Annotated in this window: 436 protein-coding genes, 7 tRNA genes, 8 pseudogenes and 1 riboswitch (1 of these 452 cut by a window edge); of the genes and pseudogenes, 184 read left to right on the top strand and 267 right to left on the bottom strand. The window is 67.2% G+C overall.

The features are described from left to right. Positions 1–107: pseudogene (gene tnpC / locus L0984_RS14540) on the bottom strand (IS66 family transposase); its annotated part reaches 520 nt to the left of the window's first position; the annotation flags it as partial. A gap of 220 nt (positions 108–327) precedes the next feature. Here tnpC and L0984_RS14535 point away from each other — a divergent pair. After that, on the top strand, positions 328–1,422 hold the full coding sequence (locus tag L0984_RS14535) for a hypothetical protein (protein WP_234194325.1): 1,095 nt from the start codon (positions 328–330) through the stop codon (positions 1,420–1,422). A gap of 9 nt (positions 1,423–1,431) precedes the next feature. On the opposite strand, the gene L0984_RS14530 is transcribed toward L0984_RS14535, so the two are convergent. The 4 genes from L0984_RS14530 to L0984_RS14515 are packed head-to-tail and all read right to left on the bottom strand — an operon-like array spanning position 1,432 to position 6,153. After that, complete coding sequence (locus L0984_RS14530; protein ID WP_234194324.1) at positions 1,432–2,415, bottom strand: Bug family tripartite tricarboxylate transporter substrate binding protein; 984 nt, start codon at positions 2,413–2,415, stop codon at positions 1,432–1,434. 26 nt (positions 2,416–2,441) lie between these two features. Then, on the bottom strand, positions 2,442–3,515 hold the full coding sequence (locus L0984_RS14525) for a zinc-dependent alcohol dehydrogenase (RefSeq protein WP_234194323.1): 1,074 nt from the start codon (positions 3,513–3,515) through the stop codon (positions 2,442–2,444). A 17-nt stretch (positions 3,516–3,532) separates the two neighbouring features. Next, positions 3,533–5,284 carry a thiamine pyrophosphate-binding protein gene (locus tag L0984_RS14520; RefSeq protein ID WP_234194322.1) on the bottom strand — a complete coding sequence of 584 codons (1,752 nt, stop codon included), beginning with the start codon at positions 5,282–5,284 and terminating at the stop codon, positions 3,533–3,535. A 53-nt stretch (positions 5,285–5,337) separates the two neighbouring features. Next, a complete protein-coding gene (locus tag L0984_RS14515) occupies positions 5,338–6,153 on the bottom strand; it encodes a hypothetical protein (protein ID WP_234194321.1) in 816 nt (271 codons plus the stop codon). A 96-nt stretch (positions 6,154–6,249) separates the two neighbouring features. Here L0984_RS14515 and L0984_RS14510 point away from each other — a divergent pair, with 96 nt between their 5' ends. Then, positions 6,250–7,110: an IclR family transcriptional regulator gene (locus tag L0984_RS14510; RefSeq protein WP_234194320.1), complete on the top strand. Its 861-nt coding sequence runs from the start codon at positions 6,250–6,252 to the stop codon at positions 7,108–7,110. Positions 7,111–7,162: 52 nt separating this feature from the next. Here L0984_RS14510 and L0984_RS14505 read toward each other — a convergent pair whose 3' ends face one another. Next, the gene (locus L0984_RS14505; RefSeq protein ID WP_234194319.1) at positions 7,163–7,957 is read right to left on the bottom strand and encodes an SDR family NAD(P)-dependent oxidoreductase; all 795 of its coding nucleotides are present in this window, start codon (positions 7,955–7,957) and stop codon (positions 7,163–7,165) included. A 258-nt stretch (positions 7,958–8,215) separates the two neighbouring features. On the opposite strand from L0984_RS14505, the gene L0984_RS14500 reads away from it, so the two are divergent. From L0984_RS14500 to L0984_RS14480, 5 genes are all read left to right on the top strand, one after another. Then, positions 8,216–8,452, top strand: a complete 237-nt coding sequence (locus L0984_RS14500) for a LysR family transcriptional regulator (protein ID WP_234194318.1) — start codon at positions 8,216–8,218, stop codon at positions 8,450–8,452. A gap of 67 nt (positions 8,453–8,519) precedes the next feature. Further along, positions 8,520–8,882: a nuclear transport factor 2 family protein gene (locus L0984_RS14495; RefSeq protein WP_234194317.1), complete on the top strand. Its 363-nt coding sequence runs from the start codon at positions 8,520–8,522 to the stop codon at positions 8,880–8,882. Continuing rightward, the gene (locus L0984_RS14490; protein ID WP_234194316.1) at positions 8,879–9,673 is read left to right on the top strand and encodes an alpha/beta fold hydrolase; all 795 of its coding nucleotides are present in this window, start codon (positions 8,879–8,881) and stop codon (positions 9,671–9,673) included. The genes L0984_RS14495 and L0984_RS14490 overlap by 4 nt, the downstream gene beginning before the upstream one ends. Further along, positions 9,670–10,083, top strand: coding sequence for a PaaI family thioesterase (locus L0984_RS14485; protein ID WP_234194315.1), 414 nt, complete (start codon positions 9,670–9,672; stop codon positions 10,081–10,083). Before L0984_RS14490 ends, L0984_RS14485 begins: the two co-directional genes overlap by 4 nt. A 25-nt stretch (positions 10,084–10,108) precedes the next feature. Next, entirely contained in the window at positions 10,109–10,411 is a 303-nt protein-coding gene (locus tag L0984_RS14480) for a putative quinol monooxygenase (RefSeq protein WP_234194314.1), read from the top strand. 82 nt (positions 10,412–10,493) lie between these two features. On the opposite strand, the gene ligD is transcribed toward L0984_RS14480, so the two are convergent. From ligD to L0984_RS14455, 5 genes and pseudogenes are all read right to left on the bottom strand, one after another. Continuing rightward, positions 10,494–13,031: a DNA ligase D gene (gene ligD, locus L0984_RS14475; protein ID WP_234194313.1), complete on the bottom strand. Its 2,538-nt coding sequence runs from the start codon at positions 13,029–13,031 to the stop codon at positions 10,494–10,496. 8 nt (positions 13,032–13,039) lie between these two features. Next, the gene (locus tag L0984_RS14470) at positions 13,040–13,225 is read right to left on the bottom strand and encodes a DUF3606 domain-containing protein (RefSeq protein WP_234194312.1); all 186 of its coding nucleotides are present in this window, start codon (positions 13,223–13,225) and stop codon (positions 13,040–13,042) included. Positions 13,226–13,373: 148 nt separating this feature from the next. Beyond that, positions 13,374–14,142, bottom strand: a pseudogene (gene map, locus L0984_RS14465) (type I methionyl aminopeptidase). After that, positions 14,139–14,351, bottom strand: a complete 213-nt coding sequence (locus L0984_RS14460) for a ParD-like family protein (RefSeq protein WP_234194311.1) — start codon at positions 14,349–14,351, stop codon at positions 14,139–14,141. The pseudogene map and the gene L0984_RS14460 overlap by 4 nt, the downstream one beginning before the upstream one ends. Positions 14,352–14,647: 296 nt before the next feature. Beyond that, the gene (locus L0984_RS14455) at positions 14,648–14,812 is read right to left on the bottom strand and encodes a hypothetical protein (RefSeq protein ID WP_234194310.1); all 165 of its coding nucleotides are present in this window, start codon (positions 14,810–14,812) and stop codon (positions 14,648–14,650) included. 113 nt (positions 14,813–14,925) lie between these two features. On the opposite strand from L0984_RS14455, the gene L0984_RS14450 reads away from it, so the two are divergent. From L0984_RS14450 to L0984_RS14435, 4 genes are read left to right on the top strand one after another with little or no spacing between them, the layout of a single operon-like run. After that, entirely contained in the window at positions 14,926–15,234 is a 309-nt protein-coding gene (locus tag L0984_RS14450; protein ID WP_234194309.1) for a hypothetical protein, read from the top strand. A 31-nt stretch (positions 15,235–15,265) separates the two neighbouring features. Next, positions 15,266–16,927 (top strand): recombinase family protein, encoded by a 1,662-nt coding sequence (locus L0984_RS14445; RefSeq protein WP_370645980.1) that lies wholly within the window; start codon positions 15,266–15,268, stop codon positions 16,925–16,927. After that, entirely contained in the window at positions 16,924–17,814 is an 891-nt protein-coding gene (locus L0984_RS14440; protein WP_234194308.1) for a plasmid partitioning protein RepB C-terminal domain-containing protein, read from the top strand. The genes L0984_RS14445 and L0984_RS14440 overlap by 4 nt, the downstream gene beginning before the upstream one ends. Beyond that, on the top strand, positions 17,814–18,716 hold the full coding sequence (locus tag L0984_RS14435) for a ParB/RepB/Spo0J family partition protein (RefSeq protein WP_234194307.1): 903 nt from the start codon (positions 17,814–17,816) through the stop codon (positions 18,714–18,716). The genes L0984_RS14440 and L0984_RS14435 overlap by 1 nt, the downstream gene beginning before the upstream one ends. A 340-nt stretch (positions 18,717–19,056) precedes the next feature. Here L0984_RS14435 and L0984_RS14430 read toward each other — a convergent pair whose 3' ends face one another. The 5 genes from L0984_RS14430 to L0984_RS14410 all read right to left on the bottom strand — a co-directional run bounded on the left by L0984_RS14430 (position 19,057) and on the right by L0984_RS14410 (position 22,707). Further along, complete coding sequence (locus L0984_RS14430) at positions 19,057–19,632, bottom strand: PIN domain-containing protein (protein ID WP_234194306.1); 576 nt, start codon at positions 19,630–19,632, stop codon at positions 19,057–19,059. After that, positions 19,629–20,096: a helix-turn-helix domain-containing protein gene (locus L0984_RS14425; protein ID WP_234194305.1), complete on the bottom strand. Its 468-nt coding sequence runs from the start codon at positions 20,094–20,096 to the stop codon at positions 19,629–19,631. The genes L0984_RS14430 and L0984_RS14425 overlap by 4 nt, the downstream gene beginning before the upstream one ends. Positions 20,097–20,500: 404 nt before the next feature. Further along, on the bottom strand, positions 20,501–21,037 hold the full coding sequence (locus L0984_RS14420; protein WP_370646000.1) for a helix-turn-helix domain-containing protein: 537 nt from the start codon (positions 21,035–21,037) through the stop codon (positions 20,501–20,503). A gap of 204 nt (positions 21,038–21,241) precedes the next feature. After that, positions 21,242–21,583 (bottom strand): chorismate mutase family protein, encoded by a 342-nt coding sequence (locus L0984_RS14415; protein ID WP_234194304.1) that lies wholly within the window; start codon positions 21,581–21,583, stop codon positions 21,242–21,244. Positions 21,584–21,600: 17 nt separating this feature from the next. Next, complete coding sequence (locus L0984_RS14410) at positions 21,601–22,707, bottom strand: Bug family tripartite tricarboxylate transporter substrate binding protein (protein ID WP_234194303.1); 1,107 nt, start codon at positions 22,705–22,707, stop codon at positions 21,601–21,603. A gap of 251 nt (positions 22,708–22,958) precedes the next feature. Here L0984_RS14410 and L0984_RS14405 point away from each other — a divergent pair, with 251 nt between their 5' ends. The 4 genes from L0984_RS14405 (at position 22,959) to L0984_RS14390 (ending at position 27,275) form a co-directional block, all read left to right on the top strand. Beyond that, positions 22,959–23,234, top strand: a complete 276-nt coding sequence (locus tag L0984_RS14405) for a helix-turn-helix domain-containing protein (protein ID WP_234194302.1) — start codon at positions 22,959–22,961, stop codon at positions 23,232–23,234. Between the two features lie 466 nt (positions 23,235–23,700). Beyond that, positions 23,701–23,976, top strand: a complete 276-nt coding sequence (locus tag L0984_RS14400; RefSeq protein ID WP_076511092.1) for a helix-turn-helix domain-containing protein — start codon at positions 23,701–23,703, stop codon at positions 23,974–23,976. 274 nt (positions 23,977–24,250) lie between these two features. After that, positions 24,251–26,410 (top strand): aminodeoxychorismate synthase component I, encoded by a 2,160-nt coding sequence (gene pabB / locus L0984_RS14395; RefSeq protein WP_234194301.1) that lies wholly within the window; start codon positions 24,251–24,253, stop codon positions 26,408–26,410. After that, positions 26,337–27,275, top strand: a complete 939-nt coding sequence (locus tag L0984_RS14390; protein ID WP_441338950.1) for an EamA family transporter — start codon at positions 26,337–26,339, stop codon at positions 27,273–27,275. Before pabB ends, L0984_RS14390 begins: the two co-directional genes overlap by 74 nt. 20 nt (positions 27,276–27,295) lie before the next feature. On the opposite strand, the gene L0984_RS14385 is transcribed toward L0984_RS14390, so the two are convergent. Continuing rightward, on the bottom strand, positions 27,296–28,009 hold the full coding sequence (locus L0984_RS14385) for an autoinducer binding domain-containing protein (RefSeq protein ID WP_234194299.1): 714 nt from the start codon (positions 28,007–28,009) through the stop codon (positions 27,296–27,298). 255 nt (positions 28,010–28,264) lie between these two features. Between L0984_RS14385 and L0984_RS14380 the strand changes: the two genes are divergently transcribed. After that, a complete protein-coding gene (locus L0984_RS14380; protein WP_234194298.1) occupies positions 28,265–28,882 on the top strand; it encodes an acyl-homoserine-lactone synthase in 618 nt (205 codons plus the stop codon). Positions 28,883–29,031: 149 nt separating this feature from the next. Here L0984_RS14380 and L0984_RS14375 read toward each other — a convergent pair whose 3' ends face one another. The 9 genes and pseudogenes from L0984_RS14375 to L0984_RS14335 all read right to left on the bottom strand — a co-directional run bounded on the left by L0984_RS14375 (position 29,032) and on the right by L0984_RS14335 (position 35,859). Continuing rightward, on the bottom strand, positions 29,032–30,999 hold the full coding sequence (locus L0984_RS14375; protein ID WP_234194297.1) for a DUF3363 domain-containing protein: 1,968 nt from the start codon (positions 30,997–30,999) through the stop codon (positions 29,032–29,034). A gap of 337 nt (positions 31,000–31,336) precedes the next feature. Then, entirely contained in the window at positions 31,337–31,861 is a 525-nt protein-coding gene (locus L0984_RS14370) for a S26 family signal peptidase (protein ID WP_234194296.1), read from the bottom strand. A 346-nt stretch (positions 31,862–32,207) separates the two neighbouring features. Continuing rightward, a complete protein-coding gene (locus L0984_RS14365) occupies positions 32,208–32,471 on the bottom strand; it encodes a chromosome partitioning protein ParB (protein WP_234194295.1) in 264 nt (87 codons plus the stop codon). Then, the gene (gene parA, locus L0984_RS14360; protein ID WP_370645999.1) at positions 32,468–33,160 is read right to left on the bottom strand and encodes a ParA family partition ATPase; all 693 of its coding nucleotides are present in this window, start codon (positions 33,158–33,160) and stop codon (positions 32,468–32,470) included. The genes L0984_RS14365 and parA overlap by 4 nt, the downstream gene beginning before the upstream one ends. Before the next feature lie 237 nt (positions 33,161–33,397). Beyond that, positions 33,398–34,204 (bottom strand): annotated as a pseudogene (locus tag L0984_RS14355) (replication initiator protein A); the annotation flags it as partial. A gap of 20 nt (positions 34,205–34,224) precedes the next feature. Next, positions 34,225–34,518, bottom strand: a complete 294-nt coding sequence (locus L0984_RS14350) for a helix-turn-helix domain-containing protein (protein WP_234194294.1) — start codon at positions 34,516–34,518, stop codon at positions 34,225–34,227. 92 nt (positions 34,519–34,610) lie between these two features. Continuing rightward, positions 34,611–35,204, bottom strand: a complete 594-nt coding sequence (locus tag L0984_RS14345) for a DUF2285 domain-containing protein (RefSeq protein ID WP_234194293.1) — start codon at positions 35,202–35,204, stop codon at positions 34,611–34,613. 22 nt (positions 35,205–35,226) lie between these two features. Beyond that, on the bottom strand, positions 35,227–35,430 hold the full coding sequence (locus tag L0984_RS14340) for a transcriptional regulator domain-containing protein (RefSeq protein ID WP_234194292.1): 204 nt from the start codon (positions 35,428–35,430) through the stop codon (positions 35,227–35,229). Positions 35,431–35,511: 81 nt separating this feature from the next. Next, positions 35,512–35,859, bottom strand: a complete 348-nt coding sequence (locus L0984_RS14335) for a DUF2958 domain-containing protein (RefSeq protein ID WP_234194291.1) — start codon at positions 35,857–35,859, stop codon at positions 35,512–35,514. A gap of 379 nt (positions 35,860–36,238) precedes the next feature. Here L0984_RS14335 and L0984_RS14330 point away from each other — a divergent pair, with 379 nt between their 5' ends. Then, complete coding sequence (locus L0984_RS14330; protein ID WP_370645978.1) at positions 36,239–36,643, top strand: IS66 family transposase; 405 nt, start codon at positions 36,239–36,241, stop codon at positions 36,641–36,643. 106 nt (positions 36,644–36,749) lie between these two features. Here the strand turns inward: L0984_RS14330 and L0984_RS14325 are convergent, their stop codons facing one another. Genes L0984_RS14325 through L0984_RS14315 form a run of 3 tightly spaced genes read right to left on the bottom strand, consistent with a single transcriptional unit; the run spans position 36,750 to position 38,352 of the window. Then, positions 36,750–37,295, bottom strand: a complete 546-nt coding sequence (locus L0984_RS14325) for a DUF6036 family nucleotidyltransferase (protein WP_234194290.1) — start codon at positions 37,293–37,295, stop codon at positions 36,750–36,752. Continuing rightward, entirely contained in the window at positions 37,292–37,969 is a 678-nt protein-coding gene (locus tag L0984_RS14320) for a helix-turn-helix transcriptional regulator (protein WP_234194289.1), read from the bottom strand. Before L0984_RS14320 ends, L0984_RS14325 begins: the two co-directional genes overlap by 4 nt. A 53-nt stretch (positions 37,970–38,022) precedes the next feature. Further along, positions 38,023–38,352, bottom strand: a complete 330-nt coding sequence (locus L0984_RS14315; RefSeq protein ID WP_234194288.1) for a helix-turn-helix domain-containing protein — start codon at positions 38,350–38,352, stop codon at positions 38,023–38,025. 231 nt (positions 38,353–38,583) lie between these two features. Here L0984_RS14315 and L0984_RS14310 point away from each other — a divergent pair, with 231 nt between their 5' ends. Then, a complete protein-coding gene (locus tag L0984_RS14310) occupies positions 38,584–38,862 on the top strand; it encodes a helix-turn-helix domain-containing protein (RefSeq protein WP_234194287.1) in 279 nt (92 codons plus the stop codon). Positions 38,863–39,336: 474 nt separating this feature from the next. On the opposite strand, the pseudogene L0984_RS29995 reads toward L0984_RS14310, so the two are convergent. The 5 genes and pseudogenes from L0984_RS29995 to L0984_RS14285 form a co-directional block, all read right to left on the bottom strand. Then, positions 39,337–39,608: pseudogene (locus L0984_RS29995) on the bottom strand (DUF2958 domain-containing protein); the annotation flags it as partial. A 289-nt stretch (positions 39,609–39,897) separates the two neighbouring features. Continuing rightward, a complete protein-coding gene (locus L0984_RS14300) occupies positions 39,898–40,206 on the bottom strand; it encodes a DUF736 domain-containing protein (RefSeq protein ID WP_234194286.1) in 309 nt (102 codons plus the stop codon). Between the two features lie 727 nt (positions 40,207–40,933). Then, positions 40,934–41,326, bottom strand: coding sequence for an ATPase (locus L0984_RS14295; RefSeq protein ID WP_234194285.1), 393 nt, complete (start codon positions 41,324–41,326; stop codon positions 40,934–40,936). Positions 41,327–41,581: 255 nt separating this feature from the next. Next, positions 41,582–42,112, bottom strand: coding sequence for a RadC family protein (gene radC, locus L0984_RS14290; RefSeq protein ID WP_234194284.1), 531 nt, complete (start codon positions 42,110–42,112; stop codon positions 41,582–41,584). Between the two features lie 627 nt (positions 42,113–42,739). Next, positions 42,740–43,636, bottom strand: coding sequence for a LysR family transcriptional regulator (locus tag L0984_RS14285; protein ID WP_234194283.1), 897 nt, complete (start codon positions 43,634–43,636; stop codon positions 42,740–42,742). A gap of 97 nt (positions 43,637–43,733) precedes the next feature. On the opposite strand from L0984_RS14285, the gene L0984_RS14280 reads away from it, so the two are divergent. From L0984_RS14280 to L0984_RS14245, 8 genes are read left to right on the top strand one after another with little or no spacing between them, the layout of a single operon-like run. Continuing rightward, positions 43,734–44,957, top strand: a complete 1,224-nt coding sequence (locus L0984_RS14280) for a CaiB/BaiF CoA transferase family protein (protein ID WP_234194282.1) — start codon at positions 43,734–43,736, stop codon at positions 44,955–44,957. After that, the gene (locus L0984_RS14275) at positions 44,954–45,451 is read left to right on the top strand and encodes a MaoC family dehydratase (RefSeq protein WP_234194281.1); all 498 of its coding nucleotides are present in this window, start codon (positions 44,954–44,956) and stop codon (positions 45,449–45,451) included. The genes L0984_RS14280 and L0984_RS14275 overlap by 4 nt, the downstream gene beginning before the upstream one ends. 50 nt (positions 45,452–45,501) lie before the next feature. Then, positions 45,502–46,524, top strand: coding sequence for a tripartite tricarboxylate transporter substrate binding protein (locus L0984_RS14270; protein ID WP_234194280.1), 1,023 nt, complete (start codon positions 45,502–45,504; stop codon positions 46,522–46,524). A gap of 29 nt (positions 46,525–46,553) precedes the next feature. Continuing rightward, positions 46,554–47,534: a Bug family tripartite tricarboxylate transporter substrate binding protein gene (locus L0984_RS14265; RefSeq protein ID WP_234194279.1), complete on the top strand. Its 981-nt coding sequence runs from the start codon at positions 46,554–46,556 to the stop codon at positions 47,532–47,534. Next, the gene (locus L0984_RS14260) at positions 47,531–48,775 is read left to right on the top strand and encodes a CaiB/BaiF CoA transferase family protein (protein WP_234194278.1); all 1,245 of its coding nucleotides are present in this window, start codon (positions 47,531–47,533) and stop codon (positions 48,773–48,775) included. Before L0984_RS14265 ends, L0984_RS14260 begins: the two co-directional genes overlap by 4 nt. Continuing rightward, positions 48,772–49,932, top strand: coding sequence for an acyl-CoA dehydrogenase family protein (locus L0984_RS14255; RefSeq protein ID WP_234194277.1), 1,161 nt, complete (start codon positions 48,772–48,774; stop codon positions 49,930–49,932). Before L0984_RS14260 ends, L0984_RS14255 begins: the two co-directional genes overlap by 4 nt. 11 nt (positions 49,933–49,943) lie before the next feature. Next, entirely contained in the window at positions 49,944–50,972 is a 1,029-nt protein-coding gene (locus L0984_RS14250; protein WP_234194276.1) for an acyl-CoA dehydrogenase family protein, read from the top strand. Between the two features lie 15 nt (positions 50,973–50,987). Further along, on the top strand, positions 50,988–51,776 hold the full coding sequence (locus L0984_RS14245; protein WP_234194275.1) for a crotonase/enoyl-CoA hydratase family protein: 789 nt from the start codon (positions 50,988–50,990) through the stop codon (positions 51,774–51,776). Positions 51,777–51,874: 98 nt separating this feature from the next. Here the strand turns inward: L0984_RS14245 and L0984_RS14240 are convergent, their stop codons facing one another. Continuing rightward, positions 51,875–52,786 (bottom strand): LysR family transcriptional regulator, encoded by a 912-nt coding sequence (locus L0984_RS14240; RefSeq protein ID WP_234194274.1) that lies wholly within the window; start codon positions 52,784–52,786, stop codon positions 51,875–51,877. 152 nt (positions 52,787–52,938) lie between these two features. Here L0984_RS14240 and L0984_RS14235 point away from each other — a divergent pair, with 152 nt between their 5' ends. Genes L0984_RS14235 through L0984_RS14225 form a run of 3 tightly spaced genes read left to right on the top strand, consistent with a single transcriptional unit; the run spans position 52,939 to position 55,990 of the window. Beyond that, on the top strand, positions 52,939–53,913 hold the full coding sequence (locus L0984_RS14235; RefSeq protein ID WP_234194273.1) for a Bug family tripartite tricarboxylate transporter substrate binding protein: 975 nt from the start codon (positions 52,939–52,941) through the stop codon (positions 53,911–53,913). A gap of 9 nt (positions 53,914–53,922) precedes the next feature. Next, positions 53,923–54,786, top strand: a complete 864-nt coding sequence (locus L0984_RS14230; protein WP_234194272.1) for a fumarylacetoacetate hydrolase family protein — start codon at positions 53,923–53,925, stop codon at positions 54,784–54,786. Between the two features lie 7 nt (positions 54,787–54,793). Continuing rightward, positions 54,794–55,990: an alpha-hydroxy acid oxidase gene (locus L0984_RS14225; RefSeq protein ID WP_234194271.1), complete on the top strand. Its 1,197-nt coding sequence runs from the start codon at positions 54,794–54,796 to the stop codon at positions 55,988–55,990. Between the two features lie 39 nt (positions 55,991–56,029). Here L0984_RS14225 and L0984_RS14220 read toward each other — a convergent pair whose 3' ends face one another. Further along, positions 56,030–56,974: a LysR family transcriptional regulator gene (locus L0984_RS14220; RefSeq protein ID WP_234194270.1), complete on the bottom strand. Its 945-nt coding sequence runs from the start codon at positions 56,972–56,974 to the stop codon at positions 56,030–56,032. A 101-nt stretch (positions 56,975–57,075) separates the two neighbouring features. Between L0984_RS14220 and L0984_RS14215 the strand changes: the two genes are divergently transcribed. The 5 genes from L0984_RS14215 to xseB all read left to right on the top strand — a co-directional run bounded on the left by L0984_RS14215 (position 57,076) and on the right by xseB (position 62,385). Further along, positions 57,076–57,861: an SDR family NAD(P)-dependent oxidoreductase gene (locus L0984_RS14215; RefSeq protein WP_234194269.1), complete on the top strand. Its 786-nt coding sequence runs from the start codon at positions 57,076–57,078 to the stop codon at positions 57,859–57,861. Between the two features lie 71 nt (positions 57,862–57,932). After that, positions 57,933–58,898 carry a Bug family tripartite tricarboxylate transporter substrate binding protein gene (locus L0984_RS14210; RefSeq protein ID WP_234194268.1) on the top strand — a complete coding sequence of 322 codons (966 nt, stop codon included), beginning with the start codon at positions 57,933–57,935 and terminating at the stop codon, positions 58,896–58,898. A gap of 45 nt (positions 58,899–58,943) precedes the next feature. Continuing rightward, positions 58,944–59,471, top strand: a complete 528-nt coding sequence (locus L0984_RS14205) for a carboxymuconolactone decarboxylase family protein (RefSeq protein WP_234194267.1) — start codon at positions 58,944–58,946, stop codon at positions 59,469–59,471. 857 nt (positions 59,472–60,328) lie between these two features. After that, entirely contained in the window at positions 60,329–62,041 is a 1,713-nt protein-coding gene (xseA, locus tag L0984_RS14200) for an exodeoxyribonuclease VII large subunit (RefSeq protein WP_234194266.1), read from the top strand. 17 nt (positions 62,042–62,058) lie between these two features. Further along, a complete protein-coding gene (gene xseB, locus L0984_RS14195) occupies positions 62,059–62,385 on the top strand; it encodes an exodeoxyribonuclease VII small subunit (RefSeq protein WP_234194265.1) in 327 nt (108 codons plus the stop codon). Between the two features lie 63 nt (positions 62,386–62,448). Here xseB and hxsA read toward each other — a convergent pair whose 3' ends face one another. Genes hxsA through L0984_RS14175 form a run of 4 tightly spaced genes read right to left on the bottom strand, consistent with a single transcriptional unit; the run spans position 62,449 to position 66,594 of the window. After that, positions 62,449–63,114, bottom strand: coding sequence for a His-Xaa-Ser repeat protein HxsA (gene hxsA, locus L0984_RS14190; protein WP_234194264.1), 666 nt, complete (start codon positions 63,112–63,114; stop codon positions 62,449–62,451). After that, positions 63,111–64,244, bottom strand: a complete 1,134-nt coding sequence (hxsC, locus tag L0984_RS14185) for a His-Xaa-Ser system radical SAM maturase HxsC (protein ID WP_234194263.1) — start codon at positions 64,242–64,244, stop codon at positions 63,111–63,113. Before hxsC ends, hxsA begins: the two co-directional genes overlap by 4 nt. After that, entirely contained in the window at positions 64,244–65,683 is a 1,440-nt protein-coding gene (hxsB, locus tag L0984_RS14180; RefSeq protein ID WP_234194262.1) for a His-Xaa-Ser system radical SAM maturase HxsB, read from the bottom strand. The genes hxsC and hxsB overlap by 1 nt, the downstream gene beginning before the upstream one ends. Before the next feature lie 50 nt (positions 65,684–65,733). After that, positions 65,734–66,594 carry a restriction endonuclease gene (locus L0984_RS14175; RefSeq protein ID WP_234194411.1) on the bottom strand — a complete coding sequence of 287 codons (861 nt, stop codon included), beginning with the start codon at positions 66,592–66,594 and terminating at the stop codon, positions 65,734–65,736. 382 nt (positions 66,595–66,976) lie between these two features. Between L0984_RS14175 and L0984_RS14170 the strand changes: the two genes are divergently transcribed. The 14 genes from L0984_RS14170 (at position 66,977) to L0984_RS14105 (ending at position 80,964) form a co-directional block, all read left to right on the top strand. After that, on the top strand, positions 66,977–67,291 hold the full coding sequence (locus L0984_RS14170) for a SecDF P1 head subdomain-containing protein (protein ID WP_234194261.1): 315 nt from the start codon (positions 66,977–66,979) through the stop codon (positions 67,289–67,291). Between the two features lie 404 nt (positions 67,292–67,695). Further along, a complete protein-coding gene (locus L0984_RS14165; RefSeq protein ID WP_234194260.1) occupies positions 67,696–68,418 on the top strand; it encodes a DUF2569 family protein in 723 nt (240 codons plus the stop codon). Then, a complete protein-coding gene (locus tag L0984_RS14160) occupies positions 68,333–69,835 on the top strand; it encodes a retroviral-like aspartic protease family protein (protein WP_370645976.1) in 1,503 nt (500 codons plus the stop codon). Before L0984_RS14165 ends, L0984_RS14160 begins: the two co-directional genes overlap by 86 nt. Positions 69,836–70,089: 254 nt before the next feature. After that, positions 70,090–70,533, top strand: coding sequence for a tetratricopeptide repeat protein (locus L0984_RS14155; RefSeq protein ID WP_234194258.1), 444 nt, complete (start codon positions 70,090–70,092; stop codon positions 70,531–70,533). Positions 70,534–70,630: 97 nt separating this feature from the next. Next, entirely contained in the window at positions 70,631–71,908 is a 1,278-nt protein-coding gene (locus L0984_RS14150) for a dsDNA nuclease domain-containing protein (protein ID WP_234194257.1), read from the top strand. Next, complete coding sequence (locus L0984_RS14145) at positions 71,905–73,701, top strand: hypothetical protein (RefSeq protein ID WP_234194256.1); 1,797 nt, start codon at positions 71,905–71,907, stop codon at positions 73,699–73,701. Before L0984_RS14150 ends, L0984_RS14145 begins: the two co-directional genes overlap by 4 nt. A 162-nt stretch (positions 73,702–73,863) precedes the next feature. Further along, entirely contained in the window at positions 73,864–74,163 is a 300-nt protein-coding gene (locus tag L0984_RS14140; protein WP_234194255.1) for a hypothetical protein, read from the top strand. Positions 74,164–74,988: 825 nt separating this feature from the next. Beyond that, a complete protein-coding gene (locus tag L0984_RS14135; RefSeq protein ID WP_234194254.1) occupies positions 74,989–75,354 on the top strand; it encodes a hypothetical protein in 366 nt (121 codons plus the stop codon). 220 nt (positions 75,355–75,574) lie between these two features. After that, positions 75,575–75,979 (top strand): hypothetical protein, encoded by a 405-nt coding sequence (locus L0984_RS14130; RefSeq protein ID WP_234194253.1) that lies wholly within the window; start codon positions 75,575–75,577, stop codon positions 75,977–75,979. Between the two features lie 428 nt (positions 75,980–76,407). After that, entirely contained in the window at positions 76,408–77,085 is a 678-nt protein-coding gene (locus tag L0984_RS14125) for a phosphatase PAP2 family protein (protein WP_234194252.1), read from the top strand. A 21-nt stretch (positions 77,086–77,106) separates the two neighbouring features. Then, entirely contained in the window at positions 77,107–77,790 is a 684-nt protein-coding gene (locus L0984_RS14120; protein ID WP_234194251.1) for a response regulator, read from the top strand. A gap of 26 nt (positions 77,791–77,816) precedes the next feature. Further along, positions 77,817–79,142, top strand: a complete 1,326-nt coding sequence (locus tag L0984_RS29990; protein WP_234194250.1) for a sensor histidine kinase — start codon at positions 77,817–77,819, stop codon at positions 79,140–79,142. A 149-nt stretch (positions 79,143–79,291) separates the two neighbouring features. Beyond that, positions 79,292–79,576, top strand: a complete 285-nt coding sequence (locus L0984_RS14110) for a glycine zipper domain-containing protein (RefSeq protein ID WP_234194249.1) — start codon at positions 79,292–79,294, stop codon at positions 79,574–79,576. A 392-nt stretch (positions 79,577–79,968) separates the two neighbouring features. Beyond that, the gene (locus L0984_RS14105; RefSeq protein WP_234194248.1) at positions 79,969–80,964 is read left to right on the top strand and encodes an alpha/beta hydrolase family protein; all 996 of its coding nucleotides are present in this window, start codon (positions 79,969–79,971) and stop codon (positions 80,962–80,964) included. 1,046 nt (positions 80,965–82,010) lie between these two features. Here L0984_RS14105 and L0984_RS30085 read toward each other — a convergent pair. From L0984_RS30085 to L0984_RS14080, 5 genes are all read right to left on the bottom strand, one after another. Next, a complete protein-coding gene (locus L0984_RS30085) occupies positions 82,011–82,241 on the bottom strand; it encodes a DUF7661 family protein (protein ID WP_234194247.1) in 231 nt (76 codons plus the stop codon). A gap of 171 nt (positions 82,242–82,412) precedes the next feature. Beyond that, a complete protein-coding gene (locus L0984_RS14095) occupies positions 82,413–83,036 on the bottom strand; it encodes a tyrosine-type recombinase/integrase (protein WP_234194246.1) in 624 nt (207 codons plus the stop codon). A 414-nt stretch (positions 83,037–83,450) separates the two neighbouring features. Next, on the bottom strand, positions 83,451–83,876 hold the full coding sequence (locus L0984_RS14090; protein ID WP_234194245.1) for a hypothetical protein: 426 nt from the start codon (positions 83,874–83,876) through the stop codon (positions 83,451–83,453). A gap of 12 nt (positions 83,877–83,888) precedes the next feature. Further along, entirely contained in the window at positions 83,889–85,682 is a 1,794-nt protein-coding gene (locus L0984_RS14085) for an ATP-binding protein (RefSeq protein WP_234194244.1), read from the bottom strand. Beyond that, a complete protein-coding gene (locus L0984_RS14080; protein WP_234194243.1) occupies positions 85,679–86,848 on the bottom strand; it encodes a hypothetical protein in 1,170 nt (389 codons plus the stop codon). The genes L0984_RS14085 and L0984_RS14080 overlap by 4 nt, the downstream gene beginning before the upstream one ends. Before the next feature lie 303 nt (positions 86,849–87,151). Here L0984_RS14080 and L0984_RS14075 point away from each other — a divergent pair, with 303 nt between their 5' ends. Next, complete coding sequence (locus tag L0984_RS14075) at positions 87,152–87,505, top strand: helix-turn-helix transcriptional regulator (protein WP_234194410.1); 354 nt, start codon at positions 87,152–87,154, stop codon at positions 87,503–87,505. 293 nt (positions 87,506–87,798) lie between these two features. On the opposite strand, the pseudogene L0984_RS30080 reads toward L0984_RS14075, so the two are convergent. From L0984_RS30080 to guaB, 6 genes and pseudogenes are all read right to left on the bottom strand, one after another. Then, a pseudogene (locus L0984_RS30080) lies at positions 87,799–87,915 on the bottom strand (type IV toxin-antitoxin system AbiEi family antitoxin domain-containing protein); the annotation flags it as partial. Positions 87,916–88,071: 156 nt separating this feature from the next. After that, positions 88,072–89,328 (bottom strand): tyrosine-type recombinase/integrase, encoded by a 1,257-nt coding sequence (locus tag L0984_RS14065; RefSeq protein ID WP_234194241.1) that lies wholly within the window; start codon positions 89,326–89,328, stop codon positions 88,072–88,074. 298 nt (positions 89,329–89,626) lie between these two features. Next, a complete protein-coding gene (guaA, locus tag L0984_RS14060) occupies positions 89,627–91,246 on the bottom strand; it encodes a glutamine-hydrolyzing GMP synthase (RefSeq protein ID WP_234194240.1) in 1,620 nt (539 codons plus the stop codon). 44 nt (positions 91,247–91,290) lie between these two features. After that, positions 91,291–91,707 carry a type II toxin-antitoxin system VapC family toxin gene (locus L0984_RS14055; protein ID WP_234194239.1) on the bottom strand — a complete coding sequence of 139 codons (417 nt, stop codon included), beginning with the start codon at positions 91,705–91,707 and terminating at the stop codon, positions 91,291–91,293. After that, positions 91,694–92,038: a type II toxin-antitoxin system Phd/YefM family antitoxin gene (locus L0984_RS14050; RefSeq protein WP_234194238.1), complete on the bottom strand. Its 345-nt coding sequence runs from the start codon at positions 92,036–92,038 to the stop codon at positions 91,694–91,696. The genes L0984_RS14055 and L0984_RS14050 overlap by 14 nt, the downstream gene beginning before the upstream one ends. A gap of 97 nt (positions 92,039–92,135) precedes the next feature. After that, positions 92,136–93,602, bottom strand: a complete 1,467-nt coding sequence (gene guaB, locus L0984_RS14045; RefSeq protein ID WP_234194237.1) for an IMP dehydrogenase — start codon at positions 93,600–93,602, stop codon at positions 92,136–92,138. A 59-nt stretch (positions 93,603–93,661) separates the two neighbouring features. Between guaB and L0984_RS14040 the strand changes: the two genes are divergently transcribed. Beyond that, positions 93,662–94,156, top strand: coding sequence for a DUF4124 domain-containing protein (locus L0984_RS14040; RefSeq protein ID WP_234194236.1), 495 nt, complete (start codon positions 93,662–93,664; stop codon positions 94,154–94,156). Positions 94,157–94,223: 67 nt separating this feature from the next. On the opposite strand, the gene L0984_RS14035 is transcribed toward L0984_RS14040, so the two are convergent. Together L0984_RS14035 and L0984_RS14030 are read right to left on the bottom strand one after the other, a co-directional pair. Next, positions 94,224–94,553 carry an RnfH family protein gene (locus L0984_RS14035; protein WP_234194235.1) on the bottom strand — a complete coding sequence of 110 codons (330 nt, stop codon included), beginning with the start codon at positions 94,551–94,553 and terminating at the stop codon, positions 94,224–94,226. Next, entirely contained in the window at positions 94,550–95,008 is a 459-nt protein-coding gene (locus tag L0984_RS14030; RefSeq protein WP_234194234.1) for a type II toxin-antitoxin system RatA family toxin, read from the bottom strand. Before L0984_RS14030 ends, L0984_RS14035 begins: the two co-directional genes overlap by 4 nt. A gap of 62 nt (positions 95,009–95,070) precedes the next feature. Here L0984_RS14030 and smpB point away from each other — a divergent pair, with 62 nt between their 5' ends. The 4 genes from smpB to L0984_RS14010 all read left to right on the top strand — a co-directional run bounded on the left by smpB (position 95,071) and on the right by L0984_RS14010 (position 97,433). Next, positions 95,071–95,550, top strand: a complete 480-nt coding sequence (gene smpB, locus L0984_RS14025) for an SsrA-binding protein SmpB (protein ID WP_017756946.1) — start codon at positions 95,071–95,073, stop codon at positions 95,548–95,550. A 115-nt stretch (positions 95,551–95,665) separates the two neighbouring features. Then, positions 95,666–96,190 carry a sigma-70 family RNA polymerase sigma factor gene (locus L0984_RS14020; RefSeq protein WP_234194233.1) on the top strand — a complete coding sequence of 175 codons (525 nt, stop codon included), beginning with the start codon at positions 95,666–95,668 and terminating at the stop codon, positions 96,188–96,190. 16 nt (positions 96,191–96,206) lie between these two features. Further along, positions 96,207–96,938 (top strand): anti-sigma factor family protein, encoded by a 732-nt coding sequence (locus tag L0984_RS14015; RefSeq protein WP_234194232.1) that lies wholly within the window; start codon positions 96,207–96,209, stop codon positions 96,936–96,938. A gap of 93 nt (positions 96,939–97,031) precedes the next feature. Then, positions 97,032–97,433 carry a COG4315 family predicted lipoprotein gene (locus L0984_RS14010; RefSeq protein WP_017756943.1) on the top strand — a complete coding sequence of 134 codons (402 nt, stop codon included), beginning with the start codon at positions 97,032–97,034 and terminating at the stop codon, positions 97,431–97,433. A 116-nt stretch (positions 97,434–97,549) separates the two neighbouring features. On the opposite strand, the gene L0984_RS14005 is transcribed toward L0984_RS14010, so the two are convergent. The 12 genes from L0984_RS14005 to L0984_RS13950 form a co-directional block, all read right to left on the bottom strand. Beyond that, positions 97,550–98,485: a DMT family transporter gene (locus L0984_RS14005; protein WP_370645975.1), complete on the bottom strand. Its 936-nt coding sequence runs from the start codon at positions 98,483–98,485 to the stop codon at positions 97,550–97,552. Then, complete coding sequence (typA, locus tag L0984_RS14000; protein WP_234194231.1) at positions 98,454–100,280, bottom strand: translational GTPase TypA; 1,827 nt, start codon at positions 100,278–100,280, stop codon at positions 98,454–98,456. The genes L0984_RS14005 and typA overlap by 32 nt, the downstream gene beginning before the upstream one ends. Next, entirely contained in the window at positions 100,277–101,269 is a 993-nt protein-coding gene (truB, locus tag L0984_RS13995; RefSeq protein WP_234194230.1) for a tRNA pseudouridine(55) synthase TruB, read from the bottom strand. Before truB ends, typA begins: the two co-directional genes overlap by 4 nt. Positions 101,270–101,273: 4 nt before the next feature. Then, positions 101,274–101,645: a 30S ribosome-binding factor RbfA gene (gene rbfA, locus L0984_RS13990; protein ID WP_114804132.1), complete on the bottom strand. Its 372-nt coding sequence runs from the start codon at positions 101,643–101,645 to the stop codon at positions 101,274–101,276. Positions 101,646–101,669: 24 nt separating this feature from the next. After that, the gene (infB, locus tag L0984_RS13985; RefSeq protein WP_234194229.1) at positions 101,670–104,660 is read right to left on the bottom strand and encodes a translation initiation factor IF-2; all 2,991 of its coding nucleotides are present in this window, start codon (positions 104,658–104,660) and stop codon (positions 101,670–101,672) included. A gap of 23 nt (positions 104,661–104,683) precedes the next feature. Next, positions 104,684–106,171 (bottom strand): transcription termination factor NusA, encoded by a 1,488-nt coding sequence (nusA, locus tag L0984_RS13980; RefSeq protein WP_234194228.1) that lies wholly within the window; start codon positions 106,169–106,171, stop codon positions 104,684–104,686. A 25-nt stretch (positions 106,172–106,196) separates the two neighbouring features. Continuing rightward, entirely contained in the window at positions 106,197–106,811 is a 615-nt protein-coding gene (gene rimP, locus L0984_RS13975; RefSeq protein ID WP_114804129.1) for a ribosome maturation factor RimP, read from the bottom strand. Between the two features lie 317 nt (positions 106,812–107,128). Then, complete coding sequence (locus L0984_RS13970) at positions 107,129–108,262, bottom strand: YbfB/YjiJ family MFS transporter (RefSeq protein WP_234194408.1); 1,134 nt, start codon at positions 108,260–108,262, stop codon at positions 107,129–107,131. A 65-nt stretch (positions 108,263–108,327) separates the two neighbouring features. Next, the gene (locus tag L0984_RS13965) at positions 108,328–109,944 is read right to left on the bottom strand and encodes an ABC transporter ATP-binding protein (RefSeq protein WP_234194227.1); all 1,617 of its coding nucleotides are present in this window, start codon (positions 109,942–109,944) and stop codon (positions 108,328–108,330) included. 3 nt (positions 109,945–109,947) lie between these two features. Further along, on the bottom strand, positions 109,948–110,991 hold the full coding sequence (locus tag L0984_RS13960) for an ABC transporter permease (RefSeq protein ID WP_234194226.1): 1,044 nt from the start codon (positions 110,989–110,991) through the stop codon (positions 109,948–109,950). A gap of 2 nt (positions 110,992–110,993) precedes the next feature. Then, positions 110,994–112,028 (bottom strand): microcin C ABC transporter permease YejB, encoded by a 1,035-nt coding sequence (locus tag L0984_RS13955; RefSeq protein WP_234194225.1) that lies wholly within the window; start codon positions 112,026–112,028, stop codon positions 110,994–110,996. 10 nt (positions 112,029–112,038) lie between these two features. Further along, entirely contained in the window at positions 112,039–113,835 is a 1,797-nt protein-coding gene (locus L0984_RS13950; RefSeq protein ID WP_234194224.1) for an extracellular solute-binding protein, read from the bottom strand. Positions 113,836–113,872: 37 nt separating this feature from the next. On the opposite strand from L0984_RS13950, the gene fabI reads away from it, so the two are divergent. The 3 genes from fabI to L0984_RS13935 are packed head-to-tail and all read left to right on the top strand — an operon-like array spanning position 113,873 to position 115,957. Then, positions 113,873–114,667, top strand: coding sequence for an enoyl-ACP reductase FabI (gene fabI / locus L0984_RS13945; protein WP_017762261.1), 795 nt, complete (start codon positions 113,873–113,875; stop codon positions 114,665–114,667). 28 nt (positions 114,668–114,695) lie between these two features. Next, positions 114,696–115,532 (top strand): DNA ligase, encoded by an 837-nt coding sequence (locus L0984_RS13940; RefSeq protein ID WP_234194407.1) that lies wholly within the window; start codon positions 114,696–114,698, stop codon positions 115,530–115,532. A 5-nt stretch (positions 115,533–115,537) separates the two neighbouring features. Further along, on the top strand, positions 115,538–115,957 hold the full coding sequence (locus L0984_RS13935) for a YbaN family protein (protein WP_234194223.1): 420 nt from the start codon (positions 115,538–115,540) through the stop codon (positions 115,955–115,957). A gap of 88 nt (positions 115,958–116,045) precedes the next feature. On the opposite strand, the gene phnX is transcribed toward L0984_RS13935, so the two are convergent. The 5 genes from phnX to L0984_RS13910 all read right to left on the bottom strand — a co-directional run bounded on the left by phnX (position 116,046) and on the right by L0984_RS13910 (position 121,944). Further along, positions 116,046–116,864 (bottom strand): phosphonoacetaldehyde hydrolase, encoded by an 819-nt coding sequence (phnX, locus tag L0984_RS13930; protein WP_234194222.1) that lies wholly within the window; start codon positions 116,862–116,864, stop codon positions 116,046–116,048. 20 nt (positions 116,865–116,884) lie between these two features. After that, positions 116,885–118,018, bottom strand: a complete 1,134-nt coding sequence (locus L0984_RS13925; RefSeq protein WP_234194221.1) for a TIGR03364 family FAD-dependent oxidoreductase — start codon at positions 118,016–118,018, stop codon at positions 116,885–116,887. A gap of 19 nt (positions 118,019–118,037) precedes the next feature. Continuing rightward, positions 118,038–119,744: a putative 2-aminoethylphosphonate ABC transporter permease subunit gene (locus L0984_RS13920; RefSeq protein ID WP_234194406.1), complete on the bottom strand. Its 1,707-nt coding sequence runs from the start codon at positions 119,742–119,744 to the stop codon at positions 118,038–118,040. Then, a complete protein-coding gene (locus L0984_RS13915) occupies positions 119,741–120,829 on the bottom strand; it encodes a putative 2-aminoethylphosphonate ABC transporter ATP-binding protein (RefSeq protein ID WP_234194405.1) in 1,089 nt (362 codons plus the stop codon). Before L0984_RS13915 ends, L0984_RS13920 begins: the two co-directional genes overlap by 4 nt. Before the next feature lie 77 nt (positions 120,830–120,906). Continuing rightward, complete coding sequence (locus L0984_RS13910; protein WP_234194220.1) at positions 120,907–121,944, bottom strand: putative 2-aminoethylphosphonate ABC transporter substrate-binding protein; 1,038 nt, start codon at positions 121,942–121,944, stop codon at positions 120,907–120,909. A 158-nt stretch (positions 121,945–122,102) separates the two neighbouring features. Between L0984_RS13910 and L0984_RS13905 the strand changes: the two genes are divergently transcribed. The 3 genes from L0984_RS13905 to L0984_RS13895 are packed head-to-tail and all read left to right on the top strand — an operon-like array spanning position 122,103 to position 124,265. Continuing rightward, on the top strand, positions 122,103–122,840 hold the full coding sequence (locus L0984_RS13905) for a phosphonate utilization associated transcriptional regulator (RefSeq protein WP_234194219.1): 738 nt from the start codon (positions 122,103–122,105) through the stop codon (positions 122,838–122,840). Positions 122,841–122,847: 7 nt separating this feature from the next. Further along, positions 122,848–123,402 carry a phosphonate degradation HD-domain oxygenase gene (locus tag L0984_RS13900; protein ID WP_234194218.1) on the top strand — a complete coding sequence of 185 codons (555 nt, stop codon included), beginning with the start codon at positions 122,848–122,850 and terminating at the stop codon, positions 123,400–123,402. After that, entirely contained in the window at positions 123,399–124,265 is an 867-nt protein-coding gene (locus L0984_RS13895) for an EamA family transporter (protein WP_234194217.1), read from the top strand. The genes L0984_RS13900 and L0984_RS13895 overlap by 4 nt, the downstream gene beginning before the upstream one ends. Positions 124,266–124,310: 45 nt before the next feature. On the opposite strand, the gene L0984_RS13890 is transcribed toward L0984_RS13895, so the two are convergent. Beyond that, positions 124,311–126,605, bottom strand: coding sequence for an arginine/lysine/ornithine decarboxylase (locus L0984_RS13890; protein ID WP_234194216.1), 2,295 nt, complete (start codon positions 126,603–126,605; stop codon positions 124,311–124,313). Between the two features lie 135 nt (positions 126,606–126,740). On the opposite strand from L0984_RS13890, the gene L0984_RS13885 reads away from it, so the two are divergent. The 5 genes from L0984_RS13885 to xth all read left to right on the top strand — a co-directional run bounded on the left by L0984_RS13885 (position 126,741) and on the right by xth (position 130,189). Then, positions 126,741–127,166, top strand: coding sequence for an NfeD family protein (locus L0984_RS13885; RefSeq protein ID WP_234194215.1), 426 nt, complete (start codon positions 126,741–126,743; stop codon positions 127,164–127,166). Positions 127,167–127,222: 56 nt separating this feature from the next. Beyond that, positions 127,223–128,149 (top strand): SPFH domain-containing protein, encoded by a 927-nt coding sequence (locus L0984_RS13880; RefSeq protein WP_234194214.1) that lies wholly within the window; start codon positions 127,223–127,225, stop codon positions 128,147–128,149. 15 nt (positions 128,150–128,164) lie between these two features. Next, positions 128,165–128,255, top strand: a tRNA-Ser gene (locus L0984_RS13875). A gap of 683 nt (positions 128,256–128,938) precedes the next feature. Continuing rightward, on the top strand, positions 128,939–129,262 hold the full coding sequence (locus L0984_RS13870) for a hypothetical protein (RefSeq protein ID WP_234194213.1): 324 nt from the start codon (positions 128,939–128,941) through the stop codon (positions 129,260–129,262). A 147-nt stretch (positions 129,263–129,409) separates the two neighbouring features. Further along, a complete protein-coding gene (gene xth, locus L0984_RS13865) occupies positions 129,410–130,189 on the top strand; it encodes an exodeoxyribonuclease III (protein ID WP_234194212.1) in 780 nt (259 codons plus the stop codon). Positions 130,190–130,222: 33 nt separating this feature from the next. Here the strand turns inward: xth and ntrC are convergent, their stop codons facing one another. The 10 genes from ntrC to L0984_RS13815 form a co-directional block, all read right to left on the bottom strand. Beyond that, on the bottom strand, positions 130,223–131,806 hold the full coding sequence (ntrC, locus tag L0984_RS13860) for a nitrogen regulation protein NR(I) (protein WP_234194211.1): 1,584 nt from the start codon (positions 131,804–131,806) through the stop codon (positions 130,223–130,225). Between the two features lie 24 nt (positions 131,807–131,830). After that, a complete protein-coding gene (gene glnL, locus L0984_RS13855; protein WP_114804115.1) occupies positions 131,831–132,907 on the bottom strand; it encodes a nitrogen regulation protein NR(II) in 1,077 nt (358 codons plus the stop codon). After that, positions 132,907–133,404, bottom strand: a complete 498-nt coding sequence (locus L0984_RS13850; protein ID WP_234194404.1) for a hypothetical protein — start codon at positions 133,402–133,404, stop codon at positions 132,907–132,909. Before L0984_RS13850 ends, glnL begins: the two co-directional genes overlap by 1 nt. A 167-nt stretch (positions 133,405–133,571) precedes the next feature. Continuing rightward, complete coding sequence (gene glnA, locus L0984_RS13845; RefSeq protein ID WP_234194210.1) at positions 133,572–134,987, bottom strand: type I glutamate--ammonia ligase; 1,416 nt, start codon at positions 134,985–134,987, stop codon at positions 133,572–133,574. A gap of 153 nt (positions 134,988–135,140) precedes the next feature. Beyond that, the gene (locus L0984_RS13840) at positions 135,141–135,953 is read right to left on the bottom strand and encodes a competence/damage-inducible protein A (protein WP_234194209.1); all 813 of its coding nucleotides are present in this window, start codon (positions 135,951–135,953) and stop codon (positions 135,141–135,143) included. After that, on the bottom strand, positions 135,950–136,840 hold the full coding sequence (locus L0984_RS13835) for an EI24 domain-containing protein (protein ID WP_234194208.1): 891 nt from the start codon (positions 136,838–136,840) through the stop codon (positions 135,950–135,952). The genes L0984_RS13840 and L0984_RS13835 overlap by 4 nt, the downstream gene beginning before the upstream one ends. Before the next feature lie 50 nt (positions 136,841–136,890). After that, complete coding sequence (locus L0984_RS13830; protein WP_234194207.1) at positions 136,891–137,874, bottom strand: sterol desaturase family protein; 984 nt, start codon at positions 137,872–137,874, stop codon at positions 136,891–136,893. Between the two features lie 27 nt (positions 137,875–137,901). Beyond that, positions 137,902–138,723 (bottom strand): polysaccharide deacetylase family protein, encoded by an 822-nt coding sequence (locus tag L0984_RS13825; protein ID WP_234194206.1) that lies wholly within the window; start codon positions 138,721–138,723, stop codon positions 137,902–137,904. After that, positions 138,713–139,708 (bottom strand): YncE family protein, encoded by a 996-nt coding sequence (locus L0984_RS13820; protein WP_370645995.1) that lies wholly within the window; start codon positions 139,706–139,708, stop codon positions 138,713–138,715. Before L0984_RS13820 ends, L0984_RS13825 begins: the two co-directional genes overlap by 11 nt. Before the next feature lie 35 nt (positions 139,709–139,743). Further along, positions 139,744–140,508, bottom strand: coding sequence for a pseudouridine synthase (locus tag L0984_RS13815; RefSeq protein ID WP_234194204.1), 765 nt, complete (start codon positions 140,506–140,508; stop codon positions 139,744–139,746). 109 nt (positions 140,509–140,617) lie between these two features. On the opposite strand from L0984_RS13815, the gene L0984_RS13810 reads away from it, so the two are divergent. Further along, positions 140,618–141,076, top strand: a complete 459-nt coding sequence (locus tag L0984_RS13810) for a DUF192 domain-containing protein (RefSeq protein WP_234194203.1) — start codon at positions 140,618–140,620, stop codon at positions 141,074–141,076. Positions 141,077–141,255: 179 nt separating this feature from the next. Next, a complete protein-coding gene (locus L0984_RS13805) occupies positions 141,256–141,504 on the top strand; it encodes a CsbD family protein (RefSeq protein ID WP_234194202.1) in 249 nt (82 codons plus the stop codon). Between the two features lie 6 nt (positions 141,505–141,510). On the opposite strand, the gene L0984_RS13800 is transcribed toward L0984_RS13805, so the two are convergent. The 11 genes from L0984_RS13800 to uvrB all read right to left on the bottom strand — a co-directional run bounded on the left by L0984_RS13800 (position 141,511) and on the right by uvrB (position 151,684). Beyond that, on the bottom strand, positions 141,511–142,881 hold the full coding sequence (locus tag L0984_RS13800) for a sensor domain-containing protein (protein ID WP_234194201.1): 1,371 nt from the start codon (positions 142,879–142,881) through the stop codon (positions 141,511–141,513). Positions 142,882–143,040: 159 nt separating this feature from the next. Beyond that, positions 143,041–143,115 (bottom strand) — tRNA-Val (locus L0984_RS13795). Between the two features lie 60 nt (positions 143,116–143,175). Continuing rightward, complete coding sequence (gene dnaQ / locus L0984_RS13790; RefSeq protein ID WP_234194200.1) at positions 143,176–143,898, bottom strand: DNA polymerase III subunit epsilon; 723 nt, start codon at positions 143,896–143,898, stop codon at positions 143,176–143,178. Between the two features lie 46 nt (positions 143,899–143,944). Further along, on the bottom strand, positions 143,945–144,283 hold the full coding sequence (fdx, locus tag L0984_RS13785; RefSeq protein WP_234194199.1) for an ISC system 2Fe-2S type ferredoxin: 339 nt from the start codon (positions 144,281–144,283) through the stop codon (positions 143,945–143,947). Positions 144,284–144,288: 5 nt separating this feature from the next. Next, positions 144,289–146,145, bottom strand: coding sequence for a Fe-S protein assembly chaperone HscA (gene hscA, locus L0984_RS13780; protein ID WP_234194198.1), 1,857 nt, complete (start codon positions 146,143–146,145; stop codon positions 144,289–144,291). A gap of 7 nt (positions 146,146–146,152) precedes the next feature. Continuing rightward, the gene (gene hscB / locus L0984_RS13775; protein ID WP_234194197.1) at positions 146,153–146,671 is read right to left on the bottom strand and encodes a Fe-S protein assembly co-chaperone HscB; all 519 of its coding nucleotides are present in this window, start codon (positions 146,669–146,671) and stop codon (positions 146,153–146,155) included. A gap of 75 nt (positions 146,672–146,746) precedes the next feature. After that, a complete protein-coding gene (gene iscA / locus L0984_RS13770) occupies positions 146,747–147,070 on the bottom strand; it encodes an iron-sulfur cluster assembly protein IscA (protein ID WP_017756982.1) in 324 nt (107 codons plus the stop codon). Between the two features lie 17 nt (positions 147,071–147,087). Next, a complete protein-coding gene (gene iscU / locus L0984_RS13765) occupies positions 147,088–147,501 on the bottom strand; it encodes a Fe-S cluster assembly scaffold IscU (protein WP_234194196.1) in 414 nt (137 codons plus the stop codon). 25 nt (positions 147,502–147,526) lie between these two features. Then, positions 147,527–148,747, bottom strand: coding sequence for an IscS subfamily cysteine desulfurase (locus L0984_RS13760; protein ID WP_234194195.1), 1,221 nt, complete (start codon positions 148,745–148,747; stop codon positions 147,527–147,529). A gap of 86 nt (positions 148,748–148,833) precedes the next feature. After that, positions 148,834–149,370 carry a Fe-S cluster assembly transcriptional regulator IscR gene (iscR, locus tag L0984_RS13755; protein ID WP_017756985.1) on the bottom strand — a complete coding sequence of 179 codons (537 nt, stop codon included), beginning with the start codon at positions 149,368–149,370 and terminating at the stop codon, positions 148,834–148,836. A 202-nt stretch (positions 149,371–149,572) separates the two neighbouring features. Next, positions 149,573–151,684 (bottom strand): excinuclease ABC subunit UvrB, encoded by a 2,112-nt coding sequence (uvrB, locus tag L0984_RS13750; RefSeq protein WP_076503606.1) that lies wholly within the window; start codon positions 151,682–151,684, stop codon positions 149,573–149,575. Positions 151,685–151,833: 149 nt separating this feature from the next. Here uvrB and L0984_RS13745 point away from each other — a divergent pair, with 149 nt between their 5' ends. After that, positions 151,834–153,030, top strand: coding sequence for an amino acid aminotransferase (locus L0984_RS13745; protein ID WP_234194194.1), 1,197 nt, complete (start codon positions 151,834–151,836; stop codon positions 153,028–153,030). Positions 153,031–153,158: 128 nt separating this feature from the next. On the opposite strand, the gene L0984_RS13740 is transcribed toward L0984_RS13745, so the two are convergent. Beyond that, entirely contained in the window at positions 153,159–153,740 is a 582-nt protein-coding gene (locus tag L0984_RS13740; protein ID WP_114804109.1) for a superoxide dismutase, read from the bottom strand. Positions 153,741–153,782: 42 nt separating this feature from the next. Then, positions 153,783–155,096, bottom strand: coding sequence for an exodeoxyribonuclease VII large subunit (xseA, locus tag L0984_RS13735; protein ID WP_234194193.1), 1,314 nt, complete (start codon positions 155,094–155,096; stop codon positions 153,783–153,785). 304 nt (positions 155,097–155,400) lie between these two features. On the opposite strand from xseA (L0984_RS13735), the gene L0984_RS13730 reads away from it, so the two are divergent. The 6 genes from L0984_RS13730 to adk all read left to right on the top strand — a co-directional run bounded on the left by L0984_RS13730 (position 155,401) and on the right by adk (position 159,193). After that, positions 155,401–156,039 (top strand): MotA/TolQ/ExbB proton channel family protein, encoded by a 639-nt coding sequence (locus L0984_RS13730; RefSeq protein ID WP_234194192.1) that lies wholly within the window; start codon positions 155,401–155,403, stop codon positions 156,037–156,039. A 62-nt stretch (positions 156,040–156,101) separates the two neighbouring features. Then, complete coding sequence (locus L0984_RS13725) at positions 156,102–156,536, top strand: ExbD/TolR family protein (protein ID WP_370645994.1); 435 nt, start codon at positions 156,102–156,104, stop codon at positions 156,534–156,536. 43 nt (positions 156,537–156,579) lie between these two features. After that, entirely contained in the window at positions 156,580–157,512 is a 933-nt protein-coding gene (lpxK, locus tag L0984_RS13720; RefSeq protein ID WP_234194403.1) for a tetraacyldisaccharide 4'-kinase, read from the top strand. Beyond that, a complete protein-coding gene (locus L0984_RS13715) occupies positions 157,493–157,675 on the top strand; it encodes a Trm112 family protein (protein ID WP_017756993.1) in 183 nt (60 codons plus the stop codon). The genes lpxK and L0984_RS13715 overlap by 20 nt, the downstream gene beginning before the upstream one ends. Further along, positions 157,672–158,418: a 3-deoxy-manno-octulosonate cytidylyltransferase gene (gene kdsB, locus L0984_RS13710; RefSeq protein WP_234194190.1), complete on the top strand. Its 747-nt coding sequence runs from the start codon at positions 157,672–157,674 to the stop codon at positions 158,416–158,418. Before L0984_RS13715 ends, kdsB begins: the two co-directional genes overlap by 4 nt. A 118-nt stretch (positions 158,419–158,536) precedes the next feature. Then, on the top strand, positions 158,537–159,193 hold the full coding sequence (gene adk / locus L0984_RS13705; protein WP_234194189.1) for an adenylate kinase: 657 nt from the start codon (positions 158,537–158,539) through the stop codon (positions 159,191–159,193). Between the two features lie 74 nt (positions 159,194–159,267). On the opposite strand, the gene L0984_RS13700 is transcribed toward adk, so the two are convergent. Further along, entirely contained in the window at positions 159,268–160,203 is a 936-nt protein-coding gene (locus tag L0984_RS13700) for an asparaginase (RefSeq protein ID WP_234194188.1), read from the bottom strand. 119 nt (positions 160,204–160,322) lie between these two features. On the opposite strand from L0984_RS13700, the gene lexA reads away from it, so the two are divergent. The 4 genes from lexA to L0984_RS13680 all read left to right on the top strand — a co-directional run bounded on the left by lexA (position 160,323) and on the right by L0984_RS13680 (position 163,742). Next, positions 160,323–161,015 carry a transcriptional repressor LexA gene (gene lexA / locus L0984_RS13695; RefSeq protein WP_043116164.1) on the top strand — a complete coding sequence of 231 codons (693 nt, stop codon included), beginning with the start codon at positions 160,323–160,325 and terminating at the stop codon, positions 161,013–161,015. Positions 161,016–161,144: 129 nt separating this feature from the next. Next, positions 161,145–161,495, top strand: a complete 351-nt coding sequence (locus tag L0984_RS13690) for a hypothetical protein (RefSeq protein ID WP_234194187.1) — start codon at positions 161,145–161,147, stop codon at positions 161,493–161,495. Between the two features lie 73 nt (positions 161,496–161,568). Continuing rightward, entirely contained in the window at positions 161,569–162,576 is a 1,008-nt protein-coding gene (locus L0984_RS13685; protein ID WP_234194186.1) for a D-2-hydroxyacid dehydrogenase family protein, read from the top strand. Positions 162,577–162,611: 35 nt separating this feature from the next. Further along, on the top strand, positions 162,612–163,742 hold the full coding sequence (locus tag L0984_RS13680) for an MFS transporter (protein WP_234194185.1): 1,131 nt from the start codon (positions 162,612–162,614) through the stop codon (positions 163,740–163,742). Between the two features lie 54 nt (positions 163,743–163,796). Here L0984_RS13680 and L0984_RS13675 read toward each other — a convergent pair whose 3' ends face one another. After that, on the bottom strand, positions 163,797–166,061 hold the full coding sequence (locus L0984_RS13675; RefSeq protein WP_234194184.1) for a hypothetical protein: 2,265 nt from the start codon (positions 166,059–166,061) through the stop codon (positions 163,797–163,799). A 42-nt stretch (positions 166,062–166,103) separates the two neighbouring features. Here L0984_RS13675 and L0984_RS13670 point away from each other — a divergent pair, with 42 nt between their 5' ends. The 4 genes from L0984_RS13670 (at position 166,104) to L0984_RS13655 (ending at position 170,151) form a co-directional block, all read left to right on the top strand. Further along, complete coding sequence (locus tag L0984_RS13670; RefSeq protein ID WP_017760001.1) at positions 166,104–166,883, top strand: oxepin-CoA hydrolase, alternative type; 780 nt, start codon at positions 166,104–166,106, stop codon at positions 166,881–166,883. A 57-nt stretch (positions 166,884–166,940) separates the two neighbouring features. Next, positions 166,941–167,660, top strand: coding sequence for a Crp/Fnr family transcriptional regulator (locus L0984_RS13665; protein WP_017760000.1), 720 nt, complete (start codon positions 166,941–166,943; stop codon positions 167,658–167,660). Positions 167,661–167,727: 67 nt separating this feature from the next. Then, the gene (locus L0984_RS13660) at positions 167,728–168,834 is read left to right on the top strand and encodes a phosphotransferase (protein ID WP_234194183.1); all 1,107 of its coding nucleotides are present in this window, start codon (positions 167,728–167,730) and stop codon (positions 168,832–168,834) included. A gap of 45 nt (positions 168,835–168,879) precedes the next feature. Next, a complete protein-coding gene (locus L0984_RS13655; RefSeq protein ID WP_234194182.1) occupies positions 168,880–170,151 on the top strand; it encodes an acyl-CoA dehydrogenase family protein in 1,272 nt (423 codons plus the stop codon). A 119-nt stretch (positions 170,152–170,270) separates the two neighbouring features. On the opposite strand, the gene L0984_RS13650 is transcribed toward L0984_RS13655, so the two are convergent. From L0984_RS13650 to L0984_RS13625, 6 genes are all read right to left on the bottom strand, one after another. After that, complete coding sequence (locus tag L0984_RS13650) at positions 170,271–170,750, bottom strand: GNAT family N-acetyltransferase (RefSeq protein ID WP_234194181.1); 480 nt, start codon at positions 170,748–170,750, stop codon at positions 170,271–170,273. Beyond that, complete coding sequence (locus L0984_RS13645; RefSeq protein WP_234194174.1) at positions 170,750–171,292, bottom strand: MOSC domain-containing protein; 543 nt, start codon at positions 171,290–171,292, stop codon at positions 170,750–170,752. Before L0984_RS13645 ends, L0984_RS13650 begins: the two co-directional genes overlap by 1 nt. Positions 171,293–171,302: 10 nt before the next feature. Continuing rightward, positions 171,303–172,637, bottom strand: coding sequence for a phosphoglucosamine mutase (gene glmM, locus L0984_RS13640; RefSeq protein ID WP_234194172.1), 1,335 nt, complete (start codon positions 172,635–172,637; stop codon positions 171,303–171,305). Then, on the bottom strand, positions 172,634–173,452 hold the full coding sequence (gene folP, locus L0984_RS13635; protein ID WP_441338949.1) for a dihydropteroate synthase: 819 nt from the start codon (positions 173,450–173,452) through the stop codon (positions 172,634–172,636). The genes glmM and folP overlap by 4 nt, the downstream gene beginning before the upstream one ends. Positions 173,453–173,550: 98 nt before the next feature. After that, on the bottom strand, positions 173,551–175,470 hold the full coding sequence (ftsH, locus tag L0984_RS13630) for an ATP-dependent zinc metalloprotease FtsH (RefSeq protein WP_255697359.1): 1,920 nt from the start codon (positions 175,468–175,470) through the stop codon (positions 173,551–173,553). 171 nt (positions 175,471–175,641) lie between these two features. Beyond that, positions 175,642–176,298 (bottom strand): RlmE family RNA methyltransferase, encoded by a 657-nt coding sequence (locus L0984_RS13625; RefSeq protein WP_234194170.1) that lies wholly within the window; start codon positions 176,296–176,298, stop codon positions 175,642–175,644. 20 nt (positions 176,299–176,318) lie between these two features. On the opposite strand from L0984_RS13625, the gene L0984_RS13620 reads away from it, so the two are divergent. Next, complete coding sequence (locus L0984_RS13620; RefSeq protein ID WP_234194169.1) at positions 176,319–176,789, top strand: YhbY family RNA-binding protein; 471 nt, start codon at positions 176,319–176,321, stop codon at positions 176,787–176,789. 72 nt (positions 176,790–176,861) lie between these two features. After that, positions 176,862–177,584 (top strand): glycosyltransferase, encoded by a 723-nt coding sequence (locus L0984_RS13615; RefSeq protein ID WP_234194401.1) that lies wholly within the window; start codon positions 176,862–176,864, stop codon positions 177,582–177,584. 21 nt (positions 177,585–177,605) lie between these two features. On the opposite strand, the gene L0984_RS13610 is transcribed toward L0984_RS13615, so the two are convergent. The 24 genes and pseudogenes from L0984_RS13610 to rpsB form a co-directional block, all read right to left on the bottom strand. Then, entirely contained in the window at positions 177,606–178,493 is an 888-nt protein-coding gene (locus L0984_RS13610) for a Kdo hydroxylase family protein (RefSeq protein WP_234194168.1), read from the bottom strand. A gap of 61 nt (positions 178,494–178,554) precedes the next feature. Further along, on the bottom strand, positions 178,555–178,959 hold the full coding sequence (locus L0984_RS13605; protein WP_234194167.1) for a DUF4149 domain-containing protein: 405 nt from the start codon (positions 178,957–178,959) through the stop codon (positions 178,555–178,557). A 4-nt stretch (positions 178,960–178,963) separates the two neighbouring features. Beyond that, positions 178,964–179,440: a transcription elongation factor GreA gene (gene greA / locus L0984_RS13600; RefSeq protein ID WP_017757706.1), complete on the bottom strand. Its 477-nt coding sequence runs from the start codon at positions 179,438–179,440 to the stop codon at positions 178,964–178,966. A 212-nt stretch (positions 179,441–179,652) separates the two neighbouring features. Next, positions 179,653–180,379, bottom strand: a pseudogene (locus L0984_RS13595) (alpha/beta fold hydrolase). Positions 180,380–180,599: 220 nt separating this feature from the next. Further along, complete coding sequence (locus L0984_RS13590; RefSeq protein WP_234194166.1) at positions 180,600–181,562, bottom strand: helix-turn-helix domain-containing protein; 963 nt, start codon at positions 181,560–181,562, stop codon at positions 180,600–180,602. Between the two features lie 69 nt (positions 181,563–181,631). Beyond that, positions 181,632–184,859: a carbamoyl-phosphate synthase large subunit gene (gene carB, locus L0984_RS13585; RefSeq protein ID WP_234194164.1), complete on the bottom strand. Its 3,228-nt coding sequence runs from the start codon at positions 184,857–184,859 to the stop codon at positions 181,632–181,634. Beyond that, entirely contained in the window at positions 184,852–186,036 is a 1,185-nt protein-coding gene (gene carA, locus L0984_RS13580; protein ID WP_234194162.1) for a glutamine-hydrolyzing carbamoyl-phosphate synthase small subunit, read from the bottom strand. Before carA ends, carB begins: the two co-directional genes overlap by 8 nt. Positions 186,037–186,151: 115 nt before the next feature. Next, positions 186,152–187,954 carry a GGDEF domain-containing protein gene (locus L0984_RS13575; protein WP_234194160.1) on the bottom strand — a complete coding sequence of 601 codons (1,803 nt, stop codon included), beginning with the start codon at positions 187,952–187,954 and terminating at the stop codon, positions 186,152–186,154. 170 nt (positions 187,955–188,124) lie between these two features. Beyond that, on the bottom strand, positions 188,125–188,964 hold the full coding sequence (locus L0984_RS13570) for a TrmH family RNA methyltransferase (RefSeq protein WP_234194159.1): 840 nt from the start codon (positions 188,962–188,964) through the stop codon (positions 188,125–188,127). Next, positions 188,961–189,662 (bottom strand): ribonuclease HII, encoded by a 702-nt coding sequence (gene rnhB / locus L0984_RS13565; RefSeq protein WP_234194157.1) that lies wholly within the window; start codon positions 189,660–189,662, stop codon positions 188,961–188,963. The genes L0984_RS13570 and rnhB overlap by 4 nt, the downstream gene beginning before the upstream one ends. Continuing rightward, entirely contained in the window at positions 189,634–190,788 is a 1,155-nt protein-coding gene (lpxB, locus tag L0984_RS13560; RefSeq protein WP_370645966.1) for a lipid-A-disaccharide synthase, read from the bottom strand. Before lpxB ends, rnhB begins: the two co-directional genes overlap by 29 nt. Before the next feature lies 1 nt (position 190,789). Next, positions 190,790–191,578, bottom strand: coding sequence for an acyl-ACP--UDP-N-acetylglucosamine O-acyltransferase (lpxA, locus tag L0984_RS13555; protein ID WP_234194155.1), 789 nt, complete (start codon positions 191,576–191,578; stop codon positions 190,790–190,792). 3 nt (positions 191,579–191,581) lie between these two features. Next, positions 191,582–192,034 carry a 3-hydroxyacyl-ACP dehydratase FabZ gene (gene fabZ / locus L0984_RS13550; protein WP_017761652.1) on the bottom strand — a complete coding sequence of 151 codons (453 nt, stop codon included), beginning with the start codon at positions 192,032–192,034 and terminating at the stop codon, positions 191,582–191,584. Beyond that, positions 192,031–193,017 carry a UDP-3-O-(3-hydroxymyristoyl)glucosamine N-acyltransferase gene (gene lpxD, locus L0984_RS13545; protein WP_234194151.1) on the bottom strand — a complete coding sequence of 329 codons (987 nt, stop codon included), beginning with the start codon at positions 193,015–193,017 and terminating at the stop codon, positions 192,031–192,033. Before lpxD ends, fabZ begins: the two co-directional genes overlap by 4 nt. A 10-nt stretch (positions 193,018–193,027) precedes the next feature. Beyond that, positions 193,028–193,564 carry an OmpH family outer membrane protein gene (locus L0984_RS13540; RefSeq protein ID WP_017761654.1) on the bottom strand — a complete coding sequence of 179 codons (537 nt, stop codon included), beginning with the start codon at positions 193,562–193,564 and terminating at the stop codon, positions 193,028–193,030. Between the two features lie 8 nt (positions 193,565–193,572). Beyond that, entirely contained in the window at positions 193,573–196,053 is a 2,481-nt protein-coding gene (gene bamA / locus L0984_RS13535; protein ID WP_017761655.1) for an outer membrane protein assembly factor BamA, read from the bottom strand. 42 nt (positions 196,054–196,095) lie between these two features. Beyond that, positions 196,096–197,472, bottom strand: a complete 1,377-nt coding sequence (rseP, locus tag L0984_RS13530; protein ID WP_234194149.1) for an RIP metalloprotease RseP — start codon at positions 197,470–197,472, stop codon at positions 196,096–196,098. A gap of 20 nt (positions 197,473–197,492) precedes the next feature. After that, positions 197,493–198,671, bottom strand: coding sequence for a 1-deoxy-D-xylulose-5-phosphate reductoisomerase (gene ispC, locus L0984_RS13525; RefSeq protein WP_234194147.1), 1,179 nt, complete (start codon positions 198,669–198,671; stop codon positions 197,493–197,495). Between the two features lie 19 nt (positions 198,672–198,690). Next, positions 198,691–199,539 carry a phosphatidate cytidylyltransferase gene (locus tag L0984_RS13520; RefSeq protein WP_234194146.1) on the bottom strand — a complete coding sequence of 283 codons (849 nt, stop codon included), beginning with the start codon at positions 199,537–199,539 and terminating at the stop codon, positions 198,691–198,693. Between the two features lie 12 nt (positions 199,540–199,551). Further along, on the bottom strand, positions 199,552–200,292 hold the full coding sequence (gene uppS / locus L0984_RS13515; protein ID WP_043112674.1) for a polyprenyl diphosphate synthase: 741 nt from the start codon (positions 200,290–200,292) through the stop codon (positions 199,552–199,554). Positions 200,293–200,362: 70 nt separating this feature from the next. After that, positions 200,363–200,923, bottom strand: a complete 561-nt coding sequence (gene frr, locus L0984_RS13510) for a ribosome recycling factor (protein WP_234194144.1) — start codon at positions 200,921–200,923, stop codon at positions 200,363–200,365. A 15-nt stretch (positions 200,924–200,938) separates the two neighbouring features. Further along, on the bottom strand, positions 200,939–201,661 hold the full coding sequence (pyrH, locus tag L0984_RS13505) for a UMP kinase (RefSeq protein WP_234194142.1): 723 nt from the start codon (positions 201,659–201,661) through the stop codon (positions 200,939–200,941). 107 nt (positions 201,662–201,768) lie between these two features. After that, positions 201,769–202,692: a translation elongation factor Ts gene (tsf, locus tag L0984_RS13500; protein WP_234194140.1), complete on the bottom strand. Its 924-nt coding sequence runs from the start codon at positions 202,690–202,692 to the stop codon at positions 201,769–201,771. Between the two features lie 82 nt (positions 202,693–202,774). Next, positions 202,775–203,536: a 30S ribosomal protein S2 gene (gene rpsB, locus L0984_RS13495; protein ID WP_234194139.1), complete on the bottom strand. Its 762-nt coding sequence runs from the start codon at positions 203,534–203,536 to the stop codon at positions 202,775–202,777. 399 nt (positions 203,537–203,935) lie between these two features. Here rpsB and L0984_RS13490 point away from each other — a divergent pair, with 399 nt between their 5' ends. After that, positions 203,936–205,192, top strand: a complete 1,257-nt coding sequence (locus L0984_RS13490) for a D-amino acid dehydrogenase (protein ID WP_234194137.1) — start codon at positions 203,936–203,938, stop codon at positions 205,190–205,192. A gap of 28 nt (positions 205,193–205,220) precedes the next feature. Then, positions 205,221–206,690, top strand: a complete 1,470-nt coding sequence (locus tag L0984_RS13485) for an NAD(P)H-hydrate dehydratase (protein ID WP_234194136.1) — start codon at positions 205,221–205,223, stop codon at positions 206,688–206,690. 12 nt (positions 206,691–206,702) lie between these two features. On the opposite strand, the gene L0984_RS13480 is transcribed toward L0984_RS13485, so the two are convergent. After that, on the bottom strand, positions 206,703–207,482 hold the full coding sequence (locus L0984_RS13480; RefSeq protein WP_234194134.1) for an SDR family oxidoreductase: 780 nt from the start codon (positions 207,480–207,482) through the stop codon (positions 206,703–206,705). 88 nt (positions 207,483–207,570) lie between these two features. Next, positions 207,571–209,886: a ribonuclease R gene (rnr, locus tag L0984_RS13475; protein WP_234194132.1), complete on the bottom strand. Its 2,316-nt coding sequence runs from the start codon at positions 209,884–209,886 to the stop codon at positions 207,571–207,573. A 43-nt stretch (positions 209,887–209,929) separates the two neighbouring features. Here rnr and L0984_RS13470 point away from each other — a divergent pair. Together L0984_RS13470 and L0984_RS13465 are read left to right on the top strand one after the other, a co-directional pair. Beyond that, positions 209,930–210,014, top strand: a tRNA-Leu gene (locus L0984_RS13470). A gap of 205 nt (positions 210,015–210,219) precedes the next feature. Next, positions 210,220–210,304 (top strand) — tRNA-Leu (locus L0984_RS13465). Positions 210,305–210,398: 94 nt separating this feature from the next. Here L0984_RS13465 and rimO read toward each other — a convergent pair. After that, positions 210,399–211,787, bottom strand: coding sequence for a 30S ribosomal protein S12 methylthiotransferase RimO (gene rimO, locus L0984_RS13460; protein WP_234194130.1), 1,389 nt, complete (start codon positions 211,785–211,787; stop codon positions 210,399–210,401). Between the two features lie 427 nt (positions 211,788–212,214). Between rimO and L0984_RS29985 the strand changes: the two genes are divergently transcribed. Then, the gene (locus L0984_RS29985) at positions 212,215–213,684 is read left to right on the top strand and encodes an ABC transporter permease (RefSeq protein ID WP_370645964.1); all 1,470 of its coding nucleotides are present in this window, start codon (positions 212,215–212,217) and stop codon (positions 213,682–213,684) included. A gap of 57 nt (positions 213,685–213,741) precedes the next feature. Here the strand turns inward: L0984_RS29985 and L0984_RS13445 are convergent, their stop codons facing one another. The 11 genes and pseudogenes from L0984_RS13445 to L0984_RS13395 form a co-directional block, all read right to left on the bottom strand. Beyond that, positions 213,742–215,070, bottom strand: a complete 1,329-nt coding sequence (locus L0984_RS13445; RefSeq protein ID WP_234194128.1) for an ATP-binding protein — start codon at positions 215,068–215,070, stop codon at positions 213,742–213,744. Beyond that, positions 215,067–215,726, bottom strand: coding sequence for a response regulator (locus L0984_RS13440; protein WP_234194126.1), 660 nt, complete (start codon positions 215,724–215,726; stop codon positions 215,067–215,069). Before L0984_RS13440 ends, L0984_RS13445 begins: the two co-directional genes overlap by 4 nt. Before the next feature lie 9 nt (positions 215,727–215,735). Further along, positions 215,736–216,233, bottom strand: coding sequence for a CHRD domain-containing protein (locus tag L0984_RS13435; protein ID WP_234194125.1), 498 nt, complete (start codon positions 216,231–216,233; stop codon positions 215,736–215,738). Positions 216,234–216,295: 62 nt separating this feature from the next. Next, entirely contained in the window at positions 216,296–217,468 is a 1,173-nt protein-coding gene (locus tag L0984_RS13430; protein WP_234194123.1) for a patatin-like phospholipase family protein, read from the bottom strand. Positions 217,469–217,653: 185 nt separating this feature from the next. Beyond that, the gene (locus L0984_RS13425; protein ID WP_234194121.1) at positions 217,654–218,661 is read right to left on the bottom strand and encodes a Bug family tripartite tricarboxylate transporter substrate binding protein; all 1,008 of its coding nucleotides are present in this window, start codon (positions 218,659–218,661) and stop codon (positions 217,654–217,656) included. A 47-nt stretch (positions 218,662–218,708) separates the two neighbouring features. Then, a pseudogene (locus L0984_RS13420) lies at positions 218,709–220,636 on the bottom strand (acyl-CoA synthetase). After that, on the bottom strand, positions 220,636–221,628 hold the full coding sequence (locus tag L0984_RS13415; RefSeq protein WP_234194119.1) for a Bug family tripartite tricarboxylate transporter substrate binding protein: 993 nt from the start codon (positions 221,626–221,628) through the stop codon (positions 220,636–220,638). Before L0984_RS13415 ends, L0984_RS13420 begins: the two are co-directional and overlap by 1 nt. A 235-nt stretch (positions 221,629–221,863) precedes the next feature. Continuing rightward, the gene (locus L0984_RS13410) at positions 221,864–223,069 is read right to left on the bottom strand and encodes a CaiB/BaiF CoA transferase family protein (protein ID WP_234194117.1); all 1,206 of its coding nucleotides are present in this window, start codon (positions 223,067–223,069) and stop codon (positions 221,864–221,866) included. Continuing rightward, positions 223,066–224,208 (bottom strand): acyl-CoA dehydrogenase family protein, encoded by a 1,143-nt coding sequence (locus L0984_RS13405; RefSeq protein ID WP_234194115.1) that lies wholly within the window; start codon positions 224,206–224,208, stop codon positions 223,066–223,068. The genes L0984_RS13410 and L0984_RS13405 overlap by 4 nt, the downstream gene beginning before the upstream one ends. Then, complete coding sequence (locus L0984_RS13400) at positions 224,205–225,401, bottom strand: acyl-CoA dehydrogenase family protein (RefSeq protein ID WP_234194113.1); 1,197 nt, start codon at positions 225,399–225,401, stop codon at positions 224,205–224,207. Before L0984_RS13400 ends, L0984_RS13405 begins: the two co-directional genes overlap by 4 nt. A gap of 83 nt (positions 225,402–225,484) precedes the next feature. After that, positions 225,485–227,611, bottom strand: coding sequence for a 3-hydroxyacyl-CoA dehydrogenase NAD-binding domain-containing protein (locus L0984_RS13395; protein ID WP_234194111.1), 2,127 nt, complete (start codon positions 227,609–227,611; stop codon positions 225,485–225,487). A gap of 122 nt (positions 227,612–227,733) precedes the next feature. Between L0984_RS13395 and L0984_RS13390 the strand changes: the two genes are divergently transcribed. Further along, positions 227,734–228,636: a LysR family transcriptional regulator gene (locus tag L0984_RS13390; protein ID WP_234194105.1), complete on the top strand. Its 903-nt coding sequence runs from the start codon at positions 227,734–227,736 to the stop codon at positions 228,634–228,636. Between the two features lie 22 nt (positions 228,637–228,658). On the opposite strand, the gene L0984_RS13385 is transcribed toward L0984_RS13390, so the two are convergent. The 3 genes from L0984_RS13385 to L0984_RS13375 form a co-directional block, all read right to left on the bottom strand. Next, a complete protein-coding gene (locus L0984_RS13385; protein WP_043114793.1) occupies positions 228,659–229,000 on the bottom strand; it encodes a hypothetical protein in 342 nt (113 codons plus the stop codon). 20 nt (positions 229,001–229,020) lie between these two features. Further along, positions 229,021–229,782 carry a 23S rRNA (guanosine(2251)-2'-O)-methyltransferase RlmB gene (gene rlmB / locus L0984_RS13380; protein ID WP_234194099.1) on the bottom strand — a complete coding sequence of 254 codons (762 nt, stop codon included), beginning with the start codon at positions 229,780–229,782 and terminating at the stop codon, positions 229,021–229,023. Positions 229,783–229,933: 151 nt separating this feature from the next. Beyond that, positions 229,934–231,577: an FAD-dependent monooxygenase gene (locus L0984_RS13375; RefSeq protein ID WP_234194097.1), complete on the bottom strand. Its 1,644-nt coding sequence runs from the start codon at positions 231,575–231,577 to the stop codon at positions 229,934–229,936. 99 nt (positions 231,578–231,676) lie between these two features. Here L0984_RS13375 and L0984_RS13370 point away from each other — a divergent pair, with 99 nt between their 5' ends. Together L0984_RS13370 and L0984_RS13365 are read left to right on the top strand one after the other, a co-directional pair. Beyond that, positions 231,677–232,576, top strand: a complete 900-nt coding sequence (locus L0984_RS13370; RefSeq protein ID WP_234194094.1) for a LysR family transcriptional regulator — start codon at positions 231,677–231,679, stop codon at positions 232,574–232,576. 168 nt (positions 232,577–232,744) lie between these two features. Next, positions 232,745–233,716 carry a tripartite tricarboxylate transporter substrate binding protein gene (locus L0984_RS13365; RefSeq protein WP_234194092.1) on the top strand — a complete coding sequence of 324 codons (972 nt, stop codon included), beginning with the start codon at positions 232,745–232,747 and terminating at the stop codon, positions 233,714–233,716. Between the two features lie 32 nt (positions 233,717–233,748). Here L0984_RS13365 and fghA read toward each other — a convergent pair whose 3' ends face one another. The 4 genes from fghA to L0984_RS13345 form a co-directional block, all read right to left on the bottom strand. Next, positions 233,749–234,585, bottom strand: a complete 837-nt coding sequence (gene fghA, locus L0984_RS13360) for an S-formylglutathione hydrolase (protein ID WP_234194091.1) — start codon at positions 234,583–234,585, stop codon at positions 233,749–233,751. A 13-nt stretch (positions 234,586–234,598) separates the two neighbouring features. Next, positions 234,599–235,711 (bottom strand): S-(hydroxymethyl)glutathione dehydrogenase/class III alcohol dehydrogenase, encoded by a 1,113-nt coding sequence (locus tag L0984_RS13355; RefSeq protein ID WP_234194089.1) that lies wholly within the window; start codon positions 235,709–235,711, stop codon positions 234,599–234,601. 46 nt (positions 235,712–235,757) lie between these two features. Further along, positions 235,758–236,033 (bottom strand): metal/formaldehyde-sensitive transcriptional repressor, encoded by a 276-nt coding sequence (locus L0984_RS13350; RefSeq protein WP_234194088.1) that lies wholly within the window; start codon positions 236,031–236,033, stop codon positions 235,758–235,760. A gap of 89 nt (positions 236,034–236,122) precedes the next feature. Beyond that, positions 236,123–236,833, bottom strand: coding sequence for an ABC transporter ATP-binding protein (locus L0984_RS13345; RefSeq protein WP_234194086.1), 711 nt, complete (start codon positions 236,831–236,833; stop codon positions 236,123–236,125). 21 nt (positions 236,834–236,854) lie between these two features. Here L0984_RS13345 and L0984_RS13340 point away from each other — a divergent pair, with 21 nt between their 5' ends. Continuing rightward, the gene (locus tag L0984_RS13340) at positions 236,855–237,508 is read left to right on the top strand and encodes an arylesterase (protein ID WP_370645993.1); all 654 of its coding nucleotides are present in this window, start codon (positions 236,855–236,857) and stop codon (positions 237,506–237,508) included. Positions 237,509–237,535: 27 nt separating this feature from the next. On the opposite strand, the gene L0984_RS13335 is transcribed toward L0984_RS13340, so the two are convergent. The 22 genes from L0984_RS13335 to L0984_RS13230 form a co-directional block, all read right to left on the bottom strand. Continuing rightward, positions 237,536–237,739, bottom strand: coding sequence for a hypothetical protein (locus tag L0984_RS13335; protein WP_234194084.1), 204 nt, complete (start codon positions 237,737–237,739; stop codon positions 237,536–237,538). A 131-nt stretch (positions 237,740–237,870) separates the two neighbouring features. Further along, on the bottom strand, positions 237,871–239,064 hold the full coding sequence (locus tag L0984_RS13330; RefSeq protein WP_234194083.1) for a PLP-dependent transferase: 1,194 nt from the start codon (positions 239,062–239,064) through the stop codon (positions 237,871–237,873). 21 nt (positions 239,065–239,085) lie between these two features. Then, complete coding sequence (locus tag L0984_RS13325; protein WP_017760720.1) at positions 239,086–239,610, bottom strand: phosphoribosyltransferase; 525 nt, start codon at positions 239,608–239,610, stop codon at positions 239,086–239,088. Between the two features lie 22 nt (positions 239,611–239,632). Then, complete coding sequence (locus tag L0984_RS13320; RefSeq protein WP_043114796.1) at positions 239,633–240,964, bottom strand: adenylosuccinate synthase; 1,332 nt, start codon at positions 240,962–240,964, stop codon at positions 239,633–239,635. 15 nt (positions 240,965–240,979) lie between these two features. Beyond that, positions 240,980–242,140, bottom strand: a complete 1,161-nt coding sequence (locus L0984_RS13315; protein ID WP_234194081.1) for an ATP phosphoribosyltransferase regulatory subunit — start codon at positions 242,138–242,140, stop codon at positions 240,980–240,982. Between the two features lie 119 nt (positions 242,141–242,259). Beyond that, positions 242,260–242,448 carry a DUF2065 domain-containing protein gene (locus L0984_RS13310; RefSeq protein WP_234194080.1) on the bottom strand — a complete coding sequence of 63 codons (189 nt, stop codon included), beginning with the start codon at positions 242,446–242,448 and terminating at the stop codon, positions 242,260–242,262. Next, on the bottom strand, positions 242,448–243,347 hold the full coding sequence (gene hflC, locus L0984_RS13305) for a protease modulator HflC (protein WP_234194079.1): 900 nt from the start codon (positions 243,345–243,347) through the stop codon (positions 242,448–242,450). The genes L0984_RS13310 and hflC overlap by 1 nt, the downstream gene beginning before the upstream one ends. 19 nt (positions 243,348–243,366) lie before the next feature. Continuing rightward, positions 243,367–244,698, bottom strand: coding sequence for an FtsH protease activity modulator HflK (gene hflK, locus L0984_RS13300; protein WP_234194077.1), 1,332 nt, complete (start codon positions 244,696–244,698; stop codon positions 243,367–243,369). Between the two features lie 76 nt (positions 244,699–244,774). Beyond that, the gene (gene hflX / locus L0984_RS13295; protein WP_234194076.1) at positions 244,775–245,938 is read right to left on the bottom strand and encodes a GTPase HflX; all 1,164 of its coding nucleotides are present in this window, start codon (positions 245,936–245,938) and stop codon (positions 244,775–244,777) included. Positions 245,939–245,999: 61 nt separating this feature from the next. Continuing rightward, a complete protein-coding gene (gene hfq / locus L0984_RS13290; RefSeq protein WP_017760713.1) occupies positions 246,000–246,242 on the bottom strand; it encodes an RNA chaperone Hfq in 243 nt (80 codons plus the stop codon). Between the two features lie 134 nt (positions 246,243–246,376). Next, a complete protein-coding gene (gene der / locus L0984_RS13285; RefSeq protein ID WP_234194075.1) occupies positions 246,377–247,726 on the bottom strand; it encodes a ribosome biogenesis GTPase Der in 1,350 nt (449 codons plus the stop codon). 62 nt (positions 247,727–247,788) lie between these two features. Further along, entirely contained in the window at positions 247,789–248,937 is a 1,149-nt protein-coding gene (bamB, locus tag L0984_RS13280; protein ID WP_234194073.1) for an outer membrane protein assembly factor BamB, read from the bottom strand. A gap of 14 nt (positions 248,938–248,951) precedes the next feature. After that, the gene (locus tag L0984_RS13275) at positions 248,952–249,620 is read right to left on the bottom strand and encodes a YfgM family protein (RefSeq protein ID WP_234194071.1); all 669 of its coding nucleotides are present in this window, start codon (positions 249,618–249,620) and stop codon (positions 248,952–248,954) included. Between the two features lie 8 nt (positions 249,621–249,628). Beyond that, a complete protein-coding gene (hisS, locus tag L0984_RS13270; protein WP_234194070.1) occupies positions 249,629–250,927 on the bottom strand; it encodes a histidine--tRNA ligase in 1,299 nt (432 codons plus the stop codon). Positions 250,928–250,943: 16 nt separating this feature from the next. Then, positions 250,944–252,239 (bottom strand): flavodoxin-dependent (E)-4-hydroxy-3-methylbut-2-enyl-diphosphate synthase, encoded by a 1,296-nt coding sequence (gene ispG, locus L0984_RS13265; protein WP_234194068.1) that lies wholly within the window; start codon positions 252,237–252,239, stop codon positions 250,944–250,946. 61 nt (positions 252,240–252,300) lie between these two features. Continuing rightward, positions 252,301–253,251 carry a helix-turn-helix domain-containing protein gene (locus L0984_RS13260; protein ID WP_234194067.1) on the bottom strand — a complete coding sequence of 317 codons (951 nt, stop codon included), beginning with the start codon at positions 253,249–253,251 and terminating at the stop codon, positions 252,301–252,303. Next, positions 253,226–254,077 (bottom strand): type IV pilus biogenesis/stability protein PilW, encoded by an 852-nt coding sequence (gene pilW, locus L0984_RS13255; protein ID WP_234194065.1) that lies wholly within the window; start codon positions 254,075–254,077, stop codon positions 253,226–253,228. Before pilW ends, L0984_RS13260 begins: the two co-directional genes overlap by 26 nt. Next, entirely contained in the window at positions 254,074–255,312 is a 1,239-nt protein-coding gene (rlmN, locus tag L0984_RS13250) for a 23S rRNA (adenine(2503)-C(2))-methyltransferase RlmN (RefSeq protein ID WP_234194058.1), read from the bottom strand. Before rlmN ends, pilW begins: the two co-directional genes overlap by 4 nt. Before the next feature lie 25 nt (positions 255,313–255,337). After that, positions 255,338–255,763: a nucleoside-diphosphate kinase gene (gene ndk / locus L0984_RS13245; RefSeq protein ID WP_017759345.1), complete on the bottom strand. Its 426-nt coding sequence runs from the start codon at positions 255,761–255,763 to the stop codon at positions 255,338–255,340. Positions 255,764–256,004: 241 nt separating this feature from the next. Continuing rightward, positions 256,005–257,552 carry a pseudouridine synthase gene (locus L0984_RS13240; RefSeq protein WP_234194056.1) on the bottom strand — a complete coding sequence of 516 codons (1,548 nt, stop codon included), beginning with the start codon at positions 257,550–257,552 and terminating at the stop codon, positions 256,005–256,007. Beyond that, positions 257,545–258,291: an SMC-Scp complex subunit ScpB gene (gene scpB, locus L0984_RS13235; RefSeq protein ID WP_234194054.1), complete on the bottom strand. Its 747-nt coding sequence runs from the start codon at positions 258,289–258,291 to the stop codon at positions 257,545–257,547. Before scpB ends, L0984_RS13240 begins: the two co-directional genes overlap by 8 nt. A gap of 165 nt (positions 258,292–258,456) precedes the next feature. Next, a complete protein-coding gene (locus L0984_RS13230) occupies positions 258,457–259,446 on the bottom strand; it encodes an RluA family pseudouridine synthase (RefSeq protein WP_234194052.1) in 990 nt (329 codons plus the stop codon). 48 nt (positions 259,447–259,494) lie between these two features. On the opposite strand from L0984_RS13230, the gene L0984_RS13225 reads away from it, so the two are divergent. Next, a complete protein-coding gene (locus L0984_RS13225) occupies positions 259,495–260,307 on the top strand; it encodes an outer membrane protein assembly factor BamD (RefSeq protein WP_017760851.1) in 813 nt (270 codons plus the stop codon). A 146-nt stretch (positions 260,308–260,453) separates the two neighbouring features. Here the strand turns inward: L0984_RS13225 and L0984_RS13220 are convergent, their stop codons facing one another. The 4 genes from L0984_RS13220 to L0984_RS13205 all read right to left on the bottom strand — a co-directional run bounded on the left by L0984_RS13220 (position 260,454) and on the right by L0984_RS13205 (position 265,492). Next, entirely contained in the window at positions 260,454–261,353 is a 900-nt protein-coding gene (locus L0984_RS13220) for a DUF3014 domain-containing protein (RefSeq protein WP_234194051.1), read from the bottom strand. A gap of 147 nt (positions 261,354–261,500) precedes the next feature. Next, the gene (locus tag L0984_RS13215) at positions 261,501–262,553 is read right to left on the bottom strand and encodes an NAD(P)H-dependent flavin oxidoreductase (protein ID WP_234194050.1); all 1,053 of its coding nucleotides are present in this window, start codon (positions 262,551–262,553) and stop codon (positions 261,501–261,503) included. Between the two features lie 48 nt (positions 262,554–262,601). Continuing rightward, a complete protein-coding gene (locus L0984_RS13210; RefSeq protein WP_234194049.1) occupies positions 262,602–263,837 on the bottom strand; it encodes a DUF1501 domain-containing protein in 1,236 nt (411 codons plus the stop codon). Between the two features lie 104 nt (positions 263,838–263,941). Beyond that, positions 263,942–265,492: a DUF1800 domain-containing protein gene (locus L0984_RS13205; protein WP_234194046.1), complete on the bottom strand. Its 1,551-nt coding sequence runs from the start codon at positions 265,490–265,492 to the stop codon at positions 263,942–263,944. A gap of 257 nt (positions 265,493–265,749) precedes the next feature. Between L0984_RS13205 and opgC the strand changes: the two genes are divergently transcribed. After that, complete coding sequence (gene opgC, locus L0984_RS13200; RefSeq protein WP_234194044.1) at positions 265,750–266,898, top strand: OpgC domain-containing protein; 1,149 nt, start codon at positions 265,750–265,752, stop codon at positions 266,896–266,898. Here the strand turns inward: opgC and L0984_RS13195 are convergent. From L0984_RS13195 to aroC, 4 genes are all read right to left on the bottom strand, one after another. Continuing rightward, positions 266,852–267,523: a DsbA family oxidoreductase gene (locus L0984_RS13195; RefSeq protein ID WP_017757611.1), complete on the bottom strand. Its 672-nt coding sequence runs from the start codon at positions 267,521–267,523 to the stop codon at positions 266,852–266,854. The genes opgC and L0984_RS13195 overlap by 47 nt on opposite strands. Before the next feature lie 85 nt (positions 267,524–267,608). Further along, the gene (locus tag L0984_RS13190; RefSeq protein ID WP_234194043.1) at positions 267,609–268,835 is read right to left on the bottom strand and encodes an MFS transporter; all 1,227 of its coding nucleotides are present in this window, start codon (positions 268,833–268,835) and stop codon (positions 267,609–267,611) included. Continuing rightward, on the bottom strand, positions 268,832–270,019 hold the full coding sequence (locus L0984_RS13185; protein WP_234194041.1) for an MFS transporter: 1,188 nt from the start codon (positions 270,017–270,019) through the stop codon (positions 268,832–268,834). The genes L0984_RS13190 and L0984_RS13185 overlap by 4 nt, the downstream gene beginning before the upstream one ends. Continuing rightward, a complete protein-coding gene (aroC, locus tag L0984_RS13180; RefSeq protein ID WP_234194039.1) occupies positions 270,019–271,155 on the bottom strand; it encodes a chorismate synthase in 1,137 nt (378 codons plus the stop codon). Before aroC ends, L0984_RS13185 begins: the two co-directional genes overlap by 1 nt. A 101-nt stretch (positions 271,156–271,256) precedes the next feature. Between aroC and L0984_RS13175 the strand changes: the two genes are divergently transcribed. Further along, positions 271,257–271,679, top strand: a complete 423-nt coding sequence (locus tag L0984_RS13175; RefSeq protein WP_234194038.1) for a cupin domain-containing protein — start codon at positions 271,257–271,259, stop codon at positions 271,677–271,679. A 55-nt stretch (positions 271,680–271,734) separates the two neighbouring features. Here the strand turns inward: L0984_RS13175 and L0984_RS13170 are convergent, their stop codons facing one another. From L0984_RS13170 to L0984_RS13110, 13 genes are all read right to left on the bottom strand, one after another. Beyond that, positions 271,735–272,526: an ABC transporter ATP-binding protein gene (locus L0984_RS13170; protein WP_234194036.1), complete on the bottom strand. Its 792-nt coding sequence runs from the start codon at positions 272,524–272,526 to the stop codon at positions 271,735–271,737. Beyond that, a complete protein-coding gene (locus L0984_RS13165) occupies positions 272,523–274,385 on the bottom strand; it encodes a branched-chain amino acid ABC transporter ATP-binding protein/permease (RefSeq protein ID WP_234194035.1) in 1,863 nt (620 codons plus the stop codon). Before L0984_RS13165 ends, L0984_RS13170 begins: the two co-directional genes overlap by 4 nt. Further along, the gene (locus L0984_RS13160) at positions 274,382–275,410 is read right to left on the bottom strand and encodes a branched-chain amino acid ABC transporter permease (protein ID WP_234194034.1); all 1,029 of its coding nucleotides are present in this window, start codon (positions 275,408–275,410) and stop codon (positions 274,382–274,384) included. The genes L0984_RS13165 and L0984_RS13160 overlap by 4 nt, the downstream gene beginning before the upstream one ends. 5 nt (positions 275,411–275,415) lie before the next feature. Continuing rightward, positions 275,416–276,564 (bottom strand): ABC transporter substrate-binding protein, encoded by a 1,149-nt coding sequence (locus L0984_RS13155; RefSeq protein WP_234194032.1) that lies wholly within the window; start codon positions 276,562–276,564, stop codon positions 275,416–275,418. An 82-nt stretch (positions 276,565–276,646) separates the two neighbouring features. Continuing rightward, positions 276,647–277,318 carry a TetR/AcrR family transcriptional regulator gene (locus tag L0984_RS13150; protein ID WP_234194031.1) on the bottom strand — a complete coding sequence of 224 codons (672 nt, stop codon included), beginning with the start codon at positions 277,316–277,318 and terminating at the stop codon, positions 276,647–276,649. A gap of 15 nt (positions 277,319–277,333) precedes the next feature. After that, positions 277,334–278,425 (bottom strand): 1,2-phenylacetyl-CoA epoxidase subunit PaaE, encoded by a 1,092-nt coding sequence (gene paaE, locus L0984_RS13145; RefSeq protein WP_234194030.1) that lies wholly within the window; start codon positions 278,423–278,425, stop codon positions 277,334–277,336. After that, positions 278,422–278,964, bottom strand: a complete 543-nt coding sequence (paaD, locus tag L0984_RS13140) for a 1,2-phenylacetyl-CoA epoxidase subunit PaaD (protein WP_234194398.1) — start codon at positions 278,962–278,964, stop codon at positions 278,422–278,424. The genes paaE and paaD overlap by 4 nt, the downstream gene beginning before the upstream one ends. A 5-nt stretch (positions 278,965–278,969) precedes the next feature. Beyond that, positions 278,970–279,758 (bottom strand): 1,2-phenylacetyl-CoA epoxidase subunit PaaC, encoded by a 789-nt coding sequence (gene paaC / locus L0984_RS13135; protein ID WP_234194028.1) that lies wholly within the window; start codon positions 279,756–279,758, stop codon positions 278,970–278,972. A gap of 20 nt (positions 279,759–279,778) precedes the next feature. After that, positions 279,779–280,153, bottom strand: coding sequence for a 1,2-phenylacetyl-CoA epoxidase subunit PaaB (paaB, locus tag L0984_RS13130; RefSeq protein ID WP_370645961.1), 375 nt, complete (start codon positions 280,151–280,153; stop codon positions 279,779–279,781). Continuing rightward, positions 280,150–281,160, bottom strand: coding sequence for a 1,2-phenylacetyl-CoA epoxidase subunit PaaA (paaA, locus tag L0984_RS13125; RefSeq protein ID WP_234194027.1), 1,011 nt, complete (start codon positions 281,158–281,160; stop codon positions 280,150–280,152). The genes paaB and paaA overlap by 4 nt, the downstream gene beginning before the upstream one ends. Positions 281,161–281,206: 46 nt before the next feature. After that, on the bottom strand, positions 281,207–282,523 hold the full coding sequence (paaK, locus tag L0984_RS13120) for a phenylacetate--CoA ligase PaaK (protein ID WP_234194025.1): 1,317 nt from the start codon (positions 282,521–282,523) through the stop codon (positions 281,207–281,209). Between the two features lie 26 nt (positions 282,524–282,549). Continuing rightward, positions 282,550–282,990: a hydroxyphenylacetyl-CoA thioesterase PaaI gene (gene paaI / locus L0984_RS13115; protein WP_234194023.1), complete on the bottom strand. Its 441-nt coding sequence runs from the start codon at positions 282,988–282,990 to the stop codon at positions 282,550–282,552. Between the two features lie 7 nt (positions 282,991–282,997). Further along, on the bottom strand, positions 282,998–283,795 hold the full coding sequence (locus tag L0984_RS13110; RefSeq protein ID WP_234194021.1) for an enoyl-CoA hydratase-related protein: 798 nt from the start codon (positions 283,793–283,795) through the stop codon (positions 282,998–283,000). 166 nt (positions 283,796–283,961) lie between these two features. Between L0984_RS13110 and paaY the strand changes: the two genes are divergently transcribed. From paaY to L0984_RS13095, 3 genes are all read left to right on the top strand, one after another. After that, entirely contained in the window at positions 283,962–284,564 is a 603-nt protein-coding gene (paaY, locus tag L0984_RS13105; protein WP_234194019.1) for a phenylacetic acid degradation protein PaaY, read from the top strand. Between the two features lie 47 nt (positions 284,565–284,611). Continuing rightward, on the top strand, positions 284,612–284,920 hold the full coding sequence (locus L0984_RS13100; RefSeq protein ID WP_234194018.1) for an EthD family reductase: 309 nt from the start codon (positions 284,612–284,614) through the stop codon (positions 284,918–284,920). A gap of 77 nt (positions 284,921–284,997) precedes the next feature. Beyond that, positions 284,998–285,600 (top strand): GbsR/MarR family transcriptional regulator, encoded by a 603-nt coding sequence (locus L0984_RS13095; protein WP_234194017.1) that lies wholly within the window; start codon positions 284,998–285,000, stop codon positions 285,598–285,600. 104 nt (positions 285,601–285,704) lie between these two features. On the opposite strand, the gene L0984_RS13090 is transcribed toward L0984_RS13095, so the two are convergent. The 10 genes from L0984_RS13090 to L0984_RS13045 all read right to left on the bottom strand — a co-directional run bounded on the left by L0984_RS13090 (position 285,705) and on the right by L0984_RS13045 (position 295,250). Continuing rightward, positions 285,705–285,965 (bottom strand): hypothetical protein, encoded by a 261-nt coding sequence (locus tag L0984_RS13090; RefSeq protein ID WP_234194013.1) that lies wholly within the window; start codon positions 285,963–285,965, stop codon positions 285,705–285,707. A gap of 142 nt (positions 285,966–286,107) precedes the next feature. Next, entirely contained in the window at positions 286,108–287,130 is a 1,023-nt protein-coding gene (locus tag L0984_RS13085; RefSeq protein WP_234194011.1) for an aminotransferase class I/II-fold pyridoxal phosphate-dependent enzyme, read from the bottom strand. After that, positions 287,127–288,074: an adenosylcobinamide-phosphate synthase CbiB gene (cbiB, locus tag L0984_RS13080; protein ID WP_234194010.1), complete on the bottom strand. Its 948-nt coding sequence runs from the start codon at positions 288,072–288,074 to the stop codon at positions 287,127–287,129. Before cbiB ends, L0984_RS13085 begins: the two co-directional genes overlap by 4 nt. Positions 288,075–288,080: 6 nt before the next feature. Then, positions 288,081–288,650, bottom strand: a complete 570-nt coding sequence (gene cobO / locus L0984_RS13075) for a cob(I)yrinic acid a,c-diamide adenosyltransferase (protein WP_234194008.1) — start codon at positions 288,648–288,650, stop codon at positions 288,081–288,083. A 20-nt stretch (positions 288,651–288,670) separates the two neighbouring features. Continuing rightward, positions 288,671–289,483: an ABC transporter ATP-binding protein gene (locus L0984_RS13070; protein ID WP_234194006.1), complete on the bottom strand. Its 813-nt coding sequence runs from the start codon at positions 289,481–289,483 to the stop codon at positions 288,671–288,673. Then, complete coding sequence (locus L0984_RS13065) at positions 289,480–290,493, bottom strand: FecCD family ABC transporter permease (RefSeq protein WP_234194004.1); 1,014 nt, start codon at positions 290,491–290,493, stop codon at positions 289,480–289,482. Before L0984_RS13065 ends, L0984_RS13070 begins: the two co-directional genes overlap by 4 nt. Further along, positions 290,493–291,395, bottom strand: coding sequence for an ABC transporter substrate-binding protein (locus L0984_RS13060; protein ID WP_234194002.1), 903 nt, complete (start codon positions 291,393–291,395; stop codon positions 290,493–290,495). Before L0984_RS13060 ends, L0984_RS13065 begins: the two co-directional genes overlap by 1 nt. Then, entirely contained in the window at positions 291,392–291,967 is a 576-nt protein-coding gene (locus L0984_RS13055) for a bifunctional adenosylcobinamide kinase/adenosylcobinamide-phosphate guanylyltransferase (protein WP_234194001.1), read from the bottom strand. The genes L0984_RS13060 and L0984_RS13055 overlap by 4 nt, the downstream gene beginning before the upstream one ends. After that, positions 291,967–293,337: a cobyrinate a,c-diamide synthase gene (locus L0984_RS13050; RefSeq protein WP_234194000.1), complete on the bottom strand. Its 1,371-nt coding sequence runs from the start codon at positions 293,335–293,337 to the stop codon at positions 291,967–291,969. The genes L0984_RS13055 and L0984_RS13050 overlap by 1 nt, the downstream gene beginning before the upstream one ends. Then, complete coding sequence (locus L0984_RS13045; RefSeq protein WP_234193999.1) at positions 293,322–295,250, bottom strand: TonB-dependent receptor domain-containing protein; 1,929 nt, start codon at positions 295,248–295,250, stop codon at positions 293,322–293,324. Before L0984_RS13045 ends, L0984_RS13050 begins: the two co-directional genes overlap by 16 nt. A 94-nt stretch (positions 295,251–295,344) precedes the next feature. After that, positions 295,345–295,664, bottom strand: a riboswitch (cobalamin riboswitch). Positions 295,665–295,703: 39 nt separating this feature from the next. Between L0984_RS13045 and L0984_RS13040 the strand changes: the two genes are divergently transcribed. From L0984_RS13040 to L0984_RS13030, 3 genes are all read left to right on the top strand, one after another. Then, positions 295,704–295,949, top strand: coding sequence for a DUF904 domain-containing protein (locus tag L0984_RS13040; protein WP_234193998.1), 246 nt, complete (start codon positions 295,704–295,706; stop codon positions 295,947–295,949). Continuing rightward, a complete protein-coding gene (locus L0984_RS13035; RefSeq protein WP_234193997.1) occupies positions 295,946–296,263 on the top strand; it encodes a cell division protein ZapA in 318 nt (105 codons plus the stop codon). Before L0984_RS13040 ends, L0984_RS13035 begins: the two co-directional genes overlap by 4 nt. 387 nt (positions 296,264–296,650) lie before the next feature. Continuing rightward, positions 296,651–297,466: a sulfite exporter TauE/SafE family protein gene (locus L0984_RS13030; RefSeq protein ID WP_234193996.1), complete on the top strand. Its 816-nt coding sequence runs from the start codon at positions 296,651–296,653 to the stop codon at positions 297,464–297,466. Positions 297,467–297,484: 18 nt separating this feature from the next. Here the strand turns inward: L0984_RS13030 and L0984_RS13025 are convergent, their stop codons facing one another. Both L0984_RS13025 and hemN read right to left on the bottom strand, forming a co-directional pair. Next, a complete protein-coding gene (locus tag L0984_RS13025) occupies positions 297,485–298,225 on the bottom strand; it encodes a sulfite exporter TauE/SafE family protein (protein WP_234193994.1) in 741 nt (246 codons plus the stop codon). Positions 298,226–298,235: 10 nt separating this feature from the next. Then, the gene (gene hemN, locus L0984_RS13020) at positions 298,236–299,657 is read right to left on the bottom strand and encodes an oxygen-independent coproporphyrinogen III oxidase (protein WP_234193992.1); all 1,422 of its coding nucleotides are present in this window, start codon (positions 299,655–299,657) and stop codon (positions 298,236–298,238) included. A gap of 193 nt (positions 299,658–299,850) precedes the next feature. Between hemN and fnr the strand changes: the two genes are divergently transcribed. Then, positions 299,851–300,570, top strand: coding sequence for a fumarate/nitrate reduction transcriptional regulator Fnr (fnr, locus tag L0984_RS13015; protein ID WP_234193990.1), 720 nt, complete (start codon positions 299,851–299,853; stop codon positions 300,568–300,570). Between the two features lie 92 nt (positions 300,571–300,662). Here the strand turns inward: fnr and L0984_RS13010 are convergent, their stop codons facing one another. The 9 genes from L0984_RS13010 to L0984_RS12970 all read right to left on the bottom strand — a co-directional run bounded on the left by L0984_RS13010 (position 300,663) and on the right by L0984_RS12970 (position 308,677). Continuing rightward, on the bottom strand, positions 300,663–300,929 hold the full coding sequence (locus L0984_RS13010) for a hypothetical protein (RefSeq protein WP_234193989.1): 267 nt from the start codon (positions 300,927–300,929) through the stop codon (positions 300,663–300,665). 100 nt (positions 300,930–301,029) lie between these two features. Then, positions 301,030–301,326, bottom strand: coding sequence for a FixH family protein (locus tag L0984_RS13005; RefSeq protein ID WP_234193987.1), 297 nt, complete (start codon positions 301,324–301,326; stop codon positions 301,030–301,032). Positions 301,327–301,369: 43 nt separating this feature from the next. After that, positions 301,370–302,818 carry a cytochrome c oxidase accessory protein CcoG gene (gene ccoG, locus L0984_RS13000; protein ID WP_234193986.1) on the bottom strand — a complete coding sequence of 483 codons (1,449 nt, stop codon included), beginning with the start codon at positions 302,816–302,818 and terminating at the stop codon, positions 301,370–301,372. Positions 302,819–302,882: 64 nt separating this feature from the next. Then, positions 302,883–303,806: a cytochrome-c oxidase, cbb3-type subunit III gene (ccoP, locus tag L0984_RS12995; protein WP_234193984.1), complete on the bottom strand. Its 924-nt coding sequence runs from the start codon at positions 303,804–303,806 to the stop codon at positions 302,883–302,885. Between the two features lie 37 nt (positions 303,807–303,843). Then, positions 303,844–303,984, bottom strand: coding sequence for a cbb3-type cytochrome oxidase subunit 3 (locus tag L0984_RS12990; protein WP_081682489.1), 141 nt, complete (start codon positions 303,982–303,984; stop codon positions 303,844–303,846). Between the two features lie 19 nt (positions 303,985–304,003). Continuing rightward, entirely contained in the window at positions 304,004–304,636 is a 633-nt protein-coding gene (gene ccoO / locus L0984_RS12985; RefSeq protein WP_076503425.1) for a cytochrome-c oxidase, cbb3-type subunit II, read from the bottom strand. A gap of 19 nt (positions 304,637–304,655) precedes the next feature. Continuing rightward, positions 304,656–306,095 (bottom strand): cytochrome-c oxidase, cbb3-type subunit I, encoded by a 1,440-nt coding sequence (ccoN, locus tag L0984_RS12980; RefSeq protein ID WP_234193983.1) that lies wholly within the window; start codon positions 306,093–306,095, stop codon positions 304,656–304,658. A gap of 68 nt (positions 306,096–306,163) precedes the next feature. Further along, positions 306,164–306,301 (bottom strand): cbb3-type cytochrome oxidase assembly protein CcoS, encoded by a 138-nt coding sequence (gene ccoS, locus L0984_RS12975; RefSeq protein ID WP_017761492.1) that lies wholly within the window; start codon positions 306,299–306,301, stop codon positions 306,164–306,166. A 12-nt stretch (positions 306,302–306,313) separates the two neighbouring features. Beyond that, positions 306,314–308,677, bottom strand: coding sequence for a heavy metal translocating P-type ATPase (locus L0984_RS12970; RefSeq protein ID WP_234193982.1), 2,364 nt, complete (start codon positions 308,675–308,677; stop codon positions 306,314–306,316). A 105-nt stretch (positions 308,678–308,782) separates the two neighbouring features. Between L0984_RS12970 and L0984_RS12965 the strand changes: the two genes are divergently transcribed. Both L0984_RS12965 and L0984_RS12960 read left to right on the top strand, forming a co-directional pair. Continuing rightward, on the top strand, positions 308,783–309,226 hold the full coding sequence (locus tag L0984_RS12965; RefSeq protein WP_234193981.1) for a universal stress protein: 444 nt from the start codon (positions 308,783–308,785) through the stop codon (positions 309,224–309,226). Between the two features lie 74 nt (positions 309,227–309,300). Beyond that, complete coding sequence (locus L0984_RS12960; RefSeq protein WP_234193980.1) at positions 309,301–309,726, top strand: universal stress protein; 426 nt, start codon at positions 309,301–309,303, stop codon at positions 309,724–309,726. A 180-nt stretch (positions 309,727–309,906) separates the two neighbouring features. Here L0984_RS12960 and L0984_RS12955 read toward each other — a convergent pair whose 3' ends face one another. The 4 genes from L0984_RS12955 to L0984_RS12940 all read right to left on the bottom strand — a co-directional run bounded on the left by L0984_RS12955 (position 309,907) and on the right by L0984_RS12940 (position 314,852). Continuing rightward, positions 309,907–311,454 (bottom strand): malonate--CoA ligase, encoded by a 1,548-nt coding sequence (locus L0984_RS12955; protein ID WP_234193979.1) that lies wholly within the window; start codon positions 311,452–311,454, stop codon positions 309,907–309,909. Positions 311,455–311,523: 69 nt separating this feature from the next. Then, entirely contained in the window at positions 311,524–312,300 is a 777-nt protein-coding gene (locus L0984_RS12950; protein ID WP_234193978.1) for an enoyl-CoA hydratase/isomerase family protein, read from the bottom strand. 11 nt (positions 312,301–312,311) lie between these two features. Further along, a complete protein-coding gene (locus L0984_RS12945) occupies positions 312,312–313,301 on the bottom strand; it encodes a Bug family tripartite tricarboxylate transporter substrate binding protein (protein ID WP_234193977.1) in 990 nt (329 codons plus the stop codon). Positions 313,302–313,385: 84 nt separating this feature from the next. After that, positions 313,386–314,852 carry a malonyl-CoA decarboxylase gene (locus L0984_RS12940; protein ID WP_234193976.1) on the bottom strand — a complete coding sequence of 489 codons (1,467 nt, stop codon included), beginning with the start codon at positions 314,850–314,852 and terminating at the stop codon, positions 313,386–313,388. A gap of 101 nt (positions 314,853–314,953) precedes the next feature. Here L0984_RS12940 and mprF point away from each other — a divergent pair, with 101 nt between their 5' ends. The 5 genes from mprF (at position 314,954) to L0984_RS12915 (ending at position 322,848) form a co-directional block, all read left to right on the top strand. After that, a complete protein-coding gene (gene mprF, locus L0984_RS12935; RefSeq protein WP_234193975.1) occupies positions 314,954–317,569 on the top strand; it encodes a bifunctional lysylphosphatidylglycerol flippase/synthetase MprF in 2,616 nt (871 codons plus the stop codon). Between the two features lie 31 nt (positions 317,570–317,600). Next, on the top strand, positions 317,601–319,094 hold the full coding sequence (locus L0984_RS12930) for a virulence factor family protein (protein ID WP_234193974.1): 1,494 nt from the start codon (positions 317,601–317,603) through the stop codon (positions 319,092–319,094). Between the two features lie 162 nt (positions 319,095–319,256). Continuing rightward, entirely contained in the window at positions 319,257–320,219 is a 963-nt protein-coding gene (locus tag L0984_RS12925) for a pseudouridine synthase (RefSeq protein WP_234193973.1), read from the top strand. 276 nt (positions 320,220–320,495) lie between these two features. Then, positions 320,496–321,533 carry a GlxA family transcriptional regulator gene (locus L0984_RS12920; protein WP_234193972.1) on the top strand — a complete coding sequence of 346 codons (1,038 nt, stop codon included), beginning with the start codon at positions 320,496–320,498 and terminating at the stop codon, positions 321,531–321,533. A gap of 130 nt (positions 321,534–321,663) precedes the next feature. After that, positions 321,664–322,848: an MFS transporter gene (locus L0984_RS12915; protein WP_234193971.1), complete on the top strand. Its 1,185-nt coding sequence runs from the start codon at positions 321,664–321,666 to the stop codon at positions 322,846–322,848. A gap of 6 nt (positions 322,849–322,854) precedes the next feature. Here L0984_RS12915 and lgt read toward each other — a convergent pair whose 3' ends face one another. Beyond that, on the bottom strand, positions 322,855–323,676 hold the full coding sequence (gene lgt / locus L0984_RS12910) for a prolipoprotein diacylglyceryl transferase (RefSeq protein ID WP_234193970.1): 822 nt from the start codon (positions 323,674–323,676) through the stop codon (positions 322,855–322,857). A gap of 177 nt (positions 323,677–323,853) precedes the next feature. Here lgt and bfr point away from each other — a divergent pair, with 177 nt between their 5' ends. Beyond that, positions 323,854–324,348, top strand: a complete 495-nt coding sequence (gene bfr / locus L0984_RS12905) for a bacterioferritin (RefSeq protein ID WP_234193969.1) — start codon at positions 323,854–323,856, stop codon at positions 324,346–324,348. On the opposite strand, the gene L0984_RS12900 is transcribed toward bfr, so the two are convergent. Next, positions 324,349–325,296, bottom strand: a complete 948-nt coding sequence (locus tag L0984_RS12900; protein WP_234193968.1) for a LysR family transcriptional regulator — start codon at positions 325,294–325,296, stop codon at positions 324,349–324,351. 97 nt (positions 325,297–325,393) lie between these two features. Here L0984_RS12900 and ilvD point away from each other — a divergent pair, with 97 nt between their 5' ends. Next, positions 325,394–327,085, top strand: coding sequence for a dihydroxy-acid dehydratase (gene ilvD, locus L0984_RS12895; protein WP_234193967.1), 1,692 nt, complete (start codon positions 325,394–325,396; stop codon positions 327,083–327,085). 146 nt (positions 327,086–327,231) lie between these two features. Here the strand turns inward: ilvD and L0984_RS12890 are convergent, their stop codons facing one another. Next, complete coding sequence (locus L0984_RS12890; RefSeq protein ID WP_234193966.1) at positions 327,232–327,492, bottom strand: TIGR04438 family Trp-rich protein; 261 nt, start codon at positions 327,490–327,492, stop codon at positions 327,232–327,234. A 79-nt stretch (positions 327,493–327,571) separates the two neighbouring features. On the opposite strand from L0984_RS12890, the gene L0984_RS12885 reads away from it, so the two are divergent. Further along, positions 327,572–327,898 carry a c-type cytochrome gene (locus tag L0984_RS12885; RefSeq protein ID WP_234193965.1) on the top strand — a complete coding sequence of 109 codons (327 nt, stop codon included), beginning with the start codon at positions 327,572–327,574 and terminating at the stop codon, positions 327,896–327,898. Positions 327,899–328,148: 250 nt separating this feature from the next. On the opposite strand, the gene L0984_RS12880 is transcribed toward L0984_RS12885, so the two are convergent. The 3 genes from L0984_RS12880 to ylqF all read right to left on the bottom strand — a co-directional run bounded on the left by L0984_RS12880 (position 328,149) and on the right by ylqF (position 331,679). Then, positions 328,149–329,090, bottom strand: a complete 942-nt coding sequence (locus tag L0984_RS12880; protein ID WP_234193964.1) for a succinylglutamate desuccinylase/aspartoacylase domain-containing protein — start codon at positions 329,088–329,090, stop codon at positions 328,149–328,151. A gap of 58 nt (positions 329,091–329,148) precedes the next feature. After that, positions 329,149–330,603 carry a SulP family inorganic anion transporter gene (locus tag L0984_RS12875; RefSeq protein ID WP_234193963.1) on the bottom strand — a complete coding sequence of 485 codons (1,455 nt, stop codon included), beginning with the start codon at positions 330,601–330,603 and terminating at the stop codon, positions 329,149–329,151. A gap of 71 nt (positions 330,604–330,674) precedes the next feature. Continuing rightward, positions 330,675–331,679, bottom strand: coding sequence for a ribosome biogenesis GTPase YlqF (gene ylqF / locus L0984_RS12870; RefSeq protein ID WP_234193962.1), 1,005 nt, complete (start codon positions 331,677–331,679; stop codon positions 330,675–330,677). 272 nt (positions 331,680–331,951) lie between these two features. Here ylqF and L0984_RS12865 point away from each other — a divergent pair, with 272 nt between their 5' ends. Together L0984_RS12865 and L0984_RS12860 are read left to right on the top strand one after the other, a co-directional pair. After that, a complete protein-coding gene (locus L0984_RS12865; RefSeq protein ID WP_234193961.1) occupies positions 331,952–332,317 on the top strand; it encodes an HPF/RaiA family ribosome-associated protein in 366 nt (121 codons plus the stop codon). A gap of 17 nt (positions 332,318–332,334) precedes the next feature. Further along, on the top strand, positions 332,335–334,551 hold the full coding sequence (locus L0984_RS12860; RefSeq protein ID WP_234193960.1) for a hypothetical protein: 2,217 nt from the start codon (positions 332,335–332,337) through the stop codon (positions 334,549–334,551). A gap of 384 nt (positions 334,552–334,935) precedes the next feature. On the opposite strand, the gene L0984_RS12855 is transcribed toward L0984_RS12860, so the two are convergent. The 5 genes from L0984_RS12855 to acs all read right to left on the bottom strand — a co-directional run bounded on the left by L0984_RS12855 (position 334,936) and on the right by acs (position 341,312). Then, the gene (locus tag L0984_RS12855) at positions 334,936–335,853 is read right to left on the bottom strand and encodes an SDR family oxidoreductase (RefSeq protein ID WP_234193959.1); all 918 of its coding nucleotides are present in this window, start codon (positions 335,851–335,853) and stop codon (positions 334,936–334,938) included. 117 nt (positions 335,854–335,970) lie between these two features. Next, positions 335,971–336,525, bottom strand: a complete 555-nt coding sequence (locus L0984_RS12850) for a LapA family protein (protein WP_234193958.1) — start codon at positions 336,523–336,525, stop codon at positions 335,971–335,973. Between the two features lie 136 nt (positions 336,526–336,661). Beyond that, positions 336,662–338,086 (bottom strand): mannose-1-phosphate guanylyltransferase/mannose-6-phosphate isomerase, encoded by a 1,425-nt coding sequence (locus tag L0984_RS12845; RefSeq protein WP_234193957.1) that lies wholly within the window; start codon positions 338,084–338,086, stop codon positions 336,662–336,664. A 33-nt stretch (positions 338,087–338,119) separates the two neighbouring features. Further along, positions 338,120–339,124, bottom strand: coding sequence for a UDP-glucose 4-epimerase GalE (gene galE / locus L0984_RS12840; RefSeq protein ID WP_234193956.1), 1,005 nt, complete (start codon positions 339,122–339,124; stop codon positions 338,120–338,122). Between the two features lie 187 nt (positions 339,125–339,311). After that, a complete protein-coding gene (gene acs / locus L0984_RS12835) occupies positions 339,312–341,312 on the bottom strand; it encodes an acetate--CoA ligase (RefSeq protein ID WP_234193955.1) in 2,001 nt (666 codons plus the stop codon). Positions 341,313–341,540: 228 nt separating this feature from the next. Here acs and L0984_RS12830 point away from each other — a divergent pair, with 228 nt between their 5' ends. The 3 genes from L0984_RS12830 (at position 341,541) to L0984_RS12820 (ending at position 342,901) form a co-directional block, all read left to right on the top strand. Next, the gene (locus tag L0984_RS12830; RefSeq protein WP_043118201.1) at positions 341,541–341,786 is read left to right on the top strand and encodes an AbrB/MazE/SpoVT family DNA-binding domain-containing protein; all 246 of its coding nucleotides are present in this window, start codon (positions 341,541–341,543) and stop codon (positions 341,784–341,786) included. Continuing rightward, positions 341,783–342,199 carry a type II toxin-antitoxin system VapC family toxin gene (locus L0984_RS12825; protein WP_234193954.1) on the top strand — a complete coding sequence of 139 codons (417 nt, stop codon included), beginning with the start codon at positions 341,783–341,785 and terminating at the stop codon, positions 342,197–342,199. The genes L0984_RS12830 and L0984_RS12825 overlap by 4 nt, the downstream gene beginning before the upstream one ends. Before the next feature lie 63 nt (positions 342,200–342,262). Then, positions 342,263–342,901, top strand: a complete 639-nt coding sequence (locus tag L0984_RS12820; RefSeq protein WP_234193953.1) for a YqhA family protein — start codon at positions 342,263–342,265, stop codon at positions 342,899–342,901. Between the two features lie 181 nt (positions 342,902–343,082). Here the strand turns inward: L0984_RS12820 and L0984_RS12815 are convergent, their stop codons facing one another. Then, positions 343,083–345,386: a LamG-like jellyroll fold domain-containing protein gene (locus L0984_RS12815; RefSeq protein WP_234193952.1), complete on the bottom strand. Its 2,304-nt coding sequence runs from the start codon at positions 345,384–345,386 to the stop codon at positions 343,083–343,085. A gap of 275 nt (positions 345,387–345,661) precedes the next feature. Between L0984_RS12815 and L0984_RS12810 the strand changes: the two genes are divergently transcribed. From L0984_RS12810 to L0984_RS12790, 5 genes are all read left to right on the top strand, one after another. Continuing rightward, positions 345,662–348,043: a phosphoesterase gene (locus tag L0984_RS12810; RefSeq protein ID WP_234193951.1), complete on the top strand. Its 2,382-nt coding sequence runs from the start codon at positions 345,662–345,664 to the stop codon at positions 348,041–348,043. Further along, the gene (locus L0984_RS12805) at positions 348,040–349,476 is read left to right on the top strand and encodes a cytochrome-c peroxidase (RefSeq protein WP_234193950.1); all 1,437 of its coding nucleotides are present in this window, start codon (positions 348,040–348,042) and stop codon (positions 349,474–349,476) included. The genes L0984_RS12810 and L0984_RS12805 overlap by 4 nt, the downstream gene beginning before the upstream one ends. An 8-nt stretch (positions 349,477–349,484) precedes the next feature. Then, positions 349,485–350,165: a hypothetical protein gene (locus L0984_RS12800; RefSeq protein WP_234193949.1), complete on the top strand. Its 681-nt coding sequence runs from the start codon at positions 349,485–349,487 to the stop codon at positions 350,163–350,165. A gap of 377 nt (positions 350,166–350,542) precedes the next feature. After that, positions 350,543–351,313: a Crp/Fnr family transcriptional regulator gene (locus L0984_RS12795; RefSeq protein WP_234193948.1), complete on the top strand. Its 771-nt coding sequence runs from the start codon at positions 350,543–350,545 to the stop codon at positions 351,311–351,313. A 36-nt stretch (positions 351,314–351,349) separates the two neighbouring features. Beyond that, the gene (locus tag L0984_RS12790; RefSeq protein WP_234193947.1) at positions 351,350–351,634 is read left to right on the top strand and encodes a hypothetical protein; all 285 of its coding nucleotides are present in this window, start codon (positions 351,350–351,352) and stop codon (positions 351,632–351,634) included. 36 nt (positions 351,635–351,670) lie between these two features. Here the strand turns inward: L0984_RS12790 and L0984_RS12785 are convergent, their stop codons facing one another. Further along, positions 351,671–351,916: a hypothetical protein gene (locus L0984_RS12785; protein ID WP_234193946.1), complete on the bottom strand. Its 246-nt coding sequence runs from the start codon at positions 351,914–351,916 to the stop codon at positions 351,671–351,673. Between the two features lie 295 nt (positions 351,917–352,211). On the opposite strand from L0984_RS12785, the gene L0984_RS12780 reads away from it, so the two are divergent. From L0984_RS12780 to L0984_RS12760, 5 genes are all read left to right on the top strand, one after another. Next, on the top strand, positions 352,212–354,788 hold the full coding sequence (locus tag L0984_RS12780; RefSeq protein ID WP_234193945.1) for a type VI secretion system Vgr family protein: 2,577 nt from the start codon (positions 352,212–352,214) through the stop codon (positions 354,786–354,788). Between the two features lie 104 nt (positions 354,789–354,892). Continuing rightward, positions 354,893–357,151 (top strand): M23 family metallopeptidase, encoded by a 2,259-nt coding sequence (locus L0984_RS12775; protein ID WP_234193944.1) that lies wholly within the window; start codon positions 354,893–354,895, stop codon positions 357,149–357,151. Next, entirely contained in the window at positions 357,126–357,620 is a 495-nt protein-coding gene (locus L0984_RS12770; RefSeq protein ID WP_234193943.1) for a hypothetical protein, read from the top strand. Before L0984_RS12775 ends, L0984_RS12770 begins: the two co-directional genes overlap by 26 nt. A gap of 93 nt (positions 357,621–357,713) precedes the next feature. Then, the gene (locus L0984_RS12765) at positions 357,714–358,034 is read left to right on the top strand and encodes a hypothetical protein (RefSeq protein ID WP_234193942.1); all 321 of its coding nucleotides are present in this window, start codon (positions 357,714–357,716) and stop codon (positions 358,032–358,034) included. A gap of 239 nt (positions 358,035–358,273) precedes the next feature. After that, positions 358,274–358,678: a hypothetical protein gene (locus L0984_RS12760; RefSeq protein WP_234193941.1), complete on the top strand. Its 405-nt coding sequence runs from the start codon at positions 358,274–358,276 to the stop codon at positions 358,676–358,678. 101 nt (positions 358,679–358,779) lie between these two features. Here the strand turns inward: L0984_RS12760 and L0984_RS12755 are convergent, their stop codons facing one another. Continuing rightward, positions 358,780–359,067 carry a hypothetical protein gene (locus L0984_RS12755; protein WP_234193940.1) on the bottom strand — a complete coding sequence of 96 codons (288 nt, stop codon included), beginning with the start codon at positions 359,065–359,067 and terminating at the stop codon, positions 358,780–358,782. An 835-nt stretch (positions 359,068–359,902) separates the two neighbouring features. Between L0984_RS12755 and L0984_RS12750 the strand changes: the two genes are divergently transcribed. The 8 genes and pseudogenes from L0984_RS12750 to L0984_RS12715 all read left to right on the top strand — a co-directional run bounded on the left by L0984_RS12750 (position 359,903) and on the right by L0984_RS12715 (position 366,436). Continuing rightward, entirely contained in the window at positions 359,903–360,397 is a 495-nt protein-coding gene (locus L0984_RS12750; protein WP_234193939.1) for a hypothetical protein, read from the top strand. 103 nt (positions 360,398–360,500) lie between these two features. Beyond that, a complete protein-coding gene (locus L0984_RS12745; protein WP_234193938.1) occupies positions 360,501–360,977 on the top strand; it encodes a hypothetical protein in 477 nt (158 codons plus the stop codon). A gap of 314 nt (positions 360,978–361,291) precedes the next feature. After that, positions 361,292–362,368, top strand: a complete 1,077-nt coding sequence (gene rfbB, locus L0984_RS12740) for a dTDP-glucose 4,6-dehydratase (RefSeq protein WP_234193937.1) — start codon at positions 361,292–361,294, stop codon at positions 362,366–362,368. Next, complete coding sequence (gene rfbD, locus L0984_RS12735) at positions 362,365–363,255, top strand: dTDP-4-dehydrorhamnose reductase (protein WP_234193936.1); 891 nt, start codon at positions 362,365–362,367, stop codon at positions 363,253–363,255. Before rfbB ends, rfbD begins: the two co-directional genes overlap by 4 nt. 11 nt (positions 363,256–363,266) lie before the next feature. Beyond that, positions 363,267–364,157, top strand: coding sequence for a glucose-1-phosphate thymidylyltransferase RfbA (gene rfbA / locus L0984_RS12730; RefSeq protein WP_234193935.1), 891 nt, complete (start codon positions 363,267–363,269; stop codon positions 364,155–364,157). Then, a complete protein-coding gene (gene rfbC / locus L0984_RS12725) occupies positions 364,154–364,702 on the top strand; it encodes a dTDP-4-dehydrorhamnose 3,5-epimerase (protein WP_234193934.1) in 549 nt (182 codons plus the stop codon). The genes rfbA and rfbC overlap by 4 nt, the downstream gene beginning before the upstream one ends. 71 nt (positions 364,703–364,773) lie before the next feature. Beyond that, on the top strand, positions 364,774–364,980 hold the full coding sequence (locus L0984_RS12720; protein ID WP_234193933.1) for a hypothetical protein: 207 nt from the start codon (positions 364,774–364,776) through the stop codon (positions 364,978–364,980). A 102-nt stretch (positions 364,981–365,082) separates the two neighbouring features. Further along, positions 365,083–366,436 (top strand): annotated as a pseudogene (locus L0984_RS12715) (IS5 family transposase). Positions 366,437–366,540: 104 nt separating this feature from the next. Here L0984_RS12715 and L0984_RS12710 read toward each other — a convergent pair. From L0984_RS12710 to L0984_RS12670, 9 genes are all read right to left on the bottom strand, one after another. After that, positions 366,541–368,082, bottom strand: coding sequence for a hypothetical protein (locus L0984_RS12710; RefSeq protein ID WP_234193932.1), 1,542 nt, complete (start codon positions 368,080–368,082; stop codon positions 366,541–366,543). A 57-nt stretch (positions 368,083–368,139) separates the two neighbouring features. Then, positions 368,140–369,054 carry a glycosyltransferase gene (locus L0984_RS12705; protein WP_234193931.1) on the bottom strand — a complete coding sequence of 305 codons (915 nt, stop codon included), beginning with the start codon at positions 369,052–369,054 and terminating at the stop codon, positions 368,140–368,142. 17 nt (positions 369,055–369,071) lie between these two features. Then, positions 369,072–369,887 (bottom strand): glycosyltransferase, encoded by an 816-nt coding sequence (locus L0984_RS12700; RefSeq protein ID WP_234193930.1) that lies wholly within the window; start codon positions 369,885–369,887, stop codon positions 369,072–369,074. 1 nt (position 369,888) lies between these two features. After that, on the bottom strand, positions 369,889–370,851 hold the full coding sequence (locus tag L0984_RS12695; RefSeq protein WP_234193929.1) for a glycosyltransferase family 2 protein: 963 nt from the start codon (positions 370,849–370,851) through the stop codon (positions 369,889–369,891). After that, positions 370,848–372,020 carry an O-antigen polymerase gene (locus tag L0984_RS12690; protein WP_234193928.1) on the bottom strand — a complete coding sequence of 391 codons (1,173 nt, stop codon included), beginning with the start codon at positions 372,018–372,020 and terminating at the stop codon, positions 370,848–370,850. The genes L0984_RS12695 and L0984_RS12690 overlap by 4 nt, the downstream gene beginning before the upstream one ends. A 105-nt stretch (positions 372,021–372,125) precedes the next feature. Continuing rightward, positions 372,126–373,226 carry a UDP-galactopyranose mutase gene (gene glf, locus L0984_RS12685; protein WP_234193927.1) on the bottom strand — a complete coding sequence of 367 codons (1,101 nt, stop codon included), beginning with the start codon at positions 373,224–373,226 and terminating at the stop codon, positions 372,126–372,128. A gap of 8 nt (positions 373,227–373,234) precedes the next feature. Further along, a complete protein-coding gene (locus tag L0984_RS12680; RefSeq protein WP_234193926.1) occupies positions 373,235–374,509 on the bottom strand; it encodes a polysaccharide pyruvyl transferase family protein in 1,275 nt (424 codons plus the stop codon). 33 nt (positions 374,510–374,542) lie between these two features. After that, positions 374,543–375,796 (bottom strand): flippase, encoded by a 1,254-nt coding sequence (locus L0984_RS12675; RefSeq protein WP_234193925.1) that lies wholly within the window; start codon positions 375,794–375,796, stop codon positions 374,543–374,545. A 21-nt stretch (positions 375,797–375,817) separates the two neighbouring features. After that, positions 375,818–376,432: a sugar transferase gene (locus L0984_RS12670; protein WP_234194396.1), complete on the bottom strand. Its 615-nt coding sequence runs from the start codon at positions 376,430–376,432 to the stop codon at positions 375,818–375,820. Between the two features lie 185 nt (positions 376,433–376,617). Between L0984_RS12670 and L0984_RS12665 the strand changes: the two genes are divergently transcribed. The 3 genes from L0984_RS12665 (at position 376,618) to L0984_RS12655 (ending at position 379,801) form a co-directional block, all read left to right on the top strand. Further along, complete coding sequence (locus tag L0984_RS12665; RefSeq protein WP_234193924.1) at positions 376,618–378,162, top strand: fumarate hydratase; 1,545 nt, start codon at positions 376,618–376,620, stop codon at positions 378,160–378,162. 3 nt (positions 378,163–378,165) lie between these two features. Next, a complete protein-coding gene (murI, locus tag L0984_RS12660) occupies positions 378,166–378,966 on the top strand; it encodes a glutamate racemase (RefSeq protein WP_234193923.1) in 801 nt (266 codons plus the stop codon). A 145-nt stretch (positions 378,967–379,111) separates the two neighbouring features. Beyond that, positions 379,112–379,801 carry a hypothetical protein gene (locus L0984_RS12655; protein WP_234193922.1) on the top strand — a complete coding sequence of 230 codons (690 nt, stop codon included), beginning with the start codon at positions 379,112–379,114 and terminating at the stop codon, positions 379,799–379,801. A gap of 305 nt (positions 379,802–380,106) precedes the next feature. Here L0984_RS12655 and L0984_RS12650 read toward each other — a convergent pair whose 3' ends face one another. The 4 genes from L0984_RS12650 to L0984_RS12635 form a co-directional block, all read right to left on the bottom strand. Beyond that, a complete protein-coding gene (locus tag L0984_RS12650; protein WP_234193921.1) occupies positions 380,107–380,748 on the bottom strand; it encodes a DUF6806 family protein in 642 nt (213 codons plus the stop codon). A 26-nt stretch (positions 380,749–380,774) separates the two neighbouring features. Then, positions 380,775–380,865, bottom strand: a tRNA-Leu gene (locus tag L0984_RS12645). A gap of 43 nt (positions 380,866–380,908) precedes the next feature. Next, a tRNA-Cys gene (locus L0984_RS12640) sits at positions 380,909–380,982 on the bottom strand. A 104-nt stretch (positions 380,983–381,086) separates the two neighbouring features. After that, positions 381,087–381,980, bottom strand: coding sequence for an NAD(P)-dependent oxidoreductase (locus L0984_RS12635; protein WP_234193920.1), 894 nt, complete (start codon positions 381,978–381,980; stop codon positions 381,087–381,089). 204 nt (positions 381,981–382,184) lie between these two features. Between L0984_RS12635 and L0984_RS12630 the strand changes: the two genes are divergently transcribed. The 4 genes from L0984_RS12630 to L0984_RS12615 are packed head-to-tail and all read left to right on the top strand — an operon-like array spanning position 382,185 to position 385,446. Beyond that, a complete protein-coding gene (locus L0984_RS12630; RefSeq protein WP_234193919.1) occupies positions 382,185–383,240 on the top strand; it encodes an acyl-CoA dehydrogenase in 1,056 nt (351 codons plus the stop codon). Further along, complete coding sequence (locus L0984_RS12625; RefSeq protein WP_234193918.1) at positions 383,237–384,022, top strand: PIG-L deacetylase family protein; 786 nt, start codon at positions 383,237–383,239, stop codon at positions 384,020–384,022. The genes L0984_RS12630 and L0984_RS12625 overlap by 4 nt, the downstream gene beginning before the upstream one ends. 21 nt (positions 384,023–384,043) lie before the next feature. Beyond that, on the top strand, positions 384,044–384,679 hold the full coding sequence (locus L0984_RS12620; RefSeq protein ID WP_234193917.1) for a class I SAM-dependent DNA methyltransferase: 636 nt from the start codon (positions 384,044–384,046) through the stop codon (positions 384,677–384,679). Next, a complete protein-coding gene (locus tag L0984_RS12615) occupies positions 384,676–385,446 on the top strand; it encodes a glycosyltransferase (RefSeq protein ID WP_234193916.1) in 771 nt (256 codons plus the stop codon). The genes L0984_RS12620 and L0984_RS12615 overlap by 4 nt, the downstream gene beginning before the upstream one ends. A gap of 81 nt (positions 385,447–385,527) precedes the next feature. Here the strand turns inward: L0984_RS12615 and parC are convergent, their stop codons facing one another. The 4 genes from parC to L0984_RS12595 form a co-directional block, all read right to left on the bottom strand. Beyond that, complete coding sequence (parC, locus tag L0984_RS12610; protein WP_234193915.1) at positions 385,528–387,897, bottom strand: DNA topoisomerase IV subunit A; 2,370 nt, start codon at positions 387,895–387,897, stop codon at positions 385,528–385,530. Positions 387,898–388,100: 203 nt separating this feature from the next. Further along, entirely contained in the window at positions 388,101–389,084 is a 984-nt protein-coding gene (locus tag L0984_RS12605; protein ID WP_234193914.1) for a lytic transglycosylase domain-containing protein, read from the bottom strand. A 194-nt stretch (positions 389,085–389,278) separates the two neighbouring features. Continuing rightward, positions 389,279–391,255, bottom strand: coding sequence for a DNA topoisomerase IV subunit B (locus L0984_RS12600; protein WP_234193913.1), 1,977 nt, complete (start codon positions 391,253–391,255; stop codon positions 389,279–389,281). A 68-nt stretch (positions 391,256–391,323) separates the two neighbouring features. After that, on the bottom strand, positions 391,324–391,908 hold the full coding sequence (locus L0984_RS12595) for a Uma2 family endonuclease (RefSeq protein WP_234193912.1): 585 nt from the start codon (positions 391,906–391,908) through the stop codon (positions 391,324–391,326). Positions 391,909–392,037: 129 nt separating this feature from the next. Here L0984_RS12595 and L0984_RS12590 point away from each other — a divergent pair, with 129 nt between their 5' ends. The 6 genes from L0984_RS12590 (at position 392,038) to L0984_RS12565 (ending at position 396,906) form a co-directional block, all read left to right on the top strand. Continuing rightward, positions 392,038–393,252, top strand: coding sequence for an MFS transporter (locus L0984_RS12590; protein ID WP_234193911.1), 1,215 nt, complete (start codon positions 392,038–392,040; stop codon positions 393,250–393,252). After that, complete coding sequence (locus L0984_RS12585) at positions 393,249–393,398, top strand: hypothetical protein (protein ID WP_234193910.1); 150 nt, start codon at positions 393,249–393,251, stop codon at positions 393,396–393,398. The genes L0984_RS12590 and L0984_RS12585 overlap by 4 nt, the downstream gene beginning before the upstream one ends. Beyond that, complete coding sequence (locus tag L0984_RS12580; protein ID WP_234193909.1) at positions 393,395–393,988, top strand: class I SAM-dependent methyltransferase; 594 nt, start codon at positions 393,395–393,397, stop codon at positions 393,986–393,988. The genes L0984_RS12585 and L0984_RS12580 overlap by 4 nt, the downstream gene beginning before the upstream one ends. A gap of 1 nt (position 393,989) precedes the next feature. Next, on the top strand, positions 393,990–394,916 hold the full coding sequence (gene dapA, locus L0984_RS12575; protein WP_370645991.1) for a 4-hydroxy-tetrahydrodipicolinate synthase: 927 nt from the start codon (positions 393,990–393,992) through the stop codon (positions 394,914–394,916). 118 nt (positions 394,917–395,034) lie between these two features. Then, complete coding sequence (gene bamC / locus L0984_RS12570; RefSeq protein WP_234193908.1) at positions 395,035–396,123, top strand: outer membrane protein assembly factor BamC; 1,089 nt, start codon at positions 395,035–395,037, stop codon at positions 396,121–396,123. Positions 396,124–396,126: 3 nt separating this feature from the next. Next, positions 396,127–396,906: an MBL fold metallo-hydrolase gene (locus L0984_RS12565; RefSeq protein WP_234193907.1), complete on the top strand. Its 780-nt coding sequence runs from the start codon at positions 396,127–396,129 to the stop codon at positions 396,904–396,906. A gap of 45 nt (positions 396,907–396,951) precedes the next feature. On the opposite strand, the gene L0984_RS12560 is transcribed toward L0984_RS12565, so the two are convergent. From L0984_RS12560 to L0984_RS12550, 3 genes are all read right to left on the bottom strand, one after another. Further along, positions 396,952–398,436, bottom strand: coding sequence for a putative bifunctional diguanylate cyclase/phosphodiesterase (locus L0984_RS12560; RefSeq protein WP_234193906.1), 1,485 nt, complete (start codon positions 398,434–398,436; stop codon positions 396,952–396,954). A gap of 213 nt (positions 398,437–398,649) precedes the next feature. Beyond that, the gene (locus tag L0984_RS12555) at positions 398,650–399,144 is read right to left on the bottom strand and encodes a hypothetical protein (RefSeq protein ID WP_234193905.1); all 495 of its coding nucleotides are present in this window, start codon (positions 399,142–399,144) and stop codon (positions 398,650–398,652) included. Continuing rightward, positions 399,134–400,261 carry a JmjC domain-containing protein gene (locus tag L0984_RS12550; protein WP_234193904.1) on the bottom strand — a complete coding sequence of 376 codons (1,128 nt, stop codon included), beginning with the start codon at positions 400,259–400,261 and terminating at the stop codon, positions 399,134–399,136. The genes L0984_RS12555 and L0984_RS12550 overlap by 11 nt, the downstream gene beginning before the upstream one ends. A gap of 17 nt (positions 400,262–400,278) precedes the next feature. On the opposite strand from L0984_RS12550, the gene L0984_RS12545 reads away from it, so the two are divergent. Beyond that, a complete protein-coding gene (locus tag L0984_RS12545) occupies positions 400,279–400,803 on the top strand; it encodes an FKBP-type peptidyl-prolyl cis-trans isomerase (RefSeq protein WP_043117948.1) in 525 nt (174 codons plus the stop codon). A gap of 88 nt (positions 400,804–400,891) precedes the next feature. Here the strand turns inward: L0984_RS12545 and L0984_RS12540 are convergent, their stop codons facing one another. From L0984_RS12540 to coaBC, 4 genes are all read right to left on the bottom strand, one after another. Further along, positions 400,892–401,407: a glycine zipper 2TM domain-containing protein gene (locus L0984_RS12540; protein ID WP_234194394.1), complete on the bottom strand. Its 516-nt coding sequence runs from the start codon at positions 401,405–401,407 to the stop codon at positions 400,892–400,894. Positions 401,408–401,573: 166 nt separating this feature from the next. After that, on the bottom strand, positions 401,574–402,023 hold the full coding sequence (dut, locus tag L0984_RS12535; protein ID WP_234193903.1) for a dUTP diphosphatase: 450 nt from the start codon (positions 402,021–402,023) through the stop codon (positions 401,574–401,576). Further along, a complete protein-coding gene (locus L0984_RS12530) occupies positions 402,020–402,484 on the bottom strand; it encodes a hypothetical protein (protein ID WP_234193902.1) in 465 nt (154 codons plus the stop codon). Before L0984_RS12530 ends, dut begins: the two co-directional genes overlap by 4 nt. A gap of 20 nt (positions 402,485–402,504) precedes the next feature. Continuing rightward, a complete protein-coding gene (gene coaBC, locus L0984_RS12525) occupies positions 402,505–403,731 on the bottom strand; it encodes a bifunctional phosphopantothenoylcysteine decarboxylase/phosphopantothenate--cysteine ligase CoaBC (protein WP_234193901.1) in 1,227 nt (408 codons plus the stop codon). Between the two features lie 133 nt (positions 403,732–403,864). On the opposite strand from coaBC, the gene L0984_RS12520 reads away from it, so the two are divergent. From L0984_RS12520 to L0984_RS12480, 9 genes are all read left to right on the top strand, one after another. After that, positions 403,865–405,535 carry a CTP synthase gene (locus L0984_RS12520; protein WP_017761641.1) on the top strand — a complete coding sequence of 557 codons (1,671 nt, stop codon included), beginning with the start codon at positions 403,865–403,867 and terminating at the stop codon, positions 405,533–405,535. Between the two features lie 23 nt (positions 405,536–405,558). Continuing rightward, positions 405,559–406,416, top strand: a complete 858-nt coding sequence (kdsA, locus tag L0984_RS12515) for a 3-deoxy-8-phosphooctulonate synthase (protein WP_234193900.1) — start codon at positions 405,559–405,561, stop codon at positions 406,414–406,416. Beyond that, complete coding sequence (gene mntA / locus L0984_RS12510; protein ID WP_234193899.1) at positions 406,413–406,832, top strand: type VII toxin-antitoxin system MntA family adenylyltransferase antitoxin; 420 nt, start codon at positions 406,413–406,415, stop codon at positions 406,830–406,832. Before kdsA ends, mntA begins: the two co-directional genes overlap by 4 nt. After that, entirely contained in the window at positions 406,829–407,113 is a 285-nt protein-coding gene (gene hepT, locus L0984_RS12505; protein ID WP_234193898.1) for a type VII toxin-antitoxin system HepT family RNase toxin, read from the top strand. The genes mntA and hepT overlap by 4 nt, the downstream gene beginning before the upstream one ends. 14 nt (positions 407,114–407,127) lie before the next feature. Further along, positions 407,128–407,418: a DUF1330 domain-containing protein gene (locus tag L0984_RS12500; RefSeq protein ID WP_234193897.1), complete on the top strand. Its 291-nt coding sequence runs from the start codon at positions 407,128–407,130 to the stop codon at positions 407,416–407,418. A 48-nt stretch (positions 407,419–407,466) separates the two neighbouring features. Next, positions 407,467–408,753, top strand: coding sequence for a phosphopyruvate hydratase (eno, locus tag L0984_RS12495; RefSeq protein WP_234193896.1), 1,287 nt, complete (start codon positions 407,467–407,469; stop codon positions 408,751–408,753). A gap of 65 nt (positions 408,754–408,818) precedes the next feature. Beyond that, a complete protein-coding gene (locus tag L0984_RS12490) occupies positions 408,819–409,097 on the top strand; it encodes a septum formation initiator family protein (protein WP_017761637.1) in 279 nt (92 codons plus the stop codon). A gap of 35 nt (positions 409,098–409,132) precedes the next feature. Next, a complete protein-coding gene (locus tag L0984_RS12485) occupies positions 409,133–409,777 on the top strand; it encodes a hypothetical protein (RefSeq protein ID WP_234193895.1) in 645 nt (214 codons plus the stop codon). 88 nt (positions 409,778–409,865) lie between these two features. Next, the gene (locus L0984_RS12480; RefSeq protein ID WP_234193894.1) at positions 409,866–410,777 is read left to right on the top strand and encodes a hypothetical protein; all 912 of its coding nucleotides are present in this window, start codon (positions 409,866–409,868) and stop codon (positions 410,775–410,777) included. A 21-nt stretch (positions 410,778–410,798) separates the two neighbouring features. On the opposite strand, the gene L0984_RS12475 is transcribed toward L0984_RS12480, so the two are convergent. The 4 genes from L0984_RS12475 to L0984_RS12460 all read right to left on the bottom strand — a co-directional run bounded on the left by L0984_RS12475 (position 410,799) and on the right by L0984_RS12460 (position 414,555). Continuing rightward, positions 410,799–412,175, bottom strand: coding sequence for a phospholipase D family protein (locus L0984_RS12475; RefSeq protein ID WP_234193893.1), 1,377 nt, complete (start codon positions 412,173–412,175; stop codon positions 410,799–410,801). Between the two features lie 275 nt (positions 412,176–412,450). Then, a complete protein-coding gene (locus tag L0984_RS12470) occupies positions 412,451–412,810 on the bottom strand; it encodes a hypothetical protein (RefSeq protein ID WP_234193892.1) in 360 nt (119 codons plus the stop codon). Between the two features lie 188 nt (positions 412,811–412,998). Next, positions 412,999–413,985 (bottom strand): Hsp33 family molecular chaperone HslO, encoded by a 987-nt coding sequence (hslO, locus tag L0984_RS12465; protein ID WP_234193891.1) that lies wholly within the window; start codon positions 413,983–413,985, stop codon positions 412,999–413,001. Positions 413,986–414,030: 45 nt separating this feature from the next. After that, positions 414,031–414,555, bottom strand: a complete 525-nt coding sequence (locus L0984_RS12460; protein WP_234193890.1) for a gamma carbonic anhydrase family protein — start codon at positions 414,553–414,555, stop codon at positions 414,031–414,033. A 68-nt stretch (positions 414,556–414,623) separates the two neighbouring features. Between L0984_RS12460 and L0984_RS12455 the strand changes: the two genes are divergently transcribed. Further along, on the top strand, positions 414,624–415,445 hold the full coding sequence (locus L0984_RS12455; RefSeq protein WP_234193889.1) for a ferritin-like domain-containing protein: 822 nt from the start codon (positions 414,624–414,626) through the stop codon (positions 415,443–415,445). Between the two features lie 74 nt (positions 415,446–415,519). Here L0984_RS12455 and L0984_RS12450 read toward each other — a convergent pair whose 3' ends face one another. From L0984_RS12450 to L0984_RS12440, 3 genes are all read right to left on the bottom strand, one after another. Then, on the bottom strand, positions 415,520–416,524 hold the full coding sequence (locus L0984_RS12450) for a Bug family tripartite tricarboxylate transporter substrate binding protein (RefSeq protein WP_234193888.1): 1,005 nt from the start codon (positions 416,522–416,524) through the stop codon (positions 415,520–415,522). Positions 416,525–416,583: 59 nt separating this feature from the next. Further along, entirely contained in the window at positions 416,584–417,507 is a 924-nt protein-coding gene (gene xerD / locus L0984_RS12445; RefSeq protein WP_234193887.1) for a site-specific tyrosine recombinase XerD, read from the bottom strand. Positions 417,508–417,586: 79 nt separating this feature from the next. Then, positions 417,587–418,564, bottom strand: coding sequence for a tripartite tricarboxylate transporter substrate binding protein BugE (locus tag L0984_RS12440; protein WP_234193886.1), 978 nt, complete (start codon positions 418,562–418,564; stop codon positions 417,587–417,589). Positions 418,565–418,690: 126 nt separating this feature from the next. Here L0984_RS12440 and L0984_RS12435 point away from each other — a divergent pair, with 126 nt between their 5' ends. Beyond that, positions 418,691–419,596: an AEC family transporter gene (locus L0984_RS12435; protein WP_234193885.1), complete on the top strand. Its 906-nt coding sequence runs from the start codon at positions 418,691–418,693 to the stop codon at positions 419,594–419,596. Positions 419,597–419,605: 9 nt separating this feature from the next. Here the strand turns inward: L0984_RS12435 and queG are convergent, their stop codons facing one another. Then, positions 419,606–420,658 (bottom strand): tRNA epoxyqueuosine(34) reductase QueG, encoded by a 1,053-nt coding sequence (gene queG, locus L0984_RS12430; RefSeq protein ID WP_234194393.1) that lies wholly within the window; start codon positions 420,656–420,658, stop codon positions 419,606–419,608. 12 nt (positions 420,659–420,670) lie between these two features. Between queG and tsaE the strand changes: the two genes are divergently transcribed. The 3 genes from tsaE (at position 420,671) to L0984_RS12415 (ending at position 423,160) form a co-directional block, all read left to right on the top strand. Continuing rightward, on the top strand, positions 420,671–421,198 hold the full coding sequence (gene tsaE / locus L0984_RS12425; RefSeq protein WP_255697351.1) for a tRNA (adenosine(37)-N6)-threonylcarbamoyltransferase complex ATPase subunit type 1 TsaE: 528 nt from the start codon (positions 420,671–420,673) through the stop codon (positions 421,196–421,198). A 56-nt stretch (positions 421,199–421,254) separates the two neighbouring features. Beyond that, positions 421,255–422,748, top strand: a complete 1,494-nt coding sequence (locus L0984_RS12420; RefSeq protein WP_234193884.1) for an N-acetylmuramoyl-L-alanine amidase — start codon at positions 421,255–421,257, stop codon at positions 422,746–422,748. Positions 422,749–422,890: 142 nt separating this feature from the next. Beyond that, positions 422,891–423,160: a glycine zipper domain-containing protein gene (locus tag L0984_RS12415; protein ID WP_234193883.1), complete on the top strand. Its 270-nt coding sequence runs from the start codon at positions 422,891–422,893 to the stop codon at positions 423,158–423,160. Positions 423,161–423,227: 67 nt separating this feature from the next. On the opposite strand, the gene L0984_RS12410 is transcribed toward L0984_RS12415, so the two are convergent. Next, a complete protein-coding gene (locus L0984_RS12410) occupies positions 423,228–423,890 on the bottom strand; it encodes a DedA family protein (protein ID WP_234193882.1) in 663 nt (220 codons plus the stop codon). 49 nt (positions 423,891–423,939) lie between these two features. Here L0984_RS12410 and mutL point away from each other — a divergent pair, with 49 nt between their 5' ends. The 4 genes from mutL (at position 423,940) to L0984_RS12390 (ending at position 428,933) form a co-directional block, all read left to right on the top strand. Continuing rightward, a complete protein-coding gene (mutL, locus tag L0984_RS12405) occupies positions 423,940–425,874 on the top strand; it encodes a DNA mismatch repair endonuclease MutL (protein WP_234193881.1) in 1,935 nt (644 codons plus the stop codon). 222 nt (positions 425,875–426,096) lie between these two features. Next, on the top strand, positions 426,097–427,056 hold the full coding sequence (locus tag L0984_RS12400; RefSeq protein ID WP_234193880.1) for an alpha/beta hydrolase: 960 nt from the start codon (positions 426,097–426,099) through the stop codon (positions 427,054–427,056). A 162-nt stretch (positions 427,057–427,218) separates the two neighbouring features. Beyond that, on the top strand, positions 427,219–428,208 hold the full coding sequence (gene miaA, locus L0984_RS12395; RefSeq protein WP_234193879.1) for a tRNA (adenosine(37)-N6)-dimethylallyltransferase MiaA: 990 nt from the start codon (positions 427,219–427,221) through the stop codon (positions 428,206–428,208). Positions 428,209–428,270: 62 nt separating this feature from the next. After that, on the top strand, positions 428,271–428,933 hold the full coding sequence (locus L0984_RS12390; protein ID WP_234194391.1) for an ABC transporter ATP-binding protein: 663 nt from the start codon (positions 428,271–428,273) through the stop codon (positions 428,931–428,933). 27 nt (positions 428,934–428,960) lie between these two features. Here L0984_RS12390 and L0984_RS12385 read toward each other — a convergent pair whose 3' ends face one another. Then, positions 428,961–429,740 carry a GNAT family N-acetyltransferase gene (locus L0984_RS12385; protein WP_234193878.1) on the bottom strand — a complete coding sequence of 260 codons (780 nt, stop codon included), beginning with the start codon at positions 429,738–429,740 and terminating at the stop codon, positions 428,961–428,963. Positions 429,741–429,811: 71 nt separating this feature from the next. Here L0984_RS12385 and L0984_RS12380 point away from each other — a divergent pair, with 71 nt between their 5' ends. Continuing rightward, complete coding sequence (locus L0984_RS12380) at positions 429,812–432,364, top strand: FtsX-like permease family protein (RefSeq protein WP_234193877.1); 2,553 nt, start codon at positions 429,812–429,814, stop codon at positions 432,362–432,364. A gap of 190 nt (positions 432,365–432,554) precedes the next feature. Here the strand turns inward: L0984_RS12380 and L0984_RS12375 are convergent. Continuing rightward, positions 432,555–432,630, bottom strand: a tRNA-Gly gene (locus L0984_RS12375). A gap of 450 nt (positions 432,631–433,080) precedes the next feature. Further along, positions 433,081–433,581: a DUF305 domain-containing protein gene (locus tag L0984_RS12370; protein WP_003098996.1), complete on the bottom strand. Its 501-nt coding sequence runs from the start codon at positions 433,579–433,581 to the stop codon at positions 433,081–433,083. A gap of 450 nt (positions 433,582–434,031) precedes the next feature. On the opposite strand from L0984_RS12370, the gene L0984_RS12365 reads away from it, so the two are divergent. The 11 genes from L0984_RS12365 (at position 434,032) to L0984_RS12315 (ending at position 444,342) form a co-directional block, all read left to right on the top strand. After that, entirely contained in the window at positions 434,032–434,778 is a 747-nt protein-coding gene (locus L0984_RS12365; RefSeq protein ID WP_003098991.1) for a hypothetical protein, read from the top strand. A 118-nt stretch (positions 434,779–434,896) separates the two neighbouring features. Next, positions 434,897–435,109 (top strand): AlpA family transcriptional regulator, encoded by a 213-nt coding sequence (locus L0984_RS12360; protein WP_003090093.1) that lies wholly within the window; start codon positions 434,897–434,899, stop codon positions 435,107–435,109. Between the two features lie 42 nt (positions 435,110–435,151). Beyond that, complete coding sequence (locus L0984_RS12355; RefSeq protein ID WP_003098988.1) at positions 435,152–436,027, top strand: ParA family protein; 876 nt, start codon at positions 435,152–435,154, stop codon at positions 436,025–436,027. Further along, a complete protein-coding gene (locus L0984_RS12350; RefSeq protein ID WP_003050422.1) occupies positions 436,011–436,280 on the top strand; it encodes a hypothetical protein in 270 nt (89 codons plus the stop codon). The genes L0984_RS12355 and L0984_RS12350 overlap by 17 nt, the downstream gene beginning before the upstream one ends. After that, the gene (locus L0984_RS12345; RefSeq protein WP_004350508.1) at positions 436,273–437,952 is read left to right on the top strand and encodes a ParB family protein; all 1,680 of its coding nucleotides are present in this window, start codon (positions 436,273–436,275) and stop codon (positions 437,950–437,952) included. Before L0984_RS12350 ends, L0984_RS12345 begins: the two co-directional genes overlap by 8 nt. A gap of 14 nt (positions 437,953–437,966) precedes the next feature. Continuing rightward, positions 437,967–438,527: a DUF2857 domain-containing protein gene (locus L0984_RS12340; protein WP_003090097.1), complete on the top strand. Its 561-nt coding sequence runs from the start codon at positions 437,967–437,969 to the stop codon at positions 438,525–438,527. Between the two features lie 3 nt (positions 438,528–438,530). Further along, the gene (locus L0984_RS12335) at positions 438,531–439,769 is read left to right on the top strand and encodes an STY4528 family pathogenicity island replication protein (protein WP_003116837.1); all 1,239 of its coding nucleotides are present in this window, start codon (positions 438,531–438,533) and stop codon (positions 439,767–439,769) included. A 429-nt stretch (positions 439,770–440,198) separates the two neighbouring features. Continuing rightward, on the top strand, positions 440,199–440,990 hold the full coding sequence (locus L0984_RS12330) for a PFL_4669 family integrating conjugative element protein (protein ID WP_003116836.1): 792 nt from the start codon (positions 440,199–440,201) through the stop codon (positions 440,988–440,990). Then, entirely contained in the window at positions 440,987–441,514 is a 528-nt protein-coding gene (locus tag L0984_RS12325; protein ID WP_003098978.1) for a DUF3158 family protein, read from the top strand. Before L0984_RS12330 ends, L0984_RS12325 begins: the two co-directional genes overlap by 4 nt. 73 nt (positions 441,515–441,587) lie before the next feature. Further along, on the top strand, positions 441,588–442,028 hold the full coding sequence (locus L0984_RS12320) for a single-stranded DNA-binding protein (RefSeq protein WP_003098976.1): 441 nt from the start codon (positions 441,588–441,590) through the stop codon (positions 442,026–442,028). 283 nt (positions 442,029–442,311) lie between these two features. Then, a complete protein-coding gene (locus L0984_RS12315) occupies positions 442,312–444,342 on the top strand; it encodes a DNA topoisomerase III (RefSeq protein ID WP_003116834.1) in 2,031 nt (676 codons plus the stop codon). A 723-nt stretch (positions 444,343–445,065) separates the two neighbouring features. Here the strand turns inward: L0984_RS12315 and L0984_RS12310 are convergent. After that, positions 445,066–445,701 (bottom strand): cation transporter, encoded by a 636-nt coding sequence (locus L0984_RS12310; protein WP_003098972.1) that lies wholly within the window; start codon positions 445,699–445,701, stop codon positions 445,066–445,068. A gap of 384 nt (positions 445,702–446,085) precedes the next feature. Here L0984_RS12310 and L0984_RS12305 point away from each other — a divergent pair, with 384 nt between their 5' ends. Further along, positions 446,086–446,322 carry a hypothetical protein gene (locus L0984_RS12305; protein WP_003098970.1) on the top strand — a complete coding sequence of 79 codons (237 nt, stop codon included), beginning with the start codon at positions 446,086–446,088 and terminating at the stop codon, positions 446,320–446,322. Positions 446,323–446,334: 12 nt separating this feature from the next. After that, a complete protein-coding gene (locus L0984_RS12300; RefSeq protein ID WP_011516992.1) occupies positions 446,335–446,709 on the top strand; it encodes a DUF3703 domain-containing protein in 375 nt (124 codons plus the stop codon). Positions 446,710–446,776: 67 nt separating this feature from the next. Here L0984_RS12300 and cadR read toward each other — a convergent pair whose 3' ends face one another. Beyond that, the gene (gene cadR / locus L0984_RS12295; RefSeq protein WP_003098965.1) at positions 446,777–447,175 is read right to left on the bottom strand and encodes a Cd(II)/Pb(II)-responsive transcriptional regulator; all 399 of its coding nucleotides are present in this window, start codon (positions 447,173–447,175) and stop codon (positions 446,777–446,779) included. Between the two features lie 91 nt (positions 447,176–447,266). Here cadR and L0984_RS12290 point away from each other — a divergent pair, with 91 nt between their 5' ends. Both L0984_RS12290 and lspA read left to right on the top strand, forming a co-directional pair. Next, a complete protein-coding gene (locus tag L0984_RS12290; RefSeq protein WP_003098961.1) occupies positions 447,267–450,179 on the top strand; it encodes a heavy metal translocating P-type ATPase in 2,913 nt (970 codons plus the stop codon). 3 nt (positions 450,180–450,182) lie between these two features. Further along, on the top strand, positions 450,183–450,683 hold the full coding sequence (lspA, locus tag L0984_RS12285) for a signal peptidase II (protein WP_003098955.1): 501 nt from the start codon (positions 450,183–450,185) through the stop codon (positions 450,681–450,683). The last annotated feature ends 79 nt before the right edge of the window (positions 450,684–450,762 follow it).

Genomic DNA, 450,762 nt, shown 5'->3' with positions numbered 1-450,762 from the left:
TCAACGAACTTGCGCCGGGCGTGGGCCATGCAGCCGACCTCTGTGATGCCCAATGCGAACAAGGCCTTGTAGCCGCTGAAGTCGTCGCACACCAGATGCCTCGACCACGGCTGCTGATCGCGTTCGCGCCGCTGCGGGTCACTGCTTCGTCGAACAGCGCACGCTGCTCGGCATTCATCTGCTCGCTGGTGCGCTCGAACTTCAGCCGCTTTAGCTGGGCCAGCTCGAACGTGAGCTTGTCGATCTTGGCGTCGCGCCAAGCCAGCTCGCGTCCGCGGTGCTCCAGTACCCGCAAGAGAGATCGAGGACTTGGTTTGTTCGAGCACTGTGGCAAAGCAGTGGATCTACTTTCCCCTTGCCCACGAAGACGCAAAGCGCCGCCTGTCGGCAAAGGCCATTGCGATTGCTCAGCAGTTGAAAGTGCAACAGCGCGAACAGGAAAGGCAAGCTAAGAGGCTCGCCCAAGAACAAAGGCAGCGGCAGCAGAAGGCAGAGGAGGTCAAAAGGTGGGTTGCAAACAGCACTGACACTGACCTCATTCGCGCCTACGTCAAAATCATGCTCGCCCTTTGGTCAGGCGACACAACCTTCTCCATCGAACCAAGCGCGTCACACCACCGATCAGTGGTGGCAGCCATGCGAGAGCGCCAGATATGGACCGAACCAGTCTCGGCGCTGGAATCCCGCTTCGGCAGCTTCTACGACCTTGTAATGGCACGCATGGGAGGATGGTCGGAGCACGGAGACAAAGTGCTGACAAGCCTGGCAAGCGCTGCCAGCCCCTCAGACAACAGCCGGTATGCAATTGAACTGATGGCGGCACTGGCCTCCCGAAGGCCGGAGATGACGAATGACCAGCAGCACGCGTACGACCAGTGCTGCGCTTCGATCAAGAAAGAGGTTGCAGCGGAAAACCCAAAGTTCCAGCGTGATCCCCAGCGGCAGCGCCTGCACACACTGCTCATTCCCGCGTTAGCGGCGCCAGTTCTGGCCTCCTACGGCACAGAAGCCCATTACGCGAAGATGCGCAACATCAGGACGGAGAAGGAGCGCTTGGCCAAGGTTCGCAGCGGACGCATCAAGCTCGTGCAGGCAGGGCGAGCGCGGCAAGCAAAAGCCGTGAAGGATCAGGCCATCACCGCAGCGATTGAGCAGGTTTCCCAGCGTATTGGTTGGCGTCACTTTCCATTCGAGCCACCCAACATTGCGCTTTTGATGGCTCGCTACGGCGACAAGCGCCCCCCGGACCTTCGCTTCACGAACGCGGGCGCTCAAGACGTATTGATTGTCGCCGAGCGGCATCGCGCGGAAGCCGCGTCGGTGTTAAAAGCGTTACGGGCTATGGGCTTCACCATAGAGACCGATGTAATCGTTGCTGAGCAGGTCCTGGTGCTATCAGGGCTGTGCGTCCGGACGCGATAGCTCAATCGATCAGTCCAGAGAGATGTTTGCGAACTTCGCCACTTCCTTCCACAGCGCGACGTCCTTGGCGATGGCCTGGCTGAAGCCCGGCGAGTTACTGGCCACCACGTTGGCGCCGAGTTCGCTCATGCGCGCTTTGAACTCGGGATTGCCCGCCGCCTCCACCGCGGCGCTCTGCAGGCGCTTGAATGTCTCAGGCGGAATCCTGGCCGGTCCCACGATACCGTTCCACAGGTCAGGCTCGTAGTCCTTGACGCCCAGCTCGGTGAAGGTGGGCACATCGGGCAACTGCGGACTGCGGCGGTCGCTCGCCACGCCGATGGCCACCATCTTGCCCGCCTTGATGAATGGCAGCGCCGAGGGCAGCGCATCCCAAAGGATCTGCACCTGCCCGGCGATCACGTCGTTGATGGCCGGACCCGAGCCGCGGTAGGGAATGTGCGTGATGAAGACGCCGGTCTTGGACTTGAACAACTCCATGCAAAGGTTGGTGGCGCCGCCTGCGCCGGATGAGGCGTAGCTGTAGCGGCCGGGTGCGGCCTTGAGCGTCTCCATGAACTCCTTGAAGTTCTTGGCCGGGAACGCGGGATTGACTGCGATCACCCCAGGAAAGGCAGACAGCTTGGTGATGGCCGTGAAGTCCTTCACCGGGTCATAGGGCAAGGACTTGTAGACGGCCGAGTTGGTGCCGTGGGTGCTGATGGTGACCAGGCCGATCGTGTAGCCGTCCGGCGCCGCCTGGGCGATGGCGCGTGCGCCCACCGATCCGCCGGCGCCAGCCCGGTTGTCGATGATCACCGGCTGTCCCAGCACCTTGCCATAGGCCTCTCCGAAGACCCGGCCCACGACGTCGGTAGTGCCACCCGGAGGAAAGGGCAGGATCATGCGGATCGGCTTGTTCGGGAATTCGTCCGCGTGCGCGCCGGCCCAGGGCAGCGCGGTGGCAGCGGCCAGAAGTTTCAGAGCGTCCCGGCGGGTGGGGTGAAGGCTCATGTCTGTCTCCTTGGTTGAAGCGGCAATCAGGAAAAAATCAGTTCGACCTTGCCGGCCTGTCCGTCCATCGCAACGCGGAACGCCTCGGCAAAGTCGTCCTGCGCAAACTCGTGGGTGATGAGCCGGTCCAGCGCCGACTGCATGCGCGGCGCGATCTCCTGCAGCCGTGCCCAGGTGCCCTGCAGGTGCCGTCCATAGACCCCGCGTATCGCGATCTCGCGCAGCACCACGTGGCGCGACAGGTCCAGGGCCAGGTTCTGGGCGGGCATGCCCGCCAGCATCAGCGTGCCGCCCGGTCGCAGCAGGTTCAGCGCGTTCTCGATGGCAGCGGGGCTGCCGCTGGCCTCGACCACCGCATCCACGCCCGTGCCGAGCAGCGCGCGATCGCTGCCGTCGCGCGGGTCGACCGCGGCCTCGGCGCCCAGCGCCAGCGCCAGTTCGCGGCGAGCGGGCGAAAGGTCGGCGGCCAGCACGCGGGCCACGCCCGTCTGCCGCGCCGCCGCCACGGCCAGCAGGCCGATGGGGCCACAGCCGCTGACGAACAGGACGCCGCCGGTGACCCGGCATTCCTCCACCGCCCGCAGCGCGATGCCCAGCGGCTCCAGCAGGCAGCCGTGGCGGTGCGACATGCCGGCCGGCAGGCGCCGCAGCATGGCCAGGGGCACCGTGGCGTATTCGGCGAAGGCGCCCTCGCCCAGCCGGGTGAAGACCTTCAGGTTCAGGCACGTGTGGCCGCGGTCGCGCAGGCATTGGTCGCAATAGCCGCAGGCCAGGTGCGTTTCGACCGTGACGCTGTCGCCCACCGCAAGGCCATGGTGCGCGGGCGCGTCGTCGGCGCCGATGGCTGCGATGACGCCGCTGAACTCATGGCCCAGCGGCAGGGGCAGGCGGTAATGCTGCTGCGCCCAGTCGTTCCATTTGAGGATGTGCAGGTCGGTGCCGCACACGGCGGCGCGGTGGATCTTCACCAGGGCGCTGCCCGGCCCGGGCGCGCCGAGCGGACGTCGGACCCGCGCCAAGTCGGACCAGGCGGGGCCGGTCTTCATGACCAGCGCGTAGCTGTCGCCAGCCGTGCTGGCTGCGTCGGAGGTCTTCTGCATGGCAGGTCTCGCTGCCTTCAGGCGATGCGGTCGCCTTTCTTGATGACCGCCGCGCGGCTGTCCACGCCGGGCAGCATCTTGGCAGGGTCGCGGGTGACGACCACGTCCAGCACGACCGGCCCCTTCGTCGCCATGGCCTGGAGCAGCGCGGCCTCGATCTGTTCCGGGTCCTCGACCCGGATGCCGGTGCAGCCGAAGGCTTCGGCCACGCGGGCGAAGTTGACCTCCTCCAGGTCGGCCGCGATGTGCTTGCCCGCGCCGTAAACCAGGTGTTGCAGCGCCTTGACGTAGCCCGAGGCAGCGTTGTTCACCACGATGAGGGTGATGTCGAGCTTGAGCCGCTTGGCCGTCTCCAGGTCGCCGATCACCATGCAGAAGCCGCTGTCGCCGGTCATGCTGAACACCGTCTTGCCGGGTGCCGCGAGGGCCGTCCCGATGGCGCCGGGCAGGCCGTAGCCGATGGAGGCGAAGCCCCGGTCGGGCACGAAGCGCCGGCCCGCCTCCTTGGTGTCGAACAGCAGCCCGGCCCAGTGCGCCGCGAAGCCGCCGTCGGCCACCAGATAGCCGTCGCCCGGCAGCACCTTGTTGATGGCGGTGATGAGCCGGGCCACGTTGATCGGCCGGTCCTGGGAGTTCAGGCGCTCGGCGACCTCGTCGCGCCACTTGGCCATGCGCCGGGGCACTTCGGCCGCCCAGTCCGACAGGCGCTGGCGGACGGCGGCGGCCTGGTCGCCAAGCGCGGCGTGCAGGTCCTGCAGCGCCAGGCGGGCATCGCCCCACAGCATGATCTCGGGCATGAGGGTGCGCCCGAACTCCTCGGCCACGATGTCGATGTGCACGATGCGCTTACCCGGTGCCGGCACGGTGTAGCGCTTGGTGGCGATCTCGCCGAGCTTGCAGCCCACTACCACGATGAGGTCGCTCTCGTCGATCAGCGCGTTGGCGATGCGGTCGTAGCGGCCGAACAGGCCGGCACTCAGCGGGTCGGTGCAGGGAATGGCCCCCTTGCCGGTAAGGGTGTGGGCCACGGGGATGTTCAAGGCCTGCGCGAAGGCATGCAGGATCGGCGCGGCGCCGGAGAGGTGCACGCCGCCGCCAGCAAGGATGATGGGCTTCTGCGCTGCGGCAATGAGGGCGGCGGCCTGCGCCACCGAGTCGCCATCCGGCCGACTGCGCAGGGCGGGCGCGGCCTCGTAGATCGGGTTGACCGCGAAGTCCGCCATGTCGAAGGCATACGTGTCGTGCATCAGGTCTTCCGGCACGTCGACCACTACCGGACCCGGGCGGCCTGTGGTCGCCACCATGAAGGCGCGACGCATGAGCTCGGGCACGCGCTTGATGGACTCGATGCGGATGATCTCCTTGCACATGGGCCGCAGCGCATCGACCTGGCGGGACTCCTGCGTCATGTTTTTCCAGGAGTGGTCTCGGTGCGTGTCGCCCACCACGCAGACCACGGGCGTGCCGGCGTTGAGCGACTCGGCCAGCGCGGTGAGCATGTTGGTGGCGCCGGGGCCAACCGTGGCGTCCGCCAGGCCCACGCGACCGGAAACCTTGGCATAGGCATCGGCTACGAAGACGGCATTGCGCTCATCGTGGATCAGATGGTGGTCCATCTCCAGCACACGGGCGGCCTCGTACAGCGGGAGTACCTGGAAGCCGCCCATGCCGAACATGGGTCCGCCGTTGAAGGCCTTGATGATGCGGGCGATGGCTTCGCCGCCGCTCATGACGAGGGTGCCGGCGGTGGATGCGTTCACGGTGGACATGGAGAGACTGCTTCTGGAGTGATGGAGGTGGAAGGAAAGGTCGGCGGGGCGGATCAGGTGCCCGCCGACGCGCGGCACATGAGGTCCGCAAAGGCATCGGCGCGCATGCCCACACGTGCGCCCAGCGCGCGGGCACGGTGGTTGATATGGCTGAGTACGCCACTCTCGTAGGTGGAGCGGCCATCGCCGATGCGGGCGCTGCCGGCAGCCACAGTGGCGCCCGCAATGCCGCGCGCGTCCAAGGCCGGCAGGCGCGAGATGCCGGCGTCGTCCACGCCCACGCCTGCATCGTTGTAGACCGCGGCAAAAGCATCCACTTTGATGGCGGTCGCGGCCCGGCCGCCGAGCAGGCCGCCATGGGAGCCGGTCAGCACCACCGCACCCGCGTCCCGCGGCGTTACCAGTGAGACCGAATCCATCAGCACCAGCGTCCGCAGCGCGCCGGGAAGCACCCTGGTCTCGCGCGCTTCCTGGGGCGGATCGCCGGGATCGGTGGCGACCAACTTGGTGGCCTGCAGCCGCACGACGGCGTCTGCTACCAGCATGCCGACATGCAAACCCAGGTGCGCCGCGGCGCTGTTGACATGCGAAAGCCGGCCACGCTGCAGTTGGTCGGCGCCGTCGCCGATGCGTGCGCTGCGGTGATCCACTGCCACGCAGGGCACGCCGTGACGCTCGCAGAGCGCGAGACCCCCGATGCCAGCCTGCGTCAGACCCACGCCCGCGTCGTTGAGCACGACAGCGACTACGCCTGCGGCCAGGGCTTCATGCGCGGCAAACAGGCCGGCGTGCGAGGCCGCCACCGCCACGGCGCCACGAGCGTCGGCCTGCAGCTTGGTGACCGAGTCGGCCACGACCAGCGGGTTCAAGGAAGTCTGCTTTGTCATCGTCTCTTTGTTTCTGCCGACCGGATCGGCCGCACGGTTTGCCAAGCGCGGCCATGCAGAAGCTGCGTTGCGAAACCCATGGCTACCATCGGCGCATCCGCAGAACAGGGCGCAACGCTCCTCCCCATGGCATCCGCAGAAAGACCGGCCGGCTCGCAAGACGAGGACAGCCGCGACCCCCCCGTCAAGGTGATCGATCGCGCCGCACGCATGCTGCGCGCGCTGGCCCAGCATCCGCACCAGGGGGCCAGCTTCACGGAGCTCATGGAAAGCACAGCCCTGGGCAAGTCGACCACGCATCGTCTTCTGGCAGCCCTGGTCGACACCGGGCTGGCATTCCAGGACATCGGCAGCCGCAGGTATCGGCTGGGGAGCGCAGTCGCCATGCTCGCGGCTGGGGCGTTGGCGCAGTGGCGCGTCGCGGCCTGCCAGCCCTCGCTGCAACGGCTGGCCGAAGCCACGCAAGACACGGTCTTCGCCCAAGTCGCCGAAGGCACGGCCGCCGTGTGCATCGGTCGCGCCACGGGCAGTTTTCCGATTCGTACCCTTACCTTGGATGTGGGCGACCGGCGCCCACTGGGCGTGGGTGCCGGCAGCCTTGCGCTGCTGTCGGCCATGCCCGATGGCGATGTGGCCAAGGTGCTGGAGCGCAACCTCCGGTGGCTGGAGGACTTTCCTTCCCACACGCCGACGGTGATCCGCGATCTGGTGACACAGACCCGGCGCGACGGCTTCTCCTTCAACACCGGCCGCATCGTGCCCGGCATGCTGGCGGTGGGAGTGCCAGTAGTCGATGCCAAGGGACAGGTGCTGGCCTCGTTGAGCGTGGCTGCCATCACCGACCGCATGGCCCGGCCTCGGGCGTTGGAGGTCGCCGGGCTGCTGCAGGCCGAAGCGCGATTGCTGGCCGCGCGCATGGTGGAGGACCAGCCGGCGTAGGTGGGCCGCGACGCTGCCCCGGCAGCACGCGCTTCACCAGCGGCCCAGGCGCCTACCGCGCCGCGCAACTCTTGCCCCCGTCCACTGGCAGTACGACGCCGGTGATGTACGCGGCTTCGTCGGAGGCCAGGAAGGCTGCTGCGTTCGCGACGTCCCAAGCCGTGCCCATGCGGCCCATGGGACTGGCGGCATGGCGCGCCTTGCGCATGGCTTCGACATCCTCGAAGTTGCCGGCGATCTGCTGGTAGATCAGCGGTGTGTCCATCACGCCCGGCAGCACGGCATTGGCGCGGATGCCCCGAGGCGCATAGCGCACCGCGAGGGCGCGGGTGAAATGGTTAAGGCCGGCCTTGACCGTCTGGTAGGCGAAGTACGGGTATTGGTTGATCTGCAGCGATGCCAGCGAGGAGATGTTGACGATGGCACCGCTCTCCTGCGCCAGCATGGCCGGCAGCACGTGCTTGCACGTGAGGAAGGCACTGGACAGGTTGATGTCCAGACTGCGCTGCCAGTCCTGCTCGCTCAGCTCCACGGGATCTCCCATGACGGTGATGCCCACGTTGTTGTGAAGCACGTCGATGCGGCCATGCAGCGCCAGCGTCTGCGCCACCACGTTGGCCACCTCGGCGCTAGCGCTGGCATCGGCCGCCAGGGCGGTCATGGCAAGCCCTTCCTGCCGCAAGACGGCCTGGGTTTCCTGGGCAGCGCCCAGACGCAGGTCAACGCCCACCACAAGGGCGCCCTCGCGGGCGTACACGGCAGCCGCCGCCTTGCCGTTGCCCCAGCCCGGACCGGACGAACCGACACCGAATATCAGGACCACCTTGCCCTTGAACTTGGCACGCATGCCTCGTCTCCATTTGTTCCGTCATTCGGAACTTTTTGATTTGATAAATGGAACTATAGAAATCGATCGCGAGGCTGTCAACGACCGGATTGCGCATGCTCAGGTGAATAGCGTCCGGCTAACACCGAGCTGCCAAGCGCGATCCAGCGCTCTTGCCAAGCACCCAGCACGTTGTCCTGTGCCTTCTAGCTGCGCGCAGTCGGACCGGCCACTTGGTCCCTGAGGTTGCATCTGCGTCAGAACAAAACGTTGGTCGCCTTGAGCGAGGCCGCCACCATTCGCGGCGCTGCCACGCGCCTGCACTTGAGCCAGCCCGCACTCAGCAAGATGCTGGGCGAGGTCGAGGCCGGCTTCGACGCCCGCCTCTTCGGCGCAGCCATCAGGGCATGCAGCCGAATGCGCTGGGCACGGGCGTGGTTCGCCGCGCAGTCGGTTGAACGAAATGCTTGCATCTCGGCGCGCCACGTCAGTGCCCGCCGCAGAGCACCGCCATGACCTGCGAGGTCATCGCATTTCACCGTCCGGCTCCTCACACTCGGCGCACCTCAACCAGGAGCTGAACATGATCGATCCGAACACCCTTGCCCACGACTACCTGGCCGTGTGGAACGACGCCGACGACGCCTCGCGCGGCCGCCGCCTGGCCGCCAACTGGCGGGCCGATGCCGTCTATGCCGACCCGATGATGCAAGGCGAAGGCCGCGACGGCATCGCCACGATGATCTCGGCGGCGCGCGCGCGGTTTCCCGGGCATGCCTTCACCCTTCGCGGCACGCCCGACACGCACGGGCACTTCGTGCGCTTCTCGTGGACGCTGGCGCCCCACGGAGGCTCCGCGGTGGCCGCCGGGACGGACGTCGTGCGGCTGGATCCCGACGGCCGCATCGCCGAAGTGATCGGCTTCCTCGACGGTTCCGCCGCATGAGCCGCGCCTCGATACCACGCGGCGACGGCCACGTACTCCATGTCCGCGATTGGGGCGAGGGGCCGCCCGTGGTCCTGCTGGCAGGCTGGGCCATGGACGGCCGCATCTGGGGTGAGACCATGCTTCACCTCAATGCCGCCGGCCTGCGCACCGTCGCCTACGACCGCAACGGCCATGGCCGGTCCACCGACCGGGCGGGCTACGACTACGACGCCCTGGCCGACGACCTGGCCGCGGTGCTGGAAGACCTGGACCTGCGCGGCGTCACGCTGGTGGCCCACTCGGGCGCGGGAGGCGAGGCTCTGCGTTATCTCAGGCGCCATGGCCGTGAACGAGTTACCCGGCTGATCCTCGTGGGCGCAACCGGTCCGCGCGTGATCGGCCAGGGCGGGATCACGGCCGAGGTGGTGGAGCTGCTGTGCGAGCAACTCGGCAGCGACCTGTCGGCCTGGATCGACGCCAACATCGGGCCCTTCGCGCCTGGCACCCCTGTGCGCATCAACGACTGGATGGCTGCCATGGTGCTGGATTGCTCTCGGCGTGCGGTCGTGGAGTTCCAACGGACCATCGCCCACAGCGACCTCTCGGCAGATGCAGCGGGCCTCGACCTGCCGGTCACCGTCATCCATGGGGATCGCGACGCCTCCGCACCGCTGGACCTCAGCGGCCGCGTGTACGCCCAGACGATCCCGGGCGCAGAACTCGTCGTCTACGAGGGCGTGGCGCACGGCGTCATGGTCACGCATGCGCGCCGACTGGCCGATGACATCGCACGGCGAGCAGCGCCATGATCGCGCCCGCCATCGCGCACGAACTCATCGCGGCGCGGCTGCTCGGTTCGCCCGTCGCACTGCGGCTCGGCCTGTGCCTCGCCCACGTAGAACCTGGCCGGGTGCAGGTGCGACTGCCGTTCTCGGCCGGCAACGTCACCGAAGGCGCGATGGTGCATGGAGGGGTGATTGCCGCCTTGGCGGATGTCGTGGCCGTCGCCACCGCGGTGTCCGCGGCCCACCGACCGCCAGCCGGGGGGGCGACCGCCAACCTGGCAATCAGCTACCTCGCGTCGGCAGACGGCTGCGGGCTGCTCGCGACCGGACTCGTGCTGCGCAGTGGGGCGCGCCAGCACGCCGTCCGGGTGGAAGTCGCCAGCGACACAGGCCTTGCGATCGCGCAAGCACTGGTGACCGTGGCGCTGACCTGATCCGCCGCAACAAAGGTATCCATCGATGAACGAGACCTACGTGATCACCTTCGAGGTCAAGCCGACGGAGGTGAAGCGCTTTCACGCGTTGCTGGACGGCGTTCTCGATGCCATGCGCGGCGAAACCACCTTCGTGCGAGCGGCACTGCACGTCGATCCGGACCGGCCGAACAGGTTTCAGCTGCACGAGACCTGGAGCGACCGTCAGGACGTGCTGACCGTGCAACTGCAGCGGGACTACCGGAGGGATTGGAATGCCGCCCTGGCGCAAGTTCTGGCCAAGCCTCGGAGCATCACCATCTGGACACAGCTGCGGGCCGATCCGTGAAAACTCTCCCAGGCTAAGACGAAGCCCTGTTTCTGGATGCCAGCTCGGCGATCTGCTTGGAGTGCCGGAGCACCGGCTTCCGCTATCTGCCTCGCCCTGCCGCAGCCAGCGTCTTGACCGCCGGCGCAATCACCTGCCGGCTCTTCCAGTACCCCGCCCACGGATCGCTCTTCTGGAACGACAGGTACTCCCGCGTCGTGAGCACGGTCCACTGCGCGCCACTCTTCACCTCGCCGAGCTGCTCCCAGGCGATGGGCACGGACACGCCCATGCCCGGCCTGGAGCGGGCCGAGAAGGCCGCGGCCGTGGTCTGCCCATGCCCGTTGCGCAGGTAGTCGATGAAGATCCGGCCCTTGCGGTTGGACGGCCCGCTCTTGGCCACGAAGCGCTGTGGGATCACCCGTGCCATGTGCGCCACGACGTCCCGCGAGAACTGCTTGACGGCGTCGAAGGCCAGCCGGGGCTGGATCGGCACGACCACATGCAGGCCCTTGCCGCCCGAGGTCTTCAGCCAAGCCTCGAGCCCCAGTTCGTGCAACAAGGTGCGGGTGAGCAGGGCCGCCTCCTGCAGCTCGGCCCAGCTCACGCCCTCCCCCGGGTCCAGGTCGAACACGACCCGGTCCGGCTGGTCGATCTTTCGGGCGGTCGAATTCCAGGTGTGGAACTCGACGGTGTTCATCTGCGCCGCCGCCACCAAGGCCTTGGCGCTGTCCACCACGAGCAGGGCCGCATGCCCGGGCCACAGGTCGGGGTCGAGCTGGCCGAGGCCGGGCACGCGCGTCTCCGGATGCTTCTGGAAGAACAGCTGCCCCGTCACCCCCTGCGGAGCCCGCACCAGCGATACCGGCCGGTGTGCGAGGTGAGGCAGCATCCATTCGGCGACGCTCTCGTAGTAGCGCACCAGGTCCACCTTGCGCAGACCTGTCGAGGGGTCGATAACCCGGTCCGGGTGCGTCACCACCACAGGCGCGGCCAACTTCGCCTTGCGCGGCTCGGCTCGTTTCTTCGCCACCTGTTCGATTCGGATGTCCTGCGGCGGCTTGTCGGCGCGCACGCCCTTGAAGATCGCATGGCGTACGTGCCGCTCGGGCGTCCATTCCGCGAACGCGACCTCGACCACCATCTCGGGGCGCACCCACCGCTCGCTGCCAGCCGTTCGCCGGGACCAGCGCCCCGGCTTCACCGTGCCAGGGTCGACTGCGGGCGTGTCGGTCGCCAACACCTGGAGCCTGTCGTACAGCGCCCGTGCCGTCGCCGAGTCGAAGCCGGTCCCGACATTGCCCACGTATCGCAGCGCATCGCCCTCGTACACCGCCAACAGCAGGCCGCCCACCGCATTGGTCGTTCCGCCTCGCACCGTGTAGCCCACCACGACGAACTCCTGCCGCTTCTGGCACTTGAGCTTGAGCCAGGTGTCGGAGCGCTCGGACACATACGGGGCCTGCGGATCCTTCAGGATCAGGCCTTCCAGGCCCAGCTGACAGGCCGCACCCAGCAACTGCGAGGGCTCGGCATCCAGGGCTTCGCTGAAGCGCACCCGGTCGGAGCCACGCTCCTTCATGAGTTCCTTCAGCACCACGCGGCGGCTTCGCAGCGGCACGGCGCGCAGGTCCGTGTCGCCCACATAGGGCAGGTCGAAGACGAAATAGGTGATGGCTTCGCTCTTCGCGCTGTCGATGGCGTTCTGCAGCGCGTTGAAACTGGGCACGCCCTGGCTGTCCGCGACCACAATTTCTCCATCGATCCAGGCATCGACCAGGTCCATCGCATCGACGGCATCGGCAAGGCTCTGGAGCTTTTCCGTCCAGTCGTGGCCATTGCGCGTGAAGAGCCTGCTGCGGCCTTGCTCGATCCGGGCCAGCACGCGGTAGCCGTCGAACTTGTTCTCGGCGATCCAGTCGCCCGCCGGCACCTGCTCGGTCAGCCTTGCGAGCTGCGGCGCAAAGGTCTTCGGGAGCTTCCTGATCGGCACCGCATTGGTCAGGTCCGGCGCTTCATCCTTACGGGGCGGCGGCGCTTTGGGCTCACGCTCTTCGACCAGCCCCAAGGGATGCGCGACCACGCTGTCCGGCAATGCGGTGACGACGTCGTAGTCGGTAGAAGAGCGTGCCCAGGCGTCGCCCTTCTTCTTGAAGAGCATCCACTGGTCCTGCTTCTTCTCCCCCGGCTTGGAGATGCGAACCAGCTCCCAGAGGCCGGCCAGCTTCTGACCATGCAGTCGGAACAGAATCTTGCCGACCTCCAGGCCCTCCCGAGGATCGCCCACCGGCTCCCAGGTGCCCTGGTCCCAGACGATCACCTCGCCAGCGCCGTACTGCTTGGCAGGAATGGTGCCTTCGAAGCTGTTGTAGCTGACCGGATGGTCTTCGACCTGGATGGCCATGGACTTCACCGCGGGGTCGTAGGAGGGCCCCTTGGGCACGGCCCAGCTCAGCATCACCCCATCAAGCTCCAGCCTGAAGTCGTAATGCAGCCGGCTCGCCCAATGCTTCTGGATGACGAAGCTCAACGCTGTGGAGTTGCCCTGCTGCTCCTGCCCGTGCGGCTCGGGCGTGAGGGCGAAGTTGCGCTTCGCGGTGTACGCCTGCAGCCCGCGCTTCTGGCGCGTAGAGGCGGGCATGCGCACCTCTACTTCTTCTCGGCGCTCAGGTACTGCTCGACGTTCGTGGCTTCGGGGCCGACGGCCTCCACCGCCGTGCGCAGCAGGTCCGGCGTCACGCCGAACCTCTTGGCCCAGTCATGGACTTCGTAGTCCTCATGAATGTTGATGCGGCTGCGGTCCTGGCCATGGGCTTGCGTGCGGTCGTCCGACATGATGATCTCCTTTAGCCTTGAAGAAGAGCATCGGACGCCTCACAGCGCAACTGCTTTCGGCAGATCTTAGTGCGCGCCGCTTCCTACAGCCTCAGGGCTGCACATTGCGCCCACGTGGTGGCCCGTTTCTAACAGTGCCGACGAAGAGTCAGTGCGGCACGTTTTCGCCTGGCCGCAAGGTCAGCACCTGTACGCCATGGCGTGTAACGGCCACCGTGTGCTCAAACTGGGCCGAAAGCCGCCCATCGCACGTGACGACAGTCCAGCCGTCATGGAGCGTTTCGACCGCGGCTCGGCCTTCGTTGACCATCGGCTCGATGGTGAACACCATGCCTTCCCGCAGGACGAGGCCGGTGCCGGGTCTGCCGAAGTGCAGCACCTGCGGCTCCTCGTGCATTTCGCGCCCGATCCCATGCCCGCAATACTCCCGCACCACCGAGTATCCGTTTCGGCGTGCATGGCGCTCAATGGCATGGCCCACGTCGCCGAGCCGGGCACCCGGCCTGACTGCACGGATGCCCTTCCACATCGCCTCATGTGTCACCTGAACCAACCGTGCGGCAATCGGGCGACACCGTGCCGACCAGGTAAGTCTTGCTGGCATCGGCGATGTAGCCGTTCTTTTCCAGCGTAATGTCGAAGTTGACAATATCCCCGCTTTTAAGCACCTCCGCGCTGGATGGCACGCCGTGGCAGACCACCTCGTTGCGCGAGGCATTGAGCGCAAAGGCAAAGCCGTACTGGCCCTTGCTGGCGGGACGCGCGTGCAGTTCTTCAACGATGAAGGCATCGACGCGGTCGTTGACCTCCAACGTGGACACGCCAGCCAAGGACATCCGGTCAAGTTGGCTGAACACCTCCGCGAGCAGGCGGCCAGAATCCGCCATCAAAGCGATCTCTTCGGGACGCTTGGTCATGGCGAGGCGATCTTGATGCGCTGCGCCTTCACGCCAGCGTCTCGCAGTTCCCGGGCAACGAGCTCGTTGAAGCAGAGCGTGGGATTGGTTTCGCAGAGCATGCCAACCTTCACCCAGAACGCCGCCTGGGCGTTGATTGAGCGGCACGTCACGGTGCTGGCCTTGCGGATCTGGTCGTGAAGTTCGTCGTCGATGTTTACGATGCCCATCGCATCCTCCATGTATGAAGTATATATGAATCATATATTTAGTCTCCTTATCCGATCAACCATTCATCTGGTCGACGTCCGCCTACGCCTGCAGGCAAAGCAAGAAAGCCCGCCTCGACGCGTCGGGGCTGTCGTCTGGTGCGATTGACGAAGACTGGTTGGAGCGGCTCGAAGCGTCAAATGACGAGGGGAACGTTGTGGGACTCGCGGCGCTGTCGAGTTGCAATGGTTTGTTCCGCAAGAGTAGGAGGCTGGGGGTTTGTGTGTTCGGGCGCAGTGAGGGCGCTCCAGTCGCATTAGCGCAGGGAAGCGGGCAACCAGGTACTGCGCTCGGCGCTATTGGCCCAGGTGCGGCCATAGACCACGGCGTTGCGCATTGCATTGGATGCAGCGGCGCCCTTCCAGCCCGACAATTGGCCCTCGCGCACATGACGCAACGCGATGCCCTCATGGGGCGCCATGCTCAGGGCGTGGACCAGTTCGCCACGCAGATTGCTCGCGCTGCACCCAAATTCGATTTCTCGCAGTCCGATTGGCACATATTTCAGGGGTTGCACACCGCTAAGGTTTGGAAATGACTTCAAAAGATGCTGCGCGTATTGAACTTCTCGAACTTGCAATGGATGAGATGGAAGAGGACCAGGCAGCCCAGGATGCGGAGATTGCCATGTTGCGAGAGTTGGTCCTTCGACTCATGCAACTGCTGCACCTCAACGGGACCGTCAGACTCCAAGACCTCGCAGCGGCAAGTGCCGTCGCCTCAGCCTTCTCGCAGGCAGACTCGGGTCCGTCCTTAAAGCCCGCATCCCCCTTGCCCAGGCTGCTGATGGATCTGGCCAAGAAGTTGGACGACCTACCCGGATCGAAAACGCCGAACGCTTGAGCCATGGCAGACGCGGCATCGCGTCATTGCAATGCAGCTGTCGGGCAGGCGCCGTTGGTCTGCGTCACGTCGCTGTCATACACCGCCTTTAGCTTCTCAACCCGCGGCGCACCGCCGCAATCGAGGGCGCAAGGTGAACGACGACACTGGTGCGAAACAGGTACAAGCTCACGAACTGCCCGTGGCTCAGTACGTTCGGATGTCGACCGAACATCAGCGCTACTCGACGGAAAACCAATCTGCCGCCATCGCCGACTATGCGAAGCGGCATGGGATGCGCATCGTCAAGACCTATGAGGATGCCGGCAAGAGTGGGTTGAACCTCAAGGGCCGCAATGGCCTCCAGGCGCTACTCCACGACGTACGCGCACCCTCACCCAGCTTCTCCGCTGTTCTTGTTTACGACGTGAGTCGCTGGGGGCGCTTCCCAGATCCGGACGAAGCTGCAGTCTACGAACATGCCTGCAAGAGTCGAGGCATCCGAGTCATCTACTGCGCGGAGCCGTTCAACAACGACGGCTCACTGCCCTCCACCGTGTTCATCGGCATCAAGCGGAGCATGGCGGCAGAGTACAGCCGCGAACTCTCGGTGAAGGTGTTCGCGGGAGCCTGCAACATTGTTCAGCACGGCTATCGGCAAGGCGGCGCACCAGGATTTGGCCTGCGGCGGCAACTTGTTGACGAGGCGGGCACCGTCAAAGGCCTTCTTTCCAGAGGCGAGAAAAAAAGTATCCAGACCGATCGAGTGATTCTGGTACCAGGGCCCTCCGAAGAGCTGGCCGTGGTAGCCCGGATCTACCGCATGTTCCTGGACGACGGAAGTCCGGAACGGGTGATCGCATCAGCCCTGAATCGTGAGGGCATTCTGTCCGATGCGGGCAAGCCGTGGACACGCGGCACGATTCACCAGATCCTCACCAACGAGAAATATGTCGGCAACAACGTCTACAACCGCACGTCCTTCAAGCTGAAGATCAAGCATGTGCGCAATCCGCCGGAAAGCTGGGTTCGGTGCAATGGCGCCTTTTCCGGGATTGTGCCAGTGGAGCAATTCCTGCGCGCGCGCGCCATCATCGATGCGCGCGCGGTCCACCTTGAGGACGAGCATCTGTTAGCCGTGCTGCGAGCAACGCTCGAGAAGCACGGCGCGCTGTCCGGGATCGTCATCGACGAGGAAGAAGGAACGCCATCAAGCTCGGTGTACCGTAGCCGATTCGGCAGTCTCCTGCGGGCGTACAGCTTGATTGGCTACCAGCCGCGCCGGGACTATGCATACCTCGAAATCAACCGTGCGCTGCGCAAGAAGCACCCGGTGCTGATTTCCGAGATGGCGACCTCCATCGCCGAGTGGGGCGGCTGGACGAAGACCGACGCGGCCACTGACCTGTTGACGGTCAACGATGAATTCACCACCTCCCTGGTGATTGCCCGATGCCAGCAGACGGCGCATGGGTCCAACCGCTGGCGAATCCGCTTCGACACGAGCCTTCATCCGGACATCACGGTCGTCGCCCGAATGGGGCCCGACAACTGCGTGCCGCAGGACTACTACGTGTTTCCTGCGCTCGATTTCGTGGCCGAGGTGCTGCCCACCTCTGAAGACAACGGCTTCAGCCTCGACGCCTACCGCTTGGATTCGCTCGAACTGCTCTACCAGTTTGCTGGACGCACCGCCGTGCCGGAGACGCCATGAAGACGCCAACCAACAAAGTCCAGATGATTGCCATCGCAGACATCACGGTGGCCAACCCGCGTGCTCGGAATCCGCGTATCCACAAGACGATCACGGACAGCATCGAGCAGGTCGGTCTGAAGCGGCCCATCACAGTGCGCCGTGTGCCGGATGGAAAGGGACCGACGCCGTTTGCGCTCATATGCGGCCAGGGGCGCCTTGAGTCCTGTGTGATCCTGGGCCAGACAGAGATTCCAGCGATCATTGTGGACGTCGACGAAGAGACGGCGCATCTGATGAGCATCGTCGAGAACGTCGCACGGCGATCCCCCCGCTCTGTCGAGACGCTTGAGCATGTACGCGCGCTGAAGCGGCGCGGCTATTCGGACAGCGAGGTCGCCACAAAACTGGGGTGTACCGCGTCCTGGGTCAATTGCGTTTCACATTTGCTGGAGCACGGCGAGAGGCGTCTGCTTGCCGCTACCGAAGCAGGCGACATGCCACTGCATCTGGCTGTCTCGATCTCACGCTCAAGCGATGCCGAAGTTCAGCAGTTGTTGATCGACGCCTATGAAAGCGGCGAGTTGAAAGGCCGCAAGGTCACCGTCGTTCGCAAGATCATCGCCCGGCGAGCGCGACATGGTAAGTGGATCAATGCAGGCGGCAGGGGGCCTGCCCGCGCGCCGATGACGCCGGACGAACTGGCCAAGCTGTACAGCAGGGACGTCGAGATTCATCGACGTATCCAAAAGAAGGCAGAGTTCACCCAGCGATCGTTGTTGCTGGCTCAACAGATCTTCAAGGAGTTGTTCTCGGACCTGCGCTTCTGTGCCGTGCTGAGAGATGAGGGTCTCGTCACCGTTCCGAAGCCCCTGGCGGACCTGACAACCTCCGTGGGGCTCGACTGATGGCAGGCAAAGCCACCCGAACCGTGCGCCTGGGCTTCGAGCGCGACTGTCAGAACATTGATCTGGACTTGTTGCATTGCGCAGTCGAACTCCCCGAGAACATCAAGAACACGGTCAAGTACCGGCAGATTCGGGCCTCGGTCGAGGCCATCGGCCTGGTCGAGCCCATCGTGATCGCCCACAGCCCTGCAACACCCGGCTCGTTTATGGTGCTGGACGGCAGGCTGCGGCTCGAGATCCTTCGGGAAATGCGCATTCCGAAAGCGATGTGCCTTGTCTCGACAGACGACGAAGGCTATACCTACAACAAGCGCGTCAATCGCCTCTCGGTGGTGCAGGAGCACCGAATGATCGTGCGGGCCGCCGGCCGCGGTGCATCGGTGGCCCAACTTGCCGAGGTGCTGAATGTCTCCGCCGACTCGATTCGTCAGCAGTTCAGGCTGCTCGACGGCGTCTGCAATGAAGCAGTGGCATTGCTCGCGGACAAGCCAACCACCTATGGGACGTTTCGGGTGCTGAAGCGCATGAAGCCGTTTCGTCAGATCGACGTCGCCCAGGCCATGGTCAACCTTGGCAAATATTCAACGAAGCTCGCGACCGCCATGCTCCAGGCAACGCCACCCGAGCAACTCACCGAACAGGCCGCCGCCCGCGCCACGAAAACGGCCCCCGTCGAAGCGCTTCAACGACTGGAGCGGGAACTCGCGGCCGTTCAGGCGGACACAAGACTTCTGGAAGAAGGCTACGGGCCGGCAAACCTGCAGTTGGAAATCATCAAGACGTACATCGGCAAGACGCTGCTGGAGAACGCCTCGGTCGTGCGATGGTTGGCCAAGAACCGCGCGGAATACCTCGAACAGTTGCAGATCATTGCGGACATCAAGACCCTGCCCGCGCACTAAAAGCCGTTGGACGCGCCGTGCCGTTTTCGCTGTCGGCCCAGGACAACAATCGCTCCGCCCCTCCCGAGCACCCACAAGGCCCCCGGCGTGCATGGGCTCGGCGCCGCACTGAACTTGGTCTGTCCAGCCATGGTCAAGCCGTGAATTTAGCCTCCAGCGGCTGTTCTCGCCACGCGTTCGACGTCACTTGGGCGGTGAATGCATTGTCCGCGCTCCACGCGCCCTCGGGCTCCTGTTTGGAGCCTGACCTGTCGCTTCCAGAGCGTCGTCGGAAGCCTAGACAAGGCCTGATGCTTGCGCTACCGGCGTACGGGAAAAAGTGTAGGAGGAACAACCCCGTTCACAGAACCGTCCGAAAGCTCACCAGGTCCCGAACCACACGCGTCAGCCCCTGCTTCAGCAGGATCTCCAGATAGCGGTCCGCATCGATGGGTGGATTCTTGAGCGTCCGGCGCTGCTTCTGCGCGGCGGCAACCACTGCCGCCTGATCCAAATCGAAAAGGTTGTCGATGAACTCGTCCGGATGCTGCACTTCGATGCCGAAGGGCGCGAGGCGATCCTCTGGAAAGTCACGCGCATTGAAGGTGACGATCACACTGGCCCCACATCGGATGGCGGCGGCAAGGACATGGCGATCGTCCGGGTCCGGCAGCGTGAGCCCGTCGATCAACGGTTCGTGGCCGGTGACCAGCGCATCCGGCACCGCCGCATTCATGCATTCGACGGTGCGCCGGAGACTGGCGGGGTAGAGCTCAGGTCGGTTCTTCAGCAGGTTCCTCACCCATTCGTCATGAATGAGATCGGTCCAGCGTGCGCGAAAGCGCCCCGACAACGCGAGCCACATCAGGCGATCCCGCAACGGCGCGGGATACAGCACGCAGGCGTCGAAGACCGCCGTGAACGGCGAGCTCTTCATTCATACCCCATCTGCAGCGCCTGGGCCTGCGCCGCCAGCTCCTCCATGGCGGCGGCACTGGTCCGCTCCTGAGCGGTCTTGTAAGCCATCAGATCGGCAAACCGAACCCGTCGGTGCTTGCCCGCCCTGTGGAAAGGAAGCGTCCCCGACTCCAGCAGCTTGACCAGGTGCGGCCGCGACACGTTGAGCATGTCCGCGGCTTCCTGGGTGGTCAGCTCCGCATGGATCGGCACGACCTTGACCGCATTGCCTTCGGCCAGTTCCGACAGGATGTCCACCAGCAGACGCAGTGCAGAGGTGGGCAGTTCGACGGCATGCGCCTCGTTCTTCTCGTCAAAGATCTGGATCCGTTGCGTCTCCAACTGCGTCGACAGGAACGCCGCCAGTGCACGCTGACCTTGGGTGGCCGCAGCGACCTCTCGCGCAACCGGCAGGGATGCTTCGAAGGTGGTGGACTGGGTCATGAGGAACGGCTCCGCTGGGCTGGTATCGAGGGCGCTATCCTATTCGAAACAAACGAAATTCGCAATAAACGAAACAATGGCCGCCACGAACATGACGGGGGCTGTCGGCGCGTCTGACATCGATCACTTTGAGACCTTCAGCGCAACGATGAGGCGCCGCCGTGCCGGCCCACATGGCGGCAGGCACCTGCCATCCGCCCAGTCCGGAGAAGTGAAACGAAGCCGCGCCTGTGCGAGCCGCCGGCGGGCAGCACGCGCCGCTCCGGCCTGGCGCCGCGTTATGCCGCAATGTCTGCAGGCGGTCAGCTGAAACGTTGCGCAAGTTCGAAGCGCCACCGCGGTCGACCGTCAGACCGACACACCGGCACTTCGCCCTCCCACGAGCCTCCGCACAAGGGCTCTGCTCAGGGCCTCAAAGTGAACACGATCGACAGATAAGCCACCGGGCGTGCCTCGATGGCCTCGACCCCATGCAAAGCACTGGCATCGAAGAGCAGGGAGTCGCCCTCCTCCAGGTCCATCACCCGCGGCCCGTACCGGTACTTCACCCGGCCACTCAGCAGGTGGATGAACTTCAGCCCCGGATGCTGGAAGTTGGCATAGGCGGGCGCGTCGGTGTCGAGCCGCACCAGATACGGCTCCACGAACATCTGCCCGGACAGCAGGTGGCCCAGCAACTCATAGTGGTAGCCCGCCACGGCACCGAGCCTGTCGACCGGCATCCCCTGGCCCCGCCGCACCAGGCTGAAATCCATGCGCTCCGCCTGGTCTGCGAAGAAGCGCGCCACCGGCACACCCAGCCCGCGCGCGATCCGCTCCAGCGTGTCCACCGATGGCGACACCAGGCCGCGCTCGATGCGCGACAGCATGGAACGCGACACCCCGCTGGCGTGGGCCAGACCCAGACCCGACATCGTCATCGCCGTGCGCAGCGCACGGATCTGCGCACCCACGCGCGAAACGGCTGAGTCCGGCTCGCCCGCCTGGGGCTGACGCGGCGTGGGCAGCGCCGACGCCGGAAGCGGGATCACCCGGCCGGTGGGCAGGGGCGAGGCCTTGCGCAGCCGACTCATGGCGCGCGCCCTCCCCACCGCCGGGTCGCGAGGGACCCGCGGGCACGCAGCCGGCCCGGCCGCCGCCGGGCCTCAGGCGCCAGGCGTGGGTCCAATGATGTCCTCCTCCAGGCGGCAGGTCTCCTGGATGATGAGTTCATACAGGCTGCGCAGGAACGCGGGCGAGATCCCATGCCGGGCGGCGAACGCGGCCGCGCGGCCCTGCACGACGCCGATGCGCTGCGGCTGCATCATGGGCACGCCGAAGGCCTTCTTGTGGTGGCCGATGCGCACGCAGACATCCAGCCGCCGCCGCAGGGTTTCCAGCAGCAGGCCGTCGGTCTCATCCAGTTCAGCGCGCAGGGCCGCGAGCTGGGCCTCGCCGGCATGGGCCTGCTCCCCCATCGGGGCCGTCGTGTTCGAAGAAGCGGTCATGATGTCGAGGTTCCCGCTCATTCCTGCACGATGTGCTGCGTGCGAATGATCTCGCCCAGCAGTGCCGTGTCCGCCTGCACCCGCTGCCCAAGCGCTCCGGCCGTGCTGCCCGCGGCCTGATAGCCCTGGCGGAACAGCTTCTGGCCGACGTCGGGCGTGCGCACAATCTCGGCGATCAAGCGCGACAGGCGTTGCGCGATGGGCGCGGGCAGGCTGCTCGGCGCCGCCGCCGCAGTCCAGATCTCCAGCGAGAGCGCGGGCAGCCCGGCCTCCGCCAGCGTGGGCATGTCGGGCACCAGTGGCGAGCGTTGACCGGCCGTGATGCCGATGGCCCGCAGCTTTCCCGAGTCCACCTGGGTCTGGGCCAGTCCCGGCGGCAGCAGGGCCAGGTCGATCTGCCCACCCACCATGCCGGTGATCACCTGCGGATTGCCCGGATAGGGCACATGCACCGGCGCCAGGCCGGTGCGGGCCTTGAACACCTCCATGCCCAGATGGCCCAAGGTGCCCACGCCCGGGCTGCCGTAGCTCCACCGGTTGCCTGCCGCCTTGGCTGCCGCAAGGAAGCTGGCGCCGCTGGTGGCCGCAGACGTCGCCGGCACCGCCAGCACCATGGGCGCCACACACACCAGGCTCAGGGGCTGCAGATCCTTCTGCGGCTCGTAGGCCGTGGCGGGATTGAGCATCTTGGCGATGGTCATGTTGCCGTTGATCAGCATGCCGATGGTGTGCTGGTCGGTAGCCTTGGCCACCAGCGCCGCCGCGATGTTGCCGCTGGCACCCGCATGGTTCTCCACCACCACGGGCTGGCCCAGCGACCGGGCCAGCGGCTCGGCCACGATGCGCGCCACCAGGTCCGGCGTGGAGCCGGGACCGAAGCCCACCAGGATGCGCAGCGGCCGGCTGGGCCACCCGGGGGTGCTGGCTGCATCGGCAACCGGCTCGGCGCCCGAGGCGACGGTCGAGATGCCCAGTCCCACGGAAGCGGCAGCGATCAGCGACAACGCCGCGCAGCGCGTCGCGCGGGACAGCCTGGCACCAAGCCAGCGTGCCGTCGACGCCAGACAGGTCGCAGCGGGGCGCAGGGCGGGCAAAGAGGAAGGATTGGACAGGGGACGGGACATGGGCACTCCGGGTCAGAAAAGCCGGCAGTTTTCGAACAACCCGTCTCCGCCTCAAGGCTTGCCTCAGAGGCAATCCGCAGCCCCCGCGCCATGCGTCACGCAGCCCCGCCTCCCAACCCTGCAGTCGGTTGCAGTCCCGCAGCACCTGCCGAGGAAGGCGGGACACTGTGGTGTTGCATGCCATGCCCATGGGTCATTTTTGTACCATACATGCGGGTGCATATAAACGCCACAAACGGGAGAGTCGCCATGTGCGCACCCATCAGGATCCCGACCTTCTGCGAGCCCTCGCGGCCGAGGTCCGGGCCCGCCGCGATGCGCAGGGCCACAGCCAGGAATCCCTGGCCTTCCAGTGCGGCCTGCACCGCACCTTCATCGCCAAACTCGAGCTGGGCCAGAGCAGCCCGTCGATCACCACCCTCTTCCGCCTCGCCGACGGGCTGTCAGCCCCGCCGGCCGAACTGGTCGAGGCTGTGAGCCGTCGCCTGCGCAAGGAACGCGCGGCTCGACACCATCCCGCGCGCTGAAGCGAAGCTGCCCGTTCCGGGCCACTGTGGACGTGCCGGGATCATGAGCCCGGCGTTGCCCTTCGTGGGTGCTCGCCGATGTCGGTGCACGCGTCGCGCCCGAAGCGCCGGCCCACCCGCCGGACCCGTGTCGAAGGGCGCGCACCTGTTGCGGTGCGAAATCCGCAACGCCCCCGACGGCGTCGTGACAAGGAAACCGCCTGAGACGCCGTGCACAGGACCGACGCGCGCCCACGCATGAACGGACCTCATCCATCACGGCATGGGCTGCGCCCCTGCGCAGGTGCGCCTGTGCCTGAGGCTCAACTCGCGCGTGGCCAGCCCGCCATCCCGTGCCTACGACGTTGCCTCGCACGAACGCCAGCCGCTCCCACCCGCCCTCGACGATTGCATCCGCTGCAACAACGCCGCGTTCTGCACCATACAAGCGGGTGCATAAGAAGCCCATCACCGGGAGAGTCGGCGCGTGCGCGCCCATCAGGATCCCGACCTTCTGCGAGCCTTCGCGGCCGAGGTGCGGGCGCGCCGGGACGCGGCGGGCCTGAGCCAGGAGGCCCTGGCCTTCCAGTGCGGACTGAACCGGACCTTCGTGGCCAAACTGGAGCTGGGCCAGACCAGTCCATCGCTCACCACGCTGTTCCGCCTGGCCGAAGGACTGGCCGCGCGTCCTGCCGAGCTGATCGACGCGGTGGCCACCCGCCTGCGCAAGGAGCGCGCGGCCAGCCGTCGGCGCGCCTCCTGAGTCCATGACCGACTGACGCCCGGCCAGGCCGCCACATGCGGCGACGGCGCGGAGAGCGGGTTGCATCGCGTGCACGCATTGCGGTGAGACCGATGGCGCCCCAGGATGCGCGCCATGCCTGGACGCCTGCTGCCTGACGGATACGCCCAGCGCATTGCGCAGGTCGCTCCGGCGCGATGCGCTGCGGCAAGCCACCCTCCCATTTCCAGCAGCTTGTTTTCCACGACCGCAGGGCCAGGATGTCCGCTCCCCTTTGCCAACCCGGAGCTTCACCGTGCGCACCCTGCTGATCGACAACCACGACTCCTTCACCTACAACCTGTTCCAGTACCTCGCGGCCAGCAACGGCGTTGCACCCACCGTGGTGCGCAACGACGAGATGGAATGGTCCGATGCCGCCCGCCTCGGCTTCGACAACATCGTGATCTCGCCCGGCCCCGGGCGTCCGCAGCAGCCCGCGGACCTGGGGCTGTCGGCCGATGCGCTCGCGCAGGCGGAGGTGCCCATCCTGGGCGTGTGCCTGGGGCATCAGGCGATGGGCCATGCCTGCGGTGCCACGGTCGACCTGGCCATGCGCCCCATGCACGGCCGCGTGGACCGCATCTCCCACTGCGGCCGCGGCCTCTTCCAGGGCATTCCCGACCGCTTCGAGGCGGTGCGCTACCACTCCCTCGCGGTGACGCAGCTGCCCGGCAGCCTGGAGGCCCTGGCCTGGGCGCCCGACGGCACGCTGATGGCGCTGCGTCATCTTCGCAAGCCCTGGTGGGGCGTGCAATTCCACCCCGAGTCCATCTGCACCGAGCATGGCGCCCGGCTGCTGCGCAACTTCCGGGAACTGACGCTGGAATGGCAGCAGTCCCGCGTCCGCCGCAACACCTGGGGCAGCTTCGTGACGCTGGATGAGGCGACCGATCCCCCACCGCCGGCGTGGGAGGTTCAGGCCCGCTGCCTGGACTACTTCATCGATCCGGCCCGGGTCTACCAGGCCCTCTTCGCAACCCGGCGTCCGGCCTTCTGGCTGGACAGCAGCCAGAACGGTCCGGGCATCGCCCGCTTCTCCTTCATGGGCGATGGCAGCGGACCGCAGAGCGAGTACCTGAGCTACGAGAGCGCGACGCATGCACTGCGCATCCAGCATGCAGATGGCGAGGAAGTCCTCCCCCAGAGCATCTTCGATTACCTGGGCACGCGGCTCGCCAACGAGCCCGCGCTGGTGCATGCGCCCCTGCCCTTCGACTTCGTCGGCGGCTTCGTGGGCTACCTCGGCTACGAGCTGAAGCAGGAACTCGAGGGCGAGGCGGCCCATGCGGCGCCAGGACCGGATGCCGCCTGGCTGTTCGTCGACCGCTTCCTGGCCTTTGACCATGCCGAGGGCCAGATGTGGATCGTCTGGCTGACTCCACACGGCGCTCCGGATGCCCAGCTCGACTGGGTGGAGGCGATAGCGGGCTATCTGCAGGCAGAGGCCGGTGCCGCAGAGCCCGCCGTGCCCGCAAGCCGCGACGCTGCCGCCAGCCTGCTGCAGCGCATGCGCTGGCACACACCCCTGGCGGACTACCGCCGCCTCATCGAGCGTTGCCAGCACGAGATTCGGATGGGCGAGAGCTACGAGATCTGCCTCACGAACCAGCTCGTCGGCGCGGGTCGCGTGGAAGCGCTGGAGCTCTACCACGCACTGCGCACCCGCAATGCCGCGCCCTACGCAGCCTATCTGGCGCTGCCCGAGCTGGCGGTGCTCAGCGCCTCGCCCGAGCTCTTCCTAGCCATCCTTCCCGACCGCACCGTCGAGTCCAAGCCCATCAAGGGCACAGCTCCGCGTGGCCGCACCCCGGAGGAGGACGAACAGATCGCCCAGGCGCTACATGCCGACGAGAAGACGCGCAGCGAGAACCTCATGATCGTCGACCTGCTGCGCAATGACCTCAACCGCAGCTGCGAGGTGGGCAGTGTCCATGTGCCCGTGCTCTTCGGCATCGAACGCTTCGCCACCGTCCATCAGATGGTGAGCACGGTGCGCGGCACGCTGCGCAGCGACCTCACCGCCATCGACGCCATCAAAGCCGCCTTTCCCGGTGGCTCCATGACCGGCGCGCCCAAGAAGCGCACGATGCGCATCATCGACGCGCTGGAGGGCGCACCGCGGGGCATCTACTCTGGCAGCCTCGGCTACCTCTCGCTCAATGGCGCCGCGCGCCTGAACATCGTGATCCGCACCCTGGTCGTGCAGGACGACATGCTGAGCATCGGGGCCGGCGGCGCGATCGTGGCGCTGTCGGACGCCGACGCCGAAGTGGCAGAGATCGTCCTCAAGGCACGTGCCCTGTGGGACACGCTGAAGGCCTGCGGCGCGCCACTCGACGATGCCGACCTCCAGGGTGCGCAGCGTCCAGATCCGAGCACGCCGGACGGCCATGAACCCGCCTGCGAGGCCTGAAGCGGTGGGGCGGAGCGGGCCCCTTGCCATGGCTGCCGCCATGGGCTGCTGGGCCGGCAACGACGCACTCGTGAAGCTCTGCGCCCAGGACTTGAGCCTTGCGCAGGTCCTGGCCGTGCGCGGCAGCTTTGCCGTGGCCTTCTCGCTGGCGCTGATCATGCTGGCGCGCGAGCGCCTGGTGGACGGTGTCCTGCTTCGCCCAGCCGTCGCGCTGCGCTGCGCCCTGGAGCTCGCCGCGGCCGCCAGCGCGACCTGGGCGCTGGGGCTCGCGCCACTCGGGGTCGTCGCCGCCCTGACCATGACCGCCCCCCTGCTGACGCTTCTGACCGCCCTTCTGCTCGGATGGACGCCGTGGCAGTGGTCGCGGCTCCTCACCGTGGGAGTCGGCCTGGCAGGCGCCTGGCTTGTCGTGCAGCCCTGGCGGACCGATGCTCCTGCGCCCCTCGGCGTGATGGCCGCACTCGCCTGCGCGATGTGCCTGGCGGCCCGGGACCTGAGCACGCGCCGACTCCCAACCACGGTGTCGCCGCGGCAGCTGACCCTCTTCGTCAATGCGACCGTGTGGGTCGCCGGATGGGTGCTCTGGGAATTCACGACACCCGGTAGGCCGGTGCAACTCCAGCACGCCGCGTGGCTGGCCGCAGCCGCACTGGGTGCCACCGCCGGCAATCTGCTGCTCGTCCAGGCCTTGCGCAGCCCCGACCTCGGCCAGGTCATGCCGCTGCGCTTCACGCTGCTGCTGTGGTCCTCGCTGCTCGGCATGCTTGTGTGGCACGAGCGGCCGTCGGCGGCCACCTGGGCAGGCCTCGCCCTGATCGCCGCCGCAGGTGCGGTGGCGCTACGCAGGCCTCCCGATCCCGCATGAAGGCGCCAGCTCGCCGATGCTCAGCGCAACAGCCCGGTCACGGCCGCCCGTGCGGTGGCCGCGGGACGGCTGCCTGCACCCATCTTCCGGGTGGCGTTCTTCATGTGGAACTCGACGGTGTGCGGTGACGAGGACAGCAGCCGAGCGGTGTCGCTCGACGTCTTGCCGTCGGCCGCCCACCGCAGCACTTCGCGCTCCCGCGGCGTGAGTCGTTCGAGCTGAAGTCCTGGGGGCAAGCGCAGAACCCAGGACGACAGCGCGCCGTGCGCGACGTTCACGAGGAAGCGCATGGGCATTTCCTTGGCCCGCAATTCGGACATCGTGAGCGGCTCGACGGCACGCGCAAGGGTGAGCAGACCAACGCCGCCTTCCGGGCCGAAACACGCCTGCGCCCATCCATGGCGCAGACCGAAGGAACGCGCCTCGTCCCAGAGCTGCGCAGCCGGTCGGAACGTGACCTCGTTCCACAGCACCGGCTCCAGGGATCGACGGGCGTGCAGCACCGTCGGGTCGATGCGCAGATAACCGGCCTCCTTGTACCGCTCCCGCCAGCAGGGGTCGTAGTTGCTGATCAGGTAGCAGCGTTTGCGCGTGAACGGCAACGGGAACTGGTAGCCATAGGCACACAGGTCGAAGCCCAGCTGCTGTGCCGCATCCGCCACTGCGTCGAAGGCCTGCTCGATGCATGCACTGTCGTGCAGCGCCTGCAGCAGCGCCCCGCCCCATCTCTCCATGACTTTCCCCTTGTCTGTTCTGAAACCACAACGCTCCGTGACAAAAGATTAATGAAAACTGAACTCTTTGTGCAACAGGTGTGCCACCGGTGAGCAGCCCTTTGTGTGCTGACGTGGCTTGTGCGGAGGCCGCATCGCGGCGCCCGCCGGGCCGCCTGCTGTAGATCCGGCGCATTGCCTAGCTACCAGATCCAGCGGGTAGCCCTGCGCCGCATGTCCCTCTGAAATGGCCCTGACATCATCAGGAGGGACTTCATGGTCTATGTGACGGGCACCGCCCTTGAACTCGGCAATGCGCTGCTGCGCGACTTGGGGCACTACCGATACCGGGTCTTCGTGGAGCGCCTCGGATGGAAACTGCCCGATGCCCGGGATGGCACCGAGTGGGACCGCTTCGACACGCCGCAGACGGTCCACGTGGTCGCCCTTGGCGACCAGGGTCGCATCCAGGGCTGCGCCCGGCTTCTGCCGGCGACGGGCCCCTATCTGCTCGCAGACGTGTTCCCGGTACTGATGGGAGGCCAGCCTTGCCCGCGCGCCAATCATGTCTGGGAGCTGTCGCGCTTTGCCGCCCTCGACCTGGCGTCCCCGCCAGCGTCGGGCCACACCTTGGGTTCTCCCGCGGCACTGGCGCTGCTGCGGCGCGCCATGCAGGACGCACGGCAGCATGGCGCCCGCGAACTCGTCAGCGTCTCGCCGGTCGCCATCGAGAGAATCCTCAGGCGCGGCGGCATCCCCTACGCCCGTCTCGGCGCGCCGATGGACATCGATGGCCAGCACCTGTTCGCCTGCAGCTTCGCGCTGAACGCGCGACGCAGTGAGGACCTGCCTGTGCGCAAAGATGCTGCAGCCGGCGCCCATATTCGGAGCTGAGCTTGTCGAAGAACCGTGCGCAGGGTCGCAAGGCTCGGCTCCGCAGCCATCCTTCTCGCCTGCAAGCAACCCGCCAGCGAAATGCCTGCAGCGAGGTCGGGCGTGGCTCCTTGGCAAACACCACCGCATGAACAAAGCGGTCCACGCACTCACCGACCGATGCCACGCGCGCGGCCCACCTCCCAATTGGCAGAAGTGCCCCGCAGGACCACGCTCAGTTCTTGACCGCGCCGCGCCTCGATCACCGGCTGCCAAGGCACCAGCCGAAGCGCCTTGCCATCATCGAGCAGGGCAAAGCGCCCGCTGGTCAACTGCACGGCATCGCGGTAGACGCCGCGCACCCGCTCGCCATCCTTGACGGGTCGCCAGAGCCGTCCCGCGCGCGCAGCGAGCTCCTCGCCGAACCGCTGGACCTCACGCGCGGTCAGCGTCTGCAACAGATCCCGGGCCAGCACCCATCGCTGCCCCTGGCGCACCACCAACCCGCGCGCCTCGAGCACCCGCAACCGCGCGTCCTGCGCCTGCCGCACCTGCGCCCCGAAGCCGGCCGGGGCCGGTGGCGTTTGCGGCGACGCGGTCCCCGCCAACTGCCGATCGAGCCAAGTCGCGCCTTCCGCGCCCACTTGCTGCTCGATGGTGAGCGCCGAACGAAGCTCGACCACCCGCGCTGCCGTTCTGGCCGCGTCATGCGCACGCGCGCGCTCGACCAGATCCTCCGGCACCTGCCACACGCCTTCACCGACGCGCGCAACCACCCCGCCTCGGCGCAGGGCCTCAAGCCGGCGTCGGCACGCCTGCACCACCTGATCGGGCTCGGCGTGCCCGCTGGCCGTCAACGATGCCCTGTGCATGGCTTCCTCGTAGAGGCCGTCCGTGCTGGCCGCCCGGATCAGGCGGTCCGCGTTGCGCCCGAGCTGGGGCGGCCCGCAGGCAACGATCCCACCGACGGGCAACGCGGACAGGTCGCTGCCCACCGGTAGCGTGACGTAGTGGGCCCGGCCGTCCAGCCCGTCGATCACGAGGTACGGGCGTTCCAGCAGCTCATCGTCCAGGCCCTTGGCCTGCAGCCTGCCCACGACCGGAGCGCCGGGGGCTGGGTCCGTGACGAGTTCCCGAGGCTCGCCTGCCATCGCGCGATGTAGGGTGCGCACGATGTCCCTCCGGCGCCCCATCGTGGCCAGGGCATCCTGCAGCCCGGCGTCGAGCTGCCAGCGCTGCGGGCCTGTGCGATGCGCCAGGCCGACTGCCTGGAGCCGCTGCAGGCGAGACCGCAGCAGGTTCTCGCGAAGCACCGACCGCGCCCCGCCAGAGGCCGCCTGCAGCGTCACGATGCCGGTTGTTCCGCCACGCTGCACAAGCTCCCGGTCCAGCCCGGTGAGCCGTTCCTGGTCGACCTCGCGCTGCCAGCCCTGCTGGATCTCGCGCTCCGTGCGGGGGCCCAGCCACTCGGTCGCGATCTCGCTCGCCCGCAGACGGATGCCATGCGCGATGTAGTCCGGTGCGATCACCAGGTCTCGCGCGTCGCGCCCACTGCCCACCCGTCCTCGCAGCACCACATGGGTATGCGGGTTGTCCGTGTCCCAGTGGTCCACCGCCACCCAGTCGAGGGGAGTCTCCAGGTCGATCGCCATCTGTTGCATCAGCCGGCGGGTGAAGCCCGGCAGATCCTCCAGCTCGGCCGCGTCCTCGGGCGACACGATGAAGCGGAACTGGTGGCGGTCACCGCGGCCACGCTCCTCGAAAGCCTCCAGATCGGCCGCGTCCGTGTCGGCGCCGTAGGCCTTGCCGGCCGAGCCGTCGAGTCGCACCCCGTCGCGTTCGATGTAGCGCAGATGCGCCCTCACGCCCGCCTTGCCGGCGCGCCGCAACATCACATAGCGCGACTTCACAACCACCCGCCGTGTGTTCGCGGGCAGCCTGCGGCCAGCCGCACCGGCGGCCACCCGGCCGCGCCCGAATCGCGAAGCGGGACGCCCACCCGCGGTGCGTCGGGGCTTCGCCCCGGAGGCCGAAGCGGCCTTCAGCACCTGCGCCACGAAGGCCTTCGGGCGCGCGCCGCCACGCGCCCTCGGCGGCCCGGGCCGCGCGCGGAAGTTCTCGTCGTCGGAGCGACTCATGACCCCCGCCCCCAGCTGCGCAGCCCGGGGCACCTGCCCGGCACGTACGATGCCGCCGGGGTGCCGCGCCAAACCCTTGTGCAGACGAGTGAAACGGCCACGAACGTGTCGACCCTTTTCTCTTGCCCTCGACCCCGAACCCGCTCCCTGCACCACTGACACCCATGCTTCCTCAGGTCGCCCCAGCCCACACGGCGCAGACATGGGCCCCACGAGGTCGCGTCAATCGCGGTCGTGGGACAGCGGCCAAACCGCGCGTCGAAGTGCTGCCGAAGCGCCGCTCTGGCGGCGGGACGGCTGCGCCCGAGAACCGCAGATGAACGCACATCCACGCCACTCACCATGTCCACAGCGGACGCGCGATGCCGAGCACTGCATCGACGCGAACCGGGCCGAAGTAACGGCTGTCGAACGACACCAACTGCGCGTCCCCCAGCAGGAAGAGTTCGCCATCGACCAGCCGCCCACAGTGCGCCCAGATTGACAGCGACTGGCCCGCGCCATCCTTCATCCGCACAACTGCCACCGCCCTTGCGTCGATCCACACCTGCTGCCGCGCGATGCACACCGTCTGAGGCGCAACCGCCGCAACCCGCTTGAGCACCGGCGTGCCAGCAGGCAAGTAGTGGCGTTGCTCAGCAAGGGCCGCCGCGGAGGTAGGCAAACGGGCCAGGACCAGGCTGCCCACGTGCAGCAAGCCAGGCGCTCGCACGGCATCCACGCGGTACCAGCCCCGCGCCACACTGGCGCTTGGGTTGAAGACGATCTGCGTGCGAAGCGGCAGCACGCACGGCGCCGCGACCCCTGCAACGGCAACCGCCGTGGCAGTTAGCAATGCGACCCGGGTTTCTCGGGCCATCATGCGCACCCCTCGCGCGCCAACGGTCGCGCCCCTGGCATCCAGTGCAACGACGACGCGGGTCGGGACGCACAAGGCCGACACACTGCTGCGCCGACGCCGTAGCCGGCCATCGGCCTCAAGCACCGCAGCGGGACGAGCCACCAAAGCGCCGCGAGGCGGGCAGACATTCGGCAAATCCTGATGCCGCAGTGGGTACCCTGGAGGCGCATCAAGGCATGCATGCCGACGCTGCGACTGCAGGCAGCCACATGGCGTCCAAGCGCCGACCCCGCGCCGGCCCCCGCGCCAAGAAGGCGGCGCGGGCAACGCATCACCGCAGGCACCGCGCTGAACGCGAGATCGGCGGTCACGCCGCTCCCTCCGGATAGGCGCCTTCGAGCAATTCGCGCAGCATGTCGGCCACGGTCAGGCCACGCCGAAAGGCAATGACCTTGATGCGCCCGCGCAGCGCCGGCGTCACATCGATGGTCAGCCGCGCAGTGAACACGGCGGCCTTCGCCTCGGCAACGTGATGATTCTCCCGATGCACCCAGGCCGTCGCTGGATCGGCGGCCGGTCGGCGACCAATGGCGGTCCGCCGCGAGGGCAGGCGTGCGTCGCCGCCCGTCATTGAAGTGCCTCCTCGACGGCATCCGCCAGCGCGGCGACCTCGCGCGCAGCGGCCCCCTTGGGCGCCACCTCCCACACCAGCTTGCCAGCCGCCACGCAGTCGGCGAAGGCGATGCGCTGCGCAATGTCCGCGCGCAGCGTGGCGAACGGTTGATCGGCGAGCGCGGCGCGCGCCTCGCGACCGATCACCGTGCCGACCACCCGCCGGTTGATCACAAACGCTGCACGCAGACACGGCCGGAACACCTGCGCTTCCTGGATCAGGGTCACCATCTCCTGCGTGGCCCAGACGTCGTAGGCGCTGGGCTGCACGGGGATCAACACCAAATCGGCAGCCAGCAGCGCGGAGCGCGCGAGGCTCGCCACCCGTGGCGGCCCGTCGATCACGACATGGTCGGCCTGAGAGGCGATCTGGGGCACCTCCCAGTGCAGCGTGTCCCGCGCCAAGCCGAACACCCCATAGAGCCGCGCCTGGCCGTTCTGGTGCCGCCGCTGGGCCCAGTCCAAGGCGGAGCCCTGCGGATCGGCATCGATCAAGGTGACGCGCCGGCCCTGCCTGGCGAAGGCGCCGGCCAAGTGCGTGGACAGCGTGGTCTTGCCAGCGCCGCCCTTCTGGTTCAGCAGTGCAATGACCTTGCCGCTGCGGATGGCGGGCTCGCCCAGCACCGCCACGCAAGCGGCACTGCCCATCTGTTGAGCAGCCAAGCTCGCGGTCTCTCTTCTATTCATACATTTAGTCCCTGTTATGAATTCAAGTTAAGGAAGGCCGAAACCCTTGCGGGGCGCGGCTTCCAGGCGGTTTGGCGCCGGTGATCTCCCGACTCGCGCGCCGTCGATCTCCCGTGCCTGGCGCCGTCGATCTCCCGAGTCCGTCCCCATACCATCCACAGCTTCTTCCACGGCATCTGTGGACAAGTCGTCCTCGCGCACTGGCCAGAAGGCGAGCCATTCGGACGCCCCGCGCTGCTCGACCGCCAGGCGATAGCTCGGCAGCGCCTGGCGCCGCGCGAGCGCGCGCAGGTGCAGCGCGAAGTCCCGGTAGCGCTGCAGGCAGCCGGACTTGGCGTGGAGGTAGCGCAGCTCGAAGCGCCAGCCCTTGCGCTGACGTCCGCCGTGCTTGCGCACCAGGCGGTACAACCAGCGCTCGATGCCACCTGTGAGCTGGAAGTAGGTGGGATCCAGCGTGAGCACGAGCGCGTCGTCGATCACCCCGGAATAGAACCAGTCGGGCAGGATCAGCTCGATGCCGTCGCTTCGGCCATCGGGCCGCACGTGCTCGCGCCACTCATTGATCCAGGAGAAGCGGTGCATGCGCCGGCCCGCCTGCCGGATGGAGGTCTGCACCGTGGTGGACTGCAGCCGATCCAGCGACGCGCGCAGCGCGAGGTACTCGGTGCGGCCGGTGCCGCGCTGAGCGAAGCGCAGGATCTCGTAGGGTGTGGCCGCCATCAGGCGGGAGGTCGGCCGCCCCTCGTCCCGGGCCTGCACGATCTGGCTGGCCGCCCAGATCAGTACATCGGCATCCCAGATGGTGGCGATGCCATGCTCGGGCACACCTTCGACCGTCAGGGACACGTCGCCGGCCTCGAATCGGATCGGCACCACCCGGCGCGACTTGGCCAGGCTGAAGAAGGGATAGGCCATGAGGTCCTGCGCGTCGCGCACGGCCATGTCATCGACGGGCAACGCCCGGAACAGCGTCAGCTGCTCGCGTTCGCCGGACCACCTCGACATCGCCGTGCCTTCGCAGCGCTTCAGCGCACGGAATCCCGGACCGCGTAGCCCGGATCGGAAGTCATGCCGAAGGTGTTGCGGTCGGCATAGGCGCGCAGGTCGGCCCGGGCGTACACCACCCGTGCGCCGAACTTCCGGAAGCGCGGCCCGCCGCCCAGCACCCGCTGCTTCTCCAGCGTGCGCGGCGACAGCCGAAGCAATGCTGCGGCTTCTTCGGTGGTGAGGAACTCCGGCTCGGCCGGAGATGCGGCGGACGCAGACTGAGGCGCAGCCCCTGCCGCGCCGTACGGTGGAATCGGATGTCCTGCTGCCATGGAGACCTCCTTCGGGGTGAATGGGCGGTGATCCATTCACAGCCCATGGGAGGCAGTCTCCGGATACCGCGGAGGCCCGCACAGGGAGAGCTTCAGGACGAGCGATCGTCTCCGTGGGCGCCAGCGTGGGCCGGGCGCAGCCCCGCCAAGCGCAGATAGCCTCCGCGCATGAAACCCTCGGCGCGCGCGATCAGGTGGCGCACCTGCGCACGCAACGCACCATCGGCGTGCCATTCCGCCCGCACGGCTCGCGCGCCGAAAAGCGCAACCGCAAGGTCCCGGTGCGAAGCCCCGGCCTGCATCGCATCGAGTGCCTGCAGCGCCCTCCAGTGCAGCCGCCCATCACGTCCGATGACGCGTGCGCGCGCAGCCGGCAGGGGCCGCCCCTCCAACAATCCGGCGGCGATTTCGAACGCTGGCAATTGCCCGCGCAGGTGTGTCGTCAAGGGCACCGTGACGACAAAGGGAGCGCCACTCGACAGCCCGGCATCGAGGAGAAAGCGCGCGTGTCGCGGACCGATGGAGACGCTCAGGACGGCGTCGGCGCCTGCCATCAACTGCTTGTCGCCGGGGACACGCCACAGGTCGAAGACGCCGTACGCTGAAGCAGCGACCACCCCGCCCTCGCAGCGGGCGCGACGCACACGCAACAGCACATCCTCCTCGCGCAGCCAGGACGGATGCACATCACGCGCATCCCGTGCAGGATCAGCGGCGACATCGCAGGCCCCAGCGGTGCAACTCCGCATCGGACCTGCACCATCGCCCCTGGTGCCAGCCACCTCGGTAGACGGGGTGCCGCCGAAGGTATTCCCAGGCCAGCGCCGGCCCGTCCAGTTCCAGCAGGTACAGATAGGCGCCTCCCGCGCACCAGGGCGCAGGGGGCGCGTCGGCAGAGTAATGAATCGTCATGGCGCGCACTCCGTTCGTCGAAGACGACAGGCTGCCGCGGGCCCGAGACCCGCATGTGGCTTTACGCACCATGGGGCTCGCTCAGGCCACGATCCGACCGGCCAGCCGTGCTTCGCGCGCGTCGGCCTCAATGCCCCTGTCCGGACGGAAGCCCAGGTCCCGCTCGATGGGCAGCCCCAGCGGACCGCCCAGGGCCGCCAGTTCCGCCAGGCTCACCCAACCCAGCTCAGGACACCCGTGCCCCAGATCGCACAGCCCGAAGGCAAGATCCGGATTCTCCGGATCGATCTCGGTCAGCAACCAGGTCGCTCCGGCATCGGGCGTGAACAGCTTGACCACGGGCCGCAGGTCAGCGCCGCGCTGATCGCGCGCCTGCCAACCGTTCTCCAGCAGTTGCGCACGTTGTTCGTCGGTCAGAAGTGTCGTCATGGCGAAGTCCTCGAAGATCTCCGGGCGGGATTGCCCGGTGCCGCCGAGCACACGGCGCAGCGCCGCCGTCACAGGTTCCGCAGGACGGCCGCCAGGCCGCCAGCGTGCGCAGCGCGCGCCGACCTTGACGGCCAGAACGCCGTGGCACGATGGGCATCACAGCAAGCCAGCCTCCCTCCGCATGGCTCCCAGGCAAGCGCAGCGCGCAGCGCCGACAAGCAAGGAGGCGTCAGCGATCGACGCCCGACAGGGTCGAGACGCACGGACACGCGTGGCCGGGTGGCTCGATGCGCCCGCACGAGAGCGCGGTGCGGCAACGCCGCAGACGCACAACCACCGCAGAAGCGCAGACACGCTTTGACGCAATCACGATGAACCCGTGAACTCACAGATGGGCTCTACGCCTTCAAGCCAGGAACTGGTCCCTGCCGGCTCGGCAACCTTCAAGGTGATCGACGAAGGGTTGAAGCGCTGCCAGGAGCTCACACACTTCGCCGACGATGGCGATGTGCCGATTTCGAACAACTGGCTCGAGAACAGATCCAGTCGCTTGCAGTCGCCAGATCCAACGGGTTGTCCGCCGGCAGTCTGCGGGCAGGCAAGCGCGCTGCATCTTCGAGAGCCTGTCAGGCCCGTACCTTGGGGAGACATGGGAGCGGCCGCTGCCAGTGGCGGCCCAAAAAGCCGCTGGCAGCGGCACCAAGGCTGCGGAAATGCTGAAAGCGAATCTCCGGCCCCTGAATGCACAAGTGAAGGGCAAAGCGCCAGCGTCCCGTTCCGATGAGCAAGTCCGATGCAGCCTGTGCCATCGTCACTTAGCTTGCGTCGGCCCGCCAAGTCGCCCAACGCCACGGAAACGCTCCGCATGAGCGGCGCCACAGCGCGGAAGGCTATCCTTCCGAGGATGTTCCCGCAGCCCACCGCGCCAGCGTCCGGCGCAGGCGCAGCTGCTCGTCGCGATCAAGCGTGCTCATACGAGGAACAAGCGCCAGCACGTCATGGAGGGCCACAAGCCTGTGGCTGAACATGGCCATGCAGAACACGCGGTCCTTCTCCCTGCCCGCAACGGCCTTGGACAGCATCAAATCCGCGAAATCAAGGCAGTAGGCCACCTTTCCTTCGGTGCCCGGCCCCTGAACGCGGTGCACCCGGCTCATCCAGTCGTCCGGGAGCACTGCCGTCTCCGGGCCTACGCCTTGTGCATAGTAGCCATAGGTCTCGTGAAACTGCGAGCCTTCGCCTATCGCGCCATCGATGGCGTCGGATAGATCGGGACGCTGCAGCGGATAGATGTCGGCCTCTCGCGACGCGCGGAAGACGTCTGGCGCGGCGGGTAGCGCGCCGAGGATGGACTGGCTGCCGACCACGACGAACTCATACTGATCGGTGATGTCGGCACTGGCGCGGACGATGTGTTCCAGTTCTTCCCGCGTCATGGCTCGGACACCGATACCGGGCAGGCGCCGACCTGCACCCCACCCTTGAGCGCGTGAACCTGGGCCAGGACGTCTGCCCGAACGGATGCCGGCAGAACGGCTGTGAGCGGCGACGCCTGACGCAACTCGGCGGCGCGCTGGCTGCGGCTCAGCACCTTATGCCACGACCGGGACGCCAAAATCGCCTCCCACTCATGCCAGAGGCTGGTAGAGCGTGTCGCACCGGCATCCATCCACCGCTGCAACGTGGCGCGCGCTTGAATCAACAGCGCCGGATCTTCTCGCGCCATGCGAACGGCGGCCTCGTGCAACGCCAGGCTCTGAAGGTCTTGCGCCTGATGGCGGCCTTCGTCGGTGCTCACCGTGACCTGAACGGTCGGCCGACGGCGTCTTGACCGTGCCCCGGCGGTACCTGCGGCCGCAGCCTGCAGGCCGTCCCCAGCCAGCAAGGCCAGGTCTCCCACGATGCCCAGCACCGACATCACGCGGGCGTAGTTGCCCATCGAAGGCCCGGGATCTCCGGCCTCGATGGCGGTCAGGGTGGTGCGCGACAACTGAGCTTCTCGCGCAACATCGGCCATGGAGAGCCCCTTGCTTTTGCGCAAGGCTTTCAGCCGATCACCCAACTGCAGAAGCAGTTGCCGCTCAAGAACAACAGGAAGGCTACCGTTCATTTGTTCATAATTGTAGTCTCTTGTTCAAGCGATGACCAATATTATGGACAAATTTACGCCAACCGCGTGCCCACCGAATCGTCTCCGCGTCGCACGCCCACGTCATCAGGACGCGCACGTTCCACAGATCGGCTTTGCAACGTCGCGCCGACCGGCCCTGCATCGGCCCTCTGCTTGGGCGAAACATCCTCCAGCAATTCGGCCATGCTTACCCGCAATGCGCTGGCAATCCGGGCCAGTGCCTGAATCGATGGGGAAACCAAACCTCGCTCGACGCGAGACAGCATTGACAAGGACAGGCCGCTGACACGCGCCAGTTCAGACATGGACAGGCCGAGTCGCTCACGGTGAATACGGACATGCGCGCCGATCTGCATGTCCATCGACCCTTCAACACCGCGCTTGGGCCTTCGCGCTGTCGCCAGCAACCGCTGTGGAATACAGAAGGGCGTGGGTTGCGGCAGTGGAGAAGCACGGTGCATGGCAAAGTTCTTTCGAGATCGGAGCGCAAAGCAATCTACGTATTTCGTAGAGAACTTTAACCCAAATACTTCGAATATCGTAGGGTGGCACATGCTGGTCAGTCCTCTTCTGCTGGAACCTTCGGACGTCGGATGCGTGAGGCACGGATACGCGCGCAGTTGCCGCAGGACCGCGTCGGCGTCCTCATGGGCTTGGACGAGTCCACGACTAGCGCCAGGATCTCTCGCTACGAGACGGGCGTTCATGAACCCTCCCTGTCCACGGCGCGTGCGATCGCGGCAGTTTTGAACGTGCCGCTGGCTTATCTGTACTGCGAAGATGACATCGCCGCGGAGATTCTGCTCGAGCTGCATCTGCGCAACGAAGATCAACTCCGGCGGTTTCTCGCATGGCTGCGAGAGGCGGAATGACGCCAGGAGCCCGACGAACCTGTGGCCAGGCAGCCCCGCATCTTGTTGGGGGATGCAAGTCTGCCCGTCGTTCGTAGCCGGCCACAAGCGACTGTTCTCGGCGACAGAGCGCCACTCTGAGAACTGCGTCGCAGTTCAGCAGTGTCATCGTTTCGCCGGCCGTCGCTGATGCGTACGGCCGTCGTGGCCTGCCGCACTTTCGCACTTGGCCCGCCCAGAGGACTCATGCCCGCAGCGCGAACGCCACAGCGTTGGAAAGCCCGCCGATAGGCACTGCTTCGACGCCATGCAGCACATTGGCGACGAACAGCAGGGAGTCGCCAGGATTTAGATCCATGATCTGCGGCCCGCATCAGAACTGAACTGACGGGCCAGCAGGCGCATGCAGTGCAGCCACGAGTCCTGGACGTTCGCATTGGGCGGTGCACTCCGGATCCAGCTGCACCCGATGGGGCGCCACGAGCGGCTGCATCGGCTGCGGAAGCCCAGGTCCCGCTCGATGAGCAGCCCGGCAGTTGCGCCGGGCTCACTCAACCCAGTTCAGGACACCCGTAGCCTAGGTCACACAGCCCGACGGCAAGATCCGGATTCTCCGGATCGACCTCCGTCAACAACCAGGTGGCGCCGGCATCAGGCGTGAACAGCGTGACCACGCGCAGCGCCGGCAGGCGCGGAGGCGTCAGCGATCGACGCCCGAGAGGGTCGAGACGCCCGGACACGCGTGGCCGGGTGGCTCGATGCGCCAGCACGAGAGCGAGGTGTGGCATCGCCGCAGACGCACAACCGCCGCAAAAGCACAAACACGCTTTCACGCGAACACGGCAATCCGATCACCCGACGAACGGCTTCTATCCTTCCAGCTTTCACGGGCTCACGCCTCCTGACGGATCCAGAAAGACGTAAGGCCCCCAAAGTGTCTTCGCGCAGAACCGGACATGCGCCAGCGACCGAGACATGCCCATTCAGCGAGCGCACCCTGGCTGCGGCAATCCAGCAGCATGACGCCCCGCTGAAGCGGGGCGCCCAGGACGACGATCAGTTGGCCTTGGAGCGTGTCCAGATCAGCTGGTGCGCCCCTTCTTCGCCTTCGACCAGGCGGGCATAGATGGTGGACGGGAACGATGGGTCATCGAGCGTCACCGAGAGGTAAGGCCGCTCCTCACGGCTGACCTTCTTCCAGGCCGCGCCGATCTCCAGCCCGTTGCCGGTCACGATGCGGAAGTCCGGCGCGTTGTCGCTGCCCTTGTCATTGGGCACGATGCGGACCTTGACGTTCAGCGTGAGAGTGCGCACGGTGCCGGTGTAGCTGTTGCCCGAGGCGGTGAATTGGCCGATGGTGCTCATGGTGTTTCCTTTCGAAGTGGTTGCCAGGTCCGCGCCCGTCGCGGCCTTGTGCGGTGATCCGACCGGCGCGGGTCGGGCGCGTCGCACCGGAGGCCGCAACGCAGTGGAGGACCGGCAGGCCCGGCAAATTTGCCTCGCGAGGAATGCGCGCAGCGCAGGGGAAATTTGTTGGGCAGGCCGGTTGCCGCGGTCAAGGCCGAGGCTGGCCGAAGCGCAGCAGAGCGGCGCGCAGGCCTGCCGTGCCCACGCCAGGATTCACGCTCAAAGACAAGGCCGTGGGAGCGGACCGCCCCTCGAACGGAACCTATGGCACAGGCCCTCGCCGCATGGCTTGCACCTTCGGCACGAAAGCACGGATCGCGCAACGCACGGTGGATGCCGTGACTTGTGACGCAGAAGCGCGCTGCACGTCATTCGTCGGCGGCAACGTCGCGCGACCGAGATGGCGCATGGGATCTCTGCGGACGACGACCGTCGGAATGGCTGGCCCTCGCCACCCTCTGCCGCCATCGGGGCCGCGCCAACGGAATAGCCCTGTTGTCCGCCACGAATGCGACGCGCAGGTTCCGCGGTTGCATGGAAGGATGCCGCCACTTCCAGCAGGCATCGAAGGTCACCGTCTTAGGCGCTCCGGTGCCCAAGGTCCGACACAGGAAGTCCGCCTCCAGGTCGATGCGCACGACGCGCCGCCCAGAACGGGCGGCGCGTCATCGGTCATCGCGACCGATCAGCGCGGCGCAGACACCATCGTCTCCAACTGTGCGATCACACCCGGCTCGACGAAGACACAAGCCTGTTCGTCTGCGATGGATGCATTGAACAGACGCATGAACACCTCCTTTCGAAGATGGGCGAGGCGCCCTGTGCGATAGGCCTGCTCAGGCCTGAGCGTCCCGACGCCAGCCGACACGCCACTGCGCTCGGGATCGCACTCGACCAGCGCGACGAAGCCGTCGTCGAAGAGCGCTTGATGCTCGGCGCACAGGCCCCAGCCGGTGGTCGTGTGATGCGCCATGCTCGAGCGCAGGCGCTTGTCCAGCAGCAGGTTGCCGGTATCGAAAGGCAGGCCACAAACAAGGCACAGCCTCCGCTCCAGCGACACGTAAGATTTTTCGTCCATGAGGACCTCCGGTTGTTCGGGCGGGATTGCCCGGGACCGTGATCCGCACGGCGCAGCGCAGGTGGTCAGGGGCCGAAGGCGGCCGCGCGGCCGCAAGCGCCAACGGCGCGCCGCCCTTGACGACCGAGCACGCCGTGACAGGATGAGGGGAGCAGCAAGCCGTCCGGTTCCAGCACGACATCAGCGCGCAAGGTGCCTCATGCCGAGGCGCCCTCGCGGAAACGTCGAACAGAAAAAGGGGCTGAGCCCCTCCTCTCACAGCAAGCCGCGCTCCGCGAACGAGAGCACCGTCGGCCCGGCAACGATCAGGTGATCGAGGACCCGCACATCCACCAGCGCCAGCGCCTCCTTGAGCGTCCGCGTCAACAGTTCGTCCGCACGCGAGGGCTCCGCCGCACCCGAAGGATGGTTGTGCACCAGCAGCAGCGCCGCCGCGTTGCGGGCCAGCGCCTCCTTGACGATCTCGCGGGGGAACACCGACGTCTGGTTCACCGTGCCCCGGAACATCTCGACGTAGTCCAGCACCCGATGCTGTGCATCCAGGTGGATCACGGCGAACACCTCATGCGGCAGCACACCCAGACGCAGCTTGAGGAACGCCCGCACGGCAGCCGGCGAGTCCATCACATCGGCACCACGCACCTGACCCGCCAACACCTGCTGGGCCGCCAGCAGCAGCTCTTCCGTAGTCGCCGGTCGGTATTCGCCAGAGCGATCCTGGATCATTAGCAAAGCAGCGGGAACAGAACCAAGAAGATCGAGGGAAGAGAAAAGATCGTGCGCCATGGCGGCCTCCAGTGACCGGGCGGAATTGCCCGGGACCGGAACCGGCACATCGCAGCGCAGCGGTCACAGGTTCGAAGACGGCCGCAAGGCCGCCAGCGTGCACAGCACGCGCAGACCTTGACCGCGAGAACGGTGTGCAAGGATGAAGGGAACCAGCAAGCCAGCCCCACCACCCCTGCCGTCGAAGCAAGCGCAGCGCGCAGGCTGCCGCGCAGCGACAGCCAAAGGCGTGAGGGATCGAAGCCGAATGGCCAGGACGACAGCGTCGACCTGGGGCGAAGCCCGTAGAGCCCGACGGCAGGAGATGCCGGCACGCACATCACCGCTCCACAGCAACTCTGCCACTCGCGCAGCCAGACCTAGCCGCGACCTGCCGCCTCGGGCCAGACGATATAAATCGTCATGCCGGTACGCTGTAGTTCGATCTGAATCTCTCCATCCACCGCGGATGCCGGTAGAGCCAGGGGAAAAAACGTGGGTTGCGGGGGCCGGTGCTGGCTCCTAGGCCGACGCCGAACTACGTGGCAAGCTGGCAAGTTGATGCTCGCCGTCGATGGCTTACTTCGTGAAGGAGCCTATGTGTAGTTGGGCCTCCTGGCGAGACACCGAAGGACCTCGGGCAAGTGATCAGCGCCTCAGATCGAGCGAAAGCAGGCACTCCCGAAACCGCCGCGCCGCTGCCGTCTCCTTCTCCGCGCGCCAGGCGAGCGCGATGCCGATCTCCACGTCCGCCCCTGGCCCATGCAAGCGCCGGAACGCCACGGCGCGATTGGCATGACGCGTGGCCACCGAAGGCACCAGCGCCACGCCCAGGCCGCTTTCGACCAGGCTCACCACGGTCTGCACCTGCACAGCCTCCTGCTGCACCCGCGGCATGAAGCCGGCCTGCTGGCAGGCCTGCAGCGCCATGGCATGCAGCCCCGGCACCGCGCTTGCCGAATACAGAACAAAGGCCTCGTCCTGCAGCGCCGAAAGCGTGAGACGTGTGCGCCGGGCCAGCGGATGCTGCACGGGCAGCGCGGCTACGAAGTGGTCGCGCTCCACCGGCTGGATGCGCGCCTTCGTCGCCCGTGCCACCGGAAAGCGCAGCAGGCCTGCATCCACATGGCCCTGCTCCACGTCGTCGAGCAACTGCCGCGTGGTGGATTCGGCCAACACCAGGTGCACGTCCGGATAGCGGCTGCGGAACACCGGCATCAGTTGCGGCATGAGCGCATAGGTGGCCGAGCCGACGAAGCCGATGCGCAGATCGCCGGCCTCGCCGCGGGCGGCGGCCGCAGCGACACGTCCGAACTGCTCGGCATGAAAGAGCGCGCGCTGCGCATCCTCCAGCGCCGCCTGGCCGGCGGCGGTGAGCGAGGTGCCCCGTCGGGTGCGCTCGAACAGCTGCACGCCCAGCTGCTCCTCCAGCCGCCGGATCGACGCCGACAGCGGCGGCTGCGACATGTGCAGCTGCTCGGCCGCGCGGCGGTAGTTGAGGGTGCTGGCCAGCGCCACGAACTGGCGCAGCTGTCGGGGGTCCATTGATACCTCGTTGCTATCACAGGGCTGGAATCAGATATTAGACAGCGCCAGCCCTGAGCCGAAGAATCCGCCTCACGACAACGACGGAGACATGGCGATGACGCCTTTGCAGGGCCTGCGCGTGCTGGACCTGTCCACCGTGATCTTCGGACCGTTGGCCAGCCAGGTGCTGGCCGACTATGGCGCCGAGGTGATCAAGGTGGAAGGCCCCGAGGGCGACTCGACCCGACACACCGGACCCGGTGTGGAGCCCGGCATGGCCGCCATGTTCCTGGGTGCCAACCGCAGCAAGAAGAGCGTGGTGCTCGATCTGAAGCGGCCCGAGGCCCGCGATGCGCTGCAGGCGCTGGTGGCCACGGCCGACGTGTTCATGCACAGCATGCGGCCGCAGAAGCTGGCGGGCCTGGGCATCGCACCGGATGAGTTGCGCGCCCGCCATCCCCGCCTGGTGTACGCGAGCCTGCTTGGCTTTCTACCAGGCCCCTATGCGGGCCGACCGGCCTATGACGATGTGATCCAGGGCATGTCGGGCCTGGCCGACCTGATGTCCCGGCAGGCCGGCGAGATGCGTTACCTGCCCACCATCGCTGCCGACAAGACCTGCGCGCACGTGGCCGCCCATGCCATCCTGGCTGCACTGATGCAGCGCGAACGCACGGGCCAAGGCGCCTTCGTGGAGATCCCCATGTTCGAGTCCATGGTGGGTTTCAACCTGGTGGAGCATCTGTACGGCCAGCACTTCGAGCCGGCGCGCGGACCGGCCGGCTACCCCCGGGTGCTGGCACCATGGCGCCGGCCTTGCCCGACGGCCGATGGCTTCGTGGCCATGATGCCCTACACCGACCTGCACTGGCAGCGCTTCTTCGCCGAGGTGGGGGTGCCGGAACTGGCCGGCGACCCGCGCTTCGCCGACATCGCGGCGCGCACCGCGAACATTGCCGACCTGCTGGAGCTGGCCTGCCAGTTCACCCGGCGACACGACACCGCGCACTGGCTCGAGGTGTGCGAGCGCCTGGAGATACCCGCCGCGCCGATCGGACGCCTCGACACGCTGCCGGACGATCCGCACCTGGCGCAGACGGGCTTCTTCGAGCAGCTGGAGGACGAGGCCATGGGCACGGTGCGCTTCCCCGGCGTGCCGGTGCGCTTCGACGGCCAGCGGCCCGGCATCGCCATGCCGCCGCGCCTGGGCGCCCATACCCGCACGCTGCTGGCAGAGGCGGGATGCAGCCCTGCGCAGATCGACGCCGTCATGGCATCGAAGCCGCCCACCCCGACCTCTGGCGCAGCCCCCCTTCAACCCGCCTCCACCACGCCATGACCGATCTCGCCGCCTCCCCCACCGTCACCGGCATCGACCGCAGCCTGCCCCGCCTGGGCCAGGGCTTCGTCTGGCAGGACCTGCACGTCGGCCAGCGCATGCGCACCTTCCGCCGCACCATCACCGAGACGGACCTGGTGCAGTTCATCGGCGTCACCGGCATGCTCGAAGCCATCTTCATCGAGGACGGCTACGAGGGCGCCGCGATGGCAGGACGGCCCGTGCCGGGTGCGCTCACCTACACCCTGATCGAGGGCTTCATCCTGCAGACCATGATCCAGGGCACGGGCCTGGCCATGCTGGAGCTGCACCAGAAGATCCTGGCGCCCGTGCAGGTGGGCGACACCATCGAGGCCGTGATCGAGGTCACGGCCATCCGCCCCACCTCCCGCCACGGCCGCGCCGTCGTCACCTCCCGCATCGACGTGCACAACCAGCACGGCGCAATGGTGATGACCTACACCGCCACGCGGCTGCTGGCCGGGCGCGACTGAGCCAGCGCGACGCGCTGCCTTCCCTTTCGAACAACGACGGAGACAAACCCATGCAAGCCCCCCAGAACCGCCGCCCGCCCGGCATCGACCGCCGACGGGTCGCGCTAACCTTGACCGCCGCCTTGACCGGCGTCCTCTCCGCCCTGCCTGCCCAGGCCCAGCCGGCTGCGCCCAATGCCTACCCCACCAAGGCCATCACGATGGTGGTGCCCTTCCCGCCCGGTGGCCCCACCGACCTGATCGCCCGCGTGCTGGCGCAGAAGCTGTCGGAGCAGATGGGCCAGCCGGTGATGGTGGACAACAAGCCCGGCGCCAACGGCAACATCGGCTCGGCCTATGTGGCCAAGGCCGCACCCGACGGCTACACGGTGCTCTACAACACCTCGTCCGTCGCGCTCAGCCCGGCGCTCTACAAGAGCATGCCCTACGACGTGCTGCGCGACCTGGCGCCGGTGGCCCTCACGGCGGTGGTGCCGCTGGCGCTGGTGGTGAATCCCGGCGTGCCGGCCAACAACGTGCGTGAATTCGTGGCCTACGCCAAGGCCAACCCCGGCAAGCTGTCCTACGGCTCGGCAGGCAACGGCAACGTGACGCACCTGGGGGCCTACCAGTTCGTGCGGGCACAGGGCATCGATGCCACGCATGTGCCCTACAAGGGGAGCGCGCCGGCCGACGTGGACCTGGCCGGCGGCCAGATCCAGTTCATGACCGACACGGTCAACTCGGTCATGGCCTTCGTGCGCGACAAGCGCATGAAGCTGCTGGCCGTGACCACCGCTAAGCGCATGTCGCTCTTCCCGGACGTGCCCACGCTGGACGAGACGGTCATGCCCGGCTTCGAGGCCGGCGCCTGGCAGGGCCTGATGGTGCCGGCCGCGACGCCGCCGGCCGTCGTGCAGCGGCTCAATGCCGAAGTCATGAAGGCCCTGCGCAGCGCCGACGTGCGCGAACGCCTGGCGCAGCAGGGCACGGAGCCGCTGGGCTCCACGCCCGAGGAATACGGCGTCTACATCCGCAAGGAGCTGGCGCGCTGGGCGGGCGTGGTCAAGGCCACCGGCGTCACGCTCGAGTGAGCGGGATACCCGTCGAGTAGACACGCACCATGACCCTGACCCGTAGAACCCTGCTGGCCGCTGGCGCCGCAGCCGCTGCGCTCGCGACCGCCAGCGCCAACGCGCAGGCGCAGCCCGTTTTTCCCTCGCGGCCCCTGCGGTTCGTCGTGCCCTTCGGACCCGGCAGCGGCACCGACACCTCGGCGCGCTACTTCGCGCGGCAGTTGCAGGCGCTCACCGGCCAGCCCGTCGTGGTCGAGAACAAGCCGGGCGCCAACGGCTTCCTGGCCGTGCGCCAGGTGCTGGCGGCGCCACCGGACGGCTACACCGTGTTCATCGGCAGCAATTCCACGCTGGCCGTCAACGCCGCGCTGTTCCGCCAGTTGCCCTACGACCCGGTGGCCGACTTCTCGCCGCTAACGATGATGATGCGCTCGCCCGCCATGCTCGCCGTCGGGCCCGCGGCGCCCTATGCGGACCTGCAGGGCCTGCTGGCCAAGGCCCGCGCCGAGCCGGGGCGCATCAACTTCGGCGCGGGCTCGGCGGGCTACCAGCTCATGGGCGAGCTGCTCAACGACGTGGCCAAGGTGCAGACCGTGCACGTGCCCTTCAAAAGCGCGGCCGAAGCGATCACGGCCGTGGCGGGCGGCCAGGTGGACTACACCTTCGCCGAAGTCACGGCCGTGCAGGAGCTGGCACGCGGTGGCCGCGTGAAAGTGCTGGCGGTGGCCGCCGACCGCCGCGTCGCCGTGGCGCCCGAGGTGCCCACCGCGGCCGAGGCCGGCCTGCCCGGCTTCGAGGCCTACACCTGGGTGGGCGCCATGGTGGCGGCACGCACGCCGGCGGCAGAGACGGCGCGCCTGGCCGAGCTCTTCACCACCGTGTCGCGCATGGACGAGACGCGCGCCTTCTATGAGCGCCTGGGCGCCACACCCATGACCGGCGGCCCGGCGCAGATGCGCGACTTCCAGCAGAAGGAGATCGCGCTGTGGAAGCGCATCGTCGAGCAGGCGAAGGTGCCGCTGCAATGACCCTGGGCGCCACGCCGGCCGGCGCGCTCGGCCACATCCGCGTGCTGGACCTGTCGCGCGTGCTGGCCGGCCCCTGGGCCAGCCAGACGCTGGGCGACCTGGGCGCGGACGTGATCAAGGTGGAGCGGCCCGGCTCAGGCGACGACACGCGCGCCTGGGGCCCGCCCTTCGTCACCGACGCCGCTGGCCAGCCCACCGGCGAGTCGGCCTACTACCAGTGCGCCAACCGCAACAAACGCTCGGTCGCGATCGACATCACCCAGCCCGCGGGGCAGGCGCTGGTGCGCGAACTGGCGCAGCGCAGCGACGTGCTGATCGAGAACTTCAAGACGGGCGGCCTGGCCGCCTATGGGCTGAACGCCGACAGCCTGCTGGCGATCAACCCGCGCCTCGTCTACTGCTCCATCACCGGCTTCGGCCACACCGGGCCGTATGCGCACCGGGCCGGCTACGACTTCCTGATCCAGGGCATGGGTGGCCTCATGAGCGTGACGGGCCAACCCGACGACGCACCCGGCGGCGGACCGGCCAAGGTCGGCGTGGCCCTGGCCGACATCTTGACCGGCCTGTACGCCAGCACGGCCATCCTGGCTGCGCTGCAGGCGCGCGAACACACCGGTCGCGGCCAGCACATCGACATGGCTCTGCTGGACGTGCAGGTCGCCTGCCTGGCCAACCAGGGCATGAACTACCTCTATGGCGGCGGCGTGCCGCGCCGCATGGGCAACGCGCATCCCAACACCGTGCCCTACCAGGACTTTCAGACGGCGGACGGCCACATGATCCTGGCCATCGGCAACGACGGGCAGTTCCGCCGCTTCTGCGACGCCGCAGGCCAGCCCGACTGGGCCGCGGACGCGCGCTTTGCCACCAACACGGCCCGGCTGGCAAACCGTGAAGTGCTGGTGGCGCAGTTGCGCACACTCACCCGCACGCGCAGCACCCGCGACTGGATCGCGCTGCTGGAGCAGCACGCCGTGCCCTGCGGTCCCATCAACACCGTGGCCGACGTGTTCGAGGACCCGCAGGTCATCGCCCGCGGCCTGCGCATGACCATGCCGCATCCGCAAGCCGGCCCGGTGCCGATGGTCGCCAGCCCGATCCGACTGTCGGACACCCCGGTCAGCTACCGGGCTGCCGCTCCGCAGCTGGGCCAGCACACCCGCGAAGTGCTGACCGACCACCTGGGCCTGTCGGCCGAAGCCATTCAACAACTGTTCGATCAAGGAGTCCTGGCATGAGCGTGCTCGATTCGCTCGCACTCACCGCCATCCCGGCCGAGGACGAAGCCCTGCGTGCCGAGGTGCGCGCCTTCCTGGCCGAGGCCGTCGCCGGCCTGCCGCCACATGTGCGGGCGCGCTCGTGGGGCGGCTACAGCACCGAGCTCAGCCGCGCGCTGGGCCAGCGCGGCTGGATCGGCATCACCCTTCCGCCCGAATACGGCGGCGGTGGACGCACGGCCTTCGCGCGCTATGTGCTGGTGGAGGAGTTTCTGGCCTGCGGCGCGCCCGTGGGCTCTCACTGGATCGCCGACCGCCAGAGCGGGCCGCTGATCCTCAAGTACGGCACCGAGGCACAGAAGCGCTACTACCTGCCGCGCATCTGCCGCGGCGAGGCCTTCTTCTGCATCGGCATGAGCGAGCCCGGCGCCGGCTCCGACCTGGCCAGCGTGCGCACCCGCGCCGTACCCAGGGAAGGCGGCGGCTTCGTGCTCAACGGCCAGAAGATCTGGACCACCAACGCCCACCACTGCCAGTACATGATCGCGCTGGTGCGCACCTCGGGCGAGGCCACCGACCGTCACCAGGGCCTGTCGCAGGTCATCGTGGACCTGAGCCTGCCCGGTGTGACCGTGCGGCCCATCACCGACCTGTCGGGCGACCGGCATTTCTGCGAAGTCTTCTTCGACAACGTCCAGCTGCCGGCCGACGCGCTCATCGGCCGCGAAGGGCAGGGCTGGGAACAGGTGACGGCCGAACTGGCTTTCGAGCGCAGCGGGCCCGAGCGCCTGTTCTCCAGCATCGTGCTCTTCGACGAATGGCTGGCCTGGGTGCGCACGCCGCAGGGCCGCAGCGAGGCCGCGCTGCGCCTGGCCGGACGCATTCTCACGGAGCTGGCGCCTCTGCGTGCCATGTCGGTGGCCGTTCAGGACCGGCTGGTGCGCGGCCAGAGCCCCATCGTCGAAGCCGCGCTCGTCAAGGAGCTGGGCACGACGCTGGAGCAGTTCATTCCCGCCGCCATCGCCGACGACATCTTCAGTCGCGACGCGGTGGACGTACCCGCCGAGCTGCTGCGCACCCTGCGCTACGTGACCGAGGTGGCGCCTTCGTATTCGCTGCGCGGCGGCACCCGCGACATCCTGCGCGGCATGATCGCCCGCGGCCTGGGCCTGCGCTGAGGACAAGACACATGCAAGACGATCTGTTGACCGACGCGGCCGAGGCACTGCTGCGCGACCGCTGCACCCCCGAGGCCGTGCGCGCCATCGAGGCGGGCGGCGACATCACCACCCTCTGGAAAGCGCTCGAAGACGCCGGCTTTGCCGATGCCCTGGTGCCCGAGGCGCAGGGCGGCGCCGGACTCTCGCTGCCCGAGGTCTTCGGCCTGTGGGCGTCGGCGGGGGCGCATGCGCTGCCGCTGCCCCTGGGCACCACCATGCTGGCGCGGGCGCTGCTCGCCAGGGCGGGCCATGCGTCGCCCGCCGGTCCCATCGCCCTGGCCGAGGCCTCGCCCGATGGCGAAGGCGGCCTGCGCTGTGCGAGCGTGGCGGCGGCCCGCGTGGCCGCCCAGGTGCTGGTGCAGGCCGCCGACGGCTGGCACCTGCTGCCCGTGCGCACCGCCACGCTGAGCGACGCGGCCTTCGTCCTCGACGCCGGCCTGCACTGGTCGGCCGGCGCGATGGCCGATGCACCGCGGCTGGCGCTCGAAGCGCCGACCGGGATCGACGCCCGCACGCTGCTCGCCATCCAGGCCGCGGCACATCTGGCCGGCGGCCTGATGATCGTGTTCACCCGCACGCTGGCGCATGCCAACGAGCGCCAGCAGTTCGGCCGGCCGATCGGCAAGTTCCAGGCAATCCAGCATCAGCTGGCCGTGATGAGCGAGCAGGTCTTCGCCGCGCGCATGGCCGCGCAACTGGGCTGCGCCGCGGCGGGACCCTGGCCCGACCGGCTGCGCGTGGCCGTCGCCAAGGCCCGCTGCAGCCAGGCCGCGCTGGCCGTGGCCGAGGCTGGCCATGCCATCCATGGCGCCATCGGCTTCACCGCCGAGTTCGACCTGCAACTGCACACCCGCCGGCTCCATGCCTGGCGCCAGTGCGGCGGTGCCGAGTCCTACTGGTGGGACGTGGCCGGTGCCGCGCTGATCAACGGGGGCGCGCACACCACGCTCGACTGGCTGCGCACGCTCACCGATCCCACCGTGTCCCAACCCGCCTGAAGGCCCGCTGTCCCAATGTCCTTCCTCACCCACACCCGCGAAGGCACCATCGTCATCCTGACCATGGACCAGCCCCAGACCCGCAACGCCCTGACCGGCAACACCGCGGTGGAAGAGTTCGTCCAGGCGTGCGACGCCATTCGCGCCGACGCCAGCGTCAAGGCCGTCATCCTGACCGGCGCCGGCCCCGTGTTCAGCTCGGGCGGCAACGTCAAGGACATGCAGCGCTTCTTCGACGACGCGCTCACGCCCGACCGCATCCGCGAGGAATACCGCCAGGGCATCCAGCGCATTCCGCGCGCGCTCTACCACCTGGACGTGCCGGTCATCTGCGCCATCAACGGCCCCGCCATCGGCGCCGGGCTGGACCTGGCCTGCATGTGCGACATCCGCATCGCCAGCGAGACCGCGACGTTCGCAGAGAGCTTCGTGCGCGTGGGCATCGTGCCCGGCGACGGCGGCGCCTGGCTGCTGCCCCGCGCCGTGGGCATGGCCAAGGCATCGGAGATGGCCTTCACGGGCGACGCCATCGACGCGCGCGAAGCGCTGGCCTGCGGCCTGGTCAGCCGCGTGGTTGCGCCCGAGGCCTTGCTGGACACCGCCCGCGCACTGGCCCAGCGCATTGCGGCCAACCCCGGTGCCGTGATGCGCATGACCAAGCGGCTGCTGCGCGAAGGACAGCAGGCCTCGCTGGAATCCTTGCTGGAAATGTCGGCCGGCTACCAGGCCATCGCGCACAAGACGGCGGACCACCGGGAGGCGGTGATGGCGTTCGTGGAGAAACGGGCGGCACGGTTCGCCTGAGAGGGGCCGCTCGAGAGCGGCTTGCCGCCGGAAGGCCCCACTGGCAGAGGAGCGCCCGCGGGTGCGATGGGTGGCGTTGCGGTCAGCCCATGGACGGCTCAAGCATCGGGCGGCGGCCCGGTGCGTGATCGCGCAGCGCTGGTGCGAATGAGCTCCATGGCTCGCGCAGCCAAGGCGGTGAGGCCCACCTCCTTGCGCGACACGATGCCCACGACCCGCTCCGGCGCACCCGAGAGCCGATGCCATGCCAGCCCCGGCATTCGAACAAGCTCTGCAGCGGTCAGCGGCAGCAGCGCGGTACCGCACCCCGCCAGGACGAAGCGCGCGATCGAGTTGAGCTCGCGCAGCTCCAGCTCTGGGCGGAAACGCACGCCTGCATCCATGAAGGCGGCATCCAGCGTCTGCCGCGTGCCGGTGCCCCTGGGCATGGAAATCATCGGGAGCGCTGCAAGTTCGCCATGAAGCCACGACGAGAAGGGCGGCACATGCTCGACCTTCGTCAAGAGCACGAAGGGCTCACGAAAAATCTCGGAGTGGGCAAGGTCGTTATGGACGATGTCAATGCTCGTGAGGGCGAGATCGACCCGCCGTGAACGCAGCATGTCGATCGCCTCGTCGGTGACGACGTCATGGATGCGGATCACCGACCGGGGCTCCTCCTGCCGGATGCGCGCCACGATGGGCGGAAGCAGCGTTGCGGCGAGCGTGGGCAATGCCGCAATGGCCAGGCCGTGAGACCGTGCTCGCAACACCTCCTCCAGTTCCGTCATGCCAGCGTCGAGGTCCGCCACCAGGCGCCGCGCCAAGGGCAGCAGGGCTTCGCCATCGACCGTCAGGCGCACGGTCCGGGTCGTTCGCTCGAACAGGCGCACGCCCATCGCCTCCTCGATTTCTCTGACGGTCTTGCTCAGCGTCGGCTGCGCCACATGGAATGCGTCGGCGGTGCGGCTGAAGCTCAGTGTCTGGGCCAGGAACACGAACACCTGCAACTGGCGGGGCGTCAGATTCATTCTTCCAGTCTATCAATGAAGTCGAAAAAGGAACTTCATCTCAGTGCCCATTGGCAACTAAGCTCGTATCGCAGCTATGAATCGGAGACTGACGGGCGAGCTGACGTGCACGGCAGTCCGTACCCCCACACGCGCAACGAAAAGGAGACACCATGAACAAACGATTTGCTCACACGCTGCTTTGCGCGAGCCTGCTGGCCTGCAGTTCCGGCAGCTTCGCACAGGCCTTCCCCACGGCCAAGCCCGTCACCATCGTCGTGCCATTCACGGCCGGGGGCGCAGCCGACGCGCTCGCACGGGAGGTTGCCGTCCGCATGGCCACGCAGTTGAAGCAATCGGTGATCGTCGACAACAAGCCCGGCGCCGGCACCACGATCGCTTCGGCAACCGTGGCGCGCGCGCAGCCCGATGGCTACACCGTGCTGTTCGCCGCATCGTCGCTCGGTGTCGCACCGTCGCTCTACAAGAACAACGTCGGCTACGACCCGCTCAAGAGCTTTTCACCGGTATCGCTGATGGCATCGATCACGCACGTGCTGTCGGTGAATCCGCAGGTCCCAGCCAGGAACGTGGGCGAGTTCATCGCCTGGGCCAAGGCCAACCCGGGCAAGGTCAACTACGCTTCCGTAGGGGCTGGCACGACGACCCATCTGGAGGCTGAACTCTTCAAGAGCATGGCTGGCATCGAGATGACCCACGTGCCGTACAAGGGCAGCTCGCCTGCACTGGTGGACCTCGTCGCGGGCAATGTGCACGCCATGTTCGACGGCTACTCTTCCTCGGCGCCCATGGCCGCCGACGGTCGCATCCGCATCCTGGGCGTGACGACGGAGAAACGCTCGAAGGCGGCGCCAGAGCTGCCCACGATCGCCGAGCAGGGCGTCAAGGGCTTCGACGTCATGACGTGGATGGGCCTGCTGGTGCCTGCGGGCACGCCCAAGCCGGTGGTCGAGACCTTGCACAAGGCCGTTTCCGACTCGCTGCAGGATCCAGCGACCCAGGCCAAGCTCAAGACCCTGGGCTTCGAGACGATCAACATGAATCCGAACGAGTTCGCGGCCTACCTGAAGAAGGATGTCGAGACCTGGCAAGCGTTCATCAAGTCCAAGAACATCACCCTGGATTGAGGTACTGACGTGCGACTGCTGTCTTTTCTGAACGCCGGGCGTGAATCGTGGGGTGCCGTTCTCGGCGACGGCCAGGTCGTCGACCTGCGCGATGCCGCGGGCTGCGACACGCTCGCAGACTTCCTGGCCAGCGAGCGCTATTCGCAGCGCGAAAACCTTGTCGCGCAGGGCCTTCCTGTAGGGCTCGTGGATGGCCTGACGCTCCTGCCGGTCATTCCGCGCCCCGAGAAGATCGTGTGCGTCGCCCGCAACTACCTGGATCACCACAAGGAGGTGCAGGCAATCGGCATCCAGGGCGACCTCCACGAGCAGCCGCCGATCTTTCTTCGCGTGTGGCGGTCGCAGTGCGCGCATGGCGCGCCCATGGTCACGCCCCGGGTGTCGCAGACGCTCGACTGGGAGGGCGAGCTCGCGGTGATCATCGGACGCGGCGGACGAGATATTCCGGAGGCGGATGCCTATGAGCACATTGCAGGCTACGCCTGCTACAACGACGGCAGCGTGCGGGAATGGCAGTTCCATGCCAAGGCCATCTGCGCCGGGAAGAACTTCGAATCGACGGGCGCCTTCGGCCCGTGGATGGTCACTGCCGACGAGATCGCGCCCGGCCGCCACCTGCGGCTGATCACCCGCCTGAACGGCAGGGAGGTCCAGAACGCCACGACGGAGTTGCTGATCTTCGGAATCCCCAAGCTGATTGCCTACGCGTCGACCATCTTCACGCTCTCGCCCGGTGACGTGATCGCCACCGGCACGCCGGCGGGCGTGGGCCTGAGCCACACGCCGCCGGTCTACATGAAGCCGGGCGACCTGTGCGAGGTCGAGATCGAGGCGATAGGAACGCTGCGTAACCCCATCGTCGCGCAAGCCTGACGAGAACATGCCCCACGCCCATCGCGCACTTGCCAAGGTTCTGGCACTGAAGGATTTCGAGGCCCTCGCGCGCAAGCGCCTGCCTGCGGCGCTCTACGGTTACGTCTCTGGCGCTTGCGAGGATGGCCACTCGCTGCGGGAGAACGAGCAGTCGTTCGCGGACTATGCGTTGACCACCCGCGTGCTGGTCGACATCTCGGCGCGAGAGCAGTCGGTCGAGATCTTCGGCCACCGCTACAGCGCGCCGTTCGGCATCGCACCGATGGGCGTCGCATCCATGACGGCTTATCGCGGCGACATCGTCCTGGCGGAGTCCGCCGCACGGGCCAACGTGCCCGCCATCATGAGCGGCTGGTCACTCATTCCCATGGAAGAGGTCGCACGCGCAGCACCGGGAACATGGTTCCAGGCCTATCTTTCGCGCCGGCAGGACCAGATGGATGCGCTGATCGACCGCGTGGCGCGCGCCGGCTTTGGCACCCTGGTCATCACCGTCGACACGCCCTCCCCGGCCAATCGGGAGAACAACGTACGCGTCGGTTTTTCGTCCCCGCTGCGTCCTACGGCGCGTCTGGCGTGGCAAGGCCTCACCCATCCCCGCTGGCTGCTGGGTGTGCTCGCCCGCACTTTCGTCCATCACGGGATGCCTCACTTCGAGAACTGGCATGGCGAGCGCGGTGCGCCCATCTTCTCCAAGACACTCGATGTGGACATCGCACAGCGCGGACATCTCACCTGGGGCCATATCGCCCAGATCCGCGACAGGTGGAAGGGCAGGCTCGTGCTCAAGGGCATCCTGAATCCTCTGGATGCCCGCAAGGCGGCCGATCATGGCGTCGACGGCATCATCGTGTCGAACCATGGCGGCCGGCAACTCGATGGCGCCGTCCCGCCGATGCGCGCATTGCCGGCTGTGCTCGAACAGTTCCGCGGCGGTCCAGTCATGCTCGACAGCGGCGCGCGGCGCGGAACCGATGTCGTCAAGGCCATCGCCCTGGGCGCCGCGGCAGTGTTCATCGGTCGTCCCTTCAACTACGCAGCCTCGGTGGCGGGCGCCGCTGGCGTTGCGCACGGAATCGCACTGCTGCGCGAGGAGATCTCGAAGAACATGGCCATGATGGGCATGACCACTCTCGCGCAGTTGGACTCCTCCTGCCTCGTTCCTCTGCGCCCAGGCCTGTCCGCGACCGCGCACCGGCCCTAGGCTGGCAATGCTTTTAGGGAAACGAGCGGGCACTGTCCTTCAATGCGGCAGGCTTCGGCTCGGCGCGAGCACGAGTCCAGCGTGCCGCTCGATCAGTTGCCCGGCGACCGTCCGCACCGCCCGCGTTGCGTGCTCGGCGATCTCGCTCAGCGGCCCGCGGCGGCGAGTCACGATGCCGACCGAACGAATGGGTCCATCGCTGATCTCCGAAACGCGCATGCCGCGCTGGTCCAGCAGCGGCATCATGCCCAGGTAAGGCAGCACCGCGACGCCCAGGCCCTGGCGCACGAATCCGGCGATCGTGCCGACCTGATCGAATTGCATGCAGGGACGGAACTCCATTCCCCGCTGCAGATAGGCTGCGGACATGTAGCGCATCGCAGTACTGGCATCGGTCATGCTGATCAGCGGCAGCGCCGTGAGTTCATCCAAGGTCCTGGATGCACCGACGCGCCGACGCAGCGCGCCGGCAGATAGCAGCACGAAGCGATCACGCAACACCTCCTCATAGTGGAGTTCCGGATGCGAGGGCGCGACCGAGCCGAGCGAGAAGTCGACCCGGTGGTTGGCAAGGTGATCGATGGACGCCGCATTGCTGCAGTCGCGGATCGTGATGTGCGGCGCGCCGAATCGTTCCTCCAGCGATGCGCAGACTGCCGGCAACAACACGCTCGCCAGCGATGGCAGTGCTGCAACGCTCAGTTGCCTGATCTCCCGCTGCGCGTGCGACTGCAGTCGCTGCAAGCCGGCGTCGAATTCCCCCACCACGTCCCGCGCAACCACGGCCAGGCGCTCTCCGGCCGCTGTCAGCCGTACGTTGCGCGTGCTGCGCTCGAACAGCTTGAGTCCGAGCTCCTCCTCCAAGTCGCGGATCGCCTTGCTCAGCGAGGGCTGGGTTACGAAGAACTTCTCGGCCGTCCGGCTGAAGTTCAGCGAGACGGACAGTGCAAGGAACATCCGAAGTTGGCGGGGAGACGCATTCATGCACTGATTCTATGAATGGATAGAAAGAAAGAACTTCACCCATGAATGGGCGATCCCTAGCATCGCGGCTCTCGAATCTTTGAGGAGACGATGTGCTGGACATGACGAACAAGGTGGCGCTGGTGATGGGATGCGGGGCAGTGGCCGACGGTTGGGGCAACGGCCGCACCATCGCCGTTCTCTTTGCACGGCAAGGAGCGCAGGTGTTCGGCACCGACCTGAAGCTGTCTGCCGCACAGGCCACTTTGGACCTGATTGCGTCCGAGGGGGGGCAAGCCGAGGTGCTTGCCTGCGACGTGACGCAGTCCGCGCAGGTGGCGCAGGCGGTGGCCGCATGTATCGCGCGCTTTGGCCGCATCGACGTGCTGGTCAACAACGTCGGCCTGTCGCAGCCGGGCGGCCCCGCTGACATGGACGAGGCGGTCTGGGACGCACAGATGGACGTGAACCTCAAAAGCGCCTTCCTCACCTGCAAGCACGTCATCCCTGGGATGCGGGCGCGGCGTTCGGGCGCCATCGTCAACATCGCCTCGGTGGCAGGCCTGCGCTACGTGGGCAAGCCGCAGGTGGCGTACGCCGCCGCCAAGGCCGGGCTTCTGCATTTCACGCGCACCAGCGCCGTGATCCACGCCGCTGACGGCATCCGCATGAACTGCGTGGTACCCGGCCTGATGCATACGCCCCTGATCGAAGGCCTGGCCGCGAAGTACGCCAACGGGAACACCCAGGCCTTCATCGAGCACCGCAACGGCCAGGTGCCGATGCAGCGAATGGGCGACGGCTGGGACACGGCCCATGCCGCGCTGTTCCTGGCTGCCGACGAGAGCCGCTACGTCACCGGCACCGAGATCATCGTCGACGGTGGCCTGGTCGCTGCAACACGATGAGCATACGGCCGCCAAGTGCGGCCCACCGACGTCGTCGGCGAGCAAGACATTCATCGACAGGAGACAAACCCATGCTTCGTAGAACCTTCACGAACATCCTTCTCGCGTGCGCGGCGTGCGCGATTCCCCCACTGGCCGGAGCCCAGGCTCCATCCAACGCCCCCTTGCGGCTGATCGTGCCCTTCGCGCCGGGCGGTGCCGTCGACCAGACGGCCCGCACGCTGGGCAATACGCTGGGCGAGCGGCTCGGCCAGGCGGTCGTGGTCGAGAACAAGCCCGGCGCCAGCGGCTCGATCGGCGCCGGGGAGTTACGGCGCAGCAAGCCCGACGGACATACGCTGATGCTGGCGCTGGACTCGCAGGCCGTGAATCACCTGATCGTCAAGAACCTGCCCTTCGACACATTCAAGGACTTCGATTACCTGAGCCTGCTGGTCACCACGCCGCAGGTGCTGGTGGTGCGCAACGAATTGCCGGTGCGCGACCTCGATCAGTTGGTGGCCTACTTGAAGGCGCATCCGGGCACAGCCTATGGTTCGGCCGGCACGGCATCGGCCGGGCACGTGAACAGCGCTCAGCTGTCGATCATCAAGGGCCTGCAGACCACCCACGCGCCCTACAAAGGGGCCGGCCCACTGCTCGCCGATCTGCTGGGCGGCCACATCGATTTTGCTTTCGCTGGCCTGTCCGTGATGCTGCCGCAGATTCAGGCGGGCAAAGTGCGCGCCCTTGCCGTCAGCAGCCCGGCGCGGTCGCGCCAGTTGCCCTCGGTGCCCGCCATGAACGAACTGATCCCCGGCTTCGAATTCCCGACCTGGATCGGGCTGGTCGCGCCCGCCGGCCTGCCCCCGGCGGTGCGCGCCAAAATCCTTCAGGCGCTGCAGGACACGATGCGGGATCCTCAGGTGAGCGCACGTTTCGCCGAGAACGCCTTTGATATTGTCAACAGCACGCCCGAAGCGTTCACCGCGCGTGTGCACAAGGACTCGGCGCTCATGGCCGACCTCGTCAAGCGCGGTGTCGTCGGCACTGATTGACGCTTCACGACCCCATCCCGTCCCCTCGCCACAAGGCTCCCCAGCATGGCCCGCATTCCCTACGCCCGACTCGACGACGACGCCGTCCGCCCGCTCGCTGAGCGCATCACCGCCGAGCGCGGCAGTGTGCTGCACCTCTACCAGATGCTGCTGCACAGCCCGCCGGTGGCGCAGGGCTGGCTCGGCTACCTCACGGCAATCCGCCATCAGTGCTCACTGGACGGTGCGCTGCGCGAACTGGTGATCATGCGCGTCGCGCTGATCAACGGCGCTCCATACGAAGCCGAGCAACACGCGCCCATCGCCCGCAAGGAGGGCGTGAGCCAGGCCAAGCTGGATGCACTCGGCCACTGGCAGGACTGCCAACTCTTCGGTGCGAAAGAACGTGCGGTGCTCGATTACACCGAAGTGATGACGCGCCATGTGCATGTGCCCGACGCCGTGTTCGCCGAAATGGCCACGCACTTCGAGCCATCTCAGATCATCGAGCTGACGGCGACCATCGCCGCCTACAACATGGTGTCTCGATTCCTGGAGGCGCTCCAGATCCACTCGGACGACGCCCGCGAATAGCCGCGAATCGGCCGCGTCGCGAATCCTCGAGCGCCTAGTACGCGCGCCTCGCAGTCTGCGGCGGGCTCAAGGGCGACGGCGTGGGATCACTTACCCATGCGGCGGCACTGGCGACCCAATCATGGACGGCGCGAGGACAGATTGCACTGTGTATCCCAAAGAGATCGAGGAGGGGAGCACATGCTGGGCATCCCACCCTTCATGGGCGACGTGGTGCTGATTCGGGGGTCGTCGTTGATGTCAACCCAGATGCGCTCGAGCTCCGGATGCATCGGGCCGCCTGCAGCATTGAGCGTGTCGGGCCGATTGAGCGTGACGACGCACACGCCGTCGTCGTCGATGTCGACCTTAAGATACTGGTGGCCCTGTTAGTCCATGCTGGTGCGAGTGAACCTGACTGGCTCATCGTAAGTGCCATAAAGACGCCTGGGTGAGTGCCCAATCGATTGATCACATGCGTGCTGGAATGATCATCGACAACGGCTCGGCATATCGCTCTCGGCTGTTCACCACGACCTATCAGTAAGCGTCCGCCCAACCCACCTTGACGACCACGGCCGATGGTGAGTGGAGTCAGGCTATGGGTGACCCCAGAACGGTGCGCAAGGATGAAGGGAACCAGCAAGCCAGCCCCACCACCAGTGTCGTGGAGGCGAGCTGAGCGCGCGGGCTGGCGCACAGAGACAGCCGGAAGGCGTGAGAGATCGAAGCCAAACGGCCAGGACGACCGCGTCGGCCTGGGGCGAAGCCCGTAGAGCCCGACGGCAGGAACTGCCGGCAAGCACGTCACCCGTCTTCAGCGTTCCTGAGAAGGCACGGTCTGCAACAATTCTCCGCACAGGAAACCATTGCAAATCATGCCCCGGCACTACCTCAACGTCCCCTTCGCCCAGAAGGACGCCGCCAAGTCGCTTGGCGCGCGCTTCGACGGTGCGGTCAAGCGCTGGTACGTCGAAGACGGACGTGACCTGACGGTATTCGCCCAGTGGTTGCCCGCATCGGTCAGCACGTCCGCTTCATCAGCAGAACTGGCGCTTCCGACAACCGCGGGCGCGCTCGCCCTCGCCGCCGGCAAAGGCATCTCCCTCTCGCACCTGTTGGGCGGGGTCGCCAACGCAGTCGCCCAGGCCTTCAACAAGGGCGTCTGGACCCTGGTCGAGGTGGTCGAAGCCCGCGCACGCGGCCACGTCTACCTTGAGCTGTCCGAACGCGACAGTAGCGGCCAGCCCATCGCCAAAGCCCGCGGCGTCATCTGGAGTTCAACCGCCTCACGCATCCTCCCAGAGTTCGAGGAGGCCACAGGCGCCGTCATCGGTGCCGGCATCAAGCTTCTGGTGCGTGCCCGGCCGGTCTTCAACGCCCAGTACGGCTTCAGCCTCGACATCGATGCCATCGATCCCGACTACACGCTGGGCGACCTGGAAGCGCGCAAGAAGGAGATCCGGGATCGGCTGCAAAAGGAAGGCGCCTTCGACCAGAACCGCCGCCTGGCGCCGCCCTGGGACTACCGAACAATCGTCGTGGTCGCCCCCGAAGACGGCGCGGGCCTCGGCGACTTCCGCAAAGAGGCCGAGCGGCTGGAACGCTTCGGCATCTGCCGCTTCATCTACGTCCACAGCCGCTTCCAGGGCGAAGGTGCCGCCCGCGAGATCGTTTCGGCCATGGCAATGGCGCTCGAACAAGCGAACAAGTCCACCCCACCCGACGCCATCGCGCTCATCCGAGGAGGCGGCGCTGTCAACGACCTGGCTTGGCTCAACGACTACGACCTGGTTCGCTTCATCTGTGATCTGGACATCCCGGTCCTCACCGGGATCGGTCATGAACGCGACAACACGCTGCCCGACGAGGTCGCCCACACCCGCTTCGACACCCCCAGCAAGGTGATCGCGGGCATCGAGCAGCACATCCTGCGACGCGCGCGCGAGGCCAGCCGCGCCGCACAGGAAATCTTCGCCGCGGCTTCCCGCATCGCCCAACGCGCGAAGAGCGAGACGGAGCGCTACGACGCGCAGGTCCGGGCGGATGCCAGGACCCATTTGAGCCGCGCCCGACAGTTCAGTGCCGAAACCCTGCACCAACTGCAGGCCGCCGCGCTGCACCAGATCCATGACGCCAGGGTGAGCAGCACGGCCCTCCTACACCAGACCAACACCGAAGCAGCACGGCATGTGTCCTCGGCGCGGCAGCAGGTGCCCGCGCTGATGAACGACATCCGCGTCCACTCACAGGACCAGGTCGGCGCTGCACGCAGCAGGACAGATCTGAGCTTCCAGGCAATCACGGCCGAAGGCGGCGCGACGGTACGAACCACGCGACAGTCTGTGACTGACCAAATGCAGCGCCTGGCAGAGCGCGCGCAGGGTTCGGTTCAACAGGCACGGGCTGGTGCCGAAGCCCTCATGCGCGAAGTAACGGGCCAGGGTCCGGAGAAGACGCTCAGCCGCGGCTTCGCCATCGTCCGCGCGCCCGACGGCCAACCCGTCACCGACACCGTCCAGGCCCAGGCACTCACCACCATCGACATCCAGTTCAGAGACGGCCGGATCAACGCACAGCCGGCCGGCTAGACACGAAAGACAAGCCCATGACGACCAGCTTTAGGGAAGCGTACGGCGTGCTGCAACGCCATGCCGAGACCCTGCGCACGCAGGACGAACCCAACATTGACGACCTGCTGACCATCGTCACTGAATCGGTGAGTGCTTATAAGGTCTGCAAGCAGCGCATCGATGCCGTGGAGGAGGCCTTGAAGGCTGCCCTCGATGGCGCCGGCGTCGAGGTCCCGCCCTCGCCTGCCGCGCCCTTTCCCCGGCCTGCAAGCCCTGCCCCTGCGAAAGCGCCCGGCCCCACCGGTCAGACAGCCGCTCCCGCGGCTTCGTTCGACGACATGGATGACGACATCCCGTTCTAGCGGCTCATCGGCAAGGACCATGAAGAGACATCCATCTCTCGCTCTCGGCCAAACATCCTGAAGCTAGTTGACTGCCGGAATGCCCATGGCGTTGAGCGTAGGCGTCGTCATCGTGCCGGTCTTCTGCAAGCCCTTGATGTCCTGGAAATAGCGCAGCGCCTGTCGCGTGTCTTCGTTCATCGCCCCATCCACCGGTCCGTCATACAGCCCCAGCCCCCTGAGCTTGATCTGCACGCGCATGATCTGGAGACGTAGCTTTTCCGAATGGGTCAGTTCCTCCCGCGCCGCCGCGGAGTTGCCGGGGACAGTCTGCCCAGGTCGCGCGGCGGACCCGGGAGCTGAGAATCGACTAGTCGCGTTCCCGGGAGTTGCTTCGTACTGCGATGAAGCCCGCGAAGGCGTGGGTGCTGTCGCTGGTGCAGGCTGCACATAAGACGGAGCGAGTGCAGGACTCGGAGCCACATAGGCCGGAGCACGATAGCTCGAACTGCCGCCGCCGGAACCCGAATAGTGCGAGCTGTGACTCGAGTGGGACCGATGACTGGAATGGGAGCGATGACCCGCAAACAGGTTGTCGGCTTCCAGGTTCAATGGCCGCAGCGGAACGGCCCCGGTCGCGTCCAGCGGCTCGATCTCCGCTTTGGGGCCGGGAACCACTGACAGACTCTTGGTGGTCATCAGAGGAATACTGGCAACGAACAGCGAGAGATTGCGGATGAACTTGCTCATGCGATGACTTCCCCTGCCTCGATGGCTTTCAGTGGCGCGGGCTTCCAGCCTTTCTCGTGCCACGCGAACAGCCCCGCGCATCTGGCCTTGACGGCGCACCGGTCGCACTCGCTGGCGTAGACGTTCTTCCAATCGGAGATGCTCCGACTGGCAACGGGCCACAGCGTCCGGGGTAGCGCGCAGAGCGGCGCATTCATGAATAAATGAGGAACGGCATGGCGCCGGAGCACGCGTGCCGCCTGCTCCAGCGTACTGCCCCACGCGCTCAGATCCACCTCGCACAAGGCGCGGTTGGCCAGCGCGAATCCAGTCGGCTCACACCCCATCAAGGCAACTTCGTGAACAAAAGGCAAGTTACGGCCAATGAATCCTGCCAGCTCCGGCAGGACCTGCAACACAGGTTCGATCAGCACGATGCGAAGCTGAATGGCCTGACAATTCGCCTGAAGCGCCAGCAGTCCAGCCAACGTCTCGTCATAGGCGCCATGCGCCTGGACCACGAAGTCATGCACGAAGTCGGCATGACCATAGAGCGGAACCAGCCATCGGACCGGCACCGACAGCCCGTCAAGAATCGTCGACACCACCTTCGGATCGGCAAACAGCCGCCCGTTGGTCAACACCTCCACCCGGGTCCGTGGATGGTGTTGGGCGACGGCATCGAGCACCCGCCGGAGTCCAGCCCCTAACAGCAGAGGCTCGCCACCGGTCAATCCGAGCACGTCCGGCGAATGGCGCAGATGGCGGATGGCGTCGACGGCCTCCTCCACCAGCCAACTGTCGTCTCCCGGCGTGGGCGGCTGCGAGCACATCAGACAGTAGCTGTTGCACCGGTTGGTCATGAACAACGCGTGGTGCGTGTCCGACTCCCGCATCAGCACGACGGCCTCGTCCCTATCGGGATGCGGCACAACGACGTCACCGTCCTGAAGCGCCGCACTTTGAACCCAGGCGACGTTGGCAAGCGCCGCATCTTTCAGCGCTTCGACGCCAGCCCGCTCCTCCTTGGACTCGACCTTCACCAGAAAGCGAAGGTGAGGCGTCCATTCGGCGCCGACCTCGGCATAGCCGACCACCCGATGCACGAGCACTTCGCATCCCGGCTGGAACGTGGCCCTAAGCTTGCGCATCAGACCTGGGTCTCCGCCGTCGGGCGTGCCCACGCGTGGAAAAGGTCCAGCAAGGTCTCATCCGCCGTACGCACCGCCATGAACATGGCATCGAACATGCCCAGGTGACGTTGGCAATGCTCGGTGTTATGTGGGGGGACAAAGGGCGTGCCGAACTGCGCCTGCGCATCCACGGGATTCGGGGCACAGAAGAGGCTGTAGGGGCAAGCCTGGCACGCAGCCATGCCGTCCACCTTGCTGGCCTTCACGAGCTCGGCCCGTGCGGGCGAAACCAGGAGCGCCTCGAGCGGCGTTCCGATCCGCCCCATGCGCAGCGAGGTGTCGCCAGTCTCGGCCATCATGCGCGCCTCGTCACTGGGATAGATGTAGCCGTCATAGTTGTAGACCAGCACGCTGGCGCCGGCGCTGGTCGGGCTCTGCAGGTCCACATAGCCGGCGTCGAAGGTGGACAGCATCTTGTTGAGCAGGATCGACGCATAGACCTCGCGGATCACCACGCCTTGCTGATTCCAATGCAGCACGCGCTGCAGACCTCGCTGGTAGAAGCGGAAAAAGTCCTGCACCGAGTAGCCCAGCAGAGCCTGGTTGCGTTTGGCGAAACCATAACTGCTCAGCGGCCGCAGAAAGATCTCGCCGAATCCCAGCCGAACGTACTCGTCGACGATGGCTTCCGGCTGATCGAGTGACGCCTTGGTCGTGGTCATCAACGCTGCCACTGCGTCCACCCCGATGTGCCTTCGCGCCAGATCGACACCGGTCAACGTCCGCTCGTATGCATCGCGCCCGGGAATCGGCCGGTTGCGGTTGTGCAGATCGCGCGGGCCGTCGATGCTGGTGGACAGGTAGACCCCATGGGTCTTGAAGAAATCGCACATCGCAGCATCGAGCTGATGCAGCGTCGAGGCGACGACAAAGCGGATGCGGCGTCCCTCGAACGCGTTGCGAGCCTGGATGCGCAGGATGGCGCGCTCGATCAGGTCGAAGCGCAGCAGCGGATCCCCGCCCTGAAACTCCACGGTCAACGTGGATGCCGGGCTTTCGAAGATCGTGTCGCAGGCGGCGTCCAGGTCAGCCGTCGAGAGGGTATGGCCCTGGTCATGCAGCGAACGACTGACCTGGCAATAGCGGCAGGAGTGGGCACATTGCAAGGTCGGCACGATGATGTGCAACGCAGGCCCCGCGGAGACCGTCTCTCGCTTCGCCGCGACCCGCGAGTTCATCAACCGGCGCATGCCCGCCGACGGCGCACTGTCACCAAGCAGGAACCGCGCACGCAGTTCGGCCTGCCGTCGCAACGGCAAGCTCGCCGGAGACTGCTGGAACTGATCGAACTCCTCAGCGGAGAATAATGCGTGGTCACCACTGCGCGCTGTGGCCACGACAAAGCCATCCGGCAGCACACGACTGCGAAAGGGCTGTACCTGGGTCACGTACGCCACGGCCTATGCCCTCGCAGCACCCTGCGGAAAACAGGCTGCCCGCAGCCGCCTCATATCGACCGCGTGCCTTTGCAGCCAGGATAGCCAGAGCATCCCCAGAACGCATTCCCGGCCGACGCTCCGCGCTTCGCGACACGGCGAAGCATTGCTTTCGAGCAGACCGGACACAAGGGCGCCCCACCGCGAGCGGAAGAAGCAGCGACAGCCTCACCATGTGCAGGCTCGGACACAGCTGGCGAAATGGACCGCCCTCGGCGAATCAAGTGAAGCAACGCGGGGCCGTCGATCAGGCGGATGTTGCGACCACTGGCAAAAGCCTTGGCCTCCTCGGTAAACCGCCCAGACGTCACGACGAAACCACCTGCCGCGCCGCGCGCCGCCATGACACCGTACAGCTCGCGAACCACGGTCACTCCGACCTTGAACGCTCTCCATTGCTTGCACTGGACCAGAAACTTCTCGCTGGCCTTGATGAGGACGAGGTCGATTCCGCCGTCAGGCCCGCCGCCACCAACTTCCGAAACCGCGTAGCCATGCTGCCGAAAGCCCTCACCCACGAGCAGTTCGAACTCCCTCCAACCCATTCCATCCAGCGCGTCCGCAGCATCACTACGAGCCACAGAGCCGATCAGCGTCCGGCGTTCACGGCGGCGAATCGCCGAGGCGAGTGCCCCCATGACGCAAATGAAGGGAACGATGTATTGGCCTGCGTAGGCCAAGCCGCGCCAGATGCCGCTGGTGGCAAGCTGGCCGATGTCCTGCGGCGTCTTAGCGAGGGGCAGCGGCGAACTCGCCACCGCATGCAGCAAGAAATAGCTCAGCACGGCCAGCCCGATCCCGGCCCACCAGGGCAGCATCGCGACCAAGTCCATCAGGTCTTCGGCCGTACTCGCTCTTCCTCGTCTCCGCATCATGGCGCTCTCCTCAGGAGGCAAGCTACCTCAATCGGAAACATTTCGCAATGATTCAGAGCTGGCACTTTCCCGAGCCTTAGGAATGACGGCTGTGCAGCGGAAGCAGACCTCCGGGCTATCCTCCCGACCGGCCGGTTCCGGCCAGAAGCGGACACTCGCGAACGTCATGATTTTTGCTACCAGAACAGCGAGAACAATTGGGCTGCTGTGCTTGAGCCTTCTCCTGACCTACGGGGCGAGCGCTGAGTCAACGTGCGGCATTGTGCGAGTTCCAGGGGGTTCGCCGCACAGAGCTGGCCCACCGCAGTCGACGGTTGAATTGGTACCAGCCAGTAGTTCCGGCCGCCCAGACTACCGGCGAGTTCACCCGAAGCAAGACGTGAGCGGCATGCAGGAGTTCTGGCTTGCCCAAGACAGCCTCGCAAGTACTGCGGATGTTGAGTCTGCCGAGGCCGTACTGGACTGCGACGAGCCGGCAGTGCTTCTCACCTTCGACAGGGATGCGACCACAAGGCTTGCAAATTGGTCAGCTGGGAATAGGGGAGGCCTCTTGGCGGTGCTCGTCGATGGCAATCCCAGCATAGTTGCAAGTGTCAAGGGCACGCTTGGTGGGAAGATAGCTCTGCGACTTTCAAGTGGCAAACTGGACGAGGCCGAGAAGATGGTGAGCCGGCTCATGGGTGCAAAGCGCTAAGTGCCCGCCCTCGCTGAATATTGATCATAGTCAGCCACCGCGCAACTGACTCCTCCAGATGGGTGGCGGCAAGTTTCGTGGGGTGCCCGATGATTGCGGCCTCCGGTGACTACGTCAGTCTCGTACGGTTCGATCAAGCTCAACAAGCTTGAGTCGGTGTCAATGAAACCGGCAGCAGCCCAGGGCCACGAGACTGATCTCGGAGAGAAGACTGTGTGCGGATAAGCTACAGGTGGCAACATCAACTTAGGACAGAAGTATCCGCTCGACCGTTGACCAGGGGCGGGGCCCGCCATTCGCCGGCCGCATCGAAAACCTGCTCGAGGTTGGCCCGCGTCTCCCGCGAGGGCGAGAGACCGAAGGTGGGCTGGTTGCAGAACTAATAAAACACTGAGGAGCGGAAATTGACCAAGGAGCAGATCGGCTCTCTGGCGCCACTTGCGATATTCATTGCGTTCGTGGCCGGGTGCGCGTGGGTCGTTGGGCGCCTGACCCGACAAAAGGTGACAGAGGTCCAGAGGCTGTACGGGACGGGAGGCTGGCTCGGCTTCTTCCTGGTCGTTTCTTTCGTCCTTTCGCCACTACTCAGCATTGGCTCTCTCGTCAGGAACTTCGAAACGGCTGAAACCCGCACGCCGGGCGTCCTGGGACTGCCAGGCTATGTTCCGTACAAGGCGTTCTGCTGGTGTCTGGTGCTGGGCGTCATCGGCTGGCAAGTCTGGATGGCCAACCGGCTGCGCACGAGGTTCGAGCCGGACAGCGTTGCGCATGCCAAGCGATACCTTGCCATCAGTCCTTTCGTCATGTACCTGGGCGACGTGGGCGCTGCCTGGACGTTCCTGAACGTGAACGGCGCAGGGGAGGACATAGCACAAACAGTGCGCGCCTTCTTTTCAAGCTTCCTCTGGTACCTCTACTTCACCAACTCAGAGCGAGTGAGGAATACCTACTTCGGTGCCAAGCAGACCGAGGACCAGGAGCCGCTCAAGTCCCTGCGCGCGCGCAGGGCGCCGGGAAACGCTCGAGGACCGGCAAGACCCGGTGTTCGCAGAGGCGCCTTTGCCCGGCCCGCCTGCCTCCTTGCCATCGCGGACGGCGCCTGCCCTGGCCGCCATCCCTGTTGCTGAGGAAGCCGAACAGGTCTGGTGGTACGCCGAAGGTGAGAACAGAGGCGGCCCAGTGTCCGCGGCGCAACTCGAAGAGCTCCTCCAGGCGAGAACCATCAGCTTGAACACGCAGGTCTGGCGCGAAGGACGATTGGCCTGGAAGGCGCTCCACCATGTCCCGGAACTGTCCAGGGGGCGGGCCGCGCCGCCCGTCGATGACGAGCCGGGGTTCGTCAAGCAGGATCGGTTGCGCGAACGCACGGCGGGCGCGCCGCTGTGGACCATCGCGATCGTGCTGGCCGTGTTGCTGGTCTGGTTTGGCCTCGCCTTTCACCTTCCCGAGAGGGCTTCGCTGCCCTACGCGTTCGGCGTCGGCCTTGGCGCCCTGTTGCTGCCGGTTGGAGGGGTCGCCATCTTCTCGCTCTGGAGCGACTACCCGAGCCAGCGCACAAGCCTCCAGGTCTTCGTCGGATGCTGCACTGTGCTGCTTGCGGTCTCTGGGGTAAGCACGCTCGTGACCCGCGGCTACGCGGAGCGTTGGTTCAATAGGGACAACTTGACTGCAGAGGATCTCCGCTCTCAGGCCAACAAGTGTGTTCAGTTGCGCGATCTGCGCTGCCAGGAGGCAAGCTGGCGCGAATACGTGCGGCTTCGACCTGATGATGCCGTCGGCGCCGCACGCCTGGGTATGGTTCTGAATCTGCGCGACAAGCACGAGGAGGCCCTCGTTCACCTGAAGAGGTCGCTGGACCTCGGAGCAGGCGCATACGACCTCTTCGCGTTCTACGCCGACAGCCACGATAAGCTTGGTCACACAGGAGATGCCATCGAATGGTCATACAAGGCGCTGTCCGTGGCGCCGAGCCTGGTGGACGTCAGAGGGCACTTGGCCAGCCTTCTGCTCAAGACAAATCGGCCTTACGAGGCGCTGTCTCTGCTGCAGGCCTACGACAACCAGTTGGAAGCCAAGGGCGGGCGGCCGTACTTCGTGGCGCAGCGGATTTCCATAGAGACAGCCATCGAGCAGGCCGAGCCTGAGAAGAACGTGGAGCGCACGGCGCTGCGTCTACCGGCTTTCAGTGGCCACTTCTTCGCGCCGGTAACTCTCGGCTCCAGCAAGCCGCGAGCCTTCATGGTCGACACCGGTGCCAGCCGGACGAGCCTCAGCGACACGGTGCTGCGTGAGACGAAGGCGGTCTATCGCGTGACTGAGCCGCAGGTGAACATGAGGACGGCCGACGGCAGGGTGGCGCTGGCGAGAGGCATCGTCATCGAATCAATGAGGGTCGGCCCATTCGAGCTCAAGAACGTGCCGGCCATCGCCTGCGCAGATTGCGCATCGCTGCTGGGCCAAGCCAGCCTGGCGCACTTCGACATGCAATCAGTGCGCGCGCAGGGTGTGGAATTTATGCTGCTAGCGCGTCGCGGGCCGCAGTGAGGGGCCATAGCAGAGGTGCTCCCATTCGGCGCCTACGTGAGGAAAGCCCGGGCGCTAGTCAGCCTCTAAGCATGCTTGGCCAACGAAGCGCAGAACCGATGGGACAGCGGCGCGAACTTCGCGGAAGTCAGATATCAGGCGATTTGGGCCCGGATGCTGTATGACAGCGTACGGCCAGAAGCAGCCGTTCGCATCACCGACACAATCAGGCCAGAAGCTCACCTTCCCGCCCTTCCTTCAGTTCACCAATCGCCATGAACGACTTGCCGAGTGCCATCCACGCCAATATCAAGCAGTTTTGCGCTGACGGGGACGCGCTTGCTGAGCAGCGGCGCTATAAAGAGGCAATCGCGACGTACAACAAGGCTTGGGCGTTGGTGCCAGCACCGCAGGCCGATTGGGAACCCAGTACCTGGATCCTCGCCGCCATAGGCGACGCATGCTTTCTCGGCGGTTTCTTCGTCTCAGGTTCAGAGGCAATGGAGTACGCGATGCGCTGTCCAAGTGGTTTCGGCAACCCCTTCCTTCATCTGCGCCTCGGCCAATGCGCACTTGAGCGAGGGCAAGAGAAAGTGGCAGCAGAACATCTGACAAGAGCGTACATGCTGGAAGGAAAGGAGATATTTGCTCTAGACGACCCCAAGTACTTCGCGTTCTTGAAAACGAAGCTTGCTCCGCCCGCTTCCGGCGTGTGGTGACGTACTACGCTGCGGGCACCCTGCGGCCGTCGTGCAGAATTCGGCCAGAAGCGGACACTGCTACCGAATGCGTTACCAACTGTTATAAGCTTCGCGCATGACGAACGCGAATTCAGGCGGCGAACCGAGCCTTCAGGACGTTCTCTCCTTGTTCAAAGACAGGAGCGGAGACGAGACTGGAGGACAGCATGCTGTCCGTGGGTTCAGCTTTCAGGTCTGGCAAGCTGTGCTTGAGACCCTAAAGGCACATGCGACCGGCGAGGACTATGCCGTCGTACTTGAATGGCAGCAGGACATAGCGGTGCTTGACTCGTCCAAGCAGCCCACGCGCGTCACGTTCATCCAGCTCAAGAAGAACGAATCGACGCACCACTGGACCTTGAATGGACTGCTGGCACCACCGCCGGCACCTGCGGCAAAACTAGTGCAGGCGAACATCGACGAGACAGGCGCAACGGCCGCACCGAAGCGACGGATTCTCCTTCGCTCGCGCAAGCCGGGACAGTCCCCGCTGGCCAAACTGTATTTCCACCGCCAGCGCTTTTCTGCGCTCACGCGGCCTCCGGAACTCATCTTCGCTTCGAACGCACCGTTCTACGTTGGAGTCGGGGACGATGACCAAAACGAAACGGTGACCGCAGTAGAGCTATGCGACTTGCCAGCCGCATCAGTCGCCAAAGTCCAAGAGGCTTTTCGCAAGCAACTTGAAGTGCCTGAAAACGAAGCGATTGCCCTTGATGGCTTCCGCTTGACTGTGACCAACTGTCCCACTGAGGAAGCCCACAAGTTTGCCATTGGCGAGTTGGTGGAGCTGTGTCAGCTCAAGAAAATTGAGCCGCAAGTCAATGCCCCGTTCATTGCCATCTGTCTCGTAGCGTCGTATGTGCAGCAGCGAGCCGGCAAGCGAGCCTACGCCAAGGACTTCGCGGGCCTGCTTGAGCGCGCTGTTACGAGGGCTGAGGTGACTCAATACTTCGCTGCAGCCAACGACACCCACGTTCGAACACAAGACTTGGTCGCGCAGGTCATCGCGCGGCTGAATGCCGAGGTGGCTGACTACGAGATGGTCCAGGAGATGGAGGCTGCGGTGAACACCGCTTGCGCGGAAGTCACCAATCGCGCCAGCGTGGTCTGGCTCACTGCCCAAGTGCTGGTCGACCTATACATCAAGAACAACCAATACAAAGCCAACGGAGACCTCAAGGCTCGACTGCCGGCGTGGCTGGCGGACCTGCGCATGATGAAGGTTCGGGACTCACACCTGTACTCCGATGGCTTCCTCTACTGCCTGATGGCGATGACTCTCAAAAATGCACAACCACTCCGACACCTTTCAACTGCTGCGGCTGGTTCGCAACCTGAGGCAGCATCATGAGCCCCATCGTGGTATTCAACGAGCTTTGGCTGCTGTCCGAAAGAGACGCGAGCGCGAGGCAGCTGAAATTTCATCCTCGACGCAACCTGCTGGCGGGCAATAACGGCACAGGCAAGTCGCGTGTCCTGAAGCACCTAGTTTGGGCGCTCGGCTGCGAACCGGCAAGACGTGCCGCGGGCGAGTTCGACGCGAACGTGGTCGCAGCTCTTGAGCTGTCTGTTGGCTCGTTGGGGAAGTTCATCTTCCTGCGGCAAGGTCGCAAGCGCGCCGCATTCGATGACCTGGGACTTCTTGTATTTGCGACCGAGTCCGGCTCGAAGTGGAGTGAGTTCTTCTCTGAGACCTTCGGCTTCAAGCTAATGCTTCAGCGCAAGGAGGAAGGTGAGTTTGGCTTGGCTGGGCCCGACTACGCCATGCTTCCGTTCTACATCGACCAAGACAGCGGATGGGGCCCGAAATGGGCGACCTTCCCGTACCTGGGCCAGTTCGTGAAGTGGCAAACGCCGCTCTTCTCGTCATTTACCGGGTTGAAGACCGCGGCCTACCTTGACGCCCAGGTGCATCGAGAGCGGTCGGCCGTTCAGCTCAAGACCGCTAAGGTGCACTTGAAGCTACAGGAGACTTCCTACAAGCGTGTGGTGGAAATGCTCCCAGCGGAAACGACCACTCTCGACGAAAGCCAATTCGCTCACGAGCTTCGCGAGGTGTCGGATTTGACGAAGAAGTTGCGCGACGAACAAGACGAGGTACGCGCGGACCTATTCAAGCTTGCTCAGAAGCGGCAGCAGCTCACGGCCGAGTTGAACATGGCTCTGGCCAGCGAACGTGAACTCGTCGAGGACCAAGCTTTCCTCGCCGACTATTCAGACGACGAGTCACTGGTCTGCCCCACTTGCTCGCACGTCCATACGGCGACTTTCCACGCACGACAAGCGCTTGCCACCGACGCGCACGACATCCACGAAGTGGTCATTCGGTTGCAAACGGCAAGAGACAAGCTGCAAGGTGATGAGGTGGCCCTCCAGACCAAGCTCAATGCTGTCGCACAGCGCCTACGCTCGCTGAACGAGTCTCTGACGGTTCAGCGCGACGGCCGACCGGTGGCTGACGTAGTGGTCGCAAAAAGCCTGTCCGTACTCAAGGATGCCTACGACGTCACACGCCGCGATCTCGCGGCGGAACTTGACATTGCCACTGAAGAGTTTCAGGAGTACGACAGCAGGCTCAAAGATTTGGCCGACAAGGAACGAGAGAAGCGGATTCGTGCATCGTTTAAGGAAGACCTGATTTCCTACGCAGATATGCTCGACATCGCCAAGGTCGAAATCGCTGCGAAGGTGACGATTGGCACGCGCTCGCCGAACGCAAGCGGGAGCTACGCGCCACGCGCAGTATTGGCAAACCACCTTGCGTTGCTGTCGGCTCACTCGAAGTACGGCGACGGCCCCATCTTTCCGTTCATCGTCGATACGCCGCAACAGTCGGGTCAGGATCCTGTGAGCCTCGGGCGGATGCTCGACACCATCCTGGAGCGAGTTCATTCGGGCCAAACCATGGTCGCGACCGAGTCGATTCCGGACAACTGGGTGCCGCCTGACGACTGCAGCATCCTGGAATTCGGCGTCAAACGTCACGTTCTGCTGGAGGAGTCTTTTCGTCCAGGCGTCGAGGCGCTCAGCGGCATGGTCAAGGCAATGCACGACGAACTACTGAAGCAAGCGCCAGTCGCCGACGAGCCTGTCCAGGACGGAGACATCCCTGTTGCCGACGCCGGAGAAGACGAGGACGAGTGACCGTCACGAGGGCTGCAATGCAGCGGAAGCGGTCCCTCGGGCTATCCTTGCGGCCCGCCGCTGTCGGCCAAGAGCCGACGCTCGGGTGGGCAGCTCAAAAGCTGTCTGCTACAGTCCAGTTACAAATCAATTGGAGCGAGGGCTCGTATGCGGAACACATCGTTGGTGCGCCTGCACCGAGGTATCGCAGCTTTCTATTTGGCCGTCTTTCTCTTCATCGTCTACGCGGTGGTGACTAGGTCAACGGCTAGCTTGGACGGGCTTTGGATATTGGGCTTTATTGCGGCCGTTCCCATTGGTCTTCATCTTTGGGCGGCACACGGCGCGAAGGCTGGGTCTGGTTGGGGGAAAGCGCTGTCGCGGGTATTGGGCACCCTGCTCCTCATCGGCTTCCCGATTGGAACTGTGTTGGGCGGTCTGATCTGGGTGAAAACCAGCCAGAAAGACTGGCAAGTCGGATGAATCACCTTTGGCCAAAAGCAGACGCCAAGCCATGCCATCCGACCCCGAGTTCATTCGCTTTCTACCGGCGCTGGAGTCAGCGTACACGTCCTATTCAGGCTCGATGCCGGTACGCGAGATTCTTCTTGGTGCTCTAGATTGGCCGACCGGTTACTGGCCAGCGCTTGCCCTAGGGTGGCTGGAACAGGGCGCACCGATTGACTCCGAAATCGCCGCGAGGCTCGAAGCCATTGGACGTGGACAACAGTACGAGCAAAGAACTCGGCATCGTAGCGTCGCCATTCACAAGCGGTGCTCAGAGGCTAAAGAGTAGTGGCGCCGTGGATCTGGCATGTCTGCTCGCGGGTGCTCTGGCGATCTGCTTCGGGCGCCTTTGCGTGGTCATGACAGCCGGCTACAGTCGGCCACAACCTGTCATTCGACCGTGCCGCCCAATACTGCAAATAAGCTTGCCCGATGAAAAGGTTTGACGACGTTTCTCCCCTCTCGCGGCAAGACGCTGAGGACGCACTTGCCTCCCGGTCGTCGGCGGTGGTGTGTCGCGCGCTCATTGCCATCGCGTTGCACGAGCCTGATTGGCTCTGGGCTCAGGACCGCTGCTTGGAAGAGCTCTCCAACGCGGACCCAGACATCCGAGGTCTGGCCGCAACATGCCTAGGACACGTTGCAAGGGTGCATCGAAATCTGGAGAAGGCGCGGGCGGTGGCAGCACTGACACCGCTCCTTGCAGACCCAGCGGTCGCGGGAAGGGTTGAAGACGCGCTGGATGACATCGCGGCTTTTGCTTAAGACAGCCCGCGGCCACCAGCAGACGTTGAGGAATCAATGACTTTGAGGTACCAGCGCGAGGGATTCGCTCAAACCCGCGATGCGTTAGCTTGGGCTGGAGCCTACGCTCCCGACTTCAAGTTCGGCTTGACGCTTGCGGATGTGTTCGCGGGCCTGGAGCACGGGTACGAATCGGTCCGTTCGCTACTCAGAGACCCAGAACGGATTGCCCAGTGGGAAGCATCTCGGAGCAAGCTCAGAGCGGCACACGAGCTGTTCAAAGCCGGCGACGTGCATCGGGGGAAGCTCACGCTTCAGGAAGCCGAAGAAGGGTTCACCAGCCTTCGACGAATCAAGGGCAAGACGCCCACCCGTCAAGAACTTGGCGACACCGAGCATGGCGGAAATGAGCTCGACGAGTGACCGCTTTGCGCGGAGAGCAAAGTCCGCCTAGCGCCCTTCTCGTACGCCTGGCAGAGGGCTACAGTCGGCCAAAAGCAGTCACACGCTCCCGCCCCTACCTATGCCAATTTACGCAACGCTAAAGCTTCTAGAGGCTGGTCAAGCGGTCGACCACTTGAAGACCTGCGACTCACTACGCCGGATTCTCGAGACTGCCAAGTCGTACGATGGTTTGCTTTACATGAGCATCACCGAATTGCTCTTAGTCGAGGACCTGTACGGCAAACAGTATCCTCAGACGCCCGGGGACCAGACTGTTTGGGCAACCGCGGGATCCCGACAGGTGCTTGGCGAGAACGACTTCGGTGATCCGGAATTTTGTGGTTATGTGGGCACATGGAATGTCCCCCTGCTTCGTTGGTTGACTCAAGTGGCAATGGACGTGGCCGAGGAAATCGAGGTGAGCTACGACCACGAGCGCGGTGACATGCCCTACGAGTCCGCATGGTGGGCGGCCGGACCGACGAATGCAGAGGGTGCAGTCGAGGTATTTGGTGTGCAGAGGCACGATGGCATGCCCGAGCCCGAGTGGCGGATTGAGGCGCTGCGCATGTCAGACGGAACAACCAAGATTCGAAAGAGCTGATTAGCCGGTCTCCTCTTGCAGCTTTGGTCGCATCGAGACCTTCAGTGACCGTGCGCTTTGGGGCAGGACGACCGTCAGCTTTGGGCCCGTTGCCGTCCTTGGCACCTGCGCCCCGGAATGACTGGTTTTCGGCATCAAGCCGTCCTAGCCCCAACGTCGGCTTTCGCGGCGAGGCGAGGTTGCAGCGCCCGTCTGGATCGACAAGAACCCCTCGCATCGGATGTGGTTCCCAGGAAAGCGAACCGCCTGGGCGATAGAGAAGTTTGCACTACTTGCCGACTACGGGCCTCTCGCGCAATGTTCACGTAATGCTTGTTCGTACGCTGGGCGTCTTCGGTGCAGTGCACCAAAGGCGACCTCCTATGAAAGACTCTCCGGACTCGAGCAGACAACGCCAGCACGCTTGGACCCATGCCGTGGCTGTTCGAATGCGAACGCTCTGGCTCACCAAGATGCTAGGCACATCGCTGTCGATTGCCGCGTTCTTTCCCATCTATTTCTGGATCATGCAGGCGACGGCGTACAGGGCGGCACCTGTCCCCGTCACCGGACTGGATGCGTGGCTCGGCGTGCAGCAATGGGCGATCGTGCCCTACGCATCCCTTTGGCTCTACGTCTCATTACCTGCCGCTTTCGCAGCCAACAGGCAGGCCTTGCTGACCTACGCAAGCGGCGCGCTGGTCATGGTGGTCACGGCGATGTTCGTCTATTGGATGTGGCCAACGTATGTGGATGCCACGGGGATCGACTGGTCACAATATCCGCTGATGCAGTTTCTCAAGTCTTCCGATGCAGGAGGCAACGCTTTTCCTTCGCTCCATGTCGCCTTCGCTCTTTTCGCTGCGCGTGTGCTTCACAGCCAGCTTGCCAGCATCCAGGCGCCCGGCTGGACTCGATGGTTCAACGGCGCCTGGTGTCTGGCCGTCGTCTACGCCACGCTGGCAACGCGCCAGCATGTGCTGTTGGACGTCGCTGGCGGGATGGTCACCGGCTGGGTGGCCGTGCACTGGGTAGCGGGCGCGCACAAGCTACTCCGCGCGGGGCTGGACGAAGATTCTGCTGCGCAGCCATCATCTTCGGCTGCGAATCGAACGCGGGCTCGTTGAGAGCCGTGCTTACCGGCGCCCATGAAACTTCTTGTTGTCGAAGATGACGCCGACCTGGCTGCCGCGCTGGCCAGTGCACTGCGCGCCCAGAAGATGATCGTCGACGTGGCCGCTTCACTGCGGCACGCCAGTGAGCTTGTCTTTGCGGCTTCGTACGATGTCCTGGTCGTCGACCGCGGCCTTCCCGATGGAGACGGCCTCTCTTTGGTGGCGCAGGTGCGGGCGGCGCAGATGTTCATGCCTGTTCTGGTGCTAACTGCAAAGATCGAGGTGGCCGAACGGGTGCGAAGCCTGGACGGCGGTGCGGACGACTACTTGGCCAAGCCCTTCGCGATCGACGAGCTTCTGGCGCGGATCCGAGCGCTGGCCCGCAGGCCTTCAGTCGTCGCTCGCGATGTCGCCAAGGTGGGCAATCTGACGTTCGACTACGAAACGCGTGATGTCAGGATCGGCGACGACTACCTCGCGCTGCCAAGAAGAGAGTTGCTGGTGCTGGAAACGCTCTTGCTCTCCACGGGCCGCACCGTGGCGCGTAACCGGTTGGTCGACCGCGTCTATGCCGACGCGGAAGATATTCAGTCCAACTCGCTCGATGCGCATGTATCGCGTCTTCGCGCGAAGCTGGAGCAGATGAAGGCTCTGGTGGAGATCCATCCTGTCAGAGGGGTTGGCTACCTCCTCCGTGAACGAGCGAGGCGCACTTGAAGGCAGGTTCCTTGCGTGGTCGCCTGGTGCGCGTGCTCATCACGCTGCAGGTCGTCGCTGGCGTTTCGGTGCTCGCTGCCCTGGTCGCATGGTCCTGGGGCTCCGGCCGGATGGTCGACGAAAGCGGTGCACGGATTGCGAAAGTCCTGGGTGAAGCCATCTTGCGAGCGGAAAGCGGCGAACTGGTGCTTGAGCCGAACGCCCGGACCCGCGAAGTCTTTGACAAGGCTCCCGACTACTGGTTCATTGCGCGCGACGAGGCGGGCCATGAACTGCAACGCGGCAATGTGCCACCGCGCTATGTGGAGCTCGCACGTTCAGCCAAGGGAATAGGGCGATCCGCGCTGGACTTGCTCGATGAAGAGCAGCGACCGCAGGCTCGCCTGGAACACATCGAATCGCCGAACGGAGCCTTCAATCTGGTGGTGCAAGCAGGCGGCCCCATGTCCGTGACCGAAACATTGAGGCTGTGGCTGTTTGCCTATCTGATTCTGATTGCACCGGTCACCATGGTGACGACGTTGGTGGTGGCTGTGGCCACGCCATTTGTCGTTAAGCGAACGCTTCGGCGAATTACCACTGCAGCGGCGCAGATCGAGCGCGTTGACATTGAATCCTTGTCGCAGCCGCTGCCTGGCGATCAGATCCCCTCCGAGCTTCGCCCCTTCATCAAGGCCGTCAACCGTGCGTTTCAGCGCCTTCGCGAAGCACACGAGCGTCAGGCGCGATTCCTGGCGGATGCCGCACACGAACTGCGCACGCCCATTTCCACCCTGCGCATTCAAATTGATTCGTTGCCGGATGCCCATTCGGAAAAGCTGATCCTGCAGCGCAACACGACCCGCCTGATGCTGCTTGCGGAGAACCTGCTGAACGTTCAGCGATTGAAGCGGCCTGTGGCGAACTTCCAACCGGTAGACCTGCAAGAACTGTGTGAGCAGGTCGTGGGTGACCTCGCGCCATTGGTCATCGCCAGCGGGTGCACCATCTCGCTGGAGCCCGGGCCAACGACGAAGGTCGATGCCGATTCACCATCGATCGAGCGTGCGCTCTCCAACCTGATTCTCAATGCCGTCGATCACGGCGGCAAAGGCTGTGAGATTCGTGTGTCGGTCGAGCGGCCAGCCACGCTGGTGGTCGACGATTCTGGGCCAGGCATCCCGGCGTCGCAGCGAGAGCGGGTGCTCGAGCCCTTCAAGCGATTCGGTTCATCGAGCCACGGTACAGGACTGGGGCTGTATCTGGTGACAGAGGTTGCCAAGCTCCATCACGGCGGGCTGAAGATCGGGGAATCGCCACTGGGTGGCGCGAGCGTGCGGCTCGCGATCGGCCAGGCTGCGGGCTCGCAGTAGCGCCTTCTCTCGCGCTTGCGCGCCTTGGCAGGCGCGTCGCTGGTTAGCGCAATGTTGAGGCAATGGGCTTGAGTGACGATGCACACGCGGACCTTGATCACTGGCCCATCGTCTGCATCGAACCCCGGCCGGATTGTTGGAGAGAAGTCTTGAAAGCCCTCACTGTTGCCATGCTCTGCTGCGCCCTTGCCACCGGCTGCGCGACCGATCGCCAGTCGCGCTCCGCGCTGCGCGGTGCGCTCATCGGGGCGGCGGGAGGCGCGGCCATCTCGGCCATGACTGGCGGTGATGCCATAGCCGGTGCCGCCGTCGGAGCGGTGGGCGGCGCAGCGGTCGGCGCCATCGTGCAAGACGGAAAGCAACGACAGGTCTACCAGGATGGACGTGGCCGCTACTGGCGCGACGACCACGGCCGGCCGCACTACATGCGTTGAAGCTCGCACGCCTTTGTTCAAGACGTTGACGAAGGCCGCCCGGCCGAACCTGGCGGCCTACGGCAACTTTTACGAGGTGGTCGCAAATCGGCTTTCTGCCATCTCGTGGATGCGCTGAAACGAAACGATGCACCGACGTTTCTTAACTCCGGTCACGGGGTTGAGAACGACGATGACAGGTTCTAGCTGTATCTGACAAAGATCGATGCCTACCTATCCAATCTTTCAGACCGCAACCAAGAAAGTTCGCGTCAAACCTATTTAGAAAATTACATGACTTGTCGAAAAAAGCGCGCCGCGATCATCTGTGTGCTGATTGCTACCGGTGTAACCGCAGGTTGGTTGAGCTTTAATTTTGCGCTCGATTATCTGCTCGGCGGGAGGATGTTCGGATGAAAAAGAGCGTTTGGCGTGTGCTCTATCTTCTGGTGTTCTTGTTGTCGTTTGGCCTTGGCATTGCGTTGACAGCCATATCGGGCGGTGAGTTTGGAGGGTTTCGCAAAGTCGACTGGAATGAGTCCGTGGGTTCCATCGAAACGGACATCGCCTACGGCAGCGGTCCATTGCATAAGTTCGATCTGTACCTTCCCGCCAATCGCGACCGCGCCACTAAGCTGGTCGTCTACGTCCATGCCGGTGGCTTCACCGGCGGAGACAAGGCCGACGATGCAAACATCGCAAAGTTCTTAGCCTCCAAGGGTTACGTGGCCGCGACCATCAACTACTCTTTGAGCGGCAACGGCAACGGCAACGGCAACGGCAACGGCAACGGCAACGGCAACAATGCCAACGTCAGAACGATGGCCGATGATGTCAAGCAGGGCGTGGCGTCGATTGTGCAGGCCGCCAAGAGCCGCGGCTATCCCGTGGATGCCATGGCCATCGGCGGTGGCTCGGCCGGCGGGGCGCTGGCGATGATCTATGCCTATCGGGAAGCCGAGCATGCGCCTGTGCCAGTCAATGCCGTGATCTCGCTGGTCGGCCCGGCGGCGTTCGATCCCATGGCGTGGTTCGGCATCGACGATGACTTCGCCTCCGACGAAACGGCCACATCGGGCGCCGCTTTCGTCTCGATCATGACTGGCGAGCCAGTGAGCGCGGAGATGATGCGCTCGGGCACGTACCGGAATGTTCTGAAGTCGATCACGCCCACAGCGCTGGTCACCCCAGCCGCGCCGCCGACACTGGTGGCCTTCGGTGCGTTGGACAAGGTGGCCCCCTTCGCTGCGAGCACCGGCCTGCTGCAGGCGCTCGAGCGCCAAGGCGTTCCTCACGATGCGCTCGTATTTCCCAATTCCGGGCATGGACTCAATCGAGATCCGAAAATGTCAAAGGTCCTGGGGACGAAGATCGACGAGTATCTTGATCGTTATCTTCCTCTTGACTGAGAAATCGCATCGGCAACTCACCCTCCCAGTCTGCCAAATTTGCTTCGGCAACGCGTTGTTGAGCGCCAGCGTGACGGCGCTGTTGCGGCCTACGCGAACTGCAAGAAGCAGCAAAGGAATAATTCCTGGCCTTTGTCGCCGATGCCGAGCTGGGGACTTGGTATGGCGTCTATCCCGCAGGAGCCAATCTGCACTGGCCGCACCCTACCATGCTAGTTTCAAGCGCGGCACCTCGAACAGTGTGCTGGTGCTGTTCAACGGTGGCGGCGTGAGCGTCAACCCGGGGACGGCGGCCAGTCCGAATACCCGCTATTTCAACACCGCGGATGGGCACCTAACGATTCTTGGCGCAGCGCTGCTCTAGGTCAACCCCCCTTGAACGCAGGAGCGGCAGACGTGGGCAGAGTTGAGAGCTGAACCATATGTGTTTGACGCCTGCATCCGCCAGCGGAGTGCCAATTCACTGGTGCGGGTTAGCCGCCTGGGGCCGCTTTTGGCCGACGCCCTTGTTCGACAAGCCCAGCCGGAGGTCTGCAACGAGCACGGAGCTGACGAAAGGGAAGCACGCCCAGTGACTGCTTCGCTACGGCTTGCAGACCAATAGTATCTCAACCCTGGACTTCCGCTCTTGGCCGACTGTAGCCTCTGGACGAAGTCGAGAGAAGGGCCCGAAGCTGAGTGCCGGGCCTTGCCCAAAGCAGACGTCGAACCTAAGCGTACAAGTGCCGGAAGAACGCGCGCAGGGCAGCTTTCGACCGCGCTCCATCCGCCTGGTCATCGGGTCGAGGCGGCAGTGCGCAGGCGGCGTGGTACAGGTCTGCGAGGTGTTCGCTGCATCGCCGAACCTTCAGAGCGTCGTCGCCCCTAACGTAGGTGGCGCGCAAGTCAAACCGAGCAAACTCTTCGGCTTCTCGGAAGACGTACCCCAACTGCTGTGTTCGGAACTCCGCCTCAATGGCGGCGAAGGTCGCTTCTCTATCCACTATTTTCATCTGGTGCGTCCGCTCTCGGCCGAGGCCCGTCGATAGAGCGCGAACCACGATGGGCTACCTATTCTGAGCGGAGGGAATCTCGAAGACATCGCCGTTTGTGGGTGTCGCAGCCTCATGGTAGATGTCGTATAGGTACTGGGACAGCTCGGCGGGGGCCAAATCGGACGGGATCGCGAGGCTTGCCGGCCTTCGCTTGCCCTCGTTTCCCACCAAGTACGCAGTCCAGGCTTCCCCCACCCGCTCGACGGCAATAATTCGACCGAACAAATTGAAGCGGCAGAGCATGGATTCGTTCCCTTCAAGCTGGCCAGCGGACACGGGCAACTTTTGGCCCGATCGTGATCCTCGAAGCAGCGGGTGGCACCTAAGAGAGATGCTGCGCTCCGCGCTGCAGCGCCGAAGCAACAGCAGGGATGCCCCTCCAGGGGGCACATACCGTCGTCGACCAAAGTGCTTTCAAAGCTCGGTTTGCTCCGATATATCGAGCGCGTCATCTACATCGATGCCGAGATACCGCACGGTTGATTCGAGCTTGGAATGGCCGAGTAGAAGTTGCACGGCGCGGAGATTCTTGGTCCTGCGGTAGATGAGCGTCGCCTTGGTGCGACGTATGGAGTGCGTTCCGTAGTCTGCTGGATCAAGGCCGAGCCGTTCGACCCAATGATGCAGTATTCGGGCGTACTGGCGGGTGCCAAGATGAGGGGATCGGTGCAGCCGACTGGGGAACAGGAAGTCTTCGGATCTCAGGCACCTCGCCTTGATCCAGGACTGAAGTGCCTCGCGCGTGGCGGCCGTCATCTCAAACTGCACAGGACGCCGCGTTTTCTGCTGCATGACAACGGCACGCGAAGCGACTTGGTCGCCGTGGCAGACGTCGCGGACTTTGAGTGCGACGAGGTCACATCCGCGCAGCTTGCTGTCGATCCCGAGGATGAGCAGCGCGAGTTCTCGTGTTCGATTCTCCATCTGAAGGCGTACGCGCAGCGCCCAAATATCTTTGGGCTTGAGCGGTGCCTTCTGACCGACGATCTTGCCATTGTTCCAGGGTTCGCGGTTAACAACGGGGGCAGCGGCTTCCATGATGGTCTCCCATCGAGTGGATGGGTCATGAAGATGCTCCTTCCTGATGCTGCTGTCCACGAGTGACCATGTGGGCTGCATATGGTCTTGCAAGTGGCCAGCGTCCGTTCTTGATCGAAGCCGTCCTTCGTGGCTGGGCAGGCGAGCGACAGCAATCAGTCTGAAGCTGCCCCTCGGCACCGCACCGGCAGCTATGCAGCGAAAGCCGCCCCTCGTGGGGAAAATCATGATGACTGCGACCTGATGCAATGAGGGCATTCGTGAAAGCCCTCTGGTGCGCCGACTTGCGCGATCATGCCATCACTCTGCAGACTGGGTCGTGATTGCCGCAGCCACTCTAGCAATCGGCCTAGTTGGCCGAAAGACGCGGGGCATTGGCGATCGTCCGGTCGAACAGTCCCGGCCGTACGAGCGTCAATGAACGCCGACCGGGGCTGCTGCAAGTCCTGTTGCCTGAACTGTCCTGACCGAAACTCTCTCCTCGGCAGTGAACCATCTCCATGTTGGTCGGGCAGCACGTTCCAGCAGGACCGGTATGCCTACTTCCAGAACGCTGTCATCGAACTCGAAGTACAGGCTGTCGACCGCGCGCGCCACGACAAAAGTCAGGATCGGCTCGTGTTCGCCGAACTCCAGTTCCTGTCGGCCACCTGCATCCGCATGTAGCGCGGCCACGAGTGGGTCGACAAGAAACTGCTTGAACAGCCGGAAGGTTCGTCTGACCAGCAAGTCCTTCCCCTTTTCGAACCGACGATAGACCCGGTCATCCCTGTCGCGGGTCTGGTAGTACATGTGCAGTTCATCGCCGACAACGCTGAACGTGATGGCGGGATCGGCCATGGTGACTGCTTCTCAGTGAGCGGCCTCAGGCGGCGTGCTCCAGAGCCTCTCGAGGTCGACGTCCTCGCTGGCTGGCTGCTTGTGGCTGGGCAGGCGATCCACCTGGATCACCATCGGCAACTCGAAGGCCGTGCCGGTTACGACGCAGCAGCCCTGGGAGAGGCCTGGAATGAGGCTGCGAGACAAAGCGTCCAGCGTCGAGATGGTGTTCTCGACAAGATAGAGATCCCGGTCATTTACCAGCCTGTGGATGAAGAAGTTATGTAGCTGCGAGACGATGGTGGGAGAGATGTCGGCTGGTCGCTGGCTCGCGATTGTGATGAACATGCCGAACTTGCGGCCCTCCTTGATGATTTCCTCGAATTGCTCCAGCCGGTAGTCCTTCCAGCTCTCTGCCTCGCGCGCCGACTGGTCAGACAGGATGTTGTGCGCCTCATCGACGATGAGGTGGATTGTGCGGTCTGGCGGGTTGGCAACCGTGGTCTTGTGGCTGTTGTAGAAGTGTTTGGCGAACAGCAGCGGGAGGACCTTCTTGATCTCGTTGTTGCAGCGTCGCATTGAGATGACCGTCAGCAGTCGCTCGACGGGAGGAACGTCCGAGATAGTCAGCACCTTGCGCAGGCTAGCAAGCGACGACTCTACGCGCTTGAGTAGCGGTTGGATGTGCTCGAACTGCACGTAGCCCGCGTTCAAATCGGAGATCAGCTGAAGATTGACCCGCAGCACGAGCTGATCGAAGTCATCGAGGCCCTGGGCATCCAGCGTATCCACGATGGGCGCGATATGTGCGTTGTACTGGGCGCCGTCCGGGTCGATGAACGCGCCGTGATAATTGAAACGGCCATTGCGATACCAGGTGACGTGGCCCAACATATTGAGTATGTCCTGGTTTCCCATCCGCTTGGCCACCGTGCGCATCAGGTCTAGCGTCGCCGGTTTAACCTCTCCGGCGCAGAATGACTGCCGAAACTTGGCTTTGGCATACGCTGCCAGTGACGCGAGGTTCACACCGAAGCGTTGCTTACCTGTGATGACCCTGTTGAGAAAGGGGCGCTGCGTGTTGGCGGTGGCCTGGAACATTAGTGCCATAGTCTCGAGCTCCCAGAATTCCTGCGGTGCCAGGGGAAATCTCGCCTTCGGATCGTTCGGGTCGGGGTTGGTCAGGGTAGAGAGTTGGTAGACCGTCTTGCTGGCCGCCGGTGCCAGTTGCTCGCCGCCGTACTCGCCGTTGAAATCCAGGATGACGAACCGGCTCTTCCCTTCGATCAGCGGCAGCTTCTTGTCGAAGAGCACCGTGTACAGCTTGGCCAGGGTGTTGGACTTGCCGCTGCCGGTGTTGCCGAAGATGCCAACGTGGCTGTTGAACAGGCGCCGCCACGGCAGCCCGACAGCAATCTCTTCCTTGAGCATCCGCCCGATCCTAAAGTCGCCATCAGTCTTGCGATCGAAGATCGACCTGATCTTCTCCTCAGGCATCAGGTAGGCCGCATCTTGGATCATGGGCAGGTACTTGATGCCCTGTGTAAAGCCGGCACGGTCGAAGTAGCCTATCGGCCTAGCCTCGACCTTGCGCACGAAGGTCTGCTTTCCGTCCTGCAGCTCCGTGCGGCCCTCGTCCAGAAACTCGCCTTCAACTATGCAAATGATGTCGCGGAAGCCCCGCTGAATTGACAGGTACTCGCGGATCGACACCCCCTTGTACTTGTCGCCCTCGAAGAACAGGGTCTCCTTGCTTGACTGCTCGTCGATCTTCAGAACCACCTTGGTGCCATGGACCGCTATGACCTCGCCGACCCGGATGCTCATGCCGGCACTCCAGCGCCGCCGGCTTCGGCGTGGGCAGCGGCGGGAGCCGTGGCCGCCAGGTCTGTCGCATCCGGCCACGCCAGGACCTTCTCGTTGAAGGCGGTGAAGTTCATCACTCCATCGTCGAGCTGCAGGCACTTGACGCTACGGTAGCCCTTGAACTTCTGCTCCATCGATGTACGTTCTAAGCTGTTGAAGCAGCAGATGAACACTTGCAGCCGCGGGTTCGACAGCGAACGTATGACGAGGTTGAGGATGTGCTCGTCAGCGAACGAGAAGCCGAAGGTGATCAGGACAGCGTTGGGCTTCTCCAGCTCATAGCTGAGCAGGCGTAGCATCTGATAGTAGTGCTCCTCATAGACCGTCTCGTGGAACTTCCACTTGGTCGGATTCACGATGGGTATTAGCTCGTACTTGGCCCAGAACGCATTCAGCGTGTCGTCGGTGAAACCTGTGTCGGGCAAATCGTCGAGCGTGGCCGCCGGGTTGTTCAGCGCATCCGAAAACGGCTGCAGCAGCGCCCGAGCGTCGGCATCCAGCAAGTCCTCCCTCTCCTTCAGGTCGTAGTCGACCTGGATCGCCGCCTCCAGCTTGCGCCAGTAGACCGAACCGTGCAGATGGATTAGGTTTAGCTGCGGGACACTACTCTGGTAGCGCCCGAAGACGCCGGCGTGGCAGAGGTAGGCCCCGAAGTTCCGGGCCTGCACGATGCGACGCATAAACCCTCTAGCGCCGTCGTTCAGTACGAAGTCAATGTTGCCGTCCTTGATGAGAGCGTCGGCCACGAGGGGAAAACAGCCGTCGTAGTTGGTTGTAAACACGTTGCAGCGCCTGTCCATCGCCTTTCGTCGCTTCACCATCTCCAGCGCCGTGAGCAGGAAGGTGCGGTAGTTTTTGATGACCGTTGCGCCAGGCTCGGCGGTCACAGCGTCCAGCCGTAGCATTTCCGCCGGTCGGATGCAGTTAGCGTAGTAGTACATGAACAGCGGGATTAACCGCCGGTCCTTCTCGCGCTCGAACTTGGTTGCCAGTTCTTCGACGCTGTAGCGACGATCTTCAACGCCCGTCTGCAGCTGCAATTGGAGAGTCGGAAGTAGGCCGAAGGAGGCCCCTGATCCGAACAGGAAATTGATGTCTTGGTTGTAGATGTCTTCTATTGAGATCACTCGCCTGTCCCTCGTGCTCTTGTTGGAGCCCGAAATACTGCCACATCCGCACTTGCAATGGCCGATGGACTCGGAAAGCTTGATGCTCTTGAGGCCCCAACAGAGTACAACGAAGCAATCTTGCCCGTATTGCTGAGCTTTCCACTGTCCGCGTTTCCTAGCAGCAGTCATTCATCGGCTAACGGGTGTCCGGCCGCTTTCAGTCTGAAACGGCCATCCCACTCTAGGCTTCGCTCCAGCAGGTTGTTCCGATCACCTTCGATAGCCACCATGAGCGGCAACGATCTCTTAACGGTTGCCACTATGCAAACGCCGTCGTCGCCGTCTTCCGAGCGAAGCCCCGCCCTGCCGCACCCTGGTGCCGCACGGTACAGTGACCTCCCGCAGTTCCCGTCCAACGCCCCGCTGCCTTTCCGCCGCACGATCCGCCGCCACGAACTGCACCAGATCGTTCCCCTGGCCGAGACCACCATCTACGAGATGGAGCAGCGCGGCGAATTCCCCCTACGCTTCCGCCTCACCCCCCGCTGCGTCGTCTGGGACTTAGAAGAAGTCGAGGCCTGGATCGAATCTCGCAAGCAGGACTCGCGATCAGCGAAGCTCCGCACTCCCATTGGCCCCGACGTGAGGCAGCGCCAGTACCGCCCGGTGAGATAAGACCGCCGCACACCGCAAGGGTACACAGCGTCCGCCCTAACGTGTACGCGCCGGCATAACCTGTATCACCTTGGCAGTGGCAAGACCCATCGCACCATCTGCACGCACGCACGGCCGCGTCTGGCCACCAGCCGGGTGACTGTCCTCGCCCCCTCCCCTGCTGACGTCTGCACCTGCAGTTGCAGAGGCCGGGCGCGCAGCGCGTTGGCCAGCCACGCGAGCGCGTCCGCGATCAGCCTTGCGTCCTCTGCATAGTCATGCACAGGCAGCCAGGCCAAATCGATACCCACCTAGCGCGCGACGAGGCTGATGGAGTAGCCGTGCGCGCTCAGCCAGCGGGTGGAGACCAGGCGCGTATCGCCCAGTTCAGCCGTCAGGCGGTTCAGCTTTCCGGGATTCTGATCACTCATGGCGAGCAAAATGCCGCTTTCGTGAACTCTCGCCGAGCTTCCGCGGTTTAAATAAGCCATGAAAAGATCACCTTGAGTGACTTTCAGCAACGAAAGCAAATCGACCGCCGTGCTCCGGCCGCCGGCTCGAAGAGATCGATCGTGTGACCCTCCCCCCTATAACGTCGCACTGAGGACCGGCACCACCACGTTGTCCGGCAGCAGCTTCGGCACATGGGTGCGCCCATCGATCCAGGCATCGACCATGTCCGCCCACTCCTGCAGCATGTGGCGCCGCTGCTCGGCGTACTCGGCCTTGTTGTAGACCGAGCGCGAGGAGCGCCCTTCCTCGTGCGCCAGGCACTTCTCGATCCAGTCCCCGTTGAAGCCTACCTCATTGAGCAGCGTGGAGCCCGTGCGGCGCAGGTCATGCACCGTGAACGGCTCCAGCGGCAGACCGGCCGCCTTGGCACGCTCGACAATGAGCTGGGTCACCCGGTTCAGGGTCGCGTGCGACATGGAGCGCGTGGGCTCGTAGCGCGAGGGCAGCACGAACTTCGATCCGGCCGCACATGTGTGCAGCGCCACGAAGATGTCCAGCGCCTGCCGCGACAGGTAGACCACGTGCGGGTTGCGGCCCTTCATGCGCTGCTTCGGGATCGTCCACGTGGCTTTCTCGAAATCCACTTCGCTCCAGGTCGCCTCGATCAGCTCGCTCTTGCGTACCAGCGTCAGCAGGACCATGCGCAGGGCCAGCCGAATCGTCGGGTAGGTCGCGATGGACTCCAACTGGTGGAAGGCCAGCCGGATCTCGGCCGGCGACAGCGCCCGGTCCTTCGGCACGAAGGTCGCGATCGACGCCGCGCCCACGTCGTTGGCCGGGTTGTCCACCTTCTCGCCGTGCAGGATGGCGAACGCGTAGACCTGCTTCACGATGTCGCGGACATGGACTGCGGTGGCGGGCGCGCCGCGCGCCTTCACCTTGCCGCACAGCGCGCGCAGGTCATCGGCGCTGATCTCGGTGAGCAGTCGATTCCTGAACGCCGGCAGGATGTCCCGATCGACGATGTGCTTGCGCATCGCTCGGGTGCTGTCGGCCATGCGCGCGTCGGCCATCCAGCGCAGCGTCATGTCGCCGAAGTTCTGACCAGCGGACAGGCGGCGCTTCTCGCGCTGCTTCTCCATTGCCGGGGACCGGCCCTCGGCGATGGCCCGCTTGGCGTCCAGCAGCTTCTCGCGGGCCATGGCCAGCGTGATGCCGGCCGGCCCATAGCGGCCGATGGTCAGGGTCTCCCGGCGGCCGTTGAGACGGTAATCGTAGCGGAACGCGATAGTGCCGGCCGGCGATACCGTCACATACATACCGTCACGGTCGGAAGCCTTGTAAGTCAAGGACTTAGGCTTGAGGTTGCGCAGCGCGGTGTCGGTGAGCATCGAGGTTTTCCTCCTGTTCAAGACGGTTTTTACCGTCAAGGGCTAGGAAACCTGTCGATGCCCGGAAACCCGCATGGATACTGAGTTCCGGAGGTGCTTTTTACCGTCAAGACGGAAAAAGCGCCGATCATCAATGAGTGGGTCTGAGACCGGATCGGAAATTGACCGTCAGCTTTACCGCCAACTTGTTCTGCTGGCCGGCGATAGGCTCCGATAGCTGCCGTGACATATTTGCTTCTGAATCAACACGTTACGACGACTTCTGGATAGCTGACGATAGTCTCCGAAGAACCCGATTTCACTCCCACTCGATCGTCGCCGGCGGCTTGCTCGACACGTCGTAGGTCACCCGGTTGATGCCGCGCACCTCGTTGATGATGCGGCTCGACACCTTCTTGAGCAGCGCGTAGGGCAGCTCGGCCCAGTCGGCGGTCATGAAGTCACTGGTCTGCACGGCGCGCAGGGCCACCACATAGTCGTAGGTGCGGCCGTCGCCCATCACGCCCACGCTCTTGACCGGCAGGAAGACGGTGAAGGCCTGGCTGGTAAGGTCGTACCAGCTCTTGCCCGTGGCCTCGTCGCGGAAGTTGCGCAGCTCCTCGATGAAGATCGCGTCGGCACGGCGCAGCAGGTCGGCGTACTCCTTCTTTACCTCGCCGAGGATGCGCACGCCCAGGCCGGGGCCGGGGAAGGGATGGCGGTACACCATCTCGGGCGGCAGGCCCAGCGCCACGCCCAGTTCGCGCACCTCGTCCTTGAACAGGTCGCGCAGGGGCTCCAGCAACTTCAGGCCGAGCTGTTCGGGCAGGCCGCCGACGTTGTGGTGGCTCTTGATGGTGACGGCCTTCTTGCTCTTGGCGCCGCCGGACTCGATCACGTCCGGATAGATGGTGCCCTGGGCCAGGAAGGTCGCGCCCTTGTGGCCGCCGGTGCCGGCCTTGAGCTTGGCGGCCTCGGCCTTGAAGACCTCCACGAACTCGCGGCCGATGATCTTGCGCTTCTGCTCCGGGTCGCTCACGCCCTGCAGATGGCCCAGGAACTGCTCGCTGGCATCGACGTGGATGACGCGCGCATGCAGCTTGCCGGAGAACATCTCCATCACCATCTTGCCCTCGTCCAGGCGCAGCAGGCCGTGGTCGACGAAGACGCAGGTGAGCTGGTCGCCGATGGCGCGGTGGATCAGCGCTGCAGCCACGGAGGAGTCGACGCCGCCCGACAGGCCCAGGATCACTTCCTCGTCGCCCACCTGCTGACGGATGGCCTCCACCGCCTCGGCGATGTGGTCCTTCATGACCCAGTCGGGCTGGGCCTGGCAGATGCCGAGCACGAAACGCTCCAGGATCGCCTTGCCCTGCTGCGTGTGCGTGACCTCGGGGTGGAACTGCACCGCATAGAACTTGCGGGCCTCGTCGGCCATGCCGGCTATCGGGCAACTGTCGGTGCTGGCCATCAGCTTGAAGCCGGGCGGCAGCTCGCTCACCTTGTCGCCATGGCTCATCCAGACGTTGAGCATCCCGTGGCCGTCATCGGTGGTGAAGTCGGCGATGTCGCGCAGCAGCTCGGTGTGGCCACGCGCGCGCACGGCCGCGAAACCGAACTCGCGCTTGTGGCCGCCCTCGACCTTGCCGCCCAGTTGGTGCGCCATGGTCTGCATGCCATAGCAGATGCCCAGCACCGGCACGCCCAGTTCGAAGACGGCCTGCGGTGCCTTGTCGGTGGTCTCTTCGTACACGCTGGCATGGCTGCCCGACAGGATCACGCCCTTGAGCGAACCATCGGCCGCGTATTGGCGCACCCATTCGTCGGTCACATCGCAGGGATGCACTTCGCTCAGCACATGGGCTTCGCGCACGCGGCGGGCGATCAGCTGCGTGACCTGCGAGCCGAAGTCGAGGATGAGGATCTTGTCGTGTTGCATGGTGGGCTCCGAAAGAAGGGAGATGCGGCCGCGTGGGCGCCGCGTCAGGTCAGGTCGGTGATGACGGGATGGTCCAGTTGAAGGCAGGCGCGGTGCAGCGCAGGCGCCATGGTGACCAGCGGCGCCTTGAGGTCGACGGCCAACTTGAGGTAGGCCGCATCGTGAGGGCCGAGCTGCATCGACTCCGCCCAGGTCCAGAACTCCAGCGGCGAGATGCGCATGGGCGCCAGGGCCACCGGCAGCCGGCTCAGCAGCCGCAGCACATGCTGGTGGACGGCCGTCGTGAACCGGCCGGTGGCCAGCGCGCAACCGGTGGCCTGGAGCACATCGAGCGGGAAGGTGGCGGCGCTGGTGGCGCTTTCTTCCTCGGTCATGACGCGGATCAGCGCCTGCGACACGCGGTCGCTGCCTTCGGCCGGGAAGGCCCAGCGGGTGAAGGCCGAGGCGTCAATGACCAGCATCGTCGTCCTTCGGGTGCTCGGCGGTGGGAAGGTCGCTCTTGACCCACGACCCCGTGCGCGCTGCCTGGGCGGCCTCGTGCTGCTGCCACAGCAGGTCGAAGCCAGCGCCCTGCTCCACTGCCGTCGCGGCCACCTTGGCGCGCAGGGCCTGCAGCTCTGCCACGATGGCCTGGCGCCGCGCCTCGATGCTGGGCTGCACCGACTCGGGCTCCTTGATCAGCCGGATCACCCGCTTGCCGTGGCGCGTCAGCACGACCTCCTCGCCGTTCTCGACGGCGCGGATCAGTTCGGAAAGCTGGCTCTTGGCTTGGTGGATGGGGACGGTGTGCATGTCGAATCTGGCCCGTCTATGGAGAATTCGGACCATATTCTAACCGGCGAAGAAAAAAGGGCCAGAACAATCTGGCCCTTTTTAGCACGCAGCTGGATCACTCGGCCCGGTAGTTGGGCGCTTCCTTGGTGATCTGCACATCGTGCACATGGCTTTCGCGGATGCCGGCCGCCGTGATTTCGACGAACTCGGCCTTCGACTTCATCTCGTCGATGGTGGCGCAACCGCAGTACCCCATCGAGGCGCGCAGGCCGCCGGCCATCTGGTAGACGATGGACAGCATCGACCCCTTGTAGGGAACGCGGCCTTCGATGCCTTCGGGCACCAGCTTGTCAGCATTGGGGTTGCCCGTGCTCGACTCCTGGAAGTAGCGGTCGGCGCTGCCCTGCTGCATCGCACCGATGGAACCCATCCCGCGATAGCTCTTGTAGCTGCGGCCCTGGAACAGGATGATCTCGCCCGGCGCCTCTTCGGTGCCGGCAAACATGCCGCCCATCATCACGGTGCTGGCGCCGGCCGCGATGGCCTTGGCGATGTCGCCCGAGTAGCGGATGCCGCCGTCGGCGATCAGCGGAATGCTGTCGCCCAGCGCTGTGGCCACGTTGTCGATGGCCATGATCTGCGGCACGCCCACGCCGGCCACGATGCGCGTGGTGCAGATGGAACCCGGGCCGATGCCGACCTTGACCGCATCGGCCCCCGCCTCGGCCAGCGCCTTGGCAGCCGCGCCGGTGGCGATGTTGCCGCCGATCACATCGACCTGCGGATAGTTCTGCTTGACCCAGCGCACCCGCTCGATCACGCCCTTGCTGTGGCCGTGGGCGGTGTCGACCACGATGGCGTCCACGCCGGCCTTGACCAGGGCCTCGACACGTTCCTCGGTGCCTTCGCCCACACCCACCGCCGCGCCCACGCGCAAGCGGCCCGATGCGTCGCGCGCGGCGTTCGGAAAACTGGTCTGCTTGGTGATGTCCTTGACGGTGATCAGGCCCTTGAGCTCGAAGTCATCGGCCACGACCAGCAGACGTTCGAGCTTGTGCTTGTTCAGCAGCGCCTTGGCCTCGGCGGGCGAGGTGCCTTCGCTCACCGTGATGAGCTTGGCCCGTGGCGTCATGATCTCGGTGACCGGCACGTCGTAGCGGGTCTCGAAGCGCAGATCACGGCCGGTGACGATGCCGACGACCTTGCCGCCGTCGATCACCGGGAATCCGGAAATGCCCAGCTCTTCCGACAACTGCAGCACCTGCAGCACCGTGTGCTGGGGCGTGATCACGACCGGGTCGCGTAGCACGCCGGATTCGTAACGCTTGACCTTCGCCACCTCGGCCGCCTGCTGCTGGGCCGTGAGGTTCTTGTGCACGATGCCGATGCCACCTTCCTGGGCGATGGCAATCGCCAGGCGGGCTTCGGTCACGGTGTCCATCGCCGCCGAAACCAGGGGCAGGTTCAGCTGGATGTTGCGGGAAAGGCGGGTCTTGAGGGAGGCGTCCTTGGGCAGGACCTGGGAGAACGCAGGCACCAGCAACACATCGTCGAAGGTGAGCGCTTTGCCGAGAAGGCGCATGGTGAAGCTCCAAAAGACGGATTGTAACGAGCCGCCATTGCTGCCACTACACTGGCCGGATGAGACCCGCAACCTGCGTCCTGTTGGCCCTGCTGGCAATGCCGCTGGCCGCCCAAGCCCAGTGGCAATGGATCGATGGCAACGGACGCAAGGTGTTCAGCGACCGCCCGCCGCCCGCGGATGTTCCGGCGCGCAACATCATCGGCCGGCCGGCAGGCGGCGGCGGCGCAAGCGTGCCGGCGATGGCTGCGCCCCAGGCCCCCGTCCCCGCTGCGCCCGCCTCCGCGCCACGCGTGGACCGGGCTCTGGAAGAAAAGGCCCGTCAGGCCGAAGAGGCCGAGAAGACCAAGCGGGCAGAGGCCGAGGCCAAGGCCGCCAAGGCCAGGCAGGACAACTGCGCCCGCGCCCGCCAGGGGCTGGCCACCCTCGACAGCGGCATCCGGATTGCCCGCGTCAATGGCCAGGGCGAACGCGAGATCATGGACGACGCCGCACGCGCGGGCGAACAGCGACGGCTGCAGGGCGTGGTCCAGAGCGATTGCGTGGCGCGCTGAAGTCCGCCGCAGGGATGCGCCACCGGCGCATCGGCGTCCGCGCGGGCGAAGCGCGAGCCCGTGGGCCTCAGTAGCCCGCCTTGGCGCCCTGCCGTCGCTTGGCAAACAGCCCGGCCGTCCGCGAACCTTGCCGTTGAAAGCGTTCGCGCCGCGCCACCTTCGGGTCCACCAGCAGAGGCCGGCACAGCTCGACACGGTCTCCAGGACGCAATGGCGTCTCCCAGGTCACCGCTCGCCCCCAGATGCCAGGGCTGGCTTCATGGGCCCAGGCGGGCCACTGCTCGCCCACGGCGCTTGCGGCGGCCGCCTCGCGCACCGTCGAGCCTTCGGCAACTTGCAACCGCTGCTCGCCCACCTGTCGCGGCGCGGCAGACCAGCACACGACGATGTCGATCATGCGGCCGGGCCGCCCTCGCCGTAGACCTGCTCGGCCCGTTTGACGAAAGCCTCGACCAGCGTCGATGCGATCTTGTCGAACACCGGCCCCACCAGCGCCTGCAGCGCGAAGTTGTCGAAGCCGTAGTTCAGGTCCAGCGTGACGCGGCAGGCCCGTTCACCCTCCTGGCCGACGGGGGCGAACTTCCAGATGCCTTCGAGTTGCGAGAACGGCCCCTTGACGAGCTTGAGTTGCACCTCGCGGCCGGGCACATGGGTGTTGCGCGTGGTGAAGCTTTGGCGGATGCCGCCGAAGGCGAGGCCGACTTCGGCCGTCATGCCTGCCTCGTCCTGCTCGATCACCTGGGCCCGATCGCACCAGGGAAGGAACTCGGGGTAGCGGGCCACATCGGTCACCAGGTCATACATCTCGGTGGCGCTGTACCAGATCAGGACGGACTTATGGACACTTTTCATAGAATCTGCACGTGTGTGCGGGCCGATTGTAGGAATGCCATGCGCCCCCAAATGGAATCCACATGGCCAACAAAAAGCAGGACAACACCAATCCCCGTATCGCCGACAACAAGAAGGCGGCGTACAACTACTTCTTCGAGGAGCGTCACGAGGCCGGCATGGTGCTCGAAGGCTGGGAGGTCAAGGCACTGCGCGAAGGCAAGGTGCAACTGACCGACGGCTACGTGATGATCCGCGACGGCGAGATGTTCATCGTCGGCTGCCAGATCAACCCCCTCAAGAGCGCATCGACCCACGTCAACCCCGACGCCATCCGCACCAAGAAGCTGCTGCTGCACAAGGAAGAGATCCGACGCCTGACCGGCAAGGTCGAGCAGAAGGGCTACACGCTGGTGCCGCTCAACCTGCACTGGAAGGCCGGCAAGGTCAAATGCGAGATCGCCCTGGCCAAGGGCAAGGCCGAGCACGACAAGCGCGACACCATCAAGGACCGCGAAGGCAAACGCGAGGTCGAGCGGGCGCTCAAGGTGCACAACCGCTGAGGCGGCCGGACGGGCGGATGCGCGCCAGCGCGAATCCAGCGGGTAGGCACCGCGCCTACACATTTTTTTCGACCCGCCTGGAATAAACCGCGATGCGCTGGCGTTCATGCAGTCAATGAGCGCCTCCCACGCCATCGTCGGCCAGATCCCCGCCCTGCGGCGCTACGCCCGCGCGTTGACGGGCGATGCCTGGGCCGCCGATGACCTGGTGCAGGACACGCTGGAACGCGCCTGCCACAAGTGGTCGCTGTGGACGCCGGGCACCGACCTGCGGGCCTGGCTGTTCACCCTGATGCACAACCTGCACGCCAGCCAGCTGCGGCGGGCGCCGGCACCTGCGGTGGATATCGACGCGCTGGAAGCGGAACCCGCGGCCATGTCCGCGGCAGCCGACGGATCGCTCGACCTCCAGCGCTGCCTGTTGCTGCTGCCCGACGAACAGCGTGCGGTCCTGCTGCTGGCTGCGCTGGAAGACCTCTCCTATGCCGAGATCGGCCGCGTGCTCGGCGTGCCCATCGGGACTGTGATGTCGCGGCTGTCCCGCGCCCGCGAGCGGCTGCGCCAGCTCATGGACGGCCATCCGCCCGAGCGTGCCGGCACAGGCCCCAGCGGCCGCCCTGCCCTGCGGCGCCTCAAATGAGCCCACGACCCGCGCCATGAACCGCCCCGCCCCGCCACCAACGCACCATTCTCCTGACGAGGAATGGGATCGCCTGCGCCAGCAGCTGCGGCAGCTTCACGCGCCGGTGCTGGAGGAAGCCCCGCCCCCCGGCCTCCTGGCCGCCGCCAAGGCATTCGAAGAAGCCGTGGCGCGCAAGCGTCGCCAAGCCCAGGCGCTGCGATGGAGCGGCATGGCCGCCGCCGTCGTGCTCGCCTTCGGCGCTGGCTGGTCGGCCAATGGACTGCAAGGTGCCACCGGCGGGCACACCATGGCCGCAACCCAGGCGCCGCCCCTGCACAGCTTCGTCCGCGAAGCCGCCGTGGCCTACAGCCTCTACGTGCCCGAGAAGCGCCATCCGGTCGAGGTCGGTGCCGCCGAGGAACAGCACCTGGTGCAGTGGCTGTCGCGCCGGCTGGATCGGCCCCTGAAACTGCCTGACCTGGCATCGCAAGGCTACGCGCTGGTCGGCGGCCGCCTGCTGCCGGGCACGGCGGGCGCGCGGGCGCAGTTCATGTACCAGAACGCCGAAGGTCAGCGCCTGACGCTCTACCTCGGGCAGCTCGATGCCGGCACACCCGAAGCCAGGGGCGCCGCCTTCCGCTTCGAAGCCGGCCCACAGCTGTCGACCTTCTATTGGGTGGACGACGGCTTCGGCTATGCGCTGAGCGCGCCCCTCGGCCGCGACCGCCTGCTTGCGCTGGCGCAAACAGTCCATGGGCAGCTGTGAGGCAGGCACCGAATTCGCCCTGCGCCTACGCGCCAGGCCCCGCCCCCCTTCCTACACTCGTCCCGCTGTCTTTCGTTCAACCAGGAGAACCGCATGATTGCCATGAAGAAGACCACCCTGATCGGCGTGCCCGCCCTCGCACTGGCCGCACTGCTCGCCGGCTGCGCCACCACCCCGGCGCCCGACATGCCCACCCGCACCGTGGACGGCGTGCTGATCGGCCCGAACGGCAAGACGCTCTACACCTTCGCCCGCGATGCGCAGAACAGCGGCAAGTCGATGTGCAATGCCCAGTGCGCCACCAACTGGCCGCCGCTGATGGCCCCGGCCGATCCCAAGCCCATGGGCGGCTACACCATCGTGATGCGCGATGACGGCAGCAAGCAGTGGGCCTACAACGGCTGGCCGCTCTACTACTGGTCGAAGGACGCCAAGCCGGGCGACCGCACCGGCGAAGGCATGCTCAACGGTGCGTGGAAGGTTGCCCGTCCTTGAGACGAGGCTGAGAAGCGCCGTGGTCGCACTTGAAGGGCGACCAGGGCGCCAAAAGCACGAAGGGGGCATTCCGCCCCCTTTTCTTTTGCTGCGCGCTCACACCGCGCCAGTGAGGATCAACGCGGCCCACGCGCTGCGCGCCAACCCAGCCATTCGTTGGCCACCAGCGCACCGATCACCAGCAAGCCGCCGCTGAACACCGTCGGCGCCGGCACCTCGCCCGCCCCGACCCAGGCGAGTGCGATGCCGAAGAGCACTTCCAGCAGGGCCAGCAGCGCCACCTCGGGCGCCTTGAGCACGCCCGCGGCCATCATCGACAACATGCAGGGAATGGCGAGCTGGAACACGCCCAGGAAGCCCAGCAGCGCCAGGTCGCGTCCGCTGGCCGTGAAGGGCCAGGCCAGCGGCAGCGTGCAGGCGGCCGAGATGGCAGCCCCGATGAGCACGGCTGGCAGGAGATCGACGTCAGCCCCGCTGGCATGAGCCTGCTGCACGTTGGTCCAGTGGCAAGCCCCGGCGATGGGCACGCACAGGGCCACCAGCGTGCCCGCCAGCGCGCCGTCGTCGCCGATCTGCGCGCCATACATCCAGGCGATGCCCGCACCGGCCACGGCAATGGCCGCCCAGGTGCGCGCCGGCAGGCGGTGGCCGATGAAGAGGCGCGCTGCCAGGGCCGCGAGCAGCGGCCCGGTGGCCAGCGTGACCAGCACGTTGGCCGTCGTGGTCAGCGTGAGCGCCACCATGAAGGCGGTGAACATCACGCTCCAGCAGGCGCCGGAGATCCAGAGGTGACGTCCGCCCTCGCGCAGGCTGCGCCAGAGACCACGCCCGCGCCACGCACCGAGGATCAGCACCATGGCCAGCAGCGTGAAGAAGCTGCGCCAGAAGGTGACCTCGAAGCTGGCCGCCCGCTCCAGCTGGCGGGTGACGACGCCGGCCGTCGCCCACATGAGCGTGACCAGCACCATCAGGGCCACGGCGCGGCCATGCGTCAGGCCGCGCCGCGCCGAGCGCGCAGGATCAGGCTTCGCGGCTGGCGCGCTTCCGCTCATGTTCCTTCAGGAAGCGCTTGCGCAGGCGGATGCTCTTGGGCGTGATCTCGACCAACTCGTCGTCCTCGATGAACTCGACCCCGTATTCGAGCGTCAGGTCGATGGGCGGCGTGATCTTGATCGCGTCTTCCTTGCCGCTGACGCGGAAGTTGGTCAGCTGCTTGGTGCGCGTGGCGTTGACCACCAGGTCGTTGTCGCGGCTGTGGATGCCGACGATCATGCCTTCGTACACCGGATCGTTCGCCTTCACGAACATGCGGCCACGGTCGTCCAGCTTGCCCAGGGCGTAGGTGAAGATTTCACCGTCGTCCATGGAGATCAGCACACCGTTCTTGCGGCCGCCGATGTCGCCCTTGTGCGGCTCGTAGCTGTCGAAGATGTTGCTGATGAGGCCCGAGCCGCGCGTCAGGTTCAGGAACTCGTTGGTGAAGCCGATCAGGCCGCGCGCCGGAATGCGGTACTCCAGGCGCACGCGGCCGCGACCGTCCGGCTCCATGTTGACCAGCTCGCCCTTGCGCTCGCCCAGGGCCTGCATCACGCCGCCCTGGTGGCCTTCCTCGATGTCGGCCGTCACCAGCTCGATGGGCTCATGCTTCTCGCCGTCGACGGTCTTGAAGACCACGCGCGGCTTGGACACGGCCATTTCATAGCCTTCGCGGCGCATGTTCTCCAGCAGGATGGTCAGGTGCAGTTCGCCGCGGCCCATGACCTCGAACACGCCCTCCTCGTCCGTCTCGTTCACGCGCAGCGCGACGTTGTGCTGCAGTTCCTTCTGCAGGCGGTCCCAGATCTGGCGGCTGGTCACGAACTTGCCTTCGCGGCCGGCCAGCGGGCTGGTGTTGACGCAGAAGTTCATGGTCAGGGTGGGCTCGTCCACCTTGAGCATCGGCAGCGGCATCGGGTTGGCCGGGTCGGTCACCGTCACGCCGATGCCGATGTCGGCGATGCCGTTGATCAGCACGATGTCGCCCGGGCCCGCTTCGGTGGCCTGCACGCGGTCCAGGCCCTGGAAGGTCAGCACCTGGTTGACGCGGCCCTTGTAGCTCTTGCCGTCCGGGCCTTCGCACACCAGCACGTCCTGCATGGGCTTGAGCGTGCCCTGGCTGATGCGGCCCACGCCGATGCGGCCCACGAAGGTGGAGAAGTCCAGCGCCGAGATCTGCAGCTGCAGCGGCGCCGACGGATCGCCCTTCTGCGAAGGCACATGCTTGAGCACGGTGTCGAACAGGGCCGACATGTCGGGGCCCCACTGCTCGCCCGGTGCGCCCTCTTCCAGGGAGGACCAGCCATTGATGCCCGAGGCGTACACCACGGGGAAGTCGAGCTGCTCGTCCGTCGCGCCCAGCTTGTCGAACAGGTCGAAGGCGGCGTTCACCACCTTGTCGGGGTTGGCGCCGGGCTTGTCCACCTTGTTGACCACGACGATGGGCTTGAGGCCCAGGGCCAGCGCCTTCTTGGTCACGAAGCGCGTCTGCGGCATCGGGCCTTCCTGCGCGTCGATCAGCAGCAGCACGCCGTCCACCATGGACAGCGCCCGCTCGACCTCGCCGCCGAAGTCCGCGTGGCCGGGGGTGTCGACGATGTTAATGTGGGTGCCCTTCCAGCTCACGGCGCAGTTCTTCGCCAGGATGGTGATGCCCCGTTCCTTTTCGATGGCGTTGTTGTCCATCACCGTGTCGACCACCTTCTCGTGGTCGGCAAAGGTGCCGGACTGGCGCAGCAGCTGGTCCACCATGGTGGTCTTGCCGTGGTCGACGTGGGCGATGATGGCGATGTTGCGGATCTGTCGGGTCATGGTGTCGTTACCTCCTGCGAGGGCTCAAGTGACTTTGAATGGGTTTGCAATAGGGTCTGCTGGATTTCGAGCGGGCTCAGCAGTCGCCCGGGAATCAATTCGCCGGCCTTTACATGGGCACTGCCCAGGAAGGCTTTGGGCTGTGCGCCAAAGACGGCCACAGCCTCGGCATCGGGCCAGTGGCCACGCCGGCGCATGCCGGACAGGAAGCGACCAGCATCCTCCGTGCCCAGCGTGACGGGCACATGGCCGCCGACGAGCGCTTCGGTGGGCAGCAGCACTTCCAGGCGCTGCACGTCGTCCATGGCCTCCAGCGCCTGCAGCGACACGCACTGCGGCGCCGAGAAGGGCCCGGTGCGCGTGCGGCGCAGGGCCGTCAGGTGGCCGCCGCAGCCCAGCGCCGCGCCGATGTCAGCGCCCAGCGTTCGGATGTAGGTGCCTTTGGAGCACTGCACCGCCAGGCGCAGGAAGGGCTCTGGCCCCTCCAGCTGAGCCTCGAGCAGCGTCAGCGCATGGATCACGACCGCGCGCGGCTCGCGCTCCAGCACGATGCCTTCCCGGGCGTATTCGTAGAGCGCCTTGCCGTCCTTCTTCAGGGCACTGTGCATCGGCGGCACCTGCGAGATAGGTCCGCGAAAGCGCACCAGCACGGCCTCCACCTGCTCGGCCGTGCAATGGACCGGCTGCTCGCTGGTCACCTCGCCCTCGGCATCGCAGGTGCTCGTCGTGCGGCCCAGGCGGACCGTCGTCTCGTAGCACTTGTCGGCGTCCAGATGCAGCTGGCTGAACTTGGTCGCGGCGCCGAAGCACAGCGGCAGCACGCCGGTCGCGAGCGGATCCAGCGTGCCGGTATGGCCGGCCTTTTCGGCGCGCAGCAGCCATTTGGCCTTCTGCAGCGCCTGGTTGCTGGACAGGCCCAGCGGCTTGTCGAGCAGCAACACCCCATGCACAGGGCGCCGCTGCACCCTGACACGGGATGGCGACGTCATCGGTCTACTCTTCTTTCGAGCGCGAAGACACCGCCTTGGCGATCAAGGCGTTCATGTCCGCCGCACGCTCGGTGGTGCGGTCGAACACAAAATGCAGCGTCGGCACGGTGTGGATGTGCAGCCGCTTGAACAGGCCGTTGCGCAGGAAGCCGGCGGCCTGGTTCAAGGCCTCCTGCGTCTCCTGCGGATCACCCACCAGCAGGCTGAAGAAGACCTTGGCGTGGGCATAGTCGGGCGTGACCTCGACGGCCTGCAGGGTGACCATACCCACGCGCGGATCCTTCAACTCGCGGGCGATCAGTTCCGACAGATCGCGCTGGATCTGGTCCGCGACCTTGAAGCCGCGGTTGGGGACGGATGACTTCTTCGCTGGCATGGCGTAGGGACCTCTGACCGGCGCTTACAGCGTCCGGGCGATTTCCTTGATCTCGAAGAGCTCCAGCTGATCACCCTCGCGGATGTCGTTGTAGTTCTTGAGCTTGATACCGCACTCGAAGCCTTCGCGCACTTCCTTGACGTCGTCCTTCATGCGCTTGAGCGAATCGAGCTCGCCGGTGTAGATCACCACGTTGTCGCGCAGCAGGCGGAAGTGGGCGTCGCGCTTGACCACGCCGTCCAGCACATACGAGCCCGCCACCGTACCGATCTTCGTGGCCACGAACACCGTGCGGATCTCGGCATGGCCGATGACCTCTTCGCGACGCTCGGGCGCCAGCATGCCGGCCATCGCCGTCTTCAGCTCGTCCACGGCGTCGTAGATGATGCTGTAGTACTTGATGTCCACGCCATTGCCTTCGGCCAGCTTGCGCGCGCCCGAATCGGCACGCACGTTGAAGCCGATGACGATGCCCTTGGAAGCGATCGCCAGGTTGACGTCCGACTCGCTGATGCCACCGACGCCGGCGTACACCACCTGCACGCGCACTTCTTCGTTGCTCAGCTTGAGCAGCGACTGCGACAGCGCTTCCTGCGAACCCTGCACGTCTGCCTTGATGATGATCGGCAGCGTCTTGACCTCGCCGGCCGTCATCTCGGAGAACATGTTCTCCAGCTTGGCGGCCTGCTGGCGCGCCAGCTTGGTGTTGCGGAACTTGCCCGCGCGGTAGGTCGCGATCTCGCGGGCACGGCGCTCGTCGGCCATGACCATGAAATCGTCGCCGGCCTGCGGCACCTCGGTCAGACCCTGGATCTCCACCGGGATGGAGGGACCGGCCGACTTGGTGTTCTTGCCGTCCTCGTCGGTCATCGCACGGACGCGGCCGAAGGTCGCACCGGCCAGCACCACGTCGCCCACCTTCAGCGTGCCGGACTGCACCAGCACCGTGGCCACCGGGCCGCGGCCCTTGTCCAGCTGGGCTTCGATCACCAGGCCCTTGGCCGCGGCATCCACCGGCGCCTTGAGTTCCAGCACTTCGGCCTGCAGCAGCACCTGCTCCAGAAGCTCGTCGATGCCCTTGCCCGTCTTGGCCGAGACCTCGACGAAGGGCGAGTCGCCGCCGAATTCTTCCGGCACCACCTCTTCGGCCACCAGTTCGCTGCGCACGCGCTCAGAGTTGGCGTCGGGCTTGTCGATCTTGTTGATCGCGACCACGATCGGCACCTTCGCCGCCTTGGCGTGCTTGATGGCTTCCTTGGTCTGCGGCATCACGCCGTCGTCCGCCGCCACCACCAGGATGACGATGTCGGTGGCCTGCGCACCACGGGCACGCATGGCCGTGAAGGCCTCGTGGCCCGGGGTGTCCAGGAAGGACACCATGCCGCGCGGCGTCTCGACGTGGTAGGCGCCGATGTGCTGCGTGATGCCGCCGGCCTCGCCCGCCGCCACCTTGGTGGTGCGGATGCGGTCCAGCAGCGAGGTCTTGCCGTGGTCGACGTGACCCATGACGGTGACCACCGGTGCCCGCGGCAGCGCGTCGGCCGCTGCGGCCTGCACTTCTTCCTCGGTGAAGGCTTCGGGATCGTCCAGCGCGGCCACGACGGCCTTGTGGCCCATTTCCTCGACGAGGATCATGGCCGTGTCCTGGTCCAGCGACTGGTTGATGGTCGCCATCTGGCCCAGCTTCATCAGCTGCTTGATCACCTCGGACGCCTTGATGGCCATCTTGTGCGCGAGTTCGGAGACGGTGATCGTCTCGGGCACGTGCACTTCGATGATGCGCTGCTCGACCGGTGCCGACTGCTGCGGCGCGTCGTCGCGATCACCGCCGCCACGGCGGCTGCGGGGCCCGCTGCGCCAGTTGTTGCGGCCCACGCCGCCGCTGGCATCGCCGCGGGTCTTGATTTCCTTCTTCTTGGCGTTGTCGTTCGCCCAGCTGGAGGACAGCTTGGCCGACTTGACTTCCTTGCCGGCGCCAGGAGCGGCAGCCGGGGCGGCCGTCGTGCCAGCAGGACGCGTGCCGGTGCCGGTGGCTGGCTTGTGCAGCGTGCCCTTGACGGCCGGCTTGGCCTCGAAGGGCTTCGGCTCTTCCTTCTTGGCCACGAGCACGCGCTTGGGCGCGTTCATCATCTGGCGGATGGCTTCGGCCTCGGCCAGGGCCTTGCGGCGGCGTTCGTCCAGGTCGCGGGCACGGGCGGCCTCGGCGTCGGCGGCGGCCTTGGATTCGGCGGCGGCCTTGGCGCGGGCTTCTTCCTTGGCATCCTCGCGGGCCTTCTCGGCCGCGGCGCGGTCGGCAGCGACCTTGTCGGCGCTGGCCTTGGCGGCGGCGGCGGCATCGGCTTCGGCCTGGGCGCGGGCGCTGGGTGACGACGCCACGCGGGCCTGGTGCGCAGCGGCGTTCAGCGCGGCAGCCTCGGCACGCGCACGCTCGACCTGCACCTCGCGATCGCGGCGGGTACGGTCCACGGCGTCCACGGCATCGGCCTTGGCACGGGCAGCCGCCTCTTCGGCGTCTTCTCTTGCCTGGCGCTCGCGCTCGGCAGCCTCGGCCGCCTCACGCTCGGCGCGCTGCCGGGCGAGTTCCTCTTCCTGCCGGCGCAAGGCCTCGGCGGCCTGACGGGCCTCCTCCTCGCGGCGGGCCAGCTCGGCCGCACGGCGGGCGAGTTCGGCCTCTTCCTCCTGCTGCGCGGCGGCGTTGTCGACCGGCGCATCGTCGCGCTGCATGAAGGTGCGCTTCTTGCGCACCTCCACCTGGATCGTGCGCGCACGGCCCAGAGCGTCGGCCTGCTTGATTTCGCTGGTCGATTTCTTGGTCAGCGTGATCTTCTTGCGCTCAGGCGGCGCGGCAGTGCCATGGCTCGCCTTGAGGTGGCTGAGCAGGCGCTGCTTGTCGCCCTCGGTGAGGGCATCCGAAGCGGCAGACTTGGCCACGCCGGCGCTGCGGAGTTGGTCAAGCAAGGTTTCGGGCGTCTTCTTGAGTTCTTGTGCGAACTCTGCAACGGTAGTGCTGGACATAGGATCTGGTGCCTCCCATCACATCACTCTTGCGCGCCGTCGAACCAATGTTCGCGTGCCTTGAGGATGAGGGACTTTGCTTCGTCGGCGGTCTGGCCGGTGATTTCGGTGAGTTCGTCGACGGCGAGGTCGGCCAGGTCGTCGCGGGTGTGGATGCCGGCTTCCGCCAGCTTGCCGATCAGTTCGGGCGTCAGGCCTTCCAGGTCGCGCAGGTTCTGCGACACGGCCTCCACCTTCTCCTCGCGGGCGATCTCCATCGTGAGCAGCACGTCCTTGGCACGGGCGCGCAGTTCGTTGACGGTATCTTCGTCGAACGCCTCGATCTCGAGCATCTCGGCGATGGGCACGTAGGCCACCTCTTCCAGGCTGGAGAAGCCTTCCTGGATCAGGATGTCGGCGATTTCTTCATCGACGTCCAGCTTCTCCATGAAGAGCTGGCGCGTGACGGCGGTTTCCTCGGCCTGTTTCTGGGCCGATTCGTTCGCGTCCATGATGTTGATCTTCCAGCCCGTGAGCTCGGAGGCGAGCCGCACGTTCTGGCCGCCGCGACCGATGGCGATGGCGAGGTTCTCCTCGTCGACCACCACGTCCATGGCGTGCTTCTCTTCATCGACCACGATGGACTGCACGTTGGCCGGGGCCAGCGCGCCGATGACGAACTGGGCCGGATCCTCCGACCACAGCACGATGTCCACGCGCTCGCCGGCGAGCTCGTTGGTCACGGCGTTGACGCGGGTGCCGCGCACGCCGACGCAGGTACCGATGGGGTCGACGCGCTTGTCGTGGCTGAGCACGGCGATCTTGGCGCGGCTGCCGGGGTCGCGGGCGCAGCTCTTGATCTCGAGCAGGCCCTGCTCGATCTCGGGCACTTCGTTGCGGAAGAGCTCGATCATGAACTCGGGCGCCGAGCGCGACAGGATGATCGGCGCGCCGCGCAGCGTCAGGTCGACCTCCATGATCATGGCCCGCACGCGGTCGCCATTGCGCAGGTTTTCCTTGGGGATCATCTCGCCGCGGCGCAGGCGGCCTTCGACCCGGCCGGACTCGACGATGATGTCGCCCTTGTCCATGCGCTTGACGGTGCCGGTGAAGATGCGCTCGCCGCGCGACATGAAGTCGTTGAGCAGCATCTCGCGTTCGGCGTCGCGGATCTTCTGCAGGATGACCTGCTTGGCGGCCATGGCGCCGATGCGGCCGATGGGCAGCGATTCGACGGGCTCCTCGATGTACTCGTCGACCTGGATGTCGGCCACTTCTTCCTTGGCTTCGAACAGCAGGATCTCCTGGTCGGGCAGCTGCAGGCCGGCCTCGTCGGGCACGACGTGCCAGCGGCGGAAGGTTTCATAGGCGCCGGTGTCGCGGTCGATGGCCACACGGATGTCCACATCGCCCGGATACAGCTTCTTGGTCGCCTGTGCCAGGGCGGATTCCACGGCGGCGAAGACGACGTCGCGCTCGACGTTCTTCTCGCGCGAGATCGCATCCACCAGCATCAACATTTCGCGATTCATTCGATGACCCTACTGTTCGTTCTTGTCACTGCGGCGTCGCCGCGCCGCTCTTGGGCTTGCGCCCCTTGAAATCCACGATGGGGGCGAGTCGCGCCTCGCGCAACTCGTCCAGGGTGAAACCCAGCGCCTGCAGCGTGGCGGGCGCGCGCTTCTTGCTGATCTTCTGGCCCGGCTTGGCGGGCGTGGGCTCGTCGCTCCAGACGATCTGCCAGCCATGGCTGCCGTCAGCGGCCTCCACGCGCTCGAGCGTGCCGCGGAACTTCTTGCGGTTGGCGCTGACCTGGCCGGCGGCTGCCTGGCCCATGGGCGCCTTGAGCACGATGTCGATGACCTCGCCCGCGAAACGCTCGAAATCGCGGTCGTGGCGAAGGGGACGATCGATGCCGGGCGAGGAGACCTCGAGCCGCTGGTAGTCGACGCCTTCGACCTCGAGGGTGTATTGCAACTGGCGAGTGACCTTCTCGCAGTCCTCGACGGTCACGAAGGCTTCTTCAACACCTTCGGCAACGGGGCCCGCCCAGGGCAGATCGATCGTGACACGCAGCAATCCACCGGCCGAGCGCTCGATCTCGACCAGGTCGTAACCCAGCCCAGTCACTGTCTGGGCTACCGTTTTTTCTACCGTCTGCTGCAATGCCACCGTTCGCGTGCGTCCTTCTGACTGAGAGCCCTGGCCGATCTTTGCTGCCGCACCAGAACCGAAGGCCTGCCGGACGGCAGTGCATCCGGCGGGCCTGAACATCAAGTACCCGAGGCGGCGAAGAAGGGGGGACAACCAAAAAAAAAGGGCGGTGAGTACCCGCCCGTTTGGTCGTGAGCCTCCGATTATAGGGAATTTGTGTCGCAATTGCACCTGCTGCTCAGCAGGAGCGGCCAAGACTCACGCAGAAAGGCAAATGGGAGCCCGAATGGCCACTCTTTCCTTTCGCATTCCTCGCCATACCGAGCGCGCCGGATTCAGCGCCCTCGCCCCTTGGATGCAGTGCGGTGCCAGACGATCACGAACAGCAAAGCTCCCAGCATCAGCGCTGCCGCGGCTACCCACAGCGCCGGCGCAAAGCTGCCCCAGCGCTGCGCCACCGGCGCGGCGAAGAGCGGCCCCACGATCTGTCCCAGGCCGTAGGCGGCCGTGGCATAGCCGATCAGTCCGGCCGCGGCATTGCCGCGCAACCGGCGCGCCTCCCGCACGGCGAACAGGGTGATCGCGGTGAAGGGCAGGCCCAGGAGCATGCTGCCGACCGCAAAGCCCGTGATCGTCGGCCACGTCACCGACAGCAGGACACCCAGCGCCTGCATGACATAGCCACTGGCGAGCAGCAACCGGTTGTCCCAATGCTGCGGTGCCCGGCCGCCGATCAGCACCCCCGGCACCACGGCCAAGCCGAACAGCGGCCAGAACAGGTCGGGCCAGGTCGAGCCCGGCAACGCCTGCCGGGCGATGACCGGCAGGAAGGTCGCCGTGATGATGTAGCCGAAGCCGGCCAACCCATACAGCCCGACCAGCCAACCCGCCTCGGCGCCGCCGCCCGAGGCGGGCGGCGTGGACGAAGCCGCTGCGGAAGCAGGCACTCCCTCGCGCCCATCGTCGAAAACGCGCCAGACCAGCGCAATCAAGGCCAGGGCCAGCACGCCATACACGCACCAGGCGATCGAAGCACCCCACCGCCCTGCCGGCCCACCCAGGAAGCCCGTGATCGCAATCCCCAGGCCCGGCCCCGCATAGATGACGCCCCCCAGTCCGGGCGCATGCGCCTCGGCCAGGCGGCGCGCACCCCATCCGCTGGCAAAGACGAAGACCCAGGCGCTCGCGAGCCCGGCCGCCGTGCGCAAGGTGGCCCAGGAGGCAAAGCCATGCAGCAACCCCATGCCGACCAGCAGCGCGGCCGTGGCCACCAACCCCCCGCGAACCAGCGTACGCGCAGGGGCGCGCAGCCAGGCGCTGGACAAGGCGCCGAGGAAATAGCCCAGGTAGTTGAGCGAGGCCAACACGCCGCCCGCTTGCAGGTCGATCTGTCCCTCGCCGAGCATGACCGGCAGCATGGGCGTGAAGGCGAAACGGCCCAGACCCATGGCGACCGCCAGCGCCACCATGCAACCCAGGGCGGCGCGCCAAGCCTGGGCGCTTTCGGAGCGCGGGCCGCCCTGACCGGCGCCGCTCACGTGGGACGCCCCACCAGCGCCGCGGAGACGAGCTGACGGGTATAGACATGGACCGGTGCGCCAAGCACGACATCGACCGGCCCCTGCTCGACGATGCGCCCATCCTTCATGACGACCACGCGATGCGCCATCGCCTGGACGACCTCGACATCGTGCGTGATGAGAAGGTAGGCCAGGCCCTGCTCGCGCTGCAGCCGCTGCAGCAGGGCCAGCACCTGCTTCTGGATGGTGACGTCCAGCGCGCTGGTGGGCTCGTCCAACACCAGCAGGCGCGGCTGCACGATCAGCGCACGCGCGATGGCGATGCGCTGGCGTTGGCCACCCGAGAACTCGTGCGGATAGCGGGACAACAGTTGCGGGAACTGCGCTTCCTCAAGCCCGACTTCCGCCAGCGCCTGCACGACACGCGCATGCCGTTCGGCGGCCGTCAACTCCGGCGCATGGACCGACAGACCCTCGCCCACGATCTGCGCCACCGTCATGCGCGGCGACAGCGACGAAAACGGATCCTGGAACACGGCCTGCACCTGCCGCCGCAGGGCGCGGTCCGCCTTGGCGCCGCGGCGCCAGGCCTGACCGGCGACGCGCATCTCGCCTTCGAAGGGCAGCAAGCCGAGCGCAGCCAACGCCAATGTCGACTTGCCGGAGCCCGACTCGCCGACGACGCCGAGCGTCTCGCCGGGCTGGATCTGGAGTTCGGCGTCCTGCACCGCCACGAACCGGTCGCGTCCGAACCAGCCGCGAAAGCCCGGACGCGGCACCGGATAGCTGACAGCAACCTCGCGGGCCGACAACACCGGCGTGTCGCGGCCTTCCGCCGGCCCATCGGCCACCCGCCGCTCGGGACGGCTGTCGATCAACTTGCAGGTGTAGGGATGGCGCGGCGCATCGAAGACCTGCCGCACGCTGCCCTGCTCCACCAGCCGCCCATGCTCCATGACCGCGACGCGGTCGGCAAAGCGGCGCACGAGGTTCAGGTCGTGCGTGATCATCAGCACGGCCATGCCATGGCGCTGCTGGAGCGTATCGAGCAGGTCGAGGATCTGCACGCGCAGCGTCACGTCCAGGGCCGTGGTCGGCTCGTCGGCCAGCAACAGGCGCGGCTTGCAGGCCAGCGCCATGGCGATCATGGCGCGCTGGCGCTGCCCGCCCGACAGTTGATGCGGAAAGGCCCGGGCGCGGCGCGCCGGCTCCGGCACGCCCGTGTCGGCGAGCAACTGCACTGCGGCCTCGTGCGCGCTGCGGGCGTCCGGCCCCTCGTGCAGCCGCAGCACCTCGGCGATCTGGTCGCCCACCGGGTAGAGCGGGTTCAGGGCCGTCATCGGCTCCTGGAAGATCATGGCGATCTCGCGGCCGCGGATGCCGCGCAGCGAGCGCTCGGGCAAGGCCAGCAGATTGCGCGGCGGATCGCCGTCCAGCCAGGCTTCACCACTCACCTGGGCATCAGGCACCAGCCGCAGCAGGCTGAGCGCCGTGACCGTCTTGCCCGAGCCGGATTCACCGACGAGCGCCAGCTTTTCGCCGGCGGCCAGATCGAAATCGACGCCATGCACCACCGGCTTGCCATCGAAGGCGATGCGCAGGTCCTTCACGCGCAGAAGAGGCTGTGTCATGGGTCAGGCCTTCCGCGGATCCATGGCATCGCGCAGCGCGTCGCCCATGAAGGTGAGCAGCATCAGCGTGACCACCAGCACGCCGAAAGTGGACAGCGAGATCCACCAGGCGTCGATGTTGGCCTTGCCCTGGTTGAGCAGTTCGCCCAGCGAGGGCGTGCCCGGTGGCACGCCCAGGCCCAGGAAGTCCAGCGAGGTGAGCGCCAGGATGGCCGCGCTCATGCGGAAAGGCAGGAAGGTCACCACCGGCACCAGGCTGTTGGGCAGGATGTGGCGCCCCATGATGGCCAGGTTGCCCACGCCCAGCGCGCGGGCCGCGCGCACATAGTCCATCTGCCGGTTGCGCAGGAACTCGGCCCGCACGTAGTCCGACAGCCCCATCCAGCCGAACAGCGAGAGCAGCACGAGCAACAGCGCCACGCTGGGCGCGAAGATGGCGCTGAAGATGATCAGCAGGTAAAGCTCGGGCATGGAGCCCCAGATCTCGATGAAGCGCTGGAAGGCCAGGTCGGTCTTGCCGCCAAAGAAGCCCTGAATGGCGCCGGTGATCACGCCCAGCACCACGCCGATGACCGTGAGCGCCAGCGCGAACAGCACGCTCACCCTGAAGCCGTAGATCAACTGGGCCAGCAGGTCGCGGCCGCGGTCGTCGGTGCCAAGCAGGTTCTCCGAGGAAGGCGCTGCGGGATTCGGCCGGCTGGCGAAGTAGTTCAGGGTGCGTGGCCCATACGGGTTCGGCGCGTACAACGCCCAGTTGCCACCCTGCGTGATGCGCTCACGGATGAATGGGTCGAGGTAGTCGGCCGGCGTCTCGAAGTCGCCGCCGAAGGTCTTCTCGGAATAGTCGGTCAGCACCGGAAAGTAGAGCTGGCCGTCGTAGCGCACCACCAGCGGCCGGTCGGACGACAGCACCTCGGCGAAGAGGCTCAGCACCACCAGCACGGTGAACAGCACCAGGCTGACGAAGCCCAGCCGGTTGCGGCGAAAGCGCCGCCAGGCACGGCGGCCCGGCGACAAGGGAACGGAAGGCGCGGAGGTGTCGCTCATGCTCAGTCGAACTTGACGCGCGGATCCACCCACACGTAGCAGAGGTCGCTGATCAGCTTGGTCACCAGGCCGATCAGCGTGAAGAGGTAGAGCGTGCCCAGCACCACGGGATAGTCGCGGCGGATCACGCTCTCATAGCTGAGAAGGCCCAGGCCGTCGAGCGAGAACAGCGTCTCGATCAGCAGCGAGCCGGTGAAGAAGGCACCAATGAACGCGGCCGGGAAGCCTGTGATGATCGGGATCAGCGCATTGCGCATGACGTGCTTCCACAGGATCTGCTTCTCGCGCAGGCCCTTGGCACGGGCCGTCAGCACGTACTGCTTGCGGATCTCTTCGAGGAAGGCGTTCTTCGTCAGCATGGACGTGACGGCGAAGCTGCCCAGCACCATGGCCGTGATGGGCAGCGCGATGTGCCACAGGTAGTCGACGATGCGCGCGCCCCACGAGAGCTGCTCCCAGTTGGCCGAGGTCAGCCCGCGCAGCGGAAACCACTGCAGTTGCCCGCCAAAGATCACCAGCAGCGCGACGCCCAGCACGAAGCCCGGAATCGCATAGCCCACCAGCACGAGCAGCGTGGTCACGAAATCGAAGCGCGTGCCGGCCCGCACCGCCTTGGCCACGCCCAGCGGCACGGCAATGAGGTAGCTGATGAAGAAGGTCCACAGGCCCAGGCTGATCGACACCGGCAGCTTTTCCTTGACCAGCTCCCACACCGCCTTGCGCTGGTAGAAGCTCTGGCCGAGGTCAAGGCGCGCGAAGGCCTTGAGCATCTGCCAGAAGCGCTCGGGCGCGGGCTTGTCGAAGCCGTACAGCGCCTTGATCTCGGCGACCTGCTGCGGGCTCAGCCCCTGCCGGCCGCGGTAGGCGGAGCCCCCGGCCGAAGGCCCCTCGCCCCCGGCCGAGCGGCCCTGCAGTTGCGAGACCATCTGCTCGACCGGACCGCCCGGCACGAACTGGATGACCGCGAAGCTCACCAGCAGCACGCCCAGCAGGGTCGGCACCATCAGCAGCAGACGTTTGAGGATGTAGATGGGCATGCCGCGCTGCCTACTTGTTGCTGGAGGACGCCCACCACGTCGCCGCGGCCCAGCTGTCGGGTTCGTAATAGGGAGGGATGCTCGGCGGCAGCACGAAGCCCGCCGGCCGGTAGCCCACCAGGAAGCCACTGCTGTACCACTGCGGGATGCCGTAGTAGCCGTTGGTGAGTACGCGGTCGAGCGCACGCATGGCGGCGCCCAGGTCGTCGCGGGTGGTGGCGGCCAGCACGCGGCGGATCAGCGCGTCCACGGCAGGATCCTTCAGGCCCCAGTAGTTGGCCGAACCATGGGTGCCGGCCGCCTCCGACCCGAAGTATTCGAGCAGTTCGCTGCCCGGCGTGGTGCGTGCCGGGATGCGGATGCTGCCCAGCTCGAAATCGAAGTCGTCCATGCGCTGCTGGTAGAGGGCGCCGTCGACATTGCGCATCGTCAGCTGGATGCCGAGCTTGGCCATGGCGGCCTGCATCGGCAGCACCAGTCGCACGCCCGAAGGCTGGGCGTTGAGGTATTCGAGCGTGAAGGCCTCGCCCTTGGCATTTCGCAAGGCGCCGTCGCGATAAGTCCAGCCCGCCTGGGCGAGCAGGTCGCGGGCCTTACGCAGGTTCTCGCGCAGGCTGGACGGCGGCGCGGTGCTGGGCGACAGCGGCACGGGGCCGAACACCTCGGGCCGAAGTTGCGCACGCAGGGGCTCCAGCAAGGCGAGTTCATCCGGGCCTGGCAGGCCCTTGGCCTGGAACGGGCTGTTGGGAAACCAGCCCTGCACGCGCGTGTAGATGCCGTAGAACATCTGGCGGTTGAGCCATTCGAAATCCATCGTCAGGGCCAGCGCCTGCCGCACGCGCACGTCCTGCAGCTTGGGGTTGCGCAGGTTGAAGATGTAGCCCTGGTAGTCGCCTGGTGCGCCGCTGGGAAAGACCTGCTTCTTGACCTCGCCGCGGTCGAAGGCGCGGCCCGTGTACTGGCGCGCCCAATTGCGGGAGATGAACTCGCGCTTGAGGTCGTATTCCCCCGCCTTCAGGCCTTCGAACCGGGCCGTGTCGTCCAGGTAGAGCTTGTAGGTGATGCGGTCGAAGTTGTACTGCCCGCGGCGCACCGGCAGGTCGCGGCCCCAGTAGTTCTTGTCGCGCACGTAGGTGATGTCGCGACCCAGCCGGGCACTGGACGGCCGGTACGGGCCGGAGCCGATGGGCAGTTCGGTGATGACCTGATCGAAGGGCTTGCCCTGCCCCCAGCGCTGACTGAACACCGGGATGCCGCCGGCCAGCAGGGGCAGTTCGCGGTTGTCCGAGTCGAAGTCGAAACGCACCACGCGTTCGCTCACGGCCTTGACGCTGCGGATGCCCGCCAGCAGCGTGCGGTACTGCGGCGCCGCCTGCTTGCTGATGAGCGTGCGCCATGAATGCACGACGTCTTCGGCCAGCACTGGCGTGCCATCGCTGAAGCGCGCCTCAGGCCGCAGGCGGAACACGGCGGAGCGATGGTCGGACGCCACCTCAACGTCCTCGGCCAGCAGGCCGTAGGCCGTCGAGGGCTCCTGCAGATTGCCCACGAGCAGCGACTCGAACACCAGGTCCGTGAGGCCTGCAGGCGCCGTTCCCTTGAGCGTGAAGGGATTGAACTTGTCGAACTGCGTGACCGCGATCGGCGGCACCAGCCGGATCTCGCCGCCCTTGGGCGCGTCCGGGTTCACGTAATCGAAGTGGGTGAAGCCCGATGGGTACTTGATGTCGCCGAACTGGGCATAGGCGTGCGCACCCCAGGCGGGCAGCGCCGCAACCAGAAGGGCCGGGAGCAGCCAGAGTCGCATGCGAGAATTCTGCCCAAGTTTTTCTCAAGGCAGACCCATGGGCTTTCTCAGCGGCAAGAAACTTCTGATCACCGGCGTCCTTTCCAATCGTTCCATCGCCTACGGCATCGCCAAGGCCTGCCATGCGCAAGGCGCAGAGCTCGCCTTCAGCTACGTGGGCGAGCGCTTCAAGGACCGCATCACCGAGTTCGCTGCCGACTTCGACTCCAAGCTGGTCTTCGACTGCGACGTGGGTGACGATGCCCAGATCGCCAAGCTGTTCGAGGACCTCTCGCAGACCTGGCCCAAGTTCGACGGCTTCGTCCACAGCATCGGCTTTGCGCCGCGCGAGGCCATCGCCGGCGACTTCCTCGAAGGCCTGTCGCGCGAGGCGTTCAAGATCGCGCACGACATCAGCGCCTACAGCTTCCCGGCCATGGCCAAGGCCGCCCTGCCCTACCTCAACGACCAGGCCGCGCTGCTCACGCTGACCTACCTGGGCGCCGTGCGCGTGGTGCCCAACTACAACACGATGGGCCTGGCCAAGGCCAGCCTGGAAGCCTCGGTGCGCTACCTGGCCGGCTCGCTGGGCCCCAAGGGCGTGCGCGTCAACGGCATCAGCGCCGGCCCCATCAAGACGCTGGCGGCCAGCGGCATCAAGGGCTTCGGCAAGCTGCTGCCCGCCGTGGCGGCCGTCTCGCCCATCCGCCGCAACGTGACCATCGACGACGTGGGCAATGTGGCCGCCTTCCTGCTGTCCGACCTGGCCGGTGGCGTGACGGCCGAGATCACCTACGTGGACGGCGGCTTCAGCAACGTGGTCGGCGGCATCGACGAGCCGTCCGAAGGCTGAGCCACTTTCCCTTTCTCTTGTGATGAACATGCGCCGTCGCGGTCTTCTGCTGGCGGCGCTTTCGTTTGCGCTGAGCGTGCCGGCCCGGGCCGCGCCGCCCGCGCTGATGCTGGCGGAGGTCTGGCGTCCGGGCATGCCGCTCGACGGCTACTGGGTCAGCGAGAAGTACGACGGTGTGCGCGGCTTCTGGGACGGGCAGGCCTTGTGGACGCGCGGCGGCGAGCGCATTGCCGCGCCGGCCTGGTTCACGGCCGGCTGGCCGCAGCAGCCGATGGATGGCGAGCTCTGGGCCGGCCGCGGGCGCTTCGAGCATGCCTCGAGCACGGTGCGCAGCCAGGCGCCGGACGATGCGGCGTGGCGCGCCATGCGCTTCATGGTCTTCGACCTGCCCGCAGAACCGGGCGACTTCGACCACCGGCTGCAGGTGCTGCAGCGGCTGCTTCCGATCAAGGCCATCCCCTGGCTCGAGCCCGTGCGGCAGGAACGCGCAACCACGGCCGAGGCGCTCCGGCGACAGCTCGACGCCATGGTGCGGGCTGGCGGCGAAGGACTGATGCTGCACCGGGGCAGTTCGCTCTATGGCGCCGGCCGCAGTGCGGACCTGCTCAAGGTCAAGCCCTATGACGATGCCGAGGCGGTGGTGCTCGCACACCTGCCGGGCCAGGGCCGACACGCTGGCCGGATGGGCGCGCTGCAGGTGCGCACACCCGAAGGCCTGGTCTTCAAGCTGGGCGGCGGCTTCACCGATGCACAGCGCGACGATCCGCCGCCGGTGGGCAGCACGGTCACCTACCGCTACAACGGGCTCACGGCACAGGGTGTTCCGCGCTTCGCGCGCTTCATGCGCGTGCGCACGGACCGCTGAAGCCCGTGGAGCCCAATCCGCCCCCCTCGCCGCCACGGCAGCACGAGGCACCGCGCCGCCTGCGCGGCCCGGCGCGCTGGCTGATGATGGCGCTGGCCGTGGTGGCGTTGGTGCTGGCCGTGGCCGGTGTTGTCCTGCCGGGCCTGCCGACCACGCCCTTCGTGCTGCTGGCCGCTTGGGCGGCCGCCCGCAGTTCGCCGCGGCTTGCGGGCTGGCTCGAAAGGCACCCGCTCTTTGGGCCGTTGATCTTGAACTGGCGTGCGGGTGGCCGCGTCAGCCGACGGGCCAAGCGCAGCGCCGCAGCGGCCATGGCCGTGTGCGCCGTCGTGCTGATCTGGCTGTCGCCCTCCCGCTGGGGTGCCACCGCAGGAATCGGCGCCATGGCCTGCGTGCTGATCTGGCTCTGGCGGCGGCCGGAGCCTTGAGACTCGGAACGCGTCAGCGGCCAGGGGGCCTCGACGCGGATGGCCGCAGCGGCACCACGCCAGGCTCGCGTCGCGCGCCGCCAGGGGTTCAGGCCGACGGCCGTTCGCCGCGCGCCATCCGCGCCTCGATGTCGTCCAGCACCGGAATCAGTTCCGCCACGCTGTCGATCACGTAGTGCGCCCCGGCGCTCTTCAGTTCCGCCGTGGCACGGGCGCGCACCTGCGCTTGGCCTGCGGCATCGAGCGCCTGCCACTCGGCCAGCGTGAGACCCGCCGCATTGCCGCTGATCGCCAGCCCCACGGCCCAGGTGCCGGCATTCAGGCCCTCCTGCACGCCCACGCCGGTATCGTCCACCTTGACCACCGAATGGGCGGGCCACACGCCGAGGTCGGCGAAGCAGCGGTACATCATCAAGGGCGAAGGCCGGCCGGCCGCCAGGTCGCCCGCGCACACGAGGTTGTCCGGCACATAGCCGCCCTTCGCGGCGATGGGCGTCACCACCTCCATGATCAGCCGGTTGTAGCCGGTGGTGGAGCCGATGCGCAGGCCGCGCGCACGCACGGCGGCCACGGTGTCGAGCGCGCCCGGGATGAAGTCGCAGAAGTCGGGCACCACGGCAGCGTTCATCGGCGTGAACACCTCGTAGAGCTCGTCGACGTCGGCCCGCGTGAAGCCTCGGCCGAAGCGCGCCTCCCATTGGGCCGCCACGCGTGGCAACTGGCTCAGCGCATGGATGTGGTCCCACTTGGCCACGCCCATGGGTCCGCGCGCCTCGGCGATGCTGAGGTCGATGCCGTAGCGCTCGAACAGACGCACGAAGGCGCCCATGGGCGCACAGGAGCCGAAGTCGATGATGGTGCCGGCCCAGTCGAAGACGACGGCCTGGAGTTTTTGCTGGTCAGTCATGGGATATGCGGTGGGTCGGCCTACCAGCCGGCGAAGACCTCTTCGGCAATGCCGAAGGCCGTGCTGGCGCCGGTGCCGCTGGTGACGATCACCAGGCGCGTGGCATCGTCCGGCGCGTCGATCAGGCAGTCGGTGTCGGGCGACGAGGGATAGGTGCCCACCCAGCGCTGGGTGACGGTGTAGTCGGGCAGGTGCAGCGCCTCCTGCATGTGACGCAGCATCAGCGCGTCGACCTGCGTGTCGGCGAAAGGCTCGAGCACCGGGCCGTAGTGGTGGGAGTCCCCCACCACCAGCGAGCCGTCGGCGCTCTGCACCACGATCAGGTGGATGCCATGAGCCAGCGACTCGCCCTCCTCTGCCTCCAGCTGGGCCCGCAGCGCCCGCGCCGCCGGCAGCTTGCTGTAGCCGTGGTAGCGCACCAGGCTCAGGTCGGCCATGACCGAGCCTGGCAGCTTGAAGCCCTCCGGCGGGCGCACCCGCAGCATGTGCAACTGGCACAGCTGCAGGCGATGCGGCGCCAGCCGCTCGGCAAACAGGCCGTTCAGTTCGATGTTGGTGCAGACGGCCACGCGTTCCGCATGCAGTGTGGCGCGGGCGGTGCGCACGCGCGGCGTGCCCACCTCCAGCACCTGTTCGCTGAAGCGGAAGACCACGCCGTGCGCCTCGGCCAGCCAGGCCGCCAGCAGGCCGATGGCGGTGCGCGACTCCACGCGCGCCTCGTGCGGGCTATAGAGGACCGCACGGGCCGGGCCTTCGGGCCCGTCCAGCCGCAACGTCGGTGCGCGCTGCACGGCCTCGGCCACGTCCAGCAGTTCGCAGCCTTCGGCCATCTCGGTGTCCATGAACTGCGCCAGCACCGCCAGCGCCTTGTCGCGGAAGGCCGTGAGGTAGAGGCCCTGGTGGACGACCTCGATGCCGGCCTGCGGCGCCACCTCGCCCCACACCTCGCGCGCGCGGCGGGCGCGGCGCCAGGTGTCGCCGGCGCCCTGCCCGGTCACGGTCACGAAGCCGAAGTTGCGGATGGACGCACCGATGCAGGCGGCGTCCTTCTCGATCACGCAGACCTTGAGGCCGCGCCGCGCGGCGGTGTACGCATGGGCCAGGCCGACGATGCCGGCCCCGACCACGATCAGGTCGAAATGGGTGTTGCTCATTCGTTGGAGGTCCTTCGGCTCATCGCAGCCGCCAGCGCTGGGTGCGGCGGTCCACCCAGCGGCCGAGCAGCAGGTACAGCACGTTCACGGTCGCCGAGGTCCCGGCGATCAGCACCGCCATGGCCGCGGCAGCGCCGATCTCGCCGGCCTCGTCGAGGTTGAGGATGGCGACGGAAGCCAGACGCGTCTCGGGCGAGTACAGGAAGACGACCGCCGAGATGGTGGTCATCGCGTTGATGAAGAAGTAGCGCGACACGTCCAGCAGCACCGGCAGGCAGATCGGCAGCGTGACGCGGCGCACGGTGGTGAACACCGGCACCTTGAGCGAGGCGGCGACGGCCTCGAACTCGCCGTCGATGGCCTTCAGCGCCGTGACCATCGTCAGGTGACCCGTCGTGTAGAAGTGCACCACCGTGCACAGCACCAGCAGCCCCATGGTCTGGTACAGGCCGTTGAGCGGGTTCCACGGCGCGTTGAAGAAGAAGATGTAGCCCAGGCCCAGCACCAGCCCCGGCACCGCCATGGGCAGCATGGCCATCAGCCGGATCACGGGACGCAGCACATCCAGGCCGCGCGTCTTCTCCAGCAGGTAGGCGCCGCAGAACACCACGGCCGTGCCGACCACGGACGTGCAGGCGGCGAGCAGCAGGCTGTTGAGCACCGCGCCGCCCAGCTCGGCGTCGACGATGCCGGCGACGTAATGGTCGAGGCTGGGCGTGAGGTTGTAGGGCCACAGCTTGGCAAAGGAAGCGAAGACCGCCATGCCGAACATCGCCACCATCAGTGCGCAGACGAGCAGGCAGTAGGCGGTCATGGCCGCATCGAAGCCCTTGGCCGGCCGGGGCGTCAGCGCCACTGCGCGCGCCGTGAGCATGGCCGTCTGCTTGCGCTGCACCAGGTGATCGACCGTGAAGGTGAGCAGCGCGGGTGCCAGCAGCAGCAGGGCCACGACGGCGCCACGCTGGAAGTCCTGCTGGCCGATCACCAGCTTGAACACGTCGGTGGCGAGCACGTTGAAGTTGCCGCCGACGACCTTCGGGATGCCGAAATCGGTGATGACCAGGGTGAACACGACCAGCGCGGCGGAGATCAGCCCGTACTTCGCGCCCGGGAGCGTGATGGTGAAGAAGCGCCGCAGGGTGCGGGTGCCCATCGCATCAGCGGCTTCATAGAGCCGTGCGTCGGCCAGCGACAGCGCCGTCACCAGGATCATCAGCGCATGCGGGAAGGTGGCGAAGCATTCCGCGAGCACGATGCCCGGCGCGCCATAGATGCTGTCGAAGCCCAGCGCCTGCCACAGCCCCTTGGCCGCGCCCTGGTTGCCGAACCAGTAGATCAGCGAGATGGCCGACAGCAGCGAAGGCGCAAGCAGGGGCAGCAGCGTGATGCTGCGCAGCAGGCCCTTGGCGGGCATGCAGCTGCGCATGAGCGCATAGGCGAAGCCGAAGGCCAGCGGGATCACGAGGGTCGTCACCAGTGCGGACACCCACAGGCTGTTCCAGAGGCTGCCCAGCAAGGCGGGCGATGCGAGGTAGGCGCGGAAGTGGCCCCAGCCCGAGCGCTCCTCGGTCTGCTGCAACGCCTGCGACAGGATGGCGCCCAAGGGCAACAGCAGGCCGATGACCAGCAACAGCGCCACGGCCACCAGCAGCAAGTGCGCCACACGGTCGCTCCAGTGCACATGCAGCCGGACGGCCGGCAGGCGGATCGCGGTCTGCACGTTCAGGCCTCCGTCGCGGGGAAGGCGCGCAGCCGGTCCAGCCGCAGCGCGAAGCGCAACCGACGGCCCTGCTGCACGCCGAACTCGTCCATCTGGTTGAGCGAGAACTGCAGCTGCAGCGGCTCGGGCAGCCCTTCCACCACCAGCTCGGCGAGGCAGTTGCCACCCAGGAACTCGATGTGCGCCACCGTGCCCGTGCACAGGCCCGGATGGTCGGCATCGAAGCCGGTCATCGCGCGGTCTTCCGGACGCAGGTAGAGCATCACCTCGCGGCCCGCGCGGTACTCCGCCCCATGGCCGGGCTCCACCTGCCAGCGCCGGTCGCCACACCGGAACCAGCGCCCGCCCTCGGCCACGGCGGGCAGCCGGTTGACCTTGCCAACGAACTCGGCCACGAAGGGCGTCGCGGGCTCGCGGTAGACCTGCAACGGCGTGCCCACCTGCTCGATCACGCCGTGGTTCATCACCACGATGCGGTCGGCAATGGACAGGGCCTCTTCCTGGTCGTGCGTCACCATGATGGTGGTCACGCCCAGCCGCCGCTGCAGCGCACGGATCTCGTTGCGCAGGTGCACCCGCACGATGGCGTCGAGCGCCGACAGCGGCTCGTCCAGCAGCAGCAGGCCCGGCGAGGCGGCCAGTGCGCGCGCCAGCGCCACCCGCTGCTGCTGGCCGCCGGACATCTGCGCCGGGTACTTGCCGCCGCTGCCGGGCAGGCCCACGAGCTGCAGCAGCTCATCGACACGCGCGGCGATGGCCTTGCGCGGGCGCCGCTGGTTGACCAGCCCGTACGCCACGTTGTCCGCGATGCTCAGGTTGGGAAAGAGCGCATAGGACTGGAAGACGATGCCGTAGTCGCGCTGGGCCGGCGGCAGGCGCGAGATGTCGGTGCCGCTCTGCCAAAGCTGGCCACCCGTCTGCACTTCCAGCCCCGCGATGATGCGCAGCAAGGTGGTCTTGCCGCAGCCCGAGGGGCCGAGAAAGCACACCAGCTCGCCTTGCGGAATGGTCAGGTCGATGGACTCCAGCGCCGTGAAGGTGCCGAAGCGCTTGTGCACGCCCTGCAGCCGCAGGTAGTCGGGCTGGGGCACGCTTTCGACCAGGGACAGCGGCGCCGGCGCAGCACCCACGCTGCGGTCGGCCGCATAGGCATGCGCCGGCGCGGTCATCACTTCTTCGCCTCGCTCTTGGCGTCGTAGCGGCGCGTCCACTCGGCCAGGGTGCGCTCGCGGTTGGTGGCCGACTTCTCGAAGTCCATCTTGATCAGGCGGGCCTCGTAGTCGTCGGGGATGCCCGCCAGCTTGGGAGCCACGCCCGGCTGGGCAGTCACGGCGAAATTCTTGCCGTAGAGCAGCATGGCGTCCTTCGACGTCGCCCAGTTCGCCAGCCTCTTGGCAGCGTCCAGCTTCTTCGTGCCTTTGTAGATGCCGACGGCCTCAAGGTCCCAGCCCAGGCCCTCCTTGGGGAACACCAGCTCGATGGGCGCACCCTTGGCCTTGTTGGTGTAGCCGCGGTATTCGAAGGAGATGCCCGCCACGTACTCGCCGGAGGCCGCCATGTTGCAGGGCTTGGAGCCGGAATGCGTGTACTGCGCGATGTTCTCGTGCAGCGCATCCATGTACTTCCAGCCGCCGCCCTTGCCGGCGTCGTCGCCCCACAGTTGCAGCCAGGCCGCGACGTCGAAGTAGCCGGTGCCCGACGAGGCCGGGTTGGGCATCACCACCTGGCCTTTGTACTCGGGCTTGGTGAGGTCCTTCCAGGTGGTGGGGATGGGAATGTTCTTCTTCTTGGCCTCGACCGTGTTGAAGCACACGACGGCACCGAACACATCCATGCCGACCCAGGCGGGCGGGTTCTTCTTGTCGCGGTACTGCGGCATCACCGCGTCGAGGTTCAACGGCGCATAGGGCTCGAGCATGCCCTGCTTGTCGAACAGCGCCATGCTGGAGGCGGCCACGCCCCACACCACATCGGCCTGCGGGTTGGCCTTCTCGGCCAGCAGCTTGGCAGTGATCACGCCGGTGGAGTCCCGCACCCACTTGATCTCGATGTCGGGCTCGACCTTGTTGAAGGCACTCTGGTAGGCCTTGAGCTGGTCGGTCTCCAGCGCGGTGTAGACCGTCAGCTGGGTCTTTTGCGCGAAGGCCGCGCCGGTGGCGGCCAGGCCGATGAGGGCGGTCGCGATGGTCTTGACGGAAAAGTGCATGGGCAGGCTCCTCGATGAAATGACCGGGCGAATGTGCCGCCGCGAAACGACATCTTCGTGACACGGTCGCCAAGCAAAATCGGGGCCTGCTCCACCTCTTTGTCTATTGTTATTTGTAGATCGTAGACAATCTACGCTCTCGAACCTACCATCGCGCCATGCCTGCCGCCCCTGCCAAGAAGGTCTCTTCCCATCCCGTCATCGCACAGCTTCAGTGCCATTCGCTGGCGAATGTGGTGCAGGCCGAGATCGAACGCATGATCCTGGACGGCGAACTCGGCCCCGGCGCCAAGCTCACCGAGGCCACGCTGGCCGACCAGCTGGGCGTCTCACGCGGACCGGTGCGCGAGGCCTTCCGCATGCTGGAGGAAGGCGGCCTGGTGCGCACCGAGAAGAACCGCGGCGTGTTCGTGCGCGACGTGCCCATCGAGGAAGCGCTGGAGATCTTCGAGGTGCGTGCCGTGATGGACCTCTATGTGGGCCGCAAGCTGGCCGAGACGGCGACCCCCGCCCAGGTGCGCGAACTGCGGCAGCTGGTCGATGCCATGGACCAGGCGGTGAAAGCGGGCGACGCCAAGGACTACCACCGCTTCAACCTCGCCTTCCATGACCGCCTGCTGGAGCTGGCCGGCAACGCCAAGCTGGTCGCCACCTACCGCAAGCTGGTGAACGAGCTGTCGCTGTTCCGCCGGCAGAACCTCACCGACGAATCGATGGCCGTCTACTCGCGCGAGCATCGCGCCATCCTCAAGGCCATCGCCTTCGGCGACCCGGAGGCAGCGGGCCAGGCCATGTACCAGCACGTGATGAACAGCCGCGAGCGCACGCGCCTCAACTGGGAGAAACAGCGCGGCTCGACCACGGGCAGCGGCGCTGCCTCGCTCGCCGCGTCATGAGGCCTCCATGCTGACCCTGCACGACATCGAGAACCTCTTCGCACGCCGCGGCGCCGAGCAGTACAGCGGCGAACCCGTGACCCAGTTGGAACATGCGCTGCAGAGCGCCTGGCTGGCCGAGCAGGAAGGTGCCGACGACGCGCTCGTCACAGCTGCCCTCTTGCACGACATCGGCCACCTGCTCAACGACCAGGGCGAGACGCCCACGCTGCGCGGCATCGACGACCGGCACCAGTTCCATGCCCTGCCCTTCCTGCGCGGACTCTTTCCGGACCGCGTCCTCGACGCCATTGCCTGGCACGTCGACGCCAAGCGCTACCTGTGCGCGACCCGTCAGGACTACTGGGCGGCCCTCTCGGACGACTCCAAGCGCAGCCTGGTTCTGCAGGGCGGCGTATTCAGCGACGAAGAAGCCTTGCGCTTCATGCAGCGCCCGCATGCGCAGGACGCGATCCGCCTCCGGCTGTGGGACGATGCGGCCAAGCAGGCCGACCTCGCCACCCCCGACCTGCCGCACTATCTGGCGCGCGCGCGTCGCTGCATGCTGGCCCGAGGCGCATGACGCTGACAGGCCCCGTCGCGCTGGCCGTGCTGTTCGGCGCCGTGCTCCATGCCAGCTGGAATGCACTCATCAAGTCGGCGTCGGACAAGTCGCTGGACACCGCACTGATCCACAGCCTCGGACTGTTCATCGCGCTGCCCATCCTGGCCTTCACCGGCCTGCCGGCCGCCGCTTCGTGGCCTTATCTGGCCGCCTCGGTGGTGATCCATGTGGGCTACTACGTGGCCCTGGCCGGCGCGTACAAGCACGGCGACCTGGGGCTGGCCTATCCGGTGATGCGCGGCAGTGCACCACTGCTGGTGGCCCTCAGCAGCCTTGCCGTGATGGGCGAGCGTCTTTCGGCATTTGCGTGGTTCGGTGTGGCGGGCATCTGTGTGGGCGTGCTCACGCTCGGCCTGTCACCCGGTCATCTGCACAGCTCGGGGCACCGCGGCAAGGCCCTGGGCTTCGCGCTGGCCAACGCCTGCATCATCGCGCTCTACACCGTGATCGACGGCCTCGGCGTGCGGGCCAGCGGCAACGCCGCCGCCTACGTCGCCCTGCTCTTCGTCTTCGACGGCCTGCCCTTCATGCTGCTGGTGCTGTGGCGGCGCGGTCCGCAGGGGCGGCGTGATGCTCTCGCCTACATGCGTGGCCGTCTGGGTGTGGCGTGGCTGGGCACGGCGGCCTCGCTGGCCAGCTACGGCATCGCGCTCTGGGCCATGACGCGGGCGCCCGTGGCGGTGGTGGCGGCACTGCGCGAGACCTCGGTGCTTTTCGCCGCGCTCATCGGCACGCTGTGGCTGCGGGAGCGCTTCGGCCTGCAGCGCGCCCTCGGCACCGCCGTGGTGGTCGGCGGCGTGATGGCACTGCGGTTCGGATGACGGGGGCGCGCAGCGCTCCAGAGCTGCGCGCCGTCTCGCCCAGGCTCAGCGCTTGACGCAATCCGCGTAGTAACGCTTCTTGCCCTTCTCGTCCACGCGGGCGACCAGGCCGTGGATGTCGGTTTCGAACCCCGGGCACTCCAGGTTGAACTGGCGCGCGAACTTCAGGTAGTCCACGATCTTCTTGTTGAAGACCTCACCCGGGATCAGCAGCGGAATGCCGGGCGGGTACGGCGTGATCAGGCTGGTGGTGATGCGGCCTTCGAGATGGTCGATCTCCACGCGCTCGGTCTTGCGGTGCGCGATATGGGCGAAGGCCTCGCTGGGCTTCATGGCCGGCTCCAGGTCCGACAGGTACATCTCGGTGGTCAGTCGGGCGATGCCGTACTTGGCGTAAAGCTCGTGCACGCGCTGGCACAGGTCGCGCAGGCCCATGCGCTCGTAGATGGGATGCTGCTGGCAGAACTCCGGCAGGATGCGCCACATCGGTTGGTTGCGGGCGTAGTCGTCCTTGAACTGCTGCAGCGCCGTCAGCAGCGTGTTCCAGCGGCCCTTGGTGATGCCGATGGTGAACATGATGAAGAAGCTGTAGAGGCCCGTCTTCTCCACGATCACGCCATGCTCGGCCAGGAACTTGGTGACGATGCTGGCGGGGATGCCGGTGGGTGCGAACTTGCCGTCGAGGTCCAGGCCGGGCGTCACGATGGTCGACTTGATCGGGTCGAGCATGTTGAAGCCATCCGCCAGCTTGCCGAAGCCGTGCCAGTTGCGCGCGCCGTTCTTCTTGCCGCCGTTGCCGGCGCGGGTCTCGCCCTTGATGATCCAGTCGTCGGCGCGGCCGATGCCTTCGTCGACCAGGTGTTCCGGGCCCCAGACCTTGAACCACCATTCGTCCTTGCCGAACTCCTCTTCCACCTTGCGCATGGCGCGGCGGAAGTCCAGGGCTTCGAGGATGCTCTCTTCCACCAGCGCGGTGCCGCCGGGCGGCTCCATCATGGCGGCCGCCACGTCGCAGCTGGCGATGATGGCGTACTGCGGGCTGGTGGACGAATGCATCAGGTAGGCCTCGTTGAAGAGGTCCCGGTCCAGCTGGCGGTTCTGCGAATCCTGCACCAGCACATGGCTGGCCTGGCTGATACCAGCCAGCAGCTTGTGCGTGGACTGCGTCGCAAAGACCAGCGATTCCTTCGGCCGCGCGCGACGCTTGCCCATCGCGTGGTACGGCCCGTAGAAGGGATGGAAAGCCGCGTGCGGCAACCAGGCCTCATCGAAGTGCAGCGTGTCGACGTAGCCGTCGAGCATCGTCTTGATGGTCTCGGTGTTGTAGATCACGCCGTCGTAGGTGGACTGCGTGAGCGTGAGCACGCGCGGCTTGACGGTGTCGGCGTCGACGTCCTTGAGCAGCGGGTTGGCGCGGATCTTGGCCTTGATGGCCTCGGGCTCGAACTCGCTCTTGGGGATCGGGCCGATGATGCCGTAGTGGTTGCGCGTGGGCTTCATGAACACCGGGATCGCGCCGGTCATGATGATCGCGTGCAGGATGGACTTGTGGCAGTTGCGGTCCACCACCACCACGTCGTCCGGCGCCACCGTGTGGTGCCACACCATCTTGTTGGACGTGGACGTGCCGTTGGTGACGAAGAAGCAGTGGTCGGCGTTGAAGATGCGGGCCGCGTTGCGCTCGCTGGCCGCCACGGGACCGGTGTGGTCCAGCAGTTGGCCGAGTTCTTCCACCGCATTGCAGACGTCGGCGCGCAGCATGTTCTCGCCGAAGAACTGGTGGAACATCTGGCCGATGGGGCTCTTGAGGAAGGCCACGCCGCCCGAGTGGCCGGGGCAGTGCCACGAGTAGGAGCCGTCTTCCGCATAGTCGATCAGCGCCTTGAAGAAGGGCGGCTGCACCGTCTCGAGGTAGCTCTTGGCCTCGCGGATGATGTGCTTGGCCACGAACTCCGGCGTGTCCTCGAACATGTGGATGAAGCCGTGCAGCTCGCGCAGGATGTCGTTGGGCAGGTGCCGGCTGGTCTTGGTCTCGCCGTAGATGTAGATCGGCACGTCGGTGTTCTTGCGTCGCACCTCGCCGATGAAGGTGCGCAGGTTCAGTACCGCCGGGTCGAGGTCCGGGCCGATGGTGAATTCCTCGTCGTCGATCGACAGGATGAAGGCGCTCGCCCGGCTCTGCTGCTGCGCGAACTGCGACAGGTCGCCATAGCTGGTCACGCCCAGCACCTCGAAGCCTTCGCTTTCGATGGCCTGGGCCAGGGCGCGGATGCCCAGTCCGGAGGTGTTCTCGGAGCGGAAGTCCTCGTCGATGATGACGATGGGAAAGCGGAATTTCATGGGCTGTCGGGCTCCGGCTTTTGGGGGGTGCGCAAAGAAGGCGCGAAGTGTAAGGAATTCAAATGACGGCCGCGTCACGCGGCGTGCCCCAGAATGTGGGGCTTCCCGCCACCTCTTTGCTGTAGGAACTCGTCCATGGCTCAATCGACGCTCTGGTGGCTGCTGGCCGGTGCAGCCGTCGCGCTGGAACTGGTCTCCGGCACCATCTACCTTCTGCTGACGGCCGTGGCCTTCGCGGCCGCGGCCGTCGCAGCGCATCTGGGTGCCGCACTGCCCGTCCAACTGGTCGTGGCCGCCGTGGTCGGCGTGGGCACGGTGGGCGCCTGGTATCTCAAGCAGCGCGCGCGCCCCGCTGGACCACCGCCGCAGGCCAGCCCTGACATGAATCTCGACATCGGCGAACGCGTCCAGGTCGACGCCTGGCTCGCGGATGGCACGGCGCTCGTGCGTCACCGGGGTGCGCAATGGACGGCCGTGCTGCGCGCGGGCGGCCACGGCCAGCCGGGAGCGCACCGCGTCGTCGAGTTGCAGGGCAACCGTCTCGTGCTGGAGCCGCTCTGATCATCGGGACTGCCCCGAGCTCGCGGAACCTTTCAATCTCACTTCATCGAACTGCCATGGAAATCGCCATCGTCATCCTGGTCATCGCCGTCATCTTCATCTGGCAGTCCATCAAGTTCGTGCCTCAGCAGAACGCGTGGGTCCGTGAACGGCTGGGCAAGTACCACAGCACGATGACGCCGGGGCCCAACTTCCTCATCCCCTTCATCGACCGCGTGGCCTACAAGCACAGCCTGAAGGAGATCCCGCTGGATGTGCCCAGCCAGATCTGCATCACGCGCGACAACACGCAGCTGCAGGTGGACGGCATCCTCTACTTCCAGGTGACCGATCCGATGCGGGCGAGCTATGGCTCCTCCAACTACATCGTGGCCGTCACCCAGTTGGCGCAGACCTCGCTGCGCAGCGTGATCGGCAAGCTGGAACTGGACAAGACCTTCGAGGAGCGCGACATCATCAACGCCCAGGTCGTGGCCGCCATCGACGAGGCCGCGCTCAACTGGGGCGTGAAGGTGCTGCGCTACGAGATCAAGGACCTGACGCCGCCGGCCGAGATCCTGCGCGCCATGCAGGCGCAGATCACGGCAGAGCGCGAGAAGCGGGCCCTGATCGCCGCCTCGGAGGGCCGTCGCCAGGAGCAGATCAACATCGCCACCGGCGAGCGCGAGGCCTACATCGCCCGCTCCGAAGGCGAGAAGCAGGCGGCCATCAACAACGCACAGGGCGAGGCCGCCTCCATCACCGCGGTGGCCGAGGCCACGGCGCTCGCGATCGAGCGCATCGCGGCCGCCATCCGGCAGCCAGGCGGTGATCAAGCCGTGCAGTTGAAGGTCGCCGAACGCGCCGTCGATGCCTACAGCAAGGTCGCGGCGGATGCCAAGACCACCCTGATCGTGCCCAGCAACATGACCGACACCGCCGGACTGATCGCCTCGGCGATGCAGATGGTGCGCGCAGGCCGCAGCGGCTCAAATCCGGGTTAGAATCGTGGGCTCCACGGAGCGGTGGATGAGTGGTTTAAGTCGCACGCCTGGAAAGCGTGTGTGGGTTAATAGCCCACCGCGGGTTCGAATCCCGCCTGCTCCGCCAAATACGAAACCCGTTGCATGCGCAACGGGTTTTTTTATGTCTGCAGCGCTGACATCGGCTCCCCACAGATGCTCGGCTTTGCGCAATTGTCGACTGCCTTAATTTTTGCGCACACTTTTGTTTACAGCGCAAAGAGGGCGAGTTCACAATCGCGAAACAGCACGTAAGGAGCGCAACAGCATGGACAGCAGGTCAAACAGCGGCGCGGGTGATGGGAGTTCGGATCCGCGCGGGGGATCCACGGAATCCGGAGGAGGCGATCTCCGGCACCTTTTCCAATCCAAGATGTCCGAGGGTGCCAAGCGCAGCTATCTGCTGAAGTTGCGGAACGCTGCGTTCGGACGTCTGCGCGAGCGTTCCGCCCGCAAACGCCAAGTCTGATCCACCTCGCGCCAGAGTGCGCAGGTTGCCCTGACAGTCGCCCCGCGAGGCCTCCCGCTGCCAGACACGACCCGGCATGCGCAGTCGTCCAGGATCGTTCGCGGTGAGGCCCCGGCACTCACGCGCGAATCCGCGCCTGCCTATTGATTCCTCGCGCCGCCGCAATCTCAAGGCTTGGCGCCACCACGCGCTGAGCCACCCCTGCAGACGCCCTGCCCCGCCCATTGAAACGCCCGGGGCGCGTGGGGCAAGAACTGCCCGAAAGAATGGCCGCCCCGTAACTCCGAGGCAATGGCCAAGGCATGACCAATGATGAACTCGCAGCCAAGCTCAACACGCTGCGCAACGAAGTACTGACGATGCGACTTGAACGGCGGGGTTTGCTCTTCGCCCTCATGGCCATCATTTCGACCCACCCCCGGCACGAAGACTGCCAGTTCCTGCTCGACCACTACCTGAACGGCCACCTGGAAAAGTCCGAGACAGGGCGATCGCTGCCGGATGGCGCCAGGGAACATCTGCGGGCCTACGTGCGCTCCCTCCAGGATGCCGCGTCGCCCCACACCCCGGAGGCCGTCCAGGCCCTGCGCTCCAAGCTCTTCCCGTGGGAAAGCGATCCGCCGTGACCTGAAGGCGGCCGCTGCCGCACGGTCGGCGCGCCTGCCTATAGGATGACGGGCCTGCAGCCAGACGGACGCTCCCACTCGGCTCGCCGCTGGCCCGTGCTCACCCGCCACCTCAACCCGTCGACCGACTGGGATCAACGTCGCCTCATGAAAATCGCCACCTGGAACGTCAACTCTCTCACGGCCCGCCTGCAGCATGTGCTGGACTGGCTGATCGCCAACCCCGTCGACCTCCTGTGCCTGCAGGAGCTCAAGATGACCGATGACAAGTTCCCGCTGGAGGTGCTCAAGTCCGCCGGCTACGAGGCCGCGAGCTTCGGCCAGAAGACCTACAACGGCGTCGCGCTGCTGAGTCTGTCGCCGCTGCGCGAGGTCCAGCGCAACATCGGCGGCTTCGAGGACGAGCATTCGCGCGTGATCAGCGCGACCGTCGACACGCCCACCGGCCCGCTGCGCGTGGTCAACGGCTACTTCGTCAACGGCCAGGCGCCGGGCTCCGACAAGTTCGCCTACAAGATGCGCTGGCTGGACGCACTGCGGGACTGGCTGCGCGCCGAGATGGCCGCACATCCGCGGCTGGTGCTGCTGGGCGACTTCAACATCACGCCGGAGGACCGTGACAGCTACGACCCGGTGGGCCTCAAGGAGACGATCCACCACACGACCGAAGAGCGCCAGCATTTCCAGGCGCTGCTGCAACTGGGCCTGGTCGACGGCTTCCGCCTGTTCGAGCAGCCCGAGAAAAGCTTCTCGTGGTGGGACTACCGCATGCTCGGCTACCAGAAGAACCGCGGCCTGCGCATCGACCACATCCTGGTCAGCGAGCCGCTGGTGCCCGAGGTGCGCTCATGCACCATCGACCGCGTGCCGCGCAAATGGGAAAAGCCCAGCGACCATGCCCCCGTGGTGATGGAGCTGGGCAGCTGAGCTTGTACCGAAGGCCGGCGGGGCCCGACGCGATCAGGCGTCGTCCTGATCCAGCCCAAGTTCCGCGATCTTTCGCGTGATGGTGTTGCGGCCGATGCCGAGCTTCTGCGCTGCCTCGATGCGGCGCCCACGCGTGAAGGACAGCGCGGTCAGGATGAGATGTGATTCGAAGCGCCGCGAGAGGGCATCCCAGACGTCCGGCTGACCGGACGCCAGCATGGCCTGCGCTTCGGCGTCGAGCCCCTGCTCCCAACTGGCCGCTGCAGCCGTGGCCACCGTCGCCATGGGCGTCGCCGCTGGAGCAGCTGCGACCATTGGCATGGACACCGGCATTGCCGCGGCAGCGCCAGCGGCTGGCTCGAAGGCGGCCGTCTCCACCGGCGTCGTGACGGACGGCACGCCCGCCTGGGGCGGCGCGCCTGCGCCGAGGCCCGCCTCCGACGCCGCGTTCGACAGCACCTCGGGCGGCAGGTCCTTCGGCTCGATCAGCTGGGCCGGCGCCATCACCGTGAGCCAGTGGCAGATGTTCTCCAGCTGCCGCACGTTGCCCGGGAAGTTGAAGGCCGACAGCTGCGACAGGGCCGCATCGGAGATGCGCTTGGGCTCCACGCCCAGCTGCTTGGCACTCTGCTGCAGGAAGTGGCGCGTGAGCGAGGGGACGTCCTCCTTGCGCTCGCGCAAGGCCGGCAGCCGCAGGCGGATGACGTTGAGGCGGTGGAACAAGTCCTCGCGGAACACGCCCTGCTTGACCCGTTGCTCCAGGTCCTGGTGCGTGGCCGCGATCACACGCACATTGGCCTTGACCGCGTTGTGCCCGCCGACCCGATAGAAGTGCCCGTCCGACAGCACGCGCAGCAGGCGCGTCTGCAGGTCGAAGGGCATGTCGCCGATTTCGTCGAGGAAGAGCGTGCCGCCGTCGGCCTGCTCGAAACGGCCGCGGCGCATGGTCTGTGCGCCCGTGAAGGCGCCGCGCTCATGGCCGAAGAGCTCGCTCTCCAGCAGGTCCTTGGGAATCGCCGCCGTATTGATGGCCACAAAGGGCCCGTTGGACCGCGGCGAATGCTTGTGCAGCGCACGCGCCACCAGTTCCTTGCCCGAGCCCGATTCGCCGGTGATCAGCACCGTCACATTGCTCTGCGACAGGCGGCCGATGGCGCGGAACACGTCCTGCATCGCAGGCGCCTGGCCGAGCATCTCGGGCGTGGCCTGCATGCGCTCCTCGGCCACCTCCTCGCGCTGGCTCTCGTCCACCGCGCGGCGGATGAGTTCGACGGCGCGCGGCAGGTCGAAGGGCTTGGGCAGGTATTCGAAGGCGCCGCCCTGGAAGGCCGACACGGCGCTGTCCAGGTCGGAGAAGGCCGTCATGATGATGACCGGCAGGCCGGGATGCTTCTGCTTGATCTTGTCCAGCAGGTCCAGGCCCGAACCACCCGGCATGCGGATGTCGCTCACCAGCACCTGCGGGCCCTGCATCTCGTCCTCGTTGGCGGCTTCGAGCGCCGCGAGGACTTCGCGGGTATTGGTGAAGCTGCGCGTCGGCAGGTCCTCTCGCAACAGCGCCTTTTCAAGCACGAAGCGTATCGATTGGTCGTCGTCCACTATCCAGATCGGCTTCATGCAGCTCCTTGTTGTCCTTTCCTGCTACGGCAGCGGTATCAATATCGTGAAGTCGGTACGACCGGGCACGCTGTCGCATTCGATGACCCCATGGTGCTGTTGCACGAAGGTCTGCGCCAGCGTCAGGCCCAATCCGGTTCCGCCTTCCCGGCCCGAGACGAGCGGATAGAAGATGCGGTCCTTGATCGAGTCCGGGACGCCCGGGCCGTTGTCGATGACATGCAATTCCAGTGCCAGTCGCCACCACTGCTTGTTGAGGATGACCTGGCGGGCGATGCGCGTGCGGAAGGTGATGCGTGCATCGCCGGCCGCACGGCGCTCGGCCAGCGCCTGCGCCGCGTTGTGCGCGATGTTGAGCGTGGCCTGGATCAACTGCTCGCGGTCCCCGCGGAACTCGGGGATGGAGGGATCGAAGTCGCGCTCCACCTCCAGGTCATGCGGAAACTCCGCCAGCAGCACCGAGCGCACGCGCTCGCAGACCTCGTGGATGTTGACGTCGCCCACCACATGCGGCCGGCGGTGCGGCGCCAGGAGGCGATCCACCAGCGATTGCAGGCGGTCGGCTTCATGGATGATGACCTGCGTGTACTCGATCAGGTCGCGCGACTCGATCTCCATCTGCAGCAACTGCGCCGCGCCGCGGATGCCGCCCAGCGGGTTCTTGATCTCGTGCGCGAGGTTGCGGATCAGCTCCTTGTTGGCCTGGGCTTGGTCGAGCAGCCGCACCTCGCGATCCTGCCGCACCTGCTGCTCCTGCGGCGACATCTCCAGCAGCAGTTCGGCCTTGCGGTCCGTCTGGGCCAGCGTGACCTGCACGGGCAGCGGCTCCTGGGTACCACGGCGCAACTGCGCTTCGTAGCGCAAGGTGGCGAAGTCGTTGGTGCGGGCGCCATCGATGGCCGTGCGCAAGGTCCCGGCATCGACGAAGAAGTTGCCCAGGGCTGCGCCTTCGAGCGTGCGGCGCGACGTGCCCAGCGCATCCTCCAGGGCCGAATTGGCGAAGACGATGGTGCCGTCGTGGCGGATCACCACCACCAGGGTGGCAAGCAGATCGAAGGCCTGGAAGCGCTTGCTGGCGCGCGCGACCGTACCGAAGGCCATCAGCGCGACGCCGGCAGGCGGTCCAGTTCGCGGCGCAGACTGGCCAGGTCGGCTTCGTTGCGCGCAATCTCGGCCTTCATTTCGGCCACGCGGTCCAGGTACTTCTGGTAGTTGCGCGCCTCGCTGCCCTGCTTCTCGGGCTCGCCGTTGTTGTAGTCCTTCATCAGTTCGGACTGGCGCGCCTCCAGCCGGCGCAGTTCGCCTTCCAGCACGCGACGGGCGTCGCTGTCGCGCGCCCGCTGCTCCGGCGAATCGACGCGAGGGCCGCTGCCGGCGGGCCGCGCCGTCGCCGTGGACGAAGGGGTGGATGCGCCGGCGGGCCGCGTCCCTTGCACGACGGTCACATTGCCGCCTTCGACGACCTTGCAGCCACGGCGTTGCGCATCGGCGGCGTTGTTGGTGTATTCGTTGCCGCAGCGCCAGATGCGCTCCTGCGCCTGCACGCCAAGAGAGCCGCCGAGGCCGAGCAACACAAGAAGAGGCAGGTAGGGTTTCATCATCGCGACCGGAGAGAAAGAGCTTGGCGCGCCATGGGCGATGCCGCGCAACATTGTCTTGCAATTGGAAGACAGGCCGGCAGGCCGGTTCCCGCACCAAAGAAAAAGGACGGCCCGGGGGCCGTCCTTGTGCGCGATACCGCCGGGCGCCGAAGCGCCCGTGGCCATCACAGCGAGTAGTACATGTCGAACTCGACCGGGTGGGGAGCCATGCGGAAGCGCGTGACTTCGCCCATCTTCAGGTCGATGTAGGCGTCGATCATGGAGTCGGTGAACACGCCACCCTTGGTCAGGAAGGCACGGTCCTTGTCGAGGTACTCGAGGGCCTGGTCCAGGCTGTGGCAGACGGTGGGCACCAGCGCGTCTTCTTCGGGCGGCAGGTGGTACAGATCCTTCGTGGCGGCTTCGCCCGGGTGGATCTTGTTCTCGATGCCGTCCAGGCCGGCCATCAGCAGGGCCGAGAAGCACAGGTAGGGGTTGGCAGAGGGATCGGGGAAGCGCGCTTCGATGCGGCGGCCCTTCGGGTTGGCGACGAAGGGGATGCGGATCGAGGCGGAGCGGTTCTTGGCCGAGTAGGCCAGCTTCACCGGCGCTTCGAAGCCAGGGACCAGGCGCTTGTAACTGTTGGTGCCGGGGTTGGTGATGGCGTTCAGTGCGCGGGCGTGCTTGATGATGCCGCCGATGTAGTACAGGGCCGTGTCGGACAGGCCGGCATAGCCGTCGCCGGCGAACAGGTTCTTGCCGTCCTTCCAGATGGACTGGTGCACGTGCATGCCGGAGCCGTTGTCACCGGCGTAGGGCTTGGGCATGAAGGTGGCGGTCTTGCCGTAGCTGTTCGCCACGTTCCACACCACGTACTTCAGGACCTGCGTCCAGTCGGCGCGCTCGACGAGGGTCGAGAACTTGGTGCCGATCTCGTTCTGGCCAGCGCCAGCCACTTCGTGGTGGAACACTTCGACCGGGATGCCCAGGCTTTCCAGCACCAGCACCATCTCGGCGCGCATGTCCTGGGTGCTGTCGACCGGCGGAACGGGGAAGTAGCCGCCCTTCGTGGTGGGACGGTGGCCGCGGTTGCCGCCTTCCATCTTCGCGCCGCTGTTCCAGGGGGCTTCGTATTCGTCGATCTCGCTGAACACGCGGCCGGCCTCGTTGCTCCAGCGCACGCTGTCGAAGATGAAGAATTCGGGCTCGGGACCGAAGTAGGCGGTGTCGCCCAGGCCGGTGGACTTCAGATAGGCCTCGGCCTTCTTGGCGACCGAGCGGGGATCGCGGTCATAGGGCTTGCCGTCGGCGGGCTCCAGGACGTCGCACTGCAGGAACAGCGTCGTCTCTTCGTAGAAGGGGTCGATGTTGGCCGTGCTCGGGTCGGGCATCAGCTGCATGTCGGAGGCTTCGATGCCCTTCCAGCCGGCGATCGAGGAACCATCGAAGGCATGACCCGCGGTGAACTTGTCTTCATCAAAGGCAGAAACCGGCACGGTGACGTGCTGCTCCTTGCCGCGGGTGTCGGTGAATCGGAAGTCGACGAACTTGACCTCGTTTTCCTTGACGAGTTTCATGACGTCGGCGACGGTCTTTGCCATCAGGTTCTCCTGGGGGATTGGAAGGGTTGACGAAATTTGCGAGTAAGACGAACGCAGGTTCTATGCCATTTTCATTCGTTGTCCTACGCGGCATGTACGGCAGTGTTTGACGCTGGTGGTAGTAGCGCATGCACCGATATGATGCACCACAACTCAACGCACCAATTCTGCGCCTATTGATGCACCAAAGTCGAACACACCTTGTTTCAGGCGTGCATACGCCGGTTCAAGTTGGCGCGTCTCGCCCTTGACGCCGAGTTCGATGTGGCGGCCGTACTTGGGGTGATCCACACTGGGCAGGCTGAATACCTTGATGCCCGAGAACTCGCGCTCGACCGCCTCCATGAGGGGCGTGAGGCTGGCCTCCATCGCACCGAAAACGATCAGCGAACGCTCGGCGATCGCCACCTCGCGGTGCAGGGGCGCGTAGCGTTGGTCCAGCACCCACTCGACCATGGGCCACGCCATGACGGGGAAGCCCGGCACGAAATGCACATCGTGGACGCTGAAGCCGGGGATCTTGTTGTACGGATTGGGGATGATCGAGGCCCCCTGCGGAAACACGCCCATGTTGAGGCGATGCACGTTGTCGGCGCGGTCGGGCTCGTAGGGCACCCCCTGCTCGCGCGCGGTGTCCTGCATACGCTCGCGAATCAGTTCGGCGGCCTCGGGGTGGAGCGCGAGGGGCACGCCGAGCGCCGCGGCTGCGCACTGGCGGGTGTGGTCGTCGGGTGTTGCCCCGATGCCGCCGGTAGAGAAGACGATGTCGGGCCCGGCGAACGCCCGTCGCAGGGCCGCCGTGATGCGCGCGGGATCGTCGCCAACGTATTCGGCCCACGACAGCGACAGCCCCCGCGCACCGAGCAATTCGATGACGCGGGCCATGTGTTTGTCGGTGCGCTTGCCCGATAGGATCTCGTCGCCGACGATGATCAGGCCGAAGGCCCGGCTTTCAGTGGAACTCATGGTGCAGGGGGATTGGAGGAAGGCAGGGCCGGCGGGGCGACGTCAGGCGGCGATCCGGCGGGCGGAAGCAGGGTGGATGGCCCGGCGCCCGCCGCCTCCCGCCGCAGCTGCGACAGCGCCTCCAGCGCGTAATGGGCGAACCACAGGGCGGAGAAGGCGAACACCAGCGTGTAGATCCACATCGCCACGGGAATCAGGATGAAGAACGCCGCCGCGAACACCAGGCCGGAGGCCCAGACGATGCTCGGCGCCGCCCCCAGATAGCCGCACAGGATGCCGATGGTGAGCAGGCGCAGTCGATGGCGGCGCACGATGATGCGCCGCTCGTCTGCACTGGCATGCTCGGCCAGGGCATCGAAACTCATCACGCGGCAGGTGAGCCAACCCCAGATCAGCGGTGGAAGGACGAGCACCAGGGGCGGCACCAGCCACAGGGGCATCGACACCAGCAGGGCCACCACAGCGGCCACTGTCAGCGCCACCGAGCGCACCACGCTCGCCACCATGCCCGCGCCGTGCTTCTTCTCGAGGGTGGGAAAGCGCCGTTCGGCCACGAGACGCGTCAGTGCGGGCGCCATGAAGGCCGCCACGACGACCAGCGACACCATCGCCAGCACCGGGGTTGCGGCAAGCAGCACGATCAGGGGCGCCAGCAGGTTGCGGACATCGCCGACGAAGAGGCGTTGGAGCCAGTTCCAGAAGCCGGCCAGCAGGGGCCAGGCATCCAGCGCGCCGCGCATCCAGCCGACCGCAGGCTCCCAGTAGAAGTAGGACAGGCCCACCGAGGCCGCCACCATCAGCGCCAGCGGCACGAGCGACAGCAGGATGACACGCGGATGCAGGCAGTAGGCGGCCGCGCGCCAGCAGGAATCAGCGAGAAGACGCATCGGCGCGCAGCATAACCGCAGCCCGTGCGCCCTCGATGGTGCCGCCTGCGTCAGGCACGGCCCACGAGCCGTCGCAAGCCCAGCCACTGCTGCGACCAGAAGCCGCGACCGTAGTCGCGCAGGCGGCCCTTGGCATCGGGCTCCACCTGGTCGCGCACGCCCGTGGGCAGATAACGCAAATCGAAGTTGGCGGTGCGCAGCAGCATGTCCCACCATGGCAGGAGCACGCCGAAATTGCAGCCACCCAGCACGCCGGGGCGGCCCACCTCCTCGTGGCCCACGCCGATCGCATGATGCAGCCGATGAAAGCGCGGGCTGACCCACAACCGCTCGCCCACTCGACCGAAGTGCAGCCGAAGATTGGCGTGTTGCAGGCTCTGGCTGAGCTGCGTCAGCGCCACCAGCACGACGAACTGTCCGGGCGGCACACCGATGAGCTGCGCGACCACGACGACGATGGTGCTGTGGATGATGTCGTCCAGGAGGTGATTGCGGGCATCGCTCCACATCGTCATCTGCCGCTGCGAATGATGCAGCGCATGCAGCCGCCACCACCAGTCGATGGTGTGCTGCCCGCGGTGGATCAGGTACTCGACGAAATCCAGCACGACCAGGTACAGCAGGAAGGTGACCCATGGCCGATCCGTCACACCGGGCCACAGCGCGTCGAGCTGCATCGTGCCCCAGCCAGCGGCACGCACATGGCCGAGCGCCATGTCGAACAGCGGCTGCAGCACGAAAAAGATCCCCACCCGGAACAGGCCCAGCCGGTGGATCAGCGTGTAGATCACATCCACACGCACGGCCCGGCGGTCCCGCAACGGCTCCACCGGGCGCCAGCGCTGGAGCGGCGCGAAGATCGCCAGCATCACGGCGATCTCGAGCAGGCCCACCAGCAGCCAGCCGGTGGCATCGAAGCCATCCTCCAGCAGGTTGCCCATGCCCGCCGCGAACATCACCGGCTGGACCAAGGTCTCGAACAGCCACTGTTGCATCAGGCCGAACGGGTCGGTCAGCCAAGCATGCCAGTCCATCGGAAGCTCTCCGTCCTTGTTCGTGACTCAGGGATGCGCCGCAATCCAGGCGCGGTAGTCGGGATGGTCGCGCAGTGTGCGGAAGCAGAAGCCGCGTTGCTGCAGGCCCGCAACCAGCGGCTCGAGCACGGCCGGCGCCCACGGATCCTGGCGCGACCAGATGCCCAGATGGGCCAGCAGGATGTCGCCGGGGCGGATGCGCTCCAGCGCCTGGGCCAGCAGTTTCTGGTTCGGATACTTGTCGCTGGGCAACTCGTCGCCCAGAAAGCCCGCAGGCGACCAACCCACATACATGTAGCCGCACGCGCGCGCCGCCTCCAGCAGCTTGGGCGAGGTCTTGCCGCCCGGCGCGCGATACAAGGGCAGCGGCTTCTTGCCGGTGATCTGCGCTAGACGCTCGCTGGACTTGCGGATGTTTTGGCAGTACTGCGCCTGCGTCCAGGTCAGGCGCTGGCCCGACTGCGGTCCAGCCGACGGCTGGATGATGAAGCGCTTCTGACCGTTCTCGTCGGGCAGGTCGGCGCGCCAATAGGCGTGGTCGTAGGTGTGCGAAGCGAACTCGTCGCCGTCGGCTGCCCTCGCCTTCCACCACGGTGCCCAATGGTCGTCCAGGCTGTCGCCCCCGTCCTTGGTGCGCTCGGCGGCGGCAAAGAAGGTCACATGCACATCGTGGCGTTTGAGCACATCGGCCACCAGCGGCGCCACGCCCATGTGGCCCGTGTCGAACGTCAGGTAGACCGGCTTGCTGCAATCGGCAGCGCCTGCAGCGACGACGGATGCGCCGCCCGCGGCAGCCACCACCGCGACAGCCAAGTGGCGGGCGGCGCGGCCCAGGCGTTCAGCGCGCATGGTCGAGGGTCCAGACACCGTGCGGCGACTTGCCGACGGGTACCTGCTTCATGAGCTGGCCGGTCTGCAGGTCCACCACGCTGAGCTTCTTGGCCCAACGCGAGGTCACGTACAGGCGCTTGCCGTCGGCGGAGACATCCATGCAGTCGGGGCCGCCGGGCACCGCGTAATTGGCCACCACCTTGAGGGTGGCGAAATCGATGCGGCTGATGGTGTTGGCCACCCGGTTGCTGACGAACACCGTCTTGCCATCGCCCGCCGCCCGGAAAGCATGCGCGCCCTTGCCCGTCGGCAGGATGCCCACGGCCTTCGGCTCGCGGCCTGCCACGTCGAAAACCTGCACGCCCTCGCCGCCGGTCAGGCCGACCAGCAGTGTCTTGTCGTCATGGACGCCGAAGATGTCGGCAGGCATCGGCCCTGTGGCGGTGCGCCAGCGGATGGTCTGGGTGGGGATGTCGACGGCGATCAGCTCGTCGCTGTCCTGCATCGAGACATAGGCCGTGGTGCTCTTGGAATCGATCCAGATGTGGCTGGGCGTCTTACCGGTGACGAGGCGCTTGGCCAGTTGCAGGTTGCTGCCATCCCAGCGGTAGATGTCGACATGGTTCAGCCGGTTCGCGGCGGTGACGAACCACTTCATGTCGGGGGAAAAGCGCAACTGGTAGGGGTCGATGATGCCGTTGACGGTGCGCTGGATCTCGCCCGTCTTCGGGTCGAAGAAGGTCAGCGAGTCGCCAGCCGAGTTGGCCACGATGACAGAGCGCTGATCCGGCGTCAGGTAGATGTGGTGAGGCTCCTTGCCCACCGAAACCCTGCGCATTTCGGTCCAGGAGGTGGGATCGATCAGGCTCACGGTCGCATCCAGCGAATTGAGCACGAAGATGGGCGGAGGAGACGCCGCCGCAAGGCCCGGCAGACAACTGCAGGCCAGGGACAGCAAAACGGCCGCGAGGCGGCCGGCACGAAGGGAATGAGCGCGCAAGATTCAACCTGTGGAGGCGGGACGAAAAATACTAACGGTCAGCCCCCAGCAGAGGATGACTTCGTGGTCGGCTTCTTGACCTGGAACAGCGATTCGACCTCTGCGGCGGTGAGCCAGCGCCACTCGCCCGGCGCAAGTTCCGGGGGCAATTGCAGTTGCCCGACACGCGCCCGGTGCAGCGCCTCGACGCGATTGCCTGCTGCCGCCACCATGCGCTTGACCTGGTGGTACTTGCCCTCGTCGAGCGTCAACTGCAGCAGCCGCTCCTCCAGCCGCTCGGCGGCCAGCGCCCGCACCGGCCGGGGATCGTCATCGAGCACCACGCCTTCGCGCAGCCGCGCTAGGTGCGCCTCATCCAGGGGGTGCTTCAACTCGGCCTCGTACACCTTGGGAACATGGTGACGCGGCGAAGCCATGCGATGCAGGAACTTGCCGTCGTCCGACAACAGCAGCAGGCCGGTCGTGTCCTGGTCGAGCCTTCCAACGGCCTGCACCCCGTCCACACCGCCCTTGACCGGCCGCTGGCGCAACGGATCCGGCAGCAGCGTATAGACCGAAGGCCAGGTCGAAGGCTTTTGCGAGCACTCCGTCCCCGCCGGCTTGTTCAGGACCACGTAGGCCTTGGCGTGGTATTCCCACGGCTTGCCCTGGACCGTGTAGCGAAGACCTTCCTGGGCGTCGACATCGAAGGCAGCGTCGGTGACGGCCTGTCCGTCGAGCGTGACGTGGCCATGCTGGATCAGGCCGGCGCACACGCGCCGCGTTCCGAACCCCTGGCTGAAAAGCAGTTCTTGCAGTTGCATGGTGGGCGCGGATGTTAGTCGACGCCCATCCGCGCGCTGGACCACAATCCGGCGCAGCACGCCCCGGGTCGGCCGGGAACGCGCCCTTCTTCACCGCATCGAAGCAGCCATGCTCCATCCCCTTCTCCGCTCCCTTGCCGCAGCCGCCACGCTCGCCGGGGCCGCCACCCTCACCTTCGCGCAGCCGCAACTCGATCTGCCCCGCGTGCCCATCACGGCCGGCATGTACCGGATCGATGCCCAGGTGGCCGCCACGCCGCAGCAGCGGCAGACGGGCCTGATGTTCCGCGAGAACCTGCCCCAGCAGGAAGGCATGCTCTTCGTGTTCGAGGAGCCCGCCGTGCAGTGCTTCTGGATGAAGAACACGCTCGTGCCGCTGACGGCCGCCTTCGTGGCCGACGACGGCCGCATCGTGAACCTGGCCGACATGCAGCCGCAGACCACCGACAGCCATTGCTCCGAGGCACCGGTGCGCTACGTGCTCGAGATGAATCAGGGCTGGTTCGCCAAGAAGGGTCTGCGCAAAGGTGCCAAACTGGCGGGAGCGCCGTTCGCAGCCGGTCGCTGATTGCCGCACAGGCGCCCAGGCTTGCGCGCCTGGGCACTGACAGCCTTCCGCGCCTTCCTACTACGCGAGGGCGTCGAGCACCACCTACATCGATGCCATCCAAGCCCAACGATCCTTCGGACCAGACCCCGGCGGCAATGTGGCCGCCGGGCCCCTGGCAACACTCAAAGGATCTTTCGATGTTCGAACAAGCACAAGGCGCTTTCCAACGCGTGGCAGGCAAGGCCCAGGATGCGCTGGGCGAAGTGACCAACGACTCGGGCATGCAGGCCGAAGGCAAGATGCGCGAGGCACAAGGCGTTGTTCAGCAGAGCTATGGCCAGGCGCTGGACGAGATCCGCGAAATGGCCGTGAAGCACCCTCTGGGACTCGTCGGCGGCGTCGCCGCTGCGGCGTTCCTGATGGGAATGATCTGCGCCCGCCGCTGACGCGTCTCAGTCCGCAGACCGATAGAACGGCCCTGCTGCAGCGCTCGCGGGAGTACGGTGGTCAGGCCTTCCCTCCTCCGGGGCGGCAGGTTCACGACTTGCCGCCCCTTGGCGTTTGACCGCATACATCGCCGCGTCCGCGTGGCCGAGCAGTCCTTCCGCATCCTTCCCATCGAGCGGAAAGCGCGCGGCCCCGATGCTCGGCCGTACCACCAAGTTCGCATCGCCCACCACGAAGGGCTGGATGAAGGCTTGCTCGATGCGGCTGCTCAACAGGTAGGCGCCGCGTCCGCCGACGTCCTGCTCCAGCAGCACCACGAATTCGTCGCCGCCAAGCCGCGCCAACACATCGGCGCTCCGGACCGTTGCACCCAGCCGGTCAGCCACGGACTGCAGCAGGCGGTCGCCCATCGCGTGGCCCATGCTGTCGTTGACCCGCTTGAATTCGTCCAGATCGAGGAAAAGCAACGACAGCTCCGAACCGCGCTCCTGCGCCGCGCGTACGGCGGCGGACAGGCGCTCGACAAAGGAGCGGCGGTTGAGCAATTGGGTCAACTGGTCGCGCTGGGCGAGGGTCTGCAGACCCACATGGAGTCGCTTGCGTTCGATCGCGGTCGCCACCTGGGACGCGATGAAATGCAGCAGTTCGGCATCGGCGGCCCCATAGCCCTTCTCGGGATCCTCGCTGCGCAGCACCAGTGCGCCGATCGGCCCGTCCTGCGTGGGCAGCGCGGCGGCCAGTAGCCCCGGAGGCGAGTCGCCCTCCTCCTCAGCCGGCGCTTGGCCAAGCAGACGCGCCAGCCAGGGCGCGTCCGCCGGGCTTATCGGCCCAGGCGCCCTGCCCATCACGTCGACCTGATAGGCGGGGTGCAACAGCTGCCTTGCGTCGTCGAAGAGCAGTACCGCGAAGTTCCGCGCGTCGAGCAAGGTACCGACGATGCCGTGCACGCTTTCGAACAAGGAGAACAGGTCCTGCGCCGTATGCGCAGCTTCGGAAATGGCGTAGAGCGCCGCCTGCAAGGCGCGACTCTGGTGCAGCTCGGTGATGTCGTGCGCGACGGCCACGCGCAGGCCGGCACTCTCCACCCACTGTGCCGTCCACCGGACGTGGACGATGCCCCCATCCTTGCGGATGTAGCGGTTCTCGAAGTGGAGTTGCAGATGCCCCTGCATCACCCGACGGGCGGCCTCCAGGGTGGGCGCCCGGTCATCGGGATGCACGAACTCCATCATGTTCCGACCCACGACCTCTTGCGTGCCGTAGCCGAAGATTCGCTCGAACGCCGCATTCACGAAAACGAAGTCACCCGACGGCGTGACGGCACAGACCGCATCGAGCAGCAGGTCCAGGAAGTTTTCGGAAACGAATCGGCGCATGGGCATGGGAAGCCGGGCTTGAAACCCAGAGGCCCATTGTCCCGCCATTCGCCTCCAAAGGAGGGCTTGAGCGTGTCGCGCCCCGCCGATGGAGACACGCCACCGCAGTGATGCGGACGAAAAAAAACGCCACCTAATGGTGGCGTTCTCTTGGAATGGTGGTGGGCGGTGAGGGCTTTGAACCCCCGACCCCAGCAGTGTGAATGCTGTGCTCTACCCCTGAGCTAACCGCCCGAGGAGAAGGACTTTTTGTCTTTCTCTTCAGTTTCGTGCAGTGCTGCGCGAAGCCTTAGATTATGCCATGCTTTTCTGATCTTGCAACCGAAAAATGGTTTTTCCGCCGCTGGCCTTGTCCAGGTCGAGCAAGGCCTGTTCATGCGAAGCCAGTTCGTCCACGGTCGCGCTCAGCACAGGCAGGCTGAACTGGCGCAGATCGACATCGACGACGATGCCCTGCTCCTCGCTTTCGCCCGTGTCGATGTCGATCAGCAGCGCGTCCTGGCCGCGTGTGAGATTGATGTAGACGTCAGCCAGCAACTGGGCGTCGAGCTTGGCGCCGTGGAAGGTCCGGTTCGACCGGTCCACGCCGAAACGGTCGCACAACGCATCGAGCGAGTTGCGCTTGCCCGGGAAGAGTTGCTTGGCCATGACCAGGGTGTCGGTCACCTCGGCCACGTAATCGCGCAACGGCTTCAGGCCCGCACGTTCCAACTCCTTGTTGAGGAAGCCGACGTCGAAGGCCGCGTTGTGGATGATCAACTCGGCGCCACGCAGGTACTCGATCACATCCTGCGCCATCGTGACGAACTTGGGCTTGTCGCGCAGGAACTCGGTGGTCAGGCCGTGGACCCGGAGGGCGTCCTCGTGGCTCTCGCGCTCCGGGTTGAAGTACAGATGCAGATCGTTGCCGGTCAGCTTGCGGTTGACGAGTTCTACACAGCCCAGCTCGATCACGCGGTCACCGTTCTCGGCCGACAGACCGGTGGTTTCGGTATCGAGGACGATCAGGCGCGACATGCTCTCTCCTTGCCGAGCACACAGCGGCGGGCGGGCACAGCCATGGTCAGTGGTTTTCCTTGGCGTGGTTGATCGTGTACTTGGGAATCTCCACGACCAGATCCTTCTGCGCCAGGATCGCCTGGCACGACAGGCGCGACTGCGGTGTCAGGCCCCAGGCGCGGTCGAGCAAGTCTTCCTCTTCTTCCTCGGCCTCGTTCAGGGAAGAGAGGCCTTCTCGCACGATCACATGGCACGTCGTGCAGGCGCAGCTCATCTCGCAGGCGTGCTCGATCTCGATGCCGTTTTCGAGCAGCGCTTCGCAGATGGAGGTGCCGGCCGGCGCTCGGATCTCGGTGCCCTGCGGACAGTACTCGGCGTGGGGAAGGATCTTGATGATGGGCATGGGTCTCAAACGGATTCGATGCTGCGGCCCGCCAGCGCCTGGGCGATGCCCTTGTTCATGCGCTGCGCGGCGAAGGCCTCAGTGCCATGGGCCAGCGCCTCGGTGGCCTCGGTGATGGCCGACTTGTCGTCGCTATCACGCACGGCAGCCAAGGCATCCAGCAACTGATCGATGGTCTGGCGCTCCGGGGCGCTCAAAAGCGCACCATCGGCCGCCAGTGCGGTGCGGGTCGCCTGCAACATGCGGTCGGCCTCGACGCGCGCCTCGATCAACGCGCGCTGCTGCATGTCGGCTTGCGCGGTTGCAAAGCCCTCTTGCAGCATGGTGGCAATCTGGTCGTCCGACAGCCCGTAAGAAGGCTTGACGGTAACGCTGGCCTCGACGCCGCTGCTCTGCTCCTTGGCGGAAACGGAAAGCAGGCCGTCGGCGTCCACGGTGAAGGTCACGCGGATGCGCGCCGCGCCGGCCGCCGTTGGCGGAATGCCGCGCAGCGTGAAGCGCGCCAGGCTGCGGCAGTCGGCGACCAGATCGCGCTCGCCCTGCACCACATGCAATGCCAGCGCAGTCTGGCCATCCTTGTAGGTGGTGAAGTCCTGCGCCATCGCGGTGGGGATGGTCGTGTTGCGCGGCACGATGCGCTCCACCAGTCCGCCCATGGTCTCCAGGCCGAGCGACAGCGGGATCACGTCCAGCAACAGCAGGTTGCCCGCGCCATCGTTGCCAGCCAGCTGATTGGCCTGGATCGCCGCGCCGAGCGCCACGACCTCGTCAGGATTGAGGTTGGTGAGCGGCGGACGCCCAAAGAAATCGCCCACCGCCTGCCGGATCTGCGGCATGCGCGTGGCGCCACCCACCAGCACGATGCCCTGCAATTCGTTCGGCGTCAGCCGTGCATCGCGCAGCGCCTTGCGCACGGCGGCGAGGGTGCGCTGCGTCAGGGGCTGCGTGGCGGCGTCGAAGTCGGTGCGCGTGATGGTCAGCTCATGCGTCGCACCTGCCATCTCGACCTTGAGCGGCGCCGCGTCGGCATCGGTCAAGGCCTCCTTGCAGTGACGCGCGGCAACCAGCATGCGTGCCCGCTCCTCGTCGTTGGCCGGAACCCGTCCCAGGCGCTGACTCACCAGGTCTGCCAGCGCATGGTCGTAGTCGTCGCCGCCCAGGGCCGAGTCACCGCCGGTGGCAATGACCTCGAACACGCCCTGCGTCAGCCGCAGCACCGAGATGTCGAAAGTGCCGCCACCCAGGTCGTAGACGGCGTACACACCCTCGCTGCCGTTGTCCAGGCCATAGGCGATGGCAGCGGCGGTGGGCTCGCTGATCAGGCGCAGCACGTTGAGCCCCGCCAGTTGCGCAGCATCCTTGGTGGCCTGACGCTGGCCTTCGTCGAAATAGGCCGGCACGGTGATGACCGCGCCGTACAGGTCGCCGTCGAAGGTGTCTTCTGCGCGGTAGCGCAGCGTGGCCAGGATTTCCGCGCTCACCTCCACGGGCGACTTGGGGCCGGCGACAGTCTGCACCTTCACCATGCCGCCCTCGTCGACCAGCGTGTAGGGCATGGCAGACCGGTTGGCGATGTCGCCCAGCCCGCGCCCCATGAGCCGCTTGGCCGACGTGACGGTATTGGCCGGATCCGAAGCGCGCGCATCCAGGGCCGCAAATCCGATCTGCCGCCGCTGCGCATCCAGGTAGCGGACGGCCGATGGAAGGATCACCCTGCCCTGCTCGTCGGGCAGGCATTCGGCGACGCCGTTGCGCACCGAGGCAACCAGCGAATGGGTGGTGCCCAGGTCGATGCCGACCGCGATGCGCCGCTGATGCGGGTCCGGCGCCTGGCCGGGTTCGGAGATCTGAAGAAGTGCCATGGAGAAACTATTGTCCCAGCCGGTCGAGTCGCTCATCGAGTTCGGTCGAAAAGCGTTCGATGAACATGAGGGCTCTCACCTGCTGCGCTGCGGCGGGATAGTCACCCTTCTCGTCGATCAGCCAGTCCAGGCTGGAGAGGGCGCGGGCGCGGGCGGACTGGACCTGCTGCTGCAAGGCATCGAGCGCCGACGCGTCGCCGGCTTCTTCCAACTCCTCGCGCCAGCTCATCTGCTGCATGAGGAAGTCGGCCGGCATGGCCGTGTTGTTCTCGGCCTGCACGGGCGCGCCGTTCATCTCGCACAGGTAGGCCGCACGGCTCAACGGATCCTTCAGTCGCTGATAGGCCTCATTGATGCGCACGGACCATTGCATGGCCAGTCGCTGCGCCGCCGGGCCCTGCGCGGCAAAGCGATCAGGATGCGCCTCGCGCTGCAATTCCTTCCAGCGCGCATCCAGCGCACCCCGGTCCTGCCCGAACGTGGGCGGCACCGCGAACAGCGTGAAGTCATCGTCGGTCAATTGCATGGGCCATTCCTAGTGCTGCCAAGAAAAAGCCGCCAAGCCCTTTCGGGTGGCGGCCCCGCTCCTTCCGAGTCGCAATCAGACGCGGAAGCTCTCACCGCAACCACAACGGTCGCGCTCGTTCGGGTTGTTGAAGCGAAAGCCTTCGTTCAGCCCCTCGCGCACGAAGTCCAACTCCGTGCCATCGATGTAGGCCAGGCTCTTGGGATCCACCAGCACCTTGACGCCATGCTCCTCGAAGATGACATCCTCCGGCGCCGACTCGTCCACGTACTCCAGCTTGTAGGCAAGACCGGAGCAGCCCGTAGTCTTCACACCCAGCCGCACGCCGATGCCCTTGCCACGCTTGCTCAGGTAGCGGGACACATGGCGCGCCGCAGCTTCGGTCAGCGTGATCGCCATCGCGGTCGAAGCTCCAGTCACGAGGTGAGGGCTTCGGCGCCGGTCTTCGCGCCCGCTTTAACGCGATAGTCGTTGACGGCGGCCTTGATGGCATCCTCGGCCAGGATCGAGCAGTGGATCTTGACCGGCGGCAGCGCCAGCTCTTCGGCGATCTGCGCGTTCTTGAGCGAGGCGGCCTCGTCGAGCGTCTTGCCCTTCACCCACTCCGTGACGAGCGACGACGATGCGATGGCAGAGCCGCAGCCATAGGTCTTGAAGCGCGCGTCCTCGATCACGCCGGTCTGCGGATTCACCTTGATCTGCAGCTTCATCACGTCGCCGCAGGCGGGCGCACCCACCATGCCGGTGCCGACGGTGTCGTCGCCCTTGTCGAAGGAGCCGACGTTGCGGGGGTTTTCGTAGTGGTCGATGACCTTGTCCGAATAAGCCATGGGGTCCTCTTCTTTCTTTGGTGACTCAGTGGGCCGACCACTGGATCGTGCTCAGGTCGACGCCATCCTTGTACATCTCCCACAGCGGGCTCAACTCGCGCAGCTTGGCGACGTTGTGGCGGATGGACGCGATGGCGACGTCGATTTCTTCCTCGGTCGTGAAGCGGCCGATGGTCATGCGCAGGCTGCTGTGGGCCAGCTCGTCGCTGCGGCCCAGGGCGCGCAGCACGTAGCTCGGCTCCAGGCTGGCCGACGTGCAGGCCGAGCCCGACGACACCGCCAGCCCCTTGATGCCCATGATCAGCGACTCGCCTTCGACGAAGTTGAAGCTGATGTTCAGGTTGTGCGGCACACGGCGCGCTAGGTCGCCGTTGATGAACACCTGCTCGATGTCGGACAGGCCGTCGATCAGCCGCTTCTGCAGCGCACGGGCCTTGGCCAGGTCTTGCGCCATCTCTTCCTTGGCGATGCGGAAGGCCTCGCCCATGCCCACGATCTGGTGGGTGGGCAACGTGCCCGAGCGCATGCCGCGCTCGTGGCCGCCGCCGTGCATCTGGGCCTCCAGCCGCACGCGCGGCTTGCGGCGCACGTACAGGGCGCCGATGCCCTTGGGGCCGTAGGTCTTGTGCGAAGCCAGGCTCATCAGGTCGATGGGCAGCTGGGTGACGTCGATCTCGACCTTGCCGGTGGCCTGCGCCGCATCGACATGGAAGATCACGCCCTTCTCGCGGCAGGCGTTGCCCAGCGCGACCATATCCTGCACCACGCCGATCTCGTTGTTGACGAACATGACGCTCGCCAGGATGGTGTCGGGTCGAATGGCAGCCTTGAACTTGTCCAGGTCGAGCAGGCCGTTTTCCTCGACGTCGAGGTAGGTCACCTCGAAGCCTTGGCGCTCCAGCTCGCGCATGGTGTCCAGCACGGCCTTGTGCTCGGTCTTGACGGTGATGAGGTGCTTGCCCTTTTCCTTGTAGAAGTGGGCAGCGCCCTTCAGCGCCAGGTTGTCGGACTCGGTGGCACCCGAGGTCCAGATGATCTCGCGCGGATCGGCATTGATCAGGGCGGCGACGTCGCCGCGGGCCTTTTCCACCGCCTCTTCCGCTTCCCAGCCCCACGCATGGCTGCGCGAAGCGGGATTGCCGAAATGCTCACGCAGCCAGGGAATCATGGCGTCGACCACACGCGGGTCGACCGGCGTGGTTGCGCCGTAATCAAGATAGATCGGGAAATGAGGAGTGACGTCCATGGCTCGCTCGTGCTGGCGTGGATACGGAAACAATCACGAACGGAGGAGCCGGCAGCGACAGGCCGCCGCGGCTCGCCCGCCGTGCATCAGGACTTGGCGAAGGCGTTACCGAGGGCGAACACCGAATTGGGCGCATTCACCCGGATCGGCTTGACCACCGGCTGGCTCGAGATCGCCCGCTTGACGGCCGGCTTGTTCTCGACCTGCACGCCCTTGGCGATCTGGTCGTCCACCAGCTTCTGCAGCGTGACGGAATCCAGGAACTCGACCATCTTTTGGTTGAGCGAGGCCCACAGCTCATGCGTCATGCAGCGGCCGGCTTCGCCCATGCAGTTTTCCTTGCCGGCGCAGTGGGTGGCATCGATCGGCTCGTCGACCGAAACGATGATGTCGGCGACCGTGATGTCCGCCGCCTTGCGGCCCAGCGAATAACCGCCGCCCGGGCCACGCGTGGATTCCACCAGCTCATGGCGACGGAGCTTGCCGAACAGCTGTTCCAGGTAGGACAGCGAAATCTGCTGCCGCTGGCTGATTGCGGCCAGCGTGACCGGACCGGAGTTCTGGCGCAGTGCCAGGTCGATCATGGCGGTGACCGCAAAACGGCCTTTGGTAGTGAGACGCATCGCAAGCTCCTTCAGTTGGCTTACCGTTAAACAACACCTGGGATCCACAGGATCCGGTGGCGCCCGTCTCCGCCCTGCCCGGCATCCCGCCCATCGAAAGGTAGGAGCCGGCCCTTCATCGCGAAGTTCTTTGTTCTTGAGTGTTTCGCTCAAGTATAACAGAAACCCCGAGCCGTGCTCGGGATAACGCGGGTTTTTCCTCTCACTTGCGCCCGCCGACCGGGAGCACCGCGATGTTGTCGCCGCCCGCCGCTCCGAAGGCCTGCTCGCGCAGCAGCGCCAGCTGGTCGCGCACGCGGGCCGCCTTCTCGAATTCGAGGTTGCGGGCGTGCTCCAGCATCTGCTTTTCCAGGCGCTTGATTTCCTTGGCCACGTCGCGCTCGCTCATGTCCTCGACGCGGGCGCGCTCGACCTCGCGCTTGCCGGCCTCCTTGGCGGACTTCTCGCCGTAGACGCCGTCGATCAGCTCGCGCACCTGCTTGACGATGCTGCGCGGCACGATGCCGTTGGCTTCGTTGAAGGCGATCTGCCGCTCGCGGCGGCGCTGCGTCTCGCCGATGGCCTTGTTCATCGACGCCGTGATGGTGTCGGCGTACAGGATGGCCTTGCCGTGCAGGTTGCGCGCCGCGCGGCCGATGGTCTGGATCAGGCTGCGCTCGGCGCGCAGGAAGCCTTCCTTGTCCGCATCCAGGATGGCGACCAGCGACACCTCGGGAATGTCCAGGCCCTCGCGCAGCAGGTTGATGCCCACCAGCACGTCGAAACTGCCCAGGCGCAGGTCGCGGATGATCTCCACCCGCTCCACCGTGTCCACGTCACTGTGCAGATAGCGCACCTTCACGCCGTTGTCGCTCAGGTACTCGGTGAGCTGCTCCGCCATGCGCTTGGTCAGCGTGGTGATCAGCACGCGCTCGTTCTTCTCGACGCGGATGCGGATCTCGCCCAGCACGTCGTCCACCTGGTGGGTGGCGGGCCGCACCTCGACCTCGGGGTCGATCAGCCCGGTCGGGCGCACCAGCTGCTCCACCACCTGGCCGGCATGCTCCTGCTCGTAGGCCGCCGGCGTGGCCGAGACGAAGATGCACTGCCGCATCCGGCGCTCGAATTCCTCGAACTTGAGCGGCCGGTTGTCCAGCGCCGATGGCAGCCGGAAGCCGTACTCCACCAGCGTGGTCTTGCGGGCCCGGTCGCCGTTGTACATCGCAGCGAGCTGGCCGATCATCTGGTGGCTCTCGTCCAGGAACATCAACGCGTCCTTGGGCAGGTAGTCCGTCAGCGTGGCCGGCGGGTCGCCGGGCGCGGCGCCAGACAGATGGCGCGTGTAGTTCTCGATGCCCTTGCAGTGACCGATCTCGGCCAGCATCTCCAGGTCGAAGCGAGTCCGCTGCTCCAGGCGCTGGGCCTCCACCAGCTTGCCGCCGCCGACGAGTTCCTTCACGCGGTCGGCCAGCTCCAGCTTGATGGTGTCGACGGCGCGCAATGTCTTGTCGCGCGGCGTGACGTAGTGGCTGGACGGATAGATGGTGAAGCGCGGAATCTTCTGCCGGACGCGGCCCGTGAGCGGGTCGAACAGCGACAGGCTCTCGATCTCGTCGTCGAACAGCTCGATGCGGATCGCCAGCTCGCTGTGCTCAGCCGGGAACACGTCGATGGTGTCGCCCCGCACCCTGAAGGCGCCGCGCGAGAAGTCCTGCTCGTTGCGCGTGTACTGCATGCGGATGAGCCGGCCGATCACGTCGCGTTGGCCGATCTTGTCGCCCACGCGCATGATGAAGCGCATCTCGGTGTAGTCCTCCGGGGCGCCGATGCCGTAGATGGCACTCACCGTCGCCACGATCACCACGTCCCGCCGCTCCAGCACGCTCTTGGTCGCCGACAGGCGCATCTGCTCGATGTGCTCGTTGATCGACGAGTCCTTCTCGATGAACAGGTCGCGCTGGGGCACATAGGCCTCGGGCTGGTAGTAGTCGTAGTAGCTGACGAAGTACTCCACCGCGTTCTTCGGGAAGAACTCGCGGAATTCGCTGTAAAGCTGCGCGGCCAGCGTCTTGTTGGGCGCGAACACGATGGCCGGCCGGCCCAGCCTGGCGATGACGTTGGCCATGGTGTAGGTCTTGCCCGAGCCCGTCACACCCAGAAGCGTCTGGAAAACCTCGCCGTCCTGCACGCCCTCGACCAGCTGCTCGATGGCCTTGGGCTGATCGCCAGCCGGCGGATAGGGCTGGAACAACTCGAAGGGCGAATCGGGGTAGCGGACGAACTCGCCTTTGGCGGGTGCGGCGGCATCGTCGGCGGTCTGAAGGTCTGCGGTCATGGTGGTGAGGCTCCGGGGCAGCAGTCCAACTGTGGGGCGGCCGGTAAAATTCCAAGCGAACCGGCAAGGCTAACCCAAAGGCGATGACCGGTTCTGCACCCAGCCTCGCCGGCCGCGAGGCTCGCCCCAGCATCCAAAGGACTTTCTCCATGTCTCTCTTCTCCGCCGTCGAGATGGCGCCGCGCGACCCCATCCTGGGTCTGAACGAACAATTCGCCGCCAACACCAACCCCAACAAGGTCAACCTGGGCGTGGGCGTGTACTACGACGACAACGGCAAGCTGCCGCTGCTGGAATGCGTCAAGAAGGCCGAGGCCGACATGATGAAGGCCCCCTCGGCCCGCGGCTACCTGCCCATCGACGGCATCGCTGCGTACGACAACGCCGTCAAGGCCCTGGTGTTCGGCGCTGACAGCGAGCCGGTCCAGTCCGGCCGCGTGGCCACCATCCAGGCCCTGGGCGGCACCGGCGGCCTGAAGGTCGGCGCCGACTTCCTCAAGAAGCTCTCGCCCTCGGCCAAGGTGCTGATCAGCGACCCGAGTTGGGAAAACCACCGCGCGCTGTTCACCCAGGCCGGCTTCGAGGTCGGCACCTATGCCTACTACGACGCCGCCAAGCGCGGTATCGACTTCGACGGCATGCTGGCCGCCCTGCAAGGCGCTGCCGCCGGCACCGTCGTCGTGCTGCACGCGTGCTGCCACAACCCGACCGGCTACGACCTCACGCCCGCGCAGTGGGACCAGGTGGTCGAGGTGGTCAAGGCCCGCAAGCTGACGCCCTTCCTGGACATGGCCTACCAGGGCTTCGGCTACGGCATCGCCGAGGACGGCGCCGTGATCGGCAAGTTCGTCGCCGCCGGCCTGACCTTCTTCGTCTCGACCTCCTTCTCCAAGAGCTTCAGCCTGTACGGCGAGCGCGTGGGCGCCCTGTCGGTACTGTGCGAGAACAAGGAAGAAGCGGCACGCGTGCTGTCGCAGCTGAAGATCATGATCCGCACCAACTACAGCAACCCGCCGACGCACGGCGGCGCCGTCGTGGCAGCTGTGCTGGGCAACCCTGAGCTGCGCGCCCTGTGGGAGAAGGAGCTGGGCGAGATGCGCGTGCGCATCAAGGCCATGCGTCAGAAGCTGGTGGACGGCCTGAAGGCAGCCGGCGTGAAGCAGGACATGAGCTTCATCACCAGTCAGATCGGCATGTTCAGCTACTCGGGCCTGACCAAGGACCAGATGGTGCGCCTGCGCAACGAGTTCGGCGTCTACGGCACCGACACCGGCCGCATGTGCGTGGCCGCACTCAACAGCAAGAACATCGACCACGTCTGCGCGAGCATCGCGAAGGTGGTCTGAGGCGTTGCGGCGGCGGCCTCCTCTCGGAGGTGGCCGCGCACCAAAGAAAAAGGCAGCACGGATGACCGTGCTGCCTTTTTCTTTGCAGCCCGCCGGCGTAGGACCGGCGGGCCGTCCTCACCCGACGATCAGGCGAAGTTCTTCTCGGCGAATTCCCAGTTGACCAGCTTGGCCAGGAAGGTCTCGACGAACTTGGGACGCAGGTTGCGGTAGTCGATGTAGTAGGCATGCTCCCAGACGTCGACGGTCAGCAGGGCCTTGTCTTCGGTCGTCAGGGGCGTGCCGGCGGCGCCGGTGTTGACGATGTCGACCGAGCCGTCGGCCTTCTTCACCAGCCAAGTCCAGCCCGAGCCGAAGTTGCCGACGGCGGACTTGACGAAGGCTTCCTTGAAGGCGTCGTAGCTGCCCCACTTAGCCTCGATGGCCTTGGCCAGCGCGCCAGAAGGAGCGCCGCCGCCTTGCGGCTTCATGCAGTTCCAGAAGAAGGTGTGGTTCCAGATCTGGGCCGCGTTGTTGTAGATGCCGCCGCTGGACTTCTTCACGATTTCTTCGAGCGTCATGCTCTCGAACTCGGTGCCCTTCTGCAGGTTGTTCAGGTTCACCACATAGGCGTTGTGGTGCTTGCCGTAGTGGTACTCCAGCGTTTCCTTGGAGTACTCGGGGGCCAGCGCGTCCATCGCGTACGGCAGGGGAGGCAGAACATGTTCCATGTGAAGCTCGTTCGTGGGTTGGTTGACAGAAACCGTGGGATTCTAGGAAGGATTGCCGCTGCCTGCGTCGGACGACGTCCCTTGCTGGAGGGTGATCACCTGCAGGTTGGCCGTGCCATCCGCCAGTGTGGCGTTCACGGGTTCGCCCGGACGCAGTTGAGCCACGCGGGTCACGGTGCGTCCCTTGGCATCTGCCAGCCAGGCATAGCCCCGCTGGAGCACCACCGCAGGGTCGAGCATCTGGAGACGCAACGCAGCACGCTCCAGCCGATCAGAACGGTTGCGCAAGCTGGTCCGACCCGCGGCGGGCCATCGCCCTTCAGCGGCATCGAGCCGACGCTGCGCCTGATGCAGCCACGCGGTGGTGGCGCGGTGCAGACGCTGGTCCCACTGCGCCAGCACCGCCTGCTGCCGCGCCGCGAGGCCGGAGGGTCGGCCAAGGCGGGAAGCCGCCTGGTCGAGCCGCTGCGACAGCCGGTCCAGCCGGCCTTGCAGAGCATCTCGTAGATCGTCTTCGAGCGCATCCAGCCCCTGGAGCCAGCCGTCGCGCGAGGGCGCGACCAGTTCCGCGGCGGCGGTCGGCGTGGGTGCACGCAGGTCGGCGCAGAAGTCGGCGATGGTGAAGTCCGTCTCATGCCCCACGCCGACGACCACAGGTACCCGGCTGGCCACGATGGCGCGCGCCAGTTGCTCGTCGTTGAATGCCCAGAGGTCTTCCAGCGAGCCGCCGCCCCGCACCAGCAGGATGGCATCGGGCCGCGGTTCGATCTCCTGCAAGGCCGACAGGGCAGCGACCAGCTCGCCCGGCGCCTGGCCGCCCTGCACGGACGCTGGCGCGACCACCACCTCCACATGCGGGGCGCGTCGGCGCAGCGCCGTCACCACATCGTGCAAGGCCGCCGCACCGAGGGAAGTGACCAACCCGATGCGGGCTGGAAACATCGGCAACGGTCGCTTGCGCGAGGGATCGAACAGCCCCTCGGCCTCCAGCTTCGCCTTGCGCTGCACGAACTGCTCGAACAACGTGCCCTGGCCCGCCCTGCGCAGGCTCTCCACCACCAGTTGCAGGTCGCCGCGGGCTTCGTACACCGTCAGCCGTCCGCGCAGCTCGACCAGATCGCCGTTGCGCACATCGAAGTCGACCAGTGATGCGGCACGGCGGAACATGGCGCAGCGCACCTGCCCCTGGCCATCCTTCAGCGAAAAATAGCAATGGCCGCTGGTGGCGCGAGAAAAGCCGCTCACCTCTCCCTGCACCGCCACCGGGTTGAAGCGCGCATCGAGCGCGTCCGCCGCGGCCCGGCACAGCGCCCCCACAGCCCACACACGCGGCTGGATGCCGAAGCCTTCAGCCATGGCCCGCCGCCTTGCGTCTTCCACAAGTACCGCGGGCACTGACGCGCGTGCAGCGCAGGCCACTGGAGAGCCACGGTTTGTGGTGCAAGTGCTTGATGGAGAAAGAAAAACGACTGCTCAAAATCTGATCGTCCTGACGCCGGGCCCGTCAATGCTGGGCGCGCCAACGTTGCCCGCAGGGTTAGCCACAAAGTTATCCACAGAAAATGTGGGCGGCTGCAGCGCAGACGCCCCGGGCCGCGAGAAACATTCGGTCATAATTTTCGGCTGTTGGGCAGCGCTTCGCGACCACGCAGGAGGAACCTTGTTTTCGATCTTAGTCGCCGCAGGCTGGCCCATCGTGCCGCTGCTCTTGTGCTCGATCATCGCCACTGCGCTCGTCATCGAGCGCTTCCTCAGCCTCAAGGCGGCCAAGGTGCTTCCACCGCAGTTGCTCAACGAGGCCATCGCCGTCTCCCAGGACGGCATTCCTTCCGCCGACGTAATCGCCAAGCTGGAGAGGAATTCGGCGCTGGGCGAAATGCTCGCCAGTGGCTTCCGTGCCGCCCAGGCCGGTGCGGGCCATCCGGCGGATGAAGTGCGCACGGCCATGGAGACCTCCGGCCGGGCGATCGCCCACCGGCTCGAACGCTATCTGCCCGCGCTCGCCACCATCGCCTCCGCAGCGCCACTGCTCGGCCTGCTGGGCACGGTCATCGGCATGATCGAGATCTTCGGCTCGCAGTCACCGGGAACCGGCGCGGCCGGCAATCCGGCGCAATTGGCGCACGGCATCTCCATCGCGCTCTACAACACGGCCTTCGGCCTGATCGTGGCGGTGCCCACGCTGATCTTCTGGCGCTACTTCCGCAGTCGCGTCGACGGCTATCTGCTGCACCTGGAACTGGCGGGCGAGCGCTTCGCCCAGCACCTGGCCGGTTTGCGGGCGGCCCCCCGCCCATGAGCGCGCCCCTGCCGGAGGGCGCCCGCCCCGCCTCCGCGTCGGGGAGTCGCCGCAGCGGACGGATTCAACTGCGGGCCGCGTCACGCGACGAGCCGGAGATCAACCTGATCCCCTTCATCGACGTGCTGCTGGTGATCCTGATCTTCCTGATGCTGTCGACCACCTACAACCGGTTCACCGAGATGGAAGTCCGACTGCCCACGGCCGACGCCGAGACGGCCACCACCCGCCCGCGCGAGATCGTGGTGGCGGTGGCGGCGGACGGTCGGTATGCCGTCGACCGGCAGGCACTGCCGGACCGCAGCGTGGAGGCCTTGGCCAGCGCCCTCGCGCCGCTCGCCAAGGTCGACGCCGGCGCTCCGGCGCCGATCCTCATCATCAGCGCCGATGCCGCCGCCGCCCATCAGTCCGTCATCACCGTGATGGAGGCGGCGCGGCGTGCGGGGCTGATGCAGATCACCTTTGCCACGCAGACCTCGGGCAAGGCGGCCCGCTGACGTGCTGGCCGACGTCTGGGAGCGCCGCGGCGCATGGGCCTGGATGCTCCGGCCGCTGGCGTGGCTCTTCGGCCTGCTTGCCGCCGTTCGGCGGCAGGCGTATGCCCGCGGCTGGCGTACGGTGCACCGGCTGCCCGTGCCCGTTGTCGTGGTCGGCAACGTGGTGGCAGGCGGCGCGGGCAAGACACCCGTGGTGGTGTCGCTGGTCCGGCACGCGCAGGCCCAGGGCTGGCCGGTTGGCGTCATCTCCCGAGGGCATGGGCGGCGCACGCAGGAGGGGCAGGTCGTCCACGCCGACAGCGATCCGCGCGACGTGGGGGACGAACCGCTGCTGATCCATCGCGCGACCGGCGCGCCCGTGGTGGTGGATGCCGACCGGGTGGCCGCCGGGCGCCGGCTCCTGGCGCTGCATCCAGACACCCGCCTCATCGTCGCCGACGATGGTCTGCAGCACCTGCCGCTGGCCCGCGATGTGGAGATCTGCGTGTTCGACGACCGCGGCGTCGGCAACGGCTGGCTGCTGCCGGCGGGCCCGCTGCGCGAGCCCTGGCCACGCCAGTGCGATCTGGTGCTGCACACCGGCGAGCAACCGGCCTTCGTGGGCTTCCGCGGACATCGGGCGCTGGCAGCATATGCGCTTGACCGGCATAAGCAGCCCGTGCTCCTGACCGAGTTGGCGACGCGGGACGATCTGGTGGCAGTCGCGGGCATCGCCCAGCCCCAGCGTTTCTTCGACATGCTGCGCGCCCAGGGCCTCCGCCTGCAGCGCTGCATCGCGCTGCCAGACCACCATGACTACACGGACTGGGCGCCCCCTGAGGGCGTGCAGCTGCTCTGCACGGAAAAGGACGCGGCCAAACTCTGGACACGCGCGCCCTCGGCGCTGGCCGTGCCGCTGGAGTTCTCCATCGAGCCGGCCTTCTTCGAGGCCCTCGACGCGCGGCTATCATCCCTCGATGGATCCGAAGCTTCTTGAACTGCTGGTCTGCCCGGTCACCAAGGGACCGCTGCAATGGGACGCCGCGCGTCAGGAACTGTGGTCGCGCAGTGCACGCCTCGCCTACCCGGTGCGCGATGGCATTCCTGTGATGCTCGAAAACGAGGCGCGCCCGCTCACGGACGAAGAACTCGGCCTGTGAGCTTCACCGTCCTGATTCCGGCGCGCATGAAGTCGACGCGCCTGCCCGATAAACCCCTGGCGGATATTGGCGGCCTCCCGATGGTGGTGCGAGTGGCGCAGCAAGCCGCACGTTCGGGCGCCAGCACCGTGTGCGTGGCCTGCGACGATCCGCGCATCGTGCAGGCCTGCGAGGCAGCCGGCGTGCAGGCCCTGCTCACCCGCGCCGACCATCCCAGCGGCAGCGACCGCCTGGCCGAGGCCTGCGCCCTCCTCGGGCTGGCCGACGACACCATCGTCGTCAATGTCCAGGGCGACGAGCCGCTCATCGACCCGACCCTGATCGACGCCGTCGCCCAGTCGCTGGCCGCCCGCCCGGACACGCCCATGGGCACGGCGGCGCACGCCATCGAGGACGCGGCCGACTTCGTCAACCCCAACGTCGTGAAGGTGGTGCTCGACGCGGCAGGGCACGCGCTCTACTTCAGCCGCTCTCCCCTTCCCTTCTGGCGCGACGGCGGGATGCCGCCCAGGCTTTCCGTGGACCACCCAGCGCTTCGCCACATCGGCATCTACGCCTACCGCGCCGGCTTCCTGCGCAGCTTCCCAGGCCTGGCAGTTTCACCGCTGGAGCGCGTCGAATCGCTCGAACAGCTTCGGGTGCTGTGGCATGGTCATCGCATCGCCGTGCACGTGACCCCGCACGCGCCGGGCACGGGTGTCGACACGCCCGAGGATCTGGCCCGCGTGCGCCTGCATTTCTGAACCGGCGGTGCACGCCCGTCTGCGCGGGGGGCGCATGCTATCCTCGCCGCGATGGCGCGCCCGGAGGAGCCGGCACTGCTCGCCCACACGATTTCCATAAAAAGCTTCCGAGGACACCATGAGACTCATCCTGTTGGGCGCGCCGGGCGCCGGCAAAGGCACGCAGGCCACCTTCATCTGCCAGAAGTTCGGCATTCCCCAGATCTCCACCGGTGACATGCTGCGCGCCGCCGTGAAGGCGGGCACGCCGCTCGGACTCCAGGCCAAGGCCGTGATGGACGCCGGGGCGCTGGTGAGCGATGACCTCATCATCAACCTCGTCAAAGAGCGCATCGCGCTGCCCGACTGCGCCAATGGCTTTCTGTTCGATGGCTTTCCGCGCACCATTCCCCAGGCCGATGCGATGAAGGCGGCCGGCGTCAAGCTGGACTATGTGCTGGAGATCGACGTCCCCTTCTCCGACATCATCGAACGCATGAGTGGTCGCCGCTCGCACCCGGCCTCCGGCCGGACCTATCACGTGCGCTTCAACCCGCCGAAGGTCGAAGGCAAGGACGACGTGAGCGGCGAAGACCTGATCCAGCGCGAGGACGACAAGGAAGAGACGGTGCGCAAGCGCCTCGACGTCTACAGCCAGCAGACGCGCCCGCTGGTGGACTACTACGCAAAGTGGGCCGAGCAGGACCCCGTCAACGCGCCCAAGTACCGCGCGATCAGCGGCGTGGGCTCGGTCGACGAGATCACCCGCCGCGCGATGGCTGCGCTCGAGGGCTGAGCCTCACGCCACGGGGACTCGCTCCCTCGGCAATCCCCCGCCAAAGGCCGGCCGCAAGGACCGGCCTTTTTGCTTCATGCAGGTCGATGGCGGCTGTCCATCAGATGGAGCATGAGCGAGATGCGCGCCTTCACCGGGGACAGGTCGAAGGCATGGGGACAACGATCCTCGCCACTCGACAGCACCGCCCCGTCCGCACAGCGGGTGGCACGCACCACGGCGATTCCCGCGGCCTGCGCCTTCGCGAGCGCCTCTTGGAGGCTCTCGTGGACCGTGCCATTGCCCGTCGCCGCCACCACGATGCCATCCACGCCGCCGGCCTGGACAAGCGCATCGACCAATACCGTGTCGGCCCCCGCATGACTGGTGATGATCTGCACCGAAGGCCAGAGATCGGCGGCGGGGAGCCGCTGTGCGGACAGCCTCGGGGCCAGCACCTCGGGCCACGCACAAACGCGCCGAATGCGCCCCTCCTCGACGAAGCCGACCGGTCCGCTTTCACCCGAGGAAAAGGCATCAAGCCGATAGGTATGCACCTTGCGCACATGCCGGGCGCGATGGATGGTGCCGGCGCAGACCGCAAGCACACCCCGCGCGCCGTCGGCCACCGCCACGGCCAAAGCGTCTCGCAGGTTCTGCGGGCCATCCGGGGCGGGCGAACTCGCCGGCCTCATGGCGCAGGTGAGCACCACGGGCTTGTGCGCCATCAGCACCTCACCGAGGAAGAAGGCCGTCTCTTCGAGCGTGTCCGTGCCATGGGTGATGACGATGCCGCGCACGCCTGGGTCATCGAGCAGTTGCTGGCACCGGCAGGCCAATGCCCGCCAGTGCGCATGCGACATGTCCTTGCTGTCGATGTTGCACACCTGTTCGGCGGCCCAGGTGATGCCTTCAGGAATCGGCACGTCCGTCAGGAGTTCGCCGACCTGTACCTGCCCGGCCACGTAACCGAGGTTGTCGCCGGCACGCGCCGCACAGCCGGCGATCGTGCCACCGGTGCCGAGCACCACGACGCGGGAGGGATGGCCGGGGGTGAGATCAGGACTTGTCAACGGTTTGAAAACTGGTTAAAAATACAGACACTGGATATGCACACAGTATGTGCATCAACCGCTGGAGCCGCAGACACATGCTCAAAGTGCCCACTCCCACCGCGTCGGTCAAGCTTACCGCCCGACAGCAGCAGATTCTCGAATTGATCCGGGCCACCATGGCTCGCACGGGCGCGCCACCGACACGCGCCGAGATTGCTGCCGAGTTGGGCTTCAAGTCCGCCAATGCTGCCGAAGAGCACCTGCAGGCGCTCGCGCGAAAGGGCGTCATCGAGCTGGTGAGCGGCACCTCCCGCGGCATCCGGCTCAAGAGCGAGGCGCTGCGCAACCTGCAGGAGAGCCGCACGCCGCAGTTCTCGCTGCCCATTCCTGGCCTGTCGCAGCTGTCTCTCCCGCTCATCGGCCGCGTCGCCGCTGGTGCCCCCATCCTGGCGCAGGAACATGTCGACCAGACCTACTACGTCGAAAGCACGCTGTTCCAGCATCGCCCCGACTACCTGCTCAAGGTGCGCGGCATGTCGATGCGCGACGCCGGCATCATGGACGGCGACCTGCTCGCAGTGCAAAGCACCCGCGAGGCACGCAACGGGCAGATCGTGGTGGCCCGCCTTGGCGACGAGGTCACCGTCAAGCGGCTCAAGCGGCTCAAGGACGTGGTCGAACTTCATGCCGAGAACCCCGACTACCCCACCATCATCGTCCAGCCCGGCGAGCCGTTCGAGATCGAAGGCCTGGCCGTCGGCCTGATCCGCAACACGATGCTGATGTAGCCGCGCAGTCATTTGCTGCTGCCGCGCCAGGTGGCGGGCGTATGGCCGGATGGCCATCACCCTGGTGCGTCGGCTTTGCTTCTCAATCCTGCCTGTGTCCAAACCCCTTCCGATCCTCAGGAGTTCAACATGGGAACCGCTCTGCTCGCCTTGTCCAGTCTTTTCGCCCCGATCCAGTCCTGGGTTGCCCGCCACGCCGATGCCCGCCGCAGCAGTGGACTGAATGCAACGGAGCTGCATTACGTGAATGTGCGCCCTCGCCCCGGCGGGGAGATGCGGCATGCCGCAAGCAGCCGGCGCGATGCAGCCGAGCGCCCCCCGCTGCGCGTCGTGCGGGTGGTGGAGTCGGGAGAGCCACGCTCCCATGGCTCGAGACTGGTGATTGCCGGCCGTATGGCCGACGTCTGCGCCGAACTCGACCGCCTCGTCGAGAAGGAATTGCGCGAAGCCGGCCGGCCATCGGGCAGCACGCTGCACTGACGTCGCGCGACAGACGCTCGTCCTTTCGAGCACGAGCGGAAGACCGCCGGTGCCGGAGGCAAAATGGGCGGCCATGAACATCGTGATCCTCGACGACTACCAGGACGCCGTACGCAAGCTGCGCTGCGCCTCCAAGCTGGATGCCTATACCGCCAAGGTCTACACCAACACGGTCAAGGGCATCGGGCAGTTGTCGGTCAGGCTGCGGGACGCGGACGTGATCGTGCTGATCCGCGAGCGCACCCAGATCTCCCGCCAGCTCGTCGAGAAGCTGCCACGCCTCAAGCTGATCTCGCAGACGGGCCGCGTGGGCGGTCATGTGGATGTGAACGCGTGTACCGAGTACGGCGTGGCCGTGGCCGAAGGCACCGGCTCTCCACTGGCTCCGGCCGAACTCACATGGGCACTGATCATGGCGGCCACGCGCCGCCTGCCGCAGTACATCAGCAACCTCAAGCACGGCGCCTGGCAGCAGTCCGGGCTCAAGTCCGCGTCGATGCCACCCAATTTCGGCCTGGGCTCCGTCCTCAAGGGCAAGACGCTCGGCATCTGGGGCTATGGCCGCATCGGCCAGCTGGTGGCGCGGTACGGACAGGCCTTCGGCATGCAGGTCGTGATCTGGGGCCGTGACGCAAGCTGCGAGCGCGCACGCAACGACGGCTTCCAGACGGCGCCCAGCCGCGAGGCGCTCTTCGAGATGGCGGATGTGCTCACCCTGCACCTTCGGCTGAATGACGACACGCGCGGTCTGGTGAGGCTGGAGGATCTGTCCCGCATGAAGCCGACGTCCCTGTTCGTCAACACCAGCCGGGCTGAACTCGTCGAGTCCGACGCCCTGCTCGCCGCACTCAACCGTGGACGGCCAGGCATGGCGGCCATCGATGTCTTCGAGAGCGAACCGCCCCTTCAAGGCCATGCGCTGCTGCGCCTCGAGAACTGCATCTGCACGCCGCACATCGGCTACGTCGAGCAGGAGAGCTATGAGCTCTACTTCGGCCAGGCCTTCGACAACGTCGTGAGCTTCATCCGCGGCAATCCCACGAACATCGTCAATCCTGGGGCGCTGCAGGTGCGTCGGTGAGGCGCGAGGCGCCCTGGCCTGGGGCGCTGTGGGCCTTGCTCTTCGGCAATTTCGCCATCGGCACGGGCGTGATGGTGGTGCCGGGCACGCTGCCCGAAATGGCCGCTTCGTTTTCGACCTCCATCGCCGCGGTGGGGCAGTTGATCACCGCCGGCGCCTTGGTGGTGTGTGTCGGCGCCCCGCTGCTGGCCGGCCTGGTGGCGGGCTGGGACAGGCGCCGTCTCCTCGCCGTCTCGCTGGCCTGGTTTGCGCTCGGACATCTGGCGTCAGCGCTGATGCCGACGCTAGGCGCCCTGCTGCCTGTCCGCATGGCCACGCTGGTCGCGCCCGCGGTCTTCACTCCCCAGGCTGCCGCTTGCGTGGGCATGCTGGTGCCCGCGCACAAGCGCGCAGCGGCCGTGGCCTTCATCTTCCTGGGATGGTCCCTCGCCTCGGTGCTCGGGTTGCCGATGGCCGCCTACCTCGGCGGGCATTGGGGCTGGCGCGCGGCCTTCGGCGTCATCGCCGCACTGACGGCGATTGGCGCCCTGTGGGTCTGGCGCACCATGCCGGCCGGGGTCAGGCCTGCCCCGCTTTCGCGCGAAGGCTGGTTGCAGGTGCTGCGCCATCCGATCCTGATGCCCGTCGTGGGCATCACGCTGCTTCAGGCGGCGGGGCAGTTCGTGCTCTTCAGCTATTTCGGGCCACTGCTCGTCCAGCGACTGCACGCGGGCCCAGGCGAACTCAGCCTGATCTGGTTATGGATTGGCCTGTGCGGCGTGGTGGGCAATCTGCTGGCCACGCGCTACATGGACCGGGTGGGCAGTGCCGGGATGGCGATGCTCGCAATGGCGCTGATCAGCGTCAGCCTGCTGTTGTGGCCTTTGGGCCTGGCCTTGGGCTGGGCAGCGTTGACGGCCGTTCTGCTGCCCTGGGGCCTGGGCTGCTTCGCCGCCAACTCGTCGCAGCAGGCCAGGCTGGTGGGGCTGGCCCCCACACTCGCCTCCGCCTCCATCGCCCTCAACAGTTCCGCGATGTACATGGGTCAGGCGGCAGGCGCAGGGCTGGGGGGCTGGCTGCTCGCCCGCGGCACATCTTCGTGGATGAACTGGTGCGGCCTGGCGTGCCTGGTGGCCGCCATGCTGCTGAGCCTCCATCTGGGCCGCCGCGGCCGCGCTGCCGCCTGAAGGGCGCAGCGGGCGGGCGGTGCACGCCCTAACGGCCGACCCAGCCCACCAGGCTCAAGGCGTCGGCGGCTTCTTGATGGACGCGCCGGGCCGGATGCTGTCCTCGAGTTCCGGATCGAAGAGCTGGAAGTCCGGCGGCACCGGATCGAAATCGTTCGGCACGGTCAGCGCCGGATCGGCATCGTGTGCGGCAGGCGGCACCGGCTCGTCGGGGGGCGTGCGACCCTTCAGCGCCTTGGGGATGGTGTCGATGGACGACGCTTCCAGGTCTGAAAGGTCGAAGTCGATCGTGCCGGGCGGCGGCCCTGCCACGACAGGAGTCGCCGCGCCCCCGGCTGTCCCCGCCGCCAGCGGCAGCGGTGCGGTCGGCGGCTGCGAGACGGCCATCGGTGCCAGCAACCCCATCGCCGAGGTCGTCCCGGCATCGCTGGCCATCATCATGCTGCCGTTGGCGATGCGCTCCTGGGCGGCACCATACAGGGCCAGCAGCTCACGATACGCGGGCAGGTCGAAGGGCGCGTGGCCCTGCGAGTCCACGGCCTGGAACAGGAAGCCCTCGATGACGCCCAGCACCTCCCGACGCGGCCACGCCTTCTCGATGCGCTCGACCGCCTCGGGATAGGCCGCCAGCGAACGACCTTCGTCCTGGAAGTCGTCATAGGCCGGCAACTCGAGCCCCAGCGCCTTGCGGCATTCGCGCCGTGTGGTGTCGTAATCGGCCTTGCGCCCCTGGGAATGCAACAGCCGCAGCAGTTCCATGTACATGAGCGGGCTGGTGACGCCGTACTCGTCCAGGTGATCGGCCAGCACGCCGACGGCCTGATCGAACTGCCCGAGCGACAGGCAGAACTCGGCCTGCTGCTGCACGTCGAGCAGCCTGTCGGCGCTCACCGGCTCGGGACCATCCGGGGGAAGCGTGGAAATGGTGTCCGGCCCCGGGTCGGCCGCCACCGCCACGGGGGCAGGCGTGGGAGCCCCACCGGCGAGATCTCCGGCAGCAGCGATGGCTGCCAGGCCAGCGGGCTTGATCGGCGGATCCGCCGGCAGGTCGGCATCCGGCTCCACCTCGCTGGGCTGCCACCAGGAGGCCTCCGCCGCCTGGCGCCGGGCACGGCGCCACAACAAGCCAGCCACGGCAAGCAGCACGGCCAGGAGCAGCAACAACGGCCAGAGCCACCACGGCCTTTCCGAGGCGGCCTCGCGGGCCTGCGCCAGCTCGGTTCTGAGGCTTTCGATGGTGCGGTCGCGCTGGGCCATCTGTGCGCGCAGCGCCGCGCTCTGGCGGTCGGCGGACTGGGCGTCCTGGGGTGCGCTCGCCGCAGCGGCCGGCGTGGCGGCGGCATCGCTCGCGCCACCCTGGAGCAGTGGCGCAACGGCACCGGCCTCGATGTTCCTCAGCCGGGTGGCGATCTTGAGCCAGGCGGGCGGCAATGTGTAGTCGTCTGCGGCGGACGCGGCAGCAACGCCGGCAGCACCGGCGGCCGCAGCCGCTGCGCGGGGGTCGAGCGCATCCACACGCAGCCGTCCGCCGGTGGTGGCCGCGGGGGTCCGCGGCGCGGTCCGGACAGCACCGCCGGCACGCGGCGCCGGCGTGGTGTCGCGCGTGCGCGCGCCGGCGGAGGCACTGCGCCCCCCGGTGCTGCGCGCCCCTTGCCGCGGCGGCTGAGCGCCCATGGGCGGCAGCGACGCACCCAGCGCTCGCTCGGCGCGGTCGGCATCAATGGCCGAAACCGGGGGCGGGTCGGCCAGCAGCGCGAACTCACGCACCATCGTGGCGCCGCAGCCCACACGCACATTCACCGTGACGACCGGTTCGTCGATCGGCCGGGTCGTGCGGATGCGCAGCCAGGGCGCATCTGGCGAACGTCCGGGCTCCACGGTGGTGCCGAAGTCGCGGTCGGAGAGCGTGGCATCGCCCAGCTTCACACCGACCGAAGGACACGCCCCGCCGCTGCCCTCCAGTTGCACGGGCACGCGCAGATCGAGCGGCTTGCCGATCCACACCGCCCCTTCCGGCCGGCCGATCGTCAACGCCGAGGCGGCAACCGGAAGCACAAGCCCCAGTCCGAGTACAAACGAAGCAGTCGATGCAGGTTTCGGAGGCACAGCGGGGCGTCGAGGGGAAGTAAAAGGTTTAAATATTTTCACACCACCCTGACGTTTATGAACAAACAAGATGCATATTTCTAACAGGGCTGGCGCCTCAGCCCCGAATCCCGACGCAATTGGCCTCGCCTCGACGCCATTTCCCCCGCATTGCGACACCCTCCCGACGATGACAATCGCCGGGTTTTTTGTATTTCTGGAGACAACTGCCATGCCTCTTTCGCCCCGGCCTGACGCCGCCACGGAGCCTTCCCGATGAGCGCGGAATTGAAGAGCACCACGCAGGGCCGCACGATGGTGCTGACCCTGTCCAATCCTGCCCAGCGCAACGCGCTCGGCCCCGAGATGTACGCCGCCGGCGTGGAGGCCCTGGACGGCGCTGGCAGCAATGCCGAAATACGCTGCGTGGTGCTGGTCGGCGAAGGCCGCTGGTTCTGCGCGGGCGGATCTCTGCAGCGGCTGCAGTCCAACCGGGAGCGCGATCCGAGCGTGCAGGCCGAAAGTATCGACGCACTGCACAACTGGATCGAGGCCATCCGCAGCTTTCCGAAGCCGGTGATCGCCGCCGTGGAAGGTGCCGCCGCCGGCGCGGGGTTCTCGTTGGCAATGGCGTGCGATCTGGTGGTCTCGGCGCGCGATGCCGTGTTCGCGGCGTCGTACAGCAACGTCGCCCTGTCCCCCGATGGTGGCCTCAGCTGGCATCTGGCGCAGTGGCTGCCGCGCCAGCTGGCCACCGAATGGCTGATGAACGGCGAGCGCATCACCGCATCGCGCCTGCACGAACTCGGCCTGGTCAACACGCTGACCGAGACCGGCAATGCGCTGGACGAAGCGATGGCCCTTGCCCAGAAGCTGGAGGCCCGCGCACCCAATGCGCTGGCCAGCATCAAGGAGCTTCTGGGCGAGGCCCGGGGCCGCACGCTCGGCGAACAGTTGGGCCAGGAGCGCGAACACTTCGTGCGCAACCTCCACCATGCCAACGCCGGCATCGGCATCGGCGCTTTCCTCGGCAAGACCACCCCGAACTACCAATGAGCATGCTGGTCGCCCCTGCGACAAGCCTGCCAGATCCAGTCACGCAAACGACACGCCATGGATGACCCCATTCTTACCATCGAAGAACGAGAAGCCATCAACAGTGGCCGTTGGTTCACTTCACTCTCCCCTTCGCTCCGTCACGACATCCTCCGATGTGCCTTCGTCAAACGCTACAAGGACGGCGACCTGATCGCCGCACGAGGCGATCCGCCAGACCAGTGGATCGCCTGTGCGAAGGGCGCGGTGCGTGTGAGTTCGACGGCGGTCTCGGGCAAGCAGGTGACGCTGACGTACGTCGAGCCGGGCATCTGGTTCGGGGACGTCGCGATGTTCGACGGCGACCGGCGCACGCACGACGCCTATGCGCATGGCGACACGACCATCCTGTGCGTGGCGCGGGCAGACTTCAACAAGATCCTCACCGCCCATGTGGAGTTGTACGAGGCGCTGATGCGCCTGCAGGCGCGACGCATCCGCACGCTCTTCGGCCTGGTGGAAGACCTGAACACCCTGCCCCTTCGGGCGCGGCTGGCCAAGCAGCTGGTGCATCTGGTGCGCAGCTACGGCGTGCCCAATCTGGCCGACGGAAGCCAGACGCGCATCGGCCTGCAGCTGGCGCAGGAAGAGCTGGCGCAACTGCTGGGTGCCTCGCGTCAGCGCGTCAACCAGGAACTCAAGACGATGGAGCGCGAGGGGGCGATCCGCATCGAGCCGGCGGGGCTGGTGGTGCTGGACCGCGACGCGCTCACCCGCATCTCGCAGGCGGACAGCTGAGCGCGCCGTGCGGGGCGCGGCAGGGCCGCCCCGCTCCCTTTCGAGAACAAAGAAAAAGCCAAGAGACATGAGCCAGGACTTCAGCACCTTCGTCGGCACCCGCGCGGTGTCCTCCCAGCATGCGGTCGACGTGCAGGCCCTCGAAGCCTGGCTCACCACGCACGTGGAAGACTTCAAGGGCCCCTTGAGCATCGAGATGTTCAAGGGCGGCCAGTCCAATCCGACGTACAAGCTGCTGACGCCCGGCCGTCAGTACGTGATGCGCGCCAAGCCGGGACCGGTGGCCAAGCTGCTGCCCTCTGCCCATGCCGTGGAGCGCGAATACAAGGTGATGCACGGCCTCGCCGGCTCCGATGTGCCCGTGCCGAAGATGCTGGCCCTGTGCGAGGACGAGTCCGTGATCGGCCGCGCCTTCTACGTGATGGAGTGCATGCAGGGCCGCGTGCTGTGGGACCAGACGCTGCCCGGCATGTCCAACGCCGAGCGCGCCGCGATCTACGACGAGATGAACCGCGTCATGGCGGCGCTGCATACGGTCGACTTCGCCTCTCGGGGCCTGGGCGACTACGGCAAGCCCGGCAACTATTTCGAGCGCCAGATCGGCCGCTGGAGCAAGCAGTACAAGGCCTCCACCGACGGCGCCGGCGAGCTGTCGCAGCCCATCGACGAGATGGAGCGCCTGCTCGAGTGGCTGCCGGCCAACATCCCGGCCAGCGCGCTCGATGCCTCGAAGGTATCGATCGTCCACGGCGACTACCGCCTCGACAACATCATGTTCGCGGCCGATGAGCCGCGCGTCATCGCGGTGCTGGACTGGGAGTTGTCCACGCTGGGCCATCCGCTGGCAGATTTCAGCTACCACTGCATGTCCTGGCACATCCCCGCGGGCACCTTCCGCGGCATCGGCGGGGTGGACTTGGCGCCGCTCGGCATTCCGTCCGAGAAGGACTACGTGCGCCGCTACTGCGAGCGCACAGGGCTGACCACCCCCGAGGCGCTGGCGCAGGACTGGAACTTCTACCTCGCCTACAACCTGTTCCGCATCGCCGCCATCCTGCAAGGCATCGCCAAGCGGGTGGAAGCCGGCACCGCCTCCAGCGAGCAGGCGGTCAATTCCGCCAAGGGCGCCCGCCCCATGGCGCAGTTGGCCTGGCAATTCGCCCAGCGCGCCTGAGGACAGCGCCGCTTTCACGACCCGACACCCACCACCGGAGACAGCATGGAGTTCGATTTTTCCCCCAAGGTCAAGGACCTGCAGAAGCGCGTCAGCGACTTCATGGACGAGTACATCTTTCCGGCCGAGGCGGAGTATGCGCAGGAGATGGAAGCCAACACGGCCGCCGGCGAGCGCTGGACGCCGCTGCAGGTGATCGAACGCCTGAAGGACAAGGCGCGCGCCCAGGACCTGTGGAACCTGTTCCTGCCCAACGACACGGCCGAGCTGGCCAAGAAGAAGGGCGGCGGCCTCACCAACATGGAGTACGCGCCGCTGGCCGAGTTGATGGGCCGTGTGCCATGGGCATCCGAGGTCTTCAACTGCTCGGCGCCCGACACGGGCAACATGGAGACCATCGCGCGCTACGGCTCCGATGCGCACCGCGAGCAATGGCTGACGCCCCTGCTCGACGGCAAGATCCGCTCGGCCTTCGCCATGACCGAACCGGCCGTGGCGTCCAGCGATGCCACCAACATCGAGACCCGCATCGAGCGCCAGGGCGACGAGTACGTGATCAACGGCCGCAAGTGGTGGATCTCGGGCGCCGGTGACCCGCGCTGCAAGGTCTTCATCACCATGGGCAAGTCCGACCCGGAGGCGCCCAAGCATTCGCAGCAGAGCATGGTGCTCGTGCCCGAGGGCACGCCCGGCATCAAGATCCTGCGTCCGCTCAACGTGATGGGCTACGACGACGCGCCCCATGGCCACATGGAGATGGTGTTCGAGAACGTGCGCGTGCCGGCCAGCAACATCCTGCTGGGCGAGGGCCGCGGCTTCGAGATCGCCCAGGGCCGACTGGGCCCAGGCCGCATCCACCACTGCATGCGCCTGATCGGCCTGGCCGAACGTGCGCTGGAGCTCATGTGCCGCCGCGCGTCGTCCCGCGTTGCCTTCGGCAAGGCCGTGGCCGCGCAGACGGTGACGCAGGAGCGCATTGCCGAAGCACGCTGCCGCATCGACATGGCCCGCCTGCTGACGCTCAAGGCCGCCTGGCTGATGGACGTCGCCGGCAACAAGGTCGCCAAGACGGACATCGCCATGATCAAGGTGGTGGCACCCAGCATGGCCTGCCAGGTGATCGACTGGGCGATGCAGGTGCACGGTGGCGGTGGCATGAGCGATGACTTCCCGCTGGCCTATGCCTACGCCAATGCCCGCACGCTGCGCTTCGCCGACGGCCCGGACGAAGTGCACCGCAATGCCATTGCGAAGTGGGAACTGGGCAAGTACGCGGCGGACAAGACGCCGATCGAGCCGCCCGTCACGCGCTTCTGAGTTCAGGGCCGCACAGAGACAAGAGCCGCTGCAGCCTCGACGGGCTGCAGCGGCTTTTTGCTTGCAGGGTCGCGTCACGGCCGATCGGGCGCGCAAAGGCGCGGAGCACAGCAGGCGAGCTAGAGCTTCTTCTGAAGGAAGATCGCCTTGCCGTACGCCGGGTCGAGCTCGTAGCCATCGAAACCCGCGCGCCGGTAGGCACTGAGCGCGGGCGCATTGCCCGAAAGCACTTCCAGCGTCAGCTTGCAGGCGCCGCGCCGGCGGGCCTCTTCCTCCACGACCGCCAGCATTTGCTGCGCCACGCCCTGCCCGCGCGCATGCGCCAGCACCACCACGTCGTGGACATTCACCAGCGGCCGGCAGGCGAAGGTGGAAAAGCCTTCGAAGCAGTTGATGAGCCCGACAGGCTCGTCCTGTGCGTCATAGGCCAGCACGCTGAAGGCCTGCGAGCGGGCCGCAAGCGCGGCCGGCAACTGGCGTTTGGCTTCGGCATCCAGCGGTTGCCCGCCACCGGCCGGATCGCAGGCATAGGCATCGAGCAGCCGCACCAGCGCGTCGGCCTGCTGCGGATCAAGGTAGTCGACAAGGCGGGTGCGCATCAGACAGGCTCCAAGGGGCGATAGGGCTCGGCAGGCAGGACGACGGTGATCGCGTCACCGGCGGCCACCGAACCACCCGTGGTCACGATGGCCATCACGCCCGCCTTGCGCACGGTATGGCCCTCGGCGTCGCGGTCCAGCACCGCGGCCATCAACCCAGGCTGGAAGCGGTCGATCTGCTTGCATGGATTGCGCAGGCCCGTGAGCATCACTTCGGCGCTCGCGCCGAGCTGCAGCCGCGTGCCGGTGGGCAGGCTCAGAAGGTCCAGGCCACGCGTCGTGATGTTCTCGCCCAGTTCGCCGGGAAAGACCGGGAAGCCCCGCGGCAGCAACTCGTCGAACAGTTCGGCATGCAGCAGGTGCACCTGGCGCAAGTTGGGCTGCTGCGGATTGCGGGCCACGCGAGAGCGGTGCTTCACGGTCGTGCCGGCATGGGCATCCCCCTCGACCCCCTGCCCTTCGACCAGCACGATGTGGTCTTCCTCGAACTTGGAGAAGCCGTGCACGGTGCTGGCGTGGACGGCCGCGACGCACGCTTGCATGTCCGCCGGCTCAGGCGACGGCGACGGTGGCGGCAATGCGCGAGGCCAGCGCCTGGGCGCGCGCTTCCTCGGGGGCTTCCACCATCACCCGCAGCAACGGCTCCGTGCCGCTGGCACGGATCAGCACGCGGCCCTGGTCGCCCAACTCGGTCTCCACGCGGGCGCTTTCCTCGGCCAGGGCTTGGTTGGCCTTCCAGTCCTGTCCGGGGGCGAGCCGCACATTGACCAGACACTGCGGGAAGAGCTGCACCTCGGCCAGCAGTTCAGCCATGCTGCATCCCCGACGCACGATGGCCTGGAGCACCTGCAGTGCGCTGACCAAGCCATCGCCGGTGGTGTGGCGATCCAGCGCCAGCAAGTGGCCCGAGCCTTCGCCGCCCAGCAGCCAGCCCCGCCGCTCCAGCTCTTCCAGCACATAGCGGTCACCCACCTTGGCGCGGACGAAGTCGATGCCGGCCTTGCGCAAGGCCACCTCCACGGCCTTGTTGGTCATCAGCGTGCCGACCACGCCTTCCACCGGCGTGCCGCGGGCCACGCGGTCCATGGCCATCAGGTACAGCAACTCGTCGCCGTTGAACAGCCGCCCCGACGCATCGACCATCTGCAGGCGATCGGCGTCGCCGTCGAGCGCGATGCCGTAATCCGCACCCTGGGCCCTGACCTCGGCCACCAAGGCGCCGGGATGGGTGGCACCCACGCCCTTGTTGATGTTGAGCCCGTCGGGCCGCACTCCGATGCTGGCCACATCCGCACCCAGCTCGTGGAAGATGTTGGGCGCCACCTGGTAGGCCGCGCCGTGCGCGGCATCGACCACCAGGCGCATGCCGCGCAGGCTGAGGTCGGTCGGGAAGGTGCTCTTGCAGAACTCGATGTAGCGGCCCGCGGCATCGCTCAGCCGACGCGCCCGGCCCAACCCGGCGGAGTCGACCCACACGGGCGGCTCGGCCAGCGCAGCCTCGACCTCGGCCTCCCACTCGTCGCTGAGCTTGGTCCCCTGCGCGCTGAAGAACTTGATGCCGTTGTCGGGATAGGCGTTGTGGCTCGCGCTGATCACCACGCCGAGGCTGGCCCGCTGCGCGCGCGTCAGGTACGCCACGCCAGGCGTCGGCAAGGGCCCCAGCAGCAGCACGTCGACGCCCGCGGAGTTGAAGCCGGACTCCATCGCCGACTCCAGCATGTAGCCGGAGATGCGCGTGTCCTTGCCGATGAGCACGGTGGGCCGCGCCTCCTTGCGCTTGAGCACGCGGCCCACCGCATGCGCGAGGCGCAGCACGAAGTCGGGGGTGATCGGGGCCTGCCCCACGGTGCCACGGATACCGTCCGTGCCGAAATACTGTCTGGTCATGTGTCGGGTTCTTGTTGTTGTGGTCGAGCGGCTGGCGTCTGGGCCTGCATGGCTGACCACACGGCCAACCCCTGCACCGTCTCGCGCACGTCGTGCACACGCAGCACGCGAGCGCCGCGGTCGGCCGCGAGCACGGCCGCCACGACGCTGGGCAGGGCGCGTTGCGACGCCTCCGCCAGGCCGGTGACGGCACCCAGCGCGGATTTTCGCGACCATCCCGCAAGAATCGGGAAACCAAGTTGCCCAAAGGCCTGCTGGCGGGCCAGAAGTGCGAAATTCTGCTCAACGGTCTTGCCGAAGCCCACGCCAGGGTCGATCACGATGCGCTCGGCGGCCACGCCCAAGGCTTGAAGCTGACGCACCTGTTCCGCCAGAAAGTCCATCGCCTGAACCACGGCGTCGCCCTCCATGGGCGCCAACTGCATGGTCTGGGGATCGCGGTGCATGTGCATCAGGCAGACGCCGCAGCGAGGATGGCCCGCCACGACCTCGCGGGCGCCTGGCTGCCGCAGGCTCCAGATGTCGTTGACGATGTCCGCGCCCAGGTCGAGCACGGCCTGCATCACCTGCGGTTTGTAGGTGTCGATGGACAGCGGCACACCCAGCCGGACCGCTTCGCGGATCACCGGCACGACCCGTCGAAGTTCTTCCTCCAGCGGCACGGCGGGACTTCCGGGCCGGGTGGATTCGCCGCCGATGTCGAGGATGTCGGCCCCTTCGGAAAGGAGCTGTTCGCAGTGCGCCAGCGCAGAAGACACATCCGCATGCGAGCCGCCGTCCGAGAAGGAATCGGGCGTCACGTTGACGATGCCCATCACCAGCGGCCGCGCCAGATCCAGCTGGAAACGGCCCGCCTGCCAACCAAAGAAAACGGGGCCCGAAGGCCCCGTCTGCATGCCGTGCGCGGCCGGCATCATGCTGCGGTGGGCGCCGGGTCGGGCTTGACGGCCGGAGCGCCACCGCTGCCGCCGCCACCGGAGGACGGCGTGCGCGGCGTGAAGTCCTTGGGCGGACGCGGCTCGCGGCCCGCCATGATGTCGTCCAGCTGCTCGGCGTCGATGGTCTCCCATTCGAGCAGGGCCTTGGCCATGGCGTGCATCTTGTCGCTGTTCTCCTCGATCAGGCGACGCGCCAGGGCGTACTGCTCGTCGATGATGCGGCGCACCTCCGAGTCCACCTTCTGCATGGTGGCCTCGCTCATGTTGGTGGTCTTGGTTACCGAACGGCCCAGGAACACCTCGCCCTCGTTCTCGGCATAGACCATCGGGCCCAGGGCCTCGCTCATGCCGTACTTCATGACCATGTCGCGGGCCAGATTGGTGGCACGCTCGAAGTCGTTCGAAGCGCCGGTGGTCATCTGGTTCATGAACACCTCTTCGGCGATCCGGCCACCGAACAGCATGCTGATCTGGTTCAGCATGTACTCGCGGTCGTAGCTGTACCGATCGTTCTCGGGCAGGCTCATCGTCACGCCGAGCGCGCGGCCACGCGGAATGATGGTGACCTTATGGACCGGATCGCACTTGGGCAGCATCTTGCCGATCAGCGCATGGCCGGACTCGTGGTAGGCCGTGTTGCGGCGCTCTTCCTCGGGCATGACCATGCTCTTGCGCTCGGGACCCATGAAGATCTTGTCCTTGGCCTTCTCGAAGTCCTGCATCTCCACGACGCGGGCGTTGCGGCGAGCCGCCATCAGCGCGGCTTCGTTGCACAGGTTGGCTAGGTCGGCACCGGACATGCCGGGCGTGCCGCGAGCGATGACGCTCGGGTTGACGTCCTGACCCACCGGGATCTTGCGCATGTGCACGCTCAGGATCTGCTCGCGACCCCGGATGTCCGGCAGCGTCACATAGACCTGGCGGTCGAAGCGGCCGGGGCGCAGCAGCGCGGCGTCCAGAATGTCCGGGCGGTTCGTCGCAGCGACCACGATCACGCCGAGGTTGGTCTCGAAGCCGTCCATCTCGACCAGCATCTGGTTGAGCGTCTGCTCGCGCTCGTCGTTGCCGCCACCCAGGCCTGCGCCACGCTGGCGGCCCACCGCGTCAATTTCATCGATGAAGATGATGCAGGGTGCGTTCTTCTTGGCGTTCTCGAACATGTCGCGCACACGGGCTGCGCCAACGCCGACGAACATTTCCACGAAGTCCGAGCCCGAGATGCTGAAGAACGGCACCTTGGCTTCGCCAGCAATGGACTTGGCCAGCAGCGTCTTGCCGGTGCCCGGAGGGCCGACCAGCAGAAGGCCTCGGGGAATGCGGCCACCCAGCTTCTGGAACTTCTGCGGGTCCTTCAGGAAGTCGACGACCTCCTTCACCTCTTCCTTGGCCTCGTCGCAGCCCGCGACGTCTGCAAAAGTGACGGTGTTGTTGTTCTCGTCCAGCATGCGCGCCTTGCTCTTGCCGAAGCTGAAGGCGCCGCCCTTGCCGCCGCCCTGCATCTGGCGCATGAAGTACACCCACACGCCGATGAGCAGCAGCATGGGGCCCCAGCTCACCAGCAGCGTCATGAGCAGCGAGCCCTCTTCGCGCGGCTTGACGTCGAACTTGACATTGTGGTCGATGAGGTCGCCGACCAAGCCTCGATCGAGCACGGTGGCGTTGGTGCGGATCTTCCGGTCGTCGTTGGTGATGGCGGTGATTTCGCCACCGGCCAAGCCCTCGGGGATGACCGCGCTCTTGATCTGGTTGTTGCGGACCTGCTCCAGGAACTCGGAGTAGTTCACCGTGCCGGATCCCATGGCGCCTCGGGTGTCAAACTGCTTGAACACCGTAAAAAGCACCATGGCGATGACCAGCCAGACGGCGATCTTGGAAAACCACTGATTGTTGTTCAAACGAAGCTCCAGTCGTAATGCGCGGTGGGACACGCGCCATCGTGAACCCTTGCACGATGCTAATTGACGGTTATTTTAGGCTTTTCAAGCTGCGAAAAAGACCTACACACCTATGACGTCCATAGGACCAGCACGGTTACGAAATTCGAATCGCGCTGAAGCTGCGGCACGTCAAGACTTCAGCCCGATGCCCACGAGGAAGGTTTCCGACGAGCGGTCCCGCGACGACTTGGGCTTGTGGGGCTTCACCACCTTGAACGTCGCCTTGAACAACCGGACAAGCGGGTCGTAGGCGGCACCATGAAAAACCTTCGTCACCAGCGCCCCTTCAGGACGCAGGTGATGGACCGCGAAATCCACCGCCAGTTCCACCAGGTTCTCGACACGCGCCGCGTCTGCAGACTCGATACCGGACAGATTCGGGGCCATGTCCGACACCACCAGATCCACCGGCCGCCCGGCGACGGCGGCCTCCAGTTGCGCCAGCACCTCTGGCTCGCGGAAGTCCCCTTGCAGGAAGACGACGCCTTCGATCGGTTCCATCGGCAGGATGTCTAGCGCGATCAGCGTCCCGTCCAGCGCACCTTGCGCTGCGCCCACGGGTGCCATGCGCCGACGCAGGTACTGGCTCCAGGCACCCGGTGTGGACCCCAGATCCACCACCACCTGCCCCGGTCGCACCAGGCCGAAGGCTTCGTCGATCTCCTTGAGCTTGTAGGCCGCGCGGGCGCGGTAACCCTCCTTGGCGGCCAGTTTGACGTAAGGATCGTTGACGTGATCGTTGAGCCAGGCCTTGTTGACCTTCTTGCTCTGGGTGCGGACTTTCATGCGGGCTCGATAATACGGGGATGCCCGCCATTCAACTGACTCCCGCACAGCGCAAGGCGCATCGTGCGGACGCCCACCACCTCGACCCGATCGTCATGATCGGCAGCGACGGGCTCACCGACGCTGTCAAGAAGGAAGCCGACGCGGCCCTCAAGGCGCACGGCCTCATCAAGATCCGCGTCTTCTCCGACGACCGCCTCGCCCGCGACGCCATGCTGGGCGAACTGGCCGATGCCCTGGACGCCGCGCCCATCCAGCACATCGGCAAGTTGCTCGTGCTGTGGCGTCCCAAGCCGACCAAGACCCGCGAGGAAGACGAAGACCGCATGCCCGGCCCGCGCGACGTCAAGATCCTCAAATACAGCAAGCGTGGCGGCCAGCGGCCGGAGGTCAAGATGCTGCGCGTGCTGGGCAACCAGCGCCTCACGCCCGGCGGACTGGTCAAGCGCGCCAAGCCCAAGCAGAAATCCATCAAGAAGCGGCAGGACTGACGCGTGAGCGCGATTTCAGCCGCCGGCGCTGCCGATGGCGCGTCGGCGGAGAGGCAGCGGCACATCCTGTGCATGAAGTGGGGCACCAAGTACGGCCCCCACTACGTCAACCGGCTTTATGCAATGGTCCGCCGGCACATGACCGGCGACTTCAGCTTCGTCTGCCTCACGGACGACGACCGGGGCATCCGCCCCGAGGTGCGCTGCCTGCCCATCCCGCAACTGGCGATGGAGCTCAAGCCGGGCCAGCCGGACCGCGCTTGGCGCAAGCTCACCACCTTCGAGGCGGACCTGCACCGCCTGCGCGGCACGGCACTGTTCGTCGACCTGGACGTGGTGATCGTCGGTGGCCTGGATGCCTTCTTCGAGCAACCCGGTGAATTCCTCATCATCCACGACTACCCGCGCTTCTGGCGATTCGGCGAACGGGTGACGGGTAATTCCTCGGTCTATCGCTTCGAACTGGGTGCCCATGCGGACGTGCTGGCGTACTTCCGCGCCCACATGGACGAGGTGCCGCGGCAGTACCGCAACGAACAGGCCTACCTGTCTGCCTTCATGCATCGCCAGGGCAAGCTGAGCTACTGGCCGGCCGAGTGGTGCCCGAGCTTCAAGTACCACAGCATCCCGCCCTGGCCCACCAACCTGTGGAAGGCGCCCGTGGTGCCGCCCGGTGCGCGCATCGTCATCTTCCACGGGGAATGCAACCCACCGGACGCGCTCGCGGGCCGACGCAACCGGCGCTTCCGGCATATCGAGCCCGCCGTCTGGGTCGACGAGCACTGGCACGAATAGCAGCGACTGCGCGGGCCTCGTTCAGCCCGCCGCGTCTGCACCGACCAACGACCGCCCTGTGAGGCGCGTGAGGATGCCCAGCGGGCTTGCCGCATGGTCGTACTCGCCGCCGGCGCGCAGGAACAGGGTCTGCTCCATCATGTACTGGCCCGACATCGCGGCATGCGAGGTCTGATCCGAGAAGCAGACCCAGGTCGAGCCTGCCGGGAAGTGGACGGTCTGCTGCGGCGAGTTGCGCTGGTAGTCCAGGTCTCGCTTCATACCGTCGTGCAACTGGAGCATGAGGTGGTCGTACTCGCTGCGCAGCGACTTGGTCACATGCAGCGCCGCCAGCGCCTTGGCCTGCCAGAGCGCATAGGGCTTGGCGCGCGGCAGGAAGGTGCGGGCGACGGTCTCGAAGGGCTCGCCCACGCGCCAGACGCGCTCGCCGCCCGAGGGGTGGATGTTGGTGAACACGCGCAGGATGCGCTCGCCCCGGTTGGGCCGCGAGGGGAAGGCATCCACATGCAGCCGGCGGTCGTCGGCGCGCCAGGATTGCTCGCGGCTCTCCACCTCCGAAGGGCGCAGGCTCGTGGGAGCCAGCCGCAGCTTGTGCTGGTACCCAGGCAGCAGCCGCGCGATCAACTCCTGCGACTGCGCCCGGAACCGGCCCATCCAGTCGGTGACGGCGGCCTGGACGGCGCCCTCGCCCGCCAGGCCTTTGAGTCGGCCGTCGGCATCGAGGCTGATGTTGCGCGACTTCGGATCGCGCATCTCGGGGCGCAGCAGCGCCTGCTCCTCAGCGCTCAGGCCAAAGCCGAGGTGCGGAAAGTACAGCACCTTGCCGGACTCGAGCGCGGCGGTCCATGCCGGGTTTTCTTGCAACTGCCCCACGGACGAGGCAGTGATCTCGATGATCTGGGAGTCCATGGTCATTCTTGATGTTGTTATGACCGGCCATGGTGCCACCAAGTGGCGGGACGCGCCTTCGCTAGGCTCTACGCCACAGGGTTGCACCCGCACACAGCCATTGCGCCGCGTACATGGCCGTTCCCACGCCGTGCCACAGGCGAAGGTTCTCGCGCGCGACGATCCGCGGCGCGACGGCGTACTCCACCAGCAGGGCCAGCAACAAGCCGCCGAGCATCAGCATCACCGCGCCCGGGGGCGTCTCCGGCTCGCCCTCGTCCCGGCGGCCCATCGCCACCAGCATGAGGAGCACGCAGCCCACGGTGATCCAGGTCTGGGCGGAGAACAGCTTGGCCGCGGTCGCCCCGGCGAGCGCGGGCGTGGGCAGGTGCATGAACAGCAGCGGCACAGCGACGAAGCCGATGGCCGTGAGACTGCCCCACCAGAGCCCGGCGGCCATCAAGGCCACCCGCGGTTTCCAGGCCATGTGCTCAGGCGTAGCTGACGCCGACGATCTCGTAGCGCTTGACGCCACCAGGCGCCTGCACCTCGGCCACGTCGCCTTCTTCCTTGCCGATCAGGGCACGGGCGATGGGGCTGGAAATGTTGATCAGGCCCTGCTTCAGGTCGGCCTCGTCCTCGCCGACGATCTGGTACTTGACGGTGTCGCCGGTGGACTCTTCCTCCAGCTCGACCGTCGCGCCGAAGACGACCTTGCCGCCGCCGTCGATCTCGGAAGGGTCGATGACCTGCGCGGCCGACAGCTTGCCTTCGATCTCCTGGATACGGCCTTCGATGAAGCCCTGGCGGTCCTTGGCGGCGTCGTAGTCGGCGTTCTCGCTCAGGTCGCCCTGAGCGCGCGCCTCGGCGATGGCGTTGATCACGGAGGGACGCTCCACCGTCTTCAGGCGATGGAGTTCTTCGCGCAGCTTTTCTGCGCCACGCTTGGTGATGGGAATGGTGGCCATGTCCGTCGTCGTTCTGGTCTGTCAAAGAAGCCCGGGCGGCCCATCCCAAGGAGGGGCTGCCCCACCGATGCGCGACGCGCACAGCGGCATGGGCCGGCGGCAAAAAAGAACGACACCGCCGGGCCGGAGCCGGGCGGTGTCGGTCATTCGATTATGCCGGCTGTTGCGGCCGGGTCAAAACCCGCACGGACGAGGCAGGCGCTCCTGTGACATCAGTCGCGGCCTGCCTCCTCGATCTTCGCGCCCAGCAGCGACGGGTTTGAAAAGCACAGCTCATGGCTGCCCGCGCACTCCACCAGCCGGAACAGCCCCAGCCGCTCGGACAGACGGATGCCAAGGCAGGCTGTGCGGCAGCGCGGTGTCCTGCTGGGCATTGACGTAGCTCTTGCCCACCTCCAGTGCAGCCAGCGGCTGCGGCAGGACGGCCGGTTCGGTGAACGTGCGGTAGGGGTGCGGATTGAGCAGCGCATAGGTGCTGCGCGCCATGGCCTCATCGGCGTCGTTGATGAAGGATTCGCGCCAGATCGGAAAAGGCAGCATCACCGCCTGACCATTGGCCGCCGCCACGCCGTCGAAGAGCTCTCGGTAGTGTGGCGGCACCATGTCGTTGAGGCATTGCCCATCCAGCGGGACGAAGGCGTTCCAGTAGACGAGGCGGCGGATGCGCCCCGGAAGCCGGTGCGGCATGTGGCTGATGACCATGCCGCCGTAGCTGTGGCCCACCAGCCGGACGTCCTTCAGATCCTGCTGCTCGATGAAGGCCGCCAGGGAGTCGACGGCATCGGCCAGGCCGATGACGGATCGGTCGTCGCCCGGACGATTGCCGGCCAACGTGGGACAGTGGACGACGTGGCCGCGCTCACGAAGGAATCGCGCAGTCGCTTCCATCTCGGCGCCAGTGTGCCAGGCGCCATGCACGAGAACGTAGGTGTCTGCCATGGGGTTGCTCCATTCGATGATCAAGGCAGCCGACCCCAGGAAAAGGCGGTGGCCGGCCCATGGCAGACCTTAATGGGCCGGTCGCCCACGCAATGGCCTCTCCGGGCCATCCCCATGGACGCCACGTGCCACGGCGATATCCGCACAGAACAACCGTTGCGGCCAGGCGCACCGGCGTGGCCCGAACCAGCCGCAACCACGCGGCGAGACAGCTTTGCGCTCAGCGCTTGCGACGCCATGCGGCCGGCGTAGACCCCGCGCTCCGCTGGAACTCACGCACGAAGTGCGACGCATCGGCGAAGCCGCAGCGCCGGCCGATTTCGCCGACCCCCAGATGGGCAAGCCGGGGCTGCATCAACAGCGCCTGCGCTCGCTCGATGCGCAGGGACCGGAGCGTGCCAGCGAAGGTACCGCCCGCCGCGCAAAAGGCGCGGTGCAGCGTCCGCAGCGAGACGCCGGCCTCGTGGGCCAGCATCTCGGCGCGCAGGCCCGGCCGGTCGAGTTGCGCGCGCATCAGGGTCAGCAGCCGGCCGTGCAGGCTGACGCACGCGCCCTCCTCCGCCCGCGGCGGCTCGAAGGCTGCGCCCATCAGTGCGCCCAGGTGCTGCGCGAACATGGGCGCGGGCATGGCGGCCGCGGTATCCGGATCGCGCGCGAGCTGCACCAGCAGTGCCCCCAGGCTGCGGCCCCAGCCCTGGTCGTGCCACGCCACGCGGGGACCATGCGCCTCCGGCCCGCTCAACCATTGCGCAACCCAGGCCCGTGGAAGCTGCACCGACACGCAATGCACGCCCTGCGGAAAGTGCAGCTCGTACGGCACCGCGGCATCGACCAGTGCCGCATCGCCGGCTCGAAGGTGCGCCACCTGGCCGCCCTGCCGCACGTGCCAGGGCCGGTCGGCCTGGCCGATCAGGTAGAAATGGGAACGCCGGCTGCGGGCAATGCCGGCCGGCGTTCTGTAGACATCCTGCGTGGATGCGATGACCTGGTTGACCGAGATTTCCTCGACGCCACGGCTTGCGAGTTGGCCGCCGAAGGCCTCGGCCTCGCGCGAGCTGCAGTCCATCTCGAGGAAGGCCTCGCAGATCGCACCGACCCAGTAGTCCAGCCGCTCGTTGCATCCGACGGCCTCCGTGCTCCAGAGGCGTCGGTGCTCGGCGATGGCAGGCGGTGCGGGCGGCATGCGCGCACTCTAGCGAGCCGCCCGTGCCATGCAAGCGGGCGAGCCCCAGGGACTCGCTCGCCGCGGCGCTCAGGCGCCTGCCAGCTCCGCGTGCATCTCCTGCACCGAGATCACGCCCAGGTCCTGCAGGTGCTGCATGCCCTCGACAGCCGCTTCGGCGCCGAAGATCGTCGTGATGGTGGTCACACGGGCCAGCAGCGCCGAGGTGCGGATCAGGCGGGAATCGGCGATGGCGTTGCGGCGCTCTTCCACCGTGTTGATGACCAGGGCGATCTCGTTGTTCTTGATCATGTCCACGATGTGCGGACGCCCCTCGGTCACCTTGTTGACCACCGCGCAGTTGAGGCCCGCCGCCTGGATGGCCGCGGCCGTGCCCTTGGTGGCAATCAGCTCGAAGCCCAGCTTGGCCAAGCCGCGGGCGCATTCCACCGCACGGGCCTTGTCGTTGTTCTTCACAGAGATGAAGACCTTGCCCGACTTCGGCAGGATGGTGCCGGCGCCCAGCTGGCTCTTGACGAAGGCTTCGCCGAAGGTCTTGCCCACGCCCATCACCTCGCCGGTGGACTTCATCTCCGGCCCGAGGATCGGATCGACGCCCGGGAACTTGACGAAGGGGAACACCGCTTCCTTGACGCTGAAGTACGGCGGCGTGACTTCCTTGGTGACGCCCTGGCTGGCGAGCGACTGGCCGGCCATGCAGCGCGCCGCGACCTTGGCCAGCTGGATGCCCGTGGCCTTGCTCACATAAGGCACCGTGCGCGAGGCGCGCGGGTTCACTTCCAGCACGTAGATCACGTCCTGGCCATCTTTTTCCTGGATGGCGAACTGCACGTTCATCAGGCCGACCACGTTCAGCGCCTTGGCCATGGCGGCGCTCTGGCGCTTGAGTTCGGCGATGGTCTCGGCCTTGAGGCTGTAGGGCGGCAGCGAACAGGCGGAGTCGCCCGAGTGCACGCCGGCCTGCTCGATGTGCTCCATCACGCCGCCGATGAGCGTGGCGCCCTCGGCATCGCGGATGCAGTCCACGTCGCATTCCACCGCGTCGTTCAGGAAGCGGTCCAGCAGCACCGGCGAGTCGTTGCTCACCTTGACGGCTTCGCGCATGTAGCGCTCCAGGTCGCGCTGCTCATGCACGATCTCCATGGCGCGGCCACCCAGCACGTAGCTCGGACGCACCACCAGCGGATAGCCCAGCGACGAGGCCTTTTCCAGCGCCTCGGCCTCGGTGCGGGCGGTGGCGTTGGGCGGCTGCTTGAGATTCAGTTCGCGCAGCAGCGCCGAGAAGCGCTCGCGGTCTTCCGCGGCGTCGATCATGTCGGGCGTGGTGCCGATGATCGGCACGCCGTTGGCCTCCAGGTCGAGCGCTAGCTTGAGCGGCGTCTGGCCGCCGTACTGCACGATCACGCCGGTGGGCTTTTCCTTGTCGACGATCTCCAGCACGTCTTCCAGCGTCAGCGGCTCGAAGTACAGGCGGTCGGAGGTGTCGTAGTCGGTCGACACGGTCTCGGGGTTGCAGTTGACCATGATGGTCTCGTACCCGTCCTCGCGCATCGCCAACGCCGCATGCACGCAGCAGTAGTCGAACTCGATGCCCTGGCCGATGCGGTTGGGCCCGCCGCCGAGCACCATGATCTTCTTGTTGGTCGTCGGCTCGGCCTCGCACTCCTCGTCGTAGGTGGAGTACATGTAGGCCGTGTCGGTGGCGAACTCGGCCGCGCAGGTGTCCACGCGCTTATAGACCGGGCGGATGCCGAGGGCGCGGCGCTTGTCGCGGATGGCCTTGTCGGTGGTCTTGAGCTGGCGCGCCAGGCGGCGATCCGAGAAGCCCTTCTGCTTGAGCACGCGCAACGTGTCGGCATCGATGTCGTCAAGCGTCTTGGTCTCCAGCTCGAGCTCGATCTTCACGATCTCCTCGATCTGCACCAGGAACCAGCGGTCGATCTTGGTGAGGTCGAATACCTCGTCCACGCTCAGGCCCTGGGCGAAGGCATCGCCCACGTACCAGATGCGCTCGGGGCCGGGCTCGCCCAGTTCCTTCTCGAGCACTTCGCGGTCCTGGGTCTTCTCGTTCATGCCGTCCACGCCCACTTCCAGGCCGCGCAGCGCCTTCTGGAAGGACTCCTGGAAGGTGCGGCCCATGGCCATCACCTCGCCCACGGACTTCATCTGCGTGGTCAGGCGCGAATCGGCCTGCGGGAACTTCTCGAACGCAAAGCGCGGGATCTTGGTGACCACGTAGTCGATGCTGGGCTCGAAGGACGCCGGCGTGGCGCCGCCCGTGATCTCGTTGCGCAGTTCATCGAGCGTGTAGCCCACAGCCAGCTTGGCCGCGACCTTGGCGATCGGGAAGCCGGTGGCCTTGGAGGCCAGCGCCGACGAGCGCGACACGCGCGGGTTCATCTCGATGACGATCATCCGGCCGTCCTTCGGATTGACCGAGAACTGCACGTTGGAGCCGCCGGTGTCGACGCCGATCTCGCGCAGCACCGCCAGGCTGGCGTTGCGCATGATCTGGTATTCCTTGTCGGTCAGCGTCTGGGCCGGCGCGACGGTGATGGAGTCGCCGGTGTGCACGCCCATCGGATCCAGGTTCTCGATGGAGCACACGATGATGCAGTTGTCCGCCTTGTCGCGGACCACTTCCATCTCGTACTCCTTCCAGCCGAGCAGCGACTCTTCGATCAGCAGCTCGTTGGTGGGCGAGGCTTCCAGGCCGCGCTTGCAGATGGTCTCGAACTCTTCCGGGTTGTAGGCGATGCCGCCGCCGGTGCCGCCCAGCGTGAAGCTGGGGCGGATCACGGTCGGGAAGCCGACGCTCTTCTGCACCGCCCAGGCTTCGTCCATCGAATGGGCGATGCCGGAGCGCGCCGAGCCCAGGCCGATCTTGGTCATCGCGTCCTTGAACTTCAGGCGGTCCTCGGCCTTGTCGATGGCCTCGGGCGTGGCGCCGATCAGCTCGACCTTGTACTTGTCGAGCACGCCGTTGCGCCACAGGTCCAACGCGCAATTGAGCGCCGTCTGGCCGCCCATGGTGGGCAGGATGGCGTCGGGCCGCTCCTTGGCGATGATCTTCTCGACCGTGGGCCAGGTGATGGGCTCGATGTAGGTGACGTCGGCCGTGGCCGGGTCGGTCATGATCGTCGCCGGGTTGCTGTTGATCAGGATGACCTTGTAGCCCTCCTCGCGCAGCGCCTTGCAGGCCTGCACGCCGGAGTAGTCGAACTCGCAGGCCTGGCCGATGACGATCGGGCCGGCGCCGATGATGAGGATGCTCTTGATGTCTGTGCGCTTAGGCATTCACCGCCTCCGCCTTGTGTTTTTCGATGAGGGCCGTGAAGCGGTCGAAGAGGTAGCCGATGTCGTGCGGGCCGGGCGATGCCTCGGGGTGGCCCTGGAAGCAGAAGGCCGGCTTGTCGGTACGGGCCAGGCCCTGCAGCGTGTTGTCGAACAGGCTGATGTGCGTCGCACGCAGGTTGGCGGGCAGCGTCTTCTCGTCCACGGCGAAGCCGTGGTTCTGGCTGGTGATGGAGACCCGGCCCGTGTCCAGGTCCTTGACCGGATGGTTGCCGCCGTGGTGGCCGAACTTCATCTTGAAGGTCTTGGCGCCCGAGGCCAGGGCCATGATCTGGTGGCCCAGGCAGATGCCGAAGGTGGGGATGCCGGTCTCGATCAACTCGCGGGCCGCGGCGATGGCGTAGTCGCAGGGCTCCGGATCGCCGGGGCCGTTGGCCAGGAAGACGCCATCGGGCTTGAGCTTGAGCACGTCGGCCGCAGGCGTCTGCGCCGGCACCACCGTGATGCGGGCGCCGCGCTGCGCCAGCATGCGCAGGATGTTCTTCTTGACGCCGAAGTCGAAGGCCACGACATGGAAACGCGGCGTGATCTGCACGCCGTAGCCAGCGCCCAGCTTCCACTCCGTCTGTGTCCATTCGTAGGTCTGGCGGGTGGAGACCACCTTGGCCAGGTCCAAGCCGGCCATGGAAGGCGCGGCCTTGGCGGCGGCGATGGCGGCGTCGATACGTTCCTGCGTGGGCGTCTCGCCAGCGGCCAGGCCGACGATGGTGCCGTTCTGCGCGCCATGGGTGCGCAGGTGGCGGGTCAGGCGGCGGGTGTCGATGCCGGCGATGGCGACGGTGCCGTTGGCGGCGAGGTACTCGCTCAGGCTGCGCGTCTTGCGGAAATTGGACGCCAGCAGCGGCAGGTCCTTGATGATGAGCCCGGCGGCCTGGATCTTGTCGGCTTCGATGTCTTCCTCATTGACGCCGTAGTTGCCGATGTGCGGATACGTCAGGGTGACGATCTGCTGGCAGTAACTGGGGTCGGTGAGGATTTCCTGGTAGCCGGTGATGGCGGTGTTGAACACCACCTCGCCGACTGTGGTGCCGGCGGCACCGATCGACTTGCCGAGAAAGACCGTGCCGTCAGCGAGCGCCAGGATGGCGGGCGAAAAAGACCCTTGGAGGGACAAAAGCACTGGGTTCTCCGGATAAGACGGTCGCCCAAGGTTCGTGGCCGCGCTGGCTGCGAACGGTGCTAGGGAATTTTCTGGCGAAGAAAAGAATCGGGCGACGCGGTTTGCGAAAAGCCGCCTATTGTAGCCTCGCCGTCTCACCCTCCAGCCGGCTGGTGTATGCCGAGACATCGAAGTCCGCCATCTCGCAACGGTTGCGCCCAGCCCGCTTGGCCCGGTAGAGGGCTTGGTCGGCGCGGCGCAGCAATTCATGGGTGTGCAGCCTCGCGTTCTGGCGCGTGAGCGCCACGCCGAAGCTGGCCGTCACGGCCATGGTGCCGTGGTCGGGGATCGAGAACGGTCGTCCCAGGGCGCTGCGCAGGTGTTCCGCCAACGCCATGGCCTCGGCCGGGCGGGCCACCGCCTGGAACACCACGAACTCCTCGCCCCCGATGCGTGCGGTCTGGTCGGGACGGTGCAGGGTCGACCGCAGCCGGTCCGCCAGTTGTCGCAGCAACTGGTCCCCCACCTCGTGCCCATGCTGGTCATTGATCTGCTTGAAGTGGTCGATGTCGAACATGATCAGCGCCAGCATCTGGCCGCCGCTTTCCGCCCCCGCCTGCAGAAGCCGCTGTTCGAAGGTGCGGCGGTTGGGCAGGCCGGTCAGATGATCCGTCCCGGCGAGCACATGCAGGCGGGCGATCAGCGCATCGCGCTCCCGCCGCACATGGATCGAGCGCTGCAGCAGTTCCTCCAGGTGGCGCAGAGCGGCAAAGATGGTCCGCAGCTCGCGCGCATACCCGCCGCGCCGCTGCGCCGGCGCCAGCGGTGTGAACGTGGTGTCTTCCTGGGTCAGGCCGATCAACCGGTGCACGGTGTCGAGCAGGGGTGAGAGCAGCCGGCGGTTGAGCATCACGAGACCCACGGCCAGCAGCATCGTCAGCGACAGCGTAGCGACCACCACGCCCACCAGCACCCACCAGGCGCGATCGTGCAGACCCGAGAGATGGCTCTGCGCCAGCCGGGTCTCCAGATCCCGCAGCGCCACGATCGGCGCCATGGTGGGGACATAGGCCTCCGCGAACTCGGCAGGCGTCGGACCGCGATGCTGGGCCATGCGCTCGAGCGTCGCGTCGAAATAGGTCATGCCCTGGCCGAAGTAGATGTCGGCCACGCGCCCGAAGGCCCGGGCTTCTTCACCCTGGCCCTGCGCGGCAGGTATCGATGCCTGCAGCAGTTCGCTGAGCTGGCGGATCCGTCCCAGCAGCTCGGCCACGCCCTGCCGCTCAGGGGCGGACAGCTCGCGCTGGGTGGCCAGGGCCACGGTCAACCGGGAGCCCAGGCGCCCTGCGTTCTCCCTCAGGCGGGCGGCCAGCCGGGCCCGGGTGACTGGGGCGGCAATCTCCGGCGCGAGCCGCTGGAGGTTCTGGCCGAGTTGGTCGATCAGTCGGAACTCGAGATCGACGACGCCGATCATGCGCTCGATGGTCAGGGCCATCTGCCCCGGGTCACGCAGGGCGAGCGTCTGCGTCAGCAAGGCCTGCACCTGCGTGCGGGCCTGTTGCAACTCGCTCTCGATGGCCGCGAATTCGTAGGGGCCCAGCTGGCAGGAACTGCAGGCCGACGCGGCACGTCGGAGGGCTTCGAGGGAAATGTCTGTCTTGCGGCGCGCCGCATCCAGCGTCGGCGCGAACTGGCCGGGGCGTCCGAGGGCTGCATTCATCGGCCCGCGCTCGGCCGACACCTGTTCGACCGCGCTCAGTGCGAGGCGATACACCTGCAGCTGGTCTTCGATCTCGTGCACCGCACGCACGCGCTGGACCGACCAGGTGAACACGAGGGCAGCAAACACCGCCGCCACCAGCAGCACGGCCGCTACCACCGCATTGACCAGCTGATTCAGCACCTGGGGCGCCGCACCGTTGCCACCGTGATGTTGCATGAACGAGCGCAAACAGGATCCTGGCTGACGTTTTCGCCAACTCGGTCAATGTTTTTGACACGAAAGTTCACAATTCTGCCCCAACGGGCGCCGCTTGCCCAGCAAGTTACGCACGAATGTGAGAAATTGCACGCCCGGAAGCGCGTTGCACGCCCCGGGCGGTTCCCCCGTCAGGACTGCGCGGACAGCTTCAAGGCGGCGCTGGCGTGAAGGCAGACGGCGGCGGCGGCTGCGACGTTGAGCGACTCCTCGCCGCCCGGCTGGGCAATGCGGATGTGCAGGTCCGCCCGGGCATCGAGCCCCGCGCCCACCCCCTGCCCTTCGTGCCCCATCATCCAGGCGCAGGGCCAGGGCAACGGGGCCTGGTGCAGCCATAGTCCCCGATGGGAGCTCGTGGCCAGCAGCGGCAAGCCAAGGTCGCCCACGGCCTCGGGCTCCAGGCCTTCAACGAGGCGCAAGGCGAAATGCGCCCCCATGCCCGCGCGCATCACCTTCGGCGACCACAGCGCCACCGTACCCTTGAGTGCCAGGATCTGCCCGAATCCAAAGGCAGATGCACTGCGCAGGATGGAGCCGACGTTGCCGGGATCCTGAAGGCGGTCGAGCACGACCGACGCCAGTCCGGCCTGGACGGAACGCTGCTCAGGCAGATCCATCAGAAAGCCGACCGGCGCGGGCGACTCCAGTCCACTGGCCTCCGCCAGCAGCGCGTCCGGCAGCAGGAAGACCTTGGGCGCCGCCTCGGCGAGTTGCTTCGGCGCGTGGGCCCAGAAGGATTCCGCGAAGACCGCAGCCGCCGGCCGAAGGCCCCGATTCAGCGCCGCACTGCAAAGGTGGTCCCCCTCCAGCCAGAGTCGTCCCAGGCGCCGGTAAGCGGCGCCATCGCGGGCCAGGCGACGCAAATCCTTCAGAAGCGGGTTGTCGCGCGAGCTGATGCGCACGGGCTCGGCCGCACGGGCCGGCAAGGCCGGCGAGCGGGAACCGTCCGGGACCCTCGAGCCCGCACTCATGGCAGCAGCCGCTCCGGTGACGCGGCCATCTGCACGCGTACGGTGCTCTCCACCTGCACCACCACGGGCGGCACGCCGGCCACCTGCAGCGCCTGCGCCACAGGCGAGAACGAACGCCGGTGATGGACGCAGGCACCGTGCTGGCGCAACGCCGCCAGGTGCTCGGGGGTGCCATAGCCCTTGTGGGTCGCAAAGCCATACTGCGGAAACTCGTCGTGCAGCGCCAGGCACAGCCGGTCCCGATGGACCTTGGCGAGGATCGAGGCGGCGGAAATGGCCTTCACCCGTGCGTCCCCCTTGACGATGGCTTCGGCCAGCACATCCAGGGGCGGCAGGCGGTTGCCGTCGACCAGCACCTTGGAGGGCCGCAGGCGCAGGCCCTGCACGGCGCGGCGCATGGCCAGCATCGTCGCCTGCAGGATGTTGTGGGTGTCGATCTCCTCCACCGTGGCGGTGGCGATCGAGCAGCACAGCGCCTTGGCCAGGATCTCGTCGTGCAGTTTCTCGCGCCGCAGCGGCGTGAGCACCTTGGAATCGGCCAGGCCCTTGATGGGGTGCAGGTCGTCCAGGATCACCGCCGCCGCCACCACCGGTCCGGCCAGAGGGCCGCGCCCAGCCTCGTCCACGCCGGCCAGCAGGCCCGGGGCGTCCCACGCGAGGGGCACCTGTTCAGGCTTGGAGGACTTTCTCGATCGCATCGGCACAGAGTGTGGGGGTGTCACGCAGCAACTCACCATGGAGTTGCGTAAACCGCTGGCGCAGTGCGGCAACGCGCTCCGGCGCGTCGAGCCACGCCAGCGTGGCATCCGCAAGTGCCTGCGGCGTGGCAGCTTCCTGCAGCAATTCCGGCACCACGAAATCGCTGCACAGGATGTTCGGCAGTCCCACCCAGGGCTGCAACTGCTGCCGGTGCATGAGGTGCCAGGAGACGCGGTTCATGTTGTAGGCGATCACCATGGGCCGCTTGAAGAGCGCCGCCTCCAGCGTGGCCGTACCGCTGGCGATCAGCGTCACGTCGCAGCTGGCCAGCACCTGGTGCGAGCGGCCGTCGACGAGCCTGATCGCGCCGGCCATTTCGCTGGCTGCCAGCAAGGCCTCGGCCTCCCCGCGCAGGCTGGGAATGATGGGCGCCACGAACTGGAGCTCCGGACGGCTGCGCCGCATGCGCGCAGCGGCGGCAAAGAAACGTGTCGCCAGATATCGCAGTTCCGAACGCCGGCTGCCGGGCAGGAGGGCGACCACGGGCCGGTCTTCGTCCAGATCCAGGGCGCGGCGGGCGGCACGCTGGTCCACCTCCATCGGGATCACATTCGCCAACGGATGGCCCACGTAGCTGGCAGAGACGCCCTGCTCCGCCAGCAGCGCGGGCTCGAAGGGGAAGATGCACAGCACATGGTCGGCGGCGGCGCGGATCTTCTCGATGCGGTCTGCCCGCCATGCCCAGATGGAGGGGCATACGAAATGGACGGTGCGGATGCCGCGCCCGCGCAGTGCGGCCTCGAGATCGAGGTTGAAATCGGGTGCGTCGACGCCGATGAACAGCTGTGGCCATTCGCGCAGCAAGCGGGCCCGCAAGTGCCTGCGGATGCCGGCGATCTCGGCATAGTGGCGCAGCACTTCGATGTAGCCACGCACGGCGAGCTTTTCCTGGGGCCACCAGCTCTGGAATCCGCGGGCAAGCATCTGCGGCCCGCCGATGCCCACCAGCGAGGCGTCGGGCCAACGGGGCTTGAGACCGTCGATGAGCAGGCTGGCCAGGAGATCGCCGGACGCCTCGCCCGCGACCATCGCGAACTGGCGCGAAGACACGGAAGTCCCCGCCATGTCAGCGTGCAATGCCGCGCGTGCTGTCCGCGAGAAAGGCGCTCATCAGCTGAACGTCGACTGCCGCATCGGGCATGTCGACGGCGAGTGCGTCGATGGCGGCGCGGGCGTCATCGAGCGTGCGGCCCTGGCGATACAACAGGCGATGCATCTGCTTGATGGCCGCAAGACGCGCTGCCGAAAAATCCCGGCGCTTCAGGCCCACGATGTTGAAGCCGCGAACGGCCATGGGATTGCCATCGACCAGCATGAAGGGCGGGACGTCCTGGGAAACGGCGGTCGCGAAACCGACCATTGCATGCGCCCCCACCTTCACGAACTGGTGGATGCCCACCAGGCCGCCCACCGTCACCCAGTCGCCCAGTTCCACATGGCCGGCCAGGGTGGTGTTGTTGGACAGTGTCGTGTGGTCGCCGACCCGGCAGTCGTGCGCGATGTGGCTGTACGCCATGATCCAGTTGTCGTGGCCCACGCGCGTGACGCCACCGGCGCCTGGCACGCCCAGGTTGAAGGTACAGAACTCCCGGATCGTGTTGCGGTCGCCAATCTCGAGGGCCGTGTCCTCGCCCGCGTATTTCTTGTCCTGGGGGATCGCCCCGAGCGACGCGAATTGGAAGATCCGGTTGTCACGCCCGATGGTCGTGCGCCCTTCAATCACACAGTGCGGGCCGACGGAGGTGCCCGCCCCGATGCGGACCTTGGGCCCGATCACGGCGTAGGGGCCGACGCTGACCGACGCATCCAGCTCGGCGCCCGGGTCGACGATGGCGGTCGGGTGGATCTGGGGCATGCCTCAGGCCTCGATGCGACGCATGGCACACATCAGCTCGGCCTCGCACGCGAGTTCTTCGCCCACCTTGGCGCGGCCCCGGAACTTGGAGATGCCCGCCTTCATGCGGTCGATCTCGACCTCGAGCGTCAGCTGGTCGCCCGGCTCCACCGGACGCTTGAAGCGTGCGCCGTCGATTGCGGCGAAGTAATAGACGGTGTTGTCGTCCGGCACGATGTCCAGCGAGCGGAAGGACAGCAGTGCCGCGGCCTGCGCCATGGCCTCCAGCATCAGCACGCCGGGCATCACCGGACGATGCGGGAAGTGGCCGTTGAAGAACGGCTCGTTCATCGTCACGTTCTTCAGCGCCGTGATGCGCTTGCCCTTCTCCATGTCCAGCACCCGGTCGACCAGCAGGAAGGGGTAGCGATGGGGCAGGAGCTTGAGGATCTGGTGGATGTCGAGCGTGTTCGTCATGGTGTCAGGCCGGAGGCGGCTTGCTTCTCGAGCGCGCGCAGGCGCTCGCGCAACTGGTGCAGATGACGCAGCGTGGCGGCATTGCGCTCCCAGGCCGCGTTGTCATCAATGGGAAACACGCCAGTGTACTGCCCCGGCTTGAGGATCGAACGGGTGACCACGGTGGCGGCGGAGACATGGACGCCATCCGCCAGCTTGAGGTGACCCAGCACCACCGCGCCGCCGCCGATGGTGCAATGCGCGCCGATGTCGGCGCTCCCGGCCACGCCCACGCAGCCGGCCATGGCCGTGTTGCGACCGACGCGCACGTTGTGGCCGATCTGGATGAGGTTGTCCAGCTTGACGCCGTCCTCGAGCACCGTGTCCTCCAGCGCGCCCCGGTCGATGCAGGTGTTGGCGCCGATCTCCACGTCGTTGCCGATGCGTACCGCCCCCAGCTGCTCGATCTTGACCCAGGCGCCTTCATGAGGCGCCAGTCCGAAGCCATCGGCACCGATGACCACGCCAGGATGGAGCAGGCAGCGATCACCGATGACGCAGTCCTCGCTGACGGTGACGCGCGACTTGAGGACGGTGCCGGCCCCGATGCGCGCACCGCGTTCGACCACGCACAGCGGACCGATGACCGCCGTCGCATCGACATGCGCACCCGCATCGACCACTGCCGAGGGATGGATGCCCGGTGGTTGCGCGGGCGAGTGCCGCGCCTTCCACAGCTGTGTCAGCCGGGCAAAGTAGAGGTAGGGATCGTCGACGACCAGGCAGGCTCCGCGCGCCGTTGCCTCGTCCCGCATGGACGGGGCCACGATGACACAGCCCGCACGGGAGGCCAGTAATTCCTTGCGATAACGAGGGTGGCTCAGGAAGCTGATGGCGGCCGGGCCAGCCGCCGCGAGCGGCGCCAGCCTCTCCACCACCATCTCCGCATCGCCGAGCAGCTCGCCGCCGAGCGCGGCAACGATCTCGCCCAGAAGCAGGCTCACGGCGCCGGCGTCACTTGCTGCCGCTGCCGTTCGGAGCGGCCGCGGCGTTCAGGGCCTTGATCACCTTGTCGGTGATGTCGTGCTTGGGATTGACGTAGACCGCATCCTGAAGGATCACGTCGTACTTCTCGGCCTCGGCGACCTGCTTGATCGCACGTTGCGCGCTTTCGTACACCTTCTGCAGTTCTTCGCTGCGACGCAGGTTGAGGTCTTCCTGGAACTCACGGCGCTTGCGCTGGAAATCGCGGTCCTGATCGACCAGCTGGCGCTGGCGCTGGGTCCGCTGGGTCTCGGACAGGGTCGGCGCATCGCGCTCCAGCTTGTCCGAGGCCGCCTTGAGTGCCGCTTCCTGGTCCTTGAGATCCTTCTCGCGCTTGAGGAACTCCTGTTCCAGGCGAGTCTGGGCGGCCTTGGCCGCCGGCGCCTCGCGCATCACGCGATCAGGATTGACCACGCCAAACCGGAAGGATTCCTGGGCATACGACACGCCCGTCATCATCAGGCCTGCCAGCAGTGCGGCCGCAGACCACGAGTACATCTTCTTCATTGACTGACTCAGAATGCCGTACCGATCTGGAACTGGACGCGCTGCGTGCGGTCCGCCGGCACCAGCGGGACGAGAGGATTGTTGGGGTCCGGCACTTCCTTCTGCTGCCGGATGGGCACTGCATAGGCGATGCGCAGCGGGCCGAGCGGCGAAATCCAGCTGATCCCCAGGCCGAAGGAGGCACGGATGCGCTGCTGCGCCTTCCACTGCTCATCGGTCTGGCCGTCGCGCCGGTCGGCAAACACGTTGCCGGCGTCGAGGAAGGTATAGAGACGCAGCGTGCGGTCATTGCCCGCGCCCGGGAACGGCGTGCTCAGCTCGATGTTGAACACGGCCTTCTTCGTGCCACCCAGTGCCGCGGTCGTGACCGTGTCGCGCGGACCGAGCGAGTTCTGCTCGAAGCCGCGGATGGAGCCCAGGCCACCGGCATAGAAGTTCTTGAAGATCGGGTAGTCCTTGCCGCCGAACGCCTTGGCATAGCCCAGTTCGGCGTTGAGGGCCAGCGTGTACTGCTTGGACAGCGGGATGTACTGCTGGAACTGGTAGCTCGTCTTGCCGTAGCTGAAATCGCCGCCCACGCCGAACTCGAGGTTGGCGCGCTGAACGCGACCCTTGGTCGGAACCAGGGCGCTGTCCCGATCGTCGCGGGCCCAGCCGATCGTCAAGGGCACACCCCAGACCGAGTCGCGGTTGCAGTCCAGCGACGTGGCGTAGCCGCCCGCGCCATACTGGAAGCCGCACTGGAAGTAGTTCAGGTACGCCTGCGGGATGGATTTGCCGTACAGGTCGCGGTAGTAGGTCGCCAGCGCCGGGTTGACGAGTGCCAGCAGCGAGTAGTCGGGCACATCGCCCGGCTTGAACTTGTAGCGTTCGATGCCCGCACCGAAGAAGACCGTGTCCACTTCGCTGAACGGCACGCCGAAACGGATCGAGCCGCCCTCGGCCACGAGCGAGTAGTCGCCGTCGGTGCTGTAGTAGGGCCGCGTGGTCTGATGGAAGACGCTGATCGTCCGGGAGATGCCGTCCTGTGTGAAGTACGGATCCGTAGTGGTCAGCGAGATGGTGCGGTAGTACTTGCTGGTATTGACGTTCAGACCGAGGTAGTTGCCCGATCCGAAGACGTTCTCCTGCGTGATGCCGAAGTTCAGCGAGATCTTGTCCGAACTCGAGAAACCCGCGCCCAGTTGCAGCGAACCCGTCGGCTTCTCGACCACGTTGTAGGTCAGGTCGACCTGGTCTGGCGACCCCGGCACCTCCTGCGTGTCGACATTGACTTCGGTGAAGTAGCCGAGACGGTCCACCCGCTCGCGCGACAGCTTGATGCGATCCCCGTCGTACCACGATGCCTCGAACTGGCGGAACTCGCGGCGGATCACTTCGTCGCGCGTCTTGTTGTTGCCGGACACGTTGATCCGGCGCACATAGACGCGGCGCGACGGATCGGCCTGGAGCACCAACGCGACGCGGTTGTTCTCGCGGTCGATCTCCGGCTTGGCCTGCACACGGGCGAAGGCATAGCCGAAGCTGGCGAAGTAGTCGTTGAAGGCCTTGGTGGTCTCCGTCACCTGCTCACCGTTGTAAGCCTCGCCCGGCTTGATGGTGATGAGCGATTTGAACTCGTCGTCGCGCCCGAGGTAGTTGCCATCGAGGCGGACGCCCGACACGACGTACTTCGGGCCTTCGTGGATGTTGACGGTGATCGACAGATCCTGCCGGTTGGGCGAGATCGCCACCTGCGTGGAGTCGACACGGAACTCCATGTAGCCACGCGTGATGTAGTACTGCTTGAGCGTCTCGAGATCGGCGTTGAGCTTGGTGCGCGAGTACTGGTTCGACTTGGTGTACCACGACAGCCAGCCGCCGGTGTCCTGGTCGAACAGCCCGAGCAGCGTGGACTCGCTGAAGGCATTGGCACCCACGATCCGGATGTCGCGGATGCGAGCCGGCGCCCCTTCGGTGACCGTGAACGTGAGGTTGACCCGGTTGCGCTCGATGGGCGTCACCGTGGTCACCACCTCGGCGTTGTAGAGGCTGCGGGAGATGTACTGGCGCTTGAGCTCCTGCTCTGCACGATCCGCCAGCGCCTTGTCGAAAGGACGGCCGTCGGTCAGGCCGACCTCGCGCAGCGCCTTCTTCAGCGCTTCCTTGTCGAACTCCTTGGCGCCCACGAAGTCGACATCGGCGATGGTGGGACGTTCCTCGACGATCACCACCACCACGTTGCCATTCACGTCGATGCGCACGTCCTTGAAAAGGCCCAGGTCGAACAGCGCACGGATGGCCGCGGAGCCGCGATCATCGGTGTAGGTCTCGCCGACGCGCAGGGGAATGGAAGCGAACACCGTGCCGGGCTCGACACGCTGCAGGCCCTCAATGCGGATGTCCCGGACGGTGAACGGCTCAATGGCCCAGGCGGCCGTCGCGGCCAACGCACTGGTGAGCACCGCTGCCACGCTGCGCAGGCGAAAGCGACTGATCTGTTGGTTCATGTGTGAAGAAGAAGGCCGGCGCCGCCAGGGGCCGGCTGAAGGTTAACCAAAGAGACGATTCACGTCGTTGAAGAGTGCAATCGACATCATCACCAGCAGCAGCGCGACACCCCCGCGCTGAAGACGTTCCATCCAGGCGTCGGACACGCCCCTGCCAGTCAGGCCCTCCCAAAGATAATACATCAGGTGCCCCCCATCGAGGACCGGCAGCGGCAGCAGGTTCAGTACGCCCAGACTCACACTGATGAGGGCCAGGAAGACGAGGTATTGGGTCAGCCCCAGGCTGGCGGACTTGCCCGCGTAATCGGCGATGGTGAGGGGCCCGCTGATGTTCTTGATGGACGCTTCCCCGATCACCATCTTGCCCATCATCTTGAGCGTCAGCGTCGACACCTCCCAGGTGCGCTGCACGCCCTTGACGAGGCCGTCCAGGGGCCCCTGCCGCACCGTCACCATCTCAGGCGCGGCCCCGACATAGGCGCCGATTCGTCCGATGGCGGTGCCCGACTCGTCGCGAACGTCGGGCCGCACCTCCAGGGTCAGCATCCGCCCGTCGCGCTCGATATGCCAGGGTTGCGCGCGGCCTTCACGCCCGTCCACCGAGCGGCGGATGAGTTCGCGCAGATGCTGGCCGTCGATCACCGTCGTGCTGCCGACCGACAGGACCTGGTCGCCCGCCTTCAGGCCGGACCGGCTCGCAGCCCCGTCGGCCATTACCTCGCCGATGACCGGGCGGGTGAACGGCGCGGCCAGGCCGATCCTGGCGAACATCTGCGGATCGGCATCTCGCGCGCCCATGCTGCTCAGTGGCAGCACCACCTCGCGTGTTCCGCGGCCTGCGGCGCCTTCGATCTCGAGCCGGAGGTCCCGCCCGTCCAGGGCAGCCCGCGTCGCCTGCCACCGAAGATCCTCGAAAGAGGAGACGGGACTGAGCGATTCGGCGCCATCATCCCCAACCCGTAGGACTCGCTCGCCACCCTGAAGCCCAACCTCGGCGGCCAAGGAAGCTTCGGCGGGCTTGCCGATCACGGCCGCAGGTTCCTGGACGCCGATCCATCCCACCACCGCGTAGAGAAGCACGGCCAGCAGCAGGTTGGCCACAGGGCCGGCAGCCACGATGGCGGCCCGGGACTTCAAGGGTTGCGTATTGAAAGCGCGATGGCGCTCTTCGGGCGCCACCGGTGCCTCGCGCTCGTCGAGCATGCGCACGTACCCGCCCAGCGGCAACGCGCCCACGACGAACTCCGTGTCCTGGCCGGGACGCTGCCGACGCGGCTTCCACCGTAACAAGGCGGGACCGAAACCGATGGAGAAACGGATGACCCGCACATTGCAGGCCACGGCCACGCGGTAATGGCCATATTCATGGACGGCGATCAGCAGCCCCAGCGCGACGACGAAGGCAACGAGGGTGAGCATGGCAGGCAGGGGGGTTGCAGTCAGGATGCCATCCGGTCGACGGCAAGCTCGGCGGCACGCCGGGCCTGCGCATCCAGATCCAGCAGGTCGGCCAGGGACTGCGCCTTGGAGGGCCGCACACGGTCCAAAGTTTCGACGTTGACGGCGTGGATCCTGTCGAAGCGAAGCCGCCCGTCCAGGAAGGCCGCGACCGCCACCTCGTTCGCCGCGTTGAGCACTGCCGGCGTGCCGGGTGCGGCCTCGAGTACCTGCCAGGCGAGCTTCAGCCCCGGAAAACGCCGCTCGTCGGCCTCCTCGAAGGTCAGCGATGCCAGCTGACGGAAGTCGAGCCGCTGCGAGCCGCTCTCCACCCGTTCGGGCCAGGCCAGGCCGCAGGCGATCGGCACACGCATGTCGGGCGTCCCCAGTTGCGCGAGCACGGAGCCGTCGATGAACTCCACCATGGAGTGGATGACGCTCTGCGGATGGAGCGTCACCTCGATGCGCGACGGGGGCAGCCCGAACAGATGCCGGGCCTCGATCACCTCCAGCGCCTTGTTCATCATGGTCGCGGAATCCACCGAGATCTTGCGACCCATCACCCAGTTGGGATGCGCGCAGGCCTGGTCCGGCGTCACGTCCGAGAGAGTGGACGGGTCGCGCCCACGGAAGGGACCGCCCGACGCGGTGAGGATCAGCCGCTCCACCCGCTGGGGCCAACTGGCCGGGTCTTCGGGCAGGCACTGGAAGATGGCGGAATGTTCGCTGTCGATCGGCAGCAGGGTCGCACCACCGCGGCGGACCGTCTCCATGAACAGCGCGCCACCCACCACCAGCGCCTCCTTGTTGGCCAGCAGCAACCGCTTTCCGGCCGCCGCGGCGGCAAGGCACGACGCCAGCCCGGCAGCGCCCACGATGGCTGCCATCACGGCATCGACATCGGGATGCGCCGCCACCTCGTCCAGCGCCTGCGGGCCGCTCAGGACGCGGGTGGACATTTGGGCGGCCTCCAGGCGCGAGGCCAGATCGCGCGCCGCCCGCTCGTCGGCCATGACGGCGAAGCGGGGCTGGAAACGCAGGCACTGTGCGGCCAGTTCGTCGACGCGGGTGGCGGCCGTCAGGGCGAAGACCTCGTAGCGGTCCGGATGGCGGGCGATCACGTCCAGGGTGCTGGTGCCCACGGAGCCCGTCGCCCCGAGGATGGTCACGCGTTGTCTCACCGGAATCCCTTGAAGAAGATCAGGCCGGTGACGACAGCATCATCGCCAATGGCAGTGTCGGGAGCAGCGCGTCGATGCGGTCGAGCACGCCACCGTGGCCCGGCAACAGTCCGCTGCTGTCCTTGGCGCCGGCGCTGCGCTTGATGAGCGACTCGACCAGATCGCCCACCACGCTCATCGCGGCAAGAAACACAACGCCCAGCAGCAGCAGCCACCAACCGCGTGCAGCCAGATGCGTGTACAGGCTGGGGACCACGGCACCGGCCGCCCGGTCCGCCCAGACCCAGCAAGCCGCAAGCACGATCACGCCGATCACGCCGCCCCACACCCCTTCCCAGCTCTTGCCAGGGCTGATGGCTGGCGCCAGCTTGCGATGGGTGAAGCGAAGGCCGAAGGCGCGGCCCGCGAAATACGCGAACACGTCGGCCACCCAGACCAGCACGAGGATCGACAGCAGGAAATTGATGCCGATGGTGCGCGCCTGCACCGCCGCGAGCCACGCCGCCCACAGCGCCAGCAGCCCGCCAACGACACGGACGGCCTTTGGAATGTGCGGCCAGCCCGGCACCGCCAGTTTCAGCAGTGCGGCGCCACCCAGCACCCAGGCTGCCCCGGCCACCGTCCACAGCAAAGGCAACGGCTTCGACAGCAGCCCCAGCCACCACGACAACGCGCACAGCAGCACCATCTCGCCACCCAGCAGCAAGGCGATGCCCTGGCGATAACCATTGAGACGGCCCCATTCCCAACCTGCTGCGGCCACCAGCACCAGCATGACGCCGGCGAAAGGCTCGGGCGATGGGTAGAACAGCGCCGGCAGCAGAACGGCCAGCAGGACGAGGGCGGTGATGATGCGCTGCTTCAGCATGGAGAACGTCGCTCAGGCCACCTGGCTTTGCAGCGGCTGCGGTTGGTGGCCCGCCACCAACTGCTCAGAGGTCTTGCCGAAGCGACGCTCGCGGCCACGGAAGGCCTCGATCGCCAGATCGAGCGCGGCCTCGTCGAACTCCGGCCACAGGCAGTCTGTGAAGTACAGCTCGGAGTAGGCGCTCTGCCAGAGCAGAAAGTTGGAGAAGCGCTGTTCGCCACCGGTGCGGATCACAAGGTCCGGATCAGGGCTGTGCGCCAGCGCCATGGCCCGGCCGAGGCTTTCCTCGGTGATGGGGTGACCATGCCGGGCCAACTGGGCCGCCGCCTGGGCGATGTCCCAACGGCCGCCATAGTTGAAGCAGATGTTCAGCACCAGACGCGTGTTCTGCGCAGTGTCCGCCTCGGCCTTGGACAAGCCAGACACGAGCCGGGCCGACAAGGCGGTGCGATCACCCACGAAATGCAGTTGCACCCCGTCCGCCGCCAACCGTGGTACCTCGCGCTGCAACACCAGCAGCAGCAGGTCCATCAGGCCGGAGACTTCGTCCTTGGGCCGGTTCCAGTTCTCCGAGGAGAACGCAAAGACAGTCAGCACCTCGATGCCGCGGTCGGAGCAGGCTCGGACGCAGCGGCGCAGCGATTCGACGCCTTGACGGTGGCCGGCCACCCGAGGAAGGAACCGGCGCGTCGCCCAGCGGCCGTTGCCGTCCATCACGATGGCGACATGGCGCGGCACACGTTGGGCAGTCATGGACGGGTCGGCTCCTGGCTCCGGCGTTCCGGAAAAGACACGGGGAATGGGCGACGCGACAGGGCGGGCCTCAGACGGCCAGGATGTCGGCTTCCTTGGCCGCCACCAGCTTGTCGATCTCCGCGATGTAGCGGTCGGTCATTTTCTGGATCTCGGCCTCGGCGCGCTTCTGGTCGTCTTCCGACGCCGCCTTGTCCTTGACCAGCTTCTTGACCGACTCGTTGGCGTCGCGGCGCAGGTTGCGGGTGGCGACCTTGGCGCTTTCGCCTTCATTGCGCGCCAGCTTGGTCATCTCCTTGCGGCGCTCCTCGCTCATCGGCGGCATCGGCACGCGGATCAGCTCACCCATGCTGGCGGGATTGAGGCCCAGATCGCTTTCGCGGATGGCCTTCTCGATCTTGGCGCCCATGTTCTTTTCCCAGGGCTGGACGCTGATGGTGCGCGCGTCGAGCAGGGCCACATTGGCCACCTGCGACAGCGGCACCTGCGAGCCGTAATAGTCGACATGGATGCTGTCCAGCAAGGCCGGATTGGCGCGGCCCGTACGGATCTTGGCGAGATGGCCCTGCAGCGCGGTCAGCGTCTGCTTCATCTTGGCTTCGGTCCCGGTGCGGATATCGGCAATGGTCATGATTTGTTCTCGTTGTCAGACATGCACCAAGGTGCCTTCGTCCTCACCCAGCACCACGCGCTTGAGGGCACCGGCCTTGAAGATGGAGAACACCTTGATGGGCAGTTTCTGATCCCGGCACAGCGCGAAGGCGGTCGCGTCCATGATGCCGAGGTTCTGGGAAATGGCCTCGTCGAAGGAGAGCGATGAATAGCGCTGGGCCGTCGGATCCTTCTTGGGATCGGCGCTGTACACGCCGTCGACCTTGGTGGCCTTGAGCACCAGCTCGGCGCCCACTTCAGCGCCGCGCAATGCAGCGGCGGTGTCGGTGGTGAAGAAGGGGTTGCCGGTGCCGGCGGCGAACACGACCACCTTGCCCTCTTCGAGGTACTGCAACGCCTTGGGCCGCACGTACGGCTCCACCACCTGGTCGATGGCGATGGCCGACATGACGCGCGCGGTCAGGCCCTGCTTGTTCATGGCGTCGGCCAGGGCCAGCGAGTTCATCACCGTGGCCAGCATGCCCATGTAGTCGGCCGTCGCACGGTCCATGCCCACGGCACCGCCCGCGACGCCGCGGAAGATGTTGCCGCCGCCGATGACCACCGCCACCTCGACGCCCAGACGCACCACTTCAGCCACTTCCTCGACCATGCGCACGATGGTCGCCCGATTGATGCCGAAGGCGTCGTCGCCCATCAGCGCCTCACCCGACAGCTTGAGAAGAATACGCTTATGGGCGGGAGAGGCGTCTTGCATAGGCAATGGAACAGAATGTTGAAGCGGGGGGGAGTGTACGTGGTGAGGCGCAAGAAAAAAGCGGTGGCACGCCCCGTTACAGGGCCCGCCACCGCCTGCGCGGACGATCAGGCGCCAGCCTTGGCGGCGGCCACCTGTGCAGCGACTTCGGCCGCGAAGTCGTCGACCTTCTTCTCGATGCCTTCGCCGACGACGTACAGGGTGAAGCCCTTCACGGTCGTGGCCTTCTCCTTGAGCATCTGCTCGACGGTCTGCTTGTCGTTCTTGACGAAGGCCTGGTTGAACAGCGAGACCTCCTTGAGGTACTTCTGCACGCCGCCTTCGATGCGCTTGGCCACGATGTCGTCGGGCTGGGGCTTCTTGCCGGCAGCTTCAGCGGCCTTGCGGTCCTCTTCAGCCTTGCCGGCGGCCACGGCGCGTTCCTTCTCGATCAGCTCGGCGGGCACGTCGTTGGCGGACAGCGCCACGGGCTTCATGGCGGCCACGTGCATGGCCACATCCTTGGCAGCCGTGTCGTCACCTTCGTACTCGACGACCACGCCGATGCGCGTGCCGTGCAGGTAGGAAGCCAGCTTGGCACCGGTGTCGAAGCGCTTGAAGCGGCGGATCGACATGTTCTCGCCGATCTTGCCGATCAGGCCCTTGCGCACGTCCTCCAGCGTGGGGCCGAAGCCGTCCTGGCTGTATTGCAGGGCGCCCAGCGCGGCCACGTCGGCCGGGTTGTGCTTGGCGACCAGTTGCGCCGCGGCCTGGGCCATGGCGATGAAGCTGTCGTTCTTGCTCACGAAGTCGGTTTCGCTGTTGACTTCGATCAGTGCGCCGACGGTACCTTCGATGCTGGCGGCGACCACGCCTTCCGCGGTGATGCGGGCGGCGGCCTTGCCGGCCTTGCTGCCCAGCTTGACGCGCAGCAGCTCTTCAGCCTTTTCCATGTTGCCTTCGGCCTCGGTCAGGGCCTTCTTGCACTCCATCATGGGGGCATCGGTCTTGGCGCGCAGCTCGGCGACCATGCTTGCGGTAATTGCTGCCATGTCTTAACTCCGTAGATCGTTTTCAGTAGCCAGAGGAACGAAAAAGGGGCCACGAAGCCCCTTCTCCGGACCGCCTTGGAAATCAGGCCGAGGCGGAAGCGTTGTCTTCGACTTCGACGTATTCGTCGCCTTCGCCTTCGGCGACGGCCTTGACCACGTCATTGACGGCATTGTTGCGGCCTTCGATGACAGCGTCGGCCATGCCACGTGCGTACAGGGCGACGGCCTTGGAGGAGTCGTCGTTGCCGGGGATCACGTAGTCGATGCCTTCGGGCGAGTGGTTGGAGTCGACCACGCCGATCAGCGGGATGCCCAGCTTGCGGGCTTCGGACACGGCGATCTTGTGGAAGCCCACGTCGATCACGAAGATGGCGTCCGGCAGGGCGTTCATGTCCTGGATGCCGCCGATGTCCTTCTCGAGCTTCTCGATCTCGCGGGTGAAGGTCAGCTGTTCCTTCTTCGACATGCCTTCGAGGCCGGCTTCCTGCTGGGCCTTCATGTCCTTGAGGCGCTTGATGGAGGTCTTCACCGTCTTGAAGTTGGTCAGCATGCCGCCGAGCCAACGGGTCTCGACGAAAGGCATGCCGGCGCGGCGGGCTTCGTCGGAGACGATTTCACGGGCCTGGCGCTTGGTGCCGACAAACAGGATGGTGCCGCGGTTGGCAGCCAGCTGCTTGGCGTACTTCTGCGCGTCCTGGAACATCGGCAGCGACTTTTCCAGGTTGATGATGTGGATCTTGTTCCGGTGGCCGAAGATGAACGGAGCCATCTTGGGGTTCCAGAAACGGGTCTGGTGGCCGAAGTGGACGCCGGCTTCCAGCATCTCACGCATGGTGGTGGACATTGCAGTTCTCCAAAGGTTGGGTCTTGAATCCAGCCCGCATATCGCACCCGGCAGCATGGCCGGGTGGCGAACACCTTGAATGGGCTGGTTCGCGGATGAATTCCGCCGGCAAGCCACACAGCCACATGCTGCCTTGGGCCCCAACCCGGCATGCAGAAGACAGCCGGGACCGACGAAACCGCGGGAGTGTATCACGAGCCCTCCCCTCCTCGACAGCAACGCCCGCCAGGCGGCCGCCCGGCCAGGCCTCGCAGATCGACGGATGAAGGCAGCTGAATCGCTTCCCCGCAGATCCGGTCCGGCCCGCGTCCGCCAACAGCCGGCAACAAACGTTGCCTGAACTATGCTCCGCGCATCGGCTGACCGCGCGCGGCGTGCCCTGCCCTCCTCTGCTCTCCAATGAAAATCGCCATCGTGGGCGCCGGGATCATCGGCGTCACCACTGCCTGGGAACTGGCCTGCGACGGCCACGACGTCGCCGTCTTCGAACGCCGCCAGGCGGCCGCCGAGGAATCGAGCTTCGCCAACGCCGGCGTCGTCGCCCCCGGCTACGTCACACCGTGGGCCGCGCCGGGCATGCGCAGGAAGGTGCTGCGCTCGCTGTTGTCGGCCCATGGCGCCATCAAGCTGCGCTGGCCACTGCACCGCCGCGACCTCGCCTTCATGCGCGCCTGGCAGAAGGCCTGCCGGCTCGAGACCTACCTGGCCAACCGCGGCCGCATGCAGCGCCTGGCCTTCTACAGCCGGCAGCGCCTGCACGGGATCGTGGAAGGCCGCGAGCTGGCCTATGAGCGCAGCGATGGCTACCTCGTCCTGCTGCGCGGCACGCGCGAACAGAAGCTGATCCAGCCCGGCCTGGACGTCCTGCGCGAAGCCGGCGCCGCCTTCGAAGTGGTCGACGCCGATGCCGCCCGCCGCATCGAACCTGGCTTGGCCGAAGGCACGGCCCTGGCCGGTGCCATCCACCTGCCCCAGGACGAGGTCGGCAACTGCCGGCAGTTCGCGCTGCTGCTCAAGCGCGAAGCCGAGGCCCTGGGGGCCCAGTTCCATTTCGGCTGCGACATCGCGCCGCTGTCGGCTGCGCATCCGCGTTCGCTCAGCCTGGCCTCGGGCTCCGAGTCGGTGGCATTCGATGCCATCATCGTCTGCGCCGGCCTGGGCGCCGTCCCGCTGCTGGCGCCCCTCGGACTGCAGATCCCGCTCGCACCGGTGTACGGGCACTCGATCAGCGCACCGATACGCGAGCCGTTGAATGCACCGCGCAGCGCCGTGATGGACGAGCGCTTCAAGGTGGCCATCTCGCGGCAAGGCCAGCGGGTGCGCGTGGCGGGTGGCGCAGAACTCGGCGGCGAGCCCGGCCGCATCCATCCAGCGGCGCTGCCGACGCTCTTCAAGGTGCTGCAGGACTGGTTTCCAGGGGGCGTCAATCTGAGCGCAGGCATGCAGCAGTGGAAGGGCGCGCGCCCGATGCTGCCAGACGGGCCGCCGATCATCGGCCCGAGCGGCGTTCCCGGCGTATGGCTGAACCTGGGCCATGGCTCCAGCGGCTGGGCGCTGTCATGCGGCAGCGCACGCGTGCTGGCCGATCTGGTCGCTCACCGCGAGCCCGAGGTGGACATCGACGGCCTGGGCATGGAGCGCCTGCTGCGGCGCTAAGCCGCGCGGGTTCAGGCATGCTCGCACCATGCACCGCCTGGACCTCACCCTGCCCCATCCGCTGCACGGCGTCGCCGCATCGCGGCACATCGAACGAGCCGCTGCCGCCCACCTGCCTGCGCACACGCTCATGCGGCGTGCCGGCGCGGCAACGGCACGCTTGGCCATGGCCCTGGTCCCGCACGCACGCTGCATCTGGATCGCATGCGGCCCGGGCAACAACGGCGGCGACGGCTTCGAGGCGGCGCTCGAACTGGTGCGGCGCGGTCGGCCGGTGACCGTCACCTTCGACGGGGACGCGCAGCGACTGCCCTCCGACGCGCGCGACGCCTTCGACCGTCTGCGCGCGGCCGGCATCCCCCTCGCCCCTGAGGCGCCCGTGCACTTTGACCTGGCCGTCGACGCGCTGCTTGGCCTGGGCGCCTCGCGAGCGCCCGGTGGCCGGATGCACGATCACCTGCGCCGCATGCAGACCAGCGGCGCGCCTGTGCTGGCGGTCGACCTGCCCAGCGGCCTGGACGCGGACACCGGGCGGTCTGCGGCCGATCCGGGCATTGCAGGCCCGGGCCGGCGCCACTGCCTGAGTCTGCTCACGCTCAAGCCCGGACTGTTCACGGCGCAAGGCCGCGACGCGGCGGGCGTGGTGTGGTTCGACGACCTGGGGGCCGATCGAACCGGTGTCCCGCCGGATGCTCGCCTGCCTGGGCGCCCGGCACCAGCCTCGCGCCCGCACGACAGTCACAAGGGCAGCTTCGGCGACGTCGCGGTCATCGGTGGTGCTCCGGGCATGACAGGGGCCGCATGGCTCGCGGCCACCGCTGCGCTGCATGCGGGCGCAGGCCGTGTGTTCGTGGGCCTGTTGGACGACGAAGCGCCCTCGCCCGCGGCCGACGACGCGCTCATGCGCCGCAACCCTCGGTCACTGGCGCTTGACCGGATGACGGTGGTCTGCGGGTGCGGAGGCGGCACGGCCGTGGACGCGCTCCTGCCCGAGGTGCTCGCCCACGCGAAGTCGCTGGTGCTCGATGCCGATGGCCTCAACGCACTCGGGCGCCACCCGGATTGGCGCGAACTGCTGCAGAAACGAGCGCAGGCCCGTCGGGCCACCGTGCTCACGCCGCATCCGCTCGAAGCCGCAAGGCTGCTGGAGACCGACACCCCGGCCGTGCAGGCGGATCGTCTGGCCGCGGCAAGCCAGCTGGCGCACGCCTTGGGCTGCACCATCGTGCTCAAGGGCTCAGGCTCGGTGATCGCGAGCCCCGATGACTGCCCCCACATCAATCCCACGGGCAACGCACGGCTGGCCACCGGCGGCACCGGCGACGTGCTGGCCGGCATGGTGGGCGCGGCCCTGGCATCCGGCCTCGATCCGCAGAGCGCAGCAACCCAGGCCGTGTGGTGGCACGGCGCGGCCGCGGACGGCTGGCCCGCCGACCGTCCGTTCAGCGCGTCGCAACTGGCCCGCCAAGCCGGCCTCGGACTGGCGCTGCCCGCCTGACGCGCACGCGCCTCAGCCGCGACCGACGAACGGCATCTTGGTGGCCATCACCGTGTGGAAGAGCACATTGGCCTCCAGCGGCAGATTGGCCATGTAGAGCACCGACTGGCCCACGACGTTGACGTCCATCGTCGGCTCGATGGCGATCTCGCCATTGGCCTGCGGCACGCCGCGCTGGAACTTGGCAGCCATCTCGGTGAGCGCGTTGCCCACATCGACCTGGCCCACCGCGATGTCGTACTTGCGGCCATCCAGCGCAGCTGTCTTGGTCAAGCCGGCCACTGCATGCTTGGTGGCCGTGTAGGCCATGGAGTTGGGCCGCGGCGTGTGGGCCGAGATGGACCCGTTGTTGATGATGCGCCCACCGCGCGGCGACTGGTCCCGCATGGCGCGGAAGGCGCGTTGCAGGCAATAGAACATGCCGTTGAGGTTGATGTCGACGACGCCCTTCCATTGCTCGGGCGTCCAGTCCTCGAAAGGACCGGGCGGGTTGCTCACGCCTGCATTGTTGAAGAGCAGGTCGACCCGGCCGTAGCGCTGCAAGGTGGCGGCAAACAGCGCATCCACCGATTCGGGCTGGGTCACATCGGTCGGTACTGCGAAGACGCGCTCGCCCGCGCCGGAGTCGTCGGCCACGGCCTCCAGCGGCTCGGGGCGGCGACCCGCCAGCACCACACTCCAGCCGTCCGCCAGCAGGGCCAGGGCGGAGGCACGGCCGATGCCGGAGCCGGCGCCAGTGATGATCGCGATGCGCGGCGCGCGGGCCGCAGGATTGGAACTCTTGTCGGTCATGGAAAGGAACCCGGCCACCGGCCGCATCGCCGGGACGATGCAGGAAGCCGATGGCCTTTTGGATGGAGTCTCAGGGTGAAGGGAAAGCTCAGGGACGCGGCGGACGGCGCTTCTTCTTGATCTTGCCAGCCGCCTTCTTGACGGCCGATTTCAGCGCCTGGATCGGCGAAGCCGGCAGGTTGCCTTCGTGGCGCGACGAATTGGACGCGGCACGCTGGCGCGACTGCCGCTTTTCCGACGCCTTGACCGGCACGCCCTGCGCTGACACGCCCTTGTCGCGCATGGCGCGGGCGGTGAGGTCCTCGCCCTCGCGCACCAGGCGGAAGTCGATCTTGCGGCCATCCAGGTCGACGCGGCTCACCTGCACACGCACGCGCGTGCCGATGGAATAGCGGATGCCGGTGCGCTCGCCGCGCAGTTCCTGCCGCGCCTCGTCGAACTTGAAGTACTCGCCGCCCAGCTCGGTGATGTGCACCAGGCCTTCGACATACATCGCGTCCAGCGTGACGAAGATGCCGAAGGTGGTGGCCGCGGTGACCACGCCGCCGAACTCCTCGCCCAGGTGCTCGCGCATGTACTTGCACTTGAGCCAGGCCTCGACGTCGCGGCTCGCCTCGTCGGCGCGGCGCTCGTTGGCGCTGCAGTGCAGGCCGGCGGCCTGCCAGGCCTGCGTTTCCTTCGTCTGCGCCGCCGGCAGCTTGGCTGGCGCCTGCGTCGGCGCCTTCACGCGCGAGGCAAGCCGCTTGGCCAGCTTGGCATGGGCCTCGCCCGGCGTGGGCAGCACCGGCAACTGGTAGCGCGCGCCGTCGAGGATCGCCTTGATCACGCGGTGCACCAGCAGGTCCGGATAGCGCCGGATCGGGCTGGTGAAGTGGGTGTAGGCGTCGTAGGCCAAGCCGAAGTGGCCGCTGTTGATCGGCGTATAGATCGCCTGCTGCATCGAGCGCAGCAGCATGGTGTGGATCTGCTGCGAATCGGGCCGGCCCTTGGTGGCCTCGGCGATGGCCTGGAACTCGGAAGGATGCGGCTCGTCGGTGATCGACATGCCCACGCCCATGGCCCGCAGGTAGTTGCGCAGGATCTCCTTCTTCTCGGGTGTCGGGCCTTCATGCACGCGGAACAGACCGGGGTGCTTGCTCTGTGCGATGAAGTCGGCACTGCAGACGTTGGCGGCCAGCATGGCCTCTTCGATCAGCCGGTGGGCCTCGTTGCGCGTGCGCGGCACGATCTTCTCGATGCGGCCGGATTCGTCGCAGACGATCTGCGTCTCGGTGGTTTCGAAGTCCACGGCGCCGCGCTTGCTGCGCTGCGCCAGCAGGGCGCGGTACACGTCCGCCAGATTGAGCAGGTCCTGCACGCGCTCCTTGCGGCGCGCCGCCTCGGGGCCGCGCGTGTTGGCGAGGATGGCCGCCACCTCGGTGTAGGTGAAGCGGGCGTGGCTGTGCATCACGGCCGGGTAGAACTGGTAGGCCTCGATCTCGCCTTCGGCCGTGATCACCATGTCGCACACCATGCACAGGCGGTCGACGTCCGGGTTGAGCGAGCACAGGCCGTTCGACAGCTTCTCCGGCAGCATCGGGATCACCCGCCGCGGGAAGTACACGCTAGTGGCGCGGTCGTAGGCGTCGATGTCGATGGGAGAGCCGGTCTTCACATAGGCGCTGACATCGGCAATGGCGACCAGCAGGCGCCAGCCGGTCTTCGCGGTCTTGCCACGGCCCATCTTCATGGGCTCGCAGTACACCGCGTCGTCGAAGTCGCGCGCGTCCTCGCCGTCGATGGTGCACAGGGGAATATCACGCAGGTCGATGCGGTGGCGCCGATCGGTGGGCCGCACCTTGTCGGGCAGCGCCTTGGCCTCGGCCAGGCAAGCCTCGGAGAACACATGCGGCACGCCGTACTTGCGCACCGCGATCTCGATCTCCATACCGGGGTCGTCGATCTCGCCCAGCACCTCGGCCACGCGACCCACCGGCTGACCGAACAGGGCTGGCGGCTCGGTGAGCTGCACCACGACCACCTGGCCCGTCTTGGCGGTGCCGGTGGCGCCCTTTGGGATCAGCACATCCTGGCCGTAGCGCTTGTCCTCAGGCGCCACCAGCCAGACGCCTCCTTCGTTCAGCAGCCGCCCGATGATCGGCTGCGCAGGGCGTTCCACGATCTCGACCACCCGCCCTTCCGGACGGCCCCGCCGGTCGGTGCGCACGATGCGCGCCTTGACCCGGTCCTTGTGGAGCACCGCCCGCATTTCGTTCGGTGGCAGATACACATCGGCTTCCCCGTCGTCGCGCTGCACGAAACCATGGCCATCACGGTGACCTTGCACCGTTCCTTCGAACTCTTCCAACAGGGGGTTGGCAACTGCGGGATTTTTGATATGATCTCCTTCTTTCCTGAAACGCACACAAATTTTTGACGTTAACCCCTCTAGGGTACGACAGAAATTGGCCCAGGTGGCGGAATTGGTAGACGCACTAGTTTCAGGTACTAGCGAGTAACATCGTGGAGGTTCGAGTCCTCTCCTGGGCACCAACACAAAGCCGCCGGCAACCCCGGCGGCTTTCTTATTTGTGAGAGCCATTGCTGCTCCGCAGACGTCCAGCCTCCCCGCGGGACACCAGTCGGAATGGATCAGCAAAGATTTTTTGGCAGTCAGTTGCACAACTTATCTGATTGCTGATATGATCGCAGGCTTTCCTGAAACGGATATGTTCTTCGCGAAAGCGACGAATATTGAGCCCAGGTGGCGGAATTGGTAGACGCACTAGTTTCAGGTACTAGCGAGTAACATCGTGGAGGTTCGAGTCCTCTCCTGGGCACCAAGACACAGCAAAAAGGCCACCTTCGGGTGGCCTTTTTGTTTGGGCACGCCGGGCACAGGACGAGGAGGCTGTGCCTCCCCGTCCTGCGGCGGCCTCAGATGGGAAGCGCCACCAGGTCGTGCCCTTCGGCCGCCACGATGCGCGCCTTGGTGAACTCGCCCACCTTCATCGTCTTGCTGCTCTTCTCCGGCGGCAGCAGCCGCACCACGCCGTCGATCTCGGGCGCATCGGCATAGCTGCGGCCCACCCCGCCCTTGCGGCCCAGGCCGGGCGCCGAGTCGACCAGCACCTGCATGGTGGCGCCGACGCGGCGCTGGAGGCGTTGGGCCGACACGGCCTCGGCCACTTCCATGAAGCGCGCGCGGCGCGCCTCGCGCTCGGCTTCGGGCAGCATGCCGGGCAACTCGTTGGCCGTGGCGCCTTCCACAGGGCTGTAGGCGAAGCAGCCGGCACGGTCGATGCCCGCGGCGCGCACGAAGTCCAGCAGGTGCTCGAACTCCTCTTCCGTCTCGCCCGGAAAGCCGGCGATGAAGGTACTGCGGATCACCAACTCCGGGCACATCTCGCGCCAGCGCGCGATGCGCTCCAGGTTCTTCTCGCCGCTGGCCGGACGCTTCATGCGGCGCAGCACGTCGGGATGGCTGTGCTGCAGCGGCACGTCCAGGTAGGGCAGCACGCGGCCTTGGGCCATCAGCGGCACGACCTCGTCGACGCTCGGATAGGGGTACACGTAATGCAGCCGCACCCAGGCGCCGTACGGCTCGGCGATGTCACCCAGCGCAGCGACCAAGTCGAGCATGCGCGTGCGCACCGGCTTGCCGTCCCAGAAGCCGGTGCGGTACTTGATGTCCACGCCGTACGCCGAGGTGTCCTGGCTGATCACCAGCAGTTCCTTCACGCCGCCCTCGAACAGGGCCTTGGCTTCCTTCAGCACGTCGCCGATGGGCCGTGAGACGAGGTCGCCGCGCATCGAGGGGATGATGCAGAAGGTGCAGCGGTGGTTGCAGCCCTCGCTGATCTTCAAGTAGGCGTAGTGGCGCGGCGTGAGCTTGATGCCCGCCGGCGGAACCAGATCGATGAAGGGATCGTGCGGCTTGGGCAGGTTGGCGTGGACGGCGTCCATCACCTCCTGCGTGGCATGCGGGCCCGTGACGGCCAGCACCGAGGGATGCAGTTCACGCACCATGTTGCCGCCGCTGCCGCCGGTCTTGGCGCCCAGGCAGCCGGTGACGATCACCCGGCCGTTCTCGGCCAGTGCCTCGCCGATGGTGTCCAGGCTTTCCTTGACAGCGTCGTCGATGAAGCCGCAGGTGTTGACGATCACCAGGTCCGCGCCCTGGAAGGTCTTGGAGGTCTGGTAGCCCTCGGCGCTGAGCTGGGTGAGGATCAGCTCGGAATCGGTCAGGGCCTTCGGGCAGCCGAGGGAGACCATGCCGATACTGGGTGCGCGCTTCGGCTCGTCGGTGATCGTTGGGGTGTTCATTGGCAGGACTGATATGTAGCTACGCGCGTGTTGTCGGACCCGCGCCCAACCAGAGGGGTGGGCACGCAGCGCCATGCGGCCTACGCGGCCCGCTGGCCGCAGAGCACGGGCTGCGGCGAACGACTCGCTGACGTTGCAAGATGAAGGGCTGTTGGCCTGCCACCACTCGCACCTCAGGTCGGGCACGCAGGGGTGTTGCGGGGCCACCGTCGAGTCCGGGGGGTGCAGGCTGCGTCCCTGGCTTTGGCCGAAGGCCACACCGACTCTTGCGGATCGAGCCCTTCCAGGCCACGGCCCAAAGGGCCCGAATTGTAGATGCCGGAACCATTTGGCACCGCCATGGCAAGGAGCCCCCTGCAGCACCCCGCCCATCCACAGCCTGGCACCGACGCCCTGGGGCGCTTGGCCGACGCCGCCTTACCATGTCATGCAAATTGAAGCGAGCGCGCAGCGAATGCAGCCAATCCCACCCCGGCTAGTGGTCCGACATCTTCAATCGCCCCGCTCCGGCCCGCACGCGCTCCAGCTCGACCGCGGCGAATGTGTCGCGATAAGAGGGCGCTCCGGCTCCGGCAAATCAGTCCTGCTGCGGCTGATCGCCGACCTCGATCCCCCCACCGGAGGCACGGTCGAGCTGGACGGCCAGCCGCGCGAGCAGTTCAGCGGCCCGCAGTGGCGCCGTCGGGTCATCTACCAGTCGGCGGAGCCTGCGTGGTGGGCGCCCACGGTGGGTGACCATTTCGACGCTGCTCAGCGCTTGCGCATTGCGCAGATGGTCGAGGCACTGGGTCTGCCGCAGACGTCGCTCGGCGCCGAGGTTCTCCGCTTGTCCACCGGCGAAAGGCAGCGATTGGCCCTCCTGCGATCGCTGGCCCGTGAACCTGCCGTGCTGCTGCTGGACGAGCCCACGGCAGCACTGGACGCCGAGTCGACGCAGGCCTATGAGGACCTGCTGCGCCGGCAATGCGGGCAGGGGCTGGCGATCCTCTGGGTGACACACTCGGACGAACAGGCGCGCCGGGGCAACACGCTCGCTGGTGGTCGATGGCGGCCGCCTCTCAGCGTCATGACCGTCATACACCTCCAGTTCACCGACATCGCCCTGGCTGCGCTGCTTGCGCTTGTCAACGCGGCCATATCGCTGCTGCTCCAGCTACGCGTCCACCGGCAAATGCTCTGGGCCGCCATGCGCATGGCGGTCCAACTGCTGCTGGTGGGCTGGGTGTTGAGGCTCGTGTTCCAGACGCAATCTCCTCTGGCGACCACGCTGGTCGCCCTTGTCATGGTCACCGCAGCTGCACGCGAGGTGGCGGCCAGGCCAAGCTGGCGGCTGTCGAACGGAGGCAACTTCGGCATCGCCGCTGCCACGGTGGCAATATCCAGCGCGGCCACCGTGGTGCTGGCGTTGCTCACCGCGATCCGGCCGAACCCCTGGCATGACCCGCGCTATGCGATCCCGCTCCTGGGCATCGTGCTGGGAAGCGTGCTCAATGCAGCCAGCCTTGGACTGGACACCTTCTTCGACGGTATTGCCGTGCACCGGCCCGGTGTCGAAGCCCAGCTGGCTCTGGGCCTGCCCATGAAGACGGCATTGCAGGAGTTGGTTCGCACATCCATCCGTCGCGGGATCGTTCCGATCATCAACCAGATGTCTGCCGCCGGCATCATCACCCTGCCCGGCATCATGACCGGGCAGCTGCTTGCAGGGATGGATCCCATCGACGCGGCGAAGTACCAGATCGTTCTTCTGCTGCTGCTCACGGGAGCGGGGGGACTGGCCTGCGTTGGCGCTGTCCTCATGGCAGCCCGAATGATCTCGGACGACCGGCAACGACTGCGCATCGATCGACTCAGCCCCGCCAAGCCCGCGCGATCAGTCCCGGCCGGAAAAGGCTGAGTTCTCCGCGTCGGTCGGTCCGCCTTGCCAAGCGCGCCTGCGCCGTGGCGCTCCTGATCAGCCTCGAAAGCGCACCCGCACCCGCAACCCACCCAGCGTGGCCGAGCGGTCCAACGCCAGTTCCGCGCCATGCAGCTGCGCCACCGAGCGCACGATGGCCAGGCCGAGGCCGCTGCCTGAAGCACCCGCGTCAGGCGCCCGGTAGAAGCGGTCCCACACCCGCTCGTGGTCGGACTCGGCCAGGCCAGGCCCCGAGTCTTCGACCAGCAGCACCGCATCACCGCCTTCCTGCTGTTGCACGGTCACGTCGACGCGCCCGCCCTCGGGGGTGTACTTGACGGCGTTGTCCACCAGGTTGCGCAGCAGGATGCGCAGTGCATCCACATGGCCCGCCACGCTGACGGCGTCGGCGCGCGCCAACCCCAGGTCGATGCGTCGGGATTCGGCGCCGGGCACGGCATCGGCGATCGCCTCGCGGGCCAGTGCCGCCAGGTCCACCGGCACGGCCTCGCCTCCGGCCGCGGCATGGGCTTCGTTGCGCGCCAGCGTCAGCAACTGCTCCACCAGCCGCGTCGCCCGGTCGATGCCGGCGGCCAGGCGCTGCACGGCCTGCTCATGGGCCGCTGGATCGCTGGCCCGGCGCAGCAGCTGCACCTGCAGCTTGAGCGCTGCCAGCGGCGAGCGCAGCTCGTGCGCCGCATCGGCCACGAAATGCTTCTGCGCGTCGAAGGCCCGCCGCACCCGCTCGAAGAGCAGGTTGAGTTCGGCGACCAGCGGCTGCACTTCCTCGGGCAGGTCCTCCTCGCCCACCGGCGACAGGTCGTCAGGCTGGCGGGAGGCCACCTGGCTGCGCACGCGCGAGACCGGCGCCAGCGAGCCGCTCACCACCCACCACACGACCAGCATCAGCAGCGGCGCCATCAGTGCCACAGGCGCGACGGTGCGCAGCGCCAGGCTGCCGGCCATCTGCCGCCGCGCCGCCATGTCCTGCGCCACCTGGATGACCAGGCCGCGCGTCTGCATCGACAGCACGCGGTAGGTGGTGCCGCGCGCATTCACCTCGGCGAAGCCCAGCACGGCCAGTTGCGGCAGCAGCGCCTCGTCGGCGGATTCGAAGATGCGCTGGCCGTCCTGCGTCCACACCTGCACGACGAAGTCGAAGTTCTGGTCCGAGGGACCGAGGCCGCTCACGGCGCCGCTCGGCGGCAGTCCCGAGCGCAGTGACAGCGCCATCTGCTGCATGTGGTAGTCGAAGATGGCGTCAGCCTCGCGCAGCACGGTGCGGTAGGTCACGGCGGCCTGGATGCCGCCGGCCAGCACGATGGCCGCCAGCAGGAAGGCCAGCAGCCGGGCCCGCAGCGAGCGCATCAGCCGCGGACGCTTCATTCCTTCGGGACCATGTAGCCGACGCCGCGCACGTTGCGGATCAGGTCCGCGCCCAGCTTCTTGCGCAGGCCGTGGATGTAGACCTCGACCGCGTTGCTGCTGATTTCGTCCTTCCAGCTGTAGAGCTTCTCTTCCAGTTGGGGCCGCGAGAGGATGAGGCCAGGCCGTGCGATCAGCGCCTCCAGCACCGCCCACTCGCGGGCCGACAGCACCATGGGCTTGCCGTCGACCATGGCCTCGTGCGTGGCGGGGTTCAGGCTCACGCCCTTGTGCTCGTACACCGGCTCGGCCCGGCCGGCGGCGCGGCGCAACAGGGCGCGGATGCGGGCCAGCAGCTCGTCCAGGTCGTAGGGCTTGAGCACGTAGTCGTCGGCGCCGGCATCCAGGCCCTCGACGCGCTGCTGCACGGCGTCGCGTGCCGTGGTGATGAGCACCGGCATGCGCTGCTTGCGGGCCCGCAGGCCGCGCAGCACCTCCAGCCCCTCACGGCGCGGCACGCCCAGGTCCAGCAGCACCAGGTCGTAGTCCTGCGTGCGCAGGGCCGACTCGGCGGCCTCGCCGTCCTTGACCCAGTCGACGGCATAGTGCTCGGCGCGCAGCAGGTCGAGCACGGCCTCGCCGATCATGAGGTCGTCCTCCAGCAGGAGCAGTCGCATGGCGCGGGCTCAGCGGCGCTCGATGAGCTGGCCGCGCAGCTCGCCATCGGGATAGCGGGCCGTGTGCAGGTTGACGTACCAGCGGCCGGCCAGCAGCTCGGCCTGCTGCGAGGGCGTGAGGTTGGCCCGGCCTTCAGGAGCGCGGTTGGGCGACGCGTCGATGGTGATGCCCGGTGGCGCGTTCATGCCGATCAGCGCCGGTCCGTGGAAATGCGCCGCGGTCACCGGGCCGCTGAGATTGCTGTAGGCCAGACGCCAGCGCAGCAGGCCGGTGTTCTTGTCCAGCACGGCATCGAGCGTGCCGGTGCCCATGCTGGCCACGGGCGGCACCTGGTTGCGGCCGTCCAGGCGCGTGCTGAAGGCGGACAGTTGCGGTTCGCGCGGCGCCGGGGGCCGGGGGGCAGGCGTGGGCACGTCCAGCGGCACCGAGGTGCAGCCGGCCAGCGCGGCGGCCATGAGCCCCAGGCCCAGGAGTCGACGGGAAAGGTGATGCGAGGTAACAGGCATGCGCGCGACCTTATCACTGCGATGCGGCGGGGCCAACGGGGGACGGCGGCATGTCGGCGGCCTCAGGCGGAAGGCGCCGTGTCCACCCCGGTGCCGGGCCGGCGCACGCGCGCATGGTCGGGCCGCGCCAGGTCGAAGGTGGTGACGCCGCCGCCCTGCACCTGGCGCTGCAGCCACTCCGGATGGGCCAGCGTGTGGCGCATGTCGCGCAGGCCGTCGGCCCAGTGCGCGTCCACGGCCAGGCGGGAGAACTCGAAGTCCTTGGCGTCCTGCTCCCAGTCGGCGGGCCGGTGGATGAGGTGGACGATGTCGATGGGCTCGCTGCGCAGGTGCTGGCACAAGGCGCGCAGGCCGGGCTCTTCCAGCATCTGGGGCGGCAGGCGCTCCAGCAGGCCGGCCAGCGCCTGCTGCAGGTTGACGTTGGCGCCCAGCACGTCGGTGTTGAGTCGGGTGCGGCTGGAGAACTGGATGTCCTTCTGCCGGGCCGTCACCTCGGCCAGTGTGGTGGGCATCGGGCCGACAGAGCTGAACAGATCCACCTGCAGCACGAGCAGGCGGCGGTCGCGCTCGTGCTCGTCCAGCACATACTGCAGGGGCGTGTTGGAGACGATGCCGCCGTCCCAGTAGTCCTCGCCGTCGATGTGCACCGGCGGAAAGCCCGGCGGCAGCGCGCCGCTGGCCATGATGTGTTCCGGCCCGATGCGCACGCGGTGGTTGTCGAAGTACACCGAGTTGCCGTTGCGCACGTTGACCGCACCGACCGAGACACGGACGCCGTCGTCGTTGAGGCGGTCGAAGTCCACCAGCCGCTCCAGCGTGGCCTTGAGCGCGGAGGTGTCGTAGTAGCTCAGCACCGGTGCCGCGCCGCCCAGCAGCAGCGTCGGGTCGACGCGCGGCGAGAAGAAGCCGGGAATGCCCATCGCCACGGCCGCATTGGCGCTGAACTGGGCGAGCAGCCGGCGCTCGCCTGCCCAGATGGGCAGCTGCTGGCCCGGCGCCGACGAGACCAGCTGCCAGAACTCCCGCAGCCGCTCGACGCGCCGCTCGGGCGGGTTGCCCGCGATCAGCGCCGCATTGATGGCGCCGATGGAGACGCCCGCCACCCAGTCGATCGCCTGGTGCTCGTCGGTCAGCCCTTCATACACGCCGGCCTGGTAGGCGCCGAGTGCGCCGCCGCCCTGAAGCACCAGGGCGCGGACCGTGCGGCCGTCCCTGGCCGCCTCGGCGGGCGTCATGGCCGAAGAAGGCTCGGCCGGGGTCGGTGGAACAGCAGAGAGGGTCGGGAGTCGTCGGGGAGCCATGGCCGCATTGGACACCAGCCGATTGACGGCCAGCCGACCTGGGCGAATCGGCCCATACAGGCGAAGTGCCCCTGCCCCCCGCTGGCGGCCGCAGCGCGCTGGTCGCCCCGACGTCCGGCTCAGTCCAGGCTGGCGCCCGACTCCTTCACCAGCGCCTCCCAGCCCGGCGCGTCGCGCTTGTAGGCAGCGGCAAAAGCCTCGGGCGTAGACGCAGCCACCGAAAAGCCCATGGCCACGATGCGGGCCTTGATCTCCGGTTGCTCGCACAGCTGCTGCACCTCGCGCGACATGCGCTGCACGATCTCCGGCGGCGTGCGCGCCGGCGCGGCCATGCCGACGAAGCCCACGAGACGGTAGGCGTCTTCGCGCATGCCCTGCTCGGCCAGCGTGGGCAACTGCGGCAGGATCTCCATGCGCTGCTCGCCCGTCACGCCGATCAGCCGCAGCCGGCCGGTGTCGGCATGTGGTTTGGCGCCCAGCGCGCTGGCGAAGGCCATCTGGATCTGGCCGCCGATCAGGTCCTGCAGCATCAAGGCCTCACCCTTGTAGGCCACGTGCGCCATGTCGGCGTTCTGGCTGCGGCTCATGAAGGCGCCGCCCAGGTGCGCATACGAGCCGATGCCCCAGGAGCCATATGACACCTTGCTGCGGTTGGCCCGCACGTAGGCCAGCAGCTCCTGTGCGTTCTTCGCCGGCACGCTCGGGTGCACCGCCAGCACCACGGGTGCCACGGCCACTTGCGAGACCAGGGCCAGGTCCTTCTGCGGGTTGTACGGCAGCTTGCTGTAGAGGAACTGGTTGATCAGCAGCGAAGTGCTCAGCGCCACGGTGAAGGTGCTGCCGTCCGGCGCGGCCTTGGCCACCATGTCGGTGCCCAGGATGCCGCCGGCCCCGCCGCGGTTGTCGACCACGATGGGCTGGCCCAGCCGGGGCGCGAGCTTCTCCGACAGCAGGCGCGCCACGATGTCGGTGGCGCCGCCGGCGTTGAAGGGCACGACGAAGCGGATCGGCTTGTCGGGCCAGCCGGACTGGGCCTGCGCCAGCGGCAGCAGGCCGGCAGCGCCTGCCGCGGCCGTGGCGCGCAGCAGGTGACGGCGGGTCAGGCCGAGGGGATCGGTCGAGGTCATGGTCTTGTCTCCTTTTCTTGCTTCCACTTGAAATCGTCGAGCGCTGTTCAGCCGTCCCGCAGGTGCACCTTCACGGGCAGAGGGTCCAGGGCGGCCTGCAACGCTGCACGCGCGTCGTCGGTCCAGCCGGCGCCGAGGTGCACGGCCACGTCGGCGGCGCCCTCGGGCTCGATGCGCACGCTGCCCGCGCCTTCGCCCTGCCCCGCCACGATCTGCCGAACCACCGCCACCGCGGCCATCTGCCGCAGCTCGGGCTTGTAGATCTTGCCGACGTTGGTGGTGGGCAATGCCGGCAGCACCGCCACCCACTTCGGCCGCGCCGGCGGCTCGTCGACGCGGGCACTGGCGAAGGCCAGCAGCTCGGCCTCCGTGGCCTCCGCGCCCGGCCGCAGCGTGGCAAAGAGCACCGGCAGTTCGCCGGCATAGGCGTCGGGCGCGCCCACGGCCGCGCAGGTCTGCACGGCGGGATGCGCGCCCAGGGCGTCTTCGAGCATGCCGGGGTCGATGTTGTGGCCGCCGCGGATGATCAGGTCCTTGGCGCGGCCGGCCAGGTGCAGCAGGCCCTGCGCGTCCAGCCGGCCCAGGTCGCCCGTGGCCAGCCAGCCATCGGGCGTGAAGGCCTTGGCGGTGTCGCGCGGGTCCAGGTAGCCCGGAAAGACGTTGGGCGACTTGAACAGCACCATGCCCGTCTCGCCTGGCGCCACCTCGCGCGCGCTGGCGCCGCCCTGCGCGTCGAGGGCCACGATGCGCACCTGCGCATGCGGCGGCACGAAGCCCACGCAGCCGGCGGGCGCATGCACGCCGCGCGGCGTGACGCTGCTGATGCCAGCCATCTCGGTCATGCCGAAGCTCTCGTGCACATGCAGGCCGAACAGCCGCTCGAAGCGCGCGCCCAGTTCCGCCGGCAGTGGCGCCGCGCCGGTGCGGCAGTAGGTGATGGAGGAGATGTCCGCGCCTTCCAGCGGCACATTGGCCAGCGCCGCCAGCATGGTGGGCACCGCGGCCAGCACGGTGGGCCGATAGCGCTCCACCAGCTTCCAGTAGTTGCGGACCACCTCGCGGTTGCGCATCAGCAGCGTGGTGGGGATCACGATCTCGGCGCCGGCCGACAGCGAGGCCAGCGCGCCGGGCAGCACGCCGGCCACATGGAAGAGCGGGAAGCCGGCGATGCCCACGTCCGCGCTGTTCGTGCCCTGCGTGACCACGCTGGCCCAGGCGGTGAAGACCTGGTTGCCGTGCGTATGCAGGGCGAGCTTGGGTGCGCCCGTGGTGCCGCCGGTGTGGAAGCAGGCCGCCACGTCCTCGGCGGCGATCACGCGGCCGCTCAGCAGGCGGTCGCCGGGCTGCGCCGCCAGCGCTTCGTGGAAGTGCAGTGCACCGGTCGGCAACGCCGGCGCATCCGCGGGCGACTCGTCATGCGGCGCCACGCGCAGCACATGCCGCAGGCCGGGCACGCGCGCCTGCAGGCGCAGGCCTTGGCCCAGTAGTCGGCATCTTCCGGCGCGCCGTAGGCGATCAGCGCCTTGGCGCCGGTGGCCGCCAGCAGCGCCGCCAGCTTGTCCTCGGTCAGCAGCGGGTTGAGCGGCTGCACGATGCAGGCCGCCTGGCCGCCCCAGTGGGCCAGGTGGTATTCGAGGCAGCCCGGCAGCAGCGCCGCCACGGTGTCCGTCGCGCCCAATCCCAATGCATGCAGCGCATTGGCCGTCTGGTGCATGCGGGCCAGCAGCTCGGCGTAGGTCCAGCGCAGCGGCGGCGTGTCGGGGTTGCCGTCGCGCAGGAAGGTCAGGGCCGTCTTGTCGCCGAAGGCCAGCGCAGCGTTGCGGATCAGCTCGTAGGTGCTCTGCGCGGGCAGCGCCTCGGCCAGCGGCGTAGCGGCCAGCCGCTCGATGTCGGCCCGGCTGCGCACCAGGAACGGCGCGGCCAGCGGCGGATGCTGCGGCGGCCAGGCCTGGGAGGAAGACGCGGCGGCGGCCATCAGTTCACCGCCACCTGCTTGTCGCGGATCACCTTGCCCCACTTGTCGAAGTCGGTGCGCATGCGGCCGGCCATCTGCGCAGGGGCCTGGTACTCGGCGATGGCGCCGGCCTGAATGAGGCGCTTCTGGATGTCGGGCTCCGCCAAGATCGCCTTGACCTCGCGGCTCACGCGGTCGATGACTGGCTGCGGCGTGCCGGCCGGCGCCAGCAGCCCGCCCCAGGACACGGCGTCGAAGCCCTTGAAGCCCTGCTCGGCCACCGTCTTGACGTCCGGCAACTGGGCGATGCGCTGCGGCGAGCCGACGGCAATGGCGCGCAGCTTGCCCGCCTGGATGTGCGGCAGGGCCGCGACCAGGTCGGCATACATCACCGGCACCTGGCCGCCCAGCAGGTCGGTCACGGCCGGCGTGCCGCCCTTGTAGGCGATGTGCTGCATGTCGAAGCCGCCCAGGTCCTTGAGCATCTCGGTCGTCAAATGGCCGAAGCTGCCCGGGCCCGAGCTGGTGTAGTTGAGCTTGCCGCCTTCGGCCTTGGCCTTGGCGATGAGGTCGGGCAGCGTCTTCACGTCGGGCAGCACGGTGGGGTTGACCACCATCACGATGGGCAGGTCGTACACCGTGGCGACGGGCGCGAAGTCCTTGGCCATGTCGTAGCCGGCGCTCTTGTACAGGTGGGGCGCCAGCAGCGTGGGCGTGGCCAGCATCATGAGCGTGTAGCCGTCCGGCGCACTCTTGGCGACGAACTGCGCGGCGATGGTGCCGGAGGCGCCGGCGCGGTTTTCCACCACCACCGGCTGCTTGAGGCGCTCGGCCAGCTTCTGGCCGACCAGGCGCGAAGCGGTGTCTGTGGGACCGCCCGGCGGGAAGGGCACGATCAGCTTGATGGGCTTCTCGGGCCAGGCCTGGGCGATGGCCGGCAATGCGGCCAGGCCGAGGGCGCTGCCCGCGGCGGCGAGAAGAAGGCGGCGGGCGTTGTGGGCTCGCTGGGTCATGGTGATGTCTCCAGATCCTCGTGGGACCGTGTCGTCAAAAAAAGAAAGCCGACTACACCCGAGATGCAGATCGGTTCACCCGTTCGCTCTGAGCTTGCCTGTCCTGAGCCTGCCGAAGGGCCGAAGGGCTTTGACACGCGCGTGCCCGGCTTCGACAAGCTCAGCCCGAACGGACCTGGGTTCATTGGCCCGCATCGGACAGACGCCCGCTTGGGAGGCTGCCGCAGGAAGGCATTCAGAGCGCGCCGGACTGCCGCAGCGCCGCGACGCGGATCGCGTCCAGGCCGAGCAACTCACCCAGTACATCCTCGGTGTGCTGAGCCAGGCCCGGCGGCGCGCGGCGCACCGGCACACGGGCGCCATCGAGGCGGTAGGGCGGCGCGAGCACGGGCACAGGGACGTCTGGCGCATCAGGCTCGGCGTACTGCGTCAGCAGCCCCGCATCGGCGGTGCGCTGGGACTGCAACGCCTCCAGCAGGCCCAACACTTCGCCGCAGGGAATGCCCGCAGCGCGCATGCGTTCGAGCAGCAACGCACGCGGGCGCTTGGCCAGTTCGGCGCGCAGCTCGGGCAGCAGCGTGTGGCGGTTGCGCGAACGCGCGAGGTTGGTGGCATAGCGCTCGTCAGTGGCCATCTCGGGCCGCTCGATCACGTCGGTGCAGAAGCGCTGGAACTGCGTGTTGTTGCCCACGGTGATGACCACCGGTCCATCGGCCGCGTCGAACACGCCATAGGGCACGATGGACGGATGCGCATTGCCGTACTTGGGCGGGTCGCCGCCCTGCAGCAGCGCCTCCATGCCGTAGTAAGCGGTGATCATCAGGCCGCAGTCGTACAGCGCCATCTCCACATGCCGGCCCTGGCCGGTGCGCTGGCGGTCGAACAGCGCCGCCAGGATGGCCTGCGCCGAATACATGCCGGTGAACATGTCCACCGCCGCCACGCCGAACTTGAGCGGGCCCTGCCCTTCCTCGCCATTGAGCGCCATCAGGCCGGCCTCGCCCTGTACCACCAGGTCGTAGCCGGGCCGGGCCTTCTCGGCGCCGCCGCGCTCGTAGCCGGTGATGGAGCAGTACACCAGGCCCGGGTTGATCGCGCGCAGCGCGTCGTAGCCCAGGCCCATCTTCTCGATGCCGCCGAACTTGAAGTTCTGGATCAGCACGTCGCACTTCGCGGCCAGCTCGCGCGCCAGCTGCTGGCCCTCGGCCGTGCCCAGGTCGATGCCGATGGAGCGCTTGTTGCGGTTGGCGCTGTTGAAGTAGCTGGTGTTGCGCGCGCCCACGCGCAGGCCCCAGTCGCGCGTGTCGTCGCCGCGGCCGGGATGCTCCACCTTGATGACCTCGGCGCCCAGGTCGCCGAGCGCCTGGGCGCACATGGGTCCGGCCAGCACGCGCGAAAGGTCCAGCACGCGCACGCCTTCGAGCGGCAGGCGCATCGTCATGCCGCCACCTCCGCATTCAGCGCGATGTAGCGCGCCAGGTGGTGGTCCTCGTCGCCGAACTGGTGGTCGATCATGACCAGGCGCTTGGCGTAGTGCGACAGCGGCAGCTCCCAGGTCATGCCGATGCCGCCATGCAGCTGGATGCTCTCTTCGGCCACTTTGGTGCCGATGCGGCCGATGCTGTACTTGGCGGCCGACAGCGCCTTCTCGCGCGCCAGGCGGTCGTCGCCGTCGATGGCCGCCGCCGCGTTGATGACGGCGGAGCGGGCCTGCTCCACTTCCAGCAGCAGGTCGGCCATGCGGTGCTGCAGGGCCTGGAAGCTGCCGATGGGCACGCCGAACTGCTTGCGGGTGCGCAGGTACTCCAGCGTGTCGCGCTTGGCGATCTCCATGGCGCCCAGGGCCTCGGCGCACAGGGCGAGCACGCCCCAGCCGGTGGCGCGCTCCAGCAGGGCAGCGCCCTCGCCTTCCGCACCCAGCAGCGCATCGGCAGGCAGTTGCAGGCCTTCCAGCGTCAGCTCGGCCACGCGGCCGCCGTCGATGCGCGGGCAGTCGCGGCGCATCAGGCCGGGCGCATCGCCGGGCACCAGGAAGAGCGAGATGCCCGGCGCATCGTCGATGGCACCGCCGATGCGGGCCGAGACCAGCAGCAGGTCGGCCTGCGCGCCCAGCGCCACCACGGCCTTGGCACCGTCGAGCCGCCAGCCCTCGCCCTGCCGCACGGCGCGCGTCGCCACGCGGTGGGCCTCGTAGTGCGAGCCGGGCTCGTCGTGCGCCAGTGCGGCGAGGGTGCTGCCATCCACCAGACCGGCCACGCGGGCCTGCTGCGCCTCGCTGCCCGAGGCAGCGAGGGCCTGCCCCACCACCAGCGCGCCGAGGAAGGGCTCGACCACCAGGCCCTTGCCCAGGCTCTCGAACACGACGGCCACGTCGAAGCCGGTGCCGCCGAACCCACCCACGGCCTCGGGCAGCAACGCGCCGATGGCGCCGATCTCGGCCATCTGCGCCCAGTGCGCGCGGCTCAAGCCCTCCTCGCTCCTGGCGATGCGGTCGCGGGCCTCGAAGCCGTACTGGTCGGCGATGAAGCGGTCCAGGGAATCCGCCAGCATGCGGCGGTCTTCGGTGTGCTCGAAGTTCATAGGCCGAGGATCATCTTGGAGATGATGTTCTTCTGAATTTCATTGGAGCCGCCGAAGATCGACAGCTTGCGGTTGTTGAAGTACTGGGCGGCCAGCGGCGCGGCCTCTTCGGGGCCGACGGGGGGCTCGTCCCAGCCCTCGTGCAGCGCGGCCTCGATGAAGGGCTGCGCGTAGGGGCCCATGGCGCGGCGGGCCAGCGAGGAGATCTCCTGCCGGATCTCGGTGCCGCGGATCTTGAGCATGGAGCTTTCCGCCCCCGGCACGCCGCCGCCGGCCACGGCGGCGATCACGCGCAGGTTGGTGGTCTTCATGTTCTCCAGGTCGATCTCGACCTTGGCCAGGCGGGCGGCGAAGAGGGGGTCCTGCGCCAGCGGCCGACCGTTGCGCTGCACCTTGGCGGCGATGCGCTTGAGCTTTTCCAGCGCGGCCACCGAGAAGCCGACGCCCGCGATGTTGGTGCGCTCGTAGGTCAGCAGGTACTTGGCGTAGGTCCAGCCCTTGTCCTGCTCGCCCACCAGATTGGCGGCCGGCACGCGCACGTCGGTGAAGAAGACTTCATTGACCTCGTGCTCGCCATCCAGCGTGATGATGGGCCGCACCTCCACGCCGGGCGAGTCCATGTTCACCAGCAGGAAGCTGATGCCCGACTGCGCCTTGGCCTCCCGGTTGGTGCGCACCAGGCAGAAGATCATGTTGGCGTGGTGGCCCAGCGTGGTCCAGGTCTTCTGGCCATTGACCACGTAATGGTCGCCGTCCAGCACCGCCGTGGTCTTGACCGAGGCCAGGTCCGAGCCCGAGCCCGGCTCGGAATAGCCCTGGCACCACCAGTCTTCGCCACTGAGGATCCGGGGCAGCCAGTACTGCTTCTGCGCTTCGCTGCCGTACTTGATGAGCACCGGCCCCAGCATGTTGACGCCGAAGGGCACGATGCGCGGCGCGCCGGCCAGCGCGCATTCGTTCTCGAAGATGAATTTCTGCACCGCGCCCCAGCCCGGGCCGCCGTACTGCTGGGGCCAGTGGTTGGCCAGCCAGCCGCGTTGGTTGAGGATGCCGTGCCATTCGGTCATGTCCTCGCGCGTCAGGCGCAGCCCGCGCTTGACCTTGTCGGCGATGCGCGCAGGCAGCCTGTCGCGCAGGAACTGCAGCACCTCGCTGCGGAAGGCCTCTTCCTCGGCCGTGAATCTCAGGTCCATAGGGGTCCTTTGGGGTGAGCACGGCCCTGCGCCAACAAGCGCATGAACCCATGCCGGGAAAACAGAATGAAGAAAGAGGCGGCTCAGCGCGCCTGGTTCAGACTAGAAAAGTCGCGGCCCTCTGCCACAAGCTTCTCGAGCAGCGGCGCGGGCTTCCAGAACAGCGGGTCTTCCTTCGCGAAGGTGCGGATGTCCTCCAGCACCTTGGGCAGGCCCACCATGTCGGCGTACTTCATCGGCCCGCCGCGGAAGCGCGGAAAGCCGTAGCCGTACAGGAAGGTCACGTCCACATCCAGTGGCCGCAGGGCGATGCCCTCCTCGACCACCTTCGCACCCTCGTTGACCATGGCGGCCATGTAGCGGCGCATGATTTCCTCGGGCGTGAATTGGCGGGGGGTGATGCCCTTCTTCTGCCGCTCGGCATCGACGATGGCCAGCACCTCCGGGTCGGGCTGGCCGGTGCGGGCGCCTTCAGGGTACAGGTAGAAGCCGCGGCCGGTCTTCTGGCCGAACCAGCCGCGCTCGCACACGCGGTCGGCCACTTCCACGTAGCGCGCCTTCGGGTCGCGCGTGGCGGCGCGGCGCTTTCGCGTGGCCCAGCCGATGTCTCCGCCGGCCAGGTCGGTCACCTGGAAGGGGCCCATCGGGTAGCCAAAGCCGCGCACCGCCTCGTCGATCTCGTAGGGGCTGGCGCCGTCTTCCATGATGTAGTCGGCGGCCTGCTTGTAGACGGCCAGGATGCGGTTGCCGATGAAGCCGTCGCACACGCCGGCGCGCACCGGCACCTTCTTCATCTTTTTGGCCAGCGCAAACGCAGTGGAGACCACATCGGCGCTGACCTTGGCCGGCACCACGATCTCCAGCAGCTTCATGATGTTGGCCGGGCTGAAGAAATGCAGGCCGATCACGTCCTGCGGCCGCGAGACGCTGGCGGCGATGGCGTCGATGTCCAGGTACGAGGTGTTGGTGGCCAGCACGGCGCCGGGCTTGCAGACGCGGTCCAGTTCCTTGAAGACGGCCTTCTTGACCTCGATGTCCTCGAACACGGCTTCGATCACCAGGTCCACGTCGGCGAAGGCGGCGTAGTCGGTGCTGCCGCTGAAGCGCGCCATCACGGCCGTCTTGGCCTCGGGCGTCATGCGGCCCTTCTTGATCAGGCCGTCATAGACCTTCTCGACATTGGCCTGACCGCGGGCGATGGAGGCATCGTCGCGCTCGACCATCACCACCGGCAGGCCGGCGTCCAGCGCCGACACGGCAATGCCGGCACCCATGGTGCCGCCGCCGACGATGCCCACCTTGTCGAGCTTGCGTGGCTGCGCGGCCTGGGCCTCGGGCACCTTGACCACTTCGCGCTCGGCGAAGAAGGCATGGATCAGGCCGGCACGCTGCGGGCTGTCGATGCAGGCCATGAAGGCCTGACGCTCCAGCGTCATGGCTTCGTCGAAGGGCTTGTCGAGCGCGGTCTGCACGGCCTCGACGATCTTGTGGGGCGAGAACAGGTTCTTCGACTTCCTGGCGGTGTCGGCGCGGGCGGCATCGATGGCGGCCTGCGCGGCGGCCCGGTCGGCCAGGCCCTGCGCATCGCGCGTGCGGCGCACGCAGGCATCGGCGGCCAGCAGCGCCTGGGCATAAGCCAGGCCCGCGGCCACGGCGTCGTCGCCCTCGGCCAGGCGGTCCACCAGGCCCAGCGACAGGGCTTCCTTGGCCTTGACGTGGCGGCCACTCAGCATGAGCTCCAGGGCCGGCTCGGCGCCGATGAGGCGAGGCGCCCGCACCGTGCCGCCGGCGCCGGGCATCAGGCCCAGTTGCACTTCGGGCAGGCCCAGCTTGGCATCGGCCAGGGCCACGCGGTAATGCGCAGCCATCGCGATCTCCAGGCCACCGCCCAGGGCCGCCCCGCGCAGCGCGGCGACGACGGGCTTGCTGCAGGCCTCGATGCGGTTGCACACCTCGGGCAGCGAGGGCAGCTGCGGCGTCTGGCCGAATTCGCGGATGTCGGCCCCGGCGATGAAGTTGGCACCCTGCCCCACGATCAGCACCGCCTTCACGCGCGGCTCCGCGTCCGCGGCCTCGATGGCGGCCAGCAGGCCGCGGCGCACCGCGGCCGAGAGCGCATTGACGGGCGGGTTGTCGACGGTGATCTGCAGGATCTCGCCCTGGATCTGGTGGCGGACGGCGTCGGCAGGCGTGGCGGGGGTCGATGTCATGAGGCGGCTGTCTCCAGGAAAGGCACAAGCCGGCATTGCGCCGGCAACGTCGCATTCTTGTCCCGCTCGCCGTGGATGACAATCCGCCGCTTGCTTGACAGACTGTCAAATGGGATTTGACGATGGACCTGAACATGCTCTCCCTGCTGGTGGAGATCATCGAAGCCGGCAACCTGAGCGAGGCCGCGCGCCGCCTGCGCATGAGCCGCGCCAACGTGAGCTACCGCCTGGCGCAGTTCGAGCGCACCCTCGGCCAGCAACTGCTGCGCCGAACCACCCGCCGCATCGAGCCGACCGAGATCGGCCAGCGGCTGTACGAGCACGGCCGCGCCATCCGCGACGAGCTGCTGGCCGCCCGCGAATCGGTGCAGATGCTGGGCCAGAGCCTGCAGGGCCGCATCCGGCTGTCGGTGCCCAGCGGCTACGGCCAGCAGGTCATGGCCGCGTGGCTGATCGACTTCAAGCGGCAGTACCCCGGCATCGTGCTGGACGTGGTGTTCGAGAACCGGGTGGAAGACCTGCTGCAGGGCGAGGTGGACATCGCGGTACGCGTGATGTCCGAGCCGCCGCAGAACCTGGTGGCGCGCGACCTGGGCCGGGTGCGCTACGTGGCCTGCGCCTCGCCCGCCTATGCGCAGGCGCACGGCCTGCCGCAGTCGCTGGAGGCGCTGCGCCAGTCGCCGCTGATCACGGCCATGGTCATCGGCCGCCAGCTGCGCGTGGCGGCCTACCTGGGCGCCGAGCGGCACGAGGTGCTGCTGGAGCCGACGCTGATTTCCGAGAACTTCGAGTTCCTGCGCCAGGCCATCGAGGCCGGCCTGGGCGTGGGCATCGTGCCCGACTACGTGGTGCGCAACGCGGTGGACCGCGGCGAGGTGCTGACCACGCTGGACGAATGGCGCCTGTCCATCTTCGGCAACCACATGTACATGCTGTACATGCCCAACCGCCACCACACGCGGGCGACGACGGTGTTCATCGACTTCCTGCTCGAACGCGTGAAGGAGACGGGCCGGCGGCAGTGAGCCGACCCGACAGACCGGGGGATCAGAGTCCTTCGGGCCGCATGGGGATGTCGCCCATGGCTTCGTCGTTGCGCACGTCGCCGGCCACCTTGAGCGTGTCGATGGACAGGCCGTCACCCCGGCCGGCGAAGCCCTGGGCGATGCCCTCGAGCGCCGAGGCCAGCGGCTGATTCCCGTCTTCGCGCGCATTCATGCTGATGTTGAGCACGCGCGCTGCCATCTGGCGGTAGCTGACGACGCCGTTGCGCTCCAGCAGGGCGACCAGGTCCAGGTACAGCGCCAGGTTCAGGTCGAAGGCGAGCTTGGCCGAGGGTTCGAAGCCGGCACCGCCCGGCAGGTTGTCGTTGTCGTTGTTGTCGTTCATGGCTTCTTGCTCTTTCTTCATCAGGATGCGGTGGCCGCCTGGCGCTGGCGCATGGCCTCGTACAGGCACACGCCGCTGGCCACGGACACGTTCAGGCTCTCGACCGCGCCAGCCATGGGAATGCTGACGAGTTCGTCGCAGGTCTTGCGGGTGAGCTGGCGCATGCCGGCGCCCTCGGCGCCCAACACCAGGGCCGTGGCGCGGCGCATGTCGCACTGGTAGAGGGTGCCGGGCGCGTCGTCGCTGGTGCCCACGACCCAGATGTCGCGTTCCTTCAGCTCGTTGAGCGTGCGCGCCAGGTTGGTCACCATGAAATAGGGCACCGTCTCGGCCGCGCCGCTGGCCACCTTGGCCACGGTGGCATTGATGCCGGCGGCATGGTCCTTGGGCGCGATCACAGCCTGGGCGCCGGCGCCGTCGGCCACGCGCAGGCAGGCGCCCAGGTTGTGCGGATCGGTCACGCCGTCGAGCACCAGCAGCAGCGGAACGGTGCCGGCAGCTTCGAGCTGGTCCAGCAACTCGTCGAGGGAATGGGTCTGGGCGACGGGCTCGACGCGGGCGGCGACGCCCTGGTGCCCATGGCCGCCGGTCAGGCGGGCCAGGCGCACGCCGTCGGCTTCGATGAGGCGCACGCCGCTTTCCTGCGCGCGGGCGATGAACTGCTTCATGCGGGCATCACGCCGCGTGGGATCGAACAGCACCTCGAGGACGGAACCCGGCGAGGTCTTCAGCCGCACGCCCACGGCGTGGAAGCCGAAGATCACTTTGGGGGAGGAAGACATATCGCGCGGGATTATCGGCGGCCACCGGCGAGGCGCTCTCCTCCGTACGCGCTGGCCCTGTCGGCCGACGCCGCATGGGCGTGACGGCCGAGGGCGCGGCCGCCTTGCCTGCGCCGCATGGACGGCGCGACGCGGCCGCTTCCCGCGCCGTTCAGGCGCCGGCGGCGCCGTTCCCCTTCGCCGTGTCCATCACCTGCTGCGCCTGCCCTGTGCTGGCGAGGCCGTCGCCGGCCCAGGCGACGAACTGGTCCGGCCGCACCAGGACCAGCGCGGCGCCGTAACGCTCGCGCTCGCCCTCTGCCGTGTCGCGAACCACGGTCAGGGGCAGCTTCGCCGCTGCCGCGGCCTCGACCATGGCCGCCACGTCATCGTCCGCTGCGCCGAAGGCGAGCAGCGTGTAGCCCTCGCCCAGCGCCTCGAACACATTGCGGCCGTCGTGCAAAGCGGCCGGCGCCAGGTGGTGGCCGGGGCGCGCCCGGAAGCTGTGGCTGCCCACCGCGCTGCACGGACCAGGCTCGGCGCCCGGGCCATGCAGCACGATCGGCGAGCCTTCGTAATGCGGCTCGAAGGACTGCACCTCGCCCACGGCACCGCTGCTGCGCGCGTTCCACGCCTGCTCGAAGGCGGCGGGGTCGCGGGCCGGATCGTGCGCGCGCAGGAAGTCGCGGTCGATCTCGATGGAGCGGGCGATGAAGTCGCGCGAGGTGGAGGCGAACACGGGCCGCCGCTCAGCGTCGTAGGAGTCGAGCAGCGCCTCGCCCCCCCAGCCCTGCAGCGTGGCGGCCAGCTTCCAGCCCAGGTTGCGGGCATCCTCGAAGCCGGTGTTGACGCCGTAGCCGCCGTAGGGCGGATGGCTGTGGGCCGCGTCGCCCGCAATGAAGACCGGGCCGGCGCGGTAGCGGTCGGCGATGGCGAAGCGCAGGTCCCAGAAGCCGATGTGCTGGAAGTCCACCTCGAACTCAGCGCCCACCGCCTCGTGGAGGTAGCGCTTGAAGTCGAAGTTGTCGCGCGTGGTGCCGGGCGGCACCGGCGCATGGAAGAACCAGGTGCTGCCCAGATCGACACGGCCGAAGAACTTCCAGTAGCCGTCCAGCTCGGGCTGCAGCACGTTGTAGTAGGACTTGCCGGGGTAGCGCGACAGCAACTGGTGCAGGCCCTCGGAGCGGAACACCAGCAGCACCATCATCCGGTCGTGGTCCGACAGGTTCTGCGTGATGCCGGCCTGGGCCCGGACCTTGGAGCGGCTGCCATCGCAGCCCACCAGGTAGCGCCCTTCGATGACGCGGCGGCCCTCGCCGCCCGTCTCGGCGACCTCGGCGTACACGGTGTCGTTGTCCACGCGCACGTCCTCGGCCGTCCAGCCGTAGAGCACGCGCACGGTGGGCAACTGGGCGGCACGCGCACGCAGCACCGCCTCGGTGGCGTATTGGGGAAGGCGCTCGTTGGCGGTGAAGTAGTAGGGCCGCACCAGTTCGCGCTGCAGCCAGTCGTAGTGGTAGGGGCTGAGCAGCGTGCCATGTGCCGTCAGGCCACCGATGCCGTACTCGGGCGGAATGGTGCGGGCCGCGCGCAGGGCCGCTTCTGCGCCCCAGAAATGGAAATGCTCCATCGTGCGCTGCGTCAGGTTCTGGCCCTTGGGAATGGGCTGCGGCTCGCGGTGGCGCTCCACCAGCGTGCAGTGGATGCCACGCTGGCCCAGCTCGATGGCCAGGCCGATGCCCACCGGGCCACCGCCGACGATGACGACCTGCGTCTTCTCGTGCGGAATGCCGGTGCTTGGGTTGTCTGCGGTCATGGTGTGCGGTCCCGATGTCATGTAGGCGATGGCGGTATTGGGCCGCAGCCCCGGGCATCAGACAAGTTTAGGTATGACATGCACTCATAAAATCGGCATATGAACCTGACCATGCGGCAGATCCGCGCCTTCCTGAGCGTCGCCCGGGCCGGCAGCTTCACCCGGGCCGCCGAGCGGGTGCACATGACCCAGGCCGGCCTCAGCATCCTGGTGCGCGAGGTCGAGAAGCAGCTGGGCGCCCGGCTCTTCGACCGCACCACGCGCGCCGTGCAGCTGACCGAGGCGGGCCGACGCTTCGCCGCCGTGGCGGAGAACGTGCTGCAGCAGCTGGACGATGCCGGCACCGAGGTCGGCGCCCTGGGCCAGCGCACGCGGCAGCAGTTGCGCATCGCAGCGACACCGCTGGTGTCCTCGCACCTGTTGCCGCAGATGCTCGCGCGCTTCAGCCAGGCCCAGCCCGAGGTGCGCATCCAGCTGATGGACAACGACCTGCAGGGCGTGCAGGCGCTGGTGGAGTCGGGCGCGGCGGACATCGGCCTGGGCTTCTTCTTCAAGGTGAGCGCGGGTCTGGTGCGGCGGCAGATCGCCGAATTCGCGCTGATGAAGGTCTCGCCGGCCGACGAGGCGCCCGCCGCGCTGGGCCGCAGCAACTGGACCTCGCTGCGCGGCACGCGGCTGATCACCCTGCCGACGGAGAACCCGATCCAGCGCAGCATCGACACCCACCTTCACCGCCTGGGCATCGTGCCCGCAGAGACGCAGCCCGTGAGCTTCATCGCCACCATGATCTCGATGGTGGAGGCCGGCTTCGGCAGCGCCGTCATCCCCACCTTCGCCGTCGCCGCCTGCCGGCGCCACCGCGTGGCCATGGAGGTGCTGGGCAGCCCGCAGCTCAAGCTGGGCTTCTACCGCGTGTCTCGACGCGGCGCGGCGCAGACGGCAGCAATGCAGGCCTTCGACGAGGTGCTGGTCGAGCTGCTGCCGACGATGTCGCGTTGAAGCCGCCGCGCGTGCCGCCGCATTCATTGCGGCGGCTAATCAATGCATGTGATTCCTGAATTTCACTTCATGGCAGACCGCTGGCCCAATAACACGGGTGCCCAGCCACCGCCTTGCGCTGGCGCAACCTGAGATTCGAACGCCGCGACCTGCGGCAGGAGTGGAGACATGAAGACGACGAAGTGGATGCGCTGGCTGCCCCTGGTGGCCGCCGCGATGACGGCCGCCGCCCCCGCCTGGGCCTGGCCCGACCGGCCCATCACGCTGGTGGTGCCCTACACGCCAGGCACGGGCATCGACATCGTGGCCCGCCAGCTGTCGGCCCGCCTGCCCAAGACCCTGGGCCAGCCGGTGGTGGTGGACAACGTGCCCGGCGCCAGCGGCAACATCGGCAGCGAGCGCGTCGCCCGCGCCGCGCCCGACGGCTACACGCTGCTGGTGCAGGTCAACACCCTGGTGATGAACAAGAGCCTGTACAAGTCGCTGCCCTATGACCCGGTCAACGACTTCGCGCCGGTGGCACTCACGTCGTGGGGCACGCTGCTGCTGGTGACCAATCCGCAGGTGCAGAAGGCCCAGACCGCCGCCGATCTGGTGGCGCAGGCCAAGGCCAAACCCGGCCAGCTGACCTACGGCACGCCCGGGGTGGGTACGCCGCATCACCTGTCGATGGCGCTGCTGACGCAGACCTCGGGCATCGACATGCTGCACGTGCCCTACAAGGGCACGGCGGGCGCCGTGACCGACCTGCTGGGGGGCCGGCTCGACGCCATGTTCCTGCCCGTGCATGTGGCCCTGCCGCACATCAAGGCCGGCAAGCTGCAGGCCCTGGCCGTGGGCAGCGACAAGCGGGTGCCGCAGCTGCCGCAGACGCCCACGTTGGCCGAGGCCGGTCTCAAGATGGGCAGCGTGGACATGTGGTACGGCGTGCTGGCACCCAAGGGCACGCCCCAGGCCGTCGTCGACCGGCTCAACCGCGAGATCGCCGACGTGCTCAAGCAGCCCGAGGTGGCCACCATCTTCGAGGCGCAGGGCATGGTGCCGGCGCATTCGACGCCCGCCGAGCTCGGCAAGCTGATCGCCAAGGACGCGACGCGCTGGGCCGAGGTGGTGCGCACCGGGAACATCACCGCCGAGTGATGCCGAGGGCGGCGCGAGCCGCCCCCTCTCCTTCAGGCGCTTTTCAGCGCCTTGGCGTGGTGCGCCACATGGTCGCCGATGAAGCTGGCGACGAAGTAGTAGCTGTGGTCGTAGCCTGGCTGCAGGCGCAGCGTGAGCGGATGGCCCGCAGCGTCGCAGGCCTTCTGCAGCAGCTCGGGCTTCAGTTGCCCGGCCAGGAATTCATCGCCCTCGCCCTGGTCCACCAGCAGCGGCAGGCGCTCGGTGGCGGTGCCGATCAGCGCGACCGCATCATGCGCCGCCCACGCGCTGCGGTCCTCACCCAGGTAGGCCGCGAAGGCCTTCTGGCCCCAGGGCACCTGCGTCGGCGCCACGATGGGCGAGAAGGCCGACACGCTCGCATAGCGGCCCGGGTGGCGCAGCGCCAGCGTCAGCGCGCCATGGCCGCCCATCGAATGGCCGGAGATGCCGCGCCGCGCGGTGGTGGCGAAGTGCTGCTCCACCAGCGCGGGCAGCTCCTGCACCACGTAGTCCTCCATGCGGAAATGCGGCGCCCACGGTGCCTGCGTCGCATTGAGGTAGAAGCCGGCGCCCTGCCCCAGGTCGTAGGCGGGGTCGTTGGCGATGGCCTCGCCGCGCGGGCTGGTGTCGGGCGCCACCAGGATCAGCCCATGCTGCGCCGCGTACTGCTGCGCGCCCGCCTTGGTGATGAAGTTCTGCTCGCTGCAGGTCAGGCCCGACAGCCAGTACAGCACCGGGCAGGCCTCGCCGGCCAGTGTGGCGGGCGGCAGGTAGACGCCCAGCTTCATCTCGCAGCCCAGCACCGCGCTGGCGTGCTTCCACACCTCCTGGCTGCCGCCGAAGCTGGCGTGGTGTTCGATGCGTTCCATCGTGTTCGCGCGCTCAGGCGTAGTGGACGACGGAGCGGATCGACTTGCCTTCGTGCATCAGGTCGAAGGCCTCGTTGATGCCCGTGAGCGGCATGGTGTGCGTGACGAAGGGCTCCAGCTGGATGCGGCCCGCCATCGCGTCCTCCACCATGCCCGGCAGCTGCGAGCGGCCCTTGACGCCGCCGAAGGCCGTGCCCAGCCACTTGCGGCCGGTGACCAGCTGGAAGGGCCGGGTCGAGATCTCCTGCCCCGCGCCCGCCACGCCGATGATCACCGACTGGCCCCAGCCGCGATGCGCGCATTCCAGCGCGGCCCGCATGACGTTGACGTTGCCGATGCATTCGAAGCTGTGGTCCACGCCCCAGGTCGTCATCTCCACGATCACCTGCTGGATCGGCTTGTCGAAGTCCTTGGGGTTGACGCAGTCGGTGGCGCCGAAGGTCCGCGCCAGGTCGAACTTGGAGGGGTTGGTGTCGATGGCGATGATGCGGCCGGCCTTGGCCAGCTTGGCGCCCTGGATCACGGCCAGGCCGATGCCGCCCAGGCCGAAGACGGCGACCGAATCGCCCTCTTGCACCTTGGCCGTGTTCTTGACGGCGCCCAGGCCGGTGGTCACGCCGCAGCCCAGCAGGCAGACCTGCTCCGGGTTGGCGTCGGGGCTGATCTTGGCCAGCGACACCTCGGCCACCACGGTGTACTCGCTGAAGGTGGAGCAGCCCATGTAGTGGTAGACCGGCTGGCCGTTGTAGCTGAAGCGGGTGGTGCCGTCGGGCATCACGCCCTTGCCCTGGGTGGCGCGCACGGCCACGCACAGGTTGGTCTTGCCGCTCTTGCAGAACAGGCATTCGCCGCATTCGGCGGTGTAGAGCGGAATGACATGGTCGCCGGGCTTGACGCTGGTGACGCCCTCGCCCACCTCGACCACGATGCCGGCGCCTTCATGCCCCAGCACGGCCGGGAACAGGCCTTCCGGATCGTCGCCGCTCAGCGTGAACGCGTCGGTGTGGCAGACGCCCGTGTGGGTGATCTTGACCAGCACCTCGCCCTTCTGGGGCGGGGCCACGTCGAGTTCGACGATCTGCAGGGGTTCTCCGGCCTTGAAGGCAACGGCGGCGCGGGATTTCATGGTCGGTTCTCCTGATGAATGGATGGATGTGGAAACGAAGACGGTCTCAGCGCAGGTAGCTGCGCACGATGCGCATCACCTGCTCGATCTCTGCCTGGGTATCGGCCGGCTTCTCGCCGGCGGCGCCGAAGGTTTCGCGAAGGTGGCTGTCGAGCACCTCGGCCATCAGGCCGGTGGCGGCGCCACGCAGGGCCGACAGCTGCTGCAGCAGCGCGCCGCAGTCGGTGCCGGCCTCCACCGCGCGCTCCAGCGCCTCGGTCTGGCCACGGATGCGGCGCAGGCGGGTGATGACGCGCTTCTTCTCTTCGGCGGAATGGGGCAAGATCGCTCCTTCGATACTCCCCGGGAGTATAGGAGCGGGACGGGGTTGGCGTCGAGCGGCAGCGCGCTGAATGCCCGCCGGCGGCGCGCTCAGGCGGCCATCGGCGCGGGCGTCGATTCGTCCTGCGCGACCCGGCCGGCGGCGATGGTGATGCGCCTCTCGCAGCGTTGCGCAATCGCGCGGTCGTGCGTCACCAGCAGCAGCGTCGTGCCCAGCTCGCGGTTGAGGTCGAACATGAGTTGCATCACCTGCTCGCCGGTGGCGAAATCCAGGCTGCCCGTGGGCTCGTCGGCCAGCAGCAGGCGCGGCTGCACCACGAAGGCACGCGCCAGCGCCACGCGCTGCTGCTCGCCGCCCGAGAGCAGCTTGGGATAGTGACCCAGGCGCTGCCCCAGTCCGACGCGGCCCAGCATCTCGGTGGCGGCGGCGCGGGCATCGCTACGGCCGGCGAGTTCGAGCGGCAGCATCACGTTCTCCAGCGCCGTCAGGTTGCCCAGCAACTGGAAGCTCTGGAACACGAAGCCGACCTGGCGTGCGCGCAGTGCGGCGCGGTCGTCCTCGTCCACCGCGAAGAGGTCCTCGCCCGCCAGCCTGACCGTGCCGCGGGTGGGAACGTCCAGCCCCGCGATGATCGACAGCAACGTGCTCTTGCCGGAGCCCGACGCACCCACGATCGCGGCGGTCTCCCGCGCGCCGAGGGTGAAATGGATGTCTTGCAGAATGTCCAGCGTGCCCGTGGAATCGGCGACGGACTTGTAGACGTGTTCGACGGCGACGATGGCTTCCACGGTGTTGGACATGAATTGGAAAGGACTCGCGTGCTGATTCGACGTCACTTTATCCTGCGCACCGCGCTGGCCCTGTCGGCGGCGGGCCCGTGGGGTCTTTCGGCCCTGGCGCAGCCGGCGCCGGCCAAGACACCCGTGATCCTGGTGGTCGGCGATTCACTGTCGGCCGAGTACGGCCTCAAGCGCGGCGAAGGCTGGGTGGCGCTGATGGAGAAGCGGCTGGCCGAGCAGAAGATCGCCGCCAAGGTCATCAACGCCAGCATCAGCGGCGACACGACCTCCGGCGGCCGGGCGAGATTGCCCGCCCTGCTGGCCCAGCACAAGCCCACGCATGTGATCCTGGAACTGGGCGCCAACGACGCCCTGCGGGGCCTGCCGCTGGCGTCGACCGAGGACAACCTGATGCAGATGGCCAAGGCCAGCCAGGCGGCCGGTGCCAAGGTGCTGGTGGTGGGGATTCAGGTGCCGCCCAACTACGGGACGGACTACACGCGGCGCTTCGGGGAGATCTTCGCCCGTGTGGGAAAGGCGACCCAGTCCGACGTGGTGCCCTTCCTGCTGAAGAACGTGGCGGACGGGCCGGATGCGGCTTCGATGTTCCAGGCGGACCGAATTCATCCGCTGGCCATCGCGCATCCGCGCATTCTCGAGAACGTCTGGCCCGCCGTGCGCAAGATGCTGCGCTGAAGGGGCGGGCCTGGCCGGCGAAGGGGCTCAGCCGTCCTTGGTGGGCGTCTCGGGCACGGTGGGCGCATCGTGCTCGAGCGAGGCGACATCCGTTTCGGGATCGCCAGGCGCGAGGCCCGGGCTGCTCGGGGGAATCTTGCGCTCTGCCTTGGCCCGCAGCTTCTCTTCCTTCTTCTGCCTCTTGGCCAGTTCCCGCTGTCTTTTCTCGTAACCGTAATTGGGTGTGGCCACGCGCACGCCTCCTTGTCGATGCCGCCGCCCCGGGGCTCGGGGCAGCCTCCGCCCCAATGTAAGCGATATCGCAGGACGTGCCTACGGCGCGCCGGGCGCGGGCGAGTCCGGCGCCGAAGCCGAGGCCTCGCTCAGAGCCGGGCGAGCGCCTGCGCCAGGTCGGCCTGCAGGTCCTCCACCCGCTCCAGCCCCACCGAGAAGCGCACCAGCGTGCCCTTGTGCGGCCAGCGGCTGACCGACGGATCGCGCATCAGGCCGATGTCGTAGGGCACGACGAGGCTGATGGGTCCGCCCCACGAGTAGCCCAGCTTGAACAGCTTCAGGCTGTCGCAGAAGCGGTCGATGGCCTCGACGGCAAAGCGGCCGTCGAAGACCACCGAGAAGAGTCCGGCTGCCAAGTCGCTGGCGCCGCACAGGGTCTGCCAGTGCCCATGGCCGGGCGAACCGGGCAGCGCCGGGTGCAGCACCTGCGCGATCTCCTCGCGCTCGCCCAGCCATGTGGCCAGGGTGCGTGCTGCGCGGTCGTGCGCGGCATAGCGCAGGTGCACACTCGGCAGCGCCCGCAGCAGCGTCTCTGCATCGTTGGCACCGACGCCGATGCCCAGGCGCATGTGCGTGAGCTTCAGTTTGAGGTGAAGCGCCTCGTCGCGCGTGACCACACTGCCCATCAGCACATCGCCACCGCCGCTCGGATACTTGGTGAGCGCATGGACGGAGATGTCCACGCCCTGCCCGTCGCCCACGAGGTCGAAGGGATTGAAGGCCAGCCCCGCACCCCAGGTGTTGTCGAGCGCACTGACCACGCCCCGCGCGCGGCAGGCGGCCACGAGCGCGGGCAGGTCCGGAAACTCCATCGTGACCGAGCCCGGCGCCTCGATCCAAACGAGACGGGTGCGTTCGGAAATCCTGGCGGCGAGGTCCGAGGGATCCATCGCGTCATAGAGGCGGTGCGTGATGCCGTAGTTGGCCAGTTCGCCGGTGGCCAGGGCCTTGTTCGGGCCGTAGGCGTTGTCGGGGATCAGCACCTCGTCGCCACGACCGAGCAGCGACAGCGCCACCAACGAGATCGCCGCCAGCCCGCTGGGCGCCAGCAGGCACTGGCTGCCGCCTTCGAGGGCGGCCAGCCGTTCCTCGAGCAGGAAGGTGGTGGGGGTGCCGTGCAGGCCGTAGGTGTAGCCGGCCTTGCTCTTCCAGTCGCGCGCACGCATCGCGGCGACGTTGGGGAAGAAGACCGTCGAGGCCTTGAAGATGCCCGGCTGTGGGGCTTCGAAACTCGACGGGGGAAGGTAGGGGTGGTGGATCAGTTCGGTGGCAGATGCGCTCATGCCACCGATGCTAGCCCCTCTTCAGACGGACCACTTCTTGAGCAGCTTCTCCGGTCGCATCGTGTCGTAGCCCTCGAAGGGCTGGTGGATCCAGGGATTGGTCTCCAGGTACTCCACCGAGTAGTCGGGCGTGAACACCGACAGCTGCTTGGTCCAGAGCACCGCGCTGCGCAGCTCGGTGATGGGGGCGTACTTCGTGCGCAGCAGTTCCACCACGGCCTGCAGCGTGTGGCCGGAATCGGCCAGGTCGTCCACCAGCAGCACGCGGCCGGCGATCTCGCCCTTGGGTGTGGTGATGTAGTGGGCGATGTCCAGGTGGCCCTGGATGGTGCCGCCTTCGGAGCGGTACGAACTGGTGGACATGATGGCCAGCGGCTTGTCGAAGATGCGCGACAGCACATCGCCGGGCCGCATGCCGCCGCGGGCCAGGCACAGGATGTTGTCGAACTCCCAGCCGGACTGGTGGATCTTGAGCGCGAGCTTCTCGATGAGGTTGTGGTACTCGTCGTAGCTGACGTACAGGTGCTTGCCGTCTTCGGTCAACATGGGTCGTGGGCTCCGGGCGGGTTCAATCGGCGAGGTAGGGGTGGCGCATCATGATCGTGTGGTCGCGATCGGGGCTGGTCGAGATCATGGCGATGGGCACGCCCGTCACCTGCTCGATGCGCTGCAGGTACAGCCGGGCATTGACCGGCAGCTTGTCGTACTGCGTCACGCCCACGGTGCTGTCGGACCAGCCTTCCATCGTCTCGTACACCGGCACGCAGCGCTCGATCTCGTCGGCACCCAGCGGCAGGATGTCGATGTGCTCGCCGTCCAGTTCGTAGCCGGTGCACAGCTTGAGTTCCTCGATGCCGTCCAGCACGTCCAGCTTGGTGATGCACAGGCCCGACAGGCCATTGACCTGGGCCGAGCGCTTGAGCAGCGCGGCGTCGAACCAGCCGCAGCGGCGCGAACGGCCGGTGGTCACGCCCTTCTCGGCGCCCACGGTCGACAGGTGGTAGCCCACGGTGCCCGGCTTTTCCCAGTCCAGCTCGGTGGGGAACGGGCCGCCGCCCACGCGGGTGCAGTAGGCCTTGGTGATGCCGAGCACGTAGTGCAGCATGCCCGGGCCGACGCCCGAGCCCGCCGCAGCGTTGCCGGCCACGCAGTTGCTCGAGGTGACGTACGGATAGGTGCCGTGGTCCACGTCCAGCAGCGTGCCCTGCGCGCCTTCGAACAGCAGGTTGGCGCCGTTGCGGTGGGCCTCGTTCAGTTCTCGCGACACGTCGGCGATCATGGGCTTGAGCACCTCGGCGTGCTTCATCGCCTCGCTGTAGACAGCATCGAAGTCGATGGGCTCGGCACCCAGTACCTGCGTCAGCACATGGTTGTGCAGGTCGAGCAGCACGCGCAGCTTCTGCGCGAAGCGCTCGGGGTGCTTCAAGTCCTGCACGCGCAGCGCGCGGCGGGCGATCTTGTCTTCATAGGCCGGGCCGATGCCGCGGCCGGTGGTCCCGATCTTCTCGATGCCGCCCTTTTCGCGATAAGCCTCGCGCGCCACGTCCAGCGCGGCGTGGAAGGGCAGGATCAGCGGGCAGGCCTCGGACACGCGCAGGCGCGAACGCACCTCCACCCCCGCCTTCTCCAGCCCTTCGATCTCTTCGAACAGCTTGGCGCAGGACAGCACCACGCCGTTGCCGATGTAGCAGGTCACGCCCGGGCGCATGATGCCGCTGGGGATGAGGTGCAGCGCCGTCTTGACGCCGTTGATGACCAGCGTGTGGCCTGCGTTGTGGCCGCCCTGGAAGCGCACCACACCCTGGGCGCTTTCCGTCAGCCAGTCGACCAGCTTGCCCTTGCCCTCGTCGCCCCACTGGGTGCCGACGACGACCACGTTACGTCCGGTTGTCACGCTCATGAATGTTCTCGTTGATCAGATGGCTTGCACTTCCCACCGGCCGCCAACGCAGTTCAGCGTACGGTCGCAATGGAATTCGTCGATTTCGCTCTCATGGCCCGGCAGCACGCAGACCACCGTCTCGCCACCGGCGCGCAGCGCCGCAATGGCATTGCGCAGGCCGGCGTCGGTGTCGCTCCAGGGTGCACGGATGGCCGCGCGCAGCGGTGGCCGCGGCACCACGGCCACCAGGCTGCGCACATCCAGGCTGAAGCCCACGGCTGGCCGGTTGCGGCCGAAGACCGCACCCACCTCGTCATAACGGCCGCCCCGCGCCAGCGAGTCGTTGGCGCCGTCAGCGTAGATCGCAAACCGGGCACCGCTGTAGTAGGCATAGCCCTGAAGGTCGGCCAAGTCGAAGCTCACGCGGGTGGTGCCCAGTTCGGCCAATTGGGCCGACAGCCAGCGCAGGCCCGCCACGGCCGACAGGGCGTCAGGGAAGGCAGCCAGGACGCGTTCGGCTTCGTCCAGCACCTGGCGATCGCCATACAGTTCGGGCAGGACGCGCAGCGCATCGCGCACAGGCGCCGGGAATCCGCGTGTGAGTTCGGCCAGCGTGCTCGCGTCCTTGGCGGCCAGGGCCGCATGCACGCGCTCCAGGACGTCGCGGGGCGCCTGGGCGCCGGCCAGCAGGGCTCGCACGATGCGCACGTCCGCCAGATCCACGAGCGCATCGCGCACATCCGCCGCACGCAGCGTGGCAAGGGCGAGTTCGAGTGCTTCGAGGTCGGCCTCGCGGCCGGCGTGGCCGTAGATCTCGGCACCGAACTGCAGCGGCTCGCGGGTGGCGTTGGGACCGTCGGGCCGCGCATGCAGCACCGGTCCGCAGTAGCACAGCCGTGCCACGCCCTCGCGATTGAGCAGGTGCGCATCGATGCGGGCGACCTGCGGCGTGGTGTCGGCACGCAGGCCCATGCTGCGGCCGGAGAGCTGGTCGACGAGCTTGAAGGTCTGCAGGTCCAGCGCCTCGCCGGTGCCCGAGAGCAGCGATTCCAGATGCTCGATGAGCGGCGGCATCACCAGCTCGTAGCCATAGCTGCGGGCGGTGTCGAGGAGTTGGCGTCGGAGTTCTTCGATGTGGCGTGCCTCGGAGGGCAGCACATCGGCAATGTGATCCGGGAGGACCCAGGCGGACATGGCGTGTAGGCCGTGGTTAAAACAGGATTCTAACGGCCCTCGACAACGCCCCGGAGACGGCCGCGGCGGGCCGTCGCCTCAAGGACGCACGTGGAAGGCCTTCGGCAAGACGAAGGCGTTCAGCTCGCCAGCCAGAAGAGCAGCAGGCCGACGGCCACGCTGCACAGGGCGAAGAAGCGCAACTGGCCGTCGCGCAGCTGGAGCAGCTGGCTGAACGCGCGGCGCCAGCCACCCGGCGAGAGCAGCGGAAACAGCCCCTCGATCACCAGCACGAGCGCCAGCGCCTGCCAGAGGCTGTCGCCGCTCATCAGCGCTGGGGCGAGGTGGTGCTGCCGCTGCTGCGCATCGCGCGGAAGAAGTCGGTGGAGGCCGGATCCACCACCAGCACGTCGCTCTTCTTGTTGAAGCTCTGCTTGTAGGCTTCAAGGCTGCGGTAGAACTGCGCGAACTGCGGATCGCGCCCGAAGGCATCGGCATAGGCGGAAGCCGCCTGTGCATCGCCCTCGCCCTTGATCTTCTGGGCGTCGCGGTAGGCGTTGGCCACCGTGACCTCGCGCTGGCGGTCGGCGTCGGCGCGGATCTTCTCGCCCTCGGCCTGGCCGGTCGAACGCAGCTCGTTGGCCACGCGCTTGCGCTCGGCCTCCATGCGGCGGTAGACCGACTCGGTGATGGCCTCGACGTAGTCGATGCGCGTCACCCGCACGTCGACGATGTCGATGCCCCAGGCGTTGCCGCCCTGCACCACGCTCAACACCTCGCGGCGAACGTCGTTCATCACGTCCTCGCGACGCGCAGAGATCAGGTCGCGCACGGTGCGCTTGTTGATGTTCTCTTGGAACGCGTTGCGCACCACGCGGTTGAGCTGCACGGCGCCCGCGCTCTCGTCCAGTCCCACGTTGCGGATGTAGGCCGACGGATCGACGATGCGCCAGCGCACGTACCAGTCGATCACCACGCGCTGTTTCTCGGCCGTCAGCATGGGCTCGGTGTCCATGCTGGAGAGCGTCAGCAGGCGCTTGTCGATGTACGACACGTTCTGCACCGGCGGCGGCAGCTTGAACTTGAGGCCCGGCTCGGTGATGACTTCCTTGATCTGGCCCAGCTGATAGACCACGCCGAACTGGCGCTGGTCGACCACGAAGAGCATGGAGCTGGCGAGCACCAGCAGGATGAGCAGCGAGGCGCCGATGAATCCGATTCTGTTCATGTTCTTGTTCTCCCCGGTTTCAGCGGACGTCGCGTTCGCGCGAACGAGCGTCGCGGGCGCGCGAGTCGCCCGAGGGCGCGACCGGGATGGCCGAGGATTGGGGTGCGGCGGTGCCGGCCACCGCAGGCGGTGCGCCGTCGGCCGGCGCGGCCGTGTTCTGCGATCCGCCCTGCTGCATCAACTTGTCCAGCGGCAGGTACAGCAGGTTCGAGCCCTGGCGGCTTTCGACCAGCACCTTGCTGGTGTTGGCATAGATCTGCTGCATGGTGTCGGTGTACATGCGGTCACGCGTGACCTGCGGCGCCTTCTGGTACTCGGCCAGCACTTGGCCGAAGCGTTGCGCATCGCCCTGGGCCTGCGCTGCGACACGGGCCTTGTACGCCTCGGCTTCTTCCTTCAGGCGCGAAGCCGTACCGACGGCACGCGGCACCACGTCATTGGCATAGGCCTGGGCCTCATTCTTCGCGCGCTCGCGCTCCTGGCCGGCCTTGAGCACATCGTCGAAGGCGGCCTGCACCTGCTCGGGCGGACGCACGCCGCCCTGCTGCAGGTTGATACCAACGACTTCCACGCCCACCTTGTAGCGGTCGAGGATGGTCTGCATCAGCTGGCGCACCCGCGGCGATATCTGGTCGCGCTCCTCGGCGAGGGCGGCGTCCATCTTCATCTTGCCCACGACCTCGCGTACGGCCGTCTCGGCCACCTGCACCACGGTCTCGGACGGGCTCTTGCTTTCGAACAGCCAGGCCCGTGCGTCGGACAGGCGGTACTGCACGGCGAACTTGATCTCGACGATGTTCTCGTCCTCGGTCAGCATGGCCGACTCGCGCAGGCCGGTCGAACGCACGATGGCGTCACGACCGACATCGGCCGAACGGATCTGCGTGACCACCACGATCTCGTGGCGCTGGATCGGATACGGAAGGCGCCAGTTGAAGCCGGCCCCCACGGTCTGCTTGTAGCGACCGAACTGGGTGATCACCGCCTGCTGGCCTTCGTTGACGATGAAGAAGCCGGTGCCCAGCCAGATCAGCAACGCGACGCCGATGACGGCACCGATGCCGAAGCCCGCATTCTTCATGTCGGGCTTGCCGCCGCCGAAATTGGGCGGACGCGGACCACCGCCATTGCCGCCGCGACCGCCGAACAGGCCGCCGAGCTTGCGATTGAAGTCGCGCCAGAGCTCGTCGAGATCCGGCGGCCCCTGGTTGGGTCCCGGATTCCTCGGACGGGGGTTGGAAGGCGGCACGGGCGGCTCGCCCTCGGGCCGGCTCGTGGACGGGCGGTCGCCCTCGGAGGAGGACGACGCATCGTCGCCCCGACCCCAACGGCCATCGTTCAGGTTGAACATTCCCTGAACCCGTCTCCACACAGGCATTGACTTCATTCGGTGATTAGGTGTGATTGGCGCGGGCTATTGTGCCCAATCAGTGCTCGGCACTCTGCAATTCGGACTGCGACCATGGGGTGATCGCGGCCGCTTCGGCACGCTGGGCCAGCGCCTCGCGCAGCGCGGGCAGGCCCTCGCCCGTGTGGGCACTCACGAAGAGGCGCGGGACGGCCTGGCCATCCAGCTCCATTTCATCGGCCAGCTTGAGCGGACGCCGCTCCTCGGGCAGGGCGTCCAGTTTGTTGAAGACCAGCAGTTGCGGCACGTCGGTCGCGCCGATGTCGACCAGCACCTGCTGCACCTCCGCAATCTGCTCGGGATGGTGAGGATTGGCCGCGTCCACCACATGCAGCAGTAGATCGGCATCGACCGCTTCCTGCAGCGTGGCCTTGAAGGCATCCACCAGGCCGTGGGGCAGCTCGCGGATGAACCCCACCGTGTCCGAGATCGACACGCGCCGACCCACATCGCCGAGGTAAAGATGACGGGTGGTCGTGTCCAGCGTGGCGAAGAGCTGGTCGGCTGCATAGGCACGCGCCTTGACCAGCGCGTTGAACAGCGAGGACTTGCCGGCGTTCGTGTAGCCCACCAGGGAGATGTTGAAGGTGTCGCGCCGCTCGCGTTGCCGGCGCTGCGTACCGCGCTGCTTCTGCACCTTGGCGAGGCGCTCGCGGGTCCGCTTGATCGACGAATCGATCATCCGGCGGTCGAGTTCGATCTGCTTCTCACCGGGGCCGCCGCGCACGCCGGCACCGCCGGTCTGGCGCTCCAGGTGGGACCAGCGCCGCACGAGGCGCGTGCTGAGGTATTGCAGGCGGGCCAGCTCGACCTGCAGCTTGCCTTCATGGCTGCGCGCGCGCTGCGCGAAGATCTCGAGGATGAGGAAGGTGCGGTCGTAGACGGCTACGCCCAGTTCGCGTTCGAGGTTGCGTTGCTGCGCGGGCGACAAGGCCTGATCGAAGATCACCTCGCTCGCACGGTGCATCAGGGCGAGTTCGCGGATCTCTTCCGCCTTGCCACTGCCGACGAAGAGTGCGGCATCGGGCGCCTTGCGCTTGCAGCTCAGGCGGGCAACAGGGTCGAGCCCGGCGGTCTGGGCGAGAAGGCCGAGCTCTTCGAGCTCGCCATCGAAATGGGGAAGGCCAAAGTCGACGCCGACCAGGACGGCCGCGCCTTCTTGGCGGGGGATGGATTCAGACAAATGCGGGGGAGCCTGATGCATGGTGGACGGGTTGACGGTTCGCCAACCCGTCCCATGCCGCTCAGGCGCTGGCGTCGCTCTCGGTGACCGAGAAGTTGACGGCCCGGCCGGGCACGATGGTCGAGATGGCGTGCTTGTAGACCATTTGCGTCACCGTGTTGCGAAGCAGCACGACGTACTGGTCGAAAGACTCGATCTGACCTTGCAGCTTGATGCCGTTGACCAGGTAGATCGAGACAGGAACATGCTCGCGGCGCAGCGTGTTCAGGAACGGGTCTTGTAGAAGTTGCCCTTTGTTGCTCACGATATTCTCCGTGTTCAGAAGAAGAGTTGTTGGACCGGGCACCTTAACACAGGGTTTCCGCACTGCAACATTCGCGTGCGAAAGCCGTCGTAAAAAGAGCGGCTACTGCCCGGAGGGGACGCCATGATGACGGATCACGACCCGTCCTTGTCGGCATAGGGGTTATGCGAAGTCTTGAACTCGATGCGCAGCGGCGTGCCGATCAGGTCGAACTCCTTGCGGAAGCGCGTCTCCAGGAATCGGCGGTAGCTGTCGCTCACATGCTCGAGCGAATTCCCGTGGATGACGATCACCGGTGGATTCATGCCGCCCTGGTGCGCATAGCGCAACTTGGGCCGGTACATGCCGCTCTTCTTGGGCGCCTGGAACTGCACCGACTCCAGCAGCACACGCGTGAGCACGGGCGTTGCCATCTTGCGCGTGGCCGAACGGTGGGCCTGGATGATCGACTGCCACACCGGCCCCACGCCCAGCCGCTTCTTCGCGGAGATGAAATGCAGGGCCGCGAACTTGAGAAACGGCAGTCGGTTCTCGATCTGCCGCTGCAGCTGCTCGCGCTGGTAGCTGTCGACGGCGTCCCACTTGTTGACGGCAATGACCACGGCCCGTCCCGCTTCAAGGATGAAGCCGGCGATGTGCGCATCCTGGTCGGTGACGCCCTGCGTGGCATCGATCAGCAGCAGCACCACGTTGGCCGACTCGATGGCCTGCAGCGTCTTGACCACCGAGAACTTCTCGATGGCCTCGAACACGCGCCCCTTGCGGCGCAGGCCGGCGGTATCGATCAGCTCGAAGCGCTGCCCATTGCGCTCCAGAGGCACCGAGATGGCGTCGCGCGTGGTGCCCGGCATGTCGAAGGCCACCAGTCGCTCTTCGCCGAGCCAAGTGTTGATCAGCGTCGATTTACCCACATTGGGGCGGCCCGCCACCGCAAGACGGATGGGGCGCACGCCCTCCTCGTCCTGCGCATCGGCGTCGTCCTCCTCGACGGGCGGCAGCATGTCGAGGGCCAGATCGACCAGCGTGCGCACGCCCTGGCCGTGTGCCGACGAGACGGCATGCACATCCCCAAGGCCCAGTTCGTAGAACTCGGCCAGGCGTCCGCTGTCCTTCATGCCCTCGGCCTTGTTGGCCGCGAGGACGCAGGGCTTGCCGAGCCGGCGCAGTTCGCCGGCGATGTCGTGATCCTGGGCCGACAGGCCCTCGCGCGCATCCACGACGAAGACGATCACATCGGCCTCGGCCACGGCCTGCCGCGTCTGCTTGGCCATCTCCTGGTAGATGCCGCTGCCGGCATCGGGCTCGAAGCCGCCGGTGTCGATGACGATGAACTCGCGCGGCCCCGCCCGGCCACTGCCGTAGTGCCGGTCACGGGTCAGGCCGGCAAAGTCGGCCACGATGGCGTCGCGCGTGCCCGTCAGGCGGTTGAACAGGGTCGACTTGCCGACGTTGGGGCGCCCTACGAGCGCGAGAACCGGCTTCATGCAAACCTTCGTTCAGAGCGGATCATTGAAAAAACGGCCGGCAGGCGCCGGCCATGCGGGAATCAGTCGGGCCGGTAGCCGAACACGCCGCCGTTGCGGGTGACGATCACGACCGTGTCGGCAGCAACCGTCGGTGCGGCAGCCACGGCAGAACCGTCGGGCACCAGACGGTTGAGCACGGCGCCATCCTGGCGCGAGAGGAAGTGCACGGTGCCCGTGTCCTCGCCGATGACCAGGGTGCGGCCCACGGCCAGCGGGGCCGTCAGGTTACGCAGGCGCAGGCGCTCCATCGTCCAGGCGCGCTGACCGTCGGCGCGACGCCAAGCCTGGACGGTGCCGTTGCTTTCCACGCCATATACCAGGGTGTCGTCGCCGGAGACGCCTTCGGAGCCGACGGCCGGCTGGGTCCACGCCAGCGTACCGCGCTGGGCATCCACGCAGCCGACGGCGGCGTAGTAGGCCCGCGCACAGATGCTGTCGCCGACACGGCTGACGGTGCCGGTCAGGTCGACCAGCCGTTCCACATCGTTGGTCCCACGGGGGGACGCGACAGGCACCTCCCAGCGCGAGTTGCCATTGGCCGGGTTCATGCCCACCAGCCGTGCCCCGATGCCGGTGACCAGCGTGTCTCCGAAAGGCAGCAGCACGCCCGGCTTGCGCAGCACCAGGGAATCGGCGCCGGCCCGGCTCTGTTGCCAGAGGCGACGGCCGCTCTGGCCGTCGAAAGCCGCGGTGGTGCGATCGGCCGTCTGCACGAAGACCCGGCGGCCAGCCACCAGCGGCGGCGTGAAGGTCTCGGCGGGAAGGCGCTCCTTCCAGATGACCTTGCCGGCCTCGATCGCAACGAGTTCGTTGTTGCGGGTCACGACCGCGGCGAGCTGGCCGTCGCTACCCACGCCTGCCGACAGCGGTGCGCCCACCTGGGTGCGCCACAGTTCGCGACCCTGGCGGGCGTCGATGGCCACCACGGTGCCGTCCGACGCTGCCACGGTCACGCGGTCGCCGCTGACCGCCGCACGCAGCGGAAAGCTCACCGCCGGCATCTTGACGCTCCAGGCCTGGCTCACGCCGAGCGTGGCCGGATTCGCCGGCAGCTCCTCCGGCTTCAGCTTGGGCGCGCCAGAGCAAGCGGCCAGCGCTGCCACGAGGAGGCCGGCACAGGTGGCCCGCAGTGCGGAGACAGTGGACGTGGAAAGCTTCGACAGGGTCATGAATCGGATCCGTTTCAGGAAGTGGCCTTGGCCGAGAGCGAAGCCGGGTCGACGCCCACGGCGTTGAGCTTGACCTCCACCAGCCTGCGATAAGCCGCGTCCTGGGCCAGGGCGGCCCATGCCTTCTTGTATTCGGCCTGCGCCTCGTTGCGCTTGCCCTGCGCCAGCAGCACATCGCCACGGCGGTCGGCCACCAGGCCCTTGAACTCTTCAGGGAAGCTGCCGTCGAGCTGCTTGAGGGCCTCGTCGTAGGCCTTGGTCTCCATCAGCGCTGCAGCCAGGCGCAGCCTTGCGACAGCGCGATAGCCGGGATCGCTGCCCTTGTCCGCCACCCAGGTCAGCGCCGTGCGGCTGGCATCGGCCTGGCCCTTGTCGGCCAGCGTCTTGCTGGCCAGCAGGCCCGCCTGCTGGGCATAGACGGTGCCGCCGAAGCGGCTGGTCATGTCGTCGAAAGCCCGCTGGACCTTGGCCGGATCGCCGGCCTGCGCGGCGCGATCGAGCTCGTCGTAAAGCGCGGCGGCCTGCGTGGACTGGCGCTGCTGCCAGTACTGCCAGCCGTTCCAGCCCAGCACTGCCACCGCGGCCAGGATCACGACACCGGTGATCAGATTGCCGTAGAGATTCCAGAAGTGCTTGAGGCGGTCGAGCTGTTCCTGCTCTTCGAGATCGAGATGGGTCGCCATACGGAGGGTCAGTCTTGGGAAGCGGCGGATTGTAGGCTGGGGGCCCAGGCGGCCACGTCGTCGAGCGGACGCGCGATCTGGGCGCCCGTGCCGTCGCGCAAGGATTTCACGGTGACCTCGCCACGGGCCAGTTCATCGGCGCCGAAGATGAGCGCAAACCGCGCGCCGCTGGCATCGGCCCGCTTGAACTGCGACTTGAAACTGCCCTGGCCATCGGGCCCGGCCGCATGCATCTGCACCTGCACGCCTAGCGCCCGCAGCTGGGTCAAGGTACGCAGGACGACCGGCATGGCCGCGGCGTCGGGCACCACGGCGAACACGTCCGCGGCCGGTGCCGGAAAAGCGGCGCCCTGCTCTTCCAGCAGCGCCAGCACGCGCTCCACGCCCATCGCCCAGCCCACGGCCGGCGCGGGCTTCCCGCCGATCTGAGCGATGAGATCGTCATAGCGGCCGCCGGCGCACACCGTGCCCTGGGCACCCAGACGATCGGTGACGAACTCGAACACCGACAGGTTGTAGTAGTCCAGGCCGCGCACCAGCCGCGGGTTGATGGTGTAGGCGATGCCGTTGGCATCGAGGATGGCGCGCAGGCCATCGAAGTGCGCCAGCGAGGCCTCGCCCAGGAAGTCGAGCAGCTTCGGCGCGGCCTCGACCACTTCTTTCATCGCCGGATTCTTGGTGTCCAGGATGCGCAGCGGATTGCTGTGCAGGCGGCGCTTCCCGTCCTCGTCCAGCTTGTCGGCATGCTGCTCGAAGTGGGCAATGAGCTGGGCGCGGTGTGCGGCGCGCTCGGCCGGCTGGCCCAGGCTGTTGATCTCGAGCCGCACGTCCGTGAGACCCAGCGCCTTCCACAGCGAAGCGGCCAGCAGGATGAGCTCGGCATCGACGTCGGGGCCGGCGAAGCCCAGCGCCTCGGCACCGATCTGGTGGAACTGCCGGTAGCGACCACGCTGCGGCCGCTCATGGCGGAACATGGGACCGGTGTACCAGAGCCGCTTCGGGCCGTCGTAGAGGAACGAATGCTCGGTCACGGCACGCACCACGCTGGCGGTGTTCTCGGGACGCAATGTCAGGTGCTCGCCATTGAGCCGGTCCTCGAAGGAGTACATCTCCTTCTCGACGATGTCGGTCACCTCGCCGATGCCGCGCACGAACAGCGCGGTGTGCTCCAGGATCGGGGTGCGGATGTTGCGGTAGGCATGGCGCGCCATCTGTTCGCGCACGATGCCTTCGAGCCATTCCCAGCGCGCCGATTCCGGCGGCAGGATGTCATTCATGCCTTTGACGGCACTGATCTTTTCAGCCATGGGTGACGGGGGTCGATCAGGCGCTTGCGGTGGCGGTGGCCTGGCCGAAGCGCTTCTCGATGTAGTTTTCGACGATCTGGTGGAATTCGGCGGCGATGTTCTCGCCGCGCAGGGTCAGCGCCTTCTCGCCGTCGATGAAGACGGGCGCGGCCGGCGCCTCCCCGGTGCCGGGCAGGCTGATGCCGATGTCGGCGTGCTTGCTCTCGCCCGGGCCGTTCACGATGCAGCCCATGACGGCCACCTTCAGCCCCTCGACGCCCGGGTAGCGGTTGCGCCAGACGGGCATCTGCATGCGCAGGTAGTCGTCGATCTGCTTGGCCAGCTCCTGGAAGGTGGTACTGGTGGTGCGGCCGCAGCCGGGGCAGGCGGTGACGCTGGGCACGAAGACGCGCAGGCCCAGGGCCTGCAGGATCTCGGCGGCGATCACCACCTCCTGCGTGCGGGCCTCGCCCGGCTGCGGCGTCAGGCTCACACGGATGGTGTCGCCGATGCCCTCCTGCAGCAGGATCGACAGCGCCGTGGCCGAGGCCACCGTGCCCTTGGTGGCCATGCCGGCCTCGGTCAGGCCCAGGTGCAGCGCATAGTCGCAGCGACGGGCCAGTTCGCGGTAGACCGAGATCAGGTCCTGCACGCCGCTCACCTTGCAGCTGAGGATGATCTGGTCGCCGTTCATGCCCATCGATTCGGCCAGGCGGGCGGAGTCGATGGCCGAGCTGACAAGCGCCTCGTACATCACGGCCTTGGCGTCCCAGGGCTGGGCGCGGCGGCTGTTGGCGTCCATCAGGCCGGCCAGCAGCTCCTGGTCCAGGCTGCCCCAGTTGACGCCGATGCGCACCACCTTGTTCCAGCGCATGGCGGCTTCGATCATCTGGCCGAACTGGCGGTCCTTCTTGTCGCCCTTGCCCACGTTGCCGGGGTTGATGCGGTACTTGGACAGCGCCTCGGCACACGCCGGGAACTCGGTCAGCAGCCGGTGGCCGTTGTAGTGGAAGTCGCCCACCAGCGGCACGTCGACGCCCATGCGGTCGAGCTGCTCGCGGATGTAGGGCACCTGGGCCGCGGCCTCGGGCGTGTTGACGGTGATGCGGACCATCTCGGAGCCGGCCTGCGCCAGCTCCTTGACCTGGATGGCGGTGCCGATGGCGTCCACCGTGTCGGTGTTGGTCATGGACTGCACGCGCACCGGCGCGTCGCCGCCCACCGTGACCACGCGCGGGCCCCAGACCACGCGGGCCTGTCGCGAGCGGCGCCCTGCCGGCGAGGCCGCCGCAATGGGCAAGGCGGCGGGGTCGAGGATGCGGTCGAAGCTCATCGTGCGGACTCCTGCGCGAAGACAGCCCGGAGGCTGCCGCGCGAACGGCGCAGGCGCCGGTTCACGGCGCCTCCGCCTTGACTTCGAAGCGGGCGACGCCACCGCCCCGGGCGATGGGCGTCAGGTCGAAAGGCTTGCCGTGCACCAATACGTCCACCGCGGACGCGCGACCAATGATCACTGCCAGCGGCAGCTTGCCGGAGAGCGCCAGCGTCTCGCCGTTGGCCAGCGTGCGCTGCTGCAGCAACCGGCCGCCCGCCTCGGACACCGACACCCAGGCCTCGCCCTTGGCCGTGATCTGGATCGCCTCCGACGACACAGGCGCGGCCGCTGGAACAGGAGCGGCGGCCGGCGCTTCGGCGACCGCTGGCTGCGACGCCGCGGTCGCCGGCACAGGCGCCGCCGGCGCGGCTTGCCCGGTGGCCGCAACCTCAGGCGTCCCGCCGGCCGGTGCGTCCGTCGTGGTGGTGGATTCGCCCTGCGCGGATGGCGAGCGCCCGCCCTGCGGGGCCAGGGCCGCCGTCACCTTGTCGATGGCGCTCTGCGGCACCCAGAACAGCAAGGCCGCCGCACCCAGCAGCAGCGCCACCACGGCGATCAATGGGCGCGACAGGCCCGGCGTCGTCCGCCCGAGTCCCGCATTGCGATGCGAGGTGGACTTGATGGCGCCGCCGACCGCACGGTCGGATTCGGCGAGCGAGGCCCGGGGCGCACCCGGCAGGCGCGCCAGCACCGGTGCAGGATCGACGCGCAAGGCGCGGCAGACGCTGGCCGCCAGGGCGCGCGCGAACACGGGATCGGGCAGGAGCGCCAGGTCGTCGGCCTCCAGCGCGGCGAGCTTCTGGACGGGCACCTTCAGCGCCGCGGCGACAACCTCGAGATGGAGGCCGTGCATCTCGCGCGCCTCCCGCAGCAATTGCCCTGCAGTCGGCTGGGCCGGGTTGGATGCCGGGGCGCCGCCCTGGACGGCCGCGTCGCTCGCCTGATCAGTCATTGAAATTTCCACGCTCATAGGCCAGCGTCTCGCGCGCGTCCGGGAACCGGCGGCGCAGCTGCATTCCCAGTTGGGAGACCGCCTCCGCATTGCCGAGCCGGCGCTCGATGCGCATGCCGAGCCAGAGCGACTCTGCATTCGCGGACGGGCCGTTGTTCACGCGCCGGATGTAGAACTGGGCGCGCACGTCGTCGCGGCGCTGGTAGAGCAGCAGCGCCAGGTTGTAGCCGACCACTGGGTTGGCACTGTCGAGCTCGTAGGCCTGCATCAGCGAGCGCTGCGCCCCTGCGCTGTCGCCGGCCTGCATCTGGCACACGCCCTGAGTCATCCAGGTGCGTGCCGCGTCGCGGTAGCCCGGCACGGCCAGGGCAGCGCCAAAACGCTGGACGGCGTCGGCATAGCGCTTCTGCTGGCACATCAGCCAGCCGTAGTTGTGCAGCGCGTCGCCGTCACGCGGGTTGAGCGCCACCGCCCGGCGGAAGCTGTCCTCGGCCTGCGCCGGATCGTCCAGGCGCATGTAGACCAGGCCGCGCAGGTTGTACGCCGCCCCCAGCGACGGATCGGCCGCCAGGGCATTGCCGATCTCTTCGAGCGCGACCTGATTCTGGCCCTGCTCGAAGTAGCCGAGCGCCAGTTGCAGGCGCAGTTGCGCCCTGCGCTTGGCCTGCACGGCCGGATCGACCGGCTCCACCTGCAGCGGCGCGTTGCCCGCCGGCGGCGGCGGCGTCACCACCGCCGGCGCCGTGCTCTTGCACGCCGAAACCAGTGCCGCCATGCAGAGCACCGGAACGAGCGCCAGAAGACGCCCCTGGGCGGAACGGAAGCGCGGCCAGCGCAGGCTCATCGTGCGGCTTCTCCAACGGGCTGCCGGTCCGGCGGCGACGACTCGGCCTTGCGCATCATCACGACGCGCCGCTCGGCCATGCGCTCGGCCGCCCGGGTGCGATCCTTGACGTCACCGGCCAACTGGCCGCAGGCGGCGTCGATGTCGTCGCCCCGCGTCTTGCGCACCGTGGTGACGATGCCCGCGTCGGCCAGCAGGCGCGCAAAGGCCTGCACGCGCGGCGCGGGCGAGCGCAGCAGGCCGGAAGCCGGGAAGGGATTGAAGGGGATCAGGTTGAACTTGCAGGAGACGCCACTCGTGCGCACCAGCTCGATCAACTGACGGGCATGCTCGGGCTGGTCGTTGACGCCATCCAGCATGCAGTATTCGAAGGTGATGAAGTCGCGCGGGGCGGGCTCCAGGTAGCGCTTGCAGGCGCTCATGAGCTCGGCCAGCGGGTACTTCCGGTTCAGCGGCACCAGGTCGTCGCGCAGCGCGTCGTTGGGTGCATGCAGCGACACGGCCAGGGCCACGGGGCAGTCGGTGCCCAGGCGGTCCATCATGGGCACCACGCCCGAGGTGGACACGGTCACGCGTCGGCGCGACAAACCGTAGGCGTTGTCGTCCAGCATGGTCCGCAGCGCCGGCACCAGTGCACCGTAGTTCTGCAGCGGCTCGCCCATGCCCATCATCACCACGTTGGAGATGACCCGCTCGTCGCGGCCCAGGTGCCGACGCAGGAAATGCTCGGCGAACCAGAGCTGCGCGACGATCTCGCCCGTGCTCAGGTTGCGGCTGAAACCCTGGTGGCCCGTCGAACAGAAACGGCAGCCCACGGCACAGCCGGCCTGCGATGACACGCACAGCGTGCCCCGTTCGAGAACCGACGGCGCCCCGCCGCCGCCGGCGGCCGCGCCCCGCGAGAGCGATACGTCGCCCTGGGTCGGCCCGGCGTCGCCGTACTCGGGAATGAACACGGCCTCGACGGCATCGCCATTGCCGACATCGAACAGCCACTTGATGGTGCCGTCGGCCGACTCCTGCTGCGTCAGCACGGGCAGGCCGGTGACGGTGGCGCAGCCGGCCAGTTTGCCGCGCAGCGACTTTGCCAGATCGCTCATCTGCTCGAAGTCGCTGGCGCCACGCTGGTGGATCCAGCGGAACAGTTGCGTGGCGCGAAAACGCTTTTCGCCCAGGCCCTCGCAGAACGCGGCCAGCCCTTCCAGATCGAGATCGAGCAGGTTGGTGGCAGTCATGGCGCGGGCCCGGGCTGTCTCAGCCTCAGCGGCTGTAGACGTTCATCGAGGGGAAGAAGAAGGCGACTTCGTTGGCCGCCGTCTCGGGGGCGTCGGAGCCGTGCACGGCGTTGGCGTCGATGCTCTCGGCGAAGTCAGCGCGGATGGTGCCGGCAGCGGCCTTCTTGGGGTCGGTGGCGCCCATCAGGTCGCGGTTCTTGGCGATGGCGTCTTCGCCTTCCAGGACCTGCACGAACACCGGGCCGGAGATCATGAAGTCGACCAGGTCCTTGAAGAAGGGACGCTCCTTGTGCACGCCGTAGAACTGCTCGGCTTCGGCGCGCGACAGGTGCACCAGCTTGGCGGCGGCGATCTTCAGGCCGGCGGCCTCGAAACGGGAGACGATCTTGCCGATCACGTTCTTGGCGACGGCGTCGGGCTTGATGATGGACAGGGTGCGTTCGATGGCCATGGGTTTTTTTCTCTGAGGTTGAATGGAGGAAACACGTTTGCCAGAGGTTCCCGCGCAGTGCGGAACGGGAGACCACACTCCCGGCCACGATGGGCGCCTCTCGGCAAAGCTCTCGATTTTATCCGCGCGTCAGGGTTGCCACGCAGTGTTCGAAGGTATTACTTCAACAAAGCCGGGCGACAGCCTTGTGAAAAGAGGCCGGCGCGGCACCTGGAAGGCGCCTGCGCCGGCCCGCGATGCGTCAGCGGCCGCGCTTGCGGCCAAAGCCGCCGCCGCCGCCGCCACCACCACCGCCCGGCCCGCCATTGCCGCGCCGCGCATCCTTGCGCTGGCGGGTGAAGCTGTCGGCGCCGATGTAGCCAAGCGAGGTCTTCATCGGATCGGGCTGGCTGCCACCGGCATTCTTGCCACCGCCGTCCTTGCGGCCGCCGCCCTGCCCGCCCTTGTTGCCCTTGCCGGGTCCGTTGCCTTCCTTGCCGAAGGACGACGGAGCCGGGCCGCGCGGGCCACCGTTGCGGCTGACGCCATTGCGCTTGCCGCCGCCATTGCGTCCCGGTCCTCCGCCCCGCCGATCATCGGCCTGGGGCCGCGGCATCTCGGCGCCGGCAGCACGCGTGAGCGCACGGATGTCCTGCTCGTCCAGCTCCATCCAGGCGCCGCGCTTGAGGCCGCGCGGCAGCACCATCGCGCCGTAGCGGATGCGGATCAGCCGGCTCACGGCATGGCCGACGGCCTCGAACAGCCGGCGCACTTCGCGGTTGCGGCCCTCGGAGATCGTGACGCGGTACCAGCAGTTGGAGCCTTCGCCGCCGCCGTCCTCGATGGTGCCGAACTGGGCGACACCATCGTCCAGGCGAACACCGTCGAGCAGCTTCTGCTTCTCTTCGTTCGACAGCGCGCCCAGCACGCGGACTGCATATTCGCGCTCCAGGCCGAAGCGCGGATGCATCAGGCGGTTGGCCAGCTCGCCCGAACTGGTGAACAGCAGCAGGCCTTCGGTGTTCAGGTCCAGCCGCCCCACCGACTGCCACTTGCCCTGGTGCAGCCGCGGCAGCTTGCGGAACACCGTCGGCCGGTTCTGCGGATCGTCGTGCGTAACGACCTCGCCCACCGGCTTGTGGTAGGCGATGACACGGGCGGGCGGCGGCGCAATGCGGTAGCGGATCGGCTTGCCGTTGACCTTGACCTGGTCGCCGTACTGGATGCGCTGCCCGATGTGGGCCGGCTCGTTGTTGACCGAGATGCGGCCCTCCAGGATCAGCCGCTCCATCTCCAGCCGCGAGCCGAGGCCGGCCTGGGCCAGCACCTTGTGCAGCTTGGGAGCATCCGCCTGGGGCAGCAGCACCCGCTTGGCGACGGCGCCGGCCGCCTCTTCTTCTTCCTGTGCGTCGAAGTCGCCGGAGATCACATCCGCGAACTGGATCGGCTGCGCCGCCGGCGCGCGCTCACGAGCACCCTCGGAGGACTCGCCCTCCTCGTCGTCATCGAGGGGGTCGTGCCCGGCACCCTCGCCTTCGTCCTCGGCCGCATCTGCGGGCCCGGCCACGGTGGCCGGCACCGGCTCTGCCGCGTCCGCCGTGCCTGGCTCCTGCTCTGCGGTCATCGGGGCCGTGGTCGGGGTCTCGGCGGGTTCGGCGGCAAGCTCGCGCTTCCCACGCGGACGGCGCGTGCGAGCGGGCGTGCTGGCGCCCTCCTCGCCGCCGGCCGGCTGCGGCACCGCCACCGACTCGGCATCGGCAGCAACGGGAGCGCCGGCGGGCAGGCCCTGTTCGGGATCGGATTCAGTCATGAGGGGCTTCCGGGAAAGTGTTCGTGTCGGGGGATGCCGCAGCGGGCGGCGGGGGAGCGGGCGCTGTCGGCTCGGCGTCGGGCGTGATGGCTGACCCTGCGGCGGCGGCCTCGGCGGCAGGCGCCTGCGGCTCGGGCACCGGCACCGGCTCCATCGGCAAGGCGGGCTGCCCGGCTTCGGGCGGCAAACCGCGGCCCGCCAGGGCCTGGGCCATGTCGCCGGGCTGATGCGGCGCCTCGATGGCCGGCAGCTGGTCGAGCGAGGCCAGGCCCAGGTCGTCCAGGAACTGCCGCGTGGTGGCGTAGAGGGCCGGACGGCCCACGGTCTCGCGGTGACCGATCACCTCGACCCAGCCGCGGTCCTCGAGCTGCTTGAGGATCAGCGAGTTGATCGTGACGCCGCGGATGTCTTCCATGTCGCCGCGGGTGACCGGCTGGCGATAGGCAATGATGGCCAGCGTCTCGAGCGCAGCGCGGGTGTAGCGCGGTGGCTTCTCGGGATGCAGACGGTCGAGGAAATCGCGCATCTCCGGCCGGCTCTGGAAGCGCCAGCCGCTGGCAACGCCCACCAGCTCCATGCCCCGCTGCGCCCACTCGTCCTGCATCTGGGCGAGCAGCGACTTGAGCGTGTCGGTGCCCACCTCTTCATCGAAGAGCACACGCATGTCGCGCAGCGTCAGCGGCTGCGACGAACACATCAGGGCGGTTTCGAGAATGCGCTTGGCATCCGCCGTATTCATGGTGGCGAGGTTCCAGGCAAGGAGCGCGCGGAGCGCGCCGGGACAGAAGAGCCGAGAGAGAAGAAGGCGCCGACGTCTGCGGCTGTGCGCCAGGACGGGCCGCCGTCCTGAAGGCGCGAACGGCCAGTCGAGAAGATGGCCGCCGGAGGTCGCGCCGCGAGGCGCTCAGCCGCGATTGTAGTCGAGCCCCCAGGCACGGGCGGCGTCGGCAATGTCGGGCGGCAGGGGCGAGCGCAGGTCCAGCGCCTGGCCGGTCACCGGGTGCGCGAAGGCCAGCCGGAAGGCATGCAGCGCCTGACGGTGCAGGCCGGCCGCCGGTGCGCCGCCGTAGGTCTCGTCGCCGACCAGCGGATGGCCGATGGAGGCCATGTGCACGCGGATCTGGTGGGTGCGGCCGGTGTCCAGCGTGCAGCGCACCAGGCAACCGCGGTCGTGGCCGTCGAGCAGCTCGAAGCGGGTGCGGGCCGGCTTGCCAGGATGCTGCGCCAGGTCGACCACGGCCATGCGCAGGCGGTTGCGCGGGTCGCGGCCGATGGCGCCTTCCACCGAACGGCTGGCGGGACCGGACCACGCGCGGTGGCCCATGGCCAGGTACTGCCGGGAAACCTCCCGCGCCGCGATCATCCGCACCAGTGCGTCCATGGTCTGGCGCGTGCGGGCCACGACCATCAGGCCGCTGGTGTCGCGGTCCAGCCGGTGCACGATGCCGGCCCGCGGGAGGGTGGCCGCCTTGGCATCGCGCGCCAGCAGGCCATTGAGCAGGGTGCCGCTCCAGTGCCCGGGCGCCGGGTGGACCACCAGACCCGCGGGCTTGTCGATGACGACCAGGTGCTCGTCCTCGTGCACCACCTGCAGCGGCATGGCCTCGGGCCGGAAGGCCTGGCTTTGCGGCGTGGGGCGCAACTCGATCTCGCCGGCCTGGCCGGCCTGGACCGCTGTCGCCGACTTGCGGATCGCGCGGCCCTGCAGTTGGACCGCGCCCTCCTCCACCAGTTGCTGCAGGTAGCTGCGGGAGAACTCGGGAATCAGCTGCGCCAGGGCCCGGTCCAGGCGCTGACCATGCAGGGTCGCGGGGATGGAAAAAGCCCGTCGCTCGCTCTCGTCGAGATGGTCCGAGGGTTCGTCGGCCTCGGCATCGGGCCCGGGCTGGGCCAAGGGGGGGGTCGATATAATCCCGGGGGTTTGACTCACGAAAGCTTGCCTGTGACGTTTCGCACCCGATTATCGGCGGTCCCCTCGTGGCTCGCCCTCTGCGCCGCCGGGTTCCTGCTGGCGGGCTGCTCCTCCACCAAGACCGATCCGACGGCCAACTGGAGCCCGAACAAGATCTACTCCGAGGCGAAGGACGAAGCCGATGGCGGCGCCTACGACAAGGCAGTGCCGCTGTTCGAGAAGCTGGAAGGCCGGGCCGCAGGCACGCCGCTGGCCCAGCAGGCCCAGATCGACAAGGCCTACGCCCAGTACCGCGCCGGCGACAAGGCTCAGGCCCTCGCCACGCTGGACCGGTTCATGAAGCTGCATCCGGCCAGCCCCGCCATCGACTACGCCCTCTACCTCAAGGGCACGATCAACTTCAACGACGACCTGGGCATGTTCGCCTGGCTGACGCGGCAGGACCTGTCCGAGCGCGACCAGAAGGCCGCCAAGGAATCCTTCGAGTCCTTCCGCGAACTCGTCACGCGCTTCCCCGATTCGCGCTATGCCAACGATGCGCGCCAGCGCATGAACTACATCGTGAACTCGCTCGCGCAGTACGAGGTTCACGTGGCCCGCTACTACTACAAGCGCGGCGCCTACCTGGCCGCGATCAACCGCGCCCAGATCGCCCTGGCCGACTACCGCGAGGTGCCGGCGCTCGAAGAGGCGCTCTACATCATGGTGCTGTCGTACGACGCCCTGGGCATGAACGACCTGCGCGACGACACCAAGCGCGTGCTCACCACCAACTACCCGCAGAGCCGCTATCTGGCCCAGGGCTTCAAGACCAAGGACGATCCGTGGTGGAAGCTGTGGTGAGCGGCACCTGAGCCTGCATCGCCCTCCGTCGAAGGCCGCCATTGGCGGCCTTCTTCTTTGGGGCGCCAGGTCCGCGCTGCGGGACAGGTCGGGATTCCCATTCCCTCATGGCTCGCAAGGCAGCGCAGGACCGAGGCGCTGCATCCTCAGGGCCTCTTCGCGCCGGCCGACGCCGGCACCGCCGTCGCCACCTGCGTCCGCAGTTCGCGCAGCTTGGCCTTCAGCCGCCGCTCGTTGACCAGCCCCACCCGCACCATGAGCTTCTGGCCCGCCGACAGCGATTGCAGGCGCTCGTCGGCGTATTCGTAGCGCACCCAGGGCCGGTCGCCGGGCGTGTCGCCCTTGACCTCCACCACGCGGATCTGCAACGGCCCAGCGGGCTCGGGCGCGGCCAGCAGATGGTCGATCACCGCGACCAACCTGTCGTTGAAGTAGCGGCCGGGATAGCCCAGTTCCTCGTACGCCTGCTGGAAGAGCGGATAGAGCCGCGCATACACACCCGCCACCCGGGCCGCGTCCAGGCTTTCGGCCAGCAGCACGAAGGGCGTGTAGCGCGCGGCGTTGTCGGGGGCGACGGTGCGCAGCTCGCCCTGCCCCTGGAGCTGGAAGCGGCCGTCGGTGGGTCGCACCGGCCAGCGCTGCACCGGCGCATGTTCGCGCGGGAGGTTGTCGATGGTGGCGACGCCACGGCGGACGAAGTCGTCCATCTGCAGGAACTGGCCCACGGCCTTGCTGCCCAGCAAGTCGACCAGCGCCGACCGCATGCGGGCATCGGACTCGCCCAGCGGCGGCAGGTTCTTGTCGGGCTCGGCGATGGCCGCCACCTGGTTCTGCGGCGTCGTGGGCGCAGGCGGCGTGGCGGCCAGCGGTGGCGGCGCATCGGGCGGGGTGGGCGCACTGGCCACGGGCGCCGCGGGCGGCGGAGGCATCTGCCGTTGCTGCCACCACTGCCAGCCGAACCAGCCGGCGGCGGCCAGCGCGATCACGAGGGCGATGATCAGGCCGACAGGACGGTCGGCACGGGGACGGAAATCGGGCTCGGACATGCGGGTCTCTCCTGGACTTCGGCGACAGGCCCATTGTGGGCGGCGCCCTGCCCGGGCCGGCCACGGCGCGGTAAGCCGTTGTGACAGGGCAGGTCGCTGATGGCGCGCTGGCGGTCCGAATCGCGCCGGAGCACGAGGTTCCCGCGATCAGCGGACGCCCAGGCCTTCGGCGAGGGTGTGCGTGAGCTCGCCGGCCGACACCGGACGGCAGCCCGCGGCGTTCTGCCCGGACCACAGGGGCGTGAAGTCGCCCCGGCCTGCCGCTTCGGCCTTTGCGCGCAGAGGTGCGATGGCCGCCGTGGCCAGCGGGAAGGCAGGCGCATCCGGACTCATCGGGCCCAGTTCGCGCATGACCCGGTTGACGATGCCGCGGGCCGGCCGGCCGGTGAACAGCCGCGTGAGCGCCGTGTGCCGCGCCGACTCGGACTGCAGCGCCGCCCGGTGCAAGGCACTGGTCGTGGCCTCCGGGCACAGCAGGTAGGCCGTGCCCACCTGAACACCGGCGGCACCCAGCGCCATGGCCGCCGACACGCCGGCCGCATCGGCGATGCCGCCGGCGGCGATCACCGGCACCTCCAGCGCGGCCACCAGCTGCGGCAGCAGCGCGAACAGGCCGCTCTGCCGGCTCAGGTCGTCCGACAGGAAGTGGCCGCGGTGGCCGCCGGCCTCCAGCCCCTGCGCGATCACGGCATCGGCGCCCTGGGCCTGCAGCCACAGGCCTTCCTCCACGGTCGTGGCGCTGGCCAGCACGCGGGCGCCCCAGCCCTTGGCGCGGGCCAGCAACTCCGGCGACGGCAGGCCGAAATGGAAGCTCATCACCGGCGGACGCAGCGGCTCCACCAGGTCGCACAGTGCGGCACTGAAGGGCTGGCGGCCGGCACCCGCACCGATGCCGGCCGGGTCGATGCCGTACTCCGCGTAGTACGGGGCCAGCCGCTCGCGCCAGCGCGCCTCGTGCGCGGCATCCGGCTCCGGCGGCGCGTGGCAGAAGAAGTTGAGGTTGAAGGGCCGGTCGGTGGCGGCGCGGATGGCGGCCACCTCGCGCGCGATGGCATCGGGCGCCAGCATGGCGCAGGGCAGCGAGCCCAGCCCGCCGGCCTGCGACACCGCGATGGCCAGGGCACTGCCCTGCACGCCCGCCATGGGGGCCTGGATGATGGGAAGCGCGGTGCCCAGCAGGGCGGCGAGGTCGAGGCGCATGCGTCGGTGTCCTGGGGATGCGGAACCGCCGATTGTGCGCAAGGTGCCTCAGACCAGCTTCAAGTCGCGCGCCGCCACGCCCGGAAAGACGCGCGCCACCTGCTGGGGCGACAGCCCGTACATGCGCTGGAACAGCCCGCCGAGCACCGCGCGGTATTCGTTGAGCACCGGCCAATCGCGGTTCTGGAACAGCGTCTGCGCCGTCAGCGCCTGCTGCGTGCCGACGACGTGCCCGCCCGCCGAAGCCGCCAGCCCGCCGCCCAGCACCCAGTAGACCGTGCCGTGGCCATGGTCCGTGCCCTTGTTGCCGTTCTCACGGAAGGTCCGGCCGAATTCGCTGATGACCACCACCACCGTCTCGCGCCAGGCGTCCTCGCCAAGCTCCTCGGCAAAGCCGTTCACGCCCCGGCCTAGTTCCTCCAGCCGGTTGGCCAGGTAGCCCGTGCTGCCGCCCTGGTTGACGTGCGTGTCCCAGCCGCCCACGTCCACGAAGCCCAGGTCGAAGCGCTCGCGCATCAGACGCGCCATGCGGCGCGCGACCAGTTCGAAACCCTTGGCGCTGATGGCATTGCGGCTGGCCTGGTCCATCTCGGCCTGGATGCTGCGGCGCCACTCTCCCTGCAGCGCGAAGCCCTCGGAGACCGCACTCTGCAGCGGGCTTTTCGCATACATGCCGGCGATGTCCTCGACCTGCCGTGCACCCAGGCCCTGCCCGCCCGGGTTGCCCATGCCGATGTTGCCCACGCGCACCGTGCCGCGCAGCGAGAGCGGCAACTGGTCGGTGAAGGCGATGGGCGTGACCTCCTGCGGCGGCCCGCCGCCCAGCACCTGCGCCAGCCGGTTGAGGAAGCCCGAGCCGTAGTCGCGCCGCCCCGTCAGCGCCTGGCCCAGCTCGATGCCGTCCTGCGTCTCGAAATGGCTGCGCGTCAGGTCGTCGGTGCCGGCAAAGGGGATGAAGGCGGCCTGCCCGCGCTGGAACAGCGGCAGCACGCTGCCCGCCAGCGCCGGATGCAAGCCCCAGTCGGCGTCGAGCGCCAAGGCCCCGCCCGCCTGCCCCGGGCGGGGCACGGCGATGGACGGCCGGCTCTGGTAGTAGAAGTCGCTGCCCGTGGGCACCAGGAAGTTGCAGCAGTCGTAGGCCCCGCGCAGGAACACCACCAGCAGGCGCGTGCCTTCGGCGGCGGGTGCGGCGAGCAGGCGGCCGACGGGTGCCGCCAGGGAGAGCGCGGCCCCCGCCTGCAACAGGCGGCGGCGGGACGGCGACGGGGGTGCGGAGATGGGCATCGAAGGACTCCTTCTTCAGGCGGGCGTACGCCGCGACGATCCCGCCCCGCAGGGGGCCCCGGCGGCGGCCCGACGCGGCACGGCGTGCAGTGCGGGGCTGTGGTTCATCGGTACATCCGTTCCGGCGACGCGAGCAGGTAGGTGTTCCAGTCCTGCGCGGACGCCGCCTTCGCCAGCGCCTGCCGGGTCGCGGCGCCCAGCGTGGGTTCGATGCGGCGCACGGCCTCGGCCTGGGCCATCGCGGGATAGGGCGGCTTCTCCAGCGGCGCGCGTGGCTCGGCGCGGAACAGCACCGCGCCGTTGCTGCCCAGCGAACGGGCGACGTCGAAGCGCGCATTCATCTGGCCGGCGCTGGCCCACTCCTGCTGCCGCAGGGGATAGCCGTCGGGCGTGTCGTGCGCATGGGGCGCCTCGCCCAGGCGGTTGACCCAACCCATCAGCGGCCCGATGTCGCTGGCCACCCGATCACCGTAGGCCAGCCGCACGCTGCCGATGGCGTACTGCAGCGGATCGCGGAACTTGCGGCCCAGCGAGGCCGTGAATTCGGGCGAGCCCAGCATGGTGCGCACGACGGCGGCGATGTCGCCATCGGTGCGCTCGAAGGTGCGGGTCATGCGCTCGACCAGGGCGGGCGGCGGATCGTCCGCGACGAAGTAGGTGGCCAGCTTGCGCGAGATGTGCCGGGCCGTGGCCGGCGCGCGGGCCAGCCGGTCCAGAGCCTCGTCGACCTCCGCCAGGCCGCTGGCATGCAGGGGCGCGCCCAGCAGCGTCTTGGGGTTGCGGTCGTGGCGGGCCGGGTTGAACTCGAAGACGCCGCGGCGCACCCACTGCCCGGCCAGCGCGGGCGGCAGGCGGGGCGGCGGCGCATCCAGCGGCTGCAGGTTGGTGCCCAGGCCGGTGAGCACGCGCGCCATCTCCTGCACATCGCCCTGGGTGTAGCCGCCCTCCACGCCCAGCGTGTGCAGCTCCATCATCTCGCGCGCCAGGTTCTCGTTGATGCGGCCGGCGGCGTTCTGCGGGTTGTCCAGGTACACCAGCATGGCCGGGTGCAGCTCGACCGCGCCGAGCAGGTCGCGGAACCGGCCCAGCGCATGCGGCCGGATGGCGCGGTCCTCGTAGTCGGCGAGCAGCGCCCGCGTCTTCTGCACGCTGACATAGAAGTGGTTGGCCCAGAACCAGCTCATCACCTCGCGCAGCTGGTCGGGGCTGTAGAGGGCGCGCAGCAGGAAGCGCTGCTGCGTCTCGCGGCCCGCCTGGCCCAGGGCCTGCTGCCACGCCTGGCGCGCAGCGAGGCGCTCGCCCTCCTCCGGCAGCGCGTCGGCGGCGCGGCGCTGGGCATCCAGCCTCAGCGCCAGGGCACCGCCCGGCTCGGCGCTGATGCTCATGGCGTCGATCTTCTGCTGGGCCGCGGGCGGCAGCGGCGCGCCCGCGATATCCGGGCGCAGCTGGTCATCGATCCAGCGGGCCAGCCCCACGCGGTCGACCTGGGCCACGGTGTCGCTGCTGACGCCCCAGCTCAGGCGATCGATCCAGGCCAGCTGGGCGACCGGCGCCGACGGCACCGAAAAGGAGCGGCCGGGCGACGCGCAGCCCCACAGCAGCACGGCCGCACACAGCGCCGCGCCACAGGCACGAAGACGGGGAAAGCGCTGCATGGGATCTCCTGACGAGGTGGCCTGCACGATGCCGGATCAACCCGCGCGATGCCGCTGGCGTTGACGCGCGGCCACCGCAACAAATGTAAAGATCTGGGAACAGGCGAACCTGACTGGCCGGCACTCCTCACACACAGGCGGGCCCGGCGCGGCGAGCGGTGGCGCGCGCCCCATGTCCTACACCGGCCGGGGGCCCTGGCGCACCGTGGCCCGACCCGGGCCTTGCGATGCTCGCCGCCTTTCAACCGGATCCACCCATGCGCCGCCTCTGGGAAATCGACGCGCTGCGCGGGCTGATGCTCGTGCTGATGACCGTCACGCACCTGCCGTCGCGGCTCACCGACCCGCTCGGCCAGCCCTTCGGCTTCGTCTCGGCGGCCGAGGGCTTCGTGCTGCTGTCGGCCTTCGTCTGCGGCCTGGTGTATGGCGGCATCGGCCACCAGAAGGGCGTGGCGGCCATGCGGCAGGCGTTCTGGCGGCGCGCGGTGACGGTCTATCTGTGCCAGGCGGCGCTGCTGCTGTTCCTCTTCTTCGTGATCGCCGGGCTGGGCCTGCGGGCCGACCAGCCGGCGGTGCACGAAAGGGTGCGCTACTTCATCGCCTATCCGCACCAGGCCTTCGTCTGGGCGCTGGCGCTGGTGCACGAGCCCGCCCTGCTCGACATCCTGCCCATGTACATCCTGTTCATGCTCGCCAGCCCCTGGGTCATGGCCTACGGCATGCGCCATGGCTGGAAGCGGCCGCTGATGGTGAGCGCCGGCCTTTGGCTGCTGGCGCAGTTCGGCTTCACCAACCTTCTGTACCGCGCAGCGCAGGCACTGCTCGGCATTCCAGTGCCCATCGACGAGACGGGCTCCTTCGATTCGCTGGCCTGGCAGTTCCTGTGGTTCGCGGGCCTGTGGCTGGGCTGCAGCCGGCACGATGCGGTGCCGCCGAGGCTGGAGTTCCCGGCCGGCGTCGTGCGCGCGGCCGTGGTCACGGTCATCGTGGTGATGCTGTGGCGCCACCTGGGACCCACCGGCCAGGCGCCCTTCGGCAGCCACGATGCGCTCAACGAGTGGTTCGACAAGTGGCGCCTGGCGCCGCTGCGCCTGCTGAACCTCGTGGCCATCGGCATCGTGGTGCTGCGCTTCGGGCCCACTTGGCTGAAGCACCTGCCCCGGCCGCGCGTGCTGGAGACACTGGGCAGTGCATCGCTCTCCGTGTTCTGCGCCCACTTGGTCGCGGTCTTCGTGGTGCTGGTCGTCTGGGGTGGCGACTTCCACGTCCGGCCCTGGTGGGGCGATGCGCTGATGCTGGGCGTGGTCTTCGGCGTCCTCTATGGGGTGGCCGTCGGCGTGGCCCGGTGGGAGGCGCGGGTCAAGCCTCCATCACGGAAGAAGGCTGCGCGCCCGCAATCTGCCTGAGCGCCCGCTCGAACACCTCGGGCGGCTGACCGCCGGAGATCAGGTGCTGCCGGTTGAGGATGATGGCCGGCACCGAATGGATGCCCGCCTGGGTGAACATGCGTTCGGTCGCGCGCACCTCGTCGGTGAATTCGTCGCTGGCCAGGATGGCCCGGGCACGCTCGGCGTCGAGGCCCGCCTCGGCCGCCAGCCGCACCAGCAGCTCATGATCGGCCGGGCTCAGGCCATCGAGGAAATAGGCCTTGAACAGCGCCTTCTTCAAGGCCAGCTGCTTGTCCGAGCCTTCCAGCTCGGCCCAGTGCAGCAGGCGATGGGCATCGAAGGTGTTCCACACCCGCTTGCGCATGTCGAGGTTGAAGGGAAAGCCCACCGCCTCGCCGCGCTGGCGCAGCACCTCGCCGTTGGCGCGCACCTGTGACTCGTCGATGCCGTACTTGCGCTTCAGGTGTTCGATAGAGTCCTCGCCCTCGGGCACCATGTCCGGGTTGAGCTCGAAGGGCTGGAAGTGCAGGTCGACCTGGACGTCGGGCGCCACGCGTTCCATGGCGGTCTGGAGCGAGGCTAGGCCGACGGCACACCAGGGGCAGGACACATCGGAGACGAAATCGATACGCAGGGTGTTCATCCGCGCATTCTGCGTTCGGCCGGCGACACCTGCATCGTCGAGGCTTTTGGGTCCTGGCACCCGCAGAGGCGGTCCGGCACAGGGCTCAGCCCCGCCGGGCGCGTTGGAGTCGCGGCAGCCAGCCGTAAGCGATGCCCACCAGCGCCACCCCCGCCAGCAGCAGCGGCAGCACCATCGGCCAGGCGCCGGCCGAGTAGCGCGCATCCACGAAGAGCGCCGCCGTCTGCCCGGCGCAGAAGGCCACCAGCATCATCAGGAAGCCCGACCACGAGACGGCCCGTCCCGCCAGGTGCGGCAGGTCGCCCACCGCGCCGGCCTGGCCGCAGGGCTGATGGATGCCATGGCCCATCACATAGACCGCATGCCCGGCCAGCAGCGGCAGGGGCGAATGCGGCAGCAGCAGGCAGCCCAGCGCCTGGATGCTGGCGCCCGTCAGGCTGAGCACCGAGCCGATCTGCACCGTGCGCACCGGCCCGACCCGGGCCAGCAGCCGCCGGCACAGCAGCGTGCTGCTGATGTAGACGACGGAGCCGCCCGCCGGCACCCAGCCGTACATGACCGGTGACATGCCGAGGTAGCCGATGTAGACCATGGGCGACAGCAGCAGGAAGCAGAACAGCCCGCCATAGGTGCAGGCCGCCAGCGAAGCCCACGCGCGGAAAGGCCGGTTGCGCCACACCTCGCGCGCGCTGCCGCGGGGCGCGGAAGCGTCGGGTGCATCCAGGGCGCCGGCCAGCATCGGCCGGTGCGTCTCGGCGAAGGAATGCCAGCACAGCCCGAGCAGCACCAGCGCATAGATCGCCATGCCCACCAGCACCCAGCGCCAGCCCAGGGCCTGCACGCCCCAGGCGCCCAGCAGCGGCGACATCAGCGCCACCACGCCGAGGCCCGTCAGCCCGCGGGCCATCACCTGCGGCCCCTGGTGGGCGGGGTACAGGTCGCGCACCGCCGCCCGCGAGCACACCAGGATGGCGGCCATGGCGAAGCCCTGCACCGCCCGGCCGGCCGCCAGCAGCAGCACGCTGCCCGCCAGCGCGCAGCCCAGGGCCGCGACGGCGTAGGCGCCCAGGCCCGCCAGCAGCACCGGCCGCCGGCCGAAGCGGTCGGCCAGCGGGCCGCACAGCAGCTGCGCCACGCCGAAGGCCAGGATGAAGACCGTCAGGCTGCTGCTGGCCGAGCCCAGGTCGCGCGCGATCTCGGGCAGCGCGGGCAGGTAGCTGTCGGTGGCCACCGGTTGCGCGGCCAGCAGCAGCGGCAGCAGCATGGCGAAGGCGATGCCCCGGCGCGGCTGGACGGGCAGCGCGCCGCTCATGCCCGGCGCTCCATCGCGACCGCACGCCAGGCACACAAGGTGCCGATCACGGCCAGCGCCGTCGCGGCCCAGAACATGACCACATAACCCATCTGCTGCGCCACCGCCCCGCCGGCCAGCATGCCCAGCACACCGCCCAGGCCATAGCCGATCACGGTGAACAGCGCCTGGCCGCGTCCGCGCAGACGGCCCGGGAAGTGCTCCGTCACCATCGCGATACAGGTGGTGTGGTGCGCCGCGAAGCTCAGGGCATGCAGCATCTGCCCCAGCACCAGCGCCCAGACCCACTGGCCCAGCCCGGCGGTCAGGCCCATGCGCAGCACGGCGGCCACGCCGCACAACAGCAGCCACTGCGGCATGCGCAGCCGTCGCACCATCCGGCCCTGCAGCCCGAACCAGGCCACCTCGGCCGCCACCGACAGCGCCCAGAGTGCGCCGATGGCCGCCTTGTCATAGCCGATCGAATCGAGGTAGAGCGAGAAGAAGCCGTAGATGGCGAAGTGCGCCGTGACATGGAAGAACAGCGAGGCGAAGAACCAGCGCACCACCGGCCGCTGCAGCACCGGCCCGACCGGCTCGTGCACCCCGCCGCGGGCAGCCACGGGCTCGCGGTGATCGGGCAGCCTGAGCGTGGCGAAGAGCACCAGCCCCAGCGTCACCAGCGCCCAACCCGGGAAGTGCCCCATGCCGAAGCGGTCGAACCAGGCCCCGGCCAGGAACACGGTCACCAGGAAACCCGCCGAGCCGCACAGCCGGATGCGGCCGTAGCGCCCCCAGTCGCCCGCCACCAGGTGCGCCAGCGCCGCCTCGGTGAGCGACATCATCGAGCTGGTGTGGGTGAACATGACCAGCAGCACCAGCGCGATCCACCAGTGCCCGCCGTTCCACCACAAGCCCAGGGAGCCTGCCAGCGCCACCGCCGCGCTGATGCGCAGCAGCTTCACGCGCTCGCCCGTGCGGTCCGACAGCGTGCCCCAGGCATAGGGCGCGAACACCCGGGTGAAGGACTGCACCGAGGTCAGCAGGCTGATGGTGAAGATCGGCAGCCCCAGGCTCTGCAGCCACAGGGGCAGGTAGGGGTTGAAGAAACCGATGTGGGCGAAATAGCTGGCCGACAGCCCCGCGAAGGCGAGCAGCGGACGCCGGCTGGCGGCGGCAGAGGGCGTAGTGGCCGGGTCGGCCACTACAGGAAGGAGGCCTGCAGGCCCTCCGGTCGGTCGGCCTGGGCCTTGTCGCCGCGCACCACAGGGAAGGCCGCGCCCGGCTCGCCGCACTGGGCGCGCTGGCGCAAGGCGTGCTCCATCACCACCAGCGCCAGCATGGCCTCGGCAATGGGCGTGGCGCGGATGCCCACGCACGGATCGTGGCGGCCCTTGGTCACCACCTCGACCGGCCGGCCGTCCACGTCCACGGAAGTACGGGGCGTGGTGATCGAGCTGGTCGGCTTGATGGCGATGGCCACCTCCAGGTCCTGCCCGGTGCTGATGCCGCCCAGCACGCCGCCCGCGTTGTTGCTGTCGAAGCCGTCGGGCCGCATGGCGTCGCCGTGCATGCTGCCGCGCTGCGTCACGCTGGCGAAGCCGGCGCCGATCTCCACGCCCTTGACGGCGTTGATGCCCATCATGGCGTAGGCGATGTCGGCATCGAGCTTGTCGAACAGCGGCTGGCCCAGGCCGGCCGGCATGCCGGTGGCGACCACGCGCAGGCGGGCGCCGCAGGAGTCCTGCGCCTTGCGCAGCGCGTCCATGTAGGCCTCCAGGGCCGACACGTCGGCCACGGGCGCGAAGAAGGGGTTGTTGGGCACGTGGTCCCAGCTCTCGAAGCCGATCACCTGCTCGCCGATCTGGGTCATGCAGCCGCGGAACTCGGTGCCGTACTGCTCGCGCAGCCACTTCTTGGCCACGGCGCCGGCCGCCACCATCGGCGCCGTGAGGCGGGCCGACGAACGGCCGCCGCCGCGTGGGTCACGGATGCCGTACTTTTTGAAGTAGCTGAAGTCGGCATGGCCCGGGCGGAACTGGCGGGCGATCTCGCCGTAGTCCTTGCTGCGCTGGTCGGTGTTCTGGATCAGCAGCGCGATGGGCGTGCCGGTGGTCTTGCCTTCGTACACGCCGGAGAGGATCTGCACCGCATCGGGCTCGTTGCGCTGCGTGACGTGCCGGCTGGTGCCGGGGCGCCGGCGGTCCAGGTCGGGCTGGATGTCCGCCTCCGAAAGGGCCATGCCGGGCGGGCAGCCGTCGATGACGCAGCCGATCGCGGGGCCGTGGGATTCGCCGAAGTTGGTCACCGCGAACAGGGTGCCGAAGGTGTTGCCGCTCATAGGCGCGCGATTATCGGTGCGTGTCGATACCGGGGCGTCCTGCTGCGGGAACGCTTTATGCATGTTGCAGCGCAGCACCCACCCAGGAAGGAGCGCGCCCCATGTTGGATCGGACCACCACGGAGTTCTCGCACGTCAAGCCCGGCGACACCGACTACCAGTCGGGCGGGCTGCGGGACTTTTTCCTCTACCGGGACCTCGGCATCGCCGAGGCCACCCATGGCAAGGTGATCGCGCACCTGGTCAAGGCCAACATGGCGCCCGAGACGGGCACCGGCTGGCACCGGCACGAGGCGGACTTCCAGATCGTCATCATGGTCAAGGGCTGGGCCCGCTTCATGTACGAAGACAAGGAGACGCTGGTGGAGGCCGGCGACGTGGTGCACCAGCGCCCGGGCATCCGCCACTACCTGTTCGACTACTCGCCCGACATGGAGTACCTGGAGATCGTCTCGCCGGCCGACTTCAGGAGCGTGGACGTCGAGCCCGTCTGCGACGTGCCGGCTCCGACGCCCTGGAAGTAGCCCCCTGCCGGCGCGTCGTCGGCGACCACGGGCACGAGCCCCAGGGCCGGCCCGTTCACGCGCCGCGCTGCCCCAGGCCCAGGTAGGTGTCGATGATTCGGCGGTCGTGCAGCAGCGCGTCGGCCGGGCCTTGCAGTGCGACGCGGCCGGTCTCCAGCACGTAACCGCGGTGGGCCACCTGCAGGGCGGCGCGCGCGTTCTGTTCCACCAGCAGCACCGACACGCCCTGCGTCCGCAACGCCCCCACCACCTGCAGCACCTCGCGCACGATCAGCGGCGCCAGGCCCAGGGAGGGCTCGTCCAGCATCAGCAGCCGGGGGCGCGCCATCAAGGCGCGGCCGATGGCGAGCATCTGCCGCTCGCCGCCCGAGAGCGTGCTGGCCCATTGGGTGCGCCGCTCCTGCAGCCGCGGAAAGATGGCGAACACCTCGGCCATGCGGGCGCGCTGGTCGCGCCTGCCGGTGCGCCAGCGGTAGAAGCCGCCGAGCAGCAGGTTGTCCTCGACCGACATCTCACCGAAGAGCTCGCGCCGCTCGGGCACCAGCGCCACGCCGCGCGCCACCATGGCCTCGACGCTGGGCCGGGCGATCACCTCGCCGGCCAGCCGCAGCCGGCCGCGCGAGGGCAGCAGCCCCATGGCCGCCGCCAGCAGCGTGGTCTTGCCCGCCCCGTTGGGGCCGATGACGGTGACGATCTCGCCCTCGTCGATGTGCAGGGCCACGCCGTGCACGGCCTCGACGGCACCATAGGCGACGTGGAAGTCCTCCAGCGCCAGCACGGGCCGGGCGGCACCGGGCCGCGCCTCGACCGCGGCGGCGTCGCCGGCGGCAGCCGGACGGGCGCTCATGCGGCCGGCTCCAGCACCGCGGCGGCCGCGGTGGCCGAGGTCGGTGGCGCGGCCGGTTCCGCGCCGCCCAGGTAGGCATCCAGCACGCGCGGATTGCGCTGCACCGCGTCCGGCGTTCCCTCGGCGATCACGGTGCCGAACTCCAGCACCGTCACGCGGTCGGCCAGGTTCATCACGAACTCCATGTCATGTTCCACCACCAGGATGCCCAGGCCTTCGCCGCGCAGCTGCGCCAGCAGGCCGGCCAGGGCCTGCTTCTCCAGGTGGCGCAGGCCGGCGGCGGGCTCGTCCAGCAGCAGCGCCACCGGGTTGCCGGCCAGGGCGCGTGCGATCTCGACCACCCGCTGCTGGCCCAGCGCCAGCGAGGCCGCCGGCCGGTCGGCGAAGTCGCCCAGGCCGCAGCGCTCGATCTGCCGGCGCGCCTCGGCCAGCAGGGCCGCCTCCTCGGCGCGGTCCAGCCTCAGCATCGCGGCCCACCAGCCCCGCCGGCCGCGCAGGTGGGCACCCAGCGCCACGTTCTCGAGCACGCTGCGCTCGCCGAGCAGGCGCACATGCTGGAAGGTGCGGCCCAGCCCCCGGGCCGCGAACTCGCGCGAGGGCCGGCCCTGCATGGGTGCGTCCAGCAGGCGCACCTCGCCCTCGCTCGGGTCGTCCACGCCCGACACCATGTTGAAGAAGGTGCTCTTGCCCGCGCCATTGGGGCCGATCAGCGCATGCACCTCGCCGGCCCGCAGCGTCAGGTCGACGGCGCTGTTGGCCACCAGGCCGCCGAAGCGCTTGGTGACGGCACGCGCCTCCAGCAGCAGCGCGCCCGCCGGCTGCATGGCCCGCGCCGGCAATGCGCAAGCCGGCGCCGCGGCGCGCCCTCCGCGTTCGGGCCGGAGCCAGCGTCCGCCCCACCGCGCCAGCGTGGGCCACAGGCCCTCGGCGAAGCGCTGCAGCACCAGCACCATCAGCAGGCCGAACACGATCTGCTCGAAGTTGCCGCTGGCGCCCAGCAGCCGGGGCAGCCAGTCCTGCAGTTGCTCCTTGAGCAGCGTAATGAGCATGGCGCCCAGCACGGCGCCCCACAGGTGGCCGGCACCGCCGACCACGGCCATGAACAGGTATTCGATGCCCACGTTCAGGCCGAAGGGCGTCGGATTGACGAAGCGCTGCATGTGCGCATAGAGCCAGCCCGAGAGCGCCGCCACCAGCGCCGCCAGCACGAAGACCCGGGCACGCTGCCGCGCCGTGTCCACGCCCATCGATTCCGCCATCAGCCGGCCCGACTTGAGCGCGCGGATGGCGCGCCCCTCCCGCGAGTCGAGCAGGTTGTGCAGCGCCCACAGGGCCAGCAGCAGCACCGTCCAGATCACCGGCCCCAGCACGCGCGGCGAGGCCAGCGAGACGCCGAAGATGCCGAGCGCCGGCAGGCCGGTGATGCCCGTCTGCCCGCCCAGCGCCTGCAGGTTGCCGAACAGGTAGTACAGCCCCAGCCCCCAGGCGATGGTGCACAGCGGCAGGTAGTGGCCCGAGAGCTTGACGGTGATGCCGCCCAGCGCCCAGGCCAGCACGAAGGTGAGCGCCAGCCCGAGCGCCAGCCCCACCCAGGGCCACAGCGGCGGCGGCAGCGCCGAGAGCGCGGCGGCCGCCGTGGGTGACGTGCAGACCCAGGCCGTGGCATAGGCGCCGATGGCCACGAAGGCGGCCTGCCCGAAGGAGGTCATGCCGCCCACGCCGGTGAGCATGACCAGCCCGGCCGCCACCAGGGCATAGAGCCCGATGTAGCTGAACACCGTGGCGGTGAACTCGGGCAGCAGCGGCCAGGCCACGGCCAGCGCCACCACGAACAGCAGCGTGAGGTGCCGGCGGGTCATTCCTCGTCCTCCACATGGCGGCTGCGCAGCGAACGCCACCACAGCACCGGAATGATCAGCGTGAACACCAGCACCTCCTTGAAGGCGCTGGCCCAGAAGGAGGAGAAGGCCTCCAGCTGGCCCACGATCAGCGCCCCCGCCAGCGCCACCGGATAGCTCGCGAGCCCGCCGACGATGGCGGCCACGAAGCCCTTGAGGCCGATCAGGAAGCCGGTGTCGTAATAGACGGTGGTCAGCGGCGCCACCAGCAGGCCGCCCACCGCGCCGATCAGCGCCGCCAGCGCAAAGCTCAGGTCGCCCGACAGATCGGCCGGAATGCCCATGAGCCGCGCGCCCACGCGGTTCATGGCCACGGCGCGCAGCGCCTTGCCCACGATGGAGCGTTCGAAGAACACGAACATCAGCACCACCAGCAGCACGGCCACCCCGACCACCACGAGCGACTGCCCGGCCACCGTCACGCCACCCCAGTCGAAGCGCGCCTCCGAGAAGGCCGGCGTGCGCGAGCCCTCGGCGCCGAAGAACAGCAGCCCCAGCCCCACCAGCACGCCATGCAGCGCCACCGACACGATCAGCAGAATCAGCACGCTCGCCCGCGCCAGCGGACGGTAGGCCAGGCGGTAGAGCAGCGGGCCCAGGGGCGCCACCACCAGCAGCGTCGCCAGCGACTGCCCCCACAGCGAGGCCGGCCGCCACAGCAGCACCACGGCGCAGGCCAGCAGCGGCAGCACCACCGTCCAGGCCAGCGTCGCCTTCCATTCCACGACCGCCCCGCGCCGGGCGCGCCAGAGCTCCAGCAGCAGCACCGCCACGGCCAGCACCAGCAGCAGCCACAGGGTGCCCGGCACCTTGCCGGTGCCGAGCGCCGCCATCGACAGCGCGCCGAAGGCCACCAGCTCGCCCTGCGGAATGAAGATCACGCGCGTGACCGAGAACACCAGCACCAGCGCGAGCGCCATCAGCGCATAGATGGCGCCGTTGACGATCCCGTCCTGGCCCAGCAGCAGGGCGATCTGGAGATCCATGCCGTTCAGGGCAGGTACTTCCAGGTGCCGTTCTGGATGGTCACCATCACCCGGGCGCGGTTGTCGAGGCCGAGGTGGTCGGTGGGGGTCATGCTGAAGACGCCATGCGCGCCGGCCACTTCCTTGATCTGCTCCAGCGCGTCGCGCAGCGCGGCACGGAACTCGGGCGTGCCCGGCTGCGCCTTCCTGAGCGCCTCGGGCACGGCGGCCTGCAGCATCAGGCCGGCATCCCAGGCATGGCCGCCGAAGGCCGCGGTGCTGCCCTTGCCGTGGGCCGCCTCGTAGGCGGCCACATAGGCCATGGCCGACTTCTTGACCGGGTTGCTGTCGGGCAGCTGCTCGGCCACCAGCATGGGACCGGCGGGCAGGATGGTGCCTTCCACGTCCTTGCCGCCCACGCGCAGGAAGTCGGCATTGGCCACGCCATGCGTCTGGTAGACCTTGCCCTTGTAGCCGCGCTCGGCCAGCGTCTTCTGCGGCAGCGCGGCCGGCGTGCCCGAGCCGGCGATCAGCACGGCCTCCGGATTGGCGGACATGAGCTTGAGCGCCTGGCCCGTCACCGAGGTGTCGGTGCGCGCATAGCGCTCGTTGGCCGCCAGCTTGATGCCCTTGGCCGCGGCGGCCTTGGAGAAGACCTCGTACCAGCCCTCGCCATAGGCGTCCGAGAAGCCGATGAAGCCGACCGACTTCACGCCCCGGGCCGCCATGTGCTCGACGATGGCCTGCGCCATCATGTCGTCGTTCTGCGGGGTCTTGAAGACCCACTTCTTCTTGTCGTCCATGGGCGAGATGATCCGGGCCGACGCCGCCAGGCTGATCATCGGCACGCGCGCCTCGGCGGCCACGTCGATCATCGCCAGCGAGTTGGGCGTGACGCTGGAGCCGACGATCACGTCGGCCTTGTTGTCGGCGATCAGCTTGCGGGTGTTGTTGACCGCCGTGGTGGTGTCGCTGGCATCGTCGAGCACCACGTAGTTGACCTTCTGCCCGCCGATCGTCTTGGGCATGAGGGCGATGGTGTTCTTCTGCGGAATGCCCAGCGAGGCCGCGGGGCCCGTGGTCGAGAGCGTGACGCCCACCGTCAGGTCGGCCCACGACAGGCTGGCCGCGCAGGCCAGCGCGGCGGCGGCGAGCGCCTGGATCTTGAACTTCATGGCTTGTCTCCTTCTGTACTTTCTCGGTCTGGCAGAAAACGCCGCACTGCGTGGCCCCGCGGCGTGCGAAAGGTGCCGCCGGTCAGCCGGTCGGCGCCGGATGGGTGCCGGCATCGGACGTGGATGTGGAAAGGTCCGCCGGCCGACGCGCTGCGGCGGGCAGGCGCACCGCCGGCAGCCCGCCCAGGAACAGGTCGGCCACCACGGGCGCCATGTCCTCGTAGTCCAGCGGGCCGTCGGGCTTCATCCAGGTGAACATCCAGTTGATCATCCCGAACAGCAGCATGGTCAGCGGCATGCCCATCAGCGTGTCCTGCAGGTCGGGCCGCAGGGCCGCCACGGCCCGGGCGAAGCCGCGCACCACGGCGCGCTCCCGGTCGAGCACGCGCTGGCGGTCTTCGGGCTCCAGGAAGCGCACGTCCTCGGTGAGCACGCGGTGGGCGCTCTGCGCGGTGGCGTACTCGCGCACCAGCCGCAGGATCAGCTCGCGCATGCGGGCCTCGGGCGGCATCTCGCCGGCCCACACCTCCGAGACGATGGCATCGAGCCGGCTCACATGGGCCTCGGCGATGCTCACCAGCAGCGTGTACTTGTCCTTGTAGTAGTGGTAGAGCGTGGGCTTGGACAGGCCGCAGGCCTCGGCCACCTGGTTCATCGAGGTGGCGGGATAGCCCCGCCGCGCGAACAGCAGCCCGGCCTGCGCCAGGATGGTCTCGCGTTGTTCGTCATAGCCTGCTGCGCGTCCTCGTGCCATCCCTGCCGTTCCCCGTCAACGTTCGTCGAACGAGAGTACCACCCGGTCCGTGGTGGGATGGGCCTGGCAGGTGAGCACGAAGCCGGCCTGCACCTCCGCCTTGTCGAGGGCGAAATTGCGCCCCATGCGCACCGCGCCTTCGAGCACCTTGGCGCGGCAGGTGCCGCACACGCCCGAGGTGCACGAATACGGCACCTCCACGCCCGCCGCCGCGGCGCAGTCGAGGATGCTGGGCTGGTCGCGGCGGAACTCGATCTCGCGCGAGAGCCCGTCGCGCACGATGACCACCCTCGCCTGCTCCGCATCGCCGGGCTGCGCCTCGTGCATCACCGCACCGGCCGCCGACGGGGCCGCGGCCGGCTGGGCGATGCCGAAGCGCTCCACATGGATCGCCGACTCTGGCACGCCGGCCGCGCGCAATGCCGCCTCGGCCTCGTCGTTCATCTGGTAGGGCCCGCAGATGTAGGCATGGTCGATGGACCAGGCCGGCACCAGCGTGCGCAGGAAGTCGCCCACCTTCTCGCGGTCGAGCACGCCGCTGTTGATGGGCGCGTCGGTGTGCTCGTCCGAGAACACGTGGTGCAGCACCAGCCGGCTCAGGTGGCGGTTCTTGAGGTCCTCCAGCTCTTCCTTGAACATGGTGGAACGCAACTGCCGGTTGCCGTAGATGAGTGTGAAGCGGCTGCCGGGCTCGCGCGCCAGCACGGTCTTCATGATCGACAGGACGGGCGTGATGCCGCTGCCGCCGGCGATGCCCAGGTGGTGCCGGCGCTCGTCGGGCGCCAGCGGCACGAAGAAGCGGCCCTGCGGCGCCATGACGGCGATCTCGTCGCCGGGCCGCAACTGCGCGTTGATCCAGTTGGAGAACACGCCGCCGCGCACCTTGCGCACGCCCACGCGCAGCACGCCGTCGTCCACGCCGGCGCAGATCGAATACGAGCGGCGCAGATCCTGCCCGTCGATCTGCCTGCGCAGCGTGAGGTACTGGCCCTGGGTGAAGCCGAAGGTCTGGCGCAACTCGGGCGGCACGTCGAAGCTGACGATCACCGCCTCGGCGGTGTCGGGCTCCACGGCCCGCACACGCAGGGAATGGAACAGGGGCGTCATAGGGGCTTGAAATGCTCGAAGGGTTCGCGGCAGGCGATGCAGCGGTAGAGCGCCTTGCAGGCGGTGGCGCCAAAGGCGGACAGCCGCTCGGTCTCGGTGCTGCCACAGCGCGGGCAGGCCACCACGGGTCCGGCGCCACGGCGGCCCACCAGGCGCACCGGCACGCCCTGCCCCGCCGCCACCGGGCCCGGGGGCGCGATGCCGTACTCGCGCAGCTTGCGGCGGCCGTCCTCGCTGATCCAGTCCGTGGTCCAGGCCGGCGCGCGGCGCAGCACGGTCTGAACCGGGCCCAGGCCGGCGCCCTCGATCGCGTCGCGCACGCTCTGCGCGATCACCTCGGTGGCAGGGCAGCCGGAATAGGTCGGCGTCAGCACCACGGTCAGGCCGGTGGCGTCGGCCTGCAGCTCACGCACCAGGCCCAGGTCGCACACCGACAGCGCCGGCACCTCGGGGTCCGGCACCTCGGCCAGCACCGCCCAGGCCCGCGCGATGCGCGCGGCCTGTTGCGACGCAGATGCCGGCGCGGGCACGGCCGCCATCGCGCTCACCACACGCCTCCGGGATAGGCGCGCTGCAGCTGCTGCATCTCGGCCAGGATGTAGCCCATGTGCTCGCTGTGCACGCCGCGCTTGCCCGTGCTGAGGAAGGCCGTGCGCGCGGGCATGGGCAGCGAGGCCTCGGCCAGCACCTCGGCCATCGCGGCCTCCCAGTCGGCGCGCAGCGCACTCCAGCGCGGACCCAGCCCGCTGGCGGCGGCCGCCTCGTCCACCGCGTCGTCGGCGAACAGCTCGGCGGCATAGGGCCACAGCCGCTCCAGCGCGGCCACGATGCGCCGGCGCGATTCCGCCGTGCCGTCGCCCAGCCGCACCACCCAGTCGGCGGCATGCTGCTGGTGGTAGCGGGCCTCCTTCACGGCCTTGCCGGCGATGGCCGCCAGCTCGGTGTCGGTGGAGTCCTGCAGCCGCATCCACAGCAGGTGGAAGAAGGTGGCGGCCATGGTGTTGCGCAACACGGTGAGCGCGAAGTCGCCGGGCCGGCCCGGGCCGTTGGGCAGTTCCACCAGCGTCACGTTGCGGTAGTCGCGCTCCTCGCGCAGGAAGGCGAGCTGGTCTTCGTCATGGCCGCGGCCCTCGACGGCACCGGCGTGGCTCAGCACCGCGCGGGCCTGGCCGATCAGGTCCAGCGCCATGTTGGCCAGGGCGATGTCTTCTTCCAGCACCGGCGCGTGGCCGGCCCATTCGCCCAGCCGCTGGCCGAGGACGAGGGCGGTGTCGCCGATGCGCAGCAGGTACTGCAGCGGGGCATCGTGGGCGATCTCGATCGAGGCTTGCATGCGGGGTCTCCCGTCGGTGCTCACATGTGGTCCACCGCGCCGGGCAGCGTGTAGAAGGTGGGATGGCGGTAGACCTTGTCCTCCATCGGGTCGAAGTACATGTCCTTGTCGCCCGGGTCGCTGGCCACGATCTGGTCGGCCCGGACCACCCACACGCTGGTGCCCTCCTGCCGGCGCGTGTACACGTCGCGCGCCAGCTGGATGGCCATGCGCGCATCGGCGGCATGCAGGCTGCCGCAGTGCTTGTGGTCCAGGCCGGCCCTGGTGCGCACGAAAACCTCCCACAGCGGCCATTCGGCGCGGCGCGGTTGCCCGTCGGCCGCCTTGTCCACGGGCCTGCCCTGGGCTTCGCCCGCGAGGCGGTCGCCCGTCGCGGCGGGGGTGTGCTCGCTCATGCGGCCTCCTTGAATCGTTCTTCGTGCTTGCGCGCGTGGGCCAGCGCGGCCTCGCGCACCCAGGCGCCCTCTTCCCAGGCCTTCACGCGGGCGGCCAGGCGCTCGCGGTTGCAGGGGCCGTCGCCGGCGATGACACGCCAGAACTCGTCCCAGTCGATGGCACCGAAGTCATGGTGCTGCCGCTCCTCGTTCCACTTCAGCGCGGGGTCGGGCAGGGTCACGCCCAGCACGCGGGCCTGCTCGACGGCGGCGTCGACGAACTTCTGCCGCAGCTCGTCGTTGGACACGCGCTTGATGCCCCAGCGCATGGACTGCGCCGTGTTGGGGCTCTGGTCGTCGGGCGGGCCGAACATCATGACCGAGGGCCACCACCAGCGATCGACGGCGTCCTGCACCATGGCCTTCTGCGCCTCGGTGCCCTGCTGCATCATGGTCAGCAGGCTTTCGAAGCCCTGGCGCTGGTGGAAGCTTTCCTCCCGGCAGATGCGCACCATGGCGCGCGCGTAGGGCGCATAGGAGCAGCGGCAGATGGGCACCTGGTTCATGATGGCCGCGCCGTCCACCAGCCAGCCGATGGCGCCGACGTCGGCCCAGGTGAGCGTGGGGTAGTTGAAGATCGAGCTGTACTTGGCCTTGCCGCTGTGCAGGGCCTCCAGCATCTGGTCGCGCGAGGTGCCCAGCGTCTCGGCCGCCGCGTACAGGTACAGGCCGTGGCCGCCCTCGTCCTGCACCTTGGCCAGCAGGATGGCCTTGCGCTTGAGCGTGGGTGCGCGGGTGATCCAGTTGCCCTCGGGCAGCATGCCGACGATCTCCGAATGCGCATGCTGGCTGATCTGGCGCACCAGCGTCCTGCGGTAGTGCTCGGGCATCCAGTCCTTGGCCTCGATGAAGGCGCCGTCGTCGATGCGGGCATCGAAGCGGGCCTCCAGCAGGGCCTCCTGGGCCGAGCGCACGGGCTTGCGGGCGTCGGCGTCCTTGCCGGCGGTGTCCATGGCCTGGGTGTACATGGGGCGGTCCTTCCTGTGGGTGACGTGGGGGCGGGGCGACGGCGGGTCAGCGCGCCTTGGCGCGTTCGTCGAAGACGCGGCGCGCCTTGCCGGTGAGCGTGCGCTCGATGCCGTCGGGCGGCAGCACGGCGACGGTGGTGCTGATGCCGATCAGCGTCTTGATGCGGTGCTGCACCCAGCCGGCCACCTCCGCCGCACTCGCGGCGGCCGCGGCCTCGGGCTGCAGCTCGCAGCGCACCTCTACCGTGTCCAGGTGGCCATCCCGGCGCACCACCAGCTGGTACTGGCCGGAGAGCTGCGGATGCTGCAGCACGATCTCCTCCACCTGCGTGGGAAAGACGTTGACGCCACGGATGATCAGCATGTCGTCGCTGCGGCCGACGATCTTGCCCATGCGCCGGAAGGCGCGCGAGGTGGGCGGCAGCAGGCGCGTGAGGTCGCGCGTGCGATAGCGCACGATGGGCAGGGCCTCCTTGGTGAGCGTGGTGAAGACCAGCTCGCCCTCCTCGCCGTCGGGCAGCACCTCGCCGGTCTCGGGGTCGATGATCTCGGGATAGAAATGGTCCTCCCAGATCACCGGGCCGTCCTTCGACTCGATGCACTCGCTGGCCACGCCCGGGCCCATGACCTCGGACAGGCCGTAGATGTCCACCGCGTCGATGCCGGCACGGCCCTCGATCTCGCGGCGCATGGCCTCGGTCCAGGGCTCGGCGCCGAAGATGCCGACCTTGAGCGAGCAGTCGCGCGCGTCCAGGCCCTGGCGCGCGAACTCCTCGACGATCACCTGCATGTAGCTGGGCGTGACCATGATGATCGAGGGCTGCAGGTCGCGGATCATCTGCACCTGCTTCTCGGTCTGCCCGCCGGACATGGGAATGGCGGTGCAGCCCAGCCGCTCGGCCCCGTAGTGCGCCCCCAGGCCGCCGGTGAACAGGCCGTAGCCGTAGGCCACATGGATCAGGTCGCCCGCCCGGCCGCCCGCGGCGCGGATGGAGCGCGCCACCAGGTCGGCCCAGCGGTCGATGTCGCCGGCGGTGTAGCCCACCACCGTGGGCTTGCCCGTGGTGCCCGACGAGGCATGGATGCGCGCCAGCCGCTCGCGCGGCACGGCCAGCATGCCGAAGGGATAGTTGTCGCGCAGGTCGCTCTTGACGGTGAAGGGGAACTTCGCCAGGTCCGACAACTGCCGCAGGTCCGACGGATGCACGCCCCGCTCGTTGAAGGCGCGGCGGTAGTGCGGCACGTTCTCGTAGGCGTTCTCCAGCGTGGCGCGCAGGCGCTGCAACTGCAGCGCGGCGATCTCGTCGCGGCTGGCGGTCTCGATGGGTTCCAGGTCGCCGGGGGCCGGCTGCTTGACGGGCATGGGTCGTCTCCTTGCGGGCAAATCGGTCAGCGCGGCACCGCGGGCCGGCCGCGGGCGGTGTAGGAGCGGCCGCGGAACACCGCCACGCGCTCGCCGCGCTGGTTGGCCACGACCACGTCGTACACGCCGGTGCGCCCGGTCTTCCAGACCTCGGTGCACCGCGCCTCCAGACGGTCGCCCAGACGGGCCGGTGCCACGAAGTCCACGCCGAAGCCCGAGGCCACGGTGAGTTCGTCGTAGGCATTGCAGGCGTAGGCGAAGGCGGTGTCGGCCAGCGTGGCGATCAGGCCGCCATGGCAGATGTCATGGCCGTTGAGCATGTCCTCGCGCACGGTCATGGCGGCCGTGGCCGCGCCGGGCGACATGGCGGTGATGGCGATGCCCAGCGCATGCAGGGCCCGGTCGTTGGCGGCCATGCCGTCGCGCACGGCGTCGGCGATCTGCTGGGGCGTGGGGGATGCGGCCATGGCGGCTTCAGCGGTCGGTGAACTGCGGGGCACGGCGGGCGCCGAAGGCGGCCACGCCTTCCTGGTAGTCGTGGGCGCGGCCGAGTTCGCCCTGCAGGCGGCCCTCCTCGGCCAGGGCCGCGTCCAGGTCCAGCGCCTGCGCGGCATCGAAGGCCGTGCGCGTGGCGACCAGGGCCTTCACCGGCATGGCGGCCAGCCGGCGGGCCAGCTGTTGCGCCTCGTCGGCCAGGGCGGCGTCGTCCACGCAGCGCCAGATCAGGCCGATGCGCTCGGCCTCCTCGGCCGGCAGCTTGTCGCCCAGCAGGCCCAGGCCCAGCGCGCGGGCACGGCCCACCAGCCTCGGCAGCAGCCAGGTGCCCCCGGTGTCGGGCACCAGCCCGATCCTGGCGAAGGCCTGGATGAAGCTGGCCGAGCGCGCCGCCAGGACGATGTCGGCGCACAGCGCGAGGTTGGCGCCTGCGCCCGCCGCCACGCCGTTGACGGCGGCCACCACCGGCACCGGCATGCTGCGCAGGCGCAGCACCAGCGGACGGTAGAAGCGGTCGATGACCTCGCCCAGGTCTTTGGACGCGCCGCCGGGCTCGGGGGCCACGGCGGGATCGGCCAGATCCTGGCCCGCGCAGAAGCCACGGCCAGCGCCGGTGAGCACCAGCGCGCGCACGCCCGCATCCGCCGCGGCGCGCTCCAGCGCATCCATGAGCGCGCCGTGCATGGCCTGCGTGAAGCTGTTGAGCGCGGCGGGACGGTTGAGCGTCAGGGTGCGCACGGCATCGGCGGTGCTCTCGATCACCAGGGCGTCGGACATGGGGCGTCTCCGGGATTGTTCGGGGGTCAGGTCGACGGATTACTTTCGACCGACCGGTCGGCTGATCTTAAAATCCGCACGCGGCTTGATGCAAGTCAGCACACCCCGAGAAAACCCGCGCCTGTGCCGTGCAACCCGGTGCGGCGCCCGAAGGAGACTTTCCGCCATGCCCTGCTATGCCATCGAAGGCGTGGTCCCTGTCGTGGACCCGAGCGCCTATGTGCATCCCACCGCCGTGCTGATCGGCGACGTCCACGTCGGCCCGGGCTGCTATGTCGGGCCCGCGGCCTGCCTGCGCGGCGACTTCGGCCGCGTGGTGCTGGAGGCCGGCTCGAACGTGCAGGACACCTGCGTGATCCACGGCTTTCCCGAGCGCGACACCGTGGTGCGCGAGAACGGCCACATCGGCCACGGCGCCGTGCTGCACAGCTGCGTCGTCGGGCGCGACGCGCTGGTGGGCATGAACGCCGTGGTGATGGACGAGGCCGTGGTCGGCGAGCGCACCATCGTGGCCGCCTGCGCCTTCGTGCCCGCCGGCATGCAGATCCCCGATGCCAGCCTGGTGGCGGGCGTGCCCGCGCGGGTCAAGCGACCGCTGACCGAGCAGGAGATCGCGTGGAAGCGCGAAGGTACCCTCACCTACCAGGACCTCACCCGCCGCTGCTTGGCCACGATGGAAGAGGTCGCGCCGCTGGCCCGGGCCGAGGCCGACCGGCCCCGCCTGAAGGCCCCCGACGTGCAGCCGCTGATCGCCACCCGCCGCGGCTGACTGCCGTTACCGTCCACCCTTTCGAAACCCACTCTGGAGACTCCGCCATGATCCGTGTCAGCGTCCTCTATCCCTTCACCGAAGGCGCCCGCTTCGACCACGACTACTACCGCGACAAGCACATGCCCATGATCCAGGCCCGCATGGGTTCGGCCTGCCTGGGCTACCGCATCGACCGCGGCCTGTCGGGGCCGGCGCCCGGCTCCAAGCCGGCCTTCGAGGCCATGTGCCACATCGACTGCGCATCGGTCGAAGCCTTCCAGGCCGCCTTCGGACCTCACGCGAAGGAAATCAACGGCGACGTGAAGAACTACACCGATATCCGGCCGACGATGCAGATCAGTCAGGCGGGCTGAGCGCCATCGCCCCACCGGATTCAAGGCATTCCTGGGATTTCGGCTTTTTCTGAAATCCCAGCACGCACAATCGGTGGATGCCCAACAGCCGTCCTGCCGACCCGCGCCCTGCCCTGCCCGAACTCCACCGCCAGTTCGTCGACCACTTCGGCGAGATGGGCAGCCGCTGGGGCATCAACCGCACCGTGGGGCAGATCTATGCCCTGCTCTTCCTGTCGCAGCGGCCCCTGAATGCCGAGGAGATCAGCGAGACGCTGTCCTTCTCGCGCTCCAACGTGAGCATGGGGCTCAAGGAACTCCAGGCCTGGCGGCTGGTGCAGCTGCGCCATCTGGCGGGCGACCGGCGCGAATACTTCGAGACGCCCGGCGAGGTGTGGGACATCTTCCGCGTGCTGGCCGAGGAACGCCGCCGCCGCGAGATCGAACCCACGCTCTCGATGCTGCGCAACGCCCTGCTGCAGGAGCCGGCCACCGAGGAGGAGCGCCACGCGCAAGAGCGCATGCGCGAGATGCACGACCTGATCGACCGGCTGGTGCGCTGGTTCGACGACGTCCAGCGCCTCTCGCCCGACACGGCGATGCGGCTCATGGGCATGGGGGCGGCGGTGACGCGGGCGCTCGACCTCACCGGGCGGCTGACCGGCGGCGGCCGGGGGCGCAAGGACGCCGACGGCGAATAGGCGAGGCCACCGGTCACAAGCAAAAGGGCTGCATCGCTGCAGCCCTTTTGCTTGGTTGGCCAGATGCCGCCGCGGATCGCCGCGCGCGGACCCTGTGGATGGACTCAGTCCTTGCCCTTGAGCGCGTCCTTGGCCTTCTCGGCCGAGTTCTTGGAGCGGTTCTTGTGGTACTCGGACTTGACGTTGTTGACCGCCTTGCCCACCGGGCCGCTCTTCTTGGCGTCGCTCTCGGCGCGCTTCTGGTCGATCTTGTGCTCGGCGGCGTCCGACGCCTCCGATGCGGCCTTGCCGAGCTGGGCATGGCTGACGCCGGCAAAGGCGATCAGCGACAGGGCGGTGGCGATACCGAAAAAGGTTTGACGCATGGTGTTCTCCGAATCTGTGAGCGATGCGCCAAGCGTGCCTGCCGCGGGCCGGGCCGGGCTGTCGGCCATCGCGCCATCGTCGTGACCGAAGCGGCAGTGCGCGTTCGCAGGCCATCGGGCGATCACGGGGCGCGCCCTCCGTCTATGCGAACGGACTCCATGCACGAGCCAGCGCGTCCTGGCTGACCGGGGGCAGCACACCCAGTCGCACCCAGCCCGGCATGCCGAAGCTGCCACAGTCGCGCAGCTTGATGCCCTGCGTGCGCAGGTGCCGCAACGCGCCGTCGAGGGACGGCGCGCCCGGCCTGGCACAGAAGAAGTTGGCGACGCCGGGCGCCACCTGCCAGCCCATCGCTTCGCAGTGCGAGATCTGGCGCTGCTTCCATTCCCGAAGGCGCGGCAGGCATTGGGTCGAAAGCCAGTCCTGGACGGCCGGCTCGGTCCAGGCCCGGAGCATGGCCTCGGCATGGGCGCCCAGGGGCCATGACGGTGCCAGGGCATGCAGGTCCTCGACCAGCCGGCCGGGTGCTGCGGCGGGTGCGATGGCATAGGCGCCACGCACGCCCGTCAGGCCCAGGGCCTTGTTGGGCGTCCACAGCTGCCAGCACCGGTCGCGCTGCGCCGCGGTCAACGCCGAGGCGCCCTCCAGCCGCAGGGGGGCGTAGGCACAGTCCAGGACCAACGCCGTGTCCGGTGGCAGGGCGTCGAGCCGGGCGGGCAGATCCGCCACGGCGTCGCCGCGCGGGGAGGACGGCTCGCAGGCCCACGCCAGGACCGGCGGCCGAGCGCCACCGAGCGCCAGCGGCTCGCCGACGACCCGTACCGACAGTCCATGGGCTTCGGCCGCCCGCCGGTAGTCGCCATAGGCGGCCGCGGGCACCTGTACCGGCCCTTCGCCCCGACGGCGCACGGCCACGGCCGCCGTGATGCGCACGATGAACTCGCTCGCGCTGGCGGCCACCAGCACCCGTTCGGGAGAGACCCCATGCCACGCGGCCAGCCGGCCGCGCAGTGCCGTGGCCGCCGGGTCCGGGTAGCGCGTGGGATCGGCCTGCCGCAGCGCCTGCATCACTGCCTCGCAGGGTCCGCAGGCGTTGGCGTTGCTGGAGAAGTCGTGCACCGGCACGCCCTGCGCGTCCGGCCCACCGTGGACCATGGGCCTCATCGCAACTGCGCCAGCCAGACGAGCGCCAGCGTGGCCAGCGCGGCCGCCATCGGCACGGTACGGCCCGCCAGGACGAGTGCCCGCTGCGTGTCCTGTGCCTGCGGCTCGCGGCCGCCCGCGTGGAGCGCGTAGACGCCGGGCTTGCGCAGATGCACGCCCAGCAGCAGCGCCATGGCGCCCATGGGCCAGCCGCCGTTGGGCGATGGCGTGCGCGCCGCTTCCCGCCGCAGCCCGGCGGGCCAGCGCCCGGCGGCCAGCATCAGCAGCAGGGCCGTGAGCCGGGCCGGCAGCCAGGACAGGGCGTCGTCCGCCCGCGCCGCCCATTTGCCGGCCCAGGTCCAGTCCCGCCCGCTGCGCTCGCCGCGGTAGCCCCACATGGCGTCGGCCGTGTTGGCGAAGCGATAGAGCGCGGCGCCCGGCAGGCCGGCGATGGCGAACCAGAACAGCGGCGCCACCACCGAGTCGTTGAGGTTCTCGGCCAGCGACTCGATGGCGCTCTCGCGCACCTCGCCGGCTTCCAGCTGCTGTACGTCGCGGCTCACCAGGCGGGCGAGGCGCTCCCGGCCTTCGGGCAGCGAGCATGCAAGCGCCTGCTCCACCGCCGCCACCTCGTCACGCAGCATGCGCCAGGCCAGCAGCGGCTTGAGGCACAGCGCGAGCGCCACCGCCGCCAGCAGCGCCGGCAAGGCCCCGGCGGCCCCTTGCAGGGCCCAGCCCAGCACCGTCGCCACGAAGGCGCCCACGAGCCACGCCAGCGCGCCGCGCACGAAGGGCCCGGCACGCCGCGCATCGCCCGGCAGCGGCGCCACATGGCGTCCGGTCCAGCCCAGCCAGCGGCCCATGCCCACCACCGGATGCACGCGCGCCGGCGGCTCGCCCAGCCAGCGGTCGATGGCGAGCGCCAGCCAGAGCGCGGCGGCGAGCACGACCGGGCCGTCCGTCACGGGGGACTAATCCTCGATGCCGCGCTGCGCCGGGATGCCCGCATCGAAGGCATGCTTGACCTTGCGCATCTCGGTCACGGTGTCGGCGATGTCGATCAGTTCCTGCGGGCAGCGGCGGCCGGTGAGCACCACGCTCACCGACGACGGCCGCTGCGTCAGCACCTCCATCACCGGCTCCAGCGGCAGCCAGCCGTAGATGAGCGGATAGGTGATCTCGTCCAGCACCACCAGGAAGTGCTCGCCCGATGTGATGGCCGCGGCCGCCCGCGCCCAGCCGTCGCGCGCCAGCTGGGCGGATCGCTCCAGGTCCTGGCTCTTCCAGCTGAAGCCGTCGCCCAGGCCTTCGATGGGCAGGCCCAGTTGCTCGAACACGCGGTGCTCGCCGAAGCGCGCACTCGGCACCTTCATGAACTGGAAGATGCGCACCGGCTTGCCGCGGCCGTGGGCGCGGATGGCCAGGCCGAAGGCGGCGGTGCTCTTGCCCTTGCCGTCGCCGGTGTTGACGATCAGCAGCCCGCGACGCTCGCCTTCAGGCTTCTCGTAGGGCTTGGTCTGGGGCGGGGTTTCGGTCTGCATGATGGGTCTCGGGTGAAGGTTCAGCGGTGCAGCGCCACCCACTGGTCGTCGACGCGGTGGATGCGGATGCGGTGGTCGAACACGGCCTCGACCGCCGCATGGGTCGCGCCGTCGTGGCAAGGGCCATGATGGATAAGCCGGCCACCGGCCATCACGGCCAGGTCGTCGGCGGCCAGGGCGGCATGCAGTTCGTGCAGCACGGTGACCACGGTGCGGCCGGCATCGGCCAGCGTTCGGGCCAAGGCCAGGCAGTCGGCCTGGTGCGGCGGGTCGAGGTTGGCGAGCGGCTCGTCCATCAGCAGCACGCCCGCCTCGACGGCCAGCGCGCGGGCCAGCAGCACGCGCTGGCGCTCGCCGCCCGAGAGCTGCGACAGCGGCCGTCCCCGCCAGTCCCAGGCCTGCGTCTGGCGCAGGGCCTGCTCGACCGCGGCATGGTCGGCACCGGAGGGCGCCGCCAGCCAGCGTTGATGCGGCAGCCGGCCGAGCATGGCGACGTCGTAGGCCGTGAGGTCGTCGGCGGCCGGATCGGCCGCACCGCCCTGCGCCAGCCAGGCCAGGCGGCGGGCGCGCGCCCGGTGCGGCCAGGCCGACAGCCCCTCGCCATCGAGCAGAACCTCGCCGCCCGAGGGTGCGAGCAGTCCGGCCATGGCCTTGAGCAGCGTGGACTTGCCCGCGCCATTGGGGCCGACGATGCTGGTCCAGCGGCCGGCCTGCAGGCGCAGCGTCACGCCGTGCAGCACGGGCGCGCCGCCCAGCGTGGCGTCCAGGTGGTGCACTTCCAGCACGGGCGCACCGCCGGCCCTGGCGGGCGACGCCTGCAATGTGGCCGTCATCGCACCCCTCCGCGCGAGCGCCGGTGCATCAGGAAGAGCAGATAACCGCCACCGAGCACGGCGGTGAGCACGCCCACCGGCAGCTCCTGCGGCGCGATCAGCCAGCGCGCCAGCAGGTCGGCCGCCATCAGCAGCAGGCCGCCCATGAAGGCCGACAGCATCAGCAGCCCCGCATGCGTGGTCTTGATGATGGAGCGCACCAGGTGTGGCGCCGCCAGGCCGACGAAGGCGATCAGCCCCGTCTGCGCCACGGCCGCGCCGGTGGCCAGCGACAGCACCGCCACCAGCGCCGCGCGCATGGCCGGCAGCGGCAGGCCCAGGCTGGCGGCGGTGGCCTCGCCCAGGGCGAGGCCGTCGAGCACCGGCGCCAGCAGCCGCGCCGCCAGCAGGCAGCCCGCCAGGGCCAGGGCCATGATGGCGCAGGCACTCCAGCCCACCAGCGCCGTGTTGCCCAGCATGAAGACGACGAGCGCCTGCAGGATGTCGGCCGAGGACAGCGTGAACAGGTCCTTGATGGCGCCCAGCACCATGCCCACGATCACGCCGGCCAGCAGCAGGCGCAGCGTGTGCTGGGCGCCGCGGGCCAGGGTCAGCGTGAGCAGCACCGCCGCCACGGCGCCCGCGAAGGCGGCCCCGGTGAGGCCGAGCCGCACGCCCCAGGCCGCCGCAGCGGGCGATCCACCGATGGCGCCGAGCGCCAGCGCCACGCCCAGGCCGGCACCGGAGGCGCTGCCCAGCAGCCAGGGATCGGCCAGCGGGTTGCGGAACAGCCCCTGCGCCACAGCGCCCGCCAAGCCCAGCAGCGCGCCCGCCAGCCAGGCACCGACGGTGCGCGGCAGCCGGATGTCGCGCACGATCTGCCAGGCGATGGGATCGTCGGCGAGTTGCCACAGGCGCTCGACGCCGGTGCTGCCCACGGCCGCGCCCAGCGCGCCCAGCAGCAGGGCCGCCAGCAGCAAGGCCCCCGTCAGCACCCGGGCGTGGCGACCCTGCTGCAAGTGCGCCGCCATCACTCGGCCAACGGCCGGCCGGCCAGGCAGTCGGCCATCAGGCGGGCGGCCTCGCCCATGCGCGGGCCGGGGCGCACCAGCACGTCGGCCTGCGCGGCGCTGAAGCGGCAGATGCGTCCGTCGCGCACGGCGCGGATGCCGGCCCAGCCGGGGCGCTGTTCCATGCCAGTGGCGCTGCGCACGCCGACCATGATCAGGTCCGGATCGGCCCGCACCACGAACTCGGGATTGAGCTTGGGAAAGGGCCCCATCGCCGCCGGCACGATGTTGCGTGCGCCCAGGCGGCTCAGCGTCTCGCCCATGAAGGAACTCTCGCCCGCCGCATAGGGGCCGTTGTTGACCTCGAAGTACACGCGCTGGCCGCGGCGCGCGGGCGGCACTGACTGCGCGGCGGCGTCCAGCTCGCCCTGCAGGCGCTGCCACAGCGCGGGCGCCCCTGGCTGGCCCAGCAGCGTGCCGACCTTGGCCATCACGCGCTCGACGTCGGCCTGGGTCTTGGGCTCCAGCACCGCGACCTTCAGGCCCAGGGCCTCCAGCCGGTCGACCACGCGCGAGGACTTGGCCAGCAGCACGAGATCGGGCTTCAGCGCCACGACCGCCTCGACGTTGGGATCGATGCCGCCGCCGACCTGCGGCAGGTTGCGCACCGGCGCCGGCCAGTTGGAATAGCGGTCCACGCCCACCAGGCGCTCGCAGGCGCCAAGCACGCAGACCGTCTCGGTGAGCGAGGGCAGCAGCGTCACGATGCGCTGCGGCGGCTGGGTGAGACGCACGGTGGCGCCGCGTTCGTCCACCACCTCCACCGGGGCGGCCAGCAGGGCGGGCACGGCGGCGGCGAGCAGCAACGCGGCAAAGGCCGCGCGCAGGGCGCGGCCGGTGCGCAGGAGGGACCAGGTCGTCATCCGTTGTCCTTCACGGTCAGGGGCAAGCCGGCCACCATCAGGGTGACGCGGCGGCAGGCGGCGGCCACATGCTGGTTGAGCTGGCCCAGCGCGTCGACGAACGCGCGGGTTTCTTCGCCCAGCGGGATCACGCCCAGGCCGATCTCGTTGCCGACCAGCACCACGGGCCCGGGCGCCTGCGAAAGCGCCTCCACCAGCAGCAGGGCTTCGGTGCGCCAGTCGGGCAGCGCGGCGCGCTGCGGGTCCAGCTCGGGCGGCATCAGCAGGTTGGTCAGCCACAGCGTGAGGCAGTCGACCACCAGCAGCGTGTCCGGGCGGCTCAGCGCGCCGATCAGCTCGGGCAGGCGCAGCGGCTCTTCCACGGTCTCCAGGCCGGGCACGCGCTCGGCGCGGTCCAGGCGATGGCGGGCGATGCGCTGCGTCATCTCGGCGTCCCAGGCCTGGGCGGTGGCGATGAGCACCGCGCGGCGGCCCGGTGCGCCGGCCAACCAGTCGCCGGCCGCCGATTCGGCGCGGCGCGACTTGCCGCTCTTCTGGCCGCCGAGGATGAGTTCGTGGGCGTTGTCGGTCATCAGGAGGCCGATGTTCGCAGCAGGGGCCGCCCGTCGAAGAGGCGCGCCGCAGCCACGGGGTCGGAGGGAAACCAGGCGTGGAAGTAGCTGGCCCGCACCGGCCCCTGCGCATACAGCGCCTCGCCGGCATCGGCCTTGGGCTCGGCACCGGGCCGCGCGCTGCGCGCCAGGGGCGCCAGCGCCGTCTCGCAGCGGGAGTAATGGAAGGTGTGGCCGCGCAGCAGCCCGCCGTCGATGGCCAGCCATTGCGAGCCCAGGCCCGCCAGGCGCGGCTGCATCACGGTGTGGCCGGGCAGCAGGCCCCACAGGCGATGGCTGCGGCCTTCCTTGTCCACCAGTTCGTCGAACAGGCTCATCATGCCGCCGCATTCGGCCCAGACCGCGCGGCCCTGCGCCACATGCGCGTGCAGGGCTTGGCGCAGGTCGGTGCGCGCGGCCAGGCGCTCGGCATGCAGCTCGGGATAGCCGCCCGGCAGCCACAGCGCGTCGCAATCCGGCAGGGCATCGCCCGCCAGCGGCGAGAAGAAGACCAGCCGCGCGCCGAGCTGCGCCAGCAGGTCGAGGTTGGCGGCGTACAGGAAGCAGAAGGCTGCATCGCGGGCGACGGCGATGGTGCGGCCCGCCAGCAGCGCCGGCACGGGCGCGGCTGCAGGCGGCGCCGCGAAGTCGACCTGCGGCAAGGCCGCGAGTCCGCCCTGCCCCATCGGCGTGGCGGCCAGTGCGTCCGCCGCGGCATCCAGCCGGGCCAGGCCGTCGTCCAGCTCGGCGCTGGCCACCAGGCCCAGGTGCCGCTCGGGCAGGCCGAAGTCGGCGCTGCGTGGCAGCCCGCCCAGCCAGTGCGCCGGCTCGCGCAGCGAGTGACGCAGCATCTCGCCGTGCCGCTCGCCGGCCACCCGGTTGGCCAGCACGCCGGCCCAGGGCAGGCCCGAGCGGTAGCTCTGCAGCCCATGCGCCAGCGCACCGAAGGTGCCGGCCATGGCGCCGGCGTCGATCACCGCCAGCACCGGCAGGCCCAGGCGCTGGGCCAGGTCGGCCGCGCTGGGTTCGCCATCGAACAGGCCCATCACGCCCTCCACCACGATGAGGTCCGCCTCGCAGGCGGCCGCATGCAGCCGGGCGCGGGCATCGGCCTCGCCCGTGATCCACAGGTCCAGCGAATGCACGGGTGCGCCGGTGGCCATGGCCAGCCATTGCGGATCGAGGAAGTCGGGCCCGCACTTGAAGGCCCGCACGCGCCGGCCCTGCCGCGCGTGGAGCCGCGCCAGAGCCGAGGCCACGGTGGTCTTGCCCTGGCCCGAGGCCGGGGCCGCCACCAGCACCGCGGCGCAGGTGGCGGGCCCGCGGGCGCCGTCGGTCAGCGCGGCGTCCACTTCAGGCCCACGTAGGCCGTGCGGCCGGCCGTCGCGTAGTTGTTGGCCAGCACGTAGTTCTTGTCGGTGGCGTTGTCCAGCCGCGCGACCAGGCGCAGGTCGGGGCGCAGCTGCACGCTGCCATACAGGTTGAGCAGTCCGTAGCCGGCCAGCACGATCTTGTTGGCCGTGTCGTCGAAGCGGCGCGAGGCCAGTTGCACCTCGGCCCCCACGGTCCAGATGCCCTGCGTCCAGTCGCCGCCGAAGGTGGCATAGCGCTTGGCACGGCGGGGCAGCTGGCGGCCGGTCTCGGAATCCTTCGGGTCCTGCACGTCGATGGAGCCGCGCAGGGTGAAGTGGTCGCCGAAACGGTGGTCGGCGGCCAGCGTGGCCCCCTGGTACACCGCCCGCCCCACGCTGGCGTAGCAGCCGAAGAGCGAGGCGCAGCTCGTGCTGGTGCTGCTGAACACGATCAGGTTGCGCACGCGGTTCTCGTAGACCACCAGGCTGGCGTTGGTGCGGCCATCCCCGTAGCGCAGGCCCACCTCGGCATTGCGGCCGGTCTCGGGCTTGAGGCTGGCGTCGCCGTATTCGCTGAAGCGCTGGTACAGCGTGGGCGCACGGAAGGCCGTGCCGGCCGCCGCCGTGACGCGCCAGTTGCGCACGAACTCGTAGCCATAGGACGCGCTGCCAGTGGTCTTGCCGCCGAACTCGCTGTCGTCGTCGTGGCGCACGTTCAGCTGAACCGTGTGCGCACCCTGGTGGAAGCCGTAGCCCAGGGCCACGGCGTCCTGCGCGCGGTCGCGGTTCAGGGTCTTGCGCCAGTCGGTGAGCGAGGGGTTGAGCAGTTCGTCCTCGCGGCGTTCGAGCGCGGCCGTGAAGCGGTGCGGGCCGTACTTGCCTTCGGCCTGCAGCAGGTAGCCGCGCAGCTGGGTGTCGGTGATGTAGGTGGTGCTCGGGTAGCCGGCATAGCCCGCCGCGATGCGGGCCGAGGTGGTCTCGTAGCGGCTGTTGCTGTCGGTCACCTGCAGCAGCGTCTTCCAGTGCTCGGTCCACTGGGCCGTCCAGCTCAGGCCCGCCGTGCGCAGGTGGTAGAGGTTGCGGTCGTCGGTGGCCGTGGCCAGGCGGTAGCCGGTGCCGGAGGTGGCGTCGTAGCCCGACGTGGTCTCGCTCTCCAGCACGGTGGCCTCGATGCGGTGCTGCGCATTGATCTGCCAGCCCAGCCGCACATTGCCCGAGGTCGCGCGGTAGAGGTCGGCGTCGGGGTTGTGGTTGATGTTGGGCGTGCGCACGTCGAAGCCGCGCGTGGTCGTGTAGCCGGCGCCCAGCGAGTAGTCGAAGGCGCCGGACTTGCCCGACAGGCCCACCTGCGCATCGCGCAGGCCGCGGCTGCCCGCGCCCACGCTCACGCTGGGCGAGAAGCCGTCTTCCCCACGGCGGGTGAACAGCTGCACCACACCGCCGATGGCGTCCGAGCCATAGACGGCCGCGGCCGGGCCGCGCAGCACTTCGATGCGGTCGATCTGTCCGAGCGGCAGCGACTCCCAGGCGGCGCCGCCGGTGGATTGGGAGTCGATGCGCACGCCATCGAGGTAGACGGCGGTGAAGCGCGTCTCGGCGCCACGCAGGAACACGCTGGTGGTGTTGCCGATGCCGCCGTTGCGCGAGATCTGCACGCCGGGCAGGCGCGCCAGCAGGTCGGCCACGCCGGTGGCGCCGCTGTTCTCGATGGCCTGGCGGTCGATCACCGACACATCGGAGACCAGCTCGGACAGCGGCTGCTCGACACGGGTGGCGGTGACCACGGTTTCCTGGAGGGTGGAGGTCTGGGCCAGTGCGCCCAAAGGTGCCAGAAGGGCGACGGCCGCAGCCAGCGGCGACAGGGGACAGGTGCGCGACAAGGCGCGCGCGGAAGAACCAACGCGGGTGATCATGGTGTGGAAGCCGAAGCTCCGTGAAGCATGTCCCTGGCCGGCCTCCCCGCCGGCGATGGGACGTCATGGCAGCCGCGCTCCTGTGGAGGGCGCGTGGCCGCCGCCTGTGTTGGCCGGTATCCGGGCTGGCAGCACGCGCCGGCCGCCTTCCCAGGGATCGCGTGTCGACGATCTCCAGTGGCTTGCTTGGACGACGTGGCGCATGTGCGAGACATGCGCCGGCTGCTTCACCGTTGCGGGGGCAGCGCAGGCCTGCCGGTGGCCGGCGCCGGGTCCGATCCTGCTTCCTGCCGAGGGGCGGAAGGGTTCGGTCCCAGTGCCGGCCGTGCGCGCTGGCATGCGCGCGGGCTCCTGCTTCCCGTTGAACTGCGACGCGCGAACCGCGCCGCGAGCACCAACAACGGCGCGCATTGTAGGCAGACGCCGACAGGCCGGCCCCTACAATCGCCGCCCATGTCTGCACCGAGCCCCATCGATCAGATCGCCGAGCGCGTGGAACGGCTGCTCGTCCGCCACGAGGAAATGCGGCGCACCAATGCGCTGCTTGTGCAGCAGGTCGATGCACTCACCCGCGAGCGCGACGCGCTGCGGGCCAGGCTGACGACGGCCCGCACCCGCATCGACGCCATGCTGGAACGGCTGCCCGCCGAGCCGGGCGCCGATGCCGACGCCTCCACTTCCACGCCCGCCACGCCATGAATCAGATCGAAGTCCGGATCATGGGCCAGAGCTACCTGCTGGCCAGCCCCGACGATGGCGAGCACGCCCTGCGCGAAGCCGTGGCGCGGGTGGACGCGGCCATGTGCAGCATCCGCGACGCGGGCAAGGTGAAGGCGCGCGAACGCATCGCGGTGCTGGCCGCCCTCAACCTGGCGTACGACCTGATCCAGCACGAATCGGCGCCTGCGCCTACACCCGCTCCGGCCGCGATGGACGAAGGCGATCCCGAGCGCGCAGCCCAGCTCCTCCGCCGCCTCGACCAGGCCCTGGCCGGCGACGGATTGCTGCTGTAGCGCGGCGGCGTTTACGCACGTCTCGGGCTGCCTTGCAAGCCCCGCACAACAAGGCCAACACGGCGCATGGGACACTGCAGACCGGTCGCAACCGACGCATAGAATGGCCTCGTCTGCGGTGCCGCCGGGCTTTATATTTCCTTGAACCAATGCTCTATGGAGCCCGGGCTTGGTACATCGCCTGGCAAGCGTGATCATCTCGCGTCAGATGAACCCAATGCCTTGCTGCCCTCGCCCACCTGAACCCTGCGTTCAGGATGACGGTCCGGTCGCATTCGCAGACACCTCTTCCTTCAACGGCCCCTCCATGGGGCCGTTGTCATGTGTGCCCTTCCCCGACGCACACGCGGGCCCTGCACCGCACCCATCACGACACCCGGAGACTCCATGAGCATCGAACCCCTGCTGATCGTCGAACTCGGCCTGCTCGGGCTGGGCGCCGGCTTCCTGGCCGGCCTGCTGGGCATCGGCGGCGGCATGCTGATGGTGCCCTTCCTCACCTACATCATGAGCACGCGCGGCGCCTCGGCCGACCTGGCGGTCAAGATGGCCATCGCCACCTCGATGGCGACCATCATGTTCACCTCCATCAGCAGCGTGCGCGCGCACCACAAGCGCGGTGCGGTGCGATGGGACATCGTGCGGCACCTGGCGCCCGGCATCGTCATCGGCAGCCTGGTGGGCAGCCTCGGTGTGTTCGCGCTGCTCAAGGGCTCGGTGCTGGCCATCTTCTTTGCGGTCTTCGTCGGCTTCTCGGCCACGCAGATGTTCCTGGACAAGAAGCCGGCCCCCAGCCGGCAGATGCCCGGCACGGGCGGCCAGCTGGCGGCGGGCGGGCTGATCGGCTTCATCTCGGGCCTGGTGGGCGCGGGCGGCGGCTTCATCAGCGTGCCTTTCATGACCTGGTGCAACGTGGCGATCCATGCGGCGGTGGCGACGAGCGCGGCGCTGGGCTTTCCCATTGCCGTGGCCAACGTGGTGGGCTACATCGCCAGCGGCTGGTCGGTGCAGGGACTGCCGCAGGGCGCCTTCGGCTACATCTGGCTGCCGGCGCTGGTGGTCATTGCCGTGTGCAGCGTGCTGATGGCCCCCCTGGGCGCGCGCGCCGCCCATGCGCTGCCCGTGAAGAAGCTCAAGCGCGTCTTCGCCAGCGTGCTTTATGTGCTGGCGGCCTACATGCTGTGGAAGGGGCTGAGCGCCTGACCGGCAGGCGCCCGCCGCTCACGCGCACCAGCGGGCGATCTGCGCCTGCATGTCCATCCACAAGGCCTGGCCTGCGACGGCGGCGAGCAGCACGCCGGCGATCCGGGTGCCCAGCTCGCGTCGCAGGCCGTCGAGTCGCCCACGCATCTGCGACCACAGCCAGGGCGCGACCCACAGTGCTGGCGCCGAGGCTGCGGCAAACAGCGCCATCACCCCCGCGCCCTCGACCGGCCCCGCCGCCAGCGCAGCCAGCATGAGCGCCGAATAGAGCAAGCCGCAGGGCATCAGCGCCCAGGCCGCTCCCAGCACCAGCAGCCGGGGGGCCGTGGCTGACCACGGCCGCAGCCGCCGCGCGGCGGTGTGGCCCAGCCGCGCTGCCCACAAAGGCTGCCGGCCCGCCACCGCCAGCATCAGCCCCCAGGCCAGGATGAAGCCATGCATCAGCCCCCACAGGGGCCGCAGCGCCTCGGCATGGCTTCCGAGCGAAACAAGAGCGCCAAAGGCCGTCGCCACCACGGCGCCGGCCGTGGAATAGCCACCGATGCGGCCCAGGTGGAAAGCCGCCGGGCCCGCCCAGGCCGTGACCGCGCCGGCCCGCACCAGCCGCACCGGCCGGGTGAGGGCCATCGCGCCACCCTCCGGCGGCGCGGACGAGGACTGCTGCAGCAGCCCGCCGCAGGCTGCGCCGCACATCGCCACGCAGTGCGGCGCACCGGCCAGTCCCATCAGCAGGGCAGAGAGCGCCAGGCCGCCGGTCATGCCGGTTCCTTCAGATGATGCGCGAGAAGCGCGTGCGCGCCCGGTCGGCCTGCAGGTAGCGGTCGAACACCATGGCGATGGCGCGCACCACGTACCAGCCGGCCGGCGTGACCTCGAGTTCGCGCGCATCCAGGCGCACGAGCCCCTGCTCCGCCAGGGGCTGCAACGCCTGCAGCTCGGCCGCGAAGTACTGGCGGAAGTCCACCAGATTGGCGGCGCCCATGGCCTCGAAGTCGATGCGGCCCTGGCACATGATGGCCATGATGACCGCGCGGCGCACCACGTCGTCGCGGCCCAGGGCCAGGCCGCGCACCACGGGCAGTTGGCCCTGCTGCAGCCGGTCGCGGTAGTCCTCCAGCGTCTTGGCGTTCTGGCTGTAGCTGGCGCCGACGCGGCCGATGGCCGAGACGCCCAGGCCGATGATGTCGCAGTCGGGCTGGGTGCTGTAGCCCTGGAAGTTGCGGTGCAGCCGGCCCTGGCGCTTGGCCACGGCCAGGGCGTCCTCCGGCACCGCGAAATGGTCCATGCCGATGTAGACGTAGCCCGCCTCGCCAAACACGCCGATGGCGCGCGAGAGCATGTCGATCTTGGTGGGGCCGTCGGGCAACTCCTGCGACAGGATGCGACGCTGCGGCTTGAAGCGCTCGGGCAGATGGGCGTAGGCGTACAGGGCGATGCGGTCGGGCCGCAGCTCCACCACCTGCGCCAGCGTGCGCTCGAAGGACGTGCTGTTCTGCCGCGGCAGACCGTAGATCAGGTCGGCATTGATCGAGGCGAATCCCAGCCGCCGTGCCGCCGCCATCAGCGCGAAGACCTCGGCCGCGGGCTGGATGCGGTGCACCGCCTTCTGCACCTGCGCATCGAAGTCCTGGATGCCGAAGCTGAGGCGGTTGAAGCCCAGCGCCGCCAGGTGCGCGAGGCGGGCCTCATCGACCGTGCGCGGGTCGACCTCGATGGAGCATTCGGCGCCGGGCAGGAAGTCGAAGGACTCGCGCAGCGCCGTCATCAGGGTCGAGAGCTCCTCGTCGCTGAAGAAGGTGGGCGTGCCGCCCCCCAGGTGCAACTGGCTCACCGGCTCACCCCGGCCCAGTTCGGCCACCTGCAACCGCAGCTCGCCGAGCAGGTCCTGCAGGTATTCCGCCGCGCGCTCGTGATGACGCGTGATGATCTTGTTGCAGGCGCAGTAGTAGCACAGCGACTCGCAGAACGGGATGTGCACGTACAGCGACAGCGGCAGTGCCCGCGCGCCCGCCGCCTCGCGGCGCTGGATCAGGGCCTGCGCATACTCCGCAGGGCCGAAGGCCTCCACGAAGCGGTCGGCGGTGGGATAGGAGGTGTAGCGCGGGCCCGGCACGTCGAAACGCCGCAGCAGCGACGTCGACAGCACCGCGGGCTCGGCCGCGCAGGAGGACGGGATGGGCAGGGAACTCATCGCAGCAAGAGGGCACAGCAGCGCCAGGGTTGTTGCCTCTAATGTGCGTTCGAAGTCATGATCGGCGCTTGATCCACGTCAAACAGAAAGTTGATCGCTGTCGGAGAATGACCGACAAGGGAGCCCTAGGACGCCACAGACCCCGCGAGTGAAGCGTCGGGCCGTCCTCCCAGCCTACAGAGTCGGACACATCATGACCCCAGAATCCATCAAAGTCGCCTGCTCCAACTGCAACCTGCGCGAGCTGTGCATGCCCGTAGGCCTCTCGCCGGAGGAACTGCAGCGCCTGGATTCGCTCGTGGCCACGCGCCGCAAGGTCCGCCGCAAGGAATTGCTGTTCCACAACGGCGAGCAGTTCGTCTCGCTCTACGCCATCCGCACCGGCGTGTTCAAGACCCGCATCACCTCCGAGGACGGCCGCGACCAGGTCACCGGCTTCCAGATGGCCGGCGAGATCATCGGCCTGGACGGCATCGTCAACGACCGCCATACCTGCGACGCCGTGGCGCTGGAGGATTCCGAGGTCTGCGTGATGCCCTTCGACCGCATCGAGGAGCTCTCGCGCGAGGTGTCGGCGCTGCAGCGCCATGTGCACCAGATCATGAGCCGCGAGATCGTGCGCGAGCACGGCGTGATGCTGCTGCTGGGCAGCATGCGCGCCGAGGAGCGCCTGGCCGCCTTCCTGCTGAACCTGGTGCAGCGCCTGCATGCGCGCGGCTTCTCGGCCTCCGAGCTGGTGCTGCGCATGACCCGCGAGGAGATCGGCAGCTACCTCGGCCTCAAGCTCGAAACGGTGAGCCGCACCCTCTCCAAGTTCGTCGACGACGGCATCGTGGAGGTGAACCAGCGGCATGTGCGCATCCTCGATGCGGAGGCGCTGCGGCGAATGGTGAATCCGACGGTCTGCGCCTGAGGCGCGGACGGTGGCCGGCTCGCTCGAGCCGGCCGCAGCATCGACAGACCGAAGGGACGCTTGCCGCGTCCCTTTTTTCGTTGTCGAGGTATTCAGGCCGGGCCGCCTGGCCCCGGCTGCGCATTGACCTGGGCCGGCGTGCGCATCAGCAGCGCCGTCGTCGCGCTGCACACCATGGTCACGACCCAGAAGCCGAAGAAGCCCAGCGCATAGATGGCCTGCCGCGGCATCTCCAGTACATGGCCGAACCAGCGCAGTTCCGCCGGATCGACGAAGCCGAAGACCAGGAACTCCATCAGGCAGGCCGCCAGAAAGGCCGGCCAGGCGATGGCCATCAGGCAGTGAGGCTGGCGCAGCATGCGGGAGGTCTCCGTCTTCTGGTTTGCGGGGCGCCGACGACCCCGCCGCAGCGGGGCATGTTTGGCCGCGGAAGGCCGTGCCGGTGAGCGACGCGCCATGTCAAGGCTGCGCGGGAGGCAGGTTCCGGGTGGGCGTGGTGACGTGGTTGCGGGCCTGCTGCGCCGGCGTCAGCGCGCGCTGGGCCTCCAGCGTGCGGTTGATCTCGATGCCGCGGCGGTAGTAGTCGGCCTCGATCACCGGATCGGGGCGGTTCACCGCCAGCCACAGCGTGGCAAAACCGGCCACCACCACCACCGCGGGACCGCCCACCACCATCCACATCAGCGGATGGCGCCACCAGGGACCGCTGGAGGGCTCGACCAGGGGGGCGGAAGCAAGCGTCGTCGGGTTCGTCATGGGGTCCTCGTCGTGATGGATGCGAAGTCGATGGGCCGGGCCATCAGCGTGGTACCAGGAACGCGGCCTTCTCGGCCACATGGGCGCCGCCGCCCTCCTCGCCCACCTCAATGCGCACGCTGTGCGAACCGGGGGCGGCACTGCCATAGGGAATGCTCAGCCGCACGGCCACCCAGCGGGCCTCGGCCGGACCGACTTCCACCGGCGTGTCGGGCGAGACGGCGATGCCCTCCAGCCCCTGCGCGGCCAGGCGGTACTTCTGCGGCCGCTCGGTGGCGTTCATGATCTGCAGGCGGTAGACGTTCTCCAGCCGGCCACCTTCGGCGATGCGGGCCAGCGAGGCGCGGTCGCGCACCACGTCCACCTTCAGGGGTGTGCGGGCCACCAGGCTCACCAGCATGCCCACCACCAGCAGCATGAGCACCGAGGCGTAGATGAGCACACGCGGCCGCAGCACCCGGCGCCACAGCTGCGCGCGGCTCCAGTGGCCGGCCATGCCGTTGACCGTGTCGTAGCGGATGAGACCCTTCGGGTAGTTCATCTTCTCCATCACGGTGTTGCAGGCATCCACGCACTGACCGCAGCCGATGCATTCGTACTGCAGCCCCTTGCGGATGTCGATGCCCGTGGGGCAGACCTGCACGCACAGGTCGCAGTCGATGCACTCGCCCAGGCCGCGGGCCTTGTAGTCCACGCTGCGGCCCCGCGGCGCGCGCGGCTCGCCTCGGCCCGGGTCATAGGTGACGATCAGGGTGTCGCGGTCGAACATGGCGCTCTGGAAGCGCGCATAGGGGCACATGTACTTGCACACCTGCTCGCGCATGAATCCCGCGTTGCCATAGGTGGCGAAGGCATAGAAGAAGACCCAGAACACTTCCCACGAGCCCATCTGCGTCTGCAGGAAGGCCAGCCCCAGCTCGCGCACCGGCGTGAAGTAGCCCACGAAGGTGAAGCCGGTCCACATGGCGATGGCGATCCACACGATGTGCTTGTAGGCCTTCTTGACCAGCTTCTCCATCGAGAGCGACTCGCCGTCCAGCCGCATGCGCGCCGTTCGGCTGCCTTCGATCTTCTGCTCCACCCACATGAAGATCTCGGAGTACACCGTCTGCGGGCAGGCATAGCCGCACCACAGCCGCCCCGCCACTGCGGTGAAGAGGAAAAGCGACAGCGCCGAGATGACCAGCAGCCCCGACAGGTAGATCAGGTCCTGCGGATAGAGCACCAGCCCGAACAGGTAGAAGCGCCGCGATGCCAGGTCGAAGAGCACCGCCTGCCGCTCGCCCCAGCTGAGCCACGGCAGGCCGTAGAACACGAGCTGCGTGGCGAACACCATGGCCCAGCGCCAGCGCGCGAACATGCCCTGCACCGCACGCGGGTAGATCTTCTTGCTGGCGGCATACAGCGACACGGGCTCTTCGGCCGGCGGCTCCGCGGCGATGGGGATGACGCGCCGAGGGTTGGGCGTGGGCGCGTTGGAGGATGCGGACATGGCGTTGGGGCGCCCGCGGGCGCCTTCGTTCGTGGGGATCAGGCTCGGAGGGTCATGAAGCCACTCAAGGCTTGGCCGACGCGGTGGTGGCGTTGTGGGACAGGCCCCAGACGTAGCTCGCGAGCACGCGGATCTGCGCCTCGGTCAGCCGCTCGTTCTGCGCCGGCATCACGTTCTGCTTGCCGTTGTTGACCATGGCGATGATGGCGGCCTCGCCGTAGCCGTGCAGCCAGATGTTGTCGTTGAGCCGCGGCGCACCCAACGCCTGGTTGCCACCACCGTCTGCACCGTGGCAGGCGGCACAGACCGCGAACTTGGCCTTGCCCAGGCCGGCGCGCACCGAGTCGTGCGGGCTGCCCGACAGGCTGAGCACGTAGTTGGCCACGTTCTTCACGTCGTCCGCGCTGCCCACGGCCGCGGCCATGGGCGGCATCACGCCGACCCGCCCACCGGTGATGGTCTCGATGATCTTCTCGGGCGTGCCGCCATGCAGCCAGTCGTTGTCCGTGAGGTTGGGAAAGCCCTTGCTGCCGCGCGCGTCGGAGCCGTGGCACTGGGCGCAGTTGTTCATGAAGAGCCGCTCGCCGATGGCGTGCGCAGCCGGGTCGGCCGCCACCTGCTCCACCGGTGCGCTGGCAAAGCGCGCATAGACCGGGGCCAGCTCGGCATTGGCCTTCTCGACCTCGGCCTTGTACTCACCGGCCGAGCTCCAGCCCAGCTTGCCCTGCACGCTGCCCAGGCCCGGGAAGAAGGCCAGGTAGCCCACCGCGAACACGATGGTGATGATGAACAGGCCCACCCACCACAGCGGCAGCGGGTTGTTGGCCTCGCGCAGGTCCTCGTCCCAGACGTGGCCCGTGGTGTTGTCCTTGTCGCCGACGACGCGCTTGCGCGCCGTCATCCACAGCAGGATGGCGCAGCCCAGGATGCTCAGCACCGTGGCGGCGATGACGTAGTTCGACCAGAAGTTGTTGATGAAGTCGCTCATCGTGATCTCTCTCGTTCGATGCGTTGGCGCGGGGCGCTCAGTCCTGCTCGAAGGGCAGCCGTGCTGCCTCCTCGAAGCCGGCACGGTTGCGCCGCGCGTATGCCCAGGCCACGATGCCCAGGAAGAGCACGAAGCACACGACGGTGGCGATGGAACGCAGGGTGGTCAGGTCCATGATGTGGGTACTCCTCGTTCGCTTACTTCAGGGCCCGACCCAGCGACTGCAGGTAGGCGATGGTGGCTTCCATCTCGGTCTTGCCCTCGACGGCGGCCTGCGCGCCGGCGATGTCCTCGTCGGTGTAGGGCACGCCCACCTTGCGCAGGGCCCGCATGTGGGCCGGCAGGGCCGCGGCGTCGACGGTGTTCTTCTCCAGCCAGGTGTAGGCCGGCATGTTGGATTCGGGCACCACGTCGCGCGGGTTGTTCAGGTGGATGCGGTGCCACTCGTCGCTGTACTTGCCGCCCACGCGCTGCAGGTCGGGCCCGGTGCGCTTGCTGCCCCACTGGAAGGGGTGGTCGTACACGAACTCGCCGGCCACCGAGTAGTGGCCATAGCGCAGCGTCTCGGCGCGGAAGGGGCGGATCATCTGCGAGTGGCAGTTGTAGCAACCCTCGCGCAGGTAGATGTCGCGGCCGGCCAGCTGCAGCGCCGTGTAGGGCTTGAGGCCGGCGATGGGCTCGGTGGTGGACTTCTGGAAGAACAGCGGCACGATCTCCACCAGGCCGCCGACGGCGACGACCAGCAGGATCAGCACGATCATCAAAAAGTTGTTGGTCTCGACCTTCTCATGCGAGAAGCCGGTGGACGTGGAGGGCGTCGTCTGGCTCATGTTCTTGTGCTCCGTTCGTTCAGGCATGGGCCGCTTGCGGGGCCGGGATGGTGGCGCGCACCGCACGGCCCGAGATCACGGTCATCCACACGTTCCAGGCCATGACCAGCATGCCGCCCAGGTACAGCAGGCCGCCCAGCAGGCGCACCACGTAGAAGGGGAAGGTGGCCTTCACGCCTTCGGCGAAGGTGTAGGTGAGCGTGCCGTCGGGGTTGATGGCGCGCCACATCAGGCCCTGCATCACGCCGGCGATCCACATGGCGGCGATGTAGAGCACGATGCCGATGGTGGCCATCCAGAAGTGCAGCTCGATGGCCTTGATGCTGTGCATCGTGGTGCGGCCCCACATGCGCGGGATCAGGTAGTACAGCGAGCCCATCGAGATCAGGCCCACCCAGCCGAGCGCGCCGGAGTGCACGTGGCCGATGGTCCAGTCGGTGTAGTGGCTGAGGGCGTTGACGGTCTTGATGGACATCATCGGGCCCTCGAAGGTGGACATGCCGTAGAAGGACAGGGCCACGATCAGGAAGCGCAGGATCGGGTCGGTGCGCAGCTTGTGCCAGGCACCCGACAGGGTCATCACGCCGTTGATCATGCCGCCCCAGCTGGGCGCCAGCAGGATGAGCGAGAACAGCATGCCCAGCGACTGCGTCCAGTCCGGCAGCGCGGTGTAGTGCAGGTGGTGCGGACCCGCCCACATGTAGGTGAAGATCAGCGCCCAGAAGTGCACGATCGACAGGCGGTAGCTGTAGACCGGGCGCTCGGCCTGCTTGGGGATGTAGTAATACATCATCCCCAGGAAGCCGGCGGTGAGGAAGAAGCCCACCGCGTTATGGCCGTACCACCACTGCACCATGGCGTCCTGCACGCCGGCATAGGCCGAGTAGCTCTTCATCCAGCCCGCCGGCACCTCGGCGCTGTTGACCACATGCAGCAGGGCCACGGCGATGATGAAGGCACCGTAGAACCAGTTGGCCACGTAGATGTGCTTGACCTTGCGCGTGCCCACCGTGCCGAAGAACACGATGGCATACGACACCCACACCAGCGTGATCAGGATGTCGATGGGCCATTCGAGCTCGGCGTATTCCTTGCCGGTGGTGTAGCCCAGCGGCAGGCTGACGGCCGCGGCCACGATGACGGCCTGCCAGCCCCAGAAGGTGAAGGCCGCGAGGCCCGGCGCGAACAGGCGCGTCTGGCAGGTGCGCTGCACCACGTGGTAGCTGGTGGCAAAGAGCGCACAGCCGCCGAAGGCGAAGATGACGGCGTTGGTGTGCAGCGGACGCAGGCGCCCGTAGCTCAGCCAGGGGATGCCGAGGTTGAGATCGGGCCAGGTCAGCTGGGCGGCGATGATTACGCCGACGAGCATGCCGACCACGCCCCAGACCACGGCCATCAGCGAGAACTGGCGCACGACCGTGTCGTTGTAGAGCGCCGCAGGTGAGTGGGAGGACTGCATCTTGGGAACCAGGTTGAGGAACTTGTAGGCAGTGTCCGACTCGGTTCCCGCCGGTCGATTGACGGAGATCAATCGCTTTGCAGAATGCGCGCGCCTTCCTGTTCCACGTCATCGAACTGGCCGCGCTCCACGGCCCACCACAGGCCCGCGATGATCAGCAGCACCAGCAGCACCGACAGCGGCACGAGCACGAAGAGGATGTCCATGGCCGCTCCCCTTCAGCCTTGCGGCACCAGCGTGGCATCCGCAGGCACGTGCTCCGCCGAGGCCACTGCCTGTTGTCTTTCGGCGGAATCCATGCGAGACAGGCGTGCACTGTTGAGCACCACCACCAGCGAGCTGAGCGCCATGCCCAGGCCCGCCAGCCAGGCCGGCAGCCAGCCTGCCAGCGCCAGGGGCACGCACAGCGCGTTGTAGGCCGCGGACCAGGCCAGGTTCTGTCGCACGATGCGCAGCGTGCGCCGCGCCTGCGCGACGGTGTCGGGCACCGCCTGCAGCGAACCGGCCAGTACCACGAAGTCGGCCCGCGCCTGCGTCAGCGGCACGGCGTCGCCGAAGGCGAACGAGGCATCGGCCTGTGCGATCACCGGCCCGTCGTTCAGGCCATCACCCACCATGGCCACTGCCCTGCCCTGCGCCTGCAGGCGGCGCACCTCGTGCAGCTTGTCCTCGGGGCTGCAGCCGCCGCGTGCCGTGTCGATGCCGGCGCTGGCCGCCAGCCGCTGCGCCGCCGCCTCGCGGTCGCCGGAAAGCAGGCGTGGCACCAGGCCCAGGGCCTTGAGTCGCGCGATCGCCTCCGGCGCTTCGGGCCGCAGGTCTTCGGCCAGCGCGAAGCTGGCCACCCAGCCCTCGTCGTCACTGAGGTGGACCTGCATGGCGTCGGTCTGCAGCGCACGGGCCTCGCAGAAGGCCGCACTGCCCAGCCGCACATGGCGCGCGGGCGCATCGCCCTGCTGCGGCCACAGGAGGCCCTGCACGCCCTGGCCATGCTGTTCCTGCACCGCCTCGGCACGCCACGCGGGCGGCACGCGATGCTGCGCGTCCCAGGCCTGGCGCAGCGCCCGTGCGGCCGGGTGCAGCGAGCCTTCGGCCAGCGCCACCGCGAGTTCGAGCGCGTCGCCGGGCAGCGTGCCGCGGCGGCTGTAGACCCGGTCCAGCCGCGGCGTGCCGCGCGTGAGCGTGCCGGTCTTGTCGAAGACCACCGTCTGCGCCGTGGCCAGCGATTCCAGCGCCTGCATGTGGGCCACCAGCACGCCTCGCCGTGCGAGGGCGCCTGCGCTGGCCAGCATGGCCGCGGGCGTGGCCAGCGAGAGCGCGCAGGGACAGGTCACGATCAGCACCGAGACCGCGACCATCAGCGCATGCCCCGGGTCCACCGGCCACCACCACAGCGCCGCGCCGCCCGCCGCAAGCACCACCGCCAGCAGGAAGGGCCGCGCGATGCGGTCGGCCATCGCGGCCAACCGCGGGCGCTGCATGGCCGCGCTCTCCATGAGCGCCACGATCTGCGCAAAGCGCGTGCCGCTGCCCACCTGACGCACGAGCACCAGCACTGGCGCCGACAGGTTGTGGCTGCCGGCGTGCACCGTCTCGCCATAGGGCTTGGCGACGGGGCGCGACTCGCCGGTGAGCAGCGCCTCGTCGGCCAGTGTGTCGCCGTCGACCACGACGCCGTCCGCGGGAAAGGCCTCGCCCGGCCGCACGCGCAGCACGTCGCCCACCTGCACGCGGCGCAGCGGCACGCGCTCGAAGCCGCCGTGGATCTGCCGCCGCTCGGCCGTCTCCGGCAGCCGGCCGGCCAGCGCATCGAGCGCACCCGCCGTGCGGTCGCGCAGCCGCGACTCCAGCCAGCGGCCGGTGAGCAGGAAGAACACGAACATGGTGAGGGAGTCGAAATACACCTCGTGGCCCAACGGCCCTTCGGGGTCGAAGGTGCCCGCCGTGCTCACCACGAAGGCGATGGCCATGCCCAGCGCCACCGGCACGTCCATGCCGATGCGGCCATGGCGCAGATCGCGCCAGGCGCTGCCGAAGAAGGGTCCGCATGCGAAGGCCATGACGGGCAGCGTGAGCACCCACGAGGCCCAGCGCAGCAGGCGCTCGATGTCGGGCGTCATCTCGCCCGGGCCGGCCACGTAGGCCGGCAGCGCATACATCATCACCTGCATCATGCACAGGCCCGCGACCAGCCAGCGGAAGAGCGCGCGCCTTGCGTCCTTCTGCCGTTCGATGCGCAGCGAGGCATCGGCGGCGGGCGCGAAGCGGTAGCCGGCCTCGGCCACGGCCGCGAACCAGCGCGAGGGCTGCACCTGCGTGGGCGACCACACGATGCGCGCGCGGCGGCTCGCGGCATTGACCGTCACCTTGCGCACGCCAGGCAGGCGCAGCAGCGCGTCCTCGATGGTGAAGGCGCAGGCCGCGCAGTGGATGCCTTCCACGCAGACCTGCGACTCCCAGTCACCGCCCGCGCGCAGTTCATGGCCGAAGGCCGGCCATTCGGCCGGGTCGTCGAGGGCCGTGCGGGCCTGGACGTCGGCTTCCGTCGGTGCGCTGGCGGAGCCTAGAGGAAGGGCAGCTTGCATGGGTCGATGCTGCGCGCACGCACCCTCGCAGGCCTTGACCTCGGTCAAGTTTCGGCTGTGCCGGGCTGCCTATGCTGGCGCCACATCAACACGGAGCCTCAGACCATGTACCAGCGCATCCTCGTCCCCACCGACAGCTCCAGCCTGTCGAAGAAAGCCGTCCAGCACGCCACCGCGCTCGCCCAGACCTGCGGCGCCGAGATCGTGGTGCTGAACGTGGTGCCGCGCTACCCGGTGAGCTACCTGGAAGGCGCCGTGGTGTTCGAGACGCAGGACGTCGCGCGCATCGAGAAGCAATGGTCCGAGCAGGCCCGCGAGCTGGTCGACAAGGCGGTGGCCCAGGTGCAGGCCAAGGGCGTGAAGGCCCGGGCCGCGGTGGTCAAGTCGGACCTGGTGGCCGAGTCGATCATCAGCGCCGCGCGCAAGCACAAGGCCGATCTGATCGTGATGGCCTCGCACGGCCGCAAGGGCATCAAGCGGCTGCTGCTGGGCAGCGAGACGCAGCACGTGCTCACCCATTCCACATTGCCCGTGCTGGTATTGCGCTGAGCGCGGGCCGCTGCCGCCACACTGGGCTGCGCCCTCGCGGCGCATGTCCTCACCCTAGAAAAGGAGCAAGAGCAATGAAGATCGTCGTCGCCGTGGATGGCAGTGAGTTCACCCGCAAGGCACTGGACTACATCGCCGCCCAGCGAAGCATGTTCGTCGATGGCCATGAGCTGGTGCTGGTGCATGTGTGCCCGGCCGTCCCGCCGCATGCCAGCCGCCACATCGCGAAGGAGACCCTGGCCGAGTACTACAACGAAGAAGGCGCCAAGGTGATCGACCCGGTGAAGCAGCAGCTGCAGGGCCTGGGCATCGCCAACGCCTCGGTGCAGACCCGCCACGGGCAGGCCGCCGAGGAGATCGTGCGCGCCGCCAAGGAGAGCGGTGCGGGCCTGATCGTGATGGGCACCCGCGGTCAGGGTGCGCTGGGCCGCGCACTGATGGGTTCGGTGGCCACCAAGGTCATCGCCGAAAGCGACCTGCCGGTGCTGCTGGTGCAGTGAACCTGCGCCACCCCCCATGCCGCTTCGCGGCTCCCCCCTCTCTGGCGCCTTCGGCTTGGAGGGGGGCGCACCCGGAGGCCTGGCAAAGCCAGTTCCTCGGGTGCTCTCGCATGGCCTGCTCCGCGGCCCTTCGATCAATCGGGCTGCGCCGGTTTCATGCTGGGCGGGCCGCTTGCCGAATCAGGTGAACAGGGCCTTGTGCTGCTCGCGCAGCAAGGCCTTCTGCACCTTGCCCATCTGGTTGCGCGGCAACTCGTCGACCACGAAACAGCGCTTGGGAATCTTGAAGTTGGCCAGCTTGGCCTTGAGCTCGGCCACGATGGCGTCGGCATCGGGCGATGCGCCCGGCTTGCCCACCACCACCGCCACGCCCACCTCGCCGAAGTCGGGATGCGGCACACCCACCACCGCGCTCTCGGCCACGCCGGGCATCTCGTTGATGTAGCCCTCGATCTCGGCCGGGTAGACGTTGTAGCCGCCGCTGATGATCAGGTCCTTGCTGCGGCCCACGATGGTCACGTAGCCGAGGGTGTCGACCTTGCCCACGTCGCCGGTCTTGAAGAAGCCGTCGGGCGTGAACTCCTCCTTGGTCTTCTCGGGCATGCGCCAGTAGCCGGCGAAGACGTTGGGGCCGGCCACCTCGATGTTGCCGATCTCGTCGCGCTCGCAGTCGCGCGGCGGCTTGCCGTCTTCGTAGGCCCGCACCCGCAGCTTGACGCCCGGCAGCGGAAAGCCCACCGTGCCGCCGCGCCGCGCGCCCTGCACCGAGGTGTAGGGGTTGGAGGTCAGCATGATGGTCTCGCTCATGCCGTAGCGCTCCAGGATGGTGTGTCCGGTGCGCGTCTGCCAGTCGTTGAAGGTTTCGATGAGCAGCGGCGCCGAGCCGCTGATGAAGAGGCGCATGTTGTCGCAGGCCGCCAGGCTCAGCGTGGGTTCGGCCAGCATCCGCACATAGAGCGTGGGCACGCCCATGAAAACCGTCGCCTCGGGCAGCTTGGCGATGACGCGCTTGGGGTCGAACTTGCCGAACCAGAGCATCTTGCTGCCGTTGAGCAGCGCGCCGTGGATGGCCACGAACAGACCGTGCACATGGAAGATGGGCAGCGCGTGCAGCAGCACGTCGCCGTGCGTCCAGCCCCAGTAGGTCTTGAGCACCTCGGCATTGCTGCGCAGGTTGCGGTGCGACAGCATCGCGCCCTTGCTCCGGCCGGTGGTGCCGCTGGTGTAGAGGATGGCCGCCAGGTCGTCGTCGGCCTTGGTCACGATCTCGTGCTCGGCGCTGCAGGTGGCCGCATGGCCCAGCAGCGTGCCGGTGCGGTTGTCGTCCAGCGTGAACACCCAGCGCGTGCCGGCCGCCTTGGCGATGGGCTCCACCCAGTCGAGGTTGGCGCTGGTGCACACCACCACCTCGGGCTCGGCGTTGCCGATGAAGTACTCCATCTCGGCGCGCTGGTAGGCGGTGTTGAGCGGCAGGAACACATAGCCCGCGCGCAGCGTGGCCAGGTACAGCAGCATGGCCTCGACCGACTTCTCGACCTGCACCGCCACCCGCGCCCCCGGCTTCAGGCCCAGGCTGCCCAGCAGGTTGGCGATCATGGCGCTGGCCCGCTCCAGGTCGCGCCAGGAATAGGCCAGGCCGTCATCGGTTTCGACGGCGATCTCGTCCAGGTCGTGCGGGAAGGCGGCGCGCAGCGCGGCAAAGAGGTTGGCGTTGGGCGTGGAGCTCATGAAGGGCGGAAGACGAAAGGGCAGTTGGATGGGGAGGGGTTCTTGGGCAGGCGCCGAGTATTCACGGATTCAGCCGAAGCGGGGCGGCCTTTTGGCGAGAAAGGCATCGATGCCCTCGCGGTGCTCGGCCGAATCCGCATAGTCGTAGGCGCCGGACAGGAGTTGCTGCATCTCGCCCGCAGCCAGGGCGCGGAAGGTGGCCTTGTGCAGCCGGGCGGCCTGCGGCGCCAGGGCAGCGATGCGCTGCGCATGGCGCCAGGCGGCGTCGGGCACCTCGGCATCGGGCAGCACGTCGAGCAGAAAGCCGGCCGCCAGCAGCCGTGGCGCCGGGTGCAGGCCGGCGGCCAGCAGCATGTCGCGCGCCAGCGCATCGCCGATCTGGCTGCGCACCAGCGCGGCCTCGCGCGGCGCCATGGGAAAGCCCAGCTTGGCGATGGGCGCACCGAAACGGGCCGAGGCGCCGGCCAGGCGGATGTCGCAGCAGCTGGCGATCTCCAGCCCCGCACCCATGCAGGCGCCCTCGATCTGCGCCACCAGCGGCACCGGGCAGGCCAGCAGCGCCGCCAGGGCGCCCCAGACCTCTTCCTCGTGGAAGTGCCGCAGGCTGGCCACGTCGTAGCGGAAGGCCGGGTATTCGGAGATGTCGCCGCCGGCGCAGAAGGCGCCGCCCTCCCCCCGCACGACCACGCAGCGCAGGCTGGCGTCGGCTGCCAGGCCCTCGGCGGCGGCCCGCAGGGCGTGCCACATGCCGCGGGTCATGGCGTTGAGCCGGCCAGTGTTGCGCAGCGTCAGGGTGGCGATGGCGCCGTCGCGCGCCAGGTCGATCGCATCGTTCTTGTCGCTCATGGAGGGCGAATCTATTCGAGTTTGGCCCCCGAGGCCTTGACCACCGCCGCCCAGCGCTTGACCTCGGCCGAGACGAACTGGCCGTAGGCCGGGCCGGTGAGGTTGGGGATCTCCGAGCCGTTGTTGGCCCAGATGGTCTTGAGCTCGTCGGCGGCCAGCGTGCGGCGCATGTCCTCGGTGATGCGCGCCGCCAGCTCGGGCGGCGTGCCCTTGGGCGCCCACAGGCCGTACCAGGTGGTAACGGTGTAGTCGGGCAGGCCCGATTCGCTGGCGCTGGGCACGTCGGGGAAGGCCGCCTTGCGCTGCGCGCCCGAGACCATCAGCGCCTTGATGCGGCCGGCCTTGATGTGCTGGGCCGACGAGCCCAGCCCGTCGAAGCCGCAGTCCACGTTGCCGGCGATCAGGTCCTGCAGCATGGGGCCCGCGCCGCGGTAGGGAATGTGCGTGATGAAGGTGCCGGTCTGCAGCTTGAACAGCTCGCCCGCCAGGTGGTGCGAGGTTCCCGCGCCGGCCGAGGCGTAGTTGAGCTTGCCGGGGTTCTGCTTGGCGTAGGCGATGAATTCCTTGATGCCCGGCTGGGTGACGCGCCGCGGGTTGACCACCACCACCTGCGGCACGTTGGCCAGCAGCATCAGCGGCACGAAGTCGCGCTCGATGTCGTAGTCGAGCCTGGGGTAGATGGCCGGCGCGATGGCATGGTGCACGGCCCCCATGAACAGCGTGTGGCCGTCCGGTGCGCCCTTGGCCGCGATGCTGGCGCCAACGGTGCCGCCCGCGCCGCCGCGGTTGTCGATCACCAGCGTGTGGCCGGTCGCCTTGGTGAACTGCGCGGCCAGCGGCCGCGCGAAGGCGTCGGTGCCGCCGCCGGCCGGAAAGGGCACGACCAGCGTCACGGGCCGGCTGGGCCAGGTGCTCTGGGCGCGCACGCCGGCGCAGGCGGCAGCGGCGCCGGCCGCGGCCAGGCGCAGCAGACTGCGCCGATGGATCGGTGGGGGGGTCATGGCTTGTCTCCGTCTCTCGTCTTTGGATGCGCCGGGGCCGGCGGCGCTTGTGGGATGGAATCGGCCCGGGGATTCAGCAGGCGCTCAAAGGAGTAGCCCCTCGATGTCGCCCGACACCGGCACCTTGCCGTCGGCCAGCAGGGCGCGGTGCTTGTCCAGGCGCTTGAGGTCGTACAGGTAGTTGACCATCAGGCCCCAAGACTGCTTGATGCCCTTGGGCGACAGGTCGGCGGCCCAGTTGAGCCGCTCGACCCGCGCGCCGTTGCCGAGGTGGAAGCGTGCCACCGGGTCGGCGGGCTTGCCATCCTGGCCGACCCGACCCAGGTACTCGGCCGCGAGGTGCAGCAGCGCCTGCCGCAGCGGCGAGCGCTCGCCCAGCGAAGGCGCATCGTCCAGCGCCGCCAGCAGCCGGTCGGCCGTGGGTGGCAGGCTGCCCAGGTGCCGGCCCAGCGCCTGGGCCTGCTTGTCGGGCAGCCGCGGCAGCAGGGCCCCGGCCTGGCCGCCCAGCCATTGGCGCAGGCCCGGGATGGGCGAAAGCGTGGCGAAGTTCTTGAGCTTGGGGAATTCCTCGCGCAGCGTCTCCACCACGCGCTTGATCAGCGAATCGCCGAAGCTCACGCCACGCAGGCCGGTCTGCGTGTTGCTGATCGAATAGAAGATCGCCGTGGAGGCCTTGTGCGCGGGCGCTGCGGTGGCGGCCTCGTCGAGCAGCGGCGCGATGGCTTCGCTGATGGCGTCGGTCAGCGCCACCTCCACGAAGATCAGCGGCACGCCGGGCAGCCTCGGATGGAAGAAGCCGTAGCAGCGGCGGTCGGTGTCGTCCAGCCGGTTCTTGACGTCGGACCAGCTCTTGATGTCGTGCACCGCCTCGTACTCGATCAGCTTCTCGATCAGCGAGGCGGGCGAATCCCAGCTGATGCGCTTGAGGTCGAGGAAGGCGACGTCGAACCAGGTCGAGAACAGCTGCTCCAGCTCGGCGTCCAGCGCGGCCAGGCGACGGTCCTTGCGCACCACGGGCAGCAGCTCGGCCCGCAGCCCGACCAGGAAGCGCAGCCCTTCCTCGGGAATGGCGAAGCGCTGCAGCAGACGAGCCCGGGGCGACGCCGAGGCGCGGCGCAGCTTGGCCTCGGCCTGGGCCTGCTCGGGCGAGCCGGGCTCGGCGGCTTCGTATTGCTCGCGCGCGGTGCGCAGCTTGGCGCCATCCGGGGCGAAGCATTCGGCCATCAGCAGCCAGACGTCACGGCGCTCCTCGGCCGTCAGCGCCTGGTAGGCGGTCATCACGGCATGGGCGCGGCGGCCGGCCTCGACCTCGCTGGTGCGGCTGTCGGTGACGCCCTGCAGGTCTTCGAGCATGCGGCGCAGCGCGCGGGGCGGCAGTGCCTCGCCATGGCGGCGCAGGGTGGCGGCCATGCGTTCGGCCAGGGTGCGGGGCGGGCGCGCATCGCCGGTGGCGGCGGGGGCCGATTTGGGGGCGCCCGCGGCGTCGGCCGACGCGCCCGGGCGCAGCAGCGAGACGCCCTTGGACAACCAGTCGGGGGGAGTTTTGCTCATGGAATCAACAAAATTTCGGGACCGGGCCAACGCGAGGGCCGGGGCCTGCGTTGTGGCTTGAGGCCGTCGGCGCATGCCGGCATGCCCCCTCTTTGTACACCGTGACCGAGCTTTCCCACCCCTCCCCCGACTCCGCCTCGACGGGGACGCGCCCTGTTCCTACAGAAGCCGTCGCCCTCGGCTGGCAGCGCCTCAAACCCTGGCTGATCGCCGCCGCCGCGCTCCTGCTGTGCCTGCTGCTCGCCGCCGCTCTGCACGGCCTGGCCGGCGAGGTGCGCTACGACGACGTGATGCGGGCCATCGCCGGCACGCACGAGATGGACATCGTGCTGGCGCTGATGGCCACCGCCGCCAGCTACCTGATCCTCTCGGGCTACGACTTCTCCGCACTCGCCTATGCCCATGCCCGCGTGAACCGAGGCACGGTGCTGCTGACCTCCTTCACGGCCTATGCGCTGTCCAACACCATCGGCCTCGGCCCGCTGACCGGCGGCGCGGTACGCACCCGGCTGTACACAGCGGCCGGGCTCAAGGCGCACCAGGTGGCGCAGGTGGTGGTCTTCAATGCCGCGGCCTTCGGCCTGGGCATCACCGCCTTCGGTGCGGTGGCACTGCTGTGGGGCGCGCCCGACGTGGCGGGGCTGGTCGGCCTGCCGCCGGAACTGCTCCAGTTGGGCTCGGGCCTGCTGCTGGTGGGCGTGGGCGTGTTCCTGGCGCTGTGCCGGCGCCAGCGCAATCTGCAGATCGCCGGCCGCTGGCGACTGCGGCTACCGCCGGCGGGCCTGGCGGTGCGGCAGCTGGTCATCTCGGCCTTCGAGCTGACGGCCTCGGCGGCGGCGCTGTGGTTCCTGCTGCCGGGCGAGCGCATCGACCTGCCGGCCTTCACCGCCTTCTATGCCATCGCCATCGTGGCCGGCATCATCAGCCACGTGCCCGGCGGCGTGGGCGTGTTCGAGGCGGTGATGCTGATGGCCACCCGCAACGACGTTCCGGCCGAGTCCATGCTGGCCGCGCTGGTGCTCTACCGCGGCATCTACTACATCGTGCCGCTGGTAGCGGCCACGGCCCTGGTGCTGGGCTGGGAACTCAAGAGCGGCGTGGGCACGCCCATCGCGCGGGCGGCCACGCGGCTGAGCCCGCGTCTGCTGGCCGCCCTGACGCTGGTGGCGGGCCTGTGGCTCATCGCCTCGGGCGTGACGCCCTTCACCGAGGACGCGCGCGAGATGCTGGCCACGCTCAATGTGCCGCTGCCGCTGGTGGAGGCCTCGCACTTCCTGGGCAGCGTGGCCGGGCTGGGCCTGCTGCTGGTGGCGCGGGGACTGTTTCACCGGCTCGATGCCGCCTGGTGGGCGGCGCTGGTGCTGGCCGTGGTCTCGGCCGTGCTGGCCCTGCCCAAGGGCATCGCGCTGCACGAGGCCGGCCTGCTGGCCACGCTGGCAGTGCTGCTGGTCGTCTCGCGCAAGCAGTTCGACCGCCGCTCCTCGCTGCTGTCGATGCGGCTGGAGCCCGGCTGGCTGATCGGCCTGGGCGCGGTGCTGGCGGGCTCGCTGTGGCTGCTGTTCTTCGCCTACCAGGAAGTGGCCTACACCCACCGCCTGTGGTGGCAATTCGAGCTGGACGCGCAGGCGCCGCGCTCGCTGCGCGCGCTGCTGGGCGTGGCGCTGGCCGGCATGGCCTATGGCCTGTGGCAGCTGCTGCGCCCGCCCGTGGGCCAGGCGGCGGCGCCCACCACCGAGGACCTGGACCGGGCCGCCGCCATCGTGGCGGCCAACCCGCGCGCCGACGCCTGCTTCGCGCTCACCGGCGACAAGCACCTGCTGTTCTCGCCCTCGGGTCGCAGCTTCCTCATGTACGGCAAGCAGAACCGCTCCTGGATCGCGCTGTACGGCCCCGCGGGCGACAAGGCCGAATGGGCCGAGCTGGCTTGGCGCTTCGTCGAGATGGCCCGCACCCATGGTGGCCGGCCGGCCTTCTACCAGGTTCGACCGGCCAGCCTGCCGCTGTACCTGGACTGCGGCCTGCAGGCCTTCAAGCTGGGCGAGCATGCCCACATCGAGCTACCGCAGTTCGACCTCAAGGGCGCCAAGCGGGCCAACCTGCGCTCGGGCATGAACCGCGGCGAGCGCGAGGGCCTGGTGTTCGAGGTGATCGAGGGCGAGGCGCTGGAGGCCGCCCTGCCCGAGCTGCGCGCCGTGTCGGACGCCTGGCTTTCGCGCCAGAAGACGCGCGAGAAGGGCTTCTCGGTCGGCCGCTTCGACGAGGCCTACCTGCGCCGCCTGCCCGTGGCCGTGGCCCGGCGCGAGGGCCGCATCCTGGCCTTCGCCAACCTGCTGGTCACCGCGCCCGCCGAAGAGGCCGCCGTCGACCTGATGCGCCACCTGCCCGATGCGCCGCCCGGCACCATGGATTTCCTTTTCGCCAAGGTGCTGCTGCACCTGAAGGACCGCGGCTTCCAGCGCTTTGCCCTGGGCATGGCGCCCATGGCCGGCATGGCCGAGCGCCGCCATGCGCCGCGCTGGCAGCGGCTGGGCCGTCTGCTCTACGAGCATGGCGAGCGCTTCTACAACTTCCGCGGGCTGCGCAGCTTCAAGGACAAGTTCGAGCCCGTCTGGGAGCCGCGCTACCTGGCCGCACCCGGCGGCGTGGCACCGCTGTGGGTGCTGCTGGACCTGGCCGCGCTGATCGGCGGCGGCACTAAGGGCGTGATCGGCAAGTGATGCCGCGCGGCCCGCTTTCGACTTCCTTCGCATGACATTGCCGACCTCCTTTTCGCGCCGCGCCCTGGTGGCCGGGGCCTCGGGCCTGTGGCTGGCCTGCGCAGCCATCGCCCAACCGGCCGCCCCCGTGGCCGGCGCGACAGCCCTGCCCCAGCCCGCCAAGCGCATCACGCGCGAGATCTTCAAGGACGTGCCGCTGTACCGCCCCGACGGTGCCGTGCAGCAGTTCGTGGTGCTGCTGACCGGCAGCGACGCGCCCACGCCGCGCGACCTGCGCCTGGTACAGGCCATGACCGCCCAGGGCGCCATGGTGATCGCCGTGCCCGGCCTGGGCTTCTACCGCAGCCTCGCGGCGGTCAGCCAGCAGTGCGTGCACGGCCCCGGCGCGCTGGAGAACTTCGCCCGCTTCGTGCAGGCCGGCGAGAAGCTGCCCACCTACATCGAGCCGATCCTGGTCGGCACCGGCCAGGCCGGTGCGCTGGCCTACGGCCTGCTCGCACAGTCGCCTGCCGACACCTACACCGGCGCGCTCTCGCTGGACTTCTGCCCGCGCGTGGCCCTGCCGCTGCCGATGTGCGGCGACGAGAACTTCCGCAGCCGCCCGGTCGCTGGCGAGTCCGCGCAGCCCGGCCGGCCTGCGCAGACGCTGCGGCCGCTGGAGCCCGCCTTCGACCTGCAACCCGCCAAGCGCCTGGCCGGCGCCTGGACGGCCATGGGCGCCGACCCGCATGACGCAGCCTGCGCTGCGGGCCCGCAGGCACCGGCCGCCTTCACCGCCCAGGTGCCCAACGCCCGCTGGATCGCGCCTGCCGCGGCCGGCTCGGCCGACGCGCCGCCGCCGGGCTTCGGCGCCGCCTTCGCGCAGATGGCCGCCCAGCGCGCCGGCCTCGCCCTGCCGCCCAGCCAGCTGGCCGACCTGCCCGTGACCGAAGTGCCGGTGCAGGGCCCCGGCAAGCGCTTCGCCGTGCTGGTGTCGGGCGACGGCGGCTGGGCCAGCATCGACAAGCGCCTGGCCGCGGCCCTGGCCAAGGACGGCATTCCCGTCGCCGGCCTGGATTCGCTGCGCTACTTCTGGACCCGCCGCACGCCGGAGGGCGTGGCGGCGGATGTGGACCGGCTGATCCGCTACTACGCAGCCCGCTGGGGCCGCAGCGAGGTGCTGCTGCTGGGCTATTCGCAGGGCGCCGACGTGCTGCCCTTCGCCTACAACCGCCTGCCCGAGCGCACCCGCGCCAGCGTCAAGCTGCTGGGCCTGCTGGGCCCCGGCGAGAAGGCCGCCTTCGAATTCCACGTCAGCCACTGGATCGGCAAGAGCGGCGACCAGCCGATCGCGCCCGAGGCCAAGCGCCTGCCCGCGGGCCTGGCGCTGTGCGTCTACGGCACCGAGGAAAAGGCCGACTCGCTCTGCCCGCAGCTGGACGCGGCCCAGGCGAAGATCCTGCCCATGCCGGGCGGCCACCACCTGGGCGAGAACTACGAGGACCTGGCGGCCAAGGTGCTGCAGGCGGCGCCGCCCCCGCGTTGAGGGCGGTCAGCCCGCGCGCGAAGGGCGACCGTGCACCACACGCCGTGGCTGCGTGGGCTGCAAGCGCCTCGATATCTCCGGGCACGGGCCCGGCGAAGGCGCTTCAGCCGTGTGGCGCCGCCTCGCCGGGCGCGCCCCGACCCATCACGACAATCGCCGCCCATGTCCGACCGTCCCGCCCGCAAATCCGGCAGCGCCCGCCGAGCCGCCCAGCCCCGCCCGCTGCCCGTGGACGGTGGCCTGGGCCCGAGCTGCGTGGCGCTGCCGCCCGGCGACTGGGCGACGGTGCTGGACTTCCTGACCGAGCGCTTTCCGATGGTGCCGCGTGCCGACTGGCAGGCCCGCATGGCCGCCGGCCGCGTGGTGGCCGGCGACGGCAGCCGGCTCGCCGCGCAGACACCCTTCCGCAAGGACCTGCGCGTCTGGTACTACCGCGAATGGGCAGACGAGGCGCCCGTCCCCTTCCAGGAGACGGTGCTCTTCCAGGACGAGCAACTGGTGGTGGCCGACAAGCCGCACTTCCTGCCCGTGATGCCCAGCGGCCGCCATGTGCGCGAGACGCTGCTGGTGCGCCTGAAGCAGCGCCTGGGCCTGGACACGCTGGTGCCCATCCACCGCATCGACCGCGAGACCGCCGGGCTGGTGGTCTTCAGCGTGCAGCCGGCCACGCGGGGCGCCTATCAGCGGCTGTTCGCCGAACGGGCGGTGCGCAAGCAGTACGAGGCCATCGTTCACTGGCCGCCCCCGGCGCCGCTGCCGGCGGTCTACCGCAGCCGGCTGGCCGACGTCTTCATGCGCAGCGAGACGGTGGCCGGCGAGCCCAACGCCGAGACCGCCATCGCCGTGCGCGAGGTGCGCGGCGACGTCGCCCTGCTCGACTTGGCGCCGCACACCGGCCGCAAGCACCAGCTGCGCGCGCATTGCGAGGCGCTGGGCGTGCCGATCGTGGGCGACGGCATCTATCCGGTGCTGCGGCCGGAAGGGGCGGACGACTGGCAGAACCCGCTGCGGCTGCTGGCGCGCGGCATCGCCTTCGACGATCCGGTGACGGGGGAGGCACGGGTGTTCCGAAGTGCGCTGTCGCTGGCGTGGCCGGAAGGCGGTTCGGCAGACGGCCAGATCTAGTACCGCCCGCCGTCCGAACCCCGCGGCTCGGCTCCCTCTCCCCTTGCGGGAGAGGGCTGGGGAGAGGGGTCGACGGCCGTCGCAAGGGCGAGCGTTTTGGGGTACGCGCCCCCTCTCCCCAACCCCTCTCCCGCGAGGGGAGAGGGGCTCACGACGAGGTCCGCCCCAGCACCTTGGCGGCCTCCGTGGCTGCCCGCGCGGACACGCCAGAAAGTGGCCAGATCCGTGGACTGATTGTCCTTGCGGCCACGCGCCCTGGGACCCACACTCCCCACCATGCCCACCGCCGCCCCGCCCCGCACCATCGCCTGCCTGCTCTACGCCGACTGCATGAGCCTGGACGTCACCGGCCCGATGCAGGTCTTCGCCACCGCGAACGACGTGGCGCAGCACGGCCACCGCAGGGCGGCGCCGTACCGGCTGCAATTGCTCGCCGAGACGCTTGCGCCCGTCGCCACGTCCGCCGGCATGCGCCTCGTGCCCGACGCCGCCTGGCCCACCGTGACGGCCGGCGACATCGACACCCTGCTCGTGCCCGGCGGCGACGGCGTGATTGCCCAGCGCGGTAACGCGGCGCTGCTGGACTGGCTGAGCCGCGCCGAGCCCGAGGTTCGGCGCCTGGGCTCGGTCTGCTCAGGTGCGCTGCTGCTGGCCGAGGCGGGCCTGCTCGACGGCCGCCGCGCCACTTCGCACTGGTCGCGGCTGGACCAGCTGCGCGAGCGACATCCCGCCGTGCAGGTGGAGCCCGACTGCCTGCACACCTTCGACCCCGGCAGCGCGCAGGACGGCCATGTCTTCACCTCGGCCGGCGTCACGGCGGGCATCGACCTTGCGCTGGCCCTGGTCGAGGCCGACCTGGGCCGGCCGATGGCATTGGCCGTGGCGCGGCAACTGGTGATGTTCCTGCGTCGGCCGGGCGGGCAGGCGCAGTTCAGCGCCCTGCTCGCGCCCGAGCCGCGCCGCACGCCCCGGCTGGCCGCGCTGCTCGACTGGCTGCCGGGCCAGCTCGGCGGCGACCTGTCGCTGGAGCGGCTCGCGGCCCAGGCCTGCCTGCCGCCGCGCACGCTCACCCGCGCCTTCCAGAAGGAGCTGGGCACCTCGCCCGCCCGCTACATCGAGCGGCTGCGGGTGGAGACGGCCAGCGCCCTGATGGCCCAGGGCCAGGCCTCGGTCGCCACGGTGGCCCGGTTGTGCGGCTTCGGCCATCCGGAGAACCTGCGGCGCAGCTTCCACAAACACTACGGCGTGGGGCCGCAGGCCTGGGCGGAGCGCTTCGGCAGCGGCGTCGCGGATTCGGCGCAATCCAGCGCCTGACCCGTCTCTCGGCCTTGTCGGCTATGGCCCCTCCCCCTCTGGGGGAGGCTGGGTGGGGGCCGCGCGCGCTCACGACGTCCCCACCAACCGTCCCAACCGACCGAACCCACCATCGCAGCCACCACTCGCCATGCTCACCCTGCTCCGCACCCACGCCAGCCTGCGCCTGCTCTTCGTCGGCCAGGCGCTCTACTGGTCCTGCTCCATCATCGGCATCGCCCTGACCGCGCTGGTCGGCGCCCGGCTGGCGCCGCTGCCCTGGCTGGCGACGCTGCCGCTCGCGCTGCTGGTGGCCGGCAACCTGGTCGCCGTGCGACCGCTGGCGGCGGCCATGCAGCGCCATGGCCGGCGGCGGGTGCTGGTGGCTGGGGCGCTGGTCGGCGTGGCGGGTGGCCTCACGGCCTGCCTCGCCATCGTGGCGGATAGCTTCGCGCTCTTCGGCCTGGGCATCGCCGGCGTGGGCGTGTACCAGGCTTCGTCGGCCTATTACCGCTATGTGGCGCTGGAGGCCGTCGAGGCCCAATGGCGCGGCCGGGCCGCCGCCTGCGTGCTGGCCGGGGGCGTGTGCGCCGCCCTGTTCGCGCCTTCGCTGGCGCTAGCGGCGCGCCAGTGGCTGATCACGCCCTTTGCCGGCGCCTACCTGGCCATCGCCGGCCTGGCCGCCGTCGCCGCCCTGCTGCTGACCCGCTTGCCCGAAGGCGCAGCTGCCGTCCCCGCGACCGGGCAGGCGCCCGCCACCCGCTGGCGCATGCTGCTGGCCCGCCCCGCGCTGCGCGCCGCCATCGTCATGACCGGCGTCGGCCATGGGCTGATGATCCTGGTGATGAACGCCACGCCGCTGGCCATGGCGGACTGCGGCTTCGCCGTCGAATCGTCGGCGCGGGTGATCCAGTGGCATGTGCTGGGCATGTTCCTGCCCGCGTTCTTCGCCGGCGCCCTGGTGGACCGGCATGGCAGCCGCCGGGTGGCCGCCGTGGGCATCGCCGTGCTGGTGGCCAGTGCGGCGCTGGCCCTGTCGGGCGTGGCCCTGGTGCAGTTCGCGGCCAGCTCGCTGCTGCTGGGCATCGGCTGGAGCCTGATGATCGTGGCCGGCACCACGCTGTTGACCGAGGCGCATGCGCCTGCCGAGCGGGCCGGCGCCCAGTCGCTGATGGAATTCGCCAACGGCGGCACGGCGGCGGCGATGTCCTTCGCCTCGGGCGCGCTGCAGTCGGGCATCGGCTGGACGGCGATCAATGCCGCGATGCTGCCCATGCTGGCCGGGGCCGCCTGGCTGCTGTGGTCGACCCGGCCGGCGCTGCTTCGCGCGGCCTGAACCGGCTCAGGCGTGGGTCACGCGCGGCTGCTTGGGCGCCGTGGCGTACAGCACGATGCCGGCCAGGATCATGGGCACGCACAGCCACTGGCCCATGCTCATGTTCAGCGCCAGCAGGCCCAGGAAGTCGTCCGGCTCGCGGAAGTACTCGGCCACGAAGCGCATCACGCCATAGCCCATCAGGAAGACGGCCGACACCCGGCGCTCCAGCCGCGGCTTGCGCGCATACAGCCACAGGATCACGAACAGCAGCAGCCCTTCGAGCAGGAACTGGTAGACCTGCGACGGGTGCCGCGGCAGCATCGAGCCGCTCTGCGGAAACACCATGCCCCATGGCAGATCCGGCGATGAGAAGCGGCCCCACAGCTCGCCGTTGATGAAGTTGCCCACGCGGCCCGCCGCCAGGCCCGTCGGCACGCAGGGCGCCACGAAGTCCATCAACTGCCAGAAGCGCCGTCCGCGCGCCCGCGCGAACCAGGCCATGGCGGTGATCACGCCGATCAGCCCGCCATGGAAGCTCATGCCGCCGCGCCAGACCATGAAGATCTCCAGCGGGTTCGACAGGTAATAGCCCGGCTTGTAGAACAGGCAGTAGCCCAGCCGGCCACCGACGATCACGCCCAGCACGCCGAAGAAGAGGATGTCCTCCACGTCCTTGCGCGTCCAGGCCGCGCTGCCGGTCATCGAGGCGAAGGGCTCGTGCCGCAGCCGGCGCGTACCCAGGAAGAAGAACAGGCCGAATGCCGCGAGGTAGGTCAGGCCGTACCAGTGCACGGCAAGCGGGCCGATCTGCAGGGCGACCGGGTCGATATGGGGGTACATCAGCATGGCGCGCATTGTGCCCGCCGCCCCATGGCGAGGCAGTGACGCGCCGTTGCGAATGCGTCTGATCGGCTGCCGCATCCGCATGCAGAACGCGGCGTGGGGGGCATTGGCCGCGGGCGTTTCGCCAAAGCGGGGGCCGGACGGATACTCGCGGCGTTTTTGTCTTCGAAGAATCACACCATGCAGGGCAACCCCCAAGTCATCGACTACCTGAAGGACCTGCTGCGCGGCGAGCTCGCCGCCCGCGACCAGTACTTCATCCACTCCCGCAACTACGAAGACCAGGGGTTCGGCCGGCTTTACGAGCGCATCAACCACGAGATGCAGGAAGAGACCGAGCATGCCGACGCGCTGATGCGCCGCATCCTGATGCTCGGCGGCCGGCCCGACATGAGCCCCAAGGCCTTCACCCCCGGCCTGACCGTCGAGGAGATGCTGCGCAAGGACCTCGACACCGAGTACGAGGTGCGCGACGCCCTGCGCAAGGGTGCCGCCCTGTGCGAGAGCGTGGGCGACTACGTCAGCCGCGACATCCTGGTCTCGCAACTGCACGACACCGAGGAAGACCATGCCTACTGGCTCGAAAAGCAGCTGGGCCTGATCGCCAAGATCGGCCTGCCCAACTATCTGCAGTCGCAGATGGGCGAAGGCGACTCCGCCACCTCGGCGGGCTGATCAGCCCGCCTCGCCAGCCTCGGCCCGCGTCCGCAGAAAGCGGACGAAGCGCGCCAGGGCCGGCGGCTGCCGCTCCGCCAGCCACACCAGGCTGGTTTCGCAGGACGGCAGCGTCACCTTCTTCCCTCCCCGCTCCTTCAGTTCCTCCGCCCGCCGGTAGACCACGCCGGCGCGGCTGAAGGCCGTCACGCTGGCCGGCACCCAGGCCACGCCGAGGCCGCCCGACACCAGGTTGACGATGGTCTGCATCTGGATCGCCTCCTGCGCCACGCGCGGGCGCCGGCCGTGGGCGGCATAGAGCTGCATCACCGCATCGTGCACGCCGGGCAGGATGCGGCGTGGGTACAGCACCAGCGGCTCGTCCATCACCTCGGCCAGGGCCGGGCGCACCTGTTGCGCCAGCGCATGCGCGGCCGGCAGCGCCAGCACCAGCGGCTCCTGCGCCACCGCCAGCCGGGCCAGGCCGGCCGGCGCGGCGCCGGGCGGATGCAGCAGCAGGCCGGCATCGATGTCCCCACGGGCCAGGGATTCCAGCTGCACGTCGCCGGTGGCCTCGACCAGTTCCAGCGCCACCTGCGGGCTGTGCTCGCGGAAGTCGCGCACCCAGCCCGGCAGCCGGTCGAAGCCGATGGTGGAGACGAAGGCCAGGCGCACCCGGCCGGCCTCGCCCGAATCGGCCGCGCGCGCCCGGGCGGGCAAGGACCGCGCCTGGGCCAGCAGGGCCCGCACCTCGGGCACCAGCGCCTCGCCCGCGGCCGTAAGGGCCACGCGCCGGCGCGTGCGGTCGAAGAGCTGCACGCCCAGCGTGCGCTCCAGCTGGGCGATGGCCTGGGTGACGGGCGGCTGCGTCATGTGCAGCCGCTGCGCCGCGCGGCCGAAGTGCAGTTCCTCGGCCACGGCCAGGAACTGCCGCCAGGCGCGCAACTCGATCGGGGCCTCTTCCTTCATTCGGCCAGCATATCAATCCGCCCGCCAAATAGGATTGGAGGCAATCAGACGCCCGGTCGAGAATCGCCGCCACCCACGAACCGCGGAGACACGCCCCATGGCCACCCAACCGATCAAGATCAACCGCCGCAGCGCCAACATCACCGAAGGCAAGAGCCGCGCGCCCAACCGCTCGATGTACTACGCCATCGGCTACGAGGCGGACGACTTCGCCAAGCCCATGGTCGGCGTGGCCAACGGCCACAGCACCATCACGCCCTGCAATGCCGGCCTGCAGAAGCTGGCCGATGCGGCGGTGGCCGGGATCGAGGAAGCCGGCGGCAACGCCCAGATCTTCGGCACGCCCACCATCTCCGACGGCATGGCCATGGGCACCGAAGGCATGAAGTACTCGCTGGTCAGCCGCGAGGTCATCAGCGACTGCATCGAGACCTGCGTGCAGGGCCAGTGGATGGACGGCGTGCTGGTGGTCGGTGGCTGCGACAAGAACATGCCCGGCGGCATGATGGGCATGCTGCGCGCCAACGTGCCCGCCATCTACGTCTACGGCGGCACCATCCTGCCGGGCCACTACAAGGGCCAGGACCTGAACATCGTCAGCGTCTTCGAGGCCGTGGGCCAGAACGCCGCCGGCAACCTGAGCGACGAGGACCTGCTGCAGATCGAGCGCCGCGCCATCCCCGGCACCGGCTCCTGCGGCGGCATGTACACGGCCAACACCATGAGTTCGTCCTTCGAGGCGCTGGGCATGAGCCTGCCCTACTCGTCGACCATGGCCAACCCGCACGACGAGACGCAGAACTCGGCCAAGGAATCGGCCAAGGTGCTGATCGAGGCCATCAAGCGCGACCTCAAGCCGCGCGACATCGTCACCCGCAAGGCCATCGAGAACGCCGTGTCGGTCATCATGGCCACGGGCGGCTCGACCAACGCCGTGCTGCACTTCCTGGCCATCGCACATGCGGCCGGCGTCGAATGGACCATCGACGACTTCGAGCGCATCCGCCAGCGCGTGCCGGTCATCTGCGACCTCAAGCCCAGCGGCCGCTGGCTGGCGGTCGACCTGCACCGCGCGGGCGGCATCCCGCAGGTGATGAAGCTGCTGCTCAACGCCGGCCTGCTGCATGGCGACTGCATCACCATCACCGGCAAGACCATCGCCGAGACGCTCAAGGACGTGCCCGACGTGCCGCCCAACCCCGAGGTGATCCGCCCCATCGACCAGCCGCTGTACGCCCAGGGCCACCTGGCCATCCTCAAGGGCAACCTGAGCCCCGAGGGCGCCGTGGCCAAGATCACCGGCCTGAAGAACCCTGCCATCACCGGCCCGGCCCGCGTGTTCGAGGACGAGCAGTCGGCGCTGCAGGCCATCCTGGCCGGCAAGATCAAGGCGGGCGACGTGATGGTGCTGCGCTACCTGGGCCCCAAGGGCGGCCCCGGCATGCCCGAGATGCTGGCGCCCACGGGCGCGCTGATCGGCGCCGGCCTGGGCGAGAGCGTGGGCCTGATCACCGACGGCCGCTTCTCCGGCGGCACCTGGGGCATGGTGGTGGGCCACGTGGCGCCCGAGGCCGCGGCCGGCGGCACCATCGCGCTGGTGCACGAGGGCGACTCCATCACCATCGACGCCACCACGCTGCGCCTGGAGCTGAACGTGCCCGAAGACGAGATCGTCCGCCGCCGCGCCGCCTGGAAGGCGCCGGCGCCGCGCTACACCCGCGGCGTGCAGGCCAAGTTCGCCTTCAATGCGTCGAGCGCGAGCCTGGGCGCGGTGCTCGACCGGTTCTGAGTGCCGCCAGCCAGTGCCCGGCTTCCTCTCCCCTTGCGGGAGAGGGTTGGGGCGAGGGGGAGCGCGGCGGCGGGCTGATGGGTTGCGCGAGCGCTGCAGCCCCCTCTCCCCCCACCCCTCTCCCGCAAGGGCAGAGGGGCTTCGTATCAGGGCTTGCGGCGCGCGGCGCTACGTGCGCGCGTCGTGAGACCCAGCACATCGCGCTGGCGGTCGATCCGTGCCTGCTTGCGCGCGTCGTCGCGTTCCATGGCCCGGCGCGCGGTGTAGCCAGACCAATCGGCAAAAGCCCACCACAGCACCGCGGCCGGAAAGGGCAACAGTACGATCCACCACGCGAGCCCGGCGAAGAAGCCGACCGCGAAGTACTTCAACCCGATTGCCACCAACCCCACGACCAACAGCCACATGTTCCGCTCCTCGTTCCAACAGCCCGCCGCGCGACGCACGAGCCACATTGCAAACGACTGTAACGCCGCCGCCGGGCGAATGGCAGCTTCCGCGTCTGCGCTGCGCGCCGGGCTGATCGCCACCGCGGCGCTGGCCGGCCTGCTGCCTGCCGCCCATGCCGACCTGGCCCTGGCCACCAGCAAGGCCTGCATGGCCTGCCACACGGTGGACCGCAAGGTGATCGGCCCCGCCTTCAAGGACGTGGCCGCCCGCTACAAGGACCAGAAAGGCGCCGCGGACATGCTGGCCAACAAGATCCGCAAGGGTGGCGCGGGCGCCTGGGGGCCGGTGCCCATGCCGGCCAACACGCAGGTCAGCGAGGCCGATGCGAAGAAGCTGGCGGCCTGGGTGCTGACGCTCAAGTAACCGGGCGGCGCAGGCCCCTTCTCGTTTGGGCTGAACCTGCCGAAGCCGACTCCTCCCCGTTCGCGCTGAGCCTGTCGAAGCGCCGGCCCCTGCACCGTTCGCGCTGAGCCTGTCGAAGCGCCGGCCCCTGCACCGTTCTCGCTGAGCGGTCGAAGCGCGGCGCCCGGCTTCGACAAGCTCAGCCCGAACGGTTTGGGGGGAATTCGGCGGGAAGAACGGTCCGCCGCAGCACCCCGTCCGGCCCTGCCGCTCAGCCCAGCGGCCGCGTGAGGTACACCGCCTCGCGCCCCACGATGGCGTCGCGCGTGGGCATGAAGACGGTGCAGCCGTCGCAGGGCGAGACGATGCGCCGCTCGCCGTCGGTGGCGATCAGCTCGTCCTTGGCGAAGGTCTCGAAGCCGACCAGCGGCCGCTCGAAGCGGAATTCCTTGGTGTGCACCATGTGCGTCTGCAGCAGCTCGAAGCGGCGTTGCGACGCCGGCGGCTGGCGGTCCTCGCGCGGCGCGATCAGGCCGAAGTGGGCGATGAAGTCGTGCGCCACCTTCGTGGCCAGGTCCGCCGCGGATTGCGCGAAATGCTGGCCGCACTCCACCACCAACGCCGTCTGCGGACCGTCGCCGTCCACGCCATGCCGGCCGTACTGGATCAGCGGCGTGCCCGAGCCCAGGCCCTGCGGCATCACCAGGTGCACCGGCGGCAGGCCCAGCGCCACGGCCACGGCCGCATTGCGCGCATAGGCCGGATAGACCCAGAAGGGCTGCACGTCCTGGCTGGTGGAGTGGATGTCCAGCACATGGTCGGCCGCGTCCACCACGGCGCGCAGCTCGCGGGCGCGGCGCAGCTCGGGGCTGTCCTCGCTGCCGTCGAGCATCTCGGCCGACCAGATGCGGTTCATGTTGTGCACCAGCTGGCGGCTGTCGAAGGGCCGCTCGATGTCGAAGCTCTCGTAGGCCGCGACGTTGGAGAAGCTGATGGTCAGCACGCCCTTCACCGGCCGAACGCCGCTGTCGAGCAGGTGCGTGGCCGCCACCATGCCGCAGATCTCGTTGCCGTGGGTCAGGGCATTGACCAGCACGTGCGGCCCGGGCTGGCCCGAGTCGAAGCGGTGCACATAGTCGATGCCGGTGTTGCCCTGCCGATAGGCGGAAAGGTCGCGCGGCAGGACCTCGAAGGTGGGATGTGGGGCGGTCATCGGGGCATTGTGGGCGAGCAGGCCAAAGCCTGCTCGGCGCCGCAGGGCCCGCGGCCGCTCACTCGATGGCCAGGTCCAGCCGCGAGACCAGCGCACGGGTCTGCGCGTTCATGCCCACCACCTCCACGGCGCTGCCATGCTTGCGCAGGCGCTGGCAGACCTTGTCCAGCGCGTTGACGGCCGTGATGTCCCAGAAATGCGCGTCGGCGAGGTCGATGCGCACCGGCCGGCCCTCGATGTCGCGGATGTCGAAGGCTTCCACCAGCATGTCGGCCGAGGCGAAGAAGACCTGGCCCGACACACGGTAGACCAGCGCCCCGCCCTCCTCCGCCGGCTCGACCGCGATCAGCCGCGCCACCTTGAAGGTGAAGAACACGCCGCTCAGCAGCACGCCCACCGCCACGCCCGCGGCCAGGTTGTCGGTGAGCACCGTGACCACCACCGTCGCCAGCATGACCACGCTGGACAGCTTGGGATGCCGCCACAGCGCCCGCGCCGAGCCCCAGTCGAAGGTGGAGGCCGACACCATGACCATCACGGCCACCAGCGCCGCCACCGGCACCTTGGACACCCAGGGCTTGAGCAGCACCATCAGCACCAGCAGGAAGGCGCCCGCGAACAGCGTGGACAGCCGGCCGCGCCCGCCGTAGCGCACGTTGCTGACGGTCTGGCCGATCATCCCGCAGCCGGCGATGCCGCCGAAGAAACTGGCCGCGACGTTGGCCAGGCCCAGGCCGGTGGCCTCGCGGTTCTTGGCGCTGGGCGTGTCGGTCAGTTCGTCCACCACGCTGGCGGTCATCAGCGACTCCAGCAGGCCCACCATGGCGATGGCCAGGGCCGGCAGCGCAATCAGCTGCAGCGTCTGCCACGACAGCGGCACCTGCGGCACGCCGAAGCTGGGCAGGCCCTCGGGCAGCAGGCCCAGGTCGGCCACGGTCTTGAGCGGCAGGTTCAGCCATTGGGCCGCCAGCGTGAGCACCACGATGCTCACCAGCGGCGACGGCACGACGGTGGTCAGGCGCGGCAGGCCGTAGATGATGAGCAGCCCGGCGCCCACCGTGGCCCAGGTCGCCAGGTTGGCGCCCACCAGGTGCGGCATCTGCGCCGAGAAGATCAGGATCGCCAGCGCATTGACGAAGCCAGTGCGCACCGAGCCCGACACGTAGCGCATCAGCGTGCCCAGCCGCAGCCAGCCGAAGAGCATCTGCACCAGCCCCGCCAGCACGCCGGCCGCGAACAGGTACTGCACGCCGTGCGAATGCACCAGCGGCGCCGCCACCAGCGCCACCGAGCCGGCGGCCGCCGACACCATGGCCGGCCGCCCGCCCGCGAAGGCGATCACGATGCTGATGACGAAGGAGGCGAACAGGCCCACGGCCGGGTCCACGCCGGCCACGAAGGAGAAGGCGATGACTTCCGGAATCAGCGCGAAGGTGGCGACGGCACCGGCCATGAGCTCGCGCGGAATGCTGGGCGCCCATTCGGCGCGGAAGGGATGGGGGTGTCGGGACATGGCGTATCTGGCAAGGAAAGGCGGGGCGCCGCCGGTGTCGAACGGCGGGGCCGCGGCGGAGGGACAGGCGTTCAGCCCTCTTCTTCGGAAGGACCGCCCCAGTTCTCGTCCTGCTCGATGGCATCCGCATCGCGCCCGCGCCCCCGGGCGCGCAGGGCCGCGGCGCGCTGGCGCTTGAGCTCGGCCTCGGCCTTGCGCCCCGCCGCCAGCCAGCCCAGGAACTGGTTGACCGTCTCCAGCGTGATGCGGCCGATCACGCCGCTGCGCAGGTCGGTGAGCACCGCCTCGGCGGCCTTCTGGGTGTCGATGCGGCCGCCGCCCAGCAGCGCGCCGCGCTTGCGGCCGATGGCGCCCAGGATGTCCTCGTCGGGCTGGGTGCACAGCGCCAGTTGGGCGTTGTCGGCCGGCAGCTTGTAGCGGGCGCGCAGCGGCTCGGTGTACTGGGCCTTGAGGTAGGCCAGCACGTCCAGCGCCACCGATTCGTCGTCGTACGCATTGCGGCCCACGGCGCCGGTGGCGGCCAGGCGGGTGCCGCTCTCGGGCACGATGATCTTGGGCCACAGCATGCCCGGCGTGTCGTACAGGTAGAAGTCGTCGGCCAGCAGGATGCGCTGCTCCTGCTTGGTCACGCCGGCCTCGTCGGCGGCCTTGGCCTGACGCTTCAGGCTCAGGGTGTTGATCAGCGTGGACTTGCCCACGTTGGGCACGCCGCAGATCAGCACCCGCATCGGCTTGGCCAGCCCGCCGCGGTTGGGTGACAGGCGGTGGCAGGCCTCGATGATGGCCGCGCGCTGGGCCGGCGGCGTCTGGCTGGCGTCCAGCGCGATGGCACCGGTGGCCTCCTGCGCCTGGTAGTGGGCCAGCCATTCGGCGGTGCGGGCCGGGTCGGCCAGGTCCTGCTTGTTCAGGATCTTCAGCCGCGGCTTCTTGGCCGTGATGGCCGCCAGCGCCGGGTTGGCGCTGGAGCCGGGCAGGCGCGCGTCCAGCAGCTCGATCACGACGTCGGTGGTCTTCATCCGCTCGGTGATGGCCTTTCGGGTGGCATGCATGTGGCCGGGAAACCATTGGATCGTCATGGCAGCAGTCGGGCGAGGAGACAGGGGAAGGAAAGCGCGCGGGAAGGGCGCGTCGGCCCGCCGCAGGGGCGGGGCCGTGGGGCATGGCGCGGCAGCGCACCACGGCGGCGAAGGGGCCGGATTGTCGCCGCTCGCCGCCGGCCTCGCCTGCAAGCACGCATTGGCCTTGGCCTACGCCGGCCCGCCGCGGGCTGGGGCACAGTGCAAGCTCGTCCCCATGGCCGGCACAGCATCCCTGCCGACCGGCCCTCACCGACAAAGGAGCCCATTTCATGCAGATCCAGGTCAACACCGGCAACGGCATCGAGAACAAGGAGTCGCTGGAGCGCTGGGCCGACGCCGAACTGCGTCAGCAACTGCACCGCTTTGCCGAGGAAGTCACCCGCGTCGAGGTGCACCTGAGCGACGAGAACGCCGCCCGCGGCGGTCAGGCCGACAAGCGCTGCACCATGGAAGCCCGGCTCGCAGGCCATGCGCCGATCGCCACCTCGCAGGACGCGCCCACCCAGGACGAGGCCTTCCGCTGCGCCCTCGACAAGCTCAAGCGCGCGCTGGACACCGCCATCGGCAAGCGCACCGACCACCGCGACCGCACCACCATCCGCACGGCCGGCATCGACGCCGGCCTGGGCGATTGAGCGCTGATACGCCGGACGTGGCCCCCCCCGGGCGCCACGTCTGGGAATTCGCCCGCACCGGCGGCGTCGACCAGGTGCTGATCCGCCGGGGCGAGGACATCGCCTACATCGGCCAGCTGGACCGCAAGCTGTGGGTCGCCCTGGCCTGCCCGGTGCAGGGCCTGGAATTCGACAGCCGCACCCTCGCCCTCATCGACACCAACAACGACGGGCGCATCCGTCCGCCCGAGCTGATCGCCGCCTGCGAATGGGCCTGCGGCGAATTGCGCGACGCGCAGTTGCTCATCACGGGCGGCGACACCCTCTCCCCCGACGACATTGCCGACCGCAGCGCGCTGCATGCCGAGGCCCGGCGCATCCTGCGCATCGTCGGCAAGGAAGAAGCCGCCGCGCTCACGCTGGAGGATGTGACGGGACGCAGCGAACTGCTCGCATCCCTGCGGTTCAACGGCGACGGCGTCATCACCCCTGCGACCGCGGAGGACGACGGCGTCCGCGCCGTCATCGAGCGGATCATCCAGACCCAGGGCGGCGTCGCGGATCGCAGCGGCGCCATGGGCATCCAGCGGGCCCAGGCCGAGGCCTTCTTCCAGCAGGCGCACGCGCTGGCGGACTGGCAGGCCAAGGCCGTGAGCGACGACGCCACCATGCCGCTGGGCGAGGCCACGCTGGCGGCCGCGGCGGCACTCGATGCCGTCGAAGCCAAGGTGGACGACTTCTTCGCCCGCTGCAGCGTGGCGGCCTTCGATCCGCAGGCCGTCCCGGCCCTCAACCCGGCCTCGGCGGCCTACGACGCGCTGGCGGGCAGCGCCATCGACACACACTCGCCCGCGCTGGCCGCCCTGCCGCTGGCACCGGTGGCGCCCGGCCGTACGCTGCCGATGGCGGGCCGCGTCAATCCGGCCTGGGCCGGCGCGCTGACCCAGCTGCGCGAGCGCGCCGTCGCACCGCTGCTGGGCGAGGCACTCGAAGCCATCGACGAGGGGCAGTGGGCGTTGCTGCGCGAGCGGCTGGCGCCCTGCCGCCGCTGGCTGGCCAGCCGCCCGCCGACCCGGCTGGGCAGCGCGGCCGATACACCGCCCGACAAACTCGAAACCTGGCTCGCAGCCGAAGCCGCCGTGCTGGCCCTGCTCACCCAGGACGAGGCGGAAGAGGCCCACAACCAGCGCCTCGTCGACCTGGAACGGCTGCTGCGCTTCAAGCGCGACCTGTACCGGCTGCTGCGCAACTTCGTCTCGTTCGAGGACTTCTACGCCCGGCGGGGCGCCATCTTCCAGGCCGGGCGCCTGTACCTGGACGGCCGCAGCTGCGACCTGGTGGTGCGGGTCGCCGACGCCAAGAAGCACGCCATGCTGGCCGGTTTGGCCAAGACCTGCCTGGCCTACTGCGAATGCACCCGCGGCAAGGACAAGCAGACCATCGTGGCCGCCTTCACCGCGGGCGACACCGACTTCCTGTTCGTCGGCCGCAACGGCGTGTTCTACGACCGCGAGGGCAAGGACTGGGACGCCACCATCACCCAGCTGATCGACAACCCGACCAGCGTGGCGCAGGCCTTCGTGGCGCCCTACAAGAAGTTCATCCGACTGGTCGAGGAGCAGGTGGCCAAGCGCGCCGCCGCCAGCGAGGCCACGGCCCAGGCCAGCCTGAGCAGCGTGGCGACCACCGTGGCCACGGCCGACAAGGCCGTGCCGCCGGCCACCGCCGGGCAGCCGGCCGCCCTGCCCAAGCTGCCCGGCCGCATCGACGTGGGCACCGTGGCCGCGCTGGGCGTGGCCATGGGCAGCATCAGCGCGGTGCTCGTGGCCATGTTCACCAAGTTCGTCGACCTGGGGCCGTGGATTCCCATTGCGCTGGTCGGCGTGGTGGTGGCCATCTCGGGGCCGAGCATGCTGATCGCCTGGATCAAGCTGCGCCAGCGCAGCCTGGGCCCGATCCTGGATGCGAGCGGCTGGGCCATCAACGGGCGGATGAAGGTGAGCGTACGGCTGGGCGGATCGTTGTCGCGGATGGCCAAACTGCCGCCGGGCGCCAAGCGTGTGCTGCAGGACCCTTATGCCGACCGCAGCAGCGGCTGGCTGGTGGGGCTGGGCGTGCTGGTGGTCGCCGGCGCGCTGGTGGTGTGGGGCTGGCGCACGGGCTGGCTCGAGCGGCATCTGCCGCAGGCCGTGCAGCCGGCGGCGACGATGCCGGGCGGCGCGGCGCCGGCCACGGTGCAGACGCCAGGGGGGTGATGCGCCCCTGCGCGCGCGGTTCGTTAGGGGATTAGGGAGGCGCTTCGACAAGCTCAGCGCGAACGGTATGTGGGAAGGTCGAGCCACCCATCCCAACCGTTCGGGCTGAGCCTGTCGAAGCCGGGGCCCAGCGCTCCGACCAAGCTCCACGCGAACGGTCTGTGGAACGGTCGAGCCGCCCACCCCATCCGTTCGGGCTGAGCCTGTCGAAGCCGAGGCGCAGCGCTTCGACAAGCTCAGCGCGAACGGTATGTGGGTATGTGGGTATGTGGGTATGTGAAACGGTCAAGCCACCCACCCCACCCGTTCGGGCTGAGCCTGTCGAAGCCGGGGCGCAGCGCTTCAACTGAACTCCGCGCGAACGGTGCGGAACGTCCGCCGGCCTCAGCGCTGTGCCGCCATCGCCTGGCTGACTTCGTTGGTGCCCTGGGCCGAGCCGCTCTGGGGCACCTGCTCGCCGTTGCGGTCAGTCACCTCGGCCAGGCGCGCGGCGAGCTGCTCGGGCACCGTGTCGCCCAGGCCCAGGTGCACGCCCTGCGTCAGCGTGATGTGCGCGGCCTCGAAGGTGCCGGCGCCGGCGCACAGCACCGTGCGCGTGGGCGCCGATTCGTGCGCCAGCACCAGCATGGCCGGCACCACGGCCTCGGGCTTGAGGGCGTCCAGCACTTCCTGCGGCATCAGGCCCTCGGTCATGCGCGTGGCGGCCGTGGGCGCCAGGCAGTTGACGTGGATGTTGTTCTTGGCGCCTTCCAGGCTCAGCGTCTGCATCAGGCCGACCAGCGCCATCTTGGCGGCGCCGTAGTTGCTCTGGCCGAAGTTGCCGTACAGGCCCGAGGAGGAGCTGGTCATGACGATGCGGCCGTACTTCTGCGCATTCATGATCGGCCACACGGCCTTGGTGCAGTGCACGGCGCCCATCAGGTGCACGTCCACCACCAGGCGGAAGTCGTCGAGCTCCATCTTGCTGAAGCTCTTGTCCCGCAGGATGCCGGCGTTGTTGACCAGCACGTCGACACGGCCCCAGGCGTCCACCGCCTGCTGCACCATCGCCTGCACGGCGGCGAAGTCGGTCACCGAAGCGCCATTGGCCAGCGCCTCGCCGCCCATGTCGCGGATCTCCTGCGCCACGCGCTCCGCCGCCGTGGGCGAGCCGCCCTGCCCGTCCACCGCGCCGCCCAGGTCGTTGATCAGCACCTTGGCGCCGCGACGCGCCAGGGCCAGCGCATGCTGCCGGCCCAGGCCGCCGCCGGCGCCGGTCACGATGGCCACACGGCCGTTGAAGTCGAGGGAGGGGGTGGTCATTGCGGGCGTCCTTTCGGGGCTGTCTCGTCGGAAATGCGAAACGAGCACTGTACCGGCCCCTCCGGTCCGCCCCTGTCTCCGAGGCGGTGGCCGCGGTCGGCGGCCGAATGTGCGCCCTCAGGGACGCGGGTCGAAGGCCACGGGCGCCGGCGCGGCGCTGAGCGGCGTCACGGCCACGGGCGTCGACGCGGTCGCGGCAGCGGCCCGTCGATCCAGCCGGTCTTCCAGCTGGCCGATGTGCGCGGCCAGCGTGTTGTCCGCCTGCTCCGCACGTTGGCGCAGGGCGGTTTCGAGCTGTTCGATGCGGGCCAGCAGGGCCGCATGGCGCTCGCCATTGCGGGCCATGTGGGCGTTTTCCTGTGTTTCGAGGAAGGTGCGCAGCTCGGTGAAGCGGCTGGCCTCGGCCTTGTCGGCCAGCTCGCGCTGGGCCTGCAGTTCCTTGGTGTGACGGCGGGCGTCGAGCAGCACCGTGCCCTGCAGCCACAGCACATAGGCCAGGAAGAAGGCGGCCAGCAGCACGGTCAGGCCCAGCATGACCAGACCCAGCGGTGCCGTGACCGTGGTGACACCCAGCGACATGGCGGTGGGCGCCGACAGCGTGCCCCAGTTCAGCGCGGCAAGGGCCGCGATGACGATGGCGATGACGAACAGGACGATGGAGCGCACACCCATGGGGCTTCCTCTCTTTTTCGATGTGGAAAGCCCCGGGTTGTACATCGGCCAGGCCGCGCGGCCGTGTCGGCCACGGGCGCCGCCCGCTGTGGGTCGGCCGCGCAACAGGTGGCCGCGGTCGGCGAAGGCGCGACGCTCAGCCCACGCGGCCGTAGCGGTCGGAGAAGCGGACGATGTCGTCCTCGCCCAGGTAGGCGCCCGACTGCACCTCGATCAGCTCCAGCGGGATCTTGCCGGGGTTCTCCAGCGCGTGGATCACGCCCAGCGGGATGTAGGTGGACTGGTTTTCGGAGAGCAGGATCTCCTTGTCGCCGATCTGCACCTTGGCCGTGCCCGACACCACGATCCAGTGCTCGGCGCGGTGGTGGTGCATCTGCACCGACAGCTTCTCGCCGGGCTTCACCGTGATGCACTTGACCTGGTAGCGGTCGCCATGGTCGATGGAGTCGTAGGCGCCCCAGGGCCGGTAGACCTTGCGGTGCGCCGAGGCCTCGGAGCGGCCGTCGGCCTTGAGCTTCTCGACGATCTTCTTGACGTCCTGCACCCTGGATTTGCTGGCCACCAGCACGGCGTCGGCCGTCTCGACGACCACCACGTCCTGGATGCCCAGCACCGACACCAGGCGGTGCTCGGCATGCACGTGGCTGTTGCGCACCTCGTGCGCCACCACATCGCCGCGGAAGGCGTTGCCCTGCGCGTCCTTGGCGCTGACTTCCCACACGGCGTTCCAGGCGCCCACGTCGCTCCAGCCGGCGCGCAGCGGCACGACCACGGCCTTGTCGGTCTTCTCCATCACGGCGTAGTCGATGGAGTCCTCGGGCGAGGTGGCGAAGGCCTCGGCGTCCAGGCGCACGAAATCCAGGTCCTTCTTGCCCTTCTCGACGGCCTCGCGCGCAGCGCGGGCGATGGCGGGCGCGAAGCGCTCCAGCTCCTGCAGGTAGGCCGAGGCCTTGAACAGGAACATGCCGCTGTTCCACAGGTGCCGGCCACCCTCCAGGTAGCCCTGGGCGGTCTGCAGGTCGGGCTTCTCGACGAAGGCCTGCACGGCCATGGGCGCCACCGGCGCCGCGGCGTCGATGCGGTTGGCGACGCTGATGTAGCCGTAGCCCGTCTCGGGTGCCGTCGGCACGATGCCGAAGGTGACCAGCTTGCCCGCCTCGGCAGCGGACAGGCCGGCGCGCACGGTCTCGTGGAAGGCGGCGGTGTCGGGAATGGCATGGTCGGCGGCCAACACCAGCAGCACCGGGTCCTGGCCGTCGGCCATCGCGGTCACGGCCGCCGCCGCAATGGCCGGCGCCGTGTTGCGCGCCACGGGCTCCAGCACGATCGCATGGGCGCTCAGACCCTTCTCGCGGAGCTGCTCGGCCACGATGAAGCGGTGGCCGTCGTTGCACACCACCAGCGGCCGCACCGGCGCGTTGCCGTTCAGGCCCGCCAGGCGCGCCGCGGTGAGCTGGAACAGCGTCTGCTCTTCGGTGAGACCCAGGAACTGCTTGGGGCAGCCAGCCCTCGACAGAGGCCACAGCCGCGTGCCGGAGCCACCGGAGAGGATGACGGGCATCACGGCGGCAGAGGCGTAGATAGCGAGAAAGGATCAGGCGGCAGCCGCGCGGCCGCTTTGCCAGCGCCAGACATCGGCGCACATGGTGTCGAGGTCGCGGCGGGTCTGCCAGCCCAGCAATTGGCTTGCCAGCGCCGGGTCGGCCCAGTATTCGGCCACGTCGCCCGCGCGGCGCGGCGCCACCTTGTACGGAATCGGCTTGCCGCAGGCCCGCTCGAAGGCCTTGACCAGATCGAGCACCGAGGCCGGGCGGCCGGTGCCCAGGTTCACAGTCAGCAGGCCGGCCTGGCGGTCCAGGTGGTCGAGCGCGGCGACATGGCCTTCGGCCAGGTCCATCACATGGATGTAGTCGCGCACGCCGGTGCCGTCGGGCGTGGGGTAGTCGTTGCCGAACACGCTCAGCTCGGCGCGCTGGCCCACGGCCACCTGGGCCACATAGGGCATCAGGTTGTTGGGAATGCCCTGCGGGTCTTCGCCAATGAGGCCGCTCTCGTGCGCGCCCACCGGGTTGAAGTAGCGCAGGCGCGCCACCCGCCAGTCGGGCTCGGCCGCGCACAGGTCGGCCAGCATCTGCTCCATCATGGCCTTGGTGTGGCCATAGACGTTGGCGGGACGGAAGGGAAAGTCCTCGCGCACGGGCACGGTGTCCGGGTCGCCGTACACGGTGGCAGAGGACGAGAACACCATCTGCCGCACGCCCGAGGCCTGCATGGCCCGCAGCAGCGTCACGGTGCCTGCGACGTTGTTGTCGTAGTAGCGCAGCGGCTGCGCCATGGACTCGCCCACCGCCTTCAATGCCGCGAAGTGGATGACGGCCGTGATGCCGTGCTCCGCCAGCACCCGCCGCACCAGCGCCTCGTCGCGCACGTCGCCCTCCACGAAGGGCACCTCGCGGCCGATGATCTGGCCCACGCGCGTCAGCACATCGGGCCGGCTGTTGTCGAAGTTGTCGAGGACGACGAAGGGACGGTTCGCCGCCGCCAGCGCGACGCAGGTGTGGGAGCCGATGAAGCCGGCGCCGCCGGTGACGAGGATCATGGGTCGGGGCTTTGTGAAAAATCGCTACCGAAAGGTAATGCGGTGGCACCCGATCTTAAACAGCTCCTGACCAACTGACGCGCAATACGCATCTACCCGCACTTTGGTTGTAAGCACGGTGACAAATCTTTGCAGTCGCTGTGTTGCAGCGGCGGGCGGCGCAGCGGCCGCCCCCCGCCGGCCGCGCTCAGTTGGTCTGCGCCAGCTGCTCCAGGATCGCCGGGTTCTCCAGCGTCGACGTGTCCTGGGTGATCGCCTCGCCCTTGGCGATGCTGCGCAGCAGGCGGCGCATGATCTTGCCGCTGCGCGTCTTGGGCAGGTTGTCGCCGAAGCGGATGTCCTTGGGCTTGGCGATGGGCCCGATCTCCTTGGCCACCCAGTTGCGCAGCTCGTTGGCGATCTGCTTGGCCTCTTCGCCCGTGGGCCTGCCGCGCTTGAGCACGACGAAGGCGCACACCGCCTCGCCCGTCACGTCGTCGGGACGCCCCACCACGGCGGCCTCGGCCACCAGGTCGGTCTTGGCGACCAGGGCCGATTCGATCTCCATGGTGCCCAGGCGGTGGCCCGACACGTTCAGCACGTCGTCGATGCGGCCGGTGATGCGGAAGTAGCCGCGGTCTTCGCTGCGCACCGCGCCGTCGCCGGCCAGGTAGATGGTGCCGCCCATCTCCTCGGGGAAGTAGCTCTTCTTGAAGCGCTCGGGGTCGTTCCAGATGGTGCGGATCATCGAGGGCCAGGGCCGCTTGATGACCAGCATGCCGCCGGCGCCATTGGGCAGGTCCTTGCCCGTCTCGTCCACGATGGCGGCCATGATGCCCGGCAGCGGCAGCGTGCAGGAGCCCGGCACCAGCGGCGTGGCGCCCGGCAGCGGCGTGATCACGTGGCCGCCCGTCTCGGTCTGCCAGAAGGTGTCGACGATGGGGCAGCGCTCGTGGCCGATGTTCCGGTGGTACCACATCCAGGCCTCGGGATTGATCGGCTCGCCCACCGAACCCAGGATGCGCAGCGACGACAGATCCCAGTTCTTGGGATGCACCTTCTCGTCCGACTCGGCCGCCTTGATCAGCGAGCGGATCGCCGTGGGCGCCGTGTAGAAGATGCTGACCTTGTGCTTCTCGATCATCTGCCAGAAGCGGCCGGCGTTCGGGTACGTGGGAATGCCCTCGAACACCACCTGCGTCGCGCCCGCCGCCAGCGGGCCGTAGGCCACGTAGGTGTGGCCGGTGATCCAGCCGATGTCGGCGGTGCACCAGAAGACGTCTTCGGGCCGGATGTCGAAGGTCCACTCCATCGTCATCTTGGCCCACAGCAGGTAGCCGCCGGTGGCGTGCTGCACGCCCTTGGGCTTGCCGGTGGAGCCCGAGGTGTAGAGGATGAACAGCGGATGCTCCGCGCCCACCGCCACCGGCGGGCAGTCGTCGCCCTGCCCTTGCAGCGCCTCGTCGAAGGTCTTGTCGCGGCCTTCGACCTTGTTCCAGGCCGAGGGCGTGCGCTCGTACACCAGCACCGTCTTGAGCGTGGTACAGCCGCCCAGGGCGATGCCGTCGTCCACGATGGCCTTGAGCGGCAGCTCCTTGCCGCCGCGCAGCTGGTAGTTGGCCGTGATCACCGCCACGGCACCCGCGTCGATGATCCGCTCGTTGAGCGCCTTGGCCGAGAAGCCGCCGAAGACCACGCTGTGCGTCGCGCCGATGCGCGCGCAGGCCTGCATGGCGACCACGCCTTCCACGCCCATGGGCATGTAGACGATCACGCGGTCGCCCTTGCCGATGCCCTGCGCCTTGAGCGCGTTGGCGAAGCGGCTCACGCGCGAGAGCAGTTCCTTGTACGTGACCTCGGTGACCGTGCCGTCGTCGGCCTCGAAGACGATGGCCGTCTTGTTCTCGACCGGGGTGCCGATGTGGCGGTCCAGGCAGTTGGCGCTGGCGTTGAGCTCGCCGTCGTCGAACCACTTGTAGAAGGGTGCATTGGACTCATCGAGCGTGCGGCTGAAGGGCTTGGTCCAGTTCAGGTGCTCGCGGGCCTGGCGGGCCCAGAAGCCGTCGAAGTCGCGATTGGCCTCGTCGCACAGCGCTTGGTAGGCCGCCATGCCCGCCACGCGGGCGCCCTTCTGCGCCTGGGCGCTGGGCTCGAAGACGCGGTTTTCGACGAGCACGGACTGGATGGTGGAAGCCGAGCTGCTGCTCATGGTCTTGTCTCCTGGAGGGCTGGATGGGCCCGATCTTGATGGCGAAAAGGGGAACGCGGTGTACTGTCCCGCGGGCGTCTTACGAGGCTCTGACGCAGGGGTCCGGCGGCCGGACGAGCCCGAGCATGCTAATCAACCTGCCATGCGCCCCACCAACCCATGGTGTATGGCAAAGTCGGAGCAATCCAGTGAAAATGCCAGACCCCGCCGCAGATTGCCCCATTTGCCATGCAAGCCACCTCCAACATCCACCATGGCAGAGCCGTCATTCCTGCCGCCTTGCGCGAGCAGCTGGGCCTGCACGACGGCGACCAGTTGATCTGGCAGGTGCGCGATGGCGAACTGGTCGCCACTACCCGCCGCGCCCAGCTGCATCGCGCCCAGCAACGCTTTCAGCAAACCGTGGCCAAGGATTCCCCGTCGCTGTCCGAAGAACTCGCGGCCGACCGCCGTCGCGCCGCCGACACCGAATGAGCACGCCATCGCCCATCGTGCTGGACGCCTCGGCGATCCTGGCCTTTCTGCAGGAAGAGCCCGGCCATCTCGAAGTGGAAGAGGCCCTGCACGACCGCCCCTGCCTGGTGACCGCCGCCAACCAGTGCGAAGTCGTGGCCAAGCTGCTCGACCGCCAGATGCCGCCGGAGGTCATCGATGCCGTGGTGGCCGACCTGGGCTATCAGGTGGTGGACGTCACCGCCGAAGATGGCACGCGCGCCGGTCACTGGCGCAGCCTGACCCGCGCGCACGGCCTCAGCCTCGGAGACCGCCTGTGCCTGGCCGTGGCCGCCCGACTGCAGGCGCCCGTGCTCACGGCGGACCGGCCCTGGCTTGCGCTGGCTGACACATTGAACGTGCAGATTCGCTGTCTGCGCCCCGGCTCGCACTAGCGCCGTCCCGGGGCTTGCACCCGCACCCCTTACCCCTTTCCTTTTCCTCTCCGTCCGATCTCCATGGCCGACCTGAACGACCCGACTCCGCCCGCGCCCGTCAAGCGCACCTCTCCCCTGCGCCCCCTGCCCAACCTGATCTTCGCCAGCCGCTGGCTGCAGCTGCCCCTGTACCTGGGCCTGATCGTGGCGCAGGCGGTGTACGTGGTGCATTTCCTGGTCGAGCTGCTGCACCTGGTGGAGGCCGCCTTCGGCAACCAGAACGCGCTGCAGGCCCTGATCAACAGCATCGGCTACAAGACCACCGCGCCCATCACCACCCTGAACGAGACGGTGATCATGCTGGTGGTGCTGGCACTGATCGACGTGGTGATGATCAGCAACCTGCTGATCATGGTGATCGTGGGCGGCTACGAGACCTTCGTGAGCCGCATGAACCTCGAAGGCCACCGCGACCAGCCCGAGTGGCTGAGCCACGTCAATGCCTCGGTGCTCAAGGTCAAGCTGGCGATGTCGATCATCGGCATCAGCTCGATCCACCTGCTCAAGACCTTCATCAACGCCGACAACTACACCGAGAAGGTGCTGATCGCCCAGACGGTGATCCACGTCGCCTTCCTGTTCTCGGCGATGGCGATTGCCTATACCGACAAGCTGATGAGCACGACGGGAGGGCATGGGAAGAAGAACGGCGGGCACTGAGCGTCGCCCCACGGCACTGCCCCAGTTCCCAAAGCCCGCCTCGGCGAAAGTCAGGCGGGCTTTTCTTTACATGAACAGCCTCCGCTCGCGCGTGCTGAGGCCCGCCTGAGGGGGAGAGGGCAGTTGCGGGGGCCGCCCCCTCTCCCCAACCCTCTCCCGCAAGGGGAGAGGGAGCAGGGCCTCAGCTCGCCCGCGCCGTCAGCCACTGGCTCGGTGGCAGGGGCGCGCCGACGATGCGGATCTCGCCCAGGCTGCCGAGGAAGCCGGTGGACATGCCGTCGGCCCACTGGCCGCAGCCGATGGCCATCTGCTGCTGGGCGGCCACGTACTGGATGCCGTGCATGTTGCTGTTGTTGCGCAGCACCGGCGCACCTTCCACGTACATCGTGGTCGCGTAGCCATCCGCCGGGTCGTTGACGATGGCCACGTGCAGCCACTGGCCCGCCGAGATGCTGCCCGACCAGCAGGTCAGGTTGGTCGCCTGGTCGGTGGGCACGATCTCCCACTGGAACTCCATCAGGTTCGACAGCGCGAACATCATGGGGGTGTCGCCCTCGCCGCTGCCGAAGCCCTGCAGGTGCGAACGCGCGCCCAGCCGGTACAGGATGCCCATCCAGCCGTTGACGTTGGCGTCGAAGGCCGGGTCGATGTAGACGAAGGCCTCGACCGTGTAGCCGCTCAGGAACTGCTCGGTGTTGAGCTTCGAGGTCTTGTCGGTGGTGAAGTACGAGGCCCGGCTGCCGGTGGCATTCAGAAAGCGCAGGCTGCCCGGCGCGGCCGACAGCGGGTGGTGGCTTTTGGACCAGACCAGGTCGCCGTCCTTGCCCATCCAGGTGTTGACCGAGATGGGGTTGGCGCCCGCGGGGGACACGTCGGCGATCTGCTGGCCGTTCTGGTACGGAAACTTGTCGCCCTCGGCCGCGGTGCTGCTGTAGAAGCGCCAGTGCGCCAGCGTGTTGGCCACCTTGGGATAGTCGTCGGGGCCCGACGCCGGCCGGCTCGCGGCCACGGTGGGGCTCTTGAAGTTGGTGAGGATCGTCTCCTTGGCCTGCTGCGTGATGGCCTTGGTGCGCGTGCCGGCCGGCACGACAAAGCCGGGGTTGAAGCCGCCGAAGCGCGCCGCGAAGTCGATGTCGAGGGTGAAGCCCTGGTTGGCCTCCGTGAGCCAAGCCGAGTCGAAGTTGTTCAGCTCGGCCTGCGGCTTGACCGGCACCCACGGCGAGAAGGAGCTGGCCACGATCTTCTTGTGGGTCAGGTCGAACTCGTACATGCGCATCAGGCCGTTGCCGCCCATGTAGGCCATCTGGTAGTCCACCACCATCAGGAACACGTCATGGCCGAAGGCGTTCTTCTTCGTCACGGTGCAAGAGCCGTGGTAATGGCCGTTCACGGCCATGAAGATCTGGTCGTTGTTCTTGATGAGCCTGTCCCACATGTAGTTGGAATACGCCGTGTCGACGGCGGTCACGCCGTCCTGGCCGATGCCCATCAGCTGGTGGTTGATCAGGATGACCGGCAGCGTCGGGTTCTTCTGGATCACCTGATTGGCCCAGGCGATGGCGTCGTCGGACGCGCGCCACGACATCGAGAGCACCAAAAAGCGGTTTCCCTCGGCCTGGAACACGTGGTACTCGTGAAAGCCGGAGGAATGCCGCCCGCCGAAGGTGGACTGCTGCTGAGCCCGCGCGGTGGGAAACACCTGCAGGTAGGGCTCGAACAGCTTCACGCGGTGGCTGCCGCCGTCCTGGTAGCCGTCGGTGTTGTCGAAGCCGGTCACGCCCACGCCCCAGTCGGGGCCCCATTGCATGTCGGAGCCGATGGCGCCCACGTCATGGTTGCCGGCGCAGATGGAATAGGGGCATTTGGCCTGCTCCAGCACCTGCATGGCCTGGCTGGCCAATTCCCATTCCTTTTGAACCGTATTGGCCGCAATCTGCCCATTGCCCACCAGGTCGGTGGAGGCGCTCCAGGGCGCGGATTTTTCTGACGAGTAATACCAGGATTGGTCCACCACGTCACCCAGATGCATGGTGAAGGCGGTCTTCAATTGCTGCGCATTGCTGGCGATCCATTGCGTCTGCGCCTTGAAGGGATTGTTGTAGCGCGGATCGATATCGGCATAGAGCTTCTGGTAGAGCATGCCCATTTTTTGCGACGCATAGCGCGAATAGAACTGCGTGTCGGGCAGCACCATCACCGAAAACGACGACGTCGGCACATCCTGCGTGGGTTGCGTCTGCGGCGCGGCAGCGGGCGCCGGTGCGGCGGCCGGCGCAGGTGCTGCGGCACTGCCACCGCCCAAGGAAGAAGACGCCGGCAACAGCGTGCTGCCATCGCCACCACAGCCCGCCAGCACCCCCGACACGCCCACGGCCGAGCCCGCCAGCATCAGCTGGAGCAGGCGCCGGCGCTGGATCTCGTTGACGCGCGCGAGCTCGTCGATATTCAACGTCGCGGGAATGCGCGTATTTTGGTATTCACTCATTTCGAACCCTCGATGGAACGGCGCAATGCAGCGCGCCGGAAAAAGGCGAAATGATCGGGACGCGTCTTTACATTCAAGTGACAAGTCCACCTGAATATTTCCCAGCCTTGGTCAGCTTGGTTTAAGCAAAAACAAGGATTCGCGCGCGGCCACGAAATGCCGCCACTGCACGCGCCAGAAGTCAGCATCGTTTCAGCTTTCCTTCACGGGCGTGACACCGCCATTGACCAACATTCAGCGGGTTTGCATTTCCAGCCCACGATCAAGAGGTCATCTTGAAACCCACCGCCCCTTCGACTTCACGTCTTCTTCTCCCGGCCCTCACCGTGCTGGCCGCTGCGGCCCTGACCGCCTGCGGCGGCGGTGGCAACGACGGCATCGCCTTCCTGCCGGCATCGACCAGCAGCGGCAGCAACAGCAACAACGGCGGCCAGACCGGCAGCACGGCCAACACCGTGGCCGTGAACGGCGTGGTCGCGGCCACGGCCTTCAAGTCCGGCAGCGCCACCGACCCGGTCTTCTCGGCCGGCTACTTCGCGGGCGCCAAGGTCTGCGTGGACAGCAACAACAACGGCCGCTGCGACGACGGCGAGACCGCCACCACCACCGACGCCAGCGGCAAGTTCAGCCTGTCGGTGCCCGCTGGCTCGGCCCTGCTGGCCGACATTGGCACCAGCGCCAAGAACACCGCCACCGGCCAGGCCGTGGCCACCCGCGAGGCGCTGCGCATCAGCGCCGGCCAGGTCAGCGACCAGCAGGCCGCGCAGGTCGTCATCAGCCCGCTGTCGGCCGAGGTGGCCCGCCTGATCGACGCCAACGGCAGCAGCTATGCCACCGAGCGCAAGAACGTCGCCAGCCGCCTGGGCGTGGCCGAGACCGCCGTGCTGGGCGACTTCAACCAGGCCAGCGGCAAGGCCCAGGCCGCCCTGCTGGCCGAGGCCAATGCGCTGAACAACCGCTATGTCTACGCCACCGCCAAGCTCGACCGCGGCGACCTGTACCCCGACGCGCTGGCCGTGCCCGGCGGCGACCCGCGCCTGACGGGCAAGAACGGCGTCACCGCCCTGACCGCCAACACGGCCGACACGCGCAAGCCCATCACCTTTGCGCAGGCCCAGCAGGCCGCCTTCAACGTCGAGGGCATCCCGCGCTACGACAACATCTTCATCGTGATGCTGGAGAACAAGGCGACCTCGTCGATCGTCAACTCGCCCTACGCGCCCAAGATCAACGCCTACCTGCAGGCCGGCAACCAGCTGGTGAGCTACTACGCCACCGGCAATCCCAGCGAGCCCAACTACACCGCCCTGGGCGGCGCCGACGACTTCGGCATCACCGACGACAGCCAGTGGAACTGCGACGCCACCGGCCCCACCGCCGTGCAGGACCTGCCCGTGCCCGACAACACCCAGCCCGGCCTGGCCAGCTCGCCCTTCAAGACCACCTGCACGCAGACCGCCGCCGTCAGCCACAACATCGTGGGCCGGCCCAACCTGTTCAACGCCATCACCGCCGCCGGCATGACCTGGCGCACCTACAGCGAGTCGATGAACCCGGGCCAGGACTTCCGCACCGACAGCGTGGCCGACGCCGCCGTCACCGCGCAGGACCATGTCTACCCGCCCGGCACCCTGGGCCCCAACACCAGCACCATCGGCGACTCGACGCTCACGTTGCCCATGCCCGCCGGCCTGTACAAGACCAAGCACCACCCCGGCATGGCTTACCAGAACGTGCGCAGCGCGCCCGAGTGGAAGTACAGCAACCGCACCATGGGCGGCGGCCAGTGGGATGCGGCACTCGGCAAGGCCAGCGCCTACGCCACACCCACCGGCTACGACATCGACCAGCTGGGCACCGACCTGGCCAGCGGCAACGTGGGCAACCTCAACTTTTTGATGCCCGACCAGTGCGACGACATGCACGGCATCACGGTCAAGGGCACCAACGGCGGCGGCACCACCGCATCGGCCAGCGACTGCAGCAGCGTGGCCAACAACGTGGCCACCAGCGCCGTGTCACCCATCATCACGCGCGGCGACAACTACGTGGACTACGTCGTCAAGAAGATCCAGGCCTCGCCGCTCTGGCAGAACCCCAACAAGCGCGTCGCCATCGTGCTGATGTTCGACGAGGGCAATGCCACCGCCGGCTTCAACTCGTGCTGCGGCTGGAACCCGCTGAAGGTCAAGCAGACCACCAACATGCCCAACCCGCTGCAGCAGAACGCGGACGGCAGCTGGTCGCAGGACACCACCATCAACAACTACCAGATGGGCAACCGCGGCCACGGCGAGAGCATCTTCGGCATCCTGACCAACCAGCCCAACGCACCCAAGGGCGTGGTCGACAGTGACGCCTACAGCCACTTCGCCTTCGTGCGCACGCTGCAGGACATGTTCGGCCTGGCCGACCCGGGCAACGATGCCTCGTACATGAACCGCTCCAAGTACACCGAGGCCTTCATCGCCGCCAACATCCTGAACCTGCCCGAGTACGCCGGCAGCGCCGACACGCACTTCGACAGCGTGCGGCCCATCAACCACGCCTTCGTGGCGCCCGCCGGCTACACGCAGAAGCAGTCCGCCGACGCAACCCTGGCCGCGCAGACCGGCCCCGACGCCAACCAGACCAACGTCTGGGCCGTCAAGCCATGAGGCGGACCATCGCTCCGGCGGCCGGCGCCACGCTCCTGGCGGTGGCGGCGGCGGCAGCCGTGGCGGTGGGCCTGGCCAGCTGCGGCGGCGGCAGCGGCGGGGGCGGCAGCGCCCTGCCGCTGGGGCTGGGCGCCGGCGGCGGCGCGGCAGCGCCCGCCCCTGCGGTGGCGGCGCCTGCGGCTGCCCCCGCGCCGGCCTCCGGCCCGCTCAGCCTGGCCGCCCAGGTGGGCCAGAAGATGTTCTTCGACAAGGCCCTGTCGGGCTCGGGCCAGATGAGCTGCGCCTCATGCCACGACCCGGCCCATGCCTACGCCCCCGCCAACGACCTGGCCGTGCAGCTGGGCGGCCCCAAGCTGGACCAGCCTGGCACCCGCGCCGTGCCCTCGCTGCGCTACAAGGAATTCACCCCCGCCTACGCCGACCTGCTGGACAACCCCGACGGCATCAGCGCCCCCGGCCCCGGCGGCGGCTTCACCTGGGACGGCCGCGCCGACACCCTGGCCGACCAGGCCCGCGTGCCCCTGCTCAACGCCGCCGAAATGGCCAACGCCAGCCCGGCCGACGTGGTGCGCAAGCTGCAGGCCGCCAGCTATGCACCGCTCATCACCCAGGCCTTCGGCGCGCATGTGTTCGACAACCCCGACACCGCCTTCGCCAGCGCCGTGCAGGCCCTGCAGGCCTACCAGCTGGAAGACACCAGCTTTCACCCCTACACCAGCAAGTTCGACCGCTACGCCAGCAACAAGCTGGGCGGCAACCTCTCGCCCGCGGAAGTGCGGGGCCTGAAGGTCTTCACCGACCCCGCCACCGGCAACTGCGCCTCGTGCCACTACCAGGGCGCGGGGCTCAACGGCAGCTCGGCCCTGTTCACCGACTTCTCGTACGAGGCCATCGGCGTGCCGCGCAATGCCGCCATCGCCGCCAATGCCGACCCCACGTACTACGACATGGGCGTGTGCGGACCCCTGCGCACCGACCACCAGCCCGCCAGCCCCGGGGCGGCCAACAGCTTCTGCGGCATGTTCAAGGCCCCCACGCTGCGCAACGTGGCCACGCGCAGTGCCTTCTTCCACAACGGGGTGATGCACACGCTGGAGCAGGTCATCCGCTTCTACAACACGCGCGACACCAACCCCGAGCTGTGGTACCCCATCGTGGGCGGCCAGCCCAAGGCCAAGAACGACCCGGCCTTTCCGACCTACGGCCTCATCACCACCCAGTACACCGGCGGCACCGTCCGGAAGTTCGACGACCTGCCCAGCGCCTACCTGCCCAACATCGACCCGCAGATGCCCATGGACGGCCGCAAGCCCGGCGCCAAGCCGCCCATGTCCGAGCAGGACATCCATGACCTGATCTGCTTCCTGCACACCCTGGACGACGCCGACACCACGGCCGCCCAACCACTCAAGCCCGAAGACTGCGCCCAATGACGCGCCCCATGACCCCGACCACCCTGCCCCTTCCCGCCCCTGGCCCCGTCGCCCCGCGCACCCGCCTGGCCGTGCCCGCTGCCACTGCGCTGCTCTGCGCCGCCGCCCTGCTGGCCGGCTGCCAGCACGAAGCCACCGTGGACCCCGGCGCCCTGCATGCCGCCACCGAGCTGTACCTGGCCCGCCACGGCGACCTGTGCCTGGGCAAGACCCACTGGCCCATCGACGTGACCCAGGCCGACGCCCGGGCCCATGCGCGCGACGCCGTGCAGATGCCCGTGCTGCAGCACCTGGGCCTGGTGCAGGCCGAAGACATCGCCCTGCCCGCCACGGCCGAGGCGCCCGCCACCGCCGCCACGCGCTACACCCTGACGTCCGAAGGCCAGAAGTACTTCATCGCCCGCAAGACCGCCACCGGCGCCGCGGCGCCGGCCGACTTCTGTGCCGCCCACCTCACGCTCGACCGCGTCGTCGGCTGGGCGCCCGAGCCCGGGCACCCCGCGGCCGATAGCGGCTCCGTGGTCGTCACCTACACCTACCACGTGCAGCCCGCGCCCTGGGCCGCCGATGCCGATGCACAGCGCGTGTTTCCGATGGTGGCGCGCGTGGTGCAGGGCGCGGGCAGCCTGCAGCTGCGCCAGGCCTTCACGCATGGGCCCGAGGGCTGGGTGCCCGTCGGCGGCACCTGAGCTCATCCCGGCCGCCGCGGCCGCCCTTGGCAAGCCATCCAACGGCCTGCCCCCACCCCGCAAAGCACAACGCCCATGGCCCCTTCACAGGGCCATGGGCGTTGTGTCTTGGGGCCGGCGGGACCCCTTTACAACCACACCGCTAATCGTTGCTGAATTCAGTAGAAATCTTGCGGAGATAGAGATTTTTTCTCATTTCCTTCACTTTTATTAAGCCTAAAGTGTCAGCAAGTCTTCAATTCCGATGATTTCGTGCGCACAAGCCCACATCCCAGCTTCTAGCATGCGTTACTACTTTCAGCCTCCTTGCAACGCATGCAGCGAATCGTCACATTGGGCGCTACTCATTATTTCGGCTGCGGCCGGTTTGTACGCGCATGTTGATTCATCCTTTGCTTTCCGAAGTGCCCCAAGGGGTGCGCCAGCAGCTGATGCGGTTCGTGGAACTCCGGCACTACCGCAAAAATGACGTAGTTCTACTTACGGGCCAGCCTGCGTTTTCGATGTACTGCGTTGCCTCGGGGCTGCTGCGGGTGGGCCTGCCCACCGACGCCACTCAACGCGCGGAACTGATCACCACCAACTTCCTGCGCGTCAACGACATCTACCTGAGCGGCCCCCTTGCACAGGCCGACCGCCCCAACATCTCCGAACTCACCCTGGTGGCCGCCCTGCCCTCGGCCGTTTACGTGCTACCCATGGACATCGTACGCGGACTTTGTACGCAGTACCCCTCGATCTCGATGGCTTTGGTGGACATCAGCCTCGAACGCGCCAACATGCTCCGGCGCCAGCTGCGCCGCCGCAGCACCTTGTCGGCCGAGAAGATGGTGGCACGGGTCTTGCATGAATTGACGCAACTCGCACCGCAGGGCACCCGGGCCTTCAGCAAGCGCATCTCCCAGGCGCTCATCGCGTCGTACACCGGCCTGTCGCGCGGCGTCGTCAACAAGGTCATCAACGACCTGGAGCAGCGCGGCCAATTGCGCCGAAGCGGCGATTCGATTCAATTGGAGGAATCCGACGAATACGACACCCTTTTTGGAGAAACGCAGGAATCGCTGCGCAAGATTTATCAGCAGCAACAGCAGCAGCAAGCCAGCAAGGAATCGAGCGCTACCAATTACAAGAAGCCCAAATGGGCGTGACCTGCGATTGCTTTGCCGGTCCGGTGCGCAAGACGAATGCTTAAGTTCATTTTCAGTCCCGAATATGCGGCCCGCCGGCTGGGTAAATGGCGCGGGCTGGTTCTTTTGCTTTATTCCATCCTGCTTTTTCTGGTCGTATTTTTTGCCATCTTTGTGGCGGCACCGGCCAGCGCCGGCAGCGGCGCCTACATCGTCGTCACCGTGTCCGCCGCATTGCTCTGCGTGGTGTTCCTGCTGCGCGGCCTGTACATGCTGTACCGCGACCTGCTGTTCAAGGACTACGCCACGCTGGCCTGGCGCGCGCGCCGCAGGCACCGTTAGCCGCACCGCGACGGGGCTTCGCGCACCGCCCCGTCCTCACTCCTGCCCTGCATAGCCCACGAGTTGGGCGGGCGCCAGGCTGGATTCAGAGAGCCGCTCCTCCACCTCGCTCGCCGCCTGGAGCGGCGTGAGCTTGTGCACGCGCGCATAACCCTCGATGGCATTGCCCAGCGTCACGCGGGATACGAAAAAAGAAGTCAAACGCAGGAATGCGTGAATCGCATCCAGCCGTGCGGCCAGATCGGGTTGGGGAACGGGGACCTGTTCTGATGCGTGACTCATGCCGACTCCTGTGCGCGATTCGGCATGCGATGCAAGGAGCGTGCACATTGCCCGGAGGCCTCGGGCAGCGCCGCATTTTTTCCAAATGGACAACTTTTTTCTGCCAGCGGCGTGAGGACCGACCATCCGCAGATGCGGAGGTTTGAGCCGGGGAACTATTCCACGGATCACGGCAAAAGTTGCCGCCTTCCGCGCCGAGTGCGGCGGACCGCCAAGACCCGCATTTACCCTCCCCGCGCCGCCTTCGCGCCCATAACAAAGCAAACGAAAGCGCGGCGCAAAGGGAGAGGGTTCCATGGCTACGCTGTCACACACGCTGCGGGTGCATTCGCCCGCACTGCCGGACTTTGCCGGCACGCCCTTGCTGCAGCCCGTGCGGCTGTCGGGCCACGAGGGCGTCAATGCCCTCTTCACCTATGAGCTGATCCTGCAGACCCCCGATGCGCTGGCCCCCGGGGCCCTGGCCGATGCCTGCGCCGACATCGATCTGGACGCACTGATCGGCCGCGAGATCCACTGCGAGATCGAACTCGACGGCGCCGGCACCTTCATGCCGGGTGGTACCGGCGCCGCCTCCGATCGGATCGGCGCCGGCGTCCGCCAGATCAACGCCCTCATCACCGAAGCAGAGTTGCTGGGCGAGCACGGCCGCCGCCTGCGCTACCGCCTCGTCCTGCGCCCCTGGCTGCATCTGGCCACGCTGAACGCGGATTGCCGCATCTTCCAGAACGCCACCGTCGTCGACATCCTGGACGCCCTGCTGTCGAACTATCCCTTCCCGGTCGACAAGCGCCTGGCCGAGTCCTTCCCCCTGCGCGACTACCAGACCCAGTTCAACGAAAGCGACTTCGCCTTCTTCGAGCGGCTGTGCCAGGAGTGGGGCATCAGCTACCACTTCGAGCATGACGCCGGCGCCCACCGGCTGGTGCTCTCGGACCATCTGGGCGCCTTCCTCCCCAACCCCAGCGAGGCCTACCGCACCGTCGACTACCACCCGCCCGGCTGGAAGCTCGATGCCGAGTACCTGCATGCCTTCATGCCCGCCAGCAGGCTCACCAGCGGGCGCTACAGCAGCCGCGAGTACGACTACACCCGGCCCCGGGCCGACGTGTCGGTCAGCCGCAGCGATCCACGCCCGACCGGCTTTGCGGAGGCGGAGGTCTACAGCTGGCACGCGAGCCTGGGTGGCACCCACTACGCCCAGCCGCGCGCCGGCACCGCAGGCCCGAATGACCCGTGGGCCGAGGGCGACCTGATTGCGCGGCTTCGCATGCAGCAGCTGCGCACTGCCGGGGCCCGCGCACGGGCCAGCGGCAACCTGCGCGGCATGGTGCCGGGCTTCAGCTTCACGCTGCAGGGCCATCCGCGCGAGGCAGCCAATGCGGAATACCTGATCCTGGAAACTGAATTCCTCATTGAGGACGTCGGGCAGGACAGCCAAGCGGCGCTGGCTGCGGGGGCGACGTTAGCCCGGCCCCAGGCGCAGCAACGCTGGCAGGTGCAGGTGGACCTGCTGGCCCACCCCATCACCGAGCCGCTGCGCCCGGCGCTCACCCGCACCAAGCCCCACACCCACGGCCCGCAGACCGCACGCGTGGTCGGCCCCGAGGGCCAGGAGCTGTGGACTGACGAACTCGGCCGCATCAAGGTGCAGTTCCCCTGGGACCGGCAAGGCCAGGAGAACCCGCACAGCAGCTGCTGGGTGCGTGTCTCCAGCCCATGGGCGGGCAACCAGCTGGGCGGCGTGCACCTCCCGCGCATCGGGCAGGAGGTGATCGTGGACTTCCTGGGCGGCGATCCGGACCTGCCCCTCTGCACAGGCCGGGTGCACAACCAGCTGAACCTGCCGCCCTGGCAGTTGCCGCAGGAATCGGCGCTCAGCGGCTTTCGCAGCCGGGAGCTGACCGACGGCGGCGGCAACAGCGCAGCCGGGCGCAGCAACCACCTGGTGATGGACGACACGGCCGGGCAGATCCAGGCGCAGCTGAAGAGCGATCACCAGCACTCCAGCCTGAGCCTGGGCGCGATCACGCGCGTCGAGGACCACCAGGGCCGCAAGGATGCGCGCGGCGACGGCTTCGAACTGCGCACCGATGGGCACGGCGTGCTTCGGGCGCAGGACGGGATGCTGATCTCCACCGAGGGGCGGCCCGAAGCGCTGGGCGCGATGCGCGACATGGACGAGACGGTGCAGCGCCTGCGCGCCGCGCATGAGCAGCACGATGCGCTGGCCGAGGCCGCACAGGTGCACGGCGCCCAGCAGGCCGGCGAGGACCAGGACGATGTCCAGAAGGCCCTGCGCACGCAGAACGACCAGATCGCCGGCGACACCGGCGAGCGCAAGCGCCCCGATCCACTCGAAGCCCCGCACCTGGTGCTGGCCAGCCCGGCGGGCATCGTGGCCAGCGCGCCCGAGAGCGTCCAGCTGCACAGCGGCACGCACACCGCCGTGACCACCGGCCAGCACCTGTCGATCAGCACCGCGCAGCGCTGGCTGGCCGCAGCGGCCCAGGGCGTGCGCACCTTCGTGCGCAAGGGCGGCCTGCAGTGGATCGCCAGCCGCGGGCCCATCCAGGTGCAGGCCCACCAGGGCGAGCTGGTGCTGCTGGCGCACAAGGACGTGCGCATCACCAGCGTCGAAGGACGCATCCGCATCCAGGCGCGCAAGAAAGTCGTGGTCATCGGCGGCGGCAGCTACACCGAGTGGAGCGCCCAGGGCATCCGCCACGGCACCGCCGGCACCTGGCAGGAGCATGCGGCGCTGCATGCGCAGGTGGGGCCGATGAGCCGACCCGTGCAGAGCCAGGACTTTGCGCAGGGCGACTACCCACCCGAGCGGCGGCAGGGACGCCGCTTCGGCCCCTCCAGCTGACGCGGCGGCGATCACACCGCAGCGCCGCGCTCCACGCGCCTTCTTTTCGCACTTTCGTCGCGCCTTCCGTCCCTGCTTAGCCGCCATTCCAGTCGCCGCCCACCATGCTCATCAGCCCGCCCTTTTTGCCGCCACCGCAAGCCAACGAAGCGGCCTTCCTCGATGCAGCCATGCCCGAATGCATCGATGCCTCCCACGGCACCAAAGGCGCACCCCAGGGCTCCTTTCCGCTGGTGAGCAAGCTCACCTGGCACAACGGCATGCACCTGGACGCGCCGTGCGACGCCCAGAAGCATCGGCTGCCCGTGCGGGCGATTGCCGACGGCACCGTGATCTACCGGCGCGACAGCGCACCCCACAGCGACGATCCGAAGCACCCGCTCAACTACAACCCCTACGGCGAGCGCGCCGCCTGGACCGACACCGGGCTCGTGATCGTGCGCCACACCACCGACATCGGCGCCACCGGCGACACCCCGACGCAGATCACCTTCTACAGCGTGTACATGCACCTGGCCCGCATCGAGGCCGCCGTGCAGCCGGGCAAACCCATCTGGCGCAAGGACGCCATCGGCACCGCCGGACGCCTGTTCGGCCAGGAAGGACGGCTGCACTTCGAGATCTGCCTGGACGCCCGCGACCTGCAGCAACTGCTGGGCTCCGCCCGACCGATGCGCTGGACGGACCCCGGCGCCCCACCCAAGGACAACGGCAGAACCGACGCCGTGTTCGGCAGCATCTATGTCTACCTGCCCGGCGGCACGCCCGTGCGCACCAGCCCGCCGAAGTCGCAGCTGCGCGCAAAGCCGACGGGCGGCGCCAGTGCCGCGACGGACTACTTCGAGCCCGACACGCTGCACGAGGCGCAGTGGGTCGAAATCCGCTACGGTGCCTCGGGCTCAGCGTCACAGGGCGGCGATGCCACGCTCACCAGCTACCGCGCCACCGCCGGGGCCGGCGGCTTGCAGGTGGGCCAGCGCATCGGGCAGCCGTATGTGGAAAAGGACTTCGAGTACGACATGTACAAGGAGGCCAACCGCCGACACAACGACCTGAGCGCCGCCGACCAGGCACGCAGCAGCCCGAGCGGCTGGTACGAGCTGCTGCGCTTTGGCCGCAACCTGGGGCCCGACCCCCTGCCCGCCGATGCCGCTCACTGGCGGCCCATTCCCACCGACAGCGGCCACGTGTGGGCCGACCTCAATGCGCCGGGCACCTACAAGTTCAGCGATGCGGACTTTCCGGCATTCCGGGGCTGGCAATGCTTTGACGACGACACCAGCCCGCTGGACCAGCGCTGCGACTCCGTCGAACTCAAGCGCCTGATCCGCGACCCCGCGCAACCCGAAACCCTCAAAGACCGGGACGCGCTGGCCAAACGGCTGAACGTGCCGGAAGTCCGCGCCAAGCTCGAATACGCGATCTGCCGATTTCCGACCGAATGGGACAAGGCCACGATCACCCAGCGCTATGAATGGCTGAAGACGGATGAGGAATTCCGGATGTCCGAAGGCCACGGCTGGGAGGAGTTCGCGGCGCACTGCGAAGCGCTGGGTTGCGATGACCTGCCGCAGGAGTACAAGGAGGCCTATTGGCATTTGCATCCGAAGCGCTTCATCCAACATCTTCATCAATGCATGTGGCTGGACAAATCAGAAATTAGTTCGATTTATCCAAAGAAGATCTTCTTAGAGGTCGGAAAAACGGCCGAATACTATTCCAAATTATATCAAATACCCCTTGGAATAACTCTTCGAAAATACGGCCTCAGTAATCGGCTCCGCGCTTCACATTTTTTTGGTCAGATGGCAAGAGAAAGTTATTTTTTGATGGCAACCAGAGAAACTTCGATAGCGGTTTCGGCGGCCATTCGAAAAAATCATCTGACAATTCAAGACGAATTAAGTGGGCCTTTAACTGAAACTCCGCAAAACCACGCGCAAGTTCAATATCTCCTCCGATACGAGGGACGAAAGAGCCTAGGAAATACAGATCCGGGAGACGGTCTTAAATTTCGTGGCCGCGGTATGAAGCAATTAACGGGAAGGTACAATTATGCGCAATTCTGGATTTTCCATGGATGGCTGCAAAAAAGTAGTTTTAACCCTCAATGGTTTAATAAAGGAAAACCAGGACCGATCATAAACAATCCGGAGGTTATTGGAAATGATCCATATCTAGCCTTAGACAGCGCCGGATTTTATTTTGCGATGCAAAAAATAGGAATGGCGAGCGATCAAGGTGTTAATGAATTGGCCTCAAATAAAGTCACTGCATTGATCAACCCTCACGAAGTACCCCCGAACCCAGATAGATGGAACTATACGAAATCCACGTATGAATACCTTAGCGAAAAAATTTAAGCGAGCAGCATCCGTCTTAATCGCCATCTACATTTCCGCTGCAAGCGCAGAGATAATTGGCGCGAAAATTTCTGGCAACAGAATAAAAATAGAGACTGACACCGCCGGAACCAGCATTTCCATAGATGCAAGAGGAACGATTTGGGGCTACGAGGTGAATTGTAATAAATCGAAGCTGGTGGCTTGGGGCGTTCCTGATGAACTAAATTATAACGCTCCGCAAATTGGATTCGTGACGATTGTCGACAGCAAAAGTCCACTAGCCGCCAAGAGGAAGATTTTAGGGCAAGGAGTTATGGATGTCCAATTCATGAAAAATAGAAATTATGCTCTACTAGTATCCGATTCAGCTGTAATAATTAATCTGGATAATGGAAAGATTCAATATGTTCCAAGTGAAGAAAATCTAGATAATTTCTCCCACGAGGAATGTCGCAAAGCAGGTTGGCAGACGTTTCGGAAATACTAAAGCAATCATGTATCAGCCAACTGAAACCTGCTCAGGCATGATCCAAAAGAGAGACGCCTGCAACGGCTTCTGTACTCCACATGATCGGAACCAATGCTCATCAAACACTCCACTCTATTGGCGATTTCGTTACTCGTACTGAGTACAACCTACGCAGAAGTGCTGGAGGAGAAGCGCTGCTGCTCGTACCAAATTAGAAACGCGGGAGAAAAGCAATATGCGCTAAAGCTCCACATCTACCGGGACGCGAAGACTGGGCAAGAACTTTTCGCAAACGTCCAGTACAAGGGAGGGAGCTATATACCTGCGGTCTGGCAATCCAAGGTGATTCCGGATCAGGAGGAAGAACTAGGCAACTATGAAATCAAGAGGGTCGAAATCATCAACGGGAAAATAACTGGAGAGAATATTTAGAGGCAAGGACGGGGGCCGGTAATCGCCAAGGAAAATATCTAGAATATATAAGCAGAACTAAAAAAAGTAAGTCTCCCGTGATTTTTTCCTACTGAGTACAATAAATGCCAACAGGTATACAAAAACAATTCATGTAAGCTTTTGGCAGCGCCATAGGGATATCCCACCTCCAATTCATCGAGCCATCAGCAGAGGAATTTCTGCACGCCCATCATTGTCGATAGCGTGTTTCAGCGGCCATGAAAAAACACATAATTATTTCCGTTCTTATATTTTCCTCCACAATCAACGCAAAAGAAATAAGCGTAGAAAACATATCAAAGAATTTCTTTAATCAATGTCGAAGCGAGATTGAAAAAACGAATAAAAACTGCAATGTAGGTTGTGGAATGGCATATATTCAATGCTATCAGGGTGCAGAGGACCTAATAGCGAGTGAAACATCGAAATTGCAGGCGCAAATAAAAAATCCTGCGTGCATAGCCGAAGTAAGAAAAATAATTGATGCTATTGACCGCCTTAAATCTGATTTGTCTTCTGACACGCGATTTGATTCGACCGGTGCAGCAATGGAAATAAAACAGCACATAGAAATCATGAAATACAAGTCAGTAGCCTCACTCCTAGCTGAATGCAAGAGGTAAAAATTAACAAGAAATTCAGCTCATCCCTTCGGCTCGCCCCCTGATGCATATGTCTCGCTCCACGCCAAACGAAATATAGGCCCTTTGCCTCACTGCTAGGTCTACAAAGCCGTCTGTTGCTTACCATGAAATATGCAAGTCTGATCCTTGTTTTTCTTTGCGGAATCGCTGACGCCACAGCAGCGGAGCCCGAAAAATACCGGAACCAAATTCGACTTCAAGTTACCAGAAAGCCCGCCTTGATCATAGGACGAGCTTTCAACAGGAAGGGCCAGGAAATTTTCAAGGTGACGCAGAATACGGAAGAAGCGCCATTTGCCGACATGCGCCTTGTAGACATTGATGACGACGGATTTCCGGAAATTGAGACAACCGGGCAGTGCGGACAATCATGTGTGCATGACATCTACAAAATGATGAATAACCAATATGTCAAGGTCTTCTCCGGATCGTACACATCAGTTTTATTTATAAAAAACCTATATGTTTTCAGGGGATCAAGTGGTTGCTGCTCAGAGGATGTGCGTGTCTATGAGCGCCTTACAAGCTCGAAAAGGAAGCCAGATTATTCTTTTTCTATCCAAAGAAACGATGAGGAAGATTGTCAATCGAACCCAAAGATTCTTCCTCCCAAAATCAGCTTTTTGTCGGACTATCTTTGCAAAAACTAGTGTGCCTCACTAATTTCTAGATGAGTTTTTAACTCCGCATCAGAAAATTCATGATTTTCTGTCCATTATCCACTCGCTCAGTGTAGATAACTGATTGCCGCCCATAAATAAGCACGGTTCTTCAGGCCACTCGATCCGAAATTTCAGGAAAAAATAGCGGAATGATTAATAAAGCAAAGACACTCCTCTTCTTTCTCCTATATTGCCTGCCCTTCTTCTGTTTTTCTGATGAAAAAACAGTGGCATGCAGAATCGAACTAACGGCTCCAGAGCGCGCACTTTATCAGGGAGATTGCGAAATTCACCGTGAGGGCGGTGGAACCTTCACCTTATGGGCGCCACATCCGGAGAACCATCCGCCAATATTTGAGGACATGTCAACCATCACCGTCTTCGTCGTAAACAGAAATAGAGCCAAGGTGAGTGGCATGACCACTGACGGTATACAGAATACATGGGGAGATGCAATCCGTTCCAAATCCGACGCGGGCTGCTGGACTGGACCCGACTTTCAAGTATGTGCTTGGCGTAGATAACGAGTCGAATAATTAAGATGGGTTCAGCGAATATCGGAATTTCTAAAATATTGCTGTTTCTGTACGCCGTTGTCGCTGCCCTCAATCCGAGCGCACACGCGGAAAAGCCGGAAGCGCTAAACCAAATATCTGCTTCTCTGTTATTACAGAAAATCCGCAGATTCAACTACACGCACACAATCGATGGCTACCAGATCAAGTGCGACAAAACCAAAGCGCTGGTTTGGGGAAAGCCGAATAAATTCAATACCAATCATCCCCAGGACAGCGAGGCGACATTGGTGGATCTTGAGAAAAATAAGATTGTCAGAACCTTTGGAGTAAGCAGCGGTATTTTCGGCGCTGGGTTTTTGAAGGATGGGCAACGCCTCAATATCGAATCCGGAAACGGTGTCATGATTGATCTTCGAACGGCTTCTGAAATCAGCGAGGACTACTATTTCGATACTGAAGGAAAATACGAAGAATGCCCTGATTTCAAGGGCCGGTCGTTTCTGAGATATTCAAAGTAGTCGCAGATTTTTCAATCCGCTCCAGGCGCGCCGGATCAAGCTCTATCCACGCAGAAACTACACGGCGCGTCGACGGCTTCTGTACTCCACATGATCGGAACCAATGTTCATCAAACACTCCACTCTATTGGCGATTTCGTTGCTCGTGCTGAGCACAACCCACGCAGAAGTGCTGGAGGAGAGGCGCTGCTACTCCTACCAAGTTAGAAATGCGGGAGAAAAGCAATATGCGCTAAAGCTCCACATCTACCGGGACGCGAAGACCGGGCAAGAACTTTTCGCAAACGTCCAGTACAAGGAAGGGAGCTATATCCCCGCAGTCTGGCAATCCAAGATGATTCCGGATCAGGAGGAAGAACTAGGCAACTATGAAATCAAGAGGGTCGAAGTCATCAACGGAAAAATAACTGGAGAATACCTGGAGGTGAGGACAGGAGCAGGAATCAGGCAGGGAGAATATCTAGAATATATAAGAAGAACCAAGCCGAGCAAAGCTCTCGTGATCTTCTTTCCCGAGGAATACAGCAGCTGCCAACAAGTGTGCGAAAAAAATTCCTGCAGGTTTTTGGCGGTCCCCTAACGGCGTCTGCCACTGCCGGCCTTCACGGGCCATTCGCTTGTAGTCCTAGAAGAATAATGCTCAACCCCTATGCGCAGTGCTTTTAGAACGCATGCGTTTTGACGTTAGAACAAACAGCGAAGCTTATAAAACAAGTAAAAGAGATACGGTGCCAAAAGACGAAGTCACAGGCTTCAGCCCACCGTCCTCATAAAACAACAAACACATGTAAGTTTGAGTAAGTGCAAACCCTGCCTCATAATGTTCAACATTCCGGCAGTCGGTGCATCGGCGCAGGGTGCTGGCCCGCATCTTCAACCCTTCCTCTTACTTCCATGATCCTTGTGACAGGCGGCGCCGGCTTCATCGGCGCCAACTTCGTGCTCGACTGGCTGGCTGGTGCCGACGAGCCGGTCGTCAACCTCGACAAGCTGACCTACGCAGGCAACCTCCAGACGCTGGCCTCGCTCGATGGCGACAAGCGCCACGTCTTCGTGCAGGGCGACATCGGCGACAGCACTCTCATCGACCGCCTGCTGGCCGAGCACCAGCCCCGCGCCGTCGTCAACTTCGCCGCCGAGTCGCATGTGGACCGCTCCATCCACGGCCCCGAGGACTTCATCCAGACCAACGTGCTGGGCACCTTCCGCCTGCTCGAATCGGTGCGCGGCTACTGGAGCCAGCTGCCGGCCGAGCGCAAGGCGGCCTTCCGCTTCCTGCACGTCTCCACCGACGAGGTCTACGGCACCCTCTCGCCCACCGACCCGGCCTTCACCGAAGAGAACAAGTACGAGCCCAACAGCCCCTACTCGGCCAGCAAGGCCGCCAGCGACCACCTGGTGCGCGCCTGGCACCACACCTACGGCCTGCCGGTGCTGACCACCAACTGCTCCAACAACTACGGGCCCTTCCACTTCCCCGAGAAGCTGATCCCGCTCATGATCGTCAACGCCCTGGCCGGCAAGCCCCTGCCGGTCTACGGCGACGGCATGCAGGTGCGCGACTGGCTCTACGTGAAGGACCACTGCAGCGCCATCCGCCGCGTGCTGGAAGCCGGCCAGCTGGGCGAGACCTACAACGTGGGCGGCTGGAACGAGAAGCCCAACATCGAGATCGTCAAGACCGTGTGCGCGCTGCTGGACGAGCTGCAGCCCCGCGCCGACGGCAAGGCCTACGCCGAGCAGATCACCTACGTCACCGACCGCCCCGGCCACGACCGCCGCTACGCCATCGACGCACGCAAGCTCGAGCGCGAACTGGGGTGGAAGCCGGCCGAGACCTTCGACACCGGCATCCGCAAGACGGTCGAGTGGTACCTGGCCAACCAGGAGTGGGTGCGCAACGTGCAAAGCGGCGGCTACCGTGACTGGGTGGCCAAGCAGTACGGAGAGCAGCCGAAGGCGGCGGCATGAAGGTCCTGCTCTTCGGCAAGGGCGGCCAGGTCGGCTGGGAGCTGCAGCGCAGCCTGGCGCCGCTGGGTGAGCTGGTCGCGCTGGACTTCGACAGCACCGAGCTGCACGGCGACTTCAGCCGGCCCGAGGCGCTGGCCGCCACGGTCGAGGCCGTGCGGCCCGACGTCATCGTCAATGCCGCGGCCCACACGGCCGTGGACAAGGCCGAGAGCGAACCCGACTTCGCCCGCGCCCTCAACGCCACCGCCCCCGGCGTCGTGGCCCAGGCCGCGCAGAAGCTGGGCGCGCTGATGGTCCATTACTCCACCGACTACGTCTTCGACGGCAGTGGCGAGACGCCCTGGCGCGAGGACGACGCCACCGGCCCGCTGTCGGTCTACGGCGCCACCAAGCTCGAAGGCGAGCAACTGGTGGCCGCCCGCTGCGAGCGGCACCTGATCTTTCGCACCAGCTGGGTCTATGCAGCGCGCGGCGGCAACTTCGCCAAGACCATGCTGCGCCTGGCCAGGGAGCGCGAGCGCCTGACTGTCATCGACGACCAGTGGGGCGCGCCCACTGGCGCCGAGCTGTTGGCCGACGTGACGGCGCTGGCCATCCGCGAGACGCTGCGCGATCCGGCCAAGGCGGGCCTGTACCACCTGGTGGCCGGCGGCACGACGACCTGGAACGGCTATGCCCGCTTCGTCGTCGAGGAGGCGCTGCGCCGGGGCGTCGAACTCAAGACCACGCCCGACGCGGTGGAAGCCGTGCCCACCAGTGCCTTCCCCACGCCGGCTAGGCGGCCGCACAACTCGCGCCTGGACACCTCGCGCATCCGCAGCACCTTCGGCATCGAACTGCCGCACTGGCAGACGGGCGTGGCCCGGATGCTGGCCGAAACCCTTTAAAGAGATTGACGATGACTCAAAGCAGAAAAGGCATCATCCTCGCCGGAGGCTCCGGCACGCGCCTGCACCCGGCCACGCTGGCCATCAGCAAGCAGCTGCTGCCCGTCTACGACAAGCCGATGGTGTACTACCCGCTGAGCACGCTGATGCTCGGCGGCATGCGCGATGTGCTCATCATCAGCACGCCGCAGGACACGCCGCGCTTCCAGCAACTGCTGGGCGACGGCAGCCAGTGGGGCATGAACCTGCAGTACGCCGTGCAGCCCAGCCCGGACGGGCTGGCCCAGGCCTTCATCATCGGCGAGCAGTTCCTGGCCGGCGCCCCCAGCGCGCTGGTGCTGGGCGACAACATCTTCTACGGCCACGACCTGCAGCAGCTGCTGGGCGCCGCCGACGCGCAGCCCAGCGGCGCCACCGTCTTCGCGTACCACGTGCACGACCCCGAGCGCTACGGCGTCGTCGAGTTCGACCAGGCCGGCCGCGCGGTGAGCATCGAAGAGAAGCCCGCCCAGCCCAAGAGCAGCTACGCCGTCACCGGCCTGTACTTCTACGACCAGCAGGTCGTGGACATCGCCAAGGCCGTCAAGCCCAGCGCGCGCGGCGAGCTGGAGATCACGGCCGTCAACCAGGCCTACCTGGAGCAGGGCAGCCTGAACGTGCAGATCATGAAGCGCGGCTATGCATGGCTGGACACCGGCACGCACGAAAGCCTGCTGGAGGCCGGCCAGTTCATCGCCACGCTGGAGCAGCGCCAGGGCCTGAAGATCGCCTGCCCTGAAGAGATCGCCTGGCGCGCCGGCTTCATCGACGCCGCCCAGGTCGAGAAGCTGGCCGCGCCGCTCAAGAAGAACGGCTACGGCCAGTACCTGCTGCGCCTGCTGCGCGAGGAGTACCGGGGATGAACGTCACGCAGACCAAGCTGGAAGGCGTGCTGATCCTGGAGCCGAAGGTGTTCGGCGACGAGCGCGGCTTCTTCATGGAAAGCTTCAACCAGCGCGTGTTCGACGAGGCGGTGGGCCGGCACATCGAATTCGTGCAGGACAACCATTCGCGCTCGACCCGGGGCGTGCTGCGGGGCCTGCACTACCAGCTGCAGCAGGCGCAGGGCAAGCTGGTGCGGGTGACGCGCGGCGCGGTGTTCGACGTGGCGGTGGACATCCGCAAGAGCTCACCGACCTTCGGGCAGTGGGTGGGCGTGGAGCTGAGCGAGAGCAACCACCGGCAGCTGTGGATCCCGGCCGGCTTTGCGCACGGCTTCGTGGTGACCAGCGACAGCGCGGACTTCCTGTACAAGGCCAGCGACTACTACGCGCCGGCGCATGAGCGCAGCATCCTGTGGAGCGATCCGGACATCGGGATCGAATGGCCGGACTTTGGGGGGGAAGCGAAAGTGTCTGCCAAGGATGCGGCGGCTTCAAGCCTCGCGCATGCCGACATTTTCCGATAAGCGCTAGCTTTGGCAGCGGTTCGCGGACACATCATCAAAAGCGAAGTTAGTTTCCCTATCCCCGGCGGCCAGTGCAGCAGGCACTCAGCATCCTGGCCGCGCTGCGGCTTTATTGCGACCGGATCGGGCTGTCCATGCAGGCGATGATCGCCGCGCTGATCTCGCCTGGACTCATACCCACCAAATCCAGGGCCAGCCGGCGGAAGAACTTTAAGCTCGAGCACCGGCTTCTGCGTGGCTCAGTGCACACTAATTCGTCCGCCCTGAACAACCCGTAAGCCGTTGATCTGGCGCGAAGTTTGTCGGCCGGGTGGGCGCGGGATTTGCAAGGTATAGGCATCAGCAGATGCTGTTTCTTGCAAATTCCTCCGAGGAGTCCGATGGGCCCGAAGCCTTCGCAGCCGCAAACGGCCGGGATGTTCCGTCCAAGGCTGGACGAGCAGATCAACATGAAGCACCCGCTGGTCAAGCTGGCGGCACTGATCGACTGGGCCGAGATCGAGCGCACGTTCGCGGTCTCTTTCACCTCCGGGCGCGGCCGCCCTGCCTTGCCATCGCGCCTGATCGCCGGGCTGCTGTACCTGCAGCACACCTTCGATGCTTCTGACGAAGCCGTGGTCAACACCTGGGTCGAGAACCCGTACTGGCAGTTCTTCTGTGGCGAGACCTACCTGCAGACCGAGGCGCCCATCGATCCGTCCCGCCTCACACGCTGGCGCCAGCGTGTCGGAGAAGAAGGCGTGGAAGCGCTGCTGGCCGCCAGCATCGATGCCGCCCGGCGTGGCGGCGTGATTCAGAAAGCCAGCGTGCAGCAGGTCATCGTGGACACCACGGTGATGCCCAAGGCCATTGCCCATCCGACCGACAGCCGGCTGCTCGACAGGAGCCGCCAGCACCTGGTCAAGGCGGCCGAGGACAACGGGCTGCGGCTGCGCCAGAACTACAACCGTGTGGCGCCGCGCCTGGCCGCGCAGATTGGGCGCTACGCGCACGCCAAGCAGTTCAAACGCATGAAGAGGGCCGTGCGCACGCTGCGCACCCCCGTGGGCCGCGTGCATCGCGAGGTGCAGCGCCAACTGCACGAGTTGCCCGAGGCAGCCAGAGCCCGGGTTCAGGATCTGCTGCAGCGCACCGGCCGCATCCTGACCCTGCGCACGAAGGACAAGAACAAGCTGTACGCCCTGCACGCCCCCGAAGTGGAGTGCATCAGCAAGGGCAAAGCCGAACCCCTTACGAGTTCGGCGTGAAGGTGAGCATCGCCACCACGTTGAAAGAGGGCTTGGTGGTGGGCATGCGCTCCATGCCGGGCAATCCGTATGACGGTCACACGCTGGCCGAGACGCTGGAGCAGGTGGGCATCCTCACCGGTCCGACAGGCCGCCGGCGACCGCGATTGTGGACAAGGGCTATCAGGGTGTGCAGATTGAGGGCGTGCGCATCCTGCGCTCGGGCCAGAGGCGGGGCCTGACCAAAACCCTCGAGGCCATGATCAAGCGAAGAAGCGCCATCGAGCCGGCCATCGGGCACATGAAGATGGACGGGCGCCTCGCTCGCAACCCGCTCAAGGGCGCGCTGGGCGATGCGCTGCACGCGGTGATGTGCGGCGCCGGGCACAACCTGCGCCTGATCTTGGCCGCGCTGCGGCTTTATTGCGCCCGGCTGGGGTTCGCCGTGCAGAAGGTCATCGCCGCGCTGATCGCCCATTCGCTCGACAACCGACCGGCATGCGGCTAAGAACGGGATTGTTCAGGGCCGACTAATTCGTCCGAGAAGGAATCACACAGCTATTAATAAAACTAAACATCCAGCTCTGTGACTCAGAGATGGAATCTTAGTTTTCAAGGCAATACCCACATATCCCCAATGGACAAGGCGCGGGCGCTGCGCATCGAATCCACAGACGCAGCGCTTTTCCCGTCCACAAGCCCGCCATTTAACGCCACAATTTTCACCGGACCCTCACTTCGATTTATTATCTCAATCTCACGACCGGCATTATCACGAGAATCGGGAAGCTGAATAATACCAAAAGCACATTTAGTCAAACAAACGATTTTCCCGTCTGACTCAGTAACAGTATATTTTTTTTCATTATTGAGGCTTATTTTATAATTGATTGGCGTCATACGACCCTTTGCATCCACCGCCCAAAGCACCCGTTTATTATCGGCGGAGCGAACAGAAATAGGTGTATCTTCTTTATTTAGCGTAAACACCATCTGTCCTTTAGCATCCAATTGAAATTTTTTAACCGTTTCGCCAGGCCCACGTACCACAATTGCATCACCCCCTAGCTTAGGTTCAAGCAGCACGCTAGTTTTCGATTTATAGTCAAAAAACCCCACATTTTCCGCACGGCCGGATTCAACCTCACCAACGCCCACGGAATGAAAGTTCGTTGAGCCATCCATTCCAAATTGCGCTTTAAATCCGGCGGTTTGGTGTCGCCACGACAAAAATGTCGTATCCCAACCAGTAACACTTCTAGCATTTGGACCTCTACCCCAAAACGCAATTTTCCCTCCGTTTCTTCCAAGAGGTATTGCGTCAACGCCCACCGCCATAGTAGGAACTTGGATGCGCGAATCATCCATTACACCAATCTCTAGCGCAGTTGCCTCCCTAACGCCCGCCGAATTCGGAACAGAAGAATCGTTCAAAAAAACATTTAGATTAGCTGCCCAAATTTTAGTAACAGGATTAATATAGAGCCCTTTATCATTAGTGGGAACACTAGAAACTTCATCACCTCCCGCCCTATACCACCCTGAAACTACAATTGAGTGGGGAGACCAGCTGACCAGAAACCCACTCCATTTTGGATTATGGGCTGTATCAACAATCATTCCAGCCTTAAGATTACGAGTATCTATCTCTTGAGTAAACTGTGCACCATCTTTCGAATATTTGACCTCGTATTTTGACGCATCGACTGTTGGAGACTTCAACGTGTTTTCAGCGTAAAAAGCGACGGAATCTCGGGACCCATATTTCGCAAGTTTTTTTGCTTCAGTTAATCCTAGAACACGCGCCTGCTGAGATTTTTCTGCTGGATTAGCAATAACCGAAAACCCTGTTGCCGAATCTTCAGTTCCAAAAGTGTCAGAGACAATCCGCTTGGCATCGAAATATAGAGTTCCCGGCAATCTATCCAACCCGCCGATGGCCGTGCCGGGATCCATTTTCCAGATAATGTCCAAACCGTTTGCACTGACCGGTCGGTTAATATCGTATTTCCCACTGGGCAGAACGACTATGACCGTCTGGGCCTTTCCATCAAGGACAGATCGAGAACGGTAAGCCGAAGCGGCTGACTTGGATATCGCCGCCTCGATACTCTCAGCAGTCACAGGAATGTTTGCATCAACAAATACAGCCATCAAATCGATCCAAGGATGCCATTTGGGGGAAAATTTAGAAAGGCAACAGGAAGGGCATTACTTCCAAAACCTTCGATGCATACTAACGCGGCGCTTTATTCCTAAAGGTAGTCTTTTCTCGCTTCGCCCGAGCTTGTAAGCCAATATCTTTGCGAAATTCCGAAATACCAAATTTGGCCACAGATAAACGCGAAATATTCCAAAAAATTTTAATTCAGATCTAACGAAGCGGAACCCTTCACCACGAGGTCCCCCAAAGCTGCTTAAAATCCACGGCTCTTGTGCATGAAATACGCCCGTATCGAAGTACCTCTTAAATTCCTCAAGAACTGTGTAATTGTGAGAATGAAAGCAACGTACATCACCTGCGTAAACGATCTTCCATCCTTGCAAAATCATTTTTGCTGCAACGTACATGTCTTCGCCTAGGATTACATTAGAAGGGAAGCCTCCAACGCTCTCGAGGGCGGATTTTCGATACGCCGAAAATGAATTCGACATGAATGCGGCCTTAATACCCATGGCAGGAATAGCCGCACGATCCTTTACAACCACATTCGGCGGATAATTGAACTGACGCGCATGGATTGCAATTTTTGATGCGTCGCTATGTGGAAGCTGTCGAGCACATACGGCACCAATATCAGGGTCCAAAAAATAGCTACTTATTCTTCGTATTGAATCTACCTCGCTTAGAATAGCATCTTGAGTTAGATAAATATAAACATCGTAATCTGGGTATTTTTCTACCATTCTTTGGCGGGTACCGCCGTGATTAAAGTCGGATGACTCTATTTTATCTAAATATCTTATTATCTTTGTTGATGTAAGAGTTTCATATGTTCCATCTGTCGACGAAGAATCGACGACAATTATGTCGAACTTTGCGTCCTGAATTTCTAACGAGGCGAGAAGAAGAGAGATGCAACTCCTTGCGTTATAGGTTGGAATCACGCAAGCAACCTTTTGCATAGATTTTCCCTTACCTACTAAAAAATTCCAGTTGAAACAAGCGCCTTCTTTAGTAGAGCAAAAGGCAAATTTCGTTTCCGGTACTTTTTAGCAATGAAAACGTCATTTTTTGCCGACTCCCGCTTTGCCCAATCAGCTACCCCACCACGATTAGTCCAACCCCTGCAATGAAACGCATAGGAGCACAAAAATATCACAGGCTGATAACCAAAGCTTTTAGCTCGCAGAGAATATTCAATGTCTTCCTTATACATATGGAACGTACTCTCAAACCCGACCTTTCCTTGACTGTCTAAACATCTTAACAACGCCTCCTGAGACACTAACGTCAGCGCACCGCATGCTGCATCGATGTGATAAAAAGTTTTGCCGGCATCAGAACGCTTCATGACCCTTCGATCGTACCAACGCCCTAGTCGAGAGCAAAAAATCCCCAGCGAGTCGTATTTTTCTTCGGCCCGCATTTTTGCTATATCGAATTTTATTAACGGGACTGTGTAAACACCGAAATTTGGATTAGCGTCAGCAAAGCGCAGCAAGCGCCCTAATTCCTCTGCATCGATTCGTGCATCAGGGTTTAGAAAAAGCACATACCTAAATTTATCTAAAGAAAAAAGAGCTTGTGCGTTTCCCCCAACAAAACCGAGATTGGTCGCGTAAAAAACTGAATGATTGCTTCCTCGCTCGTATTTTGCTAAATAGCTTACATCAGTAGAACCCGAGTCAATAATTCTAATTTCGACATTTTCGGCGCCACTCAGACCCGATACGCACCAATCAATGTGCCTCGCACTATTATGAGTAACGACAATCACTAAAACATCTTTAATCATGTTATTTTATTAACACCGCAATTTTTTCAGGAACCGGCCCTAGCTTGTTGCTGAGTCCATCTGCGAACGCCATCCAGAGGCATCGAAGCCTATCTCTTTTTCTGTCCATGAAAAGAGAAATTTTTAGAGATTCAAGGAAAAATCCGAAAAACAGTTTGATCAATACCAATGGCGTCAAACCAAGATGTTTTTTTATTGTCCAAACTAAATTTCTTCTATTCAGGTAGATAAACCCATATCGAGCCATAGGCACAAGAAGAATTCTTCTTTTTCCTATGATCGACTTGTACTCAACTCGAGGTTTGTCTTTATGCCGAATGATTGCAGCGGGAACTAACAAGAGTTTACCCAGCTCTTTTAGCCGAAGGCAATATTCGACATCATCGTTATATATAAACATCTTTGCTTCAGGCAGACCAACGTCTTTAACGCAGGTCGCCCTAAAAAGCAACCCGACAAACGAGGCGGTATCAATTTCCTTAATTTCGCCGGAGTCGTATGCACTCTTTGGAATAGCCTGCTGTATCTCAGGTACCAGCCTGCCGCCCACACGGCCCCTATGAAGCAACTGAATATGGCCATCTAAACCAACGACGCGAGGCGCCACAGCGACCGTATTCGCTTCCCCGTTAATGGTCGAGACCAGTGTTTCCAAGCACGTTGCGTCCGGAGCAGCGTCGTCATCCATTACCCAAAGAAAATCGAAATCTCCTTCACTGGCTAGTTTTATCCCCTCGTTGAATCCCCCAGCGCCGCCTGTGTTTGACGGAAGACGGCGATAGGTAACTACATCATGGGCGCCGTATTGGCTGCGCATCTGTTCGTATGTACCGTCGGTAGAGGCGTTGTCGATAACAAGAACGGAACTGACCGGATAAGATTGAGTAAGCAAGGCCTCTATACACTCTAGTAGCAATTCCCTACGGTTAAAGGTAACGACCACTGCGCAGATCTTATTTGTCATACAACACCTCTTTTAAGAACAAAATTTCTTTTCGGAACAACGCGTATTTTTAACATTAGCCATACCGGGATTAATAGCACTAGACCATTAAGTAAAATATAGAACGGCGCGCCGCGGCCTATACCTTGATACAACAGAATTTCCAGAGATAACCATATAAACACGGAGGAAAAAGATTTCCTGATCTTTACCGTTATTCTCCCCAAACCCAGGCCGATTGCTAGCAAGACCAGCGGTGCCCAAACCAATCCAAAATCATGAACTACAGGGGCTATAACTGAAGGAGTGACAGGCACGGAAAAGTCATCGGCAGGCACACCGTAAAGCACATGAGAGAGCTCTAGCACGTACAACTTATCATCAATTCCCAAAAGCCGATTGAAAGGATAAAGAATCTCTCCGATGAAAGCGGAAGAGCTGGAAAATTGTAGATGATTAAATTCCGACTTCACGGCCATTTGCAGAGCGTCGGGGCCCGACAACGCGATGCGATCATATAAATAGTCATAAATAGATTCGCTAGCGGTGCCGCTGCCTTTTGTAAATACCGCTTGAACGCCCGCCAAAAAGATGAGTGCCACTCCGATTAAAGCGACGTTTACAATTGATTTCTTTAAAGACCGCCGCGGCAAGAATCGCGAAATAACCAGGAAAATGAATAGCAGTCCAAGCAAAGATGCTTTGTGCCCTCTTAGAAACGTCGTTACCGCCGCAATTAAAACCAAGATCCACGCCAGTCTTACTAGCTTTTTTGGCTGCGATATAGATTTGTTCCAGATTAAAATAATAAATCCAATTGTTGCCAGCATGCTCGGCCCATACGTCGCCACGCGACTGGGAATTCCAAGTAGCCCGGAATCGGCCGAGGAAAAGCGCGATGCATTGACATCTTCCGAAAATGCCGGCAATCCGATTATCGAATAATGGACCATACACCCAACACTGATAACAAGGGCAATTCCAACTATCGGACGATAAATAGTAAGAGGAATTGGGAAAACTAATGATTCGCTATTGAATTTCTTAAACCGTCGTGTAGAAATAAAAAAACCTAGCACAAACGCCAGAGCAGAGCCCGCGACAAAAGTGGCCTGATAAGGCTCACCCGTGAGCGCAATTAATACAGCCGCCACAAGGCCAATTCTTGAAACCTCAATCGAAGCGACCATGCCACCAGAAGGTGGCAGTCTCCCAATTAACGCAACAACTACGATTGCGGCGAAAATTATGAAAATCATTTATTTCAATAGGAAGGACACGAGGTCCTTCACTCCTTATCTGTTTGCAGCCAATATCTTTGACGACAATTCCAAGGCTGCTCCAACAACCTGGTCCATATTATAGTATTTGTATTGGGCTAGTCGCCCAACAAAATAAGTACTCTTGCAGCTTTCGGCAAGATCTCTGTATTTGTCATAAAGCGAATTATTTTCTGGCCGAGGAATAGGATAATAAGGGTCACCTTCGTCGGTTGGAAATTCATATACAACTGACGTCCCGTTAATTTTCTGACCAGTCAGATGTTTAAACTCTGTGATCCGCGTGTAGTCGTAATCATTCGGGAAGTTAATTGTTCCTACTTGCTGAACGCGATCATCCTCGGGATGATGTTGGTGCTTGAAACTCAAGGATCGGTAGGGCAATTTACCATAGCAATAGTCAAAATACTGATCTATTGGACCGGTGTATACCACGCCATCAAATAGCTGTTCGTCTGACTTATTAAACTCTTTGCCCAATTCAACTTTAATGTTTGAACTTTCCAGCATCCGCGCAAACATGGTGCTGTAGCCAGCCGCAGGCATAAACTGAAACTCATCAGAAAAGTAACGGTCATCGGAGTTGGAGCGAGTGGGTATGCGGGCTGCGACACCGGCGCTCAGCTGACTGAGATCGAGACCCCATTGTTTTCTTGTATATCCTCTGAAGAATTTTTCGCACAAATCAGTGCCTACGGAGCTAAGGACGACGTCTTCACTCGTGGAGATTTTTTCGACCTTGATGCTGACGTCCTTTAGATAACTCTCCACTTCAGCCTCTGATAGCTGGAGTCCGTACAATTCGTTGATCGTGGTGCGGTTAATTGGAATTGGATATAGCTTTTGATTCACCTGTGCGAGGACACGATGCTCGTAAAATCGCCAATCGGTAAACTGAGAGAGCCACTGAAATACTCTCTTTGAGTTTGTATGAAAAATATGCGGACCATATTTATGCACCAAAACTCCGTGCTCGTCCAAATGATCATAGGCATTGCCCGCAATATGTGGTCTTTTATCAATCACCGTCACGCTGAAGCCGGCATCAGCAAGCTGCCGCGCCGTAACTGCCCCAGAAAATCCAGCGCCCACCACAAGAAACTTTTTAACAGACATATAGGTCCTTATTGCACCAAATCAACAACTTTTTTTGCTTGCGCGCTCAGGCGCTCGATCGTATTAAGTATTTTCCGGCGGGAATCCGCGCCGCGCTCCAAATAATATTGAACGTCCCGGACTATTGCTGCAATCTCCTCGCCTGAGGGAGTAACTGAATAATGGGTAACCTTGTCGTACTCCATCACTTCCTGCAGTGTCTTGTTTTTATGGGAATTAGATCCCAAAAAAATACAGGGCGTTCCGCCGCAAGACGCCATAATGGATGGATGGAATCTGCCAGTAACGAACACTTCAGAGCCACTCACAATCGCGGCACCAGCGAGCACCGGCACTGAATATTTAATTATCGGGGTGTTGGTAAGGCGCGCGACGTCGTCCAAGAATAGATCGCCGATACAAGTCTGAACAATAAGGACCGGCATCCCCAATTGCTTCAGCGCTGCGACCAAATTAACAAAAGACGAGGTTGTTTTTTCTTTATCCGTGATTAGCGAAGTTCCGGCGACACAGATGTAGGGGCTTGAAAAATCGAATACCTCGAGTAGGTCATCGTTTCCAAAGCCAAGCGAAAGCTTTGGGTTTTTTCGAAACATCAACCGCGCGTCGCCTATCTTTTCCTTCCATGTGAAAAGAGCATCGGGATATAGATATGCCTTCACTCCAGGAGCGAGCGTCCGAGCCGTTACTAGGGACTCATGATCTCTGAGCGATACCGCAGCCGCGTTCTCAAGTAAATCACCTACGACCTCCGCCGCCGCCTTGTTCATCGGCGTAATGGGGGACTCAGACAACATTGCGTTTAGCAGATAATACGGCTTCTTTAGCTGCCTCGCATACTCCATGATGAAGCACAAGTATGCGGCATCACGATCTAGAGGTTCTCTAAATATCAGAGTGCCCTCACCGTTAATAACGATAGCGTCACACGCGCGAATGTTCTGAGCAATTTCCTCGAAACGCGGAATAGTTGTTCGTAGTTGCTCGAACCGAATTACTGACTTGCTCGGCGTGCTATCAATAAAATCATCCCAGCCGCCAAACATCTTATCCAGCAACCGGAGGGCTTTCGCCGCCTTCGGCAGTTTGGCGCGCAGGCCCCAAGCCGTGTTAAATACTATTTTTGGTAAGATTCCCTTTTTGTGGATGGCGGGAAATGCGTAAGCGTTCCACCCGCTATTATTTCCCGTTTCCACGCCGATACGGTCAATAATTTCGTGCTGCTCCTCTAATAATTCAGAAAGCGCGACGCCCGTTGCGCGGCATCCCCAGTTCGGGAACATGCGAAGGTCATTAACATAAAGTATCTTCATAATCTATCTTTTTAAAGGGAAAATGGCTCTATTTACTAGAACACGGAAAATCAAAAAGTCTTTATTTAGGTAAATTAGAGCATAATTTGCCACGAACAATGAGACCAATGTCGAAAACGCAGAGCCGGCTATTCCATATTTGGGTATGAGAAGATAGTTGAGACAAAAATTTATGACAAGCGCAACACCAGTGCGCCAAATGAGTGCTCTTTCTTTTTTCTTTATCATGAAAAATCGCACGGAAATTGAGCCAAGTGCTGTCAACGGTGCGGACATCATTAATATTACGAAAACGATGCCCGCATCCTTGTACTGCACTCCAAAGAATAATTCAATTATCTTATTTCCGAATAAAAGACAAAGTAGCGCTACTACCACGCCGAGCCAAATCAGAGAAGACGCTATTTTTTGGAGTATGGCGTTGAAACTCTTCCTGCTCGTTTTGTGCGCTTTTGCGAGCAAGGGCAACGCTGCAACACTTAGAATATAGGGGACAAGCATCCATCCCTCATACAAACGAGCGGCTGCTGAATAGAGACCTAGCTCATACGCTCCCAACATTTTTTTTATCATAAACTGGTCTATCCGCATATAAAGGATACTGGCCAGAGCAGCAACAGTTAGTGAGACCGATCCTTTAAGCATTTCTCGTACCTGAGATAGCTCCTTATAGATTTTTAGCTGCAATTTCTCCGTTTTGAAAAATAGATAAAAGAATACTGCGGACAAAACGAAGTCGAGCGCATACGCACAAGCTAACCAAAGGACGTCAAGCTTGAGGTAGACTACAGTTAATTTCGACAGCGCAGCTAATATGTTAGATAAAATTCTAGCGAGTGAGCTTAAGGCGAATTTATTTTGCGCTTGGAAATAATATTCGATCGGACTTAGGCACTGGAATAATACGCCGAAAATTATTATCTGGACGGCTCTTGATTCAACATCACTGCCACTAAAGATTAGAATTAAAGTACCGCATATGATGAGGCTCGTAATGAACGAGATCGTTATTGCGGTTCCAAGAAGATGGTCCGATTTTTCAGGAAATTGAGCGACTTCTCTGACCAAAGTCGAATCAAATCCGATTTTGCAAATTGCAGAAGCTATCGCGGCTATAGCTAGTGCGTAGCTTATCTGTCCAAATCCATCTGGACCAACCGATCGGGCGACATAGGCGGTAACAAAAAATAGCGTTACTACTTTAAGGGCTTGTTCTAAAATCATCCATAAGGCATTTCTACCGATTTTTCGCAACATGTTGCTGGTCGCCGAAATGCTTTAGTAGGAACCGCGTCGCGCGAAAACAGCGGCCACAGTTTTCATTATGATGATTATGTCGCCCATTAATGACCAATGCTTCGCATATTCTGTATCCAGCCTTACTCGCTCGCCATAATCCAGATCATTTCGCCCGCCAACTTGCCAAGGCCCCGTAATTCCAGGTCGAACTTGCAAATAATATTGCGTACACTTGCCATAATATCGCTGGAGTTCTTGCTCAATAACTGGCCGCGGTCCAACAATGCTCATGTCACCTTTGAAGACATTCCAAAATTGCGGCAATTCATCTAAACTAGTTTTTCTGAGAATTTTGCCCAATTTAGTGATTCGCGGATCGTTCTTCAATTTGAAATCGCGCTCCCACTCCAATCGAGCTTCGGCATTATTCTTGAGATGATTCTCTAGCACTTCCGCAGAGTTGATCACCATCGATCGAAATTTAAGACAGCTGAATTTCCTTCCGTTTTTCCCGACTCTCGTGTGTTTGTATATGGCCGGTCGTCCGACGCTCACCACGACACAGAGCCACAGAATTATATACACCCATCCAAAGAGCAAAAAAAATGCGCTCGAAAATCCAATATCGAACCCGCGCTTTACGACTTTTTTCATCCGAAATTTAGAACGCCAACTGCTCCGCTCTTCAAAGGAATGCCCTTCGTAGTTTGTTTTGAAATCTTCAATTTTTTCCATTGACTCTCACCCTTGATGAGTTTGATGGTATAGATGCCATGCTATTATCTGAATACAAATCTTCGATTTGAAAACCGCTGTTGAACTGTGTATTCCCTACGATCATGATCAAACAAGAGCATCTCATCGAGTCCATCTCTGCCGCCCTCCAGTACATCAGTTACTACCACCCGGCCGACTACATTGCCCATCTGGCCAAGGCCTATGAGCGCGAACAGAGCCCGGCGGCCAAGGACGCGATGGCCCAGATACTCACCAATAGCAAGATGAGCGCCACCGGCCACCGTCCCATTTGCCAGGACACGGGCATCGTGAACGTTTTTCTTAAGGTGGGCATGGACGTGCGCTGGGAAGGCTTCACGGGCAGCCTCGACGACGCCATCAACGAAGGCGTGCGCCGCGGCTACAACCACCCCGACAACATGCTGCGCGCCTCGGTGGTGGCCGATCCGCAATTCGCCCGAAAGAACACCAAAGACAACACGCCGGCCGTGATCTTCACGGAGATCGTTCCGGGCAACACCGTCGACGTGACGGTGGCGGCCAAGGGCGGCGGCAGCGAGAACAAGAGCAAGATGGTCATGCTCAACCCGGGCGACAGCGTGGTCGACTGGGTGCTCAAGACGGTGCCCACCATGGGCGCCGGCTGGTGCCCGCCCGGCATGCTGGGCATCGGCATCGGCGGCACGGCCGAAAAGGCGGTGCTCATGGCCAAAGAGAGCCTTATGGACAGCCTCGACATGCACGAGCTGCAGGCCAAGTCGGCCCGCGGCGAGGCGCTCACGCAGGTCGAAGCGCTGCGCCTGGAGCTGTACGAGAAGGTCAACGCCCTGGGCATCGGCGCGCAGGGCCTGGGCGGCCTGGCGACGGTGCTGGACGTCAAGATCAAGATGTACCCCACGCACGCGGCCAGCAAGCCGGTGGCGATGATTCCCAACTGTGCGGCCACGCGGCATGCGCACTTCGTGCTCGACGGCTCGGGCCCGGCGTACATCGATCCGCCCTCGCTCGACCTGTGGCCCAAGATCGATTGGGCGCCCGACTACAACAAGAGCAAGCGGGTCGACCTGAACACCCTCACGCCCGAGGTCGTCGCCAGCTGGAAGCCGGGCGACACGCTGCTGCTCAACGGCAAGATGCTGACGGGCCGCGATGCCGCGCACAAGCGCATCCAGGGCATGCTGGCCAAGGGCGAGAAGCTGCCGGTGGACTTCACCAACCGCGTCATCTACTACGTGGGCCCGGTCGATCCGGTGGGCGACGAGGCCGTGGGCCCCGCGGGCCCCACCACGGCGACCCGCATGGACGGCTTCACCGAGATGATGCTGGCGCAAACGGGCCTGATCGCCATGATCGGCAAGGCCGAGCGCGGCCCGGTGGCCATCGAGGCCATCCAGAAACACAAGAGCGCGTACCTGATGGCCGTGGGCGGCGCCGCCTACCTGGTGAGCAAGGCGATCAAGCAGGCCAAGGTGGTGGGCTTCGAAGACCTGGGCATGGAAGCCATCTACGAGTTCGACGTGGTCGACATGCCCGTGACCGTGGCCGTGGACGCCGGCGGCACCAGCGCGCACATCACCGGCCCGGCCGAGTGGAGCAAGCGCATCGCCACGGGCGAGTTCAAGGGCATCGAGGTGGCCTCGGCCTGAGCCATGAGCCGCTGCGCGCCGGTGGGCGTTTTCGACAGCGGCGTGGGCGGCCTGAGCGTGCTGGCCGCCCTGCAGGCGCGGCTGCCGCACGAGCGCTTCGTCTACTACGCCGACACGGCGTACGCGCCCTACGGCGAGCGGGGCGATGCCTTCGTGGCCGAGCGCACGCTGCAGGTGGCCGGGCAGCTGGTGCGCGAGCATGGCGTCAAGGCGCTGGTGGTGGCCTGCAACACGGCCACTGCGGCGGCCATCCACCTGCTGCGCGCGGCCTGGCCCGGCCTGCCGATCGTGGGGGTGGAGCCCGCCCTCAAGCCGGCGCTGGCTGTCTCGCGCACGGGCCGGGTGGCGGTGCTGGCGACGCGCGGCACGCTGGCCAGCGCCAAGTTCGGCGCCCTGGTCGAGCGTGTGGCCGGCCCGGGTCACGAGGTGCGCCCGGTGCCCTGCGACGGGCTGGCCGATGCCATCGAGCAGGACGACCAGGCCGCCATCCGCGCCCTGTGCACCCGCTACATCGCCGAGGCCGGACCGCTCGGAATTGATGCAGGTCAAGCCGACGTCGTCGTCCTCGGTTGCACGCACTACCCCTTCGCCCAGGGCCTGATGGCCGGGCTGGCGGGAAGTGATGTTCGTTTTGTGGAAACCGGGGAACCTGTCGCTCGTCACACTGTTCGTCTGCTGGATGCGGCCGGACTGGCCCGCACGGACGGACCCGGCGGCTTGGCGCTGCTCAGCAGTGGAGACTGTGAAAATTTGCATCGGGCGGTTCGACGTTGGCTGATGGGCTCGACCGCAGTCAGCAGCTGAAGCCGGCTTGGTGCGCCGATGCGCCACTCTGGCGCGGCGATGATACGAGATGGTGCAAAGGTTTTTGACGTTGTTTCTGGTGGTGACATCCCTGTGTGCGCCCGCTATGGCAACAGCGGCGTGTGACACAGGTTTGGCAGAGCGGATGCAAGCGAAGCTGCATCCCCTACGTGTAATCGATCATTCGTTAACGGCCTGCAAGAGTTTCTCCACATTTGTCAGCAAGACGATAGTTGCGTTGCCACTTCAAAACGGTGTGAGCGACAAGGGGGCGCGCACGCTTGACGTCGAGCTGCTATTAGTGCAGAGGCCGGACAACGGCAATACGGAGCGCGACACGGTGGCGGCGCGGCTTTTTCTGCCGGAGTTGCTGGTGGAGGACGCACACCTTCGCATTCAGGAATTGCGGCTCGACATGGGCCGCTATGTGCTGGCGAGCGGCGAGCGCGCCTTTGGCCTGCGCGTGCTGTACCGGGGCGACGATCCGGCCCGGCCGTACAGCGTCGAGACGCTGCGGCTTTTCGTGGTGCAGGGCAAGACGATCCGCCCGGTGCTGGACGAGCTGGTGATGCAGCGGGACAGCGGCGAGTGGGACTTGAGCTGCCAGGGCCGCTTCGAGGAGGTGCGCACGCAGCTCACCGCCCAGCCACCGCCTGCGCGGCCTGCGGGCGCCTGGGCCGAGCTGTTGGTGCGGCGCAGCCTGGTGGTGCGGCAGATGGCGCTCGACGAGAACGGCCAGTGCGCCGAGCACGCAGCGCCGCCGCGCTACACGGCGGTGACGCTCAAGGCGAAGGATGGGCGCTATCCGATTCCGCATTCGCTGCGCGCGCCTTGAAACGAGGTGCAGCGGTGGGGTGAGCGGGCCCCTCTCCCCAACCCCTCTCCCGCGAGGGGAGAGGGGCTCAGGTGGAAGCGTAGCGGTGGGGTGGGCGGCCCCCTCTCCCCAACCCTTCTCCCGCGAGGGGAGAGGGGCTCAGGCGGGGGGGGCTGGATTGAACGGCGAGGCTTGCCAGAAAAAACAATGCCCGCCAAAGCGGGCATCGAGTGACTTGCTCCCTCTCCCCTTGCGGGAGAGGGCTGGGGAGAGGGAGCGACAGCGTCACCACCGCCCCTCAAAACGCCAGGGCCAGCGCCCTCCAATCAATGCAGATGCCGCGGACGGCGCCCACCGCCATGGCCACCGGCACCAGGGCCACCACTACTGCCACCCCCTCGCGGAGGACGGCCGATTTCGAGCGAATTGACCAGCGCGTCGAAGCGGTCGCTGAAGAGCTTGTCGATCTCGGCCACCACGCCGCCGAGTTCGGCGCCGTCGAAGTGGCGCTCCATGAGGTGCACCACGTCTTCCACCAGCAGGTCGCGCTGCACCTGCATGATGGCGGCGGGGTTGGGGCCCACGAAGAGCATGACGAAGTCGTCGCGGGAGTCGGCCTCGGGGTCGCCGTCTTCCTCTTCGTCGAATTCGGTGTCGTAGAAGCTCACCTCGATGGCGGCGCCCTGCTCGGTCAGTTCGTTCAGGGCCATGCACATCTCGTCGAGGGCCTGGCGGAAGTCTTCGTCGCCGGTGATGGTCCAGCAGACCTGGAGCATGCGGTCCTTGGCGTCGAAGCGGATGCCGGGCTCTTCTTCGTAGGCACTGGTGGCGCCGTCGGCCAGGGACTTGGCGCCGGCGTACGTCCACAGGGGCTTCAGCGCTTCCTGGATCTGGGCGTAGGTGACATCCGCTCGCAGCGGCACATCGCCGTGCACATGGATTTCGAATGGAGCGTTGTAGCGAGGCATGAGCAGCTCCCTGTTCTGTGTGAAGGTGGTGCCCGGAACCGGGGTCGAACCGGTATGCCGTCTTTCAACGGCGACGGATTTTAAGTCCGCTGTGTCTACCAATTTCACCATCCGGGCGGCGTGGGCGGACGATAGCAGGAGCGTCGACGAGGGTGTGGGGTGGAGGCGCGATCCGGAGTCGAACCGGACTGACCGGATTTGCAATCCGGGGCATAACCGCTTTGCTATCGCGCCGCTGGGAGACCTTCGGTACAGGTGAGGCGGCGAGCGCCTGCTGCAGTTCCGAAGAGCCTCGCAGTATATAGCGTTTTCTGGCCGTTTCCGATGCTGCCGACAGCTCAGCGTGCCTTGCCGCCAGACTCCGCCAGCAACGCGACCAGTTCGGGCACGAGGCGCTGCACGCCGCCCTGCTCCACGGCGCCGGCATAGGTGCCATAGACGGCCTCGGCAATGCGCTGCGCAGCGTCGAAGCCGTGGGCCATCTGCGTGTAGTAGCCCAGGTCCTTCTGCGCGTTGGACATGGCAAAGCGCAGGCCGCTGGTGTCGCTGTTCAGGATGAAGGGCTTGAGCCGCTCCAGCGCCACGCCGCCGCCGCCGCCCTTGGCGAGCACGTCGACGAAGACGTCGGCCGACACGCCTGCACGCCGCGCGCAGGCGGCGGCTTCGGCAATGAGCGCGACCGAGCCCAGCGAGACGTAGTTGTGCAGCAGCTTCATGCCGTGGCCGGCACCGACGCCGCCGGCGTGCGTGATGTTCTCGGCAAAGCAGGCCAGCAGCGGGCGGCATTCGTCGAACAGCGCCGCATCGCCGCCGACCAGCAGGTTGAGCCGGCCTTCGGCGGCTTCCTTGGGCGTGCGGGTCATGGGCGCGTCCAGGAAGCGGCCGCCGGCCTGCTGCACGGCCTTGGCCATGCGCAGCGTCGAATCGGGGATGGATGTGGAGCAGTCGATGATGACCGTGCCGGGCTTGATGGCCTTGAGCAGGCCGCCATCGCCCACGAGCACGGCCTCGACCTGCGGCGAGCCGGTCACGCAGAGGATGACGTAATCGGCGTCGGCCACCAGCGCGGCGGGCGTGGCCGCCGTGCGGGCGCCTGCGGCCAGCAGGGCGTCGAGGGGCTGGTTGCCCGGGTGCTCCAGCACGGTGAGCTGGTGGCCGTGCTTCACCAGGTTGGTGGCAATGCCGTGGCCCATCAGGCCGATGCCGATCATGCCGAGGCGAAGGGGGTTCATGCGGAGGATCTCCAGTGGGATGCAGGGCGACGAGAAAAAGTCGCAGCCCGCCATTGTGCGGGGTCGCCCGCCCGCACCCCGTCGCGCACTGAAGCGGGCAGCGCGACCGCACCCGCGCCTACACCGCCAGCGCGCCCGCACCGACCAGCGCCGCCCGCGCGGACCGACCCGGCCAGCGCGTGCCAGAACTTAGTGTCCAGCGCGATGACCGATGCCTTCTTTTCCTCGTCGCCCCTGGCCGAACCGCCCGAGCGGGTACTCGGCCGGCTGGTGGAAGACTCGGGCACGGCCGCATTGACGCTGGACCATCTGGTCGGCCAAGGGCTGGACGCGCTGCCCCTGCCCGGCCATGGCAGCACGCTGCTGCGCTGGCAATGGCTGGCGGCAGTGGCAGGCCACGACCTCAATCTCGCCAAGCTGTACGAAGGCCACACCGACGCGCTCGCCATCCTGGACGAGCTGCGCGGTCCGTCCCGCCCCGAAGGCAGCCTGTGGGGCACCTGGTGCGCCGAACCACCCAGCGCCCGGCTGCGCTTCGAACAGGCGCCGGGCGGCCAGTTGCGGCTGCACGGGCCCAAGGCCTGGTGCTCGGGCGCCCGGCAGCTCACCCATGCGCTGGTGAGTGGCTGGTACGACGATGGCCAGCCCGGGCTTGCGGCCGTGGAGATGCACGCACCGGGCGTGACCATCGGCAGCCAGCACTGGCACGCCGTGGGCATGGGCCCGACGGACACGGCCCAGGTGGATTTCGACGGCGTGCTCGCCACGCCCGTGGGCGCGCCGGGCGACTACGTGAACCGACCCGGCTTCTGGCATGGCGGCGCGGGCATCGCCGCCTGCTGGTGGGGTGCCGCGGCCGCCGTGGCGGCGCGCATGCGCAAGCACCTGCGCCAGGGCCGGCCTAATGCCCACCAGCAGGCGCATCTGGGCGCGGCCGAAGCGCTGCTGTGCGCCTGCGCGGCGCTGCTGCGCGAAAGCGCTTCGTGGATCGACACCCATCCCACCGACGACGCCCAGGCCACCGCCCTGCGCGCACGGCTTGCCGTCGAGCATGCGGCGAGCACGGTGATGCAGCACGCAGGCCGCGCGCTGGGCGCGGGCCCGCTGTGCACCGACGCCCGTCTGGCGCGCCTGATGGCCGACCTGCCCGTGTTCATGCGCCAGAGCCATGCCGAGCGCGACGAAGCGGGGCTGGGCACGCTGGCCCTTCTGGCCGACGACGGGACGCCCGCCGCCTTCGGCGGCTGGTGCGCGCTGTGAACGGCGCCGCCGTGGCCGAAGCGCCTGCCACCCGCCACATCGGCCCGGGTGAAGGTACGCCCGAATGGCAGTGGGCCCGTTGCAGCCGCTTGGCGGCCGTGCCCTTCGCGCAGTTCAGCGACCTGGTGCCGGCCGATGCCCGGGCCGTGGTGGTGGCACCGCATCCCGACGACGAAGTGCTGGCCGCGGGCGGCCTGCTGGCGCTGGCGACGCAGATCGGCCGCTCCATCGCGCTGGTGGCCGTCACCGATGGCGCAGCCAGTCACCCGGCCTCGCGCCTGTGGCCCGCCGAGCGCCTGGCCGCGGAGCGTCCGCGCGAGACGCTGGCCGCGCTGGCGGCGCTGGGCGCGCATCCGCAGGCGCTGGTGCGCCTGGGCCTGCCCGACGGCGGGCTCGCCGCGCAGGAGGCGGAGCTCACCCGCCAGTTGCAGGCGGTGCTGCGTCCGCGCGACGTGGTCATCACCACCTGGCAGTTCGACGGCCATCCCGACCACGAAGCCACTGGCCGTGCCACCGCGCAGGCGGCCCGCGCCGTGGGCGCCCGCTGCCTGCAGGCACCCGTGTGGGCCTGGCACTGGGCCCGCCCCGGCGACGCGCGCATGCCCTGGGCGCGCGCGCAGCGCCTGCCCCTGCCGGCCGCCATCGCGCGCCGCAAGCAGGCGGCCATGCGCGCCTTCGCGAGCCAGCTGGCGCCGGACCCGAGCACCGGGGCCGGGCCCGTGCTGCGGGCCACGACCGTGGCGCGTGCCAATCGTCCCTTCGAGGTGTTCTTCCTGCCCTGAGAGTCCGGAAAGCCGCTTGTGATGTCCTCCTTCCATGCCCATCCCACCGCCGATCACGCCGAGAGCGGGCAGCGCTATTTCGACGACATCTATGCGCAGCAGGACGACCCCTACGGCCTGCGCACCCGCTGGTACGAGCGCCGCAAGCGCGACGTGCTGCTGGCCGCCCTGCCCCGCCCGCGCTTCCGGCGCGCCTACGAGCCCGGCTGCGGCGCCGCCGAGCTGAGCGCCGCGCTCGCCACGCGTTGCGACGCGCTGTTGTGCAGCGACTTCCATCCCCGTGCGGTGGCCACGGCCGCCAAGCGCCTCTCCGGCCAGGCCCATGTGCGGGTCGAACAGCGCACGCTGCCGCAGGACTGGCCGACGGCCGAGCGCTTCGACCTCATCGTGCTCAGCGAAGTGAGCTACTTCCTGCCCCGTATCGACGTGGCCCGCGTGGCGCACTGCTGCACCGCCACGCTGGCGCCCGACGGCGTGCTGGTGGCCTGCGACTGGCGGCCGGACTTCGAGGGCCGCCGCACCGCCACCGCCGAAGTGCACCGCGTGCTGGAAGGTCTGGGCCTGTACCGCGTCGTCCGCCACGAGGAGGACGACTTCCTGCTGCACGTGTGGCAGCGCGAGCGCCGCTCCGTGGCGCAGCAGGAGGGCGTGCGTTGATCGGTGTGGCCATTCCAGCCCACGACGAGGAGGCCCACATCGCCGCCACGCTGGCCGCCGTGCGCGTCGCAGCCGCCCATCCGGACCTGCAGGGCGAGGCGGTGCGCGTGGTGGTGGTGCTGGACGCCTGTGCCGACGACACGGCGCGGCTCGCCCGCGATGCGGGCGCCTGGACGCTGCCCATCGAGGCACGCAACGTCGGCACGGCCAGGGCGGCCGGCGCCGACTGGCTTCTGGCCGCGGGCGCGCGCTGGCTGGCTTTCACCGATGCGGACACGCGCGTCGATACGCGCTGGCTGGCCGCGCAACTGGCGCTGCGGGCCGACGCCGTGTGCGGCAGCGTGGCCGTGGACGACTGGTCGGCGCACGGCCCCCTGGCCGACCGGCTGCAGGCCCACTTCGACCACCACTACCGCGATGCCGACGGTCACCGCCACATCCATGGCGCCAACCTGGGCGTGAGTGCCGAGGCCTACCGGCGCGCCGGCGGCTTTGCCCCGCTGCACTGCAGCGAGGACGTGGCGCTGGTGGACGCACTGGCGCGCACCGGCGCCCGCATTGCCTGGAGCGCCCTGCCCCGCGTGTGGACCAGCGCCCGCCCGCAGGCGCGTGCGCGCGGCGGCTTCGGCGACACGCTGCTGGCGATGGCGCGCAGCCTCAGCGAGGTCCTGCCCGCCGTTCCCGTGCCCGACGTTGCTGACGTGTCTCCGTCGCTCGGCGCGCGGCTTCTTCCTTCTCCCGCTTGCGCTCGCGCCGCCGCGCGCTGAGCTTGCGGCCGAGCCAGAAGCTCACGAGGCCGGCCACGGCGCCGAGCACCAGGCCGAGGGTGCTGAAGTCGATACCACCCATCACAGAACCCTTTGGACCCAGTCGGGCGTGAAGGTGAACGAACCCGGCTTGCCCTTGCGGCCGCGCGTGCCGCCGGCGTTGTTGAGCGTTCGGATGTCCAGTTGCTCGTCGCGCCGCTTGCCGCGGAAGTCGCCTTCGATGCGGATGCTGCGGGTGTAGGCCGCCGCACCCGCCAGGCGCGCCTTGGGCGCCAGGTCCATCAGCGTCAGGCCGCGGCCGCCCTTGGGCAGCAGCTTGAGTTCGGCGATGTCGAAGGTCAGGATCTGCCGGTCGCTCGCGACGCAGCACACGTGCGTGGCGGCGGGCAAGGGCTCGGTGCCGGCCGCGCCGCCCACCACGCTGGGGCGGCACAGCTGGTCGCCCTCGGCCACGTCCATGAAGGCCTTGCCGCTGCGGTGGCGGGACATCATGTGCTCGATGGCGGCGATGAAGCCGAAGCCGCCGGTGCTCGACAGCAGCAGCTGCGCCGTCGGCGGCCCGGCGAAGAAGTGCGCCACCTGCGTGCCGGCCTCCAGCTCGATCATGGTGGTGACGGGCTGCCCATCGCCGCGCCCGCCGGGCAGGCTGGCCACCGGCACGGTGTAGACGCGCACCGAGCCGCCCTTGGCGGTGCCGAAGACCAGCAACGTGTCGACCGTGCGGCATTCGAAGGCGCCGTACAGGCTGTCGCCGGCCTTGAAGGCGTAGTCCCCCTTTTCCGGGTTCCAGCCCTTCTGCGTGCGCACCCAGCCCTTCTGCGACACGATCACCGTCACCGGCTCGTCCAGCACCTTGACCTCGGCCACGGCGCGCTTGTCGGCCTGGATCAGCGTGCGGCGCGGGTCCTCGAAGGTCTTGGCGTCGTGCTCGATCTCCTTCACCAGCAGGCGGCGCAGCGCGGCCGGGCTGCCCAGGATCTCTTCGAGCTTCTTCTGCTCGTCGCGCAGCTTGGCCAGCTCCTGCTCGATCTTGATGGCTTCGAGCCGGGCCAGCTGGCGCAGCCGGATTTCGAGGATGTCCTCGGCCTGCCGGTCGCTGAGCTTGAAGCGGGCGATCAGCGCGGCCTTCGGGTCTTCCGCCGCACGGATGATGGCGATCACCTCGTCGATGTTGAGCAGCACCAGCTGCCGGCCTTCGAGGATGTGGATGCGGTCCAGCACCTTGTCGAGCCGGTAGCGCGAACGCCGCTCGACCGTGCGAGCGCGGAAGGCGATCCACTCTTCCAGCATCTGGCGCAGCGACTTCTGCGTCGGCTTGCCGTCCAGGCCCACCTGCGTGAGGTTGATGGACGACGAGGTCTCCAGCGAGGTCTGCGCCAGAAGCGTGGCGATGAACTCCTCCTGCGGAATGCGCGAGGTCTTGGGCTCGAACACCAGGCGCACCGGCGCGTCCTTGCTGGACTCGTCGCGCACGGCGTCCAGCACGGCCAGCAGCGCGGCCTTGACCTGCTGCTGCTCGGTGGTCAGCGCCTTCTTGCCGGCCTTGACCTTGGGGTTGGTCAGCTCCTCGATCTCTTCGAGCACCTTCTGGTTGCTCACGCCCGGCGGCAGCTCGGTGACCACCACCTGCCACTGGCCGCGGGCCAGTTCCTCGATCTTCCAGCGGGCGCGCACCTTGAGCGAGCCACGGCCGGTGCGGTAGGCGTCGGCGATGTCGGCGGGGCTGCTGATGATCTGCGCGCCGCCCGGGTAGTCGGGGCCGGGGATGAGGGCGAACAGTTCCTCGTCGCTCAGTTGGCCATTGGCCTTGATCATGGCCACGCAGGCGTCAGCCACCTCGCGCAGGTTGTGGCTGGGGATCTCGGTGGCCAGACCCACAGCGATGCCGCTGGCGCCATTGAGCAGCACGAAGGGCAGGCGCGCCGGCAGCTGACGCGGCTCGTCGGTGGAGCCGTCGTAGTTGGGCACGAAGTCCACCGTGCCCTCGTCGATCTCGTCGAGCAGCAGCGAGGTGATGCGCGCCAGCCGGGCCTCGGTGTAGCGCATGGCCGCCGCGCCGTCGCCGTCGCGGCTGCCGAAGTTGCCCTGGCCGTCGATCAGCGGATAGCGCTGGGCGAAGTCCTGCGCCATGCGCACGAGCGCGTCATACGCCGCCTGGTCGCCGTGCGGGTGGAAGCGGCCGAGCACGTCGCCGACCACGCGCGCGCTCTTCACCGGCTTGGCGCCGACGGTGCCGTTGGCACCGCCGAAGCCCAGCCCCATGCGCGACATCGAGTACAGGATGCGCCGCTGCACCGGCTTCTGGCCGTCGCACACGTCGGGCAGCGCGCGGCCCTTGACCACGCTCAGGGCGTATTCGAGGTAGGCGGTCTGAGCGTAGTCGGCCAGGGTCAGGCTGTTCGGGTCCTCGGGCTCGGCCAGGGCCTGGGGGGCTTGGGTGTCGTCGTCCATCGTCTTGCGGAAAGTCGGGTTCTGGCGGGCGGCTGCATCAGGCAGCCGTCGGTCGTTGGGGTGGTTTGCGTTCTGCTACGGGTGGGCGGCGCAGAAGGGCGGGATCAGCGTGAAGGGGGCCATCGCCTCCGCGGCCACCGGGCCTGCGGCCTCGGTGCGCGAAGCATCCTGCCGAGCGGCAGGCCGGCATCGGTCATGGCGCACTACTCGGCGCCGGCGTCGCGCTCGGCAGAGGGCGGCGCAATTTCCATGCGCACGCGCGTGGCGGGCTTGCCGGCGCGGTTCACGCTGGCCGTGAGCACGCGCGAGGAGGCCGAGGGCTTGAGGTGCGCATAAAGCTGCATCACCGTCTTCACGTAGTTCTGCGTCTCGCGGTAGTCGGGAATGCGGCGGCCTGCGCGCTGCACGGCACCCTCGCCCGCGTTGTAGGCGGCCAGGGCGAGTTCCATGCTGCCGTCGAACATCTTGAGCAGGTCGCTGAAGTAGCGGCTGCCGGCGGCGATGTTGATGCGCGGGTCGGTCAGCTTGTGGGCCACCGTCTGCTTGGCGTCGGCACGCACGCCATAGCGCTCGGCGGTGGCGGGCATCAGCTGCATCAGGCCGACGGCGCCCTTGGGCGAGACGGCGTCGATGTCGAAGCCGGATTCGGCGGCCATCAGCGCGTGCAGCAGCGATTCGTCCAGCCCGTGCTTGCGGGCGGCCTCGCGCAGCGCCGTCTGCGCGGCGGGCGAGAGCGGCGGCTTTTCGACCAGCGCCAGCAGGCCCTTGCGCGGCGGCTCGCCATTGGGCATGGCCACGGGGGGCAGCGGACGGCGGCGGTCGATGGGATTCCAGCGGCTGTTGAGGACCTCGCCGTCGCGCACGATCAGCTCGTAGCGCTCATCGGCCCGGGTGTCGGCGAAATGCGGCTGGCCCTGGGGATCGAGGTAGCCGTAGACGGTGCCGCTCGCGGCGGCGCCGGTGCGGCGGGTCAGCAGTTGCTGCAGCGCCTGCGCCGCCTCGGCCGGCACCGCGTCGTCGGCACCGAACCTGCCGGCCGTGTCGTCACGCAGCACCAGCTGGTAGCGGGCATCGAGCTTCTCGGCCGAGAAGTGGGCCACGCCGCGCTCGTCGGTGTAGCCGTAGAGGGCGGCATGGGCGGAGGCGGCGACGAAGAGCGCACCCACTGCAAGGCCGAGCGCCCGCATCCGCCCCCTCCCCCCCTGGGGGAGGGTTGGGGTGGGGGCCAGCACCCACCGGCGCGCCCCATCGCCCCCAAGAACTTGAACAGCCTCACCGCCCAAGCCAACGCCCCGGTCCATCGAACGCCCGCGGCCCCTCACCCCACCTCTCCCCAGCGGGGAGAGGAGCGAAGAAAGCCCCTTGGCGACGGCCATGGCCCTCATACGTCGATCTCTACGTCGTCCGCGCGCAGTTCCATCAGCTCGCGGCGGGCGGCGGCCTCACCCTTGCCCATGAGCTTGGTGATCTCGCCCTGCGTGTGGCTGAAGTCCAGCCGACCCAGGCGCACCTGCAGCAGGCGACGGGTGTCGGGGTTGAGCGTGGTCTCCCACAGCTGCTCGGCGCTCATCTCGCCCAGGCCCTTGAAGCGGCTGATGCTCCACTTGCCCTCGGCCACGCCGTCCTTGCGCAGCTTGTCGAGGATGGCGGTGAGCTCGGCCTCGTCCAGCGCGTAGAACTTGGCGGCCGGCTTCTTGCCGCGGGCGGGCGCATCGACGCGGAACAGCGGCGGCCGCGCCACGTACACATGGCCGGCATCGATCAGCTTGGGGAAGTGACGGAAGAAGAGCGTGAGCAGCAGCACCTGGATGTGCGAGCCGTCCACGTCGGCATCGGACAGGATGCAGACCTTGCCGTAGCGCAGGCCCGACAGGTCGGGCGTGTCGTTGGGGCCGTGCGGATCGACGCCGATGGCCACGGACATGTCGTGGATCTCGGTGTTGGCGAACAGGCGGTCGCGCTCCACTTCCCAGGTGTTGAGCACCTTGCCGCGCAGGGGCAGGATGGCCTGGCATTCCTTGTCGCGGCCCATCTTGGCGCTGCCGCCGGCGGAGTCGCCCTCGACCAGGAAGAGTTCGTTGTGGCCGATGTCGCGGCTTTCGCAGTCGGTGAGCTTGCCGGGCAGCACGGCCACGCCGGAGCCCTTGCGCTTCTCGACCTTCTGGCCGGCGCGCTGGCGGGTCTGCGCCGCCTTGATGGCGAGTTCGGCCAGCTTCTTGCCGTAGTCGACGTGCTGGTTGAGCCACAGCTCCAGCGCCGGCCGCACGAAGCTGGAGACCAGCCGCACCGCGTCGCGCGAATTGAGCCGCTCCTTGATCTGGCCCTGGAACTGCGGATCGAGCACCTTGGCCGACAGCACGTAGCTGGCGCGGGCGAAGACGTCCTCCGGCAGCAACTTGACGCCCTTGGGCAGCAGCGAATGCAGCTCGATGAAGCTCTTGACGGCATTGAACAGGCCGTCGCGCAGGCCGCTCTCGTGCGTGCCGCCGGCGCTGGTGGGAATCAGGTTGACATAGCTCTCGCGCACCGGCTGGCCTTCTTCGGTGAAGGCGACGCACCATTCAGCGCCCTCGCCTTCGGCGAAGGTCTCGGTGTTCCTGTCGGCATGGCCGGCGCCCTCGAAGAGCGGGATCACCGGATCGGCGGTGAGCGTCTGCATGAGGTAGTCGCGCAGGCCGCCCTTGTAGAGCCACTGCTGCGTCTCGCCGCTCTTCTCGACCGTCAGGCTGACGGCCACGCCGGGCATCAGCACCGCCTTGCTGCGCAGCAGGTGCGTGAGCTCGCCCATGGGGAAGGCGGCCGATTCGAAGTATTTGGCGTCGGGCCAGGCGCGGACGGTGGTGCCCTGCCTGCGGTCGCCGCTGCCCTGTGCGCGTAGCTGCAGCGGCTCGATCACGTCGCCGGCGCCGAAGACGAGGCGGGCCACCTGGCCCTCGCGGTGCGAGACGACTTCCAGCCGCGTGGACAGCGCGTTGGTCACCGACACGCCCACGCCGTGCAGGCCGCCCGAGAAGCTGTAGGCGCCGCCCTGGCCCTTGTCGAACTTGCCGCCGGCGTGCAGCCGGGTGTAGACCAGCTCGATGACCGGGGCCTTTTCCTCGGGATGCAGGCCGAAGGGAATGCCGCGGCCGTCGTCCTCGACGCTGACCGAGCCGTCGGTGTGCAGCGTGAGCTTGATCTTCTTGCCGAAACCGGCCAACGCCTCGTCGGCGGCGTTGTCGATCACTTCCTGGATGATGTGCAGCGGGTTGTCGGTGCGGGTGTACATGCCCGGCCGCTGCTTGACGGGCTCCAGGCCCTTGAGGACGCGGATGGAACCTTCCGAGTAGCCGGAAGGCGTCTTGCTGGGGGTTGCCATGGCGGCGGATTGTAGTCACGACCCATGGCCTGGACTGGATGCCCATCCAGCCCCTGCGGGAAGCCGCCTCAGGGCAGGCCGGCGAACAGCGCGGCGGCGGGCAGGCGCAGGTCGAGGCTGGCGAGCGGCACCGCCTCGCCCGGCGCCCATTGCTGCAAGGCCCACAGGCCGTCGGCGCCCTTGCGGTAGAGGTCGATGCCACGGCGATGGGCGTCGATCAGCAGGTATTCGCGCAGCGAGGGCAGTCCGCGGTAATGCGTGAAGCGCACCCCGGGGTACAGGCTGCCGGTCCCGGGGGAGAGCACGTCGGCGATGAACACCGGCTCGGCGGCCGGCACCCGCCTTTCGCGGGCCGCGCCCGGGCAGCTGACCACCAGGTCGGGGTACAGATAGGCCGCCGCACCGGGCAGGTACAGCCGCAGCTCCCCCCGATGGACACGGCATGCGGTGCCGCGCAGATGCGCGCGCAGCGCCGCCGCGAGGTTCAGCGCCACCGCCGCGCGCGGGTCCGCGGCGTCGGCGGGGGCCGGTTCGGCCTCGTCGTGCACCGCGTAGACGCGGCCTTCCACGTACTCGTGCCGTCGTGCCTGGGTCGATTCCCAGGCCAAATAGTCCGCCTCCGTCATGCGCGGCGTGCTGGATGGCTGTGCCATGTTCTTCTCCCTGATCGTCGAGCCGCCGCGATGCTAGCGACAGCAAGGTGCGGACAGACCGCCGACAATGCGCCGCGCCCCTCGCGGGCCGCAATAGATCACAACACTCAGCAAGAGACGCCCGCTTCCATGTCCTCCCCTGCCTCCAACCTCTCCACGCGCCAGGTGCTGATCTGCGGCGCGATGGTCGTGACCCTGTCCATGGGCATCCGCCACGGCTTCGGCCTGTGGCTGCAGCCCATCACGCAGGAGCAGGGCTGGACGCGCCAGACCTTCTCGCTGGCCATCGCCATCCAGAACCTGGCCTGGGGCGTGGCCGGGGTGTTCGCCGGCATGCTGGCCGACAAGCTCGGCGCCTTCCGCGTGCTGCTGATGGGGGCGGTGCTCTATGCCGCCGGCCTGGCCGGCATGGCGCTTTCGCCCACACCCCTGGTGTTCGCGCTGACGGCGGGCGTGCTGATCGGCATGGCGCAGGCGGGCACCACCTACGCCGTCATCTACGGCGTCATCGGCCGCCAGTTGCCGGCGGAACGGCGCTCCTGGGCCATGGGCGTGACGGCGGCGGCCGGCTCCTTCGGCCAGTTCTTCATGGTGCCGGTCGAGGGCCAACTGATCCTGCAACTGGGCTGGAAGAACGCCCTGCTGGCGCTGGCCGCCCTGGCACTGTTGATCGTGCCGCTGGCCTTCCTGCTGCGCGAGCCGGCCCACACGACCGGCGCGGGCCGGCGCGAGCAGACCATCGCCCAGGCCGTGGCCGAGGCCTTCCGCTACCCCAGCTTCGTGCTGCTGATGGCGGGTTACTTCGTCTGCGGCTTCCAGGTGGTGTTCATCGGCGTGCACATGCCCAGCTACCTCAAGGACCACGGCCTGGCGCCCCAGGTGGCGAGCTACGCGCTGGCGCTGATCGGGCTGTTCAACGTGATCGGCACCTACAGCGCGGGCATGCTGGGGCAGCGCTTCGCCAAGCGCAAGATCCTGGCCGCCATCTACCTGGGACGGGCGGTGGCCATCAGCCTCTTCCTGCTGGCGCCGCTGACGCCGACCTCGGTCTATGTGTTCTCGGCCGTGATCGGTGCGCTGTGGCTGTCCACGGTGCCAGCCACCAACGCCATCATTGCCCAGATCTTCGGCGTGGCGCATCTGTCGATGCTGGGCGGCTTCGTCTTCCTCAGCCACCAGGTGGGCTCCTTCCTCGGCGTCTGGCTGGGCGGCTACCTCTACGACCGCACGGGCAGCTACGACATCGTCTGGTACATCGCCATCGCGCTGGGCATCTTCGCGGCGCTGGTGAATCTGCCCGTCAACGAGCGCGCCATCGAGCGGCGCGGGCTGCAGCCGGCATGAAGCAGCGCCGCGACCCCGCCGCGCTCGGCCGCCGCATGGGGGCCTGGGGCATCGCTGCCGTGGCGCTCACGGGCGTCTTCCTGCTGTATGCGCAGCCGGACTTCCTGGTGATGCTGGGCAACCAGATCTGGACCTGCTTCGGATGAGCACGACAGGCCCGCAGCCGCCGCAGCCCCTGGCGCCGCCCTCGCCCTGGGTGCAGCGCTGGGCCCATCTCATTCCCGCGGGCGGACGGGTGCTCGATGTGGCCTGCGGGGCGGGCCGGCACCTCTTCTGGCTGCAGGGCCTGGGCCATGCGCTGACGGGCGTGGACCGCGATCCGGTGGCCATCGCCGCCCTGGCGCCCCTGGCACAGGCCGGCGCCGAGATCGTGCAGGCCGACATCGAGGACGGCCCCTGGCCCTTCGAGGGGCGCCAGTTCGACGCCGTGGTCGTCACGAACTACCTCTGGCGCCCCCTGCTGCCCCGCATCGTGGCGGCCGTGGCGCCCGGCGGCGTGCTGCTGTACGAGACCTTCGCGGCCGGCAACGAAACCGTCGGGCGCCCCTCGCGGCCCGACTTTTTGCTCGCGCCGGGCGAGCTGATCGCCGCCAGCGCCGGCCTGCGGGTGGTGGCCTACGAAGACGGCTTCCTGCCCTCGCCCGAGCGCTTCGTGCAGCGCATTGCCGCCGTCCGGCCCCGGCCCGAAGAAACCCTTGCGCGACATCGCCTCGGTCCCTCCCAGGTCGCTGGCTAGAATCCGCGGTTCCGCGTTCACCGACAAAGAGAGTCCCTTGGAGCAACTGACTGGCAGCATCGTCGCGCTCGTCACGCCGATGCATGAAGACGGTAGCGTCGACTACGACGCGCTTCGCAAGCTCATCGACTGGCACATCGCCGAGGGCACCGACTGCCTGGGCGTGGTCGGCACCACGGGCGAATCGCCCACGGTGGACGTCGAAGAGCACTGCGAGATCATCCGCGTCACCGTCGAGCAGGCCGCCGGCCGCGTGCCGGTGATGGCGGGCTGTGGCGCCAATTCCACCCGCGAAGCCATCGAACTGGCCCGCTACGCCAAGGGCGTGGGCGCCGATTCGCAGCTGCAGGTGGTGCCCTACTACAACAAGCCCACGCAGGAAGGCCAGTACCAGCACTTCCGCGCCATCGCCGAGTCCGTCGGCGACCTGCCGATGGTGCTGTACAACGTGCCCGGCCGCACGGTGGCCGATATGGCCCACGACACGGTGCTTCGCCTGGCCCAGGTGCCCGGCATCGTCGGCATCAAGGAAGCCACCGGCAACATCGAACGTGCGCAGTGGCTGATCCGCGAGGCGCCCAAGGGCTTCTCCATCTATTCCGGCGACGATCCGACCGCCGTGGCGCTGATGCTCTGCGGCGGCCATGGCAACGTGAGCGTTACCGCCAACGTCGCGCCACGCCAGATGCACGAGTTGTGCGTGGCTGCCATCGCCGGCGATGCGCGCCGGGCCATGGAGATCCAGCTGTCGCTGCTGCCGCTGCACCGGGCGCTCTTCGTCGAGCCCAACCCGATTCCCGTCAAGTGGGCGCTGCAGCGCATGGGCCGCATCGGTGCCGGACTGCGCCTGCCGCTGACGCCTCTGGCCGGTTCCCAGCACGCCGCGGTCGAAGACGCCCTGCGCCAATGCGGCCTGGTGTCCGGCTGACACAAAGCTCAAGATTCGGCAACCTTTTGCCGCCCGGGCACTCCATCTGTCCCATGCGGCTGCCGTCGCCTCGACGGGCCGCCTGATTACCCCCCTCTCTTCGCCGAAGGAAGACGACTTGAACACCCCTTTGCGATTCGCCGTGCTGGCCCTGGCCACCAGTCTGGCCGCGTGCTCCGTCCTGGAGTCCGACAAGATCGACTACAAGAGCGCCGGCAAGGCCCCCACGCTGGAGGTGCCACCCGACCTGACCCAGCTCTCGCGCGACAACCGTTACGCCATCCCGGGCGGCGTCGTCTCGGCCAACGCCTATGAGGCCGGCCGTGCCAACGCCCCGGGCATTCCCACGGCCGTCGACAAGATCGGCGACGTGCGCATGGAGCGCGCCGGCAACGAGCGCTGGATCGTGGTCGACCGCCCGCCCGAGCAGCTGTGGGACACGGTGCGCGACTTCTGGATGGAGAACGGCTTCCTGCTGACCAGCGAACAGCGCAACCTCGGCATCATGGAAACCGACTGGGCCGAGAACCGGGCCAAGCTGCCGCAGGATCCGATCCGCTCCATGCTGGGCAAGGTGATCGACTCCGTCTACTCCACGGGCGAGCTGGACCGCTTCCGCACCCGCATGGAACGCACCTCGAAGGGCACGGAGATCTACATCAGTCACCGCGGCATGCAGGAGGTCTACACCAACCAGCGGCAGGACCAGACCATCTGGCAGCCGCGCGCCGTGGACCCCGAACTCGAGACCGAGTTCCTGCGCCGGCTGATGGTCAAGCTCGGCGTGACCCAGGAGCAGTCGCGCGCCGCGGCCGCTTCCGTGGCCGCTGCGCCCCAGGCCCGCGCGGCCACCATCGGCAACGTCAACGGGCAGCCGGTGCTGCAGGTGGCCGACGGCTTCGACCGCGCCTGGCGCCGGGTCGGCCTCTCGCTGGACCGCACGGGCTTCACCGTGGAAGACCGCGACCGCTCGGCCGGCGTCTACTACGTGCGCTACGTGACGCCCAACCCCGACCGCAAGGAACCCGGCATCTTCGGCAAGCTCTTCAGCCGCGACAGCAAGACCGAGGCGCCGATGAAGTACCGCATCCGCGTGCAGTCGGAAGGCGACAAGAGCACGGTGACGGTGCTGAACGAGGCCGGTGCGCCGGAGAAGTCGGACAACGCCCAGCGCATCGTGCGCGTGCTGGCCGACGACCTGAAGTAAGGCGTGGCGCTGCGCTTTCGCAGCCTCGGCAGCGGCAGCAGCGGCAACGGCACGCTGGTGGAGGTGCGCAGCGAGTCGCGCACCTCGCGCCTGCTGATCGACTGCGGCTTCAACCTGCGCCAGCTCGACCAGCGGCTGGCGCGCGAAGGCCTGCAGGCGCGCGACATCGATGCCGTCTTCGTCACGCACGAGCATGGCGACCACATCGGCTGCGCCCATGCGCTGTCGCAGCGCGAAGGCATCGATGTCTGGATGAGCGAAGGCACCTGGCTGGCGACGGGCGCCCCCGACTATGCGGGGCGCCTGCACCTGGCCCGCGATGGCGAGGCCATCGAGGTGGGCGAATTGCAGGTCCAGCCCTTCACCGTGCCCCACGATGCCCGCGAGCCCCTCCAGCTGCGCTGCACCGACGGGGCGCGCACTCTCGCCGTTCTGACGGACCTGGGCCATGCCAGCGCCCACGTCATGGCCCGGCTGGCCGGCGTGGACGCCCTGCTGCTGGAGTTCAACCACGACGTGGCGCTGCTGTCGCAGTCGCGCTATCCGCCCTTCCTCAAGCGCCGCGTCGGGGGCAACTACGGGCACCTGTCCAACACCGCGGCGGCCGAGATCGCCCGGGCCGTGAACCACGGCGGCCTGCGCCATGTGGTGGCGGCCCATCTGTCGGAGCAGAACAACCGGCCGGACCTGGTACGCCAGGCCATGGCCGAGGCGCTCGGCGCCGCCGCCCACGAGATGCTGGCGGCCGACGCCGCCGAGGGCTCGCCCTGGCTCGACGCCTGAGTCTTCAGGACCGCCACCGGGCGCCTCCGGCCCGCGGGTACCGCTTCACAGGCCAGAGAGCCGGGTACTCATGAACAGCGACTCGCTGAACGGCAGGGATTCGGGCCCGTCGGCGCTGCCGCTGTTGATCATGCCGGTCATTTCCTCAGCCGAGATCGGCTTCGAGAACAGGAAGCCCTGAAGCTCGTCGCAGCCCATCAGCATCAGCAGCTCGCACTGGCCCTGCGTCTCCACGCCCTCGGCCACCACCTTCAGGTTCAGCGCCTTGCCCAGGCTGACGATGGACGCGGCGATGGAGCGCGCGTCCTCGCTGTGCTCGAGGTCGGCCACGAAGGCGCGATCCACCTTCAACTCCGAGGCGGGCAGGCGCCGCAGGGCGGCGAGGCTGGAATAGCCCGTGCCGAAGTCGTCGATGGAGACATGCAGGCCCAGCGAGCGCATGCGCTCGAAGGTGGCCGTGGCGGTGTCGGTGTGCTGCATGGCCACCGACTCGGTGATCTCGCAGGTGAAGCGGTTGGGCTGCAGGCCGTGGCGCTCCAGGCACTGGGCGATGTGGTCGACCAGGTCTTCCTCCTGCATCTGCAGTGCGGAGATGTTGACGGCCACGCGCATGCGCAGCCCCATCGCCCGCCAGGAGGCGGCCACACGGCAGGATTCCTCGATCACCCACCGGCCCAGCATGCCCATCAGGCCGGCGGACTCCGCCATGGGCACGAACACGGCCGGCGCCACGTTGCCGCGCACCGGATGCTGCCAGCGCAGGAGCGCCTCGGCCGCGGTGATCTGCAGCGACTGGGCATCGACCTTGGGCTGGAACAGCAGGCGCAGCTCCTTGTTCTCCACCGCCGCGCGCAGGTCGTTCACGAAGAAGGCCTGCGCTCGCGCCTCTTCGGCGAAGGCGGGGTCGTAGACGCAGACCTTGCCCTCGCCATTGAGCCCGGCGCCCGCACGTTCGGCGGCCAGGGAGGCGAATTCGATGAGCCGGCCGCGATCCTCCGGAGCGCCCGCCATGGCCACCCCCAGCGAGGCCACCAGGATCACCTGGCCCTTGGCGGACTGCACCGGCAACGCCAGTTGCTCGAACGCCAGCTCGGCCACTTCGAGCAGGTCGGCCCGGTTGCCGGGGATCGCCAGCGCGAACTCGCCCCCTTCAAGATGCGCGGCCGTCGCGCCCGGCGGCAGGCAGCCCGACAGGCGCTGGGCGGCGAGCTTGACGATGAAGTCGCCGAATTCCTGGCCAAAGGCCTGCCGCATGCGCCGGAAGTGGTCCAGCAGCACCACGACGACCCCGTGAGAGCCGACATCCGCCAGATCGTCGAGCGAAGCATCGAGCCCCTTGCGGTTGCGCAGGCCCGTCAGGGCGTCGCCCCACTCCAGCTCATGCTTCTGCAGCGAAACCGCCTGCAGTTCGCGCCGGATGCCCGCCGACTTCCAGCGCTCTCGCATCATCAGCAGCAGCGCGACGAGCGCGGCCAGCAGGCTCAATCCGATCAGGCCGAGCGAAACCTCGTCGAAGGCAGCGACTTTCATCGGAAGGACAGGCGAAACGGAAGGACGTCAGGGAGTCACCCGGATGATCGTCACTTTCGATCAGCCGGGCCGAAGCGTGTCTACATTTATCAACAATTTACAACTTATGTCGCATTTAATGTGAACAGACTGTGTCGCTGACGCGCACGTCGCCCGGCCTACGCGCGCCTGAACCGACGGCTCTGGCGGCCGTCACCCGTCGCCGTAAGCGGTTCAGAGGCCCAGGATGGAGGCCGGGAAACCAGGGCGCCCCCGCGCGAAGGCATCGTCCATGCGATGCCGCAGCGACTCCACGGCCGCCTGCGCACCGCTGCTGCTGCCGCGGCTGAGCACGGGATCGTGCCGCTCGACCGTCCAGCCCGGCGTCCACAGCCCGCTGGGCAGGTCGGCGGCATCGCGGTCGGCGCAGATCCGGCACTGGACGATGTGGTCCCAGCGCTGGCGCCAGGCGACGAAGCGCGGATGGCGCTCCCGCAGCAGCCGGTCGTCGCGCATCACCAGGCGCAGGCGGCGGGCGCTGCCGGCCCAGGCCTGGAGCGCCTGGATGACCGCGGCCTCGCCGAGCGGCCAGTCGGCGAACTGGGCATCGGCGCACCACAGCGCCGGCCAGGCCTCTTCCGCCGCCGCGGCGAAGGCCTCGCGCAGCCGGTCGGCGAAGGCCGTGGGCCCGTCGAAGGGGCCCGCGCTGAGCCTCAGCTCATCGGGCATGCACCCACCCGGCTTCGCACCAGTCGCCCAGCAGGGCCAGGGCCTCGGCGCTGGCCTTGGCCAGCTCGCGCGAACCCAGTTCGCGGCGATCGGCCAACCGGCGCATCAGCACCGCATCGCGGCCGCCGGCCAGCAGGCTTTCGCCGTTGATGAAGACATGGCGCGCGTCGTAGAGCATGCGGGTGCGCCGGTCGAGCCGCACGGCCTCGACGCGCTCCGGCCATTCGCCGGGATCGAACCAGACGTTGGGCTTGGGCTCGGTCAGGGACTCGCCCAGCGCGCAGTCGATGCGCGTGGACTGGGCCAGCGCCTTCTGCACGGCGTCGCGGGCAAAGGCCTGCAGCGCCTCGGGGATGGCGGCCGGCGACTGGGAGGCCGGCTGGCCGGGGTCGGCATAGCGCCGGCCCGGCGCCTCGTCGTCGGAAACGATGTCGCCCAGCCGCATGAGCAGGTCGGAGGCCAGTTCGGTCTGCGCGGGCGCGCGTAGGCCTACGGAGCAGGTCATGCAGTCGCCACCCACGGCGACGCCGTCATGGGCATAGCGCGGCGGCAGGTAGAGCATGTCGCCCGGTTCGAGCACCTGGGTGTCCTCGGGCTCGAAATGGTCCAGGATCTTCAGCGGGGGGCCGGGGCGCAGCGTCAGGTCCTTCTGTCGGCCCCAGGACCAGCGGCGGCGCCCGCTCACCTGCAGCAGGAAGACGTCGTAGCTGTCGAAGTGCGGTCCGACGCCGCCGCCATCGCTGGCATAGCTGATCATCACGTCGTCCAGCCGGGCCTCGGGCAGGAAGCGGAAGGGTTGCAGCAGCGCGTGGATGTCGTCGTCGTGCAGGTCGACGCCTTGTACCAGCAGCGTCCATTCGGGGCGGCCCAGCGGCGGCAGGCTGCGCCGGGCGAAGGGGCCGTGGCGCAGGCGCCAGCCCTGGCGGGTGTCATGGGTGACCAGGCGGGATTCCACGCCCTCCTCGCCAGCGAGGTCGAACAGGCGGGCGCGCGACATCGGCGGGGCGGTCATCGGCAGCGCCTGGCGCACCAGCAGGGGTTTCTTCTGCCAGTGGCGGCGCATGAAGGTGTCGGCGCTCAGTCCTCCGAGCAGGGGCAATCGTTGTGTCAGGGGCATGGTGGGAGAATTCTCATATGGAAATCACCCCCCAATGCGTGGTCGCCCTGACCTGGACCCTCAAGGACACCCTTGGCGAAACCCTGGACGTGCTCACCGAGCCCGTCGAATTCCTGGTGGGCGGCGACGACCTCTTCGATGCGATCGAGACGGCCCTGCAAGGCCATGGCCCTGGCGCCCGCGTGCAACTCCACCTGGAGCCCGAACAGGCCTTCGGCGACTTCGACGAACACCTGCTCTTCCTTGAGCCGCGTGCGCTGTTCCCGAAGGAAGTGGAAGAAGGCATGAGCTTCGACGGCGCCGCCCTGCCCTCCGGCGTCAATCCGGACATGCCGAAGAACGTGCTCTACACCGTGGCCGAGATCTACCCCGAGCACCTAGTGCTGGACGGCAACCATCCGCTGGCCGGCATCGCCCTGCGGCTGGACCTGACCGTCAATGCGGTGCGCGAAGCGACGGAGGAAGAGATCGGCCGCGGTACCGCCGGCACCGGCTTCTTCCGCTTCGCGCCGATGGCGCCGGGCAGCGACTCGCTGCACTGAGCGCCTTATTGGCCGCGTCGCGACGACGCGTGCCATGAAGCACAAAGGCCGGCGCCCGAGGGGCCGGCCTTTGTGCATTCAGGTGCGATCAGTAGCGCGAGATCTGGCCGCCGTCGATGCGCACCCGGTCGCCGATGCGCAGGTCGCCAGGGCTGGGCACATCGAAGCTGCGGTAGCTGCCATTGCTCATCTGCACCGAGACGCGATAGCTTTCGTAGACGCGGCCGGCGCCATTGCGTGCCTCGACCGCGTTGCCGGCCAGCGCGCCACCCACCACGCCCAGCATGGTGGCCGCCGCGCGGCCGGAGCCATGGCCGATCTGGTTGCCCAGCACGCCGCCCACCAGGCCGCCCACCACGGCGCCGCCACCCGAAGGCGCCACGGGCGGCGTCTCACTGCGCAACACCTCGATGTTGGCGACGATGCCGGTTTCGACATACACGGCCTGGTTGTAGGCAGGGGCCGCCGGGTACACCGGCGCCGCGGCGGGCTGATAGGGATAGCGGGTCTGGTACACCGGCACCGGCGTCACGCAGCCGGCGAGCAGCGCGGCGGCGCTCAGGGCAACGGCCGGAACGGCCAGGGAGCGAATCTTGTTGTGAATCATGGTATGGATCCTCGACAGGCGGGCCTGCCCTCGGCTGATCGGCTGCGCCGCCGCACCATGCGGCGTCGCGCGCGACCGCCCACCTCGGGGATTGGAGGCGGACGCGCGGCAAAGGTTCTGGAAGGCACCCTTGCTCACAGCCGAAACAACTTCTGGGAGATGCTTACAGCTTTCCGGTGGAGCCGTAACCTCCGGCACCCCGCTGGGTATCGGCATCGAAGGTCTCGACGACGCGGAACTGGGCCTGCACCACCGGCACGATCACCAGTTGGGCCAGGCGCTCCATGGGCTCGACGACGAATGGCGTCTGGCTGCGGTTCCAGGCACTGACCTTGAGCTCGCCCTGGTAGTCGCTGTCGATCAGGCCCACGAGGTTGCCCAGCACGATGCCGTGCTTGTGGCCGAGGCCCGAGCGGGGAAGGATCAGGGCCGCAAAGCCAGGATCGGCCAGGTGGATCGCCAGCCCCGTGCCGATCAGCTCGCAGGCGCCGGGCGCCAGGGTCAGGGGCTCTGCCAGGCAGGCACGCAGGTCCAGGCCGGCGCTTCCGGGCGTGGCATAGGTGGGCAGTTGCTGGGCCATTCGCGCGTCGAGCACGCGCACGTCGATCTTCATGGGGAGGACTGTCTTCGAGGGTTGGGCCGTGCGGCGGTGCCGCCGGCGGGAGGTCGGGGTTTGCCGTTCTGCGGGCCTTGACGAAGGCCGGCCAGCAACTGGCGTGCGGCCGGCACTGCAGCGCCGCGCTGGACAAAGCGTTTGAACACCGCGGCACCGAGGGCGGCCAGCAGCACGAGGACGCCGACAGGCGCGCCAATGGCCCACAGCACGAGAAGGCCCACGATTCCCACCGCGGCCCAGCCCGCCACGCCTGGCGGCGCAGACAGGTCGCCCGGCGCGCTGCGCGGGCCAGGCGAAGAAGTCGCACCCGGCGACGCAGCGCCGGACGGCATTGATGCTGCGGCTGCCGAAGGTCGATCCGCCCGCGCGTGGACGCGCTGTAGCGACTCGGCCGTCAGCTGCTCGACATAGCGCACGAAATCGCCATTGCGGGGCGTGTTCCAGTCGGTCTCGTTCATCGGCAGAAGGATGGGAAGCCTCAGCCGCGCCAGGGCCGCAGCCGGACGGCGATTTCGGAGGCGAGCTCGCGGGCGAGCGCAAGCTTGGAGGCCCGCGGCAGCTCCCGTGCGCCCTGCTCGTCGACCAGCAGCAGGCTGTTGTCGTCCTGGCCGAAGGTCAGCGGTCCGATGTTGCCCACCAGCAGCGGAATGCCCTTGCGCAGGCGCTTGGCCTTGGCATGTTCGAGCAGGTTTTCGCTCTCGGCCGCGAAGCCGACGCAGAACAGTTGCCGCCCGCGCGCCCGCTCGCCCTGCGCGACGGTGTGCAGGATGTCGGGGTTCTCGACGAAGCGCAGCACCGGCGTCTGGCCGCTGCCGTCCTTCTTGATCTTGTGCATCTGCGGATCGGCCGGCCGCCAGTCGGCCACTGCCGCAGTGGCGACGAACACCGAGGCATCGGCCACGGCCGCCTGCACGGCCTGCAGCATCTGCTGGGCCGAAGCCACGTCCACGCGCTGCACGCCACGCGGCGTGGGCAGGTGCACCGGGCCAGCCACCAGCGTGACGCGGGCGCCGGCCTCGCGCGCGGCGCGGGCGACGGCGAAGCCCATCTTGCCGGAGGAATGGTTGGTGATGCCGCGGATCGGGTCCATGGCCTCGAAGGTGGGGCCGGCGGTGACCACCACATGCTCGCCCTGCAGCACCTTGGGCTGGAAGTGGGCCACGACCTCTTCGAACAGTTCGGCCGGCTCCAGCATGCGGCCGTCGCCGGTCTCGCCGCAGGCCTGCCAGCCCTGGCCCACGCCCAGCACCCGGGCGCCATCGTCTGCAAGTTGGCGCAGATTGCGCTGGGTTGCCGGGTGGGCCCACATCTCGCGGTTCATGGCGGGCGCCACGAGCAGCGGCACGCGCTGCAGCGGACGGGCCAGGCAGAGCAGGCTGAGCAGCTCGTCGGAGCGCCCCTGCACGAGCCGGGCGATGAAGTCGGCGCTGGCCGGCGCCAGCACGATCGCATCCGCCTCGCGGCCCAGGTTGATGTGCGGCATGTTGTTGGCCTGCCGCGCGTCCCATTGCGACAGGTACACGGGCTGGCCGGAGAGTGCCTGCATGGTCACCGGCGTGATGAACTGCGTGGCGGCTTCGGTCATCACCACCTGCACGGTCGCGCCGGCCTTGACGAACAGCCGGCACAGCTCGGCCGACTTGTAGCAGGCCACACCGCCGGTGAGGCCCAGGAGGATGTGCTTGCCTGCCAGGTCTTGTTGCATCCGGGCAGTGTAGAGGGAGCGCCGCCCGGACCCCGCCCTGCGTCACGCGATGTGACCGAACTGAAAAGAGGACATCGGCCGGCCGGTACAATCTCAATTTCCCATCCGCGGGCCATGGCGCCCGCGTCCGGCAATGACCAAATTCGTCTTCGTCACCGGCGGTGTGGTGTCGTCCCTCGGCAAGGGTATCGCTTCCGCCTCCCTCGCCGCCCTCCTCGAATCCCGCGGCCTCACGGTCACCCTCATCAAGCTCGATCCCTACATCAACGTGGATCCGGGCACCATGTCCCCCTTCCAGCATGGCGAAGTCTTCGTGACCGACGACGGCGCCGAGACCGACCTGGACCTGGGCCACTACGAGCGCTTCATCACGACGCGCATGCGCAAGTCCAACAACTTCACCACCGGCCAGATCTACAAGTCGGTGCTGGAGAAGGAGCGCCGCGGTGACTACCTGGGCAAGACGGTGCAGGTGATCCCGCACGTCACCAACGAGATCCAGGAATACATCAAGCGCGGCGCCGGCATCGGCACGCCGCACGAGGTGCAGATCGCCATCGTCGAGATCGGCGGCACGGTGGGCGACATCGAGTCCCTGCCCTTCCTGGAGGCCGTGCGCCAGATGAGCCTGAAGGCCGGCCCCAACAACAGCGCCTTCGTGCACCTGAGCTACCTGCCCTACATCGCGGCGGCTGGCGAGCTCAAGACCAAGCCCACGCAGCACACGGCGCAGAAGCTGCGCGAGATCGGCATCCAGGCCGACGCCCTGCTGTGCCGCGCCGACCGGCCGATTCCCGACGAGGAACGCGCCAAGATCTCGCTGTTCTCCAACGTGCCCGAATGGGGCGTGATCAGCATGTGGGACGTGGACACCATCTACAAGGTGCCGCGCATGCTGCACGAGCAGGGCCTGGACGGCCTCATCTGCGACAAGCTGCGCCTGAACACGCCGCCGGCCAAGCTGCAGCGCTGGGACGACCTGGTCTACGAGGTCGAGCATCCGCAGAAGGAAGTGACCATCGCCATGGTCGGCAAGTACGTCGACCTGTCGGACAGCTACAAGTCGCTCAACGAGGCGCTGCGCCACGCCGGCATGAAGAACCATGCCCGCGTGAAGATCGAGTACCTCGACTCCGAGACGATCCAGCCCGACAACGTGGCACGCCTGGACAAGTACGACGCCATCCTGGTGCCGGGCGGCTTCGGCCAGCGTGGCGTGGAAGGCAAGATCTGCGCAGCCCGCTTCGCCCGCGAGAACAAGATCCCCTACCTGGGCATCTGTCTGGGCATGCAGGTCGCCACCATCGAATACGCGCGCAATGTGGCAGGCCTCAAGGGCGCCAACAGCACCGAGTTCGACCCCAACGCCAGCGTCCCGGTGATCGCGCTGATCACCGAATGGAAGGACGCCGACGGCACCATCAAGACGCGCACGGCCAAGTCCGACCTGGGCGGCACCATGCGCCTGGGCGCGCAGAGTTCCGACGTCATGCCTGGCACGCTGGCCCACAGCATCTACGGCGACGTGGTGACCGAGCGCCACCGCCATCGCTACGAGGCCAACGTCAACTACCTCGACCAGCTCCGCCAGTCCGGTCTGGTCATCTCGGCCCTGACGCAGCGCGAGCAGCTGACCGAGATCGTCGAGCTGCCGCAGGACGTGCACCCCTGGTACATGGGCGTGCAGTTCCACCCCGAGTTCAAGTCCACGCCGTGGGACGGCCATCCGCTGTTCAACGCCTTCGTGCGTGCGGCACTGGCGCACCAGGGCTCGGACAAGAGCGCGCTGAAGGTCGTGGCCTGAGCGGCCGGCGCCAAGGAGCAAGCATGAAACTCTGTGGCTTCGACGTCGGGCTCCAGCAGCCCTTCTTCCTGATCGCCGGGCCTTGCGTGGTCGAGTCCGAGCAACTGCAGATGGACACGGCCGGCCAGCTGAAGGAAATCACCAGTGCGCTGGGCATTCCCTTCATCTTCAAGAGCAGCTTCGACAAGGCCAACCGCTCCTCGGGCACCAGCTTCCGTGGCCCGGGCCGCGAGAAGGGCCTGGCCATCCTGGCCAAGCTCAAGCAGGAACTGGGCGTGCCGGTGCTGACCGACGTGCACTCCGAAGAGGACATCGCCGAGGCCGCCCAGGTGGTCGATGTGCTGCAGACGCCCGCCTTCCTGTGCCGCCAGACCGATTTCATCCGCGCCGCCGCCCAGTCGGGCAAGCCGGTGAACATCAAGAAGGGCCAGTTCCTCGCGCCGCACGACATGAAGAACGTGATCGACAAGGCGCGCGCGGCCGCCCGCGAGAAGGGCCTGCCGGACGACAACTTCCTAGCCTGCGAGCGCGGCGCGAGCTTCGGCTACAACAACCTGGTCAGCGACATGCGCAGCCTGGCGATCATGCGCGAGACCGGCGCACCGGTGGTGTTCGACGCCACGCACTCGGTGCAGCTGCCGGGCGGCCAGGGCACCAGCTCGGGCGGCCAGCGCGAGTTCGTGCCGGTGCTTTCGCGCGCGGCGGTGGCCGTGGGCGTGGCGGGCCTGTTCATGGAGACGCACCCCGACCCCAAGAACGCGCTGTCCGACGGCCCCAACGCCGTGCCGCTCAAGCACATGAAGGCGCTGCTCGAGACGCTGGTCGAACTCGACCGCATCACCAAGAAGAACGGCTTTCTGGAAGACAGCTTCAACGCATGACCCTGCCGCCCAGCCAGGACCGGATCGTCGCCGCGCTGCGCAATGCGCTGCCGCAGGCGCGGGCTGCCTGGCTGTTCGGCAGTGCGGCCTCTGGCCGCTTCGGCCCCCACAGCGATCTGGACATCGCAGTGGATCTGCCGGCCCCCTTGTCGCCCGAGATTCGGTGGGAAGCCTCGGAGCAAATGGCAGCACAGTTCGGCCTCGACGTGGACCTGCTGGACTTCCGACGACTGTCCACCGTGATGCAGCACCAGGTGCTGGCCACTGGCCGCCAGCTTTTCAGCCTGGACCCGGTGGCGCTGACGGGCTACTGCGCATTCGCGCTCAGCGAGTACCAGCACATGCAGGCATGGCGGCAGCCGATGGTGAAGCAACTGGCCCATCGACTGCTTCGCGCAGGAGAAGCGCGTCCATGACGGCCCTTGCTGACGCCCTGGCGCAGAAGAGCGCCCGTCCCCAGGGCTGGGCGTTGCCGGGCAGTGCGCGCGAGGTGTTTGCAACACTGCAGCAAGAGGGCGTGATCGACGCCGACCTGGCGGCTGTGCTCGGCCGCATGGTCGGCTTTCGTAATATCGCAGTCCACGAATACCAGAGCCTGGACGTGGCCATCGTGGTCGCTGTCATCCGGCACGAGCTGGACGGGCTGCTGCGCTTCGCCGGCCTGCTGCTGTCGCGCCAATTCCCCGATTCGAACTGAAGGACACCTGCAACATGCCCAGCGGCTACGTCATCGCCCACGTCGAAGTCACCAACCCGACGCAATACGAGGAATACAAGAAGTGGTCCTCCGCTGCCATGCAGGCGCATGGTGCCGAGGTCTGCGTGCGTGGCGGGCAGGTCGAGCCACTCGAAGGCACCTGGCAGCCCACGCGCGTGGTGCTGCTCAAGTTCGCCACGTTCGAGCAGGCCAAGGCCTTCTACGAAACCCCCGAATACAAGAAGGCCCGCGAGGCCCGTGCCGGCGCCGCGATCATGAACATGATCGCCGTCGAAGGCGTCTGAGCGCGGCGCGCCCGCCTGAACCGATTTCAAAAAACCGGAGAACCCTGAATGAGTGCCATCGTTGACATCGTCGGCCGCGAGATCCTCGACAGCCGCGGCAATCCCACCGTGGAATGCGACGTGCTGCTGGAAAGCGGCACCATGGGCCGTGCGGCCGTGCCCTCGGGCGCCAGCACCGGCAGCCGCGAAGCCATCGAGCTGCGCGACGGCGACAAGGGCCGCTACCTGGGCAAGGGCGTGCTCAAGGCCGTGGAGCACGTCAACACCGAGATCAGCGAAGCCGTGCTGGGCCTGGACGCCTCGGAACAGGCCTTCCTGGACAAGACCCTGATCGACCTGGACGGCACCGAGAACAAGAGCCGCCTGGGCGCCAACGCCATGCTGGCCGTGTCGATGGCCGTGGCCCGAGCTGCGGCCGAAGAGTCCGGCCTGCCGCTGTACCGCTACTTCGGCGGCATGGGCGGCATGAGCCTGCCGGTGCCGATGATGAACGTCATCAACGGCGGCGCGCATGCCAACAACAGCCTGGACCTGCAGGAATTCATGATCATCCCGGTGGGCGCGCCCAGCTTCCGCGAAGCGCTGCGCTACGGTGCCGAGGTGTTCCACGCCCTCAAGAAGATCATCGACAGCCGCGGAATGCCCACGGCCGTGGGCGACGAAGGCGGCTTCGCCCCCAGCGTCGAGAACCACGAGGCCGCGATCCAGCTGATCCTGGAAGCCATCGACAAGGCCGGCTACACCGCCGGCGAGCAGATCGCCCTGGGCCTGGACTGCGCCGCCAGCGAGTTCTACAAGGACGGCAAGTACGTCCTCGAAGGCGAAGGTGGCCTGCAGCTGGAAGCCGCGAGCTGGACCGACATGCTGGCCACCTGGTGCGACAAGTACCCGATCATCTCGATCGAGGACGGCATGCACGAAGGCGACTGGGCCGGCTGGAAGCTGCTGACCGAGCGCCTGGGCAAGAAGGTGCAGCTGGTGGGCGACGACCTGTTCGTGACCAACACCAAGATCCTGAAGCAGGGCATCGACCAGAACATCGCCAACTCGATCCTGATCAAGATCAACCAGATCGGCACGCTGACCGAGACCTTCGCCGCCATCGAGATGGCCAAGCGCGCCGGCTACACGGCCGTGATCTCGCACCGCTCCGGCGAAACCGAAGACAGCACCATCGCCGACATCGCCGTCGGCCTGAACGCCGGCCAGATCAAGACCGGCTCGCTGTCGCGCTCGGACCGCATGGCCAAGTACAACCAGTTGCTGCGCATCGAGGAAGACCTGGGCGACGTCGCGAGCTACCCCGGCCGCGCCGCGTTCTACAACCTGCGTTGATGCGCCGGTCTTCCAGTTCGGGCGTGGTGCGGGCCACGGTGCCGGTGCGGATCGGCTGAACGGCGATGCGCACGCGCCTCGTCATCCCGGCCATCCTGCTGTGCCTGCTCGGCCTGCTGCAGCTCCAGCTGTGGACAGGCCGCGGCAGCCTGCCCGACGTGGCCAAGCTGCGCAAGAACCTGGAAGACCAGAAGACCGCCAACCTCCGCGCCCAGCACACCAACGAGCGGCTCGAGTCCGAGGTCAACGACCTCAAGGAAGGCATCGAGATGGCCGAGGAGCGGGCGCGGCAGGAGCTGGGCATGGTCAAACCCAACGAGATCCTGGTGCAGATCGCGCGCTAGGACGGCGCGTCAAGAATGCGCGCGCTGCCGCTCCCATGACACCGCGCCTCGGCACCGGCAGCGTGATCGCCGTCTGGGGTGCGTCGGCGGCAGTCCGGGAGCCACTGGTCGACGCGCTGGCCAGCCGCTTCATGCAGCGCGGCATCAAGGCCATCGCGCTGGCCGGCATGGCACCGACCAACGCACTCGAACGACAGTCGGCTCCCACCGATGCGCTTGCACGGGCCCAGGCCTGGCGCGCGCAGATCGATCAAGCGCGCCATGACGCACTCGTCATGGTGGCCGGCAGTCCCATCGCCCTGCTCGCCCAAAGGGGCGTCCCGGTCGAAAGCTGGCCCCCCTCGCTGGTCGCCGCCGAGCGCGGCCATGCCTTCACCCTGCTGCTGCCCCCACAGGACACGGCAGGCCACGACGAGCAGGTTCTCGCTGGTCGCTTGCGGGCAGGTTTCGCGGCAATAGGCCTGCCCTGCGCCGTCATCCACGGCCGCGACGCCACCCAGCACCTCTCCCGCGCCTGGTCGGCGCTGCAGGCGGGCCTGGATGCGCGGGAAGAGGCGCCGGCCACCCCGCGCCACCTGCGCGCGCCGGCGTGGAACTGCGAGCGCTGTTCCGACCCTGACTGCGAGCACCGCCTCTTCACCGACCTGATCGCTGCCCGGCAGACACCGGCCGCGGGCTGACCCACTCATGCACCTCCGGACATCCGCCCCCTCCCCCATCCGCCGCGCGCTCGCCGCCTGTGCCGCACTGATCGCACTCGCGGCAGGAATGCCGCCCGCCGCCCAGGCCGCGGCCGCCACCGTGACGGTCGAGAACCAGACGAAGCCGACGCGATGCGCCGAGGAAGACAACGTCTCGCTGCTGCTGCGTGGCAGCGTCAAGCGTTTCACCGTCGAGGCGCTGCAGCCCGGCTACATCGAACGCATCGCGCAGGACACCACCGCCCCCGATTTCTCCGGCTGCAACTTCGACGGCGGCGACCATCCGACCGACCCCAAGCACCGTTTCGAGCCGCGCACCGTCACCTTGCACGAGGACGCCGAGTGGCGCATCGTGGGCATGACACTGCCGGTGTTCTGGCGGCCGCAGCAGGTGCCCGTCGAAGTGGACGGCAAGCGCGACCGCGGCTTCCACATGATCCAGGTCTACCGCCGGATCGACGGCCAGATGAAGGAAGCGCTGGTCATGTACCCCTCGGACGGCTACTGGCGCATCAAGCCGCTGCCGCTGGCCCGCTTCGGCGACGGCGTCTACGGCTCCTCGATGCTGCTGGGTCCGGTGCGCCAGGAGGGCCGGCCGGTGGTCAACATCCGGGACATCCGCATTCGCACACAGCCCGACATCCGCTTCGACCTGCGATTCGCCGGTGGAGGCGCTGCACGCATCCGCCTTGCCGAGGTCAGCCGCGAGCGCACGGCGCTGGACGTTCGCTTCTCGCGGCCGGTCCGCGGCCTGCAGCCCTTCTCGGTGCTGCGGTCGATGTATGTGGCGGCAGACAACGCCGACATGAGCGAGGTCCGCTGGCACGGCAGCGGCGACGTCGGTGCGGTGGCGCACACGCAGCCGCTGCCGGACTTCAGGCGCGCCTCGGGGGTGGGGGAGGTGCGCTTCGGCCGCAGCGAGCCCTCGCGGCACAACACCAGCGCCCCGGACATCCGCTACAGCGCATTCGAACGCTGAGCACGGCCTCGGCCCGCGCCCTCACAGTACGTCTTCGGGCAGCAATTTCAGCAGGAGCCAGTCGCGCACGCGGTCGATGACGTTGGCACCGGGCTCTTCGTCGAGCACGGCCTCGCTGCCATCCGTGTGGTGCTCGATCCACTGCACGTCGTCGACGTCTTTGCGAAGGCGCAGTTCGTAGGCGCCCAGTTCGCGCACCGGCATCAGCGCGCCGAACTGCTCGATCAAGGCCGGGCTCTCGATGATGACGCCCACCTCGGTATTGAGGCGGGCAGAGCGTCCATCGAGGTTCATCGAGCCGATGAAGACGCGCTCGCGGTCCACCAGCATGATCTTGGCGTGCAGCCGCGCGCTGGAATGCCGGAATTCGCCGAAGCGGCGTTCCTTGGGCACCAGCCGCGAGCCGAGTTCGTAGATCTTCACGCCGGCCTTGAGCATGGCGAGCCGGTAGCGGGCATAGCCGGAATACACCAGGGTCTCGTCCGTGGCGTCCAGGGAATTGGTGAAGACCAGCACCTGAACGCCCCTGGCAGCCTGCTCCCGCAACAGCGCCAGGCCGGCCTGCCCCGGGACGAAGTACGGCGACACCATCAGCACCTCCCGCCGCGCGCCATAGAGCATGGCGATGGTTCGCTGGCTCACGCTGTCGGCAAAGCTGGCTTCGGGGTCGTCGTAGGTGATCTTCTCGGGCACGTCCGACACCACGCGGCCGTCGCCTTCGGTCAGGAGCAGCCGGCCCGCGGCCAGTTGCACGCTCACGGGCGGGTGACCGAGCACATCGGTGGCCGCCTCGGGCAGCAGGTCGCGCCGGTCCTCGCAACGTTCGGCCAGCACGCGGCGGGTGCGGTCGTCGTCGGGCGGCAATGCCATCAGGCTGCCGATGGGCCGCACCTGGCGGCTGTTCCAGAAGTCGTCGAAGCTGCTCGACAGCGCCGGCACCACCGGCCCGGCGGCGAGCAGGTCCATGTCGACGAAGTTGGCCTGGTCGCTGCGCATGAAGTATTCGTCAGCGATGTTGCGACCGCCCGTGATGGCCACGCTGTTGTCGGCCACGAGCAGCTTGTTGTGCATGCGGCGATTGACGCGCCGCAGATCGCCCAGGGACAGGGCCACGCGCCACGCCAAGGGACCGCTGCGCACGGCCAGCGGATTGAACAGGCGCAGTTCGAAATTCGGTTGGGAGGCCAGGGCGGCGAAGAGCTGGTCCTTGCCGGGGGTGTACAGGTCGTCGACCAGCAGGCGCACACGCACGCCGCGGCGTGATGCGTCGAGCAGCTCACTCAGGAAAAGCAGGCCTGTCGCGTCGTCCTGGAGGATGTAGTACTGCGCATCGAGGGTCTTGCGCGCAGCCCGGATCAGTGCAATCCGGGCATTCAGGGCCGTGGGCCCTTCGGGCATGAGCAGGAAGCCGGAACGACCGCGCGACGCTGCATCTGCCGCGAGACTGGCCGCAGCGATATGGGCCAGGGGGGTGGGTGCGACGTCCGTCGCCGCGAAGGACGGTGCCGCGGCAACGGACGGTTCGGGCAGACTGGCACAGGCCGTCAGAAACGCGACGAGTCCGAGCGCCAGGCACCGGACCAGCCACCCCACCCACGGAACCTGCGACGCGCCAGCATGAGCGTGGCGCGCCACGCGGCCGGCATGCGCCTGTGCCACTCAGCGAAGGCCGATTACTTCTTGGGTTCGCCGGCTTCGGTCGGAGCCGGGATGGCGCCAGCCTTGTTGGCGGCGGCCATTTCCTTGCGCTTCTTCGCGCGCTCGGCCTTGCGCGACTCGTGCGTGCCCGAGATGGCCTTGGTCTGCTTCTCGGGAGCCGTGGCTTCACCGCCGGTGGGCGCGGTGCCGCTCTTCTCGGCAGCGGTCATGTCGGCCTTGCGCTTCTCGCGTGCGGCGGCACGCTCGGCCTTGGTGGTCTTCTTGGCGGCAGGCGTCGGCGGTTCCTTGGTCGGATCGTCAGCCATCGCGGGGCTGGCGGCCAGAAGCGCGACGGCCAGAGCTGCAGTTGCCGCAAAGAGGTTCTTGGTGTTCATATCGTCCTCGAGATAGTTAATTGAAGCCGACCGCGAGCGGCCGACACCCCATCGTGGAACCGGCTTACAAAAGCGTCAAGGGTTGTGACACAAGGAATCTGCTCCCATCCCCCCAATGGACCCGCCTCTGTGGCGCGGACGACACTCCGCGGAAGCCGCAGCTAAGCAAAAAGGACAAAGCTGAACGATTACTGAACGATTGAGCTGCCCGGCACCTGCCCCGGTGGCCCTGCAAAGATCTGGGCCGTGTCGACAGCATCGAAGCGGTATTGCTGACCGCAGAAGTCGCAGCCCACCTCGATGCGGCCCTGCTCGGCCAGGATGTCGTCGGCCTCCTCGCGTCCCAGGCTGCGGATCATGCTGGCAACGCGGTCGCGGCTGCAGGTGCATGCAAAGCGCGGGCCAAGCATGCCGTCGCGCGGCGCGAAGCGCAGCAGCCGCTCCTCCCAGAACAGGCGCCGCAGGATGGTCTCGATGTCGAGCGACAGCAGTTCGGCCCGCGTGAGGCTGCTGGCCAGCGTCGAAATGCGGTTGTAGTCCTCGTTGCGGCCGATCTCGTCCTCGTCCCGCGCGGTGGCACTGCCGGCCAGATTGGCCTCGCCGGCCAGCGGCAGGCGCTGGATCAGCAGGCCCGCGGCCACCTGCTCGTCGGCCGCCAGCACCAGCGTGGTGTCGAGCTGCTCGCTCTGCAGCATGTAGTGCTGCAGCACGTCCGACAGCTTGCCCAGGCGTTCGCCGTGGTCGCCGAACAGGGGCACCACGCCCTGGTAGGGCTGCTGGCCCGGCAGGCGTTCCTTGGGGTCGAGGGTGATGGCGCAGCGGCCCTTGTTGCCCACGTTCACCAGGTCGGCCAGGCCGGCGGTGGCCGGCACCTCGCCCACCACGCTGGCCGTGGCGCGCAGGCTCAGGTCGGGCTGGGCTTCGGCCACGGCCACCTTGACCGGCCCGTCGCCGAAGATCTGGAGGATCAAGGAGCCCTTGAACTTGATGTTGGCCTGCATCAGCGTGGCTGCGGCGGTCATCTCGCCCAGCAGTTCGGCCACGGGCGGTGCATAGGCGCCCGTCTGGGTGTTGGCGGCGCGGCGGGCAAGGATCTCCTGCCAGGCGCCGTCCAGGCGCACGATCATGCCGCGCACCGGCAGGCCGTCGAAGAGGAAGGTGTGTAGTTCGCTCAAGGTTGCTTTCCTCGGCCGACGGGCCGGCGCACAGCGCCGAAGGGGTCAGCCGATCTTTTTGAGGCCCTTCGCGAAGCGATGGGCGTTTTCCACATAGTGCTGCGCGCTCTGGCGCAGCTTGGCGGCGGCGGCATCGTCCAGGGTGCGCACCACCTTGGCCGGCGAGCCGATGATCAGCGAGTTGTCCGGGAACTCCTTGCCTTCGGTCACCACGCTGCCGGCTCCGACGATGGAGTTGCGGCCGATGCGGGCGTTGTTCAAGACCACCGCCTGGATGCCGATCAGCGAGCCGTCGCCGATGGTGCAGCCATGCAGCATGACCTGGTGGCCGACGGTGACGTTCTCGCCGATGGTGAGGGGGCAGCCGACGTCGGCATGGAGCACCGACAGATCCTGCACATTGCTGTTGCGGCCGATGGCGATGTGCTCGGTGTCGCCCCGAACCACGGCGCCGAACCAGACGCTGGCGTTCTCGGCCAGGCTCACATTGCCCATCACCTCGGCGCTGTCGGCCACCCATGCGCCTTCGGCGAGTTGGGGGGCGGTGCCATCGAGTTCGTAGAGGGCCATGCTTGTCGTCTCCTGGTGTCGTGGGTGCGTGTGCGGGCAGGCCGCGGGCGAAAAATAGAATTGTAGGGATGCACCCCCGGCTGCGCGCGCTGCAGGCGCTTGTCCTTTCCGATCCCGCCCAGAAGGTGGCGGCCACCCGCGCGCTGGCGGCCGATTGCGCCCAAGCGCCGCCCGTCGACGCCTGCTGGACCGACAGGATCCGCATGCCGGACGACGGTGCGGGCGTGCCGGGCCGCCCTGCCCGGCCGGTCCGCGTGGGCGCCAAGGACGTGCCCACCCGCTCGCCCTTCACCGAGGAAGGCCGCGCGGCGCTGGTGCATGCCATCTGCCACATCGAGTTCAATGCCATCAACCTCGCGCTCGATGCGCTGTGGCGCTTCGACGGCATGCCGGCCGACTACTACCGCGACTGGCTGCGGGTTGCGGACGAGGAGGCGCTGCACTTCACGCTGATCCACGGCCACCTGGAGTCCATGGGCTGGCAATACGGCGACTTCCCCGGCCACGACGGGCTGTGGACCATGTGCGAGAAGACGGCAGACGACGTGGTCGCCCGCATGGCGCTGGTGCCCCGCACCCTGGAAGCGCGCGGGCTGGACGCCACGCCGCTCATCCAGGCCAAGCTCGCCCGTGTGGGCACGCCCGACGCGCGGGCGGCCATCGCCATCCTCGACATCATCCTGCGCGACGAGATCGGCCATGTGGCGGTGGGCAACCGCTGGTACCGCTGGCTGTGCGAGCGGGAGGGGCTGGAACCGCTGGCGCACTACCGGCGCCTGTACCGCGAGCATCAGGCGCCCCGGCTCAAGCCGCCGTTCAACATGGACGCCCGGTCGCGGGCCGGCTTCACGCCGGACGAACTGGAAGGGCTGGCTGCGGACGCGACATAGACGCCTGCAGCGCGGGCCTCGCATTCGCACGCCCGCCCTGGACCGCCCGCACCAACCCGCCCCTCGCGCCCTGCTCAATCGGCCTTGATGCCCGCGGCGCGGATGATCCGGCCGTTGTTCTCGTATTCGGCCGCGATCTCCTTGGCGAAGGCCGCGGGGCTTCCGCCGGTCGGCACGTTGTCGGTGGTGGTCAGGCGCGAACGCATCTGCGGCGATTGCAGCGCGGTGTTGATCTCCGTGTTGAAACGGGCCTGCAAGGGCTGTGGCAACCCGGCCGGGGCGAAGACGCCGAACTGCGAAGAGAGGTTGGCGTCCTTGAAGCCCAGCTCGGCCAGGGTCGGCACATTGGGCAGGCTCTCCAGCCGCGCCGGGGCGCCCACAGCCAGGGGCCGCAGCTTGCCGGCCTTGACCTGGATGGCCACCGCCGGGCCCGCATTCGTGGACAGCACCTCGAACTGGCCGGACAGCGCATCCGTCATCTGCTGGCCACCCCCCTTGTAGGGCACATGGGTGATGTCGACCTTGGCCGTCGCGCGCAGTTGTTCCAGCATGATGTGTCCCAGCGATGCCGGCCCCGAGGTCGCCCACCGCACTGCGCCGGGCTGCGCCTTCGCCTTCGCCAGCACGGCGCGCATGTCCGCGCTGCCCTCGGCCGAGGTGGCCAGCAACACCACCGGCGAATACATGACGCTGGCCACCGGCAGCAGGTCGCGCAGCGGGTCGTAGGGCAGCTTGCCCAGGTGCGGGCTGAGCACCAGCGGGCTGATGGCCGAGAAGCCGAGCGTGGCGCCGTCCGGCGCGGCCTTGGCGATGGCCTCCATGGCGATGGTGCCGCTGGCGCCCGCCTTGTTGTCGACGACGAAGGTGCTGCCGGTCTGCGCCGCCAGCCGCTCGGCCAGGGTGCGGGCCACCACGTCGGCCACGCCGCCGGGCGGATAGGCCACGATCAGGCGCACGGTCTTGGGCAGGTCCTGGGCCAGGGCCGGCAGGCCCGTGGCCGCGAGGGCCGCGCCAAAGGCCGCGAGAACAGCGCCACGGCACAGGCGCCGGCGCAGGGAGGAATCGGTCGTAAAGATCATGGCCGGATCATGCCAGCGCCCCTCGGCGTCCGCGGCCGCAGGCGGTCGGCCGCCGTGCCTCAGCCCCGCGGATGGTGCCGCGCATGCAGCTGGCGCAAGCGTTCCCGCGCCACATGGGTGTAGATGGTGGTGGTGGAGATATCGGCATGCCCGAGCAGCAACTGCACCGCGCGCAGATCGGCACCATGGTTCAGCAGGTGCGTGGCGAAGGCATGGCGCAGCGTGTGCGGCGACAGCGGCACACGCACGCCCGCCGCCTCAGCATGCTTCTTGACGATCACCCAGAACATGGCCCGCGTCATGCCAGCGCCGCGCGCGGTGACGAACAGGTCGCCACTTTGCTGGCCGCCCAGGATGGCCGGCCGGGACTCGGCCAGATAGCGGCCGATCCAGCGCTCGGCCTCCTGCCCGAAGGGCACGAGGCGCTCCTTGCTGCCTTTGCCCATCACCCGCAGGACGCCTTCCTGCAAGCCGAGGTCGACCAGGCGCAGGCCCACCAGTTCGCTCACGCGCAGGCCGCTGGCGTACATCAGCTCCAGCATTGCGCGGTCCCGCAGGCCCAGCGGCGTGGCGACGTCGGGTACCCCCAGCAGCGCCTCCACCTGCGCCTCGCTGAGCGTCTTGGGCACGCGCGCGGGCTGGCGCGCGGGCAGCAGGCGCAGGGTCGGGTCGGCCACGATGCGGTGCTCGCGCAGCGCCCAGCGGAAGTAGCGCTTGAACACCGTCAGCCGGCGGTTGGCCGAGGTGGCCTTGCCGCGCTGCGCGAGGCGCTCGCCCATATAGGCCTGCAGATCGCTCTCGCGCGCCGCCGGCAGGGCCACGCCGCGGGGCGCCAGCCATTGCGCCAGCAGCGAGAGGTCGCGCCGGTAGGCGGCCAGCGTGTTGCGCGACAGGCCCTCCTCCAGCCACAGCGCGTCGATGAAGTCGTCGATGTCGGCAGGCGATGGCGTGGCGGCGGTGGAGGCCGGAGGGGTCATGGACATGCGGAAAAACAGGAAGCCGCCCGAGGGCGGCTCCGAAAACGCAGCGCCGGGCAACGGCGCGCAGCGGTGGACAGAACGCTCAGTCGAGCTTGAGATTCTGCTTCTTCACCACGTCCTTGTAGACGGCGAACTCGGCCTTGATCTGCGCGGCGAACTGCTCGGGCGTGTTGGCCACGATGATCGAGCCGGTGTCCTCGATGCGCTTGCGAACGGCCGGGTCTTCCAGCGCCTTGCGGGTGCCGGCGTTGATCTTGTCCACCACGTCCTTCGGCAGGCCCTTGGGGCCCAGGATGCCGTAGTAGGCCATGCGGTTGACCGGCTCCAGGCCCACCTCCTTGAAGGTGGGCACGTTGGGCAGGTCCTTCAGGCGCTGGGGCGCCGCCACCACGATGGGCACCAGCTTGCCGGCCTTGATGAAGGGCAGCGCCGAGGGCAGGTTGTCGAAGATCATCGGCACCTGGCCGCCGACGGTGTCGTTCAGGGCCGGGCCGGCGCCGCGATAGGGGATGTGCGTGACGAAGGTGCCGGTCATGCTCTTGTAGAGCTCCATCAGCAGGTGGCCGATGCCGCCGGTGCCCGACGAGCTGTATGAATACTTGCCCGGGTTCTTCTTGAGCTCGGCGACGAAGCTGGCGTAGTCCTTGGCCGGAAAGCTCGGATGCACCGCAATCACGTTGGGCGTGGCGGCGATGTTGATGATGGGCGTGAAGTCGTTGATCGGGTCGTACGGCGTCTTGGGGTTGATCGCCGGATTGGCCGCCGTGCTCGACACGGTGGCCACGCCCAGCTTGTAGCCATCGGGTGCGGCCCGGGCCGTCTCGGACGCGCCGACCACGCCGCCGCCGCCGGCCTTGTTGGTGACCACCACCGGCTGGCCCAGGATCTTGCCGAGCGGATCGGCGATGACGCGGCCCACGATGTCGGTGGTGCCGCCGGGAGCGAAGGGCACCTGCAGTTCGATCGGCTTGTCGGGATAGCCCTGCGCCCAGGCGGCAGGGGCAGCCAGCGCACCCAGCAGGGCAGCGGCGGCGATGGCGTTCCAGTGGCGGCGTTGCATCAGATTGACTCCAGCTTCGTTTGTTGAAATGGGCGGATTCGCTTCCCGCGTGCGGGGCATCCTAGCGGCAGCCCTGACGCACGACCTTGAGGGAATACCTATAAGCGGCCCGTTTATGCTCCCCGGGTGAATTACGCGCAGCTGCTGTTTCCGGACTTCTCCCTCATCGCCTGCGGTTGGCTGCTGTGCCGCTACACCGCGCTGGACCGCCGGGTCTGGGACCAGGTCGAGAGCCTGGTGTACTACTTTCTCTTCCCGGTCCTGCTCTTCCATTCCATCGTCAAGAGCCCCATCGACTTCGGCTCCGCCACGCACCTGCTGGCCGCCGGGCTGGGTGTGGGGCTGGCCGGCATCGCGCTCGCCTATGCGCTGCCCTACCTGCCCTGGCTGGGGCGGCACATCGACCGGCGCGAGCACGCGGCCAGCGCCCAGGTGGCCTTCCGCTTCAACTCCTTCATCTGCCTGGCCGTGGCCGAGCGCCTGGCCGGCGCCGAGGGGCTGCTGGTGATCGCGGTGCTGATCGGCGTGTGCGTGCCGCTGATGAACGTGGCGGCGGTGTGGCCCATGGCGCGGCATGCCAACAGCGGCTTCCTGCGGCAGCTGGCACGCAATCCGCTCATCATCGCGACGGCCAGCGGGCTGGTGATCAACCTGCTGGGCCTGCAGGTGCCCGAATGGATGCAGCCGACGCTGGGCCGGCTGGGCGCCGCCTCGCTGGCGCTGGGCCTGCTGGCGGCGGGCGCGGGCATGCAGTTCGGTGCCCTCAACCGCGGCAAGGCGCTGGGCGTCGCGGTGCTGTCGATCCGGCACCTGGTGCTGCCGCTGGTGGCCTGGTGCCTGTGCCGCCTGCTGGGCCTGCACGGGGCCCAGGCGGCGGTGCTGATGGCCTTCTCGGCCGTGCCCACCGCATCAAGCGCCTACGTGCTGGCGGCGCGCATGGGCTACAACGGCGCGTACGTCGCGGCGCTGGTGACGCTCTCGACCCTGCTGGGGATCGTCAGCCTGCCCTTCGCGCTCAGCCTGCCGCGCTGAGCGCCCGCCTCAGGCGGACTCGGCGGTGGGCGCCTGCGCCAGCGCCCAGTCGATGTGCTCGCGCAGCAGAGGCGTGGCGGTGTCGCGCCGCGCCGTCAGCGCAGTGGCCGCCGATGCATCGCCCTGGCGCAATGCATTGCCCAGCGCGACGGCGATGTTGCGCACCCAGCGCTCATGGCCGATGCGGCGGATGGGGCTGCCTTCGGTGCGGCGCAGGAATTCGTCCTCGGTCCATGCGAAAAGCTGCGCCAGCGTGCCGCCCGTCAGGCCCTCGCGCGGATCGAAGTCCGGCAGCGCACTGCGCTGCGCGAACTTGTTCCAGGGGCAGGCGAGCTGGCAGTCGTCGCAGCCATAGATGCGGTTGGCCATCGCCGGGCGCAGCGCCTCCGGGATGACTCCCGCGTGCTCGATGGTCAGATAGGAGATGCAGCGCCGCGCATCCAGCCGCTGCGGCCCGAGGATGGCGCCCGTCGGGCAGGCGTCGATGCATGCCGTGCAGCGGCCGCAGTGCGCCGCCACCGGCTCGGTCGACGGCAGGGCGAGGTCGACGTAGATCTCGCCCAGGAAGAACATGGAGCCCGCCTCGCGGCTCAGCACCAGCGTGTGCTTGCCGCGCCAGCCTTGGCCGCTGCGACTGGCCAGCTCAGCCTCCAGCACGGGCGCGGAATCGGTGAACACGCGGTGGCCGAAAGGCCCGATCTGGGCGGCCAGCCGGTCGGCCAGCTTCTGCAGCCGGGCCCGCAGCACCTTGTGGTAGTCCCGCCCCCGGGCATAGAGCGACACGATGCCCTCGCCGGGCCGATCCAGCCGTGCCCATTCGACGGCCTGCCAGTCTTCCGGCGTCTCGCGCGGCAGGTAGTCCATGCGGGCGGTGATCACGCTCAGGGTGCCCGGCACCAGCTCGGCCGGCCGGGCGCGACGCATGCCGTGCGCCGCCATATACCCCATCTCGCCATGGAAGCCCTGGGCCAGCCATTCCGCCAGGCCGGGCTCTGCGTCGGACAGGTCGATGCCCGCGATGCCGATTTGGGAGAATCCGAGCTCCCCGGCCCACGCACGAATCCGAGCCACGAGTTGAGCATCGACCGCAGTCACCGTCCGATTGTAGAAATCGCCTCCCGCACGCTGCTCTGGCAGGGCGAGGAGGACACTGCCCGCTTCGCCCAGTCGCTGGCGCAGGCCATGCAGGCCCGGCCCGAGCTGGGCCACGCCTTCATCGCGCTGCACGGCGACCTGGGTGCCGGCAAGACCACCTTCGTGCGCCACCTGCTGCGCGCGCTCGGCGTCCAGGGCCGCATCAAGAGCCCCACGTATGCCGTGGTGGAGCCGCACACGACGCAGGACGGCCGGCCGGTCTACCACTTCGACTTCTACCGCTTCAGCGACCCACGCGAATGGGAAGACGCCGGGTTCCGGGACCTTTTTGCCGGCCCCGGACTCAAGCTGGCCGAGTGGCCCGGCCAGGCGGCCGGCTACCTGCCCACCGAGGACCTCGCCATCCACATCGAAGCCATGACCCCAGACGCCGACGACATGCGCCGCGTGCAGTTGCGCGCCTTCACCCCCAACGGCCAGGCCCTGCTGGCGGCTGTTGCGCCATGAGCCGTCGCCGCACGCCATCCCACCCTCCCGCCGGCGCTGCCGCCGAGGCTGCGCCCATGACCCACGCCCTGCTCCCCGTGCAGCCCGAGCGCCGGCGCTGGCTGCAGCAGGCCGGCAGCCTGGTGCTGCTGATGGGCGCGGCCGAGATCGCGCACGGCGCCTCCATCGTGGCCGTGCGTGTGTGGCCGGCCGCCGACTACACGCGCATCACCATCGAGTCCGATGCGCGGCTGCAGTCGCAGCAGCTCGTGGTGGGCGACCCGCCCCGCCTGGCGGTGGACATCGAGGGCATCACGCTCAACCCGGCCCTGCGCGACCTGGTCGGCAAGGTCAAGGCCGACGATCCCTACATCGCCGGGCTGCGGGTGGGCCAGAACACGCCCACCATGGTGCGCATCGTGTTCGACCTCAAGCAGACCGTGCGGCCGCAGGTGTTCTCGCTGGCGCCCGTGGCGGCCTACAAGCACCGGCTGGTGCTCGACCTGTACCCCCAGGAAGCGCTCGACCCGCTCGAATCGCTGATCGCCGAGCGCCTGCGCGACACCCGCACCGGCGCATCGCCTGCCGCCCCGCTGCCGCCTGCGCCCCCTGCCGTGGCGGTGGCGCCGCCGGTGGTCCAGGCGCCGCCCCCCGTCCCGGCACGGCCCGTCCCGGCCACCGATCCGTTGGGGGACCTGATCGCGCAGAAGGCCGTCCGTCCGCCGCCGCCTGCGCCGCCCACGCCCGTGGCGCCGGCGGCGCCCCCGGTCCTGGCCGAGGCGCCGCGCCCGGCGCCTGCGCGGCCACAGCGGCCCGAGCCCAACGTGGCCACCGCCACCCGCACCGACCGCATCATCATCGTGGCGCTCGACCCCGGGCACGGCGGCGAAGACCCTGGCGCCATCGGCCCCAACGGCACGCGCGAGAAGGACATCGTGCTGCAGGTGGCCCGGCGCCTGCGTGACCGCATCAATGGCAGCACCCTGGGCGGCAACCCGATGCGCGCCTTCATGACCCGCGACGACGACTTCTTCGTACCGCTGAACGTTCGGGTGCAAAAAGCGCGGCGCGTGCAGGCCGACCTGTTCATCAGCATCCATGCCGACGCCTTCACCACGCCGGCGGCGCGCGGCGCCAGCGTGTTCGCGCTCAGCCAGAACGGTGCCTCCAGCAGTGCCGCACGCTGGATGGCCAACAAGGAGAACCAGTCCGACCAGGTCGGCGGCATCAGCATCGGCGAGCACGAGATTCAGGTGCAGCGCGCGCTGTTCGACATGAGCACCACCGCGCAGATCAAGGACAGCCTGAAGCTCGGCGGCGCCATGCTGGGCGAATTCCGCCGCATCGGCGCCCGGCTGCACAAGGGCGACGTCGAGCAGGCCGGCTTCGCCGTGCTCAAGGCGCCCGACATCCCGAGCGTGCTGGTGGAGACGGCCTTCATCAGCAATCCGGAAGAAGAAGCCAAGTTGCGCAGCGTGGCCTATCAGGAGGAGATGGCGGACGCGCTGTTGAAGGGCATCCACCGCTATTTCGGCCAGAACCCGCCGCTGGCGCGCAGCCGCGCGCTGTAATGCCGCGGCCTTCGCGCCGCGCGCGCGGCGTCTCTCAGGGCGGGACCGCCGCGACGCACAGCGGCCGGCGGACCGCTCCTACAGGCGCGAAGAGACCGACGAGCCCACCATGTGTCCATCACATTCCAGAAAGGTGGACACCATGTTGAAGACTCGCACTTGGATTTCTGCCGCCGCCATTGGCGCGGCGGCCCTCATGGCCGGCTGCGCCGCCGGCCCCAACCAGCAGATGGGTGCCGGCGTCGGCGCACTGGGCGGTGCTGTCGTGGGCAATGCAATTGGCGGCAACACGGCAGCGACCGTGGGCGGTGCCGCCATCGGCGGCCTGGTCGGTAACGAAATTGGCCGCCAGCGCGACCAGCAGAACTACAACAACCAGTACTACTACCCGGACGGCAGCCGCCGCTATTGAGCGGAACGCCAGCCATCAACGCCCGGGGCCGCAAACGCGGCCCCGAGCGTTTTTGCGCTGAGCGGCCTCAGCGCGCCGTTGCGGCCGGCGCGTTCGAGGCCCTCGAGCCGCGCCAGGCGCCGAAGATGGCGATGAGGCCCGGCACCAGGATCAGCGCCCAGATGATCTTGTCCAGATGCTCGCGGACGAAGGTCAGGTTGCCGAAGAAGTAGCCCGCCGCGCAGATGCCCACCACCCACAGCACGGCCCCGCCGACGTTGAAGGCCGTGAACTTGGAGCGGCTCATGGCGGCGACGCCCGCCACGAATGGCGCGAAGGTCCGGATGAAGGGCATGAAGCGCGCCAGCACGATGGTGATGCCGCCATAGCGCTCGTAGAAGGCATGCGCCTGATCGAAGGCCTTCCGGTTGAAGAAGCGCGTGTTCTCCCACTGGAAGACACGGGGCCCGATGTGGCGGCCGATGGCGAAATTGCACTGGTCGCCCAGGACGGCCGCGGCCAGGAGCACCGGGATGGCGATCCCGAGGTTCATCAGCCCCGCGCCGCAGAGCGCACCGACGATGAACAGCAGCGAATCGCCCGGCAGGAAGGGCATGACCACCACGCCCGTCTCCACGAAGACGATGAGGAAGAGCAGCACATAGACCCAGGTGCCATAGGCGGCGACGAAGGCCTCCAGGTGCTTGTCCACGTGGAGGATGAAGTCAATCAGGAAGGCGACGATGTCCATGGCGCGGCATTATCCGGGCCGCCCGTTGACGGATTCTTAAAATCCCGCCGTGAGCGCCCTCCTTTCCTCCTCCTCCGCCAGCCGACGGCCCATCCGGGACCTGCCGGACGAACTCATCAGCCAGATTGCCGCCGGCGAGGTGGTGGAGCGGCCCGCCTCGGTCGTGCGCGAACTGGTGGACAACGCCTTGGACGCCGGGGCGAGCCAGATCACGGTGCGCCTGGCCGCCGGCGGTGTCCGGCTGATCGCCGTCGAGGACGATGGCGGCGGCATCCCGCGCGACGAGTTGCCGCTGGCGCTGCGCCGCCATGCGACCAGCAAGATCGCCAGCCTGGCCGAACTCGAATCGGTCGGCACCATGGGCTTTCGCGGCGAAGCGCTGGCTTCGATCGCCTCCATCGCCGAGCTGAGCCTGCTGTCGCGCCACGGTGGGGCGGACAGCGCCTGGCAACTGGATGCCCGCACGGGCGAGCTGCGTCCAGCGGCCCGCAGCCAGGGTACGACGGTGGAAGTGCGCGAGCTGTTCTTCGCCACGCCGGCGCGCCGCAAGTTCCTCAAGACCGATGCCACCGAACTGGCGCACTGCATCGAGGCGGTGCGCCGCCATGCGCTGGCGCGTCCGGCCGTGGGCTTCGCGATCTGGCACGAAGGCCGGCTGGTCGAGCAGTGGCGCATCGCCGACACGCCCGCCCAGCGCCTGTCGGACGTCTTCGGCGAGGATTTCATCGGCCAGAGCGTGCAGGTCGACCATGGCGAGGGCGCCCTGCACGTTCGTGGCCATGCCGGCGTGCCGGATGCGGCCCGCAGCCGGGGCGACCAGCAGTTCTTCTACGTCAACGGCCGCTTCGTGCGCGACAAGGTGCTGCTGCACGCGGTGCGTGCCGCCTACGAGGACGTGCTGCATGGCCAGCGCCAGCCGGTGTTCGTGCTGCACCTGCAGATCGATCCGACGCGCGTGGACGTCAACGTGCACCCCACCAAGATCGAGGTGCGCTTTCGCGATGGCCGCGAAGTGCACAGCGCCGTGCGCCACGCCATCGAGAACGCCCTGGCGGCCCCGCGCGCCGCCGGCGCGGCGAGCACGGACGACAGCGGCACCGGCCGGCCCGCCCCGCTGCTGCGAGGCTACGACGCGCCCGCTGCGGCGCCGGCATGGCGGCAGACCGGCATTCCGTTCGCGGCCGAGCGGGGCGCCGGCGATTGGGCGGCCATGTGGCCCACCGCGCCTGCGGCACCGTCGGCAGCGGCAGACCCGGGGCCGGGGGACGAGGCATCCCCTGCCCTCACGGCCGGCCTGGGCGACGCCCCACTCCAGCCCCCCTGGGCGGCCGGCGGCGCGGCGGCTGGCGCCCTGCGGCCCTCCTCCACCCCGCCGGAGGTCGCTGCCACGGCTGCCAGCGACTGGCCGCTGGGCCGTGCGCTCGCACAACTGCAGGGCATCTACATCCTGGCCGAGAACACCCAGGGCCTGGTCATCGTCGACATGCACGCCGCACACGAGCGGATCGTCTACGAGCGCCTGAAGACCCAGCTCGACGGCCATGCGATCGCCAGCCAGCCGCTGCTGATTCCCGCCACCTTCGCGGCCACGCCGGAAGAGGTGGCCACGGTCGAGACCTGCTCGGAGGTGCTCGGCGCCCTGGGACTGGAGGTCTCGCCCTTCTCGCCCCGCACCCTCGCGGTGCGCGCTGTGCCGGCGCCCCTGGCCGACGGCGATCCGGTGGCGCTGGCCCGCAGCGTGCTGGCCGAGCTGGCCCAGCACGAAGCCACCACCGTCATCCAACGCGCCCAGCATGAACTGCTCGCCACCATGGCCTGCCACGGCGCCGTCCGGGCCAACCGGCGTCTCACGCTGGACGAAATGAACGGACTGCTGCGCCAGATGGAAGCCACCGAGCGCTCCGACCAGTGCAACCACGGGCGCCCCACATGGCGGCAGCTGAGCGTGCGCGATCTGGACGGACTGTTCCTGCGCGGGCGCTGAGACGGCAGGGCGGGAACGCGCCGCAACGGGGAGCTCGCGTAGGCAACGTCCTACGTGGCGGTGGCACTGGGGTTTACACGGTCGTCGGAAAGGCGGGCACGCCCGTTGCATGTGGGCAAGGGTGTGCAAGGCCTGTAACGGGCCGTCACCCACACGGTGCTCAGGGGCCGCAGTTGCAAATCCCTGTGAACTTCGACCCGCCATCCGGTCTCTGTTTGCCCAATGAAACGTTGGTCCCTCATCGCGTCGGCCCTGTCTTTCACCGTCCTGGTCGGTGCAGGATGCTCCACGCTCGACGCCCAACAACGCGAATGGATCTTCCAGCCCAGCGACCTGAGCTGGGGCAACACCGCGGAGATGACGGTGGGCATGGACGACGTGTGGATCGACTACCGCACGCCCGATGGCGATGACGTGCGGCTCCATGGCTTGTGGCTGGGCGATGCGCCGATGTCGCGCGACACGCCCGTGATGCTGTACCTGCACGGCGCGCGCTACAACGTTTCCGGCTCGGCGCCGCGCATCCGCCGCATGCACGAGCTCGGCTTCTCGGTGCTGGCCATCGACTACCGTGGCTTCGGCAAGAGCACCAAGACGCTGCCCTCCGAGGAATCCGCCCGCGAAGACGCGCGCGCCGCCTGGAAATGGCTGGCCGCCAAGTACCCCAAGCAGCGCCGCTACATCTTCGGCCATTCGCTGGGGGGCGCCATCGGCATCGACCTGGCCGCCGATGTGCGGGACGAGTCCGGCACCATCGTCGAAGGCACCTTCACCTCGATCTCGGATGTGGTGAGCAGCTTCAAATGGGGCTGGCTGCCCTTCAAGCCCTTCATCACCCAGCGCTTCGAGTCCCTCGCGAAGGTCAAGTCCATCGGCTCGCCGTTGCTGGTGGTGCACGGCTCGAACGACACCCTGATCAATCCCACCCTGGGCCGCAAGCTCTACGAGGCGGCCACGGGCCAGAAGATGTTCGTGCTGGTGGAAGGTGGCTCCCACCACAGCACCAACTCCGTCGGCGAGGCGCAGTACCGCGCCGCGCTGGCCCAGTTGTTCCAGATGAAGGAACGCGGCCTGGGCACCCCCGCTCTCGCCACAGGCGAGCCGGCGGCAGGCCTCAGCCGCCCGGCGGGTGGCACCGCCGTGCCGCAGGCGGTGAAGCCACCCCAGCCGCTGGGCACCTGAGCGCGGCCTGGGCGCCCTCGCTGCGGCGGGCGCCGGGCGATTTGCTACCCTCGGCAGGATGCCTGCGTGCTTCCCGGCTTCCTGCTCTCCCCCCTTGCCTGACCTTGCCCCGCGCGCCAGACGTTCACCGCGCCCGGCGCCCGTGCCGAGCGGCCCCTGCACATGACCGCGCACCTGCGCTACATCGCCCTGGCAGGCCCGACCGCCAGCGGCAAGACTGCCGCCGCGCTGGCCGTGGCGGCTGCGCTGCCGACGCCGGTGGAAGTGGTCAGCGTCGACTCGGCCCTGGTCTACCGTGGCATGGACATCGGCACCGCCAAGCCCACGCCAGACGAGCGCGCGGCCGTGCCGCACCACCTGATCGACATCCTCGACCCGGCCGAGCGCTACAGCGCGGCCGCCTTCGTGGCAGACGCACAGCGGCTGATCGGCCAGATCCGCCAGCGCGGCGCCCTCCCCTTGCTGGTCGGAGGAACGATGCTGTACTTCAAGGCGCTGTTCGACGGGCTGGACGCGATGCCGGCCGCCGACCCGGAACTGCGCCGCCGCATCGACGCCGAGGCCGCCGAGCACGGCTGGCCGGCCATGCATGCCCGTCTGGCAGACGTCGACCCGGACACTGCCGCCCGCCTGGCGCCCGCCGACAGCCAGCGCATCCAGCGGGCGCTGGAGGTCTGGATGAGCAGCGGCCGGCCCCTCTCCGCCTTCCATCGCCGCGAGGGCGAGCATCCGGCCCCTGATCCGCTGGCGAGCGGCGAGGCCCTTCTCCTCTCGCTGGAGACCGAGGACAGGGCCTGGCTTCACGCGCGCATCGCGCAGCGCTTCGACGCCATGCTGGCCGGCGGCTTCCTCGACGAGGTCCGGCGCCTGCGGCAGCGCGGCGACTTGGACCCGGCGTTGCCCTCGATCCGCTGCGTCGGCTATCGGCAGGCGTGGGAGATGCTCGATGCCACCCAAGGCCGTCCCCCCACGCGCGCCGAACTGGCCGAGTTGCGCGAGCGGGGCGTGGCCGCAACCCGCCAGTTGGCGAAACGCCAGATCACCTGGCTGCGCAGCATGCGCCGTCGCGAGGTGATCGCCTGTGACGCGACGACCGCGGCCGATCAGGTCGTGGCGCGGGTCCGGCAGGCGCTTGCGAAGGACGGGGCATGAACCGCCGGCCCCATCCAGAAGCGGCGCCCGACGGGCGCGCGACGGAGACGGCCTCGCGCGCCGTGCCCCTGCGCATCGAGGGACTCGGCAAGTTCTATGGCAAGGGCGCGGACGCACGACCGGTGTTCCGCCACCTGGACCTGACGGTCGCGCCGGGCGAGTTCGTGGCCATCGTGGGCGAGTCGGGCGTCGGCAAGTCGACGCTGCTGAACTGCATGGCCGGCCTCGACCACTGGGACGAGGGGCGCGTGCTGCATGGCCCGCGGGACCTCGGCACCGTGGACGCCGAGCAGCGCGCGCTGTGGCGGCGCGCGCATGTCGGCTTCGTCTTCCAGGCCTTCCATGTGCTGCCCCACCTCGATGTCGCCCAGAACGTGGGGCTGCCCCTGATGCTGCTCGGCCGCAAGCAGGAGATGGCGCAGCGCGTCGCGCAGATGCTCGAGGCGGTCGGCCTCCAGGGCCTGGGTCAGCGGCTGCCGCAGGCGCTGTCGGGCGGCCAGTTGCAACGCGTGGCCATTGCCCGGGCGCTGGTCCATCGCCCCGGCCTGCTGCTGGCGGACGAACCCACCGGCAACCTGGACCCGGCAACGGCCGCGAGAGTGATGGACCTGCTGCTGTCCGAATCGCGGGCCCACGGGGCCAGCCTGGTCCTGGTCACCCATTCAGACGCTGCCGCCGCGCGGGCCGACCGCCGGCTGCACCTGCGCACCGACGGCTTCTGCTGAACGCCGCCGAAGCGGCTGCGCTGGCACCTACTTGAGCAACGCGTCCGCGCCAGGCCGCTGCCAGTAGACGTAGAGCCAGGCCGGCGAGAAGCCCACCCGGGCATAGAGCGATCGCGCCAGGTAGTTCTCTGCCTCGACCTGGAGGAAGGTGCGGGTCACGCCACGCTGCACCGCCTCCGCACCCATTGCCGCCATCAGCTGACGCGCGAAGCCGTGGCCGCGAAAGCGCGGCCGGGTGCGCATGCCGTGCACGCCCATCCAGCCTTCGGCAAAGCAGCCGCTGCCGACCGCCGCCACATCGCCCGCCTCGCCACCCGGGAGATCCTGCGCCAAGCGCAGGCTGACGTAGACCGCATCCCGGGCCCGGCGCAGCAGACGAACCCGGCTCTGGCCATCGACCGGATCGAAGCCCTCGCCCAGGTAGACGCGGGCCCAGTCGTCGCCCGGCGTCGGGGATAGCTCGACGGCCTCCGGCCGGCCGTTGGCCGCCACGATGGCCGGGTCGGCACACATCACCTGGGTGGGCCTGGACGGCACGTAGCCGCGCTGGCGCAAGGCTTCGGTGAGCGTCTCGAAGCCCGGGGTCTCGATGGGCAGGCGCAGCACGGCCGGCAGGCCATAGGCCTCGTAGGCCGCTTCGATGCGGGGAAGGACCGACGGATCCTGCGCGCCGTGGTGCAGGGGCACCGCGCTGCGCGCCCGGCCCACCGTGCCGCGGTCCAGGGCCAGCAGCCAGCCCGGCAATTCCTCCAGAGCATCGGGGGGCACCGCGGCCAGGGTGGCCCTTTCGATCGATTCAACGTTCACGCCAGCAACCATGACCCCATTGTGAAACGCTTCACCGTCTTTGACACCCGCACGGCCCCCACAATCGCCCGATGTGTTCGCTGCTCAACACCTTCTCCTGGCAGGAGGTCCGCCACCATCCGTGGCGCCATCTGGCGGCCGTGCTGGCCGTCATGCTGGGCGTGGCGCTGGCGTTCTCGGTGCATCTGATCAACAACTCGGCGCTGGACGAATTCCAGCGGGCGACGCGCACCGTCAACGGCCAGCCGGATCTGGAGGTGCGTGCGGTGCAGGGCGACCTGGACGAAGCCCTTTTCGGGCAGTTGGCTGGTCTGAGGCAGGTGGCGCTGCTCAGTCCGGTGCTGGAGGCGCAGGTGCTGTTGCGCACCCGCGAAGGCAGGCTGGCCAACCTGCGCCTGCTTGGCTTGGACGCGCTGGTGCTGCCCGCCATTTCGCCTTCGCTGATGCCCATGCCCTTTCCGGGCCGGGGTGACGATCGGCTGGCCATGCTGCTGCCGGAACGCGCCTTCGTCAACGCGGCGGCGCGGCAATCGCTCGGCAGCGGCGCCGAACAGCTCGAACTCCGCATGCCGGATGGCGCAGCCCGACAGCTCGACATTGCCGGCACCGTTGCGGCCGCCGGCCCGCCGCTGGCCGTGATGGACATCGGTGCCGCACAGGCCCTCCTGGGCCGGCAGGGGCGCCTGAGCCGCATCGACCTGCGCCTGGCGCCCGGCACCGACCGCGAGGCGCTCGCCCAGGCCATCCGCGCCCTGCCCGCCTGGACGCCCGCCCTGCGGCTTGCCGAGCCGGCCGACGAGGCCCAGCGCATCGGCAACCTCTCCAGGGCTTACCGCGTGAACCTGACGGTGTTGGCGCTCGTGGCGCTGTTCACGGGCGCCTTCCTGGTCTTTTCGGTGCTGGCCTTGTCGGTGGCCAAGCGGGCGCAGCAGTTCGCCCTGCTCGGCGTGCTGGGGCTGACCGCGCGACAGCGGCTGCGCCTGGTGCTGGCCGAGTCGCTGGCCCTGGGGGCTGTCGGCAGCGCCGCGGGTCTGGCACTCGGCCTGGCGCTGGCCTGGGCCGCCCTCCGGCTGCTCGGCGGCGACCTGGGCGGGGGCTACTTCCGCGACGTGACACCGCCCCTGCGCGTCGACCCGGCGGCCACGCTCGCCTACGGCGTGCTGGGCACGCTGGCCGCATTGGCCGGCGGCTGGTGGCCGGCGCGCGCCGCGCAACGGCTGCCCGAGGCGCAGACGCTCAAGGGCCTGGGTGACGCCTCGGGCCGGGGCGGGCGCCTGTGGCCGGCCCTCGCCCTGATGGGCGCCGGCGGCGCACTCGCCTTGGTCCCACCGATCCTGGGCATGCCGCTGGCCGCCTATGCCTCGGTGGCCTTGCTGCTGGTCGGCGGCATCGCCGCCCTGCCGTGGCTGATCCAGGCTCTTTACGGGTGGCTGGCGCCACGCCTTGCGGGCCGACTGCTGCCGCTGATGGCGATCGAGCGCGCCCGGCGCATGCGCGGCACCGCCGCCATCGCCCTGAGCGGGGTCGTGGCCAGCCTGGCGCTGTCGGTGGCGCTCACCGTCATGGTCGCGAGCTTCCGCGAATCGGTCACGCGCTGGCTGGACGTCGTGCTGCCGGCCGACCTCTATGTCCGCGCGGCCGGCGCGGCAACGGGCGAACTGGCGCCGTTTGACGCCGACTTCGTGGCGGCCGCGCAGGCGATCCCCGGGGTGGTGCGGGTCGCGCCGCAACGCATCCGACTGCTGCAACTGGATCCGGCGGCACCCGCCGTGAGCCTGCTCGCCCGCCCCATCGACCCGCAAGCGCCCGGCGACAGCCTGCCGCTGACGGGGTCGACGCTGCCGGCACCGCCCGGCCGCATCCCCATTTACGTCAGCGAGCCCATGCTGTCGCTGCATGGCGGGCGCGTGGGCGGTACGCTGGTATCGCTCGATGCGGCATTCGGACTTCCGGCGGGCCGCTTCTTCGTGGCCGGCGTGTGGCGGGACTACGCACGACAGTTCGGCGCCATTGCGATCAACCGGGACGACTACCAGGCCCTGACCGGCGATGGCGCGGCCAGCGAGCTGTCGCTCTGGCAGGCCGCCGATGCGGACGAAGCGCGCATCCGTCAGGCGCTGGACGGGCTCGCGCGCGTCCGGCTCGGGGCGGCTGACGCGCTGGACATCGCATCGACCGCGCAGCTGCGCGCGGTGTCGCTGCGGATCTTCGACCGCAGCTTTGCGGTGACCTACTGGCTGCAGGGCGTGGCCATTGCCATCAGCCTGTTCGGCATCGCGGCCAGCTTCAGCGCGCAGGTGCTCGCGCGGCGCAAGGAATTCGGCCTGCTGGCGCACCTCGGCTTCACGCCAAGCCAGGTTCGCCGCCTCGTTGCGGGCGAAGGCGCCGCCTGGACCAGCATTGGCGCGCTGGCAGGACTGGGACTGGGCATCGCCGTGGCTGCCGTGCTGGTGAAGGTGGTCAATCCCCAGAGCTTCCACTGGACGATGGACATGCTGCTGCCACCTGGACGGCTGGCCGCGCTCTGCCTGGCGGTGATCGGGGCAGGAACACTCACCGCCTGGTTCTCCGCGCGTGCCGCCGCCTCGCAGGACATGGTGCTGGCGGTCAAGGAGGACTGGTAGCGGCCCGAAGCGCCGGATGAAGCGCGGGTCCGGCGCCGTCTCACGGGGGCGCGACGCCACCACGATCTGGCGCCGGCAGCACGCCGAAACGCCGTCACTGGCACCAAGGATGGGAAAGGGGCAGGCACAAAACAAAACCGCCTTGCTGAACTCCCGTGAGGGGCAGACAAGGCGGTCTTGGACCTGAGACTGGAGCGGGAAAACGGTCTCGAACCGTCGACCTCAACCTTGGCAAGGTTGCGCTCTACCAACTGAGCTATTCCCGCGTCTTGATCGGGCGCTGGAAGAGGCCTTGCGGCTTCCTCCAAAACTGGAGCGGGAGACGAGTCATGCACTAGAGCGCTAAGTCTCTGTTTCCCAATCACTTTCTCCACTGTGGTGATCAGCGAAGAACTCAATTATAGCCTTGTTTTTCGCCCTCGGCAACAAAGTTCATCCAACCACTTCCACCAGCGTCCAAGGATGATCCATCCACCCGTCGTTACGCCTGATGCGTCCAGCTGCTGAGCGGGTTCGCTATCGAACTCCAACTTGCGACGATCATGACTTGCGCTCGCTCCGCAGGCAGCGCGGGGTGGTGTCGCGTGGACTACCTGGCACCTGGACGGCTGTAGGACACAACCGCCGGCATCGGAACACCGCAAGTACTCATCTTTACATCGCTGCGGCTAACTTCGCCGGAGCGCAACGCGGCGCCAGTGTAGTGGCAGCCAGCCTCAACGAAGGCGTGCAGCAATCCGGTTCATCTGCTCGATCTCCGCGCGCTGGCCATCGGAAATCGCTTGGCATAGGTTGACGAGTTCCGGATCTGAGAGCTGCGCCTCGCGGCACATGAGGATCGCTCCCGAATGGTGCGGGACCATAGACGCGATGAACTGTCGATCGCCGATTCCGGTTTGAGCACGGGTAGCGGCAAAAGAACCGAGTGTGAGAACGGCAAACAAGCCGTACAGCACGAGATTGAGCCGCCGGTTTGGAAACATGCCGGGCATTGTCGCTAGCATGAAGATGCCCATTGGCGCCCACATAGTGACCGCCATGTAGAGCATGTTGAGATTGTTTCTGAAGTCCCTGGCGCCGTCGATCATGCTGAACATTACGAAGTACATGACGACGAGGCCCAACACCATGTTCACCCAGAACTTGGCGTATGGTCGGCCGTGCTTACCCATCTGACCGGATGTGTGATGTTGATGTTCATGGGAATGTTCAGCCATCTCCGTCTCCTATGTGCTGGGGCAACCTGGCAGGGTCACTGGTACTGCGGCAGATACTTTGTCGATATATCAGCATGTGGAGCGATGCATCACTAACCGCTGATTTCCAGTCCCCAACTGGACGTAGGGGCGTCGAACGCTTCAACTCGCTGGTCTTGAACCGTCTGGATATCAGACCATACCAAATCGGTCTTGATGGGCTTTGCGCCACCTATGACGCTGGTACCGTGAGCGCCAATATCGAGCTTGCGTCCTCATCGCTCGATGGGCCGGCAACTGATCGATTCTTGCATATCAAGCAAGACAAGGCCACCTGCGGCGGACGCCAATGGCCTCCTCCGCCTTCGCTTAGGGCATCGCCTCAAGCGTCCGTCGCAGGCCATAACGACACAACAGCCCTTGGGCAAGAAAGGAGCCGGTGATGTAGCGCACCCGAAAGGAGACGAAGACATGCACAAGGACATTTCAACATCAAAGGTGTTCTATCGTCCCATCGAGGCGGCCATCCGATGGGCTGGGTTGCTGCGGTATCTCCCGATGATCCTGGCCACGATCGCGTCACCGCGTGTCCTGCCTCGGTCGCTGAACTGCCCTCGATGGAATGAGTGCCGGCTGCACTCGGAACGTATCTATGACGGCATCCTCAACGGAGAGCTGCCCTACGGCAAGAACGGGATCACGCTCAATGATCCGAACCTGCTCAATTCTCTGGATCTGACTGTTCGCCATGTCGATCTAAAACGCTGGATGCGCACCCACTATCCCGAGCACCGGCCAGGATTTCTGTTCAGCCGTGGCGAACGCATGGCGCATCCTTTCATCACCATGGAAACAGGACAGGCGATCCTCGTGGAGCGGCTGGCCCTTCAGGCCGCGCTTGAACAAGCCCGACGTGAGATGCGAGAACTGCAGGAGCAGCACGACACGCTACTCAAGCAATCCTCGGTGCTGTTGGCATCCAAGCAATGCGAGATCAGCGAACGGGCGGAAACGACCTATCTCAACATCATTGGAGGGATGTTGACGCTGATGCTGAGCCAGTCGCCTTCAGGCGTGCCCTATTCCAGCTTCAAAACGCAGGAGGCCCTTGTCTCTGCATTGGTCGCCCACTACGGCGGCACCATGGGCATCACTGAGCGCACCTTAAACGGAAAGTTCGCCAACGCTAAGAGGTACGTTCGTAGCGCAAGCGCATGAGGTTATCCAGCTTGTATGTGCAATCGCGGAGATTGCATTTGCAATGTCTTTCCGCAGCCAGGTCTATTGAATAGAGGTCACGCCAACAAACGCCACCGAGCGTTCAGGAGTGACCGCCATGTCGCAGACCCCTGTACTCCCGCCGAACGAGCGCCGCATCCTGCGGCTCGATGAAGTCGAAGCGAAGTCCGGCTTCAAACGCGCCCACATCTACAACCTGATGAAGAAGCGCCAGTTCCCTCAGGCGCTGCGCCTGGGCGTGCGCGCTGTCGGCTGGGATTCGATCGAAATCGACCAGTGGATCGCCGAGCGCCTCAACCACCGGACCTGACCCGCTCTCCCGCGGACTTCCCATTCCCAGCCGGAGAGCGCCATGCAGGTCGTGTCCATCATTTCAACGAAGGGCGGCGTCGGCAAGACCACGACGGCCGCCAACCTGGGCGGGCTCGCCGCGGACGCGGGCCTGCGCGTGCTGCTGCTCGATCTCGACGTGCAGCCCACCTTGTCCTCCTACTACGAACTGACCCAGCGCGCGCCGGGCGGCATCTATGAGCTGTTGGCCTTCAACGAGCGCGACCTTGGCCAGCTCGTGTCCCGCACGATCATCGCGGGCCTGGACCTGGTGCTGTCCGACGACCACCGGGGCGAGCTGAACACGTTGTTGCTGCATGCGCCGGATGGCCGCCTGCGGTTGCGGCATCTGCTGCCAGCACTTGCTCCCCTCTACGACCTGGTGCTGATCGACACCCAGGGCGCGCGTTCCGTGCTGCTGGAGATGGCGGTGCTCGCCTCCGATCTCGCGCTGTCGCCCGTCACGCCGGAGATCCTCGCGGCACGCGAGCTGCGGCGCGGCACCATGCAGTTGCTCGAAGACATTGCGCCGTACCGGCACCTGGGCATCGAACCGCCGCCGCTGCACTTGCTCATCAACCGCGTCCACCCGGTGTCCGCCAACGCACGGCTGATCCAGCAGGCCTTGCGCGACCTGTTCCAGGACAGCGCCGGCATCCGCGTGCTCGCCACCGACGTGCCGGCCATAGAAGCGTATCCACGTGCCGCAACGCGCGGCCTGCCGGTGCATCGGGTCGAGCACCGCCAGCCGCCCGGCAGAGTCGCCCCTGCCGCGCTCGACACGATGCGCGCGCTCGCCAGCGAGTTGTTCCCGCAATGGCAGGACCGACTGGCTCAAGTATCCGGCCGCCCGCAGCGACCTCTTGATCCTGGGAGGCCCCATGGCGAACGCACATGAGCTGGCCCGCGGCCACAAGCGGCTGCGCGCCCTGATCGAGTTCGCGGTCGGTGAGGGCTGGCACGTCAAGCGCACGCCGGGCGGGCACCTCAAGTTCACCAAGGCCGGCTGCGCGGCGATCTACACGAGTTCGACAGCGAGTGACCACCGGGCCGAATTGAACGCCCGTGCGCAGATCCGCCGCGCCGAGCGAGAGGCCCGCATGGCGCCGGCCGGCGGTCGTGGGGACTGCGAGGGGTGCGGCCATGGCTGACATGACCTCGCAGGACATGGCAGGCAAGCTGCTCGCGGCCGGCTTCGAGCGCAGCGGCCCAGCGGCTACGGCCTTGAGCGACCCGATCGCGGACACGCCCATGGTCGTGACGCTGGACCAGTTGCGGCCCTACGACCATGACCCGCGCATGAAGCGCAACCCGGCTTACGAGGAAATCAAGGCATCCATCCGCGAGCGCGGCCTGGACGCGGCGCCGGCCATCACGCGCAGGCCCGGCGAGGACCACTACATCATCCGCAACGGCGGCAACACGCGACTGGCGATCCTGCGCGAACTCTGGTCGGAGACCAAGGAAGAACGCTTCTTCCGCATATCGTGCCTGTTCCGACCATGGCCGGAGCGCGGTGAAATCGTCGCGCTGACCGGGCATCTTGCCGAGAACGAACTGCGCGGCGGCCTCACGTTCATCGAGCGCGCGCTCGGCGTCGAGAAAGCACGGGAGTTCTACGAGCAGGAGAGCGGCGCCGCCCTGAGCCAGTCGGAACTGGCCCGCCGCCTGGCGGCCGATGGCTTCCCCGTCCAGCGGTCGCACATCACCCGCATGGCCGACGCGGTGCGCTACCTGCTGCCCGCCATTCCCACTGTGCTCTATGGCGGCCTGGGGCGCCACCAGGTCGAGCGGCTGTCGGTCATGCGCACGGCCTGCAAACGCACCTGGGAGCACTACGCCAAGGACCGTTCGCTGCCGCTGGACTTCGACAGTTTCTTTCAGGAGGTGCTGGCGCAGTTCGACACGCAGGGCGACGAGTTCGCGCCGCAGCGCGTGCAAGACGAGCTGATCGGCCAGATGTCCGAGCTGCTGGGCATCGGCTACGACGTGCTGGCGCTGGACCTGACCGAATCGGAAAGCCGCCACCGGGCGCTGGTCAGTGACCCGACGCCACCTGCGGCGCAGCCGGCGTTGCCTTCGCCCACCGCCGGCACGCCGACTCCGCCGGGCGCAGCATCGTCCATCGCCACGCCTGCAGCGGCGGCCGGTCCTCCACCCGCCAGCCCTCCGGCGTCCGAGCCCACCTTGCGCCACGACGACACGGCGGTTGGCGAAGCGGCCACGGGAAGCCAGCCGGCCGCACCGGGCGATCTGCTTCGCGAGCACATCGTCTCGCCAGCACCGACGACAGAACGGCTCCAATCGATCCAGCGCATGGTCGCCGACCAGTTGGGCGATGCGCTGCCGCCCGACTTCTCGGCGAGCGTGCTGCAGTCCATCCCGGTGCAAGCCGGCGGACTCTATCCGATCTCCGACGTCTGGTACATCGACGCCGGCCTGGACACGCCCGATCGGCTGCGCATCCACATCGCGCAGTTCGCGCGCGAGATCGCCGGGGAGGCAGGCCTGGACGAGTGCATCGAGGATCGCGCCGATGGCATCGGGTTTGCGTGCCGCGCCCGCGGCCAAGCCCCGTCGCCGCTCGGCCGCGCGGTGCTGACGCTGCTCACTTCCCTGACGGGTCAGCCCGTCGCCGAAGCGGGCCTGGACGGCGCGCAGCTCGCCGCCGACCTGCCGACCCTGTTGCACGGCCAGAGCCAAGGCCATGGCAGCGGCGCAAGGCGCTTGAGCGACACGGCGTTGGTCAAGCTCTTTCGGCTGCTGCGCCTCGCCCGGCGTCTGCTGGACCTGGAAGCCGGCACCACGGCGCCCGGGACGTGAGCGAGGGAGGCCGCATGTCCACATCGCATCCGCTCAACCAGGCCGTGATTGCCCAGGCGCTGTATGACCTTCGCAACGGCCAACTGCGCCGCTGCAAGGCCATGGGCTTCGGCGAGGCCGAGCTGGATGCGCTCAAGCACCCCGCGCTGATCAGCGTGCTGGCCAACGCCAGCGTCTCGTGGTGCTCGGTCACGGTCAACCGCGAAGTGCTGCAGCGCCTGCTCAACCAGGCACAGGACGTGGAGAAGGAAATCGCCACGGTCGATCGCATGCTGCGGCTGGGGGCCAGCACGGAGATGGTCAGCCGCTTCTATGGCCTGACCCATCAGGAAGTCGCCCTGCGGCGGGAGATCCTCGGCCTGCCCAAGCGCAAGGGGCGCCACCCCGTCCTGGACGAGACCCAGGACACCGAACTGTGGCGGCAATGGAAAGCCGTGACCAGCAGCAGGAACGTCGATCTGGAGGACGAGACCTCGATTCTCGATGCGGCCATGGACCTGGCCGAGGGCATGTCGCTGCCGCTCTCGGTGGTCTGGGCCGCGATCAGGAACTGGGTCGATCAGGGATTGGGCTAGGCCATGGCCGTGGACGACACCGCCCCACGAGCCCAGCGCCCTGGCCCCATCGCACTCGCCGACCTGTTCGACGCTGCGCTGAAGGACCTCGCGCCCAAGTCCAGCTCTGGCGCTCCCGCGTCCCTGCCTGCTCCAACGCCCACGCCTCCTACGTCCGGCGACGCCTTCCTGTTCAGTGGCAATCGGCACGAGAGCGTGCCGCGGCGGCTGTTCCTCGACCGCCGCCTGACACCGCTGGAGCGCAACGCCTGGCAGGTGTTCCGATTGATGCTCAACGACGATGGCGTCACGGCATTTCCCACCTATGAGCAGTTGCGCCCCTGGCTGGCGTCGATGCCCTGCGCAGGCCAGGCCTCCCATGAGACCGTGGCGCGGGCGCTGACGCTGCTGCGCCTGACGCGCTGGCTGAGCCTCGTGCGACGACGGCGCGACCCCAAGACCGGTCGCATCCTCGGCAACCTCTACGTCCTGCACGACGAACCGCTGACGCCGTTCGAGGCGATGCAACTCGACGCCGACTACCTGGCCCTGGTCAGCCAGTCGCTGGGGCATTCGGCCAAGGCCGTCCAGGTGGTGGGACTCAACACCCTCCAGGAGATCGCGGACGACCCGATGCTGTCCGGACGCACCTTGCCGTCGCGGCTGCAAGTGCTCGCCGAGCGCCTGGCCGACCAGGGCATCACCGCCTCCGAAAGTTATCCACAGGAGGATGCGGTCCACGATTCCGAAGAAGGGCCCGCGAGCCTTCTTCGGAATGGCGATCGCCCATCTTCGGAATCCGAAGCAGGGCCGAAACCCGCGCCAGACGGCGCTCTTCGGAATTCGAAGCAGGACCGTACAGTACGTAGTAGTCGTATTGATGAAGTACGTACTACCGCGCAGGCGCGTGCGCTGGGCGACCTGCAATGGCCCAAGCGCTTCGCGGAACTGAAGGCGGAACAGCAGGCCGGAGCCAAGATGGCGTTGCAGCAGGTGGACGCTGCCCTGCGGCAGGCCGTGCTGGACGAATGGGCCGCACGGTGCGGCAAGCATGGCATCCGCAACCCCGCCGGTTATCTGTTCGGCATCATCCAGCGCGCCATGCGCGGCGAGTTCAATGCCTGGGCCAAGCAGACCGGCCCGGCACCGCCAACACCATCGGCGGCGCGAGCGCCACCAACCGAGCCGCCGCGCAACGTCGTGCCGCCCGAGGTGGCCCGGCAGCACATCGAGCGCCTGCGCGATCTGCTGCGCAAATCCTGAGCACAGGGCTTGTCAAAGCCGTGAAGTAGATCTCCATGGCGGTCGGCAGAAACGGTCCCCTGGGGACGGCTGTGCGGTGAAGCGCCGGGCGACGGCGCGACATGCTGCGCAAAACCTGAGTAGAGCGCATGCAAGACCATGAAGCAGACCTCCATGGCGCTCAACGGAACGGTCCCCTGGGGACGGCTGCGCGGCGAAGGATCGTGTCGAACGGCAGCGCGACGTGCGGTGCAGCACGCATACCGTCAACAACCGAGGACGGGAACGCCGATGTGAGTGCCCATCTGCGGAGCGGTCCCCAGGGGACCGTTGCGCGCTGCGCCGCCAGCGCGCACAGAACCGGGGGTCGGCTCATTTCGGTTTGTTGACTGACTGCCTTCCGCTGCATGCGGATGCTGGCGGCTCCCTGTCCACCAGCGAGCGATCACCATGGCAACCAGCAACGAACCATTGCAACTCAACCTCGGCTCCCTGCGCAGCGCGATGTCGCTGACGCTGCACACCCACCACGCCTCGCGCATCTGGCATGGCCGCGCCGCCGCCGAGGGGCGACCCGGCATCGTCGGCCTGAACGGCTACATCGCCGTGATGAACAAGATGAAGCGCGGCTCGGAGCAGGACGACCCGTACAGCGACTGGTGGATGTTGCGCATCGAGGAAAAGCTCGACCAGACCAGGACCACGTTGCAATCGCTGCGCGAGCAGGTTGACCAGGCACTGGCCGGCGTGCCTGCGGCGTTGAGCCTGGGTGAGAACCTCAACGTGCAGCCGGTGAAGCTCCCCTTGTTCGTGAACGCGCAGCTCGGCTTTGCCGCCGTCTATCTGCTGGCCGACTACGACGACATCGCCCGCAAGCTGATCCTCGCCCACCACACCGCGCTGATCGATCGCTCGACGTTGGAGCGCTGGCTCAACGAAGGTGCCCACGCGCTGCGCAGCCTGTTCAGCCTGGCCCAGCAATACCGCTACTCGGGCTGCACCCGCGACGACTTCGCGGCCAAGAACGCCGCAGCTCGGGCAGCATTGGAGAAGTTCGGCGAACTGCCGCAGGACGTGCTCGAAGGCATGCGCCGCTCGAAGTTTGCGCCGCCCGTCGTGCGCCGTGGTCTGCAACAGCGTGGTGATAGCGCTGCCGCAGCCGCATCTCCCACCGACGAAGGCGCTGCCGCCGATTCGGCCGAGGCCAAGTCCACAGCCGCCGGCGAGGACGAACCGGCATGAGCGACCCGAACCGCGAACCGCGCTACTTCCGTCGTCTGGAACAGCCAGCCTTCATGCGGCTGGAACACGCGGCCTCTCTAAAAGGCCTTTTAAAGCCTTTTAAAGGTAAAGGGGACTTCGAGGCCTGGGCCAGCCAGTGCTTCGCCATGCGCGACGAGTTGATTGCCCTGGCGCAGCGACAGGTGCTGCCACAGGCGTGCGGGCATCCCTTCCACCTGCTTCCCGTCGAGCTGGCCCAGCAGACCACTGGCGCAGGCACGACCTTTCTTCGCTGGCGCAAGCACGATCGATCGGCCATGGGCGTGGCGTTGTGGCAGGAGCTGATGGCGAGCCCCAGCACGCCGGTCAACCTGCTGCACGACCTGCACGAGATCGAACTGCAGCGCGTCATGCTGAACATGCAGATCAGCCTGCTGCACACCCTGGGCAGGCAAGCACAGGAATGCGCCAGCAAGGCCGCGCAGGCGGACAACACCTACCTGCGCCGGCTCGCGTCCGTTCCTGCCGCAGTGCGCGATCGGTGATTGCGCCTGCCATCCGAGCACGCGCCCGAGCCCAACGAGGCACGGGTATTTCAACCACCACGGAGATTCCAACATGAGCACACAATTCATCGGCGAGGGCAACATCGGATCGCCTCCCGAGTACCGCGAATTCCCCAATGGCAACGACGATCCTCGCCGGTTGCTCCGGCTGAACGTGTACTTCGACAACCCCGTCCCCACCAAGGGCGGCGAGTTCGAGGACCGCGGCGGCTTCTGGGCGCCGGTGGAACTCTGGCACCACGACGCCGACCGCTGGCAGCAGCTCTACCAGAAGGGCATGCGGGTGCTGGTCGTCGGCCGCATGGAGCGCGACCCCTGGACGGACAACGAAGATCAGCCGCGTGAGACTTGGCAGGTCAACGCGCGCAGTGTCGGCATCCTGCCGTACCGCATCGAGTCTGTGGCCCTCAGCCCGAAGCCACAGGAGGCAGAGCCGAAGCCCCAGGCCACCCAGGAATCGACGGCGCCGAAAGAGACCAAGCGCAGGAAGTGATCGGGCATGGAGGGCGGCTGCCGCAGTGCTTCGCCGCCCTCCATGCGCTGCGAATTATCCCCAGGGGATAGCTCCACCAACGTCCACCGAGTTCCACGCGCGCTCCCGGAAATCGCGGCTCTCGGCCCGCACACTTCCGGCCACGCACCTTCCCCGCACTCGCCATTTCATCGGCGTGAAAGCGGTCGCTGCCGCATGCGGCTTGTTTGCTGCTGCCAGGGGCTGCGCTCGGCATCCTCGATCCCAGCAACTCCATGAACAACAGGAATCGGGATGGACGGATATGCGGCTGTTCTTGTGCGAGAAGCCCTCCCAGGGCAAAGACATTGGCCGGATTCTCGGCGCCACGCAGCGCGGTGAAGGCTGCCTCAACGGTTCCGGCGTCACGGTCACCTGGTGCATCGGCCATCTCGTGGAGGCGGCGCCGCCCGAGGCCTACGACGAGCAGCTCAAACGATGGTCCGTTGAGCAGTTGCCCATCATTCCCCAGCACTGGCGGGTCGAGGTCAAACCGAAGACCGCCACGCAATTCAAGGTCGTCAAGGCGCTCTTGGCGAAGGCGACTCACCTGGTTATCGCCACCGATGCCGACCGCGAGGGCGAATTGATCGCCCGCGAGATCGTGGAGCTTTGCGGCTACCGCGGCCCCATCGAACGCCTGTGGCTGTCGGCGCTCAACGATGCGTCCATTCGGGCGGCACTGGGCAAGCTGCGGCCTTCGGCCGAGACGCTTTCGATGTACCACTCGGCGCTGGCGCGCTCCCGTGCGGATTGGCTCGTGGGCATGAACCTGAGCCGGCTGTTCACGGTGCTGGGGCGACAGGCGGGTTACGACGGCGTGCTGTCGGTCGGCCGCGTACAGACCCCGACGCTCAAGCTCGTTGTGGACCGCGACCGCGAGATCGCGCGCTTCGTGTCCGTACCATACTGGGCCATCGCCGTGTCCCTGTTCGCAGGCGGTTCGACTTTCGCCGCGCAATGGGTTCCACCCGATGCGTGCACCGACGACGCAGGCCGCTGCCTGCGGCAGCCGGTCGCACAGCAGACCATGCAGCAGATCCGCGCTGCGGGCAGTGCCCACGTCGTGTCGGTGGAGACTGAGCGTGTCCGCGAAGGCCCGCCGCTGCCGTTCGACCTGGGCACCTTGCAGGAAGTGTGTTCCAAGCAGCTTGGGCTGGACGTGCAGGAAACCTTGGAGATTGCCCAAGCCCTGTACGAGACGCACAAGGCCACGACGTACCCCCGCTCGGACTCCGGCTACCTGCCCGAGAGCATGTTTGCCGAAGTGCCCACCGTTCTCGACAGCCTGCTCAAGACCGATCCCTCGCTGCGCTCGATCATGGGCCAGCTCGACCGCTCGCAGCGCTCGCGCGCCTGGAACGATGGCAAGGTCACGGCGCACCACGGCATCATCCCGACGCTCGAACCGGCGAAGCTCTCCGCCATGAGCGAGAAGGAACTGGCCGTGTACAGGCTCATCCGGTCGCATTACCTGGCGCAGTTCCTCCCTCACCACGAGTTCGACCGCACTGTGGCCAAGTTTTCGTGCGGGGGGCAGAACCTGGCGGCCACGGGCAAGCAGGTTGTCATCCCGGGTTGGCGCCAGGTGCTCGCCGAGCCGCAGGCCGAAGACGGTGATGGCGAGGGCGATACTGCGGTCCGCGCCCAGGTGCTGCCCGCGCTGCCGAAACTGTATGAGGGCCTGGCATGCCAGGTGGCCGACGTCGATCTCAAGGCACTCAAGACGCTGCCGCCCAAACCGTACACGCAAGGCGAGTTGGTCAAGTCCATGAAAGGCGTCGCCAAGCTGGTGTCCGATCCCCGCCTGAAGCAGAAGCTCAAGGATACGGTTGGCATCGGCACCGAAGCGACGCGGGCCAACATCATCGGCGGCCTGATCGCTCGCGGCTACCTCGTGAAGAAGGGGCGCGCCATCCGCGCCTCGGATGCGGCTTTCACTTTGATCGATGCCGTGCCTGCGGCGATTGCCGACCCTGGCACCACCGCCGTCTGGGAACAGGCGCTCGACATGATCGAGGCCGGACAGCTCACCCTGGACGTGTTCATCGGCAAGCAGGCCGCGTGGATTTCGCAGTTGATTGCGCAGTACGGCAGCGCCTCCCTGTCCATCAAGGTTCCCCAAGGGCCGGCATGCCCGCAGTGCGGCGCACCCACGCGCCAGCGCAGCGGCAAGAGCGGCCCGTTCTGGTCGTGCAGCCGCTACCCGGACTGCAAAGGCACGCTGCCAGTCGAATCCGGCAGCTCCAAGCGCGGCGCCTCGCGCCCGCGCCGTAGCGGCCGCAAAGGCTCCTGACCGCCCCCGTTCCCCGTGAGCCGTGCCCGCCTTCGGCGGCGTGGCCCCTGTCCCGCACTCCGCCGCATGCCCTGCGGGACGCCCAGCGCGCAACGCCTTCTTGATCCGTGTGCGCGTCCCGCCCAGCCGTCCCCGGCCGCGGGACCTGAAGGTAGCTTCTCTGCGAGCCGCACCACGCGCGTTCTGTTGATCTGCGTTTCTTCCGCCCTCTGCGAAGGGTCTCCCGGTGGCTTGCCAGGCTGCACGAGCCACCGGGAGACCCTTCGTGGTCAGCGGTAATCGGTGCCGGTGCCCGCCGGTGCAAAAACGGGCTCCCTTTGTGCGCGGATGTGCGCCAGACGATGCCGGCCCCAGCCACGACATGGGCCGGGTGTGATTGCTTGATGAGCAGACGGTTCTAGCGACGACCGGGCCTGCCAATCAGCCCACGGGTGGTTCCTCTTTTCTCCCGAGCCGAAGGCCGTTGGGCCTTCGGCGCCATTCTCCTGCCCATCAACGTCCCGGCCCGGCCATTGGCCTGGGCCACACGAACAGGAGAGACGACATGCACCCTCAACCTTGCGCACCGCTGCTGTACGGCAGACGGAGGTCGAGAACGGCATGCCCGCCTATCGCGCGGCCATCGCCAATGGTACGCTCGGCTGCAGCCGAGGCCGTAGCCCAAAGGCTGGACTACCTCTTTTGCAGAGGTAAACCTCGGGATGAACTGGGCGAAAACATGCCTTATGTGCCCGCCTTACGGCGAGCTGTTTCCGATGCTTCGCGCAGGATTTCCCGCCCCCCATTCGCTGCGATTGCGGCCACGATGACGCCCAGCACCAGATCCGGGATGTTCGACCCGAACCCCATCACCAGCACCCCGGACAGCACAATCGCACCATTGACGATGGAGTCGTTGCTGGTAAAGATCGCTGACGCCTTGAAGTTCACATCTTCCCCGCGATGGCGGCGCAGTAGTCTGAGGCACACTAGGTTCAAAGCCGCGTTCAGCGCGGCCATGGCCATCATGGCTGGGCCGACAGGCTCTTCCCCTCCAGCGAAGCGGCGTAGGACTTCCAACAGCAGCAGCGCGGCCAGGCCGATTAGCAAGAAACCCGACAAGCGGGCCGCGCCCACCTTGACCGTTGCCGCACGACCGACGGCATACAGGCTAACCGCATAGACCGACGCATCGGCGAGGTTGTCCAACCCGGCGCCCATCAGCGCCGTAGAGCCAGCCCAGATGCCAAGGGCAATGCCGGCGGCGGACTGCGTCAGGTTGATCAGCAACACAGTCAGAAGAATCTTTCGGTCCTTCGCATCGCTCGCATCTAGGCGGCCCAACTCGTCGTTTTCGTGATTTCTGTGGTTTTCAGCCATGCATTGTTCCTTCCAAATCGATGGATGCTGAAGCCTGTAGCGGCTGGAGAGTCAAGGCGCAGATGCAACGAACTTGCCACAGGGTCTTCCCGGACGCCCTTGACTCTACCGTAGCTAGAAGGTTTTCCAATCCAGTCAGAGCTTTAGGACAGAACAGATGAGCACCAATGCGCCCCCTTCATTGCGACTGTCATCCGGTATGGCTGCTATCCACTGATCCGTGGCGCCACTGCGGTTGTGCTCTTCGGCGAGCTCGCGACCGGCCGGCCGTCTTTTCCGACGGAGCTACTCACAGTGATCGTCGCGCTCGCTTGTGCCGCCTTGCTAGAGGGCGGGCGGCCTTTCCACTCCCCGTTGAGCCAGTAGCGGCGTTCCAAGCTGTGGTTGGCCGTCGGCGCATGGCTCGGCTTCTTGGTCGTGCATCTGGCCTTCCAGCACTCCAATCTGGGATACCGGGTCGGGCCGTTGGGATTGTTGATCGGGGTGGCTGAAGCCCATCGCTGGCATCACAAGCGTGAGCACGAAGACGCCCAAGTCAACTACGGCGATTTCTGGATGCCCGGGGGCCACTTGTTCAGCGCTTTCCGGTCGCAAAAGCACACGCTGGGCGCCAAAGAGTGACACTCAAGAAAGATGGACTTTCCAATGGACTACGGCCCGCAGCTTGTCTATCCCTTCCGGAGCCGGCCAGCAGCGGCAAACGCTTGCGCTGCTGGCTATACGATCTTGCCCACGTCGCATTCTTGCGCGAGTCGGGCCTTGCGGCTTCTTGCGAAGCGATCGCGAGTTGCGTGGCGTGCCCATGAGTCGGGCCGCGTCGTGGCGCACTGCTACCTTGGCCTGCACCTGCACCTGCGCAGCCACGCCGCGATGCTCGGTCTGGCCTGGAGAACCCGTAAGGTGGCGGAGATTGCGGCGCGCAGGTCGTCCGGCTCGCGCTGGCTCCTGTGGGCCACGCCCTCGGTCGCACGCCGTCTCAAAACGTCAGAATCGCGCGCTTTCGCATGATGGAGCGCGGCACGTGGCTCTCAGAACTGGACCCGATCACTTCCAGCACCGATGACACGCTCGAGCTTCAGGCGGGCTCGGCCAAGCTGTTGAGAATGCCGCACTCGCGCGAGGTTCGGGCGCTATCGCAGGAGCGTCGCAGATCCATTAACTCGCGCTCCAAGGCGCGCAATTCCTTCATCTTGGTCCGCACTTGCGCGATATGAGCGTCGACCAGCGCGTTCACCTCGCCGCAGCCCAACTCTGGCCGATCCCGTAAGTTCAGCAGTTGACGGATCTCATCCAGCGTCATGTCCTTCGCCCGGCAGCGGCGGATGAACAGCAAGCGCTGCAAATGGACTTCGTCATAGAGCCTGAAGTTGCCCTCGCTACGTGCAGGCTCGGGCAGCAAGCCTTCTGACTCGTAAAAGCGCACGGTCTGCACCAAGCAATCTGCCTTCTTGCCCAGTTCACCGATCCGCATCATGGTTGCTTCCTATAAAAAACTTGACTCTATATCTACTAGAGGTTTTCTAATGATGGCATCCGGGGAAAACCTTGTCAATGAAGAGCGATCTATGAACAAAGAACCTTCCAGCCCATGCGCCTGCTCCGGCGGCAATGGCCAACAGACGGCGTGCGCCAGTGAGCAGGCCAGCACTGAAACCACCGTTTTCCACGTGAGCAACATGGATTGCCGCAATGAGGAAGCACTGGTGCGGCGAACGCTGGAGGGCATGCCCGGTGTCGAGCGGCTCCTGTTCGATCTTCCGCAGCGTTTGTTGACCATTTCGCACCGCGAAGTCTCGGCCGATGCCTTGGAGCAAGCGCTGAATTCGGTGGGCATGAAGGCTCAGGCTGTCCGAGACGCCGCCGTGTCGACCACCTACCGCATCGAGAACATGGACTGCCCGAGCGAGGAGAAACTCATCCGCTCGCACCTCGGGGCAGTCGAGGGAATTCAGGACCTCGACTTCGACCTCGCTGAGCGCACCCTGTCGGTGAAACACCTCGCTCAGGCACGCGCGCAGATGGAGCAGGTCCTGGCCTCGATCGGCATGCGCGCCAAGGAGCAGACCTTCGGCCACACGGGGCCGATCGAAGCCGCGGCTGTGATCCCATCCTCGGCCCTGCAGCAGCAACCAACCGCTGCCGTTTCCGCGCCGCCGATCGGCGAGCGGGTGACGTACCGGATCGAGAACATGGATTGCCCGACGGAAGAAGCGCTGATCCGCGACCGGCTGGGCAAGCTGCCGGGTGTGACCGCGCTCGACTTCAATCTGATGCAGCGTGTGCTGGGAGTCCAGCACACGCTGGCGACCTCAGCGCCGATCGAGAAGGCGCTTGCTTCCATTGGAATGCAGGCTGCGCGGCAGGACATGCAGACAGCCACCACGGTACTTCGCATCGCGAAGATGGACTGTCCGACCGAGGAAAGTCTGATCCGCGGCAAGCTGCAAGGCATGCCGGGCGTGCAGGGAATGGATTTCAACCTGATGCAGCGCACGCTCACGGTTCGGCACACACCCGACGCGATCAAGCCGGCAGTCGAAGCCATCGAATCGCTGGGCATGGAAGCCGAGGTCCAGAGGACTGATGAGCCGCGCGATGCCCCGGTGGCCGCGCACAAGACCAATTGGTGGCCGATGGCGGTTTCGGGCGTTGCGGCGGTGGCCGCCGAAGGCGTGTACTGGGTCAACGACGGCAATCATTGGGCCGTGATCGTGCTGGCACTGGTTTCGATCTTCACCGGCGGCCTCAGCACCTACAAGAAGGGCTGGATCGCGCTGAAGAACCTCAACCTGAACATGAACGCCCTGATGGCCATCGCGGTCACCGGCGGCATGGCGATCGGCCACTGGCCGGAGGCCGCCATGGTCATGTTCCTGTTCGCGTTGGCGGAAGTGATCGAGGCGAAGTCGCTGGACCGCGCCCGCAACGCCATTCGGGGGCTGATGGACTTGGCGCCCGAGACCGCGACCGTGCGGCAGGCCGATGGCTCATGGACAGAGCTGCCGGCCAAGGAGGTCGCAAAGGGCGCGGTGGTCCGCGTGCGTCCTGGCGAGCGCATCGCACTGGACGGCCTGATCACCTCGGGTCGATCGGCCATCAACCAGGCGCCCATCACCGGCGAGAGCCTGCCCGTCGAGAAGGCCGAAGGTGACCAGGTCTTCGCCGGAACCATCAATGAGACCGGCTCTTTCGAATACAAGGTGACCGCAGGCGCCAGCGACTCGACGCTCGCGCGCATCATCCATGCCGTGGAGTCCGCGCAGGGCAGCCGTGCGCCCACGCAGCGCTTCGTCGACCAGTTCGCCCGCGTCTACACGCCGGCGGTGTTCGCGGTGTCCGTGCTGGTTGCCGTCGTGCCGCCGCTCGCCTTCGGCGGCGCATGGTTTGACTGGGTCTACAAGGCCCTGGTACTGCTGGTGATCGCCTGCCCCTGCGCTCTGGTCATCTCCACGCCGGTCACCATCGTCAGCGGCTTGGCCGCTGCCGCCCGACGCGGCATCCTGATCAAGGGTGGCGTCTACCTGGAGGGCGGGCGCAAGCTCAAGGCGTTGGCCCTGGACAAGACCGGCACACTCACACATGGCAAGCCCGAGCAGACCGACTTCGTGCCGCTGATCGGCGAGGCGCAGGAAGTTGCCGCCTGGGCCGCAAGCCTCGCGGCACGCTCGGACCATCCTGTGTCTCAGGCCATCGCCCGCAAGGCGAACCGTGACGGCATCGCGCTGCACGAGGTCGACGACTTCGCGGCGCTGCCTGGCCGCGGCGTGCGCGGCCGCGTCGCCGGGCGCATGTTGCACATGGGCAACCACAGGCTCGCCCAGGAGCTGGGCCTGAGCGAAGCGACGCTCCAGGCTCGGCTGGAGACCCTGGAGCGCCAAGGCAAGACAGCGATCCTGCTGATGGACGATGCGACCGTGCTCGGCATTTTTGCAGTGGCCGACACCGTGAAGGAAACCAGCCGTGAGGCGGTGGCCGACCTGCAGGCGCTGGGTGTGCGCACGCTGATGCTGACGGGGGACAACCAGCACACGGCCGCGGCCATCGCTGCCCAGGTCGGAATCTCTGAAGCCCGTGGTGACCAACTGCCCGAAGACAAGCTCAAGACCATCGAAAGCCTGGTCGGCGGCGAGGGCCAGGTGGGCATGGTGGGCGACGGCATCAACGATTCGCCCGCGCTCGCCCGTGCCGACATCGGCTTCGCCATGGGCGCGGCCGGCACCGACACCGCGATCGAAACAGCCGACGTCGCCCTGATGGACGACGACCTGCGCAAGATCCCCGCCTTCATCCGGCTGTCGCGTAGCACTGCGGCGATCCTCACGCAGAACATCGTTCTGGCCCTTGGCATCAAGGCGGTGTTCCTTGCGTTGACGTTCACAGGGCATGCCACCATGTGGATGGCTGTGTTCGCTGACATGGGGGCAAGTCTTTTGGTTGTCGTCAATGGGCTGCGCCTCCTGAAGTTCAAGGCGGCATGAACAATGGATGAACCATCTCTTCGCAAGACGCAGTGGTACTCACTCGCGATCGTTATATTCGCCGGCGATCAGGCAGCTAAGAGCTACATTGACGCGACAACTCCCTTGGGTTGGTCGCACGAGGTGGCGTCATTCTTCAACCTAGTTCACGCTCTCAATCCCGGCGCGGCGTTCAGCTTCCTTGCTGGCGCGGGCGGCTGGCAGCGGTGGTTTTTTCTGGCGATCGCGTTCGCAATATCGGCATGGCTCGCATGGCTGCTCTCCCGGCCGCTGCGCAAAACGGAAGGCCTTTCGTACAGCCTCATTCTGGGCGGCGCATTGGGCAACGCGTTCGACCGCGCCACGCGCGGGCACGTTATCGACTACATCGACTTTCACCTGCACGGCTGGCACTGGCCCGCCTTCAACATCGCTGACATGGCCATCGTGGGCGGGGCGATCGCGCTGGTGGCCCAGTCGTTCATGAGCGTGGAGAACCCGGCCGCCACAAAGGAGTCCCAGTGACATTGGGACGATCCGGAAATTCGCAATGCACACGGTGCAGGACACCAATCTGAAGAGAACGGCCCCCAGCATGAGCGGC

The organism is Pseudacidovorax sp. NFM-22 (genome assembly GCF_021401245.1).
Classification (GTDB): domain Bacteria; phylum Pseudomonadota; class Gammaproteobacteria; order Burkholderiales; family Burkholderiaceae_C; genus Xenophilus.
The sequence above is the reverse complement of the archived record's forward strand: the minus strand, read 5'-3'. Positions and strand labels throughout refer to the sequence as shown.

Bases quoted from the DNA above. Each gene is read 5' to 3' on its own strand.
- L0984_RS12890 (WP_234193966.1), bottom strand. From the start codon at position 327,492: ATGTGGCTGTTGGTCGTGGGGTTGGTGGCAATCGGGTTGAAGTACTTC.
- L0984_RS13210 (WP_234194049.1), bottom strand. From the start codon at position 263,837: ATGCCCATCTCCGCACCCCCGTCGCCGTCCCGCCGCCGCCTGTTGCAG.
- lspA (WP_003098955.1), top strand. From the start codon at position 450,183: ATGGATGAACCATCTCTTCGCAAGACGCAGTGGTACTCACTCGCGATC.
- L0984_RS14300 (WP_234194286.1), bottom strand. From the start codon at position 40,206: ATGAGCACCATCGGCCAATTCACCGCCTCGGGCAACAGCTACACCGGC.
- L0984_RS13170 (WP_234194036.1), bottom strand. From the start codon at position 272,526: ATGAGCGCCCGTCCGGCTGCCGCCGGCGACGCCGCCGCGGTCGAGGCG.
- L0984_RS12530 (WP_234193902.1), bottom strand. From the start codon at position 402,484: ATGAACGAGACCGACTGGAACACGCCCCGCAATGGCGATTTCGTGCGC.
- L0984_RS12655 (WP_234193922.1), top strand. From the start codon at position 379,112: ATGCAAGCGAAGCTGCATCCCCTACGTGTAATCGATCATTCGTTAACG.
- L0984_RS13650 (WP_234194181.1), bottom strand. From the start codon at position 170,750: ATGCGCACCCGCCTTGTCGACTACCTTGATCCGCAGCAGGCCGACGCG.
- L0984_RS14295 (WP_234194285.1), bottom strand. From the start codon at position 41,326: ATGGACGAAAAATCTTACGTGTCGCTGGAGCGGAGGCTGTGCCTTGTT.
- dnaQ (WP_234194200.1), bottom strand. From the start codon at position 143,898: ATGTCGCGCCTGATCGTCCTCGATACCGAAACCACCGGTCTGTCGGCC.
- L0984_RS13850 (WP_234194404.1), bottom strand. From the start codon at position 133,404: ATGAAACCCTACCTGCCTCTTCTTGTGTTGCTCGGCCTCGGCGGCTCT.
- L0984_RS12450 (WP_234193888.1), bottom strand. From the start codon at position 416,524: ATGATCTTTACGACCGATTCCTCCCTGCGCCGGCGCCTGTGCCGTGGC.
- L0984_RS14135 (WP_234194254.1), top strand. From the start codon at position 74,989: ATGACTTTGAGGTACCAGCGCGAGGGATTCGCTCAAACCCGCGATGCG.
- L0984_RS12875 (WP_234193963.1), bottom strand. From the start codon at position 330,603: ATGTCCCGACACCCCCATCCCTTCCGCGCCGAATGGGCGCCCAGCATT.
- L0984_RS12930 (WP_234193974.1), top strand. From the start codon at position 317,601: ATGACATTGCCGACCTCCTTTTCGCGCCGCGCCCTGGTGGCCGGGGCC.
- bamB (WP_234194073.1), bottom strand. From the start codon at position 248,937: ATGACCCTGTCGAAGCTTTCCACGTCCACTGTCTCCGCACTGCGGGCC.
- L0984_RS13425 (WP_234194121.1), bottom strand. From the start codon at position 218,661: ATGACCTCGACCGATCCCCTCGGCCTGACCCGCCGTCACCTGCTGCGC.
- L0984_RS12680 (WP_234193926.1), bottom strand. From the start codon at position 374,509: ATGTTCCCGAACTGGGGATGCCGCGCAACGGGCGTCGCGCTTTCTGAA.
- L0984_RS14020 (WP_234194233.1), top strand. From the start codon at position 95,666: ATGAGCGCCTCCCACGCCATCGTCGGCCAGATCCCCGCCCTGCGGCGC.
- L0984_RS14480 (WP_234194314.1), top strand. From the start codon at position 10,109: ATGAACGAGACCTACGTGATCACCTTCGAGGTCAAGCCGACGGAGGTG.
- L0984_RS13070 (WP_234194006.1), bottom strand. From the start codon at position 289,483: ATGACGGCCACATTGCAGGCGTCGCCCGCCAGGGCCGGCGGTGCGCCC.
- L0984_RS12595 (WP_234193912.1), bottom strand. From the start codon at position 391,908: ATGGCACAGCCATCCAGCACGCCGCGCATGACGGAGGCGGACTATTTG.
- L0984_RS12915 (WP_234193971.1), top strand. From the start codon at position 321,664: ATGCTCACCCTGCTCCGCACCCACGCCAGCCTGCGCCTGCTCTTCGTC.
- greA (WP_017757706.1), bottom strand. From the start codon at position 179,440: ATGGCCACCATTCCCATCACCAAGCGTGGCGCAGAAAAGCTGCGCGAA.
- L0984_RS13590 (WP_234194166.1), bottom strand. From the start codon at position 181,562: ATGCCGCCCGCACCGCCTGCCATCGCCGAGCACCGACGCCTCTGGAGC.
- L0984_RS13835 (WP_234194208.1), bottom strand. From the start codon at position 136,840: ATGCGTCTTCTCGCTGATTCCTGCTGGCGCGCGGCCGCCTACTGCCTG.
- L0984_RS12440 (WP_234193886.1), bottom strand. From the start codon at position 418,564: ATGCAACGCCGCCACTGGAACGCCATCGCCGCCGCTGCCCTGCTGGGT.
- L0984_RS12380 (WP_234193877.1), top strand. From the start codon at position 429,812: ATGTGTTCGCTGCTCAACACCTTCTCCTGGCAGGAGGTCCGCCACCAT.
- L0984_RS12950 (WP_234193978.1), bottom strand. From the start codon at position 312,300: ATGAGCGACAAGAACGATGCGATCGACCTGGCGCGCGACGGCGCCATC.
- L0984_RS12330 (WP_003116836.1), top strand. From the start codon at position 440,199: ATGGCAACCAGCAACGAACCATTGCAACTCAACCTCGGCTCCCTGCGC.
- rlmB (WP_234194099.1), bottom strand. From the start codon at position 229,782: ATGTCTTCCTCCCCCAAAGTGATCTTCGGCTTCCACGCCGTGGGCGTG.
- pilW (WP_234194065.1), bottom strand. From the start codon at position 254,077: ATGAGCCTGCGCTGGCCGCGCTTCCGTTCCGCCCAGGGGCGTCTTCTG.
- coaBC (WP_234193901.1), bottom strand. From the start codon at position 403,731: ATGCAACAAGACCTGGCAGGCAAGCACATCCTCCTGGGCCTCACCGGC.
- L0984_RS13165 (WP_234194035.1), bottom strand. From the start codon at position 274,385: ATGACCCGCCGGCACCTCACGCTGCTGTTCGTGGTGGCGCTGGCCGTG.
- xseA (WP_234194193.1), bottom strand. From the start codon at position 155,096: ATGGCTGAAGGCTTCGGCATCCAGCCGCGTGTGTGGGCTGTGGGGGCG.
- L0984_RS12705 (WP_234193931.1), bottom strand. From the start codon at position 369,054: ATGCAAAAGGTTGCTTGCGTGATTCCAACCTATAACGCAAGGAGTTGC.
- L0984_RS13395 (WP_234194111.1), bottom strand. From the start codon at position 227,611: ATGACATCGACCCCCGCCACGCCTGCCGACGCCGTCCGCCACCAGATC.
- ispG (WP_234194068.1), bottom strand. From the start codon at position 252,239: ATGAGCTTCGACCGCATCCTCGACCCCGCCGCCTTGCCCATTGCGGCG.
- L0984_RS14035 (WP_234194235.1), bottom strand. From the start codon at position 94,553: ATGATCGACATCGTCGTGTGCTGGTCTGCCGCGCCGCGACAGGTGGGC.
- adk (WP_234194189.1), top strand. From the start codon at position 158,537: ATGAGACTCATCCTGTTGGGCGCGCCGGGCGCCGGCAAAGGCACGCAG.
- L0984_RS13090 (WP_234194013.1), bottom strand. From the start codon at position 285,965: ATGCGTCAAACCTTTTTCGGTATCGCCACCGCCCTGTCGCTGATCGCC.
- rnhB (WP_234194157.1), bottom strand. From the start codon at position 189,662: ATGCGATCGAGAAAGTCCTCCAAGCCTGAACAGGTGCCCCTCGCGTGG.
- L0984_RS13150 (WP_234194031.1), bottom strand. From the start codon at position 277,318: ATGGCACGAGGACGCGCAGCAGGCTATGACGAACAACGCGAGACCATC.
- L0984_RS12415 (WP_234193883.1), top strand. From the start codon at position 422,891: ATGTTGAAGACTCGCACTTGGATTTCTGCCGCCGCCATTGGCGCGGCG.
- L0984_RS12310 (WP_003098972.1), bottom strand. From the start codon at position 445,701: ATGGCTGAAAACCACAGAAATCACGAAAACGACGAGTTGGGCCGCCTA.
- L0984_RS12675 (WP_234193925.1), bottom strand. From the start codon at position 375,796: ATGTTGCGAAAAATCGGTAGAAATGCCTTATGGATGATTTTAGAACAA.
- murI (WP_234193923.1), top strand. From the start codon at position 378,166: ATGAGCCGCTGCGCGCCGGTGGGCGTTTTCGACAGCGGCGTGGGCGGC.
- L0984_RS14145 (WP_234194256.1), top strand. From the start codon at position 71,905: ATGAGCCCCATCGTGGTATTCAACGAGCTTTGGCTGCTGTCCGAAAGA.
- L0984_RS13970 (WP_234194408.1), bottom strand. From the start codon at position 108,262: ATGGTGGCGCTGGCGGTCGCCATGGGTCTGGGCCGTTTCGCCTTCACG.
- L0984_RS14440 (WP_234194308.1), top strand. From the start codon at position 16,924: ATGAAGACGCCAACCAACAAAGTCCAGATGATTGCCATCGCAGACATC.
- L0984_RS13045 (WP_234193999.1), bottom strand. From the start codon at position 295,250: ATGATCACCCGCGTTGGTTCTTCCGCGCGCGCCTTGTCGCGCACCTGT.
- L0984_RS14320 (WP_234194289.1), bottom strand. From the start codon at position 37,969: ATGAACGGTAGCCTTCCTGTTGTTCTTGAGCGGCAACTGCTTCTGCAG.
- L0984_RS13060 (WP_234194002.1), bottom strand. From the start codon at position 291,395: ATGACGACCTGGTCCCTCCTGCGCACCGGCCGCGCCCTGCGCGCGGCC.
- L0984_RS13365 (WP_234194092.1), top strand. From the start codon at position 232,745: ATGAAGACGACGAAGTGGATGCGCTGGCTGCCCCTGGTGGCCGCCGCG.
- L0984_RS13825 (WP_234194206.1), bottom strand. From the start codon at position 138,723: ATGCGCGCTGAACGCCTGGGCCGCGCCGCCCGCCACTTGGCTGTCGCG.
- L0984_RS13215 (WP_234194050.1), bottom strand. From the start codon at position 262,553: ATGCGCCTCGACCTCGCCGCCCTGCTGGGCACCGCGCTTCCCATCATC.
- ligD (WP_234194313.1), bottom strand. From the start codon at position 13,031: ATGCCCGCCTCTACGCGCCAGAAGCGCGGGCTGCAGGCGTACACCGCG.
- paaA (WP_234194027.1), bottom strand. From the start codon at position 281,160: ATGTACACCCAGGCCATGGACACCGCCGGCAAGGACGCCGACGCCCGC.
- bamA (WP_017761655.1), bottom strand. From the start codon at position 196,053: ATGAACCAACAGATCAGTCGCTTTCGCCTGCGCAGCGTGGCAGCGGTG.
- L0984_RS29985 (WP_370645964.1), top strand. From the start codon at position 212,215: ATGCAAATTGAAGCGAGCGCGCAGCGAATGCAGCCAATCCCACCCCGG.
- ccoO (WP_076503425.1), bottom strand. From the start codon at position 304,636: ATGAGCCAGACGACGCCCTCCACGTCCACCGGCTTCTCGCATGAGAAG.
- L0984_RS13040 (WP_234193998.1), top strand. From the start codon at position 295,704: ATGTCTGCACCGAGCCCCATCGATCAGATCGCCGAGCGCGTGGAACGG.
- L0984_RS12355 (WP_003098988.1), top strand. From the start codon at position 435,152: ATGCAGGTCGTGTCCATCATTTCAACGAAGGGCGGCGTCGGCAAGACC.
- rpsB (WP_234194139.1), bottom strand. From the start codon at position 203,536: ATGTCCACCACCATGCGTGAGATGCTGGAAGCCGGCGTCCACTTCGGC.
- L0984_RS14285 (WP_234194283.1), bottom strand. From the start codon at position 43,636: ATGGACCCCCGACAGCTGCGCCAGTTCGTGGCGCTGGCCAGCACCCTC.
- nusA (WP_234194228.1), bottom strand. From the start codon at position 106,171: ATGAATCGCGAAATGTTGATGCTGGTGGATGCGATCTCGCGCGAGAAG.
- L0984_RS14090 (WP_234194245.1), bottom strand. From the start codon at position 83,876: ATGGCCGATCCCGCCATCACGTTCAGCGTTGTCGGCGATGAACTGCAC.
- L0984_RS13830 (WP_234194207.1), bottom strand. From the start codon at position 137,874: ATGGACTGGCATGCTTGGCTGACCGACCCGTTCGGCCTGATGCAACAG.
- L0984_RS14460 (WP_234194311.1), bottom strand. From the start codon at position 14,351: ATGGGCATCGTAAACATCGACGACGAACTTCACGACCAGATCCGCAAG.
- L0984_RS12585 (WP_234193910.1), top strand. From the start codon at position 393,249: ATGAAGCAGCGCCGCGACCCCGCCGCGCTCGGCCGCCGCATGGGGGCC.
- L0984_RS14235 (WP_234194273.1), top strand. From the start codon at position 52,939: ATGAACAAACGATTTGCTCACACGCTGCTTTGCGCGAGCCTGCTGGCC.
- L0984_RS13740 (WP_114804109.1), bottom strand. From the start codon at position 153,740: ATGGAACATGTTCTGCCTCCCCTGCCGTACGCGATGGACGCGCTGGCC.
- L0984_RS13670 (WP_017760001.1), top strand. From the start codon at position 166,104: ATGAGCGCGGAATTGAAGAGCACCACGCAGGGCCGCACGATGGTGCTG.
- L0984_RS13840 (WP_234194209.1), bottom strand. From the start codon at position 135,953: ATGAGTTCCACTGAAAGCCGGGCCTTCGGCCTGATCATCGTCGGCGAC.
- L0984_RS13325 (WP_017760720.1), bottom strand. From the start codon at position 239,610: ATGTTGACCGAAGACGGCAAGCACCTGTACGTCAGCTACGACGAGTAC.
- L0984_RS12650 (WP_234193921.1), bottom strand. From the start codon at position 380,748: ATGCCTCGCTACAACGCTCCATTCGAAATCCATGTGCACGGCGATGTG.
- L0984_RS12370 (WP_003098996.1), bottom strand. From the start codon at position 433,581: ATGGCTGAACATTCCCATGAACATCAACATCACACATCCGGTCAGATG.
- L0984_RS13690 (WP_234194187.1), top strand. From the start codon at position 161,145: ATGGGAACCGCTCTGCTCGCCTTGTCCAGTCTTTTCGCCCCGATCCAG.
- L0984_RS13655 (WP_234194182.1), top strand. From the start codon at position 168,880: ATGGAGTTCGATTTTTCCCCCAAGGTCAAGGACCTGCAGAAGCGCGTC.
- L0984_RS13025 (WP_234193994.1), bottom strand. From the start codon at position 298,225: ATGACCGGCGGCCTGGCGCTCTCTGCCCTGCTGATGGGACTGGCCGGT.
- L0984_RS13575 (WP_234194160.1), bottom strand. From the start codon at position 187,954: ATGCAACATCACGGTGGCAACGGTGCGGCGCCCCAGGTGCTGAATCAG.
- L0984_RS12590 (WP_234193911.1), top strand. From the start codon at position 392,038: ATGTCCTCCCCTGCCTCCAACCTCTCCACGCGCCAGGTGCTGATCTGC.
- L0984_RS13315 (WP_234194081.1), bottom strand. From the start codon at position 242,140: ATGTCCGCCTGGGTCCTCCCGGATCACATTGCCGATGTGCTGCCCTCC.
- ilvD (WP_234193967.1), top strand. From the start codon at position 325,394: ATGGCCACCCAACCGATCAAGATCAACCGCCGCAGCGCCAACATCACC.
- L0984_RS12770 (WP_234193943.1), top strand. From the start codon at position 357,126: ATGAATACCTTAGCGAAAAAATTTAAGCGAGCAGCATCCGTCTTAATC.
- L0984_RS12800 (WP_234193949.1), top strand. From the start codon at position 349,485: ATGACCCCGACCACCCTGCCCCTTCCCGCCCCTGGCCCCGTCGCCCCG.
- L0984_RS13220 (WP_234194051.1), bottom strand. From the start codon at position 261,353: ATGTCCGAGCCCGATTTCCGTCCCCGTGCCGACCGTCCTGTCGGCCTG.
- paaI (WP_234194023.1), bottom strand. From the start codon at position 282,990: ATGGCCGCATCCCCCACGCCCCAGCAGATCGCCGACGCCGTGCGCGAC.
- L0984_RS13005 (WP_234193987.1), bottom strand. From the start codon at position 301,326: ATGACGAACCCGACGACGCTTGCTTCCGCCCCCCTGGTCGAGCCCTCC.
- L0984_RS12965 (WP_234193981.1), top strand. From the start codon at position 308,783: ATGTACCAGCGCATCCTCGTCCCCACCGACAGCTCCAGCCTGTCGAAG.
- L0984_RS12345 (WP_004350508.1), top strand. From the start codon at position 436,273: ATGGCTGACATGACCTCGCAGGACATGGCAGGCAAGCTGCTCGCGGCC.
- iscU (WP_234194196.1), bottom strand. From the start codon at position 147,501: ATGGCTTATTCGGACAAGGTCATCGACCACTACGAAAACCCCCGCAAC.
- L0984_RS12970 (WP_234193982.1), bottom strand. From the start codon at position 308,677: ATGCAAGCTGCCCTTCCTCTAGGCTCCGCCAGCGCACCGACGGAAGCC.
- L0984_RS14310 (WP_234194287.1), top strand. From the start codon at position 38,584: ATGCGTGAGGCACGGATACGCGCGCAGTTGCCGCAGGACCGCGTCGGC.
- L0984_RS13355 (WP_234194089.1), bottom strand. From the start codon at position 235,711: ATGAAATCCCGCGCCGCCGTTGCCTTCAAGGCCGGAGAACCCCTGCAG.
- typA (WP_234194231.1), bottom strand. From the start codon at position 100,280: ATGACCCGACAGATCCGCAACATCGCCATCATCGCCCACGTCGACCAC.
- paaB (WP_370645961.1), bottom strand. From the start codon at position 280,153: ATGAGCGAGCACACCCCCGCCGCGACGGGCGACCGCCTCGCGGGCGAA.
- L0984_RS12865 (WP_234193961.1), top strand. From the start codon at position 331,952: ATGCAGATCCAGGTCAACACCGGCAACGGCATCGAGAACAAGGAGTCG.
- L0984_RS14005 (WP_370645975.1), bottom strand. From the start codon at position 98,485: ATGAGCGGAAGCGCGCCAGCCGCGAAGCCTGATCCTGCGCGCTCGGCG.
- L0984_RS12340 (WP_003090097.1), top strand. From the start codon at position 437,967: ATGTCCACATCGCATCCGCTCAACCAGGCCGTGATTGCCCAGGCGCTG.
- pyrH (WP_234194142.1), bottom strand. From the start codon at position 201,661: ATGCAAGACGCCTCTCCCGCCCATAAGCGTATTCTTCTCAAGCTGTCG.
- ndk (WP_017759345.1), bottom strand. From the start codon at position 255,763: ATGGCCATCGAACGCACCCTGTCCATCATCAAGCCCGACGCCGTCGCC.
- L0984_RS13540 (WP_017761654.1), bottom strand. From the start codon at position 193,564: ATGAAGAAGATGTACTCGTGGTCTGCGGCCGCACTGCTGGCAGGCCTG.
- fabI (WP_017762261.1), top strand. From the start codon at position 113,873: ATGGGCTTTCTCAGCGGCAAGAAACTTCTGATCACCGGCGTCCTTTCC.
- paaE (WP_234194030.1), bottom strand. From the start codon at position 278,425: ATGACGCCCCTGTTCCATTCCCTGCGTGTGCGGGCCGTGGAGCCCGAC.
- L0984_RS13880 (WP_234194214.1), top strand. From the start codon at position 127,223: ATGGAAATCGCCATCGTCATCCTGGTCATCGCCGTCATCTTCATCTGG.
- hflK (WP_234194077.1), bottom strand. From the start codon at position 244,698: ATGTTCAACCTGAACGATGGCCGTTGGGGTCGGGGCGACGATGCGTCG.
- L0984_RS14430 (WP_234194306.1), bottom strand. From the start codon at position 19,632: ATGAAGAGCTCGCCGTTCACGGCGGTCTTCGACGCCTGCGTGCTGTAT.
- L0984_RS13810 (WP_234194203.1), top strand. From the start codon at position 140,618: ATGCTCCATCCCCTTCTCCGCTCCCTTGCCGCAGCCGCCACGCTCGCC.
- L0984_RS14370 (WP_234194296.1), bottom strand. From the start codon at position 31,861: ATGATGGCCCGAGAAACCCGGGTCGCATTGCTAACTGCCACGGCGGTT.
- L0984_RS14030 (WP_234194234.1), bottom strand. From the start codon at position 95,008: ATGAAAAGTGTCCATAAGTCCGTCCTGATCTGGTACAGCGCCACCGAG.
- L0984_RS12765 (WP_234193942.1), top strand. From the start codon at position 357,714: ATGCTCATCAAACACTCCACTCTATTGGCGATTTCGTTACTCGTACTG.
- fabZ (WP_017761652.1), bottom strand. From the start codon at position 192,034: ATGACGAACACGCTCGACATCCACCAGATCCTCAAGCTCCTGCCCCAT.
- L0984_RS13100 (WP_234194018.1), top strand. From the start codon at position 284,612: ATGATCCGTGTCAGCGTCCTCTATCCCTTCACCGAAGGCGCCCGCTTC.
- ylqF (WP_234193962.1), bottom strand. From the start codon at position 331,679: ATGACGATCCAATGGTTTCCCGGCCACATGCATGCCACCCGAAAGGCC.
- L0984_RS13195 (WP_017757611.1), bottom strand. From the start codon at position 267,523: ATGAACACCCTGCGTATCGATTTCGTCTCCGATGTGTCCTGCCCCTGG.
- L0984_RS14095 (WP_234194246.1), bottom strand. From the start codon at position 83,036: ATGGAAGCCGCTGCCCCCGTTGTTAACCGCGAACCCTGGAACAATGGC.
- cadR (WP_003098965.1), bottom strand. From the start codon at position 447,175: ATGATGCGGATCGGTGAACTGGGCAAGAAGGCAGATTGCTTGGTGCAG.
- L0984_RS12470 (WP_234193892.1), bottom strand. From the start codon at position 412,810: ATGAACACCAAGAACCTCTTTGCGGCAACTGCAGCTCTGGCCGTCGCG.
- L0984_RS13345 (WP_234194086.1), bottom strand. From the start codon at position 236,833: ATGTCCAACACCGTGGAAGCCATCGTCGCCGTCGAACACGTCTACAAG.
- infB (WP_234194229.1), bottom strand. From the start codon at position 104,660: ATGTCCAGCACTACCGTTGCAGAGTTCGCACAAGAACTCAAGAAGACG.
- iscR (WP_017756985.1), bottom strand. From the start codon at position 149,370: ATGCGTCTCACTACCAAAGGCCGTTTTGCGGTCACCGCCATGATCGAC.
- L0984_RS13445 (WP_234194128.1), bottom strand. From the start codon at position 215,070: ATGAAGCGTCCGCGGCTGATGCGCTCGCTGCGGGCCCGGCTGCTGGCC.
- L0984_RS12855 (WP_234193959.1), bottom strand. From the start codon at position 335,853: ATGACCACCCCCTCCCTCGACTTCAACGGCCGTGTGGCCATCGTGACC.
- L0984_RS14455 (WP_234194310.1), bottom strand. From the start codon at position 14,812: ATGGCGCCCCATGAGGGCATCGCGTTGCGTCATGTGCGCGAGGGCCAA.
- L0984_RS12360 (WP_003090093.1), top strand. From the start codon at position 434,897: ATGTCGCAGACCCCTGTACTCCCGCCGAACGAGCGCCGCATCCTGCGG.
- L0984_RS14390 (WP_441338950.1), top strand. From the start codon at position 26,337: ATGCCGACCTCCAGGGTGCGCAGCGTCCAGATCCGAGCACGCCGGACG.
- L0984_RS12745 (WP_234193938.1), top strand. From the start codon at position 360,501: ATGTTCATCAAACACTCCACTCTATTGGCGATTTCGTTGCTCGTGCTG.
- L0984_RS13440 (WP_234194126.1), bottom strand. From the start codon at position 215,726: ATGCGACTGCTCCTGCTGGAGGACGACCTCATGATCGGCGAGGCCGTG.
- L0984_RS12605 (WP_234193914.1), bottom strand. From the start codon at position 389,084: ATGCGGGCGCTCGGCCTTGCAGTGGGTGCGCTCTTCGTCGCCGCCTCC.
- L0984_RS12790 (WP_234193947.1), top strand. From the start codon at position 351,350: ATGCTTAAGTTCATTTTCAGTCCCGAATATGCGGCCCGCCGGCTGGGT.
- L0984_RS13870 (WP_234194213.1), top strand. From the start codon at position 128,939: ATGACCAATGATGAACTCGCAGCCAAGCTCAACACGCTGCGCAACGAA.
- lpxB (WP_370645966.1), bottom strand. From the start codon at position 190,788: ATGGCGGGGACTTCCGTGTCTTCGCGCCAGTTCGCGATGGTCGCGGGC.
- frr (WP_234194144.1), bottom strand. From the start codon at position 200,923: ATGACCATTGCCGATATCCGCACCGGGACCGAAGCCAAGATGAAGCAG.
- L0984_RS13310 (WP_234194080.1), bottom strand. From the start codon at position 242,448: ATGAGCGGCGACAGCCTCTGGCAGGCGCTGGCGCTCGTGCTGGTGATC.
- L0984_RS14505 (WP_234194319.1), bottom strand. From the start codon at position 7,957: ATGCGTGCCAAGTTCAAGGGCAAGGTGGTCCTGATATTCGGTGTCGGT.
- L0984_RS12475 (WP_234193893.1), bottom strand. From the start codon at position 412,175: ATGCCCGAAGGGCCCACGGCCCTGAATGCCCGGATTGCACTGATCCGG.
- L0984_RS12750 (WP_234193939.1), top strand. From the start codon at position 359,903: ATGGGTTCAGCGAATATCGGAATTTCTAAAATATTGCTGTTTCTGTAC.
- xseA (WP_234194266.1), top strand. From the start codon at position 60,329: ATGCCCCGGCACTACCTCAACGTCCCCTTCGCCCAGAAGGACGCCGCC.
- paaY (WP_234194019.1), top strand. From the start codon at position 283,962: ATGCCCTGCTATGCCATCGAAGGCGTGGTCCCTGTCGTGGACCCGAGC.
- L0984_RS14210 (WP_234194268.1), top strand. From the start codon at position 57,933: ATGCTTCGTAGAACCTTCACGAACATCCTTCTCGCGTGCGCGGCGTGC.
- L0984_RS12925 (WP_234193973.1), top strand. From the start codon at position 319,257: ATGTCCGACCGTCCCGCCCGCAAATCCGGCAGCGCCCGCCGAGCCGCC.
- L0984_RS13685 (WP_234194186.1), top strand. From the start codon at position 161,569: ATGAACATCGTGATCCTCGACGACTACCAGGACGCCGTACGCAAGCTG.
- L0984_RS13805 (WP_234194202.1), top strand. From the start codon at position 141,256: ATGTTCGAACAAGCACAAGGCGCTTTCCAACGCGTGGCAGGCAAGGCC.
- folP (WP_441338949.1), bottom strand. From the start codon at position 173,452: ATGGGCATCGTCAACGTGACGCCCGATTCCTTCTCGGACGGCGGCTCG.
- paaK (WP_234194025.1), bottom strand. From the start codon at position 282,523: ATGCCCGTCAAGCAGCCGGCCCCCGGCGACCTGGAACCCATCGAGACC.
- L0984_RS14010 (WP_017756943.1), top strand. From the start codon at position 97,032: ATGATTGCCATGAAGAAGACCACCCTGATCGGCGTGCCCGCCCTCGCA.
- L0984_RS12795 (WP_234193948.1), top strand. From the start codon at position 350,543: ATGTTGATTCATCCTTTGCTTTCCGAAGTGCCCCAAGGGGTGCGCCAG.
- L0984_RS14130 (WP_234194253.1), top strand. From the start codon at position 75,575: ATGAGCATCACCGAATTGCTCTTAGTCGAGGACCTGTACGGCAAACAG.
- L0984_RS13570 (WP_234194159.1), bottom strand. From the start codon at position 188,964: ATGAGTGCGGGCTCGAGGGTCCCGGACGGTTCCCGCTCGCCGGCCTTG.
- hflC (WP_234194079.1), bottom strand. From the start codon at position 243,347: ATGAACAGAATCGGATTCATCGGCGCCTCGCTGCTCATCCTGCTGGTG.
- L0984_RS13430 (WP_234194123.1), bottom strand. From the start codon at position 217,468: ATGACGCCCGCCGAGGCGGCCAGGGACGGCCGCACGGTCCGCGCCCTG.
- L0984_RS13950 (WP_234194224.1), bottom strand. From the start codon at position 113,835: ATGCGACTCTGGCTGCTCCCGGCCCTTCTGGTTGCGGCGCTGCCCGCC.
- L0984_RS13320 (WP_043114796.1), bottom strand. From the start codon at position 240,964: ATGAGCGTGACAACCGGACGTAACGTGGTCGTCGTCGGCACCCAGTGG.
- L0984_RS13925 (WP_234194221.1), bottom strand. From the start codon at position 118,018: ATGAGCAACACCCATTTCGACCTGATCGTGGTCGGGGCCGGCATCGTC.
- L0984_RS13675 (WP_234194184.1), bottom strand. From the start codon at position 166,061: ATGGCAGTTGTCTCCAGAAATACAAAAAACCCGGCGATTGTCATCGTC.
- L0984_RS12955 (WP_234193979.1), bottom strand. From the start codon at position 311,454: ATGAGCTCCACGCCCAACGCCAACCTCTTTGCCGCGCTGCGCGCCGCC.
- L0984_RS12365 (WP_003098991.1), top strand. From the start codon at position 434,032: ATGCACAAGGACATTTCAACATCAAAGGTGTTCTATCGTCCCATCGAG.
- L0984_RS12815 (WP_234193952.1), bottom strand. From the start codon at position 345,386: ATGAGTGAATACCAAAATACGCGCATTCCCGCGACGTTGAATATCGAC.
- L0984_RS14120 (WP_234194251.1), top strand. From the start codon at position 77,107: ATGAAACTTCTTGTTGTCGAAGATGACGCCGACCTGGCTGCCGCGCTG.
- L0984_RS12490 (WP_017761637.1), top strand. From the start codon at position 408,819: ATGCGCACGCGCCTCGTCATCCCGGCCATCCTGCTGTGCCTGCTCGGC.
- L0984_RS12480 (WP_234193894.1), top strand. From the start codon at position 409,866: ATGCCGCCCGCCGCCCAGGCCGCGGCCGCCACCGTGACGGTCGAGAAC.
- L0984_RS12900 (WP_234193968.1), bottom strand. From the start codon at position 325,296: ATGAAGGAAGAGGCCCCGATCGAGTTGCGCGCCTGGCGGCAGTTCCTG.
- opgC (WP_234194044.1), top strand. From the start codon at position 265,750: ATGCGCCGCCTCTGGGAAATCGACGCGCTGCGCGGGCTGATGCTCGTG.
- L0984_RS12620 (WP_234193917.1), top strand. From the start codon at position 384,044: ATGTCCTCCTTCCATGCCCATCCCACCGCCGATCACGCCGAGAGCGGG.
- L0984_RS13410 (WP_234194117.1), bottom strand. From the start codon at position 223,069: ATGACGATGCGCCTGCCGCTCGAAGGCGTGCGCGTGCTGGACCTTTCG.
- L0984_RS14450 (WP_234194309.1), top strand. From the start codon at position 14,926: ATGACTTCAAAAGATGCTGCGCGTATTGAACTTCTCGAACTTGCAATG.
- L0984_RS14530 (WP_234194324.1), bottom strand. From the start codon at position 2,415: ATGAGCCTTCACCCCACCCGCCGGGACGCTCTGAAACTTCTGGCCGCT.
- L0984_RS14325 (WP_234194290.1), bottom strand. From the start codon at position 37,295: ATGACGCGGGAAGAACTGGAACACATCGTCCGCGCCAGTGCCGACATC.
- xseB (WP_234194265.1), top strand. From the start codon at position 62,059: ATGACGACCAGCTTTAGGGAAGCGTACGGCGTGCTGCAACGCCATGCC.
- L0984_RS14485 (WP_234194315.1), top strand. From the start codon at position 9,670: ATGATCGCGCCCGCCATCGCGCACGAACTCATCGCGGCGCGGCTGCTC.
- lpxA (WP_234194155.1), bottom strand. From the start codon at position 191,578: ATGCCCCAGATCCACCCGACCGCCATCGTCGACCCGGGCGCCGAGCTG.
- L0984_RS13665 (WP_017760000.1), top strand. From the start codon at position 166,941: ATGGATGACCCCATTCTTACCATCGAAGAACGAGAAGCCATCAACAGT.
- L0984_RS12920 (WP_234193972.1), top strand. From the start codon at position 320,496: ATGCCCACCGCCGCCCCGCCCCGCACCATCGCCTGCCTGCTCTACGCC.
- galE (WP_234193956.1), bottom strand. From the start codon at position 339,124: ATGATCCTCGTCACCGGCGGCGCCGGCTTCATCGGCTCCCACACCTGC.
- lpxK (WP_234194403.1), top strand. From the start codon at position 156,580: ATGCTCCGGCCGCTGGCGTGGCTCTTCGGCCTGCTTGCCGCCGTTCGG.
- L0984_RS12885 (WP_234193965.1), top strand. From the start codon at position 327,572: ATGGCAGCTTCCGCGTCTGCGCTGCGCGCCGGGCTGATCGCCACCGCG.
- L0984_RS12315 (WP_003116834.1), top strand. From the start codon at position 442,312: ATGCGGCTGTTCTTGTGCGAGAAGCCCTCCCAGGGCAAAGACATTGGC.
- uvrB (WP_076503606.1), bottom strand. From the start codon at position 151,684: ATGACCGCAGACCTTCAGACCGCCGACGATGCCGCCGCACCCGCCAAA.
- hxsA (WP_234194264.1), bottom strand. From the start codon at position 63,114: ATGAGCAAGTTCATCCGCAATCTCTCGCTGTTCGTTGCCAGTATTCCT.
- uppS (WP_043112674.1), bottom strand. From the start codon at position 200,292: ATGACTGCCCAACGTGTGCCGCGCCATGTCGCCATCGTGATGGACGGC.
- fghA (WP_234194091.1), bottom strand. From the start codon at position 234,585: ATGGAACGCATCGAACACCACGCCAGCTTCGGCGGCAGCCAGGAGGTG.
- L0984_RS12520 (WP_017761641.1), top strand. From the start codon at position 403,865: ATGACCAAATTCGTCTTCGTCACCGGCGGTGTGGTGTCGTCCCTCGGC.
- L0984_RS12400 (WP_234193880.1), top strand. From the start codon at position 426,097: ATGAAACGTTGGTCCCTCATCGCGTCGGCCCTGTCTTTCACCGTCCTG.
- L0984_RS13400 (WP_234194113.1), bottom strand. From the start codon at position 225,401: ATGGACCTGAGATTCACGGCCGAGGAAGAGGCCTTCCGCAGCGAGGTG.
- L0984_RS14315 (WP_234194288.1), bottom strand. From the start codon at position 38,352: ATGGACATGCAGATCGGCGCGCATGTCCGTATTCACCGTGAGCGACTC.
- scpB (WP_234194054.1), bottom strand. From the start codon at position 258,291: ATGAATACGGCGGATGCCAAGCGCATTCTCGAAACCGCCCTGATGTGT.
- L0984_RS13205 (WP_234194046.1), bottom strand. From the start codon at position 265,492: ATGCAGCGCTTTCCCCGTCTTCGTGCCTGTGGCGCGGCGCTGTGTGCG.
- L0984_RS13240 (WP_234194056.1), bottom strand. From the start codon at position 257,552: ATGACTGAATCCGATCCCGAACAGGGCCTGCCCGCCGGCGCTCCCGTT.
- hemN (WP_234193992.1), bottom strand. From the start codon at position 299,657: ATGAGTTCCCTGCCCATCCCGTCCTCCTGCGCGGCCGAGCCCGCGGTG.
- L0984_RS13905 (WP_234194219.1), top strand. From the start codon at position 122,103: ATGCCTGCCGCCCCTGCCAAGAAGGTCTCTTCCCATCCCGTCATCGCA.
- L0984_RS13955 (WP_234194225.1), bottom strand. From the start codon at position 112,028: ATGCCCATCTACATCCTCAAACGTCTGCTGCTGATGGTGCCGACCCTG.
- L0984_RS30085 (WP_234194247.1), bottom strand. From the start codon at position 82,241: ATGCTCTGCCGCTTCAATTTGTTCGGTCGAATTATTGCCGTCGAGCGG.
- lexA (WP_043116164.1), top strand. From the start codon at position 160,323: ATGCTCAAAGTGCCCACTCCCACCGCGTCGGTCAAGCTTACCGCCCGA.
- L0984_RS14520 (WP_234194322.1), bottom strand. From the start codon at position 5,284: ATGTCCACCGTGAACGCATCCACCGCCGGCACCCTCGTCATGAGCGGC.
- L0984_RS12410 (WP_234193882.1), bottom strand. From the start codon at position 423,890: ATGGACATCGTCGCCTTCCTGATTGACTTCATCCTCCACGTGGACAAG.
- L0984_RS13110 (WP_234194021.1), bottom strand. From the start codon at position 283,795: ATGTCCGACGCCCTGGTGATCGAGAGCACCGCCGATGCCGTGCGCACC.
- L0984_RS12630 (WP_234193919.1), top strand. From the start codon at position 382,185: ATGACCGATGCCTTCTTTTCCTCGTCGCCCCTGGCCGAACCGCCCGAG.
- L0984_RS12695 (WP_234193929.1), bottom strand. From the start codon at position 370,851: ATGACAAATAAGATCTGCGCAGTGGTCGTTACCTTTAACCGTAGGGAA.
- L0984_RS12420 (WP_234193884.1), top strand. From the start codon at position 421,255: ATGACCCACGCCCTGCTCCCCGTGCAGCCCGAGCGCCGGCGCTGGCTG.
- kdsA (WP_234193900.1), top strand. From the start codon at position 405,559: ATGAAACTCTGTGGCTTCGACGTCGGGCTCCAGCAGCCCTTCTTCCTG.
- L0984_RS13065 (WP_234194004.1), bottom strand. From the start codon at position 290,493: ATGGCGGCGCACTTGCAGCAGGGTCGCCACGCCCGGGTGCTGACGGGG.
- L0984_RS14205 (WP_234194267.1), top strand. From the start codon at position 58,944: ATGGCCCGCATTCCCTACGCCCGACTCGACGACGACGCCGTCCGCCCG.
- L0984_RS12670 (WP_234194396.1), bottom strand. From the start codon at position 376,432: ATGAAAAAAGTCGTAAAGCGCGGGTTCGATATTGGATTTTCGAGCGCA.
- L0984_RS12780 (WP_234193945.1), top strand. From the start codon at position 352,212: ATGGCTACGCTGTCACACACGCTGCGGGTGCATTCGCCCGCACTGCCG.
- ccoN (WP_234193983.1), bottom strand. From the start codon at position 306,095: ATGCAGTCCTCCCACTCACCTGCGGCGCTCTACAACGACACGGTCGTG.
- acs (WP_234193955.1), bottom strand. From the start codon at position 341,312: ATGAGCAGCAGCTCGGCTTCCACCATCCAGTCCGTGCTCGTCGAAAAC.
- L0984_RS14215 (WP_234194269.1), top strand. From the start codon at position 57,076: ATGACGAACAAGGTGGCGCTGGTGATGGGATGCGGGGCAGTGGCCGAC.
- L0984_RS14075 (WP_234194410.1), top strand. From the start codon at position 87,152: ATGCAAACGCCGTCGTCGCCGTCTTCCGAGCGAAGCCCCGCCCTGCCG.
- L0984_RS13885 (WP_234194215.1), top strand. From the start codon at position 126,741: ATGGCTCAATCGACGCTCTGGTGGCTGCTGGCCGGTGCAGCCGTCGCG.
- L0984_RS14220 (WP_234194270.1), bottom strand. From the start codon at position 56,974: ATGAATGCGTCTCCCCGCCAACTTCGGATGTTCCTTGCACTGTCCGTC.
- L0984_RS12580 (WP_234193909.1), top strand. From the start codon at position 393,395: ATGAGCACGACAGGCCCGCAGCCGCCGCAGCCCCTGGCGCCGCCCTCG.
- dut (WP_234193903.1), bottom strand. From the start codon at position 402,023: ATGAAGATCGACGTGCGCGTGCTCGACGCGCGAATGGCCCAGCAACTG.
- carB (WP_234194164.1), bottom strand. From the start codon at position 184,859: ATGCCTAAGCGCACAGACATCAAGAGCATCCTCATCATCGGCGCCGGC.
- L0984_RS13435 (WP_234194125.1), bottom strand. From the start codon at position 216,233: ATGCCTGTTACCTCGCATCACCTTTCCCGTCGACTCCTGGGCCTGGGG.
- L0984_RS13490 (WP_234194137.1), top strand. From the start codon at position 203,936: ATGAAAATCGCCATCGTGGGCGCCGGGATCATCGGCGTCACCACTGCC.
- L0984_RS12665 (WP_234193924.1), top strand. From the start codon at position 376,618: ATGATCAAACAAGAGCATCTCATCGAGTCCATCTCTGCCGCCCTCCAG.
- ccoG (WP_234193986.1), bottom strand. From the start codon at position 302,818: ATGTCCGCATCCTCCAACGCGCCCACGCCCAACCCTCGGCGCGTCATC.
- L0984_RS13010 (WP_234193989.1), bottom strand. From the start codon at position 300,929: ATGCTGCGCCAGCCTCACTGCCTGATGGCCATCGCCTGGCCGGCCTTT.
- xth (WP_234194212.1), top strand. From the start codon at position 129,410: ATGAAAATCGCCACCTGGAACGTCAACTCTCTCACGGCCCGCCTGCAG.
- L0984_RS13035 (WP_234193997.1), top strand. From the start codon at position 295,946: ATGAATCAGATCGAAGTCCGGATCATGGGCCAGAGCTACCTGCTGGCC.
- L0984_RS13370 (WP_234194094.1), top strand. From the start codon at position 231,677: ATGAACCTGACCATGCGGCAGATCCGCGCCTTCCTGAGCGTCGCCCGG.
- L0984_RS12555 (WP_234193905.1), bottom strand. From the start codon at position 399,144: ATGCCCGATGAGCTGAGGCTCAGCGCGGGCCCCTTCGACGGGCCCACG.
- xerD (WP_234193887.1), bottom strand. From the start codon at position 417,507: ATGTCCATGACCCCTCCGGCCTCCACCGCCGCCACGCCATCGCCTGCC.
- L0984_RS14425 (WP_234194305.1), bottom strand. From the start codon at position 20,096: ATGACCCAGTCCACCACCTTCGAAGCATCCCTGCCGGTTGCGCGAGAG.
- L0984_RS13095 (WP_234194017.1), top strand. From the start codon at position 284,998: ATGCCCAACAGCCGTCCTGCCGACCCGCGCCCTGCCCTGCCCGAACTC.
- rfbC (WP_234193934.1), top strand. From the start codon at position 364,154: ATGAACGTCACGCAGACCAAGCTGGAAGGCGTGCTGATCCTGGAGCCG.
- L0984_RS12775 (WP_234193944.1), top strand. From the start codon at position 354,893: ATGCTCATCAGCCCGCCCTTTTTGCCGCCACCGCAAGCCAACGAAGCG.
- L0984_RS12785 (WP_234193946.1), bottom strand. From the start codon at position 351,916: ATGAGTCACGCATCAGAACAGGTCCCCGTTCCCCAACCCGATCTGGCC.
- L0984_RS13520 (WP_234194146.1), bottom strand. From the start codon at position 199,539: ATGCTGAAGCAGCGCATCATCACCGCCCTCGTCCTGCTGGCCGTTCTG.
- L0984_RS14525 (WP_234194323.1), bottom strand. From the start codon at position 3,515: ATGCAGAAGACCTCCGACGCAGCCAGCACGGCTGGCGACAGCTACGCG.
- L0984_RS13895 (WP_234194217.1), top strand. From the start codon at position 123,399: ATGACGCTGACAGGCCCCGTCGCGCTGGCCGTGCTGTTCGGCGCCGTG.
- L0984_RS13160 (WP_234194034.1), bottom strand. From the start codon at position 275,410: ATGGATCTCCAGATCGCCCTGCTGCTGGGCCAGGACGGGATCGTCAAC.
- L0984_RS12700 (WP_234193930.1), bottom strand. From the start codon at position 369,887: ATGATTAAAGATGTTTTAGTGATTGTCGTTACTCATAATAGTGCGAGG.
- der (WP_234194075.1), bottom strand. From the start codon at position 247,726: ATGAAGCCGGTTCTCGCGCTCGTAGGGCGCCCCAACGTCGGCAAGTCG.
- L0984_RS12560 (WP_234193906.1), bottom strand. From the start codon at position 398,436: ATGAAAGTCGCTGCCTTCGACGAGGTTTCGCTCGGCCTGATCGGATTG.
- L0984_RS14350 (WP_234194294.1), bottom strand. From the start codon at position 34,518: ATGGCAGCAGGACATCCGATTCCACCGTACGGCGCGGCAGGGGCTGCG.
- L0984_RS13625 (WP_234194170.1), bottom strand. From the start codon at position 176,298: ATGAAAGTCCGCACCCAGAGCAAGAAGGTCAACAAGGCCTGGCTCAAC.
- L0984_RS13645 (WP_234194174.1), bottom strand. From the start codon at position 171,292: ATGCAAGCGTGCGTCGCGGCCGTCCACGCCAGCACCGTGCACGGCTTC.
- L0984_RS13610 (WP_234194168.1), bottom strand. From the start codon at position 178,493: ATGGACTCCCAGATCATCGAGATCACTGCCTCGTCCGTGGGGCAGTTG.
- L0984_RS12960 (WP_234193980.1), top strand. From the start codon at position 309,301: ATGAAGATCGTCGTCGCCGTGGATGGCAGTGAGTTCACCCGCAAGGCA.
- ccoP (WP_234193984.1), bottom strand. From the start codon at position 303,806: ATGAGCGACTTCATCAACAACTTCTGGTCGAACTACGTCATCGCCGCC.
- L0984_RS12945 (WP_234193977.1), bottom strand. From the start codon at position 313,301: ATGACCCCCCCACCGATCCATCGGCGCAGTCTGCTGCGCCTGGCCGCG.
- L0984_RS13960 (WP_234194226.1), bottom strand. From the start codon at position 110,991: ATGAGCGACACCTCCGCGCCTTCCGTTCCCTTGTCGCCGGGCCGCCGT.
- L0984_RS13910 (WP_234194220.1), bottom strand. From the start codon at position 121,944: ATGCACTTTTCCGTCAAGACCATCGCGACCGCCCTCATCGGCCTGGCC.
- L0984_RS12825 (WP_234193954.1), top strand. From the start codon at position 341,783: ATGAGCACGCCATCGCCCATCGTGCTGGACGCCTCGGCGATCCTGGCC.
- L0984_RS14265 (WP_234194279.1), top strand. From the start codon at position 46,554: ATGACCCTGACCCGTAGAACCCTGCTGGCCGCTGGCGCCGCAGCCGCT.
- L0984_RS13175 (WP_234194038.1), top strand. From the start codon at position 271,257: ATGTTGGATCGGACCACCACGGAGTTCTCGCACGTCAAGCCCGGCGAC.
- L0984_RS13405 (WP_234194115.1), bottom strand. From the start codon at position 224,208: ATGAACTTCGAGCACACCGAAGACCGCCGCATGCTGGCGGATTCCCTG.
- L0984_RS12455 (WP_234193889.1), top strand. From the start codon at position 414,624: ATGCACCCCCGGCTGCGCGCGCTGCAGGCGCTTGTCCTTTCCGATCCC.
- L0984_RS14470 (WP_234194312.1), bottom strand. From the start codon at position 13,225: ATGTCGGACGACCGCACGCAAGCCCATGGCCAGGACCGCAGCCGCATC.
- L0984_RS14105 (WP_234194248.1), top strand. From the start codon at position 79,969: ATGAAAAAGAGCGTTTGGCGTGTGCTCTATCTTCTGGTGTTCTTGTTG.
- L0984_RS13605 (WP_234194167.1), bottom strand. From the start codon at position 178,959: ATGGCCTGGAAACCGCGGGTGGCCTTGATGGCCGCCGGGCTCTGGTGG.
- glf (WP_234193927.1), bottom strand. From the start codon at position 373,226: ATGTCTGTTAAAAAGTTTCTTGTGGTGGGCGCTGGATTTTCTGGGGCA.
- hxsC (WP_234194263.1), bottom strand. From the start codon at position 64,244: ATGCGCAAGCTTAGGGCCACGTTCCAGCCGGGATGCGAAGTGCTCGTG.
- hscB (WP_234194197.1), bottom strand. From the start codon at position 146,671: ATGCAATTGACCGACGATGACTTCACGCTGTTCGCGGTGCCGCCCACG.
- guaB (WP_234194237.1), bottom strand. From the start codon at position 93,602: ATGCGCCTTCTCGGCAAAGCGCTCACCTTCGACGATGTGTTGCTGGTG.
- mntA (WP_234193899.1), top strand. From the start codon at position 406,413: ATGACCCTGCCGCCCAGCCAGGACCGGATCGTCGCCGCGCTGCGCAAT.
- L0984_RS14260 (WP_234194278.1), top strand. From the start codon at position 47,531: ATGACCCTGGGCGCCACGCCGGCCGGCGCGCTCGGCCACATCCGCGTG.
- L0984_RS12830 (WP_043118201.1), top strand. From the start codon at position 341,541: ATGCAAGCCACCTCCAACATCCACCATGGCAGAGCCGTCATTCCTGCC.
- L0984_RS13800 (WP_234194201.1), bottom strand. From the start codon at position 142,881: ATGCGCCGATTCGTTTCCGAAAACTTCCTGGACCTGCTGCTCGATGCG.
- L0984_RS13900 (WP_234194218.1), top strand. From the start codon at position 122,848: ATGCTGACCCTGCACGACATCGAGAACCTCTTCGCACGCCGCGGCGCC.
- rfbA (WP_234193935.1), top strand. From the start codon at position 363,267: ATGACTCAAAGCAGAAAAGGCATCATCCTCGCCGGAGGCTCCGGCACG.
- L0984_RS13480 (WP_234194134.1), bottom strand. From the start codon at position 207,482: ATGACCGACAAGAGTTCCAATCCTGCGGCCCGCGCGCCGCGCATCGCG.
- L0984_RS12335 (WP_003116837.1), top strand. From the start codon at position 438,531: ATGGCCGTGGACGACACCGCCCCACGAGCCCAGCGCCCTGGCCCCATC.
- L0984_RS14410 (WP_234194303.1), bottom strand. From the start codon at position 22,707: ATGTCCCGTCCCCTGTCCAATCCTTCCTCTTTGCCCGCCCTGCGCCCC.
- L0984_RS13390 (WP_234194105.1), top strand. From the start codon at position 227,734: ATGGACCTGAACATGCTCTCCCTGCTGGTGGAGATCATCGAAGCCGGC.
- glnL (WP_114804115.1), bottom strand. From the start codon at position 132,907: ATGGCCTTCGGTACGGTCGCGCGCGCCAGCAAGCGCTTCCAGGCCTTC.
- L0984_RS14510 (WP_234194320.1), top strand. From the start codon at position 6,250: ATGGCTACCATCGGCGCATCCGCAGAACAGGGCGCAACGCTCCTCCCC.
- L0984_RS14275 (WP_234194281.1), top strand. From the start codon at position 44,954: ATGACCGATCTCGCCGCCTCCCCCACCGTCACCGGCATCGACCGCAGC.
- L0984_RS12845 (WP_234193957.1), bottom strand. From the start codon at position 338,086: ATGCCCGTCATCCTCTCCGGTGGCTCCGGCACGCGGCTGTGGCCTCTG.
- L0984_RS14435 (WP_234194307.1), top strand. From the start codon at position 17,814: ATGGCAGGCAAAGCCACCCGAACCGTGCGCCTGGGCTTCGAGCGCGAC.
- L0984_RS12485 (WP_234193895.1), top strand. From the start codon at position 409,133: ATGACACCGCGCCTCGGCACCGGCAGCGTGATCGCCGTCTGGGGTGCG.
- L0984_RS13660 (WP_234194183.1), top strand. From the start codon at position 167,728: ATGAGCCAGGACTTCAGCACCTTCGTCGGCACCCGCGCGGTGTCCTCC.
- glmM (WP_234194172.1), bottom strand. From the start codon at position 172,637: ATGACCAGACAGTATTTCGGCACGGACGGTATCCGTGGCACCGTGGGG.
- L0984_RS13760 (WP_234194195.1), bottom strand. From the start codon at position 148,747: ATGGACGTCACTCCTCATTTCCCGATCTATCTTGATTACGGCGCAACC.
- rfbB (WP_234193937.1), top strand. From the start codon at position 361,292: ATGATCCTTGTGACAGGCGGCGCCGGCTTCATCGGCGCCAACTTCGTG.
- L0984_RS13055 (WP_234194001.1), bottom strand. From the start codon at position 291,967: ATGACCGACAACGCCCACGAACTCATCCTCGGCGGCCAGAAGAGCGGC.
- L0984_RS14175 (WP_234194411.1), bottom strand. From the start codon at position 66,594: ATGCGGAGACGAGGAAGAGCGAGTACGGCCGAAGACCTGATGGACTTG.
- L0984_RS13415 (WP_234194119.1), bottom strand. From the start codon at position 221,628: ATGACCCAGCGAGCCCACAACGCCCGCCGCCTTCTTCTCGCCGCCGCG.
- fdx (WP_234194199.1), bottom strand. From the start codon at position 144,283: ATGCCCATCATCAAGATCCTTCCCCACGCCGAGTACTGTCCGCAGGGC.
- L0984_RS12690 (WP_234193928.1), bottom strand. From the start codon at position 372,020: ATGGTCGCTTCGATTGAGGTTTCAAGAATTGGCCTTGTGGCGGCTGTA.
- L0984_RS12545 (WP_043117948.1), top strand. From the start codon at position 400,279: ATGGAAATCACCCCCCAATGCGTGGTCGCCCTGACCTGGACCCTCAAG.
- L0984_RS13155 (WP_234194032.1), bottom strand. From the start codon at position 276,564: ATGAAGTTCAAGATCCAGGCGCTCGCCGCCGCCGCGCTGGCCTGCGCG.
- L0984_RS13485 (WP_234194136.1), top strand. From the start codon at position 205,221: ATGCACCGCCTGGACCTCACCCTGCCCCATCCGCTGCACGGCGTCGCC.
- L0984_RS14055 (WP_234194239.1), bottom strand. From the start codon at position 91,707: ATGCTGGTCATTGACGCCTCGGCCTTCACCCGCTGGGCCTTCCCGGCC.
- L0984_RS14015 (WP_234194232.1), top strand. From the start codon at position 96,207: ATGAACCGCCCCGCCCCGCCACCAACGCACCATTCTCCTGACGAGGAA.
- L0984_RS13940 (WP_234194407.1), top strand. From the start codon at position 114,696: ATGCGCCGTCGCGGTCTTCTGCTGGCGGCGCTTTCGTTTGCGCTGAGC.
- parC (WP_234193915.1), bottom strand. From the start codon at position 387,897: ATGGACGACGACACCCAAGCCCCCCAGGCCCTGGCCGAGCCCGAGGAC.
- L0984_RS12325 (WP_003098978.1), top strand. From the start codon at position 440,987: ATGAGCGACCCGAACCGCGAACCGCGCTACTTCCGTCGTCTGGAACAG.
- L0984_RS14240 (WP_234194274.1), bottom strand. From the start codon at position 52,786: ATGAATCTGACGCCCCGCCAGTTGCAGGTGTTCGTGTTCCTGGCCCAG.
- L0984_RS12460 (WP_234193890.1), bottom strand. From the start codon at position 414,555: ATGGCCCTCTACGAACTCGATGGCACCGCCCCCCAACTCGCCGAAGGC.
- L0984_RS14415 (WP_234194304.1), bottom strand. From the start codon at position 21,583: ATGACCGCTTCTTCGAACACGACGGCCCCGATGGGGGAGCAGGCCCAT.
- L0984_RS14250 (WP_234194276.1), top strand. From the start codon at position 49,944: ATGCAAGACGATCTGTTGACCGACGCGGCCGAGGCACTGCTGCGCGAC.
- L0984_RS14340 (WP_234194292.1), bottom strand. From the start codon at position 35,430: ATGACGATTCATTACTCTGCCGACGCGCCCCCTGCGCCCTGGTGCGCG.
- miaA (WP_234193879.1), top strand. From the start codon at position 427,219: ATGACCGCGCACCTGCGCTACATCGCCCTGGCAGGCCCGACCGCCAGC.
- L0984_RS12710 (WP_234193932.1), bottom strand. From the start codon at position 368,082: ATGGCTGTATTTGTTGATGCAAACATTCCTGTGACTGCTGAGAGTATC.
- L0984_RS13085 (WP_234194011.1), bottom strand. From the start codon at position 287,130: ATGAGGCCCATGGTCCACGGTGGGCCGGACGCGCAGGGCGTGCCGGTG.
- L0984_RS13745 (WP_234194194.1), top strand. From the start codon at position 151,834: ATGTCTCTCTTCTCCGCCGTCGAGATGGCGCCGCGCGACCCCATCCTG.
- L0984_RS14380 (WP_234194298.1), top strand. From the start codon at position 28,265: ATGGTCTATGTGACGGGCACCGCCCTTGAACTCGGCAATGCGCTGCTG.
- rbfA (WP_114804132.1), bottom strand. From the start codon at position 101,645: ATGCCAGCGAAGAAGTCATCCGTCCCCAACCGCGGCTTCAAGGTCGCG.
- smpB (WP_017756946.1), top strand. From the start codon at position 95,071: ATGGCCAACAAAAAGCAGGACAACACCAATCCCCGTATCGCCGACAAC.
- L0984_RS14245 (WP_234194275.1), top strand. From the start codon at position 50,988: ATGTCCTTCCTCACCCACACCCGCGAAGGCACCATCGTCATCCTGACC.
- L0984_RS14375 (WP_234194297.1), bottom strand. From the start codon at position 30,999: ATGAGTCGCTCCGACGACGAGAACTTCCGCGCGCGGCCCGGGCCGCCG.
- L0984_RS13190 (WP_234194043.1), bottom strand. From the start codon at position 268,835: ATGAGCGGCGCGCTGCCCGTCCAGCCGCGCCGGGGCATCGCCTTCGCC.
- L0984_RS12760 (WP_234193941.1), top strand. From the start codon at position 358,274: ATGAAAAAACACATAATTATTTCCGTTCTTATATTTTCCTCCACAATC.
- eno (WP_234193896.1), top strand. From the start codon at position 407,467: ATGAGTGCCATCGTTGACATCGTCGGCCGCGAGATCCTCGACAGCCGC.
- L0984_RS14125 (WP_234194252.1), top strand. From the start codon at position 76,408: ATGCGAACGCTCTGGCTCACCAAGATGCTAGGCACATCGCTGTCGATT.
- L0984_RS13815 (WP_234194204.1), bottom strand. From the start codon at position 140,508: ATGCAACTGCAAGAACTGCTTTTCAGCCAGGGGTTCGGAACGCGGCGC.
- L0984_RS14050 (WP_234194238.1), bottom strand. From the start codon at position 92,038: ATGCACACCGTCCCCATCCACCAAGCCAAGAGCCAGCTTTCCGAACTG.
- L0984_RS12940 (WP_234193976.1), bottom strand. From the start codon at position 314,852: ATGAGCAAAACTCCCCCCGACTGGTTGTCCAAGGGCGTCTCGCTGCTG.
- L0984_RS13275 (WP_234194071.1), bottom strand. From the start codon at position 249,620: ATGGCGACCCATCTCGATCTCGAAGAGCAGGAACAGCTCGACCGCCTC.
- tsf (WP_234194140.1), bottom strand. From the start codon at position 202,692: ATGGCAGCAATTACCGCAAGCATGGTCGCCGAGCTGCGCGCCAAGACC.
- ntrC (WP_234194211.1), bottom strand. From the start codon at position 131,806: ATGAAGCCGATCTGGATAGTGGACGACGACCAATCGATACGCTTCGTG.
- L0984_RS12320 (WP_003098976.1), top strand. From the start codon at position 441,588: ATGAGCACACAATTCATCGGCGAGGGCAACATCGGATCGCCTCCCGAG.
- ccoS (WP_017761492.1), bottom strand. From the start codon at position 306,301: ATGGACATCCTCTTCGTGCTCGTGCCGCTGTCGGTGCTGCTGGTGCTG.
- L0984_RS12300 (WP_011516992.1), top strand. From the start codon at position 446,335: ATGGACTTTCCAATGGACTACGGCCCGCAGCTTGTCTATCCCTTCCGG.
- glnA (WP_234194210.1), bottom strand. From the start codon at position 134,987: ATGGCAAAGACCGTCGCCGACGTCATGAAACTCGTCAAGGAAAACGAG.
- fnr (WP_234193990.1), top strand. From the start codon at position 299,851: ATGACCCCAGAATCCATCAAAGTCGCCTGCTCCAACTGCAACCTGCGC.
- L0984_RS14365 (WP_234194295.1), bottom strand. From the start codon at position 32,471: ATGACGGGCGGCGACGCACGCCTGCCCTCGCGGCGGACCGCCATTGGT.
- hepT (WP_234193898.1), top strand. From the start codon at position 406,829: ATGACGGCCCTTGCTGACGCCCTGGCGCAGAAGAGCGCCCGTCCCCAG.
- paaD (WP_234194398.1), bottom strand. From the start codon at position 278,964: ATGGCGGCCGTGCCCGCGCCGGCATCTGCGTCGCAACAGGCCGCGCGC.
- L0984_RS14495 (WP_234194317.1), top strand. From the start codon at position 8,520: ATGATCGATCCGAACACCCTTGCCCACGACTACCTGGCCGTGTGGAAC.
- L0984_RS13385 (WP_043114793.1), bottom strand. From the start codon at position 229,000: ATGAACGACAACAACGACAACGACAACCTGCCGGGCGGTGCCGGCTTC.
- L0984_RS13715 (WP_017756993.1), top strand. From the start codon at position 157,493: ATGGATCCGAAGCTTCTTGAACTGCTGGTCTGCCCGGTCACCAAGGGA.
- L0984_RS14065 (WP_234194241.1), bottom strand. From the start codon at position 89,328: ATGCTCACCGACACCGCGCTGCGCAACCTCAAGCCTAAGTCCTTGACT.
- L0984_RS14150 (WP_234194257.1), top strand. From the start codon at position 70,631: ATGACGAACGCGAATTCAGGCGGCGAACCGAGCCTTCAGGACGTTCTC.
- L0984_RS13375 (WP_234194097.1), bottom strand. From the start codon at position 231,577: ATGACCGCAGACAACCCAAGCACCGGCATTCCGCACGAGAAGACGCAG.
- hisS (WP_234194070.1), bottom strand. From the start codon at position 250,927: ATGGCTGAAAAGATCAGTGCCGTCAAAGGCATGAATGACATCCTGCCG.
- L0984_RS13330 (WP_234194083.1), bottom strand. From the start codon at position 239,064: ATGAGCGCATCTGCCACCGAACTGATCCACCACCCCTACCTTCCCCCG.
- radC (WP_234194284.1), bottom strand. From the start codon at position 42,112: ATGGCGCACGATCTTTTCTCTTCCCTCGATCTTCTTGGTTCTGTTCCC.
- L0984_RS14280 (WP_234194282.1), top strand. From the start codon at position 43,734: ATGACGCCTTTGCAGGGCCTGCGCGTGCTGGACCTGTCCACCGTGATC.
- L0984_RS13965 (WP_234194227.1), bottom strand. From the start codon at position 109,944: ATGACACAGCCTCTTCTGCGCGTGAAGGACCTGCGCATCGCCTTCGAT.
- rfbD (WP_234193936.1), top strand. From the start codon at position 362,365: ATGAAGGTCCTGCTCTTCGGCAAGGGCGGCCAGGTCGGCTGGGAGCTG.
- guaA (WP_234194240.1), bottom strand. From the start codon at position 91,246: ATGCAACACGACAAGATCCTCATCCTCGACTTCGGCTCGCAGGTCACG.
- L0984_RS12550 (WP_234193904.1), bottom strand. From the start codon at position 400,261: ATGCCCCTGACACAACGATTGCCCCTGCTCGGAGGACTGAGCGCCGAC.
- L0984_RS12350 (WP_003050422.1), top strand. From the start codon at position 436,011: ATGGCGAACGCACATGAGCTGGCCCGCGGCCACAAGCGGCTGCGCGCC.
- L0984_RS12600 (WP_234193913.1), bottom strand. From the start codon at position 391,255: ATGGCAACCCCCAGCAAGACGCCTTCCGGCTACTCGGAAGGTTCCATC.
- hscA (WP_234194198.1), bottom strand. From the start codon at position 146,145: ATGGCACTTCTTCAGATCTCCGAACCCGGCCAGGCGCCGGACCCGCAT.
- L0984_RS13620 (WP_234194169.1), top strand. From the start codon at position 176,319: ATGCCCGCCATTCAACTGACTCCCGCACAGCGCAAGGCGCATCGTGCG.
- L0984_RS12820 (WP_234193953.1), top strand. From the start codon at position 342,263: ATGGCCGACCTGAACGACCCGACTCCGCCCGCGCCCGTCAAGCGCACC.
- L0984_RS14225 (WP_234194271.1), top strand. From the start codon at position 54,794: ATGCCCCACGCCCATCGCGCACTTGCCAAGGTTCTGGCACTGAAGGAT.
- rimO (WP_234194130.1), bottom strand. From the start codon at position 211,787: ATGAACACCCCAACGATCACCGACGAGCCGAAGCGCGCACCCAGTATC.
- parA (WP_370645999.1), bottom strand. From the start codon at position 33,160: ATGGGCAGTGCCGCTTGCGTGGCGGTGCTGGGCGAGCCCGCCATCCGC.
- L0984_RS14490 (WP_234194316.1), top strand. From the start codon at position 8,879: ATGAGCCGCGCCTCGATACCACGCGGCGACGGCCACGTACTCCATGTC.
- L0984_RS13890 (WP_234194216.1), bottom strand. From the start codon at position 126,605: ATGAAATTCCGCTTTCCCATCGTCATCATCGACGAGGACTTCCGCTCC.
- cobO (WP_234194008.1), bottom strand. From the start codon at position 288,650: ATGCAGACCGAAACCCCGCCCCAGACCAAGCCCTACGAGAAGCCTGAA.
- paaC (WP_234194028.1), bottom strand. From the start codon at position 279,758: ATGCAAGCCTCGATCGAGATCGCCCACGATGCCCCGCTGCAGTACCTG.
- L0984_RS13030 (WP_234193996.1), top strand. From the start codon at position 296,651: ATGAGCATCGAACCCCTGCTGATCGTCGAACTCGGCCTGCTCGGGCTG.
- rlmN (WP_234194058.1), bottom strand. From the start codon at position 255,312: ATGACTGCCACCAACCTGCTCGATCTCGATCTGGAAGGGCTGGCCGCG.
- lgt (WP_234193970.1), bottom strand. From the start codon at position 323,676: ATGCTGATGTACCCCCATATCGACCCGGTCGCCCTGCAGATCGGCCCG.
- L0984_RS14385 (WP_234194299.1), bottom strand. From the start codon at position 28,009: ATGGAGAGATGGGGCGGGGCGCTGCTGCAGGCGCTGCACGACAGTGCA.
- L0984_RS14270 (WP_234194280.1), top strand. From the start codon at position 45,502: ATGCAAGCCCCCCAGAACCGCCGCCCGCCCGGCATCGACCGCCGACGG.
- L0984_RS12290 (WP_003098961.1), top strand. From the start codon at position 447,267: ATGAACAAAGAACCTTCCAGCCCATGCGCCTGCTCCGGCGGCAATGGC.
- L0984_RS14085 (WP_234194244.1), bottom strand. From the start codon at position 85,682: ATGAGCATCCGGGTCGGCGAGGTCATAGCGGTCCATGGCACCAAGGTG.
- truB (WP_234194230.1), bottom strand. From the start codon at position 101,269: ATGACGTCGCCATCCCGTGTCAGGGTGCAGCGGCGCCCTGTGCATGGG.
- L0984_RS14445 (WP_370645980.1), top strand. From the start codon at position 15,266: ATGCAGCTGTCGGGCAGGCGCCGTTGGTCTGCGTCACGTCGCTGTCAT.
- L0984_RS14040 (WP_234194236.1), top strand. From the start codon at position 93,662: ATGAGACCCGCAACCTGCGTCCTGTTGGCCCTGCTGGCAATGCCGCTG.
- L0984_RS14155 (WP_234194258.1), top strand. From the start codon at position 70,090: ATGAACGACTTGCCGAGTGCCATCCACGCCAATATCAAGCAGTTTTGC.
- L0984_RS14255 (WP_234194277.1), top strand. From the start codon at position 48,772: ATGAGCGTGCTCGATTCGCTCGCACTCACCGCCATCCCGGCCGAGGAC.
- bfr (WP_234193969.1), top strand. From the start codon at position 323,854: ATGCAGGGCAACCCCCAAGTCATCGACTACCTGAAGGACCTGCTGCGC.
- L0984_RS12880 (WP_234193964.1), bottom strand. From the start codon at position 329,090: ATGACCGCCCCACATCCCACCTTCGAGGTCCTGCCGCGCGACCTTTCC.
- phnX (WP_234194222.1), bottom strand. From the start codon at position 116,864: ATGACTGACCAGCAAAAACTCCAGGCCGTCGTCTTCGACTGGGCCGGC.
- L0984_RS13260 (WP_234194067.1), bottom strand. From the start codon at position 253,251: ATGAGCGTGGAAATTTCAATGACTGATCAGGCGAGCGACGCGGCCGTC.
- L0984_RS13615 (WP_234194401.1), top strand. From the start codon at position 176,862: ATGAAGTGGGGCACCAAGTACGGCCCCCACTACGTCAACCGGCTTTAT.
- aroC (WP_234194039.1), bottom strand. From the start codon at position 271,155: ATGAGCGGCAACACCTTCGGCACCCTGTTCGCGGTGACCAACTTCGGC.
- L0984_RS12850 (WP_234193958.1), bottom strand. From the start codon at position 336,525: ATGGGTGTGCGCTCCATCGTCCTGTTCGTCATCGCCATCGTCATCGCG.
- L0984_RS12805 (WP_234193950.1), top strand. From the start codon at position 348,040: ATGAGGCGGACCATCGCTCCGGCGGCCGGCGCCACGCTCCTGGCGGTG.
- L0984_RS14335 (WP_234194291.1), bottom strand. From the start codon at position 35,859: ATGACGACACTTCTGACCGACGAACAACGTGCGCAACTGCTGGAGAAC.
- rseP (WP_234194149.1), bottom strand. From the start codon at position 197,472: ATGCTCACCCTCGTTGCCTTCGTCGTCGCGCTGGGGCTGCTGATCGCC.
- L0984_RS12500 (WP_234193897.1), top strand. From the start codon at position 407,128: ATGCCCAGCGGCTACGTCATCGCCCACGTCGAAGTCACCAACCCGACG.
- iscA (WP_017756982.1), bottom strand. From the start codon at position 147,070: ATGGCGATCACGCTGACCGAAGCTGCGGCGCGCCATGTGTCCCGCTAC.
- L0984_RS12635 (WP_234193920.1), bottom strand. From the start codon at position 381,980: ATGAACCCCCTTCGCCTCGGCATGATCGGCATCGGCCTGATGGGCCAC.